This is a genomic window from Nocardioides sambongensis, from assembly GCF_006494815.1.
Classification (GTDB): Bacteria; Actinomycetota; Actinomycetes; order Propionibacteriales; family Nocardioidaceae; genus Nocardioides; species Nocardioides sambongensis.
In genome coordinates this window covers 3,643,818-4,099,847 of record NZ_CP041091.1, presented here as the reverse complement: position 1 = coordinate 4,099,847, position 456,030 = coordinate 3,643,818, and the positions used below count along the sequence as shown (strand labels likewise).

General features: G+C 72.3%; 400 protein-coding genes, 7 tRNA genes, 1 other RNA gene and 17 pseudogenes (2 of these 425 running past the window's edge). 134 read left to right on the top strand and 291 right to left on the bottom strand.

The features are described from left to right. The 4 genes from FIV43_RS19060 to FIV43_RS23360 form a co-directional block, all read left to right on the top strand. Window positions 1-437, top strand: partial view of a protein-L-isoaspartate O-methyltransferase family protein gene (locus tag FIV43_RS19060; RefSeq protein ID WP_196780888.1) — the 3' portion only. 187 nt of this gene lie to the left of the window's left edge; 437 of the gene's 624 nt are visible here — the last part of the coding sequence; its start codon lies off the left edge, out of view; it ends in the stop codon at window positions 435-437. Between the two features lie 72 nt (window positions 438-509). After that, window positions 510-671, top strand: coding sequence for a hypothetical protein (locus FIV43_RS22880; RefSeq protein ID WP_231123540.1), 162 nt, complete (start codon window positions 510-512; stop codon window positions 669-671). Next, the gene (locus FIV43_RS23365; protein ID WP_269204041.1) at window positions 668-1,069 is read left to right on the top strand and encodes a Sir2 family NAD-dependent protein deacetylase; all 402 of its coding nucleotides are present in this window, start codon (window positions 668-670) and stop codon (window positions 1,067-1,069) included. The genes FIV43_RS22880 and FIV43_RS23365 overlap by 4 nt, the downstream gene beginning before the upstream one ends. A gap of 8 nt (window positions 1,070-1,077) precedes the next feature. After that, window positions 1,078-1,359, top strand: coding sequence for an SIR2 family protein (locus FIV43_RS23360; protein WP_269204040.1), 282 nt, complete (start codon window positions 1,078-1,080; stop codon window positions 1,357-1,359). A 6-nt stretch (window positions 1,360-1,365) separates the two neighbouring features. Here the strand turns inward: FIV43_RS23360 and FIV43_RS19050 are convergent, their stop codons facing one another. After that, window positions 1,366-2,052: a metal-dependent transcriptional regulator gene (locus tag FIV43_RS19050; protein WP_141015390.1), complete on the bottom strand. Its 687-nt coding sequence runs from the start codon at window positions 2,050-2,052 to the stop codon at window positions 1,366-1,368. Window positions 2,053-2,285: 233 nt separating this feature from the next. Between FIV43_RS19050 and FIV43_RS19045 the strand changes: the two genes are divergently transcribed. Beyond that, a complete protein-coding gene (locus FIV43_RS19045; protein ID WP_141015389.1) occupies window positions 2,286-2,852 on the top strand; it encodes a hypothetical protein in 567 nt (188 codons plus the stop codon). A gap of 55 nt (window positions 2,853-2,907) precedes the next feature. On the opposite strand, the gene FIV43_RS19040 is transcribed toward FIV43_RS19045, so the two are convergent. The 7 genes and pseudogenes from FIV43_RS19040 to FIV43_RS23595 all read right to left on the bottom strand — a co-directional run. Continuing rightward, the gene (locus FIV43_RS19040; RefSeq protein ID WP_231123539.1) at window positions 2,908-3,378 is read right to left on the bottom strand and encodes a MarR family winged helix-turn-helix transcriptional regulator; all 471 of its coding nucleotides are present in this window, start codon (window positions 3,376-3,378) and stop codon (window positions 2,908-2,910) included. Further along, window positions 3,371-5,089: an MDR family MFS transporter gene (locus FIV43_RS19035; RefSeq protein ID WP_231123538.1), complete on the bottom strand. Its 1,719-nt coding sequence runs from the start codon at window positions 5,087-5,089 to the stop codon at window positions 3,371-3,373. Before FIV43_RS19035 ends, FIV43_RS19040 begins: the two co-directional genes overlap by 8 nt. Before the next feature lie 457 nt (window positions 5,090-5,546). After that, window positions 5,547-7,492, bottom strand: a pseudogene (locus FIV43_RS19030) (ABC transporter ATP-binding protein). A gap of 53 nt (window positions 7,493-7,545) precedes the next feature. Next, window positions 7,546-9,279 carry an ABC transporter ATP-binding protein gene (locus tag FIV43_RS19025; RefSeq protein ID WP_141015388.1) on the bottom strand — a complete coding sequence of 578 codons (1,734 nt, stop codon included), beginning with the start codon at window positions 9,277-9,279 and terminating at the stop codon, window positions 7,546-7,548. Next, a complete protein-coding gene (locus tag FIV43_RS19020; protein ID WP_196780887.1) occupies window positions 9,279-9,869 on the bottom strand; it encodes a TetR/AcrR family transcriptional regulator in 591 nt (196 codons plus the stop codon). Before FIV43_RS19020 ends, FIV43_RS19025 begins: the two co-directional genes overlap by 1 nt. 50 nt (window positions 9,870-9,919) lie before the next feature. Next, complete coding sequence (locus tag FIV43_RS23600; RefSeq protein ID WP_331251078.1) at window positions 9,920-10,216, bottom strand: pyridoxal 5'-phosphate synthase; 297 nt, start codon at window positions 10,214-10,216, stop codon at window positions 9,920-9,922. Window positions 10,217-10,284: 68 nt separating this feature from the next. Next, window positions 10,285-10,440: pseudogene (locus FIV43_RS23595) on the bottom strand (pyridoxamine 5'-phosphate oxidase family protein); the annotation flags it as partial. Window positions 10,441-10,781: 341 nt separating this feature from the next. On the opposite strand from FIV43_RS23595, the gene FIV43_RS19010 reads away from it, so the two are divergent. Together FIV43_RS19010 and FIV43_RS19005 are read left to right on the top strand one after the other, a co-directional pair. Beyond that, window positions 10,782-11,885: a citrate synthase 2 gene (locus FIV43_RS19010; protein ID WP_141015387.1), complete on the top strand. Its 1,104-nt coding sequence runs from the start codon at window positions 10,782-10,784 to the stop codon at window positions 11,883-11,885. A gap of 255 nt (window positions 11,886-12,140) precedes the next feature. Continuing rightward, window positions 12,141-13,490, top strand: coding sequence for a hemolysin family protein (locus FIV43_RS19005; RefSeq protein WP_231123537.1), 1,350 nt, complete (start codon window positions 12,141-12,143; stop codon window positions 13,488-13,490). A gap of 537 nt (window positions 13,491-14,027) precedes the next feature. Here the strand turns inward: FIV43_RS19005 and FIV43_RS18995 are convergent. After that, window positions 14,028-15,593 carry an aminotransferase-like domain-containing protein gene (locus FIV43_RS18995; protein ID WP_231123536.1) on the bottom strand — a complete coding sequence of 522 codons (1,566 nt, stop codon included), beginning with the start codon at window positions 15,591-15,593 and terminating at the stop codon, window positions 14,028-14,030. Between the two features lie 71 nt (window positions 15,594-15,664). Here FIV43_RS18995 and FIV43_RS18990 point away from each other — a divergent pair, with 71 nt between their 5' ends. Beyond that, complete coding sequence (locus FIV43_RS18990) at window positions 15,665-16,351, top strand: pyridoxamine 5'-phosphate oxidase family protein (RefSeq protein WP_141015385.1); 687 nt, start codon at window positions 15,665-15,667, stop codon at window positions 16,349-16,351. 43 nt (window positions 16,352-16,394) lie between these two features. Here FIV43_RS18990 and FIV43_RS18985 read toward each other — a convergent pair whose 3' ends face one another. Continuing rightward, a complete protein-coding gene (locus tag FIV43_RS18985) occupies window positions 16,395-16,931 on the bottom strand; it encodes a GNAT family N-acetyltransferase (protein WP_231123535.1) in 537 nt (178 codons plus the stop codon). A 136-nt stretch (window positions 16,932-17,067) separates the two neighbouring features. Here FIV43_RS18985 and serC point away from each other — a divergent pair, with 136 nt between their 5' ends. Next, complete coding sequence (gene serC / locus FIV43_RS18980; RefSeq protein ID WP_141015384.1) at window positions 17,068-18,189, top strand: phosphoserine transaminase; 1,122 nt, start codon at window positions 17,068-17,070, stop codon at window positions 18,187-18,189. 16 nt (window positions 18,190-18,205) lie between these two features. On the opposite strand, the gene FIV43_RS18975 is transcribed toward serC, so the two are convergent. The 14 genes from FIV43_RS18975 to FIV43_RS18920 all read right to left on the bottom strand — a co-directional run bounded on the left by FIV43_RS18975 (window position 18,206) and on the right by FIV43_RS18920 (window position 32,550). Beyond that, window positions 18,206-18,697, bottom strand: a complete 492-nt coding sequence (locus tag FIV43_RS18975) for an O-acetyl-ADP-ribose deacetylase (RefSeq protein ID WP_141015383.1) — start codon at window positions 18,695-18,697, stop codon at window positions 18,206-18,208. Between the two features lie 26 nt (window positions 18,698-18,723). Continuing rightward, on the bottom strand, window positions 18,724-19,731 hold the full coding sequence (locus FIV43_RS18970; protein ID WP_141015382.1) for a DNA topoisomerase IB: 1,008 nt from the start codon (window positions 19,729-19,731) through the stop codon (window positions 18,724-18,726). A 63-nt stretch (window positions 19,732-19,794) separates the two neighbouring features. Continuing rightward, window positions 19,795-20,847, bottom strand: coding sequence for a hypothetical protein (locus tag FIV43_RS18965; RefSeq protein ID WP_141015381.1), 1,053 nt, complete (start codon window positions 20,845-20,847; stop codon window positions 19,795-19,797). Then, entirely contained in the window at window positions 20,844-22,121 is a 1,278-nt protein-coding gene (locus FIV43_RS18960) for an SAM-dependent methyltransferase (protein WP_141015380.1), read from the bottom strand. The genes FIV43_RS18965 and FIV43_RS18960 overlap by 4 nt, the downstream gene beginning before the upstream one ends. A gap of 102 nt (window positions 22,122-22,223) precedes the next feature. Next, window positions 22,224-25,160: an FAD-binding and (Fe-S)-binding domain-containing protein gene (locus FIV43_RS18955; protein WP_141015379.1), complete on the bottom strand. Its 2,937-nt coding sequence runs from the start codon at window positions 25,158-25,160 to the stop codon at window positions 22,224-22,226. Beyond that, window positions 25,153-25,689: a DUF1648 domain-containing protein gene (locus tag FIV43_RS18950; RefSeq protein ID WP_181407589.1), complete on the bottom strand. Its 537-nt coding sequence runs from the start codon at window positions 25,687-25,689 to the stop codon at window positions 25,153-25,155. The genes FIV43_RS18955 and FIV43_RS18950 overlap by 8 nt, the downstream gene beginning before the upstream one ends. Beyond that, window positions 25,686-25,886 carry a hypothetical protein gene (locus FIV43_RS24095; protein ID WP_456237745.1) on the bottom strand — a complete coding sequence of 67 codons (201 nt, stop codon included), beginning with the start codon at window positions 25,884-25,886 and terminating at the stop codon, window positions 25,686-25,688. The genes FIV43_RS18950 and FIV43_RS24095 overlap by 4 nt, the downstream gene beginning before the upstream one ends. Window positions 25,887-25,933: 47 nt before the next feature. Continuing rightward, window positions 25,934-27,007, bottom strand: coding sequence for a hydroxyacid-oxoacid transhydrogenase (locus FIV43_RS18945; protein WP_456237744.1), 1,074 nt, complete (start codon window positions 27,005-27,007; stop codon window positions 25,934-25,936). A 10-nt stretch (window positions 27,008-27,017) separates the two neighbouring features. Further along, complete coding sequence (locus tag FIV43_RS18940) at window positions 27,018-27,890, bottom strand: NUDIX hydrolase (protein ID WP_231123534.1); 873 nt, start codon at window positions 27,888-27,890, stop codon at window positions 27,018-27,020. 115 nt (window positions 27,891-28,005) lie between these two features. After that, the gene (locus FIV43_RS23355; RefSeq protein ID WP_269204039.1) at window positions 28,006-28,572 is read right to left on the bottom strand and encodes a geranylgeranyl reductase family protein; all 567 of its coding nucleotides are present in this window, start codon (window positions 28,570-28,572) and stop codon (window positions 28,006-28,008) included. Continuing rightward, window positions 28,569-29,270, bottom strand: a complete 702-nt coding sequence (locus FIV43_RS23350; protein ID WP_269204038.1) for an FAD-dependent monooxygenase — start codon at window positions 29,268-29,270, stop codon at window positions 28,569-28,571. Before FIV43_RS23350 ends, FIV43_RS23355 begins: the two co-directional genes overlap by 4 nt. Window positions 29,271-29,315: 45 nt before the next feature. Continuing rightward, window positions 29,316-30,722 (bottom strand): hypothetical protein, encoded by a 1,407-nt coding sequence (locus FIV43_RS18930; protein WP_141015378.1) that lies wholly within the window; start codon window positions 30,720-30,722, stop codon window positions 29,316-29,318. Then, on the bottom strand, window positions 30,719-31,579 hold the full coding sequence (locus FIV43_RS18925; RefSeq protein ID WP_196780886.1) for an ABC transporter permease: 861 nt from the start codon (window positions 31,577-31,579) through the stop codon (window positions 30,719-30,721). Before FIV43_RS18925 ends, FIV43_RS18930 begins: the two co-directional genes overlap by 4 nt. After that, window positions 31,576-32,550, bottom strand: coding sequence for an ATP-binding cassette domain-containing protein (locus FIV43_RS18920; protein WP_407938914.1), 975 nt, complete (start codon window positions 32,548-32,550; stop codon window positions 31,576-31,578). The genes FIV43_RS18925 and FIV43_RS18920 overlap by 4 nt, the downstream gene beginning before the upstream one ends. A gap of 128 nt (window positions 32,551-32,678) precedes the next feature. On the opposite strand from FIV43_RS18920, the gene FIV43_RS18915 reads away from it, so the two are divergent. Continuing rightward, entirely contained in the window at window positions 32,679-33,926 is a 1,248-nt protein-coding gene (locus FIV43_RS18915; RefSeq protein ID WP_141015376.1) for a glycosyltransferase, read from the top strand. A 24-nt stretch (window positions 33,927-33,950) separates the two neighbouring features. Here the strand turns inward: FIV43_RS18915 and FIV43_RS18910 are convergent, their stop codons facing one another. Then, window positions 33,951-35,333 (bottom strand): hypothetical protein, encoded by a 1,383-nt coding sequence (locus FIV43_RS18910; protein ID WP_141015375.1) that lies wholly within the window; start codon window positions 35,331-35,333, stop codon window positions 33,951-33,953. A 255-nt stretch (window positions 35,334-35,588) separates the two neighbouring features. Here FIV43_RS18910 and FIV43_RS18905 point away from each other — a divergent pair, with 255 nt between their 5' ends. Genes FIV43_RS18905 through FIV43_RS18895 form a run of 3 tightly spaced genes read left to right on the top strand, consistent with a single transcriptional unit; the run spans window position 35,589 to window position 39,866 of the window. Next, window positions 35,589-37,037 (top strand): condensation domain-containing protein, encoded by a 1,449-nt coding sequence (locus FIV43_RS18905; RefSeq protein ID WP_181407588.1) that lies wholly within the window; start codon window positions 35,589-35,591, stop codon window positions 37,035-37,037. Then, on the top strand, window positions 37,034-38,548 hold the full coding sequence (locus FIV43_RS18900; protein ID WP_141015373.1) for a condensation domain-containing protein: 1,515 nt from the start codon (window positions 37,034-37,036) through the stop codon (window positions 38,546-38,548). Before FIV43_RS18905 ends, FIV43_RS18900 begins: the two co-directional genes overlap by 4 nt. Next, window positions 38,529-39,866, top strand: coding sequence for a condensation domain-containing protein (locus tag FIV43_RS18895; RefSeq protein ID WP_141015372.1), 1,338 nt, complete (start codon window positions 38,529-38,531; stop codon window positions 39,864-39,866). The genes FIV43_RS18900 and FIV43_RS18895 overlap by 20 nt, the downstream gene beginning before the upstream one ends. Before the next feature lie 395 nt (window positions 39,867-40,261). Here FIV43_RS18895 and FIV43_RS18890 read toward each other — a convergent pair whose 3' ends face one another. The 16 genes and pseudogenes from FIV43_RS18890 to rplJ all read right to left on the bottom strand — a co-directional run bounded on the left by FIV43_RS18890 (window position 40,262) and on the right by rplJ (window position 60,790). After that, window positions 40,262-44,122, bottom strand: coding sequence for a DNA-directed RNA polymerase subunit beta' (locus FIV43_RS18890; RefSeq protein ID WP_141015371.1), 3,861 nt, complete (start codon window positions 44,120-44,122; stop codon window positions 40,262-40,264). A 104-nt stretch (window positions 44,123-44,226) separates the two neighbouring features. Continuing rightward, the gene (gene rpoB / locus FIV43_RS18885) at window positions 44,227-47,721 is read right to left on the bottom strand and encodes a DNA-directed RNA polymerase subunit beta (RefSeq protein WP_141015370.1); all 3,495 of its coding nucleotides are present in this window, start codon (window positions 47,719-47,721) and stop codon (window positions 44,227-44,229) included. A gap of 264 nt (window positions 47,722-47,985) precedes the next feature. After that, window positions 47,986-48,873, bottom strand: a complete 888-nt coding sequence (locus FIV43_RS18880; RefSeq protein ID WP_141015369.1) for a hypothetical protein — start codon at window positions 48,871-48,873, stop codon at window positions 47,986-47,988. After that, entirely contained in the window at window positions 48,870-49,613 is a 744-nt protein-coding gene (locus tag FIV43_RS18875) for a hypothetical protein (protein ID WP_141015368.1), read from the bottom strand. Before FIV43_RS18875 ends, FIV43_RS18880 begins: the two co-directional genes overlap by 4 nt. A 25-nt stretch (window positions 49,614-49,638) precedes the next feature. Beyond that, window positions 49,639-50,952, bottom strand: a complete 1,314-nt coding sequence (locus tag FIV43_RS18870) for an MlaD family protein (protein ID WP_141015367.1) — start codon at window positions 50,950-50,952, stop codon at window positions 49,639-49,641. After that, complete coding sequence (locus tag FIV43_RS18865; protein WP_231123985.1) at window positions 50,949-52,385, bottom strand: MCE family protein; 1,437 nt, start codon at window positions 52,383-52,385, stop codon at window positions 50,949-50,951. The genes FIV43_RS18870 and FIV43_RS18865 overlap by 4 nt, the downstream gene beginning before the upstream one ends. Window positions 52,386-52,394: 9 nt before the next feature. Continuing rightward, window positions 52,395-53,540 (bottom strand): MCE family protein, encoded by a 1,146-nt coding sequence (locus FIV43_RS18860; RefSeq protein ID WP_231123533.1) that lies wholly within the window; start codon window positions 53,538-53,540, stop codon window positions 52,395-52,397. After that, entirely contained in the window at window positions 53,537-54,511 is a 975-nt protein-coding gene (locus FIV43_RS18855; protein ID WP_141015365.1) for an MCE family protein, read from the bottom strand. The genes FIV43_RS18860 and FIV43_RS18855 overlap by 4 nt, the downstream gene beginning before the upstream one ends. A gap of 7 nt (window positions 54,512-54,518) precedes the next feature. Continuing rightward, window positions 54,519-55,553: an MCE family protein gene (locus FIV43_RS18850; protein ID WP_141015364.1), complete on the bottom strand. Its 1,035-nt coding sequence runs from the start codon at window positions 55,551-55,553 to the stop codon at window positions 54,519-54,521. Next, window positions 55,553-56,338, bottom strand: a complete 786-nt coding sequence (locus tag FIV43_RS22875) for an MCE family protein (protein ID WP_231123984.1) — start codon at window positions 56,336-56,338, stop codon at window positions 55,553-55,555. Before FIV43_RS22875 ends, FIV43_RS18850 begins: the two co-directional genes overlap by 1 nt. Window positions 56,339-56,355: 17 nt before the next feature. Beyond that, entirely contained in the window at window positions 56,356-56,832 is a 477-nt protein-coding gene (locus tag FIV43_RS22870) for an MlaD family protein (protein ID WP_231123532.1), read from the bottom strand. A 7-nt stretch (window positions 56,833-56,839) separates the two neighbouring features. After that, window positions 56,840-57,667 (bottom strand): MlaE family ABC transporter permease, encoded by an 828-nt coding sequence (locus FIV43_RS18840; RefSeq protein ID WP_141015363.1) that lies wholly within the window; start codon window positions 57,665-57,667, stop codon window positions 56,840-56,842. A gap of 16 nt (window positions 57,668-57,683) precedes the next feature. After that, window positions 57,684-58,451 (bottom strand): annotated as a pseudogene (locus tag FIV43_RS18835) (MlaE family ABC transporter permease); the annotation flags it as partial. A gap of 12 nt (window positions 58,452-58,463) precedes the next feature. After that, window positions 58,464-59,408 carry an ABC transporter ATP-binding protein gene (locus tag FIV43_RS18830; protein WP_141015362.1) on the bottom strand — a complete coding sequence of 315 codons (945 nt, stop codon included), beginning with the start codon at window positions 59,406-59,408 and terminating at the stop codon, window positions 58,464-58,466. A gap of 299 nt (window positions 59,409-59,707) precedes the next feature. Then, on the bottom strand, window positions 59,708-60,100 hold the full coding sequence (rplL, locus tag FIV43_RS18825; protein WP_141015361.1) for a 50S ribosomal protein L7/L12: 393 nt from the start codon (window positions 60,098-60,100) through the stop codon (window positions 59,708-59,710). An 84-nt stretch (window positions 60,101-60,184) separates the two neighbouring features. Next, entirely contained in the window at window positions 60,185-60,790 is a 606-nt protein-coding gene (rplJ, locus tag FIV43_RS18820) for a 50S ribosomal protein L10 (protein ID WP_141015360.1), read from the bottom strand. Window positions 60,791-61,118: 328 nt separating this feature from the next. On the opposite strand from rplJ, the gene FIV43_RS18815 reads away from it, so the two are divergent. Next, window positions 61,119-62,402 carry a PLP-dependent aminotransferase family protein gene (locus FIV43_RS18815; RefSeq protein WP_407938841.1) on the top strand — a complete coding sequence of 428 codons (1,284 nt, stop codon included), beginning with the start codon at window positions 61,119-61,121 and terminating at the stop codon, window positions 62,400-62,402. 93 nt (window positions 62,403-62,495) lie between these two features. Here FIV43_RS18815 and rplA read toward each other — a convergent pair whose 3' ends face one another. From rplA to FIV43_RS18790, 5 genes are all read right to left on the bottom strand, one after another. After that, window positions 62,496-63,215 (bottom strand): 50S ribosomal protein L1, encoded by a 720-nt coding sequence (rplA, locus tag FIV43_RS18810; RefSeq protein WP_141015358.1) that lies wholly within the window; start codon window positions 63,213-63,215, stop codon window positions 62,496-62,498. A 65-nt stretch (window positions 63,216-63,280) separates the two neighbouring features. Next, the gene (gene rplK / locus FIV43_RS18805) at window positions 63,281-63,709 is read right to left on the bottom strand and encodes a 50S ribosomal protein L11 (protein WP_141015357.1); all 429 of its coding nucleotides are present in this window, start codon (window positions 63,707-63,709) and stop codon (window positions 63,281-63,283) included. A 211-nt stretch (window positions 63,710-63,920) separates the two neighbouring features. Further along, on the bottom strand, window positions 63,921-64,715 hold the full coding sequence (gene nusG, locus FIV43_RS18800; RefSeq protein ID WP_141015356.1) for a transcription termination/antitermination protein NusG: 795 nt from the start codon (window positions 64,713-64,715) through the stop codon (window positions 63,921-63,923). A 46-nt stretch (window positions 64,716-64,761) separates the two neighbouring features. After that, window positions 64,762-65,025 carry a preprotein translocase subunit SecE gene (gene secE, locus FIV43_RS18795; RefSeq protein WP_141015355.1) on the bottom strand — a complete coding sequence of 88 codons (264 nt, stop codon included), beginning with the start codon at window positions 65,023-65,025 and terminating at the stop codon, window positions 64,762-64,764. A 60-nt stretch (window positions 65,026-65,085) separates the two neighbouring features. Beyond that, window positions 65,086-65,158: transfer RNA gene (locus FIV43_RS18790), tRNA-Trp, on the bottom strand. A 166-nt stretch (window positions 65,159-65,324) separates the two neighbouring features. On the opposite strand from FIV43_RS18790, the pseudogene FIV43_RS23345 reads away from it, so the two are divergent. The 3 genes and pseudogenes from FIV43_RS23345 to FIV43_RS23335 all read left to right on the top strand — a co-directional run. After that, a pseudogene (locus tag FIV43_RS23345) lies at window positions 65,325-65,801 on the top strand (adenosine deaminase); the annotation flags it as partial. A gap of 86 nt (window positions 65,802-65,887) precedes the next feature. Next, window positions 65,888-66,364, top strand: a complete 477-nt coding sequence (locus FIV43_RS23340) for an adenosine deaminase family protein (protein WP_269204088.1) — start codon at window positions 65,888-65,890, stop codon at window positions 66,362-66,364. Next, window positions 66,361-66,891 (top strand): DUF4190 domain-containing protein, encoded by a 531-nt coding sequence (locus FIV43_RS23335; protein ID WP_181407587.1) that lies wholly within the window; start codon window positions 66,361-66,363, stop codon window positions 66,889-66,891. The genes FIV43_RS23340 and FIV43_RS23335 overlap by 4 nt, the downstream gene beginning before the upstream one ends. A gap of 61 nt (window positions 66,892-66,952) precedes the next feature. On the opposite strand, the gene FIV43_RS18775 is transcribed toward FIV43_RS23335, so the two are convergent. The 3 genes from FIV43_RS18775 to FIV43_RS18765 are packed head-to-tail and all read right to left on the bottom strand — an operon-like array spanning window position 66,953 to window position 68,821. Next, the gene (locus FIV43_RS18775; protein WP_231123530.1) at window positions 66,953-68,029 is read right to left on the bottom strand and encodes a UDP-N-acetylmuramate dehydrogenase; all 1,077 of its coding nucleotides are present in this window, start codon (window positions 68,027-68,029) and stop codon (window positions 66,953-66,955) included. After that, the gene (locus tag FIV43_RS18770) at window positions 68,022-68,420 is read right to left on the bottom strand and encodes a MaoC/PaaZ C-terminal domain-containing protein (RefSeq protein ID WP_141015353.1); all 399 of its coding nucleotides are present in this window, start codon (window positions 68,418-68,420) and stop codon (window positions 68,022-68,024) included. The genes FIV43_RS18775 and FIV43_RS18770 overlap by 8 nt, the downstream gene beginning before the upstream one ends. Continuing rightward, entirely contained in the window at window positions 68,417-68,821 is a 405-nt protein-coding gene (locus FIV43_RS18765) for an FAS1-like dehydratase domain-containing protein (protein WP_141015352.1), read from the bottom strand. The genes FIV43_RS18770 and FIV43_RS18765 overlap by 4 nt, the downstream gene beginning before the upstream one ends. 450 nt (window positions 68,822-69,271) lie before the next feature. Between FIV43_RS18765 and FIV43_RS18760 the strand changes: the two genes are divergently transcribed. Beyond that, the gene (locus FIV43_RS18760; protein ID WP_141015351.1) at window positions 69,272-69,997 is read left to right on the top strand and encodes a hypothetical protein; all 726 of its coding nucleotides are present in this window, start codon (window positions 69,272-69,274) and stop codon (window positions 69,995-69,997) included. 79 nt (window positions 69,998-70,076) lie between these two features. Here the strand turns inward: FIV43_RS18760 and rpmG are convergent, their stop codons facing one another. The 9 genes from rpmG to FIV43_RS18715 form a co-directional block, all read right to left on the bottom strand. Beyond that, window positions 70,077-70,247, bottom strand: a complete 171-nt coding sequence (rpmG, locus tag FIV43_RS18755) for a 50S ribosomal protein L33 (protein ID WP_121804265.1) — start codon at window positions 70,245-70,247, stop codon at window positions 70,077-70,079. Between the two features lie 60 nt (window positions 70,248-70,307). Next, window positions 70,308-70,381, bottom strand: a tRNA-Met gene (locus tag FIV43_RS18750). Between the two features lie 54 nt (window positions 70,382-70,435). Then, a tRNA-Thr gene (locus FIV43_RS18745) sits at window positions 70,436-70,508 on the bottom strand. Between the two features lie 84 nt (window positions 70,509-70,592). Further along, window positions 70,593-72,005, bottom strand: coding sequence for an amidase (locus FIV43_RS18740; protein WP_141015350.1), 1,413 nt, complete (start codon window positions 72,003-72,005; stop codon window positions 70,593-70,595). A gap of 58 nt (window positions 72,006-72,063) precedes the next feature. After that, a complete protein-coding gene (locus tag FIV43_RS18735; protein ID WP_231123529.1) occupies window positions 72,064-72,789 on the bottom strand; it encodes an LrgB family protein in 726 nt (241 codons plus the stop codon). Then, entirely contained in the window at window positions 72,786-73,175 is a 390-nt protein-coding gene (locus FIV43_RS18730; protein ID WP_141015349.1) for a CidA/LrgA family protein, read from the bottom strand. The genes FIV43_RS18735 and FIV43_RS18730 overlap by 4 nt, the downstream gene beginning before the upstream one ends. Continuing rightward, window positions 73,172-73,750, bottom strand: coding sequence for a DNA-3-methyladenine glycosylase I (locus FIV43_RS18725; protein WP_141015348.1), 579 nt, complete (start codon window positions 73,748-73,750; stop codon window positions 73,172-73,174). Before FIV43_RS18725 ends, FIV43_RS18730 begins: the two co-directional genes overlap by 4 nt. Window positions 73,751-73,803: 53 nt before the next feature. Further along, the gene (locus FIV43_RS18720) at window positions 73,804-74,814 is read right to left on the bottom strand and encodes a pirin family protein (protein ID WP_231123528.1); all 1,011 of its coding nucleotides are present in this window, start codon (window positions 74,812-74,814) and stop codon (window positions 73,804-73,806) included. After that, window positions 74,811-76,976, bottom strand: a complete 2,166-nt coding sequence (locus FIV43_RS18715; RefSeq protein ID WP_231123527.1) for an FdhF/YdeP family oxidoreductase — start codon at window positions 76,974-76,976, stop codon at window positions 74,811-74,813. The genes FIV43_RS18720 and FIV43_RS18715 overlap by 4 nt, the downstream gene beginning before the upstream one ends. 353 nt (window positions 76,977-77,329) lie before the next feature. Between FIV43_RS18715 and FIV43_RS18710 the strand changes: the two genes are divergently transcribed. Further along, window positions 77,330-78,445: a glycosyltransferase gene (locus FIV43_RS18710; RefSeq protein WP_231123526.1), complete on the top strand. Its 1,116-nt coding sequence runs from the start codon at window positions 77,330-77,332 to the stop codon at window positions 78,443-78,445. Between the two features lie 30 nt (window positions 78,446-78,475). On the opposite strand, the gene mptB (FIV43_RS18705) is transcribed toward FIV43_RS18710, so the two are convergent. Both mptB (FIV43_RS18705) and mptB (FIV43_RS23330) read right to left on the bottom strand, forming a co-directional pair. Next, window positions 78,476-79,474: a polyprenol phosphomannose-dependent alpha 1,6 mannosyltransferase MptB gene (gene mptB, locus FIV43_RS18705; protein ID WP_141015347.1), complete on the bottom strand. Its 999-nt coding sequence runs from the start codon at window positions 79,472-79,474 to the stop codon at window positions 78,476-78,478. 131 nt (window positions 79,475-79,605) lie between these two features. Then, a pseudogene (gene mptB, locus FIV43_RS23330) lies at window positions 79,606-79,932 on the bottom strand (polyprenol phosphomannose-dependent alpha 1,6 mannosyltransferase MptB); the annotation flags it as partial. A gap of 204 nt (window positions 79,933-80,136) precedes the next feature. On the opposite strand from mptB (FIV43_RS23330), the gene FIV43_RS18700 reads away from it, so the two are divergent. From FIV43_RS18700 to FIV43_RS18690, 3 genes are all read left to right on the top strand, one after another. After that, entirely contained in the window at window positions 80,137-80,904 is a 768-nt protein-coding gene (locus tag FIV43_RS18700; protein ID WP_141015346.1) for a hypothetical protein, read from the top strand. 160 nt (window positions 80,905-81,064) lie between these two features. Further along, window positions 81,065-81,532 (top strand): nitroreductase family deazaflavin-dependent oxidoreductase, encoded by a 468-nt coding sequence (locus tag FIV43_RS18695; protein WP_141015345.1) that lies wholly within the window; start codon window positions 81,065-81,067, stop codon window positions 81,530-81,532. A gap of 5 nt (window positions 81,533-81,537) precedes the next feature. Further along, a complete protein-coding gene (locus FIV43_RS18690) occupies window positions 81,538-82,044 on the top strand; it encodes a DUF3592 domain-containing protein (protein ID WP_181407586.1) in 507 nt (168 codons plus the stop codon). 52 nt (window positions 82,045-82,096) lie between these two features. Here FIV43_RS18690 and FIV43_RS22860 read toward each other — a convergent pair whose 3' ends face one another. The 9 genes from FIV43_RS22860 to FIV43_RS18650 form a co-directional block, all read right to left on the bottom strand. Then, window positions 82,097-82,330 carry a hypothetical protein gene (locus FIV43_RS22860; RefSeq protein ID WP_231123525.1) on the bottom strand — a complete coding sequence of 78 codons (234 nt, stop codon included), beginning with the start codon at window positions 82,328-82,330 and terminating at the stop codon, window positions 82,097-82,099. Beyond that, window positions 82,327-83,445: a M20/M25/M40 family metallo-hydrolase gene (locus tag FIV43_RS18685; protein ID WP_231123524.1), complete on the bottom strand. Its 1,119-nt coding sequence runs from the start codon at window positions 83,443-83,445 to the stop codon at window positions 82,327-82,329. Before FIV43_RS18685 ends, FIV43_RS22860 begins: the two co-directional genes overlap by 4 nt. A 1-nt stretch (window position 83,446) precedes the next feature. Further along, entirely contained in the window at window positions 83,447-83,908 is a 462-nt protein-coding gene (locus tag FIV43_RS18680) for a DUF732 domain-containing protein (RefSeq protein ID WP_196780884.1), read from the bottom strand. Further along, window positions 83,905-85,368 carry an APC family permease gene (locus FIV43_RS18675; protein ID WP_181407585.1) on the bottom strand — a complete coding sequence of 488 codons (1,464 nt, stop codon included), beginning with the start codon at window positions 85,366-85,368 and terminating at the stop codon, window positions 83,905-83,907. The genes FIV43_RS18680 and FIV43_RS18675 overlap by 4 nt, the downstream gene beginning before the upstream one ends. Window positions 85,369-85,468: 100 nt before the next feature. Beyond that, on the bottom strand, window positions 85,469-86,269 hold the full coding sequence (locus FIV43_RS18670) for a M24 family metallopeptidase (RefSeq protein ID WP_141015342.1): 801 nt from the start codon (window positions 86,267-86,269) through the stop codon (window positions 85,469-85,471). A gap of 25 nt (window positions 86,270-86,294) precedes the next feature. Beyond that, on the bottom strand, window positions 86,295-87,842 hold the full coding sequence (locus tag FIV43_RS18665; RefSeq protein WP_141015341.1) for a Ppx/GppA phosphatase family protein: 1,548 nt from the start codon (window positions 87,840-87,842) through the stop codon (window positions 86,295-86,297). 60 nt (window positions 87,843-87,902) lie between these two features. Continuing rightward, window positions 87,903-88,301 carry an SHOCT domain-containing protein gene (locus tag FIV43_RS18660; RefSeq protein ID WP_141015340.1) on the bottom strand — a complete coding sequence of 133 codons (399 nt, stop codon included), beginning with the start codon at window positions 88,299-88,301 and terminating at the stop codon, window positions 87,903-87,905. A gap of 130 nt (window positions 88,302-88,431) precedes the next feature. Further along, window positions 88,432-88,737, bottom strand: coding sequence for an SHOCT domain-containing protein (locus FIV43_RS18655; RefSeq protein WP_141015339.1), 306 nt, complete (start codon window positions 88,735-88,737; stop codon window positions 88,432-88,434). 27 nt (window positions 88,738-88,764) lie between these two features. Beyond that, entirely contained in the window at window positions 88,765-89,205 is a 441-nt protein-coding gene (locus FIV43_RS18650) for a DUF6325 family protein (protein ID WP_181407584.1), read from the bottom strand. Window positions 89,206-89,390: 185 nt separating this feature from the next. Between FIV43_RS18650 and FIV43_RS21715 the strand changes: the two genes are divergently transcribed. The 3 genes and pseudogenes from FIV43_RS21715 to FIV43_RS18640 all read left to right on the top strand — a co-directional run bounded on the left by FIV43_RS21715 (window position 89,391) and on the right by FIV43_RS18640 (window position 92,909). Next, a complete protein-coding gene (locus tag FIV43_RS21715; protein ID WP_196780883.1) occupies window positions 89,391-90,752 on the top strand; it encodes a cation-translocating P-type ATPase in 1,362 nt (453 codons plus the stop codon). Beyond that, window positions 90,704-92,118: pseudogene (locus FIV43_RS21710) on the top strand (cation-translocating P-type ATPase). Before FIV43_RS21715 ends, FIV43_RS21710 begins: the two are co-directional and overlap by 49 nt. Continuing rightward, on the top strand, window positions 92,115-92,909 hold the full coding sequence (locus tag FIV43_RS18640) for an adenylate cyclase (RefSeq protein ID WP_141015338.1): 795 nt from the start codon (window positions 92,115-92,117) through the stop codon (window positions 92,907-92,909). The pseudogene FIV43_RS21710 and the gene FIV43_RS18640 overlap by 4 nt, the downstream one beginning before the upstream one ends. Before the next feature lie 17 nt (window positions 92,910-92,926). Here FIV43_RS18640 and FIV43_RS18635 read toward each other — a convergent pair whose 3' ends face one another. Then, a complete protein-coding gene (locus FIV43_RS18635) occupies window positions 92,927-94,564 on the bottom strand; it encodes an MFS transporter (protein ID WP_141015337.1) in 1,638 nt (545 codons plus the stop codon). Window positions 94,565-94,718: 154 nt separating this feature from the next. On the opposite strand from FIV43_RS18635, the gene FIV43_RS18630 reads away from it, so the two are divergent. Next, window positions 94,719-95,351 (top strand): hypothetical protein, encoded by a 633-nt coding sequence (locus tag FIV43_RS18630; protein ID WP_141015336.1) that lies wholly within the window; start codon window positions 94,719-94,721, stop codon window positions 95,349-95,351. On the opposite strand, the gene FIV43_RS18625 is transcribed toward FIV43_RS18630, so the two are convergent. Next, complete coding sequence (locus FIV43_RS18625; RefSeq protein WP_141015335.1) at window positions 95,324-97,924, bottom strand: LuxR C-terminal-related transcriptional regulator; 2,601 nt, start codon at window positions 97,922-97,924, stop codon at window positions 95,324-95,326. The genes FIV43_RS18630 and FIV43_RS18625 overlap by 28 nt on opposite strands. Before the next feature lie 257 nt (window positions 97,925-98,181). Next, window positions 98,182-98,263 (bottom strand) — tRNA-Tyr (locus tag FIV43_RS18620). A 128-nt stretch (window positions 98,264-98,391) separates the two neighbouring features. Between FIV43_RS18620 and FIV43_RS18615 the strand changes: the two genes are divergently transcribed. Next, the gene (locus tag FIV43_RS18615) at window positions 98,392-98,883 is read left to right on the top strand and encodes a YajQ family cyclic di-GMP-binding protein (RefSeq protein WP_141015334.1); all 492 of its coding nucleotides are present in this window, start codon (window positions 98,392-98,394) and stop codon (window positions 98,881-98,883) included. A gap of 10 nt (window positions 98,884-98,893) precedes the next feature. After that, entirely contained in the window at window positions 98,894-100,147 is a 1,254-nt protein-coding gene (locus FIV43_RS18610; protein WP_141015333.1) for a chloride channel protein, read from the top strand. Between the two features lie 22 nt (window positions 100,148-100,169). Here FIV43_RS18610 and FIV43_RS18605 read toward each other — a convergent pair whose 3' ends face one another. From FIV43_RS18605 to FIV43_RS18590, 4 genes are read right to left on the bottom strand one after another with little or no spacing between them, the layout of a single operon-like run. Beyond that, on the bottom strand, window positions 100,170-101,153 hold the full coding sequence (locus tag FIV43_RS18605) for a sulfate/molybdate ABC transporter ATP-binding protein (protein ID WP_141015332.1): 984 nt from the start codon (window positions 101,151-101,153) through the stop codon (window positions 100,170-100,172). Window position 101,154: 1 nt separating this feature from the next. Then, a complete protein-coding gene (locus tag FIV43_RS18600) occupies window positions 101,155-101,964 on the bottom strand; it encodes a sulfate ABC transporter permease (RefSeq protein ID WP_141015331.1) in 810 nt (269 codons plus the stop codon). Further along, the gene (gene cysT / locus FIV43_RS18595) at window positions 101,957-102,808 is read right to left on the bottom strand and encodes a sulfate ABC transporter permease subunit CysT (protein WP_141015330.1); all 852 of its coding nucleotides are present in this window, start codon (window positions 102,806-102,808) and stop codon (window positions 101,957-101,959) included. Before cysT ends, FIV43_RS18600 begins: the two co-directional genes overlap by 8 nt. Continuing rightward, complete coding sequence (locus FIV43_RS18590) at window positions 102,805-103,845, bottom strand: sulfate ABC transporter substrate-binding protein (protein ID WP_141015329.1); 1,041 nt, start codon at window positions 103,843-103,845, stop codon at window positions 102,805-102,807. The genes cysT and FIV43_RS18590 overlap by 4 nt, the downstream gene beginning before the upstream one ends. Window positions 103,846-104,212: 367 nt before the next feature. Between FIV43_RS18590 and FIV43_RS18585 the strand changes: the two genes are divergently transcribed. After that, entirely contained in the window at window positions 104,213-106,186 is a 1,974-nt protein-coding gene (locus tag FIV43_RS18585; RefSeq protein WP_141015328.1) for a 2-oxoacid:acceptor oxidoreductase subunit alpha, read from the top strand. After that, window positions 106,183-107,286 carry a 2-oxoacid:ferredoxin oxidoreductase subunit beta gene (locus tag FIV43_RS18580; RefSeq protein WP_141015327.1) on the top strand — a complete coding sequence of 368 codons (1,104 nt, stop codon included), beginning with the start codon at window positions 106,183-106,185 and terminating at the stop codon, window positions 107,284-107,286. The genes FIV43_RS18585 and FIV43_RS18580 overlap by 4 nt, the downstream gene beginning before the upstream one ends. A 76-nt stretch (window positions 107,287-107,362) precedes the next feature. Here FIV43_RS18580 and FIV43_RS18575 read toward each other — a convergent pair whose 3' ends face one another. Further along, the gene (locus FIV43_RS18575; RefSeq protein WP_141015326.1) at window positions 107,363-107,803 is read right to left on the bottom strand and encodes a hypothetical protein; all 441 of its coding nucleotides are present in this window, start codon (window positions 107,801-107,803) and stop codon (window positions 107,363-107,365) included. A 117-nt stretch (window positions 107,804-107,920) separates the two neighbouring features. Between FIV43_RS18575 and rarD the strand changes: the two genes are divergently transcribed. Beyond that, window positions 107,921-108,829, top strand: coding sequence for an EamA family transporter RarD (gene rarD / locus FIV43_RS18570; protein WP_196780880.1), 909 nt, complete (start codon window positions 107,921-107,923; stop codon window positions 108,827-108,829). Window positions 108,830-108,863: 34 nt separating this feature from the next. Here rarD and FIV43_RS18565 read toward each other — a convergent pair whose 3' ends face one another. The 16 genes and pseudogenes from FIV43_RS18565 to FIV43_RS18490 form a co-directional block, all read right to left on the bottom strand. After that, window positions 108,864-109,907, bottom strand: a complete 1,044-nt coding sequence (locus FIV43_RS18565; protein ID WP_231123523.1) for a polyprenyl synthetase family protein — start codon at window positions 109,905-109,907, stop codon at window positions 108,864-108,866. After that, on the bottom strand, window positions 109,904-111,505 hold the full coding sequence (gene nuoN / locus FIV43_RS18560) for an NADH-quinone oxidoreductase subunit NuoN (RefSeq protein WP_141015325.1): 1,602 nt from the start codon (window positions 111,503-111,505) through the stop codon (window positions 109,904-109,906). The genes FIV43_RS18565 and nuoN overlap by 4 nt, the downstream gene beginning before the upstream one ends. Beyond that, the gene (locus tag FIV43_RS18555) at window positions 111,505-113,067 is read right to left on the bottom strand and encodes an NADH-quinone oxidoreductase subunit M (RefSeq protein WP_231123522.1); all 1,563 of its coding nucleotides are present in this window, start codon (window positions 113,065-113,067) and stop codon (window positions 111,505-111,507) included. Before FIV43_RS18555 ends, nuoN begins: the two co-directional genes overlap by 1 nt. Continuing rightward, window positions 113,064-115,010, bottom strand: coding sequence for an NADH-quinone oxidoreductase subunit L (gene nuoL / locus FIV43_RS18550; RefSeq protein ID WP_141015324.1), 1,947 nt, complete (start codon window positions 115,008-115,010; stop codon window positions 113,064-113,066). Before nuoL ends, FIV43_RS18555 begins: the two co-directional genes overlap by 4 nt. 10 nt (window positions 115,011-115,020) lie before the next feature. After that, complete coding sequence (gene nuoK / locus FIV43_RS18545) at window positions 115,021-115,320, bottom strand: NADH-quinone oxidoreductase subunit NuoK (protein ID WP_141015323.1); 300 nt, start codon at window positions 115,318-115,320, stop codon at window positions 115,021-115,023. Continuing rightward, window positions 115,320-116,186, bottom strand: a complete 867-nt coding sequence (locus FIV43_RS18540) for an NADH-quinone oxidoreductase subunit J (RefSeq protein ID WP_141015322.1) — start codon at window positions 116,184-116,186, stop codon at window positions 115,320-115,322. The genes nuoK and FIV43_RS18540 overlap by 1 nt, the downstream gene beginning before the upstream one ends. Continuing rightward, window positions 116,186-116,827: an NADH-quinone oxidoreductase subunit NuoI gene (gene nuoI / locus FIV43_RS18535; protein WP_141015321.1), complete on the bottom strand. Its 642-nt coding sequence runs from the start codon at window positions 116,825-116,827 to the stop codon at window positions 116,186-116,188. Before nuoI ends, FIV43_RS18540 begins: the two co-directional genes overlap by 1 nt. After that, window positions 116,820-118,145, bottom strand: coding sequence for an NADH-quinone oxidoreductase subunit NuoH (gene nuoH, locus FIV43_RS18530; protein WP_141015320.1), 1,326 nt, complete (start codon window positions 118,143-118,145; stop codon window positions 116,820-116,822). The genes nuoI and nuoH overlap by 8 nt, the downstream gene beginning before the upstream one ends. Beyond that, on the bottom strand, window positions 118,142-120,583 hold the full coding sequence (locus FIV43_RS18525) for an NADH-quinone oxidoreductase subunit G (protein ID WP_141015319.1): 2,442 nt from the start codon (window positions 120,581-120,583) through the stop codon (window positions 118,142-118,144). Before FIV43_RS18525 ends, nuoH begins: the two co-directional genes overlap by 4 nt. Further along, a complete protein-coding gene (nuoF, locus tag FIV43_RS18520) occupies window positions 120,580-121,902 on the bottom strand; it encodes an NADH-quinone oxidoreductase subunit NuoF (protein ID WP_231123521.1) in 1,323 nt (440 codons plus the stop codon). Before nuoF ends, FIV43_RS18525 begins: the two co-directional genes overlap by 4 nt. Next, complete coding sequence (gene nuoE / locus FIV43_RS18515) at window positions 121,895-122,704, bottom strand: NADH-quinone oxidoreductase subunit NuoE (RefSeq protein ID WP_141015318.1); 810 nt, start codon at window positions 122,702-122,704, stop codon at window positions 121,895-121,897. The genes nuoF and nuoE overlap by 8 nt, the downstream gene beginning before the upstream one ends. After that, window positions 122,701-124,061 (bottom strand): annotated as a pseudogene (locus FIV43_RS18510) (NADH-quinone oxidoreductase subunit D). Before FIV43_RS18510 ends, nuoE begins: the two are co-directional and overlap by 4 nt. Then, complete coding sequence (locus tag FIV43_RS18505; protein ID WP_141015317.1) at window positions 124,061-124,795, bottom strand: NADH-quinone oxidoreductase subunit C; 735 nt, start codon at window positions 124,793-124,795, stop codon at window positions 124,061-124,063. Before FIV43_RS18505 ends, FIV43_RS18510 begins: the two are co-directional and overlap by 1 nt. Further along, window positions 124,792-125,345: pseudogene (locus FIV43_RS18500) on the bottom strand (NuoB/complex I 20 kDa subunit family protein). The gene FIV43_RS18505 and the pseudogene FIV43_RS18500 overlap by 4 nt, the downstream one beginning before the upstream one ends. Window positions 125,346-125,358: 13 nt before the next feature. Beyond that, the gene (locus tag FIV43_RS18495; RefSeq protein ID WP_141015316.1) at window positions 125,359-125,715 is read right to left on the bottom strand and encodes an NADH-quinone oxidoreductase subunit A; all 357 of its coding nucleotides are present in this window, start codon (window positions 125,713-125,715) and stop codon (window positions 125,359-125,361) included. A 320-nt stretch (window positions 125,716-126,035) separates the two neighbouring features. After that, window positions 126,036-126,725 carry a demethylmenaquinone methyltransferase gene (locus FIV43_RS18490; RefSeq protein WP_141015315.1) on the bottom strand — a complete coding sequence of 230 codons (690 nt, stop codon included), beginning with the start codon at window positions 126,723-126,725 and terminating at the stop codon, window positions 126,036-126,038. A 244-nt stretch (window positions 126,726-126,969) separates the two neighbouring features. Here FIV43_RS18490 and FIV43_RS23325 point away from each other — a divergent pair, with 244 nt between their 5' ends. Both FIV43_RS23325 and FIV43_RS23320 read left to right on the top strand, forming a co-directional pair. Beyond that, window positions 126,970-127,581 carry a DUF222 domain-containing protein gene (locus FIV43_RS23325; protein WP_181407583.1) on the top strand — a complete coding sequence of 204 codons (612 nt, stop codon included), beginning with the start codon at window positions 126,970-126,972 and terminating at the stop codon, window positions 127,579-127,581. Then, window positions 127,578-128,243 (top strand): HNH endonuclease signature motif containing protein, encoded by a 666-nt coding sequence (locus FIV43_RS23320; RefSeq protein ID WP_269204037.1) that lies wholly within the window; start codon window positions 127,578-127,580, stop codon window positions 128,241-128,243. Before FIV43_RS23325 ends, FIV43_RS23320 begins: the two co-directional genes overlap by 4 nt. 47 nt (window positions 128,244-128,290) lie before the next feature. On the opposite strand, the gene FIV43_RS18480 is transcribed toward FIV43_RS23320, so the two are convergent. Beyond that, window positions 128,291-130,831, bottom strand: coding sequence for a lamin tail domain-containing protein (locus FIV43_RS18480; protein WP_181407581.1), 2,541 nt, complete (start codon window positions 130,829-130,831; stop codon window positions 128,291-128,293). A gap of 226 nt (window positions 130,832-131,057) precedes the next feature. Here FIV43_RS18480 and FIV43_RS18475 point away from each other — a divergent pair, with 226 nt between their 5' ends. Beyond that, window positions 131,058-132,110 (top strand): L,D-transpeptidase family protein, encoded by a 1,053-nt coding sequence (locus tag FIV43_RS18475; RefSeq protein WP_141015312.1) that lies wholly within the window; start codon window positions 131,058-131,060, stop codon window positions 132,108-132,110. Window positions 132,111-132,141: 31 nt separating this feature from the next. Here FIV43_RS18475 and FIV43_RS18470 read toward each other — a convergent pair whose 3' ends face one another. The 6 genes from FIV43_RS18470 to FIV43_RS18445 are packed head-to-tail and all read right to left on the bottom strand — an operon-like array spanning window position 132,142 to window position 139,114. After that, window positions 132,142-132,765 carry a hypothetical protein gene (locus FIV43_RS18470; RefSeq protein WP_141015311.1) on the bottom strand — a complete coding sequence of 208 codons (624 nt, stop codon included), beginning with the start codon at window positions 132,763-132,765 and terminating at the stop codon, window positions 132,142-132,144. 46 nt (window positions 132,766-132,811) lie between these two features. Beyond that, window positions 132,812-133,453 (bottom strand): MBL fold metallo-hydrolase, encoded by a 642-nt coding sequence (locus FIV43_RS18465; protein ID WP_141015310.1) that lies wholly within the window; start codon window positions 133,451-133,453, stop codon window positions 132,812-132,814. Window positions 133,454-133,490: 37 nt separating this feature from the next. Continuing rightward, window positions 133,491-135,383, bottom strand: coding sequence for a Na+/H+ antiporter (locus tag FIV43_RS18460; RefSeq protein ID WP_141015309.1), 1,893 nt, complete (start codon window positions 135,381-135,383; stop codon window positions 133,491-133,493). Window positions 135,384-135,420: 37 nt separating this feature from the next. After that, window positions 135,421-137,100 carry a 2-succinyl-5-enolpyruvyl-6-hydroxy-3-cyclohexene-1-carboxylic-acid synthase gene (gene menD / locus FIV43_RS18455; RefSeq protein ID WP_231123520.1) on the bottom strand — a complete coding sequence of 560 codons (1,680 nt, stop codon included), beginning with the start codon at window positions 137,098-137,100 and terminating at the stop codon, window positions 135,421-135,423. Beyond that, a complete protein-coding gene (locus tag FIV43_RS18450) occupies window positions 137,097-138,047 on the bottom strand; it encodes an o-succinylbenzoate synthase (RefSeq protein ID WP_141016060.1) in 951 nt (316 codons plus the stop codon). The genes menD and FIV43_RS18450 overlap by 4 nt, the downstream gene beginning before the upstream one ends. An 11-nt stretch (window positions 138,048-138,058) precedes the next feature. Beyond that, the gene (locus FIV43_RS18445) at window positions 138,059-139,114 is read right to left on the bottom strand and encodes an AMP-binding protein (protein WP_231123519.1); all 1,056 of its coding nucleotides are present in this window, start codon (window positions 139,112-139,114) and stop codon (window positions 138,059-138,061) included. A gap of 108 nt (window positions 139,115-139,222) precedes the next feature. On the opposite strand from FIV43_RS18445, the gene FIV43_RS18440 reads away from it, so the two are divergent. Continuing rightward, complete coding sequence (locus tag FIV43_RS18440; protein WP_141015308.1) at window positions 139,223-140,107, top strand: 1,4-dihydroxy-2-naphthoate polyprenyltransferase; 885 nt, start codon at window positions 139,223-139,225, stop codon at window positions 140,105-140,107. A gap of 24 nt (window positions 140,108-140,131) precedes the next feature. Here the strand turns inward: FIV43_RS18440 and FIV43_RS18435 are convergent, their stop codons facing one another. Then, window positions 140,132-140,392, bottom strand: coding sequence for a DUF4229 domain-containing protein (locus FIV43_RS18435; protein WP_141015307.1), 261 nt, complete (start codon window positions 140,390-140,392; stop codon window positions 140,132-140,134). 62 nt (window positions 140,393-140,454) lie between these two features. Here FIV43_RS18435 and FIV43_RS18430 point away from each other — a divergent pair, with 62 nt between their 5' ends. After that, complete coding sequence (locus tag FIV43_RS18430; RefSeq protein WP_141015306.1) at window positions 140,455-140,697, top strand: hypothetical protein; 243 nt, start codon at window positions 140,455-140,457, stop codon at window positions 140,695-140,697. Window positions 140,698-140,938: 241 nt separating this feature from the next. Here the strand turns inward: FIV43_RS18430 and ccsB are convergent, their stop codons facing one another. From ccsB to hemL, 6 genes are all read right to left on the bottom strand, one after another. Next, window positions 140,939-142,030 carry a c-type cytochrome biogenesis protein CcsB gene (gene ccsB / locus FIV43_RS18425; protein WP_141015305.1) on the bottom strand — a complete coding sequence of 364 codons (1,092 nt, stop codon included), beginning with the start codon at window positions 142,028-142,030 and terminating at the stop codon, window positions 140,939-140,941. Next, the gene (gene resB, locus FIV43_RS18420) at window positions 142,027-143,709 is read right to left on the bottom strand and encodes a cytochrome c biogenesis protein ResB (RefSeq protein ID WP_141015304.1); all 1,683 of its coding nucleotides are present in this window, start codon (window positions 143,707-143,709) and stop codon (window positions 142,027-142,029) included. The genes ccsB and resB overlap by 4 nt, the downstream gene beginning before the upstream one ends. Window positions 143,710-143,776: 67 nt before the next feature. Next, window positions 143,777-144,541 (bottom strand): cytochrome c biogenesis CcdA family protein, encoded by a 765-nt coding sequence (locus tag FIV43_RS18415; RefSeq protein WP_141015303.1) that lies wholly within the window; start codon window positions 144,539-144,541, stop codon window positions 143,777-143,779. Continuing rightward, the gene (locus FIV43_RS18410; RefSeq protein ID WP_141015302.1) at window positions 144,538-145,122 is read right to left on the bottom strand and encodes a TlpA disulfide reductase family protein; all 585 of its coding nucleotides are present in this window, start codon (window positions 145,120-145,122) and stop codon (window positions 144,538-144,540) included. The genes FIV43_RS18415 and FIV43_RS18410 overlap by 4 nt, the downstream gene beginning before the upstream one ends. Beyond that, window positions 145,119-145,847, bottom strand: a complete 729-nt coding sequence (locus tag FIV43_RS18405; protein WP_141015301.1) for a histidine phosphatase family protein — start codon at window positions 145,845-145,847, stop codon at window positions 145,119-145,121. The genes FIV43_RS18410 and FIV43_RS18405 overlap by 4 nt, the downstream gene beginning before the upstream one ends. Then, entirely contained in the window at window positions 145,847-147,220 is a 1,374-nt protein-coding gene (hemL, locus tag FIV43_RS18400) for a glutamate-1-semialdehyde 2,1-aminomutase (RefSeq protein WP_231123518.1), read from the bottom strand. Before hemL ends, FIV43_RS18405 begins: the two co-directional genes overlap by 1 nt. A gap of 364 nt (window positions 147,221-147,584) precedes the next feature. Between hemL and FIV43_RS18395 the strand changes: the two genes are divergently transcribed. Beyond that, on the top strand, window positions 147,585-148,787 hold the full coding sequence (locus tag FIV43_RS18395; RefSeq protein WP_231123517.1) for a lytic transglycosylase domain-containing protein: 1,203 nt from the start codon (window positions 147,585-147,587) through the stop codon (window positions 148,785-148,787). 123 nt (window positions 148,788-148,910) lie between these two features. Here the strand turns inward: FIV43_RS18395 and hemB are convergent, their stop codons facing one another. The 7 genes and pseudogenes from hemB to FIV43_RS18360 form a co-directional block, all read right to left on the bottom strand. Continuing rightward, a complete protein-coding gene (gene hemB, locus FIV43_RS18390; RefSeq protein WP_141015299.1) occupies window positions 148,911-149,897 on the bottom strand; it encodes a porphobilinogen synthase in 987 nt (328 codons plus the stop codon). A gap of 221 nt (window positions 149,898-150,118) precedes the next feature. Further along, window positions 150,119-151,791 (bottom strand): annotated as a pseudogene (locus FIV43_RS18385) (uroporphyrinogen-III synthase). Beyond that, window positions 151,788-152,837 (bottom strand): hydroxymethylbilane synthase, encoded by a 1,050-nt coding sequence (hemC, locus tag FIV43_RS18380; protein WP_141015298.1) that lies wholly within the window; start codon window positions 152,835-152,837, stop codon window positions 151,788-151,790. Before hemC ends, FIV43_RS18385 begins: the two are co-directional and overlap by 4 nt. Further along, the gene (locus FIV43_RS18375) at window positions 152,834-154,156 is read right to left on the bottom strand and encodes a glutamyl-tRNA reductase (RefSeq protein WP_141015297.1); all 1,323 of its coding nucleotides are present in this window, start codon (window positions 154,154-154,156) and stop codon (window positions 152,834-152,836) included. Before FIV43_RS18375 ends, hemC begins: the two co-directional genes overlap by 4 nt. Continuing rightward, complete coding sequence (locus FIV43_RS18370; RefSeq protein WP_141015296.1) at window positions 154,153-154,902, bottom strand: redox-sensing transcriptional repressor Rex; 750 nt, start codon at window positions 154,900-154,902, stop codon at window positions 154,153-154,155. The genes FIV43_RS18375 and FIV43_RS18370 overlap by 4 nt, the downstream gene beginning before the upstream one ends. A 134-nt stretch (window positions 154,903-155,036) precedes the next feature. Next, window positions 155,037-155,342, bottom strand: a complete 306-nt coding sequence (locus tag FIV43_RS18365) for a glutaredoxin family protein (protein WP_141015295.1) — start codon at window positions 155,340-155,342, stop codon at window positions 155,037-155,039. Window positions 155,343-155,349: 7 nt separating this feature from the next. Then, the gene (locus tag FIV43_RS18360) at window positions 155,350-156,936 is read right to left on the bottom strand and encodes a class I adenylate-forming enzyme family protein (RefSeq protein WP_141015294.1); all 1,587 of its coding nucleotides are present in this window, start codon (window positions 156,934-156,936) and stop codon (window positions 155,350-155,352) included. 91 nt (window positions 156,937-157,027) lie between these two features. On the opposite strand from FIV43_RS18360, the gene FIV43_RS18355 reads away from it, so the two are divergent. The 3 genes from FIV43_RS18355 to FIV43_RS18345 all read left to right on the top strand — a co-directional run bounded on the left by FIV43_RS18355 (window position 157,028) and on the right by FIV43_RS18345 (window position 160,152). Continuing rightward, window positions 157,028-157,912 carry an HAD family hydrolase gene (locus tag FIV43_RS18355; protein ID WP_141015293.1) on the top strand — a complete coding sequence of 295 codons (885 nt, stop codon included), beginning with the start codon at window positions 157,028-157,030 and terminating at the stop codon, window positions 157,910-157,912. Window positions 157,913-158,051: 139 nt separating this feature from the next. Beyond that, the gene (locus FIV43_RS18350) at window positions 158,052-158,849 is read left to right on the top strand and encodes a sigma-70 family RNA polymerase sigma factor (RefSeq protein WP_141015292.1); all 798 of its coding nucleotides are present in this window, start codon (window positions 158,052-158,054) and stop codon (window positions 158,847-158,849) included. A gap of 133 nt (window positions 158,850-158,982) precedes the next feature. Beyond that, complete coding sequence (locus tag FIV43_RS18345) at window positions 158,983-160,152, top strand: DUF5667 domain-containing protein (protein ID WP_141015291.1); 1,170 nt, start codon at window positions 158,983-158,985, stop codon at window positions 160,150-160,152. A gap of 85 nt (window positions 160,153-160,237) precedes the next feature. On the opposite strand, the gene FIV43_RS18340 is transcribed toward FIV43_RS18345, so the two are convergent. The 4 genes from FIV43_RS18340 to FIV43_RS18325 form a co-directional block, all read right to left on the bottom strand. Next, complete coding sequence (locus FIV43_RS18340) at window positions 160,238-161,266, bottom strand: lysophospholipid acyltransferase family protein (RefSeq protein WP_141015290.1); 1,029 nt, start codon at window positions 161,264-161,266, stop codon at window positions 160,238-160,240. 239 nt (window positions 161,267-161,505) lie between these two features. Next, a complete protein-coding gene (locus FIV43_RS18335; RefSeq protein WP_141015289.1) occupies window positions 161,506-162,582 on the bottom strand; it encodes an NAD-dependent epimerase/dehydratase family protein in 1,077 nt (358 codons plus the stop codon). 25 nt (window positions 162,583-162,607) lie between these two features. Further along, a complete protein-coding gene (locus tag FIV43_RS18330) occupies window positions 162,608-162,709 on the bottom strand; it encodes a 30S ribosomal protein bS22 (protein ID WP_008356322.1) in 102 nt (33 codons plus the stop codon). Window positions 162,710-162,899: 190 nt separating this feature from the next. After that, on the bottom strand, window positions 162,900-163,082 hold the full coding sequence (locus FIV43_RS18325) for a helix-turn-helix domain-containing protein (RefSeq protein ID WP_456237743.1): 183 nt from the start codon (window positions 163,080-163,082) through the stop codon (window positions 162,900-162,902). Between the two features lie 291 nt (window positions 163,083-163,373). Here FIV43_RS18325 and FIV43_RS18320 point away from each other — a divergent pair, with 291 nt between their 5' ends. Continuing rightward, entirely contained in the window at window positions 163,374-164,111 is a 738-nt protein-coding gene (locus FIV43_RS18320; RefSeq protein WP_141015287.1) for an HAD family hydrolase, read from the top strand. A gap of 8 nt (window positions 164,112-164,119) precedes the next feature. Here the strand turns inward: FIV43_RS18320 and proC are convergent, their stop codons facing one another. The 6 genes from proC to FIV43_RS18290 all read right to left on the bottom strand — a co-directional run bounded on the left by proC (window position 164,120) and on the right by FIV43_RS18290 (window position 168,928). Further along, complete coding sequence (gene proC / locus FIV43_RS18315) at window positions 164,120-164,932, bottom strand: pyrroline-5-carboxylate reductase (protein ID WP_141015286.1); 813 nt, start codon at window positions 164,930-164,932, stop codon at window positions 164,120-164,122. Window positions 164,933-165,010: 78 nt separating this feature from the next. Next, window positions 165,011-165,757 carry an ABC transporter permease gene (locus tag FIV43_RS18310; RefSeq protein WP_231123516.1) on the bottom strand — a complete coding sequence of 249 codons (747 nt, stop codon included), beginning with the start codon at window positions 165,755-165,757 and terminating at the stop codon, window positions 165,011-165,013. Beyond that, window positions 165,754-166,473: an ABC transporter ATP-binding protein gene (locus FIV43_RS18305; protein WP_141015285.1), complete on the bottom strand. Its 720-nt coding sequence runs from the start codon at window positions 166,471-166,473 to the stop codon at window positions 165,754-165,756. Before FIV43_RS18305 ends, FIV43_RS18310 begins: the two co-directional genes overlap by 4 nt. A gap of 60 nt (window positions 166,474-166,533) precedes the next feature. After that, window positions 166,534-167,157: a TetR/AcrR family transcriptional regulator gene (locus FIV43_RS18300; protein WP_181407580.1), complete on the bottom strand. Its 624-nt coding sequence runs from the start codon at window positions 167,155-167,157 to the stop codon at window positions 166,534-166,536. Next, window positions 167,154-167,993 carry a sugar phosphate isomerase/epimerase family protein gene (locus tag FIV43_RS18295; RefSeq protein WP_231123515.1) on the bottom strand — a complete coding sequence of 280 codons (840 nt, stop codon included), beginning with the start codon at window positions 167,991-167,993 and terminating at the stop codon, window positions 167,154-167,156. Before FIV43_RS18295 ends, FIV43_RS18300 begins: the two co-directional genes overlap by 4 nt. Beyond that, complete coding sequence (locus FIV43_RS18290; protein WP_141015283.1) at window positions 167,990-168,928, bottom strand: Ppx/GppA phosphatase family protein; 939 nt, start codon at window positions 168,926-168,928, stop codon at window positions 167,990-167,992. Before FIV43_RS18290 ends, FIV43_RS18295 begins: the two co-directional genes overlap by 4 nt. Before the next feature lie 312 nt (window positions 168,929-169,240). On the opposite strand from FIV43_RS18290, the gene FIV43_RS23590 reads away from it, so the two are divergent. The 3 genes from FIV43_RS23590 to FIV43_RS18275 all read left to right on the top strand — a co-directional run bounded on the left by FIV43_RS23590 (window position 169,241) and on the right by FIV43_RS18275 (window position 171,187). Next, window positions 169,241-169,744 carry a hypothetical protein gene (locus FIV43_RS23590; protein ID WP_331251033.1) on the top strand — a complete coding sequence of 168 codons (504 nt, stop codon included), beginning with the start codon at window positions 169,241-169,243 and terminating at the stop codon, window positions 169,742-169,744. Between the two features lie 83 nt (window positions 169,745-169,827). Continuing rightward, window positions 169,828-170,466 (top strand): VOC family protein, encoded by a 639-nt coding sequence (locus FIV43_RS18280; RefSeq protein WP_141015282.1) that lies wholly within the window; start codon window positions 169,828-169,830, stop codon window positions 170,464-170,466. Window positions 170,467-170,488: 22 nt separating this feature from the next. Continuing rightward, on the top strand, window positions 170,489-171,187 hold the full coding sequence (locus FIV43_RS18275) for a class I SAM-dependent methyltransferase (protein WP_231123514.1): 699 nt from the start codon (window positions 170,489-170,491) through the stop codon (window positions 171,185-171,187). A gap of 43 nt (window positions 171,188-171,230) precedes the next feature. Here FIV43_RS18275 and FIV43_RS22850 read toward each other — a convergent pair whose 3' ends face one another. After that, window positions 171,231-171,809 carry a substrate-binding domain-containing protein gene (locus FIV43_RS22850; RefSeq protein ID WP_231123513.1) on the bottom strand — a complete coding sequence of 193 codons (579 nt, stop codon included), beginning with the start codon at window positions 171,807-171,809 and terminating at the stop codon, window positions 171,231-171,233. Then, the gene (locus FIV43_RS22845; RefSeq protein ID WP_231123512.1) at window positions 171,731-172,291 is read right to left on the bottom strand and encodes a LacI family DNA-binding transcriptional regulator; all 561 of its coding nucleotides are present in this window, start codon (window positions 172,289-172,291) and stop codon (window positions 171,731-171,733) included. Before FIV43_RS22845 ends, FIV43_RS22850 begins: the two co-directional genes overlap by 79 nt. A 167-nt stretch (window positions 172,292-172,458) precedes the next feature. Between FIV43_RS22845 and radA the strand changes: the two are divergent. Together radA and disA are read left to right on the top strand one after the other, a co-directional pair. Next, a pseudogene (gene radA / locus FIV43_RS18265) lies at window positions 172,459-173,915 on the top strand (DNA repair protein RadA). A 75-nt stretch (window positions 173,916-173,990) separates the two neighbouring features. Further along, window positions 173,991-175,069 (top strand): annotated as a pseudogene (gene disA, locus FIV43_RS18260) (DNA integrity scanning diadenylate cyclase DisA). Between the two features lie 48 nt (window positions 175,070-175,117). Here disA and FIV43_RS18255 read toward each other — a convergent pair. Then, entirely contained in the window at window positions 175,118-175,768 is a 651-nt protein-coding gene (locus FIV43_RS18255; RefSeq protein WP_141015280.1) for a hypothetical protein, read from the bottom strand. A 337-nt stretch (window positions 175,769-176,105) separates the two neighbouring features. Here FIV43_RS18255 and FIV43_RS18250 point away from each other — a divergent pair, with 337 nt between their 5' ends. Next, window positions 176,106-176,972: an HhH-GPD family protein gene (locus FIV43_RS18250; RefSeq protein ID WP_141015279.1), complete on the top strand. Its 867-nt coding sequence runs from the start codon at window positions 176,106-176,108 to the stop codon at window positions 176,970-176,972. Between the two features lie 29 nt (window positions 176,973-177,001). On the opposite strand, the gene FIV43_RS18245 is transcribed toward FIV43_RS18250, so the two are convergent. The 9 genes from FIV43_RS18245 to FIV43_RS18205 form a co-directional block, all read right to left on the bottom strand. Next, window positions 177,002-177,718, bottom strand: a complete 717-nt coding sequence (locus FIV43_RS18245) for a histidine phosphatase family protein (protein ID WP_141015278.1) — start codon at window positions 177,716-177,718, stop codon at window positions 177,002-177,004. Window positions 177,719-177,940: 222 nt separating this feature from the next. Further along, a complete protein-coding gene (locus FIV43_RS18240) occupies window positions 177,941-180,487 on the bottom strand; it encodes an ATP-dependent Clp protease ATP-binding subunit (RefSeq protein ID WP_141015277.1) in 2,547 nt (848 codons plus the stop codon). 215 nt (window positions 180,488-180,702) lie between these two features. Then, window positions 180,703-181,029 (bottom strand): histone-like nucleoid-structuring protein Lsr2, encoded by a 327-nt coding sequence (locus FIV43_RS18235; RefSeq protein WP_141015276.1) that lies wholly within the window; start codon window positions 181,027-181,029, stop codon window positions 180,703-180,705. A 210-nt stretch (window positions 181,030-181,239) separates the two neighbouring features. Continuing rightward, a complete protein-coding gene (locus FIV43_RS18230; RefSeq protein WP_141015275.1) occupies window positions 181,240-182,016 on the bottom strand; it encodes a type III pantothenate kinase in 777 nt (258 codons plus the stop codon). Between the two features lie 3 nt (window positions 182,017-182,019). Then, complete coding sequence (gene nadC / locus FIV43_RS18225; RefSeq protein WP_141015274.1) at window positions 182,020-182,934, bottom strand: carboxylating nicotinate-nucleotide diphosphorylase; 915 nt, start codon at window positions 182,932-182,934, stop codon at window positions 182,020-182,022. Then, a complete protein-coding gene (locus tag FIV43_RS18220; RefSeq protein WP_141015273.1) occupies window positions 182,931-184,628 on the bottom strand; it encodes an L-aspartate oxidase in 1,698 nt (565 codons plus the stop codon). The genes nadC and FIV43_RS18220 overlap by 4 nt, the downstream gene beginning before the upstream one ends. Before the next feature lie 29 nt (window positions 184,629-184,657). Further along, complete coding sequence (gene panD / locus FIV43_RS18215) at window positions 184,658-185,077, bottom strand: aspartate 1-decarboxylase (protein ID WP_141015272.1); 420 nt, start codon at window positions 185,075-185,077, stop codon at window positions 184,658-184,660. Then, window positions 185,077-186,042 (bottom strand): pantoate--beta-alanine ligase, encoded by a 966-nt coding sequence (gene panC, locus FIV43_RS18210; protein ID WP_141015271.1) that lies wholly within the window; start codon window positions 186,040-186,042, stop codon window positions 185,077-185,079. Before panC ends, panD begins: the two co-directional genes overlap by 1 nt. Beyond that, entirely contained in the window at window positions 186,039-186,992 is a 954-nt protein-coding gene (locus FIV43_RS18205) for a Rossmann-like and DUF2520 domain-containing protein (protein WP_141015270.1), read from the bottom strand. The genes panC and FIV43_RS18205 overlap by 4 nt, the downstream gene beginning before the upstream one ends. A gap of 253 nt (window positions 186,993-187,245) precedes the next feature. Here FIV43_RS18205 and FIV43_RS18200 point away from each other — a divergent pair, with 253 nt between their 5' ends. Further along, window positions 187,246-188,325, top strand: coding sequence for a glycosyltransferase family 2 protein (locus FIV43_RS18200; protein WP_231123511.1), 1,080 nt, complete (start codon window positions 187,246-187,248; stop codon window positions 188,323-188,325). A gap of 59 nt (window positions 188,326-188,384) precedes the next feature. Here FIV43_RS18200 and FIV43_RS18195 read toward each other — a convergent pair whose 3' ends face one another. From FIV43_RS18195 to dacB, 11 genes are all read right to left on the bottom strand, one after another. Then, the gene (locus tag FIV43_RS18195) at window positions 188,385-188,966 is read right to left on the bottom strand and encodes a hypothetical protein (RefSeq protein WP_141015268.1); all 582 of its coding nucleotides are present in this window, start codon (window positions 188,964-188,966) and stop codon (window positions 188,385-188,387) included. 136 nt (window positions 188,967-189,102) lie between these two features. Further along, a complete protein-coding gene (locus tag FIV43_RS18190; RefSeq protein WP_141015267.1) occupies window positions 189,103-189,606 on the bottom strand; it encodes a DUF3180 domain-containing protein in 504 nt (167 codons plus the stop codon). Then, entirely contained in the window at window positions 189,603-190,172 is a 570-nt protein-coding gene (gene folK, locus FIV43_RS18185) for a 2-amino-4-hydroxy-6-hydroxymethyldihydropteridine diphosphokinase (RefSeq protein ID WP_141015266.1), read from the bottom strand. Before folK ends, FIV43_RS18190 begins: the two co-directional genes overlap by 4 nt. Continuing rightward, complete coding sequence (gene folB, locus FIV43_RS18180) at window positions 190,169-190,564, bottom strand: dihydroneopterin aldolase (protein ID WP_231123510.1); 396 nt, start codon at window positions 190,562-190,564, stop codon at window positions 190,169-190,171. Before folB ends, folK begins: the two co-directional genes overlap by 4 nt. Further along, window positions 190,557-191,381, bottom strand: coding sequence for a dihydropteroate synthase (gene folP / locus FIV43_RS18175; RefSeq protein ID WP_141016054.1), 825 nt, complete (start codon window positions 191,379-191,381; stop codon window positions 190,557-190,559). Before folP ends, folB begins: the two co-directional genes overlap by 8 nt. A gap of 69 nt (window positions 191,382-191,450) precedes the next feature. Then, window positions 191,451-192,020 carry a GTP cyclohydrolase I FolE gene (folE, locus tag FIV43_RS18170; RefSeq protein ID WP_269204086.1) on the bottom strand — a complete coding sequence of 190 codons (570 nt, stop codon included), beginning with the start codon at window positions 192,018-192,020 and terminating at the stop codon, window positions 191,451-191,453. Window positions 192,021-192,071: 51 nt separating this feature from the next. Further along, window positions 192,072-194,141: an ATP-dependent zinc metalloprotease FtsH gene (gene ftsH / locus FIV43_RS18165; RefSeq protein WP_141015265.1), complete on the bottom strand. Its 2,070-nt coding sequence runs from the start codon at window positions 194,139-194,141 to the stop codon at window positions 192,072-192,074. Window positions 194,142-194,292: 151 nt separating this feature from the next. Further along, on the bottom strand, window positions 194,293-194,844 hold the full coding sequence (gene hpt / locus FIV43_RS18160) for a hypoxanthine phosphoribosyltransferase (protein WP_141015264.1): 552 nt from the start codon (window positions 194,842-194,844) through the stop codon (window positions 194,293-194,295). Window positions 194,845-194,888: 44 nt separating this feature from the next. Then, window positions 194,889-195,881, bottom strand: a complete 993-nt coding sequence (gene tilS, locus FIV43_RS18155; RefSeq protein ID WP_141015263.1) for a tRNA lysidine(34) synthetase TilS — start codon at window positions 195,879-195,881, stop codon at window positions 194,889-194,891. 11 nt (window positions 195,882-195,892) lie between these two features. Then, window positions 195,893-196,951, bottom strand: a complete 1,059-nt coding sequence (locus FIV43_RS18150) for a zinc-dependent metalloprotease (RefSeq protein ID WP_231123509.1) — start codon at window positions 196,949-196,951, stop codon at window positions 195,893-195,895. A 37-nt stretch (window positions 196,952-196,988) separates the two neighbouring features. Further along, on the bottom strand, window positions 196,989-198,470 hold the full coding sequence (dacB, locus tag FIV43_RS18145) for a D-alanyl-D-alanine carboxypeptidase/D-alanyl-D-alanine endopeptidase (RefSeq protein ID WP_141015262.1): 1,482 nt from the start codon (window positions 198,468-198,470) through the stop codon (window positions 196,989-196,991). A gap of 124 nt (window positions 198,471-198,594) precedes the next feature. Between dacB and FIV43_RS18140 the strand changes: the two genes are divergently transcribed. Next, the gene (locus tag FIV43_RS18140; protein ID WP_141016051.1) at window positions 198,595-199,083 is read left to right on the top strand and encodes an inorganic diphosphatase; all 489 of its coding nucleotides are present in this window, start codon (window positions 198,595-198,597) and stop codon (window positions 199,081-199,083) included. A gap of 240 nt (window positions 199,084-199,323) precedes the next feature. On the opposite strand, the gene FIV43_RS18135 is transcribed toward FIV43_RS18140, so the two are convergent. The 7 genes from FIV43_RS18135 to FIV43_RS22835 form a co-directional block, all read right to left on the bottom strand. Then, window positions 199,324-201,330, bottom strand: a complete 2,007-nt coding sequence (locus FIV43_RS18135; RefSeq protein WP_141015261.1) for an acyl-CoA dehydrogenase family protein — start codon at window positions 201,328-201,330, stop codon at window positions 199,324-199,326. A gap of 35 nt (window positions 201,331-201,365) precedes the next feature. Then, window positions 201,366-202,676, bottom strand: coding sequence for a C40 family peptidase (locus FIV43_RS18130; RefSeq protein ID WP_141015260.1), 1,311 nt, complete (start codon window positions 202,674-202,676; stop codon window positions 201,366-201,368). Window positions 202,677-202,938: 262 nt separating this feature from the next. Next, window positions 202,939-204,132, bottom strand: coding sequence for a phosphatase PAP2 family protein (locus FIV43_RS18125; protein WP_231123508.1), 1,194 nt, complete (start codon window positions 204,130-204,132; stop codon window positions 202,939-202,941). Window positions 204,133-204,168: 36 nt separating this feature from the next. Beyond that, window positions 204,169-205,146 (bottom strand): ABC transporter ATP-binding protein, encoded by a 978-nt coding sequence (locus FIV43_RS18120; protein WP_141015259.1) that lies wholly within the window; start codon window positions 205,144-205,146, stop codon window positions 204,169-204,171. Window positions 205,147-205,155: 9 nt separating this feature from the next. Next, complete coding sequence (locus FIV43_RS18115) at window positions 205,156-206,865, bottom strand: ABC transporter permease (RefSeq protein ID WP_141015258.1); 1,710 nt, start codon at window positions 206,863-206,865, stop codon at window positions 205,156-205,158. Window positions 206,866-206,890: 25 nt separating this feature from the next. Continuing rightward, on the bottom strand, window positions 206,891-207,535 hold the full coding sequence (locus FIV43_RS22840) for a thiamine ABC transporter substrate-binding protein (RefSeq protein WP_231123979.1): 645 nt from the start codon (window positions 207,533-207,535) through the stop codon (window positions 206,891-206,893). Beyond that, window positions 207,448-208,002 (bottom strand): type 2 periplasmic-binding domain-containing protein, encoded by a 555-nt coding sequence (locus tag FIV43_RS22835; protein WP_231124001.1) that lies wholly within the window; start codon window positions 208,000-208,002, stop codon window positions 207,448-207,450. The genes FIV43_RS22840 and FIV43_RS22835 overlap by 88 nt, the downstream gene beginning before the upstream one ends. Window positions 208,003-208,165: 163 nt before the next feature. Here FIV43_RS22835 and FIV43_RS18105 point away from each other — a divergent pair, with 163 nt between their 5' ends. Further along, window positions 208,166-208,690, top strand: a complete 525-nt coding sequence (locus FIV43_RS18105) for a GNAT family N-acetyltransferase (protein ID WP_181407578.1) — start codon at window positions 208,166-208,168, stop codon at window positions 208,688-208,690. 49 nt (window positions 208,691-208,739) lie between these two features. Here FIV43_RS18105 and FIV43_RS18100 read toward each other — a convergent pair whose 3' ends face one another. From FIV43_RS18100 to FIV43_RS18085, 4 genes are all read right to left on the bottom strand, one after another. Beyond that, complete coding sequence (locus FIV43_RS18100) at window positions 208,740-209,852, bottom strand: MBL fold metallo-hydrolase (protein WP_141015257.1); 1,113 nt, start codon at window positions 209,850-209,852, stop codon at window positions 208,740-208,742. Further along, on the bottom strand, window positions 209,849-210,667 hold the full coding sequence (locus tag FIV43_RS18095; RefSeq protein WP_141015256.1) for an SDR family oxidoreductase: 819 nt from the start codon (window positions 210,665-210,667) through the stop codon (window positions 209,849-209,851). Before FIV43_RS18095 ends, FIV43_RS18100 begins: the two co-directional genes overlap by 4 nt. Then, window positions 210,664-211,779, bottom strand: coding sequence for an NAD(P)H-dependent amine dehydrogenase family protein (locus FIV43_RS18090; RefSeq protein WP_141015255.1), 1,116 nt, complete (start codon window positions 211,777-211,779; stop codon window positions 210,664-210,666). The genes FIV43_RS18095 and FIV43_RS18090 overlap by 4 nt, the downstream gene beginning before the upstream one ends. A gap of 88 nt (window positions 211,780-211,867) precedes the next feature. Next, a complete protein-coding gene (locus FIV43_RS18085) occupies window positions 211,868-213,070 on the bottom strand; it encodes an oxidoreductase (RefSeq protein ID WP_141015254.1) in 1,203 nt (400 codons plus the stop codon). A gap of 78 nt (window positions 213,071-213,148) precedes the next feature. Between FIV43_RS18085 and FIV43_RS18080 the strand changes: the two genes are divergently transcribed. Further along, window positions 213,149-214,036: an oxygenase MpaB family protein gene (locus FIV43_RS18080; protein WP_141015253.1), complete on the top strand. Its 888-nt coding sequence runs from the start codon at window positions 213,149-213,151 to the stop codon at window positions 214,034-214,036. A gap of 67 nt (window positions 214,037-214,103) precedes the next feature. Here FIV43_RS18080 and FIV43_RS18075 read toward each other — a convergent pair whose 3' ends face one another. From FIV43_RS18075 to nth, 7 genes are all read right to left on the bottom strand, one after another. Beyond that, window positions 214,104-214,898, bottom strand: a complete 795-nt coding sequence (locus FIV43_RS18075; RefSeq protein ID WP_141015252.1) for an enoyl-CoA hydratase/isomerase family protein — start codon at window positions 214,896-214,898, stop codon at window positions 214,104-214,106. 79 nt (window positions 214,899-214,977) lie between these two features. After that, window positions 214,978-216,168 (bottom strand): MarP family serine protease, encoded by a 1,191-nt coding sequence (locus tag FIV43_RS18070; protein ID WP_141015251.1) that lies wholly within the window; start codon window positions 216,166-216,168, stop codon window positions 214,978-214,980. Continuing rightward, on the bottom strand, window positions 216,165-216,779 hold the full coding sequence (locus tag FIV43_RS18065) for an NUDIX hydrolase (RefSeq protein WP_231123507.1): 615 nt from the start codon (window positions 216,777-216,779) through the stop codon (window positions 216,165-216,167). Before FIV43_RS18065 ends, FIV43_RS18070 begins: the two co-directional genes overlap by 4 nt. Beyond that, complete coding sequence (locus FIV43_RS22830; RefSeq protein WP_231123506.1) at window positions 216,779-216,943, bottom strand: hypothetical protein; 165 nt, start codon at window positions 216,941-216,943, stop codon at window positions 216,779-216,781. The genes FIV43_RS18065 and FIV43_RS22830 overlap by 1 nt, the downstream gene beginning before the upstream one ends. Further along, window positions 216,940-217,377 carry a TlpA family protein disulfide reductase gene (locus tag FIV43_RS18060; RefSeq protein WP_181407577.1) on the bottom strand — a complete coding sequence of 146 codons (438 nt, stop codon included), beginning with the start codon at window positions 217,375-217,377 and terminating at the stop codon, window positions 216,940-216,942. Before FIV43_RS18060 ends, FIV43_RS22830 begins: the two co-directional genes overlap by 4 nt. Then, window positions 217,374-217,613: a hypothetical protein gene (locus FIV43_RS21205; RefSeq protein WP_181407576.1), complete on the bottom strand. Its 240-nt coding sequence runs from the start codon at window positions 217,611-217,613 to the stop codon at window positions 217,374-217,376. The genes FIV43_RS18060 and FIV43_RS21205 overlap by 4 nt, the downstream gene beginning before the upstream one ends. Continuing rightward, entirely contained in the window at window positions 217,613-218,329 is a 717-nt protein-coding gene (gene nth / locus FIV43_RS18055; protein ID WP_141015249.1) for an endonuclease III, read from the bottom strand. Before nth ends, FIV43_RS21205 begins: the two co-directional genes overlap by 1 nt. A gap of 151 nt (window positions 218,330-218,480) precedes the next feature. Here nth and FIV43_RS18050 point away from each other — a divergent pair, with 151 nt between their 5' ends. Then, window positions 218,481-219,158, top strand: coding sequence for a Crp/Fnr family transcriptional regulator (locus tag FIV43_RS18050; protein WP_141015248.1), 678 nt, complete (start codon window positions 218,481-218,483; stop codon window positions 219,156-219,158). Window positions 219,159-219,203: 45 nt separating this feature from the next. Here FIV43_RS18050 and FIV43_RS18045 read toward each other — a convergent pair whose 3' ends face one another. Beyond that, window positions 219,204-219,971, bottom strand: coding sequence for a helix-turn-helix domain-containing protein (locus tag FIV43_RS18045; protein ID WP_141015247.1), 768 nt, complete (start codon window positions 219,969-219,971; stop codon window positions 219,204-219,206). Window positions 219,972-220,087: 116 nt separating this feature from the next. Between FIV43_RS18045 and FIV43_RS18040 the strand changes: the two genes are divergently transcribed. Next, window positions 220,088-220,480 carry a DUF1330 domain-containing protein gene (locus FIV43_RS18040; RefSeq protein ID WP_141015246.1) on the top strand — a complete coding sequence of 131 codons (393 nt, stop codon included), beginning with the start codon at window positions 220,088-220,090 and terminating at the stop codon, window positions 220,478-220,480. Window positions 220,481-220,504: 24 nt separating this feature from the next. Here FIV43_RS18040 and FIV43_RS18035 read toward each other — a convergent pair whose 3' ends face one another. The 4 genes from FIV43_RS18035 to FIV43_RS18020 form a co-directional block, all read right to left on the bottom strand. Then, window positions 220,505-221,359: an MBL fold metallo-hydrolase gene (locus tag FIV43_RS18035; protein ID WP_141015245.1), complete on the bottom strand. Its 855-nt coding sequence runs from the start codon at window positions 221,357-221,359 to the stop codon at window positions 220,505-220,507. A 6-nt stretch (window positions 221,360-221,365) separates the two neighbouring features. Continuing rightward, window positions 221,366-222,076 (bottom strand): NUDIX hydrolase, encoded by a 711-nt coding sequence (locus tag FIV43_RS18030; RefSeq protein WP_231123505.1) that lies wholly within the window; start codon window positions 222,074-222,076, stop codon window positions 221,366-221,368. 175 nt (window positions 222,077-222,251) lie between these two features. Further along, window positions 222,252-222,737 carry a RidA family protein gene (locus FIV43_RS18025; RefSeq protein ID WP_141015244.1) on the bottom strand — a complete coding sequence of 162 codons (486 nt, stop codon included), beginning with the start codon at window positions 222,735-222,737 and terminating at the stop codon, window positions 222,252-222,254. A 3-nt stretch (window positions 222,738-222,740) separates the two neighbouring features. After that, entirely contained in the window at window positions 222,741-222,896 is a 156-nt protein-coding gene (locus FIV43_RS18020; protein WP_141015243.1) for a DUF4177 domain-containing protein, read from the bottom strand. Window positions 222,897-222,988: 92 nt separating this feature from the next. Here FIV43_RS18020 and FIV43_RS18015 point away from each other — a divergent pair, with 92 nt between their 5' ends. Both FIV43_RS18015 and FIV43_RS18010 read left to right on the top strand, forming a co-directional pair. Then, window positions 222,989-223,987, top strand: coding sequence for an ArsA-related P-loop ATPase (locus tag FIV43_RS18015; protein ID WP_231123504.1), 999 nt, complete (start codon window positions 222,989-222,991; stop codon window positions 223,985-223,987). Further along, window positions 223,984-225,165 (top strand): ArsA family ATPase, encoded by a 1,182-nt coding sequence (locus FIV43_RS18010; RefSeq protein WP_141015241.1) that lies wholly within the window; start codon window positions 223,984-223,986, stop codon window positions 225,163-225,165. Before FIV43_RS18015 ends, FIV43_RS18010 begins: the two co-directional genes overlap by 4 nt. Before the next feature lie 239 nt (window positions 225,166-225,404). Here FIV43_RS18010 and FIV43_RS18005 read toward each other — a convergent pair whose 3' ends face one another. Beyond that, window positions 225,405-225,686 carry a WhiB family transcriptional regulator gene (locus FIV43_RS18005; RefSeq protein WP_141015240.1) on the bottom strand — a complete coding sequence of 94 codons (282 nt, stop codon included), beginning with the start codon at window positions 225,684-225,686 and terminating at the stop codon, window positions 225,405-225,407. A gap of 237 nt (window positions 225,687-225,923) precedes the next feature. Here FIV43_RS18005 and FIV43_RS18000 point away from each other — a divergent pair, with 237 nt between their 5' ends. Beyond that, window positions 225,924-228,296 carry a penicillin-binding protein gene (locus FIV43_RS18000; protein WP_141015239.1) on the top strand — a complete coding sequence of 791 codons (2,373 nt, stop codon included), beginning with the start codon at window positions 225,924-225,926 and terminating at the stop codon, window positions 228,294-228,296. A gap of 39 nt (window positions 228,297-228,335) precedes the next feature. On the opposite strand, the gene FIV43_RS17995 is transcribed toward FIV43_RS18000, so the two are convergent. Next, complete coding sequence (locus tag FIV43_RS17995) at window positions 228,336-228,794, bottom strand: GatB/YqeY domain-containing protein (RefSeq protein ID WP_141015238.1); 459 nt, start codon at window positions 228,792-228,794, stop codon at window positions 228,336-228,338. Window positions 228,795-228,830: 36 nt separating this feature from the next. Here FIV43_RS17995 and FIV43_RS17990 point away from each other — a divergent pair, with 36 nt between their 5' ends. From FIV43_RS17990 to FIV43_RS17970, 4 genes are all read left to right on the top strand, one after another. Beyond that, on the top strand, window positions 228,831-229,763 hold the full coding sequence (locus FIV43_RS17990) for a metallophosphoesterase (protein WP_141015237.1): 933 nt from the start codon (window positions 228,831-228,833) through the stop codon (window positions 229,761-229,763). Between the two features lie 178 nt (window positions 229,764-229,941). Further along, window positions 229,942-230,015, top strand: a tRNA-Pro gene (locus FIV43_RS17980). Between the two features lie 170 nt (window positions 230,016-230,185). Beyond that, entirely contained in the window at window positions 230,186-230,863 is a 678-nt protein-coding gene (locus FIV43_RS17975; RefSeq protein ID WP_141015236.1) for a hypothetical protein, read from the top strand. A 23-nt stretch (window positions 230,864-230,886) separates the two neighbouring features. After that, window positions 230,887-231,213 (top strand): hypothetical protein, encoded by a 327-nt coding sequence (locus tag FIV43_RS17970; protein WP_141015235.1) that lies wholly within the window; start codon window positions 230,887-230,889, stop codon window positions 231,211-231,213. Window positions 231,214-231,312: 99 nt separating this feature from the next. Here FIV43_RS17970 and FIV43_RS17965 read toward each other — a convergent pair whose 3' ends face one another. The 9 genes and pseudogenes from FIV43_RS17965 to FIV43_RS23315 form a co-directional block, all read right to left on the bottom strand. Continuing rightward, window positions 231,313-232,356, bottom strand: a complete 1,044-nt coding sequence (locus FIV43_RS17965; protein ID WP_141015234.1) for an aspartate-semialdehyde dehydrogenase — start codon at window positions 232,354-232,356, stop codon at window positions 231,313-231,315. Then, the gene (locus FIV43_RS17960) at window positions 232,353-233,630 is read right to left on the bottom strand and encodes an aspartate kinase (protein WP_141015233.1); all 1,278 of its coding nucleotides are present in this window, start codon (window positions 233,628-233,630) and stop codon (window positions 232,353-232,355) included. The genes FIV43_RS17965 and FIV43_RS17960 overlap by 4 nt, the downstream gene beginning before the upstream one ends. Before the next feature lie 76 nt (window positions 233,631-233,706). Further along, window positions 233,707-234,348 (bottom strand): DUF5063 domain-containing protein, encoded by a 642-nt coding sequence (locus FIV43_RS17955; protein WP_141015232.1) that lies wholly within the window; start codon window positions 234,346-234,348, stop codon window positions 233,707-233,709. Between the two features lie 20 nt (window positions 234,349-234,368). Next, on the bottom strand, window positions 234,369-234,965 hold the full coding sequence (gene recR, locus FIV43_RS17950; protein ID WP_141015231.1) for a recombination mediator RecR: 597 nt from the start codon (window positions 234,963-234,965) through the stop codon (window positions 234,369-234,371). Window positions 234,966-234,978: 13 nt separating this feature from the next. Then, entirely contained in the window at window positions 234,979-235,392 is a 414-nt protein-coding gene (locus FIV43_RS17945) for a YbaB/EbfC family nucleoid-associated protein (protein WP_141015230.1), read from the bottom strand. An 81-nt stretch (window positions 235,393-235,473) separates the two neighbouring features. Next, on the bottom strand, window positions 235,474-236,202 hold the full coding sequence (locus FIV43_RS21700; protein ID WP_196781144.1) for a hypothetical protein: 729 nt from the start codon (window positions 236,200-236,202) through the stop codon (window positions 235,474-235,476). A 100-nt stretch (window positions 236,203-236,302) separates the two neighbouring features. Next, window positions 236,303-237,655 (bottom strand): annotated as a pseudogene (locus FIV43_RS21695) (DNA polymerase III subunit gamma and tau); the annotation flags it as partial. A 95-nt stretch (window positions 237,656-237,750) separates the two neighbouring features. After that, window positions 237,751-237,841: signal recognition particle sRNA small type (gene ffs / locus FIV43_RS17935), an RNA gene on the bottom strand. A 78-nt stretch (window positions 237,842-237,919) separates the two neighbouring features. Further along, window positions 237,920-238,375 (bottom strand): YigZ family protein, encoded by a 456-nt coding sequence (locus tag FIV43_RS23315; protein ID WP_269204035.1) that lies wholly within the window; start codon window positions 238,373-238,375, stop codon window positions 237,920-237,922. A gap of 273 nt (window positions 238,376-238,648) precedes the next feature. Between FIV43_RS23315 and FIV43_RS17925 the strand changes: the two genes are divergently transcribed. Continuing rightward, window positions 238,649-238,734 (top strand) — tRNA-Ser (locus FIV43_RS17925). Between the two features lie 95 nt (window positions 238,735-238,829). Here FIV43_RS17925 and FIV43_RS17920 read toward each other — a convergent pair. The 6 genes from FIV43_RS17920 to FIV43_RS17895 all read right to left on the bottom strand — a co-directional run bounded on the left by FIV43_RS17920 (window position 238,830) and on the right by FIV43_RS17895 (window position 245,337). Next, on the bottom strand, window positions 238,830-240,155 hold the full coding sequence (locus tag FIV43_RS17920; RefSeq protein WP_181407575.1) for a type VII secretion-associated serine protease mycosin: 1,326 nt from the start codon (window positions 240,153-240,155) through the stop codon (window positions 238,830-238,832). After that, a complete protein-coding gene (locus FIV43_RS17915) occupies window positions 240,152-241,606 on the bottom strand; it encodes a type VII secretion protein EccB (protein WP_141015228.1) in 1,455 nt (484 codons plus the stop codon). The genes FIV43_RS17920 and FIV43_RS17915 overlap by 4 nt, the downstream gene beginning before the upstream one ends. 6 nt (window positions 241,607-241,612) lie before the next feature. After that, window positions 241,613-242,980, bottom strand: a complete 1,368-nt coding sequence (eccD, locus tag FIV43_RS17910) for a type VII secretion integral membrane protein EccD (protein ID WP_141015227.1) — start codon at window positions 242,978-242,980, stop codon at window positions 241,613-241,615. 154 nt (window positions 242,981-243,134) lie between these two features. Continuing rightward, window positions 243,135-243,437, bottom strand: coding sequence for a WXG100 family type VII secretion target (locus FIV43_RS17905; RefSeq protein ID WP_141015226.1), 303 nt, complete (start codon window positions 243,435-243,437; stop codon window positions 243,135-243,137). Window positions 243,438-243,496: 59 nt separating this feature from the next. Next, window positions 243,497-243,826: a WXG100 family type VII secretion target gene (locus FIV43_RS17900; protein ID WP_141015225.1), complete on the bottom strand. Its 330-nt coding sequence runs from the start codon at window positions 243,824-243,826 to the stop codon at window positions 243,497-243,499. 128 nt (window positions 243,827-243,954) lie between these two features. Beyond that, a complete protein-coding gene (locus tag FIV43_RS17895) occupies window positions 243,955-245,337 on the bottom strand; it encodes a ubiquitin family protein (protein WP_141015224.1) in 1,383 nt (460 codons plus the stop codon). Window positions 245,338-245,613: 276 nt separating this feature from the next. On the opposite strand from FIV43_RS17895, the gene FIV43_RS22815 reads away from it, so the two are divergent. From FIV43_RS22815 to eccCb, 3 genes and pseudogenes are all read left to right on the top strand, one after another. After that, complete coding sequence (locus FIV43_RS22815) at window positions 245,614-245,838, top strand: hypothetical protein (RefSeq protein WP_231123503.1); 225 nt, start codon at window positions 245,614-245,616, stop codon at window positions 245,836-245,838. After that, a pseudogene (gene eccCa / locus FIV43_RS22810) lies at window positions 245,835-247,588 on the top strand (type VII secretion protein EccCa); the annotation flags it as partial. The gene FIV43_RS22815 and the pseudogene eccCa, both read left to right, overlap by 4 nt. 219 nt (window positions 247,589-247,807) lie before the next feature. Continuing rightward, entirely contained in the window at window positions 247,808-249,757 is a 1,950-nt protein-coding gene (gene eccCb, locus FIV43_RS22805) for a type VII secretion protein EccCb (protein WP_407938913.1), read from the top strand. On the opposite strand, the gene FIV43_RS17885 is transcribed toward eccCb, so the two are convergent. Beyond that, a complete protein-coding gene (locus tag FIV43_RS17885) occupies window positions 249,699-250,961 on the bottom strand; it encodes a YibE/F family protein (RefSeq protein ID WP_141015223.1) in 1,263 nt (420 codons plus the stop codon). The genes eccCb and FIV43_RS17885 overlap by 59 nt on opposite strands. 76 nt (window positions 250,962-251,037) lie before the next feature. Between FIV43_RS17885 and FIV43_RS17880 the strand changes: the two genes are divergently transcribed. After that, complete coding sequence (locus tag FIV43_RS17880) at window positions 251,038-252,576, top strand: FAD-dependent oxidoreductase (protein WP_231123500.1); 1,539 nt, start codon at window positions 251,038-251,040, stop codon at window positions 252,574-252,576. 46 nt (window positions 252,577-252,622) lie between these two features. Here the strand turns inward: FIV43_RS17880 and FIV43_RS17875 are convergent, their stop codons facing one another. Then, window positions 252,623-253,123, bottom strand: coding sequence for a MarR family winged helix-turn-helix transcriptional regulator (locus FIV43_RS17875; RefSeq protein WP_141015222.1), 501 nt, complete (start codon window positions 253,121-253,123; stop codon window positions 252,623-252,625). 89 nt (window positions 253,124-253,212) lie between these two features. On the opposite strand from FIV43_RS17875, the gene FIV43_RS17870 reads away from it, so the two are divergent. The 4 genes from FIV43_RS17870 (at window position 253,213) to FIV43_RS17855 (ending at window position 257,837) form a co-directional block, all read left to right on the top strand. Then, on the top strand, window positions 253,213-253,764 hold the full coding sequence (locus FIV43_RS17870) for a TetR/AcrR family transcriptional regulator (protein WP_181407574.1): 552 nt from the start codon (window positions 253,213-253,215) through the stop codon (window positions 253,762-253,764). 137 nt (window positions 253,765-253,901) lie between these two features. Next, window positions 253,902-255,335, top strand: a complete 1,434-nt coding sequence (locus FIV43_RS17865) for a glyceraldehyde-3-phosphate dehydrogenase (RefSeq protein ID WP_141015220.1) — start codon at window positions 253,902-253,904, stop codon at window positions 255,333-255,335. A gap of 164 nt (window positions 255,336-255,499) precedes the next feature. Beyond that, a complete protein-coding gene (locus FIV43_RS17860; protein WP_141015219.1) occupies window positions 255,500-256,141 on the top strand; it encodes a hypothetical protein in 642 nt (213 codons plus the stop codon). A gap of 115 nt (window positions 256,142-256,256) precedes the next feature. After that, the gene (locus tag FIV43_RS17855; protein ID WP_141015218.1) at window positions 256,257-257,837 is read left to right on the top strand and encodes an AMP-binding protein; all 1,581 of its coding nucleotides are present in this window, start codon (window positions 256,257-256,259) and stop codon (window positions 257,835-257,837) included. Window positions 257,838-257,941: 104 nt separating this feature from the next. Here the strand turns inward: FIV43_RS17855 and FIV43_RS17850 are convergent, their stop codons facing one another. From FIV43_RS17850 to FIV43_RS17790, 13 genes are all read right to left on the bottom strand, one after another. After that, entirely contained in the window at window positions 257,942-260,986 is a 3,045-nt protein-coding gene (locus FIV43_RS17850) for a S8 family peptidase (RefSeq protein ID WP_141015217.1), read from the bottom strand. A 213-nt stretch (window positions 260,987-261,199) separates the two neighbouring features. Then, window positions 261,200-261,898, bottom strand: coding sequence for a histidine phosphatase family protein (locus FIV43_RS17845; RefSeq protein ID WP_141015216.1), 699 nt, complete (start codon window positions 261,896-261,898; stop codon window positions 261,200-261,202). A 3-nt stretch (window positions 261,899-261,901) separates the two neighbouring features. Then, window positions 261,902-262,960, bottom strand: a complete 1,059-nt coding sequence (locus FIV43_RS17840; RefSeq protein WP_141015215.1) for a phosphotransferase family protein — start codon at window positions 262,958-262,960, stop codon at window positions 261,902-261,904. After that, window positions 262,957-263,766 (bottom strand): SDR family NAD(P)-dependent oxidoreductase, encoded by an 810-nt coding sequence (locus FIV43_RS17835; protein ID WP_141015214.1) that lies wholly within the window; start codon window positions 263,764-263,766, stop codon window positions 262,957-262,959. Before FIV43_RS17835 ends, FIV43_RS17840 begins: the two co-directional genes overlap by 4 nt. Window positions 263,767-263,954: 188 nt before the next feature. Beyond that, the gene (locus tag FIV43_RS17830) at window positions 263,955-265,460 is read right to left on the bottom strand and encodes a CoA-acylating methylmalonate-semialdehyde dehydrogenase (RefSeq protein ID WP_141015213.1); all 1,506 of its coding nucleotides are present in this window, start codon (window positions 265,458-265,460) and stop codon (window positions 263,955-263,957) included. Window positions 265,461-265,540: 80 nt separating this feature from the next. Beyond that, window positions 265,541-266,863: an aspartate aminotransferase family protein gene (locus tag FIV43_RS17825; RefSeq protein ID WP_141015212.1), complete on the bottom strand. Its 1,323-nt coding sequence runs from the start codon at window positions 266,861-266,863 to the stop codon at window positions 265,541-265,543. Window positions 266,864-266,964: 101 nt separating this feature from the next. Further along, window positions 266,965-268,101, bottom strand: coding sequence for an ABC transporter substrate-binding protein (locus tag FIV43_RS17820; protein ID WP_141015211.1), 1,137 nt, complete (start codon window positions 268,099-268,101; stop codon window positions 266,965-266,967). A gap of 88 nt (window positions 268,102-268,189) precedes the next feature. After that, window positions 268,190-268,987: an ABC transporter permease gene (locus FIV43_RS17815; protein ID WP_141015210.1), complete on the bottom strand. Its 798-nt coding sequence runs from the start codon at window positions 268,985-268,987 to the stop codon at window positions 268,190-268,192. Then, window positions 268,984-269,757, bottom strand: a complete 774-nt coding sequence (locus FIV43_RS17810; RefSeq protein WP_231123499.1) for an ABC transporter ATP-binding protein — start codon at window positions 269,755-269,757, stop codon at window positions 268,984-268,986. The genes FIV43_RS17815 and FIV43_RS17810 overlap by 4 nt, the downstream gene beginning before the upstream one ends. Window positions 269,758-269,851: 94 nt before the next feature. Then, window positions 269,852-270,790 (bottom strand): ABC transporter permease, encoded by a 939-nt coding sequence (locus FIV43_RS17805; RefSeq protein WP_141015209.1) that lies wholly within the window; start codon window positions 270,788-270,790, stop codon window positions 269,852-269,854. 162 nt (window positions 270,791-270,952) lie between these two features. Beyond that, the gene (locus tag FIV43_RS17800; protein ID WP_231123498.1) at window positions 270,953-271,858 is read right to left on the bottom strand and encodes a TIGR03842 family LLM class F420-dependent oxidoreductase; all 906 of its coding nucleotides are present in this window, start codon (window positions 271,856-271,858) and stop codon (window positions 270,953-270,955) included. Between the two features lie 32 nt (window positions 271,859-271,890). Next, on the bottom strand, window positions 271,891-273,333 hold the full coding sequence (gene hydA, locus FIV43_RS17795; protein WP_141015208.1) for a dihydropyrimidinase: 1,443 nt from the start codon (window positions 273,331-273,333) through the stop codon (window positions 271,891-271,893). Between the two features lie 22 nt (window positions 273,334-273,355). Then, window positions 273,356-274,204 (bottom strand): nitrilase-related carbon-nitrogen hydrolase, encoded by an 849-nt coding sequence (locus tag FIV43_RS17790; protein WP_141015207.1) that lies wholly within the window; start codon window positions 274,202-274,204, stop codon window positions 273,356-273,358. A 116-nt stretch (window positions 274,205-274,320) separates the two neighbouring features. Here FIV43_RS17790 and FIV43_RS17785 point away from each other — a divergent pair, with 116 nt between their 5' ends. Continuing rightward, window positions 274,321-275,667, top strand: a complete 1,347-nt coding sequence (locus FIV43_RS17785) for an aminotransferase-like domain-containing protein (protein WP_141015206.1) — start codon at window positions 274,321-274,323, stop codon at window positions 275,665-275,667. Between the two features lie 103 nt (window positions 275,668-275,770). Here FIV43_RS17785 and FIV43_RS17780 read toward each other — a convergent pair whose 3' ends face one another. Next, window positions 275,771-277,972 (bottom strand): 3-hydroxyacyl-CoA dehydrogenase NAD-binding domain-containing protein, encoded by a 2,202-nt coding sequence (locus FIV43_RS17780; RefSeq protein ID WP_141015205.1) that lies wholly within the window; start codon window positions 277,970-277,972, stop codon window positions 275,771-275,773. Window positions 277,973-278,025: 53 nt separating this feature from the next. Next, window positions 278,026-279,237: an acetyl-CoA C-acetyltransferase gene (locus FIV43_RS17775; RefSeq protein WP_141015204.1), complete on the bottom strand. Its 1,212-nt coding sequence runs from the start codon at window positions 279,235-279,237 to the stop codon at window positions 278,026-278,028. A 200-nt stretch (window positions 279,238-279,437) separates the two neighbouring features. On the opposite strand from FIV43_RS17775, the gene FIV43_RS17770 reads away from it, so the two are divergent. From FIV43_RS17770 to lepB, 6 genes and pseudogenes are all read left to right on the top strand, one after another. Then, window positions 279,438-280,910 carry an APC family permease gene (locus tag FIV43_RS17770; RefSeq protein ID WP_141015203.1) on the top strand — a complete coding sequence of 491 codons (1,473 nt, stop codon included), beginning with the start codon at window positions 279,438-279,440 and terminating at the stop codon, window positions 280,908-280,910. After that, window positions 280,907-281,230, top strand: a complete 324-nt coding sequence (locus tag FIV43_RS17765) for a helix-turn-helix domain-containing protein (protein ID WP_141015202.1) — start codon at window positions 280,907-280,909, stop codon at window positions 281,228-281,230. The genes FIV43_RS17770 and FIV43_RS17765 overlap by 4 nt, the downstream gene beginning before the upstream one ends. Before the next feature lie 51 nt (window positions 281,231-281,281). After that, a complete protein-coding gene (locus FIV43_RS17760) occupies window positions 281,282-282,070 on the top strand; it encodes a hypothetical protein (protein WP_141015201.1) in 789 nt (262 codons plus the stop codon). Between the two features lies 1 nt (window position 282,071). Then, window positions 282,072-283,309 (top strand): annotated as a pseudogene (locus FIV43_RS22800) (copper amine oxidase); the annotation flags it as partial. Next, window positions 283,307-284,026, top strand: a complete 720-nt coding sequence (locus FIV43_RS21200; protein ID WP_407938912.1) for an Ig-like domain-containing protein — start codon at window positions 283,307-283,309, stop codon at window positions 284,024-284,026. The pseudogene FIV43_RS22800 and the gene FIV43_RS21200, both read left to right, overlap by 3 nt. Window positions 284,027-284,046: 20 nt before the next feature. Continuing rightward, window positions 284,047-285,405, top strand: a complete 1,359-nt coding sequence (lepB, locus tag FIV43_RS17745; RefSeq protein ID WP_141015200.1) for a signal peptidase I — start codon at window positions 284,047-284,049, stop codon at window positions 285,403-285,405. 6 nt (window positions 285,406-285,411) lie between these two features. On the opposite strand, the gene FIV43_RS17740 is transcribed toward lepB, so the two are convergent. The 6 genes from FIV43_RS17740 to FIV43_RS23305 all read right to left on the bottom strand — a co-directional run bounded on the left by FIV43_RS17740 (window position 285,412) and on the right by FIV43_RS23305 (window position 290,838). Next, window positions 285,412-286,584, bottom strand: coding sequence for a CaiB/BaiF CoA transferase family protein (locus FIV43_RS17740; RefSeq protein WP_231123496.1), 1,173 nt, complete (start codon window positions 286,582-286,584; stop codon window positions 285,412-285,414). A 50-nt stretch (window positions 286,585-286,634) separates the two neighbouring features. Further along, window positions 286,635-287,066, bottom strand: a complete 432-nt coding sequence (locus FIV43_RS17735; RefSeq protein ID WP_181407572.1) for a TA system VapC family ribonuclease toxin — start codon at window positions 287,064-287,066, stop codon at window positions 286,635-286,637. Beyond that, window positions 287,053-287,322, bottom strand: a complete 270-nt coding sequence (locus tag FIV43_RS17730; RefSeq protein WP_141015198.1) for a ribbon-helix-helix protein, CopG family — start codon at window positions 287,320-287,322, stop codon at window positions 287,053-287,055. Before FIV43_RS17730 ends, FIV43_RS17735 begins: the two co-directional genes overlap by 14 nt. 57 nt (window positions 287,323-287,379) lie before the next feature. Further along, window positions 287,380-288,615, bottom strand: coding sequence for a M15 family metallopeptidase (locus FIV43_RS17725; protein ID WP_141015197.1), 1,236 nt, complete (start codon window positions 288,613-288,615; stop codon window positions 287,380-287,382). A 94-nt stretch (window positions 288,616-288,709) separates the two neighbouring features. After that, window positions 288,710-289,297 (bottom strand): TetR/AcrR family transcriptional regulator, encoded by a 588-nt coding sequence (locus FIV43_RS17720; protein ID WP_141015196.1) that lies wholly within the window; start codon window positions 289,295-289,297, stop codon window positions 288,710-288,712. Next, complete coding sequence (locus FIV43_RS23305; RefSeq protein WP_141015195.1) at window positions 289,294-290,838, bottom strand: fatty acid desaturase; 1,545 nt, start codon at window positions 290,836-290,838, stop codon at window positions 289,294-289,296. The genes FIV43_RS17720 and FIV43_RS23305 overlap by 4 nt, the downstream gene beginning before the upstream one ends. A 147-nt stretch (window positions 290,839-290,985) precedes the next feature. Between FIV43_RS23305 and FIV43_RS17710 the strand changes: the two genes are divergently transcribed. Together FIV43_RS17710 and FIV43_RS17705 are read left to right on the top strand one after the other, a co-directional pair. Then, complete coding sequence (locus FIV43_RS17710) at window positions 290,986-291,582, top strand: TetR/AcrR family transcriptional regulator (RefSeq protein WP_181407571.1); 597 nt, start codon at window positions 290,986-290,988, stop codon at window positions 291,580-291,582. Window positions 291,583-291,667: 85 nt separating this feature from the next. Continuing rightward, entirely contained in the window at window positions 291,668-294,052 is a 2,385-nt protein-coding gene (locus FIV43_RS17705; RefSeq protein WP_141015193.1) for an MMPL family transporter, read from the top strand. 72 nt (window positions 294,053-294,124) lie between these two features. On the opposite strand, the gene FIV43_RS17700 is transcribed toward FIV43_RS17705, so the two are convergent. Both FIV43_RS17700 and FIV43_RS17695 read right to left on the bottom strand, forming a co-directional pair. Further along, a complete protein-coding gene (locus FIV43_RS17700; RefSeq protein ID WP_141015192.1) occupies window positions 294,125-294,604 on the bottom strand; it encodes a glutathione peroxidase in 480 nt (159 codons plus the stop codon). 10 nt (window positions 294,605-294,614) lie between these two features. Beyond that, window positions 294,615-295,364: a nitroreductase family protein gene (locus FIV43_RS17695; protein ID WP_231123495.1), complete on the bottom strand. Its 750-nt coding sequence runs from the start codon at window positions 295,362-295,364 to the stop codon at window positions 294,615-294,617. Between FIV43_RS17695 and FIV43_RS17690 the strand changes: the two genes are divergently transcribed. The 4 genes from FIV43_RS17690 (at window position 295,363) to FIV43_RS17675 (ending at window position 299,617) form a co-directional block, all read left to right on the top strand. Continuing rightward, the gene (locus FIV43_RS17690; RefSeq protein ID WP_141015191.1) at window positions 295,363-296,712 is read left to right on the top strand and encodes an NAD-dependent malic enzyme; all 1,350 of its coding nucleotides are present in this window, start codon (window positions 295,363-295,365) and stop codon (window positions 296,710-296,712) included. The genes FIV43_RS17695 and FIV43_RS17690 overlap by 2 nt on opposite strands. A 49-nt stretch (window positions 296,713-296,761) precedes the next feature. Then, complete coding sequence (locus tag FIV43_RS17685; protein ID WP_141015190.1) at window positions 296,762-297,826, top strand: lysylphosphatidylglycerol synthase transmembrane domain-containing protein; 1,065 nt, start codon at window positions 296,762-296,764, stop codon at window positions 297,824-297,826. Between the two features lie 94 nt (window positions 297,827-297,920). After that, window positions 297,921-299,105, top strand: coding sequence for an SGNH/GDSL hydrolase family protein (locus FIV43_RS17680; protein WP_141015189.1), 1,185 nt, complete (start codon window positions 297,921-297,923; stop codon window positions 299,103-299,105). 77 nt (window positions 299,106-299,182) lie between these two features. Next, window positions 299,183-299,617, top strand: coding sequence for a universal stress protein (locus FIV43_RS17675; protein ID WP_141015188.1), 435 nt, complete (start codon window positions 299,183-299,185; stop codon window positions 299,615-299,617). Window positions 299,618-299,627: 10 nt separating this feature from the next. Here the strand turns inward: FIV43_RS17675 and FIV43_RS17670 are convergent, their stop codons facing one another. From FIV43_RS17670 to FIV43_RS23955, 7 genes and pseudogenes are all read right to left on the bottom strand, one after another. After that, window positions 299,628-300,689: a DNA adenine methylase gene (locus tag FIV43_RS17670; protein ID WP_141015187.1), complete on the bottom strand. Its 1,062-nt coding sequence runs from the start codon at window positions 300,687-300,689 to the stop codon at window positions 299,628-299,630. 9 nt (window positions 300,690-300,698) lie between these two features. After that, the gene (locus FIV43_RS17665; protein ID WP_196780879.1) at window positions 300,699-301,307 is read right to left on the bottom strand and encodes a DinB family protein; all 609 of its coding nucleotides are present in this window, start codon (window positions 301,305-301,307) and stop codon (window positions 300,699-300,701) included. Window positions 301,308-301,412: 105 nt separating this feature from the next. Continuing rightward, entirely contained in the window at window positions 301,413-301,823 is a 411-nt protein-coding gene (locus FIV43_RS17660) for a DUF7144 family membrane protein (RefSeq protein ID WP_196780878.1), read from the bottom strand. 115 nt (window positions 301,824-301,938) lie between these two features. Continuing rightward, window positions 301,939-303,345 carry a hypothetical protein gene (locus FIV43_RS17655; RefSeq protein WP_141015185.1) on the bottom strand — a complete coding sequence of 469 codons (1,407 nt, stop codon included), beginning with the start codon at window positions 303,343-303,345 and terminating at the stop codon, window positions 301,939-301,941. Next, window positions 303,342-303,941: an HdeD family acid-resistance protein gene (locus FIV43_RS17650; RefSeq protein WP_141015184.1), complete on the bottom strand. Its 600-nt coding sequence runs from the start codon at window positions 303,939-303,941 to the stop codon at window positions 303,342-303,344. The genes FIV43_RS17655 and FIV43_RS17650 overlap by 4 nt, the downstream gene beginning before the upstream one ends. Before the next feature lie 138 nt (window positions 303,942-304,079). Continuing rightward, window positions 304,080-305,504: a SulP family inorganic anion transporter gene (locus FIV43_RS23300; protein WP_269204034.1), complete on the bottom strand. Its 1,425-nt coding sequence runs from the start codon at window positions 305,502-305,504 to the stop codon at window positions 304,080-304,082. A 62-nt stretch (window positions 305,505-305,566) separates the two neighbouring features. After that, window positions 305,567-305,665, bottom strand: a pseudogene (locus FIV43_RS23955) (SulP family inorganic anion transporter); the annotation flags it as partial. 288 nt (window positions 305,666-305,953) lie between these two features. On the opposite strand from FIV43_RS23955, the pseudogene FIV43_RS22775 reads away from it, so the two are divergent. Further along, a pseudogene (locus tag FIV43_RS22775) lies at window positions 305,954-307,618 on the top strand (SulP family inorganic anion transporter); the annotation flags it as partial. Between the two features lie 168 nt (window positions 307,619-307,786). On the opposite strand, the gene FIV43_RS22770 reads toward FIV43_RS22775, so the two are convergent. Together FIV43_RS22770 and FIV43_RS17625 are read right to left on the bottom strand one after the other, a co-directional pair. After that, complete coding sequence (locus FIV43_RS22770; protein ID WP_231123494.1) at window positions 307,787-309,388, bottom strand: MFS transporter; 1,602 nt, start codon at window positions 309,386-309,388, stop codon at window positions 307,787-307,789. A gap of 39 nt (window positions 309,389-309,427) precedes the next feature. After that, a complete protein-coding gene (locus FIV43_RS17625; RefSeq protein WP_141015181.1) occupies window positions 309,428-310,594 on the bottom strand; it encodes an acyl-CoA dehydrogenase family protein in 1,167 nt (388 codons plus the stop codon). Between the two features lie 173 nt (window positions 310,595-310,767). On the opposite strand from FIV43_RS17625, the gene FIV43_RS17620 reads away from it, so the two are divergent. After that, window positions 310,768-312,651 carry an alkyl/aryl-sulfatase gene (locus FIV43_RS17620; RefSeq protein ID WP_141015180.1) on the top strand — a complete coding sequence of 628 codons (1,884 nt, stop codon included), beginning with the start codon at window positions 310,768-310,770 and terminating at the stop codon, window positions 312,649-312,651. 24 nt (window positions 312,652-312,675) lie between these two features. On the opposite strand, the gene FIV43_RS17615 is transcribed toward FIV43_RS17620, so the two are convergent. Then, window positions 312,676-313,062 carry an HsmA family protein gene (locus FIV43_RS17615; RefSeq protein WP_141015179.1) on the bottom strand — a complete coding sequence of 129 codons (387 nt, stop codon included), beginning with the start codon at window positions 313,060-313,062 and terminating at the stop codon, window positions 312,676-312,678. Between the two features lie 122 nt (window positions 313,063-313,184). Here FIV43_RS17615 and FIV43_RS17610 point away from each other — a divergent pair, with 122 nt between their 5' ends. Next, entirely contained in the window at window positions 313,185-314,288 is a 1,104-nt protein-coding gene (locus tag FIV43_RS17610; protein WP_231123493.1) for an ArsO family NAD(P)H-dependent flavin-containing monooxygenase, read from the top strand. On the opposite strand, the gene FIV43_RS17605 is transcribed toward FIV43_RS17610, so the two are convergent. From FIV43_RS17605 to FIV43_RS17585, 5 genes are all read right to left on the bottom strand, one after another. Then, window positions 314,285-315,760: an aldehyde dehydrogenase family protein gene (locus FIV43_RS17605; protein WP_141015177.1), complete on the bottom strand. Its 1,476-nt coding sequence runs from the start codon at window positions 315,758-315,760 to the stop codon at window positions 314,285-314,287. The two genes, FIV43_RS17610 and FIV43_RS17605, sit on opposite strands and share 4 nt — an antisense overlap. Further along, the gene (locus FIV43_RS17600; RefSeq protein WP_141015176.1) at window positions 315,757-317,838 is read right to left on the bottom strand and encodes an acetate--CoA ligase family protein; all 2,082 of its coding nucleotides are present in this window, start codon (window positions 317,836-317,838) and stop codon (window positions 315,757-315,759) included. The genes FIV43_RS17605 and FIV43_RS17600 overlap by 4 nt, the downstream gene beginning before the upstream one ends. Then, complete coding sequence (locus FIV43_RS17595; protein ID WP_196780877.1) at window positions 317,838-319,016, bottom strand: acyl-CoA dehydrogenase family protein; 1,179 nt, start codon at window positions 319,014-319,016, stop codon at window positions 317,838-317,840. Before FIV43_RS17595 ends, FIV43_RS17600 begins: the two co-directional genes overlap by 1 nt. Before the next feature lie 107 nt (window positions 319,017-319,123). Continuing rightward, window positions 319,124-319,726: a TetR/AcrR family transcriptional regulator gene (locus FIV43_RS17590; protein ID WP_141015175.1), complete on the bottom strand. Its 603-nt coding sequence runs from the start codon at window positions 319,724-319,726 to the stop codon at window positions 319,124-319,126. Between the two features lie 116 nt (window positions 319,727-319,842). Further along, window positions 319,843-321,201, bottom strand: a complete 1,359-nt coding sequence (locus tag FIV43_RS17585; protein ID WP_141015174.1) for a flavin monoamine oxidase family protein — start codon at window positions 321,199-321,201, stop codon at window positions 319,843-319,845. A 119-nt stretch (window positions 321,202-321,320) separates the two neighbouring features. On the opposite strand from FIV43_RS17585, the gene FIV43_RS21195 reads away from it, so the two are divergent. Then, the gene (locus FIV43_RS21195) at window positions 321,321-321,482 is read left to right on the top strand and encodes a hypothetical protein (RefSeq protein ID WP_181407567.1); all 162 of its coding nucleotides are present in this window, start codon (window positions 321,321-321,323) and stop codon (window positions 321,480-321,482) included. Continuing rightward, on the top strand, window positions 321,482-322,939 hold the full coding sequence (locus tag FIV43_RS17580; protein ID WP_141015173.1) for a purine-cytosine permease family protein: 1,458 nt from the start codon (window positions 321,482-321,484) through the stop codon (window positions 322,937-322,939). Before FIV43_RS21195 ends, FIV43_RS17580 begins: the two co-directional genes overlap by 1 nt. 93 nt (window positions 322,940-323,032) lie before the next feature. Here the strand turns inward: FIV43_RS17580 and FIV43_RS17575 are convergent, their stop codons facing one another. Continuing rightward, on the bottom strand, window positions 323,033-324,013 hold the full coding sequence (locus FIV43_RS17575; protein ID WP_141015172.1) for an NAD(P)H-dependent flavin oxidoreductase: 981 nt from the start codon (window positions 324,011-324,013) through the stop codon (window positions 323,033-323,035). Between the two features lie 202 nt (window positions 324,014-324,215). Here FIV43_RS17575 and FIV43_RS17570 point away from each other — a divergent pair, with 202 nt between their 5' ends. Both FIV43_RS17570 and FIV43_RS17565 read left to right on the top strand, forming a co-directional pair. After that, window positions 324,216-324,518 carry a rhodanese-like domain-containing protein gene (locus FIV43_RS17570; protein WP_141015171.1) on the top strand — a complete coding sequence of 101 codons (303 nt, stop codon included), beginning with the start codon at window positions 324,216-324,218 and terminating at the stop codon, window positions 324,516-324,518. Between the two features lie 115 nt (window positions 324,519-324,633). Continuing rightward, window positions 324,634-325,989: an MBL fold metallo-hydrolase gene (locus FIV43_RS17565; protein WP_231123492.1), complete on the top strand. Its 1,356-nt coding sequence runs from the start codon at window positions 324,634-324,636 to the stop codon at window positions 325,987-325,989. Window positions 325,990-326,131: 142 nt separating this feature from the next. On the opposite strand, the gene FIV43_RS17560 is transcribed toward FIV43_RS17565, so the two are convergent. From FIV43_RS17560 to FIV43_RS17540, 5 genes are all read right to left on the bottom strand, one after another. After that, window positions 326,132-326,647, bottom strand: a complete 516-nt coding sequence (locus FIV43_RS17560) for an SRPBCC family protein (RefSeq protein WP_196780876.1) — start codon at window positions 326,645-326,647, stop codon at window positions 326,132-326,134. Next, window positions 326,644-327,234: a TetR/AcrR family transcriptional regulator gene (locus FIV43_RS17555; RefSeq protein WP_181407566.1), complete on the bottom strand. Its 591-nt coding sequence runs from the start codon at window positions 327,232-327,234 to the stop codon at window positions 326,644-326,646. Before FIV43_RS17555 ends, FIV43_RS17560 begins: the two co-directional genes overlap by 4 nt. A 324-nt stretch (window positions 327,235-327,558) precedes the next feature. Continuing rightward, window positions 327,559-327,882, bottom strand: coding sequence for a plasmid mobilization protein (locus tag FIV43_RS17550; protein WP_141015168.1), 324 nt, complete (start codon window positions 327,880-327,882; stop codon window positions 327,559-327,561). Between the two features lie 2 nt (window positions 327,883-327,884). Then, window positions 327,885-328,139, bottom strand: a complete 255-nt coding sequence (locus FIV43_RS17545; RefSeq protein ID WP_141015167.1) for a eukaryotic translation initiation factor 4E family protein — start codon at window positions 328,137-328,139, stop codon at window positions 327,885-327,887. A gap of 208 nt (window positions 328,140-328,347) precedes the next feature. Continuing rightward, window positions 328,348-328,431, bottom strand: a tRNA-Leu gene (locus FIV43_RS17540). Between the two features lie 224 nt (window positions 328,432-328,655). Here FIV43_RS17540 and FIV43_RS17535 point away from each other — a divergent pair. The 7 genes from FIV43_RS17535 to pknB all read left to right on the top strand — a co-directional run bounded on the left by FIV43_RS17535 (window position 328,656) and on the right by pknB (window position 337,784). Further along, entirely contained in the window at window positions 328,656-329,384 is a 729-nt protein-coding gene (locus FIV43_RS17535) for an FhaA domain-containing protein (RefSeq protein WP_141015166.1), read from the top strand. Further along, window positions 329,377-329,850, top strand: coding sequence for an FHA domain-containing protein FhaB/FipA (locus tag FIV43_RS17530; RefSeq protein WP_141015165.1), 474 nt, complete (start codon window positions 329,377-329,379; stop codon window positions 329,848-329,850). Before FIV43_RS17535 ends, FIV43_RS17530 begins: the two co-directional genes overlap by 8 nt. 126 nt (window positions 329,851-329,976) lie before the next feature. Further along, complete coding sequence (locus FIV43_RS17525) at window positions 329,977-331,095, top strand: PP2C family protein-serine/threonine phosphatase (RefSeq protein ID WP_231123491.1); 1,119 nt, start codon at window positions 329,977-329,979, stop codon at window positions 331,093-331,095. 224 nt (window positions 331,096-331,319) lie between these two features. Continuing rightward, complete coding sequence (locus tag FIV43_RS17520; RefSeq protein ID WP_141016040.1) at window positions 331,320-332,747, top strand: FtsW/RodA/SpoVE family cell cycle protein; 1,428 nt, start codon at window positions 331,320-331,322, stop codon at window positions 332,745-332,747. Then, window positions 332,744-334,255, top strand: coding sequence for a peptidoglycan D,D-transpeptidase FtsI family protein (locus tag FIV43_RS17515; protein ID WP_141015164.1), 1,512 nt, complete (start codon window positions 332,744-332,746; stop codon window positions 334,253-334,255). The genes FIV43_RS17520 and FIV43_RS17515 overlap by 4 nt, the downstream gene beginning before the upstream one ends. After that, entirely contained in the window at window positions 334,252-335,748 is a 1,497-nt protein-coding gene (locus FIV43_RS17510; protein WP_141015163.1) for a protein kinase domain-containing protein, read from the top strand. Before FIV43_RS17515 ends, FIV43_RS17510 begins: the two co-directional genes overlap by 4 nt. Beyond that, window positions 335,745-337,784 (top strand): Stk1 family PASTA domain-containing Ser/Thr kinase, encoded by a 2,040-nt coding sequence (gene pknB / locus FIV43_RS17505; RefSeq protein ID WP_196780875.1) that lies wholly within the window; start codon window positions 335,745-335,747, stop codon window positions 337,782-337,784. Before FIV43_RS17510 ends, pknB begins: the two co-directional genes overlap by 4 nt. On the opposite strand, the gene FIV43_RS17500 is transcribed toward pknB, so the two are convergent. Beyond that, window positions 337,735-338,415 carry a DUF881 domain-containing protein gene (locus tag FIV43_RS17500; RefSeq protein ID WP_231123490.1) on the bottom strand — a complete coding sequence of 227 codons (681 nt, stop codon included), beginning with the start codon at window positions 338,413-338,415 and terminating at the stop codon, window positions 337,735-337,737. The two genes, pknB and FIV43_RS17500, sit on opposite strands and share 50 nt — an antisense overlap. Before the next feature lie 195 nt (window positions 338,416-338,610). Between FIV43_RS17500 and FIV43_RS21190 the strand changes: the two genes are divergently transcribed. Then, the gene (locus FIV43_RS21190) at window positions 338,611-339,123 is read left to right on the top strand and encodes a cell division protein CrgA (RefSeq protein ID WP_231123489.1); all 513 of its coding nucleotides are present in this window, start codon (window positions 338,611-338,613) and stop codon (window positions 339,121-339,123) included. A 160-nt stretch (window positions 339,124-339,283) separates the two neighbouring features. Here FIV43_RS21190 and FIV43_RS17485 read toward each other — a convergent pair whose 3' ends face one another. From FIV43_RS17485 to FIV43_RS17475, 3 genes are all read right to left on the bottom strand, one after another. Next, on the bottom strand, window positions 339,284-340,744 hold the full coding sequence (locus tag FIV43_RS17485) for an AMP-binding protein (RefSeq protein WP_231123488.1): 1,461 nt from the start codon (window positions 340,742-340,744) through the stop codon (window positions 339,284-339,286). Between the two features lie 23 nt (window positions 340,745-340,767). Then, complete coding sequence (locus FIV43_RS17480; protein WP_231123487.1) at window positions 340,768-341,595, bottom strand: rhomboid family intramembrane serine protease; 828 nt, start codon at window positions 341,593-341,595, stop codon at window positions 340,768-340,770. Between the two features lie 130 nt (window positions 341,596-341,725). Continuing rightward, entirely contained in the window at window positions 341,726-342,238 is a 513-nt protein-coding gene (locus FIV43_RS17475) for a peptidylprolyl isomerase (RefSeq protein WP_141015159.1), read from the bottom strand. Between the two features lie 200 nt (window positions 342,239-342,438). Between FIV43_RS17475 and FIV43_RS21185 the strand changes: the two genes are divergently transcribed. The 3 genes from FIV43_RS21185 (at window position 342,439) to FIV43_RS17460 (ending at window position 344,039) form a co-directional block, all read left to right on the top strand. Beyond that, window positions 342,439-342,822: a hypothetical protein gene (locus FIV43_RS21185; RefSeq protein WP_181407565.1), complete on the top strand. Its 384-nt coding sequence runs from the start codon at window positions 342,439-342,441 to the stop codon at window positions 342,820-342,822. Between the two features lie 87 nt (window positions 342,823-342,909). Continuing rightward, complete coding sequence (locus tag FIV43_RS17465) at window positions 342,910-343,335, top strand: ArsR/SmtB family transcription factor (protein ID WP_141015157.1); 426 nt, start codon at window positions 342,910-342,912, stop codon at window positions 343,333-343,335. Continuing rightward, window positions 343,332-344,039 carry a cation diffusion facilitator family transporter gene (locus tag FIV43_RS17460; RefSeq protein ID WP_141015156.1) on the top strand — a complete coding sequence of 236 codons (708 nt, stop codon included), beginning with the start codon at window positions 343,332-343,334 and terminating at the stop codon, window positions 344,037-344,039. Before FIV43_RS17465 ends, FIV43_RS17460 begins: the two co-directional genes overlap by 4 nt. 10 nt (window positions 344,040-344,049) lie before the next feature. Here FIV43_RS17460 and FIV43_RS17455 read toward each other — a convergent pair whose 3' ends face one another. Together FIV43_RS17455 and FIV43_RS17450 are read right to left on the bottom strand one after the other, a co-directional pair. After that, on the bottom strand, window positions 344,050-344,385 hold the full coding sequence (locus FIV43_RS17455) for a DUF3817 domain-containing protein (RefSeq protein ID WP_141015155.1): 336 nt from the start codon (window positions 344,383-344,385) through the stop codon (window positions 344,050-344,052). Beyond that, a complete protein-coding gene (locus tag FIV43_RS17450) occupies window positions 344,382-345,170 on the bottom strand; it encodes an SURF1 family protein (RefSeq protein WP_141015154.1) in 789 nt (262 codons plus the stop codon). Before FIV43_RS17450 ends, FIV43_RS17455 begins: the two co-directional genes overlap by 4 nt. 94 nt (window positions 345,171-345,264) lie before the next feature. Between FIV43_RS17450 and FIV43_RS17445 the strand changes: the two genes are divergently transcribed. Then, window positions 345,265-346,047 (top strand): MBL fold metallo-hydrolase, encoded by a 783-nt coding sequence (locus FIV43_RS17445; RefSeq protein WP_141015153.1) that lies wholly within the window; start codon window positions 345,265-345,267, stop codon window positions 346,045-346,047. A gap of 109 nt (window positions 346,048-346,156) precedes the next feature. On the opposite strand, the gene FIV43_RS23950 is transcribed toward FIV43_RS17445, so the two are convergent. The 7 genes and pseudogenes from FIV43_RS23950 to FIV43_RS17415 all read right to left on the bottom strand — a co-directional run bounded on the left by FIV43_RS23950 (window position 346,157) and on the right by FIV43_RS17415 (window position 362,115). Beyond that, window positions 346,157-346,399 (bottom strand): hypothetical protein, encoded by a 243-nt coding sequence (locus tag FIV43_RS23950; RefSeq protein WP_407938911.1) that lies wholly within the window; start codon window positions 346,397-346,399, stop codon window positions 346,157-346,159. 283 nt (window positions 346,400-346,682) lie between these two features. Next, window positions 346,683-347,420, bottom strand: a pseudogene (locus tag FIV43_RS23945) (NAD(P)/FAD-dependent oxidoreductase); the annotation flags it as partial. Between the two features lie 273 nt (window positions 347,421-347,693). After that, a complete protein-coding gene (locus FIV43_RS17435) occupies window positions 347,694-348,671 on the bottom strand; it encodes a lysylphosphatidylglycerol synthase domain-containing protein (RefSeq protein WP_141015152.1) in 978 nt (325 codons plus the stop codon). Between the two features lie 83 nt (window positions 348,672-348,754). Beyond that, window positions 348,755-350,026, bottom strand: a complete 1,272-nt coding sequence (locus FIV43_RS17430) for an arginine deiminase (protein WP_141015151.1) — start codon at window positions 350,024-350,026, stop codon at window positions 348,755-348,757. A gap of 41 nt (window positions 350,027-350,067) precedes the next feature. Continuing rightward, entirely contained in the window at window positions 350,068-351,477 is a 1,410-nt protein-coding gene (locus tag FIV43_RS17425) for a basic amino acid/polyamine antiporter (protein ID WP_141015150.1), read from the bottom strand. A 230-nt stretch (window positions 351,478-351,707) separates the two neighbouring features. After that, entirely contained in the window at window positions 351,708-353,012 is a 1,305-nt protein-coding gene (locus FIV43_RS17420) for a cytochrome P450 (RefSeq protein WP_141015149.1), read from the bottom strand. A gap of 100 nt (window positions 353,013-353,112) precedes the next feature. Next, window positions 353,113-362,115 (bottom strand): putative Ig domain-containing protein, encoded by a 9,003-nt coding sequence (locus FIV43_RS17415; protein ID WP_141015148.1) that lies wholly within the window; start codon window positions 362,113-362,115, stop codon window positions 353,113-353,115. 232 nt (window positions 362,116-362,347) lie between these two features. Between FIV43_RS17415 and FIV43_RS17410 the strand changes: the two genes are divergently transcribed. From FIV43_RS17410 to FIV43_RS17400, 3 genes are all read left to right on the top strand, one after another. Beyond that, a complete protein-coding gene (locus FIV43_RS17410) occupies window positions 362,348-363,088 on the top strand; it encodes an HAD family hydrolase (protein WP_141015147.1) in 741 nt (246 codons plus the stop codon). A gap of 59 nt (window positions 363,089-363,147) precedes the next feature. Further along, window positions 363,148-365,637 carry a glycoside hydrolase family 65 protein gene (locus FIV43_RS17405; RefSeq protein ID WP_141016038.1) on the top strand — a complete coding sequence of 830 codons (2,490 nt, stop codon included), beginning with the start codon at window positions 363,148-363,150 and terminating at the stop codon, window positions 365,635-365,637. 153 nt (window positions 365,638-365,790) lie between these two features. Further along, complete coding sequence (locus FIV43_RS17400; RefSeq protein WP_141015146.1) at window positions 365,791-367,011, top strand: MFS transporter; 1,221 nt, start codon at window positions 365,791-365,793, stop codon at window positions 367,009-367,011. Between the two features lie 36 nt (window positions 367,012-367,047). Here FIV43_RS17400 and FIV43_RS17395 read toward each other — a convergent pair whose 3' ends face one another. Then, the gene (locus FIV43_RS17395) at window positions 367,048-368,103 is read right to left on the bottom strand and encodes a hypothetical protein (RefSeq protein WP_141015145.1); all 1,056 of its coding nucleotides are present in this window, start codon (window positions 368,101-368,103) and stop codon (window positions 367,048-367,050) included. A 36-nt stretch (window positions 368,104-368,139) separates the two neighbouring features. Further along, window positions 368,140-368,868 (bottom strand): TetR/AcrR family transcriptional regulator, encoded by a 729-nt coding sequence (locus tag FIV43_RS17390; RefSeq protein WP_181407564.1) that lies wholly within the window; start codon window positions 368,866-368,868, stop codon window positions 368,140-368,142. A gap of 55 nt (window positions 368,869-368,923) precedes the next feature. On the opposite strand from FIV43_RS17390, the gene FIV43_RS17385 reads away from it, so the two are divergent. The 3 genes from FIV43_RS17385 to FIV43_RS17375 all read left to right on the top strand — a co-directional run bounded on the left by FIV43_RS17385 (window position 368,924) and on the right by FIV43_RS17375 (window position 370,564). Further along, complete coding sequence (locus FIV43_RS17385; RefSeq protein ID WP_141015143.1) at window positions 368,924-369,412, top strand: cupin domain-containing protein; 489 nt, start codon at window positions 368,924-368,926, stop codon at window positions 369,410-369,412. Window positions 369,413-369,505: 93 nt separating this feature from the next. Then, window positions 369,506-369,739: a DUF3099 domain-containing protein gene (locus tag FIV43_RS17380; RefSeq protein WP_141015142.1), complete on the top strand. Its 234-nt coding sequence runs from the start codon at window positions 369,506-369,508 to the stop codon at window positions 369,737-369,739. A gap of 438 nt (window positions 369,740-370,177) precedes the next feature. Beyond that, on the top strand, window positions 370,178-370,564 hold the full coding sequence (locus FIV43_RS17375) for an AMIN-like domain-containing (lipo)protein (protein ID WP_141015141.1): 387 nt from the start codon (window positions 370,178-370,180) through the stop codon (window positions 370,562-370,564). Between the two features lie 26 nt (window positions 370,565-370,590). On the opposite strand, the gene FIV43_RS17370 is transcribed toward FIV43_RS17375, so the two are convergent. After that, on the bottom strand, window positions 370,591-371,445 hold the full coding sequence (locus FIV43_RS17370) for an NAD(P)H-binding protein (protein WP_141015140.1): 855 nt from the start codon (window positions 371,443-371,445) through the stop codon (window positions 370,591-370,593). A 79-nt stretch (window positions 371,446-371,524) separates the two neighbouring features. On the opposite strand from FIV43_RS17370, the gene FIV43_RS17365 reads away from it, so the two are divergent. Continuing rightward, a complete protein-coding gene (locus FIV43_RS17365) occupies window positions 371,525-371,992 on the top strand; it encodes an Rrf2 family transcriptional regulator (RefSeq protein ID WP_141015139.1) in 468 nt (155 codons plus the stop codon). Here FIV43_RS17365 and FIV43_RS21690 read toward each other — a convergent pair. From FIV43_RS21690 to FIV43_RS17355, 3 genes are read right to left on the bottom strand one after another with little or no spacing between them, the layout of a single operon-like run. Then, entirely contained in the window at window positions 371,965-372,108 is a 144-nt protein-coding gene (locus FIV43_RS21690) for a hypothetical protein (protein ID WP_196780873.1), read from the bottom strand. The two genes, FIV43_RS17365 and FIV43_RS21690, sit on opposite strands and share 28 nt — an antisense overlap. Beyond that, window positions 372,105-373,127, bottom strand: a complete 1,023-nt coding sequence (locus FIV43_RS17360; RefSeq protein WP_196780872.1) for a glycerate kinase — start codon at window positions 373,125-373,127, stop codon at window positions 372,105-372,107. Before FIV43_RS17360 ends, FIV43_RS21690 begins: the two co-directional genes overlap by 4 nt. A gap of 32 nt (window positions 373,128-373,159) precedes the next feature. Continuing rightward, window positions 373,160-374,533 carry a GntP family permease gene (locus FIV43_RS17355; RefSeq protein WP_141015138.1) on the bottom strand — a complete coding sequence of 458 codons (1,374 nt, stop codon included), beginning with the start codon at window positions 374,531-374,533 and terminating at the stop codon, window positions 373,160-373,162. A 151-nt stretch (window positions 374,534-374,684) separates the two neighbouring features. Between FIV43_RS17355 and FIV43_RS17350 the strand changes: the two genes are divergently transcribed. Next, a complete protein-coding gene (locus tag FIV43_RS17350) occupies window positions 374,685-375,785 on the top strand; it encodes a sugar diacid recognition domain-containing protein (RefSeq protein ID WP_181407563.1) in 1,101 nt (366 codons plus the stop codon). Window positions 375,786-375,872: 87 nt separating this feature from the next. Here FIV43_RS17350 and FIV43_RS17345 read toward each other — a convergent pair whose 3' ends face one another. From FIV43_RS17345 to FIV43_RS17315, 8 genes are all read right to left on the bottom strand, one after another. Continuing rightward, entirely contained in the window at window positions 375,873-376,472 is a 600-nt protein-coding gene (locus FIV43_RS17345; protein ID WP_181407562.1) for a sirohydrochlorin chelatase, read from the bottom strand. Between the two features lie 86 nt (window positions 376,473-376,558). Next, the gene (locus FIV43_RS17340) at window positions 376,559-377,671 is read right to left on the bottom strand and encodes a uroporphyrinogen-III synthase (protein ID WP_141015135.1); all 1,113 of its coding nucleotides are present in this window, start codon (window positions 377,669-377,671) and stop codon (window positions 376,559-376,561) included. Further along, window positions 377,668-378,078, bottom strand: coding sequence for a nitrite reductase small subunit NirD (gene nirD / locus FIV43_RS17335; RefSeq protein ID WP_331251032.1), 411 nt, complete (start codon window positions 378,076-378,078; stop codon window positions 377,668-377,670). The genes FIV43_RS17340 and nirD overlap by 4 nt, the downstream gene beginning before the upstream one ends. Further along, the gene (locus FIV43_RS22760) at window positions 378,075-378,803 is read right to left on the bottom strand and encodes a nitrite reductase large subunit (protein ID WP_231123486.1); all 729 of its coding nucleotides are present in this window, start codon (window positions 378,801-378,803) and stop codon (window positions 378,075-378,077) included. Before FIV43_RS22760 ends, nirD begins: the two co-directional genes overlap by 4 nt. Further along, the gene (gene nirB / locus FIV43_RS17330; RefSeq protein ID WP_231123485.1) at window positions 378,800-380,671 is read right to left on the bottom strand and encodes a nitrite reductase large subunit NirB; all 1,872 of its coding nucleotides are present in this window, start codon (window positions 380,669-380,671) and stop codon (window positions 378,800-378,802) included. Before nirB ends, FIV43_RS22760 begins: the two co-directional genes overlap by 4 nt. A gap of 3 nt (window positions 380,672-380,674) precedes the next feature. Beyond that, entirely contained in the window at window positions 380,675-382,222 is a 1,548-nt protein-coding gene (locus FIV43_RS17325; RefSeq protein ID WP_141015134.1) for an FAD-dependent oxidoreductase, read from the bottom strand. Between the two features lie 155 nt (window positions 382,223-382,377). Then, window positions 382,378-383,406: a hypothetical protein gene (locus FIV43_RS17320; protein WP_141015133.1), complete on the bottom strand. Its 1,029-nt coding sequence runs from the start codon at window positions 383,404-383,406 to the stop codon at window positions 382,378-382,380. 137 nt (window positions 383,407-383,543) lie between these two features. Then, entirely contained in the window at window positions 383,544-385,631 is a 2,088-nt protein-coding gene (locus tag FIV43_RS17315) for a molybdopterin oxidoreductase family protein (protein ID WP_141015132.1), read from the bottom strand. A gap of 200 nt (window positions 385,632-385,831) precedes the next feature. On the opposite strand from FIV43_RS17315, the gene gdhA reads away from it, so the two are divergent. Then, window positions 385,832-387,163, top strand: coding sequence for an NADP-specific glutamate dehydrogenase (gene gdhA, locus FIV43_RS17310; protein WP_141016036.1), 1,332 nt, complete (start codon window positions 385,832-385,834; stop codon window positions 387,161-387,163). A gap of 87 nt (window positions 387,164-387,250) precedes the next feature. Here gdhA and FIV43_RS17305 read toward each other — a convergent pair whose 3' ends face one another. The 7 genes from FIV43_RS17305 to FIV43_RS17275 all read right to left on the bottom strand — a co-directional run bounded on the left by FIV43_RS17305 (window position 387,251) and on the right by FIV43_RS17275 (window position 397,302). Beyond that, a complete protein-coding gene (locus FIV43_RS17305; protein ID WP_141015131.1) occupies window positions 387,251-388,756 on the bottom strand; it encodes an MFS transporter in 1,506 nt (501 codons plus the stop codon). A gap of 128 nt (window positions 388,757-388,884) precedes the next feature. Next, on the bottom strand, window positions 388,885-389,415 hold the full coding sequence (locus FIV43_RS17300; RefSeq protein ID WP_141015130.1) for a GNAT family N-acetyltransferase: 531 nt from the start codon (window positions 389,413-389,415) through the stop codon (window positions 388,885-388,887). After that, window positions 389,415-391,493 (bottom strand): penicillin acylase family protein, encoded by a 2,079-nt coding sequence (locus tag FIV43_RS17295; RefSeq protein ID WP_141015129.1) that lies wholly within the window; start codon window positions 391,491-391,493, stop codon window positions 389,415-389,417. The genes FIV43_RS17300 and FIV43_RS17295 overlap by 1 nt, the downstream gene beginning before the upstream one ends. Then, the gene (locus FIV43_RS17290; RefSeq protein WP_141015128.1) at window positions 391,490-393,865 is read right to left on the bottom strand and encodes a GNAT family N-acetyltransferase; all 2,376 of its coding nucleotides are present in this window, start codon (window positions 393,863-393,865) and stop codon (window positions 391,490-391,492) included. Before FIV43_RS17290 ends, FIV43_RS17295 begins: the two co-directional genes overlap by 4 nt. After that, window positions 393,862-395,187, bottom strand: coding sequence for a lysine N(6)-hydroxylase/L-ornithine N(5)-oxygenase family protein (locus FIV43_RS17285; protein ID WP_141015127.1), 1,326 nt, complete (start codon window positions 395,185-395,187; stop codon window positions 393,862-393,864). Before FIV43_RS17285 ends, FIV43_RS17290 begins: the two co-directional genes overlap by 4 nt. Next, the gene (locus tag FIV43_RS17280) at window positions 395,184-396,686 is read right to left on the bottom strand and encodes a pyridoxal phosphate-dependent decarboxylase family protein (protein WP_269204033.1); all 1,503 of its coding nucleotides are present in this window, start codon (window positions 396,684-396,686) and stop codon (window positions 395,184-395,186) included. The genes FIV43_RS17285 and FIV43_RS17280 overlap by 4 nt, the downstream gene beginning before the upstream one ends. A gap of 181 nt (window positions 396,687-396,867) precedes the next feature. Continuing rightward, window positions 396,868-397,302 carry a hypothetical protein gene (locus FIV43_RS17275; protein ID WP_196780871.1) on the bottom strand — a complete coding sequence of 145 codons (435 nt, stop codon included), beginning with the start codon at window positions 397,300-397,302 and terminating at the stop codon, window positions 396,868-396,870. 361 nt (window positions 397,303-397,663) lie between these two features. On the opposite strand from FIV43_RS17275, the gene FIV43_RS17270 reads away from it, so the two are divergent. The 4 genes from FIV43_RS17270 to FIV43_RS17255 all read left to right on the top strand — a co-directional run bounded on the left by FIV43_RS17270 (window position 397,664) and on the right by FIV43_RS17255 (window position 402,346). After that, window positions 397,664-397,900, top strand: coding sequence for a DUF4212 domain-containing protein (locus FIV43_RS17270; protein WP_231123484.1), 237 nt, complete (start codon window positions 397,664-397,666; stop codon window positions 397,898-397,900). Continuing rightward, window positions 397,897-399,606, top strand: coding sequence for a sodium:solute symporter family protein (locus FIV43_RS17265; protein ID WP_141015125.1), 1,710 nt, complete (start codon window positions 397,897-397,899; stop codon window positions 399,604-399,606). Before FIV43_RS17270 ends, FIV43_RS17265 begins: the two co-directional genes overlap by 4 nt. Window positions 399,607-399,783: 177 nt before the next feature. Further along, window positions 399,784-401,781: an acetate--CoA ligase gene (gene acs / locus FIV43_RS17260; protein WP_141015124.1), complete on the top strand. Its 1,998-nt coding sequence runs from the start codon at window positions 399,784-399,786 to the stop codon at window positions 401,779-401,781. Between the two features lie 148 nt (window positions 401,782-401,929). Beyond that, the gene (locus tag FIV43_RS17255; protein WP_141015123.1) at window positions 401,930-402,346 is read left to right on the top strand and encodes a pyridoxamine 5'-phosphate oxidase family protein; all 417 of its coding nucleotides are present in this window, start codon (window positions 401,930-401,932) and stop codon (window positions 402,344-402,346) included. Window positions 402,347-402,418: 72 nt separating this feature from the next. On the opposite strand, the gene nhaA is transcribed toward FIV43_RS17255, so the two are convergent. Further along, window positions 402,419-403,849 carry a Na+/H+ antiporter NhaA gene (gene nhaA, locus FIV43_RS17250; protein WP_196780870.1) on the bottom strand — a complete coding sequence of 477 codons (1,431 nt, stop codon included), beginning with the start codon at window positions 403,847-403,849 and terminating at the stop codon, window positions 402,419-402,421. 103 nt (window positions 403,850-403,952) lie between these two features. Between nhaA and FIV43_RS17245 the strand changes: the two genes are divergently transcribed. The 6 genes from FIV43_RS17245 (at window position 403,953) to FIV43_RS17220 (ending at window position 409,349) form a co-directional block, all read left to right on the top strand. Further along, window positions 403,953-404,366, top strand: a complete 414-nt coding sequence (locus FIV43_RS17245) for a phage holin family protein (RefSeq protein WP_141015122.1) — start codon at window positions 403,953-403,955, stop codon at window positions 404,364-404,366. A gap of 36 nt (window positions 404,367-404,402) precedes the next feature. Continuing rightward, a complete protein-coding gene (locus FIV43_RS17240) occupies window positions 404,403-405,272 on the top strand; it encodes a fructosamine kinase family protein (RefSeq protein ID WP_141015121.1) in 870 nt (289 codons plus the stop codon). Between the two features lie 75 nt (window positions 405,273-405,347). Beyond that, window positions 405,348-406,058, top strand: coding sequence for a response regulator transcription factor (locus FIV43_RS17235; protein ID WP_231123483.1), 711 nt, complete (start codon window positions 405,348-405,350; stop codon window positions 406,056-406,058). 19 nt (window positions 406,059-406,077) lie between these two features. Then, window positions 406,078-407,487, top strand: coding sequence for a sensor histidine kinase (locus FIV43_RS17230; RefSeq protein ID WP_141015120.1), 1,410 nt, complete (start codon window positions 406,078-406,080; stop codon window positions 407,485-407,487). Continuing rightward, entirely contained in the window at window positions 407,480-408,094 is a 615-nt protein-coding gene (locus FIV43_RS21180; protein ID WP_181407560.1) for a hypothetical protein, read from the top strand. Before FIV43_RS17230 ends, FIV43_RS21180 begins: the two co-directional genes overlap by 8 nt. Before the next feature lie 40 nt (window positions 408,095-408,134). Beyond that, window positions 408,135-409,349: an NAD(P)/FAD-dependent oxidoreductase gene (locus FIV43_RS17220; RefSeq protein ID WP_141015119.1), complete on the top strand. Its 1,215-nt coding sequence runs from the start codon at window positions 408,135-408,137 to the stop codon at window positions 409,347-409,349. On the opposite strand, the gene FIV43_RS22755 is transcribed toward FIV43_RS17220, so the two are convergent. The 7 genes from FIV43_RS22755 to FIV43_RS17195 form a co-directional block, all read right to left on the bottom strand. Further along, a complete protein-coding gene (locus FIV43_RS22755) occupies window positions 409,333-410,127 on the bottom strand; it encodes an anthranilate synthase component I family protein (RefSeq protein ID WP_231123974.1) in 795 nt (264 codons plus the stop codon). The two genes, FIV43_RS17220 and FIV43_RS22755, sit on opposite strands and share 17 nt — an antisense overlap. Then, window positions 410,094-410,615, bottom strand: coding sequence for a hypothetical protein (locus FIV43_RS22750; RefSeq protein WP_231123482.1), 522 nt, complete (start codon window positions 410,613-410,615; stop codon window positions 410,094-410,096). Before FIV43_RS22750 ends, FIV43_RS22755 begins: the two co-directional genes overlap by 34 nt. Continuing rightward, window positions 410,612-410,989, bottom strand: a complete 378-nt coding sequence (locus tag FIV43_RS22745) for an anthranilate synthase component II (RefSeq protein ID WP_231123481.1) — start codon at window positions 410,987-410,989, stop codon at window positions 410,612-410,614. The genes FIV43_RS22750 and FIV43_RS22745 overlap by 4 nt, the downstream gene beginning before the upstream one ends. 293 nt (window positions 410,990-411,282) lie before the next feature. After that, entirely contained in the window at window positions 411,283-412,239 is a 957-nt protein-coding gene (locus FIV43_RS17205) for a hypothetical protein (RefSeq protein ID WP_141015118.1), read from the bottom strand. A 140-nt stretch (window positions 412,240-412,379) separates the two neighbouring features. Next, complete coding sequence (locus FIV43_RS22740) at window positions 412,380-413,108, bottom strand: aminodeoxychorismate/anthranilate synthase component II (protein ID WP_231123480.1); 729 nt, start codon at window positions 413,106-413,108, stop codon at window positions 412,380-412,382. Beyond that, window positions 413,036-414,307 carry a chorismate-binding protein gene (locus tag FIV43_RS17200; RefSeq protein WP_231123479.1) on the bottom strand — a complete coding sequence of 424 codons (1,272 nt, stop codon included), beginning with the start codon at window positions 414,305-414,307 and terminating at the stop codon, window positions 413,036-413,038. Before FIV43_RS17200 ends, FIV43_RS22740 begins: the two co-directional genes overlap by 73 nt. A 71-nt stretch (window positions 414,308-414,378) precedes the next feature. After that, window positions 414,379-416,952, bottom strand: coding sequence for a CHAT domain-containing protein (locus tag FIV43_RS17195; RefSeq protein ID WP_141015117.1), 2,574 nt, complete (start codon window positions 416,950-416,952; stop codon window positions 414,379-414,381). A gap of 118 nt (window positions 416,953-417,070) precedes the next feature. Between FIV43_RS17195 and FIV43_RS17190 the strand changes: the two genes are divergently transcribed. Further along, window positions 417,071-418,528, top strand: a complete 1,458-nt coding sequence (locus FIV43_RS17190; protein WP_141015116.1) for a S8 family peptidase — start codon at window positions 417,071-417,073, stop codon at window positions 418,526-418,528. Window positions 418,529-418,546: 18 nt separating this feature from the next. On the opposite strand, the gene FIV43_RS17185 is transcribed toward FIV43_RS17190, so the two are convergent. From FIV43_RS17185 to FIV43_RS17140, 10 genes are all read right to left on the bottom strand, one after another. Continuing rightward, the gene (locus FIV43_RS17185; protein ID WP_141015115.1) at window positions 418,547-419,032 is read right to left on the bottom strand and encodes a hypothetical protein; all 486 of its coding nucleotides are present in this window, start codon (window positions 419,030-419,032) and stop codon (window positions 418,547-418,549) included. Next, a complete protein-coding gene (locus tag FIV43_RS17180; RefSeq protein ID WP_141015114.1) occupies window positions 419,029-419,625 on the bottom strand; it encodes an RNA polymerase sigma factor in 597 nt (198 codons plus the stop codon). Before FIV43_RS17180 ends, FIV43_RS17185 begins: the two co-directional genes overlap by 4 nt. A gap of 592 nt (window positions 419,626-420,217) precedes the next feature. Beyond that, window positions 420,218-422,446 carry a HelD family protein gene (locus FIV43_RS17175; RefSeq protein ID WP_141015113.1) on the bottom strand — a complete coding sequence of 743 codons (2,229 nt, stop codon included), beginning with the start codon at window positions 422,444-422,446 and terminating at the stop codon, window positions 420,218-420,220. 131 nt (window positions 422,447-422,577) lie between these two features. Further along, the gene (locus FIV43_RS17170; protein ID WP_141015112.1) at window positions 422,578-423,825 is read right to left on the bottom strand and encodes an RNA polymerase sigma factor; all 1,248 of its coding nucleotides are present in this window, start codon (window positions 423,823-423,825) and stop codon (window positions 422,578-422,580) included. Window positions 423,826-423,834: 9 nt separating this feature from the next. Further along, complete coding sequence (locus FIV43_RS17165) at window positions 423,835-424,203, bottom strand: YciI family protein (RefSeq protein WP_141015111.1); 369 nt, start codon at window positions 424,201-424,203, stop codon at window positions 423,835-423,837. Window positions 424,204-424,233: 30 nt separating this feature from the next. Then, a complete protein-coding gene (locus FIV43_RS17160; protein ID WP_141015110.1) occupies window positions 424,234-424,662 on the bottom strand; it encodes a DoxX family protein in 429 nt (142 codons plus the stop codon). Window positions 424,663-424,801: 139 nt separating this feature from the next. Then, entirely contained in the window at window positions 424,802-425,200 is a 399-nt protein-coding gene (locus tag FIV43_RS17155) for a VOC family protein (protein ID WP_141015109.1), read from the bottom strand. Between the two features lie 66 nt (window positions 425,201-425,266). Continuing rightward, the gene (locus FIV43_RS17150) at window positions 425,267-426,148 is read right to left on the bottom strand and encodes a TIGR03619 family F420-dependent LLM class oxidoreductase (RefSeq protein ID WP_196780869.1); all 882 of its coding nucleotides are present in this window, start codon (window positions 426,146-426,148) and stop codon (window positions 425,267-425,269) included. 105 nt (window positions 426,149-426,253) lie between these two features. Next, window positions 426,254-427,012 carry an enoyl-CoA hydratase-related protein gene (locus FIV43_RS17145; protein WP_141015108.1) on the bottom strand — a complete coding sequence of 253 codons (759 nt, stop codon included), beginning with the start codon at window positions 427,010-427,012 and terminating at the stop codon, window positions 426,254-426,256. A 37-nt stretch (window positions 427,013-427,049) separates the two neighbouring features. Next, window positions 427,050-428,243 carry a RimK family alpha-L-glutamate ligase gene (locus FIV43_RS17140; protein WP_141015107.1) on the bottom strand — a complete coding sequence of 398 codons (1,194 nt, stop codon included), beginning with the start codon at window positions 428,241-428,243 and terminating at the stop codon, window positions 427,050-427,052. Between the two features lie 85 nt (window positions 428,244-428,328). On the opposite strand from FIV43_RS17140, the gene FIV43_RS17135 reads away from it, so the two are divergent. The 11 genes from FIV43_RS17135 to FIV43_RS17090 all read left to right on the top strand — a co-directional run bounded on the left by FIV43_RS17135 (window position 428,329) and on the right by FIV43_RS17090 (window position 439,595). Beyond that, entirely contained in the window at window positions 428,329-428,820 is a 492-nt protein-coding gene (locus FIV43_RS17135; RefSeq protein ID WP_181407559.1) for an ATP-dependent zinc protease family protein, read from the top strand. A 3-nt stretch (window positions 428,821-428,823) separates the two neighbouring features. Next, the gene (locus tag FIV43_RS17130; RefSeq protein ID WP_196780868.1) at window positions 428,824-429,837 is read left to right on the top strand and encodes a succinylglutamate desuccinylase/aspartoacylase family protein; all 1,014 of its coding nucleotides are present in this window, start codon (window positions 428,824-428,826) and stop codon (window positions 429,835-429,837) included. 113 nt (window positions 429,838-429,950) lie between these two features. Next, window positions 429,951-430,748, top strand: coding sequence for a hypothetical protein (locus FIV43_RS22735; RefSeq protein ID WP_231123478.1), 798 nt, complete (start codon window positions 429,951-429,953; stop codon window positions 430,746-430,748). Then, complete coding sequence (locus FIV43_RS22730; RefSeq protein WP_231123477.1) at window positions 430,721-431,539, top strand: molybdopterin-dependent oxidoreductase; 819 nt, start codon at window positions 430,721-430,723, stop codon at window positions 431,537-431,539. Before FIV43_RS22735 ends, FIV43_RS22730 begins: the two co-directional genes overlap by 28 nt. Window positions 431,540-431,777: 238 nt before the next feature. Next, window positions 431,778-432,479 carry a fasciclin domain-containing protein gene (locus FIV43_RS17120; RefSeq protein WP_141015106.1) on the top strand — a complete coding sequence of 234 codons (702 nt, stop codon included), beginning with the start codon at window positions 431,778-431,780 and terminating at the stop codon, window positions 432,477-432,479. Window positions 432,480-432,523: 44 nt separating this feature from the next. Beyond that, a complete protein-coding gene (gene sigK / locus FIV43_RS17115) occupies window positions 432,524-433,144 on the top strand; it encodes an ECF RNA polymerase sigma factor SigK (RefSeq protein ID WP_141015105.1) in 621 nt (206 codons plus the stop codon). After that, window positions 433,141-433,944: an anti-sigma factor gene (locus FIV43_RS17110; RefSeq protein WP_181407558.1), complete on the top strand. Its 804-nt coding sequence runs from the start codon at window positions 433,141-433,143 to the stop codon at window positions 433,942-433,944. The genes sigK and FIV43_RS17110 overlap by 4 nt, the downstream gene beginning before the upstream one ends. After that, window positions 433,944-436,073 (top strand): FAD-dependent oxidoreductase, encoded by a 2,130-nt coding sequence (locus tag FIV43_RS17105; protein ID WP_141015104.1) that lies wholly within the window; start codon window positions 433,944-433,946, stop codon window positions 436,071-436,073. The genes FIV43_RS17110 and FIV43_RS17105 overlap by 1 nt, the downstream gene beginning before the upstream one ends. Continuing rightward, window positions 436,070-437,374 (top strand): SAM-dependent methyltransferase, encoded by a 1,305-nt coding sequence (locus FIV43_RS17100; RefSeq protein WP_141015103.1) that lies wholly within the window; start codon window positions 436,070-436,072, stop codon window positions 437,372-437,374. Before FIV43_RS17105 ends, FIV43_RS17100 begins: the two co-directional genes overlap by 4 nt. A 26-nt stretch (window positions 437,375-437,400) precedes the next feature. Continuing rightward, complete coding sequence (locus tag FIV43_RS17095) at window positions 437,401-438,771, top strand: SAM-dependent methyltransferase (RefSeq protein WP_231123476.1); 1,371 nt, start codon at window positions 437,401-437,403, stop codon at window positions 438,769-438,771. Next, entirely contained in the window at window positions 438,771-439,595 is an 825-nt protein-coding gene (locus tag FIV43_RS17090; RefSeq protein WP_141015101.1) for a DUF1295 domain-containing protein, read from the top strand. The genes FIV43_RS17095 and FIV43_RS17090 overlap by 1 nt, the downstream gene beginning before the upstream one ends. Here FIV43_RS17090 and FIV43_RS17085 read toward each other — a convergent pair. After that, window positions 439,580-440,665, bottom strand: coding sequence for a hypothetical protein (locus FIV43_RS17085; protein ID WP_141015100.1), 1,086 nt, complete (start codon window positions 440,663-440,665; stop codon window positions 439,580-439,582). The two genes, FIV43_RS17090 and FIV43_RS17085, sit on opposite strands and share 16 nt — an antisense overlap. Continuing rightward, window positions 440,665-441,213 carry a SigE family RNA polymerase sigma factor gene (locus tag FIV43_RS17080; RefSeq protein ID WP_141015099.1) on the bottom strand — a complete coding sequence of 183 codons (549 nt, stop codon included), beginning with the start codon at window positions 441,211-441,213 and terminating at the stop codon, window positions 440,665-440,667. The genes FIV43_RS17085 and FIV43_RS17080 overlap by 1 nt, the downstream gene beginning before the upstream one ends. Before the next feature lie 124 nt (window positions 441,214-441,337). On the opposite strand from FIV43_RS17080, the gene FIV43_RS17075 reads away from it, so the two are divergent. Beyond that, window positions 441,338-442,090, top strand: a complete 753-nt coding sequence (locus FIV43_RS17075; RefSeq protein WP_141015098.1) for a tyrosine-protein phosphatase — start codon at window positions 441,338-441,340, stop codon at window positions 442,088-442,090. A gap of 119 nt (window positions 442,091-442,209) precedes the next feature. On the opposite strand, the gene FIV43_RS17070 is transcribed toward FIV43_RS17075, so the two are convergent. After that, window positions 442,210-444,435 (bottom strand): glycosyltransferase family 2 protein, encoded by a 2,226-nt coding sequence (locus FIV43_RS17070; RefSeq protein WP_141015097.1) that lies wholly within the window; start codon window positions 444,433-444,435, stop codon window positions 442,210-442,212. A 185-nt stretch (window positions 444,436-444,620) separates the two neighbouring features. Here FIV43_RS17070 and FIV43_RS17065 point away from each other — a divergent pair, with 185 nt between their 5' ends. Continuing rightward, complete coding sequence (locus tag FIV43_RS17065; protein ID WP_141015096.1) at window positions 444,621-446,177, top strand: chitinase; 1,557 nt, start codon at window positions 444,621-444,623, stop codon at window positions 446,175-446,177. Between the two features lie 28 nt (window positions 446,178-446,205). Here the strand turns inward: FIV43_RS17065 and FIV43_RS17060 are convergent, their stop codons facing one another. The 3 genes from FIV43_RS17060 to FIV43_RS17050 all read right to left on the bottom strand — a co-directional run. After that, entirely contained in the window at window positions 446,206-447,513 is a 1,308-nt protein-coding gene (locus FIV43_RS17060; RefSeq protein ID WP_141015095.1) for a YihY/virulence factor BrkB family protein, read from the bottom strand. Window positions 447,514-447,742: 229 nt separating this feature from the next. Then, entirely contained in the window at window positions 447,743-452,638 is a 4,896-nt protein-coding gene (locus tag FIV43_RS17055) for an Ig-like domain repeat protein (RefSeq protein WP_141015094.1), read from the bottom strand. Window positions 452,639-452,823: 185 nt separating this feature from the next. After that, on the bottom strand, window positions 452,824-456,030 hold the 3' portion of the coding sequence (locus FIV43_RS17050; RefSeq protein ID WP_141015093.1) for a DUF5979 domain-containing protein. Its footprint extends 5,268 nt past the window's final position; 3,207 of the gene's 8,475 nt are visible here — the last part of the coding sequence; the start codon falls outside the window, past its right edge — the gene reads right to left on this strand; it ends in the stop codon at window positions 452,824-452,826.

Sequence of the window (456,030 nt, the reverse complement as noted above, 5' to 3'; positions counted from 1 at the left end):
GCCCCGGACACCGGGTGCTCGACGTCGGCTCCGGATCGGGATGGACCACGGCGCTGCTCGCACATCTGGTCGCGCCGGCGGGCCGGGTGCTCGGCGTGGAGCGGGTCCCCGCGCTGGTGGAGTACGGCGCCGCACGCCTGGCCGCGGCTCGCGGCACGGTCGGTCGAGAGCCGGACGAACCGGACAAACCGGACGGACCGGACGAGGCTGCGATCGTCCGGGCCCGCCCGGGCGTGCTGGGCTGGCCCGAGCAGGCCCCGTACGACCGGATCCTGGTCTCGGCCGACGCGGCGACCGTCCCGCCGTCGTTGGTGGACCAGCTGGCGCCCGCCGGGGTGCTGGTCGGTCCGTTCGGCGGACAGTTGTGCCGGGTCACCCGCACCGGGGACGGCGAGGTGGACGTGGAGCGCCGGGGCAGTACACGTTCGTGCCGCTGATCGAGGACTGAGCCCGATCCGCGCCGGTCCGCGACACAACCGCGTCCTCGTGCGGGACCGTACGCTGATCCGGTGACCATCCCCGCCGCCCTCGGTGTCCGTACGACGCCGGCCGAGCGCGCCCTGGACCTGCTGCGCACCCGGCCCCTGGTGGTGCTCACCGGCGCCGGTCTCTCCACCGACTCCGGCATCCCCGACTACCGGGGCCGGGGGCGCCGGCCCGGATGCCGATGACCTTCGGCGAGTTCACCTCGGGCCCGGTGGCTCAGCAGCGGTACTGGGCGCGCAGCCACCTGGGCTGGTCGCGGATGCGCAGGGCCGACCCCAATCCGGGGCACCGCGCGGTGGCCGCGCTGGGCGCGGACCTGGTGATCACCCAGAACGTCGACGGCCTGCACGAGGCCTGCGGCACCCCGGGCCTGGTCGCCCTGCACGGCCGGATCGCGGACGTGGTCTGCCTGGACTGCCGGGCGACCTCACCCCGCCAGGTGCTGCAGCAGCGGATGGCGGCGGACAACCCGGGCTGGGCGCAGGCGCGCGCGACGGTGGAGGTCCGCCCCGACGGCGACGTCGATCTGGAGGAGACCTCCGGCTTCGTCGTACCGGCGTGCGGGGGTGTGGCGGGGTCCTGAAGCCGGACGTGGTCTTCTTCGGCGAGAACGTGCCGAAGCCGCGGGTGGAGCGCTGCTACGCGGCCGTGGACGACCTCGCCGTGCGGGACGGCGCCCTGCTGGTGGCCGGCTCCAGCCTGACCGTGATGAGCGGCCTGCGGTTCGTGCGGCGGGCGGCGAAGCTCGGCGTGCCGGTGGTGATCGTCAACCGCGGGACCACCCGGGGCGACGACCTGGCCACGCACAAGGTCGAGGCGGGGACCAGCGACTGGCTCCCCCTGCTCGCAGCGTCCCGTGACGGTCGCCGGTGAGGGCCCTCAGAGCTTCTTGACGAAGATGTGGTCGGCCGCCTCCGGGAAGATCTCGGCGGTCTCCCCGCCGGAGCCGACCAGGACGCCGTCGGCGGTGGCCTGGATGGTCACGGTCTTGTCGGGGAGGGCACCCACCCGGCGCATCGCGCTCATCAGCACCTCGTCCTTCTGCATCTCCTCGGAGATGCGGCGGACCAGCGCGCGCGAGGACTCCTCGCCGGCGGCCTTCGAGAGCGGCTCCACGTCGGTCATGAAGTCCTCGCCGACCGCGTCCTGACCGAGCTCGGCGAGGCCGGGGATCGGGTTGCCGTAGGGCGACTCGGTCGGGTGGTCCAGCAGCTCGATGAGGCGACGCTCGACGGTCTCGGACATCACGTGCTCCCAGCGGCACGCCTCCTCGTGGACCAGCTCCCAGTCCAGGCCGATCACGTCGGTCAGCAGGCGCTCGGCGAGCCGGTGCTTGCGCATCACCCGGGTGGCCAGGCGGTGGCCGTCGTCGGTCAGCTCGAGGTGGCGGTCGCCCTCGACGGTGAGCAGGCCGTCGCGCTCCATCCGGGCGACGGTCTGGGAGACCGTCGGGCCGGACTGGTGCAGACGCTCGGCGATCCGCGCACGCAGCGGGACGATGCCCTCCTCGATCAGCTCGTAGATCGTGCGGAGGTACATCTCGGTGGTGTCGATCAGATCGCTCACGAGAATCATTCTGTCACCCGAGGCCGACAGATGCCGACCCCGGCATCCCGCCGGGCGGCTCTCTGAGATGGTGGCGGGGTGAGTCGACTCCTGATCCCCCGCCGGTTCCAGGGTCCGCCGCACTCGGGGAACGGCGGCTGGACCGCCGGCGCGCTCGCCCAGCACCTGCCCGGCGGTGCCCGGGACGCGACCATCACGGTGCGGCTGCGGCTCCCCCACCGCTGGAGATCCCGTTGGAGATCGACGACTCCCCGGCCGGCGCCGGGGCCCGGAGGGGGCTCACCGACGACGTCGGCCGCGCGGTCGCGGAAGCGGTGATCAGCGAGTCCGACCTGACCCCGGTGCCGCCGGTCGGCGTGCTCGAGGCCGCCGACGCCGAGGCCGGCTACCCGGGGCTGCGCCGCCACGTCTTCCCGGAGTGCTTCGTCTGCGGGCCGGACCGGCGCCCCGGCGACGGCCTGCGGATCTTCCCCGGCCCGGCCACCACGCCGCGCGGTCGCGCGGTCGTGGCGGCCACCTGGACGCCGTACGAGTCCGATGTGCCGATCACCTGGGCGGCCCTGGACTGCCCCGGGGGGTGGGCCACCGACCTGCTCGAGCAACCTCGCGTGCTCGGCACGATGACCGCGCGGATCGACCGGCTCCCCACCACCCGGGAGCGTTACATCGTGGTCGGCGAGCAGCGGGCCGTCGAGGGCCGCAAGGCGCTCACCGCCGCCAGCCTGTACGGCGAGGACTCGGGGCTGGTCGCCACGGCCGAGCACACCTGGATCGCGATCGACCCGCAGCGCTTCGGCTGACCTCTCGGAGCGGCGCCGCCGACTCTTCGGGTGTGCGCCGGTGACCCCTCGGCGATCAGTCGTCGGCGAGCAGCTCGTTGTAGCGGGCCAGCAGGTCGACGAACTCGTTGAGGGTCTCATCCGACCAGTCGTCGAGCCGCTCGTCGAGGCGGCGGCGGCGCTCCCCGGCGACCGCCGCCATCCGGCGCTCCGCCTCGGCGGTGACCGAGAGGAGGGTGGCGCGGCCGTCGTCGGGGTCGGGACGCTTGGCCAGGAGCCCGAGCTCGAGCATCTGCTGGACGTGCCGGCTGACCCCCGCCTTGTCCACGTGGAACGCGAAGCCGATCTCGGTGGCCCGGACCGAGCCCCGCTCCCGCACGAAGCCGAGCATCAGGTAGGCGATCCCGGGGATGTCCTCGTGCACCTGCCGGGCCCGCTCGCCGATGACCCGGCGCGCGCGGCGCATCAGCACCCCGATCTCGGCCTCGAGAGCGGTGACGACGGCGACCCGACCGCCCGCGCGCATCGTCGCGAGCTGCTCACTCATCGGCGGAGTCCCGCCGCTGCTCGACGGCCACGGCACCGGTCGCGGCCTCGCGGCCGTCGGGCTGGACCTCCCGCTCGCCGTTCGGCCCCTCCTCGTAGGCGGGCCAGTCGATCGGCTCGCCGGTGGCGACCATGCCGGCCTCCATCTCGGACTCGGCCACCGTCGGGCCGAGGCTGGTGCGCAGCGGCACCTCCTTGATGAAGATGATGCAGGCGAACGCCACCACCGCGAACGGGACGGCGACCCAGAACAGGTGGCCGATCGCGTCACCGAAGGCGTGCTGGTAGACGTCGGCGATCGGGGCCGGCAGCTGGGAGACGTCGGGGATGTCGCCGTTGGAGTGCTGCAGCGCCTCCAGCTGGGCCGGGTCGATCTGGCCGGCAGCGACGAGACGCTGGATCCCGCTGCTGAAGCCGTCGGTGACCTGGTGGGCCAGCAGGGCGCCGAGTGCGGAGACACCCGCGGAGCCGCCGAGCGAGCGGAAGAAGGCGACCAGCGAGCTCGCCGCACCCATGTCCTCCGGGCGGGTGTTGTTCTGCACCGCCAGCACCAGGTTCTGCATGGTCGCGCCGATGCCGATGCCGACCAGAGCCATGAAGAGGCCGACCAGCGGGAGCGGCGTGTCGGCGTCGATGGTGCCGAGCAGGGAGAAGCCGAGGACGACGAAGACCATGCCGCCGATCAGCCACCGCTTCCAGAAGCCGGTGCGGGTGATGATCCGACCGCTGAGGATGCTGGAGACGAGCAGGCCGCCGACCATCGCGATCGACATCAGGCCGGCCTCGGTCGGGCTCATCCCGCGGGCCAGCTGGAAGTACTGGCTGAGGTAGACGGTCGCGCCGAACATCGCCACGCCGATCATCACCGAGGCGGCGGTGGCCAGGCTGGTGGTGCGGTCCCGGAAGAGGCGCAGCGGGACGATCGGGTCGGCCGCGACCCGGGCCTCCACCCACAGCGCGATCGCGATCAGGGCCAGTCCGCCCGCGACCAGGCCGGCCGAGGTGCCCGAGACCCAGTCGAAGTTGTTGCCGGCGAGGCTGATCCAGATCAGCAGGGCGCTGACGCCCGCCATGATCAGGGTGGCGCCGACGTAGTCGATGTTGACCTCGCGCTTGATCGTCGGCAGGTGCAGGGTGCGCTGCAGCACGATGAAGGCGGCCGCGGCGATCGGAATGGCCAGGAAGAAGGTGCCGCGCCAGCCGATCGGGCTGTCCACGATCAGGCCGCCGAGCAGCGGGCCGCTGACCGTGGCGGCGGCGAAGGTGGCGCCGATGTAGCCGCTGTAGCGGCCGCGCTCGCGCGGGGTGACCATCGAGGCGATCACGACCTGGACCAGCGCGGTCATGCCGCCGACGCCGAGGCCCTGGATGGCGCGTGCGCCGATCAGGGTGCCCATGCTGGGGGCGAGGCCGGCGAGCAGGGAGCCGACCGAGAAGATCACCAGCGCGGTCTGCACCAGCATCTTCTTCGGGAAGAGGTCCGCCAGCTTGCCCCAGATCGGGGTGGTGGCGGTCATCGTGAGGAGCGTCGCGACGACGACCCAGGTGTAGCCGGTCTGGCTGCCCTCCAGGTCGGTCACGATCCGCGGGAGCGCGTTGCTCACCACGGTGCTCGAGAGCATCGCCACGAACATGCCGAGCAACAGCCCGGTCAGCGCGCGCACGATCTCCCTGTGGGTCATCGGTACGTCGTTCTCGACGGCGGCCGCCATCCAGGTCACCTCTTTCGTTCCAGGGCTCCCGGGATCGCCGGGAAAAGATTGGTTGAGGATCACAACCATATGGAGGGGTAGTTGTATTCCTCAACTTTCTCCCGCGGTGCGCTGCATCACACCCGCGGCCGGGCGGTGGCGCGCGCGCCACCCCGGGGGCATGCAGCGGGGCGGGGCGCGGAGGCAAAAATGAACGACCCGCAGGTGTGGTCCGGCGGACCGCACCGGGGGACGTGCCCGGTTCACCTGCGGGTCGGGTGACTGCTGGAGATTCGCAACAGCACCGTTCACAACTGCGTCGGGGGGGTGATCCCACCCCTCCTCTGCGCTGTCGGGACTGCTAGCGGGCAGCCACCTCACGCGTCCAAAGAGAAATCATTCCTCGGATCACCTCCTTTCCCGTGTGCCTCAACGGTAGGTCGTGCGACGCCGTGCGACAACGGGTTTCCCCGACCGATCACACCACCGCCGCGGCGAACTGGGCCGCGTGCAGACGGGCGAAGGGGCCATCGGCCTCGAGCAGCTCGGCGTGACCTCCCTGCTCCACGATCCGCCCGTCCTCCATCACCAGGATCAGGTCGGCGTCGCGGATGGTGGAGAGCCGGTGCGCGATCACGAACGAGGTCCGGTCGGTGCGCAGCGCCGCCATCGCGTGCTGCACGAGCAGCTCGGTGCGGGTGTCCACCGAGCTGGTCGCCTCGTCCAGGATCAGCAGCGACGGCTGGGCCAGGAAGGCGCGGGCGATGGTGATCAGCTGACGCTCACCGGCCGAGAGGTTCGAGCCGTCCTCGTCCACCCGGGTGTCGTAGCCGTCGGGCAGCGAGTGCACGAAGCGATCGACGTACGTCGCCCGCGCGGCCGCGAGCAGCTCCTCCTCGGTGGCCTCGGGGCGTCCGTAGCGAATGTTGTCCGCGATCGTGCCCTCGAAGAGCCACGCGTCCTGGAGCACCATCCCGATCCTGCCGCGCAGGTCCGCCCGCGACATCGCGGTGATGTCGACGCCGTCCAGGGTGATCCGACCCGCGTCGAGCTCGTAGAACCGCATCACCAGGTTGACCAGGGTGGTCTTCCCGGCGCCGGTCGGTCCGACGATCGCGACCGTCTGGCCCGGCCGCGCGACCAGCGAGAGGTCGGTGATCAGCGGCTCGTCGGGCAGGTAGGAGAAGGAGACGTCCTCGAACGCCACCTCGCCGCGGGTCTGCGGGGCCGGGGCCGCCTCGGCCGCGTCCGGCACCTGCTCCTCGGCGTCGAGCAGCTCGAAGACCCGCTCCGCCGACGCCACGCCCGACTGCAGCAGGTTGGCCATCGAGGCGACCTGGGTGAGCGGCTGGGTGAACTGCCGGGAGTACTGGATGAAGGCCTGGACCTCGCCGATGGTGAGCGCGCCGGAGGTGACCCGGAGGCCACCGACCACGGCGATCACCACGTAGTTGAGGTTCCCGACGAGCATCATCACCGGCATGATCAGGCCGCTGACGAACTGCGCCCGCCACGAGGAGCCGTAGAGCGACTCGTTCTCCTCGGCGAACTCCTCCTCGACGGCGGTCCGGCGACCGAACACCGAGACCAGCGCGTGGCCCGAGATCGACTCCTCGACGTGCGCGTTGAGCCGCCCGGTCTGGCGCCACTGGTCGATGAACTCGCGCTGGGAGCGCTTCATGATCCGGCCCGCGACCACCATCGAGACCGGCACCGAGACCACCGCGATCATCGCCAGCAGCGGACTGATCCACAGCATCATCGCCAGCACCGCGACCACGGTGAGCAGCGCGGTGAGCAGCTGGCTCATCGTCTGCTGCAGCGTCTGCGCCAGGTTGTCGATGTCGTTGGTGACGCGGGAGAGCAGCTCACCGCGCGGCTGCCGGTCGAAGTAGGAGAGCGGCAGCCGGTTGACCTTGTCCTCCACGTCCGAGCGCATCCGGCGGACGCTGGACTGGACGATGCCGTTGACCACCCAGCCCTGCAGCCAGGCCAGCAGCGAGCCGGCGACGTAGACGGCCAGGACGATCATCAGCGCGTGCGCGACGGCGTCGAACTCGACGCCCCGGCCGGGCACCAGGTCCAGTCCGCGGAGCATGTCCGCGACACCGTCGTCCCCGCGCGCCTCGGCCGCGGCGACCGCCTGGTCCTTGGTGGTGCCGGCCGGCAGTTGGGAGCCGATGAAGCCGTTGAAGACCAGATCGGTGGCGTGACCGAGCAGCCGCGGACCCAGCGACATCAGGGTCACCGACCCGACCGCGAGCACCGCGACCAGCACCAACTGGAGCCGCTCGGGGCCAGGCCGCGGATCAGCCGTCGGGTGGAGGCCTTGAAGTCGCCGGCCTTCTGGCCGACCATGCCGCCGCCCATCGGGCCGCGACCGGGCCCGCCGCCACCGGCGACCACCCGCTCGGTCTCCTTCATGGTGCCGCCTTGGCCGGCCGACCCCTCGACGGGAGTCGCATCCTCGTGCGCGCTCACGCCGCCACCTCCTCGATGCCCTGCGACGCCGCGATCTCCCGGTACGTCGGATTGCCCGCCATCAGCTCCTCGTGGGTGCCCCGCCCCACGACCGCGCCGTCCTCCAGCACCAGGATCTGGTCGGCGTCCCGGATGGTCGCGATCCGCTGCGCCACCACCAGCACCGTGGCGTCGCGGGTCTGCGGCGCCAGCGCCGCGCGGAGCCGGGCGTCCGTGGCGAGGTCCAGCGCCGAGAACGCGTCGTCGAACAGGTAGATCCGCGGGCGTCGTACCAGCGCGCGGGCGATGGCCAGGCGCTGCCGCTGGCCGCCGGAGACGCTGGTGCCACCCTGGGCGACCGGGGTGTCCAGACCGGCCGGCATGGCGCGGACGAAGTCGGCGGCCTGCGCGATCTCCAGCGCCTGCCACAGGTCCTCGTCGGTGGCCTCGGGCCGGCCGAAGCGCAGGTTGTCCGCGACGGTGCCGGAGAAGAGGTAGCCGCGCTGCGGGATCAGCCCGATCCGCGCCCACAGCTCCTCCGGGTCGAGGTCGCGCACGTCCACGCCGTCGACCAGCACCGCACCCTCGGTCACGTCGAGCAGCCGCGGGATCAGGTTGACCAGGGTGGTCTTGCCGGCGCCGGTGGACCCGATCAGGGCCACGGTCTGGCCGGGGCGGGCGGAGAGGTCGACGCCGCTGAGCACCGGTCGCTCGGCGCCGGGGAAGGTGAGGCCGACACCGCGCAGGTCCAGGTCGCCGCGGGCCGGCGGGGCCGGTGTGGGGTCGCGCGGCGGCAGCACGCTGGAGTCGGTGTCGAGCACCTCGCCGATCCGGTCCGCGCAGACCGCCGAGCGCGGGACCATCATCAGCATGAACGTACCCATCATCACGCTCATCAGGATCTGCATCAGGTAGGAGAGGAAGGCGGTCAGCGCGCCGACCTCCATCTCGCCGGCATCGATGCGGTGCGCACCGAACCAGATCACCGCGACGCTGGCGACGTTGGAGACCAGCATCACCAGCGGGAACATCGTGGCCATCCAGCGGCCGGCGCGCAGCGAGACGTCGGTGAGCGCGTCGTTGGCGTCCGCGAACCGCTCGGTCTCCAGCGGCTCCCGGACGAAGGCCCGGACCACCCGGATGCCGGTGATCTGCTCGCGCAGGATCCGGTTGACCCCATCCAGGCGCTCCTGGACCAGCCGGAACGACGGGACCATCTTGGCCACCACCACCCCGACCGCGACCACGAGGACCGGCACCACGGCCACGACCAGCCAGGAGAGCCCGAGGTCCTCGCGCATCGCCATCACGATGCCGCCGACCATCATGATCGGGATGGTGACCGCCATGGTGCAGGTCATCAGCGCGAGCATCTGGACCTGCTGCACGTCGTTGGTGGACCGGGTGATCAGCGACGGCGCACCGAACCGCATCACCTCGCGCCCGGAGAAGCTGCCGACCCGGTGGAAGACGGCGGCGCGCAGGTCGCGCCCGAAGCCCATCGCGATGCGGGCACCGAACCAGGCGGCGGTCACCGAGCAGGCGGCCTGCAGCAGCGACACCAGCAGCATCACGCCGCCGACGCGGATCACGTAGCCGTTGTCGCCGGCGACCACGCCGTTGTCGATGATGTCGGCGTTGAGACTGGGCAGGAAGAGCATCGCCACGGTGGCGGTGAACTGGAGCGCCACCACGATGGCCAGCCAGCGGCGGTAGGGGCGCAGGTGGGTGCGCAGCAGGCGGAGCAGCATCAGTCGTCCTTCTCGGCGAGCAGGACACCGTCGAGCACGGTGTCCACGATCTGTTCGGGGGTGAGCAGGCGGTCGTCGGCGATCTCGGCGTGCGAGCCGGCGAAGGTGAGCAGCCGGATCAGGTGCAGCACCTCGTCCGGCGGTCGCCGCAGTCGTGCGGCGTCGGGCTCGATCAGGCCGAGCAGCGCCCGGTCGGCACGCCGGCGTCCCTCCTCGACCGCGGGGTGGTCGTGCAGGTGGGCGGGTGGGCCCACCTCTCCGAGCGAGCGGAGCAGGTGGAAGACGGCCAGCATCCGCTGCTGCTGGACGGCCACCATGGCCACCATCCGCTCACGCAGCGGCCGGCCGTGATCGATCTCCTCGAGCCGGCGGACGAACTCCGAGACGTCGAACGAGGCCACGATCGCCGCGTCGACGAGGGCGTCCTTGGACTCGAAGACCCGGAAGATCGTGCCCTCCGCGACGCCGGCCGCCTCGGCGATCTGGCGGGTGGTGACCGCCCGGCCGTGCTGGTGCAGCAGTGGCCGGGTGGCCCGGATCAGCGCCTCCCGGCGCTCGTCGGGCGAGAGGGGGGAGGCACGGCGGGACACGTCGCCCAGGGTAAGTGAGTGAGCACTCACTCACAAATGGATTGCAGGGTCTAGGGCGCCAACCGGTCGCGCTCCCAGCCCGAAGCGGTGCGCCGGAACCGCAGCCGGTCGTGCATCCGGCCGGGCCGCCCCTGCCAGAACTCGAAGACCTCCGGCCGGACCAGGTAACCGCCCCACGCCGGGGGCGTCGGCACGTCGGCGCCGCTGAACCGCTGCTCGGCGTCGGCGTAGGCGCGCTCCAGCGCGTCCCGGTCCGGCACCGGCTGGGACTGCGCCGAGGCCCACGCCCCGATCTGCGAGCCGCGCGGCCGAGAGGCGAAGTAGGCGTCGACCTCCGCCCGCGGCAGCGGCAGCGCCTCCCCTCGATCCGGACCTGTCGCTCGACCGGGTACCAGCCGAAGAGCAACGCGCAGTGCGGCCGCACGGCGAGCTCGGCGCCCTTGCGCGAGGCGCTGTTGGTGAAGAAGACGAACCCCTCCCCCGGCGCGTCGCCACCCGGCGTGCGCACCCCCTTGAGCAGCACGGTCCGCGCCGAGGGGCGCCCCTCGGCGTCCGCGGTCGCCACCACCATCGCGTTGGGCTCGTGCACGCCGGCCTCGGCGACCTCCTCGAACCAGCGGTCGAAGAGCGCGAAGGGGTCCGCTCCGGCGTCGGACCCGACCAGCCCGGCCGCGCCGTACTCGATCCGCAGGGCGGCGAGGTCGCGGGCGGGCGCGGGAGTTCCGGCTCTGTCGCGGGCTCCGGAGACGGGGTGGCTGGGCTGTTCCTGACCGGACATGTGCCCGAAAATATCGCGTGCGGCAGAATGTCGAACCGGCCGCGCGCCCGACCGGGCGCGGCAGCCCGCTGGATCCCGGCCCCGTGCGACGCGAACGCGCCGGCGGGCCGATCACGAGACGAAGGAGTCGCCGGATGCCTGAGGTACACCACGGACTGGAAGGCGTCGTCGCCTTCGAGACCCAGATCGCGGAACCGGACAAGGAAGGCTCGGCACTGCGCTACCGCGGCGTCGACATCGAGGACCTGGCCGGCCGGGTCCCCTTCGAGAACGTCTGGGGCCTGCTGATCGACGGCTCGTTCACCCCCGGCCTGCCGCCGGCCGAGGCGTTCAGCCTGCCGGTGCACACCGGTGACGTCCGGGTGGACGTCCAGGCCGCGATCGCGATGCTCGCACCGGCCTTCGGCTTCGGCCAGACCTACGACATCTCCGACGAGCAGGCCCGCGAGGACCTCGCCCGGGTCGCCGTCATGGTGCTCTCCTACGCCGGCCAGTCGGCGCGCGACATCCATCTGCCGGTGGTGCCGCAGAAGCTGGTCGACGAGGGCAAGACGCTCGCCGAGAAGTTCCTGATCCGCTGGCGCGGCGAGGCCAACCCGGCGCACGCCCACGCCATCGACGCGTACTGGTCCTCCGCGGCCGAGCACGGGATGAACGCCTCCACCTTCACCGCCCGGGTGATCACCTCCACCGGTGCCGACGTGGGCGCCGCGTTCTCCGGTGCGATCGGCGCGATGAGCGGCCCGCTGCACGGCGGCGCCCCGTCCCGCGTGCTCGGCATGATCGAGGAGGTCGAGAAGACCGGCGACGCCGCGGCGTACGTGAAGAAGCTGCTCGACTCCGGCGAGCGCCTGATGGGCTTCGGCCACCGCGTCTACCGGGCCGAGGACCCCCGGGCGCGCGTGCTGCGCCGGACCGCGAAGGAGCTCGGCGCCCCGCGCTACGAGGTCGCCGAGGCGCTGGAGCAGGCCGCCCTGGCCGAGCTGCGCGCCCGTCGCCCCGACCGCGTCCTGGAGACCAACGTCGAGTTCTGGGCCGCGATCGTCCTGGACTTCGCGCAGGTGCCGGCGAACATGTTCACCTCGATGTTCACCTGCGCCCGCACCGGCGGCTGGTCCGCGCACATCCTCGAGCAGAAGAGGACCGGGCGCCTGATCCGCCCCTCGGCCGTCTACGCCGGACCGGCCACCCGCCCGGCCAGCGCGATCGACGGCTGGAACGACGACTGGGCGAACTGACCCCGCACCACCACCAGCGAGCCTCGGACCCCGCGCGGGTCCGGGGCTCGCGGTCGTTGGCGCGCCCCATTCGATCGGGCTCGGATCCCGGCCGGATCCGAGCCCGTCGGAATGGGGCGCGCAGACACCCGCGACCCCGGCCGCCGACGCGACCTCGCCGACGATCGACGTACGACGAACGCCTGGCCGTAGACTCCGCGCCATGGATGAGTCCCGAAGTCCCTACCGTTCGCCCTCCTGTGGAGGGGGTGAACGGTGATCGACTCGCAGACCTTCGTCAACTTCGGCCTGGTCCTCGTCTTCGTCCTGGTCGGCGGCGTGTTCGCCGCGACCGAGCTCGCCCTGGTCTCGCTGCGGGAGAGCCAGGTGAACCAGCTCGAGCAGCGCGGCAGTCGCGGCGCCCGCGTGGCCGCCGTCGCCCGCGACCCCAACCGGTTCCTGGCCGCCGTCCAGATCGGCGTGACCGTGGCGGGCTTCTTCTCCGCCGCCTACGGTGGCTCGACCCTGGCGCCGGACGTGGCGCCGTACCTGGTCGACCTCGGGCTCGGCGCGGATGCCGCCGACACCGTCGCGCTGGTGGTGATGACCCTGCTCATCGCCTACCTCTCCCTCGTCCTGGGCGAGCTGGTGCCGAAGCGCATCGCGCTCCAGCGCTCGGCCGGCCTCGCGCTGGTGACCGCACCTGTCCTCGACCGGTTCGCCACCCTGATGCGGCCGGTGATCTGGCTCCTCTCGGCCTCCACGAACGCGGTGGTGCGACTGCTCGGCGGTGACCCGAACGCCACCGGCGAGGTGGTCACCAAGGAAGAGCTGCGCGAGATCGTCACCAGCAACGAGTCGCTGGGCGACGACGAGCGCCAGATCCTCACCGACCTGTTCGGTGCCACCAAGCGCACCCTCAAGGAGGTGATGCGCCCGCGCAGCGAGGTGGCCTTCATCGACTCCGACGAGCCGCTGGCCGCGGCCGCCGAGCAGGTGCGCAACCAGCCCTACTCGCGGTACCCGGTGATCCGGGAGAACTTCGACGACATCGTCGGCATGCTGCACGTGCGGGACCTGCTCGACGTGGGTGCCGACGACACCCGCTCGGTCGGCGACGTACGCCGCGAGATCCTGATGCTGCCCAGCACGAACCGACTGCTCCCCTCGGTGGCCACGATGCGGCAGACCGGCCACCACCTCGCCGTCGTGGTCGACGAGTACGGCGGCACCGACGGCATCGTCACCCTCGAGGACCTGGTCGAGGAGATCATCGGCGACATCCGGGACGAGTACGACGAGCCGGTCGCCGTGGTGCCCGTCGGCGGCGTCACCACCCTCCCCGGCGGCCTCACCATCGAGGACTTCTACGAGGAGACCGGGATCGAGCTGCCGGACGGCGGCTACGAGACGGTCGCCGGCTACGTGGTGGCGCGGCTCGGCCGGATCCCGGAGGTCGGCGACGACGTGGTCGTCGAGGAGTACCGGATCGAGGTGGCCGAGATGGTGGGACGCCGGGTGACCCAGGTGGCGGTGGGCGCGGCCGACCTGGCCAGCGACCTGGCCACCGATCAGGCCGCCGGCTCCGCGTCCGGCTCCGGCTCCGACCCCGGCGACGACCGGTGATCCGACGGCGCCGGGCTGCTGGGAGGATGACGCGGTGACCGAGGCCGCCATCGCACGCTATCCCGCTCCCCCGGTGATCCGGGCCGCGGACGTCGGCGCCAAGGTCGTCCTGGTCTGGATGCTGCTCGGCGCCGTGATCGACCCCGAGGGCACCAACCTGCAGGACAAGGCCGCCGAGGCGCGGGCCGTCGGCTACCCGATCCTCGCCTTCGCGGTGCCGGCCATCTGGCTGTGGGTGTGGAAGGACCGCGCGTCGTTCCCGTGGTTGGCCGACCTGATGGTGACGGTGACCTGCTTCAGCGACATCCTCGGCAACCGGATGGACCTCTACGACCGGATCGTCTGGTTCGACGACTGGATGCACTTCGTCAACACCGGCCTGATCGCCGGGGCCGTGGTGCTGCTGACCCTGCACCGCTCCACCGGCCGGGTACGGGTGGTGGAGCGGGCGCTCGCGGTCGGGGCCACCGGCGCGATCGCGTGGGAGCTCGCCGAGTACGTCGCGTTCATCCGCGGCGGCACCGAGCGCGAGTTCGCCTACGCCGACACCCTGGGCGACCTGGCCCTGGGCGTGCTGGGCTCCGTGGTCGCGGCCCTGGTGATCCACGCGCTGTGGCAGCGCGGGCGGCTGGCCTCCTCCGCACCGCAGCTCGAGCGCGTCCCGGTCTGACGGGGCCGGGGTCTCCTCGCGCCCCATTCGAATTGGTCCGGAATCCGCCCGGATCCGCGCCCATCGGAATGGGGCGCGCCACACCCCCGCAACCCCCGCTCAGCCCAGCGCGCCGACCAGCACCGCCAGCGCGCGGTCGAGCTCGGCGTCGGTGGGGCCCCGAACCCGACCACCAGGCCGCTGAGGTCGGCGGAGCGGCAGTAGTCGCGCAGCAGGTTCACCCGGAAGCCGGCCCGCTCGGCCGCGGCGCGCGCCCGCACCGCCCGCTCGTGCGGCAGCAGCCAGGTCGAGTACATCCCGGCGACCGGGCCGGCGAGCTCGGCGTACGGCGCCAGCGCGACCAGCACCCGGGGAGCCCGCTCGGCGTAGACCTGGCGGGCCGAGCGCACCACGGCGTCGACGTACCCGTCACGGAGCAGGGTGACCATCGCGCGCTGCACCGGCCACGGCGGGGCGTCGTGGGTGAGGGCGCGGTGGGCGTCGAAGGCGTCCAGCAGCCGGTCGGGGACGAGGGACCAGCCCAGCCGCAGCGACGGGAGGATCGACTTCGACGCGGTGCCGAGGTAGGCGACCCGGTCACCGTCGAGCGAGGTCAGCGCGGGCACCGGGGCGACGTCGTAGCGGAACTCGGAGTCGTAGTCGTCCTCGATCAGGACCGCGTCGGCGGCGCGCGCGGCGGCCAGCGCGGAGATCCGGTCCGCGGCCGGCATCACCCGGCCGAGCGGATGCTGGTGCGCCGGGGTCAGGTACGACGCCGCGCAGCCGGCGAGGTCGGCGACCGGCTCGAGCGCCGGCACGTCGCGCACCTCACGGCCGGCGGCCCGCACCGTGGCGACGGCGGCACGGTAGCCGGGGTCCTCGACGGCGACCGGTCCTCCGGGGAGCACGGCGAGCAGGTGGCGCAGTCCCGCGCCGGTGCCGCCGGTGATGCGCACCCGGTCGGCGTCCACCCGCAGGCCGCGGGTGCGACCGAGCCGTTCGGCGACCAGGCCGCGCAGGTCCGCGAGGCCGCGCGGGTCGTCGTACCCCCGGGGCGGGGTGGCGGTGGAGACCTCGCGCCAGGCGCGGCGCCAGACCGTCTCGTGCCGCGGGTCGATCCAGGGCGTGCCGGCGTCCATCATCACCAGCGGCGGCTCCGCGGCGGCCCGCCGCCGGGTGGGCTCATCGGGCCCGGCCGGGTCCCAGGCGCCGGGCCCGTCGGCCACCCAGGTGCCCGAGCCGGTCCGGGCGATCAGCCAGCCCTCGGCGAGCAGCTGGTCGTAGCCCCGCTCGACCACCGTCCGCGACACGTCGAGGTCGCCGGCCAGCCGGCGGGTGGCGGGCATCCGGTCGCCGGCGGCGAGCACGCCGTCGAGGACCAGCCGGCGGATGCCGTCGGCGAGCTGGCTCGCCAGCGGGCGCGGGTCCTGACGGTCGAGCCGCAGCGGCAGCACCGGAATTGGCCTTCCAGAATGGGTGAGAAATGGCTCGTGCAACGAAGCCAATCCTAGGCCACGATCGATCCATGGACGCCGCAGCACCGACCACCCCGCTCGAGCCGACCGCCCGCACCCGGGTGAACCGCGGTCGCAACCGCGCGGTGACCGACCGCGCCGCGCTCCTCGAGCTCCTCGGCGACGGCCTGGTCGCCCACCTCGGCGTCCAGGTCGGCGACCACCCCCTGGTGCTGCCGACCGCCTACGCGGTGGACGCCGACGGGCCGGACGCGGAGGGCACGCTCTATCTGCACGGCTCGGTCGCCGCCCACTGGCTGCGCTCGTCGATGGAGGCGACCGTCTGCGTCACGGTGACCGAACTGGACGGGTTGGTCGCCGGCCGCTCCGCCTTCCACCACTCGATGAACTACCGCTCGGCGGTCGTGATCGGCACCGCCCGCGCGGTCGAGGACGCCGCCGAGCGCCGGCACGCCCTCGACCTGATCGTGGACCACATGCTCCCCGGGCGCTCGGCCACGCTGCGCGCCAGCACCCGCAAGGAACTCGCCGCCACCGCCGTGCTGGCCGTGCCGCTGCGGGAGGCCTCGATGAAGGCCCGCGCCGGCGACCCGGTCGACGAGGACGGCGACGTCGCTGCCGGCGTCTGGGGCGGCCACCTGCCCGTCCGCCGGGTGATCGACGCGCCGGTGCCCGCCGCGGACAACCTCCCCTGCGCCGCGCTGCCCGATCACCTGCTGCGTCGACCCACCGCCTGACCCACCGCCTGACGCACCGCCTGACGCAGGGCACCCGGCCGTCTCACGACCCGGCTGCCCCGGCGTCCTGCGCCGCGATCCGCTTCCCGAAGCACCGCGACAGCACGTGGCCGCTGTAGTGGCCGAAGCCGGGGACCGGCTGATAGCCCGACGAGGTGTACAGCCCGATCGCCTCCGGCTGCTTCAACCCCGTCTCCAGCACCAGTACGTCGACGCCCGCCAGCTGTGCCGTGCGCTCGAGCTCGGCCAGCACCAGTCGGGAGAGCCCCTGTCCACGTCGTCCGGGGACGACGTACATCCGCTTCAGCTCCGCGGTGGGCCCACCGCCCAGCGCCACCACCGCGGAGCGTCGCCAGGCGCCGGTGGCCACGGGTCGCCCGTCGATCCGGCCGAGCAGGAAGAGTCCGTTGCCGTCGGCGAACTCGGTGAGGTCGACCGGTCCGTCGTCCGGGCTGCCGTAGCGCTCGACGTACTCGGCCTGGACGGCGGCGACGAGCGCGACGACGTCGGGATGGTCGTAGCCGACCTGCGCCAGCTCCAGCTCCATCCACACCTCCCGCTCGGTCCCCGCGAGCAGCATAGGCGCCGTCCCCGGCCCGGCGTCCGCAGGTTGGAGCCTGCGTTTTCACCGGCGTGATCCGACTGTCACACTGGGGGCATCTCTGACAGCGTCGTCAGCCTGTGCCACTCCCGCACCACGATGAGAAGGTTGAACCGTGACCGACGCCCTGCAGATCCCCGCTGACCTCAAGCCCGCCGACGGCCGCTTCGGCGCGGGCCCGTCGAAGATCCAGACCAGCCACCTCGACGCGCTGGCCGCCACCGGCTCCTCGCTGATGGGCACCTCCCACCGGCAGGCACCGGTGAAGAACACCGTCGGCCGGGTGCGCGAGGGTCTCGCCGCGCTCTTCGACCTTCCCGAGGGCTACGAGGTGGTGCTCGGCAACGGCGGCGCCACCGCGTTCTGGGACATCGCCACCTTCGGCCTGATCGAGCAGAAGTCGCAGCACCTCTCGTTCGGCGAGTTCTCCTCCAAGTTCGCCAAGGCCGCCGCCGCGGCGCCGTGGCTGGAGGCCCCGTCGGTGCTCGAGTCCGACCCGGGCTCGCGTCCCGACCCGGTCGCCGAGGCCGGCGTCGACGTCTACGCGTGGGCGCACAACGAGACCTCGACGGCCGTGATGGCGCCCGTGGTCCGCCCGGCCGGTGCCGACGAGGGCTCGCTGGTGCTCGTCGACGCGACCTCCGGTGCCGGTGGGCTGCCGGTCGACCTGAGCCAGGTGGACGCCTACTACTTCGCTCCGCAGAAGTGCTTCGCCTCCGACGGTGGTCTGTGGATCGCGATCATGTCGCCGGCCGCGCTGGACCGGGCCGCCCGGATCGCCGCCTCCGACCGGCACGTCCCGGCCTTCTTCGACCTGCCGACCGCGATCGACAACTCCGCGAAGAACCAGACCTACAACACGCCGTCGGTGGCCACGCTGTTCCTGATGGCCGAGCAGCTCGACTGGATGAACAGCCAGGGCGGCATCAAGGGGATGGTGGAGCGGACCACCGCCTCGTCCGACGCGCTCTACGGGTGGGCCGAGCGGACGTCGTACACGACGCCGTACGTGACCGACCCGAGCCACCGCTCGCTGGTGATCGGCACGATCGACTTCGACGACGCCATCGACGCCGCGGCGATCGCCAAGACGCTGCGCGCCAACGGCATCGTCGACACCGAGCCCTACCGCAAGCTCGGTCGCAACCAGCTGCGGATCGCGATGTACCCGGCGGTCGACCCGGCCGACGTGGAGGCGCTGACCCGCTGCATCGAGTACGTCGTCGAGAACGGCTGAACGCTCCGGGGGCGCGTCACAGCCGGTCGCTGATCAGCCGGTACGACGACCTCCCGAACGCCACCATCCGGGCCATCTCCACGTTCGTGGGGGTGGCCCGGAGCGTCTCCAGGGCGGCATCGACCGCGTCCTCCTTCGGCCACCCGTAGACCCCGGCGCTGACCAGGGGAAAGGCCAGGGTCCGGGCCCCGATCTCGTCGGCGACCTCGAGCGCACGGCGGTAGCAGGAGGTGAGCAGGCCGCGGTCGGTCTGGCCGGCGTTGCGGTTCGGACCGACGACATGGATCACCCAACGGGCGGACATCCGCCCGGCCGTGGTCCAGCCGGCGTCACCGGTGGCCAACCCGTCGGGGAACCGGCGCTCGCAGTCGGCGAGCACCGCAGGCCCGCCGGCGGCGTGGATCGCACCGTCCACACCGCCGCCTCCGCGCATCCGGCTGTTGGCGGCGTTGACCACCGCGTCGACCTGCTGGGCGGTGATGTCGCCCTCGACGACCTCGATCTCCATGCGACCCAGTGTGCCGCGCGGCCCCGTCACGAGCCACGCACCAGCCGGGCGGTCGCCCGCTCCAGGGCGAGCCGGCGCGCATCCTCGTCGGGATGGTGCCGGCGGACGGCGGCACGGATGGTGCGTCCCTCCTCGTAGGCGTCCACGACCCGCGGGTCGACGTAGGAGGAGCGGGCCAGGGTGGCGCTGTTGCCCAGGTAGTCCGCGACCTCGCGCATCACCGCCGCCACGGCACGCCGGCGGCGGGTGGGGCTCGCCTCCTGGTCCGGTGCCTCGGCCAGCGAGGTGGCCGCCCGCACGGTCGCGTGCCAGGTCCGGAAGTCCTTCGCCGACGCCTCGACGCCGCTGGTCTCGCGCAGGTAGTCGTTGACCGCCTCGGGGGTGAGCGAGCGCCACCGGCGACCTTCGCGGTAGGCGAGCAGGTGGGGATCGCCGGCGGTGCGCCGACGCCGCATCCGCTGGAGACCGGCGACCGCCTCGGGGTCGTCCACCTCGATCCGGTGCTCGACGCCGGACTTGCCGACGAAGTCGAAGACCAGCATCTCCCCGCTGCGCCGCACGTGACGACGCTCCAGGGTGGTCAGGCCGAACGACCCGTGCTCGGCGGCGTACACGTCGTTGCCGATCCGGAAGCAGCCGAGGTCGAGCAGCCGGAGCGCCAGTGCGCACGCCTGCTCCTCGGTAACCGTGGTGCCGGCGAGGTCCTCGGCCACCCGGGCCCGCACCCGCGGCAGCCGTCCGCCGAACCGGAGCACCCGGTCGTACTTCTCCCCGGACCGCTTCTCCACCCACGCCGGGTGGTAGAGGTACTGGCGCCGGCCCGCGTCGTCGGTGCCGACCGCCTGGAGGTGGCCGTTCGGGTACGGGCAGATCCACACGTCGCTCCAGGCCGGCGGGATCACCAGCTCCTTGCAGCGCAGCGCGTCCTCGGCCGCCAGCCGCTCGCCGTCGGCATCCAGGTAGGTCCACCCGCGACCGGCGCGACGTCGCGTCCAGCCGCGGTCCTCGGCGCTGGTACGACGAAGGCGGACCACGCTGCCATCTAACCGGGTCCACCCACATCCGGGTGGTGCACCGCCCAGCGCAGGCGCGCCGCCTCAGCGCGGGCGCAGCGCCCGCAGCAGCACCAGCACCCCGATCACGCCGACCACGATGCCGACGATCCACGGGTTGACGCCGAACCCGAACTCGGTGCCGCCGTCGTCGGCCGGCGGTGCCAGCTCCTCGGGGGCGGCGGTGTCCTCGGCGCCGGGCCCACGCGACGGTCCGGTCGCGGCCGGGTCCCCCTCGAGCTCGGCGCGCAGCGCCCTCGGCAGCTCGATCCGCAGCACCTCGCTGCCCTCGCCCTCGCTGCTCAGGTAGACCTCGCCGTCGGCGGAGACGGCCAGCCCCTCGCCCTGCTCCTGCGTCGGCAGGGTCAGCGTCTCCAGCCGCTCCAGCCCCGGCCAGGTGTAGACCGCGGCCTGGCCGTAGTTGCGGATCATCAGGTGCTCCCCGTCGGGCCAGAACGACCCGTCGGTGGAGATGCCGAGCGCGCTGCCGACCTCGCGGAGCCGGTTCGGGCCGTCCGGGTCGAGCCGGCGTGGGGCCGCGTAGACCCGGCCGATGAACTCCTTGACCACCACCAGGACCTGACCGGTCTCGGGGTGCACCAGCAGCGTCTCGGCGTCGTGCGCGCCGTCGGGGTAGACCAGCTCGAACCGTTCGCCGGCCACGGCCCGCTCGCCGGTCCCGAACGGCACCCGGGTGATGCTGATCGACGAGCGCCGCGCGAGGTTGTCCCCGGTGTCGCCGACCCAGACCTCGCCGGGACCGGCGGGTGCCAGCGCCTCGACGTCGACGGCCTCGCCCTGCCAGGTGGTGGTGCCGACGGTCTCCCCGGTGGCCGGGTCCACGGTGAAGATCCGCGGCCCGTCCCCGGAGTCGTTCACGGTCACGAAGAGGTCACCGGCGACCAGCCCGCTGGACTCGATGATCGCCGGATCGGTGAAGCTGAACGCGACCTCCGCGCGCATCGCACCCTCCTCGGCCCGGCTGGCGCCGGCCACGGCACCGACCCCGACCAGGCAGAACGCGGCGACGAGGAGGCCGCGCTCGAGGGCCCGCGTCCGTCGTACCGACCTCTCGGCGGTCCGGGACCGACCTCTCACGTGTCCCTGACCGACCTCTCGGCGGCACCCAGGAGCGCTCCGAGGCGGGGGGTGAGGGACCAGGTGGCGACGAGCTCGTCGTACTCGGCCGGGGCTGCCGGGTCGGTTACGCCGGTGCGGACCGCTCGCAGCAACGTGTTGCGGGGGGTGTGGGCGCTGTCCACGAACTCGACCACCTCGACCCGGTAGCCGTGGCCGCGCAGCAGCAGCGCCCGGAGCGCGTCGGTGAGGGTGTCGGCGAACCGCTCGCGCAGGATGCCGTCGCGGACCAGCGCCGCGTAGGGCGCCGGTGCCGGCCGTCGGCGGAGCTGGGCGGCGATGTCGTGGTGGCAGCACGGCGCGGCCAGGACCAGCGGCGCCCGCCAGCCGACCGCCCGGGCCAGCGCCTCGTCGGTGGCGGTGTCGCAGGCGTGCAGCGCCAGCACGATGTCGGGCGGCTGCGGCAGCTCGGCACCCTCGATGCTGCCGACCACGAAATCGGCGTCGACGCCCAGCTCGGTCGCGACCGCCTGGTTGTGCCGGCGCGACTGGTCCTTGACGTCGACCCCGGTCAACCGGACCGGCAGCCCGCGCCGCTCGGTGAGGTAGCGCTGCGCGGCGAAGGTGAGGTAGCCGTTGCCGCAGCCGAGGTCGACGATCCGCAGCGGGTCGTCCTCGGTCGGGGTCCGCAGCTGGCCGCTGCCGGTGGCGTCCGCGATCGCGGCCTCCAGGAGCGCCACGAACTCCTCGATCTGGCGGTACTTGGCCTGGCGGCTGGGCTTGACCCGGCCGTCCTTGCCGGCCAGTCCGAGCGCGGCGAAGAGCGGGTCGTCCTCGGGCAGCAGGCGCCGCTTGGCACGGTCGTGCGACCGGTTCGCGCCCGGTCCGCCACGGTTACCCTCAGCTGCCGCTGCGCCCGCCCTGGCGCTGGCACCAGTGCCGGCCGCGATGTGCACCACCGCCAGCCCCTTCTTGGTGATCCGCAGCTGGACCACGGCCAGGTCGGTGGTGACGTGCCAGTTGCCGAACCCGGCGGCGAGCAGCTCGTCCACGTACGCACCGGCCGGCTCCCCGGCGGCGTGGTTCGACGTGTGGGCCTGGGTGGCGTCGTAGGCGACCGCCTGCAGGTGGGTGCCGGCCTTGAGGTCGACCCAGCGCAGCTCGACCCGCCGCCAGCGAGGGGCATCGCGCCCCCGCTGCCGACCGGAGGCGACGGCGCGGACCAGGCCCGGGTCGAGGAGGTGCTCGCGGACCACGGCGAGGCCCTCGGCCAGCGGATAGGTGGTGCTGCTCATCGCCGGCTCACCCCCGCGCTCACTTCAGCACGGCGGAGACGACGACCACGATCAGCAGGGCGGCCAGCGCGATCGGGATGACGAGTCGACGGTGCCGCGGGTTCACCTCGCGATCGTATCCGGGCCGGCGCCGCCGACCACCTTTCCCGGACCTCCCGGACCGGCCGTCGGCGGCTCGGCGAGCAGCTCGGCCAGGTGCACCGAGGCGACGCCGGCCAGGTCGTCGAGCTGGATCGCGCAGGACATGCCGTCGGCGAGCACCACGGTGCGGGCGTCGGCGGCCCGCGCCGCGCGCACCGCCGGCAGCAGGTGGGTCTCGGCGACCGCCACCGACGTCTCGTAGTGACCCTGCTCCACACCGAAGTTGCCGGCCAGCCCGCAGCAGCCAAGCACCCGGGTCACCTCCGCCCCGGCCCGCCGCAGCAGCGCCTCGTCGGTGTGCCAGCCGATCACGGCGTGCTGGTGGCAGTGCGGCTGGGCGACCACCCGCACCCCGGTCAGGTCGGGCAGCGGCAGGTCCAGCCGGTCCACCAGCTCGGCCAGCGTGAGCACGCCGCCGGCGACCCGCTCGGCCCGCGCCCGCTGCGGCTCTGCCACCAGCTCGGCGGCGTCCGCGCGCAGGGTCGCCAGGCAGGACGGCTCCAGTCCGATCACGGGTACCCCGGAGTCGACGTACGGCGCCAGCGTGGCGACCGTCCCGCTCAGGATCCGCCGGGCCTGGTCGAGCTGGCCGGTGGTCACCCAGGTCAGCGCGCAGCAGGCCCGCTCGTCGATCACCCGGACCCGCAGCCCGGCCGCGGTGAGGTAGTGGAGAGCGGCATGGGCCTGGGCGTCGCGGAAGTGGTCGGTGAAGGAGTCGGCCCACAGCCACACGTCCGGCGCATCCGGCTGCACCCCACCCATCTCCTCGGTGCGCGCCCAGCGGCGCACCGTGGTGGTCGCGAACCTCGGCACCGACCGTCGCCGGTCGATCCCGGCCACCGCCTTGGCCACCGCCGCGGTCGGGCGCAGCCGCAGGCCGGCGTTGGCCAGCCCGGACGCGCCGATGCGGGCGGTGAGCGCGGCCCACAACGGCAGCCGGCCGAGCGTGTAGTGGCTGCGGGGGCGTCGCCGGCCCCGATAGGTCTGGTGCAGCACCTCGGACTTGTACGTCGCCATGTCCACCCCGGTCGGGCAGTCGGAGGCGCAGCCCTTGCAGGAGAGGCAGAGGTCGAGCGCCTCGTGCACCGCGGGGTCGGCCAGCCCGCCGGACAGCCCGCCGGTCACCGCCTCCTGCAGCACCCGCGCCCGGCCCCGGGTGGAGTCCTTCTCCTGTGCGCTGGCCTGGAACGACGGGCACATCACACCGGCGAGCACGCCCGGCGCCGCGACGCACTTGCCCACGCCGGTGCAGCGGTGCACGGCCGCGCCCAGGGAGCCGCCGTCCTCGGCCAGCCGCAGCGTCGGCCGGGAGACCAGGTCGGCGCGCTCGCGCCGTACCGGACGCAGGTCGGCGTCGAGCGGCGCCGGGTCGACCAGCACCCCGGGGTTGAGCAGGCCCGCCGGGTCGCAGGCGGCCTTGACCTGCCCGAAGAGCCGCAGCGAGGTGGCCTCGTACATCAGCGGGAGCAGCTCGGAGCGGGCCCGGCCGTCACCGTGCTCGCCGGAGAGCGACCCGCCGTAGTCGGCGAGCCGGGTGGCGCAGGCGATCAGGAACTCCCGGAACCGGGCCGGGCCGTCGGAGAAGTCGAAGTCGATCCGGGCGTGCACGCAGCCGTCGCCGAAGTGGCCGTAGGGCACGGTGTCCAGGCCGTGCGCCGCGAGCAGCTCCTCGAAGTCGCGCAGCCACGCGCCCAGGGACTCCGGCGGTACGGCGGCGTCCTCCCACCCCGCGTGGGCGGGCCGGGTGAGGCTGCGCGCGGCCAGCCCGGCGCCGTCCTCGCGGATCCGCCACAGCGCGGCCGCCTCGACCGGGTCGGTGACCACCCGGTGCTCCAGCGCCCCGCTCGCCGCGACCACGCCGGGCAGCAGCTCCGCACCCTCGTCGCCGGCCAGCTCGACCAGCAGCCATCCGCGGCCGCGCGGCAGTCCGGGCAGCGCCCGCCGGGCGCGGACCAGGTCGGCCAGCCGCGCGTCGAGTCCCTCGCAGGCGACCATGTGGCCGCCGGCCGCACCGGCGCCTCCGGCCGCCCCCAACAGCGCCGGTACGGCGTCCGCGGCGTCGGCCATCGAGGGATAGCCGAGCACCACCAGGTGCCGGTCGGTCTCCGGCACCAGCGCGACCGTCATCTCGGTGACCAGCCCGAGGGTGCCCTCGGTCCCGGCCAGGAACCGGGCCAGGCCTCCGGCCGGCGCCTCGGGGAGGAGGTGCTCGAGGCTGTAGCCGCTGACCTGGCGGGTGAACCGGCCGAACCGGGTGCGCACGTGCGCGAGCTCGTCGGCGACCAGCCCGCGCAGCCGGGCCTCGACCTCGCCGGGGCCGGCCTCGCGGTCGCCCCACAGCACCGTCGCGTCCCGCATCGTGTCGGCGGTGCGGCCGTAGCCGAGCGCACGGGAGCCGCAGGCGTTGTTGCCGAGCATCCCGCCGAGAGTGCAGCGGGTGTGCGTGGACGGGTCGGGGCCGTAGCGCAACCCGTGCGGGGCGGCCTCGCGCTGCAGCGCGGCGTGCACCACGCCGGGCTCGACGCGGGCGGTGCGGGCCTCCGGGTCGATCTCCAGGACCCGGTCCAGGCCGCGGGTGTCGACCACGATGCCGGTGCCGATCGCGTTGCCGGCGATCGAGGTGCCGGCGCCCCGCAGGGTCACCGGCGCGGACGCGGCGGTGGCCACGGCGAGCACGGCCGCGAGGTCGTCGCGGTGCCGCGGGCGGGCCACCACCTGAGGGAGCACCCGATAGATCGAGGCGTCGGAGGAGTAGAGCGCACGGGTCAACGGGGAGTCGTCGGCGTCGATGCCGTGGCGGCGCAGGGCGGCCACCAGCTCGGCGGAGTCCGCAGGTGTCGCAGCGGACGAGGCGAGCGGTCGGGGCGGTCCGGGCGGGCCGGGCGTCGGGTCAGTCATGGCGGTACCGGACCCGGAACGCGTGCAGGGTGAAACCGGCCAGGTAGGCCAGGTAGAGGCCGAGCGCCACCGCGAACCAACCGTCGAGCCGCGGCTCGGCCAGCCCGGCGGCTCGCACCGTCAGCAGCAGCACCGCGGTGAGCAGCAGCAGGGTGGCCGCCCCCAGCCGCAGCCCGTCCTCCCGCATCATCGTGCGCATCCGCTCCTCGCGCTCCGTGGTCGCGGTCCACCACTCCTTGTGCGGCACGTTGAGCATCGAGGTGGGCACCCGGACGGCGGCCAGACCGGCGAAGAGCGCGATCATCGCCAGGCCCAGCACCGCGAAGGTCACCAGCGCCTCGGTCCGCCCGCCCCAGCGGTCGACGTCGCCGCCGCCGCCGAAGTGCAGCGGCACCCGGTCGGGCAGCCGGACGCAGGCCAGCACCCAGGCCGCGGCGTAGGCCAGGCAGCTGCCGATGAAGACGGCGCGCGACGCGCCGGAGCCGGGCCGGTCCGGTCGCGCTGGGCCGGGATCGGGGGGTGGGGTCACCGATGCTCCATCGAGCCGGTGACGATCCCGGCCAGGTCCTCGGCGGTGACGTCCTTCGGCGCGGTGGCCAGCAGCCGCTGCTGCTGCAGCGCGCCGGCCACCAGGTCGTCGACGTCGTCGGATCCGTAGCCGACGGCGGCGAGGCCGTTGGGGATCCCGATGTCGCCCATCAGCTCGGTGAGCACCCGCGGCAGCACCTCCGCGTCGTGCCCGGTCGCCGCGGGGTCGAGCAGCCGGGCGGCGGTCAGGTGCCGCTCGGGGCGGCGTCGAAGGTGAACCGGAAGGCGGCCGGCGCGGTCAGCGCCACCGCCATCCCGTGCGGCACGATCGGCTCGGCGCCGGCGGCCACCTCGACCGCCTCGCCGTGCTCGTGGTCGGGGTAGCCGGCCGGCCGGAAGTCCCGCACCCGTCCGGCGATCGGGTAGGCACAGGCGTGCGGGATGTGCACGCCGGCGTTGCCGAAGCCGAGGCCGGCGAAGGTGGCGGCGAGCGCCATCTGCTCGGCAGCGGCCGGGTCCTCGCCGCGGACCGCGTCGCGGAAGGCTCCGGCGAGCAGCCCCAGGGCACGCTCGGACCAGAGGTCGGCGATCGGGTTGGAGCCGCAGTAGGGCACCCGCTGCTCGGGGCGCTTGGCCGGGTAGTCGGCGTACCAGCGGGCGGTGTAGCTCTCCAGCGCGTGGCAGAGGATGTCCATCCCGGCCGCCGCGGTGACGCCGCCGGGCTGGGTGGCCGAGAGTGCCGGGTCGACCACCGCCATCCGGGGCCGCAGCGCCGCGTGGCTGATGCCGGTCTTCACCTTCAGCGCCAGCACGTCCATCACGCAGATGGTGGTGGACTCGCTCCCGGTGCCGGTGGTGGTCGGCACCGCCACCAGCGGGAGCACCGGCTGCTCGGGAGCCCGGGCCTTGCCGACCGGCGCGTTCACGTAGTCCATCAGCTCGCCGGGGTTGGTGACCAGCAGCGCGACCGCCTTCGCGGTGTCGATCGCGGAGCCGCCGCCGACCGCCACCACCGCGTCGAAGGGACCCTCGGCGCGGGCGAACCCGACCGCCTCGATCAGGCTCTGGTCGGTCGGCTCGACCCGGGCCCGGTCGAAGACCGTCACCGCGATCTCGTACGACGCCAGCCCCTCGGCCACGCGGGCGGCATGTCCGACCGCGGCGACGCCGGGGTCGGTGACGAGCAGGACGCGTCGGGCGCCCCACCCGCGGACGTCGTACCCGATCTCGGCGGCGGCGCCGCGACCGAACTTCAGGGCCGGCGCGGCATAGGTGAAGACGGTCTCGGGCGGGCTCGAGGAAGGCGTGTGCTGGCTCACGCCGGTCACGTTAAACGCCGATCGCGGCGATTGCAGCGTGTACCAGCCCGTAGACCTTTATCGATCCAGAGGCGATGTCGGCCAGCGGGATCCAGGCGGCCAGGTCGGTGGTCCCGCCGGTCTCGACGACCCTCGGTTCCCCCGGTCCGACGGTGGCGCGGTAGATGATCCCGATCGCGTGGAAGTCCTCCTCGCGACCGTTCGGGGCGGTCCCCACGAAGTGATGGTCGACCACGGTGAGCAGACTGCCGACCGTCCCTTCCAGACCGCACTCCTCGGCGAGCTCGCGCACCACGGTGTCGGTGGGCGACTCGCCGTGGTCGATGCCGCCGCCGGGCAGGTGCCAGGTGCCGGGGTTGGGCGCGAGGTCGGAGGTGCGGGTGAGCAGGATCTGGTCGTCGCGGACCACGCAGGCGTAGGCGGCCGGCCGCTGGCGCTGCCGGATCCGGTACGCCGCGAGCGCCTCGGTGACCAGCGACGCGGTCGGGACGGTGCCGTCGAGCACCTCGGCCAACGGCTTCCAGGCGGCCTCGGCGGTGGACCCGTCGACCTCGACCACGTGCGGCTCCGGCGCGTCCGCGGGCACCCAGCCCTCGTAGACGATCCGGATCGAGTGGGCGTCGACACGCCGGCCGCGGCGCCAGGCGTCGTCGAGGTGCAGCGAGAAGATCCGCGCGGTCTCGCCGACGGTCACCGCCAGCCCGGTCTCCTCGGCGACCTCGCGGACCACCGCGTCCGCCGGGTCCTCGCCGTGCTCGACGCCACCGCCCGGCAGCGACCACAGCTCGTTGCGGGTGACCCGCCGGGAGAGCCGGGAGAGCAGGATCATCTCGCCGCGCACGATCACGGCGTAGGCGGCCACCCGCTGCACCTGCTGCGTCACGCTGTCCCCTTCCGGTCCACCTGCCACCCTACGGACCCGCTGTCGAGTGGTTCGGTGGGGACGGTCGGGCGGATCGGTCGAGCTGATCGGTCGAGCTGATCGGTCGAGCCGGCGGTCAGGAGAACGGGGGGCGGGCGTCCCGCGCGATCGAACGGCGCCCGGCCCAGCGCCAGACCCGGGCCGCGCGGTCACGGTCCTCGTCGGTGACCAGGTTGCCCATCCACCGCAGCGCCAGCGTCATCAGCAGGTCCGAGCGCATCCCCACCGGGCCGAGGGCGGGGAGCACCCGCGGCACGGTCACCAGGCCGGCCAGTCGCCGCGCGATCGAGAACGACTCTCCGTAGTGGTCGCGCAGCAGCGCCGGCCACACCACCGACAGGTCGGCGTCCGGGGTCTCCTCGAGCAGCTCGACGAGCAGCCGCCCGGTCTCCAGACCGTAGTCGATGCCCTCTCCGTTGAGCGGGTTCACGCAGGCGGCGGCATCCCCGATCAGCGCCCAGTTGCGGCCGGCCACACCGGAGACCGCGCCCCCCATCGGCAGCAGCGCCGAGGCGGGCATCCGCAGCTCCTCGCCGAGGCCGAACCGGTCCCGGTGCTGGTCGGCGTAGAGCGACATCAGCGGCTTGATCGCCACGTCGGCGGGGCGCTTCGCGGTGGCCAGGGTGCCGACGCCGAGGTTCATCCCCCGACGTCCGCGCCGAGCGGGAAGAGCCAGCCGTAGCCGGAGAGCACCTCGTCCGACGGTCCGCGCAGCTCCAGGTGCGAGCTGATCCACGGGTCGTCGGCCATCGAGGAGGAGACGTAGGAACGCCCGGCCACGCCGTAGACGGTGTCGCGGTGCCACTCCCGACCCAGCACCTTGCCCAGCGGGGACCGTACGCCGTCCGCCACGACCAGCCGTTCGCAGCCGATCTCCACGCGCTCCCCACCGCGTCCGCCGATCTCCAGCACCACCGCGGCCACCCGGTCGCCCTCGACCCGGGCGTCGACCGCGCGGGCGTCGTCGACCGCGGTCGCGCCGGCCTTGACCGCGCCTGTGCGCAGGTGGTCGTCGAGCTCGGTACGGGCGATCGCGCTGCCCCACTCCGGGAGGTGGCCGCCGGGCCAGGGCAGGTGCAGCGTCTGCCCGAACCCGTGCGCCCGCAGGCCCTGGTTGACCGTGTGCGACCGCACCCAGTCACGCAGGCCGAGCCGCTCGAGCTCGCCGATCGCGCGCGGGGTCAACCCGTCGCCGCAGGTCTTGTCGCGCGGGAAGACCGCCGCGTCGGCCAGCACCACGTCGCGGCCGTGCCGGGCCGCCCAGGTCGCCGCTCCGGATCCGGCGGGGCCGGCCCCGACGACCAGGACGTCGGTGCGGCGCGGCAGGGCGGCGGTGCTCATGGCGTCATCCTCTCAGCCCGCACCCGGCGCCCACCGGCCAGTCCGTCACCAGAACCGCGGCTCCAACCCCCACCGCCGGTACACGGTCGCGACGTCGTGGCGCAGAGTCGCCGCGTCCGGCCAGTGGTCCGGGTCCATCCCGAGCAGGCCGAGGGTGACCTCCGGCCCGTGCTCGTTCCACCACGCGGTGACGCCACCGCGACGGCTGCGCATCATGTCCGGGGTGACGTCCTGGGTCACCGACCGCATCAGCACCGCGCTCGCCGGGACCCCCAGCGGCGCCCGGAACGGAGCCGGGAGCCGGCCCAGGTTCGAGCACAGGCACAGCGGGACGGCGGACCCGCCGGCCAGGCGTCGTACCAGGCCGTCGGGGAGGAGCTGGACCAGCGGCTTCAACGGCTCGAGCGGGTCGGTCCGGGTGCCGGCGGCCAGACCGGCGAACGCCTCCTTGGACCGGGCGCGGATGTGCGCCAGGTCCCGGACCCGTCCGACGCCGTCGACGTTCGCGGTGTCGACCACGATCGACACCCCGGTGGTGGCGTTGCTGCGCAGGTCGCCGGGCTCGCGGGTGTCCACCGGCAGGGCGACCTTGAGCGACGCACCGGGCGGCACCCGGCGTGCCGTGGTGAGCACCTCGGTCACCAGCGCGACCAGCAGCGTGTTCGCCGAGCCTCCGTGCTCGGCGGCGACCCGGTGCCAGGCCGCGGCGTCGGAGGTGACCGCGACGGTCGACGGCCGGTAGGTCCGGGCGCCCTGCCCGCCGCGGGCGGGCTGGGCGGCCTGCCGGTCCGAGGTGAGCACGTCGGGGTCGAGCGGCGAGGGCCGGTGCTGCCGCACCCGGCGCAGGCCGCCCAGGGCCTCCCGGGTGAGGTGCAGCGCGTCGCGCAGGTCGTCGCGGCGACGTACCTGGACGCCGTCGCGGGGCAGCACCCGTTGCGCCGCCCCCTCGGCGGCGGCGATGACGGTGGCGAGCACCGACCCGCCGTCGCAGACCTCGTGCCCGGCGACCACCGACAGCAGCGTCTCCCCGGCCACGGTGCGGGCCACCGTCATCTCCCAGGTGGGTCCGAGCACCGGGTCGAGCCGGACCGCGGCCCGTGCCTCGCCCCACTCCAGGACCCGGTCGTCGGGCACCGGGGCGTGCTCCACCCGCAGCGGGGACGCCACCCCCCGCACCCAGCGCGGGCGTGCACCGGGCACCCGGCCGGCGACCGCCAGCCGGTTCCACGGGCCGGCGGCGAGACCGCGGTGGAACGCGTCGATCCGCTCCGCGGGCACCTCCCCGGGGATGCGCCACAGGATCTGGTTGACCACCGGCATCGCCAGCACCCGCCGCGCCCGCAGGAAGAGGTCGTCGTCGTAGGTCAGCCGGTTCTCCCGGGCGTGGTCGACGGGGAGCCGCCATCGGGTCTCCCGCCGGGAGCGGGCGGCGCGGGCATCGGTGGCGGTCATCGGGCCTCCCGGACGTAGGCGCGGACGGTCATCGGCGCGGCGACCAGCAGCACCAGGCCGGCGCCCACCAGGGACCGGGCGACGGCGCTGGCCGCCGGCTCCCCGGCGGCGAGGTCGCGGACCGCGGTGATCATCTGGCTGAGCGGGTTCACCTCGGCGATCCGCTCCATCCACCCGGGCATCGAGGCCGGTGGCACCAGCGCGTTGGACATGAACGAGAGCGGCATCAGCACCAGCATCGAGACGCCCTGCACGGCCTGCGCCGACCTCATCACCACGCCGAGGTAGGCGAAGACCCAGCTGATCGCGAAGGCGCAGGAGACCACCAGCGCGCAGCCGAGGAGCAGGCCGCGCGGGTCCGCGGGCCGGTAGCCGAGGGCGAGGCCCACCGCGACCGTCATCGCGGTCGCGATCAGGTAGCGGACCACGTCGGCCAGCAGCGAGCCGGCCAGCGGCGCCACCCGGGCGATCGGCAGGGTGCGGAACCGGTCGAAGACCCCGCGGTCCATGTCGTCGCGCAGCTGCACCCCGGTCACCACCGAGGCGGTGACGGCGATCTGCACCATCACGCCGGGCACCAGCTCGGGCAGGTAGCCCGTCACGCTGCCCGCGACGGCACCGCCGAAGACGCCGGCGAACATCACCGTGGCCACCACCGGCAGGAGCAGTACGTCGAAGAGCCGCTGCGGGTCGTGCCTGATCAGCAGCAGGCCGCGGCGGGCCAGGGTGAGCGACTGGACCACGGCGGTCAGCGGGCGGCGCCGGGTCGCCCGGCGACGGGTCGACCGGCGACGCCGGGCGTGGGAGCCGGCGGTCGCCGGACGCACCGGGGCGGCCCGGCCCACGGCGGTGCTCACGCCGGCTCCCGCGCGGCGGTCGTCCCGAGCGTGCCGGCCGTCGAGGATCTCCGGGGCGTCGGAGACGTCCGGGGCGGCCCGGTCAGGTGGAAGAAGACCTCGTCCAGGTCGGGGCGCCGGATCCCGATCTCGTCGATCTCGATGCCCGCCGCCCCGGCCCGCACCTGGACGGTGTGCAGCAGGGAGAGCCCGGCGACCGGGGCGGTGAGCCGGCGTCCGTCAGGCGCGACGCCCACCTCCCCCTCGGCGACGTCGGCCAGCAGGGCGCACATCCGCGGCGCGTCCGCCGGACGTCGTACGGCGAGCTGCAGGGTGAGACCGCCGACCGACCGCTTCAGCCCGTCCGGGGTGTCGTCGGCGACGACCCGGCCCCGGTCCACCACGCAGACCCGGGACGCCAGCTGGTCGGCCTCCTCCAGATACTGCGTGGTCAGCAGGACAGTGGTGCCCCGGTCGGTCAGCGCCCGCACCGTCTCCCAGGTCTCCTGCCTTGTGCGCGGGTCGAGACCGGTGGTGGGCTCGTCGAGGAAGACCAGCGGCGGCCGCGCGATCAGGCTGGCGGCGATGTCGAGCCGACGGCGCATCCCGCCGGAGTAGGTCCGCACCGGGCGGTGCGCGGCCTCGGTGAGCGAGAAGTCCTCGAGCAGCTCGCCCGCCCGGCTCCGGGTCGCCCGACGGGAGAGCCCGAGCAGCCGGGCGAAGAGGAGCAGGTTCTCCCACCCGGTCAGTGCGTCGTCCACCGAGGCGTGCTGGCCGGTGACCGCGATCAGCGAGCGCACCCTCGTCGGGTCGGCAGCCACGTCGACGCCGAGCACCCGCACCCGCCCCTCGTCGGGCCGCAGCAGTGTCGAGAGCACCCGGACCAGCGTGGTCTTCCCCGCGCCGTTCGGGCCCAGGACGGCGAAGACGCCGCCGGCCGGGACGCTCAGGTCGATGCCGTCCAGGGCGCGCTGCCCACCGAAGCTCTTCACCAGCCCGGAGACCTCGATCGCGGCGGCGTGCCGGTTCACGTCGCCGCCCCGGTCCTGGCACGGTGCCCTACCTTGTGGGCCATGCTGACTCCTCGGGAAGTCCTGGTCGTCCTCCCCGGAGCGCTCCGGTGAGGGCGGTCTTCGCACTGGTCGGCAGCCGCGGCGACGTCCAGCCCGGGTTGGTCGCGGCGCAGGCACTGACCCGGCGGGGTCACGACGTACGGGTGGGGGTGGCGCCGAACCTGGTCGACGCCGCCGCCGGCCTGGGGCTCCCGGTGACGCCGCTGGGGGTGGACAGCCGCGCGCTGCTCGCCTCCGACCTGGTCCGCCGCGAGATGCGCTCGGCCGACCCGCGACGCCGGCTGCGGGCGCTGCGGTCGGTCGCGGTCCACGGCTGGTCCGAGCTGCGCGACGGGCTTCTCCCGCTCGCCGCGGACGCCGACCTGGTCGTCACCGGGCTGCTCGGCCAGGAGGTCGGTGCCGCCGTCGCGGAGCGTCTCGCCTGCGGCTTCGCCGCGCTGCACTACGCCCCGGTCCGTGCCAACGACGTGGTCCGGCTGCTGCCGGGGCCGGGCGGGCCCCGGGTGACCCAGGCGAGCTGGCGGCTCGGCGAGCGGGTGCGGTGGGGCCTGACCCGGGCCGGTGAGAACGAGCAGCGTGCCGCGCTCGGGCTGCCGCCCGCGGTGGTGGACCTGCCGCAGCGGATGCGGGAGCGTGGCGCGCTGGAGATCCAGGCCTACGACCCGCTGCTGGTCGACCCGCTGCCCGAGCGGTGGGGTGCGCGACGACCGTTCGTCGGATACCTGCGCCCCGCGGGCGCCAGCGGCACCGAGGGCACCGACCTCGGCGACCCGGACCCCGAGCTCGACGCCGCCCTGGAGCGCGGCGCCGTGCACGTGGGGTTCGGCAGCATGCCGGTGCCGGACCCGGCCGGCCTGGTCGCCCTGCTCGACCGGGTGGCGGCCGAGCTGGACACCACCATCGTGTGGGGCGCCGGGTGGAGCGAGCTGCCCGCGGCCACCGGCGAGCGGGTGCTGGTCCGCCGCGAGCTCGACCACGCCGCGGTGCTGCCGCGGTGCCGCGCCAGCGTCCACCACGGTGGCGCCGGGACCGTCGGCGCGGCCCTGCAGGCCGGGGTCGGTCAGGTCGTCTGCTGGTGGAGTGCGGACCAGCCGATGTGGGCCCGGCGGATCGAGTCGGCCGGGATCGGCTGCGGGATGCCGTTCGCGCGGCTGGACGCGGCGCGGCTGACCAGGGCGCTGCGGATCGCGTCGGGCGGGCAGGTCGCCGACCGAGCCCGCGGCCTGGCCCGTCGGTCGATCAGCCCCCGGGACGCGGCGCGCGGGGCGGCCGAGGCGCTGGAGCGGGCCTGCTGACCTCGGGTCCGGTGCCGGCACGGCTCACCACACCCGCAGCCGGAGGTCATGACCGTCGGCCTGCCAGGTGGCGAGCTCCGCGCTGACCAGGTCCGTCAGCACCGCGCCGTCGCGCACCGCGAACGGATCGCAGGCGACCACGGTGAGGGCCAACCGGTCGCCGGTCCGGACCAGGAAGAGCACCAGGCCGCCGCCGCTGGCGGCCGCCTCGGCGACATCGAGGCCCTGCTGGTGGGCCACCGCGAACACCGCCTCGGCGCGGACCCCGCCCAGCGTGGCGAACCCGTCCGGCAGAGCGCCCACGTTCGAGGCGAGCGCGGCGGCCGCGGGCGGCGGGGGCAACCGCCGGACGACCGCGTCGGGGAGCATCTGGACCAGGGCGAGCGGCACCGGCTCCCGAGCCTCGCCCAGGGCGGCGTAGGCCGCCTTGCAGCTGTCCCGGACCGCGTCCAGCCGACGCCGCGACGACTGCTGCGGGGTGACCAGGACCCGGGCGATCCGGGTGGCGTTACCGCGCAGGTCGTCGCCGGCACGGGTGCTCACCGGCAGCGCGACGGGGACATCGGTGTCGGTGTGGCGTCCGGTCCGTCGCACCAGGCCGGCGGTGAGCGCGACGAACCAGGCGTTCACCGTCCCACCGCGTGCCGCCGCCATCTCCTCCACCGCGGTGGCGTCCAACTCGGCGACCACCCACGACGGACGCCAGTCGCCGGAGTCCGGCGGCAGGTCGCGCGTCGGTGCGACGGGATCGGCGGGCGCGACCTCCGCGTCGGCGGGGCGCACCGCCGCCCGGGCCCGGTCGACCACTCGGTCCGTCACCCAGCCGGCGATCTCCCGGCCCTGCCCGACCGCGTCCCGCAGGTCCGGTACGACGTCGCGCAGCCGCGCCACCACCTGCACCCCGCGGGCGCCACCTGTCCGGCCGGACGCGGCGGGCAGACCCAGCGGCGCCGACCACGAGGCGGCGCGCACGATGGCGTCGACCATCGCGCCACCGTCCGCGGCGGCGTGGGCGACCACGAGCGAGACCAGCGTCCCGCCCGCGGCCGTCGGCGCGGTGGCCAGGCGCCAGGCCGGGCCGGCGGCCGGGTCCAGGTCGACGGCGGCGACCCGGTCGATCCAGCCGCGGACCCCGTCCCCGGCGAGCGGCCGCTCCCGGTGGGCGATGGGCGGCACGGTCGGGTCGCCGTACCAGCGTCCGCGGGCGCCGGGCAGCATCGCCGGCACCGCCCGCCGGCCCAGGCTCCCCCGGGCCAGCGCGACGGCGAAGCGCTCGACCGCCCCGGTCGGCAGTGCCGTCCCGAACCGCCACACGAACTGGTTGACCACCGGGCTGCCGAGCCCCCGGTGACGCCTCAGGAACATGTCGTCAGCAAAGGTCTGACGCACTTCGAACGTGCTGCTCATGGGTCACTCCCCGATGAGTGGATGCCTGCAGACGGCATGCGAAATCAGACGGCACCCCGATGTGTCGCCCCTCCCTGGACCCGCGAGTCAAGCCACTGCGACGAATGCCTGTCCACCCCTGGCGATACGTGATCTTGATCTCACAAATGGTTGACGTAACCCCCTGTCGCACTCGCCTCGGGTCCCGCCATGATGGCCGATGGAGGGAATGGGACAGCAGCGCTGCTGTGCCGAGATGTCTGCTCGGGAGGCAGCATGGAATACACGGAGTTCTCGGCGTACCCGATCACGGGTGGCGCCCTCACGACCTGGGCACCGACGGCCCTGCAGGGCGCCTGGCGCCCGGACGATCGCGAGCTGTCGTTCGACCACGAGGCCCACCTCGCCGACGAGGGTGACGGGTCCTGGATCGGGGCGGTGATGCGGGTGCCGATGCCCTACGACGAGGGCGCGGTCCGCCGCACGCTGCGCGCCTGGACCGCCCGGCACGAGGTGCTCCGCACGACGGTGCGGGCCGCGGAGGACGGCGGCTGGCACCGCGAGACGTGCCGCCCCGAGGACGTCGACGTGACGGTGCTCGATCGCGCCGCGCTCGACCGCGACGGCGTGCTGGACCGGCTCCTCGACACCTTCGCCCGGGTCCGCCCGACGGCCTGGCCGCACGTCCTCTTCGCCACGGTCCGGCCCGACGGGGCGACCGATTCCGAGGGGTTCCACCTCGCGTTCGGCGCCGACCACAGCGTGATGGACGCCTACTCCCAGCTGCTGTGGTTCGACGAGATGGTCGTGCTCTACCGACGTGCGCTGGCCGGGGACACCGATCGCGAGCTGGCGCAGGTGGACGTGGGCAGCCACGTCGACTTCGCCGCCTTCGACCGGCGCCTGGGCCAGCTGGTCACCGAGCACGACGCGGCGGTCGAGGTGTGGTCCCGGTTCCTGGATCGCGCCACCGCCGACCGCACGGCCACGGACCCCTCCCCCGGCCCCGCGTTCCCGCGCTACCCCGACCCGGTCCTGGCGGCGCGAGCCGATACGGCTGCCGCGCACCAGCAGTCCTTCTCGGTGCCGGTGCTCGACGCCGCCGACACCGCCCAGCTCAACGGCTGGGCCCGCTCCCTCGGGACCGGGCTGCAGTCGGTGGCGCTGGCCGGGCTCGCCCGGGCGGTCCAGCGGCAGACCGGTGCCGACGAGCTCGACCTGGTGCTGCCGATGCACACCCGGCACGAGCCGCGCTACGCCGGCGCGGTCGGCTGGTACGTCGGGCTCAGCCCGCTGCACCTGGACCTGGCCGACGACGCGTCGCTGACCGACCTGGTGCGTCGTACCCACCACGCGGTGAACGCGGTCAAGCACCTCGCGACCCGGCCGTTCGCACGGATCGGCCAGCTCCTCGAGGTCGAGGACGTGCCCCGCTTCGTGGTCTCCTACGTCGACGTCCGCCACGTCCCCGGAGCCGGGAGCTGGCACTCCTGGCAGGCCAGGACGCTGCGCAGCGCCGCACCGGACGCCGACGAGGTCTACTTCTGGATCATCCGCGACGAGGACGGGATCAACGTCTCCGCACGCTGTCCCGCCGGTGAGCGCGCGGCCGCACGGATGGAGCAGCTGATGGCCGACTACCAGCAGGTCCTGGCGCAGGCCGCCGGACGGGCGCGCGGGACCACCGGACTGGAGCGGGGCGACGACGCCCGGGTGCCGGCATGAGGCTGGGTCCGCTCGCCGACTGGCGCCCGGCGCCGGGACGGGTCTGGGAGGTGCGGCCGACCCCGGCGACCCGGGCAGCCGTCGCGGCCTCCCCGGTCTCCCCCGGCGCCCCGTCGTTCCTGCAGGGGGACCACCTCGGCGCCTTCGCCGCGCTCCGCGACGCCGGCGGCACCCACCTGGCCTGGACCGGGGTCGCGTCGGTGGTGCGCGGCCCGTTCGACGGCGCCCGCTGGTGCCGCGCGCTCGGCACCTTCCTCGCCGACCACGAGGGGCAGCGCACCTGGTTCGACCTGGCCACCGACGCGCCACCGGTACGACGCCTGCTGCCGGCCGCCGCCGTGACCGCCCCCGATGCCTTCGAGCTGGTCGAGGTGGACCTCGGCCCCGGCTCCGGGGCCGGCGCCGACTTCGCCGACCGCCTGCAGGACTGGATCGCGGCCACCTTCCCCGACCGCTGCCGACCCGACGCCTGGCCGGCGTTCGGGCTGGTGGTGGTCGAGCAGGCGGACCGCTTCGAGTTCATCTGGTGCTGTGACCACGCCTTCACCGACGCCGCCTCCCAGCTGATGCTCAGCGCCGAGCTCCCGGAGCGGTACGACGCCCTCGGCCGCGCCGGCGTCCCCGACCCGACGATCGTCGCGCCGCCCGACGCGCGCGGCTCGTTCCTCGGTCATGCCGCGGACGAGCGGGACCGGGCGTCGACGTACGGCCCGCGCTCCCCCGAGGTCGCGCGCTGGCGCGAGGCGGTCGTCACGCACGGGGGCCTGCCGCACTTCCCGCTGGACCTCGGCCTGGCGCCCGGCGAGTCCGCACCGGTCCGGGTCCTCGAGCTGGACCTGGTCGACGGCGAGGACCTGGTCAGCCTGGAGAAGCAGGCGAAGGCGCGCGGCGCGCGGGTACCCAGCGCCGTCGTCGCCGCCTGCGCGGTCACCGAGCTGCGGCTGACCGGGCGGGACCGTTATCTCGGGGTCACCGTGATGGGCACCCGCGACCGGGAGCACGCCCAGACCCAGGGCTGGCTGTGCAACTTCGCGCCGCTGATGGTCGATCTGCGCGGGCTCGACCGGCTCGGTGCCGTGCTGCCGCGGGCCGAGGCCGCTTTCAACGAGGCGCGGGACCTGGCCCGGATGCCGGTGCACGCCGCCCTCGGCATCCTGCTGGCCGAGGGCACCCTGTCGCCGGAGTCGCTCGGCAGCCCGCAGCTGCTGTCGTACCTGGACCTGCGCTGGTTCCCCGGCGCCCGCGGGAGCGGGGCCGGCGCGACCGGTTACCAGGAGGGCCTGCACTTCACGGCCGAGGGCCGCACCCGCAACGCCTCCTCGTGGTTCAACCGGGACCGGGACCGTCTCTACGTGGACGTCCAGACGCCGGACACACCGGAGGCCGTGGCCAGCGTGCGGCAGTACTTCGGCCAGGTGCGCTCGCTGCTGCTGTCGCTGGCCCAGATGGGTGACGCCTGGGTCGGCGTCGGCGCTCCGCCGGCGCGGCTGCATGCGGCTCACGCCGGCTGAGGAGTGGGGGCTGCCGCCGGGCCGGCTGCACACGGTGCGGCCGGTCGGGAGCGGACCGCCCCCCTTCCCCACGCCGCTCTCGGTCAACCAGCGCAACCACGTTGCCGGCGTCGGCCACGGTCAGCCGTCGGTCTGGCTGGCCTTCTCCTGCCAGGTGCCGGGTGGCGTCGACGCCGCTCGGCTGGAGCGGGTGGCCGCGCACCTGGTCCGTCGCCACTCGGCGCTGCAGATGTCGGCGGTGGTCGGCGCGTCCGGGCCGACCGGGCGCCGCCACCACCCGGCCGACATCCGCTTCCGACGCTCCGTCGCGCCGGTGGCCTCGGGAGCGGAGGCGACCGTCGGCGTCCGCGCGCACCTCGACGCCGCGTGCCACCCGGTCGTCGGCGCCCCGGCGTTCGGGCTGGCCGCGATCGAGCAGGCCCACGGCCGGTCGACGGTGGTCGCCGGCTTCGACCACCTGCACGTCGACGCACTCTCGTTGCCGGTGCTGCTCCAGGACGTGGTGGCCGCGCTCGGTGTCGGCCCGCCGCACCGGCGGGCCCAGGTCGCGCCGGCGGGCTGCTTCGCCTCGCGGGCCCGGGAGTGGGCCTCAGCCGCACCGATCCCGTCCGACGATCCCCGGCTGCGTCGCTGGCACCACCTGCTGGACCTGACCGGCGACCGTCTGCCGGGCTTCCCCTTCGACCTCGGCCTGGCGCCCGGCGAACGGGCTCCGCAGTCCACCACCACCCACGACCTCGCCGACGCGGCGACCACCCGGCGGCTCGGGGATGCTGCCCGTCGACACGGGGCCAGTACGGCGGCGGCCTGCCTGGCGACGTTCGGCACGATGCTGCGAGCCTGGGGTGGTCCCGCCACGCTGCCGCTGCTGGTGCCGGTGCAGACCCGCACCCCCGCGGACGGCGACGCGGTCGGATGGTTCACCACGACCGTCCCGGTCGTGCTCGGTCCGTCCGAGAACGGGGTCTCACCGCGATCCGCCGCGGCCGCGCTGGCCGCCGGCGTGCAGACCGCCGAGCTGCCGCTGGACCAGGTGCTCGCCTCGCTCCCCCGCCCGCTGCGGCGGGAACGGGCCGACGTCTTCATGCTCTCCTACGTCGACTACCGCCGACTGCCGGGTCACGACCTGTCCCGGCGCCTCGGTGCCCGACACGTCTCGTCACCGACCACCTGCGACGACGTACAGATCTGGGTGGCGCGGACCGACGACGGCCTGCACGCCCGGGTGCGCTCCCCCGGCACCCCGACCGCCACCCGGCTGCTCCCGGCGCTGGTGCAGTCGTGGACGGAGGAGATCGCCGCCCTCGCCGCCACCTAGGCAACGGCAGCGTGGCGCGAGCGAAGCCATCGACATCGCTCGCGCCCCCAACCCCCACCCGTCTGCCACCGGCGAGAAGGCGACCTTCTCGCCGCGCAGACGCCGCAGGCCGCCAGGAAACCTGGCGGCCTGCAAACGTCAACCGCGAGCGCGGCAGCGTGGCGCGAGCGAAGCGAGCGACATCGCTCGCGCCCCTAACCCCACCCGTCTGCCACCGGCGAGAACGAGAGCCGCCGAGCGCAGGAAGCGACGAAGGAGCGACCGGAGCGAGAAGGCGACCTTCTCGCCGCGCAGACGCCGCAGGCCGCCAGGAAACCTGGCGGCCTGCAAACGTCAACCGCGAGCGCGGCAGCGTGGCGCGAGCGAAGCGAGCGACATCGCTCGCGCCATCCAACTCAGTTCTGGTACGTCCCGAAGTCGAAGTCGTCCAGGGCGACCGCCTGACCGGAGTTGCCGAACTCGTAGTCGTAGGCCTCGTAGCCGGTGACGGCGTAGGCGGCCTGGCGGGCCTCCTCGGTGGGCTCGACGCGGATGTTGCGGTAGCGCTCCAGGCCGGTACCGGCCGGGATGAGCTTTCCGATGATCACGTTCTCCTTCAGGCCACGGAGGCTGTCGGAGCGGCCGTTGATCGCGGCGTCGGTGAGCACCCGGGTGGTCTCCTGGAAGGAGGCCGCGGAGAGCCACGACTCGGTCGCGAGCGACGCCTTGGTGATGCCCATCAGCTCCGGACGACCCGAGGCCGGCTTGGCGCCCTCGGAGACGACCCGACGGTTCTCCTCCTCGAAGCGGACCCGGTCGACCAGGTCCGAGGGGAGCAGGTTGGTCTCACCCGACTCGAGCACCGTGATCCGGCGCAGCATCTGCCGCACGATGATCTCGATGTGCTTGTCGTGGATCGACACACCCTGGCTGCGGTACACCTCCTGCACCTGGTCCACCAGGTGCTGCTGCGTCCGGCGGACACCGAGGATGCGGAGCACCTCCTTGGGGTCCTCCGTACCGGCGGTCAGCTTGTCGCCCACCGCGACCCGGTCGCCGTCGGCGACCAGCAGGCGGGAGCGGCGCGAGACAACGTACTCGATGACGTCGCTGCCGTCGTCGGGGGTGACCAGGACCTTGCGGGCCTTGTCGGTCTCCTCGATCTCCACGCGGCCGGCGGCCTCGGAGATCGGCGAGACACCCTTGGGGGTGCGGGCCTCGAAGAGCTCGACCACGCGGGGCAGACCCTGCGTGATGTCGTCCGCGGAGGCCACACCACCGGTGTGGAAGGTACGCATCGTCAGCTGCGTGCCGGGCTCACCGATGGACTGCGCGGCGATGATGCCGACCGCCTCACCGATGTCGACCAGCTTGCCGGTGGCCAGCGAGCGGCCGTAGCACTTCGCGCAGGTACCGGTGCGTGCCTCGCAGGTCAGCACGGAGCGGACCTTGACCTCGGCGATGCCCGCCTCGATCAGCTCGGCGATCTTGACGTCACCGAGGTCGTCGCCGGCGCCGGCGAGCACCTCACCCGTGGTCGGGTGGGTGATCTCCACGGCGGCCGCCCGGGCGTACGCCGCGGTCTCGGCGTTCTCGTGCTTGATCACGGTGCCGTCCTCGAGGACCTCACCGATGATCTTCGGCAGTCCACGCTCGGTGCCGCAGTCGTCCTCACGGATGATCACGTCCTGCGAGACGTCCACCAGACGGCGGGTCAGGTAGCCCGAGTCGGCGGTCCGCAGCGCGGTGTCGGCCAGACCCTTGCGAGCACCGTGGGTGGAGATGAAGTACTCCAGGACCGAGAGGCCCTCACGGAAGTTCGCCTTGATCGGGCGCGGGATGATCTCGCCCTTCGGGTTGGCCACCAGACCACGCATGGCGCCGACCTGACGGATCTGGTTGAAGTTACCCGAGGCGCCCGAGTAGACCTGCATGTAGATCGGGTTCGCCGGCTGGGCCTTGAAGGCCTCCTCCATGGCGTCACCGACCTTCTTGCCGGCCTCGGTCCAGATCTCGATGAGTTCCTGGCGGCGCTCGTCGTCGGTGACCAGACCGCGCTCGAACTGCTTCTGGATCTTCGCGGCCTTGGCCTCGAACTCGGCCAGGATCTCGACCTTGTCCTCCGGGGTGGTGACGTCCGCGATGGAGACGGTCACGCCCGAGCGGGTGGCCCAGTGGAAGCCGGTGTCCTTCAGCGCGTCCAGCGACGCGGCGACCTCGACCTTGCCGTAGCGCTCGGCGAGGTCGTTGACGATCGCACCGAGCTGCTTCTTGCCCACTTCGTAGTTCACGAACGGGTAGTCGGCGGGCAGGGTGTCGTTGAACAGCGCACGGCCCAGCGTGGTCTCAAGCTGGATCGGCTGGCCGGGCTCGATGCCCTCGACGACGGCGTCGTCGAACCGGATCTTGACCGCGCTCTGCAGCGTGATCTCGTTGCGGTCGTAGGCCATGATCGCCTCGGCCGGCGACGAGAACACCCGGCCCTCGCCGACCGAGCCGGGACGCTCGGTGGTGAGGAAGAAGAGGCCGATGATCATGTCCTGGGTCGGCATGGTGACCGGACGACCGTCGGACGGCTTCAGGATGTTGTTCGTCGACAGCATCAGGACCCGGGCCTCGGCCTGGGCCTCGGCGGACAGCGGCAGGTGGACCGCCATCTGGTCACCGTCGAAGTCGGCGTTGAACGCGGTGCAGACCAGGGGGTGGATCTGGATGGCCTTGCCCTCGATCAGCTGCGGCTCGAAGGCCTGGATGCCGAGGCGGTGCAGCGTGGGCGCACGGTTCAGCAGCACCGGGTGCTCGGTGATGACCTCTTCGAGGACGTCCCACACGACCGGGCGGGCGCGCTCGACCATCCGCTTGGCGGACTTGATGTTCTGCGCGTGCGAGAGGTCGACGAGACGCTTCATCACGAAGGGCTTGAACAGCTCCAGCGCCATCTGCTTGGGCAGACCGCACTGGTGCAGCTTCAGCTGCGGACCCGACACGATGACCGAACGGCCCGAGTAGTCCACGCGCTTGCCGAGCAGGTTCTGACGGAAGCGACCCTGCTTGCCCTTGAGCATGTCGGACAGCGACTTCAGCGGCCGGTTGCCCGGACCGGTGACGGGACGACCGCGGCGGCCGTTGTCGAACAGCGAGTCGACGGCCTCCTGGAGCATCCGCTTCTCGTTGTTGACGATGATCTCCGGCGCACCGAGGTCGAGCAGGCGCTTGAGCCGGTTGTTCCGGTTGATCACGCGGCGGTACAGGTCGTTCAGGTCGGAGGTCGCGAAGCGGCCACCGTCGAGCTGCACCATCGGACGCAGGTCCGGCGGGATGACCGGGACGGCGTCGAGCACCATGCCCTGCGGCTTGTTGCCGGTCTTGCGGAAGGCGTCGACGACCTTGAGGCGCTTGAGCGCGCGGACCTTGCGCTGGCCCTTGCCGGTGGCGATGGTCTCGCGCAGGGACTCGACCTCGGCCTCGATGTCGAAGCCCTCCAGGCGCTTCTGGATCGCGGTCGCGCCCATGTGGCCCTCGAAGTACTTGCCGAACCAGGACTTCATCTCCCGGTAGAGCACCTCGTCGCCCATCAGGTCCTGGATCTTCAGGTTCTTGAAGGTGTCCCAGACCTCCTCGAGGCGGGCCAGCTCGTTCTCGCTGCGCTTGCGGACCTGCGCCATCTCGCGCTCGGCGCCGTCCTTGACCTTGCGCTTGGCGTCGGACTTGGCGCCCTCGGCCTCCAGTGCGGCGAGGTCGTTCTCGAGCTTCTGGGTGCGGTCGTTGATCGCGGTCGCCAGGCGGTCCTCGATCAGCTTGCGCTGCTGCCCGATCTTGGCCTCGAGCGAGGACAGGTCGCGGTGACGAGCCTCCTCGTCGACGCCGGTGATCATGTAGGCGGCGAAGTAGATGACCTTCTCCAGGTCCTTCGGCGCCAGGTCGAGCAGGTAGCCGAGGCGGCTCGGGACACCCTTGAAGTACCAGATGTGGGTGACCGGGGCGGCGAGCTCGATGTGGCCCATCCGCTCACGACGCACCTTGGAGCGGGTCACCTCGACGCCGCAGCGCTCGCAGATGATGCCCTTGAAGCGCACCCGCTTGTACTTGCCGCAGTAGCACTCCCAGTCCCGGGTGGGACCGAAGATCTTCTCGCAGAAGAGGCCGTCACGCTCGGGCTTCAGCGTGCGGTAGTTGATGGTTTCCGGCTTCTTGACCTCGCCGTGGCTCCACGTGCGGATGTCCTCCGCGGTGGCCAGGCCGATCTGAAGCTGGTCGAAGAAGTTAACGTCAAGCACGGGGCTGTGAGTCCTTCGTTAGTTCTTTGAAAGGTGAGGCTGGGGACTGAGCGGGGCGGTACGACGAGCAGCCGGTCGGGCCGGGCGTCGTACCGCCGCCACACTCAGACTTCTTCGACGCTCGAGGGCTCGCGACGCGACAGGTCGATGCCGAGCTCCTCGGCGGCGCGGAAGACGTCCTCCTCCGCGTCGCGCATCTCGATGGCGGTGCCGTCCTGGGACAGGACCTCCACGTTGAGGCAGAGCGACTGCATCTCCTTGACGAGCACCTTGAACGACTCGGGGATGCCCGAGTCGGGGATGTTCTCGCCCTTGACGATCGCCTCGTAGACCTTGACGCGACCGGGCACGTCGTCGGACTTGATGGTGAGCAGCTCCTGCAGGGCGTAGGCGGCGCCGTACGCCTCCATCGCCCAGACCTCCATCTCGCCGAACCGCTGGCCACCGAACTGGGCCTTACCGCCCAGGGGCTGCTGCGTGATCATCGAGTAGGGGCCGGTCGAACGCGCGTGGATCTTGTCGTCGACCAGGTGGTGGAGCTTGAGGATGTACATGTAGCCGACCGAGACCGGCTCCTTGTACGGCTCACCGGAGCGGCCGTCGAAGAGGTTGGCCTTGCCGTCCTCCTTGATCATCCGCTCGCCGTCGCGGTTCTTGTGGGTGACCCGCAGCAGGCCGGTGATCTCGTCCTCGCGGGCGCCGTCGAAGACCGGCGTCGCCAGCTTGGTGTCGGGCTCCGCCTCGTCGGCGCCGATCGAGATCAGGCGCTTGGCCCAGTCCTCGTCGCGCAGGTCGGCGTCGATGTGCCAGCCCTGCTTGCCGAGCCAGCCGAGGTGCAGCTCGAGGATCTGGCCGATGTTCATCCGTCGCGGCACACCCAGCGGGTTCAGCACCACGTCGACCGGGGTGCCGTCCTCCATGAACGGCATGTCCTCGATCGGCAGGATCTTGGCGATGACGCCCTTGTTGCCGTGGCGGCCGGCCAGCTTGTCGCCGACCGAGATCTTCCGCTTCTGGGCCACGTAGACACGGACCAGCTGGTTGACGCCCGGGGGCAGCTCGTCGCCGTCCTCGCGGTCGAAGACCCGGACGCCGATGACGGTGCCGGACTCGCCGTGCGGCACCTTCATCGAGGTGTCGCGGACCTCGCGCGCCTTCTCACCGAAGATCGCGCGGAGCAGCCGCTCCTCGGGGGTCAGCTCGGTCTCGCCCTTGGGCGTCACCTTGCCGACCAGGATGTCGCCGGTGGAGACCTCGGCGCCGATCCGGATGATGCCGCGCTCGTCGAGGTCGGCCAGCATCTCCTCGGAGACGTTCGGGATGTCCCGGGTGATCTCCTCGGGGCCCAGCTTGGTGTCGCGGGCGTCGACCTCGTGCTCCTCGATGTGGATCGAGGTGAGGACGTCCTCCTGCACCAGGCGCTGGCTGAGGATGATCGCGTCCTCGTAGTTGTGGCCCTCCCACGGCATGAACGCCACGAGCAGGTTGGTGCCCAGCGCCATCTCGGCGTTGTCGGTGCACGGACCGTCGGCGATCGGCGAACCGTTCTCGAGCCGGTCACCCACGGAGACCAGCGGACGCTGGTTGATGCAGGTGCCCTGGTTGGAGCGGCGGAACTTGGCCAGCTTGTACGTCGAGTACGAGCCGTCGTCGTTCATCACCTCGACCAGGTCGGCCGAGACGTCCTTGACCACACCGGCCTTGGTCGCCACCATCACGTCGCCGGCGTCGACCGCGGCACGGTACTCGATACCGGTGCCGACGATCGGGCTGTCGGACTTGATCAGCGGAACGGCCTGACGCTGCATGTTGGCGCCCATCAGCGCGCGGTTCGCGTCGTCGTGCTCGAGGAACGGGATCAGCGCCGTCGCCACCGACACCATCTGGCGCGGGGAGACGTCCATGTAGTCGACCTCCTCGGCGAGGAGCTCGGAGACCTCACCGTCGCGCTGACGGACGAGGACGCGCTCGTTGACGAAGCGGCCGGTGTCGTCCAGCGCGGCGTTGGCCTGGGCGATGACGAAGCGGTCCTCGTCGTCGGCGGTCAGGTAGTCGATCTTGTCGGTGACGACACCCTTGACGACCTTGCGGTACGGCGTCTCGACGAAGCCGAACGGGTTGATCCGACCGTAGGAGGCGAGCGAGCCGATCAGACCGATGTTCGGGCCTTCCGGCGTCTCGATCGGGCACATCCGGCCGTAGTGCGACGGGTGGACGTCACGGACCTCCATGCCGGCGCGGTCACGGGACAGACCGCCCGGCCCGAGCGCGGAGAGGCGACGCTTGTGCGTCAGGCCCGCGATCGGGTTGGTCTGGTCCATGAACTGCGACAGCTGCGAGGTGCCGAAGAACTCCTTCAGCGCCGCCACCACGGGGCGGATGTTGATCAGCGACTGCGGCGTGATCGCCTCGACGTCCTGGGTCGTCATCCGCTCGCGGACCACGCGCTCCATCCGGGCCAGGCCGGTGCGCAGCTGGTTCTGGATCAGCTCGCCGACGGTACGCATCCGGCGGTTGCCGAAGTGGTCGATGTCGTCGGCGTCGATCTGCTGCGGCTCGTCGGCGGTGCTGATCGCGGTGTCCAGCACGGTGCGACCGTCGTGCAGCGCCACCAGGTAGCGGATGGTGGCGACCATGTCGGAGATGGTCATCGTCTGCTGGTCGAACGCCTGGTCCTGACCGAGCTTCTTATTGATCTTGTAGCGACCGACCTTGGCGAGGTCGTAGCGCTTGGGGTTGAAGTAGTAGTTCTTCAACAGCGTCAGCGCGGCCTCGCGCGTCGGCGGCTCGCCCGGGCGCAGCTTGCGGTAGATGTCGAGCAGCGCGTCGTCGGGGCCCGAGGTGTTGTCCTTCTCCTCGGTCAGCTGGATCGACTCGAACTGGCGCAGGTCGGCCATCACGGCCTCGTAGTCGTACAGCTCGCCGGTGTCCTCGGCCACGGCCTGCAGGGCCTTGAGCAGCACGGTGACGTTCTGCTTGCGCTTGCGGTCGAGGCGGACGCCGACCAGGTCGCGCTTGTCGACCTCGAACTCCAGCCAGGCGCCCCGGCTCGGGATCAGCTTGGCGGTGTAGATGTCCTTGTCGGAGGTCTTGTCCGCGCTGCGCTCGAAGTAGACGCCCGGGGAACGGACGAGCTGGGAGACGACGACGCGCTCGGTGCCGTTGATGACGAAGGTGCCCTTGGGGGTCATCAGCGGGAAGTCGCCCATGAAGACCGTCTGGCCCTTGATCTCACCGGTCTCGTTGTTGGTGAACTCCGCGGAGACGTAGAGCGGTGCGGAGTAGGTGAGGTCCTTCTCCTTGCACTCGTCGACCGTGTACTTCGGGTCGTAGAAGACCGGGTTCTCGAACGACAGCGACATCGTCTCGGAGAAGTCCTCGATCGGGGAGATCTCCTCGAAGATCTCGGTCAGACCGGACTTGTCCGACACGTCCTCACCGGCGTCGCGGCGGGCGTCCACCCGGGCCTGGTGGGCCTCGTTGCCGATCAGCCAGTCGAAGCTGTCGGTCTGGAGGGAGAGGAGCTGCGGGAGCTCGAGAGGTTCAGTGATCTTCGCGAAAGAGATGCGGGGCTTACCGGGAGTGGTGCGCGCAGCCAAGAGTTGTCCTTCGACAGGTCGCGTTCGAGAGCACCGTCCCACCACTTCATCGGCCACCGGGCAGGCCGAAGAGCATATGAGGGCAGGCGCAAAGCGCCACGTTACAGGAAAACTGTGCGCGGTACAAACAACGGTGCGCGCTCGCCCGAGACCACGGCGACCCTGTCGGGAGGATCATGCGTCGACTCGCGGGCTGGGTCAAGTGTCCGCGCCGCAGATCGGTGGAGAACGCCGGCGCTCGGCCGGCGGCCACGACCGCCGGGCTCAGCTGCAGTCGCCCTCGGTGCAGATGTCGTCGAGCAGCCAGTCCCCACCGTCGCTGACCATGGTCAGCGTCGCCCACATCCGCAGCGTGAACGGCTCCGCCCCGCGCTTCTGCACCCGCTGGTCGATGAAGGTCACCACGGTCGCCGTGTCGCCGTCCTCGCTCAGGCGGGTGAGGCCGACGTACGGCGCCTCGGCGGTCACCACGATCCGCTGCGCCTCGGCCTCCTTGGTCAGCGACGGCCAGGACTCGGCCTGGGTGGCCGCCATCTCCTCGGTCATCTGCGCCTGGATGGCGGTCAGGTCCTCGTCCATCGTCCGGTAGTCGTAGCCGAGGACCGGGACGATCTGCTCGCGCGCCGTGACCTGGGCAGAGGTGCCCTCGTCCTCGATCAGGGCCTCCGCGTCCGCGGCGTCGGAGGGAGACCCCTCGTCGGTCACGCCCGGCAGCATCAGGACGACGGCCAGCGCGACGACGGAGAGGACGGCGAGCACGGTCATCAACGCCCAGGCCCACCGGGGCGGCTCGCCGGTGGCCGACGAGGCCACCGCGTCCGTCGTGGGCCCCTCCGTCGCTTCGGGCCGTTCGTCCTCGGGGCGGTCCTCGAGCACCACCTCGTCCTCCGACGCGGGCTCGGCCTCCTCGGCCACGGGCGGCACAGCATCGGGCTCGGCCTCGTCGTCCTCCAGCGCCCGCTCCCGGGCCAGCTCGGCGTCGTACGTCGCCCGCCGGTCGGCGTCGAGCAGCACGCCGGCGGCGTCGTTGTAGGCGCGGAACCGGCGGTCGGTCGGGTCCAGGTCGGCGACCGCGACCTTCCAGGCCGCGCGGACCTCGTCGGTCGACGCCGACTCGTCGACGTCGAGGAGGTCGTAGAGGTTCGGGCTCATCGGCCGCCCTCCCCGTCGCCGTCGTCCCGGCCACCGTCCTGGCCGCCGCTCGCGCCACCGTTCTGGCCGCCCTGGCCGGTCCCTCCGGGGGACGCCCCGTCACTGGGCAGCTGGCCGGGGAGCCCCTCCTCGCCGCCGCCGGACTGGGCGAACGAGGGCAGGTCGTCGTCCAGGTCGTCGAGGTCGTCGACCAGCCACTCGCCGTGCTGGCGGACCAGCGAGACCTGGTAGCGGAAGCGCTCGGGATCGAAGTCGATCCAGGCGCCGTCCTTCTTCGGGTTCGGGTAGGAGAACCGGGCCACGCCGGCGACCAGCACCTCCGCGGAGTCCTCGTCGGCGGAGGCGATGCCGGCGGCGTAGACCTCGGCCTCGCGGCGCACCTGCAGCTGGGCGACGGTCTGCTCGGCGTAGCCGACGTTCTTGTCGAAGACGGTCCCGAAGCGGGCGGTCATGTCCTCGGCGAGCGCCGCGTAGTCCGGCATGGTGCCGTCGTCGGTGAGCTGGTCCGGGCCGTAGGTGTTGAACGCGACGACGAAGTCGCGGGCGGTGCCCAGCGCCTGCTCCCGGGAGAGCCGCGGGTCCGGTGGCGGGTCTGCCAGCGCGCGCACCCGCTCGACCGGGCCCCCCTCGGAGGTGTGGGCGTAGACCACGCCGACGGCCGCGCCGAGGCAGCCGACGACCACCACGACCAGCAGCGCGAACACACCCCGGCGCACGAGTCGGGCGCGGGCAGGCGTCATCGATGGCTTCTTCACTCGATCGGTCCTAGTGGCTCAGCAGAGGTTGCAGGTACAGCCACTTCCACGAGTCCTCTCCCAACGACGCCGGCGCCACGCTACCGGTCCGCGCCAACCGGTCATCGGCGGTCCCGGCCGGCGCTCCCCAGCTCAGGTCGCCGGTCTCCGGGTCGTAGGTGGCGATCGGCGTGCTGCGGGTGCCGTTGAGGTCCGGCGCCACCCGCGGCAGGTTCTGCGGCCCGCGCGGGTTGGACCGAGTGATCGGCTCGGTGCAGCCGGCGTCGGTGTTCATCGGCCGGTTGTCACCGTCGTTGGGGCCGCGGCGGTCGGTGCCGCCGTAGCCCTCGCGGCACAGCGCGTGCCCCCCGGGCGTCGGCAGCTCGGCCGCGAGCACCAGCCCGAAGTGGGCGTCGTACTTGCCGCTGCCGGGTGACTTCGCGACCACGCTGAACGAGCCGGCCACGGCGTAGGGGTAGAGGATCAGCAGCTGTTTGATCCCCGGCAGGTGCGCCACCACGATCTCGCCGGTGGTGACCAGGTTGTTCAGCAGCGAGGCCAGCTTCACCTGGTTCTGCTCCAGGAAGGTGCGCAGCTGGTCGGCGGTGACCGAGCCGGAGTCGATCACCCGGCGCAGGTCCTTGTCCGCCCCGGCGAGCGCGCCGGTGAAGACGGAGAGGTCGCGGGCGAAGGTCCGCAGCGACGTCTCGCTGTCCACCTGACCTCGCAGCACCGTGTTGCCGTCCCGGATCAGGGCGGTGGTCAGGTCGAAGTTCTGGTCGGCGAGCTCGAGGAAGTCGTTGCCGGTGTCGATGATCCGCTGCAGGTCCTCGCCGGTGCCGCCGAAGGCGGTGCCGAGCTCGGTGATCGTCGTGCGCAGCGCGTCCCGGTCCACGCTGCCGACGGTCTCCGCGAGGTCGCCGAGCAGCTTCTCGGTGGCGATCGGGGTCTCCACCCGGTCCAGCTCCGAGCCCTCCTCCAGGTAGGGGCCGTCGTCGGTCCGTGGCTGCAGCTCGACGTACTGCTCGCCGACGGCCGACCGGTTGCCGACCAGGGCCAGCGAGTCGGCCGGGATCTCGTCCCACTGGTCCTGGATCTCGAGGACCACGTCGACGCCGTCGCGGGTGAGCTGCAGCTCCTTGACCTCGCCGATGCCGACGCCGCGGTAGGTGACCTCGGCGCCGGCGAAGATGCCCCCGGACTCCTGGTAGTGCGCGGTCACCTCAAAGCTGCGGTCGAGCACCAGCCGGTCCAGCCGGGCGTAGCGGGCGCCGACGAAGGAGACACCGACCAGGGTGATGATCGCGAAGACGATGAGCTGTATCCGGGTCCGGCGGGTGATCAACGCGCACCTCCTCCTGCGTCGAGCGGCGCACTCATGAGGCGCACCAGGTCCACGTCGTACTTGGCGTCGAAGTCGTCCCAGTTCTCCTGGTCCGCGACGTCCTGCTCCCCGGGGCCGACGCGCCCCAGGCCGGGCAGCTCGGGCAGTCCGAGGTCCTCGATCAAGCCCTCCAGCAGACCGGGGGTGAGGTTCTCGGTGCCGCCGTTGCGCCGCCCGAGGCCGAGCAGCTGGCAGACCGGGTCGAGGCTGAGCGAGGAGCAGATGCTGCGCAGGATCCGCTCCGGGAGCTTGGCGCACTGGGCCAGGTCCACCGGTGTCTTGACGCACTGCTGCAGCGCCTTCTGCACGCCCTTGCAGAGGCCCTTGAGGTCGAGCAGGTCGTCGATCGGGAGATCGGGCAGCTCGTTGAACGGGATGCAGACCAGGTCGGGCAGGCCGAGGTTGCCCAGGTCGAGGTCCAGGTCCGCGGAGAGGTTGACGTAGTCACCCATGTGCAGGTTGCGGGCCACCTGCGGGTCCCGGCCGACCGACTCGTCGACGAACGGGAAGGTCAGGAAGGTGGAGAACGCGTTCACGAACGAGTCGCCCGCGGCCGAGATCTGGGTGAGGACCGGGTCGAGCTGCTGCAGCGCGTCCACGGTGTCGGCCTTGACCGTGCGGATCACCCGGGTGCCCACGTTGCCGAGGTTCGCCAGGCCGCGCAGCATCTTCACCAGGTCGGCGCGCTGGGTCTCGAGCGAGTCGAGCGCCGAGGGCAGCTCCTCGAGGGCGAGGTCGATGCTCTCCTGGTGCTTGCGCGCGGTCACCGCCAACCGGTTGATCGACTCGATGGCGTCGACGATCTCCAGCTTGCGGTCGTCGAGCTGGGTGACCAGGGACTCGACCTGGTTCAGCACCGAGCGGGCGGAGTCCTCGCGCCCCTCGAGGGCCAGGTTCAGCTCCTTGGTGATGGTCTTCAGCTGGGCGACGCCTCCCCCGTTGAGGACCAGGCTCAGGGCGCCGAGCACCTCCTCGACCTCGGGGTTGCGGCCGGTGTCCTCGAGCGGGATGTCGTCGCCGTCGCCGAGGTCGCCGGAGCCTCCCTCGGTCGGCGCGGCCAGCGAGACGAACTTCTCGCCGAGCAGGCTGGTCTGGCGGATCGACGCGGTCGGGTTGTCCGGCAGCCCGGTGTCGTTGCGCAGGCGCAGCCGGACGGTCGCGTGGTTGCCGCTGAGCTCGATGCCGGTGACCTCGCCGACGGTGACGTCGTTGACCTTGACCGACGACTGCGGCACCAGGTCCAGCACGTCCCGGAACTGGACGGTGACCTCGATCGGGTCGTCGCCCACGTCGGCTCCGCCGGGGAGCGGGATCTCGTAGACGTCGAAGCTGCACCCGCTGAGCAGCACGGCACCGGCGACCAGGGCGATCCAGGTCCGCGCGAGGGTTCGCATGCGTCGCACTCAGTCCACCTCCACCAGACCGTTGAGGGTGGGGTCGTAGTCGTGCTCGGACCAGCTCCCGGACCCGAACGGGGAGACCCGGGGCAGCGGGAGCCCCTCGATCAGGTCGCAGAGCCCGTTGTTCGAGTCCAGCCCGGAGACCAGGGCGCACAGCACCGTCTTGGGGTTCGAGGTCAGCTCGTTGACCAGGTTGCCGATGTTGGCGTTGGTGTCCAGGGTGCCGGCCTGAGGGTTGTAGGTCAGCGCGAGGTTGTTGATCGCCAGCGGGCCGGCCTCGAGCACCTCGGTCACCTCGGCCCGCCGCTTGACCAGCACTTTCGCGATCCGGTCGAGACCGTCGATGTTGCGGTTCAGTGCGCCCCGGTTGGTCTTCACGAACCGGCCGACCACGTCGAGTGCGACGCCCAGGTTGCTGAGCGCCAGGGTGAGGTCCTGGCTCTCCTCGTCCAGCATCGTGGAGACCTTGCCCAGCGAGCGGTTGAACTTCCGCACGGTCAGGTCGTTGTCGGCGAGCGTGCCGATGAAGCCCTCGAGACGCGCGGCGGAGTCGAACAGCTCCTCCTTGTTGTCGTCCAGGGTGCCGCTGAGGTCGCCGAAGTCCTCGATGGTCTGCTTGAACGCCGCACCCTGGCCGCCGAAGTTCTCGGCGGTCTGCTCGAGCAGGTCGGAGAGCGCGCCGTCGGAGTTGGCGCCCTGCGGACCCAGCGCCACGGTGAGGTCGTCGATGCTGCCGTAGATCTCGTCGAGCTCGACCGGGATCGCGGTGCTGTCCACCTCGATGACGGTGTCGTCGGCCATCACGTCCCCGCCGGTGTAGGCGGGCGAGAGCTGGATGTAGCGGTCACCGACCACCGACGGCGAGACGATCACGGCGTCCGCGTCGGCCGGGATCCGGACGTCGGCATCGTAGGTCATCACCACCTTGACGCTGGTGCCCTCGGGGACCACTTCCTCGACGCTGCCGATCGGGACGCCGAGGACCCGCACCTCGCTGCCCTCGTAGACCGAGACCCCGCGCTCGAAGTGCGCGGTCACGGTCTTGGTGTCCCCACTCGAGCCGAACATCCAGATCGCGCCGGCCGCGACCAGCGCGAGGACGATCACCAGGGGGAGGAACCGCTGCACGGCGGCGTTCAGCGCGCTCACTCGAGACCCACCCCCGGGCCCGGCACCGGCGGGAGGTTGTAGATGAAGGTGTCGAACCACGGTCCGTTGCCCAGGGTGCTGGCGAAGACCCGGTAGAACGGCGCCATCAGCCGCAGCGAGTTGTCCAGGTTGTCCTCGTTCTTGGTGATCACGTCCACCACCGACTCCAGGTGGTCCAGGGCGGGTTTGAGGTCCTTGCGGCTCTGCCGGACCAGCGCGGTCAGCTCGGTGCTCAGCCGACGGGTGCCGACCAGCAGGTTGTGTACCGCCTGGCGGCGCTGCAGCAGCGCGGTGAAGAGCACGTCCGCGTCGTCCATCAGGGTGACGATGTCCTCGTCCCGCGCGTCGAGCACGGTGGAGACCCGGTTCAGGTTCTTCAGCAGGGAGTTGATCTCGTCGCTGCGCGAGGCGACCGTCTCGGAGAGTGCCGAGACGCCCTGGAGCGCCGCCCGGAACTCCTCGGGCGTGTTCCGGGTGAGGTCGGCCAGCGTGGTCAGCGACGCGGCGAGCTGGTCGGTGTCGATGTCCTCCGAGGTCTCTGCCAGTCCGGTGAACGCGTCCACGACGTCGTACGGCGAGGTGGTCCGCTCCACCGGGATCGTGGCACCCTCCGCGAGCTGGCCGTCTCCCCCGGGCACCAGCGCGAGGTACATCGACCCGAGGATCGTCTTGACCTTGATCTCGGCGCGGCTGTCGGTGCCGAACGCGGAGTCGGTCTTGATCCGGAAGCCGACCCGCACCTTGCCGTCGTCGAGCTCGACCGTCTCCACCTTGCCCACGCGGACCCCGGCGATCCGGACCTCGTCGTTGGGCTTGAGGCCGCCGGCCTCGGAGAACTCTGCGTAGTAGGTGTCGCCCCCGCCGATCAGCGGCAGGTCCTGGGCGCGCATCGCGGCCAGGATGACCAGCAGCAACGTGGCGATGCTGACCGCCCCGACGATGACCGGGTTGCGTTCGCGGAAGGGTTTCATCTCTCCATCACTCCAACGTGCACCGTTCGGCACCGAGGGCGAAGGTCGGGCGGGCGATCACGGTCTGGCCGTTGCGGACGGTGGCGGTGAAGTGGCAGAGGTAGAAGTTGAACCAGGAGCCGTAGGTGGCGGTCCGTCCGATCTTGTTGAGCTTGATCGGCAGCACCTGCAGGCTGCGGTCGATCTCGGCGCGGCCGGCGTCGAGGTTGCCCGCCACCTTGCGCAGCTGCTTGATGTCGCGGACGAAGGGCTCGCGGATGTCGTCGGCCAGGTCCCCGGTCTGCACCGCCAGCGCGGAGATGCTGTCGAGCGAGGACAGGATCGCCTTGCGGTCGCTGCGCAGCCCGCTGAGCAGCGACCCGAAGCTGTCGATCAGGCGGGTCAGCTGGCGGTCGCGGTCGGCGACGTGGTCGAGCACGTAGTCCAGGTTGTCGATCAGGTCGCCGATCACCTGGTCGCGGTCGGCCAGGGTCTGGGTCAGCGACGCAGTGCTGGCCAGGAGGTTCTCCACGGTGCCGGACTCGCCCTGGAAGACCTGGACGATCTCGTAGGAGAGCTTGTTGACGTCGTTGGGCGAGAGCGCCTGAAACAGCGGCTTGAAGCCGTTGAACAGCATGGTCAGGTCGAGCGAGGGCCGGGTCCGCTCGATCGGGATCGCCCCGCCCTCCTTCAGCGGGGTGTCCGACTCCCCGTCCTGGGTGAGCGCGAGGTAGCGCTGTCCCAGCAGGTTGCGGTAGCGGATCGTGGCGTTGGTGGCCCCGTCCAGGCGGACCTCCTCGTCGGCGGTGAAGACCACCTGGGCGCGGGTGTCGTCGACGACCTCGATGTCCTGGACGGTGCCGACCTTCACGCCGGCGACCCGGACGTCGTCGCCGGCCGCGACGCCGGTGGCGTCGGAGAAGATCGCACGGTATTCCCGGGTGCTGCCGAAGGACAGGTTGCCGATCGTCGCGATCAGCACTCCGGTGGCCAGCGAGGTCGCCAGCACGAAGATCAGCAGCCGGACCAGGTCACCGGTGGTCCGCTTGTCCAGCACGGCCATCAGCGATCACCTCCGCTGGCCAGGGCCGGCGCGCCGAGCAGCAGGTCGAGGTCGCCGGCACCGGCGTAGCTGTCACCGAGGAAGTCGCGCAGCAGGCTCATGTCGGTGGGGTCGGCCGTGAACGCGGTCCGCCCCGCGTCGCCGCCGAGCTCGGGGGCCACCCGCACGGTCCCCTTGCCGGTCGGCTCGTCGACGCCGTCGTCGAAGTTCGGCAGGTCGTCGAAGGGCTGGGCCTGGGACCCCTCGGGGTTCGGCAGCCCGAGGCAGTCGGGGTCGTTGTCGGCACCGAACCGCGGGCGGTCGTCGGCGTCGTAGGGACGGGGCTGGTTGGGCAGCGTCTCCAGGATGATGTGCAGCTCAAAACCGCGGAACGCCTCCGCGAGCCGACCCTGGGCCACCTCGATGCCCTGCGGCAGGCAGCGCAGCAGCGGCGAGTAGCGGGCCAGGACCCTCAGCTGGGTGGCGCTGAGATCCGCGAAGTCCTCCAGGTTCTCCTCGTTGTCCTCCAGGAAGACCCGGGCGGTGTCGGAGAACGAGCGCACGTCGCGGAGGAACAGGTCGAGGGCCGCCTCCTTCTCCTCCAGGGTGCCGGTGGTCTTCACGGTGTCCTCGAGGATCTGCGCCACCTCGGGGAGGATGTCGGAGTAGGTGTCGGCCACCTCGGAGGTCAGCTCGAGGTCCTCCAGCAGCAGCGGGATCTCGGGGTTGAGCCGCTTGAGGTAGGAGTCGACGGTCTCCAGGTTCTCCCCGAGCTGCTCGCCCCGGCCCTCCAGCGCGGTCGCGATCGCGTTCAGCGTCAGGTTCAGCTGTGCCGGCTGGACCGTGCGCAGCAGGGGTAGAGGTCGTTGAGCACGGCCTCGACCTCGGTGCTGGTCTCGGTGCGGTCGATCACGTCTCCGGCCCGCAGGGTGCCGTCCGGGCCCGAGGCCGGGATCACCAGCGACACGTACTTCTCACCGAAGAGGGTCTTCGGCACGATCGCGCCGCTGACGTTCGCCGGCACCACGTCGAGCTTGTCCGGGTAGATGCCCAGGGTGATGTCGGCGCCGTCCGGTCCGCTCGCCTCGGACTGGAGGACCTCCCCGACGATCACTCCGCGGACCTTGACGTCCGCCCGGTTCGGGAGCTGCAGGCCGATCGTCGAGGTCTCCAGGGTGACCTCCTCGTAGTCGGCGAACTTCTTCGTGAAGGTCGCGTAGACGAGATAGACCGAGAGCACGACCAGGGCGACGAAGACGACGCCGAGGACGCGGGTGGACCCGAGCACCTTGTTCAGCACCGGCGGATCACCCTGCCAGCCTGACCGTGGTGGAGGCGCCCCAGATCGCCATCGACAGCAGCAGGTCGACGACGTTGATCGCCACGATGCTGGTCCGCACGGCGCGACCGACGGCCACGCCCACGCCGGCGGGGCCGCCGGAGGCCGTGTAGCCGTGGTAGCAGTGGATCAGGATCACGATGACGGCGAAGACCAGCACCTTGCCGAAGGACCACAGCACGTCGCCCGGTGGCAGGAACGCGTTGAAGTAGTGGTCGTAGGTGCCGGTGGACTGGCCGTAGTACATCGTCACCACCAACCGGCTGGCGACGTAGGAGGAGAGCAGTCCGACCACGTAGAGCGGGATGATCGCGATCAGTCCGCCGAAGACCCGGGTGGCGACCAGGAACTGCATCGACGGGATCGCCATCACCTCGAGGGCGTCGACCTCCTCGGAGATCCGCATCGCGCCGAGTTGGGCGGTGAAGCCGCAGCCGACCGTCGCGGCGAGGGCGATCCCGGCCACCAACGGCGCGATCTCGCGGGTGTTGAAGTACGCCGAGACGAAGCCGGCGAAGGCGGAGGTGCCGAGTTGGTTGAGGGCGGCGAAGCCGGAGAGACCGACCTGGGCGCCGGTGAAGAAGGTCATCCCGAGGATCACCCCGACCGTGCCGCCGATCACCGCGAGCGCGCCGGAGCCCAGCGTGGTCTCGGCCAGGATCCGGAGCACCTCCCGAGGGAATCGCAGCACCGAGCGGGGCACCGCGATGAGCACCCGCAGGTAGAAGGAGAGCTCGTGCCCGAGGGTGTCGAGTCCCTTGAGGGGACGCTCGTAGATCGATCTGAGTCCGGCCATGGTCAACCCGTCTTCGGGGCACGACCTGCAGGTAGATCGTGCTGAGGACGAAGTTGACGAGGAACAGCAGCAGGAAGGTGATCACCACGGACTCGTTGACCGCGTCGCCGACACCCTTCGGCCCGCCGGCGGCGTTCATCCCCTTGTAGGCGGCGACGATCGCGGCGATCAGCCCGAAGATCAGCGCCTTGATCATCCCCACCCAGACGTCGGGGAGCTGCGCGAGCGCGGTGAAGCTGGCCAGGTAGGAGCCCGGCGTGCCGTCCTGCAGGACCACGTTGAACACGTAGCCGCCGGCGACGCCGACGACGCTGACCATGCCGTTGAGGAAGACCGCGACCAGCATGCAGGCCAGCACCCGCGGCACGACGAGCCGCTGGATCGGGTCGATGCCGAGCACCATCATCGCGTCCAGCTCCTCGCGGATCTTGCGGGCGCCCAGGTCGGCGGCGATCGCCGATCCGCCCGCGCCCGCGATCAGCAGCGCCGTGGCGATCGGGCCGGCCTGCTGGATCACCGCCAGCACCGACGCGGAGCCCGTGAAGGACTGTGCGCCGAACTGCTTGATCAGGCCACCCACCTGGAGCGCGATCACCGCACCGAACGGGATCGCCACCAGCGCGGTCGGGATGATGGTGACCGACGCGATGAACCAGGCCTGCTGGATGAACTCACGCAGCTGGAAGGGTCGTCGGAAGAGCCCACGCCCCACGTCGAGGCCGAAGGCGAAGAGCTTGCCCGCGGTCCCGACCGGTGCGAGCAGGCGCGCCGCGGTCGAGGACAAATCGTCGTCCCGTCAGCTCAGCGCCGCTTCGGGGGTGAACGACCCCGGCGGGGGTGTCACGCCGTTCTCCCGGCACCACTCCCCCGGCGGGCGCTGACTCTTCCGCGGGATGCCGTTCGACGGCTCGAGTTGCAGTGCGATCGGCGGCAGCGGGGGCATGTCCAGGTCCTTCTCGGCAGCGAGCTCGTCGGCGTCCTTCTCCTCCGACATGCCGATCGGCCCGACGGTCTGCGCGTTGAGGAACTGGCGCACCACGGGCTCCTCCGAGCTGAGGAGCTGCTCCCGGTGCCCGAACATCGCCAGGTGCTTGTGGTAGAGCAGGCCGAGGTTGTCCGGGACGGTCCGGGCGGTGTTGATGTCGTGGGTGACGATCAGGAAGGTCGCGTCGATCTGCGCGTTCAGGTCGATGAAGAGCTGGTTGATGAACGAGGTGCGCACCGGGTCCAGGCCGGAGTCGGGCTCGTCGATCAGCAGGATCTCGGGGTCGAGCACCAGGGCGCGGGCCAGACCGGCCCGCTTGCGCATGCCGCCGGAGATCTCGCCGGGCAGCTTGTCCTCGGCCCCGAGCAGGCCGACCAGGTCCATCTTCTCCATCACCACGTCGCGGATCTGCGACTCCGACTTCTTGGTGTGCTCGCGCAACGGGAAGGCGACGTTGTCGTAGAGGTTCATCGAGCCGAACATCGCGCCATCCTGGAACAGCACGCCGAACAGCTTGCGGATCTCGTAGAGGTCCTTCTCCGAGCAGGAGGCGATGTCGGTGCCCTCGATCAGGATCGACCCGCGGTCGGGCTTGATCAGGCCGATCAGCGCCTTGAGGAAGACCGACTTGCCGGTGCCCGAGGGGCCCAGCATCACGCTGATCTCGCCGGCCGGGATGGTGAGACTGACGTCAGCCCAGATCAGCTGCTTGCCGAACGCCTTGGTCAGGCCGTCGACGGCGATCTCCACACCCATGTCGTCTCCCTCTCGCTTGCCGCTCTCCGTCGTGCAGTCCGCCGCCCGAGCGTGCGGTCCCTCACTGCTACTGGTGGGTACAACGGCCGACCAGCGGGCAGGTTACGCGTTCCGCGTGGCGGCCGTCACGGCCCATCCACCGACTGATACACCGCGTCGCGGTCACCGTCGCGGTCAACGTCGCGGGGCCGGTTCTTCCGCGCCCTCCGCCTCGCGTGCCCGGCGCAAAAATGACTCCGGGCCGACGGGAGAGAACTCCCGTCGGCCCGGAGGCGACTACGCGGCCCGGAGGCCGGAGGTCACTTGAGGGTGACGGACGCGCCGGCAGCCTCGAGGGACTCCTTGGCCTTGTCCGCGGCCTCCTTGTTGACCTTCTCCAGGATCGGCTTCGGGGCCGACTCCACGAGGTCCTTGGCCTCCTTCAGGCCGAGCGAGGTCAGGGCGCGGACCTCCTTGATGACGTTGATCTTCTTGTCACCAGCGGACTCGAGGACGACGTCGAACTCGTCCTGGGCAGCGGCCTCCTCGGCACCGCCCGCGGCACCGCCGGCGGCGGGGGCAGCGGCAACGGCGACCGGAGCGGCGGCGGTGACGCCGAAGGTCTCCTCGAACTGCTTCACGAACTCGGAGAGCTCGATGAGGGTCATCTCCTTGAACGCGTCGAGGAGCTCGTCGGTGGTGAGCTTCGCCATGGTGGCGTCTCCTTCTCTTCTGGTGGCCGGCGGCCGCTTGAGGCCGCCCGCCGGGGTTTCAGGTGGTGTGGTTCCTCGGCCCGGTCAGGCCTCGGTGGACTCGGCTGCCTCGTCGGCGGCCGGGGTGTCCTCGGCAGCGGCCGGCGCGCCGGCACCACCTGCGAGGATCGAGGGGTCCTCCTGCGCCTTCGCCTCGAGCGCACCGGCGAGCCGGGCGGCCTGAGCGAGAGGAGCGTTGAGGAGGTAGACGGCCTGGCTGAGCGAAGCGAGCATCGCGCCCGCCAGCTTGCCCAGGAGCACCTCGCGCGACTCGAGATCGGCCAGCTTGGCGATCTCGTTCGCGTCGAGGAGGTTGCCGTCCAGAACGCCGCCCTTGATCACGAGGGCGGGGTTCGCCTTGGCAAAGTCACGCAGACCCTTGGCCGCCTCGACGACGTCGCCCTTGATGAAGGCGATCGCGGTCGGGCCGGTCAGCAGGTCGTCGAAGCCGTCGATGCCCGCGTCCTTCGCGGCGAGCTTGGCCAGCGTGTTCTTGACCACGGCGTAGTTGGCGTTCGCACCGAGGGAGCGGCGAAGGTCCTGCAGCTCCTTGACGGTGAGACCGCGGTACTCGGTCAGCACAGCGCCTGCGGCCCCGCTGAAGGACTCAGCGATCTCCGCGACGGCGGCCTGCTTGTCTGCCCGCGCCATGGGTCTCCTTCCGGATTCGGATGAGACTGCCGGCGGGCCCGGTCCTGAAACGACGAACGCCCCGAGCGCAGGCTCAGGGCGTGGCATCCTCGCGGACGATCTGCTCTGCACACCTGCGCGGGTCGCCCACCGGAGCGGGACCTTCGATCGGCTCCTCGCGAGAGGCACCGACGACCAGCGGTCTCTGGTTACGCAGGCAAGAGTAGGCGGCGTCGTACGGCGTGGCCAAATCGCGGCCGGCCCGCGCTCCGGCGGGCAGCCCGTCCGGTGCCGGTGTCCACTCCGGGAGCCCCCGCGCGCATACGCGCGCGTTCCTTGGCACGATGGAGTGGTGAGCTCACCCACGCCGCTGACCGACTCCCCCGCCGACGTCCTGGCCGACCGCCTGGAGACCGCGCGTGCCGCCTACGCCGACCTGCAGGCCCGGGGCCTGAAGCTGGACCTGACCCGGGGCAAGCCGGGGGCCGACCAGCTCGACCTCTCCGAGGGCCTGCTCCGGCTGCCGACCTCGACCACGGACGACGCCGGCACCGACGTCCGCAACTACGGCGGCCTGGACGGCCTGCCGTCGATGCGTCGGATCTTCGCCGACCTCCTCGACGTCGACGCTGACCGGGTGGTCGCGGGTGGCAACTCGAGCCTGACGATGATGTACCAGACCGTCACCTGGATGCTGCTGGCCGGCGGCCCGGACTCGCCACGCCCGTGGAAGGACGAGCCGGTGGTGAAGTTCGTCTGCCCGGTGCCCGGGTACGACCGCCACTTCACGATGCTCGCCGAGCTGGGCATCGAGATGGTGACGGTGCCGATGAACGCCGACGGCCCCGACGTGGAGGCGGTCCGGGCACTGGTCGCCGACGACCCGGCGGTCAAGGGGCTGTGGCTGGTGCCGACGTACGCGAACCCGACCGGGTCGGTCTGCTCGACCGAGGTCGCCGCGGCGCTGATGGCGATGCCGACCGCGGCACCGGACTTCCGGATCCTGTGGGACAACGCCTACGCCGTGCACCACCTGACCGGGGAGGAGACCAAGAGTGCGGACGCCCTCGGTCTGGCCGCCGCCTCGGGCAACCCGAACCGGCCGATCATGTTCGCCTCGACGTCCAAGATCACCTTCGCCGGCGCCGGCGTCGCCTGCCTGGCCGCCTCCCCGGAGAACCGCGCCTGGTTCCTGAAGCGACTCGGCTTCGCCTCGATCGGCCCGGACAAGGTCAACCAGCTGCGCCACGTGGAGTTCTTCGGCGACGCCGACGGCGTCCGTGCGCACATGCGCAAGCACCGCGACCTGATCGCCCCGAAGTTCGCCGCGGTCCAGCAGGCACTGCACGACCGTCTCGACGGCCTCGGCATCGCCACCTGGAGCGACCCGGTCGGCGGCTACTTCGTCGACCTCGACGTGCTCGACGGCACGGCGTCGCGGGTGGTCGCGCTGGCCAAGGAGGCGGGCATCGCCCTCACGCCCGCCGGATCCGCCTTCCCGCACGGCAACGACCCGGACGACCGCAACATCCGCCTCGCCCCCACCTTCCCGTCGCTGGACGAGGTGGTCACCGCGATGGCCGGCGTCGCCGTGTGCGTGGAGGTCGCGGCGCTGGAGCAGCTGACCTCCTGAGGCAGGGCCGGCGACGGGAGCCCCGCGCCCCCGGAGACGACGAAGCCCCGGTCACCGTGCAGGTGACCGGGGCTTCGTGCGTGGTGCTCGGGATCAGGCGATGGCCTCGTCCTCGACCGCGACGTTCTTGACGCGGTTGGGGTCGACCTGGACGCCGGGGCCCATCGTGGTGGAGACGGTGACCTTCTTCAGGTACCGGCCCTTGGAGCTCGACGGCTTGAGCCGCAGCACCTCCTCGAGGGCGGCGGCGTAGTTCTCCGCGAGCGACTGCTCGCTGAAGGACGCCTTGCCGATGATGAAGTGCAGGTTGGCGTGGCGGTCGACGCGGAACTCGATCTTGCCGCCCTTGATGTCGGTCACGGCCTTGGCCGGGTCCGGGGTGACCGTGCCGGTCTTCGGGTTCGGCATCAGGCCACGGGGGCCGAGCACGCGACCGAGGCGGCCGACCTTGCCCATCAGGTCCGGGGTGGCGACCACGGCGTCGAAGTCCAGGTAGCCGCCGGCCACCTTCTCGATGAGCTCGTCGCCACCGACCTCGTCGGCGCCGGCGGCGAGCGCGGCCTCGGCCTTGTCGCCGTTGGCGAACACCAGGACGCGGGCGGTCTTACCGGTGCCGTGCGGAAGGTTGACGGTGCCGCGCACCATCTGGTCGGCCTTGCGGGGGTCGACGCCGAGACGCATCACGACGTCCAGGGTCTCGTCGAACTTCTTCTTGGAGGCGGCCTTGGCGATCTTGATCGCGGCCAGCGGGGCGTAGAGCTCGTTCTTGTCGAACGTCTCGGCCGCCGCGCGGTAGGTCTTGCTGCGCTGCATGGTGGGATCCTTAAGTTTGTTCAGGAGACGTGGTCAGCGAGCCAGCGCGGCTCTCCCACGGGAGTTCAGTCGGTGGTGACGCCCATGGAGCGGGCGGTTCCCTCGACGATCTTCATCGCGGCGTCGATGTCGTTCGCGTTGAGGTCAGGCAGCTTCGTCTGGGCGATCTCGCGCACCTGGTCCTTGGTCAGCTTGCCGACCTTCTCCTTGTGCGGGACACCCGAGCCCTTCTTCAGACCGGCGGCCTTCTTGATCAGCTCAGCGGCCGGCGGGGTCTTGGTGATGAAGGTGAAGCTGCGGTCTTCGTAGATGGTGATCTCGACCGGGATCACGTTGCCGCGCATGGACTCCGTCTGGGCGTTGTACGCCTTGCAGAACTCCATGATGTTGACGCCGTGCGGACCGAGCGCGGTACCGACCGGCGGGGCCGGGCTGGCGGCGCCGGCCTGCAGCTGCACCTTGACGAGTGCGGCGATCTTCTTCTTCGGAGGCATTCCTCAATCTCTTTCTTCTCGTGGTCATGACGAGAGCCGGAGCCCTCTGCCACCTGCGTCGTCGCCCGCTGAGCGGACGGCAACCCCGACATTCTTCCCGCTCGGGCGCCGTACGGCGAATTCGCGGGGCCGGCCCCCGGCGGGGCACGGGGTCCGAACAGCGCTGTAGGCGGGTCCGAGAGCCTCGGAACCGCCTACCGCGTGGGCTGGGTCAGACCCGCTGGATCTGGCTGAAGCTGAGCTCGACCGGAGTCTCCCGACCGAAGATCTCGACGAGCGCCTTGACCCGCTGGGCCTCGGCGTTGATCTCGGTGATCGTGGCGTGCAGCGTCGCGAACGGACCGTCGACGACCATCACCGAGTCCGAGATGTCGAAGTCGGCGACCTCGACCGGCTTCTTCGCGGTCGGGGCGGAGGTGCCGGTGGAGGCGGCCGCGGCGGCCTCGGTCTCGGCGGCCGCGGCGCTGACCACGGCCGGGGCGAGCATCTTCTCGACCTCGTCCATGCTCAACGGCACCGGCTGGTGGCTGTGACCGACGAAGCCGGTCACCGACGGGGTGTGCCGCACCGCGGACCAGGACTCGTCGGTGAGGTCCATCCGGACCAGGACGTAGCCGGGGAGAACGGTGCGCTTGACCATCTTGCGCTGACCGTTCTTGATCTCGGCAACCTCCTCGGTGGGGACCACGATCTCGTGGATGTAGTCCTCCATGTTGAGGGAGTGGATCCGGTTCTCGAGGTTCTGCTTCACCCGGTTCTCCATACCGGAGTAGGTGTGCACCACGAACCACTCGCCGGGCTTCATCCACAGCTCGCGCCGGAACTCCTCCAGCGGGTCGGCCTCCTCGGCCTCCTCGGCGACGTCGTCGCCCTCGGTCTCGCCCTCGGCAGCGCCGTCGACGACCTCGGCGTCCTCAGCGGCCACCTCGGCGTCCGCCGACACCTCGTCGGGGACGACGGTCTCGTCGACTTCGGAGTCGTACTGGTCCGACACGGGATGCTCCATCAATTGCTGGGATTGGTCACGTCGACACGGGAACGGCGGTCGCCGCTCAGATGTCGTCGCCGCCGGTGAAGACCTCGAACGCGAGCTTGCCCAGACCCAGGTCGAGCAGCGAGATGAGCGCGATCATCACCAGCACGAAGGACATGACGACGAAGAAGTAGGTGATGACCTGTTCGCGGGTCGGCCAGACCACCTTGCGCAGCTCGGCGACCACCTGACGATAGAAGGTCACCGGGCCGGTGCGGTGCTCAGCCGGGTCCCCGCCCGACCGGTCGTCCTTGCGACCGCGGACCGCAGGAGTGTCCGACACGCTGTTCACCCTCTCGTTCCGTCGCGACTCTCGTCGACATGTCTTCCGTTGTCAGTTCTGCAGGGCACGAGGGACTTGAACCCCCAACCTTCGGTTTTGGAGACCGATGCTCTGCCAGTTGAGCTAGTGCCCTCCGATGATGCCCTCCCGGTGCATCGTGCTCTGCGGGACCGAGGTCCTTCAGGGCGCGCGTCACCGTGGGGGAGAGCCACCGGGGTGGAGTCTACGCATGACCGGCAACCGCCACCAATCCGAGGTCCACGGCGGTCGCCCCCGCCCATGCCTACGATGAGCCGACCATGACCGAACCACGCGACCTGCGTCGGCTGCCGAAAGCCCACCTGCACCTGCACTTCACCGGTTCGATGCGGCACACCACGCTGCTCGAGCTCGCCGAGCGCGACGGGATCGCGCTGCCCGACTCGCTGGTCGCCGAGTGGCCGCCCCGGCTCTCGGCCTCCGACGAGAAGGGCTGGTTCCGGTTCCAGCGCCTCTACGACGTCGCGCGGTCGGTGCTGCGCACCGAGGACGACGTACGGCGCCTGGTGCTGGAGGCGGCCGAGGACGACGTGACCGACGGCGGCAGGTGGCTGGAGATCCAGGTCGATCCGAGCGGGTACGGCGCCCGCTTCGGGGGGATCACCGCGTTCACCGACCTGGTGCTGGACGCGGTCCGGTCGGCGACGGCCGCGACCGGTCTGCCGATCGGGGTGATGATCGCGGCCAACCGCACCCGCCACCCCCTGGACGCACGCACGCTGGCCCGCCTCGCCGGGCAGTACGCCGACCGCGGCGTGATCGCGTTCGGCCTCTCCAACGACGAGCGCCGCGGCACCACCGCCGACTTCGCCCCGCCTTCCGGATCGCCGAGCGCGCCGGCCTGCTGCTCGCGCCCCACGGCGGCGAGCTGCGCGGCCCCGACCACATCCGCACCTGCCTGGACGCGCTCGGCGCCGACCGGCTGGGCCACGGGGTCCGCGCCGCCGAGGACCCCGCGCTGCTGGCGCGGATCGTGGACGCGGGGGTGGCGCTCGAGGTCTGCCCGGTCTCCAACGTCGCGCTCGGCGTCTACTCCGACCTCACCTCGGTGCCGCTGCCGACCCTCCTGGAGGCCGGGGCGACCGTCGCGCTCGGTGCCGACGACCCGCTGCTGTTCGGCTCGCGGCTGGCCGGCCAGTACGCCACGATGCGGGCGGCGCACGACCTCTCCGACGCGACCCTCGCCGAGCTGGCCCGGATGTCGCTGTCCGCCAGCCGGGCGCCGGCCGAGGTGCGCGCCTCGGCGGAGGCCGACATCGACGCATGGCTGGCCGCCCCGGCGGGCAGGGTGACCCCATGAGCGACCCGCGCCCCGCCTCCGAGGACCCGACCCGACCGGCCGACGCCACCGGCCCGGTCCCACCGGGACCGGCGGCCGCGCCCGCTCCTCCCCCGCACCGGGAGCAGGCCCCGCACCCGGGCGCGAGCCCCTACCCGGCGCCCTTCCCGACACCCGGCGGATATCCCGGCGCCCACCCGATCGGGTTCCCCGCGCCGACGCCACCGGTGCACTCCTCGGCCGTGACGGCGCTGGTGCTCGGCATCGTCAGCATCGTCTCGGTGCTCGCGACGCCGCTGTTCGGGTTCACCGTCGTGGGCGCCCTGTGCGCACCGTTCGCGGTCTGGCTCGGCCAGAAGGCACGGAACGAGATCCGCGCCAACCCGCAGGCCTACTCCGGCGAGGGGCTGGCCAGCGCCGGTTTCGTCACCGGCATCGTCGGCTGCGTGCTCGGCGTGCTCGCGCTGCTGGCGATCGCCGCGATCGTGGTCTTCTTCGTCTGGATCTTCGCCGAGGCGGCCTCCTCGGCGTCCGCGGCCGGATTCTGAAACGGCCCGGCGGACCGAGGGCGGAGGCCGGTTCCGGGGCCGGCAGAGCGGCCGGCAGAGTTCAGAGGCGGCAGCCGAGCAGGACCGGCTCGTTGACCAGGGTGATCCCGAAGCGCCGGGCCACCCCGTCGCGGATCTCCCGGGCCAGCGCGAGCAGGTCCTCGGTGCTCGCCGCCCCGCGGTTGGTGAGCGCCAGGGTGTGCTTGGTGGACAGGCCGGCCCGGCCGCTGCCGGCGCGGTAGCCCTTGGCGAACCCGGCGTGGTCGATCAGCCAGGCCGCGCTGGTCTTCACCGTCCCGTCCGGCTGCCGGTACGACGGCGCCCCCGCGGGCACCCGCTCCGGATCGACGATCGGGTTGGTGAAGAACGACCCGGCGCTCCAGGTGTCGTGGTCGCCCGGGTCCAGCACCATCCCCTTGCCGGCACGCAGCCCGAGCACCGCGGAGCGGACCTCCGCGGCCGGCGCGGTGCCACCGACCTCGACCGCCAGGGTGCGGGCCAGTTCGGCGTAGCCGACCGGGGCGGACGTCGTACCGCGGGGGAAGCGGAAGGTGACGTCGAGGACGGTGTGGCGGCCGCCGGCCGCGTCGTACCGCTCGGTCTTGAAGCGGGAGGTGCGGTAGCCGAAGCCGCAGTCGGCGGCCGCGAACCGGACCTCACGCCGTTCCCGACGGTCCCAGACCCGGACCGAGGCGATGGTCTGGGCGACCTCCTGGCCGTAGGCGCCGACGTTCTGCACCGGGGTCGCGCCGACGGTGCCGGGGATACCGGAGAGCGCCTCGATGCCGACCCATCCCTCGGCCACGGCGCGCGCGACCAGGGCGTCCCACGGGACTCCGGCGGCCACGGTCACCGTGGCGTGCTGCTCGTCCTGCTCGACCCGGATCGGGTCGGCCGGCGGCGTCAGCGCCACCACGGTGCCGGCGAAGCCCGCGTCCGCGACGACCAGGTTGCTGCCGCCGCCGAGCACCAGGACCGGCGCCCCGGCCTCGTCCTCGGCCCGCACCGCCGCGACGATCTCCTCGCTGCTCGCGGCGCGGACGAACCGCTCGGCCGGTCCGCCCAGGCGCAGCGTGGTGTGCGCGGCGAGCCGGTCGGTCCCCGTGTCGATGCTCGTCCCGGTGCTCGGCTCAGGCACCGACCACGGCCTTCGGCGCGCCGAGCACCTTCGTGCCGTCGCAGGTGACCTCCAGGGCCAAGGTGGCGCGGCCGTCGGCGACGGACTTCACCGTGCCCGCGACGGTCACCTGGGCGGCCCCGTCGACCGGGACCACCACCGGCTGGGTGAACTTGCAGCCGAGCTCGAGCACCTCGGCGCCGTCGGTCCAGACTGCGATCGCGTTGCCGACCAGCGCCATGGTGTACATGCCGTGCGCGATCACCCCGGGCAGACCGACCGCGACGGCGACCTCCTCGTCCTGGTGGATCGGGTTGTGGTCGCCGCTGGCCGCGGCGTAGGCGACCAGGTCGGCGCGTGTCACCGCGAAGGTCTGCGGCGCGAGCGCGGCGCCCTCGATCAGGTCGCTCATGCCCCGCCTCCTCGGTGGACCAGCGTCGCGGTGGTGGTGCAGACTACGTCGCCGTCGGCGTCGGTGATCTCGCTGGCGGTGGCGATGATGTCGTTCCCGCCGATCTGACGCAGCCCGGTCACCGACATGGTGGCGGTCAACGCGTCCCCGATCCGCACCGGACGTCGGTAGTGGAACTTCTGGTCCCCGTGCACGATCCGGCTCAGCTCGACCTGCTCGGTGTCGAGGAAGTCCAGCATCGCGGCGAAGGTGACCACGATCGGGAAGGTGGGCGGGACGGGCGCGTCGTCGCCGGCAGCCGCCCCGACCGCACCCGCGAACCCGGCCACCGCGTCGGCGGTGACCTGGTAGGGCTCGGTCGCGGGGAAGGACTTCCCGACGAGAGTGGAGTCGATCGGCACGAGGTCAGCCTAGGGTGTGGCGTCCACCCACTGCCTGCTGCCGGAGGTCGCGTGCGCTCAGTACGGTGCGGGTTTCACCGGTCAGCCGGGGAAACCCGCGCGACACGCCGGGCCCGATCGGCGTGTCGTGCGGGTTTCGGCCGACAGGTTCGCGGGTTTCACCGGTCAGCCGGTGATTCCGCACCCGCACGATCGCTCGCAGCCACCCTCCTCGCCATCACCCTCCTGCTGGGCGCCTGCACCGGGGCCGACGGCGCAGACCCCGACCCGGGGCCGACCAGAGGTGGGGCGCAGACGGGCTGCGGTCCGATCCGGTTCGGCGAGGTCGCCGGCCGCGCACCGCGCTACCTGGACCCGCCACTCGCCCGCACCCCCAACGACCACGCGCTCTGCGCCGGCGCCTGGATCCCGCCCACCTCGGGCGGCCCCTTCGTCCCGCAGGGCCTCGTGGTGCGCGACGGCACCGCCTGGATCAGCGGGTACGACGAGGGCCAGGTCGGGTCGCTCTTCTGCCGCGTGCTCCGGGTGGATCTGCGCACCGGCCGCCTGCTGGAGGAGCGCGGGCCGCTCTCCGGCCGGGTCGGCCTACCGCGGACCGTCGAGTGCCGGCACGGCGGCGGGCTGGCGATGGACGAGCACGGCCTGTGGCTGGCCGAGAAGCAGCGCCTGTGGCTGCTGGACCCGCAGACGCTGGCCACCCTCCGTGTCTGGGACAACGTGCTACCGGTGTGGGGCTCGGTGCTGGTGCGGGACGGCGACGGGCGCCTCGGCCAGGTGGGGTTCGGGCACCACGGCCCGTCCCGGGTGCACTGGTTCGACGTGGCGGACCTGTTGACGCCCGGGCTGCTGGACATCACCGCCGACCTGGCCGAGGCCGAGCAGTTCGCGCCGCCGGTCACCCAAGGCGCCTTCTGGGCCGACCTCGGCGGCCGAGCCCGGGTCTGGTTCATCCGCTCCACCACCCGGTGCGGCATCCTGCAGGGCACCCGGCAGCGGCGCTTCGGCTTCCTGCCCGGCGCGGAGGGCGCCTCCTACGACGGGCGGCACCTGTGGGTGGTCAGCGAGTCGACGGCGGCGCCGTACTTCCGCCAGGGCGGGCGGCCGGTGGTGCCGCAGCTGGCCCGCTACGACCTGCGCAGCGTGCGGGGGTGGGCGGAGCCGGCGTGCACCGTGTAGACCCCGCACGAAATGCGCACGACGGTCCGACCTCCTCGCGGAGGTCGGACCGTCGTGGGGACGATCAGGGAGACCTGGGTCAGCGGGTCTCGCGGTGCGCGGTGTGCTTGCGGCACCGCGGGCAGAACTTCGCCAGCTCCAACCGGTCGGGGTCGTTGCGGCGGTTCTTCTTCGTGATGTAGTTGCGCTCCTTGCAGTCCACGCAGGCGAGCGTGATCTTGGGGCGAACGTCAGAGCTCTTGCTGGCCACGGGAAGTCCTTCTACTGCTGAGTCTGGGGGTGCTACATCGGTACTGATCGTCAACTGGCGTAGCGGGGGCGGGACTTGAACCCGCGACACCACGATTATGAGCCGTGTGCTCTAACCACCTGAGCTACCCCGCCAAAGGGGTGCGGGGCTGCCGCCCACTCGTGGTGGACCGGCTCCCCGGCTCCCAGAGCCCCTTTACGGAATCGAACCGTAGACCTTCTCCTTACCATGGAGACGCTCTGCCGACTGAGCTAAAGGGGCAACGACGCAGAACAATACATGCGCCGTGGTGGGGTGAGAAATCGGGGCACCATGCTGCTCGTCACACCCGATCCGGGCCCTCCCTCAGGCGTCCGGGCCGTCCTGGATCCGTGCCCAACCGACGGCCTCCTCGAGCTCGTAGCCGAGCTCCAGCAAGGTGGCCTCGGCGCCCCGGACCGCGCTGAAGCACATGCCCTGCGGGAGTCCTTCGCCCGAGGTCGCCAGCGGCAGGGAGAGGGACGGCTCACCGGTGGCGTTCTGCAGCGGGGTGAAGCAGACCCAGTCCAGCAGCCGCTCCAGCACCACGTCGTAGTCCTGGGTGGGGTCGAGGTGGCCGATCCGCGGGGTCGGTGCCGCCACCGTCGGGGTGAGCACCACGTCGTAGGAGGCGAAGAAGCGGCGGCTGACCGCCCCCGAGGCCTGCAGTCGGGTCATCGCAAGCGGCAACCGGTGCAGCCGGCGCTGGGCGTGCCGGGCGAGTCCGAGGGTGAGGTTGTCGCACCGACTGCTGTCCCAGCTGCGGTCGAACGTCCACCGCCCCGACCGGACCAGGTAGAGCGAGAGGAAGGACCAGTAGAGGAGGAAGTCGTCGGCGAAGGAGTCCGGCACCGGCGCGTCGACCTCGGTGACCCGGTGCCCGAGGTCCTCCAACCGCCGGGCGGTGGCCAGGGTCAGGTCGCGCACCTCCGGGGTGGCCGACCGGCCCGCCGCACTGGTCACCACGGCGACCCGCAGCCGTTTCGGGCCGGGACGGGTGATGTCGCCGACCGGCGGCAACCGCAGGTCGCGGTGGTGCTTCTCCGACTCGCGCAGGAAGGCCGCGGTGTCCCGGACGCTGCGGGTGACCACGCCGTCGGCGACGATCTTGACCGGCATCTCCCGGTTCATCCGGTCCTGCGGCACCCGGCCCCGGGTCGGTTTGAGCCCGACCAGCCCGTTGGCGTGCGCCGGGATCCGGATCGACCCGCCGCCGTCGTTGGCGTGCGCGATGGGCACCGCGCCGGCGGCCACCAGGGCGGCCGAGCCGGACGACGAGGCGCCCGCGCTGTGCTCGGGGTCCCACGGGTTGCGGACCGGCCCGATCCTGGGGTGCTCGGCCACCGCGCTGAAGCCGAATTCGGAGAGCTGCGACTTCCCGAGGATGCCGAGACCGATCGACCGGTACATCCGTGCGAAGTCGCCGTCCGCCGCGGCGGGGGCGGCGCGGAAGGCGTCGGTGCCGTGCTGGGTCGGCAGCCCGGCCACGTCGGAGTTGTCCTTCACCAGGCTCGGCACGCCGCCGAAGTAGCCCTCCGGCGGCACCACCGCCTCCTTGCGGGCGCCGTCGAAGGCGGGGCACGCCATCGCGCCCAGCACCGGGTCGACCGCCTCGACCCGGGCGATCGCGGCGTCGGTCAGCTCGGCGGCCGAGACCTCCCCGGCCCGGAGCCGCCGGACCAGGCCGACCGCGTCGTCGTCGGCCAGGGCGTCGTCACCGAAGGCGTGCACTCGCGTCATGCCATCCGACCCTAGGGGAGGACACCGGACCGAGGGGGTACGACGCGGCCGCACGCCGCTACCAGAGCAGCAGCGCGACCAGGGGCAGCACCAGGCTGGTGGCCAGCGCCGAGAGCCCCATGCCGAGACCGGCGAAGGCACCCTCGGTCTCGTCCTCGCGCAGCATCCGGGAGGCGCCGATCCCGTGCGAGACCGCACCCACCGCGAGGCCCCGGGCGCGGCGGTCCCGCACCCGGAGCAGGGTGAGTACGGCGGGCGCGGTGAGGGCCGCGACGATGCCGATCAGGATCGCGAACGCCGCCGCCAGCGGAGGGATGCCGCCGAGGTTGTCGGCCAGGGCGATCGCCACCGGTGTGGTCGCCGCCTTCGGCGCCAGGGTGCGCTGCAGCACCTCGTCGGCGCCGAGCGCACGGGCGATCAGCACGGCGCTGGTGATCGAGACGACGGCGCCGACCAGCACCGCGACCAGCAGCGGCACCACGAAGCCCTTGAGCTGGTCGGCCTGGCGGTGCAGCGGGATGGCCAGCGCCACCGTGGCCGGGCCCAGCCAGAAGGAGATCAGCGCCGCGGCGTCCAGGTAGGCCGGGTAGTCCACGTCGAGCAGGGTGATCGCGGTGCCCACCACGGCGATCGCGACCACCACCGGCTGCGCGAGCGCGTGTCCCCCGGTGCGCGCCTGGAGCCACCGTCCGAGCTGATAGCCGCCGAGCGTGATCGCGATCAGGCCCAGCGGCGACCGCGCCACCTCGAGCACCGCGTCCGCGGTGTGCGCGACCGGGCTCACCGGGCGGTCCCGGTGTCCGGTGCCGGCAGGTCGTCGTGCGGGGCGCCGGTCAGCCGCTCCAACCCGATCGCGGTCCAGGCGACCGCGACCAGTCCGAGCAGCCACGACCCGACCAGGGCCACGGAGATCGGCAGCGCGTCGGCGCGCAGCGTGGACAGGTAGGCGACGATGCCGACGCCCGCGGGGACGAAGAGCAGCTGCAGGTGACGCAGCAGGCCGCTGCCCGCGCGGACCAGCGCCGTGTCGTCCCCGGCCCGGGTGCGACGCAGCCAGGCGAAGCAGAGCAGCATCCCGACCACCGCTCCGGGGACCGGCACGTCGGCGATCCGGACCACCAGCTCGCCGACCACCTGGAAGCCGATCAGGTAGGTGAGCCCGCGGATCATCCGCGGCTCCCCCGGCGGTGGCAGCCGGCCAGGTGGGGGTCGACCAGGCCGATCGCCTGCATCAGCGCATACATGGTGGTGGGACCGACGAAGACGAACCCGTGGCGCTTGAGCTCCTTGGCCAGGGCGGTCGAGGTCGTCGTACGGGCGGGCCAGTCGGCGACGGTGACCGGAGCGTCCTCCACCGGCGGGGTGTGCGCGAGCACCAGCTGCTCCAGGCCGCCGTGCTCGCGCAACGCCACGGTGGCCCGGGCGTTGGTCAGCGTGGCCTCGATCTTGCGGCGGTTGCGGACGATGCCCGGGTCCCCCAGCAACCGGTCGACGTCCCCGGCGTCGAGGTCGGCGATCCGATCGGCGTCGAAGTCGGCGAAGGCGGCCCGGAAGCCGGGCCGCTTGGCCAGGATCACCGCCCAGGAGAGGCCGGACTGGAACGCCTCGAGGGTCATCCGCTCCAGGTAGGCCGCCTCACCGTGGACCGGCGCCCCCCACTCCTGGTCGTGGTAGTCGCGCATCTGGACGGTGCTGGCTGCCCACGGGCAGCGCGCCAGCCCGTCCTCGCCGGTGATCGGTCCCATGGCGCCCATCCTGGCCCACCGGACCGACCGATCCCGCCTGCGGTCGACGCGGGTCAGCGACGCTGACGCAGCCGCGCGTTCGGGAGCTCGGGGGCCGGGATCGGCGGCAGGTGGTCACCGACGACGACACCGAACCGTCCGTCGGCGACGTCTTGGCCGTCGCCGACCACGACACCGCCGTTGGTGATCTGGTCCTGCCAGTCCTGACGGAAGCCCGCGATCTCCTCGTGGCTGCGGCCGACGAAGTTCCACCACATCACGATGGACTCCCCCAACGGGGTGCCGCCGATCAGCAGCAGCCGGGTCGCGACCGGCGGGTCGCCAGCCGGGTCGGTGGTCACCTCCAGGCGCGAGCGACCCGGCGGCAGGTAGACCATCTCGCCGGCGGCTCCGACCGTGCCGTCGACGCGGACCTCTCCGCTGTCCACCAGCACGCCGTGCTCGAAGGTCGACTCGACCGGAAGGTCGAGGACCGCCCCGGGCTCCAGCACCAGCTCCGCACCGAGGAGCGGGGTGTGGGTGGCCACCGGCGAGGTGCTGCCGAGCAACGACCCGAGGAAGACCCGCGCGGTCCATCCGGCACCGGTCAGCGCCGGCGGCGCGTAGTGCTGGAATCCGGGTGCGGTGTCCCGGGCGTGGTCGGGCAGCGCCACCCACAGCTGGGCGCCGTGCAACACCTCGGTCTCCGGGGTGGACACCTCGGAGTGGCTGATCCCGTGGCCGCCGGTCATCAGGTTGACCTCGCCCGGCCGCACCCGGGCATGGTGTCCGGCGCTGTCGCGGTGGGTGATCTCGCCGGTGAAGAGCCAGCTGACGGTCTGCAGCCCGGTGTGCGGGTGCGGCGCCACGCTCATCCCGCCCGACTCCGCGACCGGATCCGGCCCGTAGTGGTCCACGAAGCACCAGGCGCCGACCAGGGACCGCTCCCGCTGCGGCAGGGTGCGACGTACCCGCATCGCCCGCGGACCGCCGAGCGGCACCTCCCTCGGCGTCAGCACCTCCGGCGCCGCGTCCGGACCGGTGCTGCAGGTGAGGGCGGGACCGGGGTCGTCGAGCCGGGTCACGAGAGCTGGTCCGGCTCGACGTGCCGCTTGTCGTCGTCGCCGCGTCCCGAGGGGACCACCTGCCCGGCGTCGCTCGCGTAGCGCCGGGCGTCGTCGCCCTCACTGGGCTCGAGGCGCACGACGACCGACTTGGAGGTGGGGCAGTTGCTGCCCAGCGCGGTGGAGGCGAGCGGGATCAGCGGGTTGGTCTCGGGGTAGTACGCGGCGGCGCAGCCACGGGGCTGGTCGTAGGCGACCACCCGGAACGCGGGGGCGCGGCGCTCCACGACGGCACCGTCGTGGCCGTCGGCGCCGGGCGAGCCCGAGTCGCCGCGGTGGGTCCACTCGCTGACCAGGTCGACCAGGTCGCCGGCGGCGAGCCCGAGGGCGAGGATGTCGTCGGGGTGCACGAACACCACCCGGCGGCCGCCCTTGACCCCGCGGTAGCGATCGTCGAGGCCGTAGATGGTGGTGTTGAACTGGTCGTGGCTGCGCAGGGTCTGCAGCAGCAGCCGGCCGTCCGGGACGTGCAGCACGTCGAGCGGGCTGACCGCGAACATCGCCCGCTCCTTCTCCGTCGGGAAGGTGCGGGTGTCGCGCGGCGGGTGCGGGAGCACGAAGCCGCCGGGCTGGTCGACCTTCTCGGCATAGGCCGCACAGCCGGGCACCACCCGGGCGATCCGGTGGCGGATCTCGGTGTAGTCGTCCCGCAACGACGCCCACGGGACCACGTGGTCCTCGCCGAGGACCGCCAGCGCCAGGCTGCTCACGATGTCCACCTCGGAGCGCAGGTGCGGCGAGGCGGGGTCCAGCGGGCCGTGCGAGGCGTGCACCGCGGACATCGAGTCCTCCACGGTGACCCGTTGCAACCGGCCACCGGTCAGGTCGCGCTCGCTGCGCCCGAGCGCGGGGAGGATCAGCGCCTCCCGGCCGTGCACGACGTGCGAGCGGTTGAGCTTGGTGGACACGTGCACGGTGAGCTCGGCGGCGCGGAACGCCTCCTCGGTGACCGCGGTGTCCGGCGCGGCGGCGACGAAGTTGCCGCCCATCCCGACGAAGACCTTCGCCTCCCCCTTGTGCAGCGCGGTGATCGCGGCGACCGTGTCGAGGCCGTGCTCCCGGGGCGGCGCGATGCCGAACTCCGCGGCGAGGGCGTCGAGGAAGTGGTCGGGGCTGCGCTCCCAGATCCCCATCGTCCGGTCGCCCTGGACGTTGGAGTGGCCGCGCACCGGGCACAGGCCGGCCCCCGGCTTGCCGATGTTGCCCTGCAGGAACGCGACGTTCGCGATCTCCTTGACGGTGGCGACCGCGTTGCGGTGCTGGGTGATCCCCATCGCCCAGCAGGTCACCGTGGCGTCGGAGTCGGCGAACATCCGCGCCGCCTCCTCGATCTGGTCGCGGGAGAGCCCGGTGGCCCGCTCGACGGCCGCCCAGTCGAGGGCGCGCAGGTGGTCGGCGTACTCCTCGAACCCGTGGGTGTGGCGGGCGATGAACTCACGGTCCAGCTCGTCCCAGTCGAGCAGCAGCGCACCGATCGCCTGGAACAGGGCGAGGTCGCCGTTGATCCGGACCGGCAGGTGCAGGTCGGCGAGCTCGGTGCCGGCGCCGACCACCCCGCGTGGCTTCTGCGGGTTCTTGAACCGGACCATGCCGGCCTCGCGCAGCGGGTTGATCGAGAGGATCCGGCCGCCGTTCTGCTTGCACTTCTCCAGGGCGCTCAGCATCCGCGGATGGTTGGTGCCCGGGTTCTGGCCGGCCACCACCACCAGCTCGGCGGTCTCCACGTCGCGCAGGCTGACCGAACCCTTGCCGATCCCGATCGACTCCGCGAGCGCGACCGAGGTCGACTCGTGGCACATGTTGGAGCAGTCGGGGAGGTTGTTCGTGCCGAAGGAGCGGGCGAAGAGCTGGTAGAGGAACGCGGCCTCGTTGGAGGTCTTGCCGGAGGTGTAGAAGATCGCCTCATCGGGGCTGTCCAGGCCGCGCAGGTGGTCGGCGATCATCGCGAGCGCGGCCTGCCAGTCGATCGGCTCGTAGTGGGTGGCGCCGGCCCGGAGCACCATCGGCTGGGTGATCCGGCCCTGCTGACCCAGCCAGTAGTCGGTCCGCTCGGCGAGCTCGGCGATCGGGTGGGCGGCGAAGAACTCCGGCCCGATCCGGCGCAGGGTGGCCTCCTCCGCCACGGCCTTGGCCCCGTTCTCGCAGAACTCGGCGGTGTGCCGGTGGCCGGGCTCGGGTCGGGCCAGGCGCAGCCCTGGCAGTCGAAGCCGCCGACCTGGTTGAGCCGGGTCAGGGTGCGCGCGGTGCGCACGGTGCCCATCTGCTCGACCGCGCGGTTCATCGCGACCGCGACCGCCACCGGCCCGGCGGCGTGGTCGTCCGGCTCACCGACCCGCAGGTCGGCCTCGTCGACGTCGTTGCGGGGAGCTCGTCGCGCCATGGGGCCAGTCTCCCGCGCCCGTCAACCGGGGCAACGCTCACCCTCGATCCATCCGCCGGTCGGGCGTCGTTCATCCGCGTGCCGGATGGTCCGGGTGTGCGTATCGCCCAGCTCGCGAACTTCGTCGGTGCCGCATCGGGGGGCATGAGGACGGCGCTGGCCGAGCTCGGTCGCGGGTACGTCGACTCCGGGGTGGAGCGGCTGCTGGTCGTGCCGGGCCCCACCGACGCCCGCCACGACAGCCCGCTCGGTCCGGTGGTGCAGGTCCGCGCGCCCCGGGTGGGCGGCGGCTACCGCCTGATCGTCGAGCCCTGGCGGCTGATCGACGTCCTGGAGCGCTTCGCGCCGACCTCGGTCGAGTGGAACGACAAGCTGACCCTGCTGCCGGTCGCCTGGTGGGCGCGCCGGGCCGGCGTGCGCACGGTCTGCCTCTCCCACGAGCAGATGACCGACATGCTCGCCATGCGCAGCGGGAAGCCGACCACGTCCAAGGTCTCGGTCGGGATGGTCAACCGCCTGGTGGTGCGCAGCTTCGACACCCTGGTGGTGACGTCTCGCTACGCCCGCGCGGAGTTCCAGGAGCTGGCCGACGCGGCCGGCTGTCCGCTGGAGCAGGTGCCGCTCGGTGTCGACCTGTCGGTCTTCCGCCCCGGTCCTCCGCACCCGCCCGACGGCGTGCTCCGGCTCGCCCACGTCGGACGGCTCTCCCGGGAGAAGTCGCCCCACCTGGCCGTGGCCACCGCCGTCGAGCTGCACCGCCGCGGTCTCCCGGTCCGGATGGACGTGTACGGCGACGGGCCGCACCGCCACGAGCTGGAGGCGCTGGCGGCCGGAGCGCCGGTGCGCTTCCACGGCTTCGTCGGCGGCCGCGACGAGCTGCGGCGACGGATCAACCAGGCCGACGTCGCGCTGTCGGTCTGCCCGGGCGAGACGTTCGGGCTGGCCGTGCTGGAAGCACTGGCCTGCGGCACCCCGGTGGTCACCGCGGACCGCGGTGGTGCCCGGGAGCTGGTCGACGCGCGCTGCGGTGCGTGGGGTGCCCCCGACCCGGTCTCGCTGGCCGATGCGGTGCTGCGGGTCGCCGCGCGGCCGGTGCGGGCACGTCGGCAGGCGGCCCGCGCCCGGGCGGAGGAGTTCCCGTGGTCACGGACCGTGCAGCGGATGCTGGAGATCCACGGGGTGGGCTCGGAGCGGGTGTCGGTGCCGGCCTGAGTCGGTGCCGCGCCCTGCGGGCTTCCCGGGTCACCCGTCCTGCGGCACCAGCCAGCGGCCGGCGGTGATCCGGTCCAGGCTCTCCCGCGCCCGGCGGGTCAGCAGCAGCAGTGGCACCAGCAGCGCGATCGTCATGCAGCCGGTGACGATCGCCAGATAGGCCCCGTGCAGGGAGGAGTCCAGCGGCGCCACCAGCCCCAGCACCACCGACAGCACCACCAGCGCGCCCAGCGCGAGCCGCGGCAGCCGCAGCGTGGCCAGGAACGGCGGCAGCATCAGGAAGTACCACAGGTGCACGGTGGGGCAGAGCACCACGAACAGGCCGCTGGTCAGGGCGACCGACCCGATCGCCCGGGCCGGGTCCCCGGTGCGCCAGCGCAGGGCGACCCAGCCGGCGACCAGCAACGTCGTCAGCACACCGGCGGCGCGGAGCAGGTCACGGAAGGTGTCCCGGTCGGTGCCCAGTCCCACGGCCGCGGCTCCCGCGTCCAGCGCCTTGCCGGTCATCGTGGTGATCGAGAGCGGTGTCTCCACCTCGCCGGGGACGCTCAGTGCGTGGACCCAGCCGTGGCCCAGGCCGGTGACCGCGCCCAGTCCGAAGAGGGTGGCCAGCGAGACCCCGGCGACGCCGGCGAGGCGTCGTACCCGGGTGGGCAGGGGGGTGCCGGGCGCCAGGCTGACCAGGGCCACCGCGATGCAGACCAGGCCGCCGGGGAGCTTGACGGCAGCCGCCAGCCCGCCGGCCACCGCACCCCACGCCCAGCCCCGCTCGACGGCCAGCACCAGGGCGGCGGCCATCAGTCCGACCATCAGCAGGTCGTTGTGCAGGCCGCCGACCCCGTTGGCCAGCATCAGCGGTGAGGCGAGCACGATCGCCGAAGCCAGCGCCGGGTTGACGCCGGTCCAGCCGGCCAGCCGCGGCACCGCCCAGGCCAGCAGCACCAGCCCGGCGAGGGCGAGCACCCGGTGGGCGACCACCAGCATCCACGGGTTGCCGGTCTCCCCGGCCACCAGCGCGCCGAAGACCAACGGCAGCGGACCGTAGGGGCGGAGGTGTCCATCCACATCGGATCGACCGCCTGCACGATCGGCGCCGGCCCCTGCCGCAGCAGCGACCAGAAGTCCGGCAGCAGCGCCACCGGGCCGTTCTCGTACGGCGAGAGCCCCACCCGCGCCAGCATCCCCTGCGCGGCGTAGGACCAGCCGTCGCGGGAGAAGAGGGGTGGCGCCAGCAGCAGCGGCGCCGACCACACCACCGTGGCGAACCGGACCAGGTCGACCGCCTCCCGGTGCCCGACCGGCCCGTCCGCCGCGACCGTGCGGCACAGTGCCAACCAGGCGGCCGCGATCATGCCCAGCCCGACCAGCACCACGGTGAGCCCGGCCATCCGACCGAGCTCGGCACCCCGGAGGGCGGCCAGCGCGTCGGACCGGAGCACCGGCGCGGTGTGCGGGATCGTCGAGACGACGAGTCCGCCGCCGAGCACCAGGGCGCTGCCGACCAGGCCGCGGGTCAGGAACGGGAACGCACGCACGGCCGGAATGTAGGGAGCGGACCCGACCGGGAGTTGAACGGCGGCACAACCGGCGACGACGCTCCGGTTCCGGTCCGGGACCGCGTCGGAACGGTGGGAGCCCGGGCCCGCGACGCACTAGCCTCGTGCCGGACATCTCGAGAAGGAGACACACCCATGTCGGTCAACCAGCCTCCTCCGCCGCCGCCCGGTGGCACGCCTCCCCGCCGCCGGGCGGGTACGGCGGACCGCCGCCCCGGGTGGACACGGCGCGCCGCCCCCGCGGGCCCGCCCAGCAGCGGATGGGACCTCGGGGCGGCCGTCAGCTACGGCTGGAACAAGCTGCAGACCAACCTGGCGCAGATCATCCTGGCCGCGATCGCCCTGGTCGCCGCGGTCGCGGTGGTCGCCATCCTCGGCACCGTGGTGATCGCCGCGCTGACCGACTGGAACACGCCGTTCTTCGTCCGGATGGTGCTCAACGCCGCACTGTTCGGCGTGGTCTTCGTGATCGCCCAGGTGCTCGGCGCCGGCATCATCCGCGGCGCCCTGGGGATCACCGAGGGCCGCGCCTTCGAGGCGGCGGAGGTGTTCAGGTTCGAGAACGTCGGCAAGGTGCTGCTCACCGCGCTGATCATCGGCGGCGCGAGCGCGGTGGGCTACATGCTCTGCTACCTGCCCGGCATCGTCATCACGTTCCTCACCAGCTATGCGCTCTACTTCGTGATCGACAAGCAGATGGAGCCGATCGACGCGATCAGGGCGAGCTTCGAGCTGATCAAGGACAACCTCGGCGACACCATCATCTGGTACATCGTCGGCGGCCTGATCGCCGCTGCCGGTGCGATCCTGTGCCTGATCGGCGCGCTCTTCACCTTCCCGCTGACCCTGATCGGCACCGCCTACACCTACAAGGTGCTCACCCGGCAGCCGGTCGCGCCGTGAGCTGAGCTCACCCGCAGGCCACGAACGGGGCGTCGTCCGGACCGGACGGCGCCCCGTCGTCGTACCGGGCGCACGCCCCGTCGTCGTGCGGAACGCACGCCACGTCGTCGTGCGGAACGCACGCCACGTCGTCGTGCGGAACGCACTATGTTCTGGCGCTATGGGTCTCCTGACACCGATCGCCATCCGGCTCGGCTCCCAGCCGTGGATGCCGAGGCTGCTGCCCCAGATCACCTGGACCGACACCAGGCTGCAGCGGCTCAGCGGCGGCAGGGTGAGCATCCTGGACCTCGCGGGTCTGCCGAACCTGATGCTCACGGTCGACGGCCGCAAGAGCGGGCTGCCCCGCTCCACTCCACTGATGTGCGTGCCCTGGCGCGGCGGCTGGCTGATCGCCGGCTCCAACTTCGGCGGTCCCAGGCCGCCGGTGTGGACCGCCAACCTGCGGGCGGCCCGGACCGTCGAGGTCCGCTACCGCGGCCGGCCCAGCACCGCGACCTGGCGCGAGCTCGACGGCGCCGAACGGGAGCGCGCGTGGGGCCACATGGTCACCGTGTGGCCGAACTACGAGAAGTACGTCGAGTGGACCGACCGGGTGATCCCGGTGTTCCACCTGATGCCGGCCTGACCCGCGTGGCGCGGTACACGCTGCTGGTGCTCGGTGTCCTGCTCGTCTGGCTGAGCCACACCTGGGGCGGGCCGAGCGAGAGCGTCGAGGACTTCGACCGGCTGCGCGCCGACGGGGAGCGCAGCGCCGGGAAGGTCGTCGAGATCCGGGAGCGGGAAGTCACCCACCGGCGACGCCGGGGCCGCACGTGGACCGAGACGGTGCACTGCCCGGTGGTCGCCTACCGGGCCCGGGTCGACGGCGTCGCGACCCGGCAGCGCTTCGTCGAGTACGACGCCTGCGACGGCTGGGCTGTCGGCGACGAGGTCACCGTCCTCTGGGACCCGGCCGCGCCGTACGAGGCCCACCTCGACGACGACACGGTCCGCGACGCGCTGGCCGGCGACGAGCGCTCCTTCCGGCTCGGCCAGTGGCTCGGCTACGGGCTGGTGGTGGTCACGGTGCCGGTGATCCTGCTCGGTTGGTGGCGGCGGATCCAGCGGTCGCGCTCGTCCGCCCCGACCGGCGGCTGACGCGCGCGGCCGGTGCCGGGACCGGACCCGAGTGCGCTGCTCCGAGGGCCGGTCAGCCGGATCGGGCGGTGGCGTACCGCTGCAGGAAGAGGGCCGTGGCGGTGGCGATCCGCCGGATCTCGCCGGGATCGACGCTCTCGTTCGGCGCATGGATGAGTGCCAGTGGCTCCTCGACGCCCATCAGGAGTATCTCGGCTCCCGGGTAGGTGTCGGCGAAGACGTTGCACAGCGGGATCGAGCCGCCCTGGCCCAGCAGCGCCAGGTCGCACCCGTAGGCCTCGCTCATCGCGGCGCACATGGCGTCGTACGCCGGTCCGCTGGTCTCCGCGCGGAACGGGCTGCCCTCGGCCTCCCGACGGATCCGGACCTCGACCCCCAGGGTGCGACGGCCCGGAGGTGGTCGGTGAGCGCCGCCTCGGCGGTGGCCGGGTCGGTGCCGGGCGGGATGCGCAGGTTCAGCCGGGCCGCCGTCCTCGGTGCGATCGCCGCGGTCGACCCGACGACCGGGGCGCAGTCGATGCCGAGGACGGTCACCGCGGGCCGGGCCCACAACATGTCCGACACGGTGCCCGACCCGAGCAGCGACTCCCCGGGCCGCAGGCCGATGTCGGTGCGGAACGCCTGCGGGTCGTAGGGGGCGCCGTGCCAGGTCTGGGTGTTGTCCAGGCCCGGGATGGTCGTGTCGCCCGCGGCGTCGCGCAGCGAGGCGAGCATCGTCACAAGCGCGGCGAGGGCGTCGGGCGCCGGGCCGCCGAACATGCCCGAGTGCACCTCGGACGGCAGCGCCTCGACCTCGACGACGAGGTTGACGAAGCCGCGCAGGCTGACCGTGAGCGCCGGCTGTCCCACGGCAGCGTTGCCGGTGTCGCAGACCAGGATGGCGTCGGCCCGGAGCAGGTCGGCGTGCTCGGGCACGAACGCCTCCAGGCCACCGGTCCCCTGCTCCTCGGAGCCCTCGACGACCAGCTTGAGGTTGACCGGCAGCTCCTCGCCGAGCGCGCGCAGCGCGACCAGGTGAGCGACGATGTTGCCCTTGCAGTCCGCCGCCCCGCGGCCGAACCACCGACCGTCGACCTCGGTGAGCTCGAACGGCGGCGTCCGCCAGGCCGTGCTGTCGAGCGGCGGTTGGACGTCGTAGTGCGAGTACAGCAGGACCGTGGGAGCTGCGGGGTCGCCGCAGGACCGTGATCCGACCACCGCCATGCTGCCGTCGGTGGTCGGGTGCAGGTCGGCGTCGGTGAAGCCGACCCCTCCGAACGCGTCGACCACCCATCGTGCGGCGCGCTCGCACCCTTCGGGAGGGAACTGCCGGGGGTCGGCGACGGATTCGATCGAGACCAGCTCGGCGAGCTCCGTGCGAGCCTGCGGCATCAGCGCGGTGATCCGGTCGACGAGGCTCACCTCAGCCCTCCGTGACATCTTCGGAGTCGAGCTCGTCCACGTAGTCGCGGAACTTCTCGAGCTCCTCGGGGCAATAGACCTCGATCGCGATGATCTGACCCTTCAGCAGCCGGGCGCTGTCGACCAGCGTCGGTCGCATCCCCGGGCCGGCCGCGCCGTTGCCGAGCTGCATGTTCATCAGCGAGCGCCGCAGGCCGTGGCCCGGGTCGTCGCAGAGCGCGCCGCCGTCCTCCCCGAGCACCCGGGCGACCTGATCCTGCGACGGCGCCGTCAGACCCTCGGCCTGCAGCGCTGCGATGAACTCGTCGGCCTTGTCCGCCGCCTGGACCGTGTCCCTGCCTCGGTCGAACAGGATCAGCGCGACGACGCAGAGCACGGCGAGCACGGCGCCGAAGAACGCATAGACCCACTTGTCGCGCCGACGCTCCACGCTGTCGGTGGTGAACCCGCCGTCCTCCATCATGATGTGGTCACCTCCGTCTCCTCGGCCTGCTTCCAGGACGGCTTGCGGAACCTGTAGAAGAGGAACGGCACCACCAGGCCCAGCCCGAGCGCGCCACCGCCCACGACCAGCAGATAGACGATCGGGTCGCCGCCGCCGAACTGGGACGGCGGGACGAAGCCGACCAGGAGCGCCGCGAGCGAGGCGGCGAACCCCACGCCGCAGAGTCCGACGAGCATCGGAGCGCGATAGCCGCGTGGATGGTCCGGATCGATCCTGCGCAGGCGGACGGCCGCCACGAACATCAGCAGGTACATGATCAGGTACACCTGCGTGGTGATCACCGAGAAGATCCAGTAGGCGCTGGACACGTCGGGGATGAGGGCGTAGCCGAGGGCGATCACCGTGGTGATGACGCCCTGGGTCACCAGGATGTTCTGCTGGACGCCGTGCCGGTTCAGGCGCTGAAGGAACGGCGGCAGATACCCCTCCTGCCGGGAGATCATCAACAGCCCCTTCGACGGTCCGGCCAGCCAGGTCAGCATGCCGCCGAGGGAGGCGGCGACCAGCATGATCCCGAAGAGCGGGGTGAGCCACTGCGTGCCGAACTGGGCGAAGACCGCGTCGAAGGCCTGCATCACCCCGGCGGTGAGGGAGAGCTCCTCGGCCGGGACGACCCAGCTGATCGCGAGGGCCGGGAGGATGAAGATCAGCAGCACCATCGCCATCGACAGGAACATCGCCTTGGGGAACTCCTTGCCGGGGTTGCGCAACGACCCGACGTGCACCGCGTTCATCTCCATGCCGGAGTAGGACAGGAAGTTGTTGACGATCAGCACCAGGCTGGCCAGCCCGGCCCACACCGGCAGGATGTGGTCGCTGTCCATCGGGGCGGCCGAGGTGTTGCCCTGCCCCAGGAAGACGGTGCCCAGCAGCACCAGCACCACGCCGGGGATGAGGGTGCCGATGATCAGGCCGGCGCTGGCCAGGCCGGCGACCCCGGAGGTGCCGCGGGAGGAGACCCACACGCCGGTCCAGTAGACGATCACGATCACGCAGGCGGTCCACACCCCGCTGGAGGCCAGCTCGGGGTTGATGACGTAGGCCAGGGTGCTCGCGACGAAGCCGAGCAGGCTCGGGTAGTAGAAGATCGTCATCGCGAACTGGCACCACACCGCGAGGAAGCCCATCGGCTTGGAGATGCCGAGGGAGACCCAGTTGTAGATGCCGCCCTTCCAGCCGGAGGCCAGCTCGGCCGAGACCAGCGACGTCGGGAGGAGGAAGACGATCGCCGGCACCAGGTAGAGGAAGACGCACGCCAACCCGTAGACGGCCATCGTCGGGGCGGCCCGGAGGCTGGCGACCGAGCTGGTGGTCATCATCGCCAGGGCGACCCAGGAGATCCACGCCGAGGTGGGCACCTTGGCCCGGGTCGCAGCCTTCGGTGCCGGCCGGTCGGCCGGCAGGTCCATCGCACTCATCGCGCCCTCCATCGCAGGACCATGCCCGGACGATGCCCGGACAATGCCCGGCCATCGTGGGCGCACCGGGGGTGATCACGCCCCACCCCACCGGGGGTGGTCAGGAGACGCTGCGCAACCGGCGGTCGGTGGTGTTGAGGCGCCGACCACCGTCGACGGTCACCGCCACGATGTCCTCGATGCGCACCCCGAACAGGCCGGGGAGGTAGACGCCCGGCTCGACCGAGAAGCACATGTTCGGCGCCAGCGGCAGCTCCTCCCCCTCGATCATGTACGGCGGCTCGTGCGTGGTCACCCCGATGCCGTGACCGGTGCGGTGGATGAACTGCTCGCCGTACCCGGCGTCGCTGATCACCCGCCGTGCCGCGCGATCCACCTCCTCGCAGGCGATGGCCCCGTTCGGCCCGGAACCGACCACGGTGAAGTCGACCTGCTGGTGCCCGTGCTGCCGCAGCAGGTCGGCGAGGTCCGCCGCCACGTCGGTCTCGCGACGCCCGGCGAAGCGGAGGGTGACGACGTCCTCGTACGTCGCGTCCGCGGCGGCCCCGGCCGCCGCCAGCCGCGCCAGCTCGTTGTCGTCCTTGATCGCGCGCAGCATCGGCAGCCGGCCGGTCAGCGCGTGACAGGTCACGGCGGGTGCGGCGGCCTGGAGCGCGAGCAGGTGCAGGGCCCACGCGTTGTCGGAGACGCCGTACCGGCCGCCGGGGCGCAACATCCCCGCGACCGTCAGGGCGGGGTCCCGGCCGTCGGGCCAGTCGACCATCGTGACGCCGGCCGCGCCCTCGGCGGCCTCGGCGTCCGGCCGCTCCAGGGTGGGCACCACCAGGGTCGGCTCCCGGTCCTCGGTCAGCACCAGCATGGTGAGACGCTCGGTGATCGCGGTCGGCCGGTAGCCCGTCATCCAGACGAGGTCGGGGTCGTGGGCTTCATGGGGATCCTCCTGGCATCGTGGCGCGGAATCTCTCGGCCGCGACGCCGTGCCGCAGGCCGCGGTCGCTGACGGTCATCGCGTCCCGTCCGGCGAGGGCGAGGACGGTGCGCACGACGCAGGCGCCGCCGAGGATCACCTCGGCGCGTCCGGGCTGGATGCCGGGCAGCTCGGCGCGAGCGTCGGCCGGCAGACGGCGGAAGACGTCGATCTGCCGGTCGACCTCCGCGATCCGGACGACGGTGCCGTGCACGACGCCGGCGTCGTACCTGACCAGCCGCTGCTGGTGGGCGGCGAGGTTGGTCGCGGTGCCACCGAGCCCGATCACCAGGTCGGGGCGCGGCAGGCCACGCACCCGGCGGAGGTCGCCCTCGAGCGCCGTGAGTGCGCTCGCCACCGCCTCGGGGCGCGCGACACCGGCCAGCCCGAAACGCTCCGTGACGCGCACCGCCCCCACGTCGAGGCTGAACTGCTCCGTCACCCCCGACCGGGTGCCGACGGTGACCTGCGTGCTCCCGCCTCCGGAGTCGAAGACCAGCAGCCGGTCGGCACGTGGCGCGAGGTCCGACACGGCGGCGCGGTGGGCCAGGCGTGCCTCCTCGGCCCCCGAGATCACCTCGACCACCACGTCGCAGCGCTCCCGGACGGCCTCGATCAGCGCGTCCCGGTTCGGCGCCTGCCGCAGACCCGCCGTGCCGATCGCCACGATCGAGACCGGGCCGTCGCGTCGTGCTCGCAGCGCCAGCTCCTCGATCGCGTCGACGGTCCGCCCGATGGCGACGCCGGTCAGCTCGCCGGTCCCGGTCATCCCCTCGCCCAGGCGGGTGACCACCGCGGTCTCCAGCTCGACGCGGGTGGCACCGGTGCCGTCCCGCTCGCCCAGCAGGAACTTGACCGAGTTGGTGCCCACGTCGATGACCGCGAACCTCGTCCGGTCCCACCCGATCAGCTGCTTCAGGCCGGCCGCCACACACGTGTTGCGCCGGCCCTCCAGCCCGAGCCTGCGGACGGTCCGGACGACCAGCTCGGGGTCCGGTGACTCCGCCGCGAACGTGCGGGTGGACCGGCCGGCCACCGTCATCTCGGTGAGCTCGACCATGCAGCCGCCGAGGAGCCCCCGCCGGCGACTCTTCCACGTCTGCACCGCACGCAGGTCGGGCCGGCCGTCGATGACCTCGTCCAGGAGCTGCTCGGACCCGACCGGGCGCTCGGAGCCGGCCGGCGCAGGTGCCCCGAGGAGCTCGAAGGCCGCGGCCAGCGCGGCGTCCTCGAGCGGGAACCCGGCTTTGAGGACGGGTCTCCAGAGCTGCAGGCCGGCGGCGTCGACCCGCTGCAGGGTCTTGATGTCCAGGATCCCGTCGCGCACCTTGGCCGAGGTGTCGTCGTACGTCGAGAGCAGGTAGGACTCGAGGCTCTCGACGGCCGGGGATGCCCGGAGGAGCGCGAGAGCCGGGTGGTCCTCGGCGAGGTCGCCGAAGGTCCGCCACTCCCACCGCGGGACGACGGCCGAGGGGCCTGCGGGAGCAGCGCCGTCAGCCACGCTCACGGCGCGGCCCGGTGGTCGAGCACGGCGCGCGAGCGGTCCGCTCGGGCCGCGGGTGTCGCATCAGCTGAGCGCCCTGGCCTTCAGCGCCTGGAACTCCTCGTCATTGATCGCTCCGCTGTCCAGCAGCGCCTTCGCACTGGCGATCTGGTCGGCCGGGGCCTGGGCGGACGAGCCCGCGACCTGCTGGATGTACGCCGCCTGCTGCGCCTGCAGGTCGGCGGCACGGTCGATCTGGCGCCGGGTCATGCTGCGGCCCCGGGCGATCAGGTAGATCAGCGCACCGAGCCACGGGATGAAGATGAGGACGACGCACCAGCCCGCCTTCGCCCAGCCGCTCAGGGAGTGGTCGCTGAACAGGTCGAACAGGCAGCGGAACCACACCATCAGCGCGGCGATCCAGATGAAGAACCAGAAGCTCCACAGGAGCACGTCCCAGAAGTCGTTGCCGATCGAGTCCATGGTCATTCCTTTCCTCGCGGGCCGCTGTGGTCCCGCGCCGGTTGCGGTCCTCCGGTCGCCGGCTCCGTGCCGGACCGGGCGGTGCGATGCGGCCGACGGGGTCGCCCCGTCGGTGGCACCGTCGGCGGCATCAGCCGAGCAGCTTGGCCTTCTGCGCCTCGAACTCGGCGTCGGTCAGGATCCCCTGGTCGCGCAGCGCGCCCAGCTTCTGCAGCTGCTCGATCAGCGCAGCCGAGTCCAACGTCGCCGGTGCCGGCGCGGGCGGCGGCTCCGGTGCCTGGGCGTACTGCGGCTGCTGGGCGTACTGCGGCTCCTGGTAGGCCGGGGCCTCCTGGGCGGCCCAGCGTCCCGCCTGCCGACGTGACACCCGGTTGGAGACCGCCGTCGCCGTCCCGGCGACCACTGCCGTGCGCGCCATTCCCCGTATCAGTCCCATCTCCGTCTCCTCTCGGTCCCGGCCGGTTCAGGCCTCGGTGGCTTCCAGGTCGTCCAGCGCTGCCGCGAGGTCCTGCGCCGGGATCCGACCGCCGGCGATCACCTCGGCCCCGACCTCCCGCATCGCGGTCACGAAGGGCCCCGCCCAGGTGTTCTCGTACACCAGCAGCGCGACGGCGCTGCCCGGCTCGACGAGTGCCGCCCCCGCGGCGATGTCGTCGTCGCCGAGCAGGCCCGACCGCGCGCCTTCGAAGACCGTCAGGTCGAGCTCGCCGTCACCGTCGAGGTCGGCGAGCTCCAGCACCGTGACGCCACCGTCCTCGGCGACCCTGGCGACCACCAGGTCGAGGACCCGGATCGTTCCCTGCTCGGTCAGGTCCAGCAGCGCCGCGAGACCCGCGCCCCGCATCCTGGCGGCAGGGATCTCCAGGGCCAGGTAGTCGATCGGCCCCATCTCCAGCTCTGTCATCGTCACGCTCCCCGTCGTCGGTCTGTCTCGGTCGATCACGCCGATCCTCACCGGCCGACGGGTGGTTGGGAGCCACCCTGTCGCGGGTGGAAAGGGACCCCGTTCCCACCCCGTCGGGGGTGGAGCGCGCCCACCCGTCGAGCCCGCACGATCCTCGGAGTGAGGCAGCGCCGAGGGAGGTCCCGATGCCGAACGATGCACCTCCCGCAGCCCCGCCGGCGCGGCTCGATCCCGTCTCCGCGCGAGCCGAGGACGTCGCGTCCTCGCTCGCCGTCGAGCCCGGCCGTGGGCTGACCGCGGCGGAGGCGAGGGCGCGGCTGGCCTCCCACGGGTCCAACGAGCTCACCGGCGCCGCGCACGAGCCGGGATGGCGCGCGTTCCTGCGGCAGTACCAGGACTTCATGCAGCTCGTCCTGCTCGCCGCGGCGCTGGTCAACCAGCTGGTCACCGGCGAGGCCGGGACCACCCTGGTGCTCGCCGGGCTGACCCTCTTCAACGCCGTGATCGGGCTGCGTCAGGAGTCGAAGGCCGAGGAGAGCGTGAAGGCCCTCTCGACGATGATGCGGACCGTCGCACGCGTCCGCCGCGACGGACAGGCGGTCGAGATCGACGCGTCGGACCTGGTGCCCGGCGACGTCGTCCTGGTCGAGGCCGGCAACCGGGTGCCGGCCGACGGGAGGGTCTGCCTGGCGGCGACGCTCGAGATCGAGGAGGCGGCGCTGACCGGGGAGAGCCTCCCCGTCGCGAAGTCCACCGACGCGGTGCCCGGGGACGACATCCCGCTCGGGGACCGCACCTGCATGGCCTACATGAACACGGCGGTCACCCGCGGGCGCGGCGAGATCGTGGTGACGGCGACCGGGATGGACACCGAGATCGGTCACATCGCCGACCTCCTCGCGAGCACCGAGACCAGCCGCACGCCGCTGCAGAAGCAGCTCGACTCGCTGTCCAAGGTGATCGCGGCCATCGCCGCGGCGGCGCTGGTGCTGGTCGTCCTCCTGGGGCTGGCCCAGGGCGAGTCCTTCGACACCCTGTTCATCACCGGCGTCGCGCTGGCGGTCGCCGCGATTCCGACCGGCCTGCCCGCGGTGGTCACCGCGCTGCTGTCGATGGGCACCCGCGAGATCGCACGGCGCAACGCGATCATGAAGCGCCTGCCGGCCGTCGAGACGCTGGGCTCCACCTCGGCGATCTGCTCGGACAAGACGGGCACGCTGACGCTGAACAAGATGACCGCGCGTCAGCTCGTCATCCCGGGCCGGCACCGCTACACGGTCGCGGGCGAGGGCTATCGGCCGATCGGCGAGATCAGCCATGTCGGCGGTCAACGGCACGACCTCGACCCCTACCTGCTGCCCATGGTCCTCTGCGCCGACGCCGTGCTCGACGGTGACGACCTCATCGGTGACCCCACCGAGGGAGCGCTCATCGTGCTCGGCGCCAAGGGGGGCCTCGACATCGAGGGACCCGGGCAGCACTCCCCCGGGTCGCGGAGCTGCCGTTCGACTCCGAGTACAAGTTCATGGCGACGTTCCACGAGATGACCGACGACGAGGGGCGGCCGGTCGTCCGGTGCTACGTCAAGGGCGCACCCGACGTACTCGTCGCGCGGGCCACCCGGCTCCGCCTCCCGGACGGGACGGTGACGCCGATCACCGACTCGAACCGGCACCTGGCCCTCGACGCCAACGACGCGATCGCCAACGCCGGGCAACGGGTGATGGTGGTGGCGCAACGTGACCTCGAGCCCGGTTCGGTGCGGCCCGGCGACGGGCTGATCGGCCTGGTCGAGGACCTGACGCTGCTCGGGATGGTCGGCATCGTCGACCCCCCGCGGCCCGAGGCCAAGGCGGCCATCGCCGAGTGCCACGCCGCCGGCATCCGGGTCCGGATGATCACCGGAGACCACGCGACGACCGCGGCCGCGATCGCCTCCGAGCTGGGCATCGAAGGCCGCGCGATCACCGGCACGGAGTTCGCGGCGATGTCGGACGAGCAGCTGCTCGTCGAGATCGACGAGATCGGGGTGGTCGCGCGGGTGGCGCCCGAGGACAAGGTCCGTCTGGTCCGGATCCTGAAGGCCAAGGACGACATCGTCGCGATGACCGGGGACGGGGTCAACGACGCGCCGGCGTTGAAGGCGGCGGACATCGGCGTCGCGATGGGCATCACCGGCACCGAGGTCTCCAAGGAGGCCGCGGTGATGATCCTCACCGACGACAACTTCGCGACCATCGTCGGCGCGGTCTCCTACGGACGCACCCTCTACGACAACCTGCTGAAGTACCTGCGCTTCCAGATGTCGACCCTGGTCGCCTACATCGCGATCTTCATCGGAGCGGGGGTGCTCGGCATCGCCGGCGGCGCGCCGCTGGGCCCCCTGCAGATCCTGTGGCTCAACATGGTGGTCGACATCCCGTTGGCGATCGCGCTGGGATTCGACCAGCCGGCACGTGGCCTGATGACACGGCCCCTCGACCGGTCCGCGCGCCGGTGCTGTCCGGCAGCGACTGGGTCCGGCTCTGCGCCCAGGGCGCGGTGATGACCGTGGGGTCGCTCGCCGCCTACCAGATCGGCGACGAACAGGGCGGCGGGTTGGTCGCCGCGACCATGCTGCTGACCACCCTCTCCCTCTTCCACCTGGCGGCCGCGCTGCTGTGCCGGGATCAGGTCGGGACGCTCTTCGACCGTGATGCCGTGCCCGGGACCGCCCAGCTGCGCCGCTACGGCATCGCCCTCCTCGCCGTCGTCGCGGTCACCGCGCTCGACCTGCTGCAGCGGATCTTCGGCACCACCGGCCTCTCCCTCGGGCAGTGGTGCACCTGCCTGGCTCTGGCCGGCTGCCTGGTCGTGGTCGAGGAGCTGATCAAGCTGGTGCTGCGGCACCGGCCGGTCGGAGTCACCGGATGAGCCCGTTGCCGACCTACGACGCCGAACGGTTGGGCGAGCTGCTCGGGCTGCTCCCCGACGTCGACTCCGTCGAGCTCAAGCTGACCGTCCCCGATGCGGACCACCGGCGCGTGCTCGACGGCCTCGGCATCGACGCACTCGACGCCGAGCTGCGGCAGGTCGCGTTCATCGACACCCCCGACCTCCGGCTCTCGGGCGTCGGCCTCGTCGTACGGGCCCGGCGCACGCAGCGCAAGGCGGGAGACGTGGCCGTGAAGCTGAGGCCGATGCTCCCCGCGGACGTCCCGGAGGACCTCCGCGGCATCGACGGCTTCAAGGTCGAGATCGACGCCTCTCCGCAGGGCTTCACCTGCTCCTGCTCGCTCACCGTCGCGGCGCACGACCACAAGGTGAGGGCGCTGTACGGCGAGCAGGGGCGTCTCGCCAAGCTCCTCAGCGCCACCCAGCGCAAGGTCCTCGACGACCACCTGCCCGCGGGCGTCGCCCTCGCCGACCTGCGGGTGCTCGGCCCGCTCACCCTGTTGAAGGCGAAGTTCGAGCCCGAGGGGCTCGCCCGGAAGATGGTGGCCGAGCTGTGGTTCCTGCCCGACGGCTCACGGATCCTGGAGCTCTCGACCAAGGCCCCGCCCCGGATCGCGTTCCAGGCCGCGGCCGAGACGAAGGTCTTCCTGGCCGGCCGGGGCATCGATCTCGCCGCGCCGCAGGACACGAAGACCCGCACCGCCATGCGAGCGCTGGCCGCGACCCTCCCCGAGACCCCTCGGACCGACCCCGGCGACGCCCCGGGCTGACGCGGATCCGCTCGGCGTCAGGGGACGGGGTCGGGCTGACCCGCCGCGGGAGCGCCCGGCGGTCGGCGTGGCAGCAGGCGGGTCAGGAAGATCGCGAGGGCGGCGAGGAAGGCGAGCACCGCGAGGCTGACCCGGAGTCCGGCCAGCCGGGCGTCGGAGTTCTCCTCGACGATGGCGTCGGCCTCCTCCGTGGGCACGTCGACCTCCGCGAGGGCGGACTCCAGCGCGTCGTCGGAGACGAACGGGATCCCGCCCGCCAGCTCCACCTCGGCGTTCTCCGCGACGGCGTCGGAGACGGCGGGGTTGCTGTCGATGCCCGCGAAGAAGCTGGCTGTCAGCGTCCCGATCAGGACCGATCCGGCGAGCGCGGTGCCGAGCGACGCGCCCAGGTTGGAGGCGGTGTTCTGCAGCCCGCCGACCTCCCCGCTGCGTTCGTCGGGCACCGCCGAGACGGTGACGGCGCCCAGCTGGGACGCCAGCGCCCCCACACCGAGACCGGCGAGCAGCAGCGGCACCGTGACCACCTCCGCCCCGGCTCCGGTCTCGAGGGCGCCGATCAGCGCGATGATCCCGGTCAGCAGGCTGGCCAGCCCCCAGCTCACCACCCGGCGAGGGGAGGCGGCCGGCCACACCCGCGGCACGCCGAGCGCTGCGATCAGCAGGGTGATGGAGAGCGGCAGCAGCCGGACACCGGTCTCCAGGGCGCTCAGTCCCAGCGCGACCGAGAGGAACAGCGGGATCGTGAAGAACAGTCCTGCCTGGAGCAGGAACTGGAAGAAGAACATCGTCAGGCCACCGGTCAGACGGCTGTTGCGCAGCAGGGCGAGGTCGACCAGCGGCTCGCCGCCGCGCCGTGCCACGTGCGCCTCCCAGGCGACGAAGCCGCGCAGCACGAGGAGCCCGCTCAGCAGCAGCCAGAGCGTCGGCGACAACCCGAGGATCTCGGCGCTGCCCGGCTTCGGACGCACCCACCCCCACGAGCCGGAGCGCAGCACGCCGTAGACGGCGAGCCCCAGCCCGGCCGCCGAGAGCACCACGCCGACCAGGTCGATCCGCGATCGCCGGCCGGGTCCGGCGTCGTGGATCCGTCGGGTCATGGCCAGGATCGCGATCACCACCACGACCTCGCCCGCGAAGACCAGCCGCCAGGTCCAGTACGTCGTCACCGCACCGCCGATCAACGGGCCGGCGGCGACCGCGACAGCGCCCGCAGACGCGACCAGCCCGTAGGCGCCCGGTCGCTGCGCAGCGGCGAAGTTGACCGCCACCAGGGAGACGATCGCCGGCATGATCAGGGCCGCACCGAGCCCCTCGAGGACCGACCACCCCACGATCAGCACCGCCAGGTTGGGCGCCAGCGCGGTGGTGAGCGAGCCCGCGGCGTAGATCACGCACCCGACCGCGAAGGCACGTCGGTGCCCGATCATCGTCCCGATCTTGCCGCCGGTGATCATCGTCGTCGCCATCACCAGGGTGTAGAAGGTGATCGCGGTCTGCACCCCGGTCACCGTGGTGCCGACGTCGCTGGCGACCTGTGCGATCGAGACGTTCATGACCGAGCTGTCGAGGGTCATCAGGAACTGTCCCGAGGCCAGGGTCAGGAGGACCGCGCCGGCGCCCACCGCGGTCGGCCCGGCGGCCGTTGCCTTCGCCATCGCTGCTCCTCCCGCGCCCCGGTGCGGCCGGGGCCCGAGTCGCATCATGACCGACCCGTGGGGTGCTCCGCGTCACCCTCGTTGGGGTGGTGCGGGACCACCCTCCGGCCAGCCAGGCTCGCGCCAGGACAGACGACCCGCCCACGATCGGGAGGTGCCAGTGAACGAGGCGTCCGCCGCGGGCGGCGGCCTACCCGGTCCGGACCGCGACCTGTGTGAGTACGTCGTCGTCTCGGCCCCGTCGCTGCACGAGCTCGACCCGGTCACGGCCGCGGTCGGCGACCTGGTCCGCGACGGCGCGATCCGGCTGCTGGACGTCGCCGTGCTGGTGCGCCCCGCGGGCGGCACCCAGGTGCAGACCCACGAGGCGGACGACGTCCCGGCGCTGGCCGGCCTCGCCAGGACCGCGGACGGCGTCGCTCGACTCAGCCAGCACGACCTCGACCTCGCCGCGGTGACGCTGGCTCCGGGCAGCGCGACGGTGATGCTCCTGGTGGAGGACCGGTGGGCGGGCTCGCTCTCGACCGCCGTCCGCGACCTGGGCGGCCGGCTCTCCGGTGGGGAGCGGATCGGACGCACCCGTCTGAGCGCTCAGCTCGACCGGCCGGCGGAGACGCGGGAGGACCGGCCCGACCTGCTCGCGCGGGGTCCCGCGGTCGACGCGGCGCCGGGCCGGCAGCCGGTCGACCCGACCCACCAGATCCGCACCCTCGCGGACCTGGTCGACCACGGCGTCCTGTCCTTGGAGCAGTACGAGGTTCAGCGACGACGGGTCCTGGACGGCTGACCGGGACCCCGCAGGCTGGTCAGCGCCCGCGCCACCTCGGCCGCCTCGGCCCGCGACCCGCACCCGAGCTTGCGGTAGATCACCTTGAGGTGGAACTTCAGCGTGTTGGGCGAGATGCACAGCTCGTCGGCCACCTCGCGGAGGGTGAGGCGGCTGGGAAGCATCCGGAGCACCTGGACCTCCCGCTCGGTGAGCGGGTCGACCAGCTCCGGGACCGGGCTGTGCCGCACGCCTTCGGCCGCCACGGCACGGCGTACCCGTGACAGCCAGCCGTCCGGCGCACGCCAGGTCAGCCGCTCCACCTGCTCCAGCACGGCCGGGCCCTCCGCAGCGACGGTCTGGACCAGTCCGTGCGCCGCGGCGATCCGCACCGCGTCGACCAGGTGCTGTTCCGCCTCCGCCGGGGCCTCGGTGGCTCGGGCGAGCATCAGTCCGGCCACCACCCGGTGCCGCTGGCAGCGGGCCTCCGCCCCCTTGAGGGCGTCGTAGGCGCGCCCCGGCTCCTCGGAGGCGAGCAGCACCCGGGCCGTGCTCACCACCGACCAGAACGGGTCCTTGACCCTGGCAGCCCAGACCTCGCCCTCCCCGATCTCGCCGTTGGCGACGGCGAGCACCGTCCCGGTGCGGGCCAACCAGGAGGTGGCCCCCGGTCCGCCGAGCTCGGTGTCGACGAGCTCGGCGGCGTGCCCGAACGCGTCGTCGGCCGCGGCCAGGCTCCCCTCGCAGATGCGGGCGTGGGTCAGCTCCAGCCAGGCGAGCAGCTGACAGTGCGCGGTCGGCTCGAGGCGGTCGACCACCAGCTCGTGCAGCAGGGGGAGTGCGGCCGCCGGCTCACCGATCTCCCGATGGGCGATCGCGCGGGCCGTCATCGTCTCGGCCCGCAGGATCACCAGCCGGGTGGCGTCCGACCCCTCCTTCACGCCCGCCGCGACCCGGAGGGCGTCGACCGGTCGCCCGGCGAGCGCCTCGCCGAGGGCGCGGGTGCCGGCCAGGGCGAGTCGCCGGTCGGGTGCGATCGCCACCGCGGAGATGACCTCCTTGGTCGCGGCCGAGGACTCGTCCCACACCTCGCGGAGCGCGATGTCGCGGCCGATCAGGTTCCATCCGAAGCGACCCAACGGATCGAGCCACCAGGTGTGGCCGACCTCCTGGAGCGCCGACCTGGCGTGGGAGGCGCCGTTGGACCAGTCGCCGCGCAGGATGGCGGCGATCGAGCGGAGCACGTCGATCCTGGCCTCCAGCAGCGGGGCGAGCCCGAGATCACCCTGGGTCCTGCGCGAGAGGTCGTCGACCAGTGCGGCGAAGCGATGACGGTCGACGAGCAGGTGGCACCAGGCGAACTCGATGGACGGCTCCGTCCCCCCGTCGGCGACGGCGTCGGGGATCGCTCCCAGGACACGCTCGATGACGCGCGCGTGCCCGTCGTCGTACAGCGTGGAGGCCTCGGCGGCCAGCAGCCGCAGCGCATCGCGCGGTCGGTCCGCCCGCAGCCAGTTGTCCAGTGCGAGCAGCGTCTGTCCGTGGGCCTCGTCCCACCCCGCTGCCAGGGAGTAGAGCTCGCGGAGACGATCCGGCGAGCGCTTCGCCAGGACGTCGACGAGCCGCTCCCGGACCAGGGCGTGGATCTCGAACTCGCCGGTCGCCTCGGTCCGGGAGATGAACAGGCCCTGCTCCTCGGCCTCCGCGAGCAGGTCGCCCGCATCCGCGCGGGAGGTGAGGATGCGGGCCAGGTCCGGGGCGACCCGCTTCACCACCGACGTGGCGAGCAGCACCTCGACCAGGTCCTCGCGCACCGCGCCGAGCACCTCGTGCCAGAGGTAGTCGTCCAGGTAGTGCAGGCCGTCCTCGGGCGCCGGCAGCTCCTCCGGCGCGCGCGCCCGCGCCGACCGGGCGGCGAGCGCGGCGAACTGGATGCTGGCCGCCCACCCTCCGGCCTCGGTCGCGATCGCCGCCGCCGCATCCGGCTCGATCGCGGGGGCCAGCGCGGCGAGCATCGCCGAGGCCTCGTCGAAGGAGAACCGCAGCTCGGGGAAGTGGACCTCGCCCACCTGGCCGCGGGCCCGCAGCCGCTCCACGGGCAGCGGCGGGCGCCGGCGACTGATCAGCACCACGTGCAGCCACCGCGGCAGGTGCTGCAGGAAGAGGGCGAGGGAGGCTGCCGTCTCCTCCACCTCGTCGACGAGGTGCAGGTCGTCGACGATCAGCACCCGCGGGGAGAGGGCGCGGCGCTCGAGCTCGTCGAGCAGCTCGCCGACGCCGCCGAGCAGACCGCCGGGCCGCCGGAACAGGTCGACCGCTGTATCGGCGCAGCCCCGGGCGAGCTGCTCCAGCGCGGCAGCCATCGCACACCACAGCTGCACCGGGTCACGGTCGGCCTCGTCCAGCGCGAGCCAGGCGGTCGGCAGTGCGGTCCGGGAGGTCCAGGTGGCCAGCAGCACGGTCTTCCCCGACCCCGGCGGTGCGACCACCAGGGTGAGCGGCGCCGCCACGGCCTCGTCGAGCAACGCGTCCAGGCGTGGCCGCGGGACCAGGTGGATCGGGGAGACGGCGGGGCGGAGCTTGGAGGCGAACACCTGCGTGGCGCGGCTCGACGCGGCTGCCGGCCGCAGCGGTGATGACGGCAACCGGCCGGTCGGAGTCGTCTCGTCCGCTCCCAACGGCCCTCACCCCGTAGCTCGAGCGCACCGCATCCGATGCGAATGCCCACCATGGCACGTACGTCTGCCGGTGGGAAGCGGTCCGCGGGCGACCTCGTCAGCCCCGCATACGGGCGGAACAACGAGAACTGCCCCTGGTCCGCGTCACGCGGACCAGGGGCAGTTCCATGCCGTGGCAGGTAGTGGATTCGAACCACTGTAGGCAATGCCGGCTGATTTACAGTCAGCTCCCTTTGGCCGCTCGGGCAACCTGCCGGGCTGTCATCGACCACCGTTCGGGGGACCCGGGTTGGCCGGTCGGCGACGACGCGAAACAATAGCGCAGCAGCACGCTGGGATCGAAAACAGCGCAGACCAAGCCCCGACACAGCGCAGGTGAAACCATGGCCGACTCCTCCTTCGACATCGTCAGCAAGATCGACCGCCAGGAGGTCGACAACGCGCTCGGCCAGACGGCTCGGGAGGTCGCGACCCGGTTCGACTTCAAGGGCACCGGCGCCACCATCGAGTGGAAGGGCGACGACGCGATCGAGATCACCGCGTCCGCCGACGACCGCGCCAGCGCGGTGCTGAGCGTCTTCCAGGACAAGCTGATCAAGCGTCAGCAGTCCCTGAAGATCCTGGACGCGGGTGAGCCCCGCCAGTCCGGCCAGCAGTCCAAGATCGGGATCACCCTCAAGGAGGGGATCACCTCCGAGGACGCGAAGAAGATCTCCAAGCTGATCCGCGACGAGGGCCCCAAGGGTGTGAAGGCGCAGGTCCAGGGCGACGAGCTCCGGGTCTCCTCGAAGAAGCGGGACGACCTGCAGACGGTGATCGCCCTGGTCAAGGCGCAGGACTACGACTTCGCCGTCCAGTTCACCAACTACCGCTGACCCACCGCCGGTGAACGCCCGGGGCCGCACCGCGCTCCTCGCTGTCGTCCTGGGTGCCGGTGTCGGCGCGATCTCCGCGGTCTACCTCCTGGCCGTGCACGGTCTGGAGCACCTGCTCTGGGAGGACGGCGACCCGCGGCTTCCGCTGCCGAGCGCCCTCGCCACCGTCCTCACCTGCGCCGCGGGCGGCGTGCTGGTCGGCCTGATCCGTCGTCGCCACGAGCGGGGCACGCCGAGAGACCTCGACGACGCGCTCGCCGACCTCGAGACCGCCATGGAGGAGGGCGATGCGACCCCGCCGCCGACCGCCGTCTGGCTGATCCGCTCCGCGATCCTCGGCGTGGTCTCGCTCGGCTTCGGCGCCTCGCTGGGGCCCGAGGCTCCGCTGGTGGCGATCGCGGTCGGCTTCGGCGCCCGGATCGCCACCATCCTGCGCCTCTCCCGCGCCGAGGCTACCTACATCAGCGCCGCCGGCGCGCTCTCCGGACTCTTCGGCGGGCCGCTCGGCCCCGCCCTGATGCCGCTGGAGGGCGGCCGGAGCACGCCGCGCGCCGAAGTGCTCGCCGTCGGCACCCTCTCCGGCCTGGCCGGACTGGTCACCCTGCTGGCGCTGCTCCCCGACGAGGGAGGACCGCACCTGGACGTGCCGACCTCGACGGACGTCGCCGGCGACGTCTCCGCCGATCTGCTCTGGGCGGTGCTCGCGGCGCTCCCGGCGACGCTGATCGGCCTCGCCGCCCTCGGTCTGCTCCCGCACGCCCGTGGGCTCGCGGAGCGGGCGCTGCCGTCCACCGTGCTGCAGGCCACCGCCGGCGGCCTCGTCCTCGGGCTCTGCGGCGCGGTGTCGCCGCTGGCGCTCTTCTCCGGCAGCCACGGCAGCGAGGACCTGATCGCCGACGTGGCGCAGTACTCCGCCTGGGCCCTGCTCGGTCTGGCCGGGCTGAAGCTCCTGGCCACCGTTGCCTGCATGTCGACCGGGTGGTTCGGCGGGCAGATCTTCCCGGCGGTGTTCATGGGCCTGGCGGTGGGCCTGGCCGTCGCCGCCGCGTTCCCCGGCGCCCCGATGGCTCCGGCGGCCGCCGCCGGCACCGCGGCCGCCGGCACCGCGGTGCTCCGGCGTCCGCTGGCCGTGGTGCTGATCCTGCTCTTCTACTTCCCGGCGGACCACCTGCTGGCCATGCTGGTCGGCGGCGGCGTGGCCACCCTGCTGGTCACCCTCCTCGGTGAACGGGCCCCGAAGCCGCACGGCCTCGCGAGTCACTGAGCGCGCTCACCCGCCGACAGGGTCAGACGGCGACCATCGACGGCACCGTGGAGGCGCCGACCGCCGGGGTCAGCCACACCCGGGTCCCGAGCTCGAGATCCAGGGCGTGGGCGTGGCTGCGGGTGATCGTGACCGCGACCGCGGCGGCCCCGTCCTCGGTCTCCGGCTCGACCAGCAGCCGCACCTCGAAGCCGACGCGCTGCATCCGGGTCACCCGTCCCGGGTGCGCCCCGGCACGGCCGGGCGCGACCGCGACCTCGATGTCGTGCGGACGCAGCTGCACGCTGCCGAGGCGGGTGACCTCGCCGAGGAAGCCCATCACGAAGTCGTTGGCGGGCTGGTCGTAGAGCTCGTCGGGGCTGCCGACCTGCTCGACCCGTCCACCGTTGATCACCACGATCTCGTCGGCGACCTCCATCGCCTCCTCCTGGTCGTGGGTGACGAACACCGTGGTCACGTGCACCTCGTCGTGCAGTCGGCGCAGCCAGTCCCGCAGCTCCTTGCGGACCTTGGCGTCCAGGGCACCGAACGGCTCGTCGAGCAGCAGCACGCTGGGCTCGACCGCGAGTGCCCGCGCCAGCGCCATCCGCTGCCGCTGACCACCCGACAGCTGCGCCGGCATCCGGTCGGCGAACTGGGAGAGGTGGACCAGCTCGAGCAGCTCGCCGACCCGTCGCCTCACCTCGGCCTTGGGTCGCTTGCGGATCTCCAGGCCGAACGCGACGTTCTTCGCCACCGACATGTGCTTGAACGCGGCGTAGTGCTGGAAGACGAAGCCCACGTTGCGCTTCTGCGGGGGCAGCCGGGTGGCGTCGACCCCCTCGATCGAGACGGTGCCGGAGTCGGCGGTGTCCAGGCCGGCGATGATCCGCAGCAGGGTGGACTTCCCTCCTCCCGACGGGCCCAGCAGGGCGGTGAGCTGCCCCGTCGGCAGCGCCACGCTGACGTCGTCGAGGGCGTAGAAGTCGCCGTAGGTGCGGGTGACGTTGCGGACGTCGATGGACATGTCAGTGGCTCTCTTTCGGCCGGAGGATGGAGACGAGGACGATGCAGACCACGCTGACGAAGGCCAGCACGAACGAGATCGCGTACGCCGACGACTGCTCGAAGCTCTGGTACTGGGTCTCGACCAGCAGGGTCGCTGTCTGCGTCTGGTCGACGACGTTGCCGGAGACGATCTTGACCGCCCCGAACTCGCCGAGGGAGCGGGCCAGGCTGAGCACCACGCCGTACACGACCGCCCACTTGATCGCCGGCAGGGTGATCCGCCAGAAGGTCTGCCGACCGTTGGCGCCCAGGCTGCGCGCCGCCTGCTCCTGATCGTCGCCGATCTCGGTGAGCACCGGCACCACCTCACGGATCACCAGTGGCAGGGCCACGAAGCAGGTCGCCATCACCATCCCGGGGCCGGAGAAGATGATCTGCAGACCCCAGTCCTCCAGGGTGGGGCCGAACCAGCCGGTGCGGCCGTTGTAGACCAGCAGCAGGGCGAGACCGACGACGACCGGCGAGACCGACATCGGCAGGTCGATCAGCGCGGAGAGGAGCCGCTTGCCGGGGAACTCGTAGCGCACCAGGAGGAGCGAGATGGTGACACCGAAGACCAGGTTGATCAGCACCGCCTGCACCGCGACCTGCGCGGTCAGCGAGAGCGCGCCCAGCACGTGCGGGTCGGTGAACATCGCGAAGAACGCGCCGACGCCGTCGGCGAACGCCTCGCGCACCACGGTGCTGACCGGGATCACCACCAGCATCGCCACGTAGCCGACGGCGACGAGCCGGAGCAGCCAGGTGACCGGTCGGGAGAGCTCAACCACGACGGCTCACCCGCCTCTGGATCACGTCGAGCACGACGATCACGAGCAAGGCCACGGCGAGCATCAGGCTGGCCACCGCGGCCGCGGACGCCGTACTGCCGTTCTCGATGTGGGAGAGCACCCGCACCGAGACCACCTCGGTCTCGAACGGACGGTTGCCGCTGAGCAGCACCAGCGAGCCGTACTCGGAGATCGCGCGCGCGAAGGAGAGGGCCGCCCCCGCCGCGATCGCCGGCACCAGGGCGGGCAGCACGATCCGACGCAGGATGGTGCCCCGGCCGGCCCCCAGCGAGGCGGCCGCCTCCTCGACGTCGTGCTCGAGCTCGCCGAGCACCGGCTGCACCGCCCGTACGACGAACGGCAGGGTGACGAACGCCAGGGCCAGCGTGACCGCGTGCTCGGTGTAGGCCCAGTCGATCCCGATCGGGCTGTTCGGTCCGTAGAGGCCCAGCAGCACCAGACCGGCGACGATGGTCGGCAGCGCGAACGGGATGTCGATCACCACGTCGAGCACCGCCCGTCCCCAGAACCGGTCACGGACCAGCACCCAGGCGATCAGGGTGCCCATCACCACGTTGACCAGCGTGACCAGCAGCGACTGGCCGACGGTGAGCCGGACCGCCGCGAGGGTCTGCGGGTTGGTGATGGTCTCCCAGTAGCCGGCCCAGCCCCGCTCACCGGCGCTCACCACGATCGCGGTGAGCGGGATCAGGACGAGCAGGCTGAACCAGATGACCGCGATGCCGAGCCCGAGGCCGGAGCCGGCGGTCAGGGTGGTCCCCGACCGGGTACGGTGCCGCGGAGCCGGTCGGGTCGGTGCCTCGAGGGTGGACGCCGAGCTCATTCGGCCGTGGCCCCGGACTTCTCGATCAGCTCGGGGATGACACCCACCGGACCGCCGTCCTCGCCGTCGGCGAAGAACTTGTCGGCCGCCTCGGACCAGCCGCCGAAGTCGTCGTCGATGGTGGAGAGCGTGGCCGGCGCCGGGAACGGGTCCGCCGGGTCGTTGGCGCCGTCCACCTCGGGCAGCTCGACCTCCCCGGAGCCCTCCACCGGCCGGAAGCCGAAGCTGGCGTAGAGCTCCTGCGCCTGCGCGCTCTGCACGAACCGGAGGAACTCCTCGGCGCCGTCCTTCGCGTCGGTGGTGACGGCGGCGGGGTTCTCGATGAGCAGGGTGTCCTCCGGTACGACGTAGTCGATCGCCTCACCGTTCTGCTTGGCCAGGATGGCCTCGTTCTCGTAGGAGAGCAGCACGTCCTGGTCGCCCTCGACGAAGGCCGAGGTGGCCTCGCGGCCCGAGGCGGGCAGCACCGGGGTGTTCTTCAGGATCTTGGAGACGAAGGCCTTCGCCTGGTCCTCGGTCCCGCCGGCGCCGACCACGTGCGCCCAGGCGGCCAGGATGTTCCACCGCGCGGCGCCGGAGGAGCCGGGGTTGGGGGTCACGATCTCCACCCCGGGCTCGGCCAGGTCGTCCCAGCTGTCGATGCCGAGCGGGTTGCCTTCGCGCACCACGAGCACGACCACCGACGACGTGGCGATGCCCGAGGTCGGGGTCTCCCGCCAGTCGGCGTCGACCAGCCCCTCGTCGACCAGTCGGGTCACGTCGGTCTCCAGCGAGAAGTGGACGATGTCGGCGTCCGCCCCGGCCACGACGGCACGGCTCTGATCGCCGGACGCGCCGTAGGACGGCGCGAAGTCGATGCCGTCGCCGGCCTCGGTCTCTCCGAACGCCGCGTAGACACCCTTGTTCGCCGACTCCATCACCGAGAACGCCACCACCGAGAGCGTGTCCTCGGAGTCGGCCCCGCCCGCCGACGTGCACCCGGTGAGCGCGAGCGCCCCCACCAGCCCGGCGGCCACTGTCCTGATCGTCCGCTTCATGTCCCGTGCTCCTGTGCCTCGCGGGCCGTCTCGGGAACGGCCCTCCAGTTCAATATCGAGTAGATTACTAGTCTTTACCGACATTGTCCGCAACTCGAGACCGCGGCGCGGCGGCGGAGCGCACGAGCTCCCCCGGCCGAGCCGGCGGGACGAACGTCACGCCGCCGCTCCCTCTCACCCACCGGCGGGGAAGCGGCGGGGCAACCACGGCCGTCTATCGTGGAAAGAGCGCTCCCGAACGTGGACCAGACACCTGTCCAGAAATGGGCGAAGGGTGCTCCCGGAAAAGTGAAACACGTTCTACGATGGGCGCCGGTGACGCTGCGACACCCCTGGAAACTCTGCAGCTTGCACGACGAGGAAGTGGATGGACGTGAGCCAGACCAAGCAGGTCAAGCAGCTGGACCGGGTGATCATCCGGTTCGCTGGTGACTCCGGCGACGGCATGCAGCTGACGGGTGACCGGTTCACCCAGGAGTCGGCGGTGTTCGGCAACGACCTGGTGACCCTGCCGAACTTCCCGGCCGAGATCCGCGCCCCCCAGGGCACGATCCCGGGCGTCTCGTCGTTCCAGATCCACTTCGCCGATCACGACATCCTGACCGCGGGCGACCGTCCCGACGTACTGGTCGCGATGAACCCGGCCGCGCTGAAGGCCAACCTGGGCGACCTGCCCAAGGGCGCCACGGTGATCGTGGACACCCACGACTTCACCAAGCGCAACCTCGACAAGGCCGGGTACGACGTCAACCCGCTCGACCTGCTCGGTGACAGCAACGACATGCTCGGCGCGTTCAACGTCCAGCCGGTCGACCTGACCGGGATGACGGTGGCGGCCGTCAAGGAGTTCGGCCTGTCCCGCAAGGACGCCGCCCGGGCGAAGAACATGTTCGCCCTCGGCCTGCTCTCCTGGATGTACGGGCGACCCACCGAGCCGACCGTCGCGTTCGTGGAGAAGAAATTCTCCAAGGCACCCGACATCCGCGACGCCAACATCGCCGCCTTCAAGGCGGGCTGGAACTTCGGTGAGACCACCGAGACGTTCGTCGTCCAGTACGAGATCAAGCCCGCTGCCATGCCGCCGGGCACCTACCGCAACATCACCGGCAACCTGGCGCTCTCCTACGGACTGGTCGCCGCCGGCGTGCGCTCCGAGCTGCCGGTCTTCCTGGGCTCCTACCCGATCACGCCCGCCTCGGACATCCTCCACGAGCTGAGCAAGCACAAGGGCTTCGGCGTGACCACGCTGCAGGCCGAGGACGAGATCGCCGGCGTCGGCGCCGCCATTGGTGCCTCCTTCGCCGGACAGCTCGGGATCACCACCACCTCGGGACCCGGTATCGCGCTGAAGTCCGAGGCGATCGGCCTGGCGGTGATGACCGAGCTGCCGCTGGTCGTGATCAACGTGCAGCGCGGTGGTCCCTCGACCGGTCTGCCGACCAAGACCGAGCAGGCCGACCTGCTGCAGGCGATGTACGGCCGCAACGGCGAGGCGCCGGTCCCGATCGTGGCGCCGCAGTCCCCGGGCGACTGCTTCGCCGCGGCCGTGGAGGCCGCTCGGATCGCGATCACCTACCGGACCCCGGTCTTCCTGCTCTCCGACGGCTACCTGGCCAACGGGTCCGAGCCCTGGCAGATCCCCGCGGTCGAGGACCTGCCCACGATCGATCCCGGGTTCGCCACCGAGCCCAACCACGTCTCCACGAAGTCAGCCGACGGCGAGCCCGACGAGTTCTGGCCCTACCTGCGCGACGAGGAGACCCTGGCCCGGCCCTGGGCCATCCCCGGCACGGCCGGCCTCGAGCACCGCATCGGCGGCCTGGAGAAGGGCGAGGGCCACGGCAACATCTCCTACGACCCCGCCAACCACGACCTGATGGTCCGCACCCGCCAGGCCAAGGTCGACGCGATCGCCAAGTCCCTGCCACCGCTCGAGGTCGACGACCCCTCCGGCGCCGCGAAGGTCCTGGTCATCGGCTGGGGCTCCACCTACGGCCCGATCGGCGCCGCCTGCCGCCGGGTACGACGCGCCGGCTACCAGGTCGCGCAGGTCCACCTGCGCCACCTCAACCCGTTCCCGCAGGACCTCGGCGACATCCTGCGCCGCTACGACAAGGTCCTGGTCCCCGAGATGAACCTCGGCCAGCTCTCCAAGATGCTGCGCGCCGAGTACCTGGTCGACGCGATCGGCTACAACCACGTCTACGGCCTGCCGCTCAAGGCCGCCGAGCTCGCCGAGGCCGTCGGCCAGCTGATCGGCGAGGCCGAGGCGATCGACGTCGATCTCGGCGAACACGGCATCAACCCGCCCGCCGATCACGAGGAGGCTCCCGTCCGATGACCAGCACCGAGCTGCCCCTGCCTGTCCTCCGCACGGGGACCGAGTCGGTCCCGACCCTGGCCGAGGGCGAGTCCCAGACCGCCAAGGACTTCTCCTCCGACCAAGAGGTCCGCTGGTGCCCCGGCTGCGGCGACTACGCCGTCCTCAAAGCCGTCCAGTCCTTCCTCCCCGACCTCGGACTCCGCCGCGAGAACATGGTCTTCGTCTCCGGCATCGGCTGCTCATCGAGGTTCCCCTACTACCTCGACACCTACGGCATGCACTCCATCCACGGACGCGCACCCTCCATCGCCACCGGCATCGCCACCGCCCGCGAAGACCTCTCCGTCTGGGTCGTCACCGGCGACGGCGACGCCCTCTCCATCGGCGGCAACCACCTCATCCACGCCCTACGCCGCAACGTCAACATGACGATCCTGCTGTTCAACAACCGCATCTACGGACTCACCAAGGGCCAGTACTCCCCCACCTCCGAAGTCGGCAAGGTCACCAAGTCCACCCCCGTGGGCTCCCTCGACCACCCCTTCAACCCCGTCTCCCTCGCCCTCGGAGCCGAAGCCACCTTCGTCGCCCGCACCATCGACTCCGACCGCAAACACCTCACCGCGGTCCTCGCCGCAGCCGCCGCCCACCGCGGCACCTCCCTGGTCGAGATCTACCAGAACTGCCCCATCTTCAACGACGGCGCCTTCGACGCCATCAAGGACCGCGACACCAAGGAACACGCCATCATCGGCCTGGTCCACGACCAACCCATCACCTTCGGCACCCGCGACGAAGAGACCGGCCTCGGCGACAAAGCCCTCATCCGCACCGGCAGCGGCGTCGAGGTCGCCGACACCGCCACCGTGCCCCACGACCAGATCCTCATCCACGACGCCACCAACCCCGACCCCTCCACCGCCTTCGCGATCAGCCGCCTCACCGACGCCGGCTACCTCAACCGCTCCCCCATCGGCATCTTCCGCCAAGTCACCCGCCCCACCTACGACGACCAGGCCCGCACCCAGGTCACCACCGCCACTGACGCGGCCGACGGCACGCCGACCGAGCGCCTGACCGCGCTGATCAACGCCGGCGACACCTGGACCATCGGCTGAGCGCACGCGGCCGGCGCCCGCAGAACGACGAAAGCCCCCTCCATGCGGAGGGGGCTTTCGTCGGTGCGGACGAAGGTCAGCGGCGCACGATCGAGCCGACGTACTTCGTGGTGGTGCGGCGGAACTTGGTGCCCGGCACCAGGACCCGCAGGTGGGTGCCGACCGGGGCGCTGAAGACGATCTTGAAGGCGCCCTGGCGGTTGACCTTCTTCGCCTTGAAGGTGCGGTAGTTGCCCTTCTTGCTGCCCGCCTTCTGCAGCTTGACCTTGCCCTTGAAGGTGGTCACCTTGCCGGCGACGTAGAAGACGTTGCGGCGCTTGGTGTTGCCCGCCTCGAGGCGCTTGAAGACGTGCGCGGGCTTGGCGGCGCGCTCCGAGGTGGAGCGCTCGGCGGCGGTGGTGCTCGACGGCGCGGCCGCCAGCGAACGGTCGGCGTTGGCGGCCGGCGCGGCCGTCAGCGCAACCAGGGTCATCGCGATGGCGGCCAGGAGGCCGGTGAGGATGCGCAGGTGACGCATGTGGTTCATCTCCCTCTCGAGATAGGGGTTGTTGTCTCCGGTGTTGCACCCTCTACCCCATCACGGGGTCCCCAAACCCCGGTGAGCGCGTCCCATTTACCCGACTAGGCTCGACCCGTGTCGGAGAATCGCCGTGGACTGCTGCTCGGGATCGCAGCGTACGGCCTGTGGGGAGCGTTCCCGCTCTACTGGCCGCTGCTGGAGCCCGGCGGGCCGGTCGAGATCCTGGCGCACCGGGTGGTGTGGTCCCTGGTCACGATGACACTGCTGGTCCTGCTGCTGCGCCGCGGCCAGCAGTTCCAGGCGATCCTGCGCGACCGACGTACCAGCCTGCTGCTGGTGGTCGCGGCGGCGACGATCACGCTGAACTGGGGCACCTACATCTTCGGGGTGAACACCGGCCGGGTCGTGGAGACCTCGCTGGGCTACTTCATCAACCCGCTGGTCACCGTGCTGATGGGCGTGCTGATCCTGCAGGAACGGCTCCGACGGTTGCAGTGGGTCGCGCTCGGGATCGGCTTCCTCGCGGTGGTCGTGCTCACCCTGGACTACGGCCGCCTGCCCTACGTGGCCCTGGTGCTCGCCTTCTCCTTCGGCACCTACGGCCTGGCGAAGAAGACCGCCGACGTCGGCGCCGTGGAGAGCCTCGCCTTCGAGACCACCGTCGCCGCCCCGGTGGCGCTGGGCTACCTGGTCTGGCTGGGGGCGGCCGGGCAGGCGCACTTCGCCGGGGAGGGCTGGACCCACGTGCTCCTGCTGGCCAGCAGCGGTCTGGTCACCGCGGTGCCGCTGCTCTGCTTCGGTGCCGCCGCCACCCGGATCCCGATGACCTCGCTCGGGCTGCTCCAGTACCTGACCCCGAGCATCCAGTTCGTCCTCGGCATCACCCTGCTCGGCGAGCAGATGCCCGCGGAGCGCTGGTTCGGCTTCGGGCTGGTCTGGCTCGCGCTGGCGGTCTTCACCGCGGAGGCGTTCGCGCACCGCCGGCGTCAGCTGGCGCTGGTCGCCGAGTCGACGGCGATGTGAGACACCCGGCGACCGGGTCGCCGAGCCGCACCACTCAGGCGGAGCGCACCGCCACCACGTCCGCGAACGCGTCGAGCGCGGAGCGAACCGAGCCCTCGGGCAACGCGACGAGCAGCTTCTTGGCCTCCTCGGCGCGGGCCACCACGTAGGTCCGGGCCTGCTCCATCGCCGGGTGGGCACGCAGCAGGGTGAGCGCCTCGGCGTGGGCGTCGGCATCCGCGGCCAGGTCGGTGCGCTGCGGGTCGAGCAGCTCCAGCAGCCGGGCGTCGGCCGGGTCGGTGGACGCGCGGGCGATCAGCACCGGCAGCGTCGGCACGCCCTCCTTGAGGTCGGTGCCCGGGGTCTTGCCGGACTCCTCGGTCTCCGAGGCGATGTCCAGGATGTCGTCGCTCAGCTGGAACGCGGTGCCGACGAGCTCGCCGTACTGGGTGAGCGCGGCGACCACGTCGGGCTCCGCGCCGGCGAAGAGCGCACCGTAGTGCGCCGAGGTGGCGATCAGGGATCCGGTCTTGCCGGCGACCACCTCGAGGTAGTGCTCCAGGGCGTCCTCGTCGGGACCGGGCTCGACGGTCTCCAGGATCTGACCCTCGACCAGGCGGGTGAAGGTCTCGGCCTGGATCCGCACCGCCTCCGGGCCGAGCTGAGCGGTCAGCTCGGAGGACTTCGCGAAGAGGAAGTCGCCGGTGAGGATGGCGACCAGGTTGTCCCAGCGGGCGTTGGCCGAGTCCTCGCCGCGACGCAGCGCGGCCTCGTCCATCACGTCGTCGTGGTAGAGCGAGCCGACGTGGGTGATCTCGACGACGCAGGCCGCGGCCTCCACGGCGGGGTCCTCCGGGTGGGGACCGGTCTCGGCGGCCAGCAGGACCAGCAGGGGCCGGAACCTCTTGCCGCCGGCGGCCAGCAGGTGTCGCGCCGCCTCGGTGACGAACGGGGCCCGGCTGGACGCGTGCTCGAAGAGCGCGGACTCCACGCTCTCCAGGCGCGCGCGGAGCCGGTCGGCGAGCGCGAGGTCGTCGATGGGGAGCGCCAGCTCGGCCGTCACCGGCGAGCTCGGGAGGCCCTGGTCAGGTGGGGTCACCTGATGAAGTCTCCCGCACCGGCCACCAGATCCAGAACCGGCCCCGGTACGACGCCCAGCGCGACCGTCGCGACCAGGCAGACCGCCACCGTGCCGGTGGTCAGCAGCGACGGCACCGCGACCGCAGCCTGCTCGTCGGCGTCGGGCTCGCTGAAGAACATCAGCCGCACGTAGCGCACGTAGAAGAAGATCGCCACCATGCTGGAGCCGATCGCGACCATCACCACCGGCCAGGCCCCCGCCGACATCGCCGAGGTGAAGACCGCCCACTTGCCGATGAAGCCGGCGGTGAGCGGGATCCCGGCCATCGAGAGCAGGAAGAACGCGAACGCTCCGGCGACCAGCGGCGAGCGCTTGCCCAGGCCCGCCCAGTGGTTGAACGCACCTGCCTCGCCGCCCGCGTCGCGGACCAGGGTGACGATGGCGAACGCGCCCACCATCGAGAAGCCGTAGGCGGTCAGGTAGAACAGCACACCGGTCAGCGAGGAGTACTGGCCCTCGGCCAGCATCCCGATGCTCTGCGCGCCCAGGACACCGGTGAGGATGAACCCGGAGTGCGCCACCGACGAGTAGGCGAGCATCCGCTTCACGTCGGTCTGCGGGATGGCCAGCACGGCGCCGAGGACCATGCTGAGGATGGCGATCACCCACAACATGGGCTGCCAGCTCCAGCGCTCGCCGTCGAAGGCGACGTACAGAAGGCGGGCGAGGGCGCCGAAGGCCGCGATCTTGGTGCCGGCCGCCATGAACGCGGTGACCGCGGTCGGGGCGCCCTGGTAGACGTCCGGCGTCCAGGCCTGGAAGGGGACGGCACCGACCTTGAACAGCAGGCCCACCGACAGCAGTGCGATGCCGGCGAGCAGCAGCCCGCGGCTCTCGGTGCCGGCGTGGACGGCCTCGTTGATGCCGGTGAACGACATCGAGCCGGCGTAGCCGTAGATCAGCGCGGCGCCGTAGAGGAAGAAGCCGGAGGCGAAGGCGCCCAGCAGGAAGTACTTCATCGCCGCTTCCTGGCTCAGCAGGCGGCGGCGCCGCGCCAACCCGCAGAGCAGGTACAGCGGCAGCGAGAGGACCTCGAGCGCGACGAACATGGTGAGCAGGTCACCGGCGGCCGGGAAGAGCAGCATGCCGGCGACGGCGAACACCAGCAGCGGGTAGACCTCGGTGTGCTCCAGCCCCCGGGTGGAGGCCTCCCGCTCGGTCTCGCTGCCGGGGGCGGCCGCCGCCATCGGCGTGAACGCGGAGACGCCGCCCTCGAGGCGCCGCTCGGCGAAGAGCAGGGCGCCGCCGATCGCGAAGATCAGGAGCAGGCCCCAGAGGTAGACGGTCGGACCGTCGACCACGATGCTGCCCTCGGCCCCGACCAGTCCGCGTCCGGTGCGGCCCGCGTCGTCGGTGGTCTTGTCCAGGTTGACCCCGACCACCACGGTCGCGACCAGGGCCGCACCGAGGCCGACGACGGTCAGGGCGATCTGCGGTGCCCGGCGGGCGCCGCGGGGCAGGAACGCCTCCAGCAGGATGCCGAGGCAGGCGGTGCCGAAGACGATCAGCAGCGGCGAGAGCTCGGCGTACTCGAGGGTGGGCTTGACGAACTCCATCAGTGAGCCTCCTCCGTCGCGCTCTCCTCGGCCGGCGTGACCTCAGCGGGGTCGACCGTCGGCGGATCGTCGGTGACGTCGATCTGGGCGAACAGGTCCTCGACCATCGGGTTGCTGACCTCCAGCAGCGGAGCCGGGTAGAAGCCGAAGAGCACCAGCGCGGCGACCAGCGGGGCGGCGGCGGCGACCTCGCGGACGCCCACGTCGCGGTGGCCGGCGGCCGTCTCGGGCGTCGGCCCGGTGAAGGTGCGCTGGTAGAGCCAGAGCACGTAGATCGCGGAGAGGACGACCCCGGTGATCGCGATCGCGCCGACCCACCAGTGGTAGTCGAACGCGGCGACCAGCACCAGGAACTCCGAGACGAACGGGCTCAGCCCGGGCAGGCCGAGGGTGGCGAGGCCGGCGATCAGGAAGAGCCCGGCCAGCACCGGGGTCACCTTCTCCAGCCCGCTCATCTCCCGGATCGAGGCGGTCCCGGTGCGCTGGATGACGTAGCCCGCGGCGATGAACAGCAGCGCCGTGCCCAGCCCGTGGTTGACCATGTAGAGGATCGAGCCGGTGCCGCCCTGGGTGGAGAAGGCGAAGATGCCGAGGGTGATGAAGCCGAAGTGGCTCAGCGAGGTCAGACCGATCAGCCGCAGCACGTCGTCCTGCCCGATCGCGATCAGCGCGCCGTAGACGATCGAGACCAGCGCCAGGGTCACCACGACCGGGGTGGCCCACTCCGATGCCTCGGGGAAGATGCCCAGGCAGAACCTGATCATCCCGAAGGTGCCGATCTTGTCGAGGATGCAGACCAGCAGCACCGACGTGCCGGGGGTGGCCTTCTCGGTGGTGTCGGCCAGCCAGGTGTGCAGCGGGAACAGCGGCGCCTTGACCGCGAAGGCGACGAAGAAGCCGAGGAAGAGCCAGCGACCCACCTCGGTGTCGATGTCCAGCGCCTCCAGGTCGCTGAGCAGGTACGACGGCGAGCCGGCCTGCGCGGAGACCACGTAGAGCCCGATCACGCTGGCCAGCAGCACCAGGCCGCCGGCCAGCTGGAACATCAGGAACTTCAGCGCCGCCCGTCCCCGGCCGTCGCGCCCGAAGCCGCCGACCAGGAAGTAGGCCGGGATCAGGGTGGCCTCGAAGACGACGTAGAAGAGGAAGACGTCGGTCGCGCAGAAGACCGCGAGCGAGAGGCCCTCCAGCGCCAGCGCCCAGGCCACGAAGGCGCGGGCACCGCCGCCGTGCGGGTCGTCGGCCAGGTGCCACTCGGCGACCAGCACCAGCGGCACCAGCAGCACGGTGAGCAGCACCATCAGCAGCCCGAGCCCGTCGACGGCCAGTGCGTAGTGGACGCCGAACGCGCCGATCCACTCGTGGGTCTCGCTGAACTGGCGTCCGCCGTCGGCCTGGTAGCCGATCGCGACGAGAGCGCCGATCAGCAGGGTGACCAGCGCGACCCCGAGTCCGAGCGTCTTGCTGATCGTGCGGGGCAGCAGGGCGACCGCGAGGGCACCGGCCAGCGGGAGCCAGACCAGCAGTGAGAGCACAGGGATGTCGTTCAGTGCCTCGTTCACAGGTTCACCACCACGATGGTCAGCACCAGGAGCACCGCTCCTGCGAAGACGGACAGGGCGTAGGACCGGACGAACCCGGTCTGCAGCCGGCGCAGGCCGGTGCCGACCCCGGAGATCGTGGTGGCACCGCCGCTGAAGGCGCCGTCGACCACGCGGTCGTCGGCGGCGGTCAGCGCGGTGACCGTGTGGCGGCCGGGGCCGACCACCAGGCCCTCGTTGATGGCGTCGCCGTAGAGGTCGGCGCGGGCGGCCCGGGTCACGAAGGAGACGTCGGCCGGGGCCTCGCGCGGCACCTCGCGACGCCCGACCAGGAACCAGGCCAGGGCGACGCCGACCGCGACCACGGCGACGGTGATCAGGGTGATCACGATGACCGGGATCGGCGGCTCGTGGTGCTCGGCGTGGCCGACCACCGGCGAGAGCCAGTCGACGATCCAGTCACCGGCCAGCAGGATGCCGCCGAGCACCGAGAGCGCCGCCAGCACGATCAGCGGGAAGGTCATCACCGCGGGGCTCTCGTGCGGGTGGACGTCGTCCTTCCACCGCTTGTCGGTGAAGAAGGTCATCAGCATCAGTCGGGTCATGTAGAAGCCGGTGACGCCGGCGCCGAGGAGCGCGCAGAGGCCGACCACCGGGCTCTCGATCAGGGCCGTCTCGATGATCTTGTCCTTGGACCAGAAGCCGGAGAACCCGGGGAACCCGATGATCGCGAGGTAGCCCATCGCGAAGGTCAGGAAGGTGACCGGCAGCATCTTGTTCAGCGCGCCGTAGTGGCGCATGTCGACCTCGTCGTCCATCGCGTGCATCACCGAGCCGGCACCCAGGAACATGTTGGCCTTGAAGAAGCCGTGGGTGAGCAGGTGGAAGATCGCGAAGGCGTAGCCCGCCACACCGAGACCGGCGCCGAGCATCATGTAGCCGATCTGGCTCATCGTGGAGCCGGCCAGCGCCTTCTTGATGTCGTCCTTGGCGCAGCTGATAATCGCGCCCCAGAGGATGGTGACGGTGGCGACCACCACGACGGCGGTCTGCGCGTGCGGTGCGAGCTCGAAGACGAAGTTGGAGCGGGTGATCAGGTAGACCCCCGCGGTCACCATCGTGGCGGCGTGGATCAGTGCCGAGACCGGGGTGGGGCCCTCCATCGCGTCCAGCAGCCACGCCTGGAGCGGCACCTGTGCCGACTTGCCGCAGGCGCCGACCAGGAGCAGCACGCCGATCCAGTTCATCGTGGCCTCGCCCGCCCCCGGAGCGAGGTGGCTGATCACCGTGAAGCTGGTGCTGCCGAAGGTGACGAAGAGCAGGAAGATCGCCAGACCCATGCCCATGTCGCCGACCCGGTTGATCACGAAGGCCTTCTTCGCGGCGGCGGCCGCCGAGGGCTTGTGCTGCCAGAAGCCGATCAGCAGGTAGGAGGCGAGACCGACGCCCTCCCAGCCCAGGAAGAGTCCGACGTAGTTCTCCGCGAGGACCAGCATCAGCATGGCCGCGACGAAGAGGTTGAGGTAGGCGAAGAACCTGCGGCGGCGCGGGTCGTGCGCCATGTAGCCGATCGAGTAGATGTGGATCAGCGAGCCGACGCCGGTGATCAGCAGCAGGAACAGCGCCGACAACGGGTCGTAGAGCAGGTCCATGCCGACGTCGAGGTGTCCGGTGTCGAACCACGTGTAGAGGTGCTGGACCAGTTGCCGGTCCTCCTCGTCGCGACCGAGGAGCTGGACGAACAGCACGGTGCTGATCGCGAACGAGCCCAGGATCGTGGCGGTGCCGAGCAGGTGTCCCCACGCGTCGGTGCGCTTGCCGCCGAGCAGCAGGATCGCGGCGCCGGCCAGCGGCAGCACGATGATCAGCCAGAGCAGGCTGAAGGCACCGTCGGCCTCGATCGGGGCGACGACGGGGACGTGGGTCTCCGCCGCCGCAGCGGTCAGCGAGCTGAGTGCAGACATCCTCTTCCCCTCAGAACTTCAGCAGGCTGGCGTCGTCGACCGAGGCCGAGCGCCGGGTGCGGAAGATGGCCATGATGATCGCGAGCCCGACCACGACCTCGGCGGCCGCGACGACCATCACGAAGAACGCGGCGATCTGCCCGTCGAGGTTGCCGTGGTGGTGGGCGAAGGCGACGAACGCCAGGTTGCAGGCGTTGAGCATCAGCTCCACGCACATGAACACCACGATCGCGTTGCGCCGGGTCAGCACCCCGATCCCGCCGATGGTGAACAGGATCGCCGAGAGGATGACGTAGGGCATGGTGTCCATCAGTCCTCCCCCTTCCCGGGCGTCGCGCCCTGCTCGGGGTCACCGGACTCCGGCGGCGCGGGGACGTCCTCCTCGCTCTGCGCGGTCGCACCCGCACGGCCGGCGGTCTCCGGGGTGGTGGTCGGGTCGCCGAGGTGCTCGGCCATCGCCTCGACCTGGTCCGGGTCCGCGGTGCGCATGCTGCCGCGGGCGGCCAGCACCCGGGAGACCGAGGCACCGGCCGGAGTCCCGTCGGGCAGCAGCGCCGGGGTGTCGACGGCGTTGTGGCGCGCGTAGACGCCCGGGGACGGCAGCGGCCCGAGCGGCTTGCCGCTGGAGGTGAAGTCGCGGACGCGCTGCGCGGCAAGGTCCGCCTGGGTGGTCTTGGGCCGGAGCCGCTCGCGGTGGGCCAGCACCATCGCCCCGACCGCCGCGGTGATCAGCAGCGCGCTGGTCACCTCGAACGCGAAGATGTAGCGGGAGAAGAGGATGTTGGCGAGGCCCTGGACGTTGCCGTCGGCGTTCGCCTCGTCGAGGCCCACCGCCGCGCCGAGAGTGAGCTGGCCCAGTCCCAGCACCATGGTCACGACGAACACCAGACCGACCACCCACGCCATCACCCGCTGGCCGGGGATCGTCTCCACCACCGAGTCCGACGCGTCCACGCCGACGAGCATCAGCACGAAGAGGAACAGCATCAGGATCGCGCCGGTGTAGACGATGATCTGCACCGCGAACAGGAAGGGCGCCTCGAGCACCGCGTAGAGCACGGCGAGGCTGATCATCACCACGGCCAGCAGCAGCGCGGCGTGCACCGCCTTGCGGACGAAGAGCAGGCCGAGCGCGGCGATCACCATGATCGGCGCCAGCACCCAGAACGTCGCCATCACGCCTCCTTCTGGCTGGCGCTGGTCCAGGCTTCCTGCGCCTCGGCCTCACCACCGGTGGTGGCCGGGTCGGTCGCCGGCGGAGGCGCGCTGTACTGGCCGCGGTAGTAGTCGCCCTCGTCCTCGCCCAGCCGCATCGCGTGGGGCGGCTGCTCCATGCCGGGCAGCAGCGGGGCCAGCAGGTCGGACTTCTCGTAGATCAGGTCGGCCCGGTTGTCGTCGGCCAGCTCGTACTCGTTGGTCATCGTCAGCGCGCGGGTCGGGCACGCCTCGATGCACAGGCCGCACAGGATGCAGCGCAGGTAGTTGATCTGGTAGACGCGGCCGTAGCGCTCGCCGGGGCTGAACCGCTGGGAGTTGCCGTCGGCATCGGGAGAGTCGCTGTTGGAGGCGCCCTCGACGTAGATCGCGTCCGCGGGGCAGGCCCAGGCGCACAGCTCGCAGCCGACGCACTTCTCCAGGCCGTCGGGCCAGCGGTTGAGCTGGTGCCGCCCGTGGAACCGCGGCGCGGTGGGCAGCTTCTCCTTCGGGTACTGCTCGGTGACGACCTTGCGGAACATCGTCCGGAAGGTCACTCCGAACCCCGCGACGGGGTCCCAGAACTGCTCCTTGAGCGAGGGGGACTTCTCGGGCTCAGCCATGACGCACCTCGGAGACGGTCACATCGGGGTCGGAGGGGAAGACCAGCGGAGCGGCCGCACCGCGTACGGCGCCACCCGCCGGGATCGGGGGCACCGGGAAGCCGCCGGCACGGGGACCGGGCTCCTCCGGCTCGTCGGCGACCTGCTTGTCCGGGATGAGGAAGAGCAGCAGGAAGAGCGCCAGCAGGACGCCGGCGACGATCAGGATGGTGCGGGTGTCGAAGGTGAGGTCGTCGCGGGCCACCCGCATCGTGGCGACCGCGATGATCCACACCAGCGAGATCGGGATCAGCCGCTTCCAGCCGAACGCCATGAACTGGTCGTAGCGCAGCCGCGGCAGCGTGCCGCGCAGCCAGATGAAGATGAAGATGAAGAAGAAGACCTTGCCGAAGAACCACAGCACCGGCCAGTAGCCCTCGTTGGCACCCGCCCAGACCTCGTCGATCCAGAACGGGGCGTGCCAGCCGCCGAGGAACAGCGTGGTGGCCAGCGCGGAGACGGTCGCCATGTTGATGTACTCGGCGAGGAAGAACAGCGCGAACTTCAGGCTGGAGTACTCGGTGTGGAAGCCGCCGACCAGCTCGCCCTCGGCCTCCGGGAGGTCGAACGGCGCCCGGTTGGTCTCCCCCACCATCGCGATCGTGTAGATCACGAACGAGGGCAGCAGGATCAGCCCGAACCACAGGTCGTCCTGGGCGGCGACGATCTCGCTGGTGGACATCGAGCCCGCGTACATGAAGACCGACACCAGGGCGAGGCCCATCGCGACCTCGTAGGAGATCATCTGCGCGCTCGAGCGCAGCCCGCCCAGCAGGGAGTACGTCGACCCGCTGGACCATCCGCCGAGCACGATCCCGTAGATGCCGATCGACGCGATCGCCATCACGAACAGCACCGCCACCGGCATGTCGGTCAGCTGCAGCGGCGTGGTCACGCCGAAGAAGTTCACCTCGGGACCGAACGGGATGACGCTGAACGTGACGAAGGCGGGGACGGTGGCGATCACCGGCGCGAGGACGAACACCGCCTTGTCGGCGGCCTTGGGGATCAGGTCCTCCTTGAAGGCCAGCTTGACCCCGTCGGCCAGCGACTGGAGCAGCCCGAAGGGACCGTTCACGTTCGGGCCGATCCGGTGCTGCATCCGGGCGACGACGCGGCGCTCCCACCAGATGTTGAAGAGCGTCAGCAGCACCAGCACGACGAAGACCAGCAGGGTCTTGACGACGATCACCCACCAGGGGTCCTGGCCGAACGCGTCCAGCGGGCTGGCGGCCAGCACCGCCCCCGACGAGACGGAGTCGACGATCTGCCCGGTCATGCCTGGCCTCCCTCGATGCGGACGGTGCTGCCCGGCGAGGCGAGGTCGCTGAGGACCCCGTCGCCGGTCGAGTTCGCCGGCAGCCAGACGGTGCCCGCGACCATGTCGTCGCCGACCGCGGCGGGGACGGTCACCGAGCCGCGGTCACCGGTGAGGGTGATCGTCGATCCGTGGGCGTCGTAGAGGGCCGCGGGGAGGAGGGCGTGGGCCGGTCGGGCGGTCGCCTTGAGGTACTTGTCGCCGTCCAGCATCGAGCCGTTGTCGACCAGCTGCTTCCAGGTGGCCAGGCGCAGCTCGTCACCGGCGGCGGCCCCGGGGGCCGTGGGCGCGTCGACCGCAGGCGCGCTCGCCCGTGCTCCGTCCCAGGGTCCGACGTCGGTCATCTCGGCGCGCACCTGCTCCACCGTGCGGAACCCGAGGGGGGCACCGATCTCCTCGGCGATCCCGGCGAGCGCACGCAGCTCCGGCAGCGAGGCCGGGTTGGCCAGCGCGGCACCGAACGGGCGGGGACGTCCCTCCCAGTTGACGAAGGTGCCGGCCTTGTCGGTGGTCGGCGCGACCGGGAAGACCACGTCGGCGGCGTCGGTGACCTCGGTGGCGCGGAGCTCGAACGCGACCACGAACGGCGCCGCGGCCAGGGCGGCGCGGGTGGCGGCCGGGTCGGCGGTGTCGGCGGGGTCGACCCCGGCGACGACGAGGCCGCCCAGTCCGCCACCGATGAGCGAGGCCAGGATCGCGTCGGCGTCCCGACCGGCTGCGTCGGGCAGTCCGGGCACACCCCACGCGGCGGCGAGATCGGCGCGGGCGGCCGGATCGGCCACCGGACGTCCTCCGGGCAACAGGCCGGGCAGGCAGCCGGCCTCCACCGCTCCGCGGTCCCCGGCGCGACGGGGCACCCAGGCGAGCCGGGCTCCGGAGGCGTCGGCCGCGGCGGCGACGGCGCTCAGGGCGCCGGGCACCGTGGCGAGCCGCTCTCCGGCCAGGATCACCGTGTCGCCGTCGAGCTCGGCGGCCAGCACCGCGAGCGCGGCGGGCTCGTCACCGGGCGCGGTCGGGACCAGCCGGCCGGAGAGCTTGGTGAGCCCGCGGGTCCGGTACGGCGCCAGCGCGATCACCGCGGTGCCGCCGGCCAGCACGGACTTGCGCAGGCGCAGGAAGATCGTGCCGGCCTCGTCCTCGGGCTCCAGGCCGACCAGGACGACGGTGGACGCCGACTCCAGGTCGTCGTACGAGACCCCGGTGTCGGGGCCGGTCAGGGCGACCCGGGCGGCCAGGAAGTCGGCCTCCTCGGAGGAGAGCGGACGAGCCCGGAAGTCGATGTCGTTGGTGCCCAGCGCGACCCGGGCGAACTTGCTGTAGGCGTAGGCGTCCTCGCAGGTCAGCCGCCCGCCGGTGAGCACTCCTACCCCGCCGTTCTGCCGGGCGGAGGCGAGGCCGCGGGCGGCGACGGCGAAGGCCTCGGGCCACGACGCCGGGCGCAGCGACCCGTCCTCGTCGCGGACCTGCGGATAGGTGATCCGGTCGTCGGCCGAGGCGTAGGCGAAGGCGAACCGGTCCTTGTCCGAGATCCACTCCTCGTTGACCGCCGGGTCGTTGCCGGAGAGGCGACGCATCACCTTGCCGCGCCGGTGGTCGATCCGGATCGCCGCACCGCAGGCGTCGTGCTCGCCGACACCCGGGCTGGAGACCAGGTCGAAGGGGCGGGAGCGGAACCGGTAGGACTCCGAGGTCAGCGCGCCCACCGGGCAGATCTGGATCACGTTGCCGGAGAAGTAGGAGAGGAACGGGGCGTCCTCGGCGATGCCGATCTGCTGCTCCGCGCCGCGCTCGACCAGTGCGATGAACGGGTCGCCGGCGATCTCGTCGGCGAAGCGGGTGCAGCGCTGACAGACGATGCAGCGCTCGCGGTCCAGCAGCACCATGGGAGAGAGGTTGATCGGCTTCGGGAAGGTCCGCTTGACGCCGTGGTTGCGTGCGTCGGAGAAGCGGGACTCGCCGCGGCCGTTGGACATCGCCTGGTTCTGCAGCGGGCACTCGCCACCCTTGTCGCAGACCGGGCAGTCCAGCGGGTGGTTGATCAGCAGGAACTCCATCACGCCCTGCTGCGCCTTGTCGGCGACCGCGCTGCTGGCCTGGGTGTTGACCACCATCCCCTCGGCGACCGGCAGCGTGCAGGACGCCTGCGGCTTCGGGAACCCGCGGCCGTTGCCGGCGTCGGGTACGTCGACGAGGCACTGCCGGCAGGCGCCGACGGGAGCGAGCAGCGGGTGGTCGCAGAACCGGGGGACCTGGACGCCGATCTGCTCGGCGGCGCGGATCACCAGGGTGTCCTTGGGCACCGAGACCTGGATGCCGTCGATGGTGACACTGACCAGGTCGGAGCGCTCCGGACTGGTCTCCGTGCTCGGGTCGGGGCTCTTCTGCGGGCTGGTGGTCATGCCGTCACCTCCTGGGCCGCGAAGGCGGTGGAGCGAGTCGGGTCGAACGGGCACCCACCGTGGGAGAGGTGGGCCAGGTACTCCTCGCGGAAGTACTTGATCGAGCTCGAGATCGGGCTGGTGGCGCCGTCGCCCAGCGCGCAGAACGACCGGCCGAGGATGTTGTCGCACTGGTCGAGCAGCAGGTCGAGGTCCTCCTCGCTCCCCTCCCCGCGTTCGAGCCGGGTCAGCGCCTGGACCAGCCACCAGGTGCCCTCGCGGCACGGCGTGCACTTGCCGCAGGACTCGTGCTTGTAGAACTCCGTCCAGCGGAGCACGGCCCGGACCACGCAGACGGTGTCGTCGAAGATCTGGAGCGCCCGGGTGCCGAGCATCGAGCCGGCTCCCCCGACGCCCTCGAAGTCGAGCGGCACGTCGAGGTGCTCGGGCGTCAGCAGCGGGGTCGAGGAGCCGCCGGGGGTCCAGAACTTCAGTCGGCGCTCGCCGTCGGAGGTCTGCCGGATGCCACCGGCCAGGTCGATCAGCTCCCGCAGGGTGATCCCGAGCGGCGCCTCGTACTGGCCGGGCCTGGCGATGTGGCCGGAGAGGGAGAAGATCCCGTGCCCCTGGGACTTCTCGGTGCCCATCGAGGCGAACCACTCCGCGCCGTTGCGCACGATGGCCGGCACCGACGCGATCGACTCGACGTTGTTGATCACCGTCGGGCTGGCGTAGAGGCCGGCGACGGCCGGGAATGGCGGGCGCAGCCGTGGCTGGCCCCGGCGGCCCTCGAGGCCCTCGAGCAGCGCCGTCTCCTCCCCGCAGATGTAGGCGCCGGCGCCGGCGTGGACCACCACGTCGAGGTCGTAGCCCGAGCCGTGGATGTCCTTGCCGAGGTGGCCGGCGGCGTACGCCTCGGCGACCGCGGCCTGCACCCGGCGGATCACGTGCAGCACCTCGCCACGGACGTAGATGAACGCCTTGTTGGCGCGGATCGCGTAGGAGCTCACGATGACTCCCTCGACGAGCACGTGCGGGTTGCCCATCATCAGCGGGATGTCCTTGCAGGTGCCCGGCTCGGACTCGTCGGCGTTGACCACCAGGTACTTGGGCTTCGGGTTGTCCTGCGGGATGAAGGACCACTTCATGCCGGTCGGGAAGCCGGCGCCGCCGCGGCCGCGCAGGCCGGAGTCCTTGACACAGGCGATCACCTCGTCCGGGGTCATCGCGAAGGCCTTGTCGAGCGCGTCGTACCCGCCCTTGGACTCGTACGCCGGCAGCGTCCACCCGCGTTCGACGTCCCACATGTCGGTGAGGACCGGGGTCAGGGTGTCAGCCACGGTCGTCCCCCTTCTCGTTCGCCCTCTCCCCGGACGTGGCACTGTCCGTGGTCTGCTCGACGGTCTCCGCCTCGGCGCGACCGGTGTCGGCGCGGGCGACCGCCTCCTGCTTGTCGTCCGCGACGTCGTCCTCGGTGGCGCTCACGCCCGGGTCGGGCGCGGTCCAGCCGCGCTCGCGGGCGATCTCCAGGCCGGCCAGGCTGGCGGCTCCGGCGGTCGGGCCCTCGTCGACCAGGCCGTCGGGGAAGCCGGCGAGGACCCGCTCCGCCTCACGCCAGGTGCACAGCCGCGGACCGCGGGTGGAACGGACCTCGTGGCCGGCGCGCAGCGCCTCGACCATCTGGACCGCGGACTCCGGGGTCTGGTTGTCCATGAACTCCCAGTTGACCATCACCACCGGGGCGTAGTCGCAGGCGGCGTTGCACTCGACGTGCTCCAGGCTGACCGTGCGTGCGTCGCCCTGACGCTTTTCGGCGACCTCGTCGTTCCCGATCTCCAGGTGCTCCTCGAGGCGGGCCCGGATCGCGTCGCCACCCATCACCGCGCAGAGCGTGTTGGTGCAGACGCCGACGTGGTAGTCGCCGACCTCGTGGCGCTTGTACATCGTGTAGAACGTGGCCACCCCGCTCACCTCGGCAGGGCTGATGTCGAGGATCTCGGCGCACGCCTCGATCCCCTCCGGCGTGACCCGGCCCTGCACCGCCTGCACCAGGTGCAGCATCGGCAGCAGCCCCGAGCGGGCCTCGGGGTAGCGGCCGGCGATCTCGCGCAGCTCGCCGAGCGTCCGGTCGTCCAGGCTCATCGGTCGACGCCTCCCATCACCGGGTCGATGCTGGCGACCGCGACGATGACGTCGGCGATCATGCCGCCCTCGCTCATCACGCCCATCGCCTGCAGGTTGTGGAACGACGGGTCCCGGAAGTGAGCCCGGAAGGGTCGGGTGCCGCCGTCGGAGACCACGTGGGCACCGAGCTCGCCGCGCGGCGACTCGATCGGCACGTACGCCTGTCCCGCCGGCACCCGGAATCCCTCGGTGACCAGCTTGAAGTGGTGGATCAGGCCCTCCATCGACTCGCCCATGATGTGGCGGATGTGGTCGAGGCTGTTGCCCATCCCGTCGCTGCCGATGGCGAGCTGGCTGGGCCACGCGATCTTCTTGTCGGCGACCATCACCGGGTCGCCCTCCATCTTGGCCAGCCGGTCCGCTGCCTGCTCGACGATCTTCAGCGACTCCCACATCTCGTTGAGGCGCAGCCGGAACCGGCCGTAGGAGTCGCAGGTGTCCCAGGTCTGCACGTCGAAGTCGTAGGTCTCGTAGCCGCAGTAGGGCTGGGTCTTGCGCAGGTCCCAGGGGTAGCCGGTGCTGCGCAGGATCGGCCCGGTGAGCCCGAGCGCCATGCACGCCTCGAGGTCCAGGTGTCCGACGCCCTCCAGGCGACCCTTGAAGATCGGGTTGGCGTTGCACAGGGCGGCGTACTCGGGAAGGCGCTTGCGCATCAGTGCGATGAAGGAGCGGATCTCGTCGAGAGCGCCGGGCGGCAGGTCCTGGGCGACGCCGCCGGGACGGATGAAGGCGTGGTTCATCCGCAGCCCGGTGATCAGCTCGAAGAGGTCGAGCACCAGCTCGCGCTCCCGGAAGCCGATGGTCATCACGGTGAGGGCGCCGATCTCCATGCCGCCGGTGGCGATCGCCACCAGGTGCGAGGAGAGCCGGTTGAGCTCCATCAGCAGGACCCGCATCACCGAGGCCTTCTCGGGATCTGGTCCTCGATGTCGAGCAGCCGCTCGACGCCGAGCACGTAGGTCATCTCGTTGTAGAACGGCGACAGGTAGTCCATCCGGGTGCAGAACGTGACGCCCTGCACCCAGGTCCGGTACTCCATGTTCTTCTCGATGCCGGTGTGCAGGTAGCCGATGCCGGCCCGGGCCTCGGTGACCGTCTCGCCCTCGATCTCCAGGATCAACCGCAGCACCCCGTGGGTGGACGGGTGCTGGGGGCCCATGTTGACCACGACGCGCTCGCTGGCCTCGCCCTCGGCGAGACCGGCGGCGATCTCGTCCCAGTCCTGGCCGGAGACGGTGAAGACGCGTCCCTCGGTGGTCTCGGTGGAGCCGGCGTAGAGGTCCTCGTCGGCGGTGTCGGTGGAGTTCGTCGCCATCAGTTGTAGCTCCTCCGCTGGTCCGGCGGCGGCACCGTGCCGCCCTTGTACTCCACGGGGATCCCGCCGAGCGGGTAGTCCTTGCGCTGCGGGTGTCCGGGCCAGTCGTCGGGCATCAGGATCCGGGTCAGCGCCGGGTGCCCGTCGAAGATCAGGCCGAACATGTCGTAGGTCTCGCGCTCGTGCCAGTCGGCGGCGGGGTAGATGCCGACCACCGACGGCAGGTGCGGGTCCGCATCGGGTACGGCGACCTCGACCCGGATCCGCCGGTTGTAGGTCATCGAGCCGAGGTGGTAGACGGCGTGCAGCTCGCGGCCGGTGTCGTCCGGGTAGTGCACCCCGCTGACCCCGCTGAGGAACTCGAACCGCAGCGACGGGTCGTCGCGCAGCAGCCGGCACACCGCCTCGATGTTCTCGCGCGCGACGTGGAAGGTGATCTCGCCGCGGTGGATCACCACCTGCTCGATCAGGTCGTCGAGCTTGTCGGCGACCGTGTCGAACCAGCCACCGAACGGTCGCTGGGCGGCGCCGGGCAGGACCACCCGGCTGACCAGTCCGCCGTAACCGCTGGTGTCGCCGGAGCCGCGGGTGCCGAACATCCCGTGCCGCTCACCGATCGCGTGCTCGCCGGGAGGTGCCGGCACGTTCTCCGGCGACTGCTCGACGGCGGCCTGGTCCGGCGCCTTGTCGGTGTCCTCGGCACCCTGCGGGGTGGGGTCCTTCTCGTCGCTCACCGCATGAGTCCCTTCTGGTCGCCGGTGGGCAGGGCGCTCAGGCCCTCGGCCTCGAGCTCGCGGATCTGCTCCTCACGGCGGACTCCGAACGGCGTGTGCTGCACCTTCTGGTGGAGCTTGAGGATCGCGTCGATGAGCATCTCCGGCCGTGGCGGGCAGCCCGGCAGGTACATGTCGACGGGGACGACGTGGTCGACGCCCTGGACGATCGCGTAGTTGTTGAACATGCCGCCGGAGCTGGCGCACACGCCCATCGCGAGCACCCACTTGGGCTCGGCCATCTGGTCGTAGATCTGGCGCAGCACCGGGGCCATCTTCTGGCTGACCCGTCCGGCGACGATCATCAGGTCGGCCTGCCGGGGCTGGCCCGGAAGACCTCCATGCCGAACCGGCCGGTGTCGTACTTCGGTCCGCCCGACGTCATCATCTCGATGGCGCAGCAGGCCAGCCCGAAGGTGGCGGGCCAGAAGCTGGCCTTGCGCATGTAGCCGGCCAGGCCCTCGACCGTGCTCAGCAGGACCCCGCTGGGGAGCTTCTCCTCGATACCCATGGCTAGATCCCTCTCAGTCCCAGTCGAGCCCGCCGCGACGCCAGACGTAGGCGTAGGCGACGAACACGGTGGCGATGAAGACGACCATCTCGATCAGCCCGAACCAGGCCATCGCGTCGAAATGGACGGCCCAGGGGTAGAGGAAGATGATCTCGATGTCGAAGACGATGAAGAGCATCGCGGTGATGAAGTACTTGACCGGGAAGCGGCCGGAGAGCGCCTGCGGCGTCGGCTCGATGCCGCACTCGTAGGAGTCGACCTTGGCCCGGTTGTAGCGCCGCGGCCCGACGAACGCGCTCATCACGATCGACCCGACCGCGAACAGCGCGGCGAGGGCGGCGAGCGCCAGCACCGGCGTGTAGAGCTCCATCGTCCTTCCCTCCTCCGCGCGGTCCGGTCGAGCCGTCCTGCGCGGGTCATGGCAGGCCCACATCGTGATCTTGTGAACAGAATCACTAGTGGCGTGGAACACATACTGCCACTCCCGAACCACGGCCCGACAGGGGGTCGGGTTAACGAAATGTGGCCTGACCTGCGGATTTAGGGCACGCGTGCGTGACGAAAATCAGGGGTGTCGGTGACAGCGGTCGCTGTCGCCGGACGGTCGGCGGGCTACACGGGCGCGCGCAGCCGGGGGTCGGTGGCGGCAGTGGCCGCCGCGGCGAGCCAGCGGAGGAGCGGGCGGTGCAGTCAGGCGGTGGCGCGGTGCAGGGCGACGATCCCGCCGGAGAGGTTGCGCCACTCCGGCGAGGCCCAGCCCGCCTCGGCGAGCATCGCGGCCAGGCCCGCCTGGTCGGGCCAGGCACGGATCGACTCGGCCAGGTAGACGTAGGCGTCCGGGGCGGAGGAGACGGTGGTCGCGATCGCCGGGAGCGCCTTCATCAGGTACTCCAGGTAGACCGTGCGCCAGGGGGACCAGGTCGGGTGGCTGAACTCGCACACCACGATGCGGCCGCCGGGCCGGGTGACCCGGCGCATCTCGGCCAGGCCGGCCACCGGGTCGACGATGTTGCGCAGCCCGAACGAGATGGTGACCGCGTCGAAGGAGCCGTCCCGGAACGGCAGCTTGGTGCCGTCACCCGCGGTGAACGGCAGCGCCGGGAACTGCTCCTTGCCGACCTTCAACATGCCGATCGAGAAGTCGCAGGGCACGACCTGTGCCCCCGCGTCGACGAACGGCTGGCTGGAAGTGCCGGTGCCGGCCGCGAGGTCGAGGACCCGCTCGCCGTACGACGGGTCGACCGCGTCGAGCACCTCGCGCCGCCAGCGCCGGTCCTGCCCGAAGGACAGCACGTCGTTGGTCAGGTCGTAGCGCCGCGCGACGGTGTCGAACATTCGACGGACGTCGGCGGGCTGCTTGTCGAGCGCTGCACGGGCCACCCCGAAGGGTAGTTGCCGGGTGCCTGCGGGCGACGGGGCAGGGTGGCCACCCGGCCGGAGGTGGGACCGGGTGCTGGTCGTGGCGCCCGCGAGGGCGGGGTGGCCACCCCGCTCGCACGACGGGCGCAATGGGCGGCTGACCTGGGAGAACATTCGTCCACAGGTCACTCGGACCACTAGAACACCAGTTCGAACGAGCGTAGGATCAGGGCATCTGCTGCACCTGTCTCGGAAGGTTCTCCCGATGTCGCTGACCGGCACCCGCACCCCGCTGGGCGAGGCGGTCACGGTGTGCCGAGACGCGCTGGGTGAGGTCGCGGAGCGTCAACCGGGGTTCCTCGCGATGCCCGAGCGTGAGGCGCTGTTGAGGGGGTTGGTGGCGTTGGAGGCGCAGGTGGTCGAGCTGCGGATGCGGGTCCTGGCCGCGTCGGCCGATGTCGCCTCGACCCATGGGGCGCGGGACGTCGCGGGGTGGGTGGCGTTGCGGACCGGCGCCGACCCCGGCCGGTTGCGTGCGGAGTCGAAGGTCGCCACCGCGATCGACGAGTCCTGGCCGCGGGTGGGGGCAGCGATGGCCCGCGGTGCGTTGTCGTTGGAGCAGGCCCGGGTGATCACCACCGGCCTGGACGCCCTGCCGGCCCGGATCGACACCAAGGCGCGGACGAGGGCCGAGGCCGATCTGGTGGCGTACGGCACCGGCGACCGGCCCGGGGTGCCCGAGGGTGGGTTCGGTCCGAAAGAGCTACGCCGCCTCGCGGACCGGATCCTCGACGTCGTGGCCCCGAGATCGCCGACGAGGAGGACGCCAAACGCCTCGCCGCATTGGAAGCCGCGGCCACTGCGAAGACATCGTTGAGGATCCGGTCCCTGGGGGACGGGCTGACCCGGATCACCACCCTGGTCCCCGACCCGGTCGCAGCACGACTCGCGACCTACCTCGACGCCTACACCTCACCGCACCAACAAGACTCAGGCGCCGAACGGCTGCCGCAACACCACGCCCGCGGCCTCGCGTTCGGAGCGCTCCTCGAGCACCTCGACCCGAACCAGCTGCCCGACCACGGTGGCGACGCCACCACCGTGATCGTCACCATCGACCACACCCAGCTCACCCGCGACCTCGGCACAGCCGGACTCCTCGACCCCAGCCACGACACCGACGGGGAGCAGCGGATCAGCGCCCACGCAGCCCGACGCCTGGCCTGCACCGCCAAGATCCTCCCCGCCGTCCTCGGCGGCAAATCCGAAGTCCTCGACCTCGGACGCGCCCGCCGGCTGTTCACCACAGCCCAACGCACCGCACTACGACTCCGGGACAAGACCTGCCGCGCCGAAGGCTGCACCATCCCAGCCCGCTGGTGCGAAGCCCACCACCTGGACCCCTGGTCGAAAGGCGGCCGCACCGACCTCGCCGACGGCCTACTCCTCTGCTCCTTCCACCACCACCGCGAACACGACCCCGCCTACACCACCACCCGACTCCCCAACGGCGACCGCAGATACCACCGACGGAGATAGGGAAGCCGGCTGCCTCAGAGCCCCGAGGCAGCCGGCCGCGGAGCGACTCAGCGGCGGATCCGCACCGGCGCCGACCGCACGGTGCGCGGCTGGTAGCCCGGGGCCCGGTAGGTCACCCGGACGACCACCGGCTTGCCGGCCATCCACGTCCGCGCCTTCAGGGTGCGGGCATTGCCGCGGACGACCTTGCCGGCGACCCGCCACTCCACCCGGACCGCCGTCGGTCGTGGCGCGACCGCCCCGGTGCGCACTCGCATCGTGCGACCGACCCGGTGGGCTCCGACGATCCGGGGCTTCCGCTTCAGCGCGAACCGCTTCGCCTCCGACTCGGGCTCCGGCTCCGTCGCCGTACAGGGCAGGGTGCCGCTGCGCAGCGCGTGGCCGTCGGTGTCGCCGTCGTCGCTCCACACGACCTCCTTGCGGCCGTCGACGCAGGTGCTCTGCGGGGCGACGGCGAGGCCCTCGTTGTTGAGGTTCGGCATCCCCACCGGCCGGTCGTAGGCAGCGTCGACCGCGAAGGACCCCGCCTCATCGACGGTCAGGGTGACCGAGACGCCGTCGCAACTGTCGTCGCACAGCGCCCAGATCTGCTCGGTCTCCGGGTCCCAGGAGACGTCCATCGCTGCGGCCGGGCCGGCGTTGGTGAGCAGCCGGGGGTCGACGGTGGCCACCAGGTGCGCCGCCTCGTCGACCGCGTCCGTCTGGTCCAGAGCCAACACGTAGAGCTGGCCGGTGCCCTCCACAGCGACGACGTACAGCCCGCTGCCGTGGTCGGTGTAGGTCGCGGGATCGTAGGCCGAGCCCGTGGAGTCGTCGACGAAGCCGCTCTCCACCAGGTAGCGGTCCGGCACCCAGGTCACCCCCTCCAGACCGAGGTTCGCGCCAACCGCGGGCAGCACGGCGGTCAGGTCCCACTCGTCGGTGGCGTTCATCGAGACCTCGGGCTCGTACCGCAGCACGGTGTTGCGGCTGACCCCGGAGACGTCGTTGTTGCGCTCCGAGGCCAGGTAGACCGCGGAGTCCGGGCCGATCGTGATGCCCTCGGTGTCGGGGGCACCGGTGCCGTCGGCGTACCTCGGGTCGCGGCCCTCCGCCCACCCGGCGGCCGGCACCCAGGTGTCGCCGTCCTTCGTGAGCTTGCGCAGCGTGCCGGCCTTGTTCTGCGCCACCCACAGCACGCCGGCGTGCTCGGGGTCGAAGGTGACGCCGCTGGCGTCCTGTCCGAAGGTCTCCGCCAGGTCGCTGGTCGCCACCTCGGGCGAGCCCGGCCACGGAGCGGTGTCCAGGCCGGGGCAGTCGTTGACCCCGCCCGGCGTGGCGGCGACGGTGCCGGTGAACGTGCCGACGCCGTCCGAGCAGCGGCCGTAGGTGGTAGGTGCGTGCGCGACCCAGCTGTGGGAGTCGATCACCGCGCCCGTGTCGTCCAGCAGCCGGGCGCTGTCGCTGCCACCCAGCCCGGCCGCCAGGTCGTCGACGACCAGGTGGCCCCCGGCGGGTACGACGGTGCCCGCCGGCAGCACGGTCGGCTCGGCGTCGCCGCTGTCGCGGATCTCCCAGCCGGCGAGGTCGACGTCGGCGCCGGAGAGGTTCACCAGCTCGACCCAGTCCGGTCCCCCGGCAGGGTCGCTGGACTCGACCTCGTTGATCCGGACCGGGCTGCACGCGTTCGCGCTGCCGCGGGTGGGGACGGTCGTCTCCTGCCAGCTCCCGGTGCCGTCGGGACACCGGCCGAGCGTCGTACCGGCGTGGCCGTCGGCCCAGGAGTGGGTGTCGACCTCCGAGGTGCCGTCGGCACGGTAGAGCGTGACCGTGTCGGCCGAGCCCAGACCGAAACCGGGGGCCGGGAACTCGGTGTAGAGGGCGACGAACCCGCCCGGCGCGAGCACCGTGCCGTCCGGCACCACGGCGAACTGGTGCTCGGGGTCGGCATCGATCAGTCGCCAGCCGGAGATGTCGGCCGCGGCGTCACCCGCGTTGACCAGCTCGACCCAGTCGCCGACCACGTCACCGTTGGACTCGATCTCGTTGATCCGGACGTCCGCCGCACCGCCCGGCGCCGGGCAGTCGTTGGGTGCGCCGAGGGTCTCGCTGTTCGCCTGGACGAAGTCACCGGTGCCGTCCTCGCAGCGCGACCAGGAGGGCGCCGAGTGGCTCGGGAAGCTGTGGCCGTCGACCAGGGTGGTGCCGTCGGGCAGGAAGATCCGTGCCGCGTCCCCGTTGCCCAGCCCGAACCCGGCGTCGTCGTCGGTGGCGGTCACCACGGTCAGGTAGTCACCGGGCGCCAGCTCGGTGCCGGAGGGCAGCGCCAGGGTGCGGTCGTCCTTGTCGTCCTTGACCACCCAGCCGGAGAGGTCGACCGACGCGGCGCCGATGTTGGTCAGCTCGATGCTGTCCGCGACGGTGGCGGAGTCGGTGATGATCTCGTTGATCCGGATGTCGGTGGCGGCGGCGGAGGCGGGGAGCGGCGCCAGCACCAGCGCGAGCGGCGCCAGCACCACCGTCCCGGCGACGGCAGCCGCCAGTGCGCGGCGTCTGCTCTGTGACGAGTCGATCGGAGCTGGGCCGGCCTGTACGGGGTTGATCTGCACGGAGTGGTTCCTCTGGGGACGGCCGCACCCGAGTCGGCGACGAGATGAGCAGTGGGGCAAACCCGGGCAGCCTCGCGGCGTCGTACGAACCAGTGATGAACGGGTGGGCAACGCCGGGCGAGCGGTGCGCGACCGGTCGGTCGCGCCGCGGTGGCCCCGAGGCACCGATGCCGTTTCGTGATCAAGTCGTTCGCAACCGACTCGGCGCTTCGGACGTCTTGATGGCATGACCACCCGCACACACCGGACCGGCCGTCGCGTCGCGATCGTCGTCGTCCTCACCGCTGTCCTCAGCCTGCTCGCGTACGGCGCCGGGTGGGCCTACCGCAACGCCGACACCGAGGCGGCGGCCGACGCCCGCAGCGACCGGGCCGGCTCACCACGCCAGGAGGGTCCCTCCTCGGGATCCGGCCAGGACGGCGGGCCGGGGAACGCCGACGACCGGACCGGCAACGGCTCCGGCGGACCCGCCGACGGCCGCGAACCGTCGGCCGGGCAGACCGGTGCCGGCGCTGACGACAGCGACGACGAGCCAACTGACGAGGCGAGCGACGAGGCGAGCGACGAGCCGAGCGAGGACCCGACCGACGACCCGGCCGACGACCCGGCCGACGACGGGCGGACGCAGGGAATGGTCGCCGGGCCCGCGCTCTACTCCGTCGGCGACGAGAGCGACGGGGTCCGCGAGGTGCAGGCGCGGCTGCGTCAGATCGACTGGTTCAACACCGACGTCACCGGTTACTACGGCGAGGTGACGGTCGCGGCGGTCCGCGGGTTCCAGGCCAAGCGCGGCTTCCCGGTCACCGGCGAGGTGGACCAGCGCACGCTGACCCGGCTGGAGGAGATGTCCACCGAGCCGACCGACGCCGAGCTGACCAACCAGGTCGGCGGCAACACCCCGGGCGCGCTCGACGCCCGCTGCCGCACCGGTCGCGTGCTCTGCATCGACAAGTCCAGCCGCACCCTGCGCTGGGTGGTCGACGGCACGGTGCGGACCACGGTCGACGTACGGTTCGGCGCGTCGTCCACGCCGACCCGCGAGGGCCGCTTCTCCGTGGAGTGGAAGAGCAGGGACCACGTGTCGAGCCTCTACGGCTCCGCGATGCCCTACGCGATGTTCTTCTCCCGCGGCCAGGCGGTGCACTACTCCTCGGACTTCGCCGCGAACGGCTACAACGGCGCCTCCCACGGCTGCGTCAACGTCCGCGACCAGGCCGCGATCGCCACGCTCTTCGACCAGGTCCAGGTCGGCGACGAGGTCGTCGTCTACTGGTCGTGAGGGCCAGGGAGACCCGCGAGGCCCGGACGGATCAGGTGGTCTCGATCAGCTCGGTGAGGATGTCGGCGGCCTTCTCCGGCGCGATGCCGATCGAGTAGACGTCGTAGACCAGTCCGCCCTCGGCGGCCCGGCACTCGACCTGGTAGTCGAGGTCGGTCGGCTCGGCACCCGGGGTCGAGCTCTGCCAGGCGACCGAGCAGCGGTGGCCGTCGATGGTCTGCAGCCGGTAGGTGTCGGCCTGGTAGGGCCCGCCGGAGAAGACCGGTCCGGTCTCCTCGCCCGGCAGCACGGTGACGCTGAACTGCCCGGTCCCACCGGTCTGAGCCGCGTTCGCCATCCCCGCTGCGTCGACGTAGGCACGCACGCTGGCGTCGCCGTACTCCTCACCGAGTGCCTCGGCGGCCTCCTCGTCCTGCTTCTCCGCGCTGGCCAGGAACTCCTCCAGGGCGGCCTTGTCCTCGTCGCTGGTGACGCCGGCGTCCTCCGCGGTCACCTGGGACAGCGCCGTGTACCCGGCGATCTGGTCGGGCAGCGCGGGCGTCTCGGCAGAGCCGTCACCGACGACCTCCGGCAGGCCCACACCGAACCCGACGACGCCGGCCAGCAGGATGGCGCCGGTCGCGATGCCGGCATAGGTCGAACGTGGGTTGGGCATTGCGCCATGATGCCGGGTCCGTCTGAGCGCTCCCTGAGCGGGGCCGTCAGGTCAGGTCGGCACCGTCGGCCAGGCGGACGTAGTCGGCGCCGGCGGCGCCCAGGATCCGCCCGAAGTGGGTGTCCGCGACACCCAGCCCGGCCGAGGAGTAGATCCGGTCGTGGATCGCCACGTTGCGCGGCGCCCCGACCGACCGGGCGAAGTCGATGCCCTCGCTGACCTTCATCCACGGCGCCGAGACCGGTGCCAGCAGCACGTCCACCGCCTCCGCGGGACCGGTCAGCGCATCTCCGGGATGGAAGACGCGGGTGCCCCCGACATCCATCAGGTAGCCGCTGTTGTGGAAGCGGGGCAGCTCGGAATGGATCACCGCGTGCAGCTCACCGACCACGCGGACGCCGATGCCGCCGACCTCGAACCGCTGCTCCGGACGCACCACCTCGACCCGTTCCGCGAGGTCCGGCGCGTCCTCGCGGATCCGCGCGGCGACCGCCGCGATGGTGTAGATCGGGGCGTCGGTCGCACGCAGGTGGGCGACCTCGTAGTGGTCGGCGTGCTCGTGCGTGATCAGCACCGCGTCCGCCCCGTCCACCGCCCCGGGGTCGGTGAAACCACCCGGGTCGAGCACCACCGTCGTGTCACCGTCGCCGATCCGGACGCAGGCGTGTCCCAGCTTCGTCAGCCGCATGGGACCACCGTAACCACCGGCCGGGCCGGGCGAGGGTTCACGCGGTGGTGTGGTGCACGAAGCACCACCGCCAGTTCTCCCCGGGCTCCACCGAGCGGACCACCGGGTGCGCGGTGGCGTGGAAGTGCGCCGTGGCGTGCCGCAACGGCGAGGAGTCGCAGCAGCCGACCCGGCCGCAGGTGAGGCACGCGCGCAGCGCGACCCAGCGGGTCCCCGACTCCAGGCAGTCGGCGCAGACCAGTCCCTCCTCCTCGGCCGGGTCGAGCCCGTCCGCGCCGAGCGCCGGGTCGTCGAGGTCGGCGCAGGTGACTCCGGCGGTCCGGCCGCCGGCGCCGGCGCGGATCTCCGCGCGGTCCTCCTCCGCGGCGTCGAGCATCGACTCCTCCAGGTCGAGCATCGCCAGCACCTCGCTGACCACCTCCGAGGGCACCGTGCCGCTGGACCTGATCTCGAGGATCCGGTCCCGCTCGGCGGCGATCATCTCGGTGCGCCACCGGTGGTAGGTGGCACTGGGCGCCTCCTCCCCGGCGGTGGTGCCCAGCCGCTCCCAGGCCGCGAAGTTCCGCGCCTCCACCCGGCCCTCGATGGTGGAGCGCACCTGGTGCGGGTCGCCGGACGGGTCGTCCCCGGTCAGCTCGTCGAGCCGGGCAAAACCGGCCGCCGCCGCCTGCTGCAGCAGCGTGGCGCGCGCCAGCGCGTCCTCCGCGGGGTCCGGTCCACGGACCGCGAGCCGCCGGGCGAACCAGGGCAGCGTCAGCCCCTGCCCGAACAGCGTTCCGGCCACCACCACGAAGGCCACCATCAGCACCACCTCGCGGTAGTCGGCGTCCTCGGGCACCACGAAGGCCGCGGCGAGGGTGACCACGCCACGCATCCCGGCCCAGCCGACCAGGAACGACTGCCGGAAGTCCGGCATCACCCCGCTCACCGGGTCGGGGTCGGGGCGCACCAGTGCCCAGCGGATGCCGAAGACCCAGATCAGCCGCAGCACCACCACCGCCGCCAGGGTGGCCAGCGAGACCGCGACCACCCGTGCGGGGCTCAGCTCGCTGTCCAGGACGTCCGCGACCAGCCAGTCGGCCTGCAACCCGATCAGCAGGAAGACGGTGTTCTCCAGCAGGAACGTCACCGTGCGCCAATTGGTGCGCTGCGCCAGGCGGGCCTGGGCGGTCTGCAGCACCGGCGCCTTGTGGCCGAGGAGCAGTCCGGCGACCACCACGGCCACCACGCCCGAGGCGTGGATCTCCTCCGCCACCAGGTACGACGCGAAGGGGACCACCAGCGAGATGCCGGTGTCGATGTCGGGGTCGACCCCGCGGCGACGTACCAGACCGACGACGAGGAAGAAGAGCACACCGACCGCGACGCCGCCACCCGCGGCGACCAGGAAGTCGAGGCCGACCTCGAGCACCGTGACGGAGGCGCCCAGGGCGGCGATCGCGGTGCGCAGCGCGACCAGCGCGGAGGCGTCGTTGAGCAGCGACTCCCCCTCCAGGATGGTGACCACCCGGCGGGGAAGCCCGATCCGGCGGCCGATCGCGGTCGCGGCCACGGCGTCCGGTGGCGCCACCACGGCGCCGATCGCGAACGCCAGCGGCCACCCGATCTCGGGCACCACCAGGCGCACCACGACGGCCACCCCGGCGGTGGTGAAGAAGACCAGCCCGATGGAGAGCAGCAGGATCGGCCGCCGGTTGGCGTTGAAGTCGACCAGCGAGGTGCGCACGGCCGCGGCGTAGAGCAGCGGCGGGAGCAGCCCGAGCAGCACGACGTCGGGCTCCAGCCGGACCTCGGGCACGCCGGGGATCAGCGAGACCAGGATGCCGACGGCGATCAGCAGCAGCGGTGCCGGGAAGCCGCGCCGCTCGGCGACCGCGGTCCCCGCGATCACCGTGACGGCGATGCCGACCAGCAGCAGGGCGATCTCCATGGGAGCATCCTCCCCCGTCGCCGGTGCGGGGCTCCGGTCAGTCCGAAGCGAGCGCCCGCAGTCGCGCGTCGAGCGCGCGACGGTCCTGGCGGCCGACCACGGCCTCGATCACCTCGATGCCGCCGTTGGGCATGGCCAGCGCCTGCTCGAGCTCGGGCCGGGAGGTGACCCGCAGGTGCGGGACCCGGACCGCCGCGCAGGTGGCGGCCAGGTCGACGCCGTGCGGGGTGCCGAAGAGTCGCTCGAACGCGCCGGCGTGCTCCGGCGCCCCCTGCTCCAGCATCGAGAAGATCGCACCCCCGTCGTCGTTGGGTACCACGATCGTCAGGTCGGGGCGCGGCTCGTCCGGACCGAGCACGAGGCCGTTCTGGTCGTGCAGGAAGGTCAGGTCCCCCATCAGGGCCAGCGCGCGGCTCGAGTGCGGCCGGCCCAGCGCGGAGCCGATCGCGGAGCTGACGGTGCCGTCGATGCCGGCGAGGCCCCGGTTGGCGATCACCCGGCGCCGCTCCCCGACGGGCGCCGGCCGCGCCATCAGGTCGAGGTCGCGGATCGGGCTGGAGGCGCCGACCACGAGCAGCCCGGAGGCGGGCAGTGCCCGGAAGACGGCGGCGGCGACGTCGTAGGGGGTGAGCGCCGGCTCGCCGGCGAGCGCGGCGTCGATCCGCCGCCCCAGTGTCCGGTCCGCATCGAGCCAGGCGGCCAGCCAGGCCGGGTCGTCGGGGGTCTCGTCCTCCCAGCGCGGCGCGGCGATCGGGACGGAGCCTGCGGGCGCCGGCGGCCACCACCCACGGGCCGGCACGACCAGCACCTCCACGTCCACCCGCTCCAGCAGCCGGGTGACCGGCCGCGACAGCGTCGGGCGGCCGAAGACCACCACCCGTTCGATCCGGTCACCGAGCTCGGTGCCGAGCAGCAGCCGACCGGCGCGCAACGCGTGCGTCCCGGTGCGGGCCCCGCTCGTCGGCTCGGCCAGCAGCGGCCACCCCGCGGACTCGGCCAGCACCCGGGCCGGCGGACCCGCGTCGTCGCCGGCCACCACCACGGTCCGCGGCCCCCGGGCCAGCAGGTGGGCTGTCGAGTCGGCCTTCCGGGCCCCTCGAACCGTCCGTTCGGGACCATCGGGTCGGGGGTTCGGGCCGCTGTCCGCTCCGAGGTACGACGCCGCCTCGGGCACCAGCGGCGCATCGAGCTGCACGTTGAGGTGCAGCGGACCGTCGGGTACGTCGGCCACCGCCGCCAGCGCGACCGCGGAGGCGATGTCGTGGGTGGGCACCGGCCCGCCGAAGATGCCGACCTGGTCGGTGGTCTGGTTGGCACCGGTGCCCCGCAGCCGGGCCGGCCGATCCGCGGAGACCACGACCAACGGCAGACCCGCGTGCAGCGCCTCGAGCACGGCAGGGTGGAGGTTCGCGACCGCCGTGCCCGACGTGGTCACCACCGCGGCCCGGGCCCCGACCCGGGTCAGCCCCAGGGCGAGGAAGCCGGCGCTGCGCTCGTCGATCCGGGTGTGCAGCCGCAGCCGGCCCGCTCGGTCGGCGGCGTGCAGGGCGAAGGCGAGCGGCGCGTTGCGGGAGCCGGGGGCGAGCACCACCTCGGTGACCCGGTCCTCCACCAGCCGGTCGACCACCGCCGCGGCCAGCGCGGCCGCGATCGGGACGGCGGGCGTGCTGGCGGGCGTGCTGGCGGGCGGGCCGTCGGGCTCCTGGGTGCCGGTCACGAGGACCGATCCTCGCGCAGCGCGCGCACCTCGGCCAGCCGGGCCTCCCAGTGCGCCACCCGCTCCGGCGCCGCGGCGACCGCGTCGACCAGCGCCGGGTCCGGCTGCGGGCGGACCACCGGCAGGCTCCCGCCGACCGGCAGCAACGGGTCCCCGACCACGTCCGCGGTGAGCAGCCGGACCGTGGCCAGCCCGCACGCGTGCGGGAGATCGGGGAGCGCGGCCGCCAGCGCCACCCCCGCGGCGATCCCGACGGAGGTCTCCAACGCGGAGGAGACCACCACCGGCAGCCCGATCCGCTCGGCGATCTCCAGGCACGCACGCACGCCGCCGAGCGGCTGCACCTTCAGCACCGCGATGTCGGCGGCCTCGAGGTCACGCACCCGGTAGGGGTCCTCGGCCCGCCGGATGGACTCGTCCGCGGCGATCGGGACGCCGACCCGGCGTCGTACGGCTGCGAGGTCCTCGACGGTGGCGGTCGGCTGCTCGACGTACTCCAGTCCCCCGGCCGCGCGGTCCAGCGCGGCGATCGCGGCGACCGCGGAGTCGACGTCCCAGGCACCGTTGGCGTCCACCCGGATCCGGGCCTGCGGGCCGAGCGCGTCGCGGACGGCGGCCACCCGCTCCAGGTCGTCGGCCAGCTGCTGCCCCGGCTCGGCGACCTTCACCTTCGCGGTGCCGCAGCTGCTGCCGGCCACGATCTGCTGGGCCCGTTCGCCGTCGACGGCCGGCACGGTCACGTTCACCGGCACCCGTTCGCGCAGCGGCGCGGGCCAGTCAGCGGCCGCGGCCTCCTCGGCGCAGCGCAGCCACGGCTCCGCGACGGCGGCGGGGTACTCCAGGAAAGGGCTCCACTCGCCCCATCCCCCGGGCCCCTCGACCAGCGCGGCCTCGCGCACCGTGATCCCGCGGAACCGGGTGCGCAGCGGCACCGAGACCACCCGCATCCGGCCGCCGCTCACCGGGCCTCCTCGGCCAGCACGCGCAGGGCCTGCCGGTCCGGCTTCCCGTTGCCCAGCAACGGCAGCGCATCCAGTACGACGACCTGCCGCACCGCCCACGACCGCGGGTGCGCCGCGGCCACCCAGTCGCGCAGCTCCTCCAGCGGCGGCACCGGCTGCGGCGCATCGCTCCGCGGGTGCGGGGCGATGAAGGCGACCGCTCGCATCCCCCACTCGGCGTCGGGCACCCCGAGCACCTCGACCTCGGCCCGGTCGCTGCCGAGCGCCGGGTGGGCGCGCAGCCGGCGGGCGACGGCCGCCGCCGGCACGTTCACCCCGCCGCTGACCACCATGTCGTCGATCCGGCCGAGCACCTGCAGCCGGCCGTCCTCGTCGATCCGGCCCGCGTCGCTGGTCAGGTACCAGCCGTCGACCAGGGTCTCCGCGGTGCGCTCCGGGTCGTCGCGGTAGCCGTCGAAGAGGGTCGGGCCACTGATCCGGATCCGGGCGGTCGGGTCGAGCGCGAGCCCGACGCCGTCCAGCGGGAGACCGTCGTAGACGCAGCCCCCCGCGGTCTCCGCCGCACCGTAGGTGGCCACCACCCGGATCCCCGCGGCGCCGGCCCGGGCACGCAGTCCCGGGTCGATCGGGCCGCCGCCGAGCAGCACCGTGTGGGCCCGGGCCAGCGCCGCGGTGTCGTCGGCGGAGCGCAGCATCCGGACCAGCTGGGTGGGCACCAGCGAGGTGAACCAGCCGGAGCCGTCCGGCCAGCCGCTCTCGTCGTACCGGGTCGGGGGGTGGCCGGCGACCAGCGAGCGGGCGATCACCTGGACGCCCGCGACGTAGCCGGCGGGCAGCGCCAGCACCCACGGGCCGCTCGCGCCGAGCGCGGCGGCCGACGCGCGGACCGAGGCGAGCACGGCGTCGCGCGACAGCACCACCTGCTTGGGGCGCCCGGTCGAGCCCGAGGTGGCCACCACCAGGCGGGTCCGCGCCGGTGCGTCACCCGTCAGCCACGCCGCCAGCTGGCGCTCGACCTCGACCGGCGACCCGGCGGGCGAGAAGTAGTCCACGCGACAGACGCTAGACGATCCCCGGTGCCACGACCCCGGGGGCTCCGGGCATCACCGGGCGAGCCCTGGCGCGCACCCCGGCCCGGTCGCCTGCTTGAATCCCAGGTCATGGCCACACCCGCCCACTGGATCGCCGGCGCCCGCCTCCGCACCCTCCCGGCCGCCGTCGCGCCGGTCCTCGCCGGCACCGCGATCGCGGCGTACGACGACAGCCTGGTGTGGTTCAAAGCGGTGCTCGCACTGGTGGTCAGCCTGGCGCTCCAGGTCGGGGTGAACTACGCCAACGACTACTCCGACGGCATCCGGGGCACCGACGACGAGCGGGTCGGTCCGCTGCGCCTGGTCGGCTCCGGGCTGGTGTCACCGGCCGCCGTGAAGCGCGCCGCCTTCGCCTCGTTCGGCGTCGCCGGCGTCGCCGGGCTGGTGCTGGCCGCGACCACCGCCTGGTGGCTGCTCGCGGTCGGGGTGCTGTGCGTGCTGGCGGCCTGGTTCTACACCGGGGGCTCCAAGCCCTACGGCTACCTCGGGCTGGGCGAGGTGATGGTCTTCGTCTTCTTCGGCCTGGTCGCCGTCGTCGGCACCACCTACGTGCAGACCGAGGCGTGGGGCACGGCCGGTTGGGCCTCCCTGGCCGCCGGGTGCGGGATCGGCGCGCTGGCCTGCGCGATCCTGGTCGCCAACAACCTGCGCGACATCCCGACCGACCTGGTCGCCGGCAAGCGCACCCTGGCGGTGCGGCTGGGCGACGCGGCGACCCGGCGCTTCTTCGTCGCGCTGATCGGGGTCGCGGTGGTCGGGGTCGTGGTCGTCGCGCTGCTGACCACGCCGTGGGCGCTGTTCGGTTTGTTCTTCTGGCTGCCCGCGCGTGGAGCGGTGCGCACGGTGCTGCGCGGCGCGGAGGGGCCGGCGCTGATCCCGGTGCTGCAGAGCGTCGGGGTGGCCGAGCTGCTGTGGGCGGCGCTGACCGGGTTCGGACTCGTCGTCGGGCGGTGACGCCGGCGGCGCCTCACCGATCGCTCAGTCGGAGTCTTCCTTGGCCCGGGCCGCCTCGTAGCGCTCGTTGACCTTGCCGGCGCGCACCTCGACCTTCCTGGCGAAGCGGTTGCGCTGCTCGTTGAGCAGCACGAAGGACGCGATCCCGCTGAGCAGGAACGCGATCACGATGACCCACACCACCGGCACGGAGTCGGCGGCGAGGAACCAGATGCCGAAGACGATCGCGAACGCACCGAGGAACAGCCCGAAGCGAAGCGCGGTGTAGATCCAGAAGTCCTTCACCCCTCCAGGGTAGGTCGGGAGCCGCGCTTCGCCCCCATCCACAAGCGACCTACTCTTGAGGGATGAAGGTCTTGCTCGTGGTCCTCGTGGTCGCGCTCGCGGTGTACCTCGCGGTGCGGTTGATGCAGGAGCGCGGGCTGCCCGGGCAGGGCGGCCGTCCGGCGACGCCTCGGCGGCGCGGACCCAGCTCGCCGGGTCTCCCGCGGCTCAAGAAGTCCCCGCCGCCGCGCCCGGTGGCCCCGGACGATGACGAGGATTTCCTCCGCGACCTGGACCGCAAGCGGCTCGACCCGCCCGGCGACTGACCTTTCCCTCCTTCTCCGGGCCACCACCCCCACCGCCGAGGGGTCAGGAAAGTCCCGCCGAGGGGTCCCTGGGGTCTCCCCGAGAGGTCAGGGAGTCCGCACCGAGAGGTCGCGGAATCCCCGCCGACGGGTCTCTGAGGTCTCCCCGAAAGATCGCGGAGTCCGCACCGAGAGGTCCCCGATTCCCCACCGAGTGTCTTCGCAGGACCCGCGCCTGAGCTCGACCTCAGCGAGCTCGAACTCAGGGGACACTCGCGGCGGCCGGACCGACCTCTCGCGTGTCCGGGAGTGACCTCTCGGCGATGACCGCGGGCCGCTCACCGGCGTAGGAGTGCTGGCTGGAGGTCGAGAAGTAGTTGATGCCGATGAAGTTGAACCACAGGGTGGCCATCCCGACCAGCGCCAGGATGGCGGCGTTGCGGCCCTTCCAGCCGGCGGTCGCGCGGGCGTGCAGGTAGCCGGCGTAGACCACCCAGGTGATGAACGCCCAGACCTCCTTGGGGTCCCAGTTCCAGTAGCGCGACCACGCCTCGTGCGCCCAGATCGGCCCGGTGATCAGCACCGCGAAGGTCCACACCGGGAATGCGAACGCGTGCACCCGGTAGGCGATCCGGTCCAGCGCCGGCAGCGACGGGACGCGTCCCATCCAGCCGGTCAGCGGCTGTCCCGCTGCCTTCCGCTCGGCCCGCATCCGGACCAGGTACATGATCGAGGCGATGCCGCCGAGGGTGAACGCGCCGGTGGCGATCACCGCCGAGACCACGTGGATCACCAGCCAGTAGGAGTTGAGCGACTCCGCGAGCGGGGCGACCGGCTCGTGCAGCCAGATCACCGCGATCATCAGCACCGAGACGGTGAAGGTCAGCACCAGCGGCGCCATCCAGCCGAGCCGGAACTTCCGGTAGAGCACCAGGTAGAGCAGGGTCACCACGAACGTGCCGGAGATGGTGAACTCGTACATGTTGCCCCAGGGCACCCGGTTGGGGTCCGCGGCCATCCCGCGCCCGACCAGGGCGACGAAGTGGATCGCGCAGCCGATCGCGGTCAGCAGCACGCCGAGGCGTCCGAGGAAGGCGATCCGCTCGCTGTCGGGCGCGTCCACCCCGTCGGTCCCGTCGACGGCGGTCGGCGCGGACGCCACCAGGGTGTCCCCCTCGGCCGTCCCGGCGGCCCCCGCGGAGCCGCTGCTCGTCGTACCGGCGGCGGCCTTCTTCGCCGCGGGCTGGCGCACCGCGGCCCACTCGGCCAGGTGCACCACCAGCGCGATGAAGTAGACGATGCCGGCAGCACCGATCGCCTGATTGCTCAGTGTCTCCCACGCGGCGTTGCTCACAGCTCGCTCACCCCTGCACCCTTCTGCAACTTCTTGACGAGATCGGAGAGGACCTCGTCCGCATCGGCATTCCCGGACCGGTCCAGTACGGCGACCTCGACCACCGTGCCCCCCATTGTGACCCCGTCCTCGGGGTCGGTGTCACCCGGCGTCGCGCCGGAGGTCTCGGCGGCGCCGGCCGGACGCGCCCGCACCCACACCCGGCGCGGCCGGATGAACAGCGACGCACACAGACCGATCAGGGCCAGCACGACGCCGCCGAGAGCGACCTCCTTGCCGGGGGTCTGACTGATCTGCACTCGGACCCACGGCTCGACGCTCTCGAACTCCACGGTGCCCAGGCCGTCGGGGAGCTCGACGCTGTCCCCGGGCTGGAGGTCGACACGGAACGGCTTGCCGTCCTTCTCCACCAGGTCCGCGTTGTCCTTGTCCAGCACGTAGACCGACTGCGACGAGCCGTCGTCCAGGCCCAGGTCGCCGGTGTAGGCGAGCATCGACAGGGTCGGGTTGAGGTCGTCGCCGAAGACGGTCACCGGGTCGCCGTCGACCATGTCGAAGCTCGGGTAGAAGACGCCCTCCAGGCCGATCTGCCCGGGCTTGGCCGCGGGCGCCTTGACCACACCGTAGGAGAGGAAGCTCGAGTCCTCGGGCAGGAAGACCGTCGGACCGGTGTAGGCGACGTCGCCGTTGCCGTCGGTGATCGTGATGATCGGCGCGTAACCGTGACCGATCAGGAAGATGTCGGTGCTGCCGATGCCGAGCGGGTGGTTGACCCGGAGGTCGTAGCCCTTCTCCTCACCGGAGCCGCACACGTCCTCGTAGGTCAGGTCGGCGCTGAACTTGATCGCCATGCCGGCCCGCGGCCCCTCGGTCAGCCAGGTGTCCTCGTACTGGTCGACGCTGAAGCAGAAGTCGTCGAGCTGGTCGGTGCTGAACAGGCCGCCGGGGTTGAAGTCGTCGTACTGGGTGAGGTTGTTGGTGAAGGTCGACCCCTGCACGATGATCACGCCGCCCTGGTAGCCGAAGAGCCCGCCGATGGCGAAGCCGGCGAGCACGACCAGGATCGAGAGGTGGAAGAGCAGGTTGCCGGCCTCGCGCAGGTAGCCGCGCTCGGCGGCGACGAAGTCCACCCCGTCCTCGGTACGACGCAGCCGGTGGCGTCGACCGAGCACCGAGCGTGCGTTCGCCAGCACGTCCTCGACCGAGGCGTCGGTGCGGTAGGTGGTGTGCTCGGGCAGCCGGGAGAGGTTCTTCGGGGCGGCCGGCGGCTGGGCCCGCATCGCCCGGAAGTAGACGAAGAGACGCGGCACGATGCAACCGACCAGCGAGACCACGAGCAGCAGGTAGATCGCGGAGAACCAGGCCGAGTCGTAGACCGAGAACAGGTCGAGCTTCTCGTAGATCGGGGTGAGCTTCGGGTGCTCCTCCTTCCAGCGGGTCACGCCGAGGGCGTCCACGCCGGACTGGGGGATCACCGATCCGGGGATCGCGGCGAGCGCCAGCAGGAGCAGCAGCACCAGCGCGGTGCGCATGGAGGTGAGCTGGCGCCAGGTCCAGCGGGCCAGCTCGCGCGCGTTCAGCTCGCCGGCGCGGCGCTCGGAGCCCTTCTTCGACCTCGTCGACCTGACCGACTTGTCCGGCTTGTCCGATTCCGGCGGCTGCACCGGTGGGGTGTTCATGCGGGGTCCCCGACGCGTTGTTCGCTGGAGGAGCGAAGCGGCGGAAGCGAAGAACGTGGTGGGGTGCTCATACGACCGTCTCCCCGTAGTCGACCACCTGCAGCTGGACCCACTGGGTCAGGTGGTCCCACCAGCCGGTGACCATCGCGATCCCGAGCGCGATCATGAACACGCCGCCGGCCCGCATCACCCAGACCTGGTGCCGGCGCACCCACTTCAACCCGTTCAGCGCCCGCTCGTAGAAGACCGCGGCGAGCACGAAGGGCAGTCCGAGCCCGATCGCGTAGCAGAGTCCGAGGATCGCCCCGCGCGCCGCCGTACCGCCCTCGGCGTAGGTGAGGTTGGCGATCACGGCCAGCGTCGGTCCCACACAGGGCGTCCAGCCGATCGCGAAGAGCGCGCCGATCACCGGCGCCGCGGCCAGCCCGACGCCGGGCATCGCATGGATCCGCCACTCCCGCTGCAGCCACGGCACCGCGCCGGCGAAGACCAGGCCGAGCACGATCAGCAGCACGCCGAGCACGATGGTCAGCACGTCCTGCCACTGCTGCAAGCGGGCGGCGATCCCGCCGAAGGCGGTGAACGCGAAGACGAAGACCACCGCGAAGCCGAGCACGAACAGCAGCGAGCCCGCCAGCATCCGGCCGCGGTGCTCCGCAGCCTTGCCCGTGGCCAGGTCGGCCCCGGAGAGTCCGGTGGCGTACGAGAGGTAGCCGGGGAGCAGCGGGATCACGCACGGGGAGAAGAAGGAGACGATCCCGGCCACCAGCGCCACCGGTACGGCGACCACCAGCGCCCCGGACGACGCCTGGGCCTCGAACCACTCGCTCATGCAGCGCCCTCGGCGGGCAGGAGGTCCTCGACGAGGGTGAGCAGTGTGCTCTTGGAGGGGACCGGACCGTTGATCAGCGCCGCGACCCGTCCCTCGGTGTCGAGGATGAGGGTGGCCGGCGGGGCGTAGGGCGCGTACTTCCCGAAGCCGAGGAGCGTCTTGGAGCCGGGGTCGTAGAGGGAGGGGTAGTCCACGCCGCGGTCGCGCTCGAAGGCCGCCGCGGTCTCCGGGGCGAGGTCCCGGATGTTGATGCCGACGAAGGCCGTCTGGTCCGGGTGGTCCTCGGCGAGCTCCGCCTCGGCCTCCACCAGCATCGGCATCTCGGTCCGGCAGGGCCCGCAGCCGGACCACCACACGTTGACCACCACGACCTGGCCGCGCAGGTCGGCGAGGTCGAGCGGCTCGTCCTGGACCGTGGTGCCGCTGACCTCGACCGGCTCGGCGCGGTCGTCGGCGGCGACCTCGATGACCTGGCCGTCACCGGCGACGTACTCGACGCCCTCGGTGCCGCCCACGTCCGAGCAGCCGGTCAGGACCAGCGCAGCGGCCAGCACGGCCGCTGCGCGCACACGCAACGTCATTCCGGGGGCGTCCCCTCCGGCTTGAGCTCCTCGGGTGCGTCGCCGGCGGAGAACGGCGCCGCGACGTCACCGCGCGGGATCAGGTCGATGGCCGGCTCGGCATAGGTGATCTGGGTGATCTCGAGGCTGGTGAACCCGAACGAGGTGACCGAGCACAGCGTGCACTGACGCTTGCGGGGGTCGTGCAGGAAGGAGCGCTTCTCCACGGCCAGCCGGGTGATCCAGATCGGCAGCTGGTGGGAGACCAGCACCGCCTCGTGCCCCTCGGCGGCCGCGCGGGCGTCCTCGACGGCGTCAAGCATCCGCGCCACGACCTGCTTGTAGGGCTCGCCCCACGACGGCTTGAACGGGTTGTAGAGGTGGCGCCAGGTGCGCGGGTCGCGCAGCGCGTTCTCGCCGCCGGCGAAGCGCTTGCCCTCGAACCGGTTGGTGGACTCCAGCACCCGCTCCTCGACCCCGATCTCCAGGCCCAGCTTGTCGGCGAGCGGCGCAGCGGTCTCCCGCGCCCGCTCCAGCGGCGAGGAGCGGATCACGGTGATGTCGCGGTCGGCCAGGTGCCCGGCGGCCTTCAGCGCCATCGCCCGGCCGCGGTCGGAGAGGTGGAATCCGTCCCGGCGGCCGTAGAGGACGCCGTCGGGGTTGTGCACCTCGCCGTGGCGCAGCAGGTGGACCCACGTGTCCGGGGTGGCGCTGCGGGTCGATCCGGGGCGTGCCTGTCGTGCCATCAGTTCTCTCCTGGGGTGGTGGCGGCCCTCGCCGCCGCCTCGGCGGCCGCGGGCAGCGCGTCGAGCACAACCTGCACAGCCCGGTCGTCGTGGGCGGCGGAGACGAACCACGCCTCGTACGCCGACGGCGGCAGGTGCACCCCCTGGTCGAGCATGCTGTGGAACAGCGCGCCGTACGCCGCCACGTCGGTGCGCTGCGCCCCGGCGAAGTCGGTGACGGGCGCGGCGTCGGGGGTCAGGAAGACCGAGAACATCGACCCCGTCGACTGGATGACGTGCGGCAGTCCGGCCGCGGAGAAGGTGTCGGCGACGGCGGCGCGCAACGTGTCGGCGACCGCGTCCAGGTGGGCGTAGACGTCGTCGGTGGCGGCCTGCAGCGTGGCCAGGCCGGCGGCCGTCGCCACCGGGTTCCCGGACAGGGTGCCCGCCTGGTAGACCGGCCCGTCCGGCGCGAGCGCGGACATCACGTCCGCGCGTCCCCCGAACGCGGCGGCCGGGAGTCCACCGCCCATCACCTTGCCGAACGTCATCAGGTCCGGGGCCCAGCCCTCGTGGGCGCCGTCGGTGCCCCACTGTCCCGAGCGGGAGACCCGGAAGCCGGTCATCACCTCGTCGCTGATGAACAGGGCGCCGTGGGCGCGGCAGGTCTCGGCGAGGAACGCGTTGAAGCCGGCGCCGTCCACGGTCGTCGGCGGGACCACGCCCATGTTGCCGGGTGCGGCCTCGGTGATCAGGCAGGCGATCCGGTCGCCGTGCTCGGCGAACGCCGCGCGCACCGCCGCGGGGTCGTTGTAGGGCAGCACCAGGGTGAGCGCGGTCGAGGACTCCGGGACGCCGGGGGTGCCGGGGATGGCGAAGGTGGTCAGGCCGGAGCCGGCGGAGGCGAGCAGCGAGTCGACGTGGCCGTGGTAGCAGCCGGCGAACTTCACCACCAGGTCGCGGCCGGTGAAGCCGCGGGCGAGTCGGATCGCCGACATCGTCGCCTCGGTGCCGGAGGAGACCAGGCGCAGCCGCTCGACCGGCGTACGGGCGACGATCTCCTCGACCAGCGCGACCTCCCCCTCGGTCGGGGTGCCGTAGGAGGTGCCGCGGGCGACCGCCGCGTTGATCGCCGCCATCACCTCGGGGTGCTGGTGGCCGAGCAGCATCGGGCCCCAGGAGCAGATCAGGTCGACGTAGGTGTTGCCGTCGACGTCGGTGAGCCACGGACCCTCGGCGCTGGCCACGAAGCGGGGCGTCCCCCCGACCGCGTTGAACGCCCGAACCGGCGAGTTCACCCCACCAGGGGTGACCGCGCGTCCCCGCGCGAAGAGCCGCTCCGAACGGGCGACGGGTCGAGCAGGGGCGCGGCGCAGGTCAGACTCGGGCGTCACCGCCTCATTGTCGCCGATCGGTCCAAGGACCCGGAATCGGCCCGCCCCGCCCCTCCCCGCCGCGGCCGCTGTCCACGATCCGGACCCCTCGCCGGACGTCCCGCGAAACCGCAGGTCAACGCGGCATTACCACGCCGACGGGCCGGATCGACGGATCTTCGTCCTGTGACACCCGTAACTCCGTGTGTCACTATTCGTTGTGAACCTCGTCGCACCCGTGGGAGGCGGGCGACGGCGCTCGACCAGCACCGAGTCGGGCGTGAGGACCACCTGGTCGTTCGTCGCACCAGGGACTAAGGGGAGAGAGAACGCGATGTCGAGGAAGCGTCTGGGGCGCGCGCAGCGAATCGCCACCATCGTTCCGTTGGCTCTGCTGTCGACCGCATGGACCGCGAGTGTCGCGGGGATCGGCGGGCCCAGCCCGATGCTGGCCGCCGACAACGCCGCACCCGGCACCCTGGCCGACGGCACCAGCGTGCCGGCCGAGGAGTTCGAGGACCCCGCCAGCATGTCCAACCCCGGCTCCGTCGAGGGCTTCGAGGACGGCAACGGCGCGGGCATCATCACCGCCGCGAGCACCAACCAGATCCCCTCCGCCGCGCTGGCCGCCTACCAGCGGGCCGAGAGCGTGATCAACTCCGCCGACGAGTCGTGCAAGCTGACCTGGCAGCTGGTCGCCGCCATCGGCCGCGTCGAGTCCAACCACGGGCGCACCGGCGGCAACGTGCTCGACGACGACGGCTTGGCCAAGCCGGGCATCTTCGGCGACCCGCTCAACGGCAAGCGCAAGACGCAGGCGATCAGCGACACCGACGGCGGCCAGTACGACAACGACACCCGGTGGGACCGCGCGGTCGGCCCGATGCAGTTCATCCCGCAGACCTGGGGCGTGGTCGGCGTCGACGCCGACGGTGACGGGCAGCGCAACCCCCAGGACATCGACGACGCCGCCCTCGCCACGTCGGTCTACCTCTGCTCCGGCTCCGACGACCTGTCCACCACGAAGGGCCAGCGCGCCGCCGTCTACCGCTACAACAACAACGAGGAGTACGTCGATCTCGTCCTGCGGATCATGGACGCCTACCTGGAGGGCGACTACACCTCGGTCCCGAACAACTCGACCGCGGCCGGCTACATCGTGCCGGGCGACCAGAGCTACAACCCCGGCGACGACACCGGGAGCAGCAGCGACGACGAGGCGCCCGGCGTCTTCAACGACCCCGACACCAACACCGGCGGCGGCAGCGACGACGGCGACACCGGTGGCGACCCGGGTAGCGACCCGGGAGACAAAGGCTCCGATGGCGACACCGGAAGCGACCCGGGAGACGAGGGTCCCGGAAACGGCGGCAATAAGGACAACGAACCTGCAGCCCCGGACAGCGTTGGCGAGAAGGTCAAGGAGAAAGTCGATGACCTCGACAAGGGGCTTGGCGGACTCGTCAACGGCGTGCTCGGGCTCCTGGCCCCAAACGAAGCGGCGACGGCGTGCAAAGCCGCCTTCCCGAAGCTCACACAGGCCCTCCAGTACATCGGTTGTCTGGTCTCGTACGGCCTTAAGCAGTAGTTGCTGGCGGGGGCCTTAGACACGCCAGGGCGCTACAACTCGGCGATCCCACGATGGCGCGTAACCATCCGACTAGCTTGGTTCTCCGGTACCCGAGAGGCGGGACCGTGTGCGCGCCGAGCGTCAGCGGCGCAGCAGCGTCGCGGCCTCGGTCGCCCAGTAGGTCAAGATGATGTCCGCGCCGGCCCGGCGGATCGAGGTCAGCGTTTCCAGGATCGCCGGCTCCCGGTCGATCCAGCCCCGCTCGGCGGCCGCCTCCACCATCGCGTACTCCCCCGAGATGTTGTACGCCGCCACCGGCACGTCGACGGCCTCGCGGACCCGGCGGATCACGTCCAGGTAGGCCAGCGCCGGCTTCACCATCACCAGGTCCGCCGCCTCCTCGATGTCCAGCAGCGCCTCGGCGACGCCCTCGCGGGCGTTGCGTCCGTCCTGCTGGTAGGTGCGCCGGTCTCCCTTCAGGCTGCTGTCGACCGCCTCCCGGAACGGGCCGTAGAAGGCGGAGGCGTATTTCGCGGAGTAGGCCAGGATGCCGGTGTCGGTGTGCCCGGCCCGGTCGAGCGCGTCCCGGATCACCGCGACCTGACCGTCCATCATCCCGCTGGGGCCGACCAGGTCGACGCCGGCGTCGGCCATCACCACGGCCATCTCGGCGTACCGGAGGAGTGTGGCGTCGTTGTCGACGCGACCGTCGGGAGTGAGCACTCCGCAGTGGCCGTGGTCGGTGAACTCGTCCAGGCAGAGGTCGCCCATCACCACCAGGTTGTCCCCAACCTCGGCGGCCACGTCGGCGATGGCGACGTTGAGGATGCCCTCGGGGTCGGTGGCGCCGGAGCCGACCGCGTCCTTGGTCTCGGGGATCCCGAACAGCATGATGCCCTTCAGCCCGGCCTGGACCGCCTCCGACGCCGCCCGCCGGAGGCTGTCGCGGGTGTGCTGGACCACCCCGGGCATCGAGCTGATCGGCCTCGGCTCCGAGGCGCCCTCCCTGACGAAGACGGGCAGGACCAGCTGGGCCGGCGTCAACGTGGTCTCGGCGACCAGCTCCCGCATCGCCGGCGTGGTCCGCAGCCGGCGGGGACGTACGACGGGGTGCTCGATGTCGCTCATGTCCTCATCCTCCCACCGGTGCGGGTTTCACCGGTCAGCCGGGGAAACCCGCACGACACGCCGTGCGCCATCGGCGTGTCGTGCGGGTTTCGGCCGACAGGTCCGCGGGTTTCCCCGGTCAGCCGGTGAAACCCGCACCTCCACCGACCCCCTCGAGCCCACCGAAAAACACCTCGACCCGGCTCACGCGTCACCACGTGTGCCGGGCCGAGGGCGGAGGATCAGGCCTTGCGGCGCCGACCCGAGGGCTTGCGGTCGCTCGGCTTGGTGACCGGCTCCCCCGCCTCGAGCAGCGCGGCGCGACGTGCGGCGCCGAAGGCGGCCAGCGACTCGACCAGCACCTCGACGTCGGGCTTGTCGGCCATCACGTCGACCCGCAGGCCGTGCTCCTCGGCGGTCTTCGCCGTGGCGGGACCGATCGTCGCGATCACCGTCGAGGCGTGCGGCTTGCCCGCGATGCCGACCAGGTTGCGCACGGTGGAGGAGGAGGTGAAGACCACCGCGTCGAACTTGCCGGACTTGATCGCGTCCCGCGTCGGCGCCGGCGGCGGGGCGGCCCGGACCGTGCGGTAGGCGGTGACGTCGTCGCACTCCCAGCCCAGGTCGATCAGTCCGGCGACCAGGTTCTCGGTGGCGATGTCGGCACGCGGCAGGAAGACCCGGTTGATCGGGTCCAGCTGCTCGTCGTACTCGGGCCAGACCTCGAGCAGGCCGGCGGCGGACTGCTGGTCGGTGGGCACCAGGTCGGCGCGCAGACCCCAGTCGGCGATCGCGGCGGCGGTCTTGTCACCCACCGCAGCGATCTTGAGGCCGGAGAAGGCGCGGGCGTCGAGGCCGTACTCCTCGAACTTCTCCCGGACCGCCCGCACCGCGTTGACCGAGGTGAACGCGATCCACTCGTAGCGGCCCTCGACGAGGCCGCGCACGGCCTTGTCCATCTGCTGCGGGTTGCGCGGCGGCTCGACCGAGATGGTCGGCACCTCCTCGGGCACCGCGCCGAAGCCGCGCAGCCGGGTGGAGAGCGACGCCGACTGCTCCTTGGTGCGCGGCACCAGGACCCGCCAGCCGAAGAGCGGCTTGGTCTCGAACCAGGAGAGCTTCTCGCGCAGGTCGACGACCTTGCCGACCACCGTGATCGCCGGCGGCGCGATCCGCGCGGAGCGGGCGTCGGCGGCGATGTTGGCCAGCGTGGAGGTCACCGTCTGCTGCTCGGTGGTGGTGCCGACCCGGGTCATCGCGACCGGCGTCTGCGGCGAGCGGCCGGTCGCGATCAGCTGCTCGGCGATGTCGCCGATCTGGCCGACGGCCGAGAGCAGCACCAGGGTCGGGGCGTCGGCGTACCGCTTCCAGTCGACCTTGTCGCCGCAGGTCACCACGGCGACCTCGCGCTGGTCCTTGGTGGTCAGCGGGATGCCGGCGTAGGCGGGGACCGCGGAGACCGAGGAGACGCCCGGGACGACCTCGAACGGCAGCCCCGCCTTGGTCACCGCCTGTGCCTCCTCCGGCCCGAGGCGTAGAGGAACGGGTCGCCGCCGAGCAGCCGGACCACCCGCAGCCCCCGCTTGGCCTGCTTCACGACCACCTTCGCGCGGGCGGCGTGGGTCAGCGGCTGGCCGTCCTCACCGAAGCCGCCGTCGTGGAGCTCCGGACCGCCGGCCGGGGCCTCCTCGTCCTCCTCCACGTCGAGTACGACGTCATCGCGCAGCGCGGCGACCAGAGCGTGGTGCTCGGGCGCCTCGGTGATGATCACGTCCGCATCGGCGATGAGTTGGACGGCGCGGACTGTCAGCAGTTCGGGGTCACCCGGCCCGGTGCCGACGAAGGCGACACTGGCGTGAGTGATCTGGGGGGCGTCGGCGGGGGCAGCCGTCTTGGCTGTCGTGGCTCGCGTCATGCGTCATGCACCTCTGCTGATTGTGCGGTCGTGTGCGGGTCGTGCATCCCGAGAACATCGTCCGGCCGGGCGACGCCGGGCGGCGTCTCCAGGCGGTGGGCTCCGTCCTCGAGCATCTCGGTGGCCAACCGTCGCCCGAGCGCGTCGGCGTCGTGACGCCAGTTGTCAGGGTCCGTCGCCAGGAGCACGGAAGCGGACTTCCGTATGGAGAGGGCCCCGTCGGTCGAGAGGACGATCGCGCGCAGCCACAGTTCGTGACGCCCCGGTTCCTCTGCCTCGGCCACCTCGGCCAGCGCCCCGATCGGGGCGGAGCATCCGCCCTCGAGGGTGGCCAGGGTGCTGCGCTCGGCCAGGACGCAGGCCCGGGTGACCGGGTCGTCCAGGGCGCCGAGCGCCTCACGGGTCGCGCCGTCGGAGGCGCGACACTCGATCGCCAGCGCACCCTGTCCGGGGGCCGGCAACATCTGCAGCGGGTCGAGCACCTCGGTCGCCTCGCCGGCCCGCCCGAGACGGGCCAGCCCGGCCCGGGCGAGTACGACGGCGTCGTACCGCCCGGAGGTGACGTGCCCGATCCGGGTGTCCACGTTGCCCCGCAGCCCGCGCACCTCGACCCCGAGACCGAGCGCGTGCAGCTGGGCCGCGCGGCGCGGGGAGCCGGTGCCGACGATGCTGCCGACGGGCAGCTCGCCGAGGGTGAGTCCGTCCCGTGCCACCACCACGTCGCGCGGGTCCTCCCGCGGCGGGACGGCGACCAGCGCGATCCCCGGCTCGGGGGCGGTGGGCAGGTCCTTGAGGGAGTGGACGGCGACGTCGACCTCGCCGGCCAGCAGGGCCTCGCGCAGCGCACTGACGAAGACGCCGGTGCTGCTGGAGCCGGCCAGCGGGGTGCCCGCGGCCTGGGAGCGGTCGCCGTCGGTGGTGATCTCCACCAGCTCGGTGGCGATGCCCAGCTCCTCGATCAGGGTGGCCACGTGGCCGGTCTGGGTGGTGGCCAGCGCGGAGCGCCGGGTGCCGATCCGCAGCACGGTCGGAGGGACGGAGGTCATCGGTCGCCTCCTTCGTCGTTGACCCCGACCGCACGGGTGACGGCGTCGACCGCCTCCGGGTCGAGGGCGAAGAGCTCGGCCAGCGCGGCGGCGTAGGAGACGGCGCCCTGGTCGTTGGCGAGCTCCTTGACCCGCACGGTCGGCTCGTGCAGCAGCTTGTCGGCGACACGTCGCACGGTGTGCTGGAGCTCGGCGCGCACCTGGGGGTCGAGCTCGGGCAACCGGCTGTCCAGGCGGGTCATCTCCGCGTCCACCACGGAGGTCGCCATCGAGCGCAGGGCGACCACGGTCGGGGTGACGCTGGCCTGACGGCGGGCGGCGAGGAAGGCGGTGACCTCCTCGCCGACGATGCGGCGCACCTCGTGCACCTCCTCGGCGGCCTGGTCGCCGAGCAGCACGGTGGCCAGGTCGGCCAGGCCGACCAGGTGCACGTCGGGCAGGTCGCCGACCGACGGGTCCACGTCGTGGGGCAGTGCCAGGTCGACCACGGCGAGCGGCTCGGTGCGGGTGCCGCGGGCGGCGCGCACCACGTCCACGGTGAGCACCGCGCCGACCGCGCCGGTGCAGCTGATCACCACGTCGGCGTCGGCCAGGGTGCCGGGCAGGTCGGCCAGGCGGACCGGGATGCCGTCGTACTGGGCGGCGAGGCGCTCGGCGCGCTCGGCGGAACGGTTGACCACCGCGATCCGGGCCGCGCCCAGGCGCCGCAGCGTGGCGGTGGCGAGGCCGGCCATCGCGCCGGCGCCGATCACCACGGCGTTGCGTCCGGCGACCGGGTCCGCCCCGCGCAGCGAGCGGCCGATCTCGGCCAGCGCCGCGGTCACCAGCGTGGGTGCGACCTGGTCGATGCCGGTCTCGGCCCGGCTGCGCTTGCCGACCCGCAGTGCCTGCTGGAAGAGCACGTTCAGGGCGGGTCCGACGGTGCCGAGCTCCTGGCCGCGGCGCAGCGCGTCCCGGGTCTGGCCGAGGATCTGGCCCTCGCCGAGCGCCATCGAGTCCATCCCGGCGGCGACCTTGAACAGGTGCGAGATCGCGCCGTCGTCGTAGTGCACGTAGAGGTGCGGGAGCATCGCCTCCGTGGTGGAGCCGGCGCGCTCGACCAGCAGGCGCGAGAGCTCCTCGATGCTGCCGTGGAACCGGTCGACCTCGGTGTAGATCTCGAGCCGGTTGCAGGTCGAGATGACCGTCGCCTCGGTGACGTGGTCACCGCTGGCCGCGTCGGCGATCAGCTTCTGCACACCGCTGTCGTCGAGGGCGACCTTCTCCAGCAGCGCGACGGGTGCGGAGTTGTGGGAGATCCCCACCACCAGCACGCTCATGCCGCACCTCCGCCCGCGCCGGCGATCGGCTCCGTACCGGCGATCGGCTCCGTACCGGCGATCGGCTCGGCACCGGCGAGCGGCTCCGCGCCGCCACCGGCCTTCCGCTGCTCGTGGTAGGCGAGGATCTGCAGCTCGATGGAGAGGTCGACCTTGCGGACGTCGACGCCGTCGGGCACCGCGATCACGCCGGGCGCGAAGTTCAGGATGCTGGTGATGCCGACGCCGACCATCCGGTCGGCCACGTCCTGGGCCGCGGCGGCCGGGGTGGCGATGACACCGATGGCGACCGCGTCGTCGCGGACGATCGCCTCCAGGTCGTCGAAGGGGCGGACCTCGATGCCGGCGACCTTCTTGCCGTGCACCACCGGATCGGCGTCCAGCAGCGCGACGACCCGGAAACCACGGCTGCGGAAGCCGGAGTAGTTCGCCAGCGCGTGGCCGAGGTTTCCGATCCCCACGATGACCACGGGCCAGTCCTGGGTCACCCCGATCTCGCGGGCGATCTGGTAACGCAGGTAGTCCACGTCGTACCCGACCCCACGGGTGCCGTAGCTGCCCAGATAGGAGAGGTCCTTGCGGAGCTTGGCGGAGTTCACGCCGGCCGCGGAGGCCAGGTCCTCACTCGAGCACGTCCGGATGCCGCTCTCGGCCAGTCCGGTCAGCGCCCGCAGGTAGACAGGCAGGCGGGCGACCGTGGCCTCCGGGATCACCCGGGCGGCTTCGCTCGAACTCCGTGCGCTCACAGCTCCACTTTCCAGCCGCACCGGTCCCGGCGCGGCGGATTCACTGTAGGAGTTTGTGAACGGGCGAACAAAATTGGAGTTCGCGCCCGATCCACGCTAGAACAGGCCGGCTGTGCCGACGACGGCGGGGTCGGTTACGACTCAGTACGACGAGCGCGCCGCCAGCCGCGCGAACGCCCACCCTGCGGGGGCGTCGGTGGCCGCAGCGCGCGCCGCAGACGGCCCGGGTCGACCCGCCAGAAATCGTGCTGGGCGCCGTCCACCAGGGTCACCGGGATCTCGTGCCCGTAGCGCTCCTCGAGCGCGGGGTCGCCCTCGATCGACACCTCCCGGTAGGACTCCCCCAGCTCGGCGCAGACCGTGGCGACCACCTGGATCGCGTCCTCGCAGAGGTGGCATCCCGGTCGGGAGTAGACGGTGACCCGCGGCGCGCCGCTCATCGAGTCCTCATCCGAGGAGGTGGTCCCGGTGGCGCCGGGCCACCCCGCGCAGGACGCCCTTGCGGACCTTGCCGGTCACCGTCCGCGGCAGGGCGTCGACGATCTCGATCCGGGTGGGCTGCTTGAAGCCGGCCAGCTGCTCGGCGCAGCGGGCGGTGACCGCGTCCACCACCGCGGCCGGCTCGTGGGCGTCCTCCGGCACCACGTAGGCGACGACCGCCTCACCGGTGCTCTCCTCGGGGGCGCCGACGACGGCGGCGGCGCGCACCCCGGCGGCGTCGGCGATCACCGACTCCACCTCGAACGGATAGACGTTGAAGCCCGAGACGATGATCAGGTCCTTGACCCGGTCCACCAGGAAGAGGTCGCCGTCGGAGTCCAGGAACCCGACGTCGCCGGTGGACCACCAGCCGTCCTGGTCGGGACCGTCGGAGCCGTCCGGCCAGTAGCCGCTGAACAGGTTCGCGCCGCGGATCTGGATCTGCCCGGGGTCGTCACCCGCGTCCTCGGGGAACGGGCGCCCCCAGTCGTCGACGAGCCGCAGGTCGATGCCGTCCAGCGCAGTGCCCACCGAGCCCGGCTTGGGGGTGGCCGAGCGCAGCGTGGTGGTGACCACCGGCGAGGCCTCGGTCAGGCCGTATCCCTGGTGCACGGTCACCTCGCCGGCGGCCTCGAACGCCTGCACCGTCTCCGCGGAGAGCGGGGCGGAGCCGGAGAGCATCATCCGCACCGGCCCGAGCCGCTCGGCGAGCGCGTCCATGCCGAGCCAGTGGGCGAAGACCGGCGGCGCCACGGGGACCACGCTGCAGGCCTCGTCCTCGATCACGTCGAGCGTGCCCTCCCGGTCGAACCGGTCGGCCAGGACGAGCTTGGCGCGGTGGCTGATCACCCCGCCGAGCACTGCGTTGAGCCCGTAGACGTGGAACAGCGGGAGCACCCCGAGCACCACGTCGTCGCCGCGGATCATCGGCGGCTCGACCGCGGCGACCTGGGCCACGTTCGCCAGCAGCGCCCGGTGGCTGAGCATCGCGGCACGGGGCTCGCCGGAGGTGCCGCTGGTGTAGAGCAGGACGGCCAGCTTCTCCGGGTCCGGCAGCGGCGGGACCGGCTCGGGGTCGACGTCGCGCAGTGCGTCGAAGTCGAGCTCGGTCGGGCCCGCGGCGGCGCCGTCGCCCGCGACGAGCACCAGCCGGCACCCGGGCGCGTCGCCGGCGGCCTCCGCGGAGAGCGCGGCACGGACCAGATCCACGGTCGCTGCGTCGGCGATGACCAGACGGGCGCCGGAGTCGGCGATCATCCGGGACAGCTCGGGCACCGAGGAGCCGGGGTTGACCGGCACCGCGACCGCCTGGGCCCGCAGCACACCGAGGTAGCCGGTGACGAACTCAAGGCGGTTGCCGAGGACCAGCATCACCCGGTGGCCGGCGACGATGCCGGCGCGGCCCAGCCCGGTCGCCACCCGGGAGACCTCCGCGTCCAGCTCGGACCAGGTGACTCCGCGGCCGCTGGTCTCGACGACGGCGAGCGAGGAGGGCAGGTCGGCGGCGGCTTCCGCGACGAGGGCGGCGACGTCCGGGGCTGCTGGCGCAGACATGGGGTGATCCTACGGTCCGGCCGCCAAGCGGGTGGGCGAGGCCGTGACCCGAGCCGGGGACACATCCCGGCCGGGCGCCTACGCTGACGCCATGTCGCCCTCGGACCGTTCGCGTCGTCCCGACCTCCAGCTGCGCTCCACCCTGGCCGGCGAGGCGGCGGCAGCGGCCGCGGAGGTCGAGACCGCCCTCACCACGCCGCCCGACCCCCGGGCCGCGGCCTTCTTCGACGTCGACAACACGGTGATGCAGGGCGCCAGCATCTTCCACCTGGCCCGTGGCCTCTACCGCCGCCGTTTCTTCACCACCCGCGACATCCTGGGCGCCGCCTGGAAGCAGGCCTACTTCCGAGTGGCCGGCATCGAGGACCCCGAGCACGTCGCCGACGCCCGCAACTCGGCCCTGGCCTTCATCGCCGGCCACACCGTGACCGAGCTGGAGGAGCTCGGCGAGGAGATCTTCGACGAGGCGATGGCACACCGGATCTGGCCGGGCACCCGCGCACTCGCCCAGATGCACCTCGACCAGGGACAGCGCGTCTGGCTGGTCACCGCCGCACCGATCGAGATCGCCTCCCTGATCGCCCGCCGCCTCGGCCTGACCGGCGCCCTGGGCACGGTCGCCGAGCACGTGGACGGGGTCTACACGGGGCGGCTGGTCGGCGACATGCTGCACGGGCCAGCCAAGGCGGTCGCGGTGCAGGCGCTGGCCGAGCGCGAGGGTCTGGACCTCTCCGCCTGCTCTGCCTACTCGGACTCCGCGAACGACCTGCCGATGCTGAGCATGGTGGGCGACCCGTGCGCGATCAACCCGGACCCGAAGCTGCGGGCACACGCCCGTGAGCACGGGTGGCGGGTGCACGACTACCGCACCGGCCGGAAGGCGGCACGGATGGGGATGATCGGGGTGTCGGCGGCCGCCGGCGCGGCACTGACCGCCTCCGTCGTACGGCGTCAGGCGCGTCGGCTGGGTCGCTGAGCCGAGCCACCCGACCCCACCGGGCGCCGACCGCCCCCGGTGCTAGTGCGACACCACGTCCCATATGGTGCGATCGGTGTCGGCGGGGCGCGTTCCACCGTAAGATCCCCACTTGGGAGCTTGAGGGAGGGGTCCTGGTATGGCATGGGAGAGGGACGTCGCGCGCGGGTTCGATGCGCTGCGTGCTGCCGTCCTGGCCGCGCTCGCCCCCGGGCCGGCCGCAGGCGTGGCCGGCGGAGTGCTGGCGATGGCCTCCGGCACCGGCGCCCACCTGGCCGGCGACCGCCTCCAGACCGAGGCGACGGGTTCGACCACCCGCCGTCCCGAGGACGACGAGCAGCGCCCCGACGACACCGGGCAGGCCGCCTCGTCCGAGGAGAGCGCCGAGGAGCGCGAGCGCCTGATCGGGCTCGTCGAGCTCGCCCGCGGCGGGGACGCCGACGCGTTCGGGCTGCTCTACGACCACTACCAGCCCTCGGTCTACCGCTTCCTCTACTACCGCACGCGCGCCGTCCAGACAGCCGAGGACCTCACCTCGGAGACGTTCTTCCGGGCGCTGCGCAACATGTCCTCGTTCCGGTGGCAGGGCAAGGACTTCGGCGCCTGGTTGATGACCATCGCGCGCAACCTGGCCACCGACCACTTCAAGGCCGGCCGCACCCGGTTGGAGATGGCCACCGAGGACATGGGACAGCACGACGCCTCCACCGAGGGCCCGGAGGCGGCGGTCCTGGCCAGCCTGACCAACGAGATCCTGCTGGACGCGCTCAAGGAGCTGCCCAACGAGCAGCGGGACTGCCTGGTGATGCGGTTCCTGCAGGGCCTCAGCATCGCCGAGACCGCGGCGGCCCTGGGCCGCAGCGACGGTGCGATCAAGCAGCTCCAGCTGCGCGGCGTGCGCAACCTCGCCAAGCTGATGCCGGAGGGGATCCGATGACCGCCCGGCCCGGCGCCGCAGCCTCCCGGCGAAGGGGTGCAGGTCACAGTGGCGACCGCGTAACCTCCGGGCGCCGCCCGTCGTTGGACGCCTGCCAGGATCCGTGCACCGGTGGACAACGAGGACGAGCGTCATGATGGGCTCCGCGAAGACGCGCCGCGCCGAGGAGTTCGACGCACTGGTCAGCGGACGAGCCACCCACGCCGACGCCGACCGGTACGACGAGCTCCTCGAGGTCGTCGGCGCCCTCCGTGCTGTCCCCGAGGTCGAGGCGCGGCCCGAGTTCGTCGCCGACCTGCGCAGCCAGCTGCTGGCCGCCGCGCAGCGCCAGGAGCGCCCGGCCCTGGACGACGCCACCGCCCGCCGCCTCACGCCGGCCCAACGCCGCGGTGCCGGCGAGCGTCGACTGGCCGCAGCGCTCGGCGGTTTCGCCGTCGTCGCCGCAACCGGGTCGATGGCGATGGCCTCCCAGGGCGCGCTGCCCGGCGACGTGCTCTACCCCGTGAAGCGGGCGATGGAGAACGCCGAGACCAACCTCGCCACCGGCGACGCCGACAAGGCCGACGCCCTGCTCGAGCACGCCGAGGTGCGGCTCAGCGAGGTCGAGGCGCTGGCCGCGCAGGCCGAGTCGGACGCCGACGCGATCAACCGCACCCTCGAAGCGTTCGACAGCCAGTCGAGCGAGGCGGCTCGGCTCGCGCTCGAGGACTACAACGGTGGCGGCGACGCGAGCGGGATCAGCGACCTGCGCTCCTTCAGCGACCGCAGCCTCACCCGCCTCACGGCGCTGAGCGGCTCGCTGCCCGAGGGGGCCCGCCCGACGCTGATCACCACGGCGGAGAACCTGGCCCGGATCGACAACGACGCCTACGACCTCTGCCCGGACTGTGCCTCCAGCCTGCTGATCCAGCTGCCGGAGTTCACCGTGCGCTCGCTGCAGCCGCCGGCCGACCTGGTCGAGGACCCCGAGCTCACGGACGTCCCCGAGATCACCGAGGACGACCTCGAGGCCGGCAAGACGATCCGGCCGCCGGGGACGGGCTCCTCCCAGGAGCCGCGGCCGGGCAGCTCCGAGGCCCCCCGCGGCGAGAAACCCGACCAGGGCGAGAAGGGTGAGAAGGGCGACCAGGACGCGCCGACCGAGGACGACCCGCTCACCGAGGACCCCGAGGACGGCGGCCTGCTCGGCAACACCGTCCGCTCCCTCACCAAGGGGCTCGGGCTGGACGGCGGCAAGGACGCCGACGGCAACGAGAAAGGCCTCCTCGGTGGCGTCGTCGGCCTGCTGGGTCTCGGCGGCTGAACGCCGGCCCGGACCCTGATCGGCCGCGAAGCCCTCGGCCAGACAACACGGTCAGCCAGACGGCAGGCTCAACCAGACGACACGGTCAGCCGAAGACCGAGGTGCGCTGCATCAAAAGGCTGTAGAGCGTGTGCTGGATCGTCTCGCGCACCTGGTCGGTCACGTTGAAGACCAGCATCGGGTCGTCGGCCGCGCCGTCCTCGTACTCGTCGGTGCGGATCGGCTCGCCGAACTCCAACAGCCACTTGGAGGGCAGCGGGATCAGCCCGAGCGGCCCGAGCAGCGGGAAGAACGGCGTGATCGGGATGTAGGGCACGCCGAGCAACCGGGCCAGCGAGGGGATGTTGCCGACCAGCGGATAGATCTCCTCGGCGCCGACCAGCGACAGCGGGATGATCGGGACGCCGGTGCGCATCGCCGCGGAGACGAAGCCCCCGCGACCGAAGCGCTGCAGCTTGTAGCGGTCGGAGTAGGGCTTGCCGATGCCCTTGAAGCCCTCGGGCCAGACACCGACCAGCTCGCCGCCCCGCAGCATCCGCTCGGCGTCCTCGCCACACGCCAGGGTGGCGCCGCCCTTGCGCGCGACCGATCCGACCAGGGGCAGCCGGAAGACCAGGTCCGCGCCGAGCGGCCGCAGGTAGCGGCCGGTCGCGTCGTGGATGGAGACCATCGTCATCAGGCCGTCGACCGGGACCGTCCCGGAGTGGTTCGACACCACCAGGGCACCCCCCTCGGACGGGATGTTGTCGGCGCCACGGACCTCGATCCGGAACCACTTCTGGGCGATCGGTCGCAGCGCGGCCATGAAGAACTTCTCGGTGATCTCGGCGTCGAAGCCGTACTCGTCGACGGTGTAGTCACCGGTCACCCGGCGGCGCAGGAACGCCAGGAACCGGGCCAGCTGCGGCTCCCACTGGTCGCCGAAGAGCTCACGGCTGGCGTGCTGGAACGCGGCCAGCCAGTCACCGGCAGGGATGCCGTGCGGCTCGTGCACGGTGACGCGCGGCGGTACGTCGGAGGCCGCGGGCGTCTCGGCGTCCGGGCTCTCCGCGTCCGGGCTCTCCGCGTCCGGGCTCTCGGCACCCGACTCCCGGCGACCGTTCTCCTCGGCCACCCCCGGGACCCGGCGCTCTGGTCCGGCGCCTGGTCGACCGCGCCGACGGCGTCGTCGGTGGTCTCGTCGACCGTCTCGTCGGCGGTATCCGTGGGCGGCGTCGCCGACCCCGGGGACCTGGCCGGCCGGCGCTTCGCGGACGGAGCCAGGCCGCGCGCGGCGCTGGAGGGCCGCTGGCCGGTGCCGCGACCCGGGCGGCCACCGGTGCCGATCGGGATGATCTCCGCGTCACCCATCGCTCATGCCTCGCTGCCGGCGATCGAGAAGGAAGGGGCTCCGACGGCCGGGCGCGCGGAGTCCTCCTCCGCGTCGGGGAGACGGGAGGCGAGGGCGCCGAGCACCCTGTCGGCGCGGCCGCCGGCCGGGGCGAGGGTCGCCCCGAACTCGGCGAACGCCTGCTCGGTGGAGTAGGTCGGCTCGAAGCCGAGGACGTCGCGCATCGCCGAGGTGTCCACGCCGCGCCCGAAGGTGAGGAAGGCGAGCAGCTCGGGCGAGAGGTCCACCTTCCGGGTGGGACGCAGCGCCGAGCCCATCGTGCCCACCGCGAAGGAGGGCAGCGGCACGCTCGGGCGCTGCAGCCGACGCAGGGCCTGGGACAGCACCAGCAGACCGTCGCCAGCGACGTTGAAGGTGCCGGGAACTCCCTCGGTGACCGCGTGCTGGAGCACCCGGTGCAGGTCGTCCTCGTGCAGCACCTGCAGGCGCGGGTCGAAGCCGAGGACGGTCGGGATGACCGGCAGTCGCAGGTAGGACGTCAGCGGGCTGACCACCTCGGGACCGATCACGTTGGCGCAGCGCAGCAACGTGACCGCCACGTCGGGCCGGCGGCGTGCGAAGCCACGCACGTAGCCCTCCACCTCGGCCACGTCCTTGGCGTAGCCGGTGCGCGGTGCGCGACGCGGCTGCATGTCCTCGGTGAACATCGCCGGGTCGCGACTGCTCGCGCCGTAGGCGGTGGTCGACGACTTCACCACCAGCTGGCGCACCGACTCCGCCTTCTGGCAGGCGGCGAGGAGCTGCATCGTCCCGATGACGTTCAGCTCCTTCATCGTGCCGCGGGCACCCGCGCTGCCCGGCGTCGCGATGACGCTCATGTGGACGACGGTGTCGACGTCCTCCTTGGCGATCACCTTGGCGATCACCGGGTTGCGGATGTCGGCCCGGACGAAGGTCACGTCACCGATGTCGCCGCGAGGGGGGATGACATCCACCCCGAAGACACGGTCGACACCGGGCGCGGAGGCGAGTCGGCGCGCGAACGTACGTCCGAGGTCCCGGGAGACCCCGGTGATCAGGACCGTACGACCGTCGCCCATCACACCTGACCGAGAAGGAGCGGTCTTACTTGCCGAGCTTGCGGCGCTGCACGCGCGTCTTCTTCAGCAGCTTGCGGTGCTTCTTCTTCGCCATCCGCTTCCGGCGCTTCTTGATGACAGAACCCACTGGGAACCTCCACCCCGGACACGGGCCCGGGTCTCACGAACGAGTCCACCGACGGTGGTCGGCGGATTGGCCCAGCCTACTGGCAGGCGTGGGAGGGCGGAGAATCAGTGCGCCGGATGGGATGCCCGGCCTCCCCCGGCCCCGGGGACCGCGGCTGCGCCGAGGCTCGGCCGGCATCCGCCGGTCCGGCTCAGCCGACGTCGTAGAAGCTCTTGCGCAGGTAGTCGTTCACGTCGTCCTCGGTCACGCGGAACGAACGCCCCACACGCACGGCCGGCAGGTCGCCGCCGTGCACCAGTCGATACACCGTCATCTTGGAGACCCGCATCATCGTGGCCACCTCGGCGATGGTCAGGAACTTGGGGTCCGGCAAGGACTCAGGGCGCTCACGCGACGAAGGAGCCATGGTCAACCACGCTTTCTGTGCGTCCGCCACCGCCTTCCCCAGCGGTGATCGTCCGGACGCCTGTGCGTGAGAATAGGGCCTGCTGTGACCAGTGGGGAAGGGGTAGACCACTGGAACTTTCGACAATTCGGCGTGTCGGCTTGACCGGGACCAAAGCCCCAGCATGATCGGGACGGCTCGGCGCCGCCTCCGCGGGCCGGGCGGAGGCCGATCCACCCGGGCCGGAATGCGTCGGCGGGCCCTGACAGACTCGCCGGCATGGTGCTCCCCGGTGCGGTCGACGCGGTCCTCTTCGACCTGGACGACACCCTGGTGGATCACCGCGGAGCGGCCGAACGCGGCCTGCGGACCTGGCTGGCGGGACTCGGCCTGGCCGAGGACCCGATCGGCCTGGAGGAGCACGTCGACCGTTGGTTCGCGCTCGAGGCGCGCCACTACGAGCGCTCGCAACGCGGCGAGATCACCCACACCGAGCAGCGCCGAGCCCGGATCCGCGCGTTCCTCCCGGGCTGGGACCTGGCCGACGACGCACTGGCCGACGACACCTTCGCCGGGTTCCTCGCCTGTTACCGGTCGGCCTGGCGCGCCTTCTCCGACGCGGCCGACGCCGTGCGTGCCGCCCGGTCCGCCGGCCTGGCCGTCGGCATCCTCACCAACGGCGTGCGGGAGATCCAGGAGAGCAAGCTGCGTCGTACCGGGCTGGCGGCGCTGGGCGTCCCGGTCTTCGCCTCCTCCGAGCTGCCGGCCGCGAAGCCCGACAGCCGCTCCTACCACGCCGCGTGCGCGGGCCTCGACGTCGAGCCGTCCCGCTGCGCGATGGTCGGAGACTCCTTGGTCCACGACGTCCACGGCGCTGAGCGCGCCGGGCTGCGCCCGATCTGGCTGGACCGCGCCGGCCGCCACGACCCGGCCCGGCACGGCACCCCGGCCCGGGTACGCCGGCTCGCCGACATCGACTGGTCCCGGGCACGCACGCGGCACGCCGAGACGGGCTGAGGCCGGACTCAGCCGCCGGCCAGCTCGCGGGAGCGGTCCCGCGCCGCCTCCAGGGCCGCGTGGAACGCGGCGCGCAGGCCTTGCACCTCGAGCTCACGCAGCGCGGCCGCGGTGGTCCCGCCGGGCGAGGTCACCTGCTCGCGCAGCACGGTGGGGTGCTCGCCGCTCTCCTTCAGCATCGACGTCGAGCCGAGGAGGGTCTGCACCGCGAGCTCGCGGGCGGTGGGTCGCGGGAGGCCGAGCTGGACGCCTGCCTCGATCATCGCCTCGGCGACGAGGAAGACGTAGGCCGGTCCCGAGCCGCTGATCGCGGTCACCGCGTCCTGCTGCTTCTCCGGCACCCGGACCACCTCGCCGACGGCGCTCATCATCGCCTCCACCTCGGCCAGCTGCGCCTCGTCGCAGTCACTTCCGGGAGAGATCGCCGCCATTCCCTGGCCCAGCAGCGCGGGCGTGTTCGGCATCACCCGGACCACCGCGACCCCGGCCGGCACGTGCGACTCGATCAGCTCGGTGGTGATCCCGGCGGCCAGCGAGACCAGCAGCTGGCCCGGCCGGAGCGCGGGCGCGATCTCGTCGAGCACGGCGACCATGTCCTGCGGCTTGATCACCAGCGCCACCGTGTCGGCCCACTCGGCGGCGTCGCGGTTGGAGACCACCTCGACGCCGTACCGCTCCTCCAGCTCGGCGGCTCGCTCGGCACGCTTCTCACCGACCAGGAGGTCCGCTGCCGGGCGGCCGGAGCGGACCAGCCCGGACAGGATGGCCTCACCCATCACGCCGGCTCCGATCAGGGCGGTGCGGGACGCGTTCTCGCTCATGCTTCGCTCGATTCGTGGGGTTCTGGGGACGCCACGAAGGATGTCAGGTCCGCAGGGATCGGGCGCCCCGACCCCGGATCACTCGGTACGTCGCTGCAGCGTCGCCGCACCGAGCCCCAGGCAGGCCACCGCGAAGGCCGCCACGATGCCGAGGTCCTGCCACGCCCCGCCGGTCGCGGTCGTGGTGGTCAGCTCGGTCATCGCGTCCACCGCGTAGGAGAGAGGGAGCACGTCGGAGATCACCTCGAGCACCCCCGGCAGCTGGTCCCGCGGCACCAGCAGGCCGCACAGCAGGATCTGCGGCACCACCACGGCCGGAAGGAACTGCACCGCCTGGAACTCGGTGCGGGCGAAGGCGGAGACGAAGAGCCCGAGGGCGGTGCCGAGCACGGCGTCGGCGACCGCGATCACCCCGAGCAGCCAGATCGGCCCCTCGACCTCCAGGTCGAGCAGGCCGACCGAGACCCCGACCGCGAGGGCGGCCTGGACGGCGGCGACGAGCCCGAAGGCGATCGCGTAGCCGAGCAGGAAGTCCAGCCGCTGCATCGGCATCGTGAAGAGTCGCTCCAGGGTGCCGCTGGAGCGCTCGCGCAGCGTCGTCACGCTGGTCACCAGGAACATCACGAAGAACGGGAAGATCGCCAGCAGGGCCGGTCCGATCTGGTCGAAGATCGCGCCCTGGTCGGAGAAGACCCACCACAGCAGCGCCTGCAGCAGGCACGGCAGCAGCAACAGCATCGCCAGGGTCCGGTGGTCGCGCCGCAGCTGGGTGAGCACCCGGGCGGCGATCGCCCCGGTGACCCGCGGACTCAGCGGGGCGCTCACGCCGCGTCCCGTCCGACCAGCGCCAGGAAGGCGCTCTCGATGTCGTCCACCCCGGCGTCGGCCTTGATCGCGGCCGGGGTGTCGTGGGCGAGGATCTCGCCGTCGCGCATCAGCATCAGCCGGTCGCACTGCTCGGCCTCGTCCATCACGTGGCTGGAGACGATCACCGCGGTGCCGCCGTCGGCCAGGCGGTGGAAGAGCTGCCAGAGGTCGCGCCGGAGCACCGGGTCGAGGCCGACCGTGGGCTCGTCGAGGACCAGCAGGTCCGGCGATCCGAGCAGCGCCACGGCGAGCCCGACGCGCGAGCGCTGACCTCCACTGAGTCGGGCGACGACCTGGTCGCGCTGCTCGCCGAGGTCGACGGCCTCGATCGCCGGCGCCACGACGTCGGCGTCGCAGCCGAGCACCCGGGCGAAGAACCGGAGGTTCTCCAGCACGCTGAGGTCGTCGTAGACGCTGCTCGCCTGCGTCATGTAGCCGACCCGGGTGCGCAGCGGGGGGCTGCCGGCCTCGTGACCGAGCACCGAGACGCTGCCGCCGGCCACCCGCTGCACACCGACCACGGCCCGCAGCATCGTCGACTTGCCGCAGCCCGAGGGGCCGAGCAGGCCGGTGACACCGGCCCGGATCTCCAGGTCGAGTCCGTCCAGCACGACCCGGCCGCCGCGGACCACCCGGAGGCCCCGGAGGTCGACCACCGCCGAAGAATTCATCATGCAATGAATAATGCTCCTCGCCCGGGCGTCCGGCAAGGGCCCCGGCCTGCCGGGTCCCGGTCAGGTGGCAGATCGGGACGGGAGCTCACCGAGCAGGCAGCGGTCCAGGACCGGTGCGAAGGTCGCGACCACCTCCTCGGCCGGCATCGAGGCGACCGGCTCCAACGCCACCAGGTAGCGGCCGATCAGCAGCCCGAACACCTGGGTGGCCACCAGCGGCATCCGCACCGCCGGCTCCTGCACCCCGAGCAGCTCCCCCAGCGGCACCAGCACGACCGGCACGAAGCCGGCCCGGACCAGCGTCTCTCCCCCCGGCTCCAGGAAGCGGCGGACGGCCGCCACCAGGCCGGCCTGCAGCGCGGGGTCGTCCCACACCGAGAGGATCGCCTGCAGCAGGCGTGCGCCGGGACTCTCCGACCCGGCCTCTGCGGGGAGTGCCGCGAGGCGCTCGGCAAGGACCGCGCGCGGATCGATCGGGAGCGCCAGCGAGGCCACGAAGAGCTCGTCCTTGGAGCCGAAGTAGTGGTGCACCAGCGCCGGGTCGACACCGGCGTGGGCCGCCACGGCGCGGACCGTCGTACCGGCGAAGCCGCCGGCGGCGAAGCGCTCGCGGGCGGCGTCGAGGATCAGGGCACGGGTGTCGGGGCTTCCGGGACGGCGTCCCCGGGTCCGCGTCCGGCTCATCGCGACTGCTCGGCGGAGAGGTCGCCGGCCGGCTGGAGGTGGGTCCGGGCGAACTCCAGCGACTCGCGCAGGTCGGCGGTCCGCTCGGCCCGGTCCGCGCATCGGCGCGTGTTGATCTCCAGCACCACCTCGCCCTCGAAGCCCGCCGCGGCCAGGTGCCGCAGGAAGCCGGCAGCACCGACGTCGCCGCGGCCCGGCACCAGGTGCTCGTCCTTGGCCGAGTCGGTGCCGTCGGTCAGGTGCACGTGGCGCAGCCGGTCGCCCAGCCGCTGCGCCATCGCGGTCGGGTCCGACCGGGCGATCGCGGCGTGGGAGAGGTCGACCGTGGTGTTGGCGTAGGGCTCGGCCGAGGGGTCCCACCCGGGCTGGTACATCTCCAGCCCGCGGCGCGAGGTCGCCCGCCACGGATACATGTTCTCCACCGCGAAGGCGATGCCGCTGGAGTTCTCCAGGGCGGCGATCCCGTCCACGAACTCGCGCGCGTAGTCGCGCTGCCAGCGGAACGGAGGGTGCACGACCACCACCTCCGCGCCGACCGCCTGCGCCATCGCCGCCGAGCGCTCGAGCTTTCCCCACGGGTCGGTCCCCCAGACCCGCTGGGTGAACAGCAGGCAGGGCGCGTGCACGGCGCTGACCGGCATCCGGTGGTGCTCGGCGAGGCTGCTGACCGCGCTCACCTGCTGCGAGATCCCGTCGACGCCGACCATCACCTCGACCGACTCGTACCCGAGGTCGGCGGCGTAGGCGAAGGCGTGCGCGGTGGACTCGGGGTAGACCGAGACGCTCGACAACCCGATCCGTGGGCGGTCGCGCAGCGGGCGAGGACCTGTGGTCACGACGGCTCGGCCGGCCCCAGCTTGTCGATGCGCTCCAGGATGACGCCCTCGCGCAGGGCCCACGGACAGATCTCCAGGCGGTCCTCGTCGAAGATGTCCATGCAGGCCTCCGCCACCAGCGCGCCCGGCACGATCTGGTGCGCCCGGTTGGGCGAGACGCCCGGCAGGTCGGAGAGCTCGGCGAGGGTCATCGTGGCCAGCTTGGGGATCCACTCCCGCAGGTCGGTCAGCGGCAACGCCCGCGGGGCCAGCGGCCCGTCGGCCGACGGCGCAGCGCCGCAGATCCGGGCCAACGAGCGGAACGTCTTGGATGTGGCGGCGGCGCGGTGGGTGGCGCCCGCGCGCAGCACCTGGCCGGCGTCGCGGGCGATCGAGGCGCGGATCTCCTTGCGCACCCGGCGCAGGGCGTCCGGGTCGGTCACCTCCGCCGCCAGCGACGCCGCCAACCGGGCGGCGCCCAGCGGCAGCGACTGGGCGATGTCGGGGAGCTCGTCGGGACCGGCCGCGATCTCGAGCGACCCGCCGCCGATGTCGAAGACGATGAGCCGTCCGGCCGACCAGCCGAACCAGCGGCGTACGGCGAGGAAGGTCAGCCGGGCCTCGTCCTCGCCGGGCAGGACCTCGATGTCGACGCCGGTGCGCTCGCGCACCACCGCCAGGACCTCGTCGGAGTTGGCCGAGTCGCGCACCGCCGAGGTGGCGAACGGCAGCAGCTCCTCGCACCCCTTCTCCTCGGCCACGGCCAGCGCGTCGGCGGTGAAGGCGGCCAGCGCGTCGATGCCGCCGGGGTTCACCTCGCCGTTCTCGTCGAGGTGCTCGGCGAGGCGCAGCGGTTGCTTGTGGGAGAACGCCGGCAGCGGCGCGGCACCTTGGTGCGCGTCGACCACCAGCAGATGGCCGGTGTTGGAGCCGATGTCGAGGACACCCAGACGCATGCGACCACGGTACTCGCCGGCGGGTGCGTAGATTGGCGGTGTGCCCGAGGTCGACCTGGATTTCCCCCGCGCCTACGTCGAGTTCGTCAATCCCGACGACGAGACCGAGGTGCTGCGCTGCGACCTCACCTGGCTCACCTCCGCCTACACCTGCATCTTCGGCTCCGGCTGCCAGGGCATCTACGCCGACTCCCCGGACACCGGCTGCTGCACCCTCGGCGCCCACTTCGCCGACGCCGAGGACGAGCGGCGCGTGGCCGGCTTCGTCGCCGAGCTCACCCCGAGCAGTGGCAGTTCCACCCCGGCCGCAAGGTGCGCAAGCGGGACTGGATCGAGACCGACGAGGACGGCGAGCGCAAGACCCTGGCGATCGAGGTCGACGGCCAGCGCGGCTGCATCTTCCACAACCGCGCCGACTTCGCACCCGAGAGCGGCGGCGGCGGTGCCGGCTGCGCACTGCACGGGCTGGCCCTCGAGCAGGGACGCGAGCCGCTGGAGACCAAGCCCGACGTCTGCTGGCAGCTCCCCATCCGGCGCACCTTCCGCACCGTGGAGCGGCCGGACGGCACGTCGTACACGGAGGTCGGCATCGGCGAGTACGACCGACGCGGCTGGGGACCCGGCGGCCACGACCTGGACTGGTACTGCTCGGGCAACACCGAGGCCCACGTGGGGATGGAGCCGGTCTACATCACCAACCGTCCCGAGCTGATCGCACTGATCGGTCAGTCCGCCTACGACGAGCTCGCGCTGCGCTGCGAGGCGCACCTGCGCTCCCGGTCGGCCCTGGCGCTGCACCCCGCCTCACCGCGGTGAGGCGGGCTCCGGCTCACCTCTCGACATCAAGAGACTCCGACCCCGGCTGAACGGGCTCCTGAGCGCATGCTGAGAATGAGGGCATGCGCCTCGATCATCTCTCCTACGCGGCAGGCCCGGATGGACTCATCGCCTCGGCCGAGCGCCTCGGCGCAGCAGTGGGGAGGGAGTTCGTCGACGGCGGTATCCACCCCCGGTTCGGCACCCGGAACATGATCCTCCCGCTCGCCGACGCGACCTACATCGAGGTCGTCGAGGCGCTGGACCACCCGGCCTCGGACAAGGCCCCGTTCGGCCAAGCGGTCAAGGCCCGGTCCGCGCTCGGCGGCGGCTGGCTCGGCTGGGTCGTGGCCGTTCCCGACATCGCGCCCCTGGAGGCCCGGCTCGGCCGCTCCGCGGTCGCCGGTCACCGGCACCGTCCCGACGGCACCGAGCTGTCCTGGAAGCAGATCGGCGTCAACGGCCTGATCGCCGACCCGCAGCTGCCGTTCTTCGTGCAGTGGGAGTCCGCCGACGACCTGCACCCCTCCTCGGGCGCCGACGCCGCCTACTCCCTCGCCGGCATCGAGATCGCCGGGGACCCGCTGCGGGTCAGCGAGTGGCTGGGCGAGTCCGTCGAGGCTCCCCTGGAGGACGTCAAGGTCGAGTGGGTCGCACCGCACGGCACGCCCGGCATCCTGGCCGCCCAGCTGCAGACCCCCGACGGTCTGGTCCGGATCTGAGTCCGCGCTGACCGGCCGGCCGTTGCGCGGGGCGATCCCCAGCCCCAACATCTGGCAGCACACCGCCACCTACGAGATCGAGAACGCCGCCGCCGACCCGAACGGCCGTCTCTGGTCGCTGATGCGCGAGCGGTGCGGCCCCCGCGCCTGGGCCGGACGCACCGTGCTCGACCTGGGCTGCGGCTCGGGCTACCACCTGCCCCGGTTCGCCGAGGACGCCGCCGAGGTGGTCGGCGTGGAGCCCCACCCCGGGCTGTTGCGGCTGGCGCAGCGCCGTACCCGGAGGCTCGCGGGGGTGCGGCCCCTGCTCGGCACCGCCCAGCAGATCCCGCTCCCGGACGCCTCCGTCGACGTCAGCCACGCCCGGTGGGCCTACTTCTTCGGTCCCGGCTGCGAGCCGGGCCTGGCCGAGCTCGACCGGGTGGTACGACGCGGCGGCACCGCGCTGATCATCGACAACGACGCGTCCCGCTCGACCTTCGGCGGCTGGTTCCGCAGCGGCTACCCCGACCTCCCCGAGCCGGCGGTCGTCGAGCGCTTCTTCACCGCACGCGGCTGGGAGCTGGACCGGGTCGACATGGGTTGGCGGTTCGCCTCCCGCGCCGACCTCGAGGCGGTGGTGCGGATCGAGTTCACCCCGCAGGTGGCCGAGCGGGTGCTCGCCGAGCACCGTGGCGTGGAGGTCGACTACGCGGTCAACCTCTGGTCGAAGCAGTTCTGAGAGCGGACCGACCAGACCGACCCCCGCCGGGCACCGCCGGGCCTCAGAGGAACGGACCGTCCGAAGGGTCGGTCGATCCACGCACCACCAGACGCGGGGTGAGCAGCACCCCGGTCGGCTCCGCGTCGTCGGGGCCGAGGAGCCGCTGCAGCGCGGTGATCACCTCGGTGGCCACCTCCTCCAGCGGTGCCCGCACCGAGGTCAGCCCGGGCGGCACGATCTGGGCGGCGGTGGAGTCGTCGAAGCCGACCACCCCGACGTCGGTGCCGGCCCGCAGCCCGCGCGCCACCAGGGCGTGCAGCACGCCGATGCCGAGGGTGTCGGTGGCGCAGACCACCGCGTCCGGCCGGTCACCGGCGGCGTCCAGGAAGGCACCGGCGGCCTCGGTGGCGGCCTCCACGGTGTCCATCGAGGAGGCGACCAGACCGTCGGTGGGCAGGCCGGCCGCCCGCATCGCCTGCTCCCAGCCGGAGCGCCGGTCGGCGTCGACCCGGTTGCTCGGCGACCAGCCGAGCCACCAGATGCGCTGGTGGCCGCGGGCGATCAGGTGCTCGGTGGCCGCTCGCACCCCGGCCGCGCCGTCGACGTCGACCCAGGAGTGCCGGGCCTCGGGCTCCCCCACGGGCGGCCGAAGGCGACGAACGGGGCGCGTCGCTGGGTGAGCCAGGCGGTCTGCGGCCGGTCCAGGAAGGTCTCGGTCACCACGAACGCGTCCACGGCGGTGGAGCGGAGGAGGTCGTCGTACCCCTTGATCGGGTCGGGGGTCGCGCTGCCGTCGTCGCCGTCGGCGACCAGCATCAGGTGGTAGCCGGCATCGCGGGCCGCGGCGACCAGCGCCCTCACGAACCGGTCCATCGCGGTGTTCGCGGTGCCCTCCGGGGTCGCGGTGTAGCGCAGCCCGACCAGGCGCGTGGTGCCGGTGCGCAGGTTGCGGGCCGCGCGGTTCGGCACGTAGCCGAGCTCGTCGATCGCGGCCTGGACCCTGGAGAGGGTGTCCTCCCGCAGCAGCGACGGGTTGTTGACCGCGTTGGAGACCGTCTGCCGGGAGACGCCCGCGCGGCGGGCGACGTCGGCCAGGGTGGGCGCCTGCGGAGCAGTCGCCATCACGCACCTCCCTCTCTCGACACCGAGCACCTGCGACACGGCAGGTCGACATGTCCCGGCCACCGACCGGTAGGCGGTGATTCTTGCACCCCGGCCGCCGACGGGCGGCGCGCGCTCTCGCCGGGCGGTGTGCGGCTGTGTCGGACCGCTGGCCTACGGTCGCTGCCATGGCATCCTCCCGCGTCCGCCCTCCACGGTCGTCCTACCGCTGCAGCGAGTGCGGGTGGACCACGGCGAAGTGGGTCGGCCGCTGCGCCGAGTGCCAGGCGTGGGGCTCGGTCGCCGAGACCGCCCCGCGGCCACCGCCACCGCCTCCCGTACGACGGCCACCGCCGTGACCGCGCCCGCGGTGCCGATCGGGAAGGTCTCCGCCGAGCAGGCCCTGCACACCGGCTCGGGCGTGCCCGAGCTGGACCGGGTGCTCGGTGGCGGGCTGGTGCCCGGCGCCGCGGTGCTGCTGGCCGGCGAGCCGGGTGTCGGCAAGTCGACGCTGCTGCTCGAGGTCGCCGCCCGGACCGCGGCACGCGGGCAGCGCACGCTCTACGTGACCGGGGAGGAGTCCGCCTCCCAGGTGCGGCTGCGCGCCGACCGGACCGATGCCGTGCACGACGAGCTCTACCTCGCGGCCGAGACCGACCTCGGCGCGGTGCTCACCCACGTCGAGCAGGTGCGGCCACAGCTGCTCGTCGTCGACTCCGTGCAGACGATCGGCGCCCCCGGGGTGGACGGCGTGCCGGGTGGCGTCACCCAGGTGAAAGAGGTCGCCCAGGCCCTGGTCCGGGTGGCCAAGACCCGCGACATCACGGTGGTGCTGGTCGGGCACGTCACCAAGGACGGCTCGATCGCCGGGCCCCGGGTGCTCGAGCACCTCGTCGACGTGGTGCTCCACTTCGAGGGCGACCGCAACTCCCGGTTCCGGATGGTGCGCGCGATCAAGAACCGGTTCGGACCGGTCGACGAGGTCGGCTGCTTCGACCTCGGTCCCCAGGGCATCACGGCGGTGGACGATCCGACGGGCATCTTCACCGAGCGACACCACGGCCGCGTCGCCGGAGCCTGCGTGGCGGTGACCATGGAGGGCCGGCGTCCGTTGCTCGCCGAGGTGCAGGCGCTGGCCACCCACTCCCCGCTCGAGCGGCCGCGCCGGACCACCTCCGGCATCGACGGCTCCCGGTTGGCGATGGTGCTGGCGGTGCTCCAGCAGTACTGCGGGATCTCGCTGCACAAGCACGACGTGTTCGCCTCCACCGTGGGCGGCGCGCGGCTCACCGACCCGGGCAGCGATCTCGCGGTGGCGATCTCCGTCGCCTCGGCCCACCTGCTCACCCCGCCGCCCTACGGTGTGGTCGCGCTCGGCGAGATCGGGCTCTCCGGCGAGCTCCGCCGGGTGCGTGACCTGCCGCAGCGGCTGGCCGAGGCGGCACGGCTCGGCTTCGCGATGGCGGTGGTGCCCGCCGAGCCGCACAAGACGTCGCTGACCCGGCCCCAGGTGGAGCGCACCGTGGACGGGATGAAGATCATCGAGGCGCCCGACGTGCTGTCCGCCCTGCGGATGCTGGGCCTGCGGCGGCGGAGCACGCAGTCGTTGGAGCTGCTCGAGGGCGGTGACGAGGCGCCGTTCTGAGCGTCTCATCCGCGCAGCGCTCGGGTCTGATCCTCTAGTGTGAGCGCAGCACATTCTTGGGGTTAGGGAGACAGCGTGGCCAGCGAGCGCAGCGGGGACCTCCACCTACGCGAGACCTTGGCGTTCATCGCGCCCGGCACCCCGTTGCGCGACGGGCTCGAGCGCATCCTGCGCGGCCGCACCGGCGCCCTGATCGTGCTCGGTCACGACGGCGTCGTCGAACAGATCTCCACCGGTGGGTTCGAGCTGGACGTGCCGTTCACCGCCACCGGGCTGCGCGAGCTGGCCAAGATGGACGGCGCCGTGATCGTGGACCCCGAACGGACCCGGATCATCCGCGCTGCGGTGCACCTGATGCCGGACCAGTCGATCGTGACCGAGGAGACCGGCACCCGCCACCGCACCGCGGACCGGGTGGCCAAGCAGACCGGGTTCCCGGTCATCTCGGTCTCCCAGTCGATGCAGATCATCGCCGCCTACGTCGGGGCGACCCGCCACGTGCTGGAGGACTCCGGTCAGATCCTCTCCCGCGCCAACCAGGCCCTGGCCACCCTGGAGCGCTACAAGCTCCGGCTCGACGAGGTCTCCAGCACCCTCTCCGCCCTGGAGATCGAGGACCTGGTCACGGTGCGCGACGTCGCCGTGGTGGCCCAGCGCCTGGAGATGGTGACCCGGATCGCGCGCGAGATCGAGGACTACGTGCTCGAGCTCGGCACCGACGGTCGCCTCCTCTCGCTGCAGCTGGAGGAGCTGGTCACCGGGGTCGACACCGAGCGCGAGCTGGTGATCCGCGACTACGTGCCCTCACGCAAGCGCAGCCGCGACCCCTCCAACCAGCTGGCCACCCTGGAGCAGCTGTCGGCGACCGAACTCGTCGACCCGGCCTCGGTGGCCCGGGTGCTGGGCATCGGCAGCGGAGAGCACCTCGACGGTGCCGTCGCCCCCCGGGGATATCGCCTGCTCACCAAGGTGCCGCGCCTGCCCCCAGCGTGGTGGAGGGTCTGGTCGACCACTTCGGCACCCTGCAGAAGCTGCTCTCCGCCGGCATCGACGACCTGCAGGCCGTGGAGGGCGTCGGCGAGCTGCGTGCCCGCAGCGTCCGCGAGGGCCTCAGCCGGCTCGCGGAGTCGACCATCCTCGAGCGCTACGTCTGAGGTTCGCTCGCCGCCGTTCGGTCCGCCGGGCAGTCGGGGCGCGCTCGGTCAGCGGCGGGGCTCGGTCTCCCCGTCGTCCCCCGGGCGCTGCTGCGTCGACCTCGTCCTCGGGGATCGGTCGGGCGCCGGGTCGGCCGACCCGCTGGAGTCGTCGCTGGAGTCGTCCGTCGGCTCCGGACCGGACTCCCGCGTGCGCTTCGTGCCCGGCGCAGCGGGCTCGCTCGCCCCACCGCTCGCGTCACCGGTCGCGTCAGCGGTCGCCTCGGCCGGAGCGATCAGGTCGAAGGTCGTCTCGCTCGGCTCCCCGCCCAGTGCCGCGGCGATGACGGTGTAGTCGCCGGGCATCGCCCAACCGGCCTGGCCCGAGCACTCACGGTCGGACTCCCGCGCGTCCGCCCAGGTCATCTCGACCACGGTCGCGACCGCCCAGCGCACCACGACGGACTCCTCGGGCAGTGCACCCGGGCACTGCCGGCTGGTCCAGACCTCGGTGCTGCCGTCGAGGATCTTGACGGCCACGCTGTTGCGGCTGACCTTCCAGGTGCAGGCCGCCGCCTCGCGGGTCTGCAGCTGCAGACCGATGGTGACGTCCTGGCCCCCGACGGCCTCCTCGACGAGCGGGGTCACCACCACGTCCGAGCTCGCACAGCGGCCCTCGGGCTCCACCAGCTCGGTGGAGGGAGCCTGCGGGCCCTGCACCGGCCCGGTGGTGCGCTGCTTGCGCTTGCGCCCCTTCTGCTGCCCGACGGTGACCGTGCTGGTGGGCTGGGGGCTGCCGCCTGCTGCGCCGCCGGCTCCTCGTCGCGGGCGTCGTTGCCTCCGCTGAGGGCACTGCCGATCACGAAGATCAGGGTGAGGGCGAGCGCGACCACGAAGAACCGTCGCCGCCAGTAGACCTCAGGCGGGAGCGGGCCCCGGGTCAGCGGGCGGCGCGAGGACATGCAGCGAACGCTAGCCACCTGGCCGGCCGGATCGGTGGTCCCTCGCCGCGGACCCCCTCAGGTGATGGTTGCCACCACCGGTGACAATGACCGCGATGAGCTCGCCCCTGGTCCACCCGATCCTGCGCTGGTACGACGAGAACGCCCGCGACCTGCCGTGGCGCCGCCCCGCGGCGTCGGCGTGGTCGGTGATGGTCTCGGAGTTCATGCTGCAGCAGACCCCGGTCCGCCGGGTGCTGCCGGTGCACGCTGCCTGGTTGGAGCGCTGGCCGACCCCGGCCGCACTGGCCGACGAGCCGGCCGGCGAGGCGGTGCGCGCCTGGGGCCGCCTCGGCTACCCACGGCGCGCCCTGCGGCTGCACGCCGCGGCGACCACGATCCGCGACGAGCACGGGGACGCGGTGCCCGACGACTACCCGACGCTGCGCACCCTGCCCGGGGTCGGCGACTACACTGCGGCGGCGATCGCGACCTTCGCCCACGGCCGCCGCCACGTGGTGCTGGACACGAACGTCCGGCGGGTCCTCGCCCGGCTGGTCTCCGGCGTGGAGTTCCCGGCCCGGTCGGTGACCAAGGCCGAGCGTGTCCTCGCCACCGATCTGCTGCCCCTCGACCCACCCACGGCCGCGACCTGGTCGGTGGCCGTGATGGAGCTCGGTGCGCTGGTGTGCACCGCGGACCGCCCACGCTGCGAGGACTGCCCCGTGCGGGAGCACTGCGCGTGGCGGGCGGCCGGGAAGCCGCCGTACCAGGGGCCACCGCGGCCGGTGCAGGACTATGCCGGCACCGACCGCCAGTGCCGCGGGCGGCTGCTGGCGGTGCTGCGGGACGCACCCGGCTCGGTCGGTCGCGCCCAGCTGGACGCGGCGTGGGACGAGCCGGTGCAGCGCGCCCGGGCGCTGGACTCGCTGCTGGCTGACGGGCTGGTGGTCGCTGAGGGCGACCGCTACGCACTCCCCTGACGCAGGCGGTCGCCGACTCAGCGTTCAGCTCAGGGTGCGCCCGGGATCGGGACCCCGTTCCACTCCGTGCAGGTGAGCCGACCGTTGGGCTGCAGCCGCGCGCGCACCATCCCGGTGTTGTCGAGCTGGTTGGCCATCACGAAGTCCGGGTCGACGGTGTTGGCGCAGGTCTCCGGCAGCATCAGGGAGTAGATGCCCCCGTGAGCGACCACCATCGCGGTGCCGTCGTCGCCACGGTGCTCGCGGACGAAGCCGCGCCACCAGTCGTTCCACCGGTGCTCGACCTGCTGATAGCTCTCGCCGTAGGCCTGGTCCCGGTCCTCGCCGTGCACCCAGGCCGAGATGATCCCCAGGTAGCGCTCCGCCTGCTGGGCGGGCGGAACGTCCGAGACGTCGAGGGCGACCTCGCTGAGGTCCTCGTCGGCCGTGACGGGGAGGTCGTGGTCGGCCGCGACACCGTCGCCGGTCTGGAACGAGCGCACCATCATCGAGGTGTAGACCGCGTCGAGCGGCACGTCGGCGAGTCGTTCGGTGAGCGCGTCGGCTTCGGCGATGCCCCGCGCGGAGAGCTCCTGCTCGGGCTGCGGGTAATTGGTGTGCGCGTGGCGCACGAAGAGGACGTCGTAGCCCCGGCCGTGGTCGGGCCGGGGCTTGGCGGCAGCTTCACCACCGTCGGTCAAGGGGGCGATCGCGACGACCGCCACGGCGGCGACAGCGGCGGAGAGAAGACGGGCACGGCGTTTCACGTTGGTCCTCCGAAGGTCGGGACGGGCTGACTCCGCCGAGCGTGGAGCCGTGACCCCCGCCACCGTCGACCCATCCCGGTGGACGGGACCCGTCGTCTCCGCCCCGCGCCGTGCCGACCGGTCAGGAAAAACGCGTCGACCCGGCCCCGAGGGACCGGGTCGACGTCTCAGGCACACGACTGCGCCGTTTCGATCACTGCGGCGGGATCACCGCGGGTCGGTTCACTCCGGGTCGGAGGTCCCCTCGCCGGTGCTCTCGCTGCCACCGTCGGCGACGGTCTCCAGCGGCGGCATGTCCGGCAGCTCGGTGATCTTCTGGCCCTCGAACGTGAAGCTCGCCGCGGGCCCGCTGCCGTCGACGCCCACGAGGACGATCTGCCCGGGGCCGACCTCGCCGTACAGCATCTTCTCGGCGAGGACGTCCTCGATCTCGCGCTGCACCGTACGACGCAGCGGCCGGGCGCCCAGCACCGGGTCGAAACCACGCTGGGCGAGCAGGTTCTTCGCCGGCTGGGTCAGCTCGAGCTTCATGTCGCGGTCGCGCAGCCGGACCTCGACCGCGGCGATCATGTTGTCGACCATCGCGATGATCTGCTCCTGGCTCAGCGGCGGGAACACGATGATCTCGTCGACGCGGTTGAGGAACTCGGGGCGGAAGTGCTGCTTGAGCTCCTCCGACACCTTGCTCTTCATCCGCTCGTAGGAACCCGCGGCGTCGCCGCCCTGGTTGAACCCGAGGTGGATGCCCTTGGCGATATCGCGGGTGCCGAGGTTGGTGGTCATGATGATGACGCAGTTCTTGAAGTCCACGACCCGGCCCTGGGAATCGGTCAGGCGACCTTCCTCCAGGATCTGCAACAGGCTGTTGAAGATGTCCGGGTGGGCCTTCTCGACCTCGTCGAACAGCACCACCGAGAACGGCTTGCGGCGCACCTTCTCGGTGAGCTGGCCACCCTCTTCATAACCGACATATCCCGGCGGGGATCCGAACAGTCGGGAAACGGTGTGCTTCTCACCGAACTCGGACATGTCGAGCTGGATGAGCGCGTCCTCGTCGCCGAAGAGGAACTCCGCGAGCGTCTTGGACAGCCACGTCTTACCGACACCGGACGGACCGGCGAAGATGAACGAACCGCCGGGACGCTTCGGGTCCTTCAGGCCGGCACGGGTACGGCGGATCGCCCGGGACAGCGCCTTGACCGCCTCGTCCTGACCGATGACCCGCTTGTGGAGCTCGTCCTCCATCTTGAGCAGACGGGTGGACTCCTCCTCCGACAGCTTCACGATCGGGATGCCGGTGGCGACCGCCAGCACCTCGGCGATCAGCTCCTCGTCGACCTCGGCGACCTCGTCCATGTCGCCCGAGCGCCACTGCTTCTCGCGCTCGGACTTCTTCAGGATGAGCTGCTTCTCCTCGTCACGCAGGCGCGCGGCGGCCTCGAAGTCCTGGCCGTCGATCGCGGCCTCCTTGCGCTGCCGCACCTCGCCGATCTGCTCGTCGTACTCGCGGAGGTCGGCGGGGGCCGTCATCCGACGGATCCGCAGGCGGGAGCCGGCCTCGTCGATCAGGTCGATCGCCTTGTCGGGGAGGAACCGGTCGGAGATGTAGCGGTCGGCCAGGGTGGCGGCGGAGACCAGCGCCTCGTCGGTGATGGTGACGCGGTGGTGGGCCTCGTAGCGGTCCCGGATGCCCTTGAGCATCTCGATGGTGTCCGCGATGGACGGCTCGGGCACCTGGATCGGCTGGAACCGGCGCTCGAGCGCGGCGTCCTTCTCCAGGTGCTTGCGGTACTCGTCCAGCGTCGTGGCGCCGATGGTCTGCAGCTCGCCGCGGGCCAGCATCGGCTTGAGGATGCTGGCGGCGTCGATCGCGCCCTCCGCCGCACCGGCACCGACGAGGGTGTGGATCTCGTCGATGAACAGCACGATGTCGCCGCGGGTCTTGATCTCCTTGAGCACCTTCTTCAGGCGCTCCTCGAAGTCGCCGCGGTAGCGCGAGCCGGCGACCAGCGCACCCAGGTCGAGGGTGTAGATCTGCTTGTCCTTCAGCGTCTCGGGGACGTTGCCCTTGACGATGTCCTGGGCCAGACCCTCGACGATCGAGGTCTTGCCGACGCCGGGCTCGCCGATCAGCACCGGGTTGTTCTTGGTACGCCGGCTCAGCACCTGCATCACGCGCTCGATCTGCTGGGCGCGACCGATGATCGGGTCCAGCTTGCCCTCACGTGCGTCCTGGGTGAGGTTGCGGCCGAACTGGTCGAGCACCAGGGACGAGGCGGGGGCCTCGCCGCCGCCGGTCGCGGCCGCTGCGGAGGCCGCCGACTCCTTGCCCTGGAACCCGGAGAGCAGCTGGATCACCTGCTGCCGGACCCGGTTGAGGTCGGCGCCGAGCTTCTGCAGCACCTGGGCCGCGACGCCCTCACCCTCACGGATGAGGCCGAGCAGGATGTGCTCGGTGCCGATGTAGGAGTGGCCGAGCTGCAGCGCCTCGCGCAGGGACAGCTCGAGCACCTTCTTGGCCCGCGGGGTGAACGGGATGTGGCCCGAGGGGGCCTGCTGGCCCTGGCCGATGATCTCCTCGACCTGGGCGCGGACCGCCTCGAGGGAGATGTCGAGGGACTCCAGCGCCTTGGCCGCGACACCCTCGCCCTCGTGGATCAGGCCGAGCAGGATGTGCTCGGTGCCGATGTAGTTGTGGGACAGCATGCGGGCCTCTTCCTGGGCCAGCACCACCACTCGTCGGGCTCGGTCGGTGAACCGCTCGAACATATGTCGCTCCTCATGCTTTCGCCGGTGGCCCCTCCACGCGGAGTGCCGGGGCCTCACGGGGAGTACAACCCCGCGGACAGCCTACGCGTTCCACGTATCGCCCCGATCACGTCCGCTCTCAGCGAACAGGACGGCCGACCGGTCGCACCTGCAGCGCACGGGGCCGGTCGCCGTCGGTGAGGACGACGACCGGCCCCGTGGGCGTGGCCGTGCGCTCAGTTCGCGGCGTCGAACGCCTCCCGCACATCGGTGGGGATGCGGCCGCGGTCCGGCACCTCGAACCCGTTGGAGCGGGCCCAGTCACGGATCTCCTTGGCCGAGGCGCCGCCGGCGGCGGCCGGTGACTTCGCCTTGCGGGCACCGCCCCGGCTCACCTTGCGGGCATGACCCAGGTACGGCGCCAGCGCCTCACGCAGTGCGTCGGCGTGCTCGTCGTTGAGGTCGATCTCGTAGTTCGCGCCGTCGAGGCCGAACGAGACGGTCTGTGACGCATCGCTGCCGTCGAGATCGTCGACGAGAATGATGTGGACCTTCTGTGCCATGGCGGATTGCCCCTCTCGAAGGGAATGGCATTGCTCGAAAGAATCGGCGACCGGTCCCCAGAACCCGTAACCACAACCAGCGGCGATATTCGATATCGGACGCCGCGACATTAGCAGCACGACCAGAAATACCGAAACACCGTTCTCGGCAAAGGCGGACGAATCCAGATATCGGCTATTCGGAGAACGGTAGGGAAGTCGAGGGTCGACTCAGCGCTGATTGCGCCAGAAGACCTTCTCCAGCCCCCGCAGGGTCAGGCCCGGGGAATGCTGGGTGAAACAGTCGCACTCGGCGACCACCAGCGTGGCGAGATGTCCGGTGGCGACCACCGCCACGTCCTCGACCTCGACCTCGAGGGCCTCGATCAGACGATCCACCATCCCCTCGACCTGGGCCGCGACGCCGAAGACCATGCCGGACTGGAGCGCCTCGACGGTGTTCTTGCCGACCACGCTGCGCGGACGCACCAGCTCGACCATCCGCAGCTGCGCGCCGGCCCGGCTGAGCGCGTCGAGGGAGATCTCGATGCCGGGGGTGATCGCGCCGCCCACGTAGCGCCCGTCCGCGTCGACCACGTCGTAGGTGGTGGCCGTGCCGCCGAAGTCGACGACGATCGCCGGTCCGTCGTGCTCGTCGGCGACCGCCACCGCGTTGACGATCCGGTCGCTGCCCACCTCGCGGGGGTTGTCGACCTGGAGCGGCACCCCGGTGCGGATGCCGGGCTCCACGATCACCCGCGGCACCTCGGCGAAGTGCGACGAGAGCATGTCGCGCCACTCGTTGAGCACCGACGGCACGGTCGCGCAGACCGCGACGCCGGTGACCGAGGCGGCGTCCTCGCCGAGCAGTCCGCGGATCAGCACCGCCCACTCGTCGGCGGTGCGGTGTTCGGCCGTCGAGACGCGCCAGTCCGCGAGCACCTCGCCTCCGGCCACCAGGCCGAGCACGGTGTGCGCGTTGCCGATGTCCGCGGCGAGCAGCGTCACGGTCTAGTCCTCCCGGAAGTCCAGGCCGAGGTCGAAGACGTCCACGGAGTGGGTCAGCGCGCCGACGGAGATGAAGTCGACGCCGGTCTCCCCCACCTCGCGGGCCCGCTCCACGGTCAGTCCGCCCGAGGCCTCCAGCGTCGCCGGGCTGCCCGCGGCCCGGTTGATGCCGACCGCCTCAGCCATGTCGGCGGTGGACATGTTGTCGAGGAGCACCTCGGTGCAGCCGGCGTCGAGGACGGCACGCAGCTCGTCGAGGTCCATCACCTCGACCTCGACCCGGAGGCCGGGGTTGGCCGCGACCACCGCCCGGTACGCCTCGACGACGCCGCCGGCGGCGACCGCGTGGTTGTCCTTGACCATCGCCCGGTCGACCAGGCTGAACCGGTGGTTCACCCCGCCGCCGCAGCGCACCGCGTACTTCTGCAGCGCACGCCAGCCGGGCAGCGTCTTGCGGGTGTCCAGCACCCGCGCCCCGGTGCCGGCCAGGGCGTCCACCCACGCCGCGGTCGCGGTCGCGACACCGGAGAGGTGCGAGGCGAAGTTCAGCGCCGTCCGCTCCCCGGTCAGCACGCTCTGGAGCGGCCCGGAGACGGTGAGCACGACGTCGCCGGGCCGGACCCGGGTGCCGTCCGGGACCCGGCCGCTGACCGTGACCGCGTCGCCGAGCGCGTAGACGAAGGCCAGCTCGGCGACGGCCAGTCCGGCCACCACACCGGTCTCCCGGGCGGTGAAGTCGCCGACCGCACGGCCCATCGCCGGCATCGCCGCACTGGTCACGTCGTCGACGCCGCCGGGCAGGTCCTCCTCGAAGGCGAGGGCCACGTGGTCGAAGACCGCCCGCGGGTCCAACCCCGCGGCGGCGATCTCCTCGACGAGCGGGGCCGGCAGGGCGTCGTACGGGGTGCGGGCGATCATGCGGAGCCCTCCTCGGGGGCGACGTCGCTGGCCGGCGAGGGGGTGAACGCGACGGTGGTGACACCGTCGGTCATGGTGACGTCGAAGTGGCCCGCCCAGCGGTCGTCGTCCCGGGCGGGGAAGTCCTCGCGCCAGTGCGAGCCGCGGGTCTCCTCGCGCAGCGCGGCGGCGTCGGCGAGGGCGGCGGAGACGGTGAGCAGGTTGGTGGTCTCCCACGAGGCCTGGTCGACCACGTCGGTGGTGCGGCCGGCCAGCTTCTCCACCAGCACGTCGGCCTCGGAGAGCCCCGGAGCGTTGCGCAGCACGCCCACCCGGGAGGTCATCGTCTCCTGCAGGTCGCGGCGCACCTCGCCGTCGACCAACCCGGCGGTACGACGATCCGGCGCCGGCGCGACCCACGGCCCGATCTCGTCCGGGATCACCGCGGCGATCCGCCGCGAGAAGACCAGCCCCTCCAGCAGCGAGTTGGACGCCAGCCGGTTGGCGCCGTGCACCCCGGAGCAGGCGACCTCGCCGGTCGCGTAGAGGCCCGGGAGGTCGGTGCGTCCGTGCAGGTCGGTGCGGATCCCGCCCGAGGCGTAGTGGCTGGCCGGCGCGACCGGGATCAGCTCGGTGACCGGGTCGATCCCGTGGGACCGCGCGGTGGCCAGGATGGTCGGGAAGCGGCGCTCCCAGAACTCGGCGCCGAGGTGCCGCGCGTCGAGCCACATGTGCGGCCGGCCGGTCTCCAGCATCCGCTTCATGATCGCCTTGGCCACCACGTCCCGCGGCGCCAGGTCGGCGAGCTCGTGGACGCCGGTCATGAAGCGGACCCCGCCCTCCTCGGGCGGCCCGTCGACGAGGTAGGCGCCCTCGCCGCGCACGGCCTCGGAGATCAGCGGCTGCTGTCCCCGGGAGTCGGGCCCGAGGTACATCACGGTCGGGTGGAACTGGACGAACTCCAGATCCCGCAGGGTCGCCCCGGCGCGCAGCGCCAGCGCCATCCCGTCGCCGGTGGAGACCGCCGGGTTGGTGGTCTGGCTGAACACCTGGCCCAGGCCGCCGGCGGCCAGCACCACCGCCCGGGCGTGCACCGCACCGACGCCGTCGCGCTGCCCCTCGCCCATCACGTGCAGGGTCAGCCCGGCGACCCGGTCCCGGCCGTCCGGGCCGTCACCGAGCAGCAGGTCCACGGCGAGCGCGTGCTCGATGACCTCGATGTCCGGCGCCGCCTGGACGGCGGCGATCAGGGCCCGCTGGATCTCCGCACCGGTGGCGTCCCCGCCCGCGTGCGCGATCCGGTCGCGGTGGTGCCCGCCCTCCCGGGTGAGCGAGAGCGCGCCGTCGTCGTCGTGGTCGAACCGGGTGCCGAGGGCGATCAGCTCGTGGACCGCGTCAGGCCCCTCGCCGACCAGGGCGCGCACCGCATCGAGGTCGCAGGCGCCCGCACCGGCGACCAGGGTGTCGCGCTCGTGCTGGGCCGGCGTGTCCTCCGGGCCGAGCGCGGCGGCGATCCCGCCCTGCGCCCACTGCGTGGAACCGGCGTTGAGCACGTCCTTGGTGACCACCAGCACCTGGTCCACCGACTCGCGCAGCCGCAGCGCGGCGGTCAGCCCGGCGATGCCGGAGCCGACGATGACCACGTCGGCCCGGATCGTCCAGCCGGGTGCGGGTGCGGTCAGCCGACCGGGGAGTCGGCGGGTGGTGGCGCTCACGTGCCCCAGTGTCCGGTATCCGTCGTCGGTCAGCGAACGCCGGCCAGGTCGCCGCGCCGCAGCGACGGGTCGTCGAAGGTGTCCGCCGGGTCCGCTCCGGCGCCCAGGATCTTGTTGTCGGCGTCGACGAAGACCACGTGCGGCTGGTGCGCGCGGGCCTCCTCGGTGGTCATCTGGCCGTAGCCGATCAGGATCACCAGGTCGCCGGGGTGCACCAGGTGCGCGGCCGCGCCGTTGATGCCGATCACGCCGGAGCCGCGCTCGCCGGCGATGGTGTAGGTCTCCAGCCGCGCACCGTTGGTGATGTCGACGATGTGGACCAGCTCGCCGGCCAGCAGGTCGGCGGCGTCGAGGAGGTCCTCGTCGACCGTCACCGAGCCCACGTAGTGCAGGTCGGCCTGGGTCACGGTGGCCCGGTGGATCTTGCTCGTCATCATCGTGCGCAGCATCAGCTGTCTCCCTCGTGGGTGGCGCCTGCCGCCGACGCGGCCGGGCTCTGGGGGCGGTCGGGGGTCTGTGGGGTGGCGTGGTCGGCGAGGTGGAGCGGCAGGTTGTCGATCAGCCGGGTGGTCCCGACCTTCGCCGCGACCAGGATCCGCCCCTCGGTCGGCTGCTCGGGATAGTCGGGCAGCTCGTCGAGTCCGGTCGTGGTCAGCGCCAGGTAGTCCAGCTCGATGCCCGGCTCCGCCCGCAGCACGTCCATCGCCGCCCAGCGGGCGGCCGGCACGCCGTACGACGCCCGCTGCTGCGCCGCGCGCAGCGCGCGGCCCAACGCCAGCGCCGCCTCCCGCTGCTCCGCGGTGAGGTAGCGGTTGCGGCTGGACATCGCCAGGCCGTCGGGGTCGCGGCGGGTCTCGGCACCGACCACCTCCACCCCCAGGCACAGGTCGGCGACCATCCGCCGGATCAGCACCAGCTGCTGGTAGTCCTTCTCGCCGAAGACGGCCAGGTCCGGGCGGACCAGCCCGAAGAGCTTGGCCACCACGGTGAGCATCCCGCCGAAGTGCCCCGGCCGGGTGCTTCCCTCGAGCCGCTCGGCGAGCGGCCCCGGTGCGACGGTGACCTGCGGCGGCACCGGCCAGGACGGGTAGACCTCCTCGACGGAGGGGGCGAAGACCACGTCGGCGCCGGCCGCGGCACACACCTCGAGGTCGGCGTCCAGCGTGCGCGGGTAGCGGTCGAGGTCCTCCCCGGCGCCGAACTGCAGCGGGTTGACGAAGACCGAGACCACCACCGGGCCGCCGGCGACCCGGTCCCGGGCGAGCCGGACCAGGCTGGCGTGGCCGTCGTGCAGGGCGCCCATGGTCGGCACCAGGCCGACCGGCGCCGCGGAGCCGTCCGTCCCGGTGCCGCGGGCGCCCGCGAGCAGCTCGGCCAGCTCCGCGCGGGTGCTGGCCAGCCGGACCGAGGTCACGCGCCGCCGCCGTGGCGCAGCCGACGGGTGCGCACGGTGGGCACGCCGGGCCGGGCGCCGGTGCGCGGGGCCTCGGCGACCGCCTCGTCGAGCAGCGCGCTGATCTTCACCGCCCGCAGCGGCAGCAGCCGTCCGTCGGCGGCGGCCCGGTCCAGGGTGGCCCGCGCCATCGCGACGTAGGAGGGCAGCGTGTGCGGCGCGTTCGCGGTGAGGTCGGCCAGGTGCGCGGCGACCGTGCCGGCGTCGCCGCGCACGATCGGGCCGGTCAGCGCGGCGTCACCATGTTCGAGCGCGTTGTCCAGCGCCGCGGTGAGCAGCGGCCGCAGCGTGCCCGCGGGGTCGTCGGCACCGGCGGCACGGAGGATCTCCATCGCCTCGGCGACCAGGGTGACCAGGTGGTTGGCGCCGTGCGCGAGGCCGGCGTGGTAGAGCGTGCGCATCTCCTCCGGGACCGGCATCACCCGGCCGCCGAGGGCGGCGACCAGCCGTTCGGCCATCCGCCGCTCGGAGCGGGTGGCGGTCACGCCGAAGATGCAGCCGGCGAGCCGGTCGAGGTCCACCGCGGTGCCGCTGAAGGTCATCGCGGGGTGCAGCGCGATCACCCGGGCGCCGACGTCGGCGGCCGGGTCGAGCACCGACAGCCCGTGACGCCCGGAGGTGTGCACGACGTACTGGCCCTCGGTGATGGCGCCGCTGTCGGCGAGCACCCGGACCACGTTGGCCAGCATGTCGTCGGGGACGGTGAGGAGGAGGACGTCGCTGGTCCGGGCGACCGCGCTCGGCTTGTCGACGGCGACGCCGGGCAGCAGCTCGGCGACACGGGCCAGGGTCGCCTCGGAGGCGCCGGCCACCGCGGTGACGGTGAAGTCGTCGTGGGCGTCCAGGCGTGCGGCCAGGACGGCGCCGACGCGTCCCGCGCCGACGACACCCACCCGAAGGGGGTCGTTCATGCTGCGAACCTCTCGTTCCAGTCCCACCGTCCACCCGGAGGCCGGTGTGGGTACCAGTCGATCGCTCGTTCAGGTCGTCACGAGCGTACGCCTGTGGTAACCGCTCAGGGAATCACTCACCGGTGTGACTGATGCCACGCCCCGGGCGGGGGCCCTGACTCCCGCCCGGCCACGCCCGGCCGTTCCGGCGACCCGCGGCGGACGTGGGACGCTACTGCCTGTGCGCCTGCTCCGCCGTCCGCCGACCCTCTCCGTGGTGGTTCCCGCGTACGGCGTGGAGGAGTGGCTCGACGAGTGCCTCGCCTCGCTGGTCGCACAGACACTCACCCGCTGGGAGGCGGTCGTCGTCGACGACGGATCGGTGGACCGCTCCGGGCGGATCGCCGCGGACTGGGCGGCACGGGACCGGCGGATCCGTGTGGTCCGCACCCCCAACCAGGGGCTCGGCGCGGCCCGCAACCACGGCAGCGGACTGGTCCGCGGGCAGTACCTGGCGTTCCTCGACGCCGACGACGTACTGCCGCCGACGGCGTACCAGCTGCTGGTGGCGTCGCTGGACCGCACCGGCTCGGACTTCGCGGTGGGCTCGATGGCCCGCTGGGAGGACGGCCGGCTCACCGAGCCCGGCTGGATGCGGCGGCTGCACCGCCCGGCTCAGGGGCTGCGGATCGAGGAGCGACCCGAGCTGCTCGGGGACGTCTTCGCCTGGAACAAGGTCTGGCGGCGGTCGTTCTGGGACGCCGCGGCGCTCTCCTGGCCCGAGCGCATCAGGTACGAGGACCAGCCCACCCTGACCAGGTCCTTCGTGGCCGGCCGGTTCGACGTGCTCGCCGACGTCGTCTACCACTGGCGGATCCGCTCCGACGGCACCTCGATCACCCAGCAGCGCGGAACGGTCGCGGACCTGCGGGACCGGTGGGAGACCAAGCGGATGTCCTTGCGCACCGTCCGCGACCACGGGTCGCCCGCCGTCGAGGAGATCTTCGTGGACCGGGTCCTGGCCGGCGACCTGTGGCGCTACTTCGACGCCATCCCCGGGTGCGACGACGCCTGGTGGCGACTGCTGCAGGACGGCGTCACCGAGTTCTGGGCCGGACGGTCACTGACCGGCAGCGGCCTGCCGCCGGCCCAACGGCTGGTCGGCTGGCTGGTGGAGCAGGACCGTCGCGACGACGCCACGGCCGTGGTCACCTGGCTCGCCGCGCTGCCGGCCCGGCCGCCGCGGGAGACGGACCCCGACAGCGGGCGGCCGCGACTGTCGGTCCCGGCCGAGGTGCTCGACGTCACCACGGTGGCGGCGGAGGCGCTGGCGGTGCGACCCCACGAACGCTGAGCGGGGATCGCGCGCGGTGCCGGTGTCGGTGTCGGCGTCGGCGTCGGCCGATCCGGGTATCAGGCGGTGCGGGTGGCCTGGTGCGACTTCCAGGCGGCCAGCTCGGCCTGGAGCCCGTCCAGCTCGGCCTCGAGCTCGGCGACCCGGACCACGGCCTGCGTGGCGCGGTCCTCGGCGTCGGCGAACTGCTCGGCCAGACGGGTGCGCTCACGCTCGGCGACCTCGGCCCGCTGCGTCGCGTCGGTGAGGTCCCGACGGGCGTCGGCGAGCTCCGCGGCGGCATCGGCAAGGCGACGCTCCAGACGCTCGACGGCCGCCTCGCGCTGGGCCATCCGGGTCTGCATCTCGGCCACGAACTCGATGTTCTCCTCGGACCGCTCGTCGGCGAGCCGGCGATAGGCCTGGGCCTGCTCGGCCCGGTCCCGGGCGGCGTCACGACGCGTGTCGAGGAGCTCGGTGTGGGTGATCTTGGTGGCGGCGGCGCCCAGCGCGACGGAGGCGGCAGCGGCGACGACCAGCGCCAGCCACGAGCCGGCGACCACCGTGCCCACCACGGCAGCGGTGGCGAGGAGGAGGAGAACCGCGGCGACCACGACGCGCGTGGACCGCTGACGACGACGGGAACCGACGGGGGAAGTCATGCCTGAACCGTAGGCCGCGGCTGCCCGCACCGGCCGCAGGCGCGCCGCGCGGACGCGTGCCGGATGAGACGGATGTGACGGGTGTGACCCGCCCGACGGTGCCACCACAGCACGTGGTAAGGGACGGCCGGCGGCGTTACGCCGGGTCGCCGTCCTCGTCGTCGTCCCGCACTCGGCAGGCACGTTCGAGGGCCACCGCGGCGGCCGCGGCGAGGAGCCCGGCGACACCCGCGATCCAGCAACGCAGCTGCCGATCGTCGGCGAGCTCGGCGGGGTTGCCCACCCAGCTCAGCCCGTAGCCCAGGTAGCCGCCGGCGACCAGCGCCGCCACCATCGCGCAGGCGCGGGCGAGCACCAGCCTGTTGACCGCCTGGTGCGCCAGCAGCCGCTCGTGACGGACCTGCAGCGCGCGGTGGGTCGCCCAGGCCGTGTAGCCCAGGATCGCGGCCAGCAGCACCAGCGCCAGCGGCTGCGCCCAGGAGATCAGCGGCGGGGTGACCCCGAGGCGTTCGCAGACCGGTCGCAGGGCCAGGCCCAGGACCAGCCCGACGACGCCCCACCCGACCAGTGCCGTCGGCGGGGTCGGACGCAGGGCGCCGGGGTGGGGAGCCGGATCGTCCTGCCGGCCCGGCCGGCTCACTCGAACTCGAGCACCAGGTCGTCGCGGAGCTTGAGGCCGTCGGTGCCGACGGCGCTGAGCAGCTCGGCGACCGGCCCCCGGTCGAGGAACTGGGCGTCGGGCTCGAGGTCGAGCCAGGGCTGCAGCACGAAGGCGCGCTCGTGGGCGCGCGGGTGGGGCAGCTGCAGCGAGGGCTTCTCGCTGCGGCGGTCGCCGACCACGATCAGGTCGACGTCGAGGGTCCGCGGCGCGTTGCGCTCGTCGGAGCGCATCCGGTCGAACGCGTCCTCGATCGCGAGCGCGCGGTCCATCAGCCGGCTGGCCGAGAGGGTGGTGTCGGCGAGCACGACGGCGTTGAGGAAGGGGCCGGCGCCCTCGGGGCACCCGACCGGCTCGCTCTCGTAGACCGGGGAGACGCCGGTGACCCACACGTCCGGGGTGTCCGCGAGCGAGGAGACCGCGCCCTGCAGGTTCCCGAAGCGCTCGCCCAGGTTGGATCCGAGGGCGATCACCATCCGCCGGATCGGGCGCATCTCACCGGTGAGGGTGTCCGCGTCGATGATGTTCGGATTCGGGACCTCGGTCATCGGTGGCCCTCTCCCTTTCCGTCTGCCGCGTCGGCTCGTGTGCGGGTGATGGTCAGTTGCACGTCGCCGAACGGGATCTCGATCGGCGCGTTCGGCTTGTGGATGGTCACCCGCGCCCATTCAACACGAGTGTCCAAGAGGCAGACCTCGGCGACCCGCTGTGCCAGCGCCTCGATCAGGTCGACCGGATCACCGGCCACCGATCGCGCCACCTCGTCGACGAGGCTCCCGTAGTCAACGGTGTTGCGCAAGTCGTCCGACGCCGCGGCCGGCGCGGTGTCCACGCCGAGGGTCAGGTCGACCACGAAGCGCTGGCCGTCGCGCTTCTCGTGCTCGAAGACACCATGGTGGCCCCAGCACTCGATGCCCAGGACGGACAGCTCGTCAGTCACGGGCGACAGCCTGCCATCTGGCCACGACACGCAGTGCATCGGCATGGGCTCGTACGTCGTGCACCCGCACGCACCACACCGGCGCACCGCCGTGCCCGGCGGCCAGCAGGGTGGTCAGCGCCACCCCGGCCGCCTCCCGGGCCGCCACCTCCCGCGGCGTGCCGTCCTCGTCGGCCAGCAGCCGGCCGAGGAAGGTCTTCCGGCTGGCGCCGACCAGCAGCGGGAAGCCGAGGCCGGCCAGCTCGCCCAGCGAGGCCAGCAGCGGCCAGTTGTCGTCGGGCGCCTTGGCGAACCCCAGTCCGGGGTCCAGCACGATCTGCTCCCGGGCGACGCCGGCCTCCAGGATCGCCTCCACCCGGGCGGCGAGCTCGGTGCGCACACCGGCCACCACGCCGCCCTGCGCGGCGTAGTCGGTGAAGCGCTGCATCTGCGAGCCGTGGGCGCGCCAGTGCATCGCCACGTACGTCGCCCCGCTGGCCGCGACCACCGGCAGGATGGCCGGGTCGGCCAGGCCGCCGGAGACGTCGTTGACGATCCGCGCCCCCGCGGCCAGCGCCGCCTCGGCCACCTCCGCGCGCATCGTGTCGACCGAGACGGTGGCGCCGGCACCGGCGAGGGCGGTGATCACCGGGACCACGCGGTCCAGCTCCTCGCCGACCAGCGGGCGCGTCGCTCCCGGCCGGGTCGACTCTCCGCCCACGTCGAGGATGTCGGCGCCATCGGCCAGCAGCCGCAGTCCGTGCGCGATCGCGCGGTCGGGGTCGTCGTACCGGCCGCCGTCGGAGAAGGAGTCGGGGGTGACGTTGACGACGCCCATCACCAGCGGCACATCACTCACCCGGTGACCCTATCGCCCGTCGCTGCCGGCCACGCTCGGCGTGACGGATCAGGCGCGGTGGATCAGCGCCATCGCCTCGGCGCGGGTGGCGGCCTGGTGCATCTGCCCCCGCACCGCCGAGGTGATCGTGCGGGCGCCGGCCTTGCGGACGCCGCGCATCGTCATGCAGAGGTGCTCGGCCTCGATCACCACGATCACGCCGCGCGCGTCGAGGATCTCGACCAGGGCGTCGGCGATCTGGGTGGTCAACCGCTCCTGGACCTGCGGACGCTTGGCGTAGACGTCGACCAGGCGGGCGAGCTTGGAGAGCCCGGTGATCTTGCCGCTGGCCGCCGGGATGTAGCCCACGTGGGCCACCCCGGTGAACGGCACCAGGTGGTGCTCGCACATCGACCACAGCTCGATGTCACGGACCAGCACCATCTCGTCGTGGCCCAGGTCGAAGGTGGTGGTCAGCACCTCCTCCGGCTCCTGGCGGAGGCCGGCGGTGAGCTCGGCGTAGGCCCGCGCCACCCGCGCCGGGGTGTCCCGCAGGCCTTCGCGCTCCGGGTCCTCGCCGATGGCGGCCAGCAGCTCCCGTACGGCGGCCTCGGCGCGGTCGTGGTCGAACGGCGCCAGGTCGGCGGCGGGCCGGTCCGGCGTCGTGATCGGGTCGGTCACCGATCCTCCTCAGACGGTGGGCGGACTCGGCGGCGTCGGGTCGCTCGGCGGGGCCGGCGGGCCCCCGTGGACGTCACCGGAGGGCCCCGGCGGGGTCAGGATCTCCCCGCCGCCCTCGGCGTCGGGCCGCACACCGTTGGTCGAGGAGCCGTTCAGGGCACGGCGCCGGATCTCCTCGGGGATCTCCACCGGCGGGATCGCCGACGGGATCCGGGTGGGCGACCCGGTCCAGGCCGGCCGCTCGGGCCGGCGACGCAGCGGGGTGAAGATCTCGGCCACCTGGGCCTTGTCCAGGGTCTCCTTGTCCAGGAGCTCGAGGACGAGCGAGTCCAGCACGTCCCGGTTGTCCTCCAGGATGTCGAAGGCCTCCTGGTGGGCGTGGGCGAGGAGCAGCTTGGTCTCCTCGTCGACCATCGCGGCGACGTCCTCGGAGTAGTTCCGGGAGTGGCCGAGGTCGCGGCCCAGGAACGGCTCGGAGTTGGACTCCCCGAGCTTGATCGCGCCGAGCCGCTCGGTCATGCCGTACTGGGTGACCATCGCGCGGGCGACGTTGGTCGCCTTCTCGATGTCGTTGCCGGCGCCGGTGGTCGGGTCGTGGAAGACCATCTCCTCGGCCGCCCGGCCGCCGAGCATGTAGGCCAGCTTGTCCAGCATCTCGCTGCGGGTCTGGGAGTACTTGTCCTCGTCGGGCAGCACCATGGTGTAGCCGAGCGCCCGGCCGCGCGGCAGGATCGTGATCTTGTGGACCGGGTCGGTGCCCGGCAGCGCCGCCGCGACGAGGGCGTGGCCGCCCTCGTGGTAGGCGGTGATCAGCTTCTCCTTCTCCGACATCAGTCGGGTGCGCCGCTGCGGTCCCGCGATCACCCGGTCGATCGCCTCGTCCAGCGAGCCGGCGGTGATCACCTTCTCGCCGTTGCGCGCGGCGAGGAGCGCGGCCTCGTTGAGCACGTTGGCCAGGTCGGCTCCGCTGAAGCCCGGGGTACGTCGCGCCACCGAGGTCAGGTCCACCTCCGGCGCGAGCGGCTTGCCGCGCGAGTGGACCTGCAGGATCATCTCGCGCCCGGCGAGGTCGGGGGCGTCCACCTGGATCTGCCGGTCGAACCGGCCCGGTCGCAGCAGCGCGGGGTCGAGCACGTCGGGACGGTTGGTGGCGGCGATCAGGATCACGCCGCCGCGCACGTCGAAGCCGTCCATCTCGACGAGCAACTGGTTCAGCGTCTGCTCGCGCTCGTCGTGACCGCCGCCCATGCCGGCGCCACGGTGGCGACCGACCGCGTCGATCTCGTCGATGAAGACGATCGCCGGAGCGTTCTCCTTGGCCTGCTCGAACAGGTCGCGCACCCGGGAGGCACCGACGCCGACGAACATCTCCACGAAGTCCGAGCCGGAGATCGAGTAGAACGGGACGCCGGCCTCACCGGCGACCGCGCGGGCGAGCAGGGTCTTGCCGGTGCCCGGAGGGCCGTAGAGCAGCACGCCCTTGGGGATCTTGGCGCCCACCGCCTGGAACTTGGCCGGCTCGGAGAGGAACTCCTTGATCTCGCCGAGCTCCTCCAGCGCCTCGTCACACCCGGCGACGTCGGCGAAGGTGGTCTTGGGCATGTCCTTGGTGATCATCTTCGCCTTGGACTTGCCGAACTGCATGACGCCGCGACCGCCGCCCTGCACGTTGTTCATCAGGAAGATGAACAGGGCGATGATCAGCACGAACGGCAGCAGGGTCAGCAGCAGCGAGGACCACACGCTGGGCTGCGGGTTGGTCGAGTTCGACTTCTCGATGTCCCCGGCGGCGACCTGCTCGTCGACGGCGGCGAGCAGCGTCTCCTGCTGGCCGTCGATGTAGTACGCCATCACCTGGTCGGTGTCGTCGCGGACACCGTCGTCGAGCTCGGCCTCGATCTTCTGATCACCATCGATGAAGGTGATCTCCTTGACCTCGCCCTTCTCGATGTACTCGGCGAGCTGGGAGGTGGTGACCTCCTTGTGGCCGCTACCGGAAGCGAGGAACTCCAGTGCCAGGATGACGGCGAGGACCGCCACCACGATCCAGAGCACCGGCCCCCTGAAAACGCGCTTCACAGAATCTTCCACTCCCGCCGACTAACGATTGATCCGACGACGGTACACGCCGTCGTCGTACTCCATTCTGGCCGGTCCATGGTGATCGGCCAGAGGGAGAACGTACGGCGGACCTGCGGTGTTCCGCCGCGAAGGTTCTCTCAGGCCGCGCTCAGGAGTAGACGTGCGGCGCCAGGGTCCCGATGTCGCGCAGGTTGCGGTACCGCTCCCGGTAGTCCAGGCCGTAGCCGACCACGAACTCGTTGGGGATGTCCCAGCCGACGTACTTGGCCTCGACCGGCATGGTCAGCGCCTCGGGCTTGCGCAGCAGCGTGCAGATCTCCACGCTCGCCGGGCCGCGGGAGGCGAGGTTCTTGGTCAGCCAGGAGAGGGTGAGGCCAGTGTCGATGATCTCGTCGACGATCACCACGTGGCGACCGGCGATGTCGGCGTCCAGGTCCTTGAGGATCCGGACCACACCGGACGACTTGGTGCCCGACCCGTAGGAGGAGACGGCCATCCAGTCCATCTCCACGTGCCGCCCGAGGGCGCGGGAGAGGTCGGCCATCACCATCACGGCGCCGCGCAGCACGCCGACCACGACGAGGTCCTTGCCCTCGTAGTCGCGCTCGATGTCGGCGGCGAGCTCGCCGAGACGGTCGAGGATCTGCTTCTCGGTGAACAGCACCTCGACGAGGTCGCTCTCGACGTGCGAGGAATCCATGTCCCTCATCGTGACACACCTGCGGGGGGTGCCACGAGATCCGGTCAGGTGGATCGGAAGCGGAGGTGACCAGCGTCTCGGTGGGCGGTGACCGAACCCGGCAGCTGGATCTCCCCCGAGATCGTGCCGGCGACCAGGTCGAGCAGCGCCGCCACGTGCACGTGGAACAGCTCCGCGTCGCGGGCGCCCGCCTCGAGCGCGGCCAGGCGGAGCACCCGGGAGGCGATCGCGCGGTGCTGCTCGGCCAGGCCGGCCAGCGGCAGCGCCGGCCCTCGGCCCGACGGGTCGGGAACGTCGGTGCGCAGCGCGGCGAGCGCGGCGGCGGCCAACGCGTCGAGCGCGTCGACGTCGTCGCGCACCTGGTCCGCGGTCCGGGCCAGGGTGGCGGCGACGCCCGGCCCGAGCTCGGCCTCGAGCACCGGCAGCACCCGCTGCCGGACCCGCACCCGGGTGTAGCCGGGGTCGCTGTTGTGCGGGTCGTCCCAGAACTCGATGCCCTCGACCTGGCAGGCGGTGACGGTGTCGTCCCGGGCCACGTCGAGCAGCGGACGGCGGTAGCGGTCGAACCCGCGGCGCATCCCGGCCAGGGAACGGCCCCCCGACCCCCGGGCCAGGCCGAGCAGCACGGTCTCGGCCTGGTCGTCGCGGGTGTGGCCGAGCAGCACCTGCGCCGCGCCGAAGTGGTCGGCCATCTGGTCCAGTACGGCGTAGCGCGCGCGGCGGGCGGCCGCCTCCGGCCCGAGCCCACCGGCGTCGACCTCGACCCGGGCGGCGACGGTCTCGTCGACCCCCAGCCCGGCCATCTGGCCGACCACCCGTGCGGCCTGCTCCGCGGAGCCGTCCTGGAGACCGTGGTCGACGGTGGCGCCGACCACCCGCACGCCGGGGCGGCGCGCCTCGAAGACGGTGGCCGCGAGCAGCGCGAGCGAGTCCGGCCCGCCGGAGCAGGCCACCAGCACCGCGTCGCCGGCGCCGAGATCGGCGAGGCTGCGTCGTACGCCGAGGCGGACCGCCGCGACCGAGGGGTGGAGCGCCACCGGAGGCCGGCTCAGCCCAGGACCCGACGGATCCAGCCGTCGGGGTCGGAGAGCTCCGCCTTCGAGGGCAGGTTCTGCGGGCCGGCCCAGACCGCGTTGAACTGTTCCATCCCGACCGTGTCGACCACGCCGCGGACGAACTTCGCGCCGTCGCGGTACTGCGCCATCTTGGCCTCCAGCCCGAGCAGCCGGCGCAGGATCCGGTCGAGCGTGCCGACGCCCTGACGACGCTGGGTGAACTTCCGCCGGATCTGTGCGACCGACGGGATCACGCTCGGCCCGACGTCGTCCATCACCACGTCGGCGTGGCCCTCCAGCAGCGACATCATCCCGGTGACCTCGTCCATCAGCGCCCGCTGCTCCGGGGTGGAGAAGATCTCCACGATGCTGCCGCCCTCGCGGCCCGAGGCCAGCGCCTCCCGGATCCGCTCCAGTCCGCCGTCGAGCAGCGAGGAGGGCTCCACGGTGTCGCTGAGCCGCTGCACCATCTGGTGCAGGTGGTCGCGCATCCAGGGGACCGCGGTGAACTGCACCCGGTGGGTCTCCTCGTGCAGGCAGACCCACAGCCGGAAGTCGGTCGGGTCCACGCCCAGCTCGCGCTCGACGTGGACGATGTTCGGCGCCACCAGGAGGAGCCGGCCGTTCGGCGCGGTGACGGGCTGGCCGAACGGGTCGAACTGGCCGAGCACCTTGCCGGCGATGAAGCCCAGCAGGCCGCCCGCCTCGGCGCCGGTGACCTTGGACCCCACCGCCCGCGCCATCCCGGAGGGTGGGTTCGCGTCGGCCAGCTTGTCGACCAGGGGCCGGGTGGCCACCTCGAAGCTCTCCGCGTTGGCCCGCACCCACCCGCTGCGGTCGACCACCAGCACCGGCGCCGTGCCGTCCGGCGCGTCGAGGCCGGTGAACTCCCGCACCAGTCCGGTCGAGCGTCCGGCGTCGGCGCGGAGCTCCGCGACCGCCGCCTCGGCCTCGGCACGGCTCACCTGGGGGCCCTCGCCGGCGATCCGGGTTCCGATGGCGACGGCGACCTTCCAGTCGATCATCGCGGGCTGGCTCGGTGCGGCGCTCATGCCGTGCAGCCTAGGGCGCGCCTCCCAAAGCCCCGGGTCAGCGCGCGCAGCGGCAGGCGCCGAGAGCGGCGGCCGCGTTGTCCATCGCCACCCGGGCGAGCAGGTCCTTGTCCTTGGGGATCCGGTCCGCCATCAACGCGAAGGCCATCAGGTCGCCGTCCCGGTCGACCGCGATGCCGGCCAGCGAGGTGACCCCGGTCAGGGTGCCGGTCTTGGCCCGCACCCGGCCCAGTCCGTCCGGGTCGCCGAGATCCATCCGGTCGGTCAGCGACCCGGTGAAGCCGGCCACCGGCAGGCTGCTCAGCACCGGCCAGAGCTCGGTCTGGTCGTCGTCGGCGGCCAGGCGCAGCACGTCGACCAGCAGCCGCGGCGACATCCGGTTCTGCCGGGACAGCCCGCTGCCGTCGTACAGGACGCTGCCGGCCATGTCGACGCCGTTGGCCCGGAGCACCGCCTTGACGCCGTCCTGCCCGCCGGTGAACGAGCCGTCGCCGGTCTGGGCGATGCCGACGTGGCGCAACAGCACCTCGGTCGCCTCGTTGTCGCTCACCTCGAGCAGCCGCTGCACGATCTGGGCGAGCGGTGCGCTGCGCACCTCGGCGACCTGGCGCGCCCGGTCCGGGGCACTCGCGCGGGACGGGGTGCCGTTGACCCCGATGCCCTGGTCCCGCAGGGCCTGCGCGAACGCGGAGGCGGCGGTGGCCGAGGGGTCGGCCACCCGGCCGTACCCGGAGGGGTCGCGGCCCTCGTCGACCCAGAGCGAGGTGATCGGCGAGACCACGCCGTCCGGGATGTAGTCCGCCTCCCAGGTCGGGTTGACGGACGGGCCGGTGAAGAGCGTGTCGTCGTAGGTGACGCGGACCGTCGTCGTCCCGTCCCGCTTCAGTGCGCGCGCGGTCCGGGTGGCCAGGGTGGTCAGGTCGGCCTTCGGCGGGACGAAGGTGGAGGTGGGGCTGGTCTCGGCCGGCTGCGCGGCGAGCAGGTACGGGTCGCCACCACCGATCAGGGTGAGCACCGGCTGCTTCGCGCCGGCGGAGACGACCGCGGTGGTGCTGAACTCGTGGTCGGCGCCGAGCAGGAAGAGCGCGGCGGTCGAGGTGACCACCTTGGTGGTCGACGCCGGGATCGCCAGGTCCGCCCCCTCGATGCGTTCGAAGGCCCAGTCGTCGGTCTCCAGCGGGGCCACCGCGGCCAGCACGTGCCGCCCGAGGTCCTTGTCGTCGAGGTGGGAGGTGATCGCGCGGTCGATCGCGGTGGCGCGCAGCGCGGCCGCACCGTCGGCGGGAGCGGCCACCGCCGCCGGCTCCACGACGGCCGGCGCGTCCACCTCCGGTGGCGGCTCCACCGCGGCCGGATCGGTCTGCGCGGTGGTGTCCTCGCCGCGCCAGGAGTCCCACTGCTCCTCGGCCCAGCCGGTCCGCCAGGCGGTCACGCCACCGGCGACCAGAGCGATCACGACGAGGGTGGCCAGCACCCGACGCAGGGGGCTCCCCTCGTGCTTCTGGCGCCGGTCGGCCACTATTACCCCTGACGATACTTTGTCTCGACTGCACGGTCGGGGCCATTGTGCGCGACAATGGCGGCGCCCATCCAAGGCGGGGCGCCGACCCGGCGCAGATCAAAGAGTGTGGAGGAAGTACGTGCTGGAGTTCGATGTCCTCGTGGAGATCCCCAAGGGGAGCCGCAACAAGTACGAGGTCGACCACGAGACCGGTCGGATGCGTCTGGACCGCTTCCTGTTCACCTCGACCATGTACCCCGCCGACTACGGCTACATCGAGGACACCCTCGGCCAGGACGGCGACCCGCTCGACGCGCTGGTCCTGCTGCAGGAGCCGACCTTCCCGGGCTGCCTGATCAAGTGCCGCGCGATCGGCATGTTCCGGATGACCGACGAGGCCGGCGGCGACGACAAGGTCCTGTGCGTCCCCGCGGGCGACCCGCGGATGGAGCACCTGCGCGACATCAACCACGTCCCGAACTTCGACCGCCTGGAGATCCAGCACTTCTTCGAGGTCTACAAGGACCTCGAGCCCGGCAAGTCCGTCGAGGGCGCCGACTGGGTCGGTCGCACCGACGCCGAGGCCGAGATCAACGCCTCGTTCGAGCGGTTCAAGACCTCCGGGCACTGATCCGAGGCTGACTGCGGCGAGGGCCGGTCCCGTGGGGGCCGGCCCTTCGGCGTACCTGGGGGTGCGGGTTTCACCGGTCAGCCGGGGAAACCCGCACGACACGCCGGACAACCACGGCGTGTCGTGCGGGTTTCGGCCGACAAGTCCCCGCCCGCCGGCGGTCGAGCACCATCCGGCGCCCGTTCCGGTGCCAGGAGTCCCGCCGAGGGTCCGGCTCCGCGTCCCGGCTCCGTCCGAACCTCAGGCGCCGTCGCCGATCAACGCCTCCGCCCGCAGCAGCGGCCGCGGTACGTCGAACGCGGCCACCAGGTCGCCGGCGATCGGACGCACCCGGCGGCACAGCACGCCGACCTCGCGGGTGATCGCCTTGGAGCGCTGCACGGTGAGCCGACCATGCTCGATGAACCACGCCCGGTCCGCCTCGATCCCGGAGAGGGCGTGCAGGTCGCAGAGCAGGTTCAGGGTGTCCTTGACCGGACCGTCGGGCTGCGCGGCCACCTTCTCCGTGAACGCCTCCAGCGCCAGCCGCTCCACGTGGGCGCGGGCGGCGGCGATGACGTGGTCCTGGACCTGGGAGAAGACCTGGCCGGCGTCCATCCCGGCGTCCACGCCGCGCTTGAGCCGCCGGGCGACCCCGCCGATCAGGTGCTCCTCGCGGAACCGGTACATCGCCAGGTGGTAGTCGGGGTCCAGCAGGCCCGCGTCGTCGTCCCAGCTGTCGTTGCCGCCGGGCAGGGCGTCCTTGATCTGCTCCAGCAGCCGGTGCACCCGGGTGCGCTCCAGCACCGTCTCCACGGCGAGGCCGGCCACGAACCGCACCATCCCGATCTGGTCCAGGTCGGAGAAGTCGCTGGCATAGTCGGTGAGCAGGCCCTTCGCCACGAGCTGGAGCAGCACGTGGTTGTCGCCCTCGAAGGTGGTGAACACATCGGTGTCCGCCTTCAGCGCGGCGAACCGGTTCTCGGCGAGGTAGCCCGCGCCGCCGCATGCCTCACGACACTCCTGGATGGTGCGGGTGGCGTGCCAGGTGGCCAGCGCCTTGGTGCCGGCGGCCCGCGACTCCAGCATCTTGCGGGTCGCCTCGTCCGTGCTCGCCCCGGAGAAGACCTCGTCCAGCCGGGAGACCAGCACCTCCTGGGCGAAGTGCAGACCGTAGGTGCGCGCCAGCAGCGGCAGCAGCCGGCGCTGGTGCATCCCGTAGTCGAGCAGCAGCTCCTCCGGAGCGTCGTCGGAGGCCTGGAACTGGCGGCGCTTCAACGCGTACTCGACCGCGATCGTGAGCGCCACCTTGGAAGCACTGATCCCGGCACCGCCGACGCTCACCCGCCCCTGGATCAGGGTGCCGAGCATGGTGAAGAACCGGCGGCCGGAGCTCTCGATCTCGCTGGTGTAGGTACCGTCCTCGGTGACGTCGGCGAACCGGTTGAGCAGCGCCTCCCGCGGCACCCGCACCTCGTCGAACCAGATCCGGCCGTTGTCGACGCCGTTGAGGCCCATCTTGGCGCCGTCGTCCTCGATCCGGATGCCGGGCAGCACCCCGCCGGACTCGTCGCGCAGCGGCACCACCAGCGCGTGCACGCCGTGCCGCTCCCCGGCCACCTCGAGTTGCGCGAAGACGACCGCCAGTCGGGCGTGCCGGGCGGCGTTGCCGATGTAGTCCTTGTTCGCCCCGGGCTCGGCGGTGGTGACCACGAACTCCCGGGTCTCGGCGTCGTAGCGGGCCACCGTGCCCAGCGACTGCACGTCGCTGCCGTGGCCGGTCTCGGTCATCGCGAAGCAGCCGAGCAGCCGGCCGGAGACGATGTCGGCGAGGTAGGCGTCGTGGTGCCGCTCGGTGCCCAGCTGCAGGATCGCTCCGCCGAACAGACCGAACTGCACACCCACCTTGACCAGCACCGAGAGGTCGCCGTACGCGAGTGTCTCGAACGACGCGATCGAGGCGCCGAGGTCGCCGCCGCCGCCGTACTCGACCGGGAACCCGAGCGCCGACTGCCCGGTGGCGGCGATCTCCAGGACCACCTCGCGGACCCGCTCGCGGAACTCATCCCGCGGCATCGTCTCGGCATCGGTCAGCACCGAGGCGTACGACGCCAGCGACTCCCGCACCCCGCGCCGGACCTCGGCGTACTCGCCGTCGAGCACCGCTCGCAGGCCGTCGAGGTCCACCGTGGGCACCGGGCCGTCCGTGCCGCTGGTGGTGCCGCTGGTGGTCGTGTCCGAGACGGGAGCGGGTGCGTCGGTCGCCATACAGGAAACCTAGAGGACGGCCGGGAACCGCCGGATCACGGCCGCGCGTAGTGGTCCGGGGTGCGCCAGTAGTACATCGACTCCTCGGTCACCGGACGCCCGGTGCGCGGGGCGTGGATGATCATCCCGTTCCCGGCGTAGAGGGCGACGTGGTAGATCGAGGAGGGGCTGCCGTCGCTCCAGAAGACCAGGTCGCCGGGCTGCAGCTGGGACGCCGTGATCGGGGTGGAGGCGTCGTACTGTGCGACGGAGTAGTGCGGCAGCGACTTCCCGCCGGCCTGCCAGGCTCCCATCGTCAACCCCGAGCAGTCCCAGGCCGACGGGCCGGCCGCGGCCCACCGGTAGGGCTCGCCGAGCTGGGCACGGGCGAAGGCGATCGCGGCGCTGGCGCCCCCGGCAGCCGGCGGGGTGTCGCCGCCACCGGGCTCGGGCTCGGGCTCGGGCTCGTTGGTCGGGTCGTCGCTCGGCTGCGGCTCCGGCTGCGGCGTGGCCTGGTCGGGCTCCGGAGCGGTCGGCACGTCCTGGTCGGGCGACGGGCGGCTCTCGTCCTGCTCCGCCCGAGCACGCTCCTCGGCCCGCTCCTGCCGCTGCTCGACCAGCGCGACGGTGACGCCCTGGAGTCGCGCCAGGCGCCGGACCAGACGGTCCTGACGGGCCGCGGTGCTGGTCGCGGCGTCGGCCGCCGCAGCGGCTGCGGACGACGCCTCGTCGCGCGCGACCCGTGCGGCGGTCGCGGCGTCGGTCGCCTCCGTGGCGGCTTCGTCGGCCGCGGTCTCGGCGTCCTCGGCGTCCTCGGCGGCGGCGGTGAAGTCGTCGTGCTGGGTCTGCAGCGCGCCCTGGACGGTGTCGATGGCGGTGGCGTCGGCCAGCAGCGACGAGACGCCGTCGGCGTCGAAGACGGCGGTGAGCGCGGTGAGGTCGATGTCGCTGCCCAGCGTGCCGACCAGCGTCCGCCGGTAGGTCTCACGCTGCTCGGCCAGCCGGTTGTCGGCGCGCCGTGAGGCGGCCTCGGCGGTCCTGAGGTCGCGTCGGGCGACCTGCGCCCTCCAGCGGGCGCCGTTGTAGGCCTCGGCGGCCTTGGCGGCCGCGACCGCGGCATTCTCGGCGTTGGCGTTGGCCGTGGCCAGCGCCTCCTTCACCGACGCGACGTCGTCGCTCGCCTGCTGCTGGTCCTGCCGCGCCTCGCGCACGTCCTGTCGGGTCGGGCCGGGGTCGGCGCCGGGGGCTGCCTGCGCGACCGGTACGGCGGTCGTGGCGGCGAGCGCGAGCGAGCCGAGGACGAGCGCGAGCGGTCGACGGCGGGCTGGTCGGCGCGGTCCGGTGGCGGGCACCTGGGCCTGTTGCACCTGGAGCTCCTGGGGTTCGACGGCATGGGGTTCCAGCGGGGTGGTCACCCGATCGGCAGCGTCGGCTCACCAAGGGCAACTCGCGGCACGCTAGCCACTTTTCACCCCAGAAAGAACATTTCGTCCCAACTTTCTCAAAAACACCGGCGTGTCGCCTTGACGAACTACATGGTTGTAATTCTCGACGAACCGGGCACCGCCCACGAAAACGACCGACGCCGACCCACCCGGCCGGGCGGATCGGCGTCACCGACGATCGTGGTCAGTCGGCGTTGATCGGGATCTTCGACGTGGTGGTCGTCGGATGCGAGCGCAACCCACGGTCGAACTTCTGACCACTGGCGATGCCGCCGAGGTAGAAGGAGGTGATCGCGATCGCGGCACCGCCGATGTCGTCGGCGACGTAGTGCCAGCCGAAGTAGAGCGTCGCGATCACGGTGAGCCCGAAGTTCACCCAGAACACCCAGTGCAGGATCTTCGACCTCACCGTGTACTGCACCATCAGCGCCCAGAGCAGGGTGATCGCCACATGCAGGCTGGCGAAGCCGGCCACCGAGTTCAGCGAGTCGGTGACCGTCGGGTCGTAGAGCACCCCTGTGCGCCCACTGGTGATCGACTCCATCAGGTCCGCGGTGGGCGTGTGCACCAGGTCGGTGTACTCCGAGGGGTACTGGATGCCCGGGCCGAGCGTCGGCAGCAGGTAGTAGGACAGCGTGCCCAGCGTCCAGGCGATCACCTGCGAGGTCACGAACCAGTAGCCGTAGGAGACGGTGCGCGACCAGACCAGCCAGACCGCGACCAGCAGGATCACCAGCGGGAGGTAGGTCAGGTAGATCTGGGACAGCACGAACGCGCTGATGTTGGTGCCGAAGATGGCATGCAGCACGTCCGAGGGGTCGTTGCCGAAGAAGAGGACCCGGTCCATGATGTGCAGCTCGCGGTCGAAGAGCAGCGCCTTGCCCGGCTCGTTCGGATCCGGCCGCACGAACGGCAGGCTCGACTTCAGGTTCCGGTAGCAGACGTAGGTGATGTAGAAGCAGACCGTGCCGAGGATGACCAGCGTCATCCGCTCCCGCGTCCAGTGCGTCCGCCACCGCTCGCGGACCCGCTCCTTCATCGTCGGACGCGGCTCCTCCTCCGCGTCGGCGCCGGCTCGCGCCCGTTGGATCGAGTCGGAGACCCGTCCCCAGGCGGCGCGCACCACCAGGTCCACCAGCAGCGCCGCCAGCAGGATCGAGAAGGCACGGAAGAACATGTCGATCAGCAACACGATGCTGGAGAGCACGATGTTGGTCGGCATCGCGTCGAACAGCTCCAGCAGCCAGCTCAACGACGGACCCAGCAGCTTGCCCTCGGGCTCCACCAACGGGCGGTCGTAGCGGACGGCGACATAGAAGGCGGCGCCGAAGATTGCCGCGGCAGTGCCGATCAGGACGGTATAGGCGCGGCGATACACCCGACGGATTCTAGATCCTCGGCCCACACGCCCGGATCAGCCCTCCGCCAGGGGCGCCGTCGCGGCCGTCTCCACCCGCAGCCGGACCGGGTCCCCGTCCGCCGGCGTCCATCCCGCCGGGCCGACCGCGTCGGCCTCCCCCACCCCGTCGACCTGCACCACCAGCCGGGTCCCGTCCGGCGTCGCGGTGGCCGCCACCACGGTGCCGGTGAGGTCGCCCTCCGCCCCCGCCCGCAGCGCCGAGGGTCGTACGGCGAGGCGTCGGGCGGTCCCGCCGCTGAGCGTGGTCGCGGCCGCCCCCGCGAAGACCCGGGTGAACCCGAGGAACCGCGCCACCTCCTCGTCCACCGGCGCGGACCAGACCTGGCGGGTGCTCCCCTCCTGGACGATCCGGCCGCGGCGCATCACGGCGAGCCGGTCGGCCACCGCGAACGCCTCCTGCTGGTCGTGGGTGACCAGCAGCGCCGTCGTACCGGACTCGTGCAGGATGCGGCGCAGGTCGGTGGCCAGCCGCTCGCGCAGCGCGGCGTCCAGCGCGCTGAGCGGCTCGTCGAGCAGCACCAGGCGGGGCCGGGCGGCCAGGCAGCGGGCCAGGGCCACCCGCTGCCGCTCACCGCCGGAGAGGGTGCGCGGCAGGCGCGCGGCGTAGCCGGCCAGACCGACCAGGTCGAGCAGCTCGGCGACCCGCTCCCGGCGAGCCGGCGAGGCACCGCGGCCGCGCAGGCCGTAGCCGACGTTGCGCGCCACGGTGAGGTGGTCGAAGAGCTGGCCGTCCTGGAACATCAGCGCGAAGCCGCGCCGATGGGTCGGCACCCGGGCCAGGTCCGCCCCGTCCCAGGAGACACCACCCGCGGTGAGCGGCTCCACCCCCGCGACCGCCCGCAGCAGCGTCGACTTGCCGCAGCCCGACGGCCCCAGCACGGCGGTGATCTCGCCGGACGGCACGTGCAGGTCGACGCCGTCGACCGCCACCGTGTCGCCGAGCTCCACGCGGGCCCCGGTCACCTCGAGCATCCGTCCTCCTCACGCCTCGCGGCTTTCGATCCGCCCGGTCCCGTTCCGGCTCTCACAGTGCCCCACCCCCGGCACCCGGAGCCGCTCCACCGCCAGGATCACCGCCGTGGTGACCGCGGCGAGCAGCACCGAGGCCGCCATCGCGACGCTGTAGTTCGCCGGGTCGGGAGTGCCGATCAACCGGAAGATCACCACCGGCAGGGTCGGCGTCTCCGGACGCACCAGGAACGCGGTGGCACCGAACTCCCCGAGCGAGACCGCGAACGCGAAACCGGCCGCCGCCAGCACCGGCCGCCACAGCACGGCGAGGTCGACGGTGCGCAGCACCCGCCACGGCCCCGCGCCCAGCGACGCGGCCGCCTGCCGCTGACGGTCGTCGATGCCGGCCAGCACCGGGATCAGCACCCGGATCACCAGCGGCAGCGCCACCAGCGCCTGGGCCAGCGGCACCAGCACCGGGCTGGATCGCAGGTCCAACGGGGGTTCGTCGAGGGTGATCAGGAAGCCGAAGCCGAGCGTCACCGCCGAGACCCCCAGCGGCAGCATGAAGAGGCCGTCGAAGAGCGACCGCAACCGGCGTCCGCCGCGCGACCGGACCCGTCGGGTGACCACGAAGGCGACCAGGAGTCCGAGGGTCAGCGACATCCAGGTGGCGTCGAGCGCGATCCGCAGCGAGTTGCCCAGCGCCTCGGTGACCGGCACCCGGAGCAGCCCCCCGCCGGCCGCGCCGCCGGCGTCGGCCCCGGTGCCGCCCAGCGACCGGTACGCCGCCAGCGACCAGGCACCGTCGGGACGGAGCGAGGCGAGCACCAGGCCGAGCACCGGCGCCGCCACCGCGGCCAGCACCACCACGGTGGCCGCTATCGCCGGCAGGTCGCGCCGCTGCGGACGGGCCGGCGTCGCCGGGACGCGTCGTACCGTCGGGTCCGGGACCCGCCGCAGCCGGGCGGCGACGACCAGCAGCACCACCACCGAGACCAGCTGCACCAGCGAGAGCGCGGCGGCGGCGCTGAGCTCGGGGCTGCCGGTGATGGCACCCGTGGTGAGCAGGTAGATCTCGGTCTCCACCGAGGAGTAGCGCACCCCGCCCAGGGTGAGCACCACGCCGAACCCGGTGGCACAGAAGAGGAAGACCACGGAGGCCGCCGACACCACGGCCGGCCGCAGCGCCGGGACGGTGACCGTCCACCAGACCCGCCACGGCCCGGCGCCGAGGGCGGCGGCGGCCTCCGCGGGACGACGGTCCAGCGACTCCCAGACCGTCCCGACGGTGCGGATCACCACGGCCACGTTGAAGAACGCGAGGCCGGCCACGATCGCGGCAGGGGTCCCGTCCAGGTCGAGGGCGCCGAGCGGACCGTCGGGCCGCAGCAGCTGGCGGATCGCGATCCCGACCACGACCGTCGGCAGCACGAACGGCACCAGGAGCGCGGCCCGGACCAGGCCCCGCCCGGGGAACCGCAGCCGATACAGCACGTACGCCGCCGGCAGCCCGGCGAGCAACGCGACCGCGGTCGCGGTGGCCGCCGTCCACACGGTGAACCACACCACCCGGCCGGTCCGGGGCCACCCCAGCACCTCGATCACCGCGCCGGGGTCGAAGACGCCGTCCGGGAAGAACCCGCGTTGCACCATGCCGGCCACCGGCAGCACGAAGAAGACGGCCAGCACCGCGGTGGGCACCGCGGCGAGGGCGACCAGCGTGAGGCGACGTGTCATCCGGGCTCTCCCCCCAGGATCCGCCTCAGCGGCTGGTGAGCTCCGACCACGCGGTGAGCCACTCGCGACGGTGGTCCGCGATCTCCTCCGGCGTGACCTCGACGGTGGAGTCCGGCTGCGCGGCGAAGGCCGCCCAGTCCGCGGGCAGCTCCACCTCGTCGTCGACCGGGAAGACGTACATGCTGGTCGGCAGCGCGGCCTGCACCGCGGGGCTCAGCAGCCAGTCGACCACCGCCCGGGCGCCCTCGGGGTTCTGCGCGCCCTCCAGCACGCCGGCGTACTCGACCTGGCGGAAGCAGGTGTCGAGGAGTGCCCGCGTGCTGCTCTCGCCACCCTCGACGGTGAACGCCGGGGAGGTGTCGTAGGAGAGCACGATCGGGCGGTCGCCGCCGGAGTAGGTGAAGTCGACGTAGTAGGCGTCCTCCCAGCCCTTGACCACCTTGGCGCCGTTGGCCAGCAGGTCCTCCCAGTAGCCGGTCCACCCCTCGCCGTAGGCACCGATGGTGGAGAGCAGGAAGGCCATCCCGGGAGTGCTGGTGGTCGCCCCCGAGGTGACGAAGAGGTCCTGGTAGGCCGGGTCGGTCAGGTCGTCCAGCGAGCCCGGAGGCTCCAGCCCCTCCGCCGCGAACCAGTCGGTGTCGACGTTGACGCAGACGTTGCCGGTGTCGATCGGGGTGAGCTCACGCCCGTCGCCCTCGTCGTCGCCGGGCAGGACCAGGTCCTCGGCGCCGGTCGGCAGGTCGGCGTCGTAGGGGCGAACACGTCGGCGCCGAGGACCGACCCGGCGAAGGTGTTGTCCACCCCGAACGCCACGTCGCCGAGCGGGTCGCCCTCGGTCAGCTGCAGCTTGGAGGTCAGCTCGCCGCCGTCGCCGGCCGGGCTCTGCACCAGGGTGTAGCCGGACTCCTGCTCGAAGGCGCGGACCAGCCTCTTGGGCAGCGAGAAGCTGTCGTGGGTGACCAGCACGACCTCTCCGGAGCCGGTGCCCGGGTCGTCGCCGGCCGACCCGCCACCCGAGGAGGAGTCGTCCTCGCCGATCAACGAGCACCCGCTGCCCAGCAGGGCCAGGCCGCAGAGCGCGCCGAGCAGGGCGATCGGGCGCCGGGGGCGCGCAGGACGGTGGAGATGAGAAGCCACGGAGGGACTCCCTTCGCCGGTGCTAACCGGAGCAGGTTCGGAGGGTCTGCGGCCCTGGACCCGACTTCCGCCGACGGTCCGCCCGCACTCTCAGCACGCTGGGTCGTGCTCCCCTGTCTTGTCCCTCCACACTAGCCCCGGGACGGGCGCTAGCCTGCGCCGGGTGGAGATCACCGTGCGCCGGTTCGCGGCGCTCACCGTCGCTGAGCTGTACGACGTCGCGCGGCTGCGCCAGGACGTCTTCGTCGTCGAGCAGGCCTGCCCCTACCCCGACCTCGACGGCCGGGACACCGAGCCGACCACGGTGCACGTGCTGCTCCGCCTCCCCGCCGACAGCCAGTCCACCGACAGCCAGCCCACCGACAGCCAGCCCACCGACAGCCAGCCCGCCGGGGCCGACCGTCCGCTGGCCGGCTGCACCCGGGTGCTGGTCGACGAGACACCGACCGGAGCGGTGTGGCGGATCGGCCGGGTCGCGCTGGCGCGCACCGCCCGCGGGCGCGGCCTCTCGGCGCCGCTGATGGAGGCATCGCTGCAGGTGTGCGCCGAGGCGGGCGAGCGGGACGTCGTACTGGACGCGCAGTCGCCGCTGGTCGGCTTCTACCGCGGGTTCGGGTTCGCCCCGGACGGGCCGGAGTTCCTCGAGGACGGCATCCCGCACACGCCGATGCGGCGCCGCGCCGGCTGAGCCTGCGCCGCGGCGGCGGACCGGTGGCAGCTCCTCGGCGACGGCCGGGTCAGCCCCGAGCGGGCTCCACCGGCGCGAAGACGATCCCGTCGGAGTGGTCCTCGCTGGTGGCCAACCCGCGGGCCTCGAGCAGCTCCAGGTGCGCCTTGGTCTCCATCGCCGCCATGCCCATGCTGAACGGGTCGAGGGTGTCGTAGGCGTGCTCGTGCCGGGTCCAGCCGAGGTCTCCGGCCACGCCGTGCGCCGTCGCCCTGCCCCGCGATCGCAGCGAGGTCAGGCACTCGTCGAGCCGCTGCTCGTGGTGGTCGAGCAGCTCGTCCACCCGCTGGTGGGTGGACGGGGCGACCGGGCCGTGCGCGGGCAGGATGCGCAGGTCCGGCAGGTGGCGGACCCGGGCCAGCGAGGCCATGAACTCGCCGAGCGGCTGCTCGGAGGCGGGCACGGTGAACCCGATCGACGGGGTGATCGTGGGCAGCACGTGGTCGCCGGAGAAGAGGACGCCCTCGGCCTGCTCGGCGAAGACGTAGTGGCCGGGGGTGTGGCCCGGCGTGTGCACCGCGTCCAGGGTGCGAGCGCCGACGGTGAACGTCCGGTCGCCCTCGATCCAGGTGTCCGGGAACGCCCAGTCCGTCGACTTCGGGAGATCGCCCGGGCCGCCCTCGCCCCACAGCGCGGCGACCTCGGCGGCACCCGCCGTCCGCAGCACGGAGAGGAACGGGCTCTCCTCGATCCCACCGACGCTGGCGTCGTGCAGCAGCTCCAGGGCCGGCTTCTCCTCGATCCCGAGCGCCACGTCCGCGCCGACCTCGGTGCCCAGCACCCGGGCCATCGTGTAGTGGTCGCGGTGCACGTGGGTGACCAGGAAGCGCTTGATGTCGCCGAACCCGGAGCCGACGCTGCGCAGGCAGCGGTCCAGGATCTCGCGGGCCTGGGGGATGGCCCAGCCGCCGTCGACCAGGGTGAGTCCGTCGTCGCCCTCGATGGCGTAGACGTTGACCGCCTTGAGGGCGTCCATCGGCAGCGGAAGCGGGATCCGGTGGATGCCGTCGGCGACCTTCCAGGCTCCCTCGTTGGCCCAGTGCTCGCCACTGTCGGGCGAGATCGCCTTGCCGGTGCTGACCCCGCTCCCCTGCCGCTTCGTGCTCTCGTTGGTCTGGCTCACGGCTGCAAGTCTGGCAGCCGCAGATCGAGGTTGGGCGCCTGGATCCCGCCATCGATCTCGAGCAGCTTGCCGGTGACGTACTTCCCGGCGGCCGAGGAGAGGTAGACGACGCCCGCCGCGATGTCCTCCGCCTCACCGATCCGGCCGAGCGGCGTCTTGTCCTCCATCTCCGCCCTGGTCTCCGGCACCCCGGCGACGAACTCCAGCGCGCTGGTCATCACCGAGCCGACGAAGATCCCGTTCACCCGGATGCTCGGCGCCAGGTCCGCGGCGGCCAGCCGCGACCAGTGCGCCAGCGCCGCCTTGGCGGTCCCGTAGGCCAGGTAGCCGCGGTCCGCGGTGCGCCCCATCATCGAGGAGATCGAGGTGATCGACTTGTGCCGCGGCGCCTCGGCCGTGCCGAGCGAGGCGAGCATCAGCGGGACCGCGGCCCGGCTCAGCGCGTGCGCGGTGGAGACGTTGAAGTGGAACGACTCCTCCAGGTAGGCGACGTCGGTGTCGAGGAAGGCGTTCGGGATCGTCCCGCCGACGTTGTTGACCACGATGTCGAGCCGCCCGAAGGCGTCGTACGCGGCCCGGGCGAGGTCCGCGACCGCGTCGGTGTCCGCCAGGTCCGCCGGTACGACGACGGCCCGGCGCCCCGCGGCCCGCACCCGCTCGGCCACGGCCTCGAGCTGGGTCGCGGTCCGCGCGGAGACCAGCACGTCGGCACCCGCCTCGGCGAGGGCGACGGCGGTGGCCGCGCCGATCCCGCGCCCGGCGCCGGTGACCACGGCGACGTGGTCGGTGAGCAGGAAGCGGTCGAGGACGCTCATCGGGCACCGGCCCTCGCGCCGGTGACCAGGCCCCGGCCGGTGACCAGCGGGAGGTCGATCGGCGAGACCAGCCCGGGTTCGGCGGCGACCACGGCCGGGATCGCGTTGATCAGGCGCTGCGCGGTGACGATCATCCCGGACACGTTGTGGTCGCCGTCGGCGCCGTGGTGGCTGAACTCGACCTTCATCACCGGCTCCCCGGTGATCTCGATCCGGTAGCACCCGTCGCCCTCGTGCGGGCGGGGCCAGTCGTCGTCGGTCGCCGCGTCGGTGCGGGTGACGTGCTCGAGGGTGATCCGCGGCTCTCCGTCGACGGTGCCGACCACCTGGAACAGCACCGACCCCTGGGTGCCCTCGGCGATGTCGACCGACACCGTCTCGACCGGCCGCGGCGCGGGCCGGCGCTCCACCTTCTCCACCAGCGGCTCGTCGAGGGTGACGCCCAGTCCGGCGGCGATCACCCGGACCACCGGCCCCCACCCGGTGGAGAGGATCCCCGACTGCCAGAGCAGCGCCTCGAAGTCCATCGGTTGCCCGAAGCCGAAGAGGTCGCGCATCACCACCGGCTGGTAGTAGGTGGAGTAGTCGGCGATCTCGCTGACCTTGACGTGCTCGATCCGCTGCGACAGCGACGTCATCACCAGCGGCAGCAGGTCGTTGGCGAAGCCGGGGTCGATCCCGTTGACGTGCAGGCTGGCACCGCCCTCGCGCCCGGCGGCGTCGATGCCGGCGATCATCTCCTCGGGCAGCGCGCCGTGCGCGTGCACCAGGATCACCGGTCCGGACGAGACCACGTTGACGCCGTCCCGGATCAGTCCGGTGAGGTCCTCGATGGACTCGAAGAGCCGGTCGTCGGTCATCGCCGTGTGCACGACGCAGTCCGGCTTCAGCGCCACCAGCGCGTCGCGGTCGGTGGTGGCCGTCACGCCGAGCTCGCGGCCCAGCCCGGCGAGCTCGCCGGCGTCCCGGCCCGCCTTGTCCGGGGTGGAGGTCCAGACCCCGACCAGCTCCAGGTCGGGGTGGGCGTCGATGCCGGCGATCGCATGCCGGCCGACGGTTCCGGTGGACCACACGACGACGCGCAGCGGCTGGGACGGGATCACCTGAGACATGCGCCTCAACGTAGAACAAGTTCTACTTCTTGACCAGGGCGCCGGGCTTGCCGGGGTCGGCGTGGGCCCGACTCGCCGTGGCCCGGGCTCACCCGGGCGCGGGGACCGCGATGACCTCCTCCGGAGCCCACTCGGTGCACCGGGTGCCGGAGTAGATCGTGGGCATGCACCGGTTGCAGTGGATGCAGATCCCGCGCCTCGCCCGGCCCGAGGCGAGCCGGGCGACCAGGTCCGGCTCGCGCAGCACGGCACGACCCATCGCCACCATCTCGAAGCCGTCGGCCATCGCCTGCCGCATCGTCGCGACGTCGTTGACCCCGCCGAGGAACATCAGGGGCAGGTCGACGGCGTCGCGGAACCGCAGCGCCCGCTCGCGGAAGTAGGCCTCCTGGAACGGATAGCTCTTCAGGAAGGTCGAGCCGAGCGGCGACCTCATCGCCCACTTGACGATGGTCGGCATCGCCTCGGCGAACTCCCGGCGCGGCGCGTCGCCGCGGAAGAGGTACATCGGGTTCATCAGCGACGACCCGCCGGAGAGCTGGAGCGCGTCGACGGTCCCGTCGGCCTCCAGCATCCGGGCGAGCCCGATCCCCTCGTCGGTGGTGACGCCGCCGGGGAAGCCGTCGCCGCAGGAGACCTTGGCGGTCACCGCGACCTCGTCGCCGACCTCCTCGCGGACCGCCCGGGCGACCTGGCGGGCGAGCTTGGCACGCGCCGCGAACCCACCGCCCCACCGGTCGCGGCGGCGGTTGAGGCCGGGAGCCAGGAAGGAGGAGATCAGATAGCTGTGCGCCATGTGCAGCTCGAGCACGTCGAAGCCCGCGCCGACCAGGGTCCGCGCGGTGGTGACGTAGGCCCGGGTGATCCGGGTCAGGTCCCGCTCGGAGGCCGTGCGGATCATCTGCATCGACATCGGGCTGGGCATGGCGCTGGCCGCCACCGCCGGCACGCCGTTGGAGCGACCGTTGGCCACCGGACCGGCGTGTCCGACCTGACCGGCGATCCGGGCCCCGGTGGCGTGCACCGCGTCGGCGAGCCGCGCGAGCCCGGCGGCGCTGGCGGGGCCGACCACGATCTGCTCGGCATGGGTGCGCCCCTCGGGCGCGACGGCGAGGTAGGCGACGGTGGTCAGCCCGATGCCGCCGCGCGCCGGCGCCAAGTGGTAGTCGATCAGCTCGTCGGTGACCTGCCCGTGCGGCGTACGACCCTCGAAGGTCGCCGCCTTCACCGTCCGGTTGCGCAGCCGGACAGGTCCGAGCCGGTAGGGCGAGAAGACGTCGGGAGCAGCCACCCGCGCACCCTAACCGGATGATGAGAACACGTTCTCGTTGCATTCCGGGCGAGCCTGCTTCCCGCTAGCGTGCCCGGCATGCCGAAGTCACTGTGGCGGGACCGCAACGAGCAGCTCGACCCCGAGACCGACTACGTCGAGATCGTGCAGAACCTCTCGCTCTACGAGTTCACCTGGGACATCACCCAGTCGCTCAGCTTCGCCCTCTTCCGCACCTACGCGGTGCCCAGCATCGGGCGGCTGCTCTTCGAGACCGGCCAGTTCACCGAGGCCTGCCAGAAGCGGTACGACGACACCACGCTGCTCCTCGAGGCACCGTTCGTGCACGGGTTCGACTCCGAGCAGGGCCGCACCGCGATGCGCCGGATCAACCAGATGCACAAGATGTACGACATCAGTAACGACGACCTGCGCTACGTGCTCTCCACCTTCGTGGTGGTGCCGAAGCGGTGGCTCGACGACTACGGCTGGCGCTCGCTCACCGAGACCGAGCTGCGGGCGACCGTCAACTACTACCGCACCCTCGGCCGGCACATGAACATCAAGGACGTGCCCGACACCTACGACGGGTTCCTGCACCTGGTGGACGACTACGAGCGCGAGCACTTCGCCTACGACGAGGGCGGGCGGCGGGTCGCCGACGCCACACTCGACCTGATGTGCACGTTCTACCCGCGGCCCGTGCGCCGACCGGTCGAGGTGTTCAGTCGCGCCCTGATGGACGAGCCCCTGCTCCGCGCCTTCCGGTACGACGCCCCGCACCCGTCGATCACCCGGCTGAGCCGTGCCGCGATGCGAGCACGGGCCCGGCTGCTGCGGCACACCCCGTCCAACCGCAAGCCGACCTTCACCGCGGACCTCCCGCGGATCAAGAGCTATCCGAACGGCTACGCGCTCGCCGACCTGGGCACCTTCCCCGGCGAACGAGCGACGTCGCCGGGTTGCCCGGTCCCGCACCGCACCTGACGCCGGCTCGGCGGGTCGGCGGGCGACCGGCGCCGGTGCGGGTCGGCCGACGCCGCCGGCGCGGGGCTCAGCCGTTGAAAACGGCGGGCCGCTTCTCCAGGAACGCGGTGACGCCCTCCCGGCCGTCGGCCGAGCCCGCCAGACCGCGGATGGAGAGCGTCTCGGCCCGCAGCGCGGTCTCCGGCGAGGGCACCGCGTGCTCCCGGAGCAGCCGCTTCGTGGCTGCCTGCGCGGATGCCGAGCCGACGATCAGCTGCGCCACCACCGCATCCACCGCTGCGGCCAGCTCCTCGGCCGGCACCACCCGGGCGACCAGGCCGGCGGCCTGGGCCTCGGCCGCGGTGAGCAGGTCCCCGAGCAGGGCGAGCCGCAGCGTCCGGTGCAGACCGAGCGAGTCGACCAGCATGCTGGAGCCGCCGTCCGGCGAGAGGCCCACCTTGGTGTAGGCCAGGCTGAACTTCGCGCTCTCCGCCGCCAGCACGACGTCGGCGGCACAGGCCAGCGGGAAGCCCGCCCCCGCCGCGGTGCCCTGGACGGCGCTGACCACGATCGCCTCGGAGCGGATCAGCTCGCTGACCACCCGGTGCAGTGCGTCGGCGAGGTCGTCGATGAAGGCGGGCATGTCCGCGGAGGTGGCCATCGCGCCCAGGTCGCCGCCCACGGAGAAGAACCGGCCCTCGGCGGCCAGCACGATCACCCGGGCGCCGTCGCGTCCGGCCTGCCGGACCGCGGCGAAGAGCTGCTCGACCTGGCCGCTGTTGACCGGGTTGCCACGGTCGCCGTCGACCAGCGTGATCCGGGCTGTGCCGTCGGTGTAGGAGTAGCGGACCTGCTCGACGGAGGTGCGGGTGGAGTCGCTCATGGGGCCAGCATGCCGGACCCCGCCGGCCCCCGAGCGGCCGTGTCGACGGAGTGGGACGCGGACGCCGCCGTCGAGCGCGTCAGGTGGCGCAGTTGCCGGTGTCGACGTCGCTGTTGCCGGCCACCCCGGCCGCCGCGGCGGCCTCGACCTGCTCCGCGGTGAGCGCGTAGCCGGTCTCGGCGTCGGTCACCGACGCCGCGAAGACGACGCCGGCGATCTCGCCGTCGGGGGTCAGGATCGGGCCGCCGGAGTTGCCCGGCCGCACCACGGCCCGCAGGGAGTAGACCTCGCGCAGCACGGTGCCGTCGCCGTAGATGTTCGGCGAGCGCAGGCGCTGCTCGGAGCGGACCCGGCCGCTGCGGATGTCGAACGGTCCGTCCTGCGGATAGCCGACCACCGCCACCGGGTCGCCGGGTTCGGTCGGGGGGTCGCCGTCCGCGATGTCGAACTCCAGGGCCGGGGCGCCGCCGGTGTCGAGCTGCAGCACCGCGATGTCGAGGTCGGGGTCGTAGTGGACGACGCGGGCCACCTCGGTGCCGCCGCCGATCTCGACCTCGGGGTCGTTGACCCCGGCGACCACGTGCGCGTTGGTCATCACCCGGCCGTCGGCGTACACGAAGCCGGTGCCCTCGACCCCGGCGCCGCAGGCGTTGTTGCCGCGGATCTTCACCACGCTCGCCTCGGACCCGGTGACCTCGGGGTCGCTGAGCAGGCGCTTCGGGCCGGGGTCGACCTCCACGATCCGCTCCGGCGCGAACGGCTCCAGGTAGCGCGGGAAGAAGCCGGTGCCGACCACGTTGTTGAACGCCTGCAGCGCCTGCGGGGCCTCGTCGGGCAGCACGTCGTTGACCTTGGCCAGCACCGCGGAGCTGCGCACCATCGAGGTGACCGGCCCGATCCGGGTCCCGGAGATCGCGACGCCCAGCGCCCAGGCGACCAGCAGCACCGCGGCCGCGCTGAGCGCCGCGCCGCCGACCGCGTCCAGGACCCGGGCCGGCTGCCAGGTGATCTTGTCCCGCGCCTTGGCCCCGACGTACTGCAGCACGGCCTGACCGAGGGAGGCGCAGAGGATCACCAGGAAGAGCGCGCCCAGCGACACCCACAACGAGGGGTTGATCCCGCCCAGCACGACGGGCGCCAGCCAGATGCCGAACAGGCCACCGGCCAGCAGTCCGGCGGTGGCGAAGGCGCCGGTGATGAATCCCTGCCAGTACCCCGACAGCGCGTAGGCCGCGACCAGGACCACCAGCAGGATGTCGAGGAAGTTCATCGGTCCTTCCGCGGCGCGGGATTCGGTTCGGCCAGGTCCAGGCCGTCGTCGGCGTCGTCGGTGTCGGCCGTCTTCCGGACGTACTCGGCGAGCATGTAGTCGGGTAGATCATGCACCGGGGCGTCCTCGACCGCGGGCAACCAGCCCAGGAAGTCGAGGAATCGGGTCAGGATCCCGCCGGTGAAGCCCCAGAGGATCACGTCCTTGTCGGGCCCGATCAGGAAGCCGGGGCCGGTCCAGCCGCCGGGGTGGCGGACCGCGATCCGGTGCTCGGGGTCGACCAGCTCGGCCACCGACACCCGGTGGATCGCGTGCACCTCGGCCGGGGAGGCGACCCGGATCGGGTTGGGGTCGCGCCACCAGGCGACCACCGTGGTGACCGCGAAGTCCGAGGGCGGCAGCCAGAGCTCGGGCAGGGTGGCGAACGCCTCCACGCCGGCAGGGTCGACGCCGATCTCCTCCTCGGCCTCCCGCAGCGCGGCCTCCACGACGGTCTCCCCGGGGTCGATCGACCCGCCGGGGAAGGAGACCTGACCGGGGTGGGAGCGCATGTCGTGGGCGCGCTCGGTGAGCAGCACCTCCGCGCCGTCGGGCCCCTCGCTGAAGAGCATCAGCACCGCGCCGCGGCGCGAGGTGCCCTCCTCCGGGGCAGGAACCGGGTGAGGTCGCTGCCCGCGATCCGGGCCGCGCCGTCGGCGACCGGCTCCAACCACTCCGGGATCGTGGGTGCGGCCGGCAGCCCGGGGTCGTCGGGGTGCGGCGCGGCGGGGCTCATCCGGCTCCCCCCGCCCGGCCGCCCGGGTCGACCAGGTCGACGCCGGTGTTCTCCTCGGTGAGCTCGACGATCTCGGCCACGCTGTCCACGCCGCCCTTCTTCTCCTTCACGGTCCCGTCGGGGGCCACGAAGAGGAAGTGCGGCAGCCCGACCAGCACCAGGTCGGTCTCCTGGAGGTCCCCGCACGCGTCGGCGAGCGAGGGGTAGGTGACCTCGCTGCGCTCGGCCAGGTCGATCGCCGCACCGGGGTAGGTGTCCAGGAAGTTCAGCCCGACCACGTTCACCTGGTCGCCGTACTCGGCCGAGAACTCCTGCAGCGCCGGCATCTCGGCCCGGCACGGCTCGCAGTTGGAGGACCACACGTTGATCACCGCGGGGCCGTGCACGTCGGCGAGCGAGGCCGTGCGGGTGCTGCCGAGGCAGTCCAGGGTCACGTCGGGGAGGTCGGCCGCCTCTCCCCGCTCGCGGCCCAGGCCTCGGTGTCGCAGTCGGCGATGCCGGCCGCCTCGCGCTGCTGGACGAGGTCGTCGGTGGTGACGTCGACCTTGCAGGCGGCCAGCGGACCGGAGTCGTCGCAGGCCACCAGCAGCAGCGCGGCGGCGGCGAGCGCGACGGCGCCGGAGGCGCGGCGCACACCGGCGCCGGAGGCGCGGGGGAAGCGGGGTGACATCAGTTGGGCCCCTCCGTGCGGACCAGCTTCTCCGCCTCGACCGGGTCGGTCGGGCCGGCGCCGTACGACGGACACCAGCGCGCCACCGGGCACGCCCCGCAGGCGGGCTTCTTGGCGTGGCAGCGGCGACGGCCGTGCCAGATCAGGTGGTGCGAGAGCATCGTCCAGTCGCGCTTGGGGAAGAGGCCCGCGATCGCGAACTCGACCTTCACCGGATCGGTCTCCGTGGTCCACCCGAGCCGTCGCACCAGCCGCCCGAAGTGGGTGTCGACGGTGATGCCGGGGACGTCGAAGGCGTTGCCGAGCACCACGTTGGCGGTCTTGCGACCGACGCCGGGCAGCTTGACCAGGTCCTCCAGCCGTCCCGGCACCTGGCCGTCGTGCTGCTCGACCAGCGCCGCGCTCAGCTTGAGCAACGACTCGGTCTTGGCCCGGAAGAAGCCCAGCGGACCGACGATCTGCTCCAGGTGGGCCCGGTCCGCGGCGGCCATCGCGGCCGGGTCCGGGTAGGCCGCGAAGAGCGTGGGGCGCACGGCGTTGACCCTCTTGTCGGTGGTCTGCGCCGAGAGCACGGTGACCACCAGGCACTGGAACGGATCGTCGAAGTCCAGCTCCGCACGGGCGTCGGGATAGGTCTCGGCGAGCACCCGGTCGATCTTCCGGGCACGGCGGACCAGCTGGGTCGACGACTCGGTGGTGATGTCGATCGGCCGCACGCGTGCAGCCTACGGCGTGGCGCCGACAGGCCAGGAAGCGCCGCATGTTAGGTGTGAAACGAGCCACTGGCTAGGATTCCCGACGACGCGTGTCGCCGGTCGGCGCCTCACCAGGGGGTCCGGGACGACACACACGGATGTTGGAGGAAGCGTGGACAACGACGTACTCCGTCAGGCGCCACTGTTCAGCGCCCTCGACGATGAGGCGATGACAGCGCTCCGGTCGTCGATGGCGGAGTCCCGCCTTCGCCGCGGCGAGGTGCTGTTCCACGAGGGCGACACCGGCGACAAGCTGTACGTCGTCCTCGACGGCAAGGTGAAGCTGGGTCGGACCTCGTCCGACGGGCGCGAGAACCTGCTGGCGATCATGGGCCCCGGCCAGATGTTCGGCGAGCTGTCGCTCTTCGACCCCGGCCCTCGCTCGGCGACGGTGACCGCGGTGACCGACGCCGCGTTCGCGTCCCTCTCGCACGAGGACCTGCTGCGCTGGCTCGAGGGCCGCCCGGTGGTGGCCCGCGGCCTGCTCGCGCAGCTGGCCGGGCGTCTCCGCCGCGCCAACGACGTCGTCGCCGACCTGGTCTTCTCCGACGTGCCCGGCCGCGTCGCCAAGGCGCTGCTGGACCTGGCCGACCGGTTCGGCCGCTCCGCCGACGACGGCGTGCACGTCCACCACGACCTCACCCAGGAGGAGCTGGCCCAGCTGGTCGGCGCCTCCCGGGAGACGGTCAACAAGGCACTGGCCGACTTCGCCTCCCGCGGCTGGCTGCGGCTGGAGCCGCGCTCGGTCGTGATCATGGACATGGAGCGCATGTCCCGTAGGGCCCGCTGACCCGCGTCGCGCACGCAGCACCCTGACGCCACCCCGATGCCCGCCCTAGCGGCGACTCAGGGCGCGTCGCGTCGGCTCGTCCGCCGGATAGAACGCCTCGATCGCCAGCTCGGACAAGGTGACCTCGCGCGGCGTCCCGAAGACCGTGGTGGTGGAGACGAAGGAGAGCACGCCCTCGGGCGTGCGCAGGCGCAGCGGTACGACGAGCGCGGCAGTGTCCGGAGCGACCGGCGTCCCCGGATCGTGGAGATCGGCGGCGAGCCGCGCCAGCACCGGGTCGCCGGAGTGCCGGGCCTCCCGGGCCACCCGCTCGTGCAGGTGCGTCCGCCACTGGGTCAGGTTGTCGATCCGCGGCGCCAGCCCCCGCGGGTGCACCGAGAGGCGCAGCACGTTGACCGGCGGCTCGAGCAGGTCGGCGTCGACCCCGGCGAGCAGGCCGTAGGCGGCCTCGTTCGCCGTGACCAGGTCCCAGTGCCGGTCCACGACCAGCGCCGGGTAGGGCTCGTGGGCGGCGAGGATCGTCTCGAGCGCGGCGTTCGCCTCCGCCATCGCCGGTGCCGCCAGCGCGTGCTCGGGGTGCACCGGGGCGTGACCGGCGGCGAGCAGCACCTGGTTCTGCTCGCGCAGCGGGACCTCCAGCTGGTCGCAGAGCCGCAGCAGCATGGTGCTGGTCGGACGGGACCGCCCGGTCTCGATGCAGCTGAGGTGGCGGGTGGAGACCTCGGCGCGGTGCGCCAGCTCCTCCTGGGAGAGGCGCCGGCGGTGCCGCCAGCCGCGGATCAGGGCGCCGGCCGGGGCGGTCGAGGTGCTCACGCCTCCCAACCTAGATCGCGGTGGTCACCGTGCACATGACCTCCGAGGTCATGGTCGTTCCCGGCTGCTCGGCGTGGGATGGGGGCATCCCATCCGAGCAACGAGAGGACACCACGATGCCCGCCAGCACCGAGACAAACACCGGGACGAACACCGAGACGAGCACCGAGAGCCCCGCCAAGGCCTATGCCGTCGCCTACCTGCGCGAGGTCGACCTCGGTCCCGCGATCGTCGACTACATCGAGCGGATCGACGCCACGATGGCGCCGTACGGCGGTCGGTTCCTGGTCCACGGCGGCGCGATCAGCCCCCTCGAGGGCTCCTGGGACGGCGACCTGGTGATCCTGGAGTTCCCCGACGCCGCGGCCGCCCGGGACTGGTACCACTCGCCCGCCTACCAGGAGATCCTCCCGCTGCGCACCGAGCACTCGACCTCGATCGCCTGCGTGGTCGAGGGCGTCCCGGTCGGCTATCGCGCGGTCGACAAGCTCGCCGTGCTGCTCCCCTGACCGCCGGACCCGAGCGCGCAGCGGTCAGCGCGAGGCGAGGTAGGCCAGCTGGGCCCGCACCGACCACTCGGCGGCGCCCCACAGCGACTCGTCGACGTCGGCGTAGACGACCTCGACCACCCGGCGCGGGAGGTCGGGGTCGTCGGCCACGTCGGGGGCCAGCTCCCCGGCCCGCAGCCCGAGGGCGGCCAGCGCGGACTCGACCTGGGCGAGCCGCTCGCGCCGGTGAACCCGGTAGTGGTCGAGGACGCCCCCGGCGTCGGGGAGCACCGGTCCGTGGGCCGGCCACAACGTCTCCACGCGGCCGTCGGTGACCAGCCCGCGCATCTTGTCCAGCGACTCGAAGTAGCCGGCGAGGTCGCCGTCGGGGTGCACGATCACGGTGGTGCCCCGGCCCAGCACCATGTCGCCGGTGAGCAGTGCGCGGTCGGCGCCGAGCAGCAACGAGATCGAGTCCCGGGTGTGCCCCGGGGTGGTCAGCACCTCCACGTCCAGCCCGCCGACCGACAGCACCTCGCCGTCGCCGACCGGGTCGGAGCGCCAGCACTGTGCCGGGTCCAGGCCGCGCACCCCGCAGCCCATCCGCTCCGCGAACGACCGCGCTGCCTCGGTGTGGTCCAGGTGGTGGTGGGTGACCAGGACCGCGTCGACCTGGCCGGCCACCTGCGCGACCGCCTCCAGGTGCTCGTCGGCCAGCGGTCCCGGATCGACCACGATCGACCGCTCCGCCCCGGGCTCGCGGAGCACCCAGGTGTTGGTGCCGTCCAGGGTCATCATCCCGGGGTTCGGCGCGAGCACGCAGCGGCCGCGGTCGCCGAACTCGCCGCCGTGCCAGTCCGCGGGGCCGGTCGCGCCGAGCGGGCGACGTACCTCTCCCATCGCGGGTCAGCCGACGGTACGACGAGCCGCGACGAGCGGCCGGAGCCGGTCGGGCATGGAGAGGGTCAGCCCCTCGCCGAGTGGCTCGACCTCGGGCATGAACATGTCGACGCTGCGCCCGTCGGCCGCGGCGCGCACCGCGGCGGTCGACGGGTGCTGCCCCACCTCCAGGCAGGTCAGGTACGTCGGAGGCAGCATCGCCAGGGTCCCCGCGTCGGCCTGGTCGGCCGCGTCCGCGGCCCCCAGCCAGACCACCTCGCTGGACTCGGTGGAGACGTCCCGGGTCACCTGCCCCTCGGGCAGCTGGGCGACGAAGAACCAGGTGCGGTAGCGCTTGGGCTCGAAGATCGGGGTCAGCCAGCCGTCCCAGACGCCGAGCAGGTCGGTGCGCAGCACCAGGCCGCGGCGGGCCAGGAAGTCGGTCATCGCGAGCGCCCGGGTCTCCAGGGCCACCCGGTCGGCCTCCCAGTCCGCGCCGGTGGTGTCGGCGACGACCGAGTCGGCCGACGGGCCGGCCAGCAGCACGCCGGACTCCTCGAAGGTCTCCCGGACCGCCGCGCACACCAGCGCACGGGCCAGGTCCTCGTCGACGCCGAGCTGCGCGGCCCAGGCGGCCGCGCTCGGTCCGGCCCAGCCCGAGGCCTCCACCTCGGCGTCGTCGTCACGCTGGTCGACCCCGCCGCCGGGGAAGACGCACATGCCGCCGGCGAAGTCCATCGAGACCTGGCGGCGCAGCAGGTAGACCTCCGGCCCGGCATCGGGGTGTCCCCGTCGCGCATCAGCACCACGGTCGCCGCGTTGCGCGGCTCGGCCGGGGTGCGGGTGCCGTCGGTGAACTCGCGGGCGACGTCGGCCAGCCCGCTCGGCAGCGGCACCGGCGGCAGCGGGATCCTCACGCGCCTCCCCCTGCCGCAGCGGGCAGGATCTCGGCGATCACCTCGACCTCGACCGGGGCGTCCAGCGGCAGCACCGGCACGCCCACCGCGGAGCGGGCGTGCACCCCGTTGTCCCCGAACACCTCGCCGAAGAGCTCCGAGGCGCCGTTGGCGACCCCGGGCTGGCCGGTGAAGTCGGGGGTGGAGGAGACGAACGCGACGACCTTGACGATCCGCACCCGGGTGAGGTCGCCGACCTGGGACCGGATCGCGGCGATCGCGTTGAGTGCGCACTGCCGGGCGCACTCGGTCGCCACCTCGGCGGTGACCGCGTCGCCCACCTTGCCGGTGGTGATCAGCGCCCCGTCCCGCATCGGCAGCTGGCCGGCGGTGTAGACGTGGTCGCCGGACCGCACCGCCGGGACGTAGGCCGCCACCGGCGGCACCACGTCCGGGACGGTCAGGCCGAGGTCGGCGAGGCGCTGCTCGGGCGTCGCGGCCACGGCTCAGCCCTCGAGGGGGCGCTTGAAGTAGGCGATGTCGTTGCCCTGCGGGCTGGGGAGGATCGCGACCAGCTCCCAGCCGTCCTGTCCGAAGTTGTTGAGGATCTGCGCCGCCGCGTGGTTGAGGACGGGCGCCACCTGGTACTCCCACTTGGTCATAGCCCGCACCCTACTCACGTCCCGACGCGACGATGGGCCGGTCCCGCCGGGACCGCGCCCACGGTTGGCCACCGCTCGCTACGCTCGGCTGCGTGAGCGATCGGCCGAAGGTGCGTCTGCACGTCGTCACCGGCAAGGGCGGCACCGGGAAGTCGACGGTGGCCTCCGCGCTGGCGCTGGCGCTGGCCGGTGGCGGCCGCAACGTGCTGCTCTGCGAGGTGGAGGGCCGCCAGGGCATCGCCCGGATGTTCGACGTCGACCCGCTCCCCTACGAGGAGCGCCGGCTCACCACCGGCCTGCCGGACGCCGACGGCGGCCGCGGCGTGGTGCACGCGCTGCACATCGACGCCGAGTCCGCGCTGCTGGAGTACCTGGCGATGTACTACCGGCTCGGCCGGGCCGGCAAGGCGCTGGACAAGTTCGGGGTGATCGAGTTCGCCACCACCATCGCCCCCGGCGTCCGCGACGTGCTGCTCACCGGCAAGGTCTACGAGGCGGTGCAGCGCAACTCGCGCAACAAGGGCGCCATCGAGTACGACGCCGTGGTGCTCGACGCGCCGCCGACCGGCCGGATCACCCAGTTCCTCAACGTCAGCAACGAGCTCGCCGGTCTGGCGAAGGTGGGGCCGATCCGTTCCCAGTCCGACACCATGATGACGCTCTTCCGTTCCCCGCGCACCGCCGTGCACCTGGTCACCGTGCTGGAGGAGATGCCGGTCCAGGAGACCGCCGACGGCATCGCCGAGCTGCGCGCGGCCGACCTCCCGGTCGGGTCGGTGATCGTCAACCAGGTGCGTCCCCGTGACCTCTCCGCCGAGGCCCTGGCCGCGGCCCGCACCGGCGGGCTGGACCGCGCCGCGATCCGCGACGACCTCGAGCGGGCCGGGCTCGCGGACGTCGGGACGCTGACCGACGGTCTGGTCGAGGAGGCGCACGACCACGCCGAGCGGAGGGCCCTGGAGGACAGCCAACGGGCGGTGGTCGACGGCCTCGGGGTGCCCAGCTGCGAGCTGCCCCGGCTCGCCGGCGGCATCGACCTCGGCGCCCTCTACGAGCTGGCCGGGATGCTCCGCGAGCAGGGGCCAGCATGAGCGCCGCCGCCCGCCGGCCGCGCACCCGCGTCGGCCCCGGCACCGACCGTCGCTCCGCGCCGCTGGACGTGGACGCCCTGCTGGACGACCGCAGCACCGAGATCGTGGTCTGCTGCGGCTCCGGCGGTGTCGGCAAGACGACGACCTCGGCCGCGCTCGCGCTCCGGGCCGCCGAACGGGGCCGGCGCGTCGTCGTACTGACCATCGACCCGGCGCGCCGCCTGGCGCAGTCGATGGGGATCGCCGAGCTGGACAACACGCCCCGCCCGGTCGCGGACGTGGACGGGGCCGCCGGCGGGTCGCTGGACGCGATGATGCTGGACATGAAGCGCACCTTCGACGAGGTGGTGCTCACCCAGGCCAGCCCGGAGAAGGCCGAGCAGATCCTGGCCAACCCGTTCTACATCGCGCTGTCCAGCTCGTTCGCCGGCACCCAGGAGTACATGGCGATGGAGAAGCTCGGCCAGATCCACCGCGAGCGCGTGGTGGGCAGCGGCGACTACGACCTGATCGTGGTGGACACCCCGCCGTCGCGGTCGGCGCTGGACTTCCTGGACGCGCCGGAGCGGCTCTCCAGCTTCCTCGACGGCCGGTTCGTCCGGCTGATGCTGGCGCCGGCACGCGGGCCGGCACGGCTGATGACCGCCGGGTTCAGCCTGATCACGAACGCGCTGACGAAGATCCTCGGCGCCCAGTTCCTCAAGGACCTGCAGACCTTCGTCTCCGCGCTCGACACCGTCTTCGGCGGGTTCCGGCAGCGCGCCCAGAAGACCTACTCGCTGCTGCAGGCCGACGGTACGGCGTTCCTCGTGGTCGCCGCCCCCGAGCCGGACGCGCTGCGCGAGGCGGCGTACTTCGTCGAGCGGCTGAGCGAGGACGCGATGCCGCTGGCCGGACTGATCGTCAACCGGGCCAGTGCGGCGCCGGCCAGCGACCTGTCCGCGGAGGAGGCGGCCGCGGGCGCCGAGCGGCTGCGCGCGGAGGACCCGGAGTCACTGACCGCGGGCCTGCTGCGGCTGCACGCCGACCGAGCACGCCTGGTCGAGCGCGAGGGCACCCTGCGCGACCGGTTCGCCGCGGCGCACCCGCAGGTGGCGACGGCGGTGGTGCCCGCGCTCGCCGGCGACGTGCACGACCTCGACGGGCTGCGGCAGGTCGGCGAGCTGCTCGGCGACTGATCAGTCGCGCGAGCGCCGAACCCCGAGCCCCGACCGCGTCAAGCCCCGACGATGCCGAGGGGCGCTCCCGGGGTCGCTCGGCCCCATGTTCGAGCGACCTCGGCAGCCCCCTGGCGCTGTCCCGACCGTCGTGGCGGCCAGGACCTGGTGGCGGGCGGCACCCTGTACCGCCCGCCACCAGGGCGACTGAGCCCGGCCTACCCAGGCTCAGGCGCCGATCTCGGAGGGAGCGGGGAGTGTCAGTGGTGTCCGGCGAGCTGTGCGTCCCGGGCCGACTCCAGCACCTTGCGCCACGAGGCGTTCGGCCGGCGGCGGACCAGTGCCCGTCGTTCCCGCTCGGTCATCCCGCCCCAGACCCCCCACTCGATCTGGTTGTCCAGCGCCTCGGCGAGGCACTCGGTGCGCACCGGGCATCCGGCGCAGACCTGCTTGGCCTTGTTCTGCTCGGCCCCACGCACGAACAGCTGATCCGGCTTCTCGTCTCGGCACGCGGCGCGCGGTGCCCAATCCTCAACCCACATGACTCTCGTCCCTGTCCCGGAGTTCGGGCGACGCCCCCACAGCGCCTGCTTCCCTGCTCCGTGGTCACGACGGTAGGTGAGCGACCACCCGCTGCGCAGGCTTCGTTGGCTCGCACCTCCGTAGTCCGGAATGACTACGCCGCGACGCTGAAAGGTCAACCCCGTCGCCTCCGGGCCGCGGCCGCGGGTGACCTCGTGAACTCGGGAAGACACCCACTGTTCCCGTAACCTGAGCGCATGCCCCGCTCCAGGTTCGACGCTCTGCCGGCCCGTAAGGTGGCCTCTCACCTCGGCGTGATGCTGGCCGTCTCGGTCGTGCTCGGTGTGGTCGTCTCCGGCCTCGCGATCCCGTTCGCCGGCGTCGTCGGCTTCACCGCCAACAACGTGGCCGAGTCGATGGACGAGCTCCCCCAGGAGCTGGAGACCGAGCGGCTGCCGCAGCGCACCGAGATCCAGGATGCGTCCGGCAACACGATCGCCACCCTCTACGACCAGAACCGGGTCAACGTCGACCTGCGACAGACCTCCCGGATCATGGTGAAGTCGATCGTCGCCATCGAGGACTATCGCTTCTACCAGCACGGGGCGCTGGACCTGAAGGGCACCCTGCGGGCGTTCTTCACCAACCAGGCCTCCAACGAGGTGGCCCAAGGTGGGTCGTCGATCACCCAGCAGCTGGTCAAGCAGACGCTGATCAACCAGGCCGGGGGCGACAAGGAGAAGATCGCCGAGGCCACCGACGACTCCTACGCCCGCAAGATCCGCGAGCTGCGCTACGCGATCGCGCTGGAGAAGCGGCACAGCAAGGACTGGATCCTCGAGCAGTACCTCAACACCGTCTACTTCGGCGACGGCGCCTACGGCATCCAGGCCGCCGCCCAGCACTTCTTCAGCGTCAACGCCAAGGACCTGAACCTCAAGCAGTCCGCGCTGTTGGCCGGACTGGTCCGCAGCCCCGAGGCGTTGAACCCGGTCGACGAGCCCGATGCCGCGATCGAGCGGCGCAACGTCGTACTGAACCGGATGGCGGAGCTGGGCGTGATCCCGCAGAAGAAGGCGGACCGGCTCAGCGAGCAGGGCCTCGGGCTGAAGACGCAGGACAAGCCGCGCGGTTGCGTGAACTCCAACGCCCAGTTCTTCTGCGAGTACGTCGTCCGTTACCTGATGGAGGACTCGTCGCTGGGCCGCACCCGCGCGGAGCGTGAGGACCTGATCCTCAACGGCGGCCTGACCATCAAGACCACCATCGACACCCGGATGCAGTCCGCCGCCCAGACCTCGGTCGAGAACGCGGTCTACAGCACCGACCAGGCCGTCGGCGCGATCGCGCTGGTCGAGCCCCGCACCGGCGAGGTCAAGGCGCTGGCCCAGTCCAAGCCGATGGGCAACGGCGAGGGCCAGACCTTCCTGAACTTCACCGTGCCCGAGAAGTACGGCGACGCCAACGGGTTCCAGCCGGGCTCGACGTTCAAGGCGTTCGTGCTGGCCGCGGCGATCCAGCAGGACATCCCGCTGAGCCGCACCTACCCGGCGCCGAACCCGATCACGGTCAGCGAGGGCGACTTCACCACCTGTGACGGGCCCTACCAGAGCTCCGGCGTCTGGTCACCGGGCAACTCGACGTCCTCCTCGTCGAACCCGAACCTCTACGAAGGCACCCAGAAGTCGGTCAACACCTTCTTCGTCAACCTCGAGCTCGACACCGGCATCTGCGACCCGTGGAAGCTGGCCCGCCAGATGGGCCTCGACCTGGGCAAGCGCTGGCAGATCCCCTCGTTCACGCTCGGCGTGGCCGACGCGAGCCCGCTGGAGATGGCCGAGGCCTACGCCACCTTCGCCGGCCGGGGCCTGCACTGCGACTCCCGCCCGGTGACCAGCATCGCGGACGCCAACGGCACGGTGCTCAAGGAGTACCAGCCGAAGTGCAACCAGGTGCTCTCCGGACCGGTCGCCGACGCCGTCAACGACGTCCTCGACGGCGTGGTGGCGCCCGGCGGCTTCGGCGAGGCGCTGCAGCCGGGCGTCCCGGCCGCCGGCAAGACCGGTACCTCCAGCGACAACAAGTCGGTCTGGTTCGCCGGCTACACCCCGAACCTGGCCGGCGCCTCCGTGGTGGCCGGTGCGAACTCGGCCGGGCAGCCGATCTCGCTGGACGGCGTCACCATCCACGGCTACTACCAGTCGACCTCCGGCTCGACCACGGCCGGCCCGATCTGGGGCGACACCTTCAAGGCGGTCGCGCAGTATCTGCCGGGCGACGACTTCACCGCCCCCTCGGCCACCGACATCCAGGGTGTGCTGACCACGGTGCCCAGCGTCGCCGGACAGTCCATCGACAGTGCCACCTCGACGCTCGAGGCCGCCGGGTTCTCCGTCACCAACGGCGGCTACGTCGACTCCGGCTACGCCCGCGGCACGGTCGCCTACACCTCGCCCGGCGGCGGCGCCCAGCTGGGCTCCGGCGACACCGTGGTCCTCTACATCTCCGACGGCACCCCGCCGAAGCCGCCGAAGCCGAACAACAACGGTGGCGGCAACAACGGGAACGGCAACGGGAACGGCAACGGGAACGGCAACGGCAACCGCGGCGGCCGCGGGGGCCGCGGCTGAGGGAGCCGCGGCCGAGGGGGCCGCGGCCGAGGGACGACGTCAGCCGAGCTGGCGCCGTACCTCCGCAGCGACGGCGGCGCCGTCCGCCTTGCCCTTGACCTGCGGCTGGACGACGCCCATCACCTTGCCCATTGCCTTCGGGCCCTCCCCGGCGACGCCGAGGTCGGTGACGGCCTTCTCCACGATGTCGGCGATCTCCTCCGGGCTGAGCTGGGCCGGGAGGTAGTCGGTGATCACCGCCGCCTCGGCGCGCTCCTTGGCGGCGCTCTCGGTGCGGCCACCCTCCTCGAAGGCGACGGCGGCCTCGCGGCGCTTCTTGTTCTCGGTGGAGAGCACCCCGATGATCTCCTCGTCGGTCAGCTCCTTGGCCACCGGGCCGGCGACCTCGGCGTTGGTGATCGCGCTCAGCACCATCCGCAACGTCGAGGAACGGACCTCGTCACGCGCCTTCATCGCGGTGGTCAGGTCGGTACGGATGCGGGCCTTGAGGGTGCTCATGACCACGATTCTGCCGCCATGTGCCAGCCTTGCCGAATGCGTATCTCCACCGGCGCCGCCCGAGCCCTCGGCACGCTCGGCGCGGCGGGCGTGACCGCCGGCCTGGCGGCCGCCGGCTACGGCTTCGCGGAGACCCGGCGGTTCCGCCTGCGCAGCCACGACGTGCCGGTGCTGCCCACCGGCATGCGACCGCTGCGCGTCCTGCACCTGAGCGACCTCCACATGACACCGCACCAGCTGCGCAAGCAGGACTGGGTGGCCTCCCTGGCCGGGCTGCGGCCCGACCTGGTGATCGACACCGGCGACAACCTCGCGCACCGGCAGGCGGTGCCGGTGGTGCTCGACACGCTGAGCGAGCTGCTCGAGGTGCCCGGGGTCTTCGTGCACGGCTCCAACGACTACTTCGAGCCCGGTCTGCGCAACCCGTTCGGCTACCTGTTGCCGGACAACGGCAAGCGCCACACCCACGTCCCCCAGCTCCCCTGGCGCGACCTCAGCGCCGCTCTCACCGCCGCCGGCTGGCGCGACCTGAGCAACCGGCGGGACACCCTCACCGTCGGCGAGACCCGGATCGCCTTCGCCGGCGTCGACGACCCGCACCTGGAGTACGACGACCTCCCGGCCGTCGCGGGCCCGGCCGACACCGACGCCGACCTGCGCCTGGCGATCGCGCACGCGCCGTACCTGCGGGTGCTGGACCAGTTCGCCGGCGACGGGTACGACGCGATCATCGCCGGACACACCCACGGCGGCCAGGTCTGCCTGCCGTGGGGACGCGCGCTGGCCACCAACTGCGACCTCGAGCCCGCCCGGGCCAAGGGACTGCACCGGCACCCCGCCGCCTCGCGTCCCGGCGATCCGGGGTCCTCCTGGCTGCACGTCTCGGCCGGTCTGGGCACCAGCCCGTATGCGCCGGTCCGGATCGCCTGCAAGCCGGAGGCCACGTTGCTCACCCTGCTGCCCGCCTGACCGCTGCCGACCGGCGAGCGCCGTCCCGGCCGGGGGCTCTCCGGCTCAGTCTCGGCTGTCGTCTCGGCTGTCGTCTCGGCTGTCGTCTCGGCTGGCGTCTCGGCGGGGGACGCCGATTCCACACCGGTCGAGGCCCTCCGGTATGCTCGCCGAGGTTTCCAGGGAAGCCTGGAGCCATCGGGCTGTGGCGCAGCTTGGTAGCGCGCCTCGTTCGGGACGAGGAGGCCGCAGGTTCAAATCCTGTCAGCCCGACCCACCGAAGACCCGGTCCCTCAGGGGCCGGGTCTTCGTCGTTCTCCCGGCCTCCCGTGGTCAGCCGGGTCCGGCGCCCGAGGCTCCTCCTCCCGCACCGGCGGACCGTCCCTCCGCCCGACCGTCTTCACCACCGAGATAGTGCGACAGAACGTGACACACTGCACCCCATGTCTGACGAGCAGGACAAGCTGAAGCTCAGCTTGGAGCCTCCCAAGCTGTTCGGCCGCAAGAAGAAGGCGGCAAAGGGCGGCTCCGCGTCGCCCTCGGACTCGTCGCCGGCGACGAAGAAGTCTGCCGCACGACCGGCGGAGCCGACCACCGCGGCGTCGGAGGACGTCGAGTCCCCGGTCGTCGCGCTCGACGAGCGGGACGGCGAGAGCGACGGCGCGGAGAGCGCCACTGCTGTCGACTCGGCTGCTGCGGCCGACGAGGCTCCCGCCGCCGCGGAGCCGACCCCGGCCCTGGCGACCGACGCGTCGGCCGCCCCGGAGCAGCCCGCCGACGCGGCACCCGCCGCCGCCGACGAAGACGAAGACGCGCCAGCGCGGGAGCCCGCCCCTGTCGCCGCCGTCGGCCGCACCGAGGTCACGGGCGCCCGGACCGAGACCGTGGCCGACACCCAGACCGAAGCCGGGGCAGCCAGCCAGGTGACCAGCGAGCCGGGGAGCAGCGCCGACAGCGAGGCGCCCCAGCCGTCGAGGACCCGCGGCCTGAGGCCGGCGCCGCTTCCGCCGCGGCCCGCGCCGGCAAGGCCGCCCGCGCCGCCAGGACGGCGGTCGCGGTCCCCGCCACGCCCGAGGAGGACGAGCCGCCGCTGCTGTCGGTCTACCGGGCCGCCGCGCTGACCGGCCTGATCGTCGGCGCCGCCATGGTCAGCCTCACCTGGCTCGCACTGCGTGGGTGCGAGGCGGTCCGCGGCACCGCCTCGTGCGGTGGCGGCCCCGGACTGCTGCTCCTGATCGCCACGTTCGCGGTGTGCGTCTACCTCGGCAGCGCGCTGCTACGGACCTTCGTGCTGCCCGACCCGGGCAGCAGCAGCTTCCTGGCCGTCGGGCTGGTCGCGATCATCGCACTGCTCTTCCTGGTCGACGTGCTCGACCACTGGTCGATGATCATCGTCATCCCGGCGCTGAGCGTGCTCGCGTTCCTGACCTCGGCCTGGGTCACCAAGACCTTCGTCGACCCGGCCGACTAGCAGACAGCCCGGCGGGCGGGCGGGTTGGCGCGCCCCATGCGGATTGGCTCGGAATTCAGCGATTCCTGAGCCAATCCGCATGGGGCTCGCCTCCACCGGTCAGCGGGCGGCGGCGATCAGCTCCGCGATCTGCACGGTGTTGAGGGCCGCGCCCTTGCGCAGGTTGTCGCCCGAGACGAAGAGCGCGAGGCCGCGGTCCCCGTCGACGCCCGGGTCCTGCCGCAGCCGACCGACGTACGACGGGTCCTTGCCGGCCGCCTGCAGCGGGTTCGGGATGTCGCTCAGCTCGACGCCCGGGGCGTCGGCGAGCAGCTCGGCAGCCCGCTGCGGCGTCAGCGCCCGCTCGAACTCGGCGTTGATCGCCAGCGAGTGACCGGTGAAGACGGGCACCCGCACGCAGATCCCGGAGACCCGCAGGTCCGGGATGCCGAGGATCTTGCGGGACTCGTTGCGGAGCTTCTGCTCCTCGTCGGTCTCGTTGAGGCCGTCGTCGACGAGGCTCCCGGCGAACGGCAGCACGTTGTAGGCGATCGTCCGCTGGTAGATGCTCGGCTCGCCGAAGGCGACGGCCTCTCCGTCGTACGCGAGCTCGCGCGCCTTGTCGCCCGCGGCGGCGACGCCACCGGCGAGCTCCTCGACGCCGGCGATGCCCGACCCCGACACGGCCTGGTACGTCGACGCGATCAGCCGGACCAGACCGGCCTCCTCGTGCAGCGGCTTGAGCACCGGCATCGCCGCCATGGTGGTGCAGTTCGGGTTGGCGATGATGCCGCGGCCGGCCTCGATCACCGAGCGCGCGGCCTCCGGGTTGACCTCGGAGACCACCAGCGGGATGTCCGGGTCCTTGCGGAACGCCGAGGAGTTGTCGACGACGATCACGCCGGCGTCGACGAAGCGCTGCGCGAACGCCCGGGACGCGGTGGCACCGGCGGAGAAGAGCGCGATGTCGAGCCCGGTCGGGTCCGCGGTCTCGGCGTCCTCGACGGTGACCTCGCGGTCCCCGAAGGGCAGCACCTTGCCGGCCGAGCGGGCGGAGGAGAAGAAGCGGATCTCCCCGACCGGGAAGTCCCGCTCCAGGAGGATCTGACGCATCGCGACGCCGACCTGGCCGGTCGCGCCGACGACTCCGATGTTGACGCTCATCGTCCGGTACCTCCGTACACAACGGCCTCGATCTCGTCCGACCCCAGGTCGAACGCGGCGTGGGCGGCGTTGACCGCCTCGTTGATCTGCGCCTCGGCGACGACCACGGAGACCCGGATCTCGGAGGTGGAGATCATCTCGATGTTCACCCCGGCGTCCGACAGCGCCTCGAAGAAGCGCGCCGAGATGCCCGGCGAGGAGCTCATCCCGGCACCGACGATGGAGACCTTGCCCACCGAGTCGTCGTACTGGATGCTCTCGAAGCCGATGGTCTCCTGCAGGCGGGAGAGCTCCTTGACCGCGGTCTGGCCCTCGCCGGCGGGCAGGGTGAAGGAGATGTCGGTGAGGTTGGTCGCCGCGGCCGACACGTTCTGCACGATCATGTCGATGTTGATCTGCGCGTCGGCGACGGCGCGGAACAGTGCGGCCGCCTCACCCGGCTTGTCCGGCACCCCGACCACGGTGAGCTTGGCCTGGCTGCGGTCGTGGGCGACGCCGGTGATGATCGCGGCTTCCATGGAGTCCTCCTGAACGACGTCCTCGGCCTTGACGACCCAGGTGCCCTCCTTCTCGGAGAAGGAGGAGCGGACGTGAATGGGCATGTCGTAGCGGCGGGCGTACTCGACGCACCGCAGGTGCAGGATCTTGGCGCCCTGCGCGGCCATCTCCAGCGTCTCCTCGTACGAGATCCGGGAGACCTTGCGGGCCCGCGGCTCGATCCGGGGGTCCGCGGTGAAGATGCCGTCGACGTCGGAGTAGATCTCGCAGACGTCGGCCTCCAGGGCCACCGCGAGCGCGACGGCGGTGGTGTCCGAGCCGCCGCGGCCGAGCGTGGTGATGTCCTTGGTGGTCTGCGAGACCCCCTGGAAGCCGGCGACGATCGCGATCGCGTCCTCGCCGAGGGCGTCCTGGATCCGGCCCGGGGTGACGTCGATGATCTTGGCCTTGCCGTGGGCCGCGTCGGTGATCACACCGGCCTGGGAGCCGGTGAACGAGCGGGCCTCGTGGCCGAGGTTCTGGATCGCCATCGCCAGCACCGCCATCGAGATCCGCTCGCCCGCGGTCAGCAGCATGTCCAGCTCGCGGGCCGGCGGCAGCGGCGAGACCTCGTTGGCGAGGTCGATCAGGTCGTCGGTGGTGTCGCCCATCGCCGAGACCACCACGACCACCTGGTGGCCCAGGCGCTTGGTGTTGACGATGCGCTGCGCGACACGCTTCACGCTGGCGGCATCGGCGACCGACGAGCCGCCGTACTTCTGCACGACAATGCCCACTGGTGGACCACTCCTGGCTGTGCGGGGAACGCTGAACGACCCCGGTCGGGGCCAGCAGCGATTCTACCGAGCAGCGCTACCGGTTTTCCGCGCTGTCCAGCGCCGCGGACGCCGCCTCGATCTGCTCCAGCTCCTGGGTGCTGGCCAGGTCCACGTCGAGGCGGTCGTGGGCGACCACGGAGAGCAGCGCCTTCTGCGCCGCACCCGCCAACGCGCCCCACGAGGAGACGTAGGAGAACTGCCACCACCACAGCGCCTCGTCGACGTCCCCGGCCTCGTAGTGCCGGACGCCGACCTCCAGGTCGGCCACCACGCTGGTCAGGTCGTCGGAGAGCTGACCTTCGAGCAGCTCCGGCTGGTAGGGGTCGAAGACGTAGCTGTAGGTGTCGACGTTGCCGAGCAGCGCGGCCAGCTGCATCCGCAGCTCATCGAGGTCGGGGTCCGGTCCGTCGTCGGGCTGGAACTCCTCGCGCGGCGCGAAGTCCCGCTGGACGCCGAGCCGCGCGCCGGTCAACGCGATCTGGCTGACCTGGAGCAGCAGCAGCGAGATCCCCTGACCGCCGGTGGCCTGGGCGGCCACCACCCGCAGCCCGTCCAGGAAGGACCGCACCGAGGCGGCGATGTCGTCGGCGAGGCGGACGGTCTCGCTCTCGACCGCGATCAGGGCGTGCAGGGCGGCCAGCCCCGGCAGCTCGTCGCTGTTCGTCTCCGTCGTCATCGCCTTCTCCTTCCGTCCGCTCACGTCGCGGACTGCCGACCCACGAATGCTCGTCCGAGGGTCACCTCGTCGGCGTACTCGAGGTCGCCGCCTACCGGCAGTCCACTCGCCAACCGCGTCACGCGCAACCCCATCGGGCCCAGCATCCGGGTGAGGTACGTCGCGGTCGCCTCGCCCTCCAGGTTCGGGTCGGTGGCCAGGATCACCTCGGTGACCGTGCCGTCACCGAGCCGGGTGAGCAGCTCGCGGATGTGCAACTGCTCGGGACCGATGCCGTCGATCGGCGAGATCGCCCCACCGAGCACGTGGTAGCGCCCCTTGAACTCCCGGGTCCGCTCGATCGCCACGACGTCCTTGTACTCCTCGACGACGCAGAGCACCGTCGGGTCGCGCCGCGGGTCGCGGCAGATCCGGCACTCGTCGTCCTCGGCCACGTTGAAGCAGATCGAGCAGAACTTCACCTTCTCCTTCACCTCGACCAGCACGTCGGCGAGGCGCCGGACGTCGACCGGGTCGGCCTGGAGCAGGTGGAACGCGATCCGCTGGGCGCTCTTCGGCCCCACACCCGGGAGCCGTCCGAGCTCGTCGATCAGGTCCTGGACGACACCCTCGTACATGCGCCCCGCTCCGTCAGAAGCCGAGCTGGCCGCGCGGTGGCTCCTCGCCGCCGCCGGGCATCCCGGGAAGTCCACCCGGCAGACCGCCGGCCAACGGGCCGAGGGTGTCCTCGGCCAGCTTGTCCGCCTGCGCGCGGGCGTCGCGGTAGGCCGCGACGACGAGGTCGCCGAGGTCGGACAGCGCGTCGGCGTCGGTGCCGTCGAGCGCCTCGGGGGTGATCGTCACACCCGTCAGCTCGCCGCCACCGGTGACGGTCACCGTGACCGCGCCGCCGGCAACGCTGCCGTCCACGGTCGCCTCGGCGAGGCGCTGCTGGGCAGCCATCAGGTCGGCCTGCATCTGCTGGGCCTGCTGCATCAGCGCGCCGAGGTCGAGGCCGCCGGGGCCACCGGCGCCGCCCAGGGCGTCGAAGGGGTTGTTGCTCATCTCTGGATCACCTCACGGGTGCTGGAAGGAACGGAACAGACGGGGTACGACGCCGGGCCGGCCGATCGCCGGAGCCCCACGTCACTCGTTGGGGATCTCCTCGATCATCTGCGCGCCGAGCTCGCGGGCGAGCAGCTCGGTGCTGGACTCGGCGTCCACCTCCGCGTCGTCGAAGTTGACCGCGGCGTCCGGGTCGACCGCCGGACCGCGCTGCTCGGCGCGGGCCTCGGCCTGGATCTCGGCGACCATCTCCCGCCGGGACTGGGGCGCCTCGGGCGCCGCGCCCTCGTGCTCGGGGCCGTCCGGCTCCGGCGGGTCCCACGGCGGCGGCGGGGCGTCGTCGGGGGCGGGGGCTGCTGGTCGGTGACCGGGCGCTCGGCGCGCGGGGCCGGCTGCTCCCGGGCGGCTCCGCCGGGCGGGCCGGGGCGGAGCGGCCGAGGCGTCCGCACCCGGGTCGATGATCGTCTCGATCCGGATGTCGGCCCCGACCACGTCGATCACCAGCTGGCGCACGATGTCGGTGTGCGGGCCGCTGTCGAAGCTGCCACGGGCACCGGCGTTGGCGAAGCCCAGGGTCAGGGTGGACCCGTCGAAACCGACGACCTGCGCGTTCTGCGACAGGTGGATCCAGGTCAGCCGCTTGGCCCCCTTGGAGCGGTCGACCACCTCGGGCCACAGCCGGCGCACGTCGACCAGGCTGAGCCCAGTGCCGGCGCCGGTGCCGCCGGCGGCCGGCGTCTCGGCCGCGGGGGTCGAGCCGGGCGCTGAGCCGGGCGCCCGGGGTGCCGGAGTCTCGGGCGCCGGGGTCACCGGCTCGGCTCGCTCGGGAGCGGGCGGCGTCGAGGAGATCGACGCCTCCGTCGGGGCCGGCGTCGCACCGGGCGGTGTCGAGGAGATCGGCGCCTCGGTCGGGCGGGCGGCGCACCGGGCGGTGTCGAGGAGATCGGCGCCTCGGTCGGGGCGGGCGCCGGGGTCGGCCGTTCCTGGGCGGGGACGGGCTGCTCGACCCGCTCGGGCGCCGCCCGCTCCGAGCGCGACGGCTGCGGCCGGTCCTGGCCGGGCGCGGGGCCGGGGAGGGAGCCGGGGCGACGGTGGGCGTGCCGGTGATCGCGATCCGCCGCTCGAGCCGGTCCAGCCGGGCCATCACGCCGTCGGTCGAGTGGTCCGCGCCGGGGAGCAGCACACGGGCGCAGATCAGCTCGAGCAGGAGCCGCGGGGCGGTGGCGCCGCGCATGTCGGTGAGACCGGCGGCGACCAGGTCGGCCGCGCGGGTGAGGTCGGCCCGCCCGAACCGCGCGGCCTGGGCGACGAGCCGCTCGGCCTGGTCGGCGGCCACGTCGATCAGGCCGGTCGCCGGCGCATCGGGGACCGCCGCGACGATCACCAGGTCGCGCAGCCGTCGCAGCAGGTCCTCGGTGAAGCGACGGGGGTCCTGTCCGGTCTCGATCACCCGGTCGACGACCCCGAAGACCGCGGCGCCGTCACCCGCGGCGAAGGCGTCGACGACGTCGTCGAGCAGGGTGTCGGGGGTGTAGCCGAGGAGTCCGGTGGCGAGCTCGTGGGTGACCCCGGCCGGACCCGCACCGCCGAGCAGCTGGTCCAGCACGGAGAGGGTGTCGCGCGCGGAGCCGGCGCCGGCGCGGACCACGAGCGGGAGGGCGGCCGGCTCGATCGCCACGCCCTCGCGCTGGCACAGGTCGGAGAGGTATCCGGTCAGCAGGCGCGGCGGGATCAGTCGGAACGGGTAGTGGTGGGTCCGCGACCGGATGGTCGGGATGACCTTCTCCGGCTCGGTGGTGGCGAAGATGAACCGCAGGTGGGGCGGTGGCTCCTCGACCAGCTTGAGCAGGGCGTTGAAGCCCTGCGTGGTGACCATGTGGGCCTCGTCGATGATGTAGACCTTGTAGCGGCTCTTCACCGGGGCGAAGAACGCCTTCTCCCGCAGGTCGCGCGCGTCGTCGACACCACCGTGGGAGGCGGCGTCGATCTCGATCACGTCGATCGACCCCGGACCGTTGCGAGCCAGGTCGCGGCAGCTGTCGCACTCGCCGCACGGGTCCGCGATCGGGGCCTTCTCGCAGTTGAGGGCGCGGGCCAGGATCCGGGCGCTGGTGGTCTTGCCGCAGCCGCGTGGCCCGGAGAACAGATAGGCGTGGTTGACCCTGTTGTTGGCCAGCGCCGCACGCAGCGGCTCGGTCACGTGCTCCTGCCCGATCACCTCGGCGAAGGTCTCCGGCCGGTAGCGGCGGTAGAGGGCGAGCGGCGAGTCCACTCCTGAACCCTAACCACGGGCCCCGACACAGCGAAGGCGGGCTGCGCCAGGGCGGCCGCGCGGCGGCGACGAGGGACCGCGGGCACGAAAGGCCCCCGTGCACCCGACAGAGCCCACTTACCCTTGCTGCCTTCCGGCCCTGGGGGAGTTGGGTGAGATGCCGCCGCACGGGGGTTGGCCCCACCATAGACGACGGGCCCGTCGGCCCCGAAGTCCGGGCCGCCGGCTCGCCCGGCACCCGCACCACCGCACGGTTCAGGGCCCGGCTGGGTGCTCCGGTGCGTCGGCCCAGCTGCGACCCACCACCCGCAGGCCGGACGCGCCCGCGGTCAGTTCGGCGACCACCGCCGCCACCCGCTGCTCCTCGCCGTCGCCGACCCCGAGCCGGAGCGCCACCCGCTCGGCGTAGTCGGCCCCGAGCACCGCCACGCCGCGTGCCCGCAGTTCGCTCTCCACGCGTCCGGCGTCCGCGTGATCGAGCACCAGCTCGTGCTCGACGACCAGGCTGCGACGTACCGCACCGGCGTCGGCGACCGCCGCGCGCACCGCGTCGCCGTAGGCGCGGACCAGTCCGCCGGCACCGAGCAGGGTGCCGCCGAACCAGCGGGTGACCACGGCGACGACGTCGCTGAGCCCGGCGCCGCGCAGCACCTCGAGCATCGGCGCCCCCGCGGTCCCGGCCGGCTCGCCGTCGTCGGAGGCGCGTTCCACCGGCAGCGGGGCGGGCCGATCACGAAGGCCGAGCAGTGGTGCCGGGCGTCCCCGTGCTCGCGGCGCGACCGGTCGACCACCGCCCGCGCGTCCGGCTCGGTCCCGACCCGGGCGAGCGTGCAGAGGAACCGGGACCGCCTGACCTCGATCTCGGCCTCGACGTCGCGGGCGATCGTCCGATAGCTCACCACGTCAGCGACGGTATCGCCCGGCTCGCCACGGCTCCCGGGGCCGATTTCCACGGATCCGCACCCGACCGGTAGCCTCCTCCGCGGAGGTATCGCCTAGTGGCCTATGGCGCTCGCTTGGAAAGCGGGTTGGGTTAACAGCCCTCGGGGGTTCGAATCCCCCTACCTCCGCCGATCGGACGGCGTCGCCAGGTGCGGCGCCGTTCTGCATTTCCCGCGCGCTCATGCCCGCGAGCCGGGACCGCGCACCATCTCCCGCGCCGGGCTCAGCGACGCCGCCGCGCCAGCACCGGCCGCAGGGTCAGCGCGACCACCAGGAGGCCGCCGCACACCAGCCCCCACCAGACCGCCTCGCTCCGGGTCTCGGCGAGCACGTCGGCGGGCTTGCGTGGGGCCGGCGCCCGTTGCGCCGCCTCCGTCGACGACGCGCCGGCGTCCTCGGTCCAGGCACCGGCGCGGCGCTCCAGCGCCGCCACCGGCTGCACCACGCCCTGGCCGGTGAAGGGGCTGTTGGTGGTCACGTTGCCGTCGGCGGTCCGCAGCAGCCGCTGACGGATGGCGGAGGCGTCCGCGGTGGGGAACCGCGACCAGACCAGCGCGGCCACCCCGCCGACCTCGGCGGCGGCCCAGTCGCTGGACGGCGCCTCGAGCCAGCACGCCCGACCGTCGAGCCCGCGGGAGACGCCGTCGCCCGCCGGGGCGGCGATGTCGATGTCGGAATTCGGCAGGAAGGAGCCGTTCGCCTCGGCCCCCCAGGGCACCGGGTCGACGCCGACGGCCAGCACCTCGGGGTGGGCGGCCGGCCAGGCCAGGCCGCGGGCGTCGGCAGGTGGCGGCAGGGTGCCCTCGGAGACCGCGAAGTCGCCGAGCACGGACCCGGCGCTCTCCGCCGGCCGATCCCCGCCCGTGGCGACGACCAGCCCGCCCGCACCGATCACCGCGTCGAGCGCCGATCTCAACGCCCCGGTGCGCGCGACCACGAACGGCACGACCACGACGGTCCGGGCCGAGAGCTGCCCGGAGCGCAGCTGCGCCGCGACCGCCTGCAGACCCTCGGCCAGCACGCTCGCGGACGGGTACTGGACCTCCTCCGAGGCGTCCTCACCGGTGGCGGGCGCCTCGTAGACCCACACCGAGTGGACCCGCGCGGCGGGGGCGAACCCGATCGGCACCGCCGGGTCGGCGCCGTCGGCCGGCTGATCGGGTCCGTTCACGATGCCGGCGACGACGCTGGCGTGCGGAGTGACCACCTCAGTCCCGCCCTCGTAGCCGTCCGGCCGCAGCTGGGTGAGCGCGCCGACCTTCATCCCGGAGTCGACCACGACCACGTCCACTCCGCCGCCCGCGGCGATGCCGAGCCTGCTCAGCTCCTCGTGGGCCTCGGGGATGTCGAGCCGCTCGTAGGGGGTGTTCGTCCCCGACACCGGGTCGGGTGAGTCGTCGGTCTGCAGGCAGTCACTGCCCTCGGCTGCCGTCGCCGGCGCCACCGGCGTCGCGACCAGCGCGACAGGTGCCGCGCAGAGGCTCAGTGCGAGCGCCGCGGCGAACCGTCGCGGGCCGCGACGCCGGTGCTGCAGGCGCAGGTGTCTCACGAGCACGTGGGGGTCTCGGAGGTGTCGGGCGGGCACAGTGCCGCGTCGCGGGAGAGCTCCACCCCCGGCTCGAACAGCTTGATCCACACGTCCGGCACGACCACGTCGTCCACCGACCCGTAGCCCAGGTTCTCCAGCTCCAGCTCGCCCCGGATCGGGTACGCCACCCCCCGGTCGTCGATCAGGTACGGCGAGCCGCCCGTCGACAGCGGCCAGTCCCCCGAGCGGACGACCGCGCCGAGGCCGGGCGCGACCTCGGCGTCCACCGGATCGGTGACCTCCGAGGAGTCGGCCTCCTCGCCGGGGTCCACGGCGAGGTGCACGGCGGGCTCTGCGTCGGCCTCGGTGTCGAGCACGGCGCAGATCGACTCGTACTGGGTCGGCTGGTCGCCCACCGGGATCTCGGTGGGCCAGCGCGCATCGGCGTTCAGCGGGCCGAGCAGGTCGAGCGCGACACCGGCCCCCACGCTCTGCTCCTTCGGGTAGGCGGAGCCCTTGGCGGCGGCCGGCATCGGGGTGGCCCGGAGCACGGCGAGGCCGAAGTCGCTGAGCGAGGCGGTGCCGGCCCGGGTGAACACCACCGGCTGGCCGTTGCTCAGGAAGTAGTCGCCGTTGCGGGCGGTGGACGGATAGCCCGCCTGCCGCAGGTCGGCGGAGATCGGCTCGCCGAACCCCTCGATCCCGAGACCGGTGGGGTCCAGCGCGCCGCCGCTCGGGAAGAGCGCCAGCCACTTCTCCGAGACCCGCACCGCGTTCGACTCGTCGAGGCCGAGCGAGGTGTAGATCTGGTCCGGTCCGTCCGGGAGGGCGTAGGAGTAGGCCCGGTCGGGGCTCCCCTCGACGTCGGTGGCGGCGGCGATCAGGAACCGCTGCCGGCCGGCCTGCACCAGGAACGGCGCGTCCTCGGCACTCGTCACGTCGGTGGACTCACCGATCCGGGCCCGCACGCCGGGCGTCGCGCCCGTCTCGCCGCCACCGACGCAGGCGGTCCACCCGGTGTTGTGCAGGTCGGAGGCGGGCGGCACGGTGGACGGGGCGTTGACGATGCCGATCGGCGGACCCTTCGGCACGTCGGCGATCTCGTCGGTCGACGCCTCCTGCATCTCGGTCTCCGCGCCGAGGATCAGCTGGGCGGAGGTCACGTTGACCACCTGCCGCAGCGGCGGCTCGTCGAAGCCGGGGATGTCGTCGGCCAGGATCACGTAGAGCGTGCCGCGGTCGTCACTGACCAGCCCGACCTGGTCGAAGTCGACCTCGTCGGTGTCCTTGAACACCCCGAGGATCGCGGCGCCGGCCATCAGCAGCACGGCGAGCGCGACGCCTCCGATCACCGCCCGGCCCGGTCGGGCCGGCTCCACCTCCCGGCCACCCGGTGCTCCGGAGACGAACGCGGTCACCAGGCGCCGGCGGCTGAAGGCATACGCCTCGACGAGGTCCTTCTTGGTCGCCATCGCCGCTCAGATCGCCTCGGAGATCGCGCCGAACAGACCGATCGCGACGACCAGCAGCGGGATCAGCGCCACCAGCGCGACGGTCTCGAGCACGTCGCCGAGTCGGCCGCGGCGCACCGACGGCGCGCTGGGCGCGAGCGTCGCGGCGACCAGGATCCCGCCGGCGGCGGCGAGCACCACGGCCAGCGTGGGTCGCCAGTCGGGGTGGAGCAGCAGCACCGAGGTCGCGGTCACCGCCAGTCCGGCGATGCCGGAGGCCAGCCCGAGCCCGACCTCGGACCGGGTGCGGTACTGCCGGGTGCGCAGCATGACGATCGCGCAGGCGTCCACGGCGAGCAGCGTCCCGGCGACACCGAGCCCCACCGCCAACGGCGCGACCAGCACGATCAGCAGCCCCACGGTGCCGGTGATCGCCATCAGGATCTCGTGGGCGGTGCGGGCGTCCCCGGCAACCCGTGCACGGTCGATCTCGGCCGGGTCGGCGGTGATGTCGGCGACGGTGTAGAGGGTGTCCACCTTGGTCGAGGTGGCACCGAGCGCGAGCCAGGGGAAGACGCTGCCGAGCATCACCACGACGGCGAGCACGGTGACCAGGACGTCGGCCGGAAGGTCGCCGTCCGGCTCGATCGCGCGCATCGCCAGGCCGGTGGCGACGCCGATCGCGCCGAGGACCACCGGCGGGAACATCAGGATCCGGCCGGGGCCCAGACCGATCGCCCCGAGCAGCCCGGCCGTCAGGGCGGCGGCGCCGGCGTAGGCGATCGGCTCGGTGAAGAAGGGCACGTCGGTCGGCGCCAGCGCCAGACCGCCGACGACGGCGTAGACGGTGCCCAGCCAGCCGAGGGTGACCGCGGCCTCGGGCTCGCGCTGCACCCGGGAGAGCACCACGCCCCCGGAGACCAGTGCACACGCGACCACCAGCGCCGCCGCGGCGGCCAGGCTGGAGTCGCGCTGCACCCAGAGTGCCAGCGCGCCGAGGCCGAGCAGCAGCCCCGCCGCGACCAGCGCTGTGCGACGTCCGGCGGCGGGCTCCCAGGGACGCAGGTCGTGCTCGACGATGTCGGTCATCGCCTCGACCACGTCGTCGTAGATCCGCGGCACCTCGTCGTCCACCCCGGGCGCGACCATCAGCAGCCCGCCGTCCTCGACGCCCTGCAGCGTGAGGCCGGTGTCGACCGCGAGGCGGCGCCCCTCGGCGGTGACCACCCGATAGCCGCCGTGGGCGGTGGCCGCGTCGAGGAGACCGACGCTGCGCGCCAGCTCGGGCAGCAGCTCGGCGAGCGGGACGGCACCCGGCAGCACCAGGTCCACCCGCCGGGTGCCGGAGGTCACCGTCACGCGCACCAGTCCCGACGCGACCGAGCCTTGCGTCATCCGAGCCTCCCCGCAGGTTCCGAGATCGGCATCCTGGCACACCACCGCTCCCGGTCGCCGCCGAGGTCGCCGCCCGCGCGGGCGGTGGACGGCCGCGACAGGGAGAAGGGACCGACACCGAGGTGTCGGTCCCTTCCAGGACGGTCAGTGACCATCAAGCCATGAAGCGGTTGGCGCCTCGCCGGTCCGCCGCGGCATACTCGGCGTTGGAGACGTTGACGGTGGAACCGCTGTCGTTCAGGACGGTCCGCAGCTCCGCCATCGCGCCGTCCCACTGGCCCTTCGCCACGTGGTAGGCGATCTGCTGGTCACCGGACCACTGGCTGCGCAGCGGCTCGAGCTCGCGCTCCAGGCGGTCCAGCCGCTCGTCCATCTTCTTGACCGTGGTGCCGATGTCGGCGGCGGCCTGCTCCAGCGCCGCGTGGTTGACCCGGAGGCCGTCGATGTTGTTGCCCATTGTGCTGCTCCTCGTGTGTCGAGTTCGTCGGGTGGGGATGCCGGGGTGGTCGGAGGTGCTCAGCCCTTCACGTGACCGAGCTTCTCGGTCAGCGTGTTGACGAAGCCGCCGGCCTCCTCGTCGGTGTTGACGTTGTCGCGCTCGGTCTCGGTCAACGAGGCCGAGAAGGTGTCGAGCGCGGAGACGACCACGCCGTGCTTCTCCTGCCAGGTCGCCTCGAAGGCGCCGAACGAACGGCCGCCCTGTCCCTGCCACTGGGTGCGCATGTTGGTGAGCTGGTCGTTCAGCGTCCGCGAGTAGGCGGTGAAGTCGCTGCGTGCGTCGGCGACCAGCTGCGCTGCCTTGCTGAGTACGCCTTCGCTCTGGCCGAATTCGGCGGAGTTGCCCATGGTGTCTGCTCCTCAGGGATGCGGCGGCTGGGCCGCCTGTCGTGGATTTCGATTTCTCCGATGGCCTCCCGAGCACTGCCAAGAAGCCGACACCGACCTGCTACCCGACCCCCGTCGGGGGCTAAACATCAACCCGTGAGTTCCCACAGGGACCGGAAGAGACCGACCGCCACCACCAGCGATGCGATCGCGAACGAGCCGAACAGCACCTCGCCGACCTCGGCCCGACGGGACCACCAGGGCGAGCGCCACCCGCGCCCCACGGCCACCGCGAGGACGGCCAGTCCGACGCCGCCGAGCACCACGGACAGCGTCACCGCCACCAGGCGGTCGCCCTCCCAGGTGGTCAGGGCCACCCCGACCAGGAGCAGCAGGCAGCCCAGTCCGGCCAGGCGCAGCGCCGTACGGGCCAGCCGGTGGCGGTAGGTGCGGGCGACCAGGAGCAGGGTCGCGCCGCCGAAGCCGACCAGGCAGCGTGCCCCGATCTGGTCCAGATGGATGTCCGCAGTGGCCAGCAGCAAGGGAGCGGAGACCACGGTGACGACGAGGATGGCGACCCCGGCGGCGTTGATGCTGCGGGCCCCCCGGGCGGCGATCGCTCCGACGGTCGCGGTGGGCACCACCACCCGACCCCGCTTGCCCGGCGTGCGGTCGCGCGCCGACCAGGCGTTCACCGCGAGTCGCTCCAGGTCGATCAGGTACTCGTCCGGGACGTCGATCGCCACCGTCGGCACGATCCGTGCCGCGAGCACCGCGGCGAGCAGCAGCACCGCCCACACCACCTGGGCCTCCACGCCGGCGATCGCACCCAGCACCGCGACCACGAACCAGCCGGCGCCGACCACGATCCACACCCACAGTCCCTCGTCGGCACCGTCGGCCGGATCGGACCAGGCGCGTCCCAGGGCCGCGGTGACGGCGGCGGCGAGCGCCGCGGCGCCGAGCACCGTGGGCAGCCGCTCCGGCGTCGGGTCCCAGACCACCAGCAGGCAGGCCGCGGCGGCGAAGGCCGGCGCGGTCAGCACCCGGCGACCGGCGGCGGCGCCCACCGGGAGGCAGCCCACCAGCGCGGCAGCGCCGAGCAGGCCGACCACGACCCAGCGCTCGTCGGCCGGACGCTGGAGCCCGGCCCACGCGGCCAGCGCCGCCAGCACGACGGCACCCGCCATCCAGGCGGCCAACCCGGTCGCCGGGTAGGCCGGTGCTCGCCCCGGGTCGGACGTGCGCCGGGCCGCGCCCGCACCGGCAGCGGAGGCCTGTGGTCCGACCGCGACCAGCACCGCACCGGCGTGCAGGCCGAGCTCGGAGAGGGTCCGCTCCGGAGCCAGCCGGCGACCCGTCCGGGAGACCAGCTCCGGGACGCCGCCGCCCGCGTCGGCGGCGTAGGCGCGCGCCACGTCGGCGATGGTGACCGCCGTCGGCACGGTGAGGTCCAGGACGCCGCCCGGGCCGTGCACGCTCAGTGCGGCGGTCTCGCCCGAGAGGCCGGGTCGTGCCGTCGTACCGGACATGGGACCTCCGAGCGTCCTCCTGCGCCTCGGGCGCACCTGACGTGTGGATCGAGCTGGTGGATCGAGCTGGTCGGCGCCGCCGGGTCGACGGTGCCTGCGGTGTGGACCGCTGTTGCCCCGATTACCCGACCAGGTGGCAGGGTAGTCGCACTTCGGCAACTGATCGGGCACGAGGCGGACTGAGCGGATGACACCTGCACGGCAGTACGACGGAACGTGGTCGCGCCACGGCGACCGGGACCGCGGCGCCCCCGCACCAACCCCGGGCCGGGAGCGATGAGCACTCCCGCCTCCCCGCCGCGCCCGCCGGTGCCGCCGAGCTCGCCCCGGCCGCCGGCCGCGCCCACGCCCCGCAGCGCCGGCCGCAGCCCGGCCCCGGCCGCCGGCCCGGTCCCGCTGCGCGGCAGCCGCCGGGAACGGCCACAGATGCCCTCGGGCCAGCTGCGGATCAACGAGCCGCCCGCGCTGCAGCCGTCGGAGGGGCCGCCGGCGTCGCGATGAACGCGATCCCGATGCTCGGCAGCCTCGGCTCGATCGTGCTGGTCGCCAGTCTCGGCAGCAGCGGCGGCAACAGCGCGGTCCGGTTCGTGGCGGCCGGCATGTTCCTGTTCGCCACGCTCGGCTTCATCTTCGTGCAGATCGACCGGCAGCGGAAGCAGCGCCAGCAGCAGGTCACCGGCTCCCGGACTGAGTACCTGCGCTACCTCTCCAGCGTGCGCAAGGTCGCCCGCGACGCCGCCGACGAGCAGCGGGCGGCGCTGACCTGGCACCACCCGGACCCGATCGCGCTGCCCTCGCTGGCCGACGAGCGCAGCCGGGTGTGGGAGCGCTCGCCCACCGACCCCGCGTTCCTGCAGGTCCGCTACGGGATCTGCGCGCAGCCGCTGGCACTGGAGCTGGTGCCGCCGGACACCACCGCGATCGACGACGTCGACCCCGCCGCCGCCTCCGCGCTGCACCGGCTCCTCGTCGTGCACCGGCTGCAGCCGGACCTCCCCGCCTCGATCGACCTGCGTGCCTTCTCCCGGATCGAGGTGTGCGGACCCGAGGACGAGGCCCGGGCACTGGTCCGCGCCCTGCTCTGCTCCGCGGCGGCCTTCCAGTCCCCCGACGGGCTGCAGATCGCCGTCCTGACCAGCGACGGCACGCTGGCCCACTGGGACTGGACGAAGTGGCTGCCGCACGCGCACAGCCAGCACCAGACCGACGCGGTCGGACCGGCCCGGATGGTGAGCACCTCGCTCAGCGACCTGACCGCGATGCTGCCCAGCGAGCTCTCCGACCGGCCGCGCTTCGGCGCCGACGAGCGGTCCCCCCTGCCCCACCTGATCGTGGTCACCGACGACGCCGAGCTCCCGCCGGGCAACCACGTGATCCCCCCGGACGGTCTGCACGGCGTCACCGTGATCGACCTGCCCTCCCGGTGGCGCGAGCTGGACGACGCGGACACCCTGCGCCTGGAGATCCAGGACGAGGCCCCCACCACCGACCCGGTCACCGGCAACACCACGGTGCCGCTGCTCGCGGTGCGGGTCCGCAACGAGCCGATCCGCGCCCGGGGCGACCAGTGCGACCTGGCCACCGCCGAGGCGCTGGCCCGGCGGCTCACCCCGCTCTACACACCGAGCGCCGGGAAGGTCGTGGGCGAGGACTCCGCGGAGCTCGCCGGCCCCACCGACTTCATGGACCTGCTCGGCCTGGGCGACGTACGGACGCTGGAGCCGGCCACGGCCTGGCGGCAGCGACCGGCCCGCGACCGGCTCCGGGTGCCGATCGGCCTGGGCGAGGGCTCCTCGCTGGTGCACCTGGACATCAAGGAGTCCGCCCAGCAGGGCATGGGCCCGCACGGGCTGGTGATCGGCGCGACCGGGTCGGGCAAGTCGGAGTTCCTGCGCACCCTGGTGCTCGGGCTGACCCTGACCCACTCCCCGAGCAGCTCAACCTGGTGCTGGTCGACTTCAAGGGCGGCGCCACCTTCGCCGGCATGTCCGAGCTGCCGCACGTCTCCGCGGTGATCACCAACCTCGCCCAGGAGCTCACCCTGGTCGACCGGATGCAGGACGCGCTCTCCGGCGAGATGGTGCGACGCCAGGAGCTGCTCCGCGAGGCGGGCAACTTCGCCTCCATCCGCGACTACGAGAAGGCGCGGGCCGCCGGCGAGGACCTGGCGCCGCTGCCGTCGCTGTTCATCGTGGTCGACGAGTTCTCCGAGATGCTCTCGGCGAAGCCGGAGTTCATCGACCTGTTCGTCGCGATCGGCCGGCTCGGCCGCTCTCTGGGCCTGCACCTGCTGCTGGCCTCCCAGCGCCTGGAGGAGGGGCGGCTGCGCGGACTGGAGTCCCACCTCTCCTACCGGATCGGCCTGCGCACCTTCAGCGCCCAGGAGTCCCGGGCCGTGCTGGGCGTGCCGGACGCCTACGAGCTGCCCGCGGTGCCCGGTCTGGGCTACCTGAAGCCCGACCCGACCTCGATGGTCCGGTTCAAGGCGGCGTACGTCTCGGGGCCGCCGAGCGGTCGGGCCGCGGTGCGCCGGGGCAAGGGCGGCAAGGTCCGCGGCATCCTGCCGTTCACCATCTCCGAGGTGCAGGAGTTCGACGAGCCGGACCCGGAGCCGGAGGAGATCGCGGCCCCCACCGACCGGGACACCGACTCGCTGCTCGACATCGCGGTCCGGCGGATGACCGGCCACGGGCCGGAGGCGCACCAGGTCTGGCTGCCCCCGCTGGACGTGCCGGACACCCTCGACGAGCTGATGCCGGACCTGGCGCCGCATCCCGAGCTGGGCCTGGTCTCGGCGCAGTGGCGCGGCCGCGGCCGGCTGGTGGTGCCGCTGGGCACCGTGGACCGCCCCCGCGAGCAGCGGCGCGACACGCTGAGCGTCAACCTGGCCGGCGCGGCCGGCCACGTCGCCGTGGTGGGTGGTCCGCGCAGCGGCAAGAGCACCCTGCTGCGCACCCTGGTGACCAGCCTGGCGCTCACCACCACGCCGCTGGAGACGCAGTTCTACGTGCTCGACTTCGGTGGCGGCACCTTCGCGCCGATGGCGCACCTGCCGCACGTGGCCGGCGTCGGCAGCCGGTCCGAGCCGGAGGTGGTACGCCGGATCGTCGCCGAGATCAAGGTGATGGTGGACCGGCGCGAGGCCTACTTCCGGGCGCACGGCATCGACTCCATCGAGACCTACCGCAGCCGACGGTTCGGCCAGGGTCGCAACGGCACCGTCGACGACGGCTACGGCGACGTCTTCCTGCTGGTCGACGGCTGGAGCACGCTCCGCGCGGACTTCGACGACCTCGAGCTGGAGATCCAGCAGCTCGCCACCCGCGGCCTGACCTTCGGCGTGCACGTCGTCGCCGGCGCCGCCCGCTGGGCGGACTTCCGCGCCGCGATGCGCGACCAGCTGGGCACCCGGCTGGAGCTGCGGCTGGGCGACCCGCTCGACTCCGAGGTCGACCGCAAGGTCGCCGCCCTGGTGCCGGCCGGCCGGCCGGGGCGCGGCCTGGTGCCCGGCAAGCTGCACTTCCTCGGAGCACTCCCCCGGATCGACGGCGACGGCGCCGCGGACACCCTCGGCGACGGGGTCGACGGGCTGATCACCAAGGTGGCCAAGGCGTGGAACGGGCCGTCCGGCCCGAAGCTGCGGCTGCTGCCGGACCGGATCGACCTCACCGACCTGCGCGCGCAGGCCGGTGTCGGTGGCGGAGGCCCGGCGGAGGGAACCGACCGGCGGATCCTGCTCGGTGTCAACGAGCGCGAGCTCGCCCCGGTCGGGGTCGACGTCGACGCCGAGCCGCACCTGCTGCTCTTCGGCGACGGCGGCTCCGGCAAGAGCACCGTGCTGCGCTCCTACTGCGCCGAGATCATGCGGACCCGCAGCGCCGAGGAGGCGCAGATCCTGCTGGTGGACTACCGCCGCTCGCTGCTCGGCGAGATCCCCGAGGAGTACCTGCTCAACTACCTGACCTCGGCCAACCAGGCGCAGCCCGCCCTGCGCGATCTCGCGGCCTACCTGGAGAGCCGGATCCCCGGCCCGGACGTGACGCCGGAGCAGCTGCGCAGCCGCTCCTGGTGGACCGGGGCGGAGGTCTTCGTGGTGGTCGACGACTACGACCTGGTGGCCACCCAGCAGGCCTCACCCGTGGCGCAGCTGCAGCCGCTGCTCGCCCAGGCCCGCGACGTCGGACTGCACCTGGTCGTGGCGCGCCGCTCCGGCGGCGCCTCCCGTGCGCTCTACGAGCCGGTGATCCAGTCGCTGCGCGACCTGGCCATGCCGGGCCTGCTGCTCTCCGGCAGCAGGGACGAGGGTCCGTTGCTCGGCAACCTGCGTCCGAGCAAGGCCCAGCCCGGTCGCGCCCGGCTGGTCAGTCGTGACGCCGGCGTGGAGACGCTGCAGCTGGCGTGGACCCCGCCGAGTCTGTGATCTCCTCACCGCCCCGGCCGCCCACCACCAGCGCGGCCAGGGCGGTGGTGATCGGCACCGCGAGCACCAGGCCGATCGAGGTGACCAGGGTGCGCACGATCTCCTCGGCGAGCTGCTCGGTGGAGAGCAGGTCGTGCAGCGGGCGGGCGTAGACCTGGTAGAGCATCAGCACCAGTAGCGCGGTGCCGACGTAGGCGAAGACGATGGTGTAGATGGTCGAGGCGATGTGGTCGCGACCGATCCGCATGCCGGCGGCGAAGAGCCCTCGCCGCGAGGTCCCCGGCGCCACCGCCCGCAGCTCCCAGACCGCCGACGCCTGGGTGATCGTGACGTCGTTGAGCACGCCGAGCCCGGCGATGACCAGTGCACAGCCCAGGAGCGACTGGAAGTCCAGGCCCGGGGCGAGGGCGGCCAGGAAGGCGCCGGACTCCTCCGAGATGCCGACCAGGTTCGCCCGCTGCAGGGCGAGCTGGCCGAGGCCGGCGGTGAGGGCGACGCCGACCAGGGTGCCGGCCAGCGCGGTGCTGGTGCGCAGCGAGAAGCCGTGCGTGGTGTAGAGCACCACGAACATGATCGCGGTCGACCCGGCCAGCGCGACGCCGACGCCGGGAGCCCCCTCGAGCAGCGCGGGTAGCACGAACCACCAGACCACGGCCCCGCCGAAGGCCATCCCGACCAGGGCGAAGAGTCCGCGCCACCGGGCGATCAGCAGCACCACCCCGACGAAGAGCAGGAAGAAGAGCAGCAGCGTGGAGTCGCGGTCGATCCCGGAGTAGGAGTAGGCGACGCCGTCCTCGGTGGGGGTGCGCTGCAGCTCCACCCGGTCTCCGGGCTCCAGGCCGCTGTCGACCACCTCGGCGGCCACCGCCACGGCGACCTCGCCGTCGTCACCGAGGTCGACTCTCAGGTAGGGGCAGCCGCGGGCCGGCGTCGTACCGTCCTGCGCGGCGGTGTCGGAGCAGTCGGTGACGATCTCGGTGATCTCGCCGACCGGGAAGGAGACGCCCTCGGCGGCGTAGCGGCTGGCGTCCTGGTCGTCGCCGAGGGCGGTCGCCTCCCCCGTCGGCCACCACGCCACCAGGCCGGCGAGTGCCGCCAGGAGGCAGACGGCGAGCCCGGCGAGCAGCACGTTCGCCGGTCCGCGGGCGACCTGGACCTGCTCGTCGACGTCGCGGTCCGCCCGGTGCGCATGCCCCTTGCCCATGGTCGCCAAGTGTGAGGGCTCCCGCTGAACGGTCCGACGCTGGTCGGCAAAACTAGAACTCGTTATCGTCACCGGGGTGACCAGCATCGTGGGGGCCGAGGCCTTGCAGCAGTCCTATGACGTCGTGGTGGTCGGCTCCGGCGGCGGCGCCCTGACCGGCGCCGCGCTCGCCGCCGCCGACGGCCTGCGCACCCTGGTGCTGGAGCGCACCGACCTGATCGGCGGCACCTCCGCCTACTCCGGTGGCGCCTGCTGGCTGCCCGGTACGACGGTCCAGCAGCGCGCCGGCCTGCCCGACTCGACCGAGGGCGCGCGTGCGTATCTCGCGGCGGTGCTCGACGACCCGGACCCGGTGAAGGTCGAGGCGATGCTGGCCGAGGCGCCCCGACTGGTCGAGCGGCTCGAGGCGGACCCGCTGATGGACTTCGAGTGGATCCCGTTCGCGGAGTACTACGACGCGCCGGGGCGGGTGCCGATGGGACGTTCGATCCAGCCCGCGGCGATCCGCCGCGACGAGCTCGACCCGAGGATCACCGCGCTGGTGCGGCCCCCGGTGGACAAGGACCGCGCCGGGAAGCCCGGCCGGTCCACCCTCTCGGGCGGCCAGGCGCTGATCGGCCGACTCGCCGCGATGCTGGTCCGGGACGGCGGCACGATCGCGACCGATGTCCAGGTGACCGGGTTCGGACGGGACGCGGACGGTCGGGCCGACCGGGTGCTCGCCACCGGACCCGACGGCCCGGTGGAGATCACCGCCCGGCGCGGCATCCTGATCGCCGCCGGTGGGTTCGAGGGCTCACCGGAGCGCCGGGCGGCCCACGGGACGCCCGGGGACGCCGCGTGGACGATGGCGCCCCGCGGGACCAACACCGGCGAGGTGATCGACGCGGCGGCGGCGCTCGGCGCGGCGACCGACTTCTCCGGCGAGGGCTGGTTCTGCCCCGGCCTCGCCCAGCCCGACGGCAGCGGCACGTTCACCCTCGGCTTCCGCAGCGGCCTGATGGTCGACGGCACCGCGCACCGCTACGGCAACGAGTGCCTGCCCTACGACCGGTTCGGCCGGGTGATGGCGGCGGCACCGGAGCGGATCCCGTCCTGGTACCTCTTCGACGACCGCGAGGGCGGCCGGCTGCCGGCGATCGCGATGCCGGAGGGCGACCCGGCCGAGCACCTGGCCGCCGGCACCTGGGTGCGGGCCGACACCCTCGAGGAGCTCGCCGCCGCGACCGGGCTGGACGCCGCGACCCTGGTCGCCACCGTGGAGCGCTTCAACGGCTTCGCGGCCAGCGGCGTGGACGAGGACTTCGGGCGCGGCCAGGACGAGTACGACACCTTCTTCGCGTCCACCGGCTCCCCCAACAAGGCGCTGGTCCCGCTCGACCGGGCGCCGTTCTACGCCGCCCGCTTCGTCCTCTCCGACCTGGGCACCAAGGGCGGCCTGGTCACCGACGCGGCCGCGCGGGTGCTCGACACCGACGGAGCGCCGATCCCCGGCCTCTACGCGGCCAGCAACTCCACCGCCTCGGTCTTCGGCTCGGCCTACCCCGGCCCCGGGGCGCCGCTCGGCGCGGCGATGACGTTCGCGTCGCTGGCGGTCCAGGACCTGCGGGGCTGAGAGCCGAGGATCGGCGACTCCAGGCTGGGCGGCAGTCGATCCGGCGTCAGTCGATCCGGCGGCGGCCGGCGTCGCCGGTCGCCGGCTCCAGCTCGGCCAGCCGGTCCAGCACCGCCTCGCTGAACCGGTACATCGCGGCCACCTGGTCGGTGTCGAGGTTGTCGAAGACCACGGTGCGCACCAGGTCGACGTGGTCCGGTGCGGCGGCACGGATCGCGGACGCGCCGGCATCGGTCAGGTCGACGAACGCACCTCGGCGGTCGTCGATGCACTCGCGGCGTCGTACCAGACCGCGGGTGGTCATCCGGGAGACCTGCTTGGAGACGCGGCTCTTCTCCCAGCCGAGTCGGTCGCCGAGCTCGAACATCCGCAGCGTGCCGCCCTCGACGTCGGTGAGCGCGACCAGGATCTCGTAGTCGGCCAGGGAGAGACCGCTGCTGGCCTGGAGCCGGCGGTGCAGCGCCGAGGTCAGCCGGGCGTTCGCGTCCAGCCAGGCCCGCCAGGCACGCTGTTGGTCCTCGTCGAGCCACCGAGTCTCTGCTGTCACTCACTCATCCTAGGAGGTGGTAACGGCCGCCGGGGCCTAGGATGACCGTGGGTCGAGGGAGAAGTCGGACCCGGGGGAGAGGGGTCTGCATGTCGGGTCGGCAACGTGGCCAGGGCAATCCGAAGCTGCGGGCGGCCTGGTTCGACGCGGCCTACGAGATCCTGGCCACGCAGGGCTACGGCGGCCTCAAGCTGGCGCCGCTGTGTCGCCGGCTGGGCGTGACCACCGGCTCCTTCTACTACTCCTTCGCCAACTGGCCCGAGTTCACCGACGCGCTGCTGACCACCTGGCTGGAGCAGCGCACCCGGCAGACCGTCGCCATCGTCAACGAGTACGACGACCCGGTGGTCCGGCTGGGCATGCTGCTCGAGGCGAGCACCGCCCTGCTGCACCGCAGCGAGGCTGCGATCCGGGTCTGGGCCGGCACCGACGAGCGGGTCGCCGCGGTCCAGCGCGAGGTCGACCACGACCGGTACCAGGTCGTGGTGGAGGCGATGGCGGCGCTGGTGGGCGAGGAGCGCGCCGACGCCTACGCCACCTGGGCGATGAGCACGCTGGTCGGGTCCGAGATGCTGGCCGCCACCCACGGCACCGAGCACCTGGGCTGGTCGCTGCAGCAGATCGTGGAGGCGGCCCGGTAGGGCGAGCACCCGGGCGCCGTTCTGGGATTCCGGTCACGTTGATCGTTCCAGTCCGTCCCCGGACCGTCCGCAGGTTGGGCCCCGCCCGCCGGAGGACCTACCATCCGAGCGGCTTGTCACCGTCGTAGGGGAGTTCCGTGAGCGTCACCGAGGACCTGTTCACCCGCTGGAAGAACCGCGAGGAGATCGCGGAGGCGATGATCCCCATCATCGGGAAGCTGCACCGCGAGAAGGACGTCACGATCCTCGTGCACAGCCGCTCGCTGGTGAACAAGTCGGTGGTCAGCATCCTCAAGACCCACCGGTTCTCCCGGATGATCGGCGGCGAGGAGCTCTCCGTCGTCGACACCTTCCCCTTCCTCGAGGCGATCGCCGACCTCGACGTGGCGGCCGCCAAGATCGACCTGGCGCTGCTGCTGGCCGCCTACCAGGCCGACGACCGCGGACTGTCGGTCGCGGACTTCGCGGCCGAGGCGCTGACCGCCGCGCACGGCGAGCCGCGGCGCGAGCCGCAGGACGTGGTGCTCTACGGCTTCGGGCGGATCGGTCGCCTGGTCGCCCGGCTGCTGGTGGAGAAGGCGGGCTCCGGCAACGGTCTGCGGCTGCGCGCCATCGTGGTCCGCAAGGGCAAGGGTGAGGACCTGAAGAAGCGGGCCTCGCTGCTGCGCCGCGACTCGGTCCACGGCGCGTTCAACGGCTCGATCACGGTCGACGAGGAGAACGACCTGATCATCGCCAACGGCAACGCGATCCAGGTGATCTACTCCAACGACCCCGCCGAGGTCGACTACACCGCCTACGGCATCAAGGACGCGGTGCTGATCGACAACACCGGCATCTGGCGGGACCGCGCAGGGCTCTCCAACCACCTGCGCCCCGGCATCGCCAAGGTGCTGCTGACCGCGCCGGGCAAGGGCGACGTGCCCAACATCGTGCACGGCGTGAACCACCTCGGCGTGGACCCGGCCGAGAAGGTGCTCTCCTGCGCCTCCTGCACGACCAACGCGATCGTCCCGCCGCTGAAGGCGATGGAGGACGAGTTCGGGATCATCCGCGGCCACGTGGAGACGGTGCACTCCTTCACCAACGACCAGAACCTGCTGGACAACTACCACAAGGCCGACCGCCGCGGCCGCTCCGCGCCGCTCAACCTGGTGCTCACCGAGACCGGGGCGGCCTCCGCGGTGGCCAAGGTGCTGCCCGACCTGAACGCCAAGATCACCGGCAACTCGATCCGGGTCCCCACCCCCGACGTGTCGATCGCGATCCTCTCCTTGCAGCTCGGCCGCGAGACCACCCGCGAGGAGGTGCTCGAGCACCTGCGCCAGGTGGCGCTCACCGGCGAGTTGCGCCGCCAGCTCGACTACACCGTCGCCTCCGACGCCGTCTCCAGCGACTTCATCGGCTCGCGGGCCGCCTCGATCATCGACGCCAACGCGGCGATCGTCGACGGCGACTCCGCCATCCTCTACGTCTGGTACGACAACGAGTTCGGCTACTCCTGCCAGGTGGTCCGCACCCTGCAGTACATCTCGGGCGTCGAGTACCCGACCTTCCCCGCGAAGGCCTGACCCGCACCCGCTCCACGAGGGGCCCCGTCCGCGACCGACACCGGTCTCCGGACGAGGCCCCTTGTCCGTGCGCCGGCACAGGCGCACGATGGAGGGAGGCAGTGTCGCGCATGCGGCGCCCGCGACGGACGTCGCGTTCCGGCACACGGTGATCGGAGCGGCTGATGCACGACCAACTGGGCACCACGGTCCACCAGACCCATGACGTCCTCGCCCTACGGCTGGCCCACGCCCAGGGGGCGTTCCCGACCCGGGAGCGGCCACGCGAGCGCTTCCCCGCCACCGACCGCTTCCTGGCCAGCACCAGCCGGCACGTCGCCGCCGCCAACACGGTGCTGGTGCCCGCCGCCGAGGACTCCGACGACGGCCGCGAGCGCGCCGTCGCCTTCACCGACCAGAGCAAGCGACTGGAGGAGGCGTTGGCCCACACCAAGGCCAAGCTCTACGGCTCCACCTACGCGGTACGACGCCCTTGGCGCGACGTCTGGGCCGACGTCCAGGTCGAGTTCGACGCGTTCTGGGCCGAGGAGGACCAGCTGGTCGGGGTGCTCCGCACCGACCTCGACCGCAACGTCCTGGCCGAGCGGCTCTACCGCAGCGAGCTGGTCGCGCCGACCCGGCCGCACCCCTACATCCCGCACCGCGGACGGTCCGGACGGATGGCCCGCCGGGTGGCGGTCCGGGTGGACCGGTTCTGGGACACCACCGAGGGCCGGATGATCCCGGAGCCGGTGCGACCCGACCCGCACCGGGAGGGCCGGCTGACGCAGTATCTGCTGGCGGACCCGCACATCGCCGACGACTGAGCCAGGGCGGTCCCTCCGCGCACCCCGATCCCGCGCACCCGGGACCCGTGCACCCACCGATCCGCAGAGTGGAACGTGTTTCAGTTCCTGGCCACGAGCGGTGCAGGATGGGCCGGTGACCGACCCGACCTTCGCCGCCCTGCTGGCCGCCCGGTCCGACGACGACGCCACCGCCCTCTGGTTCGAGGAACGGTGCTGGACCTGGCGCGAGGTGGTCGCCGAGGCCCGGCAGCGCGCCGGCCTGCTCGGCGAGCTGCGCGTGCCGGGCCCCTGGCACGTCGGGCTGGCGCTGGAGAACACCGCCGAGCACCTGTTCTGGTGGTTCGCCTGCACGCTGGCCGGCGCCACCGGTGTCGGGATCAACCCGACCCGCCGCGGTGCGGACCTGGCCCGCGACATCGCGTTCACCGACTGCCAGGCGCTCGTCGTCGACGAGAGCCGGCAGGCGCTGCTGGACGGGCTCAGCACCCCGGTGCCGGCCGAGCGGGTGCTGCACGTCGACACCGCGTCGTACCGGGAGCGGCTGGCGGGGGCCGACCCGGGCGGCAGCGGCGAGGTCGCACCGGAGGCCGTTTTCTCGCTGGTCTTCACCAGCGGCACCACCGCGGCACCGAAGGCGGTGATCTGCACGCAGCGGCGGATGGGACGGATCGCCGTCCAGCAGGCGCAGCGCCGCGAGCTGACCTCGGCCGACGTCTTCTACGTGGTGATGCCGATGTTCCACTCCAACGCGCTGATGGCCGGCGTCGCTCCCGCCGTCGCGGTCGGCGGCACGATCGTGCTGCGGCGACGCTTCTCCGCCTCCGGCTGGCTGCCCGACGTGCGCCGCTACGGAGTGACCTTCTTCAACTACGTCGGCAAGCCCCTGAACTACGTGCTGGCCACCCCGGCCCGGCCCGACGACGCCGACAACACGCTGCGGATCGCCTTCGGCAACGAGGCCTCCGACGGGGACATCGCGGCGTTCGCCGAGCGCTTCGACTGCCGGGTCATCGACTCCTTCGGCTCCAGCGAGGGCGAGATCCAGATCATCCGCACCCCGCAGACCCCGCGCGGCTCGCTCGGTGTCGCCGCCGCCGGCACGGTGGTGCTCGACCCGGAGACGCTGGCGGAGTGCCCGCCCGCGGTCTTCGACGCCCGGGGTCGCCTGCTCAACGGCGAGGAGGCGGTGGGCGAGATCGTGAACCGCGACGGCGCCGCGCTCTTCGAGGGCTACTGGAACAACCCCGAGGCCGGGGAGCGGCGGCTGCGCCACGGCTGGAGCTGGAGCGGCGACCTGGCCTACCGCGACGACCAGGGGTTCTTCTACTTCGCCGGTCGCTCCGGTGACTGGCTGCGGGTCGACGGGGAGAACCTGGCCACCGCACCGATCGAGCGGCTGCTGGTGCGCCACGACGCCTTCTCCGCGGTCGCCGTGGTCGCCGTGCCCGACGACGCGGTCGGCGACCAGGTGCTGGCCGTGGCCGAGGTGGCCGGCGGGCGGACCTTCGAGATCGACGCCTTCTCCGCGTTCCTCGCCGCCCAGACCGACCTCGGCACCAAGTGGGTGCCGCGCTACCTGCGGCTGGTCGAGGAGCTGCCACGGACCCCCACCAACAAGGTGCTGAAGAGGCGGATCAGCCCCGACCTGACGCCCGGACCCGCGCTGTGGCAGCGGATCGGCACCACCCTGGAGTACGCCGTCGCCGGGAGGTGACCCGGAGCCCGGACCGGGCGGGTCGGGCGGTCCGGGGACGACGACGGCCGGCCGGTCCCGGAGTGGGACCGACCGGCCGTGGCTCCGCGCCTACCGCGCCGTGATCACTCCGCCCCGGTGTCGACGTAGAGGTACGTCGAGTTCGGCGCTCCGTCGTACCCGAGGATGCCGAGGTAGTGGGCGTCGGGCTGGAGACCGGACCAGGACGTCTCGAACGAGGTGTCCGCCCCGGTGCTCACCGGCACCGGGTTCGGGGTCACGGTGAGCGACCCCTCGTTGGCGACACCGCCCACGTCGTAGGCCCGCAGCGAGTAGGGCACCGGCTCCTGCGTGCCCGCCGAGTAGGCGACCACCTGGACGATGTAGTCGCCGGCCGGGGCGCCCTCGATGCTGAACGTCTCCCCCGACGACGGCGTCGCGGCCTCGCCGGCCAGGGCGGTGATGTCGGCCGGGTTGCACGAGCCGGACGCGTAGATCGCCATGTCCAGGTCGCTGGCCGGGTCGGGGGCGACCAGGTCGAACTGCGCCAGCTCGTTGCCCTCGCCGATGGTCACGCAGGCCAGGGTGTAGGCGCCCTCGGGGACCGTGCCCTCGTCGACCTGGCCCTGGACCAGGCCCTGGGTCGACGCCTGGAGCTCACCGTCGAAGCCGCCGGTGATGTCCACCTGCGCGTTGCCGTCCACGCCGCTGCCCTGGACCGAGCTCGGCGCCTTGACCGACACCGGCCGCAGCGCGACCGGCAGCCGGACCGTGGTCGGGCCGGTCAGGGTGATGTAGCCGAACGCGTACTCGCTGAGCGGGGCGGTGGTGCGCTGGAAGGAGAACTTCACCTGCTCCAGGTCGTTGGTACGCCGGGAGACCACCTGCGACTTGCTGGTGGTCGCCTTGAAGCCGGGCACGTTCACCTTGATCCGCCAGGTGCCCTTGCGGGTCGCGGTGAAGGTGCGGGTGAACGAGGTCTCGCTCATCACGTAGCCCTGGGCCAGCGAGGGCACGTTGACGTCCTTCGCCGCGACCGGCGCCACGCCGGTGTCCAGGCCGAGGCCGGCCAGGTAGCCGCGCCACTGCCGACCGTCGGAGAGCACGAACAGCCCGGGGTTGAACATCCGCTTCGGGGTGACCTCGCCGGAGCCCTGCGCGAAGAGGTCGCGGGACGCCTTGCCGTCCTCGGTGCGCAGGCTGGTCGCGGTGGTCATCATCGCCGACTTGATCTTCATCGGCGACCAGGTCGGCCGCTCGCCCAGCATGAACGCGGCGAGTCCGGCCACGTGCGGGGCCGACATCGACGTGCCGGAGTAGAGGTCGAAGTTGCGGCCCGAGTTGGACGGCGGGGCGACCGCCGCGAGCACGCTGACGCCCGGCGCGGAGATGTCCGGCTTCAGCAGGTCACCGTTGTCCGAGGCGGCCGGGCCGCGGGAGGAGAACCCGGCGATCTGCGGGACCACCGTGGTCTTCCCGGTCTTGTTGCCCAGCAGGAACTTGGCGGTGGCTCCGTCCCCGGCGCGCTCCAGGTAGTTGTAGACCTTCGGCGAGTCGGTGTGGGAGACGTGGATCGTCGGCACCGCGTGGAAGTCCGCGTCCAGGCTGCCCTCGCTGACGTTCGCCAGGACCATCCCGACGCCGCCGGCGCGCTCCACCTCCTCGCTCTTGGCCACCCGGTCGTAGGTGCCGCGCTCACAGACCACGATCTTCCCGGCGACGGCCGCCGGGTCCAGGCTGTCCGGGGCGCACAGCGCCGTGTCGGCGTCGGTGGTGGAGCCGTTGCCGACCGTCATCGCGTCGACCAGGGGCGTCGAGCCGAGTGCTTCCTTGGCGATCGAGGCGCCGACGATCTTCGTGCCGTTGCCCAGCTGCAGCGTGTTCTCGAAGCTGGTGTGGGTGTTCGCCGCGACGGTGGTCAGCCAGGGGCTGTTGTGCGCCACGGTCGATGCCTCGGGGCCGCTGTTGCCGGCGGAGGCGGCGACGAAGATGCCGGCCTCGGCCGCGCCCTCGAAGGCGAGCTCCGCGGACTCCAGCGTGGTGTCGGTGGACCCGGAGATCGAGTAGTTGATCACGTCGACCCCGTCGGCGACGGCCTGGTCGATCGCGGAGACCAGGTCGCTGGTCGCGCCGGAGGCCGAACCGTCCTCGGTCGCCCACAGGGCCTTGTAGCTGGCGATCTTGGCCGCCGGGGCCATGCCGGAGATCCTGCCGAACCGGACGCCTTCGACCCGGGCACCGACACCGTGGTTGCCGGCGGCGGTGCTGGCGGTGTGGCTGCCGTGGCCGTTGCCGTCGCGCGGCGAGAGGTAGTCCTCGTCGAGCAGCCGGTCCTCGCCGTAGCCGTCGACGAAGTAGCGGGCGGTGATCAGCTTGCGGTTGCAGAGGTCGGCAGTGAACTCCTCACCGGCCTCGCACTCACCGGTGAAGAGCTGGCCGTCGGCCTTCTCCATCCGGACCTTGCTGCCGACCCGGGCGATGTCCCACTTGGTGCGCTGCCCCTTGGTCAGCGGGGCGCCCGCGAAGGACTTCGACTCGGGCCAGATGCCGGAGTCGATGATGCCGACGACCACGCCGTCACCGGCGTTCTTGTAGCCGCCGAACTTCTTCCACATGCCCTGCTTGCCGTCGAGGCCGAGGTGGTCGGGGGTGTTCCAGGTGTCGGCCTCGACGATCGAGTCCTTCTCCACCAGGAGCACCTCGCGCTCGCCGGCCAGCTCGGTGGCCTGGTCGGCGGTCAGGTCGGCCACGAAGCCGTTGGCCGCGATGGTGAAGTTGCGCTCCACGTCGAACCCGAGGTCGTCGGCGAGGTCGTCGTGGCTCGCGGTCAGGCGGTTGCTGTAGGCGCGCACCGCCGCGGTCCGGGAGTTGAACGAGCGGTCGCCGCGCACCCGGGTCTTCGCGTATCCCGTCGCCGGCGGCGCCGACATCATCACCAGGTAGCGGCCGGCCTTGAACTCCTGGAAGTCGTCCGCGGTGCCGCTCAGACCGCCGTCGTCGGCGCCCGGACCGGCGGTCGCGGCGCCGTCCGGCTCGGCCAGCGCCGGCGCTCCCAGCATCGACAGTCCGACCACGCCGGCCACCGAGGCGGCGAGGGCGGGCAGGACACGGGTGCGGCGGGAGCGGTCGCCGTGGCGCAGCCCGGCTACGCCACTTTCGGAGAAACGCATCGATGGAACTCCTCGAGAAGATGCCGACGGCCGGGGTGCCGCCTCGGCACACCCAACCCCTGAGGATGGGCCGCGTCAAGCCCCACACGCCGCAAGATCACCGTCGCCTTCGCGACGTTGCGCGGCGGAAACACGGCCGACCTCCCGGAGCTGCGGACGATCTCCCGCTCCCTGCCGGTCCCCGGGCCCGCGCCCGCGCACCCGGCTGCAGGATCAGCGGTAGGTGCGCAGCTCCCGGGGGAGGTGGGGGTGCTCGTTGAAGGTGAGCAGCCGTGCTCCGGTCGCACCGAGCAGCACCCGGGTGACCGAGGTGTTCACCACCACCGTGTTCAGTCGCTCCCACAGCGTGCCGACGGTCGGCAGGTCCGGTGCCGCCTCCGGGTCACCGGAGCTCAGCAGCACCGCCGCGAGGGCCGCGATCACCCCGCCCGAGGTCACCGCGACCACCGGACCGTCGAGACGGGCGGCCGCCCGCAGCGCGCGTCGGGACCGCTCCACGAACGCGGAGAACGACTCGTCGTAGCCGGCCTCGCCCTCCTCGGTGTGCCCGATCCAGTGGCCCGTGGCCCGCTCGAAGTAGGCCTGGAACTCCCGCCGGTCGACGTCGTCGGCGAGGAGGTCGTCGGTCAGCCCCGAGTAGCGGGCGAGCACCGCCTGGAAGTCGAACTCGTCCCAGTCGCTGGCCACCAGGGCGTCCGGCACCCCCGCCCACCCGGCACCCTCCAGGGTCCCGGCCCAGGTCTCCCGGTGCCGGCGCAGCCCACCGTGCACCACCGTCGCCGGCGCCGGCCCGTGGGCGGCGAGCCAGGCGCCCAGCACCCGAGCCTGCTGGTGCCCGGCGTCGGAGAGCACGTCGTAGTCGTCGGACCCGAAGGACGCCTGGCCGTGCCGGACCAGGTGCAGCACGCCCATCGATCAGGCCCCGCCCAGCGTGCGGCGGCTGCGCGCCTCCAGGTAGCCGACCGCCGCACCGAAGCCGGCATGGGCCTCGTTGGTGGTCTGCCCGTGGAAGTAGCGGTAGTAGATCTGCTGCGCGATCACCGCGAGCCGGAACTGCCCGAAGACCTCGTAGAACACCAGCGCCTCCGGCGACGGGTCGTACCCGGTCCGCTCCAGGTAGTAGCCGACCAGCTGGTCGCGGGTCCACATCCCCGGGGTCGTCGTCGGCTGTCGGCGCAGCGCCAGCAGGAAATCGTCGTCGTCGGGCTGCACCCAGTAGGTCAGGCAGTTGCCCAGCTCCATGAGCGGGTCGCCGACGGTGGCCAGCTCCCAGTCCAGCAGCGCCACGATCCGGGTCGGGTCGTCGGCATCGAGGACCATGTTGTCGAAGCGGTAGTCGTTGTGCACCAGGCACTGGGCGACGTCGGCCGGCTGGTGCGCCCGGAGCCAGCCGATGACATCGGACCAGTCGCCGGTGTCGTCGGTGCGGGCGGCCTCGAAGCGTCGTACCCAACCGGTCATCTGGCGCTCGACGTAGCCCTCGCCCTTGGCGAGCTCGGTGAGCACCGGCACCTCGGCGACGTCCAGGGCGTGCAGGTCGACCAGGGTGTCCAGGTAGGCGCGGCACAGGTCGGAGGCCTGCCGGGTGGACACCTCGAACCCGAACTCCTTGCGCGGGATGACACCGGCCACCCGCTCCATCACGTAGAGCTCGGCCCCCAGCGGGCTCTGCGCGTCGTCGGCGTACGCGACCATCGGCGCGACCTTGTCGAAGTACGGCGCCAGCCCGGCCTGGAGCCGGTACTCACGACCCATGTCGTGGGCGCCCTTCGCCTTGGTCCCGGTCGGCGGGCGCCGCAGGATCAGCTCCTGCCCGTCGGCCATCCGCAGCAGGTAGGTCAGGTTGGAGGCGCCGCCGGGGAACTGGCGCACCTCGTCGATCGGGCCGCGGTCCAGCCACGCGGCGAGCGCCGGGACGTCGAACGCGTCCTCGTCGCGGACCGGGCGCGACTCCTCGCGGGCGGTGTCGTTCATCGGGTCTCCTCGTGGTGGGTCAGGGCGGCGAGCTTGGCGGCCTGGGCGCGCATCGTCCGGTCGTAGCCGGCGCGGTCGGACCGCTTCAGCCCGTACGCCGCCCGGGCGTCGGGGTCGGGCAGGATCAGCTCGTCGCCGGCGTCGAGCCCGGCGAGCACCGCGGACGCGATCTCGTCCGGCCCCAGACGCGCGTTCTCGACCAGCTGGGTGACCACGCCGGTCAGTGCGGTGTCGGTGCCCTCCGCGCCGTCCATCAGCCCGGTCCGGAAGTAGGACGGACAGACCACGTGCGCAGTGACGCCGTAGCCGGCGAGCTCGTGTCCGGTGGTCTCGGTCAGCGCGACGACGGCCGCCTTGGTCGCGTTGTACGCCGCCATCCCGGCCGGGTGCACCAGGCCGGCCAGGGAGGCGACGTTGACGATCCGGCCGCTGCGCTGCCGCTTGAGCAGCGGGGTGAAGGTGGCGGTCCCCCGGACCGCGCCGAGCAGGTTGATCTCCACCAGCCGCTGCCACTCCGCGATCGTGGCCACGTCGAGCCGACCGCCGCCGGCCACACCGGCGTTGTTGACCAGCACGTCCAGCCCACCCCAGGTGGACTCGACGTGGTCGCGGACGGCCGACCAGTCGGCCTCGCTGGTGACGTCGAGCCGGTGGACCCCCTGACCCACCGCGGCGTCGTCGCGGTCGGTGCGCAGCACCACCGCGCCGCGCTCCTCCCAGGCGGCGGCCAGTGCGGCGCCGAGCCCTCGAGCGGCGCCGGTGACGAGGACGCGAGGTGCGGACGGCGCGGTGCTGGTGGAGCTCACGAGGGCGACCCTAGCGGCCGTTCGGATCGCCGACCGGTCACCACCACCCCGCCGACCGGTCACCTGCACCCGGCCGAGCGGTCACCACCGCCCCGCCGACCGGTCACCTGCACCCGGCCGAGCCGGGTCGGCGTCGCCCGGACCTCCCCCTGGCCCCGGGGCGACGCCGACCCGTGTCCCCGATCGGCTCAGGTGTTCTGCGGGAAGCCCAGGTTGATGCCCCCGTGGCTGGGGTCGAGCCACCGCGAGGTGACCGCCTTCTCCCGGGTGAAGAAGTCCACGCCGTGCGGGCCGTAGGCCTTGGCGTCACCGAAGAGCGATGCCTTCCAGCCGCCGAAGGAGTGGTAGGCGACCGGCACTGGGATCGGCACGTTGATGCCCACCATCCCGATTTCCGCGTCGAGCATGAACCGTCGTGCGGCGCCGCCGTCGTTGGTGAAGATCGCGGTGCCGTTGCCGTACGGCGTGCCGTTGACCAGCGCGACGCCCTCGTCGTACGAGCTCACCCGCACCACCGAGAGCACCGGCCCGAAGATCTCGTCGGTGTAGACCGTCGAGGTGGTCGGTACGTGGTCGATCAGGGTGGGGCCGAGCCAGAAGCCGTCGTCGGCTCCGTCGAAGGTCGCCTCCCGGCCGTCCACCACGACCGCCGCCCCGTCGGTGGTGGCGACGTCGAGGTAGCCGGCCACCTTGTCCCGGTGCTCGCGGGTGATCAGCGGCCCCATGTCGCAGCCGCGACGACCGTCGCCGGTGACCAGACCGCCCATCCGGGATCGGATCTTGTCGATCAGCTCGTCGCCGATCGGGTCCACGGCGACCAGCACCGAGATCGCCATGCAGCGCTCGCCGGCGGAGCCGAAGCCCGCGTTGACCGCCGCGTCGGCGACCAGGTCGAGGTCGGCGTCGGGCAGCACCAGCATGTGGTTCTTCGCGCCACCGAGCGCCTGCACCCGCTTGCCGTGCGCGGTGCCGTGCTCGTAGACGTAGCGGGCGATCGGGGTGGAGCCGACGAAGGAGATCGAGGCGACCTCGGGGTGCTCCAGCAGGGCGTCGACCGCCTCCTTGTCGCCGTGCACCACGTTGAGGACACCGTCGGGCAGGCCGGCCTCGGTCAGCAGCGCGGCCATCCAGTTGGCCGCGCTCGGGTCCTTCTCGCTCGGCTTCAGCACCACCGTGTTGCCGGTCGCGATGGCGATCGGGAAGAACCACATCGGCACCATCGCCGGGAAGTTGAACGGGCTGATCACCCCGACCACGCCGAGCGGCTCCTTGAGCGAGAAGACGTCGACGTCGGTGGAGACCCCGAGCGAGTAGCCGCCCTTGGTCAGGTGCGGCATGCTGCACGCGAACTCGACGACCTCGAGGCCGCGGGCGATCTCCCCGGCCGCGTCGGCGAGGACCTTGCCGTGCTCGGCGGTGAGGATCTCGGCGAGCTCGTCCTTGCGGGCGTTGAGCAGCTCACGGAAGGCGAACATCACCTGCTGGCGCTTCGCGATCGAGGAGCGGCCCCACGAGGTGAACGCCTTGCTCGCCGCCGCCACCGCGGCGTCGACGTCGGCGGCGGAGCCGAGCCGTACGTGCTTGCTCACCTCACCCAGGGCCGGGTCGTAGACCGGACTCGTCCGGTCGGAGGTGCCGGCGGTGGTGGTGCCGCCGATCCAGTGGTCGAGGACGGGTACAGCTGTGTCGGACATTTCGAAGCCTTTCTCGGGGTCCCCGCGGCGCTGTTCGTCGGAGGAGAGAAGCGGAGGGGACGAGGAACGTCGTCGGGTGTTCAGAGCTCCTCGTCGAGCAGGGTCAGGACGTCGTCGTAGATCTCCAGTGCCGTGGCCACCTCGTCGGCGGTCACCACGCAGGGAGGTACGACGTGGATGCGGTTGTCCGCGGTGAACGGCAGCAGTCCGCGGGAGACGAGCTCGCCCTTCGCCCGCGCGATGCCCGCTGCCGGCAGGGGTGCCCGGGTGTCGGGGTCGGCGACGAGCTCGAGCGCCCAGAAGACGCCGCTGCCGCGCGCCTCGCCGACCACCGGGTGCTTCTCGGCCAGGGCGGCCAGCCCGGGTCCGATCACGTCGGTGCCGAGGGTCCGGGCGTTCTCCACGATGCCCTCGGACTCCATCGTGTCGAGGGTGGCGACCACCGAGGCCGCCCCGAGCGGGTGGCCGGAGTAGGTGAGGCCGCCGGGGAAGACCCGATCGTCGAAGGTCGCGGCGACCTCGTCGCTGATCACCACCCCGCCGATCGGGACGTAGCCGGAGTTGACCCCCTTGGCGAAGGTGATCAGGTCCGGCGTCACGTCGAAGGCGTCGAAGGCGAACCACTGGCCGGTCCGACCGAAGCCGGCCATCACCTCGTCCAGGATCAGCATCACGCCGAACTCGTCGGCGATCTCGCGCACGCCGGGCAGGTAGCCCGGCGGGGGCACCATGATCCCGGCGGTGCCGGGCACCGACTCGAGCAGGATCGCGGCGACGGTGCTCGGGCCCTCGCACTCGATCACCCGGCGCAGGTGCTGCAGCGCGCGCTCGCACTCCTCCTCCGGCGTCGTCGCCCAGAACTCGCTGCGGTAGAGGTAGGGGCCGAAGACGTGGATGTGGCCGCGGGCGTACTCGTTGGGGATCCGGCGCCAGTCGCCGGTGGCGTTCACCGCGGCGGTGGTGTTGCCGTGGTAGGAGCGGTAGCGCGAGATCACCTTGTCCCGGCCGGTGTGCAGCCGCGCCATCCGGATCGCGTTCTCCACCGCGTCTGCGCCGCCGTTGGTGAAGAAGACCTTGTTCATCCCCTCGGGCGCGAGCGCGGTGATCCGCTCGGCCGCCGCGCCGCGCGCCAGGTTGGCGGTCGCCGGCGCGATGGTGGTGAGCAGGTCGGCCTGCCGCTTGATCGCCTCGACCACGGCCGGGTGCTGGTGGCCGATGTTGACGTTGACCATCTGGCTGGAGAAGTCCAGGTAGCGCCGTCCGGCGTGGTCCCACACCGTCGACCCGCTGCCGCCGGCGATGACCATCGGGTCGAGGGCGGCCTGCGCCGACCAGGAATGGAACACGTGGGCCTTGTCGAGGCGCTTGGCCTCGGCGTCGAGATCCACTACGTCAGTCGTCATCGTCTGCCTTCCGTCGGGGCGAGGGGTCTCGCCGTACCAGGTGGTCGCGGTCGCGGGGTGACCGGCGGTGGTGGGGCGGGGGTCCCGCCCCACCACCGTTGCTAGTTGCCGCCCTCGGTGAGGGTGACGTCCATCGGCTCGAAGGACGACCCGGTGGTGTCCACGTCGTCACCGAGCTCCTCGATCGCGTCCTCGATGTAGGTGTTGTCGTACGCCGTCTCCGGCGGCTCGGCGGTGATCAGGTTCTGTCCCTGCTCGTTCACCGCGGCGAGCGCGCCCTCCACGGTCTGGTCCCAGGCCGCCTCGTCGATCACGCCGACCCCGTTCTCGGCCGGCCAGATCAGCTTGTTCGTCTCGTTCGCCATCCACAGCTCGTGGCTGGGGCCCCAGTTGGAGCCGGCCGCGACGGTGATCTCGGCGGCGGACTCGACGTTGTCGCGGGCATAGGCCCAGCCCTTGATGACCGCCTTCAGGAAGGCGACCGTGGTCTCGGCGTACTCCTCGTCGGAGTCGAGCCGCTCGGTGTCGGCCCAGATCGCGTCCTGGAGCATCGCGCCCTCGGTGTCCTCGTAGGCGATGACGTTGAAGTCCTCGGGCGTGTACAGCTCGCCGGTGTCCGGGTCGACGGTCTCCAGCAGCTGGGCGTACTCGTTGTAGGTCATCGCCTGCGCTGCGTCGATGTCGCCCTGCAGGAACGCGTTCATGTTGAAGTCCTGGGTGACGATCTCGACGGTGCTCGCGTCCAGCCCCTCGGCCGCCATCGCGGCGAAGATCTCCCACTCGTTGCCGAAGCCCCAGGAGCCGATCTTCTTGCCCTCGAAGTCGGCGACCGAGTCGATGCCGGAGTCGGCCCAGGCGACCTGGAGCGTGCCCGAGCGCTGGAAGATCTGCCCGACGTTGGTCAGGTTGGCGCCCTGCTCGATCGAGCCGAGCACCTTCGGCACCCAGGCGATCGCATAGTCGACGTCGCCGTTGGCGAGCGCGTCCTGCGGGACGATGTCGCCGCCGGACGGGATGATCTCGACGTCCAGCCCCTCCTCCTCGAAGAAGCCCTGGTCCACGGCGGCGTAGTAGCCGGCGAACTGGGCCTGCGGCAGCCACTGCAGCTGCAGCTTGACCTCGGTGAGGTCGCCCGATCCACCGCCGGAGTCGTCGTCGCTGCCGCAGGCGGTCAGGAACGTGGCGGAGGCGGCGACGATCGTCGCCGCCGCGAGGCCGCGGCGTACTGATCTCAGCATGGTTCTTCCTTTCGAGGGGTGGTGGTGAGGACGTACGCCGCGCGACGTTGCGAGGGCGGACGGTGCGAGCCGACCAGAGGACGCGCGCTCACGGCGTGGCCCCGGTCGGCAGCAGTCGCTGCACGAGACGTTCGAGCAGCAGGGTCACGACGTACGCGACCAACCCGAGAACGATGGCGGCCGCGACGTAGGCCCAGGCCCGGGCGTAGGCGCTGGTCGCGGCGCTGGTGGAGATGAAGCTGCCGAGCCCGCCGCGCGGACCGCCGAAGTACTCCGCGACGAGGGCCGAGATCACGGCCAGCGAGCTGGCCACCCGGATCCCGGTGAGCACGAACGGCGTGGCCGAGGGCAGGGTCAGCGTGCGGAACCGCTGCCAGCCGGAGGCGGCGTAGGAGCGCATCAGGTCACGGTGCAGGGCGGTGGTCTGGTGCAGCCCGCGCACGCTGTTGACGTAGACCGGCACGAAGGCGGCGATACCGGCGATCACCCGGCGGCCGTACTCGCTGTCCGCGCCGTACATCGAGTTGAGCACCGGGGCGAGGGCGACGATCGGCACCACGGCCAGCCCGGCGACGACCCAGGCGAACATGCCCTCGACCCAGCCCGCCCAGCTGGCCAGCGAGGCGAGGGCCACTCCGGCCAGCGAGCCGACGACCAGGCCGACGAAGGCGTTCACGCCGGTGATCCAGAACGCCTCCCGGATCGCCTCGCTGTTGGCCTGCCACTCCTCGACGATCTCCGCCGGACCCGGGAGCAGGTACGGCGACACCTCGACCACCGAGACCAGGAACTGCCACACGGCGAGCCCGAGCAGCCCGACGACGACCGGCGCCAGCACCTTCGCGGCCCGGGCGCCGCCCGGGGACGGAGCCGTGGCGGCACTCATCGGGCCTCCCGGCCCGAGCCGGTGACCGGGCTCCCGTGCAGCGCCTCGCGCACCTCGGTCACCTTGGCGAAGAAGTCCCGGTCCTCGCGCAGCGCGTCGTCGCGGGGCACCTCGCGGCCGATGCCGGTGGTCACCACGCCGGTGATCCGCCCGGGTCGCGGCGACATCACCACCACCCGGTCGGCCAGGAAGACCGCCTCCGGGATCGAGTGGGTCACGAAGACCACGGCGGCACCGCTCTCGGCGCACAGCCGGGCGAGCTCGGCCTGCATCCGCTCGCGGGTCATCTCGTCCAGTGCGCCGAACGGCTCGTCCATCAGCAGCAGCCGGGGCTGCTCGGCCAGCGACCGGGCGATCGCGACGCGCTGCTGCATGCCGCCGGAGAGCTGGTCGGGGTGGTTCTTGGCGAAGTCGGTCAGGCCCACCAGGTCGAGCAGCTGGGCGACGCGCTCCCTGCGGTCGCGGCGGGGCAGGTCGTGCAGCTCCAGCGGCAGCGCCACGTTGGCGGCGACGGTGCGCCACGGCAGCAGGCCGGCCTGCTGGAAGGCGATGCCGTAGTCCTGGTCCTGGCGGGCCCGGGCGGCGGTCTTTCCGAAGACCTCGACCTCGCCGGTGGTCGCCGACTCCAGGTCGGCGACCACCCGCAGCAGGGTGGACTTGCCGCAGCCGGAGGGCCCGATCAGGGCCACGAACTCCCCGGGCGCCACGTCGAGGTCGACGTCGCTGAGCGCCTCGACGGTGCCGCCCCGGGTGCGGAAGGTCTTGGTCACCCCGCTGACCCGGACCGCGGGCACCCCGGTCGGGCCGGGCAGGCTCGGGGGTAGGACGGGCTCGGGTCGGACGCGCGATCGGTCAGGTGGTCGGTCATGTGGCCTCTCCACGTCGGTAGGGGCGCAGCAGCACCCCGATCAGGGTCACGAGCATTCCGGCCACCAGCCCCAGCGCGATCGCGCCGAAGATCGGGGCCCAGGCCTTGGCCGGGTCGCCGGACGCCTGGCCGGCGTAGGAGACCAGGAGGCGGCCGATCCCGTCCAGGTACCCGGTGGACACCTCCGCGACCACGGTGCCGACGACCGCGCTGGCCGCGCCGAGACGCAGCGCCGGCAGCAGGTAGGGCACCGCGGACGGCATCCGCACCCGGAGCATGGTGGTCCACCAGCCGGACGCGTAGGACCGCATCAGGTCGGCGTGGATCCGGGAGTGCGACTGGAGTCCCCGCAGCGCGCCGATGGCGACCGGGAAGAAGGCGAGATAGCTGGCGATCACCGCCACCGAGAGCCAGGGCGGCCACTCCCAGCCGCCGATCTCGATCCGCGCCCCCCAGCTGCGCACCACCGGCGCGAACGCGATCAGCGGGACGGTCTGGCTGAGCACGATCCAGGGCAGCAGACCCCACTCGAGGACCCGCAGCCGCGCCATCAGCAGGGCCAGGCCGAGGCCGACCACGGTGCCGACCAGCCAGCCGACGGCGGCGATGCCGAGCGAGACCAGGGCGGCGTCGGCCACCGTGCGCCACAGCGGCTCGGCGCCGGGGAGGCTGGTGGTCGGCTCCCCCAGCCGGGCCACCATGTCCCACACGTGCGGCATCGCCAGGTCGGTGGTGCGGGGCAGCACCCGGCTGTCCCCGATCATCACCCCGTCCTCGGGCGCCAGCGCCTTGTACGCCTCCCAGAGGCCGGCGACCGCGAGCAGCCCCAGCAACCCCAGCATCGGCGCCCGCAACCGGGCCCCGAGCCCGTGCAGCGGCCGGGACCGCAGGCCCGCGGCGCCGGGCGCGGCGGTCGTCATCGCCGTCGAGCTCATCGCGGCACCCCCTCGCGCCGCCCCGGCTCCAGCTCCACGCTCACGCCTTCGCGGTGACGTGGTCGCGCAGCCGCGGGATGATGCTCTCGCCGTAGACCCGCAGCGTCTCCTCCTTGTTGTCGTGCTGGAGGTAGATCGCGAACTGGTCGACGCCGATCGCCTTCAGCTCCTCGAGCTTGGCGATGTGCTGCTCGGGGTGCCGAGCAGGCAGAACCGGTCGACGATCTCGTCCGGCACGAAGTCGACGTGGTCGTTGTCGGCCTTGCCGTGGGTGTTGTAGTCGTAGCCGGTGCGGCCCTTGATGTAGTCGATGAGCACCTGGGGGAACTCCGCGTGCTCGCCGTACTTCGCAACGATGTCGGCGATGTGGTTGCCGACCATGCCGCCGAACCACCGGGTCTGGTCGAGCATGTGCTGCCGGGCAGCGGGGGTGTCGTCGCCGAGATAGGCGGGTGCCGCGACGCAGAAGGTGAGGGCGTCGGGGTCCCGGCCGGCCGCCTCGGCGGCATCGCGGACCTGGGTGATCATCCACTGCGCGACGTCGACGTCGGCCAGCTGCAGGATGAAGCCGTCGCCGGCCTCGCCGGCCGCCTTGAGCGCCATCGGCCCGTACGCCGCGATCCACACCTCGAGCGAGGACGACCGTGCCCACGGGAACTGCAACGTCGCGCCGTTGTGCTCCACCGCCCGGCAGTTGCCGAGCTCGCGGATCACGTGGCTGGCCTCGCGGACCTCCTTGAGCGTGCACGGCTTGCCGTTGAGCACCCGGACCGCGGAGTCGCCGCGGCCCATCCCGACCACGGTCCGGTTGCCGTACATCTCGTTCAGCGTGGCGAAGACCGAGGCGGTGACCGTCCAGTCCCGGGTGGCCGGGTTGGTCACCATCGGTCCGACCACGACCCGGTTGGTCTCGGCGAGGATCTGGCTGTAGATGACGTAGGGCTCCTGCCACAGCAGGTGGCTGTCGAAGGTCCAGACGTAGTCGAAGCCGTGCTCCTCGGCCTGCTTGGCCAGACCGACGGTGCGCCAGGCGGGTGGGTTGGTCTGCAGGACGACGCCGAAGTCCATGGTGTTCCTCTCGGGGTGATGGGGGGTGCGAGTCAGACCAGGTACTGGGTGAGCTCGCGCTTGAGGTACTGCCCGTGGCCGGCGCGGCCGTGATAGGTGCCGTCCGAGACCAGCACCGTGCCGCGACTGATCACCACGTCGACGTGGCCGTCGATCTCGAACCCCTCCCACGCGGAGTGGTCCATTGCCATGTGGTGCGTCCTGCCCTCGCCGATCCCGATCGAGGTGTGGCCGCGGGGGTCGTAGACGACGATGTCGGCGTCCGCGCCCGGCGCGATGACGCCCTTGCGGCCGTAGAGGCCGAACATCCGGGCCGGCGTGGTGGAGGTGATCTCCACCCACCGCTCCAGGCTGATCCGGCCGGTGACCACGCCCTGGTACATCAGGTCCATCCGGTGCTCGATCGAGCCGATGCCGTTCGGGATCGCCCGGAAGTCGCCCTTGCCGAGCTCCTTCTGGTCCTTCATGCAGAACGGGCAGTGGTCGGTGGAGACCATCTGCAGGTCGTTGGTGCGCAGGCCGGCCCACATCGCGTCGAGGTGGCCCTCCTCCTTGGAGCGCAGCGGCGTCGAGCAGACCCACTTGGCGCCCTCGAAGTCGCCCCACTCCTCGCTGAACGCGGCGAGCTGCTCCTCCAGCGAGAGGTAGAGGTACTGCGGGCAGGTCTCCCCGAAGACGTTCTTGCCGCGGTCGCGGGCCGCCGCCAGCTGCGCCACCGCCTGCTGCGCGCTGACGTGGACGACGTACAGCGGGGCGCCGGTGACGTCGGCCAGCATGATCGCGCGGTGGGTGGCCTCCTCCTCCATCTGCCAGGCGCGCGCGACGCCGTGGAAGTACGGCGAGGTCTTGCCGGCGTTGTAGAGCTGCTCGGCGAGGACGTCGATGGCCGGGCCGTTCTCGGCGTGCATCATGGTCAGCAGGCCGTTGTCGGCGGCCACCTGCATCGCCTTGAGGATCTGGGCGTCGTCGGAGTAGAAGACGCCCGGGTAGGCCATGAACAGCTTGTAGGAGGTGATCCCCTCGTCGACCAGGGTGGTCATCGCCTTGAGCGACTGCTCGTCGACCCCGCCGATGATCTGGTGGAAGCCGTAGTCGATCGCGCAGTTGCCGCGGGCCTTGTCGTGCCAGGCGGCCAGTCCGTCCTCGACGCGCTCGCCGTACTTCTGCACGGCGAAGTCGATGATCGAGGTGGTGCCGCCCCAGGCCGCGGCCCGGGTGCCGGTCTCGAAGGTGTCGATCGCGTGGGTGCCGCCGAACGGCAGCTCCATGTGGGTGTGCGCGTCGATGCCGCCCGGGATCACGTACTTGCCGGTCGCGTCGACGACCCGGTCGGCGCTGGCGGCCAGGTCGCTGCCCAGCACGGTGGAGCCGGGGGCCAGGACGGCGACGATCTGCTCGCCGTCGACCAGCACGTCGGCCTCGGTGCGTCCGGTGGCGGTCACGACGGTGCCGCCCTTGATCAGCAGGGTGCTCATGGGTCCTCCTCGTGCTCGGTGGTCAGGCCTGGGTGATCGCGGCGTAGGAGTCCGGCCTCCGGTCCCGGTAGAACTGCCAGTCGTCGCGCATCCGCTGGACCAGGTCCAGGTCCAGGTCGCGCACCAGCAGCTCCTCGTGCTCGCTGCTGCCCAGCTCGCCGACGAAGTTGCCGCGCGGGTCGATCACCTGGCTGGTGCCGTAGAAGTTCACCGCCTCGTCGCCGTACTCGTTGTCCTCCAGCCCGACCCGGTTGGGCTGCAGCACGAAGTAGCCGTTGGCGACCGCCGCGCACGGTCCCTCCACCTCCCAGAGCCGGTTGGAGAGGCCCGGCTTGGTGGCGTTGGGGTTGAACACGATGTGGGCGCCGTTGAGGCCGAACTCCCGCCACCCCTCGGGGAAGTGGCGGTCGTAGCAGATGTAGGCCGCGATCTTGCCGACCGCGGTCTCGAAGACCGGGTAGCCGAGGTTGCCGGGGCGGAAGTAGAACTTCTCCCAGAACTTCTCCACGTGCGGGATGTGGTTCTTGCGGTACTTGCCGAGCACCGTGCCGTCGGCGTCCACGATCACCGCGGTGTTGTAGTAGACGCCGGTCTGCTCCTCCTCGTAGATCGGCAGGACCATGACCTGGCCCAGCTCCTTGGCGAGGGCGGCGAACCGCTGCACGATCGGGCCGTCGGCCGGCTCGGCGTAGCGGTAGTACTTCTGGTCCTGGGTGATCCCGAAGTAGGGCCCGTAGAAGAGCTCCTGGAAACACATCACCTGCGCGCCCTCGGCGGCCGCGTCACGAGCGAACTGCTCGTGCTTGTCGAGCATGGACTCCTTGTCGCCGGTCCAGGTCGTCTGGCTGATGGCGGCACGCACGATCGTCATGAAGGTCCTCCCTGGGCGCTCCGGGCCCCCGTGGTTTTCTGTTATCGTGGGAGTTGAACATTTCGCCGCGATGACGCGGATGTCAAGGGTTTTCGACAGCCGAAGGACCGCGGACCATGAGCCTCGTTCCCGCCGAGATGGGTCTGACCGGGCTCGGTGACCGCACGCCCCAAGGCATCGCGGGGGCGATCAGCCGGGCGATCCGGTCCGGTGGGCTGGCGCCCGGCCAGCGGCTGCCGACGGTGCGCGACGTGGCCGCGGAGCTGGGGGTCTCCCCCGCCACGGTCAGTGCCGCGTGGCAGGCGTTGCGTCGTACCGGGCTGGTGGTGGCGCGCGGCCGCGCGGGCACCTTCGTGGCCGACGCCCCCACCGCCTGGCTCTCACCCCGGCAGCGCTCGCTGGTCGGCGCGATCGCCGAGGAGACCCGCTGGGACCTCTCCCGCGGCACCCCCGACCCGACGCTGCTCCCCGACCTCGGCCCGGCCCTGCAGCGGGTCTCCCAGCGCGCCGGGACGCTGACCTACCAGGACGAGCCGGTGCTGCCGAAGCTGCGGGAGGTGCTGGCGTCCAGCTGGCCCTACCCGGCCGAGGTGATCACCGTGGTCGACGGCGCCACCGACGCGATCGCACGGACCCTGGAGCAGGTGGTCTCGTACGGCGACCGCGTGGTGCTCGAGTCGCCCGGCTTCCCGCCGTTCTTCGACCTCGTCGAGGCGCTGGGCGCCGAGGTCGTGCCGGTCGAGCTGGACGCCGAGGGCATCCGACCGGACTCGCTGCGCGGAGCCCTGGAGGCGCGCCCGGTCGCCGCGGTGCTGCAGCCCCGCGCCCACAACCCGACCGGGATCTCCACCAGCACCGCGCGCGCCGCGGCGCTGGCCAGGGTGGTCGCGCGCAGCGGCGAGGATGCGCCCTGGATCCTCGAGGACGACCACTCCGGGGCGATCAGCACCGCGCCGGACGTCTCGCTCGGCACCCACCTGCCCGAGCGGGTGGTGCACGTGCGCTCGTTCTCCAAGAGCCACGGCCCCGACCTGCGGATCGCCGCGCTCGGCGGCCCGGCCGAGCTGGTCGACCGGCTGATCGCGCGGCGCATGCTCGGACCCGCGTGGACCTCGCGGATGGTGCAGACGATCCTGCTCGATCTGCTCACCCACGCCGGTTCGATGGACGCGGTCGGCGAGGCGCGGCGGCAGTACTTCGGGCGCCAGCGGGAGATGGTCGCCCGGCTCGCCGAGCTCGGGCTGGAGGTGCCCACCCCGGACGGGATCAACCTGTGGCTGCCGGTCGCCGACGAGGGCGCCGCCACCACGGCGCTGGCGGCCGCGGGCATCCGGGTGGCCGGAGGTGCACCGTTCCTGGTCGATGCCACGGCCGACACCCCGCACGTGCGGATCACCTCGGGCGTCGTACCGGCGGACGAGGCGGGGGTGGTCGCCGCGGCGATCGCCGCCGCCCTCACCTGAGCGACCCGGCGGGCGCACCGCCGGAAATGGCACCGACCCGGCGCGGACGCAGATGCGTCCACGCCGGGTCGGCGGTGGTTCGAGCCGTGGATCAGGCCGTGGATCAGGCGGGGAAGCCCTTGCCCGACGCGGCGAGGTCGCGCAGCCACGGGGTGGCCGAGAAGCGGTCGCCGTACTTCGCGGCGAGCTCGTCGGCCCGCCTCACGAAGGCGGGCAGCCCGATCTCACCGGACTCCTTGTCCTCGTAGCCGGTCATGAACTGCGCCGCGCCACCGGTCATCGGCGGGAAGCCGATGCCCATGATCGAGCCGATGTTGGCCGCGGCGGCCGAGGTGATGACGTTCTCCTCGAAGCACTTCGCGGTCTCCAGTGCCTCGGCGAACATCATCCGGTCGCGGATGTCCTCGATCGGGATCTGGTCCTCGGAGACCGGGAAGAGGTCGGCGAGGCCCTGCCACAGCGAGCCGCGCTTGCCCTCGGCGTAGTCGTAGAAGCCGGCGCCGCGCAGGCGACCGGGGCGACCCGCCTCCAGCATCTTCTCGACCACGACCTGGCCCGGGTGCGGCGTGTACGACGCACCGTCGCGCTCGGCGGCCTCCTGGGTGGCCTTGCCGATCTTGGCCATCAACTCCATGTTGAGCTCGTCGGTCAGCTGCAGCACCGGCGCCGGGTAGCCGGCCGAGGTGGTGCCCCGCTCGATGCTCCAGGGGTGGATGCCCTCGGCCAGCATCGCCAGGCCCTCGTTGACCATGAAGCCGATGACCCGCGAGGTGTAGAAGCCACGGCTGTCGTTGACCACGATCGGGGTCTTGCGCATCTGCAGGACCACGTCGTAGGCCTTGGCGAGCGCCTCGTCGCCGGTCTCCTTGCCGGAGATGATCTCGACCAGCGGCATCTTGTCGACGGGCGAGAAGAAGTGCAGGCCGATGAAGCGGGAGCGGTCCGACTCGTTCTCCAGGCCCGCCGCCAGCTCGGTGATCGGCAGGGTGGAGGTGTTGGAGCAGAGCAGCGCGTCGGGAGCGAGGTGCGGCAGGATCTCGGCGAAGACCTTGGCCTTCAGGGCCGGGTCCTCGAAGACCGCCTCGATCACGATGTCGGCGCCCGCGGCCGCGGCCGGGTCGTCGGTCGCGGTGATCCGGTCGAGCAGCTCGGCCTTCTTCTCCTCGGTCGACTTGCCGCGGCTGATCGCCTTGTCGAGCAGGCCCGCGGAGTAGGACTTGCCCTTCTCGGCGGCCTCGACGGAGACGTCCTTGAGGACGACCTCCGCGCCGGCCTTGGCCATCACGTAGGCGATGCCGGCGCCCATCATGCCGGCACCCAGGACGACGACCTTGCGCGCGGTGTACTTGTCGACGCCGTCGGGGCGCAGCGAGCCGGAGTTGATCGCCTGCAGGTCGAAGAAGAACGCCTGGATGGTGTTCTTCGCGGCCTGGCTGGTCAGCAGGCTGACGAAGTAGCGCGACTCGATCCGCGACGCGGTGTCGAAGTCGACCTGGGCGCCCTCGACGGCCGCGGACATGATCGCCCGGGTGGACGGGAAGACCGCGCCCTTGGTCTGCTTGCGCAGCATCGCCGGGAACGCCGGCAGGAAGCCAGCCAGCGCCGGGGAGGACGGCTTGCCGCCGGGCATCTTGTAACCGGGGGCGTCCCACGGCTGCAGGCCCGCCTCGGGGTTGGCCTTGATCCAGGCCTTGGCGGCCGGGACCAGCTCGTCGCGGGTGGCGACCAGCTCGTCGACCAGGCCCTTCTTCAGCGCGGCCTGCGGATTGAACTGGGTGCCCTGGAGCAGGAAGTCCATCAGTGCGCTCTGCAGGCCGAACATCCGTACGGTGCGGGTGACGCCGCCGCCGGCCGGCAGCAGGCCGAGGGTGGACTCGGGGAGGCCGATCTTGACCGACCGGTCGTCCACGGCGATCCGGTGGTTGCAGGCCAGGGTGATCTCGCAGCCGCCACCGAGCGCGGCGCCGTTGATCGCGGCGACGACCGGCTTGGGCAGCTTCTCCAGGCGGCGCAGGGAGGACTTCACCTTCTCGCACTGGGCGAAGACGGCCGCGCCGTCGTCCTTGCCGGACTTCATCATGTTCTTCAGGTCGCCGCCGGCGAAGAAGGTCTTCTTCGCGCTGGCGACGACGACGCCGGTGACCGAGTCGGCCTCGTCGTAGAGGCGGTCGACGCAGGCGTCCATCGAGCTCAGGTAGAGCTCGTTCATCGTGTTGGCGCTCTGGTTCGGGTCGTCCAGGGTCAGGGTGACGATGCCGTCCGCGTCCTTCTCATAGCGCACGGCGGTCTGGGTGTCGGTGCTCATCTGTCTCTTCCGGGTCCTTGTCAGCTCGAGGTGGGCGGCGCTGGTCTGATCGCTCAGACGCGCTCGACGATCGTGGCGATGCCCATGCCGCCGCCGACGCAGAGCGTGGCGAGGCCGCGGCGCAGGTCGCGTCGCTCGAGCTCGTCGATCAGGGTGCCGAGGATCATCGCGCCGGTGGCGCCCAGCGGGTGGCCCATCGCGATGGCGCCACCGTTGACGTTGGTGATCTCGTGGCTGATGTCCATGTCGCGCATGAACCGCATGGCGACCGCGGCGAACGCCTCGTTGATCTCGAAGAGGTCGATGTCGCCGACCTCCAGGCCGGCCTTGGCCAGCGCCTTGCGCGCCGCCGGGGCGGGGCCGGTGAGCATGATGATCGGGTCGGCGCCGGAGACCGCGGTGGCCAGGATCCGGGCGCGCGGGGTGAGGCCGAGGTCGGAGCCGACCTGCTCGTTGCCGATCACGGTGAGCGCGGCACCGTCCACGATGCCCGAGGAGTTGCCGGCGTGGTGGACGTGGTTGATCTTCTCGACCCAGTGGTACTTCTCCAGCGCCACGTCGTCGAAGCCCGCGTCGGCACCGATCTGGGCGAAGGACGGCCGCAGGCCGGCCAGACCCTCGACCGAGGTGTCGGGGCGGACCGTCTCGTCGCGGTCGAGCACGGTCAGGCCGTTGAGGTCGGTGACCGGCACGATCGCGTTGTCGAAGTAGCCGTTGGCCCACGCCTTGGCGGCACGGTGGTGGGACTCGGCGGCGTAGGCGTCGACGTCCTCACGGCCCCAGCCCTCGAGGGTGGCGATCAGGTCGGCGCCGATGCCCTGGGGGACGAAGCCGGCCTTGAAGGCGGTGGCCGGGTCGGCCGCCCACGCGCCGCCGTCCGAACCCATCGGCACCCGGCTCATCGACTCGACGCCACCGGCGAGGATCAGGTCCTCGAAGCCACCGCGAACGCGGCCTGCCGCCTGGTTGACGGCCTCCAGGCCCGAGGCGCAGAAGCGGTTGAGCTGCACGCCGGCGACGGTGTCGGGGTAGCCGGCCGCGATCGCGGCGGTCTTGGCGATGTCGCCGCCCTGGTCGCCGATCGGCGACACGACGCCGAGGACGACGTCGTCCACGCGCGCCGGGTCCAGGCCCGGGTTGCGCTCCTTGACCGCGTCGAGCAGGCCGACGGCGAGGTCGACGGGCTTCACCTCGTGGAGGGTGCCGTTCGCCTTGCCCTTACCGCGGGGCGTGCGGATGTGGTCGTACACGAATGCTTCTGCCATGACCGTCCTCGATCGGGAGTGGTGCGTGCGGGTGGCTGGCGCCGCACGCCGGGGAATGTGCTCACTGACGATTGTGACACCACTACTGTCACAGTCAAGGGCGGGGCGTACTCACCGGTCACCGCGACGTAACACCGGCGCAGCAGACGGGCCCTAGATTCCGACGGTCGCGCGGTCGCGCGCGACCGGACGGAGCGCAGATGGAACCCGAGCACCCCCGACGACGGCGCCGCACGCCGCCGGCGCTGGCCGAGCGGTCGGTCTACCACGGACTGGACCGTCGGTCCGTCCGGTACGGCGACCTCGTCGCGCACTCGATCGCCGTCATCTGTCCCTCGGCCAGCGCCCTCAGCACCGCCTTCGCCCTGCCCCGTGTGGTCGGCGATGGCGCCTGGCTCAGCGTGCTGCTCGGGATCGGGCTCTCCTGGTTGCTGGCCTCGGCGTTCGGCGAGTTCGCCGCGCGCTTCACCGCCACCGGCTCGCTCTACACCTACGCGGCGAAGGGTCTGGGCGCCACCGCCGGCCTGGTCGTCGGATGCGGCCTGCTGCTCGGCTACACGGCGCTGGTGCAGTACGGCCTCGTCGACGCGAGCAACCAGGTCGGTCAGGCGTACGTCGCGTTCGGCGGTGGCGGACCGCCGAGCCCGGTGGTGCTGGCCGGCTTCGTGGTGCTGGCGGCGTCGGCCTGCGTCGGCGTGCTCTGGCGGGGGATCCGTTGGTCGAGCCGGTTCGCCTTCGCTGCCGAGGCGATCACCCTGACCACCCTGGCCGCGGTGCTCGGCTGGACGGCGGTCCAGCACGGGCTCGGGCTGGACCGCGTCCTCTCGCTCGACGACGCCGCGCCCGGTCGGGTGCTGGCCGGCGCGGCGATGGTGATGACGGTGACCATCGGCTTCGAGTCCTGCGCCGCGCTCGCCGTCGAGGCGGAGCGTCCGTTCCGCACGGTGCCCCGCGCCATGCGCGTGAGTGTGTTGGTGACCGGGGCGGTGATGCTCTCCGCTCTGCTGGTCAGCAGCGGCGTGGCTCCGGGCGAGCGGGTGCGCGGCCGGTGGTTCTCCGACCGGGTCGTCTCCCCCGCCGACGGGCTGGTCCTCCTGGTGGTCGGTCTGTCCTACCTCGCACTCGCAGTCTGCGTGTGGACCGCGGCCAGTCGGCTGCTCTTCGCCTTCGCTCGCGAGGGCCTGCTCCCCGCCCGGCTCGGCCGCACCGGCTCCCGGACTGCGATCCCGGGCTTCGCGGTCCTGGTCCTGCTTCCCTTCGCGCTCGCGCAACCGCTCCTGCTCACCCTGCGCGGGAAGGACCCCGGCACCGGCTCCTACGACGTGCTCGTCTCGGCCACGGTGATCCTGATGCTGGCCTACGGCATCACGGCGGCCGCGACGATCCCGTTCGTCGGCAGGCTCGACGAGCTCACCCCGCGCGTGGCCGCGACGGCCGCGGTCGGCGTCGTCGGCACCGCCGCACTGACCTGGATCGAGCTCCGCGACAACCTCGCCCGAGGCGGGTACGACGTCGCGCTGGCCGTGCTCGCCGTGGTGCTCGCAGGGGTGGCCTGGCGGGCGGCGCTGCGGCGCCGTACAACCGGGGTGGCGCGGGTCGGCGGCCACGAGGAGCCACTGCGCTCCGAGGTGCTGGTCCCCGCACCCGGCGCCGGACCAGCGGGTCCACGGTGACCGGCGAGGGCTATCGCGCCCGCCAACCGGGGGCCGTGGACAGCGCGTTCGCGGTGCTCGAGGCCGTGGCGACCCTGGGGCCCGGGACCACCAGTCGCGACCTCGTCGACACGCTGCCGATGTCCAAGGCGACGGTCTACCGGATCGTCAAGCACCTCGTGGAGTCGGAGTACCTGGTCCGGACCCCCGACCTGGCCGGCTTCATGCTGGGCCGACGGGTGCTGGACCTCGCCCGCTCCGCCCTCCCGCAGGAGGAGTCTCATTTGGCACCGCGGGAACGTCACCACGAGCGCGCCGGGGCGGAAACAAAGCCTTCCTAGGTTCAGGGCCACCCGGACGGTGATGCGCCGTCCCGAACGTCAGGAGCCCACGTGCGCAGCATCAGCCACGCCGCGTCCACCCTGGCCCGTTCCCCGAGGCTCCTGATGGCGGCCGGCCTGGCCGCCATCCTGCTCGCGGTAGCGGTCGCCATGGGGATGTGGACGCCCACACCGGTCGCCGCGGAGGATGCGGCGTCGGCCGAGATCGACACCGTCGACGCCCTTCCCGCCACCGAGCCCGACGACCTCCGTGCGCCCCGCGACCCGCTCAGCATCGAGGAGATCGGCTATGCCGAGGCGCTCGCCACGGACGCCCTCCCGTCCGGCGCCGAGACCGTGGACGGCGGGCCCGGGGCCGAGCTGCTCTCGGTCGACCTGGCCTCCACCGACCCGGAGACGACCACCCGGCCGGTCGAGGTCACCTTCTACGACTACGGTGCCGGCGGGGTCGTCGCGGTGACCGTCGAGCTCTACTCCGGCAAGGTCCGCGGCGTGGTCGAAGCGGAGGGGATGCAACCCGCACCGTCCCCGTCGGAGACCTTCGCGGCGACCGAGATCCTGATCGCCTCGCCCGAGGCCCAGAAGCTGGGCACCGAGTACACCGCGATGACCGGTCACCTGATCACCGCCGAGGACCTGATCGTGACCGGCGGCAGCTACTACGACACCGTGGAGAGCCCGCGCGACGACGACTGCGGGGAGCACCGGTGCGTCGAGCTCCAGCTCCAGGAGCCGTCCGGCAAGTACCTCTCGACGACCGACTACGTCGTCGACCTCACCACCGGCGAGGTCATCGTCCTGGCCACCCGCGACCTGCAGTCCTCCCTGGGAGGCAACTGAGATGGGGAACAACGACATGAGGAACCGTCCGATGCGCCGTCTCGCGCTGAGTGCCGCGGCTCTCGCCGGCCTCGCCGGCGGCACCCTGGCGACGATCAGCACCGCGGCACCCGTGGCCGCCGAGCCGGTCGGCGTCACCCCGGCCTGCTCCCAGCAAGGAGCGCTCGAGAAGACCCTGGAGAACGGCACGGCGTGGTCCATGTGCTGGAACATGGACAGCAAGAAGGGGCTGGTGCTCGAGTCGATCTACGTCCGGGCCCCGGGGGACGAGGGCTACCGCCGGGTGCTCGACTCGCTCGCCCTCGCGCAGCTCAACGTGCCCTACGACTCCGGTGAGCACCAGTGGAACGACATCACCTCCTACGGGTTCGGCAACCAGTACCTGCAGACGCTCGACGAGTCGGAGTGCCCCGACGGCGAGATGCTCGACGTGGAGCAGGCCTGGCTGCAGCGCAGCGGAACCACCAACGCCTACGTGACCCGGACGATCCCGGCGATCTGCATCCAGGAGGTCGACTCCGGGATGAGCTATCGCTCGCACGAGCAGGACTGGGGCTCGGTCGACGACGAGCTGCTCTTCACCGACCAGGGCACCGAGATGGTCGTGTCGACGGTCTCGAAGGTCGACTGGTACGAGTACCAGACCCAGTACCGGTTCACCGACACCGGGACCATCGCCTCCCGCCTCGGCGCGACCGGCGACATCTCCCCGGAGGACTTCGCCGACCCGGTCTACGGGTGGCCGGTCGGGGAAGCCGACTCCGACTACGCGACCTCGCACCACCACAACGCGTTCTGGCGGGTCGACTTCGGGATCGACGGGGCGCGCACGCAGCGGGTCCGGATGTTCGACAGCGAGGTGAGCGGGGACGGTGCCCGCGGGCCGATCCTCTCCTCCACCACCACCGAGATCACCACGCCGACGACCATCGAGATGGCCAAGCGGCGCAAGTACAACGTGTACGCCCCGAGAGCCTCAACGCGGACCAACACCCGCGCGGCTACGAGATCGAGTTCGAGGAGAACGACCCTTACGAGGGCAACCCGGAGACCGCCCCCGAGGTGACCTTCACCCAGTACAACGCGTGCCAGGAGTTCGCCACGCACAACCAGAACCCGTCCTGCGCGATGCAGAGCATCCTCGACTACGCCCAGGGCACGCAGGCGATCACCAACCCCGTGGCGTGGGTCAACGTGGGCTTCCACCACCTGGTGCGCGATGAGGACCAGAGCCCGATGCCGGTCCACTGGCAAGGCTTCGAGCTGGTCTCCCGTGACTTCTGGGCGCAGAACCCGCTCACCCCGGCCGCACGGGACTGCATCAACGGCAACCCCGGGGGCCAGATCGACTCCACCGACGCCTGCGGCCATGCGACGACCACCGGCCTGAGCCTGTCCGACACGTCGGTCGCGGGCCCCGACACCGTCACCGCCACGATCAGCGTCAGCGGACCCGGCGAGCAGCAGCCGAGCGGCACCGTCTCGCTGATCGACGGTGACGCGCTGCTCGGCACGGCCGAGGTGGGCGACGCCGGCACGGTGGAGCTCGAGTTGCCCGCGGACCTCGCGGTCGGTGAGCACAGCCTGATCGCCGCCTTCGCCCCCGGTGACGGCACCGCGTGGCTGACCTCGACCTCGGAGCCGGTCCTGCTCACGGTGACCGACCCGGCACTGGCCACCAGCACGATCAAGGCCAGCGCACCGGCCGAGGTCAAGGCGTCGGCACGGGCGAAGGTGAAGGTGCGGGTGAGCACCGACGGCGGCGCCTCACCGACAGGTCGGGTCGTCCTCCGGGACGGCCAGCGGACGGTCGGCGGTGCCCGGCTCACCGGAGGTACGGCGACCGTGCTGCTGAAGAAGCTGGCTCCCGGCCGACACGTGCTCACCGTCAGCTACGCCGGTGACGACGCCACGGCGGCCAGCAGCACCACGCTGCGGCTGCGGGTGGTCCGCTAGGAACGGGACGGGGAACTCGCATGACGGAGAGGACCGGGCTGCTCGGGCGGCTCGGTCCTCCCGTGCGCGCGGAGGGCCGCCAGCGCTCCGCGCGGCGGTGGGCCGCGGCCGGGGTCACGCTCGCGCTCGCCGTCCTCGCGGCGGTCGGCGTGCACCTCGCGGACCGGTGGGACCGGATCGTGATCACCTCCGGCTCGATGACACCGACCCTGGCCGTCGACGCGACGGCGTGGCTGGACACCGCCGCCGCGGGTGGGGATGGCATCCAGCGCGGCGACGTGGTCGCGTTCACCGCACCCCGGGGATGGGGTCGACCGGGTGAGCCCACGGTGCTGGTGAAACGGGTGATCGCCACCGGCGGCGAGGAGGTCGCCTGCTGCGGTCCCGACGGCGCCCTCCTCGTCAACGGGACTCCCCTCGCCGAGCCGTACCTTCCGACCGGGGTCGCGCCGAGCCTGCTGGCCTTCGACCTGACCCTGCCGGAGGGGACCCTGTGGGTGATGGGTGATGACCGCGCCCACTCCCGGGACTCGCGCCAGGCCGCACTGGGGGCGCGGACGGCGGGGCCGGCGCCGTACCGATGGACTCGGTGCTGGGGCGGGTGGTCGTGCCCCGATGAGATCCCCGCATCCGTCGGCGACTGTGACACGATGACTGTCATGGTTGCGAACCCGAGCGCCGACGAGGACGGGCAGGGCCCCCTGCTGACCCTCGACGAGCTGACCCAGCGCGCCGGGATCAGCGTGCGGACGCTGCGCTTCTACACCACCCGCGGCCTGGTCCCGCCGCCGATCCGTCGCGGCCGGTCCGGCTACTACTCCGCCGACCACGCCGCTCGCCTGGAGCTGGTCCAGGAGCTGCAGAGCCACGGCTTCACGCTGGCCGCCATCGAGAAGTACGTCGCCGGCATCCCCGCCGACGCCACCCCGGAGGACATCGCGCTGGCCCGCACCATGCTGGCCCCCTGGCAGGCCGACCTGCCCGTGGAGATGACCCACGAGCAGGTCGAGTCGAAGGCGGGCCGCGCCCTCTCCGAGGAGGACATCGCCACCCTCCAGGCGCTCGGCGTGCTGCGGATCCGGGAGAGCGGCTACCTGGTCGCCACCAATCAGCTGGCCATCGGCATCCGCCTGCTCGAGCTCGGCTTCCCGCGCAAGGTCGCGGCCGCCGCGGCCGCCGTCTACGCCGAGCACGGGGAGCAGATGGCCAAGGAGCTCTACGACGTGATCCACCGCGAGCTCGCTCCGCTCTACGACGACGCCGAGTCCGACCACTTCCGCGAGGTGATGGAGCGGCTCAAGCCGCTCTCCGTGGGCGGTCTGGTCTCGGCGTACGAGGCTGCGGTGACCCGGGCGGCCCGGGCGCCGCGCTGGCGCTGACCGCGCTCAGTCGACCTGGACCGCCGCGCCGCTCTCGATCAGCGTGTCCACGTCGTCGACGCCCCACGCGGTGAGCGCCTCCCGGGTCTGCGCCCCGGCCTGGGCGGCGGGCGGCAGGCCGAGGGTGGCCTTGCTACGGGAGAAGCGCGGAGCGGGCTGCGGCTGCAGCACGCCCTCGTGCTCGACGAAGATCTCGCGGGCCTTCACGTGCGGGTGGTCCGGCGCCTCGCTGACCCGCAGGATCGGCGCGACGCAGGCGTCGGTAGCGTCGAAGACCGCGCACCACTCCTCGCGGGTCCGCTCCTTGAAGGCGGCCGCGAAGATCGTGCGGAGCGCGTCCGCGTTGGCCGGGTCGTAGCGGTCCGGGGCCTCCTCGGCGACCCCGAGCAGCCGCACGAACTCCTCGTAGAACTGCGGCTCGAGCGCGCCGACCGACATGTGCTCGCCGTCCGCGGTCTCGTAGATGTCGTAGTAGGGCGCGCCGCCGTCGAGCAGGTTCGCCGCCCGCTCCTCCCGGTATCCACCGCCGGCCAGGAAGGCCGACGTCATCGCGTTGAGGTGCGCCGTGCCGTCCACGATCGCCGCGTCCACCACCTGCCCCTGCCCGGACGTCTTCGCCTCCAGCAGGGCGGAGAGGATGCCGATCACCAGGTACGTCGACCCGCCGCCGAAGTCGCCGACCAGGTTGGTCGGGAAGTGCGGTCGGTCCTTGTCCTGGCCGAGCCCGAACAGGGTGCCGGTGATGGCCACATAGTTCATGTCGTGGCCGGCCGCCTGCGCCCACGGGCCCTCCTGGCCCCAGCCGGTCATCCGGGCGAAGACCAGGCGCGGGTTGCGCTCCTGGCACACGTCCGGGCCGAGGCCGAGCCGCTCCAGGACGCCGGGCCGCATGCCCTCGACGAGCACGTCGGCGTCGGCGACGAGGTCCAGGACGGTGTCGATCGCCTTCGGGTCCTTGAGGTTGAGGGCGACGCTGGGTCGTCCCCGGTTGAGCAGGTCGTGCGAGCCGCCGGCCAGCATCTGCCCGCCCGGGCGCTCCACCCGGATCACGTCGGCGCCGAGGTCGGCGAGGATCATGCAGGCGTGCGGGCTGGGCCCGATCCCGGCGATCTCGACCACCTTGATGCCCTTGAGCGGCCCGGTCCCCTGTCCCAGCGCATACGTCATGGCGCCGATCATGGCACGGATCGTGACAGTTGTGCTGTCACGGTCTCGGAGGGCGGCGGCGATCAGCCGATGGGGTCGAGCACGCGCAACTCCGCGAACCGGCCGAAGCCCCGGTCGCGCGTCACCAGGGTCGCGCCACGCTCCAGCGCGATCGAGGCGAGGTAGGCATCGGGCACGTCGTTTCCGCGGAGCCTGTGATCGGTCAGCAGGCCCGTGAAGATCGCCCAGTGTCGCGGCCCGGGACGCACGACATCGACGGTGGGCGCGGCGAGGAGGGTCTCGGAGAACTCGACGAACTCGGCAGGCGTGGTGGCGGGCGAGAACAGCCGTTGACTGGTTGTCAGCCGCGCGACGGCCGACAGCACCAGCTCGGCGACACCGATCGGCATTCCACTGACGATCGTCGACTCCAGCCAGTCACGGACCCGCTCGGCTTCGGCGCTCTGTTCCGGACGCAGCGCGTGCACCAGCACGTTGACGTCACAGAACAGCACGTACGTCGCCCTCGCCGAGCAAATCCTCCACGACCTCTCGGTCGTAGAGGTCGATCGCGGCACCCTCTGCAGGCACCGGATAGTCGAACCGCGGCAACCGGAACGCGCCCCCATCTGGGTGCTCCGCGGCCGCCCGAGCCTCCAGCAGCGCGCGCAGCGCCTCCTCCAGGACCGATCCGATGCTGCGGTGCGATTGAGCTGCGAGCACCTTCGCCCGGGCGAGGAGGTCGTCGTCGATCGAGACCGTCGTGCGCACCGCGTCATCATATCATCAGGCGTGGTGCATCATGATGCGCTGCGCATGGGCAGGAGCTCAACCCGGCTCGACGATGTGGTCGAGCTCGAAGTGCATCGGGTCGGTGTAGCTCCAGTCGCCGCCCCAGGCGAAGCCCCACTTCTTGAAGATCGCGACCACCCCCCGGTCGAGGTCCCCGACGGTCCCCCGCTGGTTGCCCGGCGTGTTGATGTCGATGGCCAGGCCGTAGGAGTGGTTGGAGAGGGTGGTCGATCCGGCGATGAAGCGGGGGTAGTAGCAGCCGGCGTACTCGTCGGGGTTGATCTCGTCCGCCAGCCCGGTCTGCTGGATCTCCAGGAGCGCCGCGCGCAGCTGCGGCATCATGTGCTTGTTGCAGGTCATCGAGCCGAGGATCGGCATCTGCTCGGTGACGATGTGGCTGGCCACCCAGGCCGGATCGGGCTCCACCCGGCCCCCGCCGATCGGCGTGTAGCGGAAGACGCCGACCGCGTCGGCGAACGAGCCGACCGGGATCACCGTCTGGTAGGTGTCCGGGTCGATCCCGCTCTGCGCCACGATGTCGAGCGCGGTGACGGAGAGGTCCTCGAGCTTCTCGATCTCCTCCCGCACGTCCTGCGGGGAGGCCAGCCCGGTGTTGATCAGGAGCGCGTTGCCCTCCGGCATCCCGAGCTCCTCACCCCACCTGTCGTTGACCATCGCGTCCACCACGTCGACCTCCGCGGGCGACCACGCCCCGACGTGGATCCGGTACGTCGTCTTGCCGGACCCGACCTCCAGGAACCCGTCCTCGTCGACCGGCATCCGGTCCCGCAGGGTGTCGCGGACCGCGATCTCGCCACCGGCGATGCGCTCCCACTGCTCCTGCCACTCGGCGCTGTCCTGACCGGTGAAGGCCCGGTATCCGGCCGGGTCGACCGCGGCGATGTTGTAGAGCTTGTTCTCCACGGTGAACTGCGCGTAGGAGAGCGGCTCGGCGGCCTCGACGCCCTTGGTCCGGCCCACCTCGATCGCCTCGATCTGGTCGATCAGCTCCGCCGAGAGGGTGTCGTCGGAGACCACGAGCAGGTCGTCGCCGTACAGCCGGGTGTCCAGCGGCCCGGGCGCGGCGACGGCGTGCGCGGGGTCGGCGGCGGTGCTGATCGGCGGGGCCGAGGAGTCGGTCGCCGCAGGCTCGGTGGAGGCCTCGGAACCGCCGGGAGGGCCGCTGTCGGCTCCACACCCGGCGAGCACGGCCGCAGCACCGACCGCGAGCACCGCGGCGGCCGTCCGTGCGCGTCGTCGCGCCAGTCCCATGTCCCTCTCCCTCCCGCGACGAGGGTAGTTCCGAACCCCAGCGGGGAAGTGTCGGCCCTCGCGATCGAGACGGCGCGCGGCCGGGCCGGGGCGCTCAGCGCAGCACGCGCTCGGCGATGAAGGCGATGTCGGCCGCGGTGGCGCCGGGCTCCCCCGAGGGCTGCATGACGTGGCTGAGCACCAGCCGCACGACCATGTCGATGCAGGCGTCGAGGCGCTCGGCGGACAGCGCGACCCGATAGCCGGCGACGCGGTCGGCGACCACCTGCTTCGCGCCGTCGAGCAGGTGGTCGCTGTGGGTGGTCAGCAGCGGGAGGAGCTCGGTGTCGGCACCGTGGGTGGCGGAGACGACCGCGTGCAGCAGCGCGTTGCCCTGCGCGTACTCCAGGACCCGGCGGGCGGAGTCCTCGATCGCCGCGGTCAGGTCGTCGGGATGCTCGTCGAAGGAGCGGGTGACGCCGGCCAGGAACCTGTCGAGCTCGCGCAGCACCACGGCCTCGGCGAGGTCGTTCTTGGTGCCGATCTCGTTGTAGACCGTCTGCCGGCTGACCCCGGCCACGGCGGCCAGCCGGGCCATCGTCACCCGGCCCCAGCCCTCGCTGGTCAGCAGGTCGGCCGCGGCCTGGCAGAGCCGGTCGCGCAGACCGCCACCGAGTGCCGGGGCCGTCGGGTCTGCTGTCACGTGCCGACTCTAGCCACCGGCGGATCGACCGGCACGAAGTCGACCTTCTCCCGCACCCCGCAGTCGGGGCAGCACCAGTCGTCGGGGATGTCGGCCCAGGCGGTGCCGGCCGCGAAGCCCTCGAGCTCGTTGCCGACCTCGACCTCGTAGGTGTGGCCGCAGCCGGGGCAGCGGGCGGCGAGGACCTCCTCGGCGGCCGGTGTGGCGGGCTGCGCTGCGGCCGGCCGGTCGCCGACCCGGCGTGCGTCGCCCTCCTCCGCGTCGCTGCCCGGATGCGGATGCGTGGCCGCCGGGCCGGGATAGCGGGCGAGGTACTTCTCCCGCTTGCCCGGGGCGATGTTGGCGCGGGTGACGTCGCCGTCGAAGTGGGCCACCACGCGCTTGTCCATCACCGCCCGCCAGACCGGCGGGACCAGGGCGAGCACGATCATCCCGGCGTACCCCGTGGGCAGGGCCGGGGACTCCTTGAAGTCGCGCAGCGTCTGGTAGCGACGAGTGGGGTTGGCGTGGTGGTCGCTGTGCCGCTGGAGGTGGTAGAGCAGCACGTTGGTGGCGACGTCGTTGGAGTTCCACGAGTGCGACGGGTCGACCCGCTCGTAGCGCTGCCGCTCGCCGACGCCGACCTTCTGCCGCAGCATCCCGTAGTGCTCGAGGTAGTTGACCACCTCCAGCAGCGAGAAGCCGACCACGGCCTGCAGCGCCAGGAACGGCGCGATCCGCCAGCCGAAGAGGCCGATCAGCACACCGAAGAGCACCACCGACATCAGCCAGGCGTTGAGCACGTCGTTGCCGAGGTGGAAGGGATGGGTCTTCTTGCGGGCGTAGCGACGCTTCTCCAGGCGCCAGGCGCTCTTCAGCGACCCCCAGACCGTGCGCGGCCAGAACTGGTAGAGGTTCTCCCCCAGCCTGCTGGAGGCGGGGTCCTCGGGCGTGGCGACGCGGACGTGATGGCCACGGTTGTGCTCGATGTAGAAGTGGCCGTAGAAGCTCTGGGCGAGGGCGATCTTGGAGAGCCAGCGCTCGTTGACCTCCCGCTTGTGACCGAGCTCGTGGGCCGTGTTGATCCCGATGCCCCCGATGCAGCCGACCGAGATCGCCACCGCGATCTTGTCGATCAGCGGCAGGTCGAAGTCACGCACCAGGTCCGGGCTGAGGTGGGTGGCCAGCCAGCCCTCGGCGCCGATCAGGTCGGCGACCCAGGCGATCGGGTTGATGCCGGCGATCATCGCGCAGACCGCGACCAGCGCGGCGTACTGGATCGGGAGGTAGGCGTAGGTGATCCAGCGGTAGTAGCGGTCCTTCTCCAGCTGCTCGATCACGTCGTCGGGCGGATTGGACTTGTCCAGGCCGGTGGCCAGGTCGATCGCCGGGATGATGCCCAGGATCAGGATCGGTCCGCCCCACAGCACCCAGTGCCACCCGAGCATTGCGTAGACGCCGACGATCGCGATCCCCAGCGTGGGGATCACCAGACCGAGCAGCCACAGATAGCGCTTCGGGTCCCGCCAGACCTCGGTCGAGCCTTCCGGCACGGTCTCCATCGTTGCCACCTTCCTCCGGGTCAAGGTTGACAGGAAAGTAACTTTTGTAAAGCGGTTTGACAATGGGGCACTTTCTGTCAACCGCCCACTCCTGTGACCGGGCTCACATTTTTGCACTTCCTTGGTATAGAGTGCAACAATCTTCGGGTGTCCATCACCACCCACCTCTCGCCGCGCGAAGCCAAGCGCTACGCGACCGCGCGCCGACTGCAGCGCTGCGCGCTGCAGCTGACCGTCGAGCGCGGCTACGACGGCTGGACGATGGACGACCTGGCCACCGAGGCCGAGGTGTCCCGGCGCACCGTGTTCAACTACTTCGAGGGCAAGGCCCAGGTCGTCCTCGGCCCGATCGCCGAGCTGGACCCCGAGCTGATCGCCACCTTCGTCGCCGGAGGACCCACCGGGGACCTCGTCGACGACCTGGTCTGCCTCGCCCAGTGCGCCACCGAAGAGGGGTCGGAGGACATCGACGCCCTGCCGGCGGTGCGCGAGGCGATCATCAAGGACGGCCGGCTGCTGGCCCTGGTGCACGAACGGTTCGAGACCATCACCGAGATGCTCGCCGAGGTCCTGCGTGAGCGCGAGGGCTCCTCGTTCCCCGCCGGGCGCGCCCGGCTGCTGCTCCGCCTCCTGCTGATCTGCCTCGACGACGCCGTCGAGCGCGCCGCCGCCGACCCCTCCCAGTCGTTCCCCGAGCTGCTCGGGGCCGCCGTCGCGGACGCCCGCGCCCTCTTCGCCCGCTGACCCCGGGCGCCGACGCCCCACCCGCACCACCGAGCACGACCACCCAGCACGACCACCGCACGCCCATCAGGACCCAGGAGACCCCATGGCACGCCTGCTCTACCGACTCGGCTCGACCGCCTACCGGCGGTGGCCCTTCTTCATCGCCGGCTGGCTCGTGCTCGCCGTCGCGGTCGGCGGCCTCGCCGCCGGCTTCTCCAAGCCCATGCAGGACCAGTTCACCATCCCCGGCATCCCGTCGGAGGAGGCCTCGGACCTGCAGCAGGAGCTCTTCCCCGGGGCCGAGGACGCCTTCGACGACGTCTCCTACAACGTCGTCGTGGCCGCCCCGGAGGGCGACACACTCGACGAGCCCGAGTACCAGGCCGCGATCACGGACCTGATCGCCGGCATCCAGCAGCTGCCGCAGATGTCGGACGACCCCGCGGACAACCCGCGGCTGACCGACCCCGTCGCCACCGCGGCGGGCCAGGAGAAGCAGATCGTCGGTCAGGCCCGGCAGGCCGGTGGCGACGTCGAGGCGGCCAAGGCGAACGCGGACGCGGTCTCCACCCTCTCCGACGACGGTCGCGTCGGCGTGATGACCGCCGAGTGGGACGCCGACAAGCCGACCGACATCGAGCCGGCCTCCCAGGACGCCCTGAAGGACCTGATGGCCGACACCACCGACGAGTCCGGCCTGATCGTCGAGGCGAACGGCTCCGGCATGTCGTCGATGGCCCCGCCCGGCGGCGAGTCCGAGCTGATCGGCATCGGCATCGCGCTGATCGTGCTGCTGCTCACCTTCGGCTCGCTGGTCGCGGCCGGCCTGCCCATCATCAACGCGATCGTGGGCGTCGGCCTCGGCCTCGCCGGTGTCACCGCGGCGACCGCGCTGACCGACAGCATCGGGTCGACCACGCCGATCCTGGCCAGCATGCTCGGTCTGGCCGTGGGCATCGACTACACCCTGTTCATCGTCGCCCGCTACCGCTCCGAGCTGCACCACACCGACGACCGGGCCCACGCGGCCGGCATCGCCGTCGGCACCGCCGGCTCCGCCGTGGTGTTCGCCGGACTCACCGTGCTGATCGCGCTCTCCGCGCTCGCCGTGGTCGGGATCCCGTTCCTCACCGCGATGGGTCTGGCCGCCGCGGCGACCGTCTTCCTGGCGGTGATGGTGGCCCTCACCCTGCTGCCCGCCGTGCTCGGCATGCTCAAGGGCAAGGCGTTCGGCGGGCAGATCCGCAAGTACCAGCCGAAGCGGGACGAGCAGGGCCTGATCGTGAACAACGGCGTGCGCTGGGCGCGCCTGCTCGGCAAGGCTCCGCTCGCGTTCGCCGCGCTCGTCGTGGTGGTCCTCGGCGTGCTCGCCGCGCCGGTCTCCCAGATGCAGCTCGCGTTCCCCTCCGACAGCACCTCGGACGCGTCGACCACCCAGCGCCAGGCCTCCGACCTGATGTCCGAGGCGTTCGGCCCGGGCCGCGAGGGCCCGTTGCTGGTGGTCGTCGACGGCACCGACGTGGCCGACGACGACGAGCGCCAGCAGGTCTTCTCCGACGTCGCCACCTGGGCCGGCGAGCAGGACGACGTCGCCAACGCGCAGATCGTGGCGACCAACGCCCCGGTCGACGAGAGCGGCGCTCCGACCGGTCCGGCGACGGGCGCGATCGTCCAGATCCAGCCCGAGTCCGGTCCGACGGACCAGGCCACCCTGGACCTGCTGCAGAACCTGCGGGACGGCGAGTCCGACCTGGAGGAGTCCGGCGACGTCAACATCGGTGTCACCGGCCTGACCGCGATCACCACCGACGTCTCCGACCGGCTCAACGACGCGCTCCCGGCGTACCTGGCGATCGTCGTCGGTCTCGCCTTCGTGCTGCTGATGCTGGTCTTCCGCTCGATCCTGGTGCCGCTCACCGCGACCCTGGGCTTCCTGCTCTCGGTGCTGGCCACCTTCGGTGCGACCGTGGCGATCTTCCAGGAGGGCCTGTTCGGGATCTTCGAGGGTCAGCCGATCATCAGCTTCCTGCCGATCATCCTGATCGGCATCGTGTTCGGCCTGGCGATGGACTACCAGGTGTTCCTGGTGACCCGGATGCGCGAAGCGCACGTGCACGGGATGAGCACCCGCGAGGCGGTGGTCGACGGGTTCCGCAACAGTGCCCGCGTGGTCACCGCGGCCGCCACCATCATGATCGCGGTCTTCGCCGCCTTCATGCTGATGGACGACCCGATCATCAAGTCGATGGGCTTCGCGCTGGCGGTCTCCATCGTGCTGGACGCGTTCATCGTCCGGATGGTGCTGATCCCCGCCGTGCTCTACCTGCTGGGTGAGAAGGCGTGGTGGATCCCGGCCTGGCTGGACAAGATCCTGCCCAACGTCGACGTCGAGGGCGAGTCCCTCGAGCGGGACTCCATCCCCGGTCGTGGCACCAGCTCCGACCTGGACGACGACCTGGACAAGGACCTCGAGACCGCCGGCGTGTGACGCCGGCACCGACCGAGACGGACGCCCCGTGGGAGATCTCCCACGGGGCGTCCGTGCGTCTGCGGCCGAGGCTCAGCCGAGCGCCTTCTCGATGTCCCCGCCCAGCTTCTCCGGCTTCGTGGTCGGCGCGTAGCGGTCGATCACCTGGCCGTCACGGCCCAGCAGGAACTTGGTGAAGTTCCACTTGATCTTCTCGCCGAGCAGTCCGCCGTGCTCGGACTTCAGCCACTGGTAGAGCGGGTGCGCGTCGTCGCCGTTCACGTCGATCTTGGAGAACAGCGGGAAGCTCACCCCGAAGTTCCGCTCGCAGAAGGACGCGATCTCGTCCTCGTCGCCCGGCTCCTGGTGGCCGAACTGGTCGCACGGGAAGCCGAGCACCGTGAACCCCTGGTCGGCGTAGGTGTCCTGCAGCTCCTGCAGTCCCTTGTACTGCGGGGTGAAGCCGCACTGCGAGGCGGTGTTGACGACGAGCACCACCTGGCCGTCGTACGACGAGAGGTCGACGTCCTGGCCGTCGATGGAGGTCGCGGAGAAGTCGCGGAGTGTGGTCATGCTCCTCAGCCTAGGAGCCCGGGTGCCACGGCTCGCCCCAACGTCCGGCGAAGGCGAAGGTGGCGACCTCGCGCCGGACCCGCTCCCGGTCGTGCTTCGACCGCTCCCGCTCCGAGGCCAGGGCGAGGTCGCCGGGCCTGCCCACCGCGATCCCGGTCAGCAGCCGCACGTACGGCGGGACCCCGAGCGCCGCGGCCACCGCAGCGTGGTCGTAGCCGGCGAACTGGTGGGCGTGCAGGCCCATCGCGCGGGCCTGCAGGGTCAGGTGCGCGGCCGCCTGGCCCAGGTCGTGCACCGCGTAGGTCGGGTTGTCGGCGCCCTCCCCGGTCTCGTCGGGGGCGACCTGGGTGGCGCCGAGCAGCACCACCGCGGCGCGCGGGACCCAGCTCGCGTTGCCGCGGGTGAGGTGGGCGACCAGGACGTCGTGGGTCGGCGTACCGCGCTCGGCGACCAGGAACCGCCACGGCTGCGTGTTCCCCCAGCTCGGCGCCCAGCGCGCGGCCTCCAGCAGGGTCGCGATCTGCGAGGCGTCCAGGGTCTGCCCGGGGTCGAAGACCGTCGGCGACCAGCGCGAGCGCATCGGCTCGGCGAGCACCTCGGCTCCCGGCCGGGGCGCGTGCGGGTGGGACGACTCGGAGCCGGTCATGGTGGCCAGTATCGCCAGGGCCGCGACGCCGAGCGACTTGGGAGTAACCGCGGGCCGGGTGGAGAATCCCAGGGTGGCGGCTACAGCGACACCCTCGTCCAACTCGATCACCATGCGCCTCTACACGGTGCCCGACCACCGTGTCGTCGGCGCCGTGGCGACCGCGATCGCCGAGGCCGGCGGCGTGGTCACCGCGATCGACGTCGCGGAGTCGAGCCACCAGCGGCTCGTCGTCGACGTCACCTGCTCCTCCTCCGACGCCGAGCACGCCCGCGCGCTCGAGTCCGCGGTCGGCGCGGTCGAGGGCGTCGAGGTGCACAAGGTCTCCGACCGGACCTTCCTGCTCCACCTCGGCGGCAAGATCGAGGTCGCCTCCAAGGTCGCGCTGAAGACCCGTGACGACCTGTCCATGGCCTACACGCCCGGTGTCGGCCGGGTCTCCTCCGCGCTGGCGGCCAACCCCGGCGACGTCTCCCGGCTCACCATCAAGGGCAACGCGGTGGCCGTGGTGACCGACGGCTCGGCGGTGCTCGGCCTCGGCAACATCGGTCCGGGCGCGGCGCTCCCGGTGATGGAGGGCAAGGCGGCGCTGTTCAAGCGGTTCGGCAGTGTCGACGCGTGGCCGATCTGCCTGGACACCCAGGACGTCGACGAGATCGTCCGCGCGGTCGAGCTGATCGCGCCCGGCTTCGGCGGGATCAACCTCGAGGACATCGCGGCCCCCCGCTGCTTCGACATCGAGGCGCGGCTCCGCGAGCGGCTCGACATCCCCGTCTTCCACGACGACCAGCACGGTACGGCGATCGCCGTGCTCGCGGGCCTGCGCAACGCGCTGCGCGTGGTCGGCAAGGAGCTGGAGACGATCCGCGTGGTGGTCTCCGGCGGTGGTGCGGCCGGCACCGCGATCGTGAACCTGCTGATCGCCGCCGGTGTCCCCGACATCGTGGTCTCCGACCGGGAGGGCTGCCTGGTGGCCGACGACCCTGCCCTCTCGCCGGCCCACGCCGAGCTGGCGTCGCGGACCAACCCGCGACGCGTCGCCGGGGACCTCCACGACGGCCTGCGCGGCGCCGACGTCTTCATCGGCGTCTCCGCTCCCAACATCCTGGACCCGGAGTGGATCCCCGACATGGCCGAGGACGCGATCGTCTTCGCGATGGCGAACCCGGACCCGGAGGTCGACCCCGGCGCCGCGGGCAAGTACGCCGCGGTGGTCGCCTCCGGCCGCTCGGACTACCCCAACCAGCTCAACAACGTGCTGGTGTTCCCGGGCGTCTTCCGCGGCCTCCTCGACGCCCGCGCCGTGGATGTGACCACCGACCAGATGCTGCGTGCCGCCGCGGCCATCGCCGCCGTGGTCACCGACGACGAGCTCAACGCCAGCTACATCATCCCGACCGTCTTCCACCCCGAGGTGCACTCGGCGGTGGCCACCGCGATCGCCGCGCCCGAGCACGCCTGACCGCGGCAGCCGTCCGCGTGCCGGCGGCGGAACTGGCAGGCTTCGCCCCATGGAGGCCACCGAACGGGCAGTGAACCCGATCCGCCGGTGGGGCGGACGCGCCGTCCTGCTGGTGATCACGGGCGTCGGCCTCTACGTGGTGACGCCCAGCCTGCTCACCATGTTCGGCGCGTGGCCGCAGCTGGCCTCGGTCGAGGTGCACTGGTTCCTGATCCTGACCGTGCTGGAGACGGCCAGCCTGGCGATGCTGTGGTGGCTGGCCCGGATCGCGCTCGCGCCGCCGAAGAGCGACACCACCACCCCGCACCTGGGCTGGGGCACCGCGGCCGCCGCGCAGCTGGCCGGCCACGCCGCGAGCAAGGTGATCCCCGGCGGCGCCGCCACCGGCGGCGTGATCCAGGGACGGGTGCTGGTGACCAGCGGCCAGTCGGCCGGCGCCGTGGTCTCCGGGCTCACCGCCAGCAACCTGCTCACCACCGCCGTCCTGCTGCTGCTGCCGGTGCTCACCATCCCCGCGCTGGCGATCGGGCCGCCGCCCGCCGAGCAGCTGCGGCTGGGGCTGCTGGTCTCGCTGATCGTCGCGGTGGTGATCGTGGCGATCGGCACGGTCGCGCTGACCGCGCCGAAGGTCGTCCACGCGGTCGGGCGGGCGATCGGCACGGTCGCCCACGTCGTACGACGCCGGTGGACCGCGCAGGGCACCGCCGACGCGCTCTCCGCCCAGCGTGAGCGGGTGGTGGCCGCCTTCGCCGGACGCTGGTGGTGGGCGGTCCTCGCAGCGGCCGGGAACCGGATGTTCGACTACGCCGCGCTGGTCGCAGCGCTGGTCGCGTTCGGCGCCCACGCACGACCGGCCGAGGTGCTGCTGTGCTATGTGGTCGCCCAGGCACTCACCTTCATCCCGATCACCCCGGGCGGGCTCGGGTTCGTCGACGCCGGCCTGACCGGGCTGCTCGTGGTGATCGGCGTCCCGGCCGACACCGCGCTGATCGGCACGCTGCTCTACCGGCTCTTCTCCTTCTGGCTGCCGATCCCGATCGGCGCCATGGTCTGGGCCGGCTGGCGGATCGGGACCCGCGGCTCATCGGGGCAACCCGTCTCCCCGGCGGAGTGAGCGGTGTAGCGTCCGCACCTGGGAAAGGGTGACGGGCGCCACAGCGGCACCCGTCCGTGGTGGCTCCGGGCCGGAGTCACGAGGGAGGAAGCACATGCGCACGTTGTCGTCGTTGGTCGTCGTCGGTCTGCTCGGGGCGGGACTCGCCGCGGTGGGAGCCGCGCCCGCCCAGGCGGACCCGGTCGATCCGCCCGGATGGGACAACGGCCCCGGCGGTGAGCGGTACGTCGCGTTCGGCGACTCGTTCGTCTCCGGGCCGGGCATCCTGCCCCAGCGTCCCGGGATCTGCGCGCGCAGCGAGAAGAACTTCCCCACGCTGGTCGCGAAGCGGCTCGGGGTCACCACCTTCACCGACGCGAGCTGCGGCGGCGCGACCACCGAGGACTACTGGGCACCGCAGGCCCAGGGCGGGAGCGAGAACCCGGCGCAGCTCGACGCGCTGGACGCCGACACCACCCTGGTCACCCTCGGCACCATGGGCGGCAACGACGTCGGTCTGGTCGGGATCGCCACCAGCTGCTTCACCAGCGACTGCGTCGGCAGCGACGACGACGCCCACCACCAGGCGATCGATGCCCTGGCGCCGGTCTACCGCGACCTGGTCGACGAGGTCCGCGAGCGGTCCCCGGAGGCCGAGATCGTCGCCGTCGGATACGGCACCTACGTGCCGCCGACCAGCTGCCCGGCGCTGCCCGGCGTGACCCCGGCCGAGGCGGTCTACCTGCAGGGCCTGATCGACCACATGAGCGACGTGATCGGCGCGGTCGCCGAGGAGGAGGGCATCGCGTTCGCCGACATGCGCACCATCCCCGGCGCCGTCGACCACACCCCGTGCGCGGACCCCGACGAGCAGTGGATCCGGGCGATCAGCACCTACAACGACGGAGCCCCGATGCACCCGTCCACCGCCGGCATGCGGATGATGGCCGGCGAGGTCCTGCAGACCATCCAGCAGGCCCGCGGCACGCAGCGGGCCCTGGCCGGCGCGGCCGACTCGATCCAGCTCCGCGCCCACTGCCTCGGGATGGGGCCGGCCAAGCGGCTGCGGGTCGTCGTCCGCGGCGGGAACGGCCTGACCGACCGGGTCACCGTCCGGGTGGGTCGCCAGCAGGTCGGAGTTGTGCAGACGGCTCCGTGGCGGATCACCCCGAAGGTGCGCGCGATCAAGCCCGGCAACCGCGACGGCCGGGTGCGCGCGCAGGTGCGGCTGACCCGGGACGGCGCGGTGAAGGTGGCCACGATCGCGCGGCCCGCTCCGCGCTGCGTCCGGCGTCGCTGATCCGCGGATCGCCCGGGCCGGATGGCACAGTGGCCCGGGCGAGCGGACCACCACCCGAGCACTTCGGAGGAGCACAGATGACCATCCAGATCGTGACCGGCGTCGACCGGACCGAGACGGCGCTGACGGCGGCGCGCCGCGCGGTCCAGCTGGCCTCGGCCCTCGACGGCGACCTGCACGTGATCTCGGCCTACGGCAAGGCCGACGCCGAGGTGATCGAGGAGGGCAGCGAGGAGTTCGTCGTCAGCAACGAGCAGAGCGGGTTGGCGCTGGCCCAGGAGGTCGTGCTCACGCTGCAGCGGGAGACGCCCGAGGTGCGGATCACCGCGGCCGCCGCCGGCGGCAAGCCCGCCGAGGCGCTGGTCCGGATCGCCGAGCACCTCGGCGCCGACCTGATCGTGATCGGGAACCGCCGGGTGCAGGGACCGGCCCGGGTGCTCGGCAGCGTCGCCCGCGACGTCGCCGCACATGCACCCTGCGACGTCTACATCGTGCACACCACCGGCCGGTAGCCGGCGTCGGTCAGGCGACGCCCCGGCCGCCCGCGGCGACGGCCGCCTCGACCTTCTCCCGCGGCCCGGCCACGAAGACGTACTCGGTGTTGCGCAGCCGGGCCGGCCGGCCCACCTTCGCGCCGGCCGGGCTGTAGATCCCGATCCGGGCACCGACGTAGCGCTGGGAGTCGTAGCCGAGCACCCGCACCTCCTCGTGGCCGGCTGCCCGCAGGGCGGCCACCATCTCCTCGACGCTGACCCAGGACTCGTCGTTGTAGGAGACCATCAGCACCTCGGCGCGGGCACGGGCGATCAGCGCGGACAGCGCCTGCGGCATCGTCCGCCGGCTGTTGAACGGGCTCTTGGTGGCCACGTCGCGGCTGTCCACCCGCTTGCAGGCGACGCCGTAGTGCTCGGGAGCGTCCCAGCGGACCAGGGTCTCCCAGATGTGGTAGTTCGTGAAGTACCGGTGCTGGTTGTACGGCGGGTCCAGGTACATCAGATCCGTCGGCGGCAGCTCCTCGACGGTGGCCAGCGCGTCCCCGCGGATCGTCGTACCGACTCCCGGGAGCAGGTCGGGGGGCTGCAGCTCGAGGTCACGATGCGCCCGGGGCGCCCACTCCTTGAGGTAGGCCATCTGCAGCCCGGTGGTCGAGTCCACCCGGTCGGCGGCGAGCAGCAGGCTGGTCAGCAGCAGCGGGTAGAGCGGCGAGTCGCGGTGCCGGGTCTCGATGGCGTCGCGGATGGCGTCCACGCGGGCGCCGTTCTTGGGCTGGAAGAACCGCGCCCGCTCGCAGAACGTCGCGGTGAAGTAGCCGGCGCGCCCGGGCAGCGCCTCGAGCTCGGCGAGCGTCTCGCGGAGCTCGTCGGGGTCGACGGCGTCCCGGTCGGTGCCGATGTAGCAGGCGGCCAGCACCTCGGAGTAGGTCGCGATGTCCGCGGCGGTGACCTGCAGCCCGCGCCGCTTCAGCTCGCGGGCGACCCGCGTCGTACCGGTGAAGAGGTCGACGGCGGTGGCCGCCCCGGTGGCGACCGCCATGTCCGCCAGGACCGGGACCAGGGCCCGCTTGGAGCCCAGGTACTTGATCATGGCGGAACGCTACTGGCCGACCCGACCGTCGACCCGTTCGCGCAGCAGGTCGGCGTGGCCGCAGTGCCGGGCGTACTCGACGATGTGCGCGAGCAGCAGGTCCCGCAGGGTGAGGTCCGCGCCGTCCGGGCCGAGGTCGGAGTCACCGGCGTTGTAGGCGTCGAGGTCGGCGATCGATGCGACCATCCGGTCGGTCTCGGCGACCTCGTGCCGCCAGCGGCGCCAGGCGTCCTCGACCACCGCCGGATCGGCGACCGCGCCGTTCCAGTCACCGTCGCGGTCCTGCTCGGTCCGGTAGAGCCGGGGCGCGTCCGCACCCGTCATCACCCGACGGACGTGGCGTTCGTCCTCGACGGCGTGGCGCAGCAGCCCCAGCAGGGACATCGTCGACGGCGGGACCGACCGGCGCGCGAGCTGCTCGGCGTCCAGGCCGGAGCACTTCAGCTCCAGCGTCAGCCGGTAGTAGCGCAGGTAGTCGAGCAGCAGGGCGCGCTCGTCGACGGGCGCCGACGGGCCGCCCTCCCGGGGATCGTCGTCGGGATCGACCCACATGTCGGCGAAGACGGTCGCCTCCGTCCACCGTGCCGTCGGCTCGCCTGCGTCCGCTGAGGTCCCCATCCGGGCATTGTCGGACGCATCCGCGGGGCCCGGCAATCGGATTCGTCCGCCCGCCACGGCATCGGCGTGCCGCGGAGCAGGGACGGGACGGACGGACCGGAGGTCTCAGGCGGTGGGGCGGGGTGCGGTGAGCAGGCGGCCGAGCGCCCAGATCACGGCGACGTCGAGGGCGATGATCGCGATCGCCCAGAACGGCTGGAACGGCAGCCAGGCGAAGTTCACCACGGCCGAGGCCACGGCGAGGCTCATCCCGACGATGACCGCCCAGGTCTGGCCGGCGAGCAGCGCGCCGCCGGTGACCACGAGGACGATGCCGACCAGGAGGTGGATCCAGCCCCAGGTGGTCAGGTCGAACTCGAAGACGTAGTTGGCGCCGGCCACGAGGAACTCGTCCTCCGCGATCGCCGCAATTCCTTCGATGACCTGGAAGAGTCCGACGGTCATCAGGACGACGGCCGCGAAGATCGACAGCCCGTCCGTCCACGCATCCTTGGCGTAGCTCTCAGTGTTCGTCATGGACCCAGGATCGTCCATCGGCGGCGCCAGCGGGGGCATCCGACCCGGTGAGCCGCCGGGGATGTCGCTGCTCCTGGCCGCGCCGGGATCACGGTACGTCGGCCCGGCGCGGGTGTCAGGCGTCGGGTGTGCCCGCTCCCGGCCCGCCCGCCGGCTCCGGCTCCGGCGCGCCGACGGTGACCGGCGCCGGACGCGCGAGCACCGCGACCAGCAGCAGGACCACCGCGGTGATCGCGACCAGCCAGAGAGCGAACGCACCACTGGGGTGGTCGCGCATCACGTAGATCACCAGGGCGGCGGCGAGCACACCGATCCGCAGCGGCACCTGGTACTCGTGCAGCGCGACCCCGAACCGCCCGGTGTTCACACCGACCCGTTCGCCGCCGCCGCGCACGGCGGCCAGCGCCGTACCGGTCCCGCGACGCAGCGCCGTCGGGGTCCGCTCCGGTCCGGAGACCCAGGCGATGAACGCGGCGGCCAGGGCGATCACGAGGACCGCGCGGAGATTGACCCGGATGAACTCGACCAGCGCGTCGTAGACGATCACCGCGACGTCGGTGCGGATCTGGTCGGCCGGGATCGCGTTGGCGTAGATCTCGCGGAAGACGTTGAGCGCGACCCCGAGCAACAGCATCGCCAGCCCCAGCGCCAGCGCCCCGGCGACGAAGGTACGCCGGCGCGAGCGCCCGACCGCGACCGCGCCGGCCAGGCAGAGCAGTGCCACGATCGGCAGCCAGACGCTGAGCGCGCTGAGGATCCGGAAGCCGCTCTGGGCCCTGGCCAGGTCGGCGGAGGCGAAGATGGTGAACTCCGCGTTGATCGTGGGCAGCCGCTCGGCAAGGGTGAACCCGCGCTCGACCAGGGCCATCTGGACGGCCTCGATCACCGTCGCCAGGTTCACCCTGACCGCGTTGTCGGTGACCTCGACGCTGTCGCCGTCCTTGCCGGTGAGGACCGCCACCAACTGGGTGTGCGCCTGCCGGTTGGCCTGCTCCCAGGCCTGGGCGAAGGTCTCGGACTCGACCAGCCTGGTCACCTGTTGGCGGATGAAGCTCTCCACCGCGCCGGCCAGCGGGTCGGCCAGCGCCTGCAGGCTGGTGGCCGCGAGGGGCGGCAGGCCGCGCTCGGTCAGCGCGTCGATGCCCTGCTGGGTCACCGCCTCGATCTCCAGCCGGGTCACGATCTCGTTGGTGATCCGGTCGATCGCCGCCGCCTGCACCACCGGGTCCTCGGCGAGCGGGGCCACGGTCTCGACGTACCGGTCGGTGTCGGAGACCTCGTCGTGGGCCCAGCGGGCGACCACCGAGACCACCGACAGCAGCGCCATCACCACGATCAGGACGGTCGCGACCACCGGCCGCCACCATCCGGTACGACGCCCGCCCGGCGTCGCCTCGTCGGCGACCGGGTCCGCGGCGGCCGGCTCGGCGACCTGCGCCTTGAGCCGGGCCACCTCCTCGCGCAGCCGCTGGACCTCCGCAGCGTCGGCTGCCGGGTCGGTGCCCCCGCCGGTGGTGCTCATCGGGCGGCCGGCCGGAAGGACCGCAGGGCGATGGCCGCGATGATGGCCAGGGCGCCGCCGACGATCAGCCAGATGGCGGTGAAGATGACCAGCGCGTGCAGCGAGAACTCGGTGAAGACGATCAGGAACCCACCGACCAGCACGGTCAGTCCACCGGTCACCAGCTCCCAGGTGCGACCGCCCGGGGGCGGCGCGAGCAGCGCGAGCATGATGTCGACGACGCCGGCGACGAGCCAGAAGACCCCGAGCACGATGCCGAGCACGAGCACGCTCTGCAGCGGGTCGCGCAGCACCAGCAGTCCGACCACGAGCGAGAACCCGCCGATGACGCCGGAGAGGACCCGGATCCCGGTGTCGCGTCCGGAGGCCGCCAGCGCGGAGATCACCCGGAACACTCCCGCGATGATCAGCTGGATCGCGATGATCGCGGTGAAGACCGTGACCGAGGCGTCCGGCCAGGCGACCAGCACGATGCCGAGAACCAGGGTGACGATGCCGTAGCCGAGGACCAGCCCCCAGTGCGCGGCGAACTGCCGGAACCCGGCCGGGAGCACCGTGACGGTGACCTCGGTGGTCGAGATGTCGGGGTCGGTCATCGGCACTCCAGTTCCTGGTTCGGCGGCGTCGACGGGCGCCTGGGAGGCGTCGTCCCGACGTCACGGCATCCGGGCCCCGGCACCGCCGGGGCCGTGTGCCGCTGCGCACCGGACCCTAGCGCGATCCTCTGCCCCGCGTCACTCCGCGTCGGCGCGGTCGCCGCCCGCTGACGGCGGCCGCTCGACCGCGGCGACCGCGCGCTCCACGGTGTGGTGGATGTTCTGCTCCTCGATCACGTCGGTGACCCCGTTGGCGCTCATCAGCGCCCACACCGGACCGGTCGGGTCCGCGATGATCAGACCGACGCCGCGGGTGCGCAACCGGCGGCAGAGGTCGACGAGGCTCGCCATCCCGGTGGTGTCCACCTCGCTGATCGTGCTGAAGTCCAGGATCACCGAGTGCGGCGCCGTCTGCGCGGTCGAGACGGCGGCGTCCACGTCGTCGGCGAACGTCTCCGCGTTGGCGAAGACCAGCGGTGCGTCGAAGCGGTAGATCAGGACGCCGGGCAACCGGCGGGCGGACGGGTCGCGCAGCAGGTCCCGGTAGTCCCCGTCCCCGGTCCGGCCGAGCTCGGCCACGTGCGGGTGGTCGATGCGGTGGATCAGCAGTGCGAAGCTCAGACCGACCCCGACCAGCACACCGGCCGGGATCCCGATCAGCACCACGCCGAGGAGCGCGCCGAGGGCGAGGATCAGCTCGTTGCGGTGACCGCGCCAGAGCTTGCGTGGACCGGAGGGGTCCAGCATCCCCGAGACCGCGTGGATCACGATCGCGGCCAGCACGGGCTCCGGCAGGTCGCGGAAGAGGCCGGCGGCGAAGAGCACGGTCGGGACGACCAGGATCGCGGTGGTGACCAGCACGATCGGCGTACGTCCGCCGGCCTCCTCGGCGGCGGCCGACTTCGAGAGGCTGCCGGTGACGGTGAATCCCTGGAGCAGCCCGGCGCCCACGTTCGCCATCCCGTAGCCGATCATCTCCTGGTTGGCGTCGACCCGGTAGCCGCCCTTGGCCCCGTAGGCCTTGGCGATCGCCACCGACTGGGAGAAGCCGACCAGGACGATGGCGAGCGCACCGGGCACGAGGTCCCAGACCAGGTCGAGGTCGACGCCGCTCCAGGCGACGAGATCGAAGCCGAGCGGGATGTCGCCGACCACCTCGACGCCGTCGTCGGTGAGCCCCAGGACCTGCACCGCGACGATGCCCGCCGCGGCGACGATCAGGGCGCCGGGCAACCGCGGGGCGAATCGGGCCAGCAGGAAGAGGGCGGCGAGCGCGACCCCGCCGGTCAGGACCGTGGCGCCCTGCCAGGAGCCGAGGTCGGCCACCGTGCGGAGAGCGATCATGACGGTGTTGCCGTCGGGCTTGTCGATGCCGACCAGCTTGGGCAGCTGGCCGATCGCGATGAACAGGCCCAGCCCGATGATGAAGCCGTCCAGCACCGGTTTGGCGAAGAACCGCGCCACGAACCCCAGCCGCAGCAGACCGAACAGGATGTAGATCGCCCCGACCAGCAGGGCGAGCACCGCCGTGGCCACGATGACCCGGTCGGGGTCCGCACCCACCCCACGGCCGCGACGGCGACCGCCGAGATCGAGGCGACCGTCGCGCTCGGACCGACGAAGAGCTGCCGGCAGGAGCCGAACAGGGCGTAGCCGAGCAGCGCCAGCGGCAGGGTGTAGAGCCCGTACTGGACCGGCACGCCGGCGATCGCGGCGTACGCCATGGACTCGGGGACCGCCAGGGCCCAGACGGTGACGCCCGCGATCACGTCGCGCGGCAACCACGCACGGCGGTAGGCCGGGAGCCAGCCGAGCACCGGCACCAGACGCGCCGCGCCATCGCGAAGGCGCCGGCGGTGGATGGTCGCGTCGGTCACCCGGCGACCTCCTCGGAGTCCTGTTGCCCGCACCGGTCTGCGGACCGGCACACCAACCCTAGGGCCATCGTGGCCGCCGACGGGAGGGTCCCGTGGCGGTGACGGACGTGCCGAGCGGTCGGCCGCGGAGGTCCTATGCTCGTGCCGTCGCCGCCGGCAGCCCGCGCCGGGCGTGGTCGGTGGGCACGACGTCTTCCGATGACAGGGGAACCGATGACGAGGTTGTCGCGACCGCCGGAGCCGACCGGGATCGCCCGGTTCGTGCCCGCCATCGACGCCACCCGGAACTACCGCCGCTCGTTCCTCCGCCCGGACATCCTGGCGGCGCTGACGGCCTGGGCGATGGTCGTCCCGGAGGGGATCGGCTATGCCTCGATCGCCGGGATGCCGCCCGAGGCCGCCCTGTACGCGGCGGTGCTGGGCACCGCGGTCTACTTCCTGTTCGGCACCTCCCACGAGGTGACCGTGGGGCCCAGCTCCGCCCTGGCCATCATGTCGGCCGCCACTGTCGCCGGGCTGGGCCTCGGCGACAACAGCGCCGACTGGATCGCGGCGACCAGCGCACTCGCCGTCATCGTCGGGGTGATGGCGCTCGCCGCGGGCCTGCTGCGGCTCGGCACGATCAACAACTTCATCTCCAAGCCGGTCCTGGACGGATTCGTGGCCGGCCTGGCGCTCAACATCATCATCGGCCAGGTGCCGAAGCTCCTCGGCTTCGGCATCGACGGTGACCTGAACTTCTTCGAGAGCGTGGTCGAGGTGGTCCGCGGCCTCGACCAGACCGACGGTCTGACCTTCCTGATCGGAGCCGGGTCGTACCTCGTCCTGGCCGTCCTTCGCCGCGTCTCCCCCAAGATCCCGGCCGCCCTGGTCGTGGTCGCGATCAGCGTGCTGCTGGTCTTCCTGTTCGACCTGGACGACCACGGGGTCGCCGTCATCGGCGAGGTGCCGTCGGGGTTCCCCACGCTCGACGTCCCCGACGTCGACCTGGGTCTGATCGGCCAGCTCCTGCCGGGCGCGTTCGGGATGATGGTGGTCGCCTACGCCGAGACGTTGTCGGGCGGCCGGACGTTCGCCGCCCGGCGGCACTACCGCATCGACCCCGACCAGGAGTTCGTCGCGCTCGGCGGCGCCAACATCGCCGCCGGACTGTTCGGCGGCTTCACCGTCAACGGCAGCCTGTCCCGCACCAAGCTCAAGTTCGACGTCGGGGTCAAGACGCAGTACTCCACCCTGTTCACCGGCGTGGCGGTGGCGGTCACGCTGATCGCGCTGACCTGGTTCTTCGAGGACCTGGCCGACGCCACCATCGCCGCCATCGTGATCCACGCCGTCGGCTCCCTGGTGCGACCGCGGATGTGGCCGCGGCTGTGGCGCACGGCCCGCTTCGAGTTCTGGGCCGCCCTGGCCGCGGCGCTGGTCACGATGACCCTCGGCGAGGTCCAGGGGCTCTTCTTCGGTGTGGTCGTCGCGGTCTTCATGGTGACCGCCCGGGCGGCTCAGTCGCCGGTGGTCGAGCTCGGGTACCTCGCGGACAGCGACGCCTACGTGGAGCGCGATGCCGCTCCCGACGCGCAGCGGGTGCCCGGGGTCGTCGTACTGCGGTCCGCGGCGTCGCCCTCGTTCGCCAACACCTCGGAGTTCCACGACGCGGTGATCGGGGCCGTCTACGCGGCCGACCCGACCCCGGACGCCGTGGTGCTCGACTGCGACACCGTCAGCACCCTCGACGTCACCGCCACCGACGGCATCGAGCAGCTGGTCGACGAGCTCACCACGCTCGGGGTGGCCCTCCACCTGGCACGGGTCAGCCCGACCGTCCTCGCCGAGCTGCGCGAGCGCGGCCTCGACGCACTGACCCGCCCCGAGGTGGTCCACGTGACCGTCCGCGAGGCGGTGCGGGCCGCTCGGTCATCGGTCCGCACCGATCCCCCGAGGGTGACGGCACCCGGAGCTGATCGGCGGAGCTCAGGGGTGGGCGGTGTCGTCAGGTCCCGCTCCGGAGGACGCCTGGACCTCGGCGCGGATCTCCAGCTCGCGGGCGTGTCGGGGGAAGAACAGGAGGACCAGGGCGGAGCCGACCAGGACGGCGGCGATCCCCGCCAGGTAGGCGCGCTCGTCCCCGGCGAGGAACGAGGCCCGTGCGGCCGCCTCGATCTGGTCGGCATGGTCCGGATAGCGGGCCGCGATCGCCTGGGCACCGGCGAACGACTTCTCCAGCGTCGCCTGGGTGTCGGCGGTGACCTCCTTCGACGAGCCGGCGATCGCGTCGGCCATCGACGTGGCATACCCGGCGGCGAGCAGTGCGCCCAGGACGGACTGCATCACCGCACCGCCCAGGTCGCGCTGGAGGTCGGCTGTCGCCGAGGCCATCCCCGCCCGCGACTGCGGCACGGAGCCGGTCAGCGAGTTCGACGCCGGGGTCCCGGACAGGCCCACTCCGATGCCCACCAGTGCGTAGCCGAGGGCGACCGGCCAGTAGCTGATGTCCTCCTTCCAAAGGAGCAGCATCACCAGGAAGCCGAGCAGCACGAAGCCGTAGCCGGTCAGCATCGTCGCGCGTGACCCGATCCGCTCGACCAGGTGCGCGGACCGGGGCGCGATGAGCACCATCAGGACCGCCGCCGGGAGGATCGCGGCGCCGGACTGGGTGCTGCTGTAGCCGAGGACGTTCTGCATGAACTGCTGACCGATGTACATCGCGCCCATCAGGGCGCCGAAGATGATCAGGCCGGCGCACCCGGCGACCCAGAAGGTGGGGCGGGCGGCGAGCACCAGGTCGTACAAGGGGTGCGGGACGCGGCGCTGCCGCAGCACGAACCAGACCCCGGCGCCCAGCGCGGTCGCGAACAGGATCGCGGCCGTCGGTCCGCTGTCGGGCGCGGCGAGCAGGTTGATCCCGAGCACCAGGGCACCCACCATCAGCACCGAGACGATCCCGCTGAGGTTGTCGACCGGCTCGGTGCTCTCGTTGACGTGCGCGGGCACCAGCCGCCACGCCATCACCAGCGCCACCACGGCCAGCGGGAGGGTGAGCAGGAAGACCGAGCCCCACCAGAAGTGGGTGACCGACCATCCGGCCGCCAGGGGCCCGAGCACGGCGAACGCCGCGCCGATGCCGGACCACAGCGCGATCGCCCGGGTCCGCGCGGGGCCCACCCAGAGCGCGGAGATCAGGGCCAGGGTCGTCGGGAAGGCCATGCCGGCGCAGAGTCCCCCGCCCAGCCGGGCGACGAAGAGGACCTCGGTGGACGGCGCCCACGCCGCCACCAGGCTGAACGGGATCGTGGCGCCGGTGCCGATGAGCAGCATCCGGCGACGCCCGTAGCGGTCGCCGATCGCGCCGAAGTAGAGGACCGAGGCCGCCAGCCCCAGCGAATAGCCGACGGCGACCAGGTTGAGCTGCACCTGGGAGGCGTCGAGGGCACGGCCGATCGAGGGGAGCGCGACGTTCGCCACCGACAGGTTCAGGTTGGCCACCGCAGCGATCAGGATCAGCGAGAAGAGCACCGACCCCGTCGCGGAGCCGCTCGCCGCCGGCCCGTCGGACTGCCGTCGGAGGTCTGCCACACCGCCGACCCTAGTACGACGACAACCCCACGGCCCTCGTCAGCGGAAGGCGGCCTCGCCGGTCAGCGCCCGCCCGATCACCAGCTGGTGCACCTCGCTGGTCCCCTCGTAGGTCAACACCGACTCCAGGTTGTTGGCGTGCCGCATCACCGGATATTCCAGCGTGATCCCGGCGGCGCCGAGGATGGTGCGGCACTCCCGCGCGATCGCGATCGCCTCGCGGACGCTGTTCAGCTTGCCCAGGCTGACCTGCTCGGGCCGCAGCGCTCCGGCGTCCTTGAGCCGTCCGAGGTGCAGGGCGAGCAGCATGCCCTTCCCGAGCTCGAGGCTCATGTCCGCGAGCTTGGCCTGGGTGAGCTGGTACGACGACAGCGGCCGGTCGAAGATGTCGCGCTGGCCGGCGTACGCGAGGGCCGTGTCGAGGCAGTCGCGGGCCGCGCCGAGGGCGCCGAAGACGATGCCGAACCGTGCCTCGTTCAGGCACGACAGCGGCCCCGTGAGGCCGCGCACCTCGGGGAACGCGGCGGCGGCGGGCAGGCGGACCCCCTCGAGCACCAGCTCGCTGGTGACCGAGGCCCGCAGCGACATCTTCTTCTTGATCTCCGGCGCGGAGAAGCCGGGGGTGTCGGTGGGCACGACGAAGCCGCGGATCCCCTCCTCGGTCTGCGCCCACACCACCGCGATGTCGGCGACCGACCCGTTGGTGATCCACATCTTGGTGCCGTCGAGCACCCAGCCGTCGCCGTCGCGCACGGCGCGGGTGCGCATGCCCGCCGGGTCGGAGCCGAAGTCCGGCTCGGTCAGGCCGAAGCAGCCGATCGCCTCGCCCGCGGCCATCCGGGGCAGCCAGGTCTCGCGCTGCTCCTCCGAGCCCCACCGCCGGATGGCGAACATCGCCAGCGAACCCTGCACCGAGACCAGGGAGCGCAGGCCGGAATCGGCGGCCTCCAGCTCCAGGCAGGCCAGCCCGTACGCCGTGGCGCTGGTGCCGGCGCACCCGTAGCCCTCGAGGTGCATCCCGAGCACACCCAGCTCGCCGAGCGCGGGCGCCAGCTCCCGGACCGGGATGGTGGCGGACTCGTACCAGTCGGCGAGGTGCGGCCTGACCTTCGCCTCGAGGAAGGAGCGGACGGTGTCGCGCATCGCGACCTCCTCCTCGGTCAGGAGGTGGTCGACGTCGAAGAGCTCGAGGGGGGTGCGTGGCATTGGGGTCACTTCCTGGTCGGGTGGCCGGAGGGTCGGACCGGTGGTCCGATCATGGCGCCGAGTCCTCGTGTCGGCAACGCGCCCGGCCTCGGCGTCCGCCCCCGCTCCCTCACCGAGTGGGCGCGTCCTCCGGAGCTCTTGACCACCGGCGCCGATCCCGGTCGGATGGCAGCATGAGCCAGCACCCGAAGGATCCCGTCAGCTCGATCGTCAGCCAGCACGCCGCGGCCTCCGCCGCGCTTCCGTTCCACGACACCACCGACTTCGAGGACGCCCAGCGCGGCCTGATCGGCACCGCCGAGACCTGCGTCGTGCGGGACGCGGACGGCCGCGTGGTCTGGGACAACGACTCCTACGCGTTCCTGGGTGGCGACGCGCCCGACACGGTGCATCCGAGCCTGTGGCGGCAGTCCACCCTCACCTCGATGCAGGGCCTCTACGAGGTGATCCCCGACCTCGTCTACCAGGTCCGCGGCTTCGACGCCTCGAACCTCACCCTGATCGAGGGCGACTCGGGAGTGATCGCGGTGGACCCGCTGGTCTCGGCCGAGACCGCCGCGGCGGCCCTCGCCCTCTATCGCCAGCACCGCGGCGAGCGCCCGGTGACCGGTGTCGTCTACACCCACTGCCACGCCGACCACTACGGCGGCGTGCGCGGCGTGACCAGTCAGGAGGACGTGGACGCCGGCCGCTGCCCGGTGGTCGCTCCTGAGGGATTCGTCGAGCACCTGGTCACCGAGTGGGTCTACGCCGGCGGGGCGATGGCCCGCCGGATCGCGTACATGTACGGCACGGTGCTCGAACGCAGTCCCCGCGGCCAGGTCGGCGTCGGCCTGGGGCAGACCAACTCCACCGGCGCGATCACGCTGGTGACCCCCACGATCGAGATCACCGAGACCGGTCAGGAGCACACCATCGACGGCCTGCGGATGGTGTTCCAGCTCGCGCCGGGCACGGAGGCCCCGGCGGAGATGCACTTCTTCCTGCCCGAGCACCGGGCGCTGTGCGTGGCCGAGAACGCCACCCACACCCAGCACAACCTGCTGACGCTGCGCGGCGCGGAGGTGCGGGACGCGCACGCCTGGGCCCACTACCTCCAGGAGATGATCGACCTCTTCGGGCACCAGGCCGACACCATCTTCTCCCCGCACCACTGGCCGATGTGGGGCAACGAGCGGATCGTGGAGTTCCTCTCGCTGCAGCGCGATCTCTACGCGTTCATGCACGACCAGACGCTGCGCCTGCTGAACAAGGGGTTCATCGGGTCCGAGATCGCCGAGATGATGGAGCTCCCTCCGGCCCTGGAGAACGCATGGCACGCGCGCGGCTACTACGGATCGGTCAGCCACAACGTGAAGGCGATCTACCAGCGCTACATGGGCTGGTTCGACGGCAACCCGGCCCACCTCTGGCAGCATCCGCCCGAGGAGCAGGGCAAGCGGTACGTGGAGTACATGGGCGGGGCCGCCGCCGTACTCGACCGGGCCCGGCAGTCCTTCGCCGACGGTGACCTGCGCTGGGTCGCGGAGGTGGTCAGCCACGTCGTGTACGCCGAGCCGGACAACGCGGATGCCAAGGAACTGCTCGCCGACGCCCTGGAGCAGCTCGGCTACGGCTCGGAGAACGGCACCTGGCGCAACGTCTACCTCGCCGGCGCCCACGAGCTGCGGCACGGCAACTTCGGCACCCCCGTCTCCAGCAGGTCGGCCGACACCCTGGCGCAGCTGACACCGCCGCAGATCTTCGACGCGATCGCCTGCCAGATCGACGGCCCGGGGTCCTGGCACGACACCATCAACCTCGACGTGGTGCTGCCGGATGCTGACACCACCTACCGGGTGCTGCTGCGCAACGGGGTGCTCACCCACACCGCCGCCGGTGCCGCGAGCCCTGCGGACGTGACCCTCACCGTCCCCGCACCGCAGCTCTTCGCCGCGCTCACCGCGGCCGATCCGACGACGGCCGGCGCGCAACTCTCCGGCGACGTCGAGGCGCTGAACCGGCTCCGGGGCTACATCGACGCCCCCGACCCGGACTTCGCGATCGTCACGCCGTGACACACGGGTGCGGTGGCGGCGGGGCTAGCCCGCCGTCATCGCACCGATCGCCCCGGTCACGTAGGGCACCAGCCAGATCGACCAGACGACCAGGCTGAGGCGGTGGAAGCTCGCCTTCTCGGTGTCCCGGTCGCGGACCAGGACGACGACCGCCCAGACCAGATGGATCGCCATCAGCGCGATCGCCAGCCCGCCGGTCCAGATCATGATCGTGTCGAACCCGCTCGCGGGGCCGTCGGACTCGTCGGCGATCCGGCTCATCAGGTAGGTCCCGGTCGCGTCGCACAGCAGACCGACGGCGAAGGCCGCGGCGTGCCACCGCTTCAGGGTCCCCTGCAGCCGCTCGGCCCAGACACCGATCGTGTAGAAGACGAGCGCCAACGTGATGACAACGATCGCGAGCGCGAGCATCGGCTCCTCCTGGTCCGCCGGCCGGCGCCGGGCCGGATGCGGTCAGCATGGCACCCGGCGCGGCAGAACGGCGTCCGACCCACCTTGTGTGGCAGGCACGCGACCGGACAGAGTGCCCACTTGTGACCGAGCACGTCGACGTGGTGATCGTCGGTGGCGGCCAGGCCGGGCTCGCCACCGGCTTCTACCTGCGCCGCGCGGGGCTGCGGCCCGGCACCGACGTCGTGATCCTGGACGGCTCCACCGAGCCGGGTGGCGCCTGGGCCTGGATGTGGGACGGCCTGCGCACCTTCTCGCCGGCCTCGTTCTCCTCGCTCCCGGGCTGGATGATGCCCGCCTGGGACGAGACCGTGCGCGGCTACCCCACCCGCCAGCACGTGGTGGACTACCTGACCCGCTACGAGCAGCGCTACGACCTCGAGGTCCGGCGCGGCCACCGCGTCCGCTCCGTGGAGCGCTCCGTGGAGCGCACCGGCGCCGGCGCCTCGGGGCGGCTGACGATCCACACCGACACCACCACCTTCGCGGCCACCGCGGTGGTCTCCGTGACGGGGACCTGGCAGCGGCCGTTCTGGCCCAGCTTTCCCGGGGCGCGGGACTTCCGCGGGCGACAGCTGCACGCCGCCGACTACCAGCGCCCCGAGGAGTTCACCGACCAGCACGTGGTCGTCGTCGGAGGCGGCAACTCGGCCGCACAGATCCTCGCTGAGATCTCCACGGTCGCCGGCACCACCTGGGTCACCCAGCGTCCACCGCGGTTCCTCGCCGACGACGTCGACGGCCGGGCGCTGTTCCTGGCGGCCCGCCAGCGCATCCAGGCCCTGGCAGCGGGACGGGATCATCCCGGTGTCGGCGGCCTCGGCGACATCGTGATGATCGACTCCGTCAAGGAGGCCCGCGGCCGCGGCGTCCTCGACGCCCGTCCTGTCTTCCAGCGCCTCACCGCCGACGGCATCGCCTGGGCCGACGGCACCGAGCAGCGGGCGGACGCCGTGGTGTGGTGCACCGGGTTCCGTCCCGAGCTGCGCCACCTCCGGCCGCTGCACCTCGAGTCCCGCGCGGGCATCCCCCTGGTCGGCGGACCGTCCGGCACCCAGGCGGTCTCCGAGCCCCGCCTCCACCTCGTCGGGTACGGCGACTGGACCGGCCCCGCCTCGGCCACCCTCGCGGGGGTCGGCCCGTCGGCGCGGGCGGCCGCGGCCGAGATCGCCGCGCGCACGTCCTAGACCTGGATCGACTTGATCTCGGTGAACTCCTCGAGCCCGTAGCGGCCGAGCTCGCGGCCGTAGCCGGACTTCTTGAAGCCGCCGAAGGGCGCGTGCACGTTGAACGCCGCCCCGTTGACGTCGACCTGCCCGGTGCGCAGTCGGCGGGCGAACGCGACGCCGGTCTCCGTGTCGGCCGCCCACACCGCTCCGGCAAGGCCGTAGTCGCTGTCGTTGGCCAACCGTGCGGCATCGTCGTCGCCCCCGTGCCCGAGCACCACCAGGACCGGACCGAACACCTCGTCCCGGACGATCTCGTCGTCCTCGTCCACGTCGGTGACGATGAGCGGCGGATGAAAGTAACCCCGGTCGGGCACCGGGCGGGCACCCAGGACGCGCGCCCCGCCCGCGCGGGCGCGGGCCACCATGCCCTCGACCTGTGCCTGCTGCCGCGCGGACGCCAACGGCCCGAGGGCGACGCCGGGGCGCGTCGGGTCGCCGACCTCCAGCGCGCCGGTGTGCTCGACGGCCAGCTCCACCGCTTCCTCCAGGCGTGCCACCGGGACCAGCAGCCGGGTCCAGGCACTGCAGGTCTGTCCGGAGTTGAGCATCGCCATGTCGACGGTGGTGCGCACGGCCGTGGCGAGGTCGGCCCCGTCCAGCACCACACTGGCCGACTTGCCGCCCAGCTCCAGGCAGACCCGCTTGATCGTCGCGGCCGCGGCGGCTGCGACGTGCGCCCCCACCGCGGTGGAGCCGGTGAACGACACCAGATCCACCTCCGGATGGGTCACCAGCCGCTCGCCGACCTCGTCACCGCGGCCGGGCACCAGGTTGAACACGCCCCGGGGCAGCTGAGCGGCCTCGGCGGCGTCGGCGAGCAGGTACGCCGACAGCGGGGTCAGCTCGGCGGGCTTCGCCACGACGGTGCAACCCGCCGCGACGGCGGCGACCGCCTTCAGGACCAGCTGGTAGAAGGGGTAGTTCCAGGGTGTGATGGAGGCGACCACACCCACCGGCTCCCGCACGATGATGGAGTTGCCGATCCGCTCGACGGGTTCGGGTCCCTCGAGCTCGTCGAGCGTGGTGCGCATGATCTCCAGCGCCAGGTCCACGTGCGCCTCCCGCGCCACGTCGACAGGCGCTCCGACCTCGAGCACCGTGGCCTCCACGAGCATCTCGCGGCGCAGCTCGACCTCGGACTGCCAACGTCGCAGCACGGCCAGCCGGTCGGGTCGATCCCGCGCGGCCCAGGGGTCGAACGCGGTCCGAGCCGCTCGCACCGCCGCCTCGACCGTCCCGTCGTCGCAGCGGGCGGAGCGTCCGAACGCCTGACGCGTCGCCGGGTCCTCGATCTCGTCGGTCTGCGCGGCGATCCGCCAGCTGCCGTCGATGAACGCAGCGTCGCGCTGCCAGAGCGACCGGGTCGGGTCGGCGCCGAGGCTCGCGTCGGCGGCCGCACGCGCGCCGACGGTCTCCGTCCCGGTGCTCACGCCTGCTCCGGGTCCATGATCACCAGGGCGTCGACCGCGACCACGCCGCTCGGCGAGGCCCGCAGCGGGTTCACCTCGATCTCGCTGACCCCCGGCCACCCACCGAGCTGGGAGATCGCCGCGATGGTGCGCGCGAGAGCGTCGATGTCGACGCTCGGCCGTCCGCGCCAACCGGTCAGCACGCGGTGGCTGGTCAGCCGGGCCACCATGGTGCAGGCGGTGTCGACGGTGACCGGCGCGAGCTCGAGCACCGTGTCGCGCCACAGCTCGGCCTCGGTCCCGCCGGCCCCCACCAGGACGACCGGTCCGAACGTCGGGTCCGTGCGCACGCCGGCGATCACCTCCACGGCGTGGTCGCTGCGGTCCATCTCCTCCAGCACATAGGCGCCGTCACCGAGCCGGGCACGCATCCTCTCCAGCTCCGCCACGGCGGCCTCAGCATCCTCGATGCCCACCACCACCGCGCCGTGCTCGGTCTTGTGCTCGATCCAGTCCGCCTTCAGCACCCACGGCGCCGACAGCTGACGCGCCGCCGCCCGTACGTCGTCGGGGACACGCACCTCGACCGCCTCCGGGAAGTCGACACCGACGCTGCGCAGCAGCGCCCGGGCGCCGAGGTACCCGGTCGCCGGTCGTGGTGTCCGCTGCGGCAGCTCGGACGGCGGCACCTCACGTTCGTCACGCCCGATCAGCGCCGCGCCCGCCAGCGCGCCGAGGGCGCACTCGACGCTCGAGAAGACCGGCAGGCCCAGCTCACGGGCGCGGTCGAGGCTGGACGAGCCCGCACACATCGAGTGCAGGACGACCGGCTTCCCCCAGGCGGCGACCGCGGTGGCGAGCATCTCCACCACGTCCCGCTCCCGCGCCGCCTGGTCGGGGGTGTCGACGGCGTAGCTCCCGAAGTAGCCGGTGAGGAGCACGGCGTCGACGTCGGCGTCCTGGAGGCAGGTCTCGACGACGCGGGCGTAGACCTCGATGTCCTGCTCGCCGGCACCGGCCAGGTCGATCGGATTGGCGACGCCGGCATCGGCGGGCAGCAGCGAGGCGATGACGCCCCGGCGGTCACTCCCGAACGGCAGCACCCGCAGGCCGGCCGCTTCGGCGACGTCCGCCGCGATCGCGCCCTGCCCACCGCTGTCGCTGACCACCGCGACGCGACCGCCGGTGGGCAACGGCGCCTGGCTGAGCAGCACGGCCAGATCCACGGCCTGGGACGGGGTGGCCACGCGCAGCGCACCCGCGGCACGGCAGGCGGCGTCGACCACGTCCGTGCTCGAGGTCATCGATCCGGTGTGGGACGCCGCGGCGGTCCGACTCGCTCCGCTCGCCCCGACCGTGAGGACGATGGTGTGCTTGCCGGCCGCGCGCATCCGTCGTACGGCAGCGATGACGGCGGCGCCGTCGCCGAAGCTCTCGGCATAGAGGATGGCCACGCGGGTGCGGTCGTGGTCGGCGAGGGCGGCGAGCGCCTCGGCCGCACTGACGTCGACCTGGTTGCCGACCGACACGAAACGTGAGACGCCGTCACCCCGTTGGGCCGCCAGCTCGGCGATCTCCGACCCGAGCTGACCGCTCTGCGAGATGACGCCGATGTGCCCGGGATGGAACTCGCCCCAGGCGAGGTGGAGGTCGGTCTGGACGTCGACCACGCCCAGGCAGTTGGGCCCGATCAGCCGGGCGCCGGCAGCACGGATCCGCGCCGCCAGCTCGCGCTCCGCACCGCTCCGGCCGATCGCGCGATCGATGCCGGCGGTGATACCGACGAACCCCGTCGCTCCACGCTCCAGGGCCTCGTCCACCACGTCGGGGACCATCGCCGCCGGCACTGCGAGGACGACCAGGCCGAGCGGACCGTCGATCTCGGCCAGCGAGCGCACCGTCGCCGTACCCGCGACGTCGGCCCCACGGCGGTTGACCAGGTGCACGGCCCGGCGCTGGGCGCCACGCAGCGCGCCGCGGGCCAGGAAGTAGCCCCACTTCGACGGGTCGGCAGAGGCGCCGACCACCGTGACGGCCTCGGGATCCCAGAGGGGATCGAGGCCGGCGGGCGTCGAAGCGCGCGTCAGCTGCGTCGTCATCACTTGGCGATCGAGCGCGAGATGATGAGCTTCTGGATGTCGGAGGTGCCCTCCTCGATCTCTTCGAGCTTGGCGTCACGGAGCCAGCGCTCCACCGGGAACTCACGCGAGTAACCCCAGCCGCCGTGGGTGGCCAGTGCGCCCGACGCGACGAAGGTTGCGTTCTCCGACGCCACGAGCTTGGCGATCGCCGCCTCCTGCGTGGCCGACACGCCCTGGTCGAACAGACCCGCTGCCCGCATGGTGAGCAGGTGCGAGGTGTCCACCTTCGCCGCCATCTCGGCCAGTCGGAAGGCCACGGCCTGGTGGTTGATGATCGGAGTGCCGAACTGCTCGCGCTCGTGGGCGTACTGGAGCGCGGTGTCCAGGGCCGCGCGGGCCAAGCCCGTCGCCGAGGCGCCGATCAGGATGCGTGAGGCGTCGAAGGTGTTCATCAGTCCGTAGAAGCCCGCGCCCTCGTCGCCGAGACGGTCCTCGACCGGCACCGCCACGTTGTCGAGGAAGACCTCGGCGTTCACGATGCCCTTCTGCCCGTGCTTGGGCATCGGCTGGCCGACCGTGAGGCCGTCCGCCGAACGCGGCACGATGAAGGCCGTCACCCCGCGCGAGCGCAGCGACGGGTCGACCGTGGCGAAGACGACGAAGTACTGCGCGTACGGGGCGTTCGAGATCCACGTCTTCTGACCGTTGAGCACGTAGTGGTCGCCGTCGCGCACCGCGCGCGTCTGGATGCTGGCGGCGTCCGAGCCGCTGCCGGGCTCCGTCGTCGCCAGTGCCGTGATCGGCGGCTGGTCGGAGCAGAGCAGACCGAGCCACCGCTTCTTCTGCGCGTCGGTGCCGAGGGCCTCGACCGGGCCCGCGAAGAAGCCGTTGGAGGTCAGGAAGTTGCCGATCGAGATGTCGCCGTAGCAGAGCTCCTGCTGGACCAGCGCCTGCGTGGTGAGGTCGGTGATCCCGCCGCCGCCGTACTCCTCGGGGAGCATGTAGTGGGTCAGGCCGATCTCGGCGGCCTTCTCCCAGAGGTCCAGCGGCGACTCGGTGTCCGCCGCGTCGACCTCGGCCGCCCGGGGCGGATCTCCTTGGCCGCGAACTCGCGCGCAAGTCGCACGAACTCCTCCTGCTCGGTGCTTCGGGAGAGTGCGTCGCGGATCGGACGAGACATGGGGCGTGCTCCTCAAGTACGGGGCCGCGTCTTGACTGACGCGTCAGTTATTGCCCTAAGCATGCGTCGACCCGGACGACGTGTCAAGCGTCACGACGTCAGGGAGAGGATCTGCCGATCAGCTCACGCGGGAGCGGCCAGATCGAGAGCGGCCAACCACTCGTCGCACACCGCGCGCATCCGCTCGGCGTCCATGTCCTTGGAGCCGAGGAGGACCTGGAGGCTCAGGCCGTCGATGAGGCCGATCAGCCCGTTGGCCAGGTTCATCGCGTCCCCGTCGTGGAAGTGGCCGGCAGCCTGACCGTCGACGATGATCCGGTGGACGATCTGCCGCCATGCACCGTAGACCCGCTCGTTCAGCGCCGCCAGGTCCTCGTCGTGGAGCGCCTCCACCCACAGCTCGGCCCACACGTGCCACGCCTGGATGGTGACCTCGTCGGTCGGGAGGTAGGACTCCACGAAGGCCCGCAGCTCGCTGCGGGGGTCGTCGTGCAGGTCGAGGATGTGCTGGCGCCGCTCCAGCGAACGGTCGAAGTTCCACTGGAACGCGGCCACCGTCAGGTCCCGCTTGGTCGGGAAGTAGTAGTGCACCGTGCCGGTGCTGCTACCCACCCGCTTGGCGACGTCGGCGATCCGGAGGGCGGTGAACCCCACGTCCGCCAGCACGGCGCACGCGGCCCCGAGGATCTGCTCCCTGCGTTCGGCTTCCACACTCGGCCTCGCCATGTCCCCGTCTCCTCCTGGACCCTCGTCAGCGCCAGCGCCCCTGCTGCGCCGGGTGGCGCACACTCTCGCGGCTGACTGAACCGTCGGTCAAACACCACGGAACAGCCGCACCAGCGCTACAGGAGCGCGAGCACCTCCGCTGCGGCGCGCTCCCCGGAGCGGATCGCGCCGTCCATGTAGCCGTTCCAGACGGTCGCGGTCTCGGTGCCGGCCCAGTGGATCCGCCCGGCCGGCGTCCGCCACCCGTCGCGTCCGTGCGCCGCCCACGCGCCGGGCACGGGAACGGCCGCGTAGCCACCCTCCGCCCACCCGTCGTCGGGCCACAGCTTCTCCACGTGGTCGACGGCATCCGCGGCGGCACTGCCGAACACCCGGGTCAGCGTCGCCAGCACCGCATCCCTGCGCTCGGCCTCCCCCATCGCTGCGTAGGCGCGATAGCGATCGCCGTAGACGAAGGAGACCAGGACCCCGCTGGAGGCGTCGGCCGGCGAGTTGTCGAACACCACCCCCACCGGCTGGTCGTCGTAGGCGACGACCTGGCCGGAGAGCCCGGCGTCACGCCAGAAGGGCCGCGCGTAGCGGGTGTGCACCTTCGCCACGTCCCCCATCGGGCTGCGCGCGAGCCAGCGCCGGCGCGGCGCCGGAAGCGAAGGGGCGAAGCGGATGCGTGCCGTGGCCGCCGGTGTCGAGGTGACGACCACCCGCTGCGCGGTGATCGCGCCACCCTCGGTCTCGACCACCACCCCGGACCCGTCCTGACGCACGGCGCACACCGGCGAGGACAGGTGCACACGCGCGCCGAGCTCCGCGGCGGCCGCCAGGGCCGGCGCCTGGGCCCCGGCGACGAACCGACTGTCCTGGGCGTAGCCGATGGTCTCCATCAGCGAGTCCATGCCGCCGCCGGACGCGATGTAGAAGAGCAGGTGGAACAGCGAGACCTCCCGCGGCTCGCAGGACCACACGCCCTGCACCGCGAGGGCGAACCGCCGACGAGCGGGCTCGGACTCCACGTTGCGCAGGAGCCAGGACTCGACGGTCTCCGAGTCCCACTCCACGAGGTGCGGGCACGCGAGGGGGTCGGCGAGGTCGATGGCCGACGCCATCTCGTCCATCCGCTCCTCCAGCGCGTCGTACTCCTCGACGCCGGGGCCCGTGGAGGACCTGCCGGTGGCGAAGAGGTGCCGGGAGCCGTCCGCCCACAGCTCGACGTGGTCGCCGGCGTCATGGGAGGGGAAGATCTCGCACCCGAAGCGCTCCGCCCAGGCGAGCAGCCGGGTCTGGGTCGGGCCGACCCACTGTCCCCCGTGGTCGACGGGCACCCCGTCGCGCCGCTCGGACCAGATCCGGCCACCGACCCGATCCTGCGCCTCGAGCACCTGGACATCGATCCCCGCGTCCCGCAGGACGAGCGCTGTCGCCAGGCCCGAGTATCCCGCTCCGACGACCACCACGTCGCATCGCTGCGGCAGCACCATCTCTCCACCTCCGGCTGATCATTCACGGACGACGTATCTCCGCGACCCTTGACATGTGTGACTCAGAGCACCCATTCTGCACTATTAACTGATGCGTTAGTCAAACGAAAGGACGAGCCGTGGACCAGGAGTTCGAGGCTGAACTGGAACGCCGCCTGGCGCTCATCGACGACCCCCAGAGCGAGGAGGGGCCGCTGACCCCCCTGCCCTGGCTCGACCTGCTGCTGACCGCGGGCGGACTGCTCATCCTCACCGTGGCCCTCCTGTGGTGGAGCCTGTGATGCCCGAGACGGCCGAGCCCGTGGCCGACCGCGCCGCGCACAACTCCCAGGTGCAGACCCAGGCCGATGACGGCACGCTGAACGAGCTGCCGCTGCTCCGCAAGGAGCGGATCTGGGGCTTCTGGGACTACAGCGCGGTCAACATCGGCCTCGCCATCGCGACCTGGGCCTTCCTCCAGGGTGGCGCCGTGGCCTACTACGTCGGCGCCAAGCAGGCGATCGCCAGCATCGTGATCGGCTACGGGATCAGCTGCCTGCTGGTCTCCCTCGCGCCCTGCCTGCCCTCCGCCCGGTGGGGCGTCGAGCAGTTCGTCAGCCTGCGCTCGATCTTCGGCATCCGGGGAGCGCGCATCCTAATGCTGGTCATGGCGGCGGTCATGGCGGCCGCCTGGTCGGCCGTGCTGGCGATCATGTGCGGACACGCCCTGGCAAACGTGTCCAACCAGGTGCTCGACACCGACATCGCGCCCTCGGCCGGCATCGTCAGCGTCCTCGGCCTGCTCGCCGTCGCCGTCTCCTGGGGCATCGTCGCGCGCGGCCCGCAGTCGATCGAGTGGGTCAACCGGCTGGTGGCACCCGGGCTGGTGCTGATCACCCTCGGGATGCTGGGCCTGATCTTCACCCAGACCAGCTGGTCGGAGCTGGCGGCGACGCCGGCGCTCGACCCCTGGGGCGACAGCCATCTCGACTTCATGCTCGCGATCGAGCTCAACATCGCCGGCGGCTTCGCCTGGTGGCCCAACGTCGGCAACCTGGCGCGCCTGACCGACAGCTCTCGTGCCGCCTACTGGCCGAACGTGGTCGGCCTGTTCGGCGCCTCGGTGGTCGCCGCCATCGTCGGCGTGTTCGCCGCGCTCGCCCTGAACTCGGAGGACCCGACGGTGTGGATGGTGCCGCTCGGCGGGGCCTTCCTCGGCGTGCTCGCCCTGGCGTTCGTCGGCATGGCCAACATCACCAGCGTGGTGGCCCAGAGCTACTCGGCCCTGGTCGCCATCCGTGGCGGCTGCGGCGAAGCCGTACGACGTACCCCGTGGGCGCTGCTGGCCGCTCTCATCCTGGTGCCGGCCGCAGTCCTGGTCTTCTTCCCCTCGACCGTCTACGACAACTACGCCCGGTTCGTCTCGTGGGGCGCCATCCTGGTCGCCCCGCTGTGCGGGATCCAGATCGTCGACTACTTCGTGCTGCGTCGGCAGCGCCTGGTGCTGCGCGACCTCTACCTCGCCGACCGCCGCTCGGCGTACTGGTTCTGGGGCGGCTACAACCCGGCCGCCATCACCGCGCTCGTCCTGGGCGGCGTGGTCTATGCGCTGCTCCTCAATCCCGTCACCTACGAGCCTGCCGGATGGTTCCGGTGGATGACGGCGTCGATGCCGGCGTTCGCGGTCGCCGCCATCGTCCACTACTCGCTGACCAGGCTGTTCGTGGCGCGCAGCTCGATGGGAGCCTACGGACGCTGATCCCCCCACGGCTCGCAACGACCAGAACGTCCTGGACCCGATCTCGGGTCCAGGACGTTCTGGTTTCTGGGAGCTTCTGGCTCCGGGCAGTCGTCACACGAGCTGTGCGGGCAGTCGCCGACCGATGATGTCCTCGGCCTCGGCGATGATCGAGTCGACCACCGAGGCACAGGTCTCGACGCTGTCGATCAGGCCCTGCGCCTGGCCGGCCCACCACATGCCACCGTCGACGTCGCCGCCCGCGAGCACCGCCTCTCGGGCGCGGGCGCCGGAGGCCAGGTGCGCCACGTCGGCGAACGTCGCGTCCCTCCCGGAGCCGATGCGCTTGATCTCCTCCGACACGGCGTTCCTCGCCACCCGCGCGGTGTTGCGGAACTCGCGGAACACCAGGGTGGTGTCGAGCTCGCTGTTGGCGACGATCTGGTCCTTGACCCGGCGATGGATCGGCGCCTCGACGGTCGCCTCGAACCGCGTCCCCATGCTGATCGCGCAGGCACCCAGCGCCAGCGCGGCGACGAGGCCGCTGCCCGTCGCGAAGCCCCCGGAGGCGATGAGAGGGATCTCGAGCTGGCGGGCGGCTGCCGGGATCAGCACCAGACCGGGTACGTCGTCGTCGCCCGGGTGGCCGGCGCACTCGAAGCCGTCGATGCTCACCGCGTCCACCCCGAGCGCCTGCGCCTTGAGCGCGTGCCGCACGGCGACGGCCTTGTGGATCACCTTGACGCCGGCGGCCTGGAACGACGGCAGGTGCGGGGCGGGGTTGCTCCCGGCCGTCTCCACGATCCTGACCCCCGACTCGATGATCGCCTCGCGATACTCGTCATAGGGGACCGGGTCGATCGTGGGCAGGATCGTCAGGTTCACCCCGAACGGCTTGTCCGTGCGCTCCCGGCACCGCTCGATCTCGCGCGCGAGCGCCTCCGGCGTGGGCTGCGTCAGCGCGCTGAGGAAGCCCAGGGCGCCCGCATTGGCCACGCCGGCGATCAGCTCCGCCGTGCCGACCGCGAGCATCCCGCCGCACACGATCGGGTGCTCGATGCCGAAGGTCTCGGTGAATCTGTTGTTGAAGGCCATGACACTCCTCGTCGCTCGGGTCCCGTCGGTTGCGGGGCTCGCAGCATAGGACGGGTTTTAACTGACGCGCCAGTTATTCATTGGCGCCTTCGTCGTGGCGCGCGCCGAACGCTCCACCGAGCAACCCCCCTGGGGGTTGTGCTAATCTCGATCCATAACCCCCAGGGGGGTTACGAGAACAGCAGAGAGAGGAGCCCCCTGCATGCGTGAGACCACCATCGACCAGCTCGCCTCGGCGCTCGAGCGGCGCGCCACCCTCGTCGACGTCCGCGAGCCATCGGAATACCGCGCCGGGCACGTGCCCGGCGCGGTCAACATCCCGATGGGCCAGCTGACCGCGCGACTGGGCGAGCTCGACCGCGACCAGCCGGTGCACGTGGTGTGCGCCGCGGGCAACCGCAGCAGCGCGATGACCGACCTGCTGACCGCCAACGGCTACGACGCGATCAACGTCGCCGGCGGCACCACCGCCTGGGCCCGCTCCGGGCGCCCGATCGAGAAGTGAGGCCGAGGATGACCCAGAGCGACGACAAGGCGATGGCGGCGCCCGCCGGCGCGACCGAGGAGGCGCAGCAGCGTCCCGCCCCGGGCTGACCGTCCGCACCGTGGAGACTCCCTCGTTGGGTGACCGCAGCTACCTGGTCCACGACGGTCAGGTCGCCCTCGTGGTCGACCCGCAGCGCGACATCGACCGGCTGCTGGCGGTGCTCGAGGCGGACGGGGTGCGACTCACCCACGTCCTCGAGACCCACATCCACAACGACTACGTCACCGGCGGCCTCGCGCTCGCGCAGGCGACCGGCGCGTCCTACCTGGTCAACGGCGAGGACGAGGTCTCCTTCGACCGGACCCCGATCACCGACGGCGACACGGTCCAGGTCGGCTCGCGGATGCGGATCCGCGCGATCGCCACTCCCGGTCACACCTTCACCCACCTCTCCTACGCCCTCAGCGACGGCGAGGAGCCGTACGCCGTCTTCACCGGCGGCTCGTTGCTGTACGGCGCCACCGGCCGCCCCGACCTGCTCGGCGAGCAGCACACCGACGCGCTCGTGCGCCACCAGCACGCCTCCGCGCACCGGCTGGCCTCCGAGTTGCCCGACGCGGCCGAGGTCTACCCGACCCACGGCTTCGGGCCGTTCTGCTCGGCGACCCAGTCCGAGGCGACGGCCTCGACGATCGGGCAGGAGAAGCGCTCGAACCCCGTGCTGACCCAGGACGAGGAGACCTACGTCCGCGAGCTGCTGCACGGGTTGGGCCCGTGGCCGGCCTACTACGCGCAGATGGGCCCGGCGAACGCCGGCGGACCCACGGCGCCCGACCTCTCCCCCGTGCAGGAGGCGGACGCGATCGAGCTGCGTCGTCGCATCGAGGCCGGCGAGTGGGTCGTTGACCTGCGCAGCCGCACGGCCTTCGCGGCCGGACACGCCCTGGGCACGTTCAACTTCGGCCTCGACGGCGCCTTCTCGACCTACCTCGGCTGGCTGATCGAGTGGGGCACCCCGGTGACCCTCCTCGGTGAGACCGTCGAGGACGTCGCCACCGCGCAGCGCGAGCTGGTCCGGATCGGGATCGACCGGCCGGCCGCCCGCGCCACCGGCGGTCCCGAGGAGTGGGCCGTCGACGAGCTCGGCCGCTTCCCCGTCGCGACGTTCGCGGAGCTGGCGCAGGTGCGTCACCACCGCGAGGTCGTCGTACTCGACGTCCGTCGGGCCGACGAGCACGAGGGAGCTGCGATCGCCGGGGCGGTCAACATCCCGATCCACGAGCTGCCCCGCCGGGTCGCAGAGGTGCCGGCCGGGGAGGTGTGGGTGCACTGTGCCAGCGGCTACCGCGCCTCGGTCGCCGCCTCGTTCGTCGCGGCCGCCGGCCGCACCCCGGTCGCCATCGACGACTCCTTCGACAACGCCGAGCAGGTCGGACTGCACCTGGTCCGTCCCGACGACACCGGCGCGGCGGAGCGGGCCGACGCCTGAGACCCGATCATGCAGAGCTCGTCACCGTCGCCACGACGGATCAGGTTGCGGAAGGCGGTCGATACGGAGCCGGGGCGGGTCGGCGACCTGACCGACGCGCCGGTCAGGTCCGGTTGCATCTACTCGGTCGTTCGGCAGCGACTCATCGGTCCGCCGCCGTCGTCGCGGACCGGGACTCCACCAGCTTGCCGAACCGCCCCAGCATGTACCGCAGCCCCAGTCGCATCATCGGGTCGACCACCCGGTCCAGCCGGCTCGGCCCGCGTCCGGTGTCCAGGGCCATGGTCCACGCGACGACACACCGCCCTGCACCGAGGTCGGTGACCCGGTAGTCCTCGGCGAAAGCATGGACACCCTGCTTGGAGGCCTCGTTGAAGCGGAACGCCATCCGGCCGCCGTCCTCGTAGGCGAGGAACTCCTCGTGGGCCACCAGACCGCCCCGCATGTGGACCGTGCGGGTCGATCCTGTCTCGATCGGCAGACCCGAGGTCCACTCGACCCGCGTGATCGGCGGAGCCCAAGCGGCCCACGCCTCGGCGTCCAGGAAGGCGGCGAACACCTCCGCCGGCGTGGCGGCCACCGTGCGCTCGAGCCTGTGGACGGACGGGGCGGTGTCGAAGAAGTCGAGACCCACCTTCTCGCAGGCATACACGGTCACGACCTGCCTTCCGTCGCGGAGCTGTCGGTGAGGACGAGTGGTACGACGAACCTCGCCAGCGACGCCCGTTCGGCCTCCTCGCTCTCACCCGGCATCGCCAGCAGGGAGACGACACTGCGGAGGATCCAGGCGCCGCGGAGCTCGATGTCGGCGAGAGCCGCGGGGTCGTCGGCGAACTCGCCGGCCAGCCCGGTCGTCATCGTCCGCAGCAGCTCCGAGCTCTGGCTGAGCGCCAGGGGGATCGCCATGTTCTGCGGCTCGAACCACACGGCGAGCAACGGATCCGAGCGGACCGCCCTGATGCCGCGCAGGAGGAGGTCGACCACCGTGTCGACGCTCCCCGGCCGGTGTTCGGGCGCGATCTCGGCCGCGATCCGCAGCGTGGCGCGATGGACGTATGCCAGTCGGAGAGACTCGCGGTTGGGGAACTGGCGATACAACGTGGCTCGCGAGCAACCCGCCAGCGCGGCGACCTCGACCATCGTCGCCTGGCCGACGCCATAGCGTGAGAAGGCGAGCCCTGCCGCGTCGAGGAGACGATCGACATCGATCTTGTCCGACCGCGACCGCCGCGCCATCTGAGACATATCCCCGATCATGTGTCAAACATGACGCGAGCACAAGGGCTTGGGGCTCGCACAGCGCTGATCGCGACCAGGGCGGCCGCACGCCCGCGCACCGGCGGATCGAGCCAAGTGCAGCCCCCCCCCACAACGGCACCGACACGATCGCCGGACAGAGCGTCGTACTCCTCGACCTCGACGCCACCCAAGGCCTCTTCGAAGCGATCTCGCGCGACGAGTTCGAGGAGTATCGCGGGCGGCACGAGGTCGACCTGTTGCCTGCGCCGGACAAGATGCAGTGATCCGGCAGGGGTGACGCGGCCTCGGTGCCGTAGAAGCGAGCGGCGCTCAGGCGCCGCGCGCCACGATCTGCGCCATTCGATGAGCCCGCTCCTCCAGATCCCTCGCCAATGCGTCGAGCTGAGCGCGATCGACGGGCTGCGAGGCCTCGAGCGCGGCCGCGCGGATGAAGGAGGTGACCTTCACCCCCGCGACCTCGGCTCGGGCGCGAAGCTCGGCGATCTCGGTGTCGGAGAACCGGACGGAGATCGTTACGTTCCGACGCACCGTGGTCGGCTCGGGGTTGTCGAGGTCGAAGTCCGAGGCGTCCTCGGTCTGGTTGTAGTAGTCGGCCACTTCGGCCTCGGCCATGCCGTCGGTCTTGTCGCCCATGGTCACTCCTCCCATCCGGTGATCGGTCGTACGCCGTCTCGCACGATCTGGAGCACGACCAGCACTCGTTTGCCTCCGTCGGTCTCCGAACGCACCAGCCGGCGATCGGGGTACTTCGGATGGTGATACCAGTGCCCCGCCTTCCAGATCGCCTGCTCGATCTCGGCGGCTGTGAGCCGTCTGGTCGCGTGGTCGAGGTTGTGGTCGTCCCACTCGATCCGGTCGAAGATCATCGCCGCACCATCAGTGTGTTGCATACTCCAGCTACTTGCAACACCAGACTCTCGGCCTCGGGACCGGCAGTGGTGGACGTTTGGTTCGTCATACAAGCCATGCAAGTGCGGACAATCCTCACGAACCACCGGCCGACTGCCGAGCTGTGGACAGACGGCGCCCAGCCGAGGGCCGTGGACGGAAAACGAACGAAGCCCCGGTCCGAAGACCGGGGCTTCGCTTCTGTTCACGTGCGCGAGGGGGGAGTTGAACCCCCACGTCCTTTCGGACACACGGACCTGAACCGTGCGCGTCTGCCTATTCCGCCACTCGCGCTTGAAGCGGCGTCAATCTATCCCAGTCACCTCGCCGAACCCAAACCGGGGCGCACCCGAGGGGTGCTCCGCGGGTCGCCGGAGGCGCGGCACGGCGCTCGGAGGGCGCGGTGATCCCGGCACGGGACCGCGGCCCCGATACGATCGAGCGATCGACCGTGTCACTTGTCGGCTGATCGCCGGCGGAGCAGCGAGAAGGACGAGCAGGAGAGGAGCCGACGAGCCGTGCGCGGACTACAGCGTTTCGAACAGCGCCTTGAACAGGCGATCTCCGGAGTCTTCGCCCGTACCTTCCGCTCCGCGGTGCAGCCCGTCGAGGTCGCCGCAGCGCTGCAGCGCGAGCTCGACAACAAGGCACAGGTGATCTCCCGCGAGCGGCGGATGGTGCCCAACAGCTTCCACGTCGAGCTGGCCCCGAGCGATCTCGAGCGGATGTCCGGCTTCACCGGAACGCTGGCCGACGAGCTGCGCGACCAGCTCAAGGACCACGCCGACCAGCAGGGCTACGTCTTCCCGGGTCCGGTGAAGATCGACTTCACCGACGCCGACGACCTGACCACCGGCCGGTTCCGGGTGTTGAGCAAGGCCGAGGCGTCGGTCACCGGGGCGCGCCGTCCCGCCGCCGACGGCACTCCGTCGAAGGTGGTGCTCGAGGTGAACGGCACCCACCATCCGTTGACGCCGCCGGGACTCGTCGTGGGCCGCGGCAGCGAGGCCGACATCCGGATCAACGACCCGGGCGTCAGCCGGCGGCACGCCCAGTTCCTGATCACCACCGGGAGCGCCGCGGGCGCGTCCGGTCTGCACATCGAGGTGCACGACATGGGTTCCACCAACGGCATCCGGGTCGACGGGCAGAAGGTCCCGCACGCCGCGTTGCGCAACGGCACCCGGGTCCAGATCGGCCACACATCCCTGACCGTCCGGGTGACCGAGGAGAGTGCCGGTGTCTGAGCTGACCCTGTTCCTGGTCCGGATCGCCTACCTGGCGATCCTGTGGATCTTCGTGCTGTCCGCGATCTCGGTGATCCGCTCCGACATGTTCGGCGCGCGGGTCCCGACCGCGCCGGCCCCACCGCAGCAGCCGCGCGGCGCCAAGAAGAAGGCGGCGCCCAAGCAGAAGCGGGGCACGCCGACCCAGGCGGTCGTGGTCCAGGGCGTCAACTCGGGGATCACCGCCGACCTGGCCAACGCGCCCATCCTGATCGGTCGCGGCAACGACGCGGCGATCAAGCTCGACGACGACTACGTCTCCACCCGCCACGCGCGGATCGTCGCCTCCGGCGACCAGTGGTACGTCGAGGACCTCGGCTCCACCAACGGCACCTACCTCGGCAGCCAGCGGATCACCCAGCCGGTCCCGATCGGACTCGGTTCGCAGGTCCGGATCGGGAAGACCATCGTGGAGCTGAGGAAGTAGATGACGGCCAGCGACCCGACTCCCCCGCCCCCCGTGGCGAGCGGAGCACCCGGTGACGCCCCCGCACCGACCCAGCCGATCCAGTCGACCCAATCGACCCAGCCGACCCCGTCGGTGGGCGGTGGCTTGCGGCTGCGCTTCCACGCGGTCTCCGACGTGGGCCGGGTCCGCAAGGACAACCAGGACTCCGGGTACGCCGGCCCCTGGCTGCTCGCGGTCTGCGACGGCGTCGGCGGAGCGGCCCGCGGCGACATCGCCTCCAGCACCGCGATCAACGAGCTGCGCACCCTCGACGTCGCCCCCGACGGCACCGACCTGATCACCCGGGTCAGCGACGGGTTGCACGAGGCACACGACTCGATCGGCAGCCAGGTCGATCACGACCCCGCCCTCAACGGCACCTCGACGACCGCGACCGTCGCCCTCTTCGACGGCGCCCGCCTCGGCATCGGCCACGTCGGCGACTCCCGCGCCTACCTGCTCCGCGAGGGTGAGATCTCCCAGCTCACCAGCGACCACACGTTCGTGCAGAGCCTGATCGACGAGGGGCGGATCACCGAGGCCGAGGCGCGGGTCCACCCGCACCGCAACCTGATCCTCAAGGCGCTCGACGGCCTGCACGACGTGGAGCCGGACCTCTTCCAGCTCGAGCTCGTCGCCGGCGACCGCCTCTTCCTGTGCAGCGACGGCGCCTGCGGCGTACTGGAGGACGACCGGATCGCGAGCATCCTGTCCGACGGCAGCACCGAGTTCGCCGCGATCGAGATGGTGCGCGCCAGCCTGGACGCCGGCAGCTCGGACAACGTCACCTGCGTGGTGGCCGAGGTGATCGGCCCCGACCAGGCCGCGTCCGACCCCGGCCTCGCCACCCAGCAGCCGCAGGTGGTCGGCGCCGCGGCCGAGCCGCAGCGACGCATGCCTCGCGCACTCTTCCGCGGACACCGCAGCGGCGACACCGGCGAGCTCGAGCCGATCGACGCGGAGATCCCGGAGGGGATCGACTACGCGATCCGGGCCGACCCGCCGATCGACCCGGAGGCCTACCGCTACGCGCCCCGCCCCCGCGCCGCTTCACCTGGCTGCGCCGACTGCTCACCCTGGCCCTGCTGGTCGGCGTCGCGTGGAGCCTGCTCGCCGCCGGCTACTGGTGGACCCAGAAGCAGTACTACGTCGGGGAAAGCAACGGACAGGTCGCGATCTTCCGCGGCGTGGACGGCATCCCCGGCCTCTCCAGCGTCTACATGACCAGCGACCTCGCCGTGGAGGACCTCAAGGAGACCGCCCGGATGGACGTCGAGGACGGGATCGCCGCCAGCGACCTGAACGACGCCACCGAGACCGTCGAGCGGCTCGCCTCGACCATGGTCGGTGACGACGAGGAGCCGCCCACCCCGGTCGACCCCTCCTCCCGACCGACCAGACCGACTCCGCGGCGGCCACGACCCCCGACGGCTCGCGGGGCTGATCGGATGGCCCAGAACTCCGCCCTGATGGGCTTCGTGCACCGCCGCCGGCGAGGTGCGGAGCTCTTCCTGCTGATCATCGCCCTGGTGGTCGGGATCGGCGCCTACGCCGCTGTCGGGCTCGGCGTCGACGGCGAGGTCCCCGCCAACCTGATCGGGTACGGCGGATGGCTGGCCCTGCTCGTCATCGCAGCCCACGTGACGGTCCGTCTCGTCGCCCCGTACGCCGACCCGGTGCTGCTCCCCGTCGTCGCCGCGCTCAACGGGCTCGGCCTGGCGATGATCCACCGGATCGATCTGGCGGTGGACACCTCCGACGCACCGCAGCAGCTGATCTGGATGACCCTGGGTGTCGGTCTCTTCATCGGCGCGCTGGTGCTGATCCGCGACCACCGCGTGCTGGGCCGCTACACCTACACCTTCGGACTGCTCGCGATCGTCCTGCTGCTGCTGCCGATGCTGCCGGGGATCGGCAACGAGGTGAACGGCGCCCGGATCTGGATCAAGCTGGGTCCGTTCAGCTTCCAGCCCGGTGAGGTCGCCAAGGTGCTGCTGGTGCTGGCATTCGCCGGCTACCTGGTCCAGCACCGCGACGCGCTGGCCCTGGCCGGCCGCCGGTTCCTCTTCATCGACCTCCCCCGCGGCCGCGACCTCGGTCCGATCCTCGCCATGTGGGGCGTCAGCATGGCGATCCTGGTCCTGCAGAAGGACCTCGGCTCCAGCCTGCTCTTCTTCGGCCTCTTCCTGGTGATGCTCTACGTGGCGACGGAGAGACCCGGATGGCTCTTCGTCGGCGGCGGCCTGTTCCTGGCCGGCGCGGCGGCGGCGTACCTCCTGGTCCCGCACGTGCAGCAACGGGTGGACATCTGGCTGGACCCGTTCGCCGACCCCAACGGCGACGGCTACCAGCTGGTGCAGAGCCTCTACGCGTTCTCCTGGGGCGGGATGATCGGGCGCGGCCTCGGCGAGGGGATGCTCACCCTCGGCTCCGGCGACAGCGTGCACCTGCGCGTCCCGGAGGCGCAGAACGACTTCATCATGGCGATCATCGGCGAGGAGCTGGGGCTCACCGGTGTGATGGCGGTGCTGCTGCTCTACGGCCTGATCGTGGAGCGCGCGCTGCGCACCGCGCTGATCTCCCGCGACGGCTTCGGCAAGCTGGTCGCGGTCGGCCTGGGCACGGTCATCGCGATCCAGGTCTTCGTGGTCACCGGCGGCGTCACCCGGCTGGTCCCGCTGACCGGCCTCACCACGCCCTTCCTCTCCGCCGGCGGCTCGTCGCTGGTGGCCAACTGGGTGATCATCGCGCTGCTGCTGCGGATCTCCGACCAGGCCAGGCGGCCCGCACCGCCGGTCGACCAACCGGCCGAGGACCCCGACCAGCTCGACACCCAGATCGTCAAAGTGATGCCGCGAGAGGAGGCCAGCAGGTGAACAAACCGATCCGCTCGATCTCGCTCTTCTGCCTGGTCCTCTTCGTCGCGCTGATGATCAACGTGACCTACCTGCAGTTCTGGAAGGCCGACGACTACAACAACGACCCGGCCAACGCCCGCGCCGCCGAGGCGTCGTTCAGCCGCGAGCGCGGCCTGATCCTGGTCGGCCAGGACCCGGTGGCCCGCAGCAAGCCGGTCGACGACCGCTACGAGTACCTCCGGGTGTACCCGCGCCCCTACATGTACGCCCCGGTCACCGGCTACCTGCAGCTCGGCAGCCAGACCGGCATCGAGCGCTCCCAGAACGCGATCCTCTCCGGGGAGGACCCGCGGCTCTTCGTCAACCGGCTGGTCGACATGCTCCAGGGCGAGGCCAACAAGGGCGGCAACGTGAAGCTGACCCTCGACCCCCAGGCGCAGAAGGCGGCCTTCGACAACCTGGCCGAGACGATCGGCCCGGACGGCGAGGGGTCGGTGGTGGCGATCGAGCCGAAGACCGGACGGGTGCTGGCGATGGTGTCGCTGCCGACCTACGACCCCAACAAGCTGGCCAGCCACGACTCCACGACCCGCACCGAGGCCTACGCCGACCTGGACTCCGACGATCGCGAGCCGCTGCTCAACCGTGCCGTGCAGACCCGGCTCTTCCCCGGCTCGACCTTCAAGATCGTGACCGCGGCGGCGGCCATCGAGAACGGGCTCTACCAGGTGGGCGACAACGTGCCCTCCGGTTCGAGCTACCAGCTGCCCGGGACCACCGGCGAGCAGAACGTGGTCGACAACGAGGGCCGCTACCTCTGCGACCCGGAGGAGATCTCCTTCGAGACCGCGATGGCGCAGTCCTGCAACACCGCCTTCGCCCGGATGGCCGTCGAGCTCGGCCCGGAGAAGATGCGGGAGACCGCGGAGGCGTTCGGCTTCAACAGCGACTACCTGCTCGACCTCCCCGGCCAGGTCCAGTCGGTCTACCCGACCGAGGTGGTCGACGTGATCGACGGCGAGCCGCAGGAGCCGCGCGAGCTGAACGACGCCGAGACGGCGCGCACCGGGTTCGGGCAGTTCGAGGTGCAGTCCACCCCGCTGCAGATGGCGATGGTCGCCGCGGCGCTGGCCAACCAGGGCAGCCTGATGCGGCCCTACACGGTCGACGAGGTGCAGACCGCCGACTACCAGACCCTGGAGACGACCGACCCCGACGAGCTGCGCCAGGCGGTCTCCCCGGAGACTGCCAGCCAGGTCGCCGAGCTGATGGTCGAGACGGTCTCCAACGGCACGGCGTCGCCGGCCGCGATCGCCGGCCGCGACGTCGCCGGCAAGACCGGCACCGCCCAGCGCGGCATCGAGGGCGCGCCGCCGTACGGCTGGTTCGTCTCGTTCGCGCCGGCGCAGGACGCGGAGGTCGCGGTCGCGGTGATGATCCAGGAGGCCCCCGGCAAGGAGATCGCCGGCGGCCAGCTCGGCGGGCCGATCGCCAAGGCCGTCATGGAAGCGGTGATGGAGAAGTGACCGAGAACGACAACCCGATCTACGTCGACCAGTCCCACCGCTACCGCCTCGACTCGCGCATCGCGACCGGCGGGATGGGGGTGGTCTGGAAGGCCACCGACACCCGGCTCAACCGGACCGTCGCGGTCAAGGTGCTCAAGCACGAGTACGCCGACGACGACACCTTCCGCGCCCGGTTCGAGTCCGAGGCGCGCAGCGCCGCCGCCCTGCACCACCCCGGGATCGCCGGGGTCTTCGACTACTCCACCGAGGGCAGCAGCGAGAGCGGTGCCCCCTTCCTGGTGATGGAGTACGTCGACGGCGAGCCGCTCTCGGCCCTGCTCTCCCGCGCCAAGGAGGCCGGGCGCCCGCTGGACAGCGCGATCGTCACCGACCTGATCGCCCAGACCGCCGATGCGCTCGCGGTCGCCCACGCCGCGGGCATCGTGCACCGCGACATCAAGCCGGCCAACCTGCTGATCACGCCGGACCGCAAGGTCAAGATCACCGACTTCGGCATCGCCCGGGCCGGGGACGCCACCGCGATCACCCGGACCGGGGCGGTGATGGGCACCCCGCAGTACCTCTCCCCCGAGCAGGCCCGCGGCAACCCGTCCACCCCCGCCTCGGACGTCTACAGCCTCGGCGTGGTCGCCTTCGAGTGCCTGTCCGGCCGACGCCCCTTCGAGGCCGAGACCCCTGTGGCCACGGTCCTCGCGCACCTGCAGCAGCCGGTGCCGGACCTGCCCGAGGAGGTCCCGGCCGATCTCGCGGCCGTGGTGAAGCGGGCGATGGCCAAGGAGCCGGGCGACCGGTTCTCCGACGGCGCCGCGTTCGCCGCTGCATTGCGCGACCCCTCCGGGGCCGGCGCGATCAGCGGGCCGGCCACCGCGGTGCTGCCGCAGACCGGCGTGCTGCCGGTGCCGGGCACCGGGCCGATCGAGGACGTCGGCCGCCTGGACCCGGTCGCGGCGTACGAGGGCGAGGATGCCGAGGAGGACGAGAAGGGCAGCTTCCCCTGGGGGGTGCTGATCGCGGTCATCCTGCTGGTGCTCGGGATCGTGCTCGTCGCCTGGCTGCTGCTGCGCGGCGACGATCCGGAGGAGGAGGACACGACGCGTCCGACCCGGAGCACCGAGACCACGGCCAGCTCCTCGCCGACCGAGGCCAGCACCACGCCGACCACCGAGGACGCCACCACCACGTTGGACGCGAACGACTACATCGGTCGTGACTACCGCGACGTCGAGGACGAGCTGTCCGATCTCGGCTTCCAGGTCCGTCTCGAGGAGGCGGCCAACGACGGCAGCCGCGAGGCCGACATCGTCTCCGCGGTGAACCCGTCGGGCACCGTCAACGAGGGCGAGCTGATCACCGTCACCTACTGGGGTCCGGCCCCCGAGCCGACCACGGAGCCCACCTCGGAGGCCACCTCCGAGACGACCTCCGAAGCGCCCTCGGAGACGTCGTCGGCCGCGGAGGAGAGCACGTCCGCCGAGGAGGAGACCCCATGAGCACCGGCCCGACCAACTCCGGCACCGTCGGCGGGCGCTACCAGCTCGGCGAGCTGCTCGGCCGCGGCGGCATGGCCGAGGTCCGCAAGGGCACCGACAACCGGCTCGGCCGCGTGGTGGCGGTCAAGCGCCTGCGCACCGACCTGGCCAGCGACGCCACCTTCCAGGCCCGCTTCCGGCGCGAGGCGCAGTCCTCGGCGTCGTTGAACCACCCCGCGATCGTCGCGGTCTACGACACCGGCGAGGAGCCGGCCGCCGACGGCGAGACCGTCCAGCCCTACATCGTGATGGAGTACGTCGCCGGCCGCACCCTGCGCGACATCCTCCGCGAGGGCCGCAAGATCCTGCCCGAGCGCGCCATGGAGATCACCTCCGGCGTCCTCTCCGCCCTCGACTACAGCCACCGAGCCGGGATCATCCACCGCGACATCAAGCCCGGCAACGTGATGCTCACGCCGTCCGGCGACGTCAAGGTGATGGACTTCGGCATCGCCCGCGCGATCAGCGACGCCGCGTCGTCGATGACCCAGACCGCCGCCGTGGTCGGCACCGCGCAGTACCTCTCCCCCGAGCAGGCCCGCGGTGAGACGGTCGATTCCCGCTCCGACGTCTACTCCGCCGGCTGCCTGCTCTACGAGCTGCTCACCGGCCGGCCGCCGTTCGTCGGCGACTCCCCGGTCGCGGTCGCTTACCAGCACGTCCGCGAGCCCGCGGTGGCTCCCTCACAGCACGACCCGGACCTGGCGCCGGAGATCGACGCGATCGTGATGAAGTCGCTCGCCAAGCGGGTCGAGGACCGCTACCAGTCCGCGGCCGCGATGCGCAGCGACATCGAGCGCTACCTGGCCGGCCGCCCGGTCTCGGCCGTGGTCCCTGCCACGGCGACCGTGCCCTCCACCGCGGACGCGGCCGTCGCCGGCGCCGCGGTCGCGGGTGCCGACGGAGGTGCCGGTGCCTCGACGACCACCACCGACCGCGTCGGCGACGACGACTCCGGACGCCGCGGCAAGGTCGCGCTGATCGTGGTGATCGGCCTGCTGATCGCCGCCCTGCTGGTCACCGCCCTGGTGGTGTGGCCCAAGCTCTTCCCGGCGGCGGACACCGAGGTCCGGGTGCCCGACGTCTTCCGGATGGCCGAGGCCGATGCGCGCGACGCGATCACCGACCGGGGCCTGCGGATCGGCGACGTGACCCTGCGCAACGACGACGACATCGACGCCGGCCTGGTCATCGAGCAGAGTCCGGACGGCGACGAGTACGTCCCCGAGGACAGCGAGGTCGACCTGGTCGTCTCCGCCGGACCCGGCGAGTTCCCGCTCCCCGATGTCACCGACCTCAAGCGCAACGCCGCCGTCGACGAGCTGATCGGTGCCGGGGTGGCGCGGCGCAACATCAACGAGACCGAGTGCGACACCGACGACCCGCAGGGGACCGTGGTGGAGCAGGAGCCGCGCGGCGGCACCTCGGTGACCAAGGACGCCGCCGTCACGATCTGCATCTCCGACGGCCAGGAGAGCGTTCCCGACGTCATCAACGACAAGAAGAACGCGGCGGTCGACGAGATCGAGGGCGCCGGCTTCAACCCCGTGGTGAAGGACTTCGCCGGGGACACCGACCTGCCCAAGGGCACCGTGGTGGACCAGGTGCCCGCCGGCGGTGAGAAGCGCGACCAGGACACCGACGTGGTCATCTTCGTCTCGACCTACGTCGAGCCCAAGGACAACGACGACGACGGCCTCACCAACGACGAGGAGGCCGATCTCGGCACCAAGCCGGGCAACCCCGACACCGACGGCGACGGGCTCGACGACGGCGACGAGGTCGAGGCCGGCACCGACCCGCTCAACCCGGACACCGACGGGGACGGCATCGGCGACGGCGACGAGGTCGAGGCCGGCACCGACCCGAACGACCCGTCCAGCATCCCCACCGAGCTGCCGGGGAACGGGCGGGTCCCGCCGGGGTTCACCGAAGGGACGTCCAGGGTCAGCGCGGGAGCAGCGGGTCGGCGTACCGCATCTCGTGGACGCCGGTGAAGGCGGGCGCCTCGACCAGCTCCTCGGGCTGCAGGTCCCAGCCGATCGCGATGTCGGGGTTGGCCGAGTCCGCGCGATAGCCGGTGACCAGCGGGTCCTGCTCGACGGCCGAGGTGAGCGCGAGCGGGTCACCGACCGCCTCGACCACGAACGGCTGGGGATAGGGGACGCCCTGCAGCTGCACCGCGTTGCCCTCGCACTTGATGCCGGTCGTGGAGATCACCCGCTGGCCGGCGATGGTGACCGCGCTGGCCCCGCCCTTCCACAGCGCGTTGACCACGGCCTGGATGTCCTGCTGGTGGACGACCAGGCGGTTCAGGTTGATCTCGGAGTCGGCGTCGAGGAGCCGGTCGACGACGTCCGGGGGCGAATCGGAGAGCGTGATGCTGACCCCGGCGCCCTCGCGCGCCTCGAAGCCGGCCGGGTCGCGGAGCTGGTCCACGGCCCCACGGGCCCGGTCGACCCCGGCGTCGCGGATCCCCGCGGAGAGGTCGTCGACGTCGTCCTCGAGCCGCTGTCGCCGGTCCTCGAGCTCCTGGTAGTCGGCGGCGTCCGCCTCGACCACGCTGGCCAGGTCGGTGTAGCGGCCGGGGCGCAGGTCGGTGCCCTCGCTGTCCACCGCGGAGGTCACGAAGAGCCCCCGCAGGCCAGCACGACCAGGGGCGTGCCCACCCGCCAGGCCATGGAGCGTCGCTGCGGACCACGGCCGGGGTGGCCGTGCGACTCCGAAGCGTGGGCACCCGTCATACTGACTAGGCTAGGTGGGGGCACCTGATCCCACCGCATCAACGCGAATCCCCCAGCACCGCCGACGAGGAGTAGTTCCGTGGCCAAGCAGTCCCGCCTGCCGAGTTTCCGCAAGGGCGACTCGGCTCTCGCCGACCCGGATCGTGGCCCGGTCCTCACTGCGCGCTTCATCGTCGCGCTGGTGCTGATGGTGGCCGGCATCGCCTGGCTGGTCTACACCTATTGGGGTGTGCGTCCCGAGGGCGGTTGGGACGCGATCGACCCGGAGACCGGCGAGACGCTGGCGGCCGGTGGACCGAAGTTCGTTGCCGACCTGGAGATGTGGAACTACCTGATCGGGTTCGGCGCCTTCTTCGTCGGCCTGATCATCTCCGCCCACCCCTCCACCCCGCTCGGCCGCGGGCGCGGGGTGGTCGGCGCGATGCTGGCCTGCTTCCTGATCGGCCTGGTGTGGATCTGCGTCTACTACATCTTCATGACCGGGACCACGCCGACCGACATCCCGATCTTCAACGACCTGGGCAACAAGAACCTCTTCGTCGGCATCGGCTTCATGGCGGTCGGCTTCGCCTTCGCCACGCGCTGGGAGTGACCCACCGCTCCGACGAACTCGACGGCCCCGACGCCCGGCACCTGCCGCGCCCGTCGGGGCCGTCGGCGTTTTCCCCAGGGTTTTCCACCGCTGGGGATGAGTTACAACCCTGTAGTTCTCCCCAGATGTGGAGAACCCTGGGGAGAACGCACCGGCTCCGTCAGCCCAGCCGCTTCTTCTGCACCTTGCCCATCGCGTTGCGCGGCAGCTCCGCCACGAAGCGCACCTCGCGCGGACGCTTGTGCCACGAGAGCGCCTCGGCGACCAGCCCGGTCAGCTCGTCGGCGAGCCCGTCCCCCGGCACCCCCACCGGTACGACGAACGCCGCCACCCGCTGCCCCAGGTCGGCATCGGGCAGTCCGAGCACGGCGACCTCGGCGACGTCCGGGTGGTCCAGCAGGACGCTCTCGATCTCGCCGCTGCCGATCCGGTAGCCGCCGGACTTGATCAGGTCGGTCGAGGCGCGGCCGACGATCCGGTGGAAGCCGTCGGCGTCGCGGGCGGCGATGTCGCCGGTGCGGAACCAGCCGTCCTCGGTCCACGCCTCGGCGGTGGCGTCGGGGCGCCCCAGGTAGCCGTCGAACAGCATCGGCCCGCGCACCTCCAGCGCGCCGATGCTCTCGCCGTCGGCGGGGACCTGCGCCACCGGGGCCGACGCGGCAGTGCGCGCCTCGGGCTCGTCGTCGGACCCGTCCTCGGGCTCGGCGCGGATCCGGGTCTCGACGCCCGCGACGGGCAGCCCGACCCAGCCGGGGCGGCGCTCGCCGTCGGCGCGGGCGCTGAGCGTGATCATCGACTCGGTCATCCCGTAGCGCTCGATCGGGAGGTGACCGGTGAGGGCATGGAGCCGACGGAAGACCGACGCCGGCAGCGGTGCGCTGCCGGAGACCAGCAGCCGGGCCCGGGTCAGGGCCCGGGCGGCCGGCGGGTCGGCGACGACCCGGCCCCACACGGTGGGGACGCCGAAGTAGACGGTGCCGCGGGCCGCGGCGTACCGGGCCGGGGTGGGGCGCACCGTGTGGTGCAGCGGCGACCCGAACCGCAGCGGCCCGAGGACGCCCAGGATCAGCCCGTGCGTGTGGAACAGCGGCAGACCGTGGATCAGGGTGTCCGCGGACGTCCAGCCCCAGGCCTCGGCCAGGGCGTCCAGGCCTGCGGCGATGCTGGCGGCGGAGAGCTCCACGCCCTTCGGGTCGCCGGTGGTGCCGGAGGTGTAGAGGATCAGGGCCGGCGCACCGGCGTCGGGCGACACGGCCGGGGCCGTCGACGCCGTCGCGGTCGGCTCCGCCCCTGCCGGCTCGACCACCGGCAGGTCCGCGCCGTCCCGCGGCGGCCCCGCCCAGCAGGTGGCCCGGCTGTCGGCCAGCACGTGGGCGATCTCCCGCGGCCCGGCGTCCGGCGGCACCGGCACCACCGGGACCCCGGCCAGCAGCCCGCCGACCACGGCCACCACGGTGGGCACGGTGGGCTCGGCGAGCACCGCGACCGGTCCGGGGGCGGAGAGGCCCGCGGCGAAGCGACGCGCGCGGTCCACCAGCTCGCGCCGGCTCAGCGTCTCCTCGCCCACCCGCACCACCACGGCGTCGCCGGGGGCCTCGGGGTCGAGCAGGGCGGTCAGCACGGACGACATCTCTGGCGGAGCGCTCAGCCGAGCATCACGACGCGGACGGCGGTCGCGACCAGCAGCGCGACGACGAGGGCTCCGATGCCGGCCGCCTGCACGGGGGTGCGTCGCTCCCGCGGCGCGAAGGCCAGCACCGCGGCCACCAGCGCGCCGCCGACCAGGCCGCCGAGGTGGCCCTGCCAGGAGACGTTGGGGACGACGAAGGTCAGCACCACGTTGGCGGCGAGCCAGCCCCACAGCGTGGAGACGTCGCCGCCGACCTTGGTGCCGACCACCAGCAGCCCGCCGATCAGGCCGAAGATCGCGCCGGAGGCGCCCAGCGTCGCCTGGTGGGGATCGGAGAGCCAGAGCACCGTCACCGAGCCGGCCAGGCCGGAGACCAGGTAGAGCGCCAGGAACCGGGTCCGGCCGAGCAGCGCCTCGAGCTGCGGGCCGAGGAACCACAGCGCCAGCATGTTGAACCCGAGGTGCCACGGCTGGACGTGCAGGAACATGTTGGTGAGCAGCTGCCAGTAGGCGCCGTCGGCGACGCCCGCGCTCCAGCTGCCGTCGCCGGTCGCCCGGCAGAGCACCTCGCTGCCCACGCCCGGGTAGTAGCTGTCCGGCGAGGCGATCGAGGTGCACTGACCCTCGGGGATCAGCGCCAGGATGTTGACCAGCTTGCTCTCGGCCCACCCGGTGACCAGCACCGCCACCCAGACCGCGACGTTGATGCCGATCAGCACCATCGAGGTGATCCCCGGCGCGGCGGAGCGGACGCCGCCGTACGCGGTGCGGGCCTGGCGGGTCGTCCGGCGGCCCTCGGCGACGCACTCCGGGCACTGGAAGCCGACGGAGGCCTCGTTCATGCAGTCGGGGCAGATCGCTCGGCCGCACCGCTGGCAGCGGATGTGCGACTCACGGTCGGGGTGCCGGTAGCAGGTCGGCACCCCGGCCGCGGGTTGACTCATCTCGGGACGTGCTTCGTTGGGTCGAGCGTCAGCCGCCGATGATCTCGACGGTCTCGATCACGACCGGCTCCACCGGACGGTCCATCGCACCGGTCGGAGTGGTCGCGATCGCGTCGACCACGTCGCGGCCGGCCTGGTCGGCGACCTCGCCGAAGATGGTGTGCTTGCGGTTCAGCCACGGGGTGGCGCCGACGGTGATGAAGAACTGCGAGCCGTTGGTGCCCGGGCCGGCGTTCGCCATCGCGAGCAGGTAGGGCTTGTCGAAGACGAGCTCGGGGTGGATCTCGTCCTTGAAGGTGTAGCCGGGGCCGCCGGTGCCGGTGCCCTGCGGGCAGCCGCCCTGGATCATGAAGCCGTCGATCACCCGGTGGAAGCCGAGGCCGTCGTAGAACGGGCCCTTCCGGCCGTCACCGGCGTCGTAGGCCTTCTCGCCCGTGGCGAGGCCGGTGAAGTTCTCGACGGTCTCCGGCGCGTGGTTGGGGAAGAGGTTGACGGTGATGTCGCCCTTGTTGGTCTTCAGGACGGCCTGGAGGTCTGCCATGTCGTCGGTCCTCACGTCATCGTGACCCGGGCGGCTCTCGCCCGGCGTTCGTGGTGCGCCGGCGGTGCCGACGGCACTGTGATCCTACGGTGGACCCGTGTCGGCCCCTGCAGGCGGCCGTGGTGGGATGTCCGTGGGACGTCCCACCGCGCGGCGGTGCCGGACGCCCCCCGATGCGAACGGCGAGAGGAAGGCTCGGGATGAAGTCGAAACTCAAGAAGTTGGTGCTCGTGGGGGCGATCGGGTTCGCCGTCGCGAACATCGCCAAGCGCCTGCAGGGCGGAGCCGGCAGCGACTGGCAGTCCACCGCGGGCCCCGAGGGCACGGTGCCGCCGGTGCCCGCCCCGGCCCCGGTGCCGGACCCCGAGCCGGTGCCCGAGCCCGAGCCGACCCCCGAGCCGACCCCCGAGCCGACCCAGGTTCCGGAGCCGGACCCGGCGCCGGCCCCGGGCCCGGACCCGCTGACCGACCCGATCTCGGAGGTCGAGGCGCGGGCCACCGCCTCCCCCGAGGCCGCCGGCGAGACCGCCGGCGAGAGCACCCCGCCATCCGACGAGAGCGCGGCGGAGAAGCCGCAGGACTGATCGGCGTACCACCTCAGCACGTGCCGGCAGGACGACCTGCCGGCACGTGCTGTTCTCGGGTCGGCCCTCGTGTCCTATCATCGTCGAATGGCGATGACACCGGTCAAAGGTGATGCTTCAGGTGGGGCGGAGGCGTCCGCACTGGCGGCGGCGAGCTGCCTGTTCCACGGGTTCAGCGACCGGTCCCGGCTCGCGATCGTGCAACACCTCCTGCTCGGCGAGCACCGTGTGGTCGACCTGACCGGGCACCTGGGGCTGGCACAGTCCACGGTGAGCAAGCACCTGGCGTGCCTGCTCGACTGCGGCATCGTTGCCGTCCGGGCGCAGGGACGCGCCTCGGTGTACTCCCTGGCGCATCCCGAGGCGACGCTCGAGCTCCTCGCCGCGGCAGAGCGGCTGCTCGCCCTCACCGGCGACGCGGTGACCCTGTGCGCCACCTACGGCGTCACCGGCCCAGCGCTGGACGGACGGCTCGCCCATCCACCCGCCCTGGCCGAGGAGCCGTCCCGATGACCACCCACGTCCACACGCCCGCACCGCCGCTCTCCCCGGCCGACCGGTCCAGGCTCGGCCGACGGGCGCAGGTGCTGGCCGCGCTCTCGGTCACCTACAACGTGGTCGAGGCGGTGGTCGCCGTCGCTGCCGGGCTGGTCGCCGGTTCGGTCGCGCTGGTCGGATTCGGACTCGACTCCACCGTCGAGATCTCCAGCGGCCTGATCATCCTGTGGCAGTTCCGCCACGTGGTGCCCGAGTCCCGCGAGCGGCAGGCGCTGCGACTGATGGCGGTCTCGTTCTTCGCCCTGGCCGCCTTCGTCGGCTTCGAGTCGATCCGATCGCTGCTGACCGGCGCCGACCCGGAGCCCTCCTCGGTCGGCATCGCCCTCGCCGTCGCCTCCCTCCTGGTGATGCCGCTGCTGTCCTGGGCACAGCGGCGCACCGGCCGGGCGCTCGGCTCCGAGGCCGTCGTGGCCGACTCGACCCAGACGCTCCTGTGCACGTACCTGTCCGCGGTGCTCCTGGTCGGCCTGGTGCTCAACGCGACCCTCGGTTGGTCGTGGGCCGACCCGGTCGCCGGGCTGGTCATCGCGGTGGTCGCGGCCGTGGAGGGCCGCGACGCCTGGCGCGGCGAGGCGTGCTGCCCTCCCGGACCGACCCGCCCCACGGACGGCAGCGACGGCACCGGCGACCGCGACGGCGGGGCCTGCTGCGCCGATTGAGCGCCCGGGGTCAGCTCTCGACGAGCTCGGGCTGCTCGGCGCGGAGCTGGTCGGCGACCCGCTTCTCCACCCAGAAGATCAGCCCGGGGATCAGGCCGGCGACCATCATCAGCAGGAACTGCGGCAGGCTCCAGCGGGCCCGCTGGGTCAGCACGAAGGCGACCACCACGTAGATGATGTAGATCCAGCCGTGGAACATCCAGATGATGTCCAGGTCCTCGCCCAGCTGCTGCGGAGCGGAGCCGTCGCTGAAGCCGTACTTGAGAATCGCGTCCACGGTGCCGACCAGCAGCAGGATGCCGACCACGAACGCCAGCACACGGTAGGTGGTGAAGAGCTTCGTCACGCCTCCGAGGTTACGGGGTCCGTGGCGCGCTCCTCGTCGTCGGCGTCGTCGGCCGGGGCCCCCTGCGTGGTGTCGCGCACATAGCGCCACCAGATGTAGCCGGCGAACGCCGCGAAGACCCACCACTCGATGGCGTAGAGGATGTTGCGCAGCGCGGTGAAGCGGCTCACCTTGGGCAGCTGGTCCAGCGTCGCGGGGGCGAGGCCCTCCTCCGGCTCCTGGGCGACCGCGTAGGCACCGTAGAGGTCCTGGTCGACGCGTTGCACCAGGTCGGCGATGCGCACCTGCGGCAGCACGTCGTCGGTCGGGTCCGGGTCGGTCTGGCCGCTGCCCTCCCCCGGCTGCAGCCACCCCACCAGGTCGGCGGTGCCGCTCACCGCGGGTACGTCGGCCGGGTCGGTGCCGTCCGGCACCCAGCCGCGCACCACCGGGATCGCCGGAGCATCCGGCTCCCCGTCGGTCAGCGGGGTCACCACCCACAGGCCGTCCGCGCCGTCGGCGTCCTCACGGCCGTCGACGAGCACCGTGCCCTGGGGCAGCCAGGTGCCGCTGATCTCCACCGGACGACCCAGCCCCACCGACGGGAACGGGTGGTCGGGTCCGAGCAGCTCGGAGAGCGGGACCGGCTCGGCGGTGGTCAGGTCGACCTGCTCCGCGGCCCGGCGCTCTTGCCAGGCGTCGTACTGCCACACGCCCATGCCGGTCGCGATCGCCACGCAGACCAGTCCGAGCAGGTGCGCACCCCACATCCGCGGGTGCCACCACCTGATGCCACCGTCCGCCACGCTCCCAGGGTACGGCGCGGGGCCGGCGCTCCCCACGGCGGCGCTCCTGTCGGCTCCGTCACCCCGCCCGCCCCGGCTCTGTCACCATCGACCCATGAACCTGCGGGTGCACCACCTCGACTGCGGCACGATGCGTCCTGCGGTGGCGCCCCGGATGGTGGCCCACGTGCTGCTGGTGGAGCGACCCGACGGGCTGCTCCTGGTCGACACCGGCTTCGGCACCGGCGACATCGCCGACCCCGGCCGGCTGGGCGCTGCGTTCCGGCTGGCGGTCCGCCCGGACCTCGACCCCGGTCGGACGGCGCTCGCGCAGGTGCGTGCCCGCGGGCTCGACCCGGCCGACGTCACCGACATCGCCGTCACCCACCTCGACCTGGACCACGCCGGTGGCCTCGCCGACTTCCCCGAGGCGCGGGTGCACGTGCACGCCGCGGAGCTGGAGGCGGCGCTGCGGCCCCGCCCCCGCGAGCGCGCCCGCTACGTCGCCGACCAGTGGGCGCACGGACCCCGCTGGGCGACGTACCCGGAGGCCGGCGAGGAGTGGTTCGGCTTCGCCGCGGTGACCGCCCTGGCCGACGACGTGGTGCTGGTCCCACTGCCCGGTCACACCCGCGGCCACAGCGGTCTGGCGGTCCGTCGCGCCGACGGCCACTGGCTGCTGCACGCCGGCGACGCCTTCTTCCACCGGGGCCAGCTCGCCGCCGCGCCGACCTGCCCCGCCACGCTGACCGCGTTCCAGGGGCTGATGGCGGTCGACAACACCGCCCGCCGGGCGAACGTCGAGCGGCTGCGCGAGCTCGCCCTGCGCCACCACGACGAGGTCACCGTCGTCTGCGCCCACGACGCCGAGCAGCTGCGCGCCCTCCAGCGGGACTGACCGGCTCAGATCCGCTCGGCCAGCCGCCGGGCGGCGATCTGCAGCGCGTCCCACACGGTGGCGAAGGGCGGCGCGTAGGAGAGGTCCATCTCGGCCAGGTCGTCCACGCTCATCCGCCCCAGAGCGCGGCGGCCGCGGCGTCGATCCGCTTGCCGGCGCTCTCCCCACCGACGATCTGCACCCCCAGCAGGGCACGGGTACGACGGTCGGCGATCATCTTCGTCACCATCGCCTCGGCCCCCGGCATGTAGCCGCTCACCGTCGAGCTCTCGGTGGCCAGGACCGCGATGTCGTGCCCGGCGTCGACCGCCTGCCGGGTGCTCAGCCCGGTCCGGGCGATCTCCGTCGTCACGCCCGCGGCGGCGAACCGCGTGATCGCCGTGCCGAGCACGCCGTGGAAGGCTCGGGTGCCGCCGAAGAGGGCGTCGCCGACCACCCGCCCTGCTTGTTGGCGTGGGTGCCGAGGGCCACGAACGCCCGGCCGCCGGTGAGCCGGTGCTCGCTCTCGCAGCAGTCGCCGGCCGCCCAGACGTGCGGCGCGATCCGGCCCTGCGGGTCGGGCAGGTAGCCGCGCTCCGCCCGAGCGGGAGACCGGCCTCCGCCCCCAGCTCCGTCGCCGGTACGACGCCCAGCGCGAGCACCACCACGTCGGCCTCGACCTGGTCCCCGTCGGAGGTGACCACCGACCGCACCGCCCCGCCCGCGGTGGTCAGGCCCCGCACGGTGGTCCCGGTGCGCACCGTCACGCCGGCGTCGACCATCGCCAGCTGCACCCGCTCGCCCATGTCGGGGTCGAGGCTGCCCATCACCCCGGAGCGGGTCAGCACCGTGGTGGCGAACCCGCGGTGGAGCAGCGCCTCGGCCATCTCGACCCCGATGTAGCCGGCGCCCACCACCACGGCCCGGCGGGCGGCACCGGGCCGGGCCGGCACGTCGGGTGGACCCGTCACCAGGTCGGCCCAGACGGCGCCGTCGTCGAGGTTCTTGACCGGGTGCACGCCGTCGATCAGCACACCGTCGGGGGTGCGGGCCCAGTCCGTGAGGACCGGGTGGGCTCCGGTGGCGAGCACCAGCTCGTCGTACTCCAGGGTCCGGGTCCGCCCGTCCTCGGCGTAGGTCACCGTGCGGGCGCCCGCGTCGACGGCGGTGGCCCGGGCGTGCAGCCGCAGGTCGATGCCGGCGGCACGGTGCTCCTCGGCGGTGCGGGCGACCAGCTCGTCGCCGGAGGCGACCTCACCCGCCACCCAGTAGGGGATGCCGCAGGCGGAGTAGGAGGTGTGCCCGGTGGCCTCGAGGACGACGACCTCGGTCGCGTGGTCGGCGGCCCGGTCCGATGCTCGGGCCGCGCGCAGGGCGGTGTGGGCGGCGCTCATTCCGGCGGCGTCCCCGCCGATCACGATGATCCTCATCGTGGACCAGCCTAGGTCGGTCAGTCCCAACGAGTGCTGCTACCACTCCCCGCCATCGGTGGGTAGCAAGCATCGGAGCCGGACGAGGCCCGGTTGGTCGCCGCCGGCGGCAGCAAATTCTCGGAGACGCCTCGCTGACGATGCCGCGGCCGCCGGAGCACCGGCGCGGGAGGGGACGTGGGGGAGGGGACGGGGCGGGAGGGGACGGGGCGACCCACGAGAGGTACGACCCGCCGCCTACCCGGTCCGCTCGGCCTCGACCCGCACGCCGCGGATGGTGGTGCGGAGGAACGCTAGGGAGATCAAGCCGAGGACGATCGGTCCGCCGATGAAGAAGACGCGCCACACGATCAACCCCGCCACTGCCGCGGACTCGACCGCCGGGCCACCTTGCTCGACCAGCGCGGCGATGATCAGCGCGTCCACGATGCCGAGTCCGGAGAAGAAGAAGACGGTGAACGGGTAGGCGAAGAAGTAGGCGATGGCCACCTCCGTCACCGAGATCTCCGTGGTGTCGAGACCGACGAAGCGAAGGCAGAGCAGCAGGAGCGTCAGGTCCGCGATCAACATCCCCACCGTCGCCACCAGAGACCGCGGGAAGCCCCACCGGAAGCGGGCCGACGCGTCATGCCGGAAGGTGGCGCAAGCCTCGGCCCACGCAGCGGGATCGACGCTGTGCCGAAATCTCCGCACGATCCGCCCGGACCGGTCGCCGACCGCGCGTGCGGTGCGATCGGCACTGATCACCATGAGCAGCGCGGCCAGGATGCCGACGGCGATCGCGACGCTGAGCAGGTCCAGCCATCGCAGGCCGGGCTCCTGACCCGTGACGAGGAGCAGCGCGAAGCCGATCACCGGCGCGCCGAACCGAACGATGTAGAAGGTCAGCATGTTGAGCGTGGTGCCGGCCAGCGCTTGGGGCACCGGCACACCCCAGGCCCGGAACAGCGCGACGCGGATCGCCATGTCGCCCGGCGGGGGCGCCACACTGGCCATCATGATCCCGAGTTGGTCGTTGACCGTCGCCCGGAACGGGCCGACCCCCGGGATGTAGAGGGCCAGCGGCAGCGCGTTCAGAAACTGGCGCACCAGCAGCACAGCGACCAGCACCAGAGGCTGCCACCAAGCCAGGTGGCCGAGCGCGGCACCGACCGAGGCCCAGTCGATGACGCCGACGACGCGGATGATCACCGTCGCCACGATGGCGGCCACCATGAGGTAGACGAGTGGGAGGAGCCACCGTCGAAGAGTCCTCCCCTCGCGTGCTCCTTCAGCTCTCCCGGCACTCAGGCATCCACTCAGAAGTCCACTGCTTCGCGAATGATCGGGCAGGTCATACAGTGCCCGCCGCCGCGACCCCGGCCGAGCTCGGCGCCGACGATCGTGATCACCTCGACACCGGCCTTGCGCAGCAGCGTGTTGGTGAGGGTGTTGCGGTCGTAGGTGAAGACCACGCCCGGCTCCAGCGCGACCGCGTTGTTCCCGCTGTCCCACTGCTGTCGCTCGGACTCGTAGACGTCGCCCCCGGTCTCGATCACCCGCAACTCCGCCAGCCCGAGCTCACGCGCCACGACGTCCACAAAACGTGCGTCACCCTCGTCGCGCACCTCGACTCCCGGCGACCGGTCCGACGGCATCAGCGTGAAGGCGTGGACCGCGTCCATGATCGCCGGGTGCAGCGTGACGATGTCGCGGTCGGCGAAGGTGAAAACCGTATCGAGATGCATCGCCGCCCGCAGCTTCGGCATCCCCGCCACCACCACTCGGGTCGCGGCCCCCTGCTCGAAAAGCGCCTTCGCGACCTGGGAGACGGCCTGGCGCGACGTGCGCTCGCTCATCCCCATCAGTACTACGCCGTTGCCCACCGGCATGATGTCGCCGCCCTCGAAAGTGGCCCGGCCCCACTCCTGGTCCGGGTCGCCCCACCAGACCTTCGACCCGACGTAGTCGGGGTGGTGGGCGTAGATCGCCTTGTAGAGGAGCGTCTCCTCCTTGCGCGCGGGCCAGTAGAGGGGATTCATGGTGAGGCCGCCGTAGAGCCAGCAGGTGGTGTCCCGGGTGTAGAGGGTGTTCGGTAGCGGCGGCATCAGGTACTCCCGTGCGCCGGTCGACTCACGCGCCAGGCTGACGTATTCGGTGCGGAACTCCTCGGGCAGGTCGTTGACCGCCAGGCCACCGATCAGAACCTCGGCCAGTGCACGCGGAGCGATCGACTCGAGGTATTCGCGGGTGCCGTCCACCAGGCCGAGGCCGATCTGATTGGCGGTGACCTTGCGGTCCAGCAGCCACGACCGCGCCACCGGATCGCCCATCGTCTCGGTCACCAAGTCGTGCAGTTCGACGACATCGACGCCGCGCTGGGTCAACTTGTTGACGAAATCGGCGTGGTCGCGCTGGGCGCTCTCCACCCACATGACGTCGTCGAAGAGCAGCTCGTCGTTGTTGCTGGGGGTCAGCCGTCGGTGCGCCAGCCCCGGCGAGCAGACCAGGACCTTGCGCAGGCGACCCACCTCGGAGTGGACGCCGTAGCTGGAGACGGGACTGGGCCCGGACGGGTCGGATGTGGTCATCACGTGCCTTTCGATGTGCGGGGGTCGCCGGTCGGTACTGGTCAGAGGGTGATACGTCCCGTCCACAGAGCGACGGCACCAGTCACGCCGCCCGCGACGACGAGGGCGAACACCGCGATCTCGGTCGGACTGAACAGACGCTGGCCGTGCTCGCTGCGCGCCTTCACGTACAGCACGGCGGCGGGGGCCAGGATGACCGTGGAGAGCAGTACGAACTCCATCCCGGCGGCCTCGAAGAGGAAGAGCGTGTAGACCGTTGCGGCACCGGCCACGACCGTCTCCCGGGTTCGGACGCCGGAGGAGATGCCCTCGTACGACTCCCCGGTGAGGCCGAGCTTGAGTGCGTAGGCGGCAGCCAGCAGGTAGGGCAGCAGGGCCAGGCTGGTGGCGAGGTCCAGCATGAAGTTGAGGGCATCGGACACGAAGAGGGTGAGCGCCAGCAATCCCTGGACGCCGAGCGAGGTGACCACCAAAGCGGTGATCGGCGTGCCGTTGGCGTTCTCCCTGCCGAGGAACGAGGGGAAGTCGTCGGCGCGGGCGGGGATGAACATGACCTCGGCGGCCATCAGGGTCCAGGCGAGATACGCGCCGAGCACCGAGACGATCACCGCGATGCTGATGAACCATTCGCCCCAGTCGCCGACCACCGACTCGAAGACGCCGACCATCGACGGCTGCCGGGTGTCGGCGAGCTCGGGCTGGGGCACCACCGCATAGCTGGAGAGGGTCACCAGCGCGAAGATCGAGAGCACGCTGAGGAAGCCCAGCACTGTGGCGCGACCGACGTCCTCGCGGCGGCGCGCGTAGCGGGAGTAGACGCTGGCACCCTCGATGCCGATGAACACGAAAGTCGTGATCAGCATCGTGTTCCGGATCTGCTCGTCGAGGGTGCCGAGGTCGCCGTAACCGTAGGCGGTCCAGTTGTCGGCGAAGACGCCAGCGTCGAAGGAGACCAGGAGGACGATGATGAAGACCAGGATCGGAATGACCTTGCAGACCGTCACGATCCGGTTGATCACCGCCGCATCGCGGACACCGCGAGCAATCAGGTAGTGGAAGAGCCAGACGCCGACCGTCGCCAAGGCGACCGCGAGCACCGTGTCACCGTCCCCGAAGCCGTCGAAGAAGGCGCCGAGGGTGGCACCGATGAAGACCCAGTAGAAGGCGTTGCCGGCCACTGAGCTGGCCCAGAATCCGATCGCGGAGTTGAAGCCGGCGTAGTCACCGAAGCCGGCCTTGGCGTAGATGAAGACACCGGAGTCGAGGTCGGGCTTGCGGATCGCCAGGTTCTGGAAGACGAAGGCCAGCATCAGCATCCCGGTGCCGGCGACCGCCCAGGCAATCAGCGAGCCGAGGATGCCTGTCGCGACGCCGAACCGGGCGGGCAGCGAGAAGACGCCCGCGCCCACCATTCCGCCGACGACCATGGCGGTGAGCGTCGGGAGGCTCATCGTCGCGACGGCCCCACCTGTCGTGGGTGTATCGGACTGCGCGGCCATGCGTCCTCCTGCATCGAGATCCCGAGCGACGACGATCAAGGGTGCTCAGCAGCCTAGGGGTCCGCGGGTCGGCGGACCAGACCTCTGGCTCGCTGCGGCGCCCACCCGATGGGGGCTCCGACCACTGGAACACTCGACCGCGAGCACCCGCGGTTTCGACGGCCGCTCCTAGGGGGCGTCGGTCAGGCGGAGGCGAGGTCGCTGCTGGACAGGCGCACCGGGAGCGCCTCGACGCCGTAGACGGCGGAGAGCTTGCGGAACTCCAGGTCGTCCAGGTCGGCGGCCATGGAGAGGTCGGGGAAGCGCTCGGCGAGCATCCGCAGCGAGGTGCGCAGCTCCATCCGGGCCAGCTCGGCGCCGACGCACCGGTGCATCCCCCAGCCGAACGCCAGGTGGCGGGTCGGCTCGCGGGTGGGGTCGAACTCGTCGAGTCCGGCGCCGAGCGCGGGGTCGCGGTTGGCGGCCATCAGCGAGACGCCCACCGCGTCCCCCGCCTTGATCGTCACGCCGCCGACCTCGACGTCGCGCTTGGCGAACCGGAGGAACGCCAGCTGCACCACGCACAGGTGCCGCAGCAGCTCCTCGACCACCTTGTCCACCGAGGCGGGGTCGGAGCGGAGCATCCGGCCGGCCTCGGGGTTGGTGGCGATCAGGTAGGTGCCGAGGGCGAGCATGCTGGCGCTGGTCTCGTAGCCGCCGAGGAAGACCCCGTCGGCGACGCCGCCGAGGGTGACGTCGTCGAGCTCGTCGCCGTGCTCGGTGAGCAGCGCGCCGATCAGGCCGTCGCCGGGGTTCGCCCGCTGCTGCTTGACCGCGTTGATCAGGAACTCCCGGGTGTGCGCCTGCGCGCCGAACGCGCCGGCGCCGCCCTCGCTCAGGTCGAACCGGGCGACGCCCAGCTCGAGGAAGCGGGCGCGGTCCTCGACCGGGAGCCCGAGCAGATCGCAGATCACGTCGAACGGCACCGCGAAGGCGAACTCAGCCACCATGTCGACGACCTTGCCGCCGTCACCGGCGGCGGCCAGGGCGTCCAGCCGGGACTCCACGATCCGCTCGATGCCCGGCTGCAGACGGGCCAGCCGACGCATCGTGAACTCGGGCGTCAGGTAGCGGCGCAGCGTGGTGTGCAGCGGCGGGTCGGTCATCCCGAGCCCACCGATCTGCTCCTCCTCGCCCCGCCCCTCGGTGGAGACGAACTGGCCGAGGTCGTTGGACCAGGTGCCGGCGTCGCCGGCGAGCACCTCGCGGGCGGCGTCGTACCCGGAGACCAGCCAGACGCCGCGGCCGAACAGCTCGGCCAGCCGCTTCACCGGGGTCTCGGCCTGGGTGGTCATCAGCTCGGGGAGCGGGTCGAGCCCGTCCCGCTTGAGCGGCAGGCTGAGCGAGGAGGGGAGGAAACGCAGCTTGCGCAGGTCGATGCCGCCGCGCATGGTGCGGTTGAGAAGCCACACCCCCACTCGGCTCTTCAGCGTCGACAGCATGCCCATGGTCGGTATTCCACCATCCCGGGGACCCGCTCCGGCGCAGTGGTGCCTGCGGTGAGCCGCCCGGAACGTCTCACCGCAGGCGTCCTCCGCCCGGTCCTGCTCAGCCGACCGAGACGATGTCGACGTAGTCGATCTTGGTGTTGGTGCCGCCCAGCGCGTCGATGGTGAGCCGGCCGTCCTCGACGGTCACGGTGACCGTCGCGGTGCGGTGGTGGGAGTTGCTGCCGGCCGAGCCGGTGGGCACGAACGCGTCGATCGCGGTCTCGCCCTCCACGTTGAGGGTGTGGATCTCCGGGTCGGAGTTGACCGCGGGGTCCCCGGCGGCGACGGTCACCTGGTAGTCGCCGTTGGGCACCGCCATCTCCCAGATGCCCGCGACCGGGGTGCCGTTGAAGTTCGGCACGTCGTCGGCCTGCATGTGCATCAGCGTGTCCAGCCGGAGGTCGGACTGGCTGGTCTGGCGCCAGCGACCGTTGCCGGCGTTGGTGGTTCCGCCGACGGAGAGGTCGACCGGCTGCCGGGAGGTCTCCCCGATCCACCCGTAGGTGAGCCCGGTGCCCTGGTCGGCGCGGTTCCGTGCGCCGAACGACTGGCCGAAGTCGCGCAGGTAGCCGTTCGGCAGCGTCGCGGCCAGGTTGGCGAAGTTCACGCTCACGTCGATGTCGTCGGCGTCGGCCGACGGTGTCGCCGAGGCGGTGCCGTCCGCGGAGTTGCCGATGCCGCGGTAGACCGCCCGCACCACGTAGTAGTAGGTGGTGCCGTTGCTGACGTTGCTGTCGGTGAAGGTGGTCGTGGACAGCGGTGCCCCGCTGGTCGGTCCGCTGATCAGCGCCGCGTCGTTGACGGCGAAGCCCGGTGTGGTGCCGCGCCAGACCCGGTAGCCGACGCCCACGTCGTAGGGGTTGCGGGTCCAGGACAGGGTGATCTCGCCGTCGCCGGGGCTGGCCGTCACGGTCGGCGCGGTGATCACCTCGGGCCGGATGTTGCCCACCAGGTAGACGTTGTCCTGGTAGTCGTAGTTGATCCCGGAGTAGTCCATCGACATCAGGTAGGACCCCGGCACCAGCACGCCGTCGCGGTCGCGCACCGGCCACAGCCGGACGTGCTGGCCGCAGGGCTCGACGCAGCCGTTGGCGATGTCGACGGCGGCGTTGTTCTTGGCGTGGTCACCGCGCTCCCCGTCGACGGCGAACTCGAAGTGGGTCTGTGCGGCGTTGCCGCCGACCACCGGGCTGGCGGTCCCGGAGGCGGGACCGGCGTTGGCGTTGTTGTTGGCCCGGGGCAGCAGCGACTGCGCGTACTGGCCGCCCATCCCGGTGAAGCCGGTGCCCGGCGTGGTGCCCTTGTTCCCCCAGCGCACGGTCGCCCCGTTCGGGTAGGTGTGGAACGCGGCCAGCTGCCGCACCGTCACCGGCTTGGTGGCATCCAGCCGGGCCCAGTACGGCGACAGCACCTCGTCGCCGATCGGCGCGTACTCGCCCTTGCTGGTGAACCCGTTGGGGATGTTGGTGCCGATCCCGAACGCCTTCGCGATCTGGGAGAGGTTCGGCTCCTGGCCGCCCTCGCTCTGCGACTGCCAGAGCCCGCCGAGGTGGATCACCTGGGTCGGGTTGGTCTCCGCGTTGGACTGCACGGTCAGGGTGCCGTTGTGCACCTTGGTGGAGGTGGCGGTGAACCGCACGGTCAGGTCGACGGTCTGGCCCGGCGCCACCGTGAACGGCAGCTCCGGGGCGCCGACCAGCGCGAAGGTGTCGGTGATCGGCAGCCCGGTCACCTGGTAGGCCGCCGTGCCGGGGTTGGTGATCCGGACGGTGCCGGTCTCGGCGTACTTCTGGTTGGCGTCGGCGGTGGTCTGCAGCCGGTTGAACGCGATCTGGTCGGCGAACGGCGTGGGGTCGGGGTTGACCGCACGGAGCTCGGCGCCGTCGATCTCGGTCGCGACGTAGGGCTTCACGTTGCGGACCAGCAGCACGATGTCCTGGCTGTCGAAGGGCGAGCCCGGCACCTCCTCGGTGGCCACGACGTAGGCGTTGGCCACGGTGCTGCCGTCGCGCTCACGGTAGGGGTAGACCCGGATGTGGTGCGGGTAGGTGCCGTCCCAGGTGTTGAGGGCGTCCTCGGTGTAGGCCTTGCGTCCGGAGAAGTACGGCCACTCCGAGTAGAGGCCGAAGACGGTCTCCTCGCCGGGGTCGATGTTCGTGGTCTGGCCGTCGGGGTCGATCATCAGGCCCTGCACCTCGTCCGCGGCGATCGAGAACTGGCGGTGCAGGCCGGCCGGGTCGCCGGCGTCGTACCAGCCGACGTGGACGGCGGGGTCGTTGTTCTGCGGTCCGTACGCCGCGAGCGGGGTGATCGAGATCGGCGCGTCGAAGAGCGCCTTCTCGAAGACCTGGGCGGGGACCTCGTCGCCGATCAGCCCCTGCGTGGCCGGCATCGAGGCGTTGCTCGGGTCCGGGTCACCCACGTTCACCGGGATCTCCAGGGTGTCCATGACCCGCTGCAGCGAGGGCTCGTTGGACCCGCCCAGACCGCTGGCCGCCAGACCGCGCAGCCGGACCGTCTTGTCGCCGGCGGCGGTGGCCACGGTGAGGGTGGACGCCTTCACCCCGACGCTGGTCGGGTCGAAGGCGACCGGGATCCGGGCGGACCCGCCGGCGGGCACGGTGACCGGATAGCTCGGCGCGGTGCCCAGCTCGAACTGGCCGGCGTCGCCGCCGGTCACCGCGGCGCCGGTGACCACCAGCGGCTCCAGGCCGGTGTTGGTGATCACCGCGTCCCGGCTGGCCGAGGTCGACCCGGTCGGGCCGCTGAAGACCAGCCGCTCGGTCGCCGTACCGACCGGACCACCGCCACCGCCCTGGGGCTTGAGCAGCTGGATCGCGGAGTGCCGGCCGTCCTGGGTGAGCTCGGCGACGTAGATGTTGCCGGTGCCGAGGTCCTCGGTGAGGTCCAGCGGGGCCTGCATGTTGGTGCTGCCGGTGACCCCGAAGGTCTGGTTGGACAGCGTCCCGTCGGCGGCCACGTCGAAGGAGACGATGTCGCTGCCGCTGGAGTAGCGCAGGTAGAGCAGCTTGCCGTCCAGTGCGCCACCGAAGGCACCGCCGCGGTATTCGATGACACCGTTGGCGCTGGCGTGCAGACCGGCGTTGTAGACCCCGGCGAGGTCGTAGTTCGGGTCGGGCTGGGTGCCGACCGGGTACTTGGAGTTCTCGAACCTGTCCGCGCCGGACGTCGGGTTGCCGTTGTTGAGGACGTACTCGCAGCGGGCCGGGTTGGGGTGCCCGTAGTAGCGGTCCTTCTTGACGTCGAAGACGTAGTCGGTCTCCTCCGGGTTGCTGTTCTGCGCCGCCACCTTCGGCCGCCCGAGGTAGGTGCCGTCGGGCCGGTTGGCGCAGGTGGCGGGCAGGTTGGCGTCCGCGGGCACGGCGGGCACGTTGCCCCCGGCCGCCGAGCCGTTGGTCGGCACGTAGAGGTGTCCGTTGCTGTGCCACAGCAGGTCGTAGGCGTTGCGGACGCCGCGGGCGTAGATGGTCAGCGGCGCGCTCGCGGTGAACGGGTTGTAGGACCCGGCGCCGTCGGTGCGCACGTTGACGCCCTTCGCCGGCAGCGGGCTGGGCAGCTTGGTCGTGTCGAGCCGGAGCACGGAGGCCGAGAGCAGGGTCTCGGCCCGGTTGCCCCAGGCGCCGTCGGGCGCACCCATCGCGTTGTTGGCGCCCTGGGTGAAGTAGAGCGCGCCGTCGGGGCCGAAGGCGATCGAGTTGGTCTCGTGGTCCTTCACCGAGCGCGGCAGGCCGTCGACGATCGCGGTGTAGGTGCCCAGGTCGTCACCGGTCAGCTTGGCCAGCCGCCCGGAGAAGTCCGGCACGTTGCTCTGGCCCAGGTACGGCGCGTTGTCGGTGATCCACAGGATCGGGTTGTCCGCGGTCGACGCCGGGTCGAAGGTGAGCCCGATGACCGTGCGCATCCCCTGGTTGTAGGTGTCGCCGACCGCACGGCTGTAGTCCTGCACGGTGGTGATCACCGTCGGGGTGCCGAGGGTGCCGTCGTCCTCGATGTCGAACCGGTAGATCTCGCCGGTGATCGAGCCGGCGTAGAGCCGCCCGTCGGGACCGACGGTCAGCGAGGTGTAGCTCCTGCCGTCCGGGGCACCCGACGCGGTCCGGTCGAAGGCGACCGGCCCGCCGCCACCGGTGGTGACGCCGGTGGTGAAGGCGGTGGCGTACGGCAGGAACGTGCGGCCGTCGACGTCCTGGACGCCCGCGCCGATCTCGAGGCGGTAGAGCGTGTTGGCGGAGAGCTGGGCGACCGGGGAGAAGTTGATCGTGTCCGAGCCGCCGCTGGTCTGCACGTTGCCCTCGACCGCGCTGCCGGTGGCCACGTCGACCAGCCGGACCGCGCCGGCCAGCGTGGTCGGGTCGACGCCCCCGCCGATCAGGCTGAGGTCGCAGACGATGCCCCCGGTCGGCGTGACCGCGGTGGCCAGGTTGGCCGGGGTGCACTTGAGCACCGACGGGCGCTGCGAGGCGCCGGCGACGCTGTCCACGGTGACCCAGTTGATCTTGGTGTTGGTGCCGCTGGCCGGGCTGATCGTCAGCCGCCCGTCACGGACCGCGACGGTGCGGGTGGCCTGGGTCCAGTGGGTCGCGGCACCGTCCGCCCCGGTCGGGACGAACTCGGCGACGGCGTTCTGGTCCTCGATGTTGATCCAGTGCTCGCTGTCGACGCTGGTGGCGTCACCGACCGAGACGCCGACCTGGTAGACGCCGTCCGGCACCGCCATCTCCCAGTAGCCGGGCGTGGTCACCCCCGAGGTGGCGTTCGAGGGCAGCTGCATGTGGACCAGTCCGGCCCGCAGCGCCGGCACACCGGCGGTGGCCCGCAGCCGGCCGTTGCCGACCAGGCTCACCGGCTGGCCGCTGGCGATCGAACGCCACCCGTAGGCCAGCCCGCTGCCCTGGTCGGCGCCGCTCCGGTCGCCGTAGGCCTGGCCGTAGTCCTTCAGGTAGCCGGCCGGCGGAGCGGTCGCCTCGTCGGCGAAGCGGACCTGCCGGTGCACGTCGGGCTCGGTCGGCTCGGTGGCGCTGTCGATCTCCAGGTAGTTGATCTTGGTGTTGAACCCGCCGACCGCGTCCACGGTCAGCCGGCCGTCGGAGACCGGGACGACCACGGTGGCGGTCCGGTACTCGTTGGCGGCGGTGGCCTGGAAGCGATCGATCGCGGTGACGCCCTCGACGTTGACCGTGTACTGGCTGTCGTAGGCCGTCGACCCCATCTGGTCGCCGACGGAGACGGTCACCGCGTACCAGCCGTCGGGGACCTCGCGCTCGAAGGCACCGGGGGTCTTGTTGCCGTTGGTGCCGGCGCCGCCGTCCACGTCGCCGTACTGCAGGTGGATCAGCCGGTTCTGCAGCGCGGAGACCCCGGCCCGGGTGCGGACCCGGGTGTTGCTGGTCAGGTCGACCGGGACGTGGGTGCCGGTGGCGAGGCTGGCCTGGGTGACCCAGCCGATCCCGGCCGCGTCGGTCCAGGCGGCGCCGGTGTTGCGGGTGTAGCCGGCCGGGACCGCGGTGTCCGCCGCGGTGGTGAAGCTGTACTTCTCGTGCAGCTCCGGCGCGGTCTCGATGCCGCGAACGGCGAAGTCCGCGAAGGAGACCACCACGTTGTCGGAGGCGGCGGCGTTGCGCTTGGTCGAGTAGAGACCGGCGAAGGACGACGTGGCGTCCTCCAGCGCGACCCCGTCGAAGAGGTCCTGCGGCAGCGGGAGCGTGGTGCTGTTGACGGTGTTGGCCGGGTCCACCAGCGGCGTCAGCGCGCCGCCGTCGACGGAGTAGGCCAGCGACGCGGTGCCGCCGGCGCCGTCGGTGTCCTCGACGGTGAGCACCATCCGGACGTCCTGGCCGGAGGCGAACGGCGCCGAGTTCAGCTCGTACGTCGTCCCCGGGACGGCCACGCCGTCGGTCTCGACGAGCAGCTGCACCTTGTTGGTGGTCGGGCTGACCCGGGACACCGCGGCCTTGACGTAGTCGTCCTCACCGAGGCCGAACCACAGACCGCCCTGCTGGGCGCCGTTGGCGGACCCGGCGAACGCCGGGTCGACGACCGTGGTCTCCAGCTCGTAGCCCCGGTCGGAGCCGGAGACCCCGACGCCGAGGGTGTTGAGCTGGGAGTTGGTGCCGTTCGAGCCGCCGGTGCCGGGGTAGCGGTAGGCGATGCCCTTGGTGGCGGTCAGTGCCAGCGCGCCGCCGGTGGTGGCCACCAGGCCGGGCTCGTAGCCGGGAACGGCCGGGTCGGTGGGCGTGGCCGGGGCGGGCGCCTGGTCGACGTTGCCGCGGGTCGACGGCGGGTCGACCATGGTGAAGCCGGTGTCGTCGAGGCCGCCCTCGGTGCCGTCGAAGGTCAGGCTGTAGGGCAGCTCGACCGGGACATCGGCGCACGGGAGGACCGAGCGCGGCGCGCACGTGGTGACCGCGTCGACGATCGAGACCGCCAGGTCGGCGGTGTCGCTCGCGTCCTCGGGGTCGGTGGCGACCACGGTGGCGGTCACCTCGCCGGCCTCGGTCGGGGTGCCGGCGACGGTGACGGTGCCGTCACCGTTGTCGGTCGCGTCCAGGCCGTCGGGCAGCCCGGTGACGTCGAGGGTGAGGTCGTCGCCGTCCTCGTCGGTGGCGACCACGGTGAGGTCGACGCTGAGCGCCTGGTCCACGGTGCCGGCGATCGAGGAGGGCGTCACCGAGGTGATCACCGGAGCGTCGTTGACCCCGGCGACCGAGATCGCGAAGGTCGCGGTGGCCGTGCCGCCGTTGCCGTCGTCGGCGGTGACGGTGACGGAGTAGTCGCCTGCCGCGGTCGGCGTACCGGAGATGGTGCCGGTGGCGGCGTCCCAGGCGAGTCCGGCCGGCAGGGGCGAGACGGTGAGGGTGACGTCGTCGCCCTCCTCGTCGGTGGCCACCACGACGACGGGGTCGATCTCCTCGTCCTCGGTGGCGCTGACCTCGCCGATCGGGGCGATCACCGGGGCGTCGTTGACGTCGGTGACCGCGAGGGCGAACGTGGTGGCGCCGGTCAGGCCGGCCGCGTCGGTCGCGGTGACGGTGACGGTGAAGTCGCCGCCGAGGGTGGGCGTGCCGGAGATCCGGCCGCCGGCGTAGGCGAGTCCGGCCGGCAGGCCGGTCACCGTGACCGTGGTGGTGTCACCCTGGTCGGGGTCGCCGACCTCGACCGGGATCGCGGTGATCGGGTCGCCCTCGGTCGCGTCCTGGTCGGCGATCGGGGCGACCACCGGTGCCTCGTTGACGTCCTGCACCGTGACGGTGACCGTCTCCTGGTCGCTCTTCCCGCCGGCGCTGACCACGACCGTCAGGTTGTAGGAGCCGGTGGTCTCGAAGTCGAGCGGCGCGGCGACGGTGATCGCACCCGTCGCCGGGTCGATCCCGAAGGCGTCACCGGTGTTGCCGCCCGCGATCTGGTGGACCAGGGCGTCACCGTCGGGGTCGCTGGCCTGCACGGTGCCGACGGTCGCGCCGGTGGCGGCGTCCTCGCGGACCTGGAAGCTCTGGCCCGGCTCGATCACCGGAGCCAGGTCGCCGCTGGTGTCGACCGTGACGGTGACCTGCGCGGTGGCGGTGGTGGTGCCGTCGCTGACGGTCACGGTGAAGGTGAACGGACCGGCACCCTGCGGCAGTCCGCCGTCGGCGACGGTCACGGTGCCGTCGGCGGCGACGTCGAAGTCGGTCGTGTCGCTGCTGAAGGTGAGCGCGTCGCCGTCCTCGTCGGCGGCGGCCAGCCGGCCGACCTCGGCACCGGACGCCGCGCCCTCGGGCACGGTCAGCGCCTGGTCCGCGATCACCGGGGCGTCGTTGACCGCGGTGACCTCGATCTCGAACGTCGTGACGGCGGGCGCGGAGGTGCCGTCGTCCGCGGTCACGGTGACGGTGCTGACCCCGGAGAGGGTCGGGGTGCCGGTGATCTCGCCGCTCGCCGCGGTGAAGCTGAGACCGGCGGGCAGTCCGTCGACCCGGACGTCGACGTCCGCGCCCTCCGGGTCGGTGGCGGCGACCGGGATCGCGGTGAGCGGGGCGTCCTCGGCGGTGGTGACGTCGGCGACCGGGTCGATCACCGGGCTCTCGTCGACGTCGTCGACGGCCACGGTGACGGTCGCGTCGGTGTGGTCGACGCCGTCGGAGGCGCGGACGGTGAGCTCGTAGGAGTCGGTGGTCTCGAAGTCCAGCGCGGTGGTGGTGGTGATCCGGCCGGCCGCGGTGATCGCGAACGGGAGACCGGCCGTGGTCAGCGACCAGACCAGGTCGTCGCCGTCGGGGTCGGTGCCCTCGACGGTGCCGACCGTCGCGCCGGCGAGGCCCTCGTCGACGGAGAACGACTGGTCGGCGACCTCGGGGGCCCGGTTGTCGGGCTGCTGCTCGAGGACGGTCAGCACGAAGCTGCGGGTGCGGGTGGCCAGACCGTCGGTGGCCGCGATGGTCACCGTCCAGCTGTCGCCGGCGGAGGCGGCGGGGGCGGTGCCGGTCAGCTGACCGGTGGTGGCGTCGAAGGTGAGCCAGGACGGCGTCGCGGGGGCCGAGCCGGCGGCGGTGTAGGCCACCGAGTAGCGCAGCGGCCGGGGGCCGCGGTCCGGGTCGACCGCCTGCGGGGTCACCACGAGGTCGTCGCCGACGAAGACGTTGCGGTTGCTCAGCTCGGTCAGCTGCGGCGCCTTGTTGGCGGGCACCTTGACCGCGAACCTGCGGGCGGCGGCGGCCCTGCCGTCGGTCACCTTCAGGGTGATCCGCCAGGTCCGTCCGGCGGCGTTGACCGGCGCCCTGCCCTTGAGCACGCCGCTCCTGCGGTTGAGCGTCAGCCACCCGGGCTTGCCCGCGGCGCTGAACCGCAGGCTGCGCGGTCCGCGGTCGGGGTCGGAGGCCTTGGGGCGGATCGTGAGCGCCTTGCCGGCACCCACGGTCTGGGTCGCGATCGGCTTCAGCCGCGGCGCCTTGTTCTTCGCCGCCTGGGCGCTGGTCATCGCCAGCGGCGAGAGCAGCAGGGCCAGGGCGGCGACGAGGCAGACGAGCGGAGTGACGGAGCGACGGAGCGAGCCGAGGAGCGACACGGATTCCCCCAGGAAGATGTCCTGCCCCGGGGACGACGCGGCACGAGTGTGGCGTCTGCGGCTCCCGCGGGACGAGCACAACCTCCGCAACCGCCGCCACGCCCCGCGACCGAACCAGGACCGTCTACCCAGATCTGGGTAGAGGCCCCGGGGTGACCGCGACCACCGCGACGCGCCCCTGGTTCACCGCGGCGAAACAGATCGCACGACCGCCGTGGTTACGCTGCTCGGCATGGACTGGAACACCTACGAGGCTGCTCTCTTCGACCTCGACGGCGTGGTGACCCCGACCGCCGAGGTGCACATGCGCGCCTGGGCCAAGATGTTCACCGAGTTCCTCGCCGACCACCCCGAGGCGAGGCCCTACGGCGACGAGGACTACTTCGGCGCCATCGACGGCAAACCCCGGTACGACGGCGTCCGCTCCTTCCTCGCCTCCCGGGACATCACCCTGCCCGAGGGCGACCCCGACGACAGCCCCGACGCGCAGACCGTGTGCGGCCTCGGCAACCGCAAGAACGAGGTGTTCTCCCAGGTCCTCGCCGACGAGGGCGTCGACCCCTACCCGGGCTCGCTGGCGCTGCTGCGGCAGCTGCGCGCGGCCGGGATGCCGATGTCGATCGTCTCCTCCTCCCGCAACGCCCCGGCGGTGCTGGAGGCGGCCGGGGTGAGCGACTTCTTCACCCACGTGGTGCACGGCGGGGTCGCCGCCGAGCAGGGACTGGCCGGCAAGCCCGCGCCGGACACCTTCCTCTACGCCGCGCGCCTGCTGGGCGCGCCGGCCGACCGCGCCGTCGTACTGGAGGACGCGGTGAGCGGTGTCCGGGCCGGTGCCTCCGGCGCGTTCGGCCTGGTGATCGGGGTGGATCGCGGGGTCGGCGCCGACGCGCTGCGGGAGGCCGGCGCCGACGTGGTGGTCGCCGACCTCGACGAGCTGCTGACCGACGCCGACCGGCAGGAGGGCGACGCGTGAACGTCCCCGGCCCCGACTCGCTCGGCCCCTCCCACATCGCTCCACCGGTCGAGGACCCGATGGACCGCACCCGGTTCCCGGTCGACCCGTGGCGCCTGGTGGAGACCCGGTTCAGCCCCGAGGACCTCGGCACCACCGAGTCCCTCTTCACCGTCGGCAACGGCTACCTCGGGATGCGCGGCAACTACGAGGAGAGCCGCGACGCGCACCACGACGGCACCTACATCAACGGCTTCCACGAGACCTGGGCGATCAACCACGCCGAGGAGGCCTACGGGTTCGCGCGGGTGGGCCAGACCATCGTCAACGTGCCGGACCCCAAGGTGATCCGTCTCTACGTCGACGACGAGCCGCTGCACCTCTCGGTCGCGGACCTGCTCGAGTACGAGCGGAGCCTGGACGTGCGGGAGGGCGTGCTGGTGCGGGACCTGATCTGGCGCACGCCGGCCGGCAAGAAGGTCCGGGTCCGGTCGCGGCGGATGGTGCCGCTGGGGCAGCGCCACCTGTGCGTGATGACGTTCGAGGTGACCCTGCTGGACCAGCGGGCCTCGGTCGCCCTCTCCTCGCAGCTGCTGAACCGGCAGGACGTCTGGCACGAGTTCGCCGACCAGTCGGTGGATCGCAAGGTGGCCGACGGCGGCGACCCGCGCAAGGCGGAGACGTTCCAGCGGCGGGTGCTCGAGCCGGCGTTCGACCACGCGAACCCGGAGACCGGACGACTCTGCCTGGCCTACCGGACCGCGGAGTCCCGGATGAGCCTCGGCGTGGTCGCCGACCACCACCTGGAGGCCGGCGTCCCGTTCTCCTCCCGGGTGGAGTCCGAGGCGGACATGGCGAAGGTGATCTACCGGGTCGCCGCGGAGCCCGGCGTACCGATCACGCTGACCAAGACCGTGGCCTTCCACACCGCGGAGTCGGTGCCGCCGCGCGAGCTGCTCGACCGCTGCGAGCGGACCCTGGACCGCACCCACGAGCAGGGTCTGGAGCAGCAGTTCGCCGACCAGCGCGCCTGGCTGGACACCTTCTGGTCGCGCAGCGACGTCGAGGTGCACGGCCAGCCGGCGCTGCAGCAGGCGATCCGCTGGAACCTCTTCTCGATCCTGCAGGCCTCGGCCCGCGCCGAGTCGCTGGGCATCGCGGCGAAGGGGGTGAGCGGCTCGGGCTACGGCGGTCACTACTTCTGGGACACCGAGGTCTACGTGATGCCGTTCCTCACCTACACGATGCCGTGGGCCGCCCGGAACGCGCTGCGCTTCCGCTACACCCTGCTGGACTCCGCGCGGCGGCGAGCACGGGAGCTGGCCCAGAAGGGCGCGCTCTTCCCGTGGCGCACCATCAACGGTCAGGAGGCCTCGGCCTACTACGCGGCGGGCACCGCGCAGTATCACATCGACGCCGACATCGCCTACGCCCTGAGCCAGTACGTCGGCGCCACCGGCGACCAGGACTTCCTGCACCGGGAGGCGATCGACATCCTCGTCGAGACCGCCCGGCTCTGGGCCGACCTGGGCTTCTGGCGCGACGAGTCCCGGCGCACCTTCCACATCCACGGTGTCACCGGTCCGGACGAGTACACGACCGTGGTGAACGACAACCTCTACACGAACGTGCTCGCGCGCTTCAACCTCCGTCGCGCGGCCCGCGCGGTCGAGGACCTGGCCGCGAACGACCCGGAGGCGCACGCGCAGCTGGTGCGTCGTACGGGAGTGCGGGAGGACGAGGTCGCCGAGTGGGCCGACTGCGCCCGGGCGATGGCGATCCCCTTCGAGGAGCACCTCGGCATCCACCCCCAGGACATGCACTTCCTGGAGCGGGAGATGTGGGACCTGGAGAACACGCCGCTGGAGAAGCGGCCGCTGCTGCTGCACTACCACCCGCTGGTGATCTACCGGTTCCAGGTGCTCAAGCAGGCCGACGTGGTGCTGGCGCTCTTCCTGCAGGGGGAGGAGTTCACGCCGGAGCAGAAGAAGGCCGACTTCGACTACTACGACCCGATCACCACCGGCGACTCGACGCTGTCGGCCGTGGTGCAGTCGATCATCGCGGCCGAGGTCGGCTACCACGACCTGGCGCTGCGCTACTTCCTCTCCTCGCTCTTCGTCGACCTCGACGACCGGCACTCCAACACCGCCGACGGCGTGCACGTCGCCTCCACCGGCGGCGTCTGGTCGGCGCTGGTCTGCGGCTTCGGCGGCTTCCGTGACATCGGCTCAGCGCACGGCGGGTCGCAGTGGAAGATCGACCCGCGGCTGCCCACCTCCTGGGACGCGCTGGTCTACCGGATCACCCTGCACGGCACCCGGGTCCGGGTCACCGTGCGTGCCGACGAGCTCGAGCTGTGCATCGAGGAGGGCACCGGCCCGGTGACCTTCGACGTCCGCGGCAGGGCGGTGACCGTGCAGCGTGACGCGGACTCCAGCGACGGCGGGATGGTGACGGTGCCGCTGACCCACCAGGGTCCGCGGCTGAACGGCGAGCCGCCGCACCCGAAGGGGACGCAGCGCTCCGATGGCACGGTGATCTCGGCGATCGTGCCGTCCGGGGAGTGAGTGCGGGTTTCACCGGCTGACCGGGGAAACCCGCGCGACACGCCGAGGCGCACCGGCGTGTCGTGCGGGTTTCGGCCGATAAGTCCCCCACCTGCATCCACATTCCGAGATCTCGATCTCACCAATCGGGACGCCACGTCCTAGCCTGGGGACATGTCCCCGCCCGTCGACACCCGCCCGGCCCGGGGTCAGTTGGGTGCGGGTCGCCGATGGTCGATGCTGGCCGTCAGTACGGCGGCCCAGGCCTCCTCGGCCACGATGGTGCACGGTCCCGCCTTCCTCATCCCCACGCTGCACCGCGAGGCCGGCATGTCCCTCGCCGAGGCGGGCACCGTCGCCGCCGCCCCGATGGCCGGCCTGATGTGCACCTTGGTCGCCTGGGGCCTCGTCGTCGACCGGCGCGGTGAGCGGTTCGCCATGGTGACCGGGCTGTTCGCCGTCAGCCTCGCCGGGCTCGCGGCCACCCTGGTCGGCGGCGTGGCCGCGATGGCCGCCGCGCTGTTCGTGGCGGGGGCGGCCTCCGGCGCCACCAACGCCGCCTCCGGCCGAGTCGTCGTCGGCTGGTTCCCGCCCGACCGCCGTGGCCTGGCGATGGGCATCCGCCAGTGCGCCCAACCCCTCGGTGTCGGCGTCGGCGCGTTGACCATGGCCGTCCTTGCCGAGCAGTACGGCGTCCACGCCGCGATCGTGGTGCCCACGGCGCTGGCCGCGGCCGCGCTGGTGCTGGTCGCGGTGGTCCTCATCGACCCGCCGCGCCCACCGGCCACCGACGCCGCCGCACGCCCGAACCCCTACCGCTCCGACCGCTACCTCTCCCGGATCCACGGCACCTCCGCGATGCTCGTGGTCCCCCAGTTCGTGGTGTGGACCTACGGCCTCACCTGGCTCGTCGACGACCTCGGCTGGGCGGCCGGCGCCGCCGGCGGCGTGGTCGCCGCGACCCAGCTCATCGGCGCCCTCGGCCGGATCGGCGCCGGGCAGCTCTCCGACGTCGTACGGAGCCGGTTGCGGCCGATGCGGTGGATCGCCTGGGCGGCCGCCGGCACCATGCTGCTGCTCGGCATCACCGCCGGCCTCTCCGGCCCCGTGGTCACCGTGGTCGCGGTGGTGCTGCTCGTCGTCGCCTCCGCGGTGACCGTCGCCGACAACGGCCTGGCCTACGCCGCGGTCGCCGAGCGCGCCGGGCCGTTCTGGTCCGGACGGGCGCTCGGCATCCAGAACACCTCGCAGTACCTGGTGGCCGCCCTGGTCCCGCCGGTCGCTGGCCTGCTGATCACCCACCTCGGCTACGGGTGGGGGTTCGCGGTGGCTGCGTTGCTGCCGCTGCTGGCGGTGCCATTGGTGCCGGTCCGGCAGGAGCCGCGGATCGGGTGAGCGGACGCCCGCCCGCGTCGACTCCGGCGCTCGCGCCTACGTCCGCCAGGTCGCGCCGGTGCCGCTGCGCAGGACGACCGGCGTGCCGTCACACACCAGACGCAGCCGGAACCTCGCCCCCTGCAGCACCCCGGAGTCGCCGACGCTGCGCCGACAGGTGGGGCCGTCGGCGACGTACACGACCCGTGCCGGCGTCCAGCGCTGCCGCTGGGGGTCGTAGCGCTGCGCGGTGACGTGCTGGCGATCCGGCGAGCCGACCGCGACGAGGTCACCCCGGGTGTTCCCGGCGACCTGGTTCCACACCGCCACGGAGGCGTCGTCGGAGTAGACCTCCAGCCCCGGTGCGGCGAGCGGGGGTGGCGAGGCGAGGGACCACCCACCGTCATCACCACGTACGACGAACCCCGTGCCGGGCCGACCCGACACCTCACCGCGGACCTCCGCGGGCCCGACCAGGGCCAGCTCGACCTCCGCGCACGGCAGCGCGGCGGCCGCGGCGACGGGCACCACGTCCTGCGTGGCCGTCGCGCCGGCGGCCCGGACCTGCACCGCGCACCGGCCGGCGGAGATCCCGACGCCGAGTCCCAGGACCGTGCCACCGTCGTCCACGGTGACGACTTGTGCCGCCCGGTCCGGGGCGGGGGCGGTGCCGAACGACCCGGCGTCCCAGGTCACCAGGTCCTCGCCCTGGACCCAGACCGCATGACCGCCCTGGGGTGCGAGACCGGGGGTCCCGGAGGCCTCCCCCGCCAGGTCACGGTGTGTCCACGACTCCGTGTCGGCGCTGATCAGCGCCACGCTCTCGGTCGGCACCTGGTCGGCTGCGAAGTGCTCGTCGCAGCCGATGGTGGCCGCGACCGCGGAGCCTGCGGCGACGGCGTCGATGCTGCCGCATTCACGGCCGGGGTCCTCGAACACCACCTCCGGGCTCCCCCACCCGTCGGCCGTACGACGCTCCACCACCACCCGGTGCGGCGTCGGCAACGAGAACCGGACCTCACCCGCGGTCGCCACGGGCTCGCCCGGCTCGACCCGAGCGCCGGCTTGGTCGGCACCACAGCCGAGCAGGGCGGGCAGGAGCGCGCCCAACAACCCGAGAGGTGTCCACCGCCGCATGCGGTGATCGTGTCAGACCGACGCGTCCCGCGACGGCGGTCTCGCCGGGGGAGCCGGTCTCGCCGGGGACGCCGGTGTCGGCGCGACCGGCTCCACGGCGGCCAGCAGCGTTCGGCACAGCACGTCGGCGAGAAGGTCGCCGTACTCGGCCGGCGAGTGGCCCCTGGACGTGATCAGGGTGAACCACTCCGGGCTGTTGAGGGACCAGATCAGGTCGGCGACGGCGGCGTCGGTGAGGTCGGCGCGGAGCTCTCCGGTCTCGCGCAGGTCGGCGGCGAGCAGCCGCATGTTGGCGGCCCGGCGTTCCGAGATCAGTCGATGCTGCTCGGCGCAGGCGGGGTCGGCGGCCCCGGCCTCGCGCAACGCCGACATGATCGGCACGGTGTGCGGGAGCAGGCGACCCATCGCCGCGGCGTAGGTGCGCAGCTTGGCCGCGGCCGTGGGCGCCGCCCGCACCGCGCGGACGTAGTCGCGTTGCTCGGCGGCGACCGGGACCGGACCTTCGGCGAGGACCATGTCGTGGACGGCGAGGAGCAGCTGCGGTTTGCGGCCGACCGTGGCATAGACCGTGTCGACGGAGACCTGCGCCCGATCGGCCACCGCCCGGACCGAGGTCGCCGCATAACCGCCTTCGGCGAAGAGCTCCTGCGCGGCTTCCAGGATCGCCGACCGGGTGCGCTCGGCAGCCGCGCGGCGTCGCGACGCATCGTAGGTCCGTCGACGCTTGACCGGCTCCGCCATGGAGCCTACTGTATTGGTCCGAAGTGGTTTCGGTCGAATATGAGGGCGGCGCGCCATGGACGAGCAGCTGGTGGTCCACGAGCCTGGCGCCGGGCGGGCGACCTGGGCGATGCAGTCGCTGTTCGAGCACCTCCTCGAGCCGGGCCAGAGCTCGCGCCTCGGCGTCGCGCTGGTCACGCAGCCGCCCGGCGTGGCCACGCCGCTGCACCGGCACACCCGCGAGGCCGAGGCGTTCTACGTGTTGGAGGGCCGGCTCTCCTACCGGGCCGACGAACAGACCTTCGAGCTCTACGAGGGCTGCTTCATCCACCTCCCGCAGGGGCTCCCCCACGCGTTCCGGATCCGCGGGGACCGGCCCGCCCGGCTGCTGGCGCTCACCGCCCCGGCCGGCCTGCTCCACCTCTACGACGAGGTGGGTGCCCCCGCCGCCGAGCACCGCCTTCCCGGTCCGGACGCGCTGGCCCCGGAGGTGGAGGTCCCGCGGTGGGTGGAGATCGGGCCGCGCTACGGGCTGGAGGTCGTCGGCCCGCCGATCCCGGAGTAGCCGCACCGGCGCCGCCGATCGATCACCGCCCCCGGCGCATGCTGGGAGCATGTCGTGCGCGGTCGCGGTACGGGTGTCGGGTAGGTGACGACGATGAGGCGACGCCAACGTTTCACCATCAGCCAGGTACGCCGGTCGCAGGGCGAGCGCCTGCGCCGGCGGCAGCGGTGGTACTTCGCCCTGATGGGCACCTGCCTGGCGCTGATCCTGTTCGCCTGGATCCTGGTCCGGCTGTGGTCTCCGCCGGCGGCCGTGGCCATGTCGGTCGTCGCTGCGGTGATCCCGCCGGTCGCCGTGATCGTGGCCAACTGGGGCGAGGACCGGTGATCCCGACCAGGTCAACCGACGGCCTCCGTCGGGCGTCGTGCGGGTATGGGCAGCAGGAGAATCGCCAGGACCGATCCACGCGGTGGCCGAGATCACCCGACCGATCACCCGACCGATCACCCGACCGATCGCCCGACCGATCGCCGAGCGTTGCCCGGGCTCGGGTCACGGTGCCTCGCGACCACCCTGCTGGCGTGCCTCACCGCCACGGCTCTGACCGCCTGCGGCGGCACGGACGCAGCCGGCGGCACGGACGACACCAGCACGGCCATCGACAGCGCGACGCCGGGGACCATCGCGGCCACTGAGTCCACTGAGTCCAGCGAGTCCACCGCGATGCCGACCGAGCCCGCCGACGATCGCCCTGCCCACCGCCCTCCCCCCTTCCCCGCGGAGAGTGGAGCGCAGACCGGAGCCGGCACGGGCAGCGGGCGACTCGTGCTCACCGACGTCCGGGTGGTCGACCACGCCCGCTTCGACCGGGTGGTGCTGGAGTTCTCCGGCACGGGCACCCCCGGCTGGGCGGTCGACGAGGTCGGCACGGCCACACTCGAGGGGAGCGGCGACGTCGTCGCTCTCCGTGGCGCCACGGTGGTGGACATCCACGCCTCCGGCACCACCTGGCCGGCTCCCGGGTACTACGACGGACCCCGACGCCTCGCGTCCGTGCCCGGCGGCGTCGCCGAGGTCTACGTGGCCGGCACCTTCGAGGGCGACACGCAGGTGCTCGCCGGCATCGACGGCGACCCGGCCCGGTTCCGGGTGTTCGCCCTCACCGCACCCGCACGCCTCGTGGTCGACGTCGTCGATGCCGGCACCGACTGACGTGCCTCCGGGCCTCGACCCGCGCCTCAGGCCTCGGCGGACAGCAGGGCGGCCAGGGAGGTCGGCGCCCGGCCGCCGACGGTCTGGACGACGTCGGTGACCCGGCTCAGCTTGCCGAGCCGGATCGCAGCGCCGAACGAGGTCAGCATCGGCGCCCACGCAGCCGGCAGGCCACCCGCGACCAGGCCATCGCCGTAGACGTTGTCGTCGACGACGACCACTTCGACGGCACGACCTGCCTGCTCGCTCGCGAGCCCGGCCAGGTCGGAGGCGGTCACCGCGGCCGGGCCGGTCACGTCGTACTCCTTGCCCCGGTGCCCCTCGCCGGTCAGCACCCCGACCGCGACCGCGGCGCAGTCCGCGCGGGTCACGTAGGCGGCGCCGGCGTCGCCGGTGTTGGTGATCAGCTGTCCGCTGGCAGCGGCCTGGGCGACGGTGTCGAGCTGCATCTCGGCGTAGAGGTTGTTGCGCAGCATGGTCCACGCCATGCCGCTGGCCCGCAGGGCCTCCTCGGTGGCCGCGTGGTCGGGGACCACGGCCGCAGGGTTGTCGGAGGTCGGCTCGGGGACCGAGGTGTAGGCGACGTGCTGCACCCCGGCGGCGGCCGCGGCGTCGATCGCGGCCAGGTGGCCCTCGAGGCGGGCGCCGACGGCGTCGGTGGAGATCAGCAGCATCCGCTCGACGCCGGCGAGGGCCTCGGCGAGACCGTCCGGCCGGCCGAAGTCGGCGGCACGGACGCTGGCTCCGCGCTCGGCGTAGTCGGCGAGGTTGGCCGGGTCGCGGGTGAGCAGGACGACCTCGGCGGGGTCGATGGTGGCGAGGAGCTGGTCGGCGACGAGTCGGCCGAGCTGGCCCGAGGCTCCGGTGACGGCGATGGTCATGAGCGAGGTCCTATCTGTAGTCGTGATGATGACGGTTATGAATGTAGTCATCATGGTGGCAATAAGGCAAGATGGGGGTATGGCCAGGTCGACCAACACCCAGTTCGCGGTGGCCGTGCACGTGCTGACCTACCTGGCGGCCGGCGCCGCCGCCGGTCGCCGGACCCCGGTCGGGTCGGAGGAGCTGGCCGGCAGCACCTCGGTCAACCCCGTGCACGTGCGCAAGGTGTTGGGTCCCCTCCGCGCAGCCGGGCTGGTCCGCTCACGGGCCGGCGCCCACGGCGGGTGGGAGCTGGCCGTCGAACCCGGAGCGGTGACCCTCGCGCAGGTGTGGCGGCTGCTCCAGGCCGACGACCCGGTGCTCGGGATCCACGGCCCGAACCCCGCCTGTGCGGTGGGTGCCACCATCCAGGGCGTGCTGTCCGAGGTCGACCAGCGCGTCACGAACGCGATCGTCGACGAGCTGGGCCGGACCACCCTCGGCGACGTCCTCGCCACCGCCGGCTTCGACGCCGAGGACTACGCCGAGCTCGCCGTCGAGCGCTGAGCCACCGACCACACCGCGGCCAGTGCCCGGGCCGTGCACTCCAGGTTGGCGGCGGCCGAGCCGAGCGCCTCGTCGAGGGTGGCCACGCCCGGCGTGACGCTGAACGCCGCGGTCATCCCGGCCTCCAGCACCTGGTCCGCCCCGCGCCGAGCGACCCGGCCAGCCCGACCACCGGCAGACCCCGCTCCCGGGCCCGGCGCAGCACCCCGAACGGCACCTTGCCCGCCAGCGACTGCCCGTCCAGGCACCCCTCACCGGTCAGCACCAGGGCCGCCTCACCCTGCAGCTCGTCCAGCAGGTCGTCCAGCCCGACGGCGTCCGCGACGATGTCGATCCCGGGGCGCAGGCTGCCCCCGAGCACCGCCAGCACCGCGAAGCCGATCCCGCCCGCGGCGCCGCTGCCCGGCACCTCCGGGTCGCCGCCGAACCGCTCCACCACGAGGCCGGCCAGATGCGTCAGGTGCGCGTCGAGCAGGGCGACCGCCCCCTCGTCGGCCCCCTTCTGCGGACCGAAGACCGCGGCGGCACCGCGGGGCCCGGTGAGCGGGTTGTCCACGTCGCAGGCCGCGACCACCTCGCAGTCCGCCAGCCCCGGGTGCAGCCCCGCGACGTCGATGGCGGCGAGATCGCCGAGAGCCGCGCCGCCGTACCCGAGGTCGGAGCCGTCGGCGTCGACGAACCGGGCGCCGAGCGCCTGGAGCAGACCCGCGCCCCCGTCGGTGCAGGCGCTGCCGCCCAGCCCGAGGACCAGCCGGCGGGCGCCGAGGTCGAGCGCGGCGGCGATCAGCTCACCGGTGCCGTACGACGTCGCCCGCCCGGCGTCCTCCGGCGAGGCGTCCGCGGGCGGCGGACCCGAAGCGGCGGCCACCTCCACCACGGCGGTGAGCGGGCCGGTGCCGCCGAGCAGTCCGAAGGCGGCCTCCACCGGCGTCCCCGCAGGGCCGGTGACGGCGCGGGTCTCCAGCCGCCCGTCGGTGGCGTCCACCAGCGCCCGGACGGTGCCCTCACCGCCGTCGGCGAGCGGGACCCGGACGCAGGTCGCCTCCGGGTCGCCGCGCAGCCACCCCCGCTCGATCGCGGCCGCCACCTCCGGGCTGGAGAGGCTGCCCTTGAACGAGTCCGGGGCGATCAGCACGCGCACGACGATCCCTCTCCGCCGGAGCCCGGTCAGACGAACAGGGAGAGGACGAAGACCACGGCGATGGTGGCGAGACCCTGCAGCGCGGTGGCGGCAGTCTGCGCGGCGTACGCCTGCTTCACGCTCATCCGGCTGAACTGGCTGACCACCCAGAAGTAGCTGTCGTTCGCGTGGGACACGACCATCGCACCCGCGCCGATCGCCATCACGACCAGCACCCGGCCGAAGTCGCTGTCCAGGCCGAGCTCGCCCAGCAACGGCGCCACCAGCACCGAGGTGGTGACCAGCGCCACCGTCGACGAGCCCTGCGCGGTCTTCAGCGCGGCGGCGATCAGGAAGGGAACGAAGACGCCGATCCCGAGTCCGGAGAGCTGCTCCCCGAGGTAGGTGCCGACCGGGGTGGCCTTGATGACCGCGCCGAAGGCACCACCGGCACCGGTGATCAGCAGGATCGGCGCCGCGGCGAGGATGCCGTCGGAGATCCGCTCGTTGAGCCGGTCCATGAAGCCGGCCCGCGGCAGCAGGGTGAGCGCACAGACCAGGCCCACCAGGAGCGCGATCACCGGCTGCCCGACGAATCGCAGCGCGTCCACGACGACGTTGTCGCCCAGCGGCTCGGTCGGGTACGCCGCGATCGAGCCGAGCATGATCAGCAGCAGCGGCACGAAGATCGGGGCGAACGAGGCGGTGGCCCCCGGCAGCGTGCCGAGCTCGTCGCGCAGCCGCCCGAACGCCGCGATCCGCTCCTCCACGTCCTCCGCGGCGATGCCGTCGGGCTGCACGTCGCGGAAGCGCCGTGCCCACAGGTTGCCCGCGATCGCGGCCACCACGGCCAGCGGCAGGCCGACGGCGATGACCAGGCCGAGCTGGTCGCTGAGGCCCAGGTTGCCGGCCGCGGCGATCGGCCCGGGGGTCGGCGGGACCAGGGTGTGCGTCGCGAACAGGCCGGTGGCCAGGGCCACCGACATCGCGACCGGGGAGACCCGGTTGCGGGTGGCCATCGACTCCTTGAGCGAGTTGAGGATGACGTAGCCGGAGTCGCAGAACACCGGGATCGACACGATGTAGCCGATCACCGTCATCGTCACCGTCGGATAGCGCTGACCGATCCGTCTGACGATCCAGTCGGCCATCGTGATCGCCGCGCCGGACTTGTCCAGGATCACCCCGATCACGGTGCCGAGGATGATCACCAGCCCGATCGATCCGAGGGTCGCGCCGAACCCGGTGGTGATCACCGAGACCAGGCCGAGGGTGTCGCCGTCGTCGAGCAGCGGCAGACCGAAGGCCATCCCGCCGAACAGCGCCGCGAGCAGCAGCGCCGCGAACGGGTGCAGCTTCAGCACACTCGCCGCCAGCACCAGGGCCACCACGACCCCGACCAGCACGAACACGTCGGACATAGGACCTCCTCGGCTGCACCGCCGTCCCGACGACGACCGACCCACTATCCCGCCCGACACGAGACGACCGCCACGTGCAGGTGCCCAGCACGGCGCTACACCGGCACGCACACACTGGTCAGATGCACACGCCGAGCGGGATACTGGGCACGTGAACCCCCTGACCGCCGACGTCGCGCAGCGGATCGTCGAGCGCACCAGCACCGTGATCGGGCGCAACGTGAACGTGATGAGCGAGCGCGGCGTGATCCTGGCCAGCAGCGACCCGGACCGGCTCCGGCACCAGCACGAGGGCGCCCTCGTCGCCGCCCAGGGCGACCGGGTCGTCGCCATCGAGGCCGCCGAGGCGCACCCGCTGCGCGGCGTCCAGCCGGGCGTGAACGTGCCGCTGCACCACCGCGGCGCGGTGGTCGGCGTGGTCGGCATCTCCGGGGCGCCCGAGGAGGTGCAGGTGCTGGCCGACCTGATCCGGGTCACCGCCGAGCTGATCCTGGAGCAGTCCGGCGAGCTGGAGAGCGGGCAGCGGCTGCAGCAGGACCGCGACGACCTGCTCGTCGAGATCCTCGAGGGCCGCGTCGACCACGCCCCGGCGCGCCGGCGCGCCGCCGACCTGGGCGTCGACCTCGACCTCCCCCGTCACTGTGCCGTCGTCCGGCCGGCCGACGACCACGGCACCGAGGCGGTCCGCACCGTTCAGTGGACCGTCGGACACCTCCCCGACGTGCTGCACACCCGCAGCCGCACCGACGAGCTCGCCGTCTGGTGGCCTGCCGACTCCTCGCGCAGCGGCGCCGAGGTCCGGCAGGCGATCACCGCGCACCCCACCGCGCTGGTCGCCGCGGAGAGCGACGCCTTCGGTGGCGAGGACGGCCTCCGCCAGGCCTGGCTCGCCGCCCTCGACACGCTCGCCGTCTCCCACCTCGCCGACGAGCTGTACGACGTACGCGACCTGCCGTTCGTGGCGCTGCTCTGCGGCCTGCGCGGCGACCGGCGCGCCGACGCCGTCTCCGCGCCGTGGCGGGCGCTCCTCGCCGCCGACCGGCACGGCGAGCTGCGGACCACCCTGCGCGCCTGGATCGAGCACGACCTGCACCCCGGCGACTGCGCGGCCGCCCTCCACGTGCACCGCAACACCCTGCGCGGGCGGCTGGCCCGGATCGAGGCGATCACCGGCCTCGACCTCCGCCGGGTGCCCCACCTGCTCCAGCTCTACCTGGGGCCCTTGCTCGCCGGCACCGGCGACAACACCTAGCTCAGGCGCTCGCGCGCAGCCCGATCCGCCCCGCCTGCGCCCAGGCCCGCTCGACGACCAGCTCGACGACGCACGGGTGCGGGCCGATCACGTCCGCCACCACCACTGCGCCCGCCTCCTGTGCCACCGTGGCGAGCCGGCGGTGGAAGTGTCCGGTCGCCAGCAGGTACGGCGACACCGCGTCCCCCGCCGCACCACCTGCTCCACCCGCGGGCCGAGCCCGGTGAGGGTGGCCACCCGCACCGGCGCACCCCACGCGTGCGCCAGGTGACCGGCGGCCGCGTCGAGGTCGGCGAGTGCGTCCGGGTCCGACGACCCGGCCGCGACCAGCACCACCGGCTGCCCGGGACGCGCCCCGGCGCCGCGCAGCCGGTCCGCCTGCGCGGCGGCCAGCAGCGGGTCGGGGCCGAGGGCGCCACCGAGCACCACGTCGTCGCGACCGGCGTCCCGGACCGCGCCGGGCAGGTCCTGGCGCACGTGCACCCCCACCGACAGCAGCAGCGGCACCGCCACCACCGGTCCGTCGGCGGGCAGCTCGCACGCGGCGACGACGTCGGCGAAGAGCGGGGCGCACAGCTCGACGTACGAGGCGGTCGCGGACCAGCCCAGGCGCTCGGCGGCCGCGTCGGTGATCGCCCGGGCCACGGTGTTGCCGACCGCCGTCCGGGTGCCGTGCGCGATCGTCACCAGGTGCGGGGTCCTCGCGGGGTGGTCCCCGCCGCGCGGTCCGGGGGAGGACCGCATCGGGGGAAGCGGGGGACGTGCTGGGGCGCTCATCCGGTCACCGCCAGCCGGTAGCCGCGCTTCACCACGGTCTGGATGCAGCGGGTCCCCATCGCCGCGCGCAGCCGCGCGACGGCCATCTCCACCGCGTGCTCGGAGCCGGCGGTGCCCGAGGGCAGAGCGGCGAGCAGGTCGCGACGGGCCACCACCGTGCCCGGGTTGACCAGCAGCGCCTGCAGCACCGCGAGCGGCGCCGGGGAGAGCTTCACCTCGACCCCGTCGAGCAGGACGTCCTCGCCGTGCAGCAGCAGCGTGTGGCCGGCCACCTCCAGCGTCGTACCGCCGGCGCGGGAGGGCAGCTCGACCTCGAGCTGCTTGACCATCGCGGCCAGCCGGGAGCGCTCGGGATAGATCGAGGGCACCCCCCACATCTCGAAGGCGGCAGCGGTCACCGGCCCGACGCAGGAGGCGATCACGTCGGCCTGGAAGGCGGTGATCACCTCGTCGCGGTGGCCGGTGGAGACGGCGGCCTCCATCAGCGCCGCGACCGCCGGCGCCGCGGTGAAGGTGACCGCGTCCACCCGGCGGGCGGCGATCTCCTCGATCAGGCCGAAGATCGGCTCGGGGTCGTCGGCGCCCTCCACCCGGTAGACGGCGACCGTGGTCACCACGGCACCGCTACGACGCAGCGCGTGCGCCGCCATCGACAGCGACTGCCCGTGCTCCTGCACCACGATCCGCTTCCCGGTCAGGTCCCGGCGGCGCAGGTGGTCGAGCACGTCCTCGAACTTCTCCGACTCCGGCGCCCACAGCTCGCGCAGCCCGAACCGGCGCAGCGCGCCGACGCTCTTCGGACCCCGGGCCAGGATCTCGGCGGTGCCCAGGTGGGCGACCAGCTTCTCGCCCAGGCCCCACCGCTCGGCGGCGGTGAGCCACGACTTCATCCCGATGCCGGTGTTGGCGACGAAGATGTCGACCGGCTGGGTGAGCACCTGCTCGGTGGCCGCGCGCAGCGCGACCTCGTCGATCTGGTTGGGGTCGACGGAGAGCGCCGGTGCGTGCAGCACCACAGCACCACGGCGCTCCAGCAGGTTCACCTGCTCCTCGGCGCGCCGGGCCGCGGTCACCCCGATCCGGAAGCCGGCCAACGGCTGCTCGGTCACCCTGCCCCGCTCTCCCGTCGTCGGCCGACGATCACCTGGCCGTCGACGACGTGGACGTCGTACGTCGTCACGGTCACCGACTCCTCGTCGAGGCAGCGCCCGGTCCGCAGGTCGAAGGCCTGCTTGTGCATCGGGCTCGCCACGAACGGCACCTCGACGCCGTCGATGGTGCGGGTGCCGACGATGCCGCGGGAGAGGACCGATGCCCTCGAGAAGGGATCGTAGTTGGAGAGGGCGTAAACCTCGTCCTCGAAGGTGCGGAAGACCGCGACCGCCTCGCCGTCCACCAGCGCGGCCACGCCGCCCTCGACCTCGATCCGGGTGAGCGGGCAGACCACGGTGCCGTTCTCCACCCTGTCCTCCCCCATCGTGCCGTTCGCCCGAGCACCGGTCTCCGTCGCGGTCATCGGGGGCCTCCCACCGGGATCGTCGCGCCGAGCTCGACCGGGCCGACCGCGACCGGGCCGTCGGCCACCGCGGGCGCGATCTGTCCGCGCTCGTCGCGGAACGAGATGTTGGGGTCGGGGGTGCCGGGGGCGTTGACGAAGGAGACGAAGCGCTCCAGCTTGGCCGGGTCCTCCACGGTCGCCTTCCACTCGTCGAAGTAGGAGTCGACGTGCTTGCTCATCGCCTCCTCCAGCTCCGAACCGAGCCCGAGCACGTCGTCGACGACGACCTCGCGGACCCGCTCCAGGCCACCGTCCAGGCTGTCCACCCACGGCGCCGTGCGCTGCAGCCGGTCGGCGGTGCGGATGTAGTACATGAGGAACCGGTCCAGGTAGCGGATCAGGGTGGGGGTGTCCAGGTCGCCGGCGAGGAGCTGGGCGTGGGCCGGGGTGGCGCCGCCGTTGCCGCCGACGTAGAGGTTCCAGCCCTTCTCGGTGGCGATCACGCCGAAGTCCTTGCTGCGGGCCTCCGCGCACTCGCGGGCGCACCCGGAGACCCCGCCCTTGAGCTTGTGCGGTGAGCGCAGCCCGCGGTAGCGCAGCTCCAGCTCGATGGCGAGACCGACCGAGTCCTGTACGCCGTAGCGGCACCAGGTCGACCCGACGCAGGACTTCACCGTGCGCAGCGACTTCCCGTAGGCGTGGCCCGACTCGAAGCCCGCGTCGACCAGCCGCTTCCAGATCACCGGCAGGTCCTCCAGCCGGGCGCCGAACAGGTCGATCCGCTGGCCCCGGTGATCTTGGTGTAGAGCCCGAAGTCCTTGGCCACCTCGCCGATCACGATCAGCTTCTCCGGGGTGATCTCGCCACCGGGGATCCGCGGCACGACGGAGTAGGTGCCGTTCTTCTGGATGTTGGCCAGGTAGGCGTCGTTGGTGTCCTGCAGCGTGCGGTTGCCGCCCTCCAGGACGTGGTGGTTGAGCAGGCTGGCCAGGATCGAGGCGATCGCCGGCTTGCAGATGTCGCAGCCGCGGCCGCTGCCGTGGCCGGCGATGATGTCGTCGAAGCGGGTGTAGCCGTGGATCGCGATCACCTCGAAGAGCTCGGCGCGCGTCATCGGGATGTGCTGGCACAGCGACTTGTCCACGGTCTTGCCGACCGCGGCGAAGTGGTCCTCGACGATCTTCTTCACCACGGTCTTGCAGGAGCCGCAGGTGGCGCCGGCCTTGGTGCACTTGGTGACGCAGCCGGCGTCGCCGCACGGGCCGCCCTCGAAGTGCGTGGCCTCGTCGGAGACGGCGGCGACGATCTCGGCCTTGGTCACGTTGTTGCACGAGCAGACCTGGGCGCTGTCCGGGAGGCCCAGCTCCACGCCGCCCCGGCTGGCCGGGAGGATCAGCTCCTCGGGGTTGTCCGGCAGCTCCATCCCGCTGCCCACCATCGGGCGGAGCACGCCGTAGGCGCTGGCGTCGCCGACCAGGATGCCGCCGAGCAGCTCGAAGGCTCCGGTCGCGTTCTCCGCGACCACCAGCTTCTTGTAGACGCCGGCGACCGCGTCGGAGAAGACCAGCTCGAGGGAGTCCGGGGTGGTGGCGAAGGCGTCGCCGAAGGAGGCGACGTCGACACCGAGCAGCTTGAGCTTGGTTGACATGTCGGCGCCGGTGAAGGAGCCGGCGGCGCCGCCGAGCAGCGTGTCCACGACGACCTCGGCCATCGTGTAGCCCGGCGCGACCAGGCCGTACATCCGGCCGCCCGGAGCGGCGCACTCGCCGATCGCCCAGATGTTGGCGACCGAGGACCGGCACTGCTCGTCGACCAGCACGCCGCCGCGCTCGGCGACCTCCAGGCCGGCCTCGCGGGCGACCAGGTCGCGCGGACGGATGCCGGCGGAGAAGATCACGATGTCCAGCGGCAGCGTGTCCTCGTCCTTGAACTTGATGCCCGAGACCTTGCCGTCCGCGTCGCCGTCGATCAGCTCGGTCATCACGCCGGTGTGCACGGTGAGGCCGAGCTCGGTGATGTGCCGCTTCAGGGTGGCGCCGCCGGCGTCGTCGATCTGCACCGCCATCAGCCGCGGCGCCATCTCCACCACGTGGGTCTGCACCCCGAGCTGGTGCAGCGCGTTGGCCGCCTCCAGGCCGAGCAGGCCGCCGCCGATCACCGCTCCGGCGGTGGCGCCGGCCGCCGCCTCGCGGATCGCCTCGAGGTCCTCGATGGTGCGGTAGACGAAGACGTTGCCGAGGTCCTTGCCGGGCACCGGCGGCACGAACGGCGCGGCGCCGGTGGCCAGCACCAGCTCGTCGTAGGCCAGGGTCTCGCCGTCGGCGAGGGTGATCGTCTGCGCGTCGGCGTCCAGGGCGGTCACCTCGGCGCCGAGCCGCAGGGTGACCCGCGGGTCCTCGTAGACCCCGCCCGGCAGGAAGGAGAGGGCCTCCGCGCCGAGCTCGAAGAACGAGGTGAGCGCCACCCGGTCGTACGCCGGCCGCGGCTCCTCGCCGAGCACGATGATGTCGTAGGTCTCGGTCAGGCCACGCTCGATCGCGGCCTGGACGAAACGGTGGCCGACCATCCCGTGGCCCACCACGACGAGCTGCTTCCTCAGGTGCAGGGACATGGATCAGTTTCCTTTCGCAGTGGAGACCAGGGCCTGGTCGCCGAGGAGGTCGCGGACCGTGCTCGCGCAACCGCCGCATCCGGTGGTGGCGCGCGTGGTGTCGCGGACCTCCTCGAGCGAGGAGCAGGCCCGGATCCGACCGGCGCTGACGCCGGCACAGGCGCAGACCTCGGCGTCATCGGGCAGGGCGCGGGCGGCGCTGCCCGCGGAGACGGTGCGTTCGGGCATCAGCAGGTTGCCCGGCTCGGCGGGACCGAGGACGGTGCCCCGGTCGAAGTGCTGGGTGATCAGGCCGACCCGGGCCAGGTCGCCGACCAGGGTGGCTGCGACGATCCGGCCCTCGCGCACCACCAGGCGGCGGTGCGACCCGGCGATCGGGTTGGACACCTCGACGACCTCGCCACCGGCCTCGATCTCGGCGGCGGCGTCGCCGAGCACGGCCACGTCCAGGTCGGTGGCACGCAGTCGGGCGACCAGCCGGCTGCCGTCGTACTTGGCGGGCTCGCCGACCAGCACCTCGGCCAGCACCCCGGCCTGCTCCCAGGCGGGCGGCACGAAGCCGGTCACCCGGCCGTCGTGCTGGACGCAGTCGCCGATCGCGTGGATGTGCGGGTCGGAGGTGGTCAGCCGGTCGTCGACGACGATGCCGCGGCGGACCTCGAGCCCGGCGCCGCGGGCCAGCGCGGTGGACGGGCGTCCGCCGGCGGTGAGCACCACCAGGTCGGCGTCCAGGGTGAACCCGTTGTCCAGGCGGAGCGCCACCCGGCCCGGGTTGCTGGGCAGCGGGTCGACCACCTTCACCGCGCCGACGGGGCTCTGCACCGGGCTGCTCGGCGCGTCGTTGAGCCGAACAGCCCGGGCGCCGGTGTAGACGGCCACGCCCAGCCTCTTCAGGTCGCGGGCGATGATCCGTCCGGCCGCGGTGTCGATCTGGCGGTGCAGCAGGTGGTCGGCGCCCTCGACGATCTCGGTGTCGAGCCCGCGGGTGCCCAGCGCCCGGGCGACCTGGAGCCCGAGCAACCCGCCGCCGACGACGACCGCGCGCCGGTTGACCGGCCGGCCGTCGGGGTCGGTCTCGGCGATCGCCCCGAGCAGTCGTTCGCACTCGGCCAGGGAGCGGAAGGCGTGCACCGCCGGGTGCAGCGAGCCGTCCATCCGGACCAGGCCGCGGATCGGCGGCAGCGCCGGGATCGACCCGGTGGCCAGCACCAGGGTGTCGTAGTCGACCAGGGTGCCGTCGACGAGCATCACGTCGCGGCGCGCGGGGTCGACGCCGAGCACCCGGGCGTCGAGGTGGAGCGTGATGCCGTGGTCGTCGTACCACTCGGTGCTGCGGAGGGTGAGCGCCTCGGGGCGGTGGGTGCCCTCGAGCACGGCGGAGAGCAGGATCCGGTTGTACGGCGCCACCGGCTCGTCGCCGAGCACCGTGATCCGGTGCGTGGTGTGCGCCCCGCGGAGCACCAGCTCCTCGACCAGGCGGGTGGCGGCCATGCCGGAGCCGACGACGACGAGCCGCGGTCGCGACTCCTCGGGGCGGGGGCTCTCGGTCATGACCACCATGGAACGCGGAGGACGTTTCGTGCCCCGGGTCGTGTGTTACACGAAAGTGTCAACTACTCCTCACGGCCTCACCGTGACGCTCACGGCGAGCCCGAGGAAGTGGTTGCTCCCACGACCGCGGAGCAGCCACATCCTCGGCGTGGACGTCAGCTGGCCTGCCATCGAAGGAACCGCGCCCGCTGCCGGGGCTCCAGGCCGCGTCGGAGCGCGACGGCGTGCGTCTGCACCCACCACGGTGGCGGTGTGAGCGTCCACCCACGCACCAGCCCGGCAGCACGGCGGCGGGCGTCGTCGGTGCGTTGCAGGAAGCCACCGGGGTCGGGCAGATCGGCGGCGACCATCTCGACGTATTCCAGGCCGGCTCGCCGGAACGTCGCCTCGCGCCGGATGTCCGTGGCCCGCTGCCGTCCGGCGAGGTGGAGCGCCCCGTCGTACTCAGCGGCCGTGCCGGTGTCGAGGTCGAGGACGTCGGGCGTACCGAGGAACGTGCCGTCCAACGCGAACACCGGGCGATTGCAGACCACGTTGGTGATGCCACGTTCGTGCCAGCACATCCGGAGCACCGTCTCCATCGGCGACCAGCAGTTCTCGACCGCATGCTCCAGCGCACGGTCCAGGCGTCGGACGTTACGCAGCCCCTGCAGCGTCCTCCGAAACGCGCGCAGTTCATCCAGGGAGGCCAGGTCGGCGGCCGCGACCCGATCGATCACGGCGACCGCCTGGACCAGGGTCGTCGCGCGCATCACCTCGAACGCGGTCGCGGACGCCGCGGAGCCCACCGTCAGCCCGTCGATCTCGACCGTCTCCCGGCGCAGGTGGTCGGCCGTGCTGACCAGCGTCCCCGGCCGCCCGGCATAGGCGGAGGCCGGGGCGGCGACCGGAACCGGAAGCGGCCGGCGTTGCGCCGTGCCGTCGAGGAACCGGACCCCGGCCCAGCGCAGGGCGGCCCACCCGGTCACGGCGCTTCCCTCCGGCGCGGCTGCGGCAGCGGTGACGATCCGCTGGTCGGTCGCGAGATCGGGGTCGAGACCGGTCGGGAGGTAGAGCCCCTGGGCGTCGCGCCTCCAGTGCGGACCGCGCGCCTGCGCACGCGTCGGCCCGGTGATGCCGGCGGGATCGATGGCGACCGGCCACACCAGCCCGGGCCGGCGTCGGTCCACGGCAGGTGGACTCATGTGCCGGGTCCGCTTCCTCACCCGGCCAGCGTCGCCGAAGACTCACTCTCGTGTGCGGCTCTTCCACACCCCTTGGCGACGCCGAGGAAGTGGCTGCTCCTGTTGCTCGGGAACGACCACCTCCTCGTCGTGGGCGCTCACACCAGGATCTGCGCGGCGCACACCTTGAACTCCGGCATCCGGCTGGACGGGTCGAGCGCGTCGTTGGTGAGCCGGTTGGCGCCGACCCAGTGGAACGGGACGAAAACCGTGTCGGGGCGGATGGTGGTGACCACCCGGGCGGGCGCCTTCATCTCCCCGCGGCGGGTGCGCAGCAGCACCTGCTCCCCGTCGTGCGCGCCGATCCGGTCCGCCAGCATCGGGTGCAGCTCGATGAACGCCCCTTCGTCGGGCAGCGAGCGGATCCGCCGGGTCTGCGCGCCGGACTGGTAATGGCCGAGCACCCGGCCGGTGGTCAGGTGCACCGGATACTCAGCGTCCGGCTGCTCCGCCGCCCCGGCGAAGGTCGGCACCAGGAACCGCGCGCGACCGTCCGGGGTGGCGAAGGAGTCGGCGAACATCCGGGGGGTGCCGGGGTGGTCCGGCTCGCCGGCGGCGGTCGCCGGGCAGGGCCAGAAGACGCCCTTCTCCTCGACGATCCGGGCATAGCTGATGCCGGAGTAGTCGGCCTTGCCACCGGCCGAGGCGCGCCCCAGCTCGACGAAGATCTCCTCGGGGTCGGTGGAGAACGGGATCGGCGCCGCGAGCCGCTCGGCCAGTCCGGCGATGATGTCGAGGTCGCTGCGCACCCCGCTCGGCGGGGTGATCGCCTGCTGGCGCAGGATCACCCGGCCCTCGAGGTTGGTCATCGTGCCGCTCTCCTCGGCCCACTGGGTGATCGGCAGCACCACGTCGGCCAGCGCCGCGGTCTCCGACATCACCAGGTCGGCGACGACGAGCAGGTCCAGCGCCTCCAGCCGCTCGGTGACGTGGGTGGCGCGCGGCGCGGAGACCACGATGTTGGAGCCGAAGACGAGCAGCGCCTTCGGGCCGTCGTCGGTGCCGAGGGCATCGAGCAGCTCGTAGGCCGACCGGCCCTTGCCGGGCAGGCTGTCGGGATCGACCCCCCACACGCCGGCCACGTGGGCACGGGCGGCGGGGTCGTCGATCATCCGATAGCCGGGGAGCTGGTCGGCCTTCTGGCCGTGCTCGCGGCCGCCCTGGCCGTTGCCCTGCCCGGTCAGGCAGCCGTAGCCGGCGGCGGGCCGACCGGGCATCCCCAGCGCGAGGGCGACGTTGATCCAACCCAGCACGGTGGCCGTGCCCTGGGCGTGCTGCTCGGCGCCCCGCGCGGTCAGCACCATCACCCGGCCGCCGTCCGCGGCGGTGTCGGCGAGCAGGTCGACCAGGGTGCGCAGCTCGTCGGTGGTGACGCCGCTGGTCCGCTCGACGCGCTCGGGCCACCACGCGGCGGCGTCGCGTCGTACGGCGTCGAAGCCGGTGGTGCGCTCGGCGATGTAGGCCTCGTCGACGGCCCCGCGCGCGTCGAGCAGGTGCAGCACGCCGAGCGCCAGGGCGAGGTCGGTGCCCGGCACCGGCTGCAGGAAGAGGTCGGCCCGCTCGGCGGTGGAGGTGAGCCGGGGGTCGATCACGACGACCTTGCCGCCGCGCTCGCGCAGCCGGTCCAGGTGGCGCGCGGCCGGCGGCATCGTCTCGGCGAGGTTGGAACCGACCAGCACCACCACGTCGGTCTCCTCGACGTCGGCGAGCGGGAACGGCAGCCCCCGGTCGATACCGAAGGCCTGGTTGCCGGCGCTGGCCGCCGAGCTCATGCACCACCGGCCGTTGTAGTCGATCTGGCTGGTGCGCAGCGCGACCCGGGCGAACTTGCCGAGCTGGTAGGCCTTCTCGTTGGTCAACCCGCCGCCGCCGAAGACCCCGACCGCGTCGTCGCCGTGCTCGGCCTGCAGCGAGCGGACCCGGGCGGCGATCAGGTCCAGCGCCTCGTCCCACTCGGCCGCGCGCAGCTCGCCGGTGCTGCGGTCGCGCACCATCGGGGTGGTGATCCGGTCCCGGCTGCCGCGCAGCTCGCCGGCGGTCCACCCCTTGCGGCACATCGCCCCGGCGTTGACCGGGAACTCCGCCCAGGCCTGGGTCTCGATCCCGGCCCGGCCCTTGCGGGCGACCTTCATCCCGCACTGCAGGGAGCAGTACGGGCAGTGCGTCTCGGTGGCCGGAAGGGTCATACCCCGATGGGAACCCGGGGAGGTTTCGCCGCGCTGATCGGCGGTCGCACAGGGGGTCAACGAGTCCTCACAGCCTCACGGGGTCGACCGAGACCCGTGGGGCGCGGGCCCGACGTCGGGTGAGACCGTGGGGCGTCGCGCCCCGGACTCCCGGCACGCGACGGATCCGAAGGAGATGCACCGTGACCGCCCTCAACCCCATGCTGCAGCCGATCTACGACGAGATCCTCGGCCGCAACCCCGGCGAGGCAGAGTTCCACCAGGCCACCCGCGAGCTGCTGGACAGCCTCGGCCCGGTGGTCGCCCGGCACCCGGAATACACCGACGCGGGGATCATCCGTCGGATATGCGAGCCGGAGCGACAGATCATCTTCCGGGTCCCGTGGGTCGACGACGCTGGTCAGGTGCAGCTCAACCGCGGCTTCCGGGTGGAGTTCAACTCCACGCTCGGCCCCTACAAGGGCGGCCTGCGCTTCCACCCGTCGGTCTACCTCGGCATCGTGAAGTTCCTCGGCTTCGAGCAGATCTTCAAGAACGCGCTGACCGGGATGCCGATCGGGGGCGGCAAGGGCGGCTCCGACTTCGACCCGAAGGGCCGCAGCGACGCCGAGATCATGCGGTTCTGCCAGTCCTTCATGACCGAGCTCTACCGGCACATCGGGGAGTACACCGACGTACCGGCCGGCGACATCGGCGTCGGCGGCCGCGAGATCGGCTACCTGTTCGGGCAGTACAAGCGGATCACCAACCGCTACGAGTCCGGGGTGCTGACCGGCAAGGGGATCAGCTGGGGCGGGTCGCTGGTCCGCACCGAGGCCACCGGCTACGGCACCGTCTACTTCGCCAACGAGATCCTCAAGAACGCCGGCGACTCCTTCGACGGCAAGTCCGTGGTCGTCTCCGGCTCCGGCAACGTCGCGATCCACGCCGCGGAGAAGGTCGCCGCGCTCGGCGGCCGGGTGATCGCCTGCTCCGACTCCAGCGGCTACGTCGTCGACGAGGCCGGCATCGACCTCGACCTGCTCAAGGAGGTCAAGGAGGTCCGTCGCGAGCGGATCTCCGCCTACGCCGAGGCCCGCGGCGGCAGCGCCCGGTTCGTCACCGACGGCGCGGTGTGGGACGTGCCGTGCGACATCGCGCTGCCCTGCGCCACCCAGAACGAGCTGGACGAGAAGCACGCCGTGGCCCTGGTCGGCAACGGCTGCGCCGTGGTGGCCGAGGGTGCCAACATGCCGTGCACCCCCGACGCGGTCCGGGTCTTCGCCGACGCCGGCGTGACGTTCGCTCCGGGCAAGGCCGCCAACGCCGGCGGCGTTGCGACCAGTGCGCTGGAGATGCAGCAGAACGCCTCGCGCGACTCCTGGTCCTTCGCGCACACCGAGGAGCGGCTCGAGCAGATCATGATCGGCATCCACGCCCGCTGCCTGGAGACCGCCGACGCCTACGGCGCGCCCGGCAACTACGCCGCGGGCGCCAACATCGGCGGCTTCATCAAGGTGGCCGACGCGATGCTGGCGCTCGGGGTGATCTGAGCGGTGGTGGCGGTCTGAGGGCGCCCCATTCGGATTGGTCGAGATCTGGGGCAATTCCCGACCAATCCGAATGGGGCGCGCCAACCCTCAGATACCGACGCCGGCGTACGACGTCGCGGCCCGGGCGGCAGCCGGCTTGCGCAGGTAGACCGCCCAGGTGACGGTCGCGCAGACCATGTAGAACACGGTGAAGATCAGGAACGCGGTCTTCGTCGCCTCCATCGGCGCGGTCACCCACGGCGAGGAGAAGGTGATCGGGATCAGGAACCCGCCGACCGCGCCGACGGCGCCGATGATGCCGATCGCCGCCGACGCCCGCTTGGTGGAGTTGGCCACCGCGGCCGCCCGCTCGGGGCTGCCGTGCTCGCCGATCCGCGACGCCTCGGTCTTGAAGATCGCCGGGATCATCTTGTACGTCGAACCGTTGCCGATCCCGGTCGAGGCGAAGACCAGCAGGAAGAAGAAGAGGAACAGCGGGAACCAGGACTTGTTGTCCTCGGCGATCGTCACGCTGGCGTTCGGGTTGGGGGTCAGCTGCATCAGCGTCCACAGCACCAGTGCGGTGGAGGTGATCAGCCCGATGAAAGCACCCAGGGTGACCTTCGCGCCGCCGTACTTGTCGGCGAGCCAGCCGCCGAGGGGCCGGGTGATGGAGCCGACCAGCGCGCCGAGGAAGGCGTAGTAGGCGAAGTAGATGCCGGTGCCGAGCGGCGAGGGGTCCGGGACCCAGAAGTTGAGCTTGATCAGCAGCGGCATCGCGGCGGAGTAGCCGATGAAGGAGCCGAAGGTGCCGATGTAGAGGAACGCCATGATCCAGGTCTGCTTGTTCTTCATCACCGACAGCTGCGACCGGGTGTCGGTCTTGGCGGTGCCCAGGTTGTCCATGAAGAAGTACGCCGCGACCGTCGCGGCCACGGCCAGCCCGGCGTAGACCCAGGCGGCCCGCTCCAGGTGGATGCCGCCGTCGGAGGCCTGCACGATCCCGAAGAGACCGGCGCCGCCGACGATGATCGGCAGCAGCAGCTGGATGATCGCGACGCCGATGTTGCCGCCGGCCGCGTTGAGGCCGAGGGCGGCCCCCTTCTTCGCGGTCGGGTAGAAGAAGTTGATGTTGGCCATCGACGAGGAGAAGTTGCCGCCGCCGAAGCCCGCGGTGGCCGCGATCAGGCAGAACGCCCAGTACGGCGTCGACGGGTTGGTCACCGCCCACGCGAAGAGCAGCGTCGGCACCAGCAGCAGGCTGGCGCTGATCATGGTCCAGTTCCGCCCGCCGACCTTGCCGACCATCAGCGTGTAGGGCACCCGCAGCAGCGAGCCGACCAGGTTGGGGATCGCGACCAGGAAGAAGAGCTGCTGGGCGGTGAACTCGAAGCCCTGGGCGAGCAGGAAGGCCGAGGAGACGCTCCAGATCAGCCACACGGAGAAGCCGAGGTGCTCGGAGAAGATCGACCAGATCAGGTTGCGGCGGGCGATCTTGGAGCCCTCGGCCTCCCAGAACGCCTCGTCCTCGGGGTTCCAGTCGTCGATCCAGCGTCCGGTACGACGTTGCGGCGGGGCGGTGGCGGTGCTGTCGGGGGGTGAGGTGAGGGTCATCGCGGGGCTCCTGGCGGGGACAGGGGTCAGAGGATGACCCTCATCCTGGGAAGCCGGTGTGACGGGCCGATGGGCGCAGGGATTTCATTGCGTCAACTGAACCTCACGGCCTCACTCACCTCACCGGCTCACTGCTCCGGCCGCGGGATGAAGAAGAACTGCGCCGGCTTCTCGCTGATCGAGGTCTTCAGGTCGACCAGGGGACCACGCTCGGCGCCCAGCCGCTCGGCGAGCGCCACCGAGGCGGCGTTGCGGGCGTCGGGCTCCATCACCAGCCGCCGGCAGTCGGGGTCGCCGAAGAGGAACCGCATCCCACCCGCCACCACGTCGGCGGTACGACGCACCCGCGCCGGGTCGTCGGCGAGCAGCAGATGCACGCCGACGTCGCCGGGGCGGCGCTCGTAGAACCCGCCGATCTCGTCGACGAACGGGTCGTAGGTCTGCAGCAGCCCGACCGGGCGGCCCTCGAGCAGCAGCAGGTGGGCGGCGAGGTGGTCCTGGTCGTCGATCCAGCCGTAGACCTCGGCGACCTCCGTCACCGACATCCCCGCCATCCCCCAGAACGCGGCCCGTTCCGCGCTCACCCAGGAGTGCAGCAGGTCGGCGTCGGCGGTGGGATCGACGGGCCGCACGGTCACGGCGGTGGTGGTGGGTGTCATCAGAGGTCCTCCTCGAGCGGGATGGTCTCGCCGGCGGCCCAGGCCGGCTGCTGGTCGTGGTGGTGCGGGGAGCGGCCGTCGCCGTGCGCGCCCAGCGGGACCACCCAGCGGCTGGCGCCGCCGAGGTCCCACACATAGCGGGCGACCGGGCCGTGCACGCTGGCACCGGTGCCGCCGAGCGCCCGGGTCGCCTGCACGCACTCCTCGTCGCCGCCGACGGGCACCGGGTCCGGGGCCCCGGGTGGGGCGGACCAGCCGAACTGCTGGTGCGGCGTCAGCGGTACGGCGACGTGGGCGGTGCCCCAGGCCAGCGGAGGATCGCCCGCGGCGGCCGTGCGCTCCAGCGCGTCGCGGACCAGGGCCGCCGGTTCGACGCCGATCACCTCGGGACGCTCCAGCAGGGCGGGCAGCGCGGTGCGGATCCGGCCGCGCAGGTCGAACCACGGGGCGAAGAGATCCCCGTGCGGGGACCCGTCGGCGGCGGCGAGCCCGAGCGCGTCGTGGAGCAGGTCGGTGACCGCCGACCGCAGCGCGGCGAAGCGGGCGGCCGAGGTCGACCCGGCGCGCATCGCGCGGTCCCAGGCGAGCAGGTCGGCGGCCAACGCCTGGGCGCCGTCGCTCGCGCCGGCGGCAGCGTCGGGGAGCTGGTCGAGCAGCCCGGCCCCGGCGGTCTGGCGGACGTCGGCGAGGACCGCCGCCAGCTGCGTCGGGGTCAGAGACCCGGCGCCCTCGAGCAGCGCCGTGATCCGGTCGCGGCGCCAGGCGGGCGCGAAGTCGTCGCCGATCCGGGCCCAGGCGTCGTCGACCCGGTCGTTGGCGGAGACCAGCAGCTCGCCGTGGCGCACCGGGAGGTCCTCGACCCACCCGGTCCAGCGGTGGCCGTCCGCGCCCCGCGGCAACCGTCCTGTCTGGTCGACGCCGTCGCGCACCGGCACCCGTCCGACCACCCGGTGCTCGACGGAGCCCGCGCGGTCGGCGACGAGCAGGTTGTTGACCGGAGCCACCCACTGCTCGAAGGCGGCCGTGACGTCGGCGGTCTTGCGTGCGCGCAGCAGGGCGGGGATCGCCGAGAAGCCCCAGGAGCCGGTCACGAAGGGCGGCGTGCGCAGGCTGATCGCGGCACCCGCGTCCAGCCCGTCGGCGGCGCGGTCCGGGTCGCCGAGCACGACGGGGCCGCGGTCGGTGACCACCACCTCGACCTCGACCGTGTCATGGGTGCCGTCGCCGCGTCGTACGTCGATCCGGGAGACCCGCCGGCCCACCGGCTGCCAGCCGTGCGGTCCGCGACAGAGCACCGCGTCTCCCTCGCGGCGCAGCTCCTCGACGTAGAGGTCCTCGGCGTCGGCCACGGCGTTGGTGACGCCCCAGGCCACGTCGCCGGTGTGGCCGAAGTGCTGCACGCCCGGCACACCGGGGAAGGTCAGCCCGACCACCTCGAAGGAGTCGGCCGGGTCGGTGCAGGTGAGCCGCACCTGGGCGTAGCAACCCGGCGCCTCGAGCACCCGGTGCGGGTCGCCCGCGACCATCGGCAGGCCGCTCGCGGTCCGCGAGCCGCCCACGGCGACCGCGTTGCTGCCACCCGGCAGCCCCTCGATCCGGAAGAGGTCCACCAGACCGTCCGCGCCGGCTCGGGCGCTCGCCCCTGCCAACCGGTGACGCCACAGCTTGTTGCCGACATTGCCGAAGAGCAGGTGCTGGACGGCGAAGACGGCGATCGGGGTCCACCCGCTCCAGCGACCCGGCTGCAGCCGCAGCGGGGTCAGCTCGGGCACCGTCGCCTCACCGAGGACCTCGTTGGCGCCGGCGGCGTACGCGTCGAGGAACGCGCGGTCCTCGGCCGCCAGACCCGCGTAGGCACGGCGTGCGCCGTCGGCCAACAGCGAGCGGCGGGCCAGCCGGTCCCACTCCAGGGCGGCGGGCCCGAAGATCTCCGCGCAGGTCCCCTCGCCGCGGCGTCGCTCCACCTCGAGCTGCCAGGCCCGGTCCTGCGCCGTCGCCATCCCCTGCCCGCGCGCGAGCTCGAGCAGGGAGCCGGCGACCACGTGCGGGACACCGTGGGCGTCCCGGGTGATCCTCACGTCGCGACCGGTGCGGTCGCGCTCGCCGGGTTGTCCAGCGTGCCGGCGAAGATCAGCGACTGCGACTGGTCGGCGATGTCGACCATCTCCAGGGTGTTGCGCAGCTGGAGGCGGTTGAGGCAGCTGTGCTGGAAGGTCGGCCGGAGCAGGTCGTAGAACGCCGCCCGCTCGGCCAACTCGGGGTGGTCGGCGAGGTGCTGGAGCAGGCACTCGCGGACCAGCGCCCAGAACTCCTCGTCGGCCAGCATCCCGTCCTCGGCGAGGATCGCGGCGACGAAGCGCAGCACGCCATCGAAGATGTCGGTGTGCACCGCCAGCGCCATGACGTCCGGCGGGAAGGAGCCGCGGATCCGCTCCACCTCCGGCGGCAGCGGCACGTCGCCCATCACCGCGACCTCCTCGCCGATGTCCTTGTAGAAGGCACCGACCGGGGTGTGCTCGCGCATCCGCAGCACCAGGTTCTCCCCGTGCGGCATGAAGACCAGGTCGTAGCCGAGCAGGCAGTGCACCAGCGGCCGCAGGTAGGCCCGCAGGTAGGCGCGCACCCAGTCGTGGGCGTCCACCGGCGAGGCCTTGATCCAGGCCGTCACCAGCGCGTCCCCGTCCGCGTCGCGGTGCAGCAGCGCGGCCATCGTGGTCAGCTGCTCACCGTCGCGCAGCCGGGGCACCGGACTCTCCCGCCACAGCGCCGCCAGCATCTTGCGGTACGGCGACGGGGTGGCCGCGCGGTGGAAGGCGTCGCCGGTGTAGCCGACCGACGCGAGCTCGCGCAGCACCCCGAAGCCGCAGGCGGCGAGCTCGGCGTCCGCCTCGACCGTCCGCGCCACCCAGTCGTTGATCGCCGGAGTGGCCTCCATGTACTTCGGGGAGAGGCCGCGGACGAACCCCATGTTCTGGATCGCCAGCGCGGTCTTCACGTAATGCCGCTCGGGCCGGCTGGTGTTGAAGAAGGTGCGGATCGACTGCTGCGGCGTGTGGTCGTCGGCGCCGGCCCCGAGGTGCACCAGGTCGCGGCGGGCGACGTCGGGGGCGAAGGTGATCGCCACCTTGTTCACCCACTGCCACGGGTGCACCGGAAGGTACAGGTAGTCGGCCGGGTCGAGCCCGAGGGCACGCAGCCGCCGCTCGAACCGGTCGCGGACCTCGCGGGTCAGCTCGGCGTCGTACAGCTGGTCCTCGGTGACTCCCGCCCCCAGGTGCAGGCCGGTGAGGCTGCGGCGCGCCGCGAGCCACTGCATCCGGACCGGTTGCCCCGCCTCGGGAGCGTAGGCGCGGTAGTCGTCGAGGCCGAAGCCGATCCGGCCGTTGTTGGCGACGAAGGCCGGGTGACCCTCGGTCATCGACGCCTCGATGGTCTGGTAGTCGGCGTCGACCAGATCGGCGACCGGCACGTCGCGGCGGGCCAGCTTCCACGCCGCCGCGGCCAGGGTCGCCGCGATCTCCTCCAGGTAGGTCGGCAGCAGCGCGTCCGGGATGCCGAGCACCGGCGCCAGCTCGGCGACCAGGTCCTGGGCGTCCGGCTGCGCCGGCCGGCCGTCGACGGTGCGCTCGATCGAGCCCGGGTCGACCACCCAGTGCTCGAGCAGGTGCCGCCGTGCCCGGAAGGTGTACGTCGACCCGCCGGCCTCCAGACGCCACCGCTCGTCGGCCGGGGGACCCACCGGCTCCGGCGCGATCAGCCGCTCATGGCTGTACTCCCCCAGCGCCTTGGCCACCAGGTGGCGCTGGGCGCGGGCGAAGAGCGCGGGGGTGAGGTGGTCCGCCGCGTCGGCAGCCCCCTCCGCCGGCACCTCCGGTGCCTGCACCGCGAAGCCGTCCCGGCCCGGCAGCCGGACCAGGTCGGGGGCGTCCCAGTCCTCCCGGGCACAGACCGACAGCATCGCGGTCTTGCCGGGCAGCGGGATCTCGCGCAGCTCGGTGAAGCCGGCCGCCACGTTCTTGGCCCGGATCGCCGCGTTGCGCGCGTCGGGCTCCACGACCACCCGGCGCACCCGGCGGTCGGCGAAGCAGAACGCCATCACCGCGTCGAAGACCGCGGTGGTCAGGCCGGGCACCGGTGTGCCGGCCGGCGGCGCGACCAGCACGTGCATGCCGCCGTCGCCGGGCTGCAGCTCGGGCAGCCCGCGCAGGCCGTCGGCGTGTGCCGGGTCGTAGGTCTCGGCGAGGAAGAGGGGGCGGCCGTCGACCCGGCCCAGCCAGGCGTCGTGGTGCGGGTCGGCCGCGATCCGGGCGTACTCGGCGCGCACGTCCTCACGGCTCGCCTCCTGCATCATCCAGTAGACCGATCGCGGGTGGGTGACCCAGTCGTGCACCAGGCCGACCTGCGCGGTGTCGGTGGGGTCGAGGGGCTCGAAGGTGATCTCGTGCTTCATCGGTTCGCCTCCACGTGCTGGGGTCGGCGCAGCCGGTCGGGCACCCCGAACGTCTGCACCGCGATGGACTTCTCGATCGGGTAGACCTCCCGACCGGTCAGGGCGGCCAGGATCACCGAGTTCCGGTAGGCGCCCATCCCGAGGTCGGGTGCGATCAGCGAGTGGGTGTGCTCCTCGGCGTTCTGCACGAACAGCTCGCCGCGCTCGAGGTCGACGGAGTAGTTGCCGGCCACGTCGTAGCGGCCGCGGGCGTCGCGACGGATCCGGCCCTCGACGGGGGCCAGGAACGACGGCTCGGTGGCGGCGTACCCGGTGGCCAGGACCAGGCCGCCGGTGCGCAGCCCGAAGTCCTCCCCGGTCTCGGTGTGGTGCAGCTCGAGGTCGTAGCCGCCGGCGCGCCAGCGGGCGCCGGTGACCGCGGTGTGGGTGAGCAGGGTGGTGCGCGGGCCGTGCCCGTTGACCCGCTGCGCGTAGTGCAGGTCGAAGATCGCGTCGATCAGGTCGCCGCTGATCCCCTTGTAGAGGTGCCGCTGCTCGCGGCCGAGCCGGTCGCGGGTCTCCTCGGGCAGCCGGCGGTGGTAGGCGGCGTACTCCGGAGAGGTCATCTCGAGGGTGAGCTTGGTGTACTCCATCGGGAAGAACCGGGGGCTCCGGGTCAGCCAGGTCAGCTCGTAGCCGTGGTCGGGCGCCTCGCTGAGCAGGTCGTGATAGATCTCGGCGGCGCTCTGGCCGCTGCCCACCACGGTGATCGACTCCTGCTGCTGCAGCGTCTCCTTGTGGGCCAGGTAGTCCGCGGAGTGCACCGCCGGCCCGCCCGCCGCCCGGACGCAGTCCAGGATCCGGGGGGAGGTGCCGATGCCGAGGACCACCCGGCGAGCGCGGACGACCTCGCCGGTGGCGCTGCGCACCAGGTAGGCCGAGCCGTCGTGCTCCACGGCGGTGACGCGCTGGCCGAACCGGATGCCGCCGATCCGCTCCGCCGCCCAGCGGCAGTAGTCGTCGTACTCGCGGCGCAGCGGGTAGAAGCTCTCCCGGATGTAGAACGGGTAGAGGTGGCCGGACTCCTTGAGGTAGTTGAGGAACGACCAGCGCGAGGTGGGGTCGGCCATCGTCACCAGGTCGGCCAGGAACGGCACCTGGAGGGTGGCGTCGGCGAGCAGCATCCCGGGGTGCCAGTCGAAGCGGTCGCGGGCCTCGAGGAACACCCCGTCCAGCTCGCCGGACTCGCGCAGCGGGTCGGCCAGCGCGGCCAGCCCGAGGTTGAACGGACCGAGGCCGATGCCGACGAAGTCGTGCACGTGGCCCGTGCCGGGGGCGGTCATCGGGCCACCTCCACCCGGGGCAGCTCGGCGGCGATCCGGGCGCCGTGATCGCGGACCAGGTCGAGCACGCCGAGGATGTCCTCGGCGGTCGCCATCGGGTTGAGCAGGGTGAGCTTGAGGTACTGGCGGCCCTCGACCTTGGTGGCCGCCACCATCGCCGCGCCGGAGGCGTAGAGCGCACCGCGGACGCCGTTGTTGAGCTGCGCCAGCACCTGCTCGTCCAGCACGGGCGCCGCCACGCCCTGCGCGCCCGGCGGGACGTAGCGGAACACCAGGGTGCTCAGCGAGGGCGCCGCGACGAACTCCAGTCCGGGCAGCTCCACCGCGCGGGCGTACACCTCGGCGGCGAGCTCGATCACGGTGTCGACGTACTCGCCGATCAGGTCGGGTCCCATCGTGCGCAGCGTCAGCCAGAGCTTGAGGGCGTCGAAGCGGCGCGTGGTCTGGATCGACTTGTCCACCTGGTTGGGGGTCTGCGCGTCGCGCGGGTTGAGGTAGTCCGCGTGCCAGGTGACCGGCGCCAGCAGCGAGACGTCCCGCACGATCAGCGCGCTGGAGGAGACCGGCTGGAAGAAGGTCTTGTGGTAGTCGACGGTGACCGAGTCGGCCCGGTCGATGCCGTCCAGCAGGCCGCGACGGGTGGGCGAGACCAGCAGGCCGCCGCCGTAGGCGGCGTCCACGTGCAGCCAGGTGTCGTAGGCGCGGGCCAGGTCCGCGATCGCCGGCAGCGGGTCGATGGCGCCGAAGTCGGTGGTGCCGGCGGTGGCCACGATCGCCATCGGCGCCAGACCCAGCGAGGTGCTCGCGGCCAGCGAGCGCTCCAGGGCGGCCGGGTCCATCCGGTGGTCGGCGTCGACCGGCACGCTCACCACGGCGATGTCGCCCAGACCGAGCATCCGGGCCGCCTTCTGCACCGAGAAGTGGCCGTCGGCGGAGGCGAAGATGCGCAACCGCTCCGCGGGCACCCGCTGCATCCGCCCGCGGGCCAGCAGCAGCGCCTGCAGGTTGGACTGGGTGCCGCCGGAGGTGAAGATGCCGTCCGGCCGCTCCTCGGCACTGGCCAGCACGTCCGCCGAGGCGCCGAAGCCGATCCGCTCGGCGGTCCACTCGATCAGGCGACGCTCCATGTAGGTCCCGCCGACACTCTGGTCGAAGGTGTCCAGCGAGCTGTTCACCGAGGCCACGAAGAGCTCGGCCAGCAGCGCCGGTACGACGACCGGGCAGTTCAGGTGCGCGGCGTAGGCCGGCTCGTGGAACCAGACGGCGTCGTCGAGCCAGAGGTGCGACATCTCCGCGAGCACGCCGTCCAGGTCGCCCAGCGGGGTGTCCAGGTCGACCGCGGCGACCCGCGCCTCGGCCTCGGCGGGCGTGGTGCCGCGCGAGGGCCCATCGACCCGGTCCAGATGACCGAGCAGGTGCTGGAGGCCGGTCCGCACGGTGGCTTCGTAGTGGTCCGCGTTCTCCGGGTGGAAGACGTGGTGCAACGGTGGTCGGGGCACAGCGAGCTCCTGGTGGTCCGAGATAGGTAAGCCTGACCTAACCAGTCTCGGTCGCGTCTGTCACCCGGGGTCCACGTGGTGATCCTCACAGCGCAGCCGACCTGACGCTGCGCGGACAGGAGAGCGCGCGGACATGACGGTGCCCCGGGCGGGGACCGCCCGGGGCACGCGTCGCAGTCGTTCAGGCGGCCGTCGGTGCCGGCGCCCGGTAGAGCCGCACCGCGCAGCCGATCGCGACCACGCCGCCACCGAAGACCATCACCAGACCGGGGCCCGGCATCCAGCCGGCGAGGCCGACCAGGCCGACCAGGTGCAGCACCTGCCACGCCGGCACCGCGATCGCCGCGGCCGCCATCAGCCCGGCGTGCACCGCACCGACCTTGTGGAACGGGAGGAGCACCCCGGCGAGACCGAGCATCGCGCCGTAGAAGGTCCACAGGCCGGGGCCGAGCGCGCCCGACTTCGGGACACCGCCCACGTAGATCCACGGGAGGAACGAGCCCACGCCGACCAGCAGCACCGCGATGATCAGCCGCTTCCGCGCGGGATGCATCGGCTGCCGGGCGCGGTTGGAGGGGACGAGGGAGATCCGGTTCCCGGGCTGCGTGGTCGCCATGGAGCGACGGTAACCGGCGTGACGCGCCTCACGCAGCCCCCGACGGCGGCTCCGCGCGCCCGACGGCCCCCTCAACGGCACCCCCGGCACGACGAGCGGTCGCAAACACGCGACGAGCGGTCGAAAACGACCGCTCTCGGCGCGCTGTCGGCGCCCAGTGCCCACTCGGCGCGCAATACGGCCCGCTCGGCGCAAAGTGTGACCGGGGCCACAGATTCGTCTTGACCCCGCTGTTCGCCGATTGCTTGCCTCATCGGTGGCGGAGGTCACAACCCGGGACCCCGCGACGCGCGACCGACCTGTGGAGGGTGCCGTGGATGAGCAAGCGCGCCGGGATTACTGGCGCCAGAACGTACGACTGATGAGTGTGCTGCTGGCGATCTGGGCCCTGGTCTCCTTCGGGGCCGGGATCTTCTTCGCCGACGCCCTGAACAACATCGAGATCGGCGGGTTCCCGCTCGGCTTCTGGTTCGCCAACCAGGGTTCGATCCTGGTGTTCGTGGCCCTCATCGCCATCTACGTGTGGCGGATGGACAAGCTCGACAAGAAGTACGGCATCGACGTCGACGACTACGAGGGCGAGGTGCACCACTCGTGAGCGAGATCCAAGTCTGGACGCTCGTCTTCGTCGTCCTCACCTTCAGCGTCTACATCTACGTCGCCTACGCCAGCCGGGTCTCCGACACCTCCGGCTTCTACGTCGCCGGCGGCGGCATCCCGGCCCCGGCCAACGGCGCCGCCATCGCCGCGGACTGGATGAGCGCCGCGTCGTTCATCTCCATGGCCGGCCTGATCGCGCTGGCCTACAACGGCTACGGCGGGTCGGCGTACCTGATGGGGTGGACCGGCGGCTACGTGCTGCTGGCGCTGCTCCTCGCGCCGTACCTGCGCAAGTTCGGCAAGTACACGATCCCGGACTTCGTCGGCGACCGCTACAACGAGACCGCCCGGCTGATCGCGGTGGTCTGCGCGATCGTCGTCTCGCTGACCTACGTGGTCGGCCAGATGGCCGGTGTCGGCGTCGTGTTCGGCCGCTTCCTGCAGGTCGACACCGAGGTCGGTGTGCTGATCGGCATGGCGATCGTGCTCTTCTACGCCGTCCTCGGCGGCATGAAGGGCATCACCTGGACCCAGGTCTGCCAGTACTCCGTGCTGATCGTGGCCTACCTGATCCCGGCGGTCGCGATCTCGGCCAAGATCACCGACTGGCCGCTGCCCCAGGTCGGCTTCGGCCAGATCCTGGCCGAGCTCGAGGGTCTCCAGTCCGAGCTGGGCTTCGGCTCCTACACCGACGCACTGACCGGGTCCGGCCAGTTCAACATGTTCCTGCTGACCGCGACCCTGATGTTCGGTACGGCGGGCCTGCCGCACGTGATCGTCCGGTTCTACACGGCCAAGAACGTGCGGGCGGCGCGCTACTCGGCGCTGTGGGCGATCTTCTTCATCGCCCTGCTCTACACCACCGCTCCCACCGTGGCGGCGTTCGCGAAGTACAACATCCTGCAGACGTCCTCGGCCGGAACGCTGGCGGACCAGTCCTGGTTCGACAAGTGGGCCGACGTCGGCCTGATCACCGGCGTGGACGGAGGCGCCATCGTCGACCTCAACGGCAACGGCGCGATCGACTTCGCCGGCAGCGCCGGCAACGAGGTGCTGATCAACAACGACATCCTGGTGCTGGCCTCGCCGGAGATCGGCGGCCTGCCCGCTCCGATCGTCGGCCTGGTGGCGGCGGGCGGCCTGGCGGCCGCACTGTCGACGGCCTCGGGTCTGCTGCTGGTGATCTCCTCGGCGGTCGCCAACGACGTCTACCACAAGCGGATCAACCCGGCGGCCCCCGAGAAGCGGCAGCTGCTGGTCGCCCGGATCTCGATGGCCGTCGCTGTCCTCGTGGCCGGCTGGCTCGGCATCAACCCGCCCGGGTTCGCCGGACAAGTGGTGGCACTGGCGTTCGGCCTCGCGGCAGCGAGCTTCTTCCCGATCCTGGTGCTCGGGATCTTCTGGAAGAAGTGCACGGCCGCCGGCGCGGCCGCCGGTATGGCGGTCGGTCTCGCGATCACCGCGGCGTACTTCGTCTGGACGCTGCCGTCGGAGTCCGCATGGTTCTTCCTGGGCAAGGACCCGATCCTCGACATCGCACCGGTCGGCTTCGGCTTCATCGGCATGCTGGTGAACTTCGCGGTGACCATCGTGGTCTCGCAGTTCACCACCAAGCCGTCGGCGACGATGCAGGAGCTGGTCGAGGAGATCCGCTACCCCGGTCGCACCGACCTCGTCGCCAAGCACGCCCAGGGCGACGTCTGATCCACCGCACGACCCACCAGTGACCAGGGGCGGTGGGGCCGGGGAGACCCGGACCCCATCGCCCCTGATCCATCCCCCGCACCGTCGCGGTCCGACCCCGGGTGACCGGAATCCACCGGGGTCCTAGTGTGATCTGTGGCACCGCACCTTCGATCGTCCATCGAGCAGGAGAGCACCGTGAGCGACCAGTCCACCCCGAGCCAGACCGAGCAGACCCTTGCGAACCTGCTCAAGGAGGACCGTCGGTTCGAGCCGCCCGCCGCGCTCGCGGCCGAGGCCAACGTGAAGGCGGACGCCTACGACGAGGCCGCCGCCGACTCCGACGCCTTCTGGGCCACCCAGGCCGAGCGCCTCTCCTGGGACAAGAAGTGGGACCAGGTGCTCGACTGGTCGAACGCGCCGTTCGCAAAGTGGTTCGTCGGCGGCACGCTGAACGCCTCCTACAACTGCGTGGACCGGCACGTCGAGGCCGGCAACGGCGACAAGGTCGCCATCCACTGGGTCGGCGAGCCGGTCGACGACACCCGTGACATCACCTACGCGCAGCTGAAGGACGAGGTCTCCCAGGCCGCCAACGCGCTGACCGACCTCGGCGTCGGCACCGGCGACCGGGTCGCGATCTACATGCCGATGATCCCCGAGGCGATCGTCGCGATGCTGGCCTGCGCCCGCCTCGGCGCCCCCCACACCGTGGTCTTCGGCGGCTTCTCCGCCGACGCGCTGGCCTCCCGGATCGACGACTGCGGCGCCAAGGTCGTGGTCACTGCCGACGGCGGCTACCGCCGCGGCGCCCCCTCCGCGCTGAAGCCGGCCGTGGACGAGGCCCGCACCAAGACCGACAAGGTCGAGAAGGTGCTGGTGGTGCGTCGTACCGGGCAGGACCTGGGCGAGAACGGCTGGGACGACGCCGTCGACGTGTGGTGGCACGACGCGGTCGGCTCCGCCTCGACCGAGCACGCCTGCGAGGCGTTCGACTCCGAGCACCCGCTCTACGTCATGTACACCTCCGGCACCACGGGCAAGCCGAAGGGCATCCTGCACACCACCGGTGGCTACCTGACCGGCGCCGCCTACACCCACAACGCGGTCTTCGACCTCAAGCCGGAGACGGACGTCTACTGGTGCACCGCCGACATCGGCTGGGTCACCGGCCACTCCTACATCGTCTACGGACCGCTGGCCAACGGTGTCACCCAGGTGCTCTACGAAGGCACCCCGGACTCCCCCGAGCGGGGCCGCTGGTGGCAGATCATCGCCGACTACAAGGTCACCCTCTTCTACACCGCGCCCACCGCGATCCGGTCGTTCATGAAGCAGGGACCCGACGTGCCGGACCGGTTCGACATGTCGAGCCTGCGGATCCTCGGCTCGGTGGGCGAGCCGATCAATCCCGAGGCCTACGTCTGGTACCGCCACGTCATCGGCGGCGACCGCACCCCGGTGGTGGACACCTGGTGGCAGACCGAGACCGGCGCGGTGATGATCTCCCCGCTCCCCGGCGTCACCGCGGGCAAGCCCGGCTCCGCGATGACCGCGATCCCCGGGATCAGCGCCGACGTGGTCGACGACGAGGGCAACTCGGTGCCGAACGGGTCCGGCGGCTACCTGGTGGTCACCAAGCCGTGGCCGTCCATGCTGCGCACCATCTGGGGCGACGACGACCGCTACGTCGACACCTACTGGTCGCGGTTCCGGAAGCAGGGCTTCTACTTCGCCGGCGACGGCGCGAAGAAGGACACCGACGGGGACATCTGGGTGCTCGGCCGGGTCGACGACGTGATGAACGTGTCCGGCCACCGGCTCTCCACCACCGAGATCGAGTCGGCCCTGGTCTCGCACCCGAAGGTCGCCGAGTCCGCCGTGGTCGGCGCCACCGACCCCGACACCGGCCAGGCCGTGGTCGCCTACGTGATCCTCCGCGAGGAGGCCGGGGACGGTGGGCCGGAGATCGTCAAGGAGCTCTCCGACCACGTCCGCCGCGAGATCGGCCCGATCGCCAAGCCGCGCGAGATCATGATCGTCCCCGAGCTCCCCAAGACCCGCTCGGGCAAGATCATGCGCCGCCTGCTCCGCGACGTCGCCGAGAAGCGCGAGATCGGTGACACCCAGACGTTGGCCGACGCCTCGATCATGGACCTGATCTCCGCCGGCCAGTCCACCTCCACCGAGGACTGACCCCGCCCGCGACCAGACGGTCGAGTTGGGCTTTCGGGCCCCTCGAGTCGGGGGTTCGGGCCTTTTCCGGGGCCCGAACTCACGACTCGAGGGGCCCGAGGTCATTATTCGAGGGGACCGAACCCCCAACTCAACACGAGGAGGACGCATGCCCGCCTGGACGCCCGATTGGTCCGCACTGCCCGCACCGCTGGTGGACTTCTGGAGCGAGCGGCACCTGTGCAGCCTCTCCACGCTGGACCGGGACGGCGCACCCCACCTGGTGCCCGTCGGCGCGACCGTCGACGTGGACCAGCAGTGCGCCTGGATCATCACCCGGCGCGGATCGCAGAAGGTGACCAACCTGCGCCGCGACCCGCGCCTGGCGGTCACCCAGGTCGACGGCGGTCGTTGGTCCACGCTGGTCGGCACCGGCGAGGTGCTGTCCGACGAGGCATCGGTGGCGCGCGCCTGCGAGCGGTACGCCGACCGGTACCGCACCCCGGAGCCCAACCCCGAGCGGGTGGCCGTCCGGATCACCGTGACCCGGGTGCTGGGCTCCCGGCTGGTCCTCCCCGAGGCCTGAGCCGGCCCCACCGGGTCTGAGGGCACACCGCCTGGGCTCCACCGTTCCTCGGGGGAGCCCAGGAACGACCCGTCAGACCGGCGCGTCCTGCCCGTGGCCGGAGCCCGGCACGGGCGCGGGCTCCGCGCCGTCGACGTCGTCCTCGTCGGGCGCACCGCGGGTGACCGCGAGCAGCAGCACCACGCCGATCACCGCGGAGACCACCGAGGCCAGCAGGATGCCGACCTTCGCGTCGGCGGTGAGCATCTCGGAGTCGAAGGAGAGCTCGGCGATGAAGAGCGAGACGGTGAACCCGATGCCGGCCACCGATCCGAGGCCGAAGATCTGCGGCCAGGTGGTGCCGGCGGGCAGGCGGCCCAGGCCCACCTTCACCGCGATGAAGCAGGCCAGCGCGATGCCGACCGGCTTACCGATCACCAGGCCCGTCGCGATGGCCAGGGCGACGGTCGAGGTGACCGCGTCGCCGAGGACACCGCCGGTCAGCACCACCCCGGCGTTGGCGAGGGCGAAGATCGGCAGCACCACGTAGGACGACACGGGATGCAGCCGCGACTGGAGCCGCTCGGCGACCGGCACGGACTCCTCCAGCAGGAAGCGCAGCCGGTGCACCTCCTCCGCGTCCAGGTCGCGGTCCTTCAAGGCGGTGACCGCATAGTCCTTGGCCACCCGGGGTTCGAGCAGCGCGATCGCCGGGGTCAGCAGGCCGACCGCCACGCCGGCCAGGGTGGCGTGCACCCCGGACTCGAGCATCGCGTACCAGATGGTCACCGCCAGCACGGCGTGCACGACGCCGGACCAGACCCGCACCGCCCGCAGCGCGGCCATCACGGCCAGCAGGGCGATCGCGATGCCGAGCCACACCAGGGAGAGGTCGCTGGTGTAGAAGACCGCGATCACGATGATCGCGCCGATGTCGTCCACGATCGCCAGGGTGAGCAGGAAGAGGCGTGCGGTGGACGGGATCCGCCGGCCGAGCACGCCCAGCACGCCGACCGCGAACGCGATGTCGGTGGCCATCGGGATGCCCCAGCCCGACGCGGTCTCGCCGCTGCCGGCGATCGCGAAGTAGAGGCCGGCCGGCACCGCCATGCCGCCGATCGCGGCGACGATCGGCATCGCCGCCGTCTTCGGGTCGCGCAGGTCGCCGTGGACGATCTCGTACTTGATCTCGAGTCCGACGACGAAGAAGAAGATCGCCATCAGGCCGTCGTTGACCCAGTGGTGCAGGTCCTCCTCGAGGTGGAAGCCGCTGACCTCGATGCTCAGCGGCGTGTGCCAGAAGTTCTCGTACGCCTCGGCCCAGCCGTCGAAGGGCAGGTTCACCCAGAGCAGAGCCGCGATCGTGGCGGCGAGCAGCAGCAGGGAGCCGCCAGCCTCGATGTGCAGGAACTCGCGGATCGGCCTGGCGACGTACTTGGCCAGACGCCGGTCACTGGCGAGGTAGGTCGGTCCCTGGCGCCAGAGCTCCTCGGGAGCTCGTTCGGGATGCTGGGAGAGGGGCAACGGATTCCTCCGGGGGTCGATGTGCGGGCAGGGCCGGTCAGCGCCGACCAGACTTCCCGGCTCACCTGTCAGCGATCCTACCGATATGGGTAGGGTCGGCCGCATGGCCACCGACCCGCTCACCGACCAGCGCCCGGAAGAGCCGACCATCGGGCGACTGATCAAGGACGCGCAGACCGACTTCTCCACACTGCTGCGCAAGGAGATCCAGCTCGCCAAGTCCGAGCTGAAGGTCAGCGTCACCGCCGGTGGCGCGGGCGCGGCGTTCTTCGCCGTCGCCGTCTTCCTGCTGATCCTCGCGATCATCATGCTGTCGGTGTCGCTCGCCTACTTCATCCACTGGAACGGCGACGGCCTCGACCTGCACTGGGCGTTCCTGATCGTCTTCGGTCTCTACGTCTTCGCCGCCGCGGTCTTCATCTGGGTCGGCATCCGCAAGTTCAAGAAGGTCAAGGCACCCGAACGCGCGATCGAGCAGGGTCGCGAGATCCCCAAGGCACTCAAGGGCCAGGCCTGAACGAGCCGGCCCCCGCACCGCGGAGGTGATGCACAGGTGGCACGACAGCCTGTGATCGCCGAGCGCGCCGAGCAGCTCCTCGGCAGCGCGGTGATCGCGACCTCCCCGATCGCCGGCGGCGACATCGCCACCGCGGTCAAGCTGCGACTCTCCAACGGCCGCACCGCCCTGCTGAAGACCCTCACCCCTCCGCTGCCCGGCCTCTTCGAGCGGGAGGCGGCCGGGCTCGGCTGGCTCGGCGACGTCGGCGACGGCGTGGCGGTGCCCGAGGTGCTCGCGGTCGCCGAGGACTGCCTCGTCCTGGACTGGGTCGAGACCGTCCGGCCGCAGGCCGAGGCCGCCGCCGGCTTCGGACGCGCACTGGCCCGCACCCACGCGGCCGGCGCCCCCGGCTTCGGTGCGTACGACGGGAACCCGGACGGCTACATCGGCCGGCTGCCGCTGAACAACCAGCCCGCGGCGACCTGGGCGGAGTTCTACGTGACCCGGCGGATCACGCCGTACCTGCGCGTGGCGCGGGACAAGGGGCTGGTCTCGCCCGCGGACGCGGTGGTGGTGGAACGGGCGGTGGAGCGCGTGGCCGACGTCGTACCGGAGGAGTCTCCGGCGCGACTGCACGGCGACCTGTGGAACGGCAACGTGCTGTGGGGCGCGGGCGGTCAGGTCTTCGCCATCGACCCCGCCGGCTACGGCGGCCACCGCGAGGTCGACCTGGCGATGCTCGCGCTCTTCGGCCTGCCGCAGCTGCCGCTGGTGCTGGAGGCCTACACCGAGACGACCCCGCTGGCCGACGGATGGGAGGAGCGGGTCGGCTTCCACCAGCTCTTCCCGCTCCTGGTGCACGCCTGCCTCTTCGGCGGCCAGTACGGCGCCCGCGCGGCCACCCTGGCCAGCCGCTATCTCTGACCCGTCGACCCGCACCGCGCGACCACTCGGAGCGTTCTCAGCGACCGCTCAGACCGATCCGTCATGATGGACGCCGTGTCCACCACGCCCACCCCCCACCGCGTCCTCGTCGTCGACGACGACCGCGCCGTCCGGGAGTCGCTGCGCCGCTCGCTGGAGTTCAACGGCTACGACGTGCACCTGGCCGGTGACGGCGCCGAAGCGCTCGCGGGGATCGCGTCGGTGGCGCCCGACGTGGTCGTGATGGACGTGATGATGCCGCGGCTGGACGGGCTGGAGACGACCCGGGCGCTGCGCGAGGCGGGCAACGACGTACCGATCCTGGTGCTGACCGCCCGCGACGCCGTCGGCGACCGGGTGGAGGGCCTCGACGCCGGGGCCGACGACTACCTGACCAAGCCGTTCGCGCTCCAGGAGCTGCTCGCACGGCTGCGGGCGCTGCTGCGGCGCGTGGTGCCGGCCGAGCCCGGCGAGGAGGAGGAGATCCTCTCCTTCGCCGATCTGACGATGAACGTGACCACCCGCGAGGTGACCCGGGGCGGCCGGTCGATCGAGCTGACCCGGACCGAGTTCACCCTGCTGGAGATGTTCCTGCGGCGCCCGCGCCGGGTGCTGGACCGCAGCTTCATCCTGGAGGAGGTCTGGGGCTTCGACTTCCCGACCACCGCCAACTCCCTGGAGGTCTACGTCGGCTACCTGCGCCGCAAGACCGAGGCCGAGGGCGAGTCCCGGCTGATCCACACCGTCCGCGGGATCGGCTACGTGCTGAAGGCGGCCGACGCGTGAGGATGGCTGACGCACCGGCATGAGATCGCGGACCACGGCGCTCGGTCACGGACCCGACGGGCGTTGGCACTACCGCCGGTCGCTGGCCAGCCGGGTGGTGCTGCTGACCACGATGGCGGTTGGTCTCTCCGTCGCGTTCGTCGCGGTCGGCGCCTACGTCACCGCACGGGTCCAGATGCAGCACAGCCTCGACGACGCGCTGCAGGACCGGGCGGAGGCCGCGGCGAGCACCGACACCCTGCTCACCCTCGGCACCCGGGAGGCGGTGCCGTCGTGGGCGATCGGCGCCGCCGACGTGCGGATCGCCTTCCTCGACGAGGACGGCCACGGCCGGATCCTCGACCGCGGCACGGACATCGAGCTGGGCCGCGAGGAGCTCGCGGTGGCCCAGGGCAAGAGCGACTCCAGCCTGCGCACCGTGCTGATCGCCGGCCAGCGCTACCGGGTGGTGGCGGTGCCGACCCAGCAGGACGGCACCGCGCTGATCTTCGCCCAGTCCCTGGAACGGCAGGACCGGATCCTGGCGCGGCTGGGCTGGGTGACCCTCGCCTTCGGCGTGCTCGGCGTGATCACCGCGGCGTTCGCCGGGTGGGGGGTGGCCAGCAACGGCCTGCGCCCGGTGCGCCGCCTCACCTCCGCGGTGGAGAACGTCGCCCGCACCGAGGACTTCACCCCGCTGCGGGTGGAGGGCGACGACGAGATCGCCCGCCTCGCCACCGCGTTCAACCACATGCTCACCGCGCTCGACGCGTCCCGGGTGCGGCAGCGCCAGCTGGTCGCCGACGCGAGCCACGAGCTGCGCACGCCGCTCACCGCGCTGCGCACCAACATCGAGCTGCTCACCATGGCCGACGACGACCCGGGCACGCTGCCGGAGAGCGCGCGGGCCGAGCTGCTCGCCGACGTGCGCGCCCAGATCGAGGAGCTGACCACGCTGATCGGCGACCTCACCGCCCTGGCCCGCGAGGAGCCGGCCCCGGTGCAGGTCGAGCCGCTCGACCTGGCCGAGGTGGTCGACCACGCCGTGCAGCGGGTCCGGCGCCGCGCCCCGGGCGTCGCCTTCGAGGTCTTCACCCGTCCGTGGTGGGTCGAGGGCGACGCCGCCGAGCTGGAGCGTGCGGTGACCAACCTGCTCGACAACGCCGCCAAGTGGAGCCCCGAAGGAGGCCAGGTGACCGTCCGACTCAGCGATGGTGTGCTCACCGTCGACGACCAGGGACCGGGGATCGCGGAGGCCGACCGCACCCGGGTCTTCGACCGGTTCTGGCGCTCGCCGGACGCCCGGACGATGCCCGGGTCGGGGCTCGGCCTCTCCATCGTGCACCAGGTGGCCGGCCGGCACTCCGGGTCGGTCCAGGCCACCGAGAACGCCAGCGGCGGCGCGCGTCTGGTGCTCCGGCTGCCCGGACGGGAGCGCGAGGATGCCTGATCCCGGAGCCACCGGCCGGGGCCGCCGGATCGGGGCCGCCCTGGTCGCCCTCGGCCTGCCGTTGCTGCTGGCCGGTTGCGGGGACGACGAGGCGTCGTCCGCCCAGCCCGACCTGCCCTCCGAGACCCCGGCGCTGTGGAACCCGTGCGACACCCTGGACGCCGCGTTCATCCAGGAGCAGTTCGGGATCCGGACCACCGAGCGGAACGGCACCGCGACCGAGCCGGACTGCCGGTTCGCCCCGGCCGGCGACTCCGGCGACCCGGTGGTCTCGGTCAACTACCAGCTGTTCGACGGCGACCTCGACCAGCTCTGGGACGCGATGGGCCAGCAGGACACCGCCGACGTGCGGGAGCCGGAGATCGAGGGGGCCGATGCCGCCCGGGTCGTCGTCGACGCCCGGAAGAAGCAGCTCTACGTCACCGGCTTCGTGGAGACCGGCGACCTGTTCCAGGTGGTCAACGTGGTCGACCCGAAGCCGTACGACGTGGACGCCGTCGTCGCGGCCGTGGAGGCCACGCTGACCGCGGTCGCCGGCCACGCCAACGACGCCGGGATCGGCGTCGAGCAGCCCGCGGACGACGCGTCGCCGACCCCCTCGTCCTGACGCCCTTGGTTCGCGGCCGTCCGCCCAGCACGATGGGGACATGAGCGAGCCGCAGAAGATCGTCGTCATCGGTGGCGGCCTCGCCGGCGCCACCGCCATCACCACCCTGCGCGAGGAGGGCTACACGGGCGCGATCACCCTGGTCGGCGCCGAGCCCCACCTGCCCTACGAGCGCCCACCGCTCTCCAAGTCCTACCTGAGCGGCGACAAGTCGTTCGACGACGCGCTGGTCCAGGACCAGGCCTGGTACGACGAGCACGACGTCCGTCTCCTCACCGGCACCGAGGCCACCGCCGTCGACCTGGCCGCACACACGGTGTCGGTCTCCGGCGGCGAGACGCTGGAGTACGACGCGCTGCTGCTGGCCACCGGTGCGGAGCCACGGGTGCCGGATCTGCCGGGGGCCGGCGGGGCGTCGTACCTGCGGACGGTGGAGGACGCCGACGGCCTGCTGGAGGCGTTCGGGTCCGGTGGGCGCGCGATCTTCATCGGCGGCGGCTGGATCGGCCTGGAGCTGGCCGCGGCCGCGCGCAACGCCGGGATGGAGACGACCGTGCTGGAGCAGGCCGAGCAGCCGTTGCGGGGCGTGCTCGGACCCCGGCTCGCCGACCACCTCGTCGCGCTGCACCGCCAGCACGGCGTCGACGTGCGCACCGGGGTGGAGGTGCTCGGGATCGAGACCGTCGGCGGACAGCCCGACGCCGCACCGACCGGCGTGCGCACCGCGGACGGCGTCGAGGAGGCCGACCTGGTCGTCGTCGCGATCGGTGCCGCGCCGCGGGTCGAGCTCGCCGAGCGGGCCGGTCTCGGGGTCGCCTCCCCCGCCGACGGCGGCGGCATCACCGTCGACCAGCACCTGCGCACCACGGACCCGCAGGTGTGGGCCGCCGGTGACGTCGCCCTCGCGGTCAACACCGTCCTCGGGCCGCTGCGGGTGGAGCACTGGGACAACGCGATCCGCCAGGGCAAGGCGGTGGCCAAGTCGATGCTCGGTCAGGAGGTCGGCTACGACTGGCTGCCGTACTTCTACACCGACCAGTTCGAGTTCGGCATGGAGTACGTCGGCCACGGCTCGGCGTCCGACACCGTCGAGATCCGCGGGTCGCTGGACGACAACGAGTTCATCGCCTACTGGCTCGACGCGCAGCACCGGGTGAGCGCCGCGATGGCGGTCAACATCTGGGAGAAGGACGACCGGTTGCGCGAGATCGTCGGCACGGTGGTCAACCCGGCCGAGCTCACCGACCTGCGCTGAGCGTCCCGGGTCCGTCGAGCGCGGCCAGCACCCGCTCGGCCTTCCAGCGGGTCTCGGCGTACTCCTCCGCGGCGGCGCTGGCGACGGTGATCCCGCCGCCGGTGCCGATCCGGTAGGTGCCGTCGCCGGCGGTGGTCAGGCTCCGGATCACCACGCCGAGATCCGCCCGGCCATCGCCGGCCACCCATCCGAACGCACCGGCGTAGACGCCCCGCGGGGTGGCCTCGACGGCGTCGATGATCTGCATCGTGCGCAGCTTGGGTGCGCCGGTCATCGACCCGGCCGGGAAGAGCGAGCGCAGCGCCGCGACCGTGCCCACGTCGGGGCGCAGCCGACCGCGGACCGTGGAGACCAGCTGGTGCACCGACGCGTAGGACTCCACCTCCATCAGGTGCGGCACCTCGACGCTGCCGACCTCGCACACGCCGGCCAGGTCGTTGCGGAGCAGGTCGACGATCATCAGGTTCTCCGCCGTGAACTTCTCGTCGGTGCGGAGCCGGTCCCGTGCCGCCTCGTCCGCGGCCGGGGCCGGGTCGCGCGGCGTGGTGCCCTTGATCGGCTTCGCCTCCAGCGTGCGGTCGTCGGTGAGCAGCGCATAGCGCTCGGGGCTGGAGCTGAGCAGCCACGCCCGCGCCCCGGCCACGTCGTGCTGCAGGAAGCCCGCGTACGGCGCCGGGTTGAGCGCCCGCAGCCGCTGGTAGACCTCGCCGGGGCCGAGCGGGCTGGTCCGCTCCAGCCGGTGGGTCAGGTTGACCTCGTAGGAGTCGCCGGCGTGCAGGTGCTCCTGGACCTCGGCGAAAGCATCGAGGTAGGCGACGGGAGGGTAGGGTCGGAGGCCCGAGGCGGGAGCGGGGCGAGCCGGGTGAGCGGGTCGAGCGCCGTGTCCCCCGGCCGCTCGAACGTCCGCAGGTGCCCCGGCCGCATCCACACCGCGTCGGGCAGGTGCGGGTCCGGCGCCGCGGGGAGGTCGGGGCGGGCGGCGTACCCGAAGTAGCCGAACCACTGGTCCGTCGGTCCGCCGGCCGCCAACTCCGTCTCCAGTACGACGAACGGGTCGTCCCCGACGACCTCGGCCCGTCCGCCAACGTGGCGGGTGACCTCGCGACGCGCCGCGTGATAGCTGAGCGACACGTCGTCGGCGTCGAGCCACCCGAGCACCGACCGGCCGCTGGACCAGTCGCGGGCGCCGCCGCCGTCGAGCCAGAAGCAGCGTTCGTGCTCGGCCTGGACACGGGCGAACGCCTCCGCGGGATCGCCGGGGGTCACCACGCGTCCACCCCGGCTCCGGTGAGGAAGTTGGTGACCAGCGCGGCCCCGTGCTCGGAGAGGATCGACTCGGGGTGGAACTGCACGCCGGCGAGTGGCAGGTCGGTGTGCACGATCCCCATCGTGACGCCGGTCAGCGCGTCCAGCGCGGTGGCCCGCATCCCGTCGGGCAGGTCGAGCACCGCCAGCGAGTGGTAGCGGACGGCCCGGAACTCCTGCGGCAGCCCGGTGAACAGCCCGGACCCGTCGTGCGTGATCCGGGCCGCGACGCCGTGCCCGGGCGGCACTCGGTCGACCACGCCGCCGTAGCCGGTGACCATCCCCTGCATCCCCAGGCAGACCCCGAGCACCGGCCGGCGGGCCGAGAGCAGCACCTCGCGACCGACCGCGAAGTCCCGCGGGTCCGCGGGTGGCCGGGGCCGGGCGAGAGCACCACGAACTCGTGGCGCAGCACGTCGTCGGGCTCGGTCTCGTCGTGCTGCACCACCCGCGGCAGCACCCCGGTGACACCGGCGATCAGGTGCACCAGGTTGCCGGTGTAGGAGTCGTGGTGGTCGACGACCACCACGTCGGGAGTGCGCACCCGCCCATTCTCCCGCAGCAGCAGTTCTGCGCTTGTGGTGCGCGTTGGTGTCACCAACTGACACCAACGCGCACCACAACGGCGTCAGCATCGCGGGCAGGCGTGGATGCGGCCGGTCCACCCACGCCGCTGGAGGACCCGAGCGACCCAGCCGGCCGTCCGACAGGCGTCGCCGAAGACGAGGCCATAGGTGATCCGCAGGGTCACCGCGTCGTGGGTGGCTGCCTCGGCGAGATCCCGACGGGCATCCCTGTCCCGTGCCGCCGGACTGCCGTGGAACGCCGCTCCGTCGAGTTCGACGATCGTGCCGTAGTCGTCGTACCGGACATCGTGGACCGTACGACGCCCGGTCGCCCCGCTCGCGTGCTGACGAGTGCCACGCGGCAGCCCGTGAGCACGCTCCACATCACGCAGGTATCCCCGCTCGAGCACCGAGCAGGCACCCGTCCGGGCATCCTCGAGGAGCGCTGCGACCACGGCGCGGCCAGACACGCGGGCGCGGCCGTCCAACGCCGCCACCACCCGGTCGACCGTCGTCCTCCTGCTGAAGAGCACCTGGCTCAGGTCCGAGAACGCACCGGCCAGGTCGCCCGCCTTGATCTGGCTCGACATCACGTCGAGGAGCGCATGCTCGAGCGCCACGCGTGGCGGCGCGGATCGCGGATCGATCCGGTCCGCAAGGTGGGAGATCCGGTGAACAGCAGCCCAGCGCGGCACGGACACGGAACGTCCGCGCTCGACCGCAACCTGAACGACGCGACCGCGGCGCGGCAGCACCTCGGCGAGCGCCGAGCGATCACACAGCGCCGCGGGATGAGCCGCGAGCACCGCCACCCACTCGCGCTGCTGGTGAGTGAGCTCACCGGTGTGCGTGACGTAGACGCCCGGATGCACCATCACGAGGTCACGTCGCCGGAGGAGACGCCGGATGTCGTTCTCCCCGGCGCCCGCATCGATGAGCTGAGAGCGGGCGATCACGCCGTCCTGCACCCAGCGGAGCAGGTGGCCCAGGTAGGGGTCACTCAGGTCGAATCGCGGCACCCCGGCACGATCGCCGCAACGACCCCCACCGTGCGCCACCCCGGCGCCCGTCTGTGGAGGGCAGAGGTCGTCCCCCGCTGTGGTGCCCGTTGGTGTCATCAGGTGACACCAACGAGCACCGCAAGGCGCCCAGAGCAAGCTCAGTCGAGGAGGACCCCCGCGACCAGGTCGTGCACGATCGCGAAACCGTGCTCGGTGAGGATCGACTCGGCATGGAACTGCACCCCGCGATAGTGCGGCCCGCGCAGCGCGTGCACGTCACCGGTCTCCGGGTCGGCGTCGACGCTCACCCCGGCGGGCAGCGCCACGTCCGGCCCGACCCGGCCGACGAAGGTGTTGTAGAAGCCGACCCGCTCCGGGCTGCCGTCCAGCCAGACCGACGCCTGGGTGCCCTGGAAGACGATGTCCTTGTAGGCCAGCGGGATGCCGAGCTGGTGGCACAGCGCCTGGTGGCCGAGGCAGACGGCGAGGAAGGGACGCTCGGCGGCCAGCAGCGAGGCGACGGCGGCGCGCAGGTTGGCCATCTTCGGGTCGGCGTCGTCCCGGGGGTCGCCGGGCCCGGGGCCGATGATGACCAGGTCGTAGCCGTCCAGGCAGCCCTCGACGTACTCCTCGTGGCGGACCACGGCCGAGGAGACACCCATCCGGGCCAGCATGTGGCGCAGCATGTTCACGAAGTCGTCCTCGCCGTCCAGGATGACGCACGACCTGCCGGCCAGGCGGGGGTCGGCGGGGGTGCCGGCCTGGTCGGCGAGCCAGAACCCGGAGAGCCGGCCGTTGCGGGCGGCCAGGGCGATCAGCGTCTCCTCGTCGGCGACCAGCTCGGCGAGCGTGCCGGCGGCGCCCTCGACCACCGGCGCGGGCGGCACCAGGCCGAACGCGGAGAGGATCCCCCGGCCTTGGCGTGGGTCTCGGCGACCTCGTAGGCGGGGTCGGAGTCGCGCACCAAGGTGGCGCCGGCGGTCACCTTCAGCGCGCCGTCCGGGGAGACGTCGGCGGTACGGATCACGATCGGCGAGTCGACCACCGCATCGCCGGCGGCGTCCCGGCCGAAGAGCGCCAGCGCCGAGGCGTAGTAGCCGCGGCCCTCGGGCTCGTAGGCCTTGATCAGCCGGCAGGCGTTCTCCACCGGGGAGCCGGTGACGGTGGCGGCGTACATGGTGTCGCGCAGCACCTCGCGCACGTCGCGGGTGGTGCGGCCGGCCAGCAGGTACTCGGTGTGGATCAGGTGCGTCATCGGCTTGAGGAACGGACCGAGCACCTGGCCACCCTCGGTGCAGATGTCGCACATCATCTTCAGCTCCTCGTCCACCACCATGAAGAGCTCGTAGATCTCCTTCTCGTCGCGCAGGAAGTCGCGCAGCCGCTCCTCGGTGGACCGGGTCTCCCCGGCCGGGGCGCGCAGGTGGAAGGTGCCGGAGATCGGGTTCATCCGGACGTCGCCGCCGTGCACCGAGACGTGGCGCTCCGGGCTGGCGCCGACCAGGTAGCGGTCGCCGGTGTAGAAGAGGAACGTCCAGTAGGCGCCGCGCTCGCGCTCCAGCAACCGGCGGAACACGGTCAGCGCCTTCGAGGCGTCCCAGTCGGCGACGACCGCGCGGTAGTTGCGCCCGACCACCAGGTTGGCGCCCTCGCCCTGGCCGATCTCGTCGCGGATGATCGCCTCGACGACCTCGGCGTAGTCCTCGTCGCTGGTCTCGAAGCCGCCGCGGTCGGTGAACTCCAGCCCGGTGTCCTCGATCGCGTCGACCACGTCGGCGACGGAGAACTCGTGCTCCTCGGCCACATCGACCACGACCAGCGGGGTGCCGTCGTCGTGGGCGTCGAAGCCGCGTTCACCGATCTGGCGGAACGGTACGGCGACCAGCCGGTCGCAGGTGCGCCCCGGCTCCGGCACCCCCTGCTCGAGCGGGATGTCCATGATCGAGTCGGCCACCCAGCGGGGGCCGCCGATCACGCCGACGGTGTCCCGGTCGCCGGAACGGGTGGAGCGCCGGATGATCGCCCACGCCTGGTGCCCCTGGATGGCCGCGATGGCTTCGGAGGCGGTGAGCGGCTGTTCAGGCATGCCCGAAGCCTAGGCTCCGGGCTCGCCGGTGCCGCGCCCGATCCGCTGCCCGGACGTGCTGGGGGTGCTGGTCAGGCGCCCAGCGCCACGAACGCCGCGGCCGTCCCGGCCGCCACCGGGTCGCCCGCGGCCCTGCGCCGGACCCGGTGCAGGGCGGTGGCCGGTGACTCGCCCGCCGCCAGCGCGTCGTGCAGCCCGACCATCAGCTCGGCGGTGGCGGCGTCGTTGACCTCGGCGACGCTGGAGACCAGGCCCGCCGTGCCGAGCGAGAACAGCGACGAGGCGAGTCCGAGCAGCTCCTCGGCGCCGACCGGGGCGAGGACGCCGGACTCACACGCCGACAGCACCACCCGGTACGGCGCCCGCCGGACCCGCTCCAGGTCGTGCACCGTGAGCGGGCCGTCGGCGAGGTCGAGGGAGGAGAAGAGCGGACTGTCGGCGCGGAAGTGGCCGTGCGCGGCGAGGTGCACCAGGTCGGCACCGTCGAGACGGTCGAGCACCGGCTCCAGCGTGGCGTCGCCGCCGGCCAGCAGCGCGGCGTCCGGGTGGCGCTCGGCGAGCAGCGGCACCTCCGCCCCTCCGGTGGCCAGGCCGGGGCCGCAGACCAGCACGGTACGGCGCTCACGCCGCGGCGGGCGGGGCGCAGCGGTGGCACGCAGCCACTGGCCGGCGGACGGCACGATGCTGAACGGCCGGTCGGCGAGCGCGGGCAGGATCGCCCAGGGCAGCCCGTGCAGCCGCGCGGTCGGTGCCAGCACCACGGGGCCGTCGGGGATCAGCCGGACCGCGTCGCCCAGGACCGCCGTCTGGAGCCGCGCCCCCAGCCCGGCCAGGTCGGCCGGCCGGCCCCGGGCGGCCCGGCGCAGCAGCATCGCGGCGGGGGCCAGCAGCGCGGCGACGTCGGCGGTGGGGCCGGCCACGCGGCGTCGTACCCGGCCGCCGTGGACGAGGAGCACGTGCAGGGTGCCGTCGACGTCGACCAGCTCGACCAGGCAGCCGTCGCCGACGGCGGCGACCAGCTCCTCGACCCCGATCGGCCGCTGCTCGTCGGCGAGGGTGGCCGAGAGGGTGTGGCTCTCGGCGCGCACCGCTCGCTCCAGCCGTAGCCGCTCACGCTCGAGGGCGTCGGTCGGCTCGCCCTCCTGCCGTGCCTCGGTCAGCCGGCGCCCGTTGTCCCGCAGCGCCGCGAGCGCCTCCGGGATGGTCGTCAGGTCCGAGGTCGCCGGCGCCTGGGCCAGCGCGGTCGCCCGGATGCGCTCGCTCCAGCGCAGCAGGGTGCGCGGATCGGTGGCGGCGTGGCGGAGCGCGACCCCGCCGAGGTCGCGACCGTGCGCCGTCGCCAGCGCCCGCAGCTCGGTGGAGCCGATCAGCCGACGGTGCTCGTCGATCGCGTCCAGGCCCGCGGCGGCCGCGCGCAGCACGCCGCCCCGGTCGCCCGCCTCCTCCCGGTCCAGGGCCCGTGCCTGCCAGGCGCCGGCGCGGACCAGCGCATTCGGATGGGACCGGTACGACGCCGCCTGGTCCCAGTGGGTCTGCCGGGCGGCGCCCCGGGCGAGCCTCCCGGCGACGGTCAGCGCGAGTGGCGCCTCGTGCGCGGACTGCGCGTGCAGCTGCGCCGCCACCGACCGTGCCTCTGCGGCGAGTCCGCGGCGGTCCTCCAGGGCCAGGCGGGCGCGGACCGCGGTCAGCCGGGCGCGCAGCTGGAACCACGGCCGGTCCTGCCGGCGGAACAGGTCTGCCGCGCGCCGGGCGGCCTCGGCCGCCTCGGCGGGCTGGTCGGCATCGATCAGCGCACCGGCCAGCGCCGCGAGGAACTCCGCCTGCTCCAGCGGGGCGATCTCGCCCTGGTAGCCGTGGAACATCTCCACCGCCTCACCGGCCAGCCCAGCGGTCCGGTAGGCGCTGGCGAACTCCATGACGAACTCCGCCCGCACCGGCCAGCCGGCCGCCCGGTAGGCCTGCGCGGTCTCGGCGTAGCGGCGCAGCGCGAGCGCGTGGTCGCCGCGGCGCAGGGCGACCTCGGCGAGGTTGGCCAGGCTCGACAGCCGGTCGATCCAGGCCCCGGCCTGCTCCAGGATCCCGGCGGCGGCGGCGAACTCCGCCTCCGCCTGGTCGACCCGGCCGAGCTGCATCAGGACGTAGCCGAGCCAGATCCGGGCGCGCGCCTCCCAGGCCGTGTCGCCGGAGCCCTGCAGCGCCTCCAGCGCGGAGCGGAGCAGCGGCACCGCGGCGGCCTGGCCGCCGCGCAGCGCGAGCACGCCGGCCTCCCGCATCGCGATCTTCGCGGCCAGGACACCCCTCGCGCCGTCCCGGGCCGCCTCCAGCTCCCGCAACGCCGCGCGGGGGCGCCCGGCCCAGGCCAGCGCGACGCCGAGGGTGGCGCGGACGTCGCGGACGCGGTCGGGGTCGCCGGCGCTGCGTGCCCAGCGCACCGCCTGGCGCAGCACGGCCAGCGCCTCCTCGGAGCGGCCCTCGTCCCGCAGCACGATGCCCAGGGCCTGTGCGGCGTAGGCCCGGGTGCGTGGGTCCGGGTCGGCGTCGAGCAGCGCCTGCGCCCGTCGGCGCGCCTCGTCGGGCTGGTCCAGCGCCTGGTCCAACAGCTGGTCCAACAGGTCGTCCACCAACTGGTCCGGCAGCTCCTCCATCGCTGTCCTCGACCTCCGGCTCCCCTGGGTTCCCTTTACCGGCACCGCCGACCGGGACTACGGTAGCGCCGCTCCCGGACTGAATTCTCCGTCTGTTCTCACACCGCCAGGAGCGGCCATGAACGCAGAACGACCGTCCCAGCCCTCCGACCTGATCGCCGCACTGCTGCGGCGACTGCGCGGCCTGATCCCGTTCGGCAAGGGCCCCGCCGCGCCCGCGGGGGTCGCCGACCCGGATCCGACGCCCCAGCCGTCCGAGGAGGAGGACCTCGACGCCGCCATCAAGCGCGCCCAGGTCAAGGTCCTCCGCGACGCCTTCGGCGACAACATCGCGACCGCGGCGGAGAAGGGCCTGCGGCCACCGCGCGACGACGCCGACACGCGCTACCTCTACCGCACCGGGCACGCCCTGGTGGCGGAGCCGGTCGTCGAGCGGGTCCGCGAGTACCTGGCCAACGACGACCGCTATCGCGGCGACCTCCGGGTCCTCTCCAAGCCCACCGAGGGCCTGGTCCTGGTGGGGCTGCCGACGCGTCGCAGCCGGGACGACAAGTCCGAGAGCGCCGACGTGCTGCAGATCCTGAACGACCTGGAGCGGGCCGGCGTGGTCGGGTCCGAGGAGGTCTCTCCCGACCACATCGTCTACCTCACCGGCTCCAAGGGCGGCATGTGCCCGGCGACCGAGCCGGAGATGGTGAGCCGCCGCACCCCCGTCCCCTGGCCACCGGTCGCGCCCTGCCCGGAGAAGGTCGCGGAGGAGAAGAAGGTCCGCGTCGGGGTCGTCGACTCCGGGCTGTGGACCGACGCGGTCGGCAGCGCCGAGTCACCCTGGCTGGAGGTCGACGACATCTTCGCCGATCCCTCCGACGTCGAGATCGTCAACCCGTCGGCCATCCACCCCTACGCCGGTCACGGCACCTTCGTCGCCGGCGTGATCGCCTGCATGGCGCCGGAGACCCGGGTCGAGGTGGAGGGCGTGCTGACCCACGGCGGCGCGATCTACGAGTCCGAGATCGTCCAGCAGCTGCACGAGGCGCTCACCGACGACGACCACCCGCAGATCATCAGCATCTCCGCGGGCACCCACTCCCGCGGCGGGATGGCGCTGCTCTCCTTCACCATGCTCGCCGCCACCCACCAGCTCGAGAAGCGCGACGACGTGCTGATCGTGGCCGCCGCCGGCAACGACGCCAGCGACGAGCCGTTCTGGCCGGCCGCGTTCCCCTGGGTGGTCTCGGTGGGGTCGGTCGACCAGGACGGCGGTGTCTCCGACTTCTCCAACGTCGGCCGCTGGGTGGACGTCTATGCCCGGGGGCGTGACCACGTCAACGCGTTCCCGCACGGCTCCTACACCTGCTACGAGCCCCCGCACGTCGGCGAGGTGCGCACCTTCTCCGGCGTCGCCCAGTGGAGCGGTACGTCGTTCTCCACCCCGATCGTCACCGGGCTGATCGCGGCCCACATGCAGGCCACCGGCGAGTCGGCCCAGCAGGCGCTGGCCGCGGTGATGGCTGGCGCGACCACCTCCACCGACCCGCGTGGCGGCACCATCAAGACGGTGGGGCCGCTGACCTGACCCGCCACCGTTCAGCGGTCAGAGGGTCACCCAGTCGGTGGTGAGCCCGGTGCCGGCACCCCGCACCCGGAGCCGGAGCGGCCCGGTGCCGATGCCGGGCACGGTGAAGAACCCACTCTGGTCGACGGCGACCTCGACGTCGGCGACACCGGGACGCTGCACGGTGACCGTGGTGGTGGCGCCGGGCTGCGTCGTACCGATGACTTCGCCGAGGAGGTCCCCGTCGGTGATCTCGAGCTCGAGGGTGACGCCGTCCTGATCGTGGCGGCGGCCGAAGGAGAGCGTGCGGGGAGCGGCGGCAACGGATCGCACGGCGGCGCCTGCGTCCAGTGCGGAGTCGTGCAGCAACTCGGCCAGCTCGGCGTCGACGGTGCGCCAGGTGAAGGCGGCCCGGGCGGCCGCGCGGCGGCGCTGGTCGTCGGCCTGCGCGGCCACCGCCTCGCCGAGCGCGGCGAAGAGCTCGTCGTCGCCCGCCCCAGTCAGGTCGTCGCGTTCCTCACTCATCCCGCGTCCCCTCCTCCGGTGGCTTCGTCGCCGGCCAGGCCGCGCAGGGAAGCGGTACGGCGCAGCTGGTCCAGCGCGCGCGCCCGGGTCGGGCCGATGCTGCCGACCGGGATACCGAGCCGTCGGCTGATCTCCTCGTAGGCGACCGGTGGGTCCTCCAGCAGGAGGAGCAGCAGGTCGCGCCGAGCGGCCGGCAGCTCCGCGAGGGCCGCGAGGAGCAGCCGGTGCCGCTCGGCGGCGAGCAGGTCGGACTCGGCGACGTCCTCGGCGATCGCGTCCAGGCCGCCGGCCTCGTCCTGCGGGTCGGTCGGTCGCATCCGCCCGCGCGCGGAGAGCACCCGCAGGCACTCGTTGCGGGTCGTGGTGCGCAGCCATCCCGGCAGCGCGGCGGGCTCACGGAGGTCGCCGAGGTGCTCGACGAGTCGCAGCCAGACCGTCTGGCTGACGTCGTCGCCGTCGGCCGCGTTGAGTCGGTGACCGCGCACCACCGCTCCGACGAGCGGGAGGAAGCGGTCGACCAGGGTGTCCCAAGCATGCTGGTCTCCCTTCCGAGCCGCCGACACGATCGTCGACAGCGGATCCGTCACGGTCACACCCGGCTCCTCCCGTGGGACGGGAATCCTGTGGGTGCATCGTCTCGCAGATAGGAGCGCCGGACCAGCGTCGCTGATACGTGAGACCGGCCGATCGGTCCCGCGGAAAGTTTTTCCGGTGCGACGTATCAGGAACGGGTACCGGCTGCTCTGGGTGGTGTGTTCGGCCGGCGCTCCCACGGCCGAACACCCCTACTTCTGCGAGGAGACGACGATGAGCCTGGACCAGACCTACGCCGCGGCGACGACGCGCGTCGGCCAGCTCGACCACCGTGACCTGCGCACCCTGCGACTGATCGCGCTCGGCCACTCCGAGGAGTCGATCGCGGCACGGATGGGCACCAGTCCGGACGGCGTCGCCCAGCACGCTGGCGCGATCTTCCGCGCCCTCGACCTCACGCCGTCGGCCGACGTCGACCGGCGACTGCTTGCGGTCCTCACCCTGCGCCAGGCCTGGGGGACAGGTAGCCGGGGAGGTTCCGCATCATCCTCGCGGTCAGGCCATGTGGGAGGCCGCGCGAGGCACGGGGTGGTCCGTCGACCGGGGACACGGCGGACCACCCCCTCTTCTGTGCCGGCTGGTCGGCCGTGCTCAGCCGACCGTGGTGAGCAGCTGGGTGGCCCGGGTGAGGACGACGTAGAGCGTCGCCCGTCCGGTCTGCGACTCGCCCTCGATCTCTTGGGGGCGCACCACGACGATCCCGTCGAACTCCAGGCCCTTGGTGTCCAGCCCGGTGAGCACCACGACCCGGTCCTCCCCCGACGGAGTGCGCGACGCGTCGCGGGCCGAGGCCGCGGCGGCCGGGGCGTCCTCGGCCAGCTCGGGCCAGGACGCGAGCCAGGAGTTCACCTCCGAGCGGCGGGCGGCCGGCACCACGATGCCGACGGTGCCGGCGACCCGGCCGGCGATCTCGACGACCGCTGCGCGGGTGGCCGCCTCGAGGCCCGCCGGGTCGTCCAGGGTGACCTCCACCGGCTCCGCACCGGTACGGCGCACCGCGTCCGGCAGGTCGGCGTCCAGCCCGACCCGCTCGGCGTACGCGGCGGCGTAGGCGTAGATCTCGGCCGAGTTGCGGTAGTTCGTGGAGAGGTGGAACTCGTGCAGCGCCTTGCGCTCCAGGGCGGCGGCGCGGGCCTCGGCGGCCTCGGCCGGCACCGGCCACGAGGACTGCGCCGGGTCGCCGACGATGGTCCACGACGCCGTACGGCCCCGACGGCCGACCATCCGCCACTGCATCGGGGTGAGGTCCTGGGCCTCGTCGATCAGCACGTGGGCGTAGCCGTCGTCCTCGATGCTGTGCGTCGGCGGCCGCCAGGCGCGCCCGGACGGGGCGAACTCCCGGTCCGCGGCGGTCATCAGCTCCTGGATGTCGACCGCGCCCTCGATCAGCGCCAGCGGGTCGTCCCGCTCGTCGTCGCTGCGCTGCGGCACGTCGCCGAGCAGGTAGCGCAGCTCGTCGAGCAGCGGCACGTCCTCGATCGCGATCTGCGGGCCGATCGGACGGTCCGGGTCGAGCTCACCCCAGGTCTTGTGCACCAGCTGCTGCTCCTCGGCGCTCAGCAGTCCGTCCGCGACACGGTGCAGCAGCTCGGGGTCGCGCAGCCAGGTGAGCACTATCGGCGCGTCCAGCGGCGGCCACCAGGCCAGCGCGAAGTCGAGGAAGTCCTGGCGCCCGAGCATGTCCTCGTCGAACGCCTCGCGGCCCAGGTCGCGACCCCGCTCGCTGCGGACCTGTCGCCACAGCGCGTCGAGCAGGGCCGCGGAGACCCGCGGGACCTGCTTGTTGCGGCGGCCCTGCGACATCAGGCTGCGACGGATCTGGCCGAGTCGGCGCCGGTCCAGCACCAGCCGGTCGTCGCGCCAGAAGACCCGGAACTCCTGCGGGGAGCCGGGCGCCTGCTGGCGGGCGACCCGGCGCATCAGCTCCGCCATCCGCGCCGAGCCCTTCACGTCGGCGACCGCCGGCTCGTCGTGGCGGGTGGCGCGGACCCCGTCGACCACCTCGCCGAGCGAGCGGAGCGCGACCGCGGTCTCGCCGAGGCTGGGCAGCACCCGCTCGATGTAGCGCATGAAGACGCCCGAGGGTCCGACGACCAGCACGCCGCCGGACTCGTAGCGGCGACGATCGGTGTAGAGCAGGTACGCCGCGCGGTGCAGCGCGACCACCGTCTTGCCGGTGCCGGGGCCTCCGGAGATCGCGACCACACCCTTGCTGGGAGCGCGGATCGCCTTGTCCTGCTCGGCCTGGATGGTCGCCACGATCGAGTGCATCGAGCGGTCCCGGGCACGGGAGAGCTGCGCCATCAGGGCGCCCTCGCCGATGATCGGCAGCTCCCGGCCGGCCTGCTCCGCGCGCGCCTGGGCGTCGGCGTCCAGCAACTCGTCCTCGACGCCGAGCACCTCGCGTCCGCCGGCACGCAGCACCCGCCGGCGGATCACGTTCTGCGGCGTGGCGGCGGTGGCCTGGTAGAAGACGGCGGCGGCAGGGGCGCGCCAGTCGATCAGCAGGGACTCGTGGTCGTCGTCGCGCAGCCCGATCCGGCCCACGTAGCGGGGCGCGGGGTCGACCTCGTCGGTCAGGTCCAGGCGCCCGAAGACGAGGCCCTCGTGGGCGGCGTCGAGCTGTGCCATCCGTCTGGCCGCCTGGAAGACCATCGCGTCCCGCTCGACCAACCCGCCCTCGTGGCCCAGCCGGCCGCGGGAGTGGCCCTCCTCGGCGAGCCCCCGGGCCGTGTGACCGGCGCGTTCGAGCTGGGTGTAGACCCGATCCACGAACGCCTGCTCGGTCGCGATCTCCCGCTTGGCAACCTCATCCGTCACCGGTGTCGTCCCTGCCCGTTCTCACGTCGTCCCATGGTGTGGCGCGCGGCGGTGACGACGACGTCACAGCGCCTGCGACAAGAGGAGAAACTCTACCCGAGGCGGGCTGATTCCCGGGTGCGGCGGGTCGATCAGCGCGACAGCCGATCCGCACGGTCCTGCAGCAGCGCCCGCTCCCGGTCGTTGCCGGCGAGCGCGGCGGCGCGGGCGAACTCCGCCGCCGCCTCGGCGTCGCGTCCGAGACGGGCCAGCAGGTCGCCGCGGACGGCCGGCAGCAGGTGGTAGCCGGCCAGCGCGGGAGTCGCGGCGAGGTCGTCGACGACGCGCAGCCCGGTCTCGGCTCCGTAGGCCATCGCGAGGGCGACCGCACGGTTGAGCTCGATCACCGCTGAGTCGGTGGCGCGGGCGAGCCGGGCGTACAACGCCGCGATCCGCACCCAGTCGGTCGCGGCCACCGACGGCGCGCGGGCGTGCTCGGCAGCGATCGCGGCCTGGACGACGTAGGGCCCGTCGCCGCCCAGGTCGCCCGCGATCCGGAGGGCGGCGTACCCGCGGGAGATGGCGGCGGCGTCCCAGCGGCTGCGGTCCTGGTCGTCGAGGAGCACGGGCGCACCATCCTCGTCGATCCTGGCCGGCAGCCGCGAGGCCTGGAGCTCGAGCAGAGCCAGCAGCGCGTGCGCCTCGGGCTCGTCGGGGACGACGGTGGCGAGGATGGCGGCGACGCGGACGGCCTCGGCGCACAGCGCCGGACGCATCCAGTCCTCGCCCGCGGTGGCGGCGTACCCCTCGTTGAAGAGCAGGTAGATCACGCCCATCACCGAGGCGAGGCGCTCCTTCCGCTCGGCGCCGACCGGCTCCTCCTCGAGCGCGGCTCGGGCGGTCGCCAGGGTCCGCTTGGCCCGGGAGATCCGTGTCGCCACGGTCGACTCCGAGGTCAGGTAGGCGCGGGCGATCTCGCGGCTGCTGAGTCCCGCGACCATCCGCAGCGTCAGCACGGTGCGGGTGTCGTCGCTCAGCGACGGATGGCAGCACAGGAACATCAGCCGCAGCACGTCGTCCTCGACATGGTCCTCGACGTAGGCGTCCTCGGCAGCCTCCTCGACGGCCTCCCCGACGCCGGCCGCGACCTCGGCGTAGGCGCGCTGCCGGCGCTCGCCGGCGCGGAACAGATCCATCGCCCGCCGGCGGGCGGTGGTCATCAGCCACGCCGCGGGGTTGTCGGGTACGCCGCTCTCGGGCCACTGCGCCAGCGCCTGGGCGAGCGCCTCCTGGGCGACGTCCTCGGCGCGGTCCAGGTCGCGGGTGATCCGCAGCAGCGCGCCGAGGAGGCGTGGCGACTCGGTTCGCCACGCCTCCTCGACGGCGTCAGCAGCGTCCATGCCCACCGATCACGGGGCGGGTGCCTCGTAGTACGCGCGGACCTCGATCCAGCCCTCCCAGCCCGGCCACGCCTCCTGGTGCACCGCCAGGAACCGGGCGGACTTCTCGGCGGCGGCCGAGGCGTCGGGGACGTCGTAGACGGCGTAGCCGCCGACCAGCTCCTTGGTCTCCACGAACGGCCCGTCGGTGGTGCTGACCGACCCGCCGGTCAAGGTGACGATCGCGCCGACCTCCTGGACCGGCCGCAGCCCGCCCACCTCGACGATGCTGCCGTCGGCGGTGTTCTCCGCCTGCAGTGCGCCGATCGCGGCGAACAGCTCCGGCGGCGGCTCCGGGGTCGGACGGCGGGTCTCGTGGACCATGCAGATGAACTTCATCGGTGTCTCCTCGTGTCCGTGCTCAGTGTTTCAGTTCTGCAGCAGTGCGCGCAGGCGTGCGTCGCGCGGCCACGCCCCGGCCCAGACCAGGACGGCCATCGCGACGGCGAACACGACGTTGGCGGTCGTCGCTGCCGTGGCCAGGTTGATCGCGCACGCCCCGCCGAGGTAGGCCGTGAGCAGGATCGTCCCCATCGCCCGGGTGCGCGGCACCAGGTAGCCGACGAGGCAGACGGCGAGCACCGCGCCGCAAACGACCGGGAACCACGCGGGTGCCCCGATCTCGGCGTTGAACTCCATGACGTGGGTCTCGCGGGCCAGGTGGGTGGTCGCGTCGAAGGCCAGGAAGGCGCTCGCCAGGGCGGTGATGATGCGGCCCGCGACGACCTGGGGGTGGGGACGGGCCGCGCTGCGGGCGGTGTGCGGGACCCGGTCGTCGGTGATGGCTGTGGTGCTCATGGGGTGCTCCTCGGTGTCGGTGATGAGCTCGTTGTCATCCCTACGTCGCCGGGGCACCCCGGATCTCGACATCGCTGCTGAGAGTTTTTCTCGGCCGGTCGCATCCGGCGTGCGCCGTGCGCTCGGGCTCGCTCCCGGTTCAGTCCGCGGCGGCGAGCTCGGCCGGGGAGCGCAGCACGCAGAACTGGTTCCCCTCGGGGTCGGCCATGGTCACCCACCCGGTGCCGGGACCGTACGTGCCGCGGCGGTCGGCGAGGATCGTGGCACCGTGCCCGACCAGCCAGCCGACCTCGTCGTCCTGCGTCCGCTCACGGGGCCGCAGGTCGAGGTGGACCCGCTTGGCCGGCAGCTCGGCGTCGGGCACCTCGATGAAGAGCAGCGAGTGGCCGGAGTCGGGGTCGCGGATCATGCACTCCTCGTGGCCCGGCAGGTTCGGGTCGTCGGCGTCCATCGCGTAGTCGAGCGCGACCCGCCACCACTCGCTGAGCGCGAACGCGTCGTGGCAGTCGATGGTGGTGTGGGAGTGGAACATCGCCATGCGCGGGACGGTAGGCGCCGGCCGCGAGACCGTCCAACGGGTTTCGCGACCGGACGCGGTGCGCGGTCAGCGGGTGCGTGCGAAGACCGGCTCCATCACGTCGGCGCGGAACCGCTCGATCGCCTCGAGCTTCTGCTCCAGCGTCGCCCGGTGCCCGTAGTAGTACATCCACGGCATCGTCATGGTCAGCGTCACGCCGCCCTCGACCGCGCGCAGGAAGTCGTCGGGGGTGAGCGCGTCGGTGAGCGCCGGCGCGACGTCGTACGGCGTGCTCGGGTCGATGCCCGCCGCGACCCGCAGCTCGCGCAGCCGACCGGCCACCTCGACCGCCTCGTCCACGGTCGCCATGTCGCCGATCCAGCCGTCGTGGCGCGCGGCGCGACGCAGCGCGACGTCGGAGAGGCCGCCCACCCAGATCGGGATCGGGCCGGGCGGGTGCGGGCGCATCACCAGGCGGTCGCAGGAGTAGAACTCGCCGTCGAAGTCGGTCCAGCCCGGCGTCCACAGCTCCTTCATCAGGGCCAGGCCCTCGTCGGTGCGCCGGCCGCGGGTGGAGAAGTCGCGGCCGAGCAGGTCGAACTCCTCCCGGCACCAGCCGACGCCGATGCCGAGGGTGACCCGTCCGCCGGAGATCGCGGCCGCGGTGCCGACGGCCTTGGCCACGCTGAACGGGTCGCGCAGGGCGGCGACGTAGACGGAGGTGAAGAACTCCAGCCGCTCGGTGACCGCGGCCAGCGCGCCCACGGTGACCCACGGGTCGGGCCAGTCGACGTCGGTGGGCCAGCGGCGGGCGCCGTCGGCGGTGTAGGGGTAGGGCGTGGCCAGCTCCTCCAGGTCGACCACGTGGTCGGCCAGGCTGAACGAGCGGAAGCCGGCCTCCTCGGCCGCACGGGCGAGCGGGATCAGGTCCTCGACCGGCTGGTAGGCGGTCACCATCGCGAAGTCCACGCGCTCACCCTAGGACCGGAATAGAACAGGTTCTAGAGGATGGCCGCGTGGACCGCCTTGTCGTGCCGGTCGGTGTCACCTGATGACACCTACCGGCACCGGTGACTACTTGCCGCGGCTCAGGAAGGCGGTCATCGCCTCGCGGGCCGCGTCGGAGCCGAAGAGCCGGGCGCTGAGCTGGACCAGCTCCTCGCCGTCGGAGTCGATCCGGGCCAGCAGGTCGCGGGCCAGCAGCTGCTTGGTCTCCCGCAGACCCTGCAGCGCGCCGCTGGCCAGCGAGGACACCTGGGCGTCCACCGCGGCGGACAGCTCCGCGGCCGGCACGGCGCGGGTGACCAGGCCGAACTCGGCGGCCTGCGTCCCGGTGAAGACCTCCCCGCCCAGCGCGGTCAGCCCGGCCGCACGCGAGGTCATCCGGGGCAGCACGGTCAGCGAGATCACCGCCGGTGCCAGGCCGAGCTTGACCTCGGTCAGCGCGAAGGTCGCCTCCTCGGCGACGACCGCGAGATCCGCCGCCGCCACGATGCCGATGCCGCCGGCCCGGGCCGCCCCCTCCACCACCACCACGACCGGCTTGGCGTGGGCGACGATCTGGCGCTGCAGCGCGACGATCGCTCGCGCCCCCTCCTCCATCGGCACCGTCGACGCCTCGGAGAGGTCCGCGCCGGAGCAGAAGACCCGGCCGGAGGAGCGCAGCACCACCACCCGCACCGCGTCGTCGGTGTCCACGGCGGCCAGGTGGGCCGACAGCTCGGTGATCAGCTGCTTCGAGAGGGCGTTGCGGTTGTGCGGCGAGTCCAGGGTGATCGTGGCGACGCCGTCGGCGACGTCGAGGTGGACCAGCTCGGCGGGGGCGTCAGTCATGCGGCCATCCTGCCCCGAGACCCGACCGGCCCGAGACTCAGTCCTCGTCGTGGATGGGCTTCTTGGGCAGCTTCTTCACCCGACGCTGGCGGCGCCGGCGCTCCGGGATCATCCGCCGCAGCTCCTCCAGGTTGCCGAAGCAGAGCAGCCGGTCCTCCGCCTCGAGCACGTGGCGCGGGTAGGGGTTCGGGATGACCGAGGTGCCGCGGTGCAGGGTGAGCACGGTGATGTCGCGGTCCCGCAGGCCCGCCTCGCCGAGCGTCTTGCCGACCAGGTCCGCGTCGCCGTGCACCACGAGCTCGGCGACGCCGTACCCGGTGGAGACGGAGAGCCGCTCGCGCACGTCGATCTGCGGGAAGGCGACCTGGTTGTCGATGTAGTCGATGATCGCGCCGGCCACGTCGAGCTTGGTGGCGGTCTCGATGCCCTCCAGGCCCGGCGAGGAGTTGACCTCCATCACCAGCGGCCCCTCGCTGCCCTCCAGCATGTCCACGCCGGCGACCTTGAGGCCCATGATCTGCGCCGCCCGTACGGCGACCCGCTGGTACTCCTCGTCCAGCTCGACCGGCTCCACGCTGCCACCGCGGTGCACGTTGGAGCGGAACTCGTCACCGCTGGCGACGCGACGCATCGCGGCCACCACCCGGTCCCCGACCACCAGGGCCCGGATGTCGCGGCCCTTGGACTCCTGCACGAAGCGCTGGATCAGCACTTGCTGCTTGGTGGACTGCAGCGTCTCGATGATCGCCTCGGCGACCTTGATCGACGGCGCCAGGATCACCCCGATCCCCTGGGTGCCCTCCAGCAGCTTGATCACCACCGGGGCGCCGCCGACCCGCTCGATCGCCGGGATCACGTCGGCCCGGTCGCGGACGAAGGTGGTCGCGGGCATCGAGATGTTGTGCCGGGAGAGGATCTGGGTGGCGCGCAGCTTGTCCCGGGAGTTGCTGATCCCGGCCGCGGTGTTCGGGGTGTAGACGTCCATCTGCTCGAACTGGCGGACCACCGCGGTGCCGAAGTAGGTGATCGAGTTGCCGATCCGCGGGATGATCGCGTCGTAGTCGGAGAGCTGCTTGCCCCGGAACTGCAGGTCCGGGTCGTCGCCGGAGAGGTCGATCGAGAACCGCAGCGTGTTCAGCACCTTCACGATGTGCCCGCGGTCGAGCGCCGCCGTACGGAGTCGTTGGGTGCTGTAGGACCGCGGTGCCCGAGAGAGGATCGCCAGCTTCATTCCGACCTCGTGTGCCTTCGTCGTCGTGTCGTTGTCTCGTCGTGTCGGTGGGACACACCGCGGGACGTTGGCCGCGGCTGCTTGGATGGCTGTCGTGTCCGGAGCCCATTCAAGCAGCACGCCGATGACGGTCGGCTGGCGCGAGTGGGTGGTCCTGCCGGACTTCGGCGCGGGTCCGCTGAAGGCCAAGATCGACACCGGCGCCCGCACCTCCGCGCTGCACGCCTTCGACCTCGAGGAGTTCCGGCGCGACGGCGAGGACTGGGTGCGGTTCTCCATCCACCCGTGGCAGCGCACCGCCGAGGACGCGGTCGCGGTGGAGTGCCCGGTGCACGACCGGCGCACCATCCGCAGCTCCAGCGGGCACAGCCAGGAGCGGATCGTGGTGGTCACCGAGGTCAGGCTCGGCGACCGGGTGGTCACCACCGAGATCACCCTCACCCGGCGCGACGAGATGGGCTTCCGGATGCTGATCGGGCGGGAGGCGCTGCGCCAGGGCTTCCTCGTCGACGCGGCCCGCTCCTACCTGGGCGGCCGGCCGCCCAAGTTGGTTCGGCGCCGCAACCGGGGTCGCTAGGCCGTGGCCGCCCGCAGGCTGCGCGAGTCGTTCGCGATCGGCAACGTCCGGGTCCGCGCGGGCTCGGCGAAGGAGGTCGAGCTGCCGATCACCCGCCTGGTCACCGGCGGCGACGTGAGCCTCCCGGTGCGGGTGCTGCACGGGCGCGAGCCGGGGCCGGTGGTCTGGGTGAACGCGGCGATCCACGGCGACGAGGTCGGCGGGGTCGAGGTGATCCGGCAGGCGCTCGCCTCGCTGTCGGCCAGGACGCTGCGCGGCACGCTGGTCGCGGTGCCGGTGGTGAACGTGCTCGGCTTCATGTCCGGCGACCGCTACCTGCCCGACCGGCGCGACCTCAACCGCTCCTTCCCCGGCTCCTCCCGCGGCTCCCTGGCCAGCCGGATCGCGAAGCTCTTCATGACCGAGGTGGTCTCCAAGTGCGAGGTCGGCATCGACCTGCACACCGCCTCGGACCGGCGCACCAACCTGCCCCAGATCCGCGCCGACCTGGACGACCCGCGCACCCGCGAGCTGGCCGAGGCCTTCGGCGCCCCGGTGATGCTGCACGCCCGGATCCGGGACGGTTCGCTGCGCCAGGCGGCGCGGGAGGCGGGCGCCTGCGTGCTGCTCTACGAGGCCGGTGAGGCGCTGCGTTTCGAGCACGAGCCGATCGCCGTCGGCGTCGCCGGCGTACGACGTGTGCTCGCGTCGCTGGGCATGATCGACCTCGAGCCCGCCGAGCTCGCCACCACCGAGGGCGCCCCACCGCCCGTGGAGACCCGCACCAGCGGCTGGGTCCGCGCCCGCGGCACCGGCATCCTGCACCTGGAGGTCGAGCTCGGCGACACCGTCGCGGACGGCCAGCGGCTCGGCGGGCTCACCGACACCTTCGGCCGCCGGGTGCGGCTGGTGCACGCCGACCGCCCCGGGATCGTGATCGGGATGTCCCGGGCGCCGATCGTGAACGCGGGGGATGCGTTGGTGCACGTGGCGACGCCGGTGGGGGTGGAGCCGGGGGCTGCGGGTTTCACCGGCTGACCGGGGAAACCCGCACGACACGCCGGAGCGCATCGGCGTGTCGTGCGGGTTTCGGCCGACAAGTCCCGCCCGAACGACCCATCCGGACACCACCACGGGTCCGAACCACCCCCATGAAGGCACGGTTGGCATGGGCGGCGTACGGGATCCTGGCGACACTGACCGGCCTCGGGCTGGCACACCTGGTCGCGGCACTGACCGTGCCCGCGACCTCACCGGTGCTCGCCGTCGGCTCGGCGGTGATCGACCTGACGCCGACCCCGATGAAGGAGTGGGCGATCCGCACCTTCGGCTCCGCCGACAAGGTGATCCTGGTCGGCTCGGTCCTGGTCGGGGTGGTCGTGCTCGCCGGGGTCGCCGGGGTGCTCGCCCGCCGACGGGTCCGGTACGGCGCCGCGCTGCTGCTCCTCCTCGTGGCTGTTGCCGGGACGGCTGTGCTCAGCCGGCCCGCCGCGGCGGTCACCGACCTGCTGCCCTGCCTGGTGGCAACGGTGGCGGGAGTCGGCGCCCTGCTGTGGCTGGCCCGCGCCCAGCACCGGGTCGACCGCGCCAAGGCCGGCGCCGGCGCCGGCGCCCCGGCCGCCGACGACCCGGACGGCACCCCGGCCACCGACGACACCACCCACCCGGCCCCCGCGCTCACCGCCGGCCGGCGCGGCCTGCTCGTCGCGGTCGGCGCGCTCGGCGCGCTCGCGGCCGCGGGCGGAGCCGTCGGACGCCTGGTCTCGAACCTCCGACTGCGTCCCGAGGACATCACGCTGCCCTCGCCCACCGACCCGGCGAAGACGTTCCCCGCGGCCTGGACGACCAGGTCCCCGGGATCACCTCGTTCCGCACCGGCAACGCCGACTTCTACCGCGTCGACACCCGGCTCGACGTCCCCGTGGTCAGTGCCGACGACTGGACGCTGACCATCGACGGCGACGTCGACGAGGAGATCACGCTGACCTTCGACGACCTGCTCGCGATGGACCTGATCGAACGGGACATCACGCTGACCTGCGTCTCCAACACGGTCGGCGGCCCCTACGCGGGCGGTGCCCGGTGGTTGGGCGTGCGGCTGACCGACGTACTCGACCGCGCCGGCGTCGGCGGCACCGCCGATCAGATCCTCTCCACCGACGTGGACGGGATGACCATCAGCACACCGCTGGCCCTGGCCACCGACGGCCGCGACGCGATGCTCGCGGTCGGGATGAACGGCGAGGCGCTGCCCCGCGAGCACGGCTTCCCGGTGCGGATGGTGGTGCCCGGCCTCTACGGCTTCATCTCCGCCACCAAGTGGGTCACCCGACTCACCCTGACCACGTACGCCGAGCAGTCGGCGTACTGGACCGACCGCGACTGGGCCACCGACGCCCCGATCAAGCCCTCGGCCCGGATCGACACCCCCGCCGCTCTCGCCGACATCGACGCGGGCGAGGTGGTCATCGGCGGCGTCGCGTGGGCTCAGTTCGACAAGGGTGTGAAGCGCGTCCAGGTCCGTATCGACGGCGGCCCGTGGACCGATGCCGAGCTCGGGCCGGACGCGGGCAACGTCTACTGGCGCCAGTGGTTCCACAAGTGGCAGGCCGAGTCCGGCTCGCACCGGATCGCCGCACGCACCCTGACCGGTGACGGGGAGACCCAGACCGCGGTCCGGGCGGAGCCGTTCCCCGACGGCGCCAGCGGCGTCCACGAGCTGATCGTCAATGTCGCCTGACCTCTCGGCGACCTCTCACCGACCTCTCGCAGGTCCCCGACCGACCTCTCGGCAGGCACCCACCGACCCCTCGGCGGGAATCCACCGACCTCTCGGCGCAGTCGCCGGGAGCGGCGGCGATCCGGGGCTGAGACCCACCCCGCCGGGTACCGAAGAAAAAAGTTTCCGTGACCACCAATCCGGTCCACCGGCGGCGTCGAACCACCTGCACAAGACACCCCAACGGGAAGGCAAACCCATGAACCACTTCAAGCTCCCCCTCCGCCGTACCGCCGGTGTCGCCGCAGCGCTGGCGCTCTCGGTGTCCCTGGCCGCGTGCGGCAGTGACGACGAGAGCGCGGACGACTCCGGCTCCGGCGACACCACCAGCGAGACCAGCGAGTCCCCGATGGACGAGGGCTCGGAGAGCATGGACGACAGCACCGGCGCGATGACCGAGACGTTCGGCCCGGCCTGCTCGGAGATCCCCACCGACGGTGAGGGCTCCCTGGACGGCATGGTGGACGACACGGTGGCCACCGCGGCGAGCAACAACCCGCTGCTCAGCACGCTGGTGACCGCGGTCAGCTCGATCGACGGCCTCGCCGACACCCTCAACGGCGCCGAGGCGCTGACCGTGTTCGCGCCCTACAACGGCGCCTTCGAGGAGCTCGGCCAGAAGAACGTCAACGCGCTGGTCAAGGACGCCAAGAAGAACGGCCAGGACTCCGACCTCTACGCCGTGCTGGCCCACCACGTGGTCGGCGAGAACGCCACCGCGGACGCCGTGGTCGGTGAGCACGACACGCTGGCCGGCGACACGGTGACCGTCGAGGGCGACCCGGAGTCCGGGATGACCGTCTCCGACGGCGACGTCACCGCCAACGTGCTGTGCGGCAACATCCCGACCGCCAACGCCACGGTGTACGTGATCGACCAGGTGATGACCGGGGTCAAGTGACCGCGGACTAGCCACGGTCACCACCCACCCGGAAGGATCACGACATGGATCCGGTCCGCTCCGGCGCCGACGGCGCCCCCGACCAGGGGGCGCCGTTGGGCGCGGACCACACCGACCTCGCCACCGAGCTGGCGGCTCTGCTGAACCGCTCCGCGCGCGGTGACCGCGAGGCCTTCGCCCGCCTGTACGACGCCACGTCGGCGCGCGTGCACGGGCTGGTGCTCCGGGTGGTGCGTGACCCGGCCCAGGCCGAGGAGGTCACGCAGGAGACCTACCTCGAGGTCTGGCGGACCGCGAGCCGCTTCGACTCCGACCGGGGCAGCGCCCTCTCCTGGCTGCTGACCATCGGCCACCGCAAGGCGGTGGACCGGGTGCGATCCGCCGAGGCGTCCAGCCGCCGGGAGACGACGTACCACCAACGCAACCACGCGGTCGACCACGACGCGACCGCCGATGCGGCACATGCCTCGCTGGAGGCGAAGCGGGTGAGGACGGCACTGGCCGACCTCACCGCGATCCAGCGCGAGGCGATCGAGCTGGCCTATCTCGGGGGCTACACCCACACCGAGGTGGCCGCCCTGTTGGACCTGCCGGTGGGGACGGCGAAGACCAGGATCCGCGACGGCCTGATCCGGCTGCGCGACGCGATCGGAGTAGGACGATGACGGATCACGACCAGAACCTCAGGCCCGGCGAGCTGCCGGCCGCCGACCTGCACCGGCTCTCCGGGGCCTACGCGGTGGACGCGCTCGACGACATGGAGCGCGCCCGGTTCGAGCGGCACCTGGCCGACTGCGCCGACTGCCGCGCCGAGGTCGCCGAGCTGCAGGAGACGGCGACGCTGCTGGCCACCGACGAGGTCGCGCCGCCGCCGGACCTGCGCGCCGCCGTGCTCGCCGGGATCGAGACGGTCCGGCCGCTGCCGCCGGTCGCGGAACCTGCCCGGCCCGTCGAGCCGGCCCGGCCCGCCGCCGCGGGACGGCGCAGCCACCGGCGCGTGCGCTGGACCCACAACCGGATGTTCCTGGCCGCGGCCGCGGTGGTGCTGATCGCGCTCGCCGCCGGCACGGTCTGGATCCGCCCCTGGGCGGGGGACGGCGGGGACACGATCGCCGCGCCCACCACCACCGAGCGGGTCCTCGAGGCCGACGACGCCACCCGGGTCCGGCAGGACTTCCCGGACGGCTCGACCGCGACCGTGGTCGTCTCCCGCAGCGAGGGCCGCGCGGTGATCGTCACCGAGGACATGGCGGCCGCGCCGTCCGGACGGGTCTACCAGCTGTGGCTGCAGACCCCGGAGGGCTCCATGCAGCCGGCCGGGCTGATGCCCGACGCGCCCGACGCCACCCTCCTGCTCGACGGTGACGCCGCCGACGCCACCGCGGTGGGGATCACCGTCGAGCCCGACGGCGGCTCCCGGGAGCCGAGCAGCGACCCCATCGCGCTGTTCACCCTGGAGACCTGATGCACCCCCGCCGCGTCGCGGTGATCGGCTCCGGCGTCGCCGGGCTCCTCGCCGCCCATGTCGCCTCCCGCACCGCCGAGGTCACCCTCTACGAGTCCGACCGGCGGTTGGGCGGCCACGCCGACACCCACCGGGTGCCCGACCCGGCGACCGGCCGGGAGCTGGCCATCGACACCGGGTTCATCGTCCACAACGAGCGCACCTACCCGACCCTGCTGCGGCTCTTCGCCGAGCTGGGCGTTCAGTCACGGCCCTCCGAGATGTCGCTGTCGGTCAGCGACCGCGGCACCGGGGTGGAGTGGGCCGGCGCGCTCGGTCCGCGCGGCCTCTTCCCGAGCGGCCGCAACCTGCGCGACCCGCACTACCTGCGGATGCTCACCGAGATCCCGCGCTTCCACCGGCACGCCAAGCGGCTCCTGGCCGGCACCGACGCGACACCGGCCGGGGACCTCGCCACGCTGCGCTCGTTCCTGGACGCGCACGGCTTCACGCCGTACTTCCGGCGGCACTTCATGGAGCCGCTGGTCGCCGCCGTCTGGTCGACCGACCCCGCCGACGCCCTGGACTACCCGGCCGCCTACCTGTTCACCTTCCTCGACCACCACGGGATGCTCGGCGTCTTCGGGTCGCCGACCTGGCGCACCGTGGAGGGCGGCTCGCACGCCTACGTCGACGCCGTCGCCGCCGCGCTCACCGCCGCCGGCGGCAAGATCGCCCTGGACGCCGCGGTGGTCGCGGTGAACGAGCACGACGACGGGGTGCGGGTCGCCACCGAGTCCGGCACCGAGGAGTACGACGCCGCGGTCATCGCCACCCACCCCGCCGCGGCGCTCGGGATGCTCGCCGCGCCCACGGCCGCGCAGACCGAGGTCCTCTCCGCGATCCCGTACGCCGCGAACACGGCGCTGCTGCACACCGACACCTCGCTGCTGCCCGATGCCCCCGCCGCCCGTGCCTCCTGGAACTTCCGGCGCCCCGAGCGGCTCGGCGGACCGGTGCTGGTCACCTACGACCTGACCCGGCTGCAGCGGCTGGACACCCCGCAGCACTACCTGGTGACGCTGGGCGGCGAGCACCTGGTCGACCCGGCCACGGTGATCGCGCGCCGCGCCTACGAGCACCCGCAGTACAGCCCGGCCTCGGTCGCCGCCCAGGCCCGGCTGCCCGAGATCGACACCGACCGGATCGTCTTCGCCGGCGCCTACCACGGGTGGGGCTTCCACGAGGACGGCGCGCGGTCCGGGCTGGCCGCGGCGGAGCGACTGGGCTTCTCGTGGCCGGCCGGCGCCGTCGTACCGGACCTCTCGGTCGCCGCTGCGGGCAGCCCGAGCCCGGGGAGCGGAGTACGCCGCGACCCCGGCCGCACCGCCGCTCGCACCGCCTACGCGACGACCCTCACCCACACCCGGCGTGCACCGCTGCGCCACCGCTTCCGGCTGCACACCCGGATGTGGGTGGTCGACCTCGACGACGTCGCCGCGACCCGGCCGCCGGCCGGATGGCGGCGCGGCACCTTCGAGGGCCGCGACCACTTCACCGGCGCGACCACGACGATCCGCGAGGGGCTGGACACCTTCCTGGCGCAGGCCGGGCTCGACCTGCGCGGCGGACGGGCCCTGATGGCGGCCCAGCCCCGCGCGCTGGGCCACTGCTTCAACCCGATCTCGGTGCACTGGGTCTGGCGCTCGCCCGACGGGCCGGAGACCGGCGCCGCCCCGGACGCGACGGTGGTCGAGGTGCACAACACCTACGGCGACCGGCACGCCTACCTGCTCGACATGGACGAGGACGGCCGGGGCGAGGTCGACAAGGCCATGTACGTCTCACCGTTCCACGGCACCGACGGGCGGTACGTCGTCCACGCGCCGCCGCCGACCGGCGACCCGGACGGGCGGCTGCGACTGGCGGTCACCCTCGACCCCGGCGACCAGACCCCCGAGGCCGGCCGCTTCGGCGCCGCGCTGACCGGGCGCCCGGCACCCGAGCCGCGGGTCGCGCTGGCCGGGCTGCGCGGCACCGTCTCGATCCACCTGCACGGGGTGTGGCTCTGGCTGCGCCGCCTCCCCGTCCAGCCCCGTCCCACCGATCACCCCGCTCCGCACGGAGCCCGTCCCGGAGGCAAGCGATGACCGCGACCGCAAACCCCGCACTCGACACCGACCGCTGGCCGGACCTGACCGACGCCCCGTCGTACGGCATCGCGGCCCGGATCGCGCGGCGCCTGTTCCGCAGCGCGATCGGCCGGCTGCCGGTGACCGTCCACCTCGCCGGCGGCGCCCACGGACCGGCCGAGGAGATCGGTCAGGGTGGGCCGGCGATCCACGTGCACCGGCCCGACGAGTTCTTCGCGCGGCTGGGGCGCGACCAGCTGATCGGCTTCGGCGAGGCGTACATGACCGGCGCGTGGGACGAGGGCGACCAGGGTCCCGACGCGCTCGGCGACTTCCTGGAGGTGCTCGCGGCCCGGATGGCGCGCCTGGTGCCGCCGGCGCTGCAGTCGCTGCGCGCGGTGGTCACCACCCGGCTGCCGCAGACCCACCGCGGCTCCCGCTCGCACACCCGGGAGAACGTGGCCGCGCACTACGACCTCTCCAACGACCTGTTCGCGCTGTTCCTCGACCCGTCGCTGTCCTACTCCTCGGCGCTGTTCACCGAGGAGGAGCGCCGCGACCCGGTGCGCATCGACGAGCAGGTGTTCGTGGCCGCGCAGCACCGCAAGATCGACCGGCTGCTGGACGGTGCCGGCGTCGGACCGGGCACCCGGCTGCTGGAGATCGGCACCGGCTGGGGTGAGCTCGCGATCCGGGCGGCGGCCCGCGGCGCGGTGGTCCGCTCGATCACGCTGTCGGTCGAGCAGCGGGCGCTCGCGCTGGAGCGGGTCGCCGCGGCCGGTGTGGCGGACCGGGTGCGGGTCGACCTGTGCGACTACCGGGAGCTGCTGGAGGAGCCGGAGGCGGCCCACGCCTACGACGCCGTGGTCAGCGTGGAGATGATCGAGGCCGTCGGGGCGCAGTACTGGTCGACGTACTTCTCGACGCTCGCGCACGTGCTGGCTCCGGGCGGTCGGGTGGCGCTGCAGGCGATCACGATGCCCGACGACCGGATGCGCGCCAGCAAGGACACCCACACGTTCATCACCAAGTACATCTTCCCCGGTGGGGCGCTGCCCTCCCTGGTGGCGATCGAGGAGGCGCTCGAGGGCACCGGGCTGCGGCCGGTCGACGACCTGGCGATCGGCGCCGACTACGCACTGACGCTGCAGCGGTGGGACGCGGCGTTCGGGGCGGCGCAGGAGAAGGTGCTGGCGCTCGGGTTCGACGAGACGTTCTGCCGGATGTGGCACTTCTACCTGCAGTACTGCCGGGCCGGGTTCGCCGCGGGGTACATCGACGACCACCAGCTGGTGTTCACCGGTGGAGGGGCGCGATGACGGGTGCGGGTTTCCCCGGTCAGCCGGTGAAACCCGCACGACACGCCGAGCCACACCGGCGTGTCGCGCGGGTTTCGGCCGACAAGTACGACGCTCCGCCCGCCGACGGGGTCGCCGCCCGCCTCGAGCAGGCGCTGCGGCCGTTCATCGGCGGCGACCTGCCGGTCCGGCTGATCGCCTGGGACGGCTCGGCCGCCGGGCCGCTGCGTGACGGCGGCGGCACCGACCTGCCGGTCGTCGAGCTCCGCTCCCCCGACGCGCTGCGCCGGCTGCTGTGGCACCCGGGCGAGCTCGGTGCGGCGCAGGCCTACGTCACCGGCGACCTCGTCGTCCGCGGCGGGCTGGCCGAGCTGGACCGGGCGCTCACCCTGGCCTTCGCCGTGGCCGAGGAGCGGGGCCTGAGCGGTCGGCGACCCTCGCCGTCCGCGGTCGTCACTGCCCTGCGCACGGCGGCCGGACTGGACCTGCTCGGCCGTCCCCCGGCGCCACCGGCGAGCCAGGCGCGGATCCGCGGCCGGCTGCACAGCCGGCGCCGCGACCATGCCTCGATCAGCCACCACTACGACACCACGGCCGACTTCTACTCGCTGATCCTCGACCCGGTCGCGATGGCCTACTCCTGCGGCTACCACGCCTCCGCGGAGGTCTCCTTGGTCGAGGCGCAGCACGCCAAGCTCGACCTGGTCTGCCGCAAGCTCGGCCTGGAGCCGGGGATGCGACTGCTCGACGTCGGCTGCGGCTGGGGCTCGATGGCGCTGCACGCCGCCGAGCACTTCGGCGTCGAGGTGACCGGGGTGACCATCGCCGCCGAGCAGCAGCGGTTCGCCACGGACGCGGCGCGACGCCGCGGCCTCTCCGACCTGGCCACCTTCGAGGTGCGCGACTACCGGGACGCGGTGCCCGCAGCCGGGGAGGAGTACGACGCCGTCGTCTCGCTGGAGATGGGCGAGCACGTGGGCGAGCGCAACTACGTCACCTACGCGCAGGTCCTGCACGACGCGGTCCGCCCCGGCGGGCGGGTGCTGGTGCAGCAGATGTCGCGACCGGCCGGCAACCACCCCGGCGGCGGCCCGTTCATCGAGAGCTTCATCGCCCCCGACATGCACATGCGGCCGGTGGGCGCCACCGTCGACCTGCTCGAGGGGTCGGGCCTGGAGGCCCGCGACGTGCACGCGATGCGCGAGCACTACGTGCTGACGGTGGCCGGCTGGATCGAGCGGTTCGAGGCGAACCGCGCGGAGATCACCGACCTGGTCGGCGAGGAGCTGGTCCGCGTCTGGGAGCTCTACCTGGTCGGCGGCTCCCGGGCCTTCCGGGACGGCCGGATGGGCGTGGACCAGGTGCTGCTGGTCCGCCCGGGTGCCGACCACGGGCTGCCGTGGCAGCGGGAGTGGTGATGTCGGACGGATCGGCGCTGCTGCTCGGCGCGGCGACCTCACTGGTGGTCGCTGCGCTGGTGATGACCCTCACCGTGATCGTCGCCGGCCGTCAGGGCCGGGTGGTCGTGGTCGACACCGCCTGGGGCCTCGGTTTCGTGGCGATCACCGTGCTGGCGGCGGCACTCGCCGCGATCCTCGGGGACGGTGAGCCGTGGCGGATCGCGGTGCTGGTCGCGCTGGTCGGTCTGTGGGGGCTGCGGCTGGCCTGGCACCTGCTGCGCCGCAACCACTCCGGCGAGGACCCGCGCTACGAGAAGATGCTCGGCGGCACCCTGGCCGAGGTCGGTCTCGGGGTGGCGGTGCGCAAGGTGTTCGCCGTCCAGGGCGTGGCGATGGCGTTCATCGCGCTGCCCGCGGCGGTCGGCGTCCTCGCGGAGGTCCGCTGGGCCTGGGTGGTCGCGCTGGGTGTCCTGGTGTGGGCCCTCGGACTGGTCTTCGAGGCGGTCGGCGACGCGCAGCTCGCGGCGTACAAGCGGATCCCGAAGCAGGAGCGGCCCCAGGTGCTGGACACCGGTCTGTGGCGCTACACCCGCCACCCGAACTACTTCGGCGACGCCTGCGTGTGGTGGGGGATCTGGCTCGCCGGCGGTCTCGCCTCGGGCTGGGTGGTGGGGCTGGCGACCGTGCTGGCGCCGGTGGCGATGAGCTTCTTCCTGGTCGAGGCGACCGGGGCGAAGCTGCTGGAGCGGACGATGATGCAGCGGCCGGGCTATCCCGAGTACGCCGCCCGCACCTCCAAGTTCGTGCCGCTCCCGCCGCGCAAGCCTCACTCGCCGGCGTAGAGGCCGACTCCGAGCTGCAGGCCGGGGACGTCGCCGACGTAGTCCTCGAAGTCCTCGTCCTGGACCCGGATGCTGACCGTCACCGTCTCCCCCGGTGCGAAGGTGCGCCGGATCGCCGTGCCGTCCTCGCGGTAGCGGCTGACGGTCAACCCCGGCACGCCCGGGCGGGTGTCGCTGTTCGCCACCCAGCCGGCGTCGGCCCCGGTCAGCGAGTCGGACAGCATCCCCCGGCACCCGCTGCCGCCCTCGACCAGCCACCGGTCCTCGACGTACATCACCGCGTACGGCGTCGGCACCTCCCGGTCCGCTGCGGAGTAGGTCAGCCCGGACTGGCAGAAGTCGGCGAACATCGGCCTCTCGGGCACCACGACCTCCATCGACACCTCACGGTCGCCCACCGCGCCGATCGCCGCGCCGACCAGCGTGCGGTCGGTCCGCGCGGCGCCGTCCCGGTCGGTCACCTCCTGGCGGAAGGTGATCCCGTCCTCGGTGACCCCGGCCGGCGGGGTCTGGGAGAGCTCGTAGAGCGCGACACCGATCCCGCCCGCGGCGCGGGCGTCGAGCAGGTCGTCGGCGCGCAGGTCGTGGTCGCCGTAGGTGTCGTCGATCAGGCGCGGGGTGCTGAACGTGCCGGCGGGTCCGCGGGCGAGGATCATCTCCTCGACCCGGATCGTGGCCCGCTCCTCGGAGACCCAGGCCACCACCAGCGGGCGGTCGTGCTCGGGCAGCTGGGAGAGGGTCAGCGAGGCGTCGTCGCGGGTCTCGGCGCCGGCGACGTACTCGAACGTGTAGCCCTGGTAGGTGACGGTCTCCGGGACGTCCGCGCCGTGCAGCTCCCCGGGGGCGGCGGAGTCGGCCGGTGCCGGCTCCTCGGCCCCGTCCGGGAGCACCGTGACCGCGGCCGCGCCGGCCACCAGCACCGCGACCAGGGTCGCCGCACCCACCGCAGCCCGGCGGCGTCGTACGGCGCGCACGCGGCCGGTGACCGCGCCGGCCCGGGCGTGCCCGTCGTGGTCGAGATCGGGGGCGTGGCTGCGCAGGGTCTGCTTGAGGTCGTCGATCGTGTTCATCAGCTCTGCTCCTCGATCAGGGAGGGGTCGATGCGCAGCTTGGCGAGCGCGCGGTGGGTCTGGCTCTTCACGGTGCCGACGCTGCAGTCGAGGACCCGGGCGGTCTGCGCCTCGGTCAGGTCCTCGAAGAAGCGGAGCACCACGACGGCCCGCTGCCGCCGGGGCAGCCGCCCGACGGCGTCCCAGAGGTCGTGGCCGGTCTGCACGCGGTCCACCTCGAGGCCGTGGCCGGACGGGCGGGGCTCGGGCATCTCCTCGGTGGGCTGCTCACCGTTCCACTTGCGGCGCCACCAGCTGGCGTAGGTGTTGACCAGGATCTTGCGCACGTAGGGCTCGGGGTCGCCGTCGATGCGACCCCAGCGGAACCAGGCCTTGGTGAGCGCGGTCTGCAGCAGGTCCTCGGCCGCGGCGTGGTCGCGGGTGAGCAGGAACGCGGTGCGCAGCAGCGCCCCGGAGCGCGCGGCCACCCAGTCCTCGAAGTCGGCGCGCTCGCCCACTGGTCCCCCGATCGGCCCCACGGTGCGGCGCGGGGTCTGCAGTGCGTCCATGCCCCTCCCACCGGTCGGGGCGCAGGAATGGTTGCACGCCGGTCAGCAGATTTCTGCGACGGCGACTCGGGACGGCCCGGGAGGCGTTCACCCGCCGTTGGCCGCGTTCCCCTAACCTGCGCGGGTGAGCAACGAGGACTACCTGCGCCTGGCGACCGTCGACAACTTCCGCGACGTCGCCGGCGACGGCTACGCGACGACCGACGGGGGGCGAGTCCGCACCGGGGTGTTCTTCCGCTCCAACGAGCTGCGCCTCTCCGGCCCGGACCTGGCGACGCTCACCGGTCTCGGGCTGACCGCGATCATCGACCTGCGCTCGCAGGGCGAGATCGACCGGCACCCCGATCCCGCGGTGGACGGCGCCGACTGGCTGCACTTCGACCTGTTCGGCATCCCGATGGAGCGGGTCGCGGCGGTGCGGACGGTCGCGGACGCCGAGGAGATCATGGAGACCGTCTACCGCGGCTTCGTCGACGACGAGCACAGCCGGGCCCAGCTCGGCAATGTGCTGCGCCAGCTCTCGACCGGCGCCAAGCAGCTCTTCCACTGCACCGCCGGCAAGGACCGCACCGGGTGGACCGCCGCCCTCCTGCTGCACATCGCCGGCGTCGACGACGCCACCATCGCCAGCGACTACCTGCTCACCAACGCGCGCAGCGCGGCCAGCCGCGCCCGACTCGAGGCATCGATCGTCGAGGCCGCCGGACCGGAGCGGGCCGCCGTGTTCGCCCCGACCCTGATCGCCGACATGACGTTCCTGCGGGCTGCCAGCGACGCCGTGCAGGCGTCGTACGGCGATCGCGAGCGCTACCTGCGCGACGGGCTGGGCCTCGACGACGAGACCCTCGGCCGGCTGCGCGCGCTGCTGCGCGACTGAGCCCGCGCGGCCGGGGTCGGTGGTCGCGGTCTCCCGAGCCCCATGCGGATTGGTCCGGTTTCCGCCGATTTCTCGACCAATCCGAATGGGGCGCGCCGCACCCCCACACCCGCGGACCGTCAGCGGCTGCGCACCACCCGGCGCCGCCGGTCGTTGCGGCGGCGCAGGTCGCGGCCCAGCCGCCGGTCGCCGTGGTAGAGGATCGAGTCCCAGTCGACCTCCCGGACCAGGTCCTGGTCGCGGCGCGGCGGCGCGGGCTTCACGATCGGCACGAAGAGCCAGTTCACGACGCCCATCACCATGTCGACCAGCGAGTTGGTGACGCCGATGTAGGCGCGGATCGCCCAGGCGGCCAGCACCGCGTTGAACGCCGCGAAGGCGAGGTTGCCCCAGTTCTCGTGCTGATAACTGCGCCAGACGGTGATCAGTGAGTAGATGACGATCAGGTAGGGCACCAGCACGTGCAGTCCGGGCGCGGCGGTGCGGTTGCGCACCTTCGGTGTCCGGGCGAACGGGATCTTCTCTCCGGTGAACGCCTGCTGGATCGACTTGAGCACGCCGGCCAGGTTGACCGGCAGCAGCACCAGGTTGAACCCGTAGATCCGGAAGATGTCGCCGGCCCGGTGGCCGCAGAGCCGCAGGTCGCTGGCCATCGCCATGAAGTAGGGCAGCGCGGCGCCGACCACGAGCGGGCTCAGCAGGCGGCCGTCGTAGGGGTAGAACAGGATGAACAGCAGCGCGAAGCTCGCCCAGGCGATCGACGCCATGTAGTTGAGCCGCTGGGTGAACTCGCCCATCCGGATCGGCCGGCCCTCCCGCGCCCGGGGCCCGCGCTGCGCCCAGAACTTCGGGAAGATCAGCAGACCGCCGTTGGCCCAGCGCCGCCGCTGCACCACCAGGGAGCCGTAGTCGGGCGGGGTCGCGGAGTAGCTCAGCCGCTCGGGGTAGTTGATCAGCCGCCACCCGGCTGCGGCGATGTCGACCGAGGACTCGGTGTCCTCGATGACGGTTCGGTCCTGGATGTAGGTGCGGACCTCGTGCCCGGCGACCGTCTCGACCTGGACGATGTCCTCCAGCGCGCGGCGCCTGATCACGGCGTTGGCGCCGACCCAGAAGGTCGCGCCGTGGTAGGTCATGCCCTGGTGCAGGATGTGCTGGATGTCGGTGGTGGCGCCGGCCACCCGCTCGATCCGGGTCGGGGCCCCCCGATAGGAGGAGTACGGCGTCTGCGTGATCGCGACGTCGAGGTTCTCCTCCTGCTCGAGGAAGTAGACCAGCCGCAGGCAGTAGTCGCGGAGCAACTGGGAGTCCGCGTCCAGGGTCAGCAGGTATTCGGGGTCCGGGAAGTGCAGGTCGCCGCCCTCGACCTGCTGGTCGGCCTCGAGGCGGACCAGCATGGTGCCGTCCGCGGTCTCCGTGGGCCGCCAGGTGCCGCCCATCAACCCCAGGTAGGAGTTGATGTTCATCGCCTTGTTGGCCTCCTGGGACAGCGAGGCGTAGCGCTTCCGCTCGAAGTTCTCCATCCGGGCGGCGAAGATCCACAGCAGCCGGCGGAGCAGCTCGCGCGCCCGCTCGGCAGCCATCCGCCCGTCCTGGTCGATCGCGGCCTCCAGGGCCAGCAGGGTCAGCCGCAGCTCGCTGGCCAGCGCCATCAGCACCTGGTCGACGAAGAACTCCGCGACGTGGTCGGAGACGACCTCGTCCTCGGCCATCCGCTCCAGCCACTCCGCCGAGGCCAGGTAGATCGCGGCGGCGTCGGCCAGGCACTCCGGCGGCGCGGTCTCGCTGGACCGCAGCCGCTGGTCCCACTTCTCGTACGTCGCCCGCGCCTGCTCGTAGGGGACCGCCAGCTGCTCCTCGATCTCGGCGCCCAGCGCGCGGGTGGCCTCGAGCTTGGCGAGCACGTCGGGGTCGGTGGGGTACGGAGGGTCGTCGATGAGCAGGACGATCCGCAGATCGGGGTACTCCTGCAGCGCCGCGCTCCACAGCGTCAGCCGGACGACGTCGGGCTCCTCGGCGTAGGAGGGGATCAGCACCGTCATCGGTGCCCCGGTCTCGGTGAAGTGCGCGTCGAGCAGGCCGCGCGGCACCCGCCGGTGCGCGCGGAACCGCTTCAGCGCACCCTGCCGGGCGGTCAGGTACATCAGTGCCGAGAAGGTCAGCACGCTGACCACCAGCAGGTAGGAGATCGCCTCCATGGTGAACCGGAAGCCGCCGACGTCGTTGAGGAAGTGCCGGACGATGGTGGAGATGACGTAGGCGACCCAGCAGAGGATCGTGACGGTGATGCCGATCCGTCCCCAGGTCAGCTTCGCGGTGCTCGGGATCAGGTGGACGATCGGCATCGGCTCCGAGCGTCGCTCGGCACCCCACTGCCGTCTCCGCCGTGCCACGACGGCGGGAGCACTGGTGTTCACGAATCCCCCTGAATCCGATGTCGACGACCCGGCACTACGTAGGGTAGTGGTCAGCCGGTCGACTGGGACCGGCTTCGTGTCGCTTCGGTGCTCGCCAAGGGGGAATTCGACCGATGTCGCTGGTTGCGGGTCGCCGCCTCTCCTGGGGCCGTCTGGCTGTCGTGCTGGTCGCCGCGGCGGGCCTGGTCTTCGCCTCGCTGCGCGGCTGGCAGTGGTTCGAGGACTCCCGGGTCTCGGTCCCCGAGGACTCCTGGTTCGCCGGGTACGTCGACGTCACCGCGACCCCGCAGCTCGCCTTCGAGGAGCCGTCCAGCGGCGCCGGTCCGAACGCCGTGCTGTCCTTCGTGGTGGCCGACCCGGACGACTCGTGCGAGCCGTCGTGGGGCGGCGCCTACGACCTGGCCACCGCGGGTGAGGACCTCGACCTGGACCGCCGGATCGCCCGGCTGCGCCAGCTCGGCGGCGTCCCGGTCGCCTCGTTCGGCGGACAGGCCAACACCGAGCTCGCCGTCGCCTGCGACGACACCGACGCGATCTACCAGGCCTACCGCGAGGTGGTGCTGCGCTACGAGATCGGTGTTGTCGACATGGACATCGAGGGCGAGGCGCTGGCCGACACCGCGGCCCACCAGCGGCGCGGCCAGGCCCTGGCCCGGCTGCAGGACGAGGAGGACGTCGCCGTCTGGCTGACCGTGCCGGTGGCCCCGCACGGCCTGGCCGAGGACGCCCTCGACCTGATCACCACCACGCTGGACGCCGGGGTCGATCTCGCCGGGGTCAACGTGATGACGATGAACTACGCCGAGTCCAAGGACGCCGACGCGACCATGGCCGAGGCGTCCATCGACGCGCTGGAGAGCACCCACGAGCAGCTCGACCGGCTCTACACCGAGCGCGACGACCGCAAGACCTCCGCCCAGCTGTGGCGGATGATCGGCGCCACCCCGATGCTCGGCCAGAACGACGTGGCGGGCGAGATCTTCGACCTCGACGACGCTAGCGAGCTCAAGCAGTTCGCCGCCGACCACGATCTCGGGCGTCTCTCCATGTGGTCGCTGAACCGGGACCGCGAGTGCAGCGACAACTGGCCCGACGTCACGGTCGTGTCGGACTCCTGCAGCGGCCTCGAGCAGGACACCGGCGCGTTCGCCGCGGTGCTCGGCGACGACGTCGAGGGCGTGCCGGACCCCGACGCCAGCGAGACCCCCACCCAGAACCCCACCGAGATCCCCTCCGACGATCCCGCGACCAGCCCGTACCAGATCTGGAACGAGGAGCAGGTCTACCTCGAGGGCGAGCGCGTGGTCTGGCACCAGAACGTGTACGTCGCCCGCTGGTGGAGCAGCGGCGACGTCCCCGACGACCCGACCGTGGCCGAGGGCGCCTCGGCCTGGCAGCTGCTCGGGCCGGTGCTGCCCGGGGAGACCCCGGAGCCCAGCCCGACCGTCGCCGCCGGCACCTACCCGGAGTGGAAGCCGACCGAGGTCTACACCAAGGGTGACCGGGTGCAGCTCGGCGACACCGCGTTCGAGGCGCAGTGGTGGAACCAGGCCGCCAGCCCGGACGCCCCCTCCACCCAGGACGAGCCCTCCCCGTGGCGGCGGCTCACCAGGAAGGAGATCGCCGAGGACTCCGAGGGCGAGGCGTCCACCGCACCGTCCGGCGGATGACCCCCGGCGCTCCCGCCGCTCCCGACGCTCAGCTCCGGTCGGACTCCTCGCCGGAGCTCGACGGTCGGGGGCGCTCCGCGGTGTCCTCGTCCCCCTGCACCGGACGGCCGACGCGTCGGACCGCGCTGGGGATCTTGCGCGAGCGCGACGGCCGCCGCTGGGCGCCCGGCGCCGGCGGACCGGCCTGCGGACCACCGTCGCCGCCCGGCTGGCGGAGCCGCTCCAGATCGGCGAGGTCCATCGGCTGGGTGGGCTCGTCGGCGGCCTCGGGGCGCGGCGGCTGGCCGGGGATGTGCTGCTTGATGACCTCCTCGGTCCGCGGGTCGAGCACGATCGCGTGGGTGTCCCCGTCGCGTCCCTCGAACCGGACCGCCACGGTCTCGAAGCCCTTGTGCCGCTGCATCTGCGCATACATCGCGTAGGCGCGACGATCGGCCTCGGTCAGGTCCACCGCGTCGGTGAACGGGGTGAGCAGGGCGCGGGGCCAGAGCCGGCGGGCGAGCACCACGTTGACCTCGATGCCGAGCACGCCCATGATCGCGCCGACGTACAGCAGCGCCATCAGGCCGAGGACCACGGCGAAGGTCTCGTTCATGTTGTTGCCCTTGGCGCTGCCGATCACGTTGGTGACGTACTGGGTACCGATGTACTGCAGGAACTGCCACATCACCGCGATCGTGTAGCCGCCGGGCGCCGCGTTGACGACGTTCTGCCGGATCGCCCGGGCCGCCGCCATCCGCAGCAGCACGGTGAGCAGGGAGCCGAGGAGCAGCACGGTCAGCAGCCGGACCACCCAGTGGAACCAGGTGTAGCCGGAGAGGCTGCCGACCAGCTCGGTCTCGGTCAGCACCGCCGACCCGACCGAGATGGTGAGGATCGCGGTGCCCGCGACGCCGAGGATGAACACGCTGTTGACCCGGGTCATCACCGGGTGCGGGCGGCTGTTGCGCGGCACCGCCCAGGCGGCGGACTGTGCGTTCTGCAGAGCCAGGCCCAGCCCGATCGCACCGTAGAGGGCACCGAGCGCACCGACGATGACACCGCCGGCGGACCCCTGCAGGCCCTCGGGTCGTCCGAGCTGGTCGCCGATGATCGGGAACTGGCCCAGGGCGGAGTCGATCACCGACTCCTGCAGGTCCGGACGCCCCTCCAGGATGAAGCCGAAGATCGAGGTGGCCAGCAGCAGCAGCGGGAAGATCGCCAGGAAGGCGTAGAACGTGAGGATCGCCGCGAGGTAGTTGCCCTGGTCGTCGAAGAACTTGTAGATGACCGCGATCGGGAAGCCGAAGACCGACCGACGGCGTTGACCGCGGTCCAGATCTCCGACGACACCCACGAGGGCAACCTATCCGGCGCAGGCACGCCGACGGGGCAGCCGGGCCGCTGCACGCGTGGTCACTCCCCGGCGGCGCCCTCCCACGCAACGAGTTCCACCTCCGGCAGGGGCGAACAGAAATCGTCCGCGACCTCCACCTCGAACCCACCGAAGATCATCGGGCCACGGTAGCCAGCGACGCCCCGGTCGACCAGAGCAATCTGGTCGACCGGGGCGCGACGGGGTCTCCTCAGCGGCGCGACACCCGCACCACCACGGCGTCGGTCGATCCCTGCACCTGCGCGCTGCCGGCGTAGGTGACGACCAGCCGGTGACGCCCGGGCGCCATCCGGCGGATCCGGATCTTCACCTCACCGTCGACCAGGCGGCCGGTACCGACCACGCGGGAGCCGTCGAGGATCCGCACCGTGCCGTTGGGCGTGACCCCGCTGGCACCGACCGACACCGAGACCAGCGCCCGCTGACCCTTCTTCACCCGTCCCGGCGCGGTCGCGCTGGTCGTCGAGGCGACCTTGCCGACGAGCACCGACGCCGATCTCGCCGAGCCGGGCGAGTGGCCGGGCGCGGTCGCGGTGACCCGGACTCGGAGGCTGGTCCGGATGTCCGCCGCCGTCACCTGGTACGTCGCCCCCGTGGCCCCGTCGATCGCCGTCCCGTCGCGCAGCCACTGGTAGGCGAGCTCGACGTCGTCGAGGTCCCAGGCGCCCGGGTCGGCGCTCAGCGTCTCCCCGACCTCCGGTGTCCCGGAGATGCTCGGGTCCGTGGTCGCCACCGGAGCGTCGTCGGCGGTGATGGTGACCTGGACCGACACCTCCGCGGCCGCGACCCGGTCGTCACCCGCGTAGGCGACGGTCAGGTCGTGGGTGCCCGCGTCGAGACCGGCCGGGACGGTCAGCGTCGCCGTACCGTCCTCGAGGGTGGCGGTGGCGAGTTCGTCGTCGCCGTCGCTGATGGTGACGTCGCCGGTGGCGACCACGTCTCCGGCGTCGACCTCGACCTCGATCGCGACGTCCTCGCCGTGGGCGGCGGTAACCGGGTCCACGGTCAGCGTCGGGGCGGCCGCACCGGCCGTGGCGAAGACGGCCGGCTCCGAGACCGCCCGGCCACCACCCGAGCTGCGCGCGGTGACCATCCAGCCGTGGGTGGAGTCGACGCCCAGGTCGTCCCAGGTCACCGTCGCCACCTCACCCGAGGCGACCGTGTCGCTGCCGATCCGCTCACCGGGCAGGAACGCCGCCACCGAGTCGGTGGTGAAGCTCGTGGTCCGGCTGTTCAGGTCGACCGGCAGCACCATCGCGTCCTCGGTACCGTCGTAGCGCGGCTGCTGCTCGCCGGCGATGTCGTACTCGGTGGCGCCCAGGTCGTCCAGGTGCGGCGAGTAGGTGTCGACGCTCATCACGCTGCGCTCGACGTCGAACTGGAGCAGTCGCAGGAAGCTGGCGCCGAAGCGGAGCCGGTCGGTCGGCGCGTGGTCCACGTCGCCGTCCCCGTCCAGGTCTCCGTCGAGGCCGAGCTCCTCGGCGGTGGCGGTGTAGGCCTGGTAGTCGGCGAGCAGCTCGACGACACCGTTGGACATGGTCACCCCGACGCCCCTCTTCACGTTCGCGGCGACACCGTGACGGTGCCCGGCCAGCACCAGGAAGACGTTGGGGTTGGGCTCGACGAGGAGCTTGTAGAGCGCCGATCCGTCACCCATCAGCCCGCCGCCGCGGCCGTCCGGGCTGGTCGACGGGGCGAGGTAGTCGTGGGTGAGCACGATCGCGTTGCGGTCGGCGTAGCGCTTCAGGATGCCGTCGGCCCAGCGGGCCTCCTCACGGTCCACACCGTAGGAGAGACCGATGCCGACGAAGTCCAGCCCACCGGCCGAGAAGAGGACGTAGTTGTTCTGGTTGTCGCCCTCCTTCCACGGACCGCCGTAGGAGTTGCCCTCACCCCACGTGTCGTCCGCGGCGTCGTAGCGGCCCGGGCCGAAGTAGGTGTTGAACCGCGAGGTGGGGCCGGTCTCGGTGCCGCGCTGGTTGTCGTGGTTGCCGGCCACGACCTGGCTGACCACACCCGCGTCGTCGAGCACCTTCTGGTACTCCGAGCTCGCCTCGAACTCCTTGCGGACCTGCTCGTCGAGCTCGTTGAGGCCGGTGTCGGGGTTCACGTTGCCGACGGTGTCGGGGTTGTTGATGTTGTTCTCGATGATGTCGCCGGTGTGGGCGACGTAGGCGATCTTGCGGTCGTCGGCGTTGGCAGCCAGCCACTCGGTGGTGTCGCGGTAGGAGCGCTGCCAGATCGCCTGCTCGACCTCGGTCATCACGTCGGTGTCCTCGGTGACGCCGTCGAAGTCGTCGTACGTGCCGCCCGCAGCCCCCTCGGAGAGGTACTGGGTGTCGGTGTAGTGGGCCAGCGAGAAGTCGTACGACGCCGGGTCGTCGAGCTCGTTGGCGACCGGGTCCGGCTGCTGCAGGTCGTCGGCGAAGGGGTCCTCGCCGGTGACCATCACGTGCAGGGTGCCGGCGTCGACCAGGCGGGCCGGAACGCTCGCTGTCAGCACGGTGTCACCCTCGACGGTGCCGCGGGCGCTGGTCTGCACGACCCACTCCCCTGCAGCCGCGTCCCAGACCCGCAGCGCGACGGTCCGCTCGGGGTCGATGACGCCCTGCCACCGCACCACCGGGTCGGCGTCGGTACCGGCCTCGGCAGCCGCGCCCACCGGGACGTCGTAGCGCTGGAAGGTGATCTCGGTGGAGGCGGGTGCCTCGACGGTGCCGTCGCTGATCGGGGCGAGCGAGTCGACGTCGACGCTCTCCTCGCCGGTCACCTCCAGCGTGGTCGGGAGGGTGTCGGCGGTGCCGGCGAAGCCGGCCTCGGGTGCGACCACCTCGGCCTCGTGGAACGTCGCGGTGACGCCGTTGCCGCCGGGCGTGGTGACGCGTGCGGAGAGGTCGACGCTGGCGCCCTGGTCGGTCGACCCGTCGGCCGGGCTGAGCTCCGTCGGCGCGGCCGGGATGCCGGCGTTCTGGAACGGGATGCGGCGGGTGGCGGTGTTGCCGACCGCGTCGGTGGCGATCACGCGGATCACGTGGCGGCCGGGGTCGAGGCCCGCCCCGATCGGGTCACCGAGGGCGACGGGCTCACCGTCCAGGGTGATCTCCGCGTCGCCGGCCACGCCGGTGAGGTCGTCGAGCTCGACCTCGAGGGCCACGGTGGCGTTGAGCCACTGGCCGGCGGCAGGGACGCTGCTCGCCACGGCGGGGCCGGTGTTGTCGACCGAGATGGTCCGGCTGGCGCTCTGTCCACCGCTCGAGGTCGCGGAGACCTCGTGCTCACCGTCGGTCAGCGTCGTGGTGTCGACGTCGACCCGCAGGCCGCCGGCGGGTGCGTCCACCCGGAACAGCTGGGTACGACGGTGCGCGGAGGCGAAGCTGCTGCCGCAGACCCCGTCGCCGATCGCGACCGGGTGCTCGACCCCGGCGGCGTCCTCCATCTTGGTGAGCTTGACGTCGGTACCGGAGGCGGGCACCAGGTCCAGCTCGGTGAGCGGGAAGTCGTCGTAGTTGTCACAGTCGCCGCTGTTGACGGCACCGGCGACCACGTCGATGACGTTGACGCCGGGCACCAGCCACTCGTTCGGGAAGCTGAGGGTGGCGCGGCCGGGCTCCTGGGGACCGAACTCGGTCACGTTGCCGTTGATCGCGATGGTGTTGGGGAAGCCGGCGTCGGCGCCGTTGCCGCCCATCGTGTAGTCGAGGCGGGCGGTGCCGGGGGCCAGCGTCTGCAGGGTGCGGCTGGTGGTGGCGCCGTCGACAGTGAACTCCAGTGTGGCCTCGGTGACCGCGGTGCTGCTGGACCCGCAGGTGCCGTCACCCATCGGATAGCTCGCTGCGACGTCGACCGGGGTGGCGGTGCCGTCGGCGGCCTTCAGCGTGATGCCGGAGAGCGCGAAGTCGTCGTGGTTCGCACAGCGCTCCCCTCCGCGCTCGCCGTTGATGGTGCCGGTGACGATCTCGATCCGGTTGGTGCCGGGCACCAGGTACCGGTTGGGGAACGACAGCGAGACGTCCTCGCTGACGTGGTCGCCGCCGATCTCCACCCGGTTGCCGTTGACCAGGAGGTGGTTCTCGTAGCGCGCGTCGATCGAGTTGGAGCCGACGGTGAAGTCCAGCGTGGCGGTGCCCGAGGCCAGCCGCACCGGCACCTCGGGCTCCGCGCCGTCGACCAGCAGCGAGCTGACCCCGCCCTCGGCGGCGGCGATCAGCGGCTGCATGCCGGTGAGGACGGTGCCGTCGCTGGGGGTGATCACCGGTGCACCGGCCGGCGCGTTGTTGACCCGCACCTGGTGGCTGACCTCGACGCCCTCGGCGGTGGTCGCGGTGATGGTGTGTCGCCCGTTTGCGAGGCTGGTGGTGTCCAGCTCGGTGGTCAGGCCGGTGGTCGCGCCCGGCGTCCCGGCCACGTTGAAGTGCAGCTCGGCGCTGGTCAGCAGCGAGGTGTTGGTGCCGCACGAGCCGTCGCCGAAGGCGTAGGTGTACTCGTTCTCCTCCCCGTCGGCGGTCTCCTCGAGCAGGTCGAGCCGGAAGTCGGAGAGGGCGAAGTCGTCGTAGTTGGTGCCGCAGCTGCCCTCGGTCGTGCCGACGACGACCTCGATCACGTTGTCGCCGCTGACCAGTTCCTCGGCCGGGATCTGCAGCGTGGCTCGCTCACTGACCACGGTGGGGATGTCGATGCGGTGCTCACCGTTGACGATCACGTGGTTGCCGAAGTCGGCGGAGGCGGAGTTGGAGCCGACGTCGAAACTGAGCTCGGCGAAGCCGGCCGTCTCGGTGGCGTCCACCGACGCGTCGTCCACGGCGAGCTCGACCACGTCGTCCTCGGGCACCGTCGGTGTGCTCGCCACCGTCACGGTGCCGGTCAGGAACGCGCCGTCCTTCGGGGTCAGCGTCGGCGGCGTGTCCGCATCGACCTCGGCGGCGGCGTCGAGCCGCGATCCGCCAGCGGGCTCGGCGGGCTCGGCGGGCTCGGACGGCGCAGCCTGCGCCGGAAGGGCTGGAGCAGCCAGACCGAGACCGACCGCAAGGCCGAGGGCGGGCGCGACGAGACGGACGGGACGTCGTCGTGATGACGGACGTGGACGCACGGAAACTCCTGGAGTCGACCGGGTGGGAGGGCGCGACCGATCGGACGATCCGCGCGCCGTCCACGAATGAATCGCTGCAGGGTGGATAGGGGCGGAGCGGTCTCGTGCCTGCTGGTGGCGAGACGGTGAACAGCCGGGGCCGCTCGTGGCGGCCCCGGCTGTCCTACGTCAACTCAACTCGGGCGTCAGCTCCGGCGTCGGCCGAGGATCAGCGCACCAGCACCGAGCAACAGCAGTGCCAGACCGATCACCAGGGCCGGCAGCAGCCGGCCGTCCGCGCCCGCGTCCGGCAGGTCGTCGCCGTCGGAGCCGCCGTCGGGGCCGACGCCCGGGTTCCGGTCGAAGGTGTTCACGACCTTGACCCGCGCCGTCGCACCCGGCTCGACGGTGAGCACACCGACACTCTCGTCACCGTCGTTCGGGGTGATGGTGACCTCGTCGGCCCCGCCGTCATCGGTCTCCTCGACGGTGCACTCGGCACCGGCCGGCAGCATCTCGTAGACGGCGGTCAGGTCGTTGCCCCTGGTGAGCCGGCGCTCGGCGCCACCCGGGATGTCGACATCGGTCGCCGTGCCGTCCACGTCGCGGGTGCAGGCCAGCTCGACCGAGAACGGACCCGCGCCGGGGCCCTTCACCTGCTTGGTCACCTTGACCCTGCCGACGCGGAACGTGTTGGTGATGCCGACCTGGACGTCCTCGGTGAGGCTGTCGATGGTGATCTGGTCGATCTCCTCACCATCGGCGTCGGTGATCACCGTCTCGGTCGCGCCGCCGGTGCCGGTCTCCTCGATGGTGCAGGTGGAGCCGAACAGCAGTGGGTCGTAGGTCGCCGTGTAGTCGTTGTCGGCCGACAGCTCGCGCGTGGGCCCGCCAGCGGTGTTCAACGGCTGCTCGTTGCCGTTGACGTCGGTGTAGGTGCACTCGACGCTGACCTCGAACGGGCCGGCGCCGTACAGCTCCGCGCCGGGTCCGTCGATGGTCTTGGTCACCGTCAGTGCGCCCGCACCGAACAGGTTGGTGACCAGGACGTTGGACGTCCGGTCCGCACCGATCGTCACCGTCCGGGGCGTGATGATGTGGGCGTTGGCCGCGCCGTCGTCCGGTTCGGTCACCGTGCACACCGCACCGGTGGCGAGGTTGTCGATCTGGTAGTCCATCACGTCGTTGGCGACGTTGTCGTCGTCCGGCAGCACGATGTCGTCGTCGTAGACGATGGTGCCGTCGGGGTGCGAGGCGTCGGTCAGCACGCAGCTGACGTTGATGGTGAACGGTCCCTGCCCGATCGGGAGGTCCTGGAGCGCCGCCGGGACGAACTTGCGCAGGTGCAGCGAGCCCACGTCGTAGGCGTTGTCGACCTCGACCGACGCGGTCTCGTCCTGGTCGATGACGACCGTCTCCGGCGTGATGGTGACCTCGACGGCGTCCGCCGAGTCCGGCTCGGTGACGGTGCACTCCGCACCCACCGGCAGCTCGGTCAGCTCCCAGGGCGTCCCCGGCTCGATCTCCTGGGTCATCGGGGTGTCGGCGTCGTAGCCGTCGGCCCAGACCTCGTGACCGTTGAGCTCGCACGAGACCGCGACCTGGAACGGTCCGTACTCGATCGGGTTGCCGTCCTGGTCCACCGCGTCACTGGTGACGGTCTTGACGACCTCCATGTCACCGACCTCGTAGGTGTTGGTCGCGGTCACCTCGACGGCGGTGTCGGTGCCGATGGTGACCTGCTCCGGATCGATCGTGTACGACGTCGCGCCGCCCTGGTCCGGCTCGGTGATGTCACACACGGCCCCGGTCGGCAGGTCGTCGATCGTCGCCTCCAGCGGCGCCTCGCCCTCGAGCACCACGTCGCCGTCGTAGACGACCTCACCGTCGGGCCGGGTGGCGTCGGTGAGCGTGCACTCCACGTTCAGGGTGAAGGGACCCTCGCCCAGTGCCGGGTTGTTGTCCAGCGCGTCGCCCTCGACCTCCTTGAGCAGGTCGAGCGAGCCGACGTCGTAGGAGTTGGTGACGGTGACCAGCTCGACCACGTCCGGGTCGCCGTCGGGTCCACCGATGTTGACCACCCCCGGCTCCACGGAGTGGTCCGCGGAGTCGGCCGTGTCGGTCTCCACGGTCGTGCAGGTCGCGCCCAGGGGCAGCCCGCTGATCGTCCAGGTCTCGCCGTCGGCGATGGTGTGCCTCATCGGGTTCGAGGCGCTGTAGCCGTCGCCGTAGACCTGGCCGCCGCTGGCCGCACAGACCACGAAGACCTCGAACGGCCCGTACTCGATCGGGTTGCCGTCTTGGTCCACCGCGTCGCTGTCGACCTCCTTGGTGACCTGCATCGAACCGGTGTCGAAGGTGTTGGTCACGGTGACCTCGACGGTGGTTTCGTCACCGATGGTCACCTCCTCCGGGTCGACGGCCACCGACGTGGCACCGCCGTCGCCGGTCTCGGTCACCTCGCAGACCGCTCCGGTCGCCAGATCGTCGATCTGGTAGTCCATGACGTCGTTGTCGACGTTGTCGTCGTCGGGCAGGACCACCTCGTCGTCGTAGACCACGGTGCCGTCGGGGTGCGACGGGTCGGTCAGCACGCAGGAGACGTCGAACGTGAACGGACCGTCGGCGAGGCCGGGGTTGTTCTGGATCGCCGCGCCGTCCACCTCCTTGAGCAGGCGCAGCGATCCGTCGCCGAAGACGTTGGTGACCGAGACGGCGACGATGTCGCCGTTGCCGATCGTGACGGGCTGCGGCGGGTTGATGGTGACGTCCGCGGCGCCGCCGTCGTCGGTCTCGGTGACCGTGCACTCGGCGCCCGTCGGCAGGCCCACAAACGTGAAGGGCACGTCGGGCGAGAGCTCCGCGGTCATCGGGTTGTCCACGTCGTAGCCGTCGGCGTACACGGCGTCACCGAGGAACGTGCAGTCGACCGCCACGGTGTAGGGACCGTCGTAGGCGATCTCGTCGCCGCCCTGGTCGACGGCGTCGGACTGGACGTCCTTGGTGACCGAGAGAGCTCCCACGGTGAAGAAGTTGTTGACGGTGATCAGTCCGATCTCGTCGTCCGGGCCGCCGACGGTGGCGTCGCCGATCACCTCCGACGTCTGCCCCTGGTCGGTCTCGGTCGCGGTGCACTCCGCGCCCCAGGGCAGTCCCTCGATCTCGGTCGGGTCCGCACCCGGCACGAGTGTCACCTCGGGGAGGTCGGTCATCTCGATCGTGCCGCCGTCACCGTCGGGCACGGTGCAGGTCAGCTGGACGGTGAACTCGTCGGGCGCGAACTCGGCGCCCGGACCCAGGACGTTCTTCTCCAGCTCGATCGGGCCCGTCGGATAGGTGACGCCGACCTTGCGGCCCTCGGTCTCGGTGATCGAACCGCGATCGCCCTGGTTGTTGTAGGCGCCGCCGGTGGC

Bases quoted from the DNA above. Each gene is read 5' to 3' on its own strand.
- FIV43_RS23365 (WP_269204041.1), top strand. From the start codon at position 668: ATGACCTTCGGCGAGTTCACCTCGGGCCCGGTGGCTCAGCAGCGGTAC.
- FIV43_RS19040 (WP_231123539.1), bottom strand. From the start codon at position 3,378: ATGAGTGAGCAGCTCGCGACGATGCGCGCGGGCGGTCGGGTCGCCGTC.
- FIV43_RS19035 (WP_231123538.1), bottom strand. From the start codon at position 5,089: ATGGCGGCCGCCGTCGAGAACGACGTACCGATGACCCACAGGGAGATC.
- FIV43_RS19025 (WP_141015388.1), bottom strand. From the start codon at position 9,279: ATGCTGCTCCGCCTGCTGCGCACCCACCTGCGCCCCTACCGCCGCTGG.
- FIV43_RS19010 (WP_141015387.1), top strand. From the start codon at position 10,782: ATGCCTGAGGTACACCACGGACTGGAAGGCGTCGTCGCCTTCGAGACC.
- FIV43_RS18990 (WP_141015385.1), top strand. From the start codon at position 15,665: ATGGACGCCGCAGCACCGACCACCCCGCTCGAGCCGACCGCCCGCACC.
- FIV43_RS18985 (WP_231123535.1), bottom strand. From the start codon at position 16,931: ATGCTGCTCGCGGGGACCGAGCGGGAGGTGTGGATGGAGCTGGAGCTG.
- FIV43_RS18975 (WP_141015383.1), bottom strand. From the start codon at position 18,697: ATGGAGATCGAGGTCGTCGAGGGCGACATCACCGCCCAGCAGGTCGAC.
- FIV43_RS18960 (WP_141015380.1), bottom strand. From the start codon at position 22,121: ATGAGCAGCACCACCTATCCGCTGGCCGAGGGCCTCGCCGTGGTCCGC.
- FIV43_RS18955 (WP_141015379.1), bottom strand. From the start codon at position 25,160: ATGACTGACCCGACGCCCGGCCCGCCCGGACCGCCCCGACCGCTCGCC.
- FIV43_RS23355 (WP_269204039.1), bottom strand. From the start codon at position 28,572: ATGAACCTCGGCGTCGGCACCCTGGCCACCGCGAAGCGCCCCGCCGAC.
- FIV43_RS23350 (WP_269204038.1), bottom strand. From the start codon at position 29,270: ATGAGCACCGCCGCCCTGCCGCGCCGCACCGACGTCCTGGTCGTCGGG.
- FIV43_RS18930 (WP_141015378.1), bottom strand. From the start codon at position 30,722: ATGACCGCCACCGATGCCCGCGCCGCCCGCTCCCGGCGGGAGACCCGA.
- FIV43_RS18910 (WP_141015375.1), bottom strand. From the start codon at position 35,333: ATGAGCAGCACGTTCGAAGTGCGTCAGACCTTTGCTGACGACATGTTC.
- FIV43_RS18905 (WP_181407588.1), top strand. From the start codon at position 35,589: ATGGAATACACGGAGTTCTCGGCGTACCCGATCACGGGTGGCGCCCTC.
- FIV43_RS18900 (WP_141015373.1), top strand. From the start codon at position 37,034: ATGAGGCTGGGTCCGCTCGCCGACTGGCGCCCGGCGCCGGGACGGGTC.
- FIV43_RS18895 (WP_141015372.1), top strand. From the start codon at position 38,529: ATGCGGCTCACGCCGGCTGAGGAGTGGGGGCTGCCGCCGGGCCGGCTG.
- FIV43_RS18880 (WP_141015369.1), bottom strand. From the start codon at position 48,873: ATGAGCCCGAACCTCTACGACCTCCTCGACGTCGACGAGTCGGCGTCG.
- FIV43_RS18875 (WP_141015368.1), bottom strand. From the start codon at position 49,613: ATGACGCCTGCCCGCGCCCGACTCGTGCGCCGGGGTGTGTTCGCGCTG.
- FIV43_RS18865 (WP_231123985.1), bottom strand. From the start codon at position 52,385: ATGCGAACCCTCGCGCGGACCTGGATCGCCCTGGTCGCCGGTGCCGTG.
- FIV43_RS18855 (WP_141015365.1), bottom strand. From the start codon at position 54,511: ATGAAACCCTTCCGCGAACGCAACCCGGTCATCGTCGGGGCGGTCAGC.
- FIV43_RS18850 (WP_141015364.1), bottom strand. From the start codon at position 55,553: ATGGCCGTGCTGGACAAGCGGACCACCGGTGACCTGGTCCGGCTGCTG.
- FIV43_RS18840 (WP_141015363.1), bottom strand. From the start codon at position 57,667: ATGGCCGGACTCAGATCGATCTACGAGCGTCCCCTCAAGGGACTCGAC.
- FIV43_RS18830 (WP_141015362.1), bottom strand. From the start codon at position 59,408: ATGGGTGTGGAGATCGCCGTCGACGGCCTGACCAAGGCGTTCGGCAAG.
- rplL (WP_141015361.1), bottom strand. From the start codon at position 60,100: ATGGCGAAGCTCACCACCGACGAGCTCCTCGACGCGTTCAAGGAGATG.
- rplJ (WP_141015360.1), bottom strand. From the start codon at position 60,790: ATGGCGCGGGCAGACAAGCAGGCCGCCGTCGCGGAGATCGCTGAGTCC.
- rplA (WP_141015358.1), bottom strand. From the start codon at position 63,215: ATGCAGCGCAGCAAGACCTACCGCGCGGCGGCCGAGACGTTCGACAAG.
- rplK (WP_141015357.1), bottom strand. From the start codon at position 63,709: ATGCCTCCGAAGAAGAAGATCGCCGCACTCGTCAAGGTGCAGCTGCAG.
- nusG (WP_141015356.1), bottom strand. From the start codon at position 64,715: ATGGAGCATCCCGTGTCGGACCAGTACGACTCCGAAGTCGACGAGACC.
- FIV43_RS23335 (WP_181407587.1), top strand. From the start codon at position 66,361: ATGAGCGACCCGCGCCCCGCCTCCGAGGACCCGACCCGACCGGCCGAC.
- FIV43_RS18770 (WP_141015353.1), bottom strand. From the start codon at position 68,420: ATGAGCGACCTGATCGAGGGCGCCGCGCTCGCGCCGCAGACCTTCGCG.
- FIV43_RS18740 (WP_141015350.1), bottom strand. From the start codon at position 72,005: ATGACGCGAGTGCACGCCTTCGGTGACGACGCCCTGGCCGACGACGAC.
- FIV43_RS18730 (WP_141015349.1), bottom strand. From the start codon at position 73,175: ATGATCCGCGGGCTCACCTACCTGATCGGCTTCCAGGTGGTCGGCGAG.
- FIV43_RS18725 (WP_141015348.1), bottom strand. From the start codon at position 73,750: ATGGGACCGATCACCGGCGAGGACGGGCTGGCGCGCTGCCCGTGGGCA.
- FIV43_RS18700 (WP_141015346.1), top strand. From the start codon at position 80,137: ATGTCGGTCAACCAGCCTCCTCCGCCGCCGCCCGGTGGCACGCCTCCC.
- FIV43_RS18695 (WP_141015345.1), top strand. From the start codon at position 81,065: ATGGGTCTCCTGACACCGATCGCCATCCGGCTCGGCTCCCAGCCGTGG.
- FIV43_RS22860 (WP_231123525.1), bottom strand. From the start codon at position 82,330: ATGAGCGAGGCCTACGGGTGCGACCTGGCGCTGCTGGGCCAGGGCGGC.
- FIV43_RS18680 (WP_196780884.1), bottom strand. From the start codon at position 83,908: ATGATGGAGGACGGCGGGTTCACCACCGACAGCGTGGAGCGTCGGCGC.
- FIV43_RS18675 (WP_181407585.1), bottom strand. From the start codon at position 85,368: ATGAGTGCGATGGACCTGCCGGCCGACCGGCCGGCACCGAAGGCTGCG.
- FIV43_RS18670 (WP_141015342.1), bottom strand. From the start codon at position 86,269: ATGACGGGCTACCGGCCGACCGCGATCACCGAGCGTCTCACCATGCTG.
- FIV43_RS18660 (WP_141015340.1), bottom strand. From the start codon at position 88,301: ATGGACTCGATCGGCAACGACTTCTGGGACGTGCTCCTGTGGAGCTTC.
- FIV43_RS18655 (WP_141015339.1), bottom strand. From the start codon at position 88,737: ATGGGACTGATACGGGGAATGGCGCGCACGGCAGTGGTCGCCGGGACG.
- FIV43_RS18650 (WP_181407584.1), bottom strand. From the start codon at position 89,205: ATGACAGAGCTGGAGATGGGGCCGATCGACTACCTGGCCCTGGAGATC.
- FIV43_RS21715 (WP_196780883.1), top strand. From the start codon at position 89,391: ATGCCGAACGATGCACCTCCCGCAGCCCCGCCGGCGCGGCTCGATCCC.
- FIV43_RS18640 (WP_141015338.1), top strand. From the start codon at position 92,115: ATGAGCCCGTTGCCGACCTACGACGCCGAACGGTTGGGCGAGCTGCTC.
- FIV43_RS18635 (WP_141015337.1), bottom strand. From the start codon at position 94,564: ATGGCGAAGGCAACGGCCGCCGGGCCGACCGCGGTGGGCGCCGGCGCG.
- FIV43_RS18615 (WP_141015334.1), top strand. From the start codon at position 98,392: ATGGCCGACTCCTCCTTCGACATCGTCAGCAAGATCGACCGCCAGGAG.
- FIV43_RS18605 (WP_141015332.1), bottom strand. From the start codon at position 101,153: ATGTCCATCGACGTCCGCAACGTCACCCGCACCTACGGCGACTTCTAC.
- cysT (WP_141015330.1), bottom strand. From the start codon at position 102,808: ATGAGCTCGGCGTCCACCCTCGAGGCACCGACCCGACCGGCTCCGCGG.
- FIV43_RS18590 (WP_141015329.1), bottom strand. From the start codon at position 103,845: ATGAAGCGGACGATCAGGACAGTGGCCGCCGGGCTGGTGGGGGCGCTC.
- FIV43_RS18585 (WP_141015328.1), top strand. From the start codon at position 104,213: ATGGACGTGAGCCAGACCAAGCAGGTCAAGCAGCTGGACCGGGTGATC.
- FIV43_RS18580 (WP_141015327.1), top strand. From the start codon at position 106,183: ATGACCAGCACCGAGCTGCCCCTGCCTGTCCTCCGCACGGGGACCGAG.
- FIV43_RS18575 (WP_141015326.1), bottom strand. From the start codon at position 107,803: ATGCGTCACCTGCGCATCCTCACCGGCCTCCTGGCCGCCATCGCGATG.
- nuoN (WP_141015325.1), bottom strand. From the start codon at position 111,505: ATGGAGTTCGTCAAGCCCACCCTCGAGTACGCCGAGCTCTCGCCGCTG.
- nuoL (WP_141015324.1), bottom strand. From the start codon at position 115,010: ATGTCTGCACTCAGCTCGCTGACCGCTGCGGCGGCGGAGACCCACGTC.
- nuoK (WP_141015323.1), bottom strand. From the start codon at position 115,320: ATGGACACCATGCCCTACGTCATCCTCTCGGCGATCCTGTTCACCATC.
- FIV43_RS18540 (WP_141015322.1), bottom strand. From the start codon at position 116,186: ATGGCGACGTTCTGGGTGCTGGCGCCGATCATGGTGATCGCCGCGCTC.
- nuoI (WP_141015321.1), bottom strand. From the start codon at position 116,827: ATGGCTGAGCCCGAGAAGTCCCCCTCGCTCAAGGAGCAGTTCTGGGAC.
- nuoH (WP_141015320.1), bottom strand. From the start codon at position 118,145: ATGACCGGGCAGATCGTCGACTCCGTCTCGTCGGGGGCGGTGCTGGCC.
- FIV43_RS18525 (WP_141015319.1), bottom strand. From the start codon at position 120,583: ATGACCACCAGCCCGCAGAAGAGCCCCGACCCGAGCACGGAGACCAGT.
- nuoE (WP_141015318.1), bottom strand. From the start codon at position 122,704: ATGAGCCTGGACGACCGGACGCTCGGCGAGCTGCGCGAGATCGCCGGC.
- FIV43_RS18495 (WP_141015316.1), bottom strand. From the start codon at position 125,715: ATGGAGCTCTACACGCCGGTGCTGGCGCTCGCCGCCCTCGCCGCGCTG.
- FIV43_RS23325 (WP_181407583.1), top strand. From the start codon at position 126,970: ATGTCGCTGACCGGCACCCGCACCCCGCTGGGCGAGGCGGTCACGGTG.
- FIV43_RS18475 (WP_141015312.1), top strand. From the start codon at position 131,058: ATGACCACCCGCACACACCGGACCGGCCGTCGCGTCGCGATCGTCGTC.
- FIV43_RS18470 (WP_141015311.1), bottom strand. From the start codon at position 132,765: ATGCCCAACCCACGTTCGACCTATGCCGGCATCGCGACCGGCGCCATC.
- FIV43_RS18465 (WP_141015310.1), bottom strand. From the start codon at position 133,453: ATGCGGCTGACGAAGCTGGGACACGCCTGCGTCCGGATCGGCGACGGT.
- FIV43_RS18460 (WP_141015309.1), bottom strand. From the start codon at position 135,383: ATGGAGATCGCCCTGCTGCTGGTCGGCATCGCCGTCACGGTGATCGCG.
- FIV43_RS18450 (WP_141016060.1), bottom strand. From the start codon at position 138,047: ATGCGGGTGGTCTCGGTGCCGCTGCGCACCCGGTTCCGCGGGATCACG.
- FIV43_RS18440 (WP_141015308.1), top strand. From the start codon at position 139,223: ATGGCCACACCCGCCCACTGGATCGCCGGCGCCCGCCTCCGCACCCTC.
- FIV43_RS18430 (WP_141015306.1), top strand. From the start codon at position 140,455: ATGAAGGTCTTGCTCGTGGTCCTCGTGGTCGCGCTCGCGGTGTACCTC.
- resB (WP_141015304.1), bottom strand. From the start codon at position 143,709: ATGAACACCCCACCGGTGCAGCCGCCGGAATCGGACAAGCCGGACAAG.
- FIV43_RS18415 (WP_141015303.1), bottom strand. From the start codon at position 144,541: ATGAGCGAGTGGTTCGAGGCCCAGGCGTCGTCCGGGGCGCTGGTGGTC.
- FIV43_RS18410 (WP_141015302.1), bottom strand. From the start codon at position 145,122: ATGACGTTGCGTGTGCGCGCAGCGGCCGTGCTGGCCGCTGCGCTGGTC.
- FIV43_RS18405 (WP_141015301.1), bottom strand. From the start codon at position 145,847: ATGGCACGACAGGCACGCCCCGGATCGACCCGCAGCGCCACCCCGGAC.
- hemB (WP_141015299.1), bottom strand. From the start codon at position 149,897: ATGAGCGACATCGAGCACCCCGTCGTACGTCCCCGCCGGCTGCGGACC.
- hemC (WP_141015298.1), bottom strand. From the start codon at position 152,837: ATGACCTCCGTCCCTCCGACCGTGCTGCGGATCGGCACCCGGCGCTCC.
- FIV43_RS18375 (WP_141015297.1), bottom strand. From the start codon at position 154,156: ATGAGCGTGCTGGTGGTGGGGATCTCCCACAACTCCGCACCCGTCGCG.
- FIV43_RS18365 (WP_141015295.1), bottom strand. From the start codon at position 155,342: ATGAGCGGCGCGCCGCGGGTCACCGTCTACTCCCGACCGGGATGCCAC.
- FIV43_RS18360 (WP_141015294.1), bottom strand. From the start codon at position 156,936: ATGTCTGCGCCAGCAGCCCCGGACGTCGCCGCCCTCGTCGCGGAAGCC.
- FIV43_RS18355 (WP_141015293.1), top strand. From the start codon at position 157,028: ATGTCGCCCTCGGACCGTTCGCGTCGTCCCGACCTCCAGCTGCGCTCC.
- FIV43_RS18350 (WP_141015292.1), top strand. From the start codon at position 158,052: ATGGCATGGGAGAGGGACGTCGCGCGCGGGTTCGATGCGCTGCGTGCT.
- FIV43_RS18345 (WP_141015291.1), top strand. From the start codon at position 158,983: ATGATGGGCTCCGCGAAGACGCGCCGCGCCGAGGAGTTCGACGCACTG.
- FIV43_RS18335 (WP_141015289.1), bottom strand. From the start codon at position 162,582: ATGGGCGACGGTCGTACGGTCCTGATCACCGGGGTCTCCCGGGACCTC.
- FIV43_RS18320 (WP_141015287.1), top strand. From the start codon at position 163,374: ATGGTGCTCCCCGGTGCGGTCGACGCGGTCCTCTTCGACCTGGACGAC.
- proC (WP_141015286.1), bottom strand. From the start codon at position 164,932: ATGAGCGAGAACGCGTCCCGCACCGCCCTGATCGGAGCCGGCGTGATG.
- FIV43_RS18305 (WP_141015285.1), bottom strand. From the start codon at position 166,473: ATGATGAATTCTTCGGCGGTGGTCGACCTCCGGGGCCTCCGGGTGGTC.
- FIV43_RS18300 (WP_181407580.1), bottom strand. From the start codon at position 167,157: ATGAGCCGGACGCGGACCCGGGGACGCCGTCCCGGAAGCCCCGACACC.
- FIV43_RS18290 (WP_141015283.1), bottom strand. From the start codon at position 168,928: ATGCGTCTGGGTGTCCTCGACATCGGCTCCAACACCGGCCATCTGCTG.
- FIV43_RS18280 (WP_141015282.1), top strand. From the start codon at position 169,828: ATGCGCCTCGATCATCTCTCCTACGCGGCAGGCCCGGATGGACTCATC.
- FIV43_RS22845 (WP_231123512.1), bottom strand. From the start codon at position 172,291: ATGGCGACTGCTCCGCAGGCGCCCACCCTGGCCGACGTCGCCCGCCGC.
- FIV43_RS18250 (WP_141015279.1), top strand. From the start codon at position 176,106: ATGAGCTCGCCCCTGGTCCACCCGATCCTGCGCTGGTACGACGAGAAC.
- FIV43_RS18240 (WP_141015277.1), bottom strand. From the start codon at position 180,487: ATGTTCGAGCGGTTCACCGACCGAGCCCGACGAGTGGTGGTGCTGGCC.
- FIV43_RS18235 (WP_141015276.1), bottom strand. From the start codon at position 181,029: ATGGCACAGAAGGTCCACATCATTCTCGTCGACGATCTCGACGGCAGC.
- nadC (WP_141015274.1), bottom strand. From the start codon at position 182,934: ATGATCGCCCGCACCCCGTACGACGCCCTGCCGGCCCCGCTCGTCGAG.
- panD (WP_141015272.1), bottom strand. From the start codon at position 185,077: ATGCTGCGCACGATGATGACGAGCAAGATCCACCGGGCCACCGTGACC.
- FIV43_RS18205 (WP_141015270.1), bottom strand. From the start codon at position 186,992: ATGAACGACCCCCTTCGGGTGGGTGTCGTCGGCGCGGGACGCGTCGGC.
- FIV43_RS18195 (WP_141015268.1), bottom strand. From the start codon at position 188,966: ATGACTTCCCCCGTCGGTTCCCGTCGTCGTCAGCGGTCCACGCGCGTC.
- folK (WP_141015266.1), bottom strand. From the start codon at position 190,172: ATGACCGAGGTCCCGAATCCGAACATCATCGACGCGGACACCCTCACC.
- folP (WP_141016054.1), bottom strand. From the start codon at position 191,381: ATGGGCGTCGTCAACGTCACCCCCGACTCCTTCTCCGACGGCGGCCGG.
- hpt (WP_141015264.1), bottom strand. From the start codon at position 194,844: ATGGATTCCTCGCACGTCGAGAGCGACCTCGTCGAGGTGCTGTTCACC.
- FIV43_RS18150 (WP_231123509.1), bottom strand. From the start codon at position 196,951: ATGAGCGCCGCACCGAGCCAGCCCGCGATGATCGACTGGAAGGTCGCC.
- FIV43_RS18135 (WP_141015261.1), bottom strand. From the start codon at position 201,330: ATGGCGACCGACGCACCCGCTCCCGTCTCGGACACGACCACCAGCGGC.
- FIV43_RS18120 (WP_141015259.1), bottom strand. From the start codon at position 205,146: ATGCTCGAGGTGACCGGGGCCCGCGTGGAGCTCGGCGACACGGTGGCG.
- FIV43_RS18115 (WP_141015258.1), bottom strand. From the start codon at position 206,865: ATGACACGTCGCCTCACGCTGGTCGCCCTCGCCGCGGTGCCCACCGCG.
- FIV43_RS18095 (WP_141015256.1), bottom strand. From the start codon at position 210,667: ATGAGCGTCCTCGACCGCTTCCTGCTCACCGACCACGTCGCCGTGGTC.
- FIV43_RS18090 (WP_141015255.1), bottom strand. From the start codon at position 211,779: ATGTCTCAGGTGATCCCGTCCCAGCCGCTGCGCGTCGTCGTGTGGTCC.
- FIV43_RS18080 (WP_141015253.1), top strand. From the start codon at position 213,149: ATGCCGAAGTCACTGTGGCGGGACCGCAACGAGCAGCTCGACCCCGAG.
- FIV43_RS18075 (WP_141015252.1), bottom strand. From the start codon at position 214,898: ATGAGCGACTCCACCCGCACCTCCGTCGAGCAGGTCCGCTACTCCTAC.
- FIV43_RS18070 (WP_141015251.1), bottom strand. From the start codon at position 216,168: ATGAACTTCCTCGACATCCTGCTGGTGGTCCTGGTCGCGGCCTACGCG.
- FIV43_RS18065 (WP_231123507.1), bottom strand. From the start codon at position 216,779: ATGCTCTTCAGCGAGGGGCCCGACGGCGCGGAGGTGCTGCTCACCGAG.
- FIV43_RS22830 (WP_231123506.1), bottom strand. From the start codon at position 216,943: ATGAGCCCCGCCGCGCCGCACCCCGACGACCCCGGGCTGCCGGCCGCA.
- FIV43_RS21205 (WP_181407576.1), bottom strand. From the start codon at position 217,613: ATGTCACCCCGCTTCCCCCGCGCCTCCGGCGCCGGTGTGCGCCGCGCC.
- FIV43_RS18040 (WP_141015246.1), top strand. From the start codon at position 220,088: ATGCCCGCCAGCACCGAGACAAACACCGGGACGAACACCGAGACGAGC.
- FIV43_RS18035 (WP_141015245.1), bottom strand. From the start codon at position 221,359: ATGGGAGAGGTACGTCGCCCGCTCGGCGCGACCGGCCCCGCGGACTGG.
- FIV43_RS18030 (WP_231123505.1), bottom strand. From the start codon at position 222,076: ATGGACTTCGCCGGCGGCATGTGCGTCTTCCCCGGCGGCGGGGTCGAC.
- FIV43_RS18020 (WP_141015243.1), bottom strand. From the start codon at position 222,896: ATGACCAAGTGGGAGTACCAGGTGGCGCCCGTCCTCAACCACGCGGCG.
- FIV43_RS18010 (WP_141015241.1), top strand. From the start codon at position 223,984: ATGAGCGCCGCCGCCCGCCGGCCGCGCACCCGCGTCGGCCCCGGCACC.
- FIV43_RS18005 (WP_141015240.1), bottom strand. From the start codon at position 225,686: ATGTGGGTTGAGGATTGGGCACCGCGCGCCGCGTGCCGAGACGAGAAG.
- FIV43_RS18000 (WP_141015239.1), top strand. From the start codon at position 225,924: ATGCCCCGCTCCAGGTTCGACGCTCTGCCGGCCCGTAAGGTGGCCTCT.
- FIV43_RS17995 (WP_141015238.1), bottom strand. From the start codon at position 228,794: ATGAGCACCCTCAAGGCCCGCATCCGTACCGACCTGACCACCGCGATG.
- FIV43_RS17990 (WP_141015237.1), top strand. From the start codon at position 228,831: ATGCGTATCTCCACCGGCGCCGCCCGAGCCCTCGGCACGCTCGGCGCG.
- FIV43_RS17975 (WP_141015236.1), top strand. From the start codon at position 230,186: ATGTCTGACGAGCAGGACAAGCTGAAGCTCAGCTTGGAGCCTCCCAAG.
- FIV43_RS17970 (WP_141015235.1), top strand. From the start codon at position 230,887: ATGGTCAGCCTCACCTGGCTCGCACTGCGTGGGTGCGAGGCGGTCCGC.
- FIV43_RS17965 (WP_141015234.1), bottom strand. From the start codon at position 232,356: ATGAGCGTCAACATCGGAGTCGTCGGCGCGACCGGCCAGGTCGGCGTC.
- FIV43_RS17955 (WP_141015232.1), bottom strand. From the start codon at position 234,348: ATGACGACGGAGACGAACAGCGACGAGCTGCCGGGGCTGGCCGCCCTG.
- recR (WP_141015231.1), bottom strand. From the start codon at position 234,965: ATGTACGAGGGTGTCGTCCAGGACCTGATCGACGAGCTCGGACGGCTC.
- FIV43_RS17945 (WP_141015230.1), bottom strand. From the start codon at position 235,392: ATGAGCAACAACCCCTTCGACGCCCTGGGCGGCGCCGGTGGCCCCGGC.
- FIV43_RS17915 (WP_141015228.1), bottom strand. From the start codon at position 241,606: ATGGCGACCAAGAAGGACCTCGTCGAGGCGTATGCCTTCAGCCGCCGG.
- eccD (WP_141015227.1), bottom strand. From the start codon at position 242,980: ATGACGCAAGGCTCGGTCGCGTCGGGACTGGTGCGCGTGACGGTGACC.
- FIV43_RS17905 (WP_141015226.1), bottom strand. From the start codon at position 243,437: ATGGGCAACAACATCGACGGCCTCCGGGTCAACCACGCGGCGCTGGAG.
- FIV43_RS17900 (WP_141015225.1), bottom strand. From the start codon at position 243,826: ATGGGCAACTCCGCCGAATTCGGCCAGAGCGAAGGCGTACTCAGCAAG.
- FIV43_RS17895 (WP_141015224.1), bottom strand. From the start codon at position 245,337: ATGTCCGGTACGACGGCACGACCCGGCCTCTCGGGCGAGACCGCCGCA.
- FIV43_RS22815 (WP_231123503.1), top strand. From the start codon at position 245,614: ATGAGCACTCCCGCCTCCCCGCCGCGCCCGCCGGTGCCGCCGAGCTCG.
- eccCb (WP_407938913.1), top strand. From the start codon at position 247,808: ATGGTCCGGTTCAAGGCGGCGTACGTCTCGGGGCCGCCGAGCGGTCGG.
- FIV43_RS17885 (WP_141015223.1), bottom strand. From the start codon at position 250,961: ATGGGCAAGGGGCATGCGCACCGGGCGGACCGCGACGTCGACGAGCAG.
- FIV43_RS17870 (WP_181407574.1), top strand. From the start codon at position 253,213: ATGTCGGGTCGGCAACGTGGCCAGGGCAATCCGAAGCTGCGGGCGGCC.
- FIV43_RS17860 (WP_141015219.1), top strand. From the start codon at position 255,500: ATGCACGACCAACTGGGCACCACGGTCCACCAGACCCATGACGTCCTC.
- FIV43_RS17850 (WP_141015217.1), bottom strand. From the start codon at position 260,986: ATGCGTTTCTCCGAAAGTGGCGTAGCCGGGCTGCGCCACGGCGACCGC.
- FIV43_RS17845 (WP_141015216.1), bottom strand. From the start codon at position 261,898: ATGGGCGTGCTGCACCTGGTCCGGCACGGCCAGGCGTCCTTCGGGTCC.
- FIV43_RS17840 (WP_141015215.1), bottom strand. From the start codon at position 262,960: ATGAACGACACCGCCCGCGAGGAGTCGCGCCCGGTCCGCGACGAGGAC.
- FIV43_RS17830 (WP_141015213.1), bottom strand. From the start codon at position 265,460: ATGTCCGACACAGCTGTACCCGTCCTCGACCACTGGATCGGCGGCACC.
- FIV43_RS17825 (WP_141015212.1), bottom strand. From the start codon at position 266,863: ATGACGACTGACGTAGTGGATCTCGACGCCGAGGCCAAGCGCCTCGAC.
- FIV43_RS17820 (WP_141015211.1), bottom strand. From the start codon at position 268,101: ATGCTGAGATCAGTACGCCGCGGCCTCGCGGCGGCGACGATCGTCGCC.
- FIV43_RS17815 (WP_141015210.1), bottom strand. From the start codon at position 268,987: ATGAGTGCCGCCACGGCTCCGTCCCCGGGCGGCGCCCGGGCCGCGAAG.
- FIV43_RS17805 (WP_141015209.1), bottom strand. From the start codon at position 270,790: ATGAGCTCGACGGCGATGACGACCGCCGCGCCCGGCGCCGCGGGCCTG.
- FIV43_RS17800 (WP_231123498.1), bottom strand. From the start codon at position 271,858: ATGGACTTCGGCGTCGTCCTGCAGACCAACCCACCCGCCTGGCGCACC.
- hydA (WP_141015208.1), bottom strand. From the start codon at position 273,333: ATGAGCACCCTGCTGATCAAGGGCGGCACCGTCGTGACCGCCACCGGA.
- FIV43_RS17790 (WP_141015207.1), bottom strand. From the start codon at position 274,204: ATGACGATCGTGCGTGCCGCCATCAGCCAGACGACCTGGACCGGCGAC.
- FIV43_RS17785 (WP_141015206.1), top strand. From the start codon at position 274,321: ATGAGCCTCGTTCCCGCCGAGATGGGTCTGACCGGGCTCGGTGACCGC.
- FIV43_RS17780 (WP_141015205.1), bottom strand. From the start codon at position 277,972: ATGAGCACCGACACCCAGACCGCCGTGCGCTATGAGAAGGACGCGGAC.
- FIV43_RS17775 (WP_141015204.1), bottom strand. From the start codon at position 279,237: ATGGCAGAAGCATTCGTGTACGACCACATCCGCACGCCCCGCGGTAAG.
- FIV43_RS17770 (WP_141015203.1), top strand. From the start codon at position 279,438: ATGGAACCCGAGCACCCCCGACGACGGCGCCGCACGCCGCCGGCGCTG.
- FIV43_RS21200 (WP_407938912.1), top strand. From the start codon at position 283,307: ATGCCGGTCCACTGGCAAGGCTTCGAGCTGGTCTCCCGTGACTTCTGG.
- lepB (WP_141015200.1), top strand. From the start codon at position 284,047: ATGACGGAGAGGACCGGGCTGCTCGGGCGGCTCGGTCCTCCCGTGCGC.
- FIV43_RS17740 (WP_231123496.1), bottom strand. From the start codon at position 286,584: ATGATCGGCGCCATGACGTATGCGCTGGGACAGGGGACCGGGCCGCTC.
- FIV43_RS17725 (WP_141015197.1), bottom strand. From the start codon at position 288,615: ATGGGACTGGCGCGACGACGCGCACGGACGGCCGCCGCGGTGCTCGCG.
- FIV43_RS23305 (WP_141015195.1), bottom strand. From the start codon at position 290,838: ATGGAGACCGTGCCGGAAGGCTCGACCGAGGTCTGGCGGGACCCGAAG.
- FIV43_RS17705 (WP_141015193.1), top strand. From the start codon at position 291,668: ATGGCACGCCTGCTCTACCGACTCGGCTCGACCGCCTACCGGCGGTGG.
- FIV43_RS17700 (WP_141015192.1), bottom strand. From the start codon at position 294,604: ATGACCACACTCCGCGACTTCTCCGCGACCTCCATCGACGGCCAGGAC.
- FIV43_RS17690 (WP_141015191.1), top strand. From the start codon at position 295,363: ATGCGCCTCTACACGGTGCCCGACCACCGTGTCGTCGGCGCCGTGGCG.
- FIV43_RS17695 (WP_231123495.1), bottom strand. From the start codon at position 295,364: ATGGTGATCGAGTTGGACGAGGGTGTCGCTGTAGCCGCCACCCTGGGA.
- FIV43_RS17685 (WP_141015190.1), top strand. From the start codon at position 296,762: ATGGAGGCCACCGAACGGGCAGTGAACCCGATCCGCCGGTGGGGCGGA.
- FIV43_RS17680 (WP_141015189.1), top strand. From the start codon at position 297,921: ATGCGCACGTTGTCGTCGTTGGTCGTCGTCGGTCTGCTCGGGGCGGGA.
- FIV43_RS17675 (WP_141015188.1), top strand. From the start codon at position 299,183: ATGACCATCCAGATCGTGACCGGCGTCGACCGGACCGAGACGGCGCTG.
- FIV43_RS17670 (WP_141015187.1), bottom strand. From the start codon at position 300,689: ATGATCAAGTACCTGGGCTCCAAGCGGGCCCTGGTCCCGGTCCTGGCG.
- FIV43_RS17665 (WP_196780879.1), bottom strand. From the start codon at position 301,307: ATGGGGACCTCAGCGGACGCAGGCGAGCCGACGGCACGGTGGACGGAG.
- FIV43_RS17660 (WP_196780878.1), bottom strand. From the start codon at position 301,823: ATGACGAACACTGAGAGCTACGCCAAGGATGCGTGGACGGACGGGCTG.
- FIV43_RS17655 (WP_141015185.1), bottom strand. From the start codon at position 303,345: ATGAGCACCACCGGCGGGGGCACCGACCCGGCAGCCGACGCTGCGGAG.
- FIV43_RS17650 (WP_141015184.1), bottom strand. From the start codon at position 303,941: ATGACCGACCCCGACATCTCGACCACCGAGGTCACCGTCACGGTGCTC.
- FIV43_RS17625 (WP_141015181.1), bottom strand. From the start codon at position 310,594: ATGCCACGCACCCCCCTCGAGCTCTTCGACGTCGACCACCTCCTGACC.
- FIV43_RS17620 (WP_141015180.1), top strand. From the start codon at position 310,768: ATGAGCCAGCACCCGAAGGATCCCGTCAGCTCGATCGTCAGCCAGCAC.
- FIV43_RS17615 (WP_141015179.1), bottom strand. From the start codon at position 313,062: ATGCTCGCGCTCGCGATCGTTGTCATCACGTTGGCGCTCGTCTTCTAC.
- FIV43_RS17600 (WP_141015176.1), bottom strand. From the start codon at position 317,838: ATGACGACGCAGCTGACGCGCGCTTCGACGCCCGCCGGCCTCGATCCC.
- FIV43_RS17590 (WP_141015175.1), bottom strand. From the start codon at position 319,726: ATGGCGAGGCCGAGTGTGGAAGCCGAACGCAGGGAGCAGATCCTCGGG.
- FIV43_RS17585 (WP_141015174.1), bottom strand. From the start codon at position 321,201: ATGGTGCTGCCGCAGCGATGCGACGTGGTGGTCGTCGGAGCGGGATAC.
- FIV43_RS17580 (WP_141015173.1), top strand. From the start codon at position 321,482: ATGCCCGAGACGGCCGAGCCCGTGGCCGACCGCGCCGCGCACAACTCC.
- FIV43_RS17575 (WP_141015172.1), bottom strand. From the start codon at position 324,013: ATGGCCTTCAACAACAGATTCACCGAGACCTTCGGCATCGAGCACCCG.
- FIV43_RS17570 (WP_141015171.1), top strand. From the start codon at position 324,216: ATGCGTGAGACCACCATCGACCAGCTCGCCTCGGCGCTCGAGCGGCGC.
- FIV43_RS17555 (WP_181407566.1), bottom strand. From the start codon at position 327,234: ATGTCTCAGATGGCGCGGCGGTCGCGGTCGGACAAGATCGATGTCGAT.
- FIV43_RS17550 (WP_141015168.1), bottom strand. From the start codon at position 327,882: ATGGGCGACAAGACCGACGGCATGGCCGAGGCCGAAGTGGCCGACTAC.
- FIV43_RS17545 (WP_141015167.1), bottom strand. From the start codon at position 328,139: ATGCAACACACTGATGGTGCGGCGATGATCTTCGACCGGATCGAGTGG.
- FIV43_RS17520 (WP_141016040.1), top strand. From the start codon at position 331,320: ATGGCCCAGAACTCCGCCCTGATGGGCTTCGTGCACCGCCGCCGGCGA.
- pknB (WP_196780875.1), top strand. From the start codon at position 335,745: ATGAGCACCGGCCCGACCAACTCCGGCACCGTCGGCGGGCGCTACCAG.
- FIV43_RS17480 (WP_231123487.1), bottom strand. From the start codon at position 341,595: ATGAACGAGGCCTCCGTCGGCTTCCAGTGCCCGGAGTGCGTCGCCGAG.
- FIV43_RS17475 (WP_141015159.1), bottom strand. From the start codon at position 342,238: ATGGCAGACCTCCAGGCCGTCCTGAAGACCAACAAGGGCGACATCACC.
- FIV43_RS21185 (WP_181407565.1), top strand. From the start codon at position 342,439: ATGAAGTCGAAACTCAAGAAGTTGGTGCTCGTGGGGGCGATCGGGTTC.
- FIV43_RS17465 (WP_141015157.1), top strand. From the start codon at position 342,910: ATGGCGATGACACCGGTCAAAGGTGATGCTTCAGGTGGGGCGGAGGCG.
- FIV43_RS17460 (WP_141015156.1), top strand. From the start codon at position 343,332: ATGACCACCCACGTCCACACGCCCGCACCGCCGCTCTCCCCGGCCGAC.
- FIV43_RS17445 (WP_141015153.1), top strand. From the start codon at position 345,265: ATGAACCTGCGGGTGCACCACCTCGACTGCGGCACGATGCGTCCTGCG.
- FIV43_RS17435 (WP_141015152.1), bottom strand. From the start codon at position 348,671: ATGGTGGCCGCCATCGTGGCGACGGTGATCATCCGCGTCGTCGGCGTC.
- FIV43_RS17430 (WP_141015151.1), bottom strand. From the start codon at position 350,026: ATGACCACATCCGACCCGTCCGGGCCCAGTCCCGTCTCCAGCTACGGC.
- FIV43_RS17425 (WP_141015150.1), bottom strand. From the start codon at position 351,477: ATGAGCCTCCCGACGCTCACCGCCATGGTCGTCGGCGGAATGGTGGGC.
- FIV43_RS17420 (WP_141015149.1), bottom strand. From the start codon at position 353,012: ATGGGCATGCTGTCGACGCTGAAGAGCCGAGTGGGGGTGTGGCTTCTC.
- FIV43_RS17410 (WP_141015147.1), top strand. From the start codon at position 362,348: ATGGACTGGAACACCTACGAGGCTGCTCTCTTCGACCTCGACGGCGTG.
- FIV43_RS17405 (WP_141016038.1), top strand. From the start codon at position 363,148: ATGGACCGCACCCGGTTCCCGGTCGACCCGTGGCGCCTGGTGGAGACC.
- FIV43_RS17400 (WP_141015146.1), top strand. From the start codon at position 365,791: ATGTCCCCGCCCGTCGACACCCGCCCGGCCCGGGGTCAGTTGGGTGCG.
- FIV43_RS17390 (WP_181407564.1), bottom strand. From the start codon at position 368,868: ATGGCGGAGCCGGTCAAGCGTCGACGGACCTACGATGCGTCGCGACGC.
- FIV43_RS17385 (WP_141015143.1), top strand. From the start codon at position 368,924: ATGGACGAGCAGCTGGTGGTCCACGAGCCTGGCGCCGGGCGGGCGACC.
- FIV43_RS17380 (WP_141015142.1), top strand. From the start codon at position 369,506: ATGAGGCGACGCCAACGTTTCACCATCAGCCAGGTACGCCGGTCGCAG.
- FIV43_RS17370 (WP_141015140.1), bottom strand. From the start codon at position 371,445: ATGACCATCGCCGTCACCGGAGCCTCGGGCCAGCTCGGCCGACTCGTC.
- FIV43_RS17365 (WP_141015139.1), top strand. From the start codon at position 371,525: ATGGCCAGGTCGACCAACACCCAGTTCGCGGTGGCCGTGCACGTGCTG.
- FIV43_RS21690 (WP_196780873.1), bottom strand. From the start codon at position 372,108: ATGACCGCGGCGTTCAGCGTCACGCCGGGCGTGGCCACCCTCGACGAG.
- FIV43_RS17355 (WP_141015138.1), bottom strand. From the start codon at position 374,533: ATGTCCGACGTGTTCGTGCTGGTCGGGGTCGTGGTGGCCCTGGTGCTG.
- nirD (WP_331251032.1), bottom strand. From the start codon at position 378,078: ATGACCGCGACGGAGACCGGTGCTCGGGCGAACGGCACGATGGGGGAG.
- nirB (WP_231123485.1), bottom strand. From the start codon at position 380,671: ATGTCCCTGCACCTGAGGAAGCAGCTCGTCGTGGTGGGCCACGGGATG.
- FIV43_RS17325 (WP_141015134.1), bottom strand. From the start codon at position 382,222: ATGACCGAGAGCCCCCGCCCCGAGGAGTCGCGACCGCGGCTCGTCGTC.
- FIV43_RS17320 (WP_141015133.1), bottom strand. From the start codon at position 383,406: ATGAGTCCACCTGCCGTGGACCGACGCCGGCCCGGGCTGGTGTGGCCG.
- FIV43_RS17315 (WP_141015132.1), bottom strand. From the start codon at position 385,631: ATGACCCTTCCGGCCACCGAGACGCACTGCCCGTACTGCTCCCTGCAG.
- gdhA (WP_141016036.1), top strand. From the start codon at position 385,832: ATGCTGCAGCCGATCTACGACGAGATCCTCGGCCGCAACCCCGGCGAG.
- FIV43_RS17305 (WP_141015131.1), bottom strand. From the start codon at position 388,756: ATGACCCTCACCTCACCCCCCGACAGCACCGCCACCGCCCCGCCGCAA.
- FIV43_RS17300 (WP_141015130.1), bottom strand. From the start codon at position 389,415: ATGACACCCACCACCACCGCCGTGACCGTGCGGCCCGTCGATCCCACC.
- FIV43_RS17290 (WP_141015128.1), bottom strand. From the start codon at position 393,865: ATGAAGCACGAGATCACCTTCGAGCCCCTCGACCCCACCGACACCGCG.
- FIV43_RS17285 (WP_141015127.1), bottom strand. From the start codon at position 395,187: ATGACCGCCCCCGGCACGGGCCACGTGCACGACTTCGTCGGCATCGGC.
- FIV43_RS17275 (WP_196780871.1), bottom strand. From the start codon at position 397,302: ATGGCGACCACGCAGCCCGGGAACCGGATCTCCCTCGTCCCCTCCAAC.
- FIV43_RS17270 (WP_231123484.1), top strand. From the start codon at position 397,664: ATGAGTGTGCTGCTGGCGATCTGGGCCCTGGTCTCCTTCGGGGCCGGG.
- FIV43_RS17255 (WP_141015123.1), top strand. From the start codon at position 401,930: ATGCCCGCCTGGACGCCCGATTGGTCCGCACTGCCCGCACCGCTGGTG.
- FIV43_RS17245 (WP_141015122.1), top strand. From the start codon at position 403,953: ATGGCCACCGACCCGCTCACCGACCAGCGCCCGGAAGAGCCGACCATC.
- FIV43_RS17230 (WP_141015120.1), top strand. From the start codon at position 406,078: ATGAGATCGCGGACCACGGCGCTCGGTCACGGACCCGACGGGCGTTGG.
- FIV43_RS21180 (WP_181407560.1), top strand. From the start codon at position 407,480: ATGCCTGATCCCGGAGCCACCGGCCGGGGCCGCCGGATCGGGGCCGCC.
- FIV43_RS17220 (WP_141015119.1), top strand. From the start codon at position 408,135: ATGAGCGAGCCGCAGAAGATCGTCGTCATCGGTGGCGGCCTCGCCGGC.
- FIV43_RS17200 (WP_231123479.1), bottom strand. From the start codon at position 414,307: ATGCCTGAACAGCCGCTCACCGCCTCCGAAGCCATCGCGGCCATCCAG.
- FIV43_RS17195 (WP_141015117.1), bottom strand. From the start codon at position 416,952: ATGGAGGAGCTGCCGGACCAGTTGGTGGACGACCTGTTGGACCAGCTG.
- FIV43_RS17190 (WP_141015116.1), top strand. From the start codon at position 417,071: ATGAACGCAGAACGACCGTCCCAGCCCTCCGACCTGATCGCCGCACTG.
- FIV43_RS17185 (WP_141015115.1), bottom strand. From the start codon at position 419,032: ATGAGTGAGGAACGCGACGACCTGACTGGGGCGGGCGACGACGAGCTC.
- FIV43_RS17170 (WP_141015112.1), bottom strand. From the start codon at position 423,825: ATGGACGCTGCTGACGCCGTCGAGGAGGCGTGGCGAACCGAGTCGCCA.
- FIV43_RS17165 (WP_141015111.1), bottom strand. From the start codon at position 424,203: ATGAAGTTCATCTGCATGGTCCACGAGACCCGCCGTCCGACCCCGGAG.
- FIV43_RS17160 (WP_141015110.1), bottom strand. From the start codon at position 424,662: ATGAGCACCACAGCCATCACCGACGACCGGGTCCCGCACACCGCCCGC.
- FIV43_RS17155 (WP_141015109.1), bottom strand. From the start codon at position 425,200: ATGGCGATGTTCCACTCCCACACCACCATCGACTGCCACGACGCGTTC.
- FIV43_RS17145 (WP_141015108.1), bottom strand. From the start codon at position 427,012: ATGACTGACGCCCCCGCCGAGCTGGTCCACCTCGACGTCGCCGACGGC.
- FIV43_RS17140 (WP_141015107.1), bottom strand. From the start codon at position 428,243: ATGAAGCTGGCGATCCTCTCTCGGGCACCGCGGTCCTACAGCACCCAA.
- FIV43_RS17135 (WP_181407559.1), top strand. From the start codon at position 428,329: ATGGCTGTCGTGTCCGGAGCCCATTCAAGCAGCACGCCGATGACGGTC.
- FIV43_RS22735 (WP_231123478.1), top strand. From the start codon at position 429,951: ATGAAGGCACGGTTGGCATGGGCGGCGTACGGGATCCTGGCGACACTG.
- FIV43_RS17120 (WP_141015106.1), top strand. From the start codon at position 431,778: ATGAACCACTTCAAGCTCCCCCTCCGCCGTACCGCCGGTGTCGCCGCA.
- sigK (WP_141015105.1), top strand. From the start codon at position 432,524: ATGGATCCGGTCCGCTCCGGCGCCGACGGCGCCCCCGACCAGGGGGCG.
- FIV43_RS17110 (WP_181407558.1), top strand. From the start codon at position 433,141: ATGACGGATCACGACCAGAACCTCAGGCCCGGCGAGCTGCCGGCCGCC.
- FIV43_RS17105 (WP_141015104.1), top strand. From the start codon at position 433,944: ATGCACCCCCGCCGCGTCGCGGTGATCGGCTCCGGCGTCGCCGGGCTC.
- FIV43_RS17100 (WP_141015103.1), top strand. From the start codon at position 436,070: ATGACCGCGACCGCAAACCCCGCACTCGACACCGACCGCTGGCCGGAC.
- FIV43_RS17090 (WP_141015101.1), top strand. From the start codon at position 438,771: ATGTCGGACGGATCGGCGCTGCTGCTCGGCGCGGCGACCTCACTGGTG.
- FIV43_RS17085 (WP_141015100.1), bottom strand. From the start codon at position 440,665: ATGAACACGATCGACGACCTCAAGCAGACCCTGCGCAGCCACGCCCCC.
- FIV43_RS17080 (WP_141015099.1), bottom strand. From the start codon at position 441,213: ATGGACGCACTGCAGACCCCGCGCCGCACCGTGGGGCCGATCGGGGGA.
- FIV43_RS17070 (WP_141015097.1), bottom strand. From the start codon at position 444,435: ATGCCGATCGTCCACCTGATCCCGAGCACCGCGAAGCTGACCTGGGGA.
- FIV43_RS17065 (WP_141015096.1), top strand. From the start codon at position 444,621: ATGTCGCTGGTTGCGGGTCGCCGCCTCTCCTGGGGCCGTCTGGCTGTC.